The organism is Candidatus Nitronauta litoralis (assembly GCA_015698285.1).
GTDB classification, from domain to species: Bacteria; Nitrospinota; Nitrospinia; order Nitrospinales; family Nitrospinaceae; genus Nitronauta; species Nitronauta litoralis.
In genome coordinates this window covers 807,401-1,268,773 of sequence record CP048685.1, presented here as the reverse complement: position 1 = coordinate 1,268,773, position 461,373 = coordinate 807,401, and the positions used below count along the sequence as shown (strand labels likewise).

Here is a 461,373-nt window from a genome sequence, read left to right as displayed (position 1 = left end):
AGAAGGCTTTGATCGTCTTGAATTGTTGTTTAATGAAACGACCGGTCGAAGCATCAACACAGAAATGAACAATCTGTTCAGTTCTTTTGAGGATCTTGCGGCAAATCCGACAGGGTTGCCGGAACGTACGACTATCCAGGGCAACGCACGATCGCTGTCGCTTGCCTTCAATACGATAGGCAACACCATTTTTCAGGAACGGCAGAACCTGGACCTGATGGTTCAGGACACGGTTTCGGAAATCAACTCCCTGCTGAGCGGAATTGCCCAGTTAAACCGCACCATTTTTCAAAATGAAAATATAGGGACCACGTCTACCGCTAACGATCTGCGAGATGAACGGGACCGCATGCTGAAAGATTTATCGCAGTTTATTGATGCAACCCTGGTGGATGAACAGAATAATCAAGTACGCCTGACCCTCGCGGATGGCACCCCGCTGGTACTGGGTCTGACCGATTTTCCTCTAAGCACGCAGCTCAATGGTGATAACAGTGGTTTCAAAGACATTCTGGTTTCCGACGGGCAAAACGGGACCGTCAATATCACGAATCAGATCAACGGTGGAAAGCTAAGGGGCCTGCTGGATTTGCGAGACCGGGATGTTCCGGCGATCAAGGATCAATTCGACCGGTTGGCGGCAGGCCTGGTGCGTGAGTTCAATCGAGTGCATCGCGAAGGTTTTGGACTTGACGGAGGTTCAGGCCGTGATTTTTTCACCACATTGCAACCGACGGTTCGTTCCAGCGTGATGAATACAGGTTCCGCAGTAGTGTCGATGACCAACGCAAGTCCAACGACAGCATCAATTGATCAATACCAGATGCGTTTCACCGGTGCAGGGTCTTTTGACCTGATAAACCAGACGACCGGGGCAGCGTCTGGAACTTTTGTATTCACACCCGGAAGCACATTCAATTTGGCTAATGGGCTTGCCGTCACCATTACCGGTGCCGCGGCAGCGGGAGACATCGTCAACTTTTCGGTATCAGAAGATGCCGCCGCCAAATTATCACTCGACACCACTATTGCCGTTGATGGATCAAAAATAGCCGCGGGGCTGAATGGAACCGGGGATGGGAAAAATGCCACTCGCATGTCCCAGCTACAGAACGATTTGTTATTTGATGGCAACTCGCTGGTCAACTCGGGTTCCGGCGCTTTTACCTTTGGAGAATTTTACAATTCTCTGGTGAGCGGGATCGGAGTCGATTCACGATCCATCCAATCGGCGGTCACAGCACAGGAAGGTGTCATGCTTCAATTGAACAACCGGCGGGAGAGTTTGTCGGGGGTTTCAATCGATGAAGAAATGATCAACCTGATTAAATTCCAGCAAGCGTTCGCCGCCGCCGCGCGTTTGATCAATGTGGCTGAAGAAATGCTCGATGTGCTGGCCAATAGAATTTAGTTGTTCGTTGTAAAAGAGGAAATTCGACATGGTAGACAGAGTCACCAATCAAGCGATGCAGGCAACCGCCTTGCAAAATATCTTCCGGATCACGGAGGGGTTGTTCAAGGCTAACGAACGTATCGCCACAGGTAAGCGCATCAACAATTTGTCGGATGACCCAACGGCTTTACGTGACTCGTTAAGTTTAAAAAACTCGATTACCCAGGTTAATCAGTTCCGCCGCAACATCGACAACAACACCGTGTTTCTGCAAAACGCAGATACAGCTCTCAATTCGATTGGTCTTGGTTTGATACGGGCACGTGAGTTGAGTCTGGGTTCTCTTGCCGGAACCGATTCCGCTGAGACCCGTCAATTTGCAGCCATTGAACTTGGTAACATCATTGACCAGGCCCTCCAGTCAGCCAATTCGAGAGTCAAAAATAACTTTTTATTCTCAGGAACCGAATCGCGAACCGAGCCATTTTTGAAAACGGCTGGATCCGGGGTGGTGTACCAGGGCAATTCCCAGCGGTTTGAAATTCAGATTGCGAACAATTCCAGCGTGCCGCTGACACTTCCCGGGTCGGAGATGTTGGCAACGGACCTCAATCCAATTCTCACCGGAACCACTCAGCTTTCCAACCTGAATGCCGGAGCGGGTGTACCCTCCGGAACATTTTCCATTACCGATCGGGCCGGCAATTCCGCGAACATTAATGTAGCGGCTGGTGCTGATATCAACACTGTTATTGGAGCCATCAACGGTGCCGGCCTCAATGTAACGGCTGCAATCAATGCTCAAAGGAATGGTCTGGTTTTGGCCGATTCCAGCACGACCATCGTTGGTTCGCTGACGGTTGCGGAAGTCGGGAATGGGACAACAGCACAGGCTTTGGGAATAGAGGGTCGTATTGATGGCAATTTGCAGGGTCGCGATATTGACCCAGGGGTAACAGGCAATACGCTGATTTCAGAACTGAATAATGGTCAGGGGATCAATCTGGGGTCCATCAATATTGTCAATGGCGCGACCTCCGGTATCGTAAATCTCAGTGCGGCCTCAACTTTAAATGATGTCCTCACCACTATTAATGGTGCGGGTTTGAATGTTACAGCTACCATTAATTCCCGGGGCAATGCTCTTCAGGTCAATTCCAATAGCGCCTCCAGTGCTGCCATCATACGCGATATTGGCAATGGAAAAACTGCAGAAGCCCTGGGTTTGGGGGGTGGCCGAAATGTATTTGTGGTCATGAGTAAATTAAAGGAGGCCCTGGAAAAAGATGACACCTTTGGTATCCTGGCTTCCCTCGATACTCTTGAGACGACTCAGACTCAGTTGAACAACGCGCGCGCAGAATTAGGTTCCATTCAGCGAAGACTGGAAGCCACTGAACGGATCCATGAATCTGATGTTGTGACGCAAACGGAACAATTATCCACTGTGGCGGATGCGGACATTACCGAGGAAGCCTCAAACGTTGCTCAACTCGATTTTGCCTTAAGGGCAACCCTCAACACCTCTGCGCGAATTCTCCAACCCAGCTTGCTCGATTTCCTCCGTTAATTCATCACCGTCGAAAGCTGCACACTATCCAGCAGCAGGTGCAACAATCCAATTTATTTTGTGAAGAGGTTCGAAAAAGAAAATTTATTTGCGAGTGTGTCTGGTACTAACCCTGGCCTTTGCTTAATTGAAGGGGAGTGGATTCCAGAGAGGTATTTATTGGCAGTTCAATGATGAATGTGGAGCCTTGGCCAAATTCACTTTCGACTTCCAGATTGCCAAGATGTTTTTCAATTATGGAATAACAAATGGAGAGGCCCAGACCGGTACCCTGGTCTTCGGGTTTGGTTGTGAAGAAGGGTTCAAACAATTTGTTGAGGTTTTCTTTTCGGATACCTGTTCCTGTATCTGCGAAACGGATTTGCAGGTAAGGTATTCCCCCCGTCAGATTGGGAGATGCGGGATCGACGGGTACCTTGATCCTTTTACCGCCTTCATTTTTTTCCAATGTAATGCTGGTGCTGACTGTGAGTGTGCCGCCTTTTTCCATTGCATGCCGGGCGTTATTGATTAAATTCAGAAAAACCTGGCGCATCCGGTTGGCATCGAATTTGATATTGAGGGATTCGACTGAGTAATCGCGAACAACTTTAATTCCATTGATCAACATATCCTTTTCTGTCAGCGACAGAACGGAATCAAGTTCTTCATTGATATTTGCTGGTTTGATCACCATCTCATCTTTGCGTGAAAATTTGAGTAGGCCCCCGATAATTTTTTCTATCCGTTGAATCTCTTCCATTACAGATTCAAAGTCTTCCATGAGGGGCTTGTCATTTTCCCGCTCCAAAGAAAGAGCCTGAACATGTCCGGAAATAATATTCAATGGATTCAGGATTTCATGGCAAACCCCTGCAGCCAGGCGTCCGACGCTGGCCAGTTTTTCCGAGCGGACAATTTGATCCTGTGCACTCTGTAGTTTATCAAGCGATTTTTTCAGTTTTTCGTTGGCCTGGGTCAGGTCGTCATGAGATTTGCGCAATTCCGCTTCGGCGCGTTTTCTTAAATCTTCTTCTTTTTTTAAGTTGGTTGCGTGGCGGATAGAGTGGAAAAGGGTCTCAGCGGATAGATTATTTTTGGTCATATAATCCGTGGCTCCACTTTTCATTGCTTGAACCGCAGTTTCCTGATCGCCCTGTCCTGTCAGAAAAATAACCGGAGCTTCACAACCGGCATCTCTTACCTGATCCAGCAGATCAATACCTGTTTGAATTCCCAGGCGAAAATCGAAAATACAAAGGTCTATGGTTTGGGATTTTAGAAGTTCAAGGGCATCATCGCCCGTGGTCACGAAATGAACCTGGGGTTGTGGAGTGATGGCAATTTCCTGCATCAGGTCCTTGATCAGGAATGCATCGTCTTCGTCGTCTTCTACAAGGAGAATTTGGAGAGGTTGTTCGATAAATAAAATCATTCCGGAAGTTGCACTGTTGAAAACCAGTACTTTGAAAGCACACTGACCATTTCGACAAATTCGTTGAACCTTACGGGTTTCTGAATAAAAGAATTGACCCCCAACTCGTAGGAATGGTCAATGTCAGTTTCGGATTTTGATGTAGAAAGGACGACCACCGGGATTTTTCTATACCCGGCGTTACTTTTTATTTCCTGAAGTGCTTCCCGACCATCTTTCCTGGGCATGTTGAGGTCGAGGAGAATCAACCCTGGTTTTTGTGAGCCGGTCAGCGAACGCTTTTCCATATCACAATTGGAGAGATATTCCATCAGCTCTTCACCATCTTTCACCCAGGTGACTTTGGAATTGATCCCGGCCTCGTTGAGTGCTTCCAAGGTCAGCATATAATCGTCTTCATCATCTTCCGCGATGATTATGGGAACATCTTTTTGGAGCGCTTCAGGAATCATAGTTACCTTGGAAATATCCACACACGACCCAGATAAATCCGAAGGCCAAATTAAAAACAATGTTTCGGATCACCCGGAAGTGAATGTAGGGAGAATTTTATTTTAGGTAGTTATTTTAAAGGGTTAGGAGATAAAAAATCCAATCAATTCTTAGTAAAAGCATAAATAATTACCACCAAACTCGAAAGAACAGTTGAAAAATACAATTGAACCACGATAAAAATTTTTTGAAATTCCGAATAATTATTTAATTAATTTCATTTATCTAATAAATGACTCTATCCCCTTGCTGTATTTTGAACTGGGTGAGGCGGGGAAACTGTGTTTACATTAGCTGTTTTCAGTATTTTTGAATAGTAACAGACATGGCTTGTATTTTGGGTTTGGGTACAGGTAAAAAAAGAAATTTTATATCTGATATTCGCAAGCCAGGGGAAAACGGGTGAGTATCCCTACTACACGAACTCGTGCAAAATTATTTTTCATTTGGCACCATGACCCGTATTTTTTATGACCTGAAAATTTTTTTCGAAATTTTGATAGGGATTTTACGCTAATTTTTTGGACCGGTCATATTTTTGGGCTGAACTTTTTCATCAAATTCCGATTCTGTGAGGAAACCCAGATCAACCGCGGCGTGTTTAAGGGTCGTATTATCCTCATAGGCTTTCTTGGCCACTTTCGCTGCGTTGTCGTAACCGATGTGAGGATTGAGTGCTGTTACAAGCATCAGCGATTGATTCAAGAGTTCCTCAATACGCTGTTTGTTTGGTTGGATTCCCACGACGCAATGGTCGGTAAAAGACTCGCAGGCATCTGAGATAAGACGGATTGATTGGAGAAGATTGTAAATCATCACCGGCTTGAAAACATTCAACTCAAAATTTCCGGATGATCCTCCCACATTAACTGCAACATCATTCCCGATCACCTGGGCTGCCACCATGGTGAGTGCCTCGGATTGTGTCGGGTTGACTTTACCTGGCATGATCGAAGAGCCGGGTTCGTTTGCCGGCAACACCAGTTCGCCTATGCCGCAGCGGGGCCCGGAGCCCAGCCAGCGAATGTCGTTGGCGATTTTCATCAAGGAGCAGGCGATCGTCTTGAGGACACCGGAAGCTTCCACAATGGCATCGTGGGCGGCCAGGGCTTCAAACTTGTTGGGTGCCGTAATGAATGGCTGGTCAGTCAGCCGGGCAATCTGAGCTGCCACTTTCACTGGGAAATCCTTGTGGGTGTTGATGCCGGTACCCACCGCGGTACCGCCCAATGCAATCTGGTATAAGCGCGGCATGCAGGCATCAATGCGTTGCAAGGCATTGTCCATTTGCGTGACGTAACCCGAAAACTCCTGGCTGAGTGTTAACGGAGTGGCGTCCATTAAATGGGTTCGCCCGATTTTTATGATGCCCTCAAACTCTTTTACTTTTTCTTCCAGAGCATCGCGGAGTTTTCTAATGGAAGGAATCAGTTTTTCATTGATCCGTTCAACTGCGGCGATGTGCATGGCTGTCGGGAAAGTATCGTTGGAAGACTGGCCGCGATTGACATCGTCATTAGGGTGCACCGGATCTTTACTGCCCATTTTTCCACCGGCGATTTCGATTCCCCGGTTGGCGATGACTTCGTTGGTGTTCATGTTACTTTGCGTGCCGGAGCCGGTTTGCCAGACTTTGAGAGGAAAATGATTGTCCAGTTTCCCGGAAATGACTTCATCTGCCGCTTGCACGATGAGGTCGCATTTGTTCTGGGGAAGTAAACTGAGTTCGGCATTGGTCAGCGCGGCGGCTTTCTTTAGAATTCCCATGGCCCGGATGATTTCGCGCGGCATGGTTTCCCAGCCGATATTGAAATGGATGAGCGACCGTGCGGTCTGCGCGCCATAATATCGATCGGCAGGAACTTTGATTTCTCCCATGCTGTCTGTCTCAATCCGATGTTCCATGGTGTTTCCTCTCTTATGAAAAATGAACTCACTTACAGTGAGGCCGCTTGTTGGTTGTTTTGAAGTTTTTAACATTGAAAAAGCACATCGCAAAATATTTTTTGAACGTTCTGCTGGATGTTGATGATGTAATCGCCCGGAATACCAGGCAAGGTTCTCCATAGTCCAACGAAGGCTTATGAATTATTAAAATAATCCTCCGCCTCAGGTAAATGCTCTGCCAGGTACAGTTTCATTTTTTTGAGCAGCCGTTGTTCAGACTGCCGAACCGCCTCTCTCGTGACCCCGTAGTCTTCCCCGATTTCTTTCAGGGAGCGTGGGTTTTCTGAAAGAATCCGGGTGGCGATCAAGTCGCGCTCCACAGGCTTGAGGTTTTCCATAAAGCCTTCAATTTTTTCCCTGAGTACGTGGAAGAAGTTTTCCTCCACCACTTCATCCGCGTGCCCTGTTTTTCCATCGGAAATGGTTTGGGCCGGGGTGAGTGCGCTGTCCGGGTGGGTCGGGGTGTCCATGGCAACATCCGCCGCTCCGATACTCGCCTCCACATCGATGATTTCCTTTTCATCCACCCCAAAATGTTCTGCCAGGTTTTTAGAAGTGGGATCGATCCCCATTTCCTCAAGGCGGGCTTTTTCTTTTTTCAGATTGTAAAGAAGTTTACGCCGCGTGTTGGTGGTGCCCACTTTAACCAAACGCCAGTTATCCAGGATGAATTTGAGGATATAGGCTTTGATCCACCAGCTCGCATAGGCTGGAAGGCGGACCCCACGAAAGGGATCAAAGTGCTGGACTGCTTTCATCAGGCCGACGTTGCCCTCCTGAATCAGATCCATCATGTTTTCCCATTCCCGGCGGTAGGTCATGGCGATCTTCACCACCAGCGTCAGGTTATGGGTTGCAAGTCGGTAGGCGGCTTTGACATCGCCTGTTTCCTTGAACTTAACCGCCAGTTCATGCTCTTCTTCCTCGGTGAGGTCTTTATAGGATCGGATTTCATTTAAATAAGCCGCAAGCGGATCGAGCCGGGCCAGTGACCCAGAAGGGCGGGGTATGGGCAGGTTACGTCCGGAAGCCCCGTCATCCGGCTTTTCGCCGGTATCCTCCGGATCCTCATTTCCAAGCTCATCATTCAGGTCGAGGACTTCCGGGTCAAGAGGGTTTTCTTCAATATCCCCCTCTTCCAGATCTTCTGATTTAGTTTTGTCGTCGATGGAGTCCATTAAATAAATCGTAAACGGGACGATTCCCGGCGTTGATCGAGTTTCTGTTTAAAAGTACAATGGAACTATGGCAAGACTGGTTATCATCGCTGCCGTGTTGGCTGTAATCGTGCTGTTGTTCCGCTCGTTTTTACGTTCCGACCCATTTGCAGCCCCATCCACTGAGATGGTTCAGGATCCTAATTGCGGAACCTATGTTCCCAAGCCTGAAGCGGTTTATCAGAAAATTGGGGATGAGGAACATTTTTTCTGCAGCCAGAAATGTGCTGATGAATATAAGACCAAAGAAGGCTAAACGGTGCTTTCTGGTCCATTAAAGGGGGTCTTTAAGTTCCCCATTTTTCGGGTCAAACAGTTTTTTTATTGTAGCATAGGCCACTAATCCCGATTAGATTTTCAGAAATTTCTGGCCCGGTTGACTATTTTTTGGACAGTCAACTCTGGATAAAATTTTTTGCAGTCCTTAAAAAATGAAAAGAAAGTGAAGGTTTAAATGAAAATGAGTTCACGAATTTTAGCAACTGGGTTGGTCACACTAATGAGCGGGTTTTGTTTCACTCCTGCCTTAGCTGAAGCCCCTAAAGCCTGCGAATCCAAAGAAGATAAAAAAATAAAAATTGAAGGTTGGATCAATCGCGAGTACCGCAAAGAACACAGAGCAATCGTCAAGGAGTTTAAAGAAGTGCCCAAGACCCGGACTTCCCTTAAGGTATTTCCAATCGGAAATACTGCGAAAGTGATTGCAGTGGGTCGTTGTGTGCCTGCATTTGTTGCCCGGCAGGTCATGGAAAAAGCATTGAAATACACAGGCGGAGTCGAAAGTCTCGTAAATCAGGCGTTTTTACCTGCGCACTGGATGGGAATAGGTACCACCCAGTTCGACGAACCGTCTCAGCAGATTGTGACTGCAGATCAGGTAAAGGAGTTAATGAGTCCGGATCTTACAGACCAGGAGTTTCATGTTCTGTACCGCAAGCTTTCGGTTCAGGATGAAACCGTTCCCTACTTTGGCAGCACACCAAAAAACGTTAAAAAAGTAGAGTAGGCAATATGAAAAAGATGCTGACATTGACCTTTCTTCTTTTGATATTCGCGTTCCCTGCCCAGGCTGAAGTCTCCTGCCGGCCACTGGAGGAACGTCCTGTGAAAATTGAAGCCTGGATGGCAAAAAAGAAATTACCGCAGTTTCGCGAAATGCGTCGTGAATACGGGCGCATGGGTAGCACCTATGTTTCGATTTTTACCTACCCTGGAAACAACCCATCCCGAGTAGTCGCCATTGGGCGCTGTGTTCCGGCTTATATTGCCCGGCATGCGCTCGAAACTACGCTTCATTACTACGGGTCAATCAGTCATCTGGTGAATCAGGGATTTGTAGCTCCACACTGGATGGGGCTTGCCACATCGCTGTTTTCAGAAAACAGCCAACGCCCCATAACCCGGCAGCAACTGAATCGATTGCTGGATCCGTCACTTGGCACTCAAGAGTTTCATGCCCTTTATCAAAATATGACAGTTCAAGAGCAGATGGTAGAGGGTTTCGGTATGCGGGTGCCTAACCCGAAACTGTTAAAATAAATCTTAGATGAGTTCAGCAAAAAAATAATCAGCATAGCTATCCTGGTATTTTTTTTCGTGTATTGCCTTGAAGATGGTTTCGTCAATTTCACAAAATATTTTCGTTTTGAATGGAGCATATGACATAATCTTTGGACACTTTTTGAGGGGCTCCCGTGGAAGAATCGACTAAAGACCGGATCCTGAAACTCCTGGAGTTGACCCGATCTGAAAATGATGGTGAAGCTTTAAATGCACTTCGAAAAGCAAATGATATCCGCGAAAAAGAAGGGTTACAATGGGCGGAATTGTTTCAGCTATCAGCCCCGAAGAGCGTCCTTCCGCCGGTTTTCAGGAATCGGCCTGCACCTCCCAAAATCGTAACGGTGGAAATGATGTTTGATCAGATTTTCAAACGCCGTTTGAGCGATGCACTCCACGCAAAGATGGAAGAGATGCATTACACTTATGAACTGACCGGGCAGTTGTCCGGAGATGAATGCAGCATGTTGATCAACACGTTTAATGGGAATTGTGCGTGATTCCCGTTCCAGTATTTAAACCCAGCAGGGGTGTAGAGGAAGTCGGGAATTGGTTTTTCCGAAATATTTTTATACTTTCTCTCCTGTTTTTTTCACTTGCCCTTATACTGATTTTAACCTCTCATTCACGGGCGGAGGATTCAACGTTAATATCCTGCAGTGATGACAAGGGTGTCTTCAATATCATCGCTGAAAATGATCTTTGGGGAAACGGTACAGACAAGCACTTTACACATGGAACCCGGTTTTCATACGCTACTCCGAATGTTTCCGGTCTGTGTAAAGAGGAGGATCCCGGGCTGTGGGAAAAGGCAAGGGGTGTGGTGCAGGACCTGGTACCGAAAGTTCTTGAGCTGGAAAAAAGCCGGTTCAGCTTTGTACTTGGGCAAAGTATTTTCACGCCCGAGAATATCAGGATACCAAGCCTTATTTTGAATGACCGTCCCTACGCGGGTTGGTTGTATATCGGGTTTGGCTTTCTCGCGGAACGACCTGGTGTTTTTGGGGGTGATGCGTTCGATACATTTGAAGCGGATATCGGAGTTGTCGGTCCGGCCTCACTGGCGGAATATATCCAGGAAGGCTGGCACGATGTTATCAACACGACCGACCCGGAGGGTTGGGGAAATCAATTGGAGAACGAACCGGGTTTTCTTCTGACATACGAACGCAAGTGGAGATTTTATAAATCGGATCCACAGGCGGCAGGTTTGCAGTTGGATTTTATGCCGCACGCCGGTGTGGCCCTTGGTAATGTTTTCACCTATGGGGCAGTTGGAGCAACAGCCCGTATCGGCATGCATTTGGAGGCTGATTACGGTGCTCCGCGGATTCGACCTGGTGTGCAGGGCTCGGATTTTTTTGATCGGCCTAAAGGTGCTTTTGGTTGGTATGTCTTCGCCGGCGTGGAAGGGCGTGTGGTAGGCCGCAATGTTTTTCTCGACGGCAACACTTTCGAAAGCAGCCATAGCGTTGGTAAGAACACTTTTGTAGGAGATCTGCAAGTCGGGCTGGTCGTCACTTTTCGTGAATTCCGGTTGGCATTTACAAATATTTTCAGGACAGATGAGTTTGCAGGACAGAATGAGAGCGATGAGTTTGGGGCAATCAGTGCCTCATTTCGTTTTTGATCGCCGGTACGATCCCGCATATCAGAGGTAAGGAATCATGGCAATCAGCGTGTATGACATGGTAGGTAACTGGGCCTGTTCTCCACCCGTTATATATCAGGAAATTCAAAAGATCATAGAAGATCCGGACTCTTCTTTCGAGGATTTCAGCCGGGTGATCAATGCCGATCCCAACCTGGGCTCGCAACTGCTCAAACTTGCCAACAGTGCCTACTACGGACTGAGCAACAGTGTCGACACGATCACCCATGCACTCAGTATTGTCGGAATGGAGCAGTTGAGTGATCTTGTATTTTCAATTGTTGTCATCAACCAGTTTCAGGGTATTCCCAAGAAGCTGATGGATATCGAAAGTTTCTGGCAGCACAGCCTGGCAACGGGAGTGGCGGCGCGAAATATTGCGGCCCAGGTCGATAAAACGGCTGCCGAGCGCTACTATCTCGCCGGAATGTTGCACGATATTGGAACTCTGGTGGTGTGTAAGGCAGAACCGGAACTTGCAGCAAAGATTTTTGAAAATGTCCAGGAAACCGGCGGACCCCTCTGCGATGAGGAAGCAAAGCTGTTGGAGTTCGATCATACTGCGATGGCCAGCGTGTTGCTGAAGGGCTGGAAACTCCCTTCCGCTTTGGTTGAAGGAGTTGCGTATCACCATCAACCCGCTCTTGCTACAGAGCATCCTGATATTGCGGCAGCCATTCATGTAGCGGATATCATTGCGCATGAGCTGGAACTTGGAAGCAATGGCGAGCCTGTGCCACCACCTTTATACGAACCGGCTTTAAAAGTATTGAGAATGGACCGCGAATTTATTGAAGACCTCAAACCAAAAATAGTCGAGCAGACCGAAGAAATTTTCTCGATCTTCAGAAAGTAGTTCCACCTTGGTAACAGACATCGCCTACCATCCTGCGCACTTTTCTGAAGACGCGCGGTTTTCCATTGTCATCCCCACCTGGAATAACCTGCCTTACGTCCGGCATTGCCTCGACAGCCTGAAAAAAAATTCACGTCACCCGCACCAGATTATTCTTCATATTAATGAAGGTTCTGAAGGCACACTTGAATGGGCGCACCAATCGGGTATGGGATTCACCCATAGCACAGAGAATGTCGGTATATGTTTCGGGGTCAATGCCGCAGCTTCTCTTGCCAAAACGCGCTATCTCGTTTACTTGAACGACGACATGTATGTTTGCCCGGATTGGGACGAACACCTGTTAAATGAAATTGAAAAGACCGAGGGAGATTCGTGGTTCATGGCCTCGACTTTGATAGAGCCCGCGGGAACGGGCAACCCCTGTGTGATCGGCGCTGATTATGGAAAGACGCTCGAAACGTTTCGCGAGGATGAGCTACTTTCAAAATATGAGAACCACCCCATGCACGATCAGCAAAGCCCCGGTGGCTGTGCCAACGTGGTTCCCTTAAGTTTGTGGCGGCTGGTTGGCGGGTACAGTATCGAATACACTCCCGGATGGAATTCCGATCCGGATTTTGCGATGAAGCTATGGCATGCGGGAGTGCGCCAGTTTAAAACCATTTCGAAAAGCCGTGTGTACCATTTTCACAACGTTACGGGTAAGCGTGTTGGGCCACGCAAATCTGGTAGAAAAATATTTGCCGCAAAATGGGGTCTGACCAGTGCGAAATTCATGAAACATTTCCTGCATCACGGGGAAGAATATAAAGGCCCCATCACCGATCCTGCCCCTTCCTGGGAACTCGCCTTCTCCAAATTCCGTGGACGTGTTTTACGCCCTTTTGTTTAAGAAAGGGAATTCCTGAAATTGAAATGGAGTTAGGGGAAGGTAAGAGGAAAGTTTGACCTTAAGAAAAATGGATTAAATCTTCAGGCAATTGTTTTTCTATAGTTCTCTTGGATATTCAATCTAAAAAATATTCAAGATAAATAATCCACGCAATCGTAGAGCAGATGAGGACCGTGTAGCCAACGTGCACCCAGATTGTGAAGAATTTGGGTTCTTCGCGCCGTTTTAATGGCACATCCTTGGGTTGTGAGTTTTTCTGATCCGGCTGTTTATTTGAATCATTCATGAAAAATATTTCTTAAAAAACACGGTCTACACGCGCAATTGAAAAAGGAGAGGTTGGATGGGTAGGTAAGTACACCTGACCCCAGATAGCCCAGGTATTTCCCGTTCGAATCCCAACTATTGAAACATGTTCGGTGGCGGAATCATAACCGGGTCCGCCGCCTGCTGGACGAGAGCCATAAACTGTAATTGCCGCATTGGGTGCAATGGAAAAATGCCCATTTTGTTGTAAATGGTTCCGGAGATTGTATCCACCAGCCGCCCCTGCCTTTACATGAGCCACCCATATCCTATTGGCAACATTGGGGTCCGCTAGAATACAGAATGAGCAACCTGACAATGCTCCCGTAACCATTAGATCCGGACCCAAAGTATCCGCAGGGTAACCTGCGATTGACCCCATGGCGATAGCGCCCTCTTTTTCCATTCTGATTGAATGGGTTCTGAATCCAATAGAATTTGGTCCTGCAGCTGCGGCGCTTGACGACATCATATAGGCTGGAACATTATGTTGCCGGTTTCTCAATCGCCTGCCTGGTCTGGTGAATGTAAAACCGTGCCGGGTGTCGATATAATAATTCATCGGCCTCGAAGTTCCAGTATCACCAGCTATTGTAATTTGATAGAAACTCAAAAAATATTGGGTATTTTTTCTTAAACTGTTGATTGCTGCGGCAGGTGTCATCCAATTTAGGGAGGTTTATAAAAAACCCCATACCAGAGGGTTATCTTTAGAACCCTTCAAAAACGATATTTAGCTCTGTAATGAGCCGTTTTTTCTGCTTGTCGCCCAAGACGTTTCCTTTTGGCCTGCCCCTAGGCAGTTTTTCGTCAGCCCCACCGCAAGGTGGTTAGCCGCGGCGGACGAGGCGGACTGAGTGTGAAATGGTCTGGTCGTCTTTTTTATACCAGTAGGGGCAGCCATTGAGGAAGAATACGATCTGTGCTTCGGCACCACGTTCGCTGGAGGTCCAGGTGCAGTTGCCGGCACCCGGCGGAAAAGTGGAGTCGAGGTGGATATCTCCGCCCTTGAAGTCCTTGTTCAGTTTTTGAGGATCAAACAGGGTCAGCGCTTCCTCAACCGTGGGCAGGCGCCAGTTATTATGCCCTCCGAGTTTTTCTTCATTTTGGGTTTTAGCCCATTCGTTGGCTTGGTCCCAACTCAATTCCTTTCCGGTAGCAAGACGCGAGTCCTGCGCGGTCCAGGTGAGGCTTGAGGCCGAATCGTAAATGGCGTGATCGCCATCTTTCAGAAAACGTGATTTTTTTAGCGGCATGGCTTATCCAAAGGAAAAATGCACCCGGTTACGGTGCATGGATTATGTGGGTTAGAAGCGGTAATCGTACCAGAAATCGCGGGAATCTGTAAAGAGAATCAGGTTTCACGAAAATCGATAAAGGTCGGTCCGCCTGTCGTTGAACAAGTCGTTCACTGGATTGATCGACTTGTTACGTGCCTTTTCAATATCTATTTTGACCACTGCGCTCTCTTCTTTATCTGCCGAAACGCGAACCAGTATCTTGCCATCGGGATCCACTACCTGGCTCTGACCGATGAAGGTCAGAGTCTCCCCGTCGATGCGCTGCTCGGTACCCACCCGATCGGCAGTGATTGCATACACCCGATTCTCCAGGCAACGGGTGATCATCGATTGTGGACAATGCGGCAGCACCAGATTCGAGGGATGCGCAATGACATCTGCACCCCTGAGGGCAATTGACCGTGCGGTTTCCGGAAAACGCCAGTCGAAGCAGATCATCACGCCGACACGTGCGGCTCCCAGTTCGAACACAGGGGGTGGTTGATCGCCTGCATCAAAAATATTCTTTTCCGTATCGAACAAATGGATTTTCCGGTAGCGTCCGATGAACCCCTCCGGACCTGTTATTACGGAAGAATTATAAACGGCCTCATTCTCGCTTTCGACCAGACCGGCGATGATGAACAGGTTTTTCTTTTTGGAAAGCGCAGTCAGGAATTCTGCCGTAGGCCCCCAGGCCGGTTCTGCCAGCTCTTTCGCTTCTTCCCTTGACGTGAACTGGTAACCGGTGGTGAACAACTCGGGAAGAACCAGCAGGTCGGTTTCCAGATTTTCAGCAAGTTCTGCTATACGGTTCCGGTTGGCTTCTATATCACCAAAAACCGGCAGGTTTTGTATGAAACCAACGCGGTAAGTCATAGGGAATTAATTTGGGAATGAAGGATTAAGCTCAATCTATAAACGGGCTGCGCGTTGCCGGAGCATGTGGTCAACCAGTACGAGAGCCACCATGTTATCGGCCATGGGAACTGCGCGAGGGGCGACACAAGGATCGTGTCGACCTTCGACTTTAATTTTTGCTTTCTTGCCTTTGCGCGTCACGGTGTCCTGTTCTCTTAAAATGGACGACGTGGGTTTAACCACCATACGCACGACAATATCGGCTCCGTTGGAGATGCCGCCAAGGATGCCACCGGCGTTGTTGGTGACGGTCGTGATCTTGCCGCCCTTTGAGGTGAAGACATCGTTGCACTCGGACCCCTTCATGGTCGCTACATTAAACCCGGCACCTACCTCCACACCTTTAACGGCAGGCAGGCACATCAGAGCTTTTGCGAGATCCGCATCGAGTCTGTCGAATACCGGTTCGCCAAGACCCGGTGGCACACCCTGCGCCACCACTTCGATTATACCTCCCAGGCTGTCACCTTCTTTTCGTGCCTGCATGATAACGTCGATCATCCGTTCGGCTGCTTTTTTATCCGGGCACCGGACGATATTCTTTTCAATTTCGCGGGCGTTGAACTTTTCAGCGACGATGTGGCCGATCTGTTTGGTGTAGGCGAAGACTTTTATTTTCTGCCGGGCCAGGATTTTTTTTGCGATGGCCCCAGCGGCAACCCGTCCTACAGTTTCGCGTGCGCTTGACCGGCCGCCACCCCGGTAATCGCGAAACCCGAATTTCTGATCGTAAGTGAAATCCGCGTGACCCGGGCGGTACAAATCTTTTATCAACTCGTATTTGGAGGAGTCGGCATCCTGGTTGACCACCATCATTCCGATGGGGGTGCCCGTGGTTTTGCCTTTGAATAATCCGGAAAGGATCTGGACCTTGTCCGCTTCCTTGCGTGTGGTGGTGACTTTGCTCTGGCCGGTGCGGCGGCGGTCGAGTTCCTTTTCGATATCGGCTTCAGTGAGGGGAAGACCCGCCGGGCAACCTTCAATGACGACGCCCAGAGCAGGACCGTGCGATTCGCCGAAGGTGGTTATTTTGAAAAGTTGGCCGAAACTGTTTCCGGACATCGGTAGGGTTACCAGGAAGTGTTAATGGAACTTAAATGGATTGCGACCGCAAGCTTCTTAACGGACTGAAAGTACTGAAAATCTTCAAGAACGCCAGGGAAACAGTGCTTTCTTCGTCCTGTGTGCGGTGGTGCAAATTGTCGATCAGGAACTAAAGAGTGCAGGGAAGAACGCTTCCCGTTGGCCGCGCCCCCGGCACCCCAATAAAAAAAGCAGGGTGAATACCCTGCTCGAAACAGCCAATCTGATTTGGAATTATTGGACGGGGTTTCTACAACCCGGGTCAATCCATTTCCATTTCTATTTCCTCATCGAATTCATTGCCATCGACGAGTTCGCGGAGTTCCTTCCCAGCCTTGAAAAAAGGGACCTTTTTAGCCGGTACTTCAACACGTGCCCCGGATTTCGGGTTGCGCCCGACCCGCGCGTTGCGGCTTCGGACCCGGAAACTACCAAAACCGCGTAACTCGACCTTTTTACCCTGGGCCAGAGACTCGGTAATGCTTTGAAACACAGTGTTTACGACAACTTCCGTCTGCTTTTTGGTCAGATTGATCTGCTGCGAAACCTTTTCAACCAGTTCAGCCTTGGTCATCCAGCCTCTCCCAAAAAATATTGGAAAAGTATACCATCCGAATCCACCAAGTCAAGAGTTTTGAAGCGGTTATGTGAATTTCGAGAATCAGGTTTGGGGGTGGTTTCCATGAAATTGAGGAGTTTGGGGAATAGGCCGGGTATTCAATTCCTACAAACCCGGGCAAAAAACCCTAAAAAATCAATATAATACGCTTAACTTCAATGGTTTAGGGGGTCCATAGAAACTGGAGGCGAGGAAAATCCGGAGTCAGAGTGGCTGTTTTCAAGGAATCTGGAATCTGGTTGTTCACCAACCATTCCATCAGGGTTTCGCGTTCCATTTCCTGAATTACATGGGGCCGTCCATCGATACCGAGTCGTGTACCCATGCTGCTGATGGCATCTTCCAAACCGCCGAGTTCGTCCACCATTTTCAAGTCCAGAGCTTGCCGCCCAGTGAAGATTCTTCCATCGGCCAATTTCCTGGCCTGTTTTTTTGTCAGGTTCCGACCCTTGGTCACTGCTTCTATAAACTGGTTGTGCACATCTTTGACTACTGCCTGCAAATATTTTTTCTCTTTCTTGCTCATGGAGCGTGCCGGGGATCCGGTGTCTTTAAACTTTCCGGCCTTGATCACTTCGGGGCGCACGCCTACTTTTTTCATCAATCCTTCGAAGTTGGTGAAGGCCATAATGACACCGATGCTGCCAGTGAGTGATCCTGGATTGGCGTAGACTTTTTCTGCGGCTGCCGCAATGTAATACCCACCGGAAGCCGCCACACTGCCCATTGAAGCATAGATCGGTTTTTTAGTGCGTGAACGTAAAACTTCGTCGTAAATTTCCTGGGAAGGAGCCACGGCACCGCCGGGTGTATCGATTCTCAGGATGATGCCCTGGATGGAACTGTCTTCACGAAAACTCCGGATCTGCCTCACAATGTCACGAGAATCTCCTATAAATCCGGCGATCTCGACGATGGCAATTTTTTCTCCGGATCCCCCGGCCCCGGTCATCGAGTTACCGGCCATAAGATTTGCAATTCCATATAAAACGGCGACACCGAGAAGGAAATATAAAGCCGCTTTCCGGAATCCGGATTGCACAGGTTTTACAATTGGTTGTCCGTCCATTCAATCCTCTTTTTGTTTGGCCACCTGTAAGTTTTATTGTGTCAGGCTCGCTTTATTCTTCCTGTTTTATGGATAACCCTTCCCACGCCCTCCCCTTAACAGGGGAGGGCCGCGACGAAAACATGCTGCCTACTCTTCGGACTCATCCTCGATCTCGGGTACATCCTCGACCACGATCTCAGAAGCGTCCAGGTTTTCATCATAGGCTTTGACCGAAAGACCAATCTTCTTGGTCGCCGGGTCTACCTTGATGACTTTGGTTTTTACCTTGTCGCCGATCTTGACCACTTTCTCGGGATGGCTGACCTTCTCGGAACTCAGTTGAGAAACGTGGATCAACCCTTCGAGACCGTCGTCGAACTCAGCAAACGCGCCAAACCCGGTCACCTTGATGATGGTGCCTTCTACTTCAGTTCCGATCGGGAAGCGCTCCGGAACATTGTCCCACGGGTCGTCCTGCAGTTGCTTGATTCCGAGGCTGATCCGGCAGTTTTCCTTGTCGATGTTCAACACCACCGCTTTCACGGCGTCTTTTTTCTTAACGACTTCAGATGGATGCTTGATCTTTTTGTTCCACGATAAATCAGAAATGTGGATCAGGCCGTCCACGCCGTCTTCGAGTTCTACAAATGCACCGAAGTCGGTGAGGTTGCGTACGGTACCTTCCACCGAGGAACCAATCGGATATTTCTCGTCAATGTTGTCCCATGGATTTGGCTCGATCTGTTTCATGCCGAGTGAAATACGCTTCTTCTCTTTATCGAGAGTGAGCACAACCGCTTCGACTTCATCGCTGATGGCCACCATTTTACTGGGGTGTTTCACATGACGGCTCCAGGACATTTCGGAAACGTGCACGAGACCCTCGATGCCTTTCTCCAACTCAACAAACGCACCGTAGTCGGTGATGCTGACCACGCGGCCCTTGATGCGGGTACCCACCGGGTATTTCTGATCGACATCCACCCACGGATCCGGAGTGATCTGTTTGAGTCCAAGAGAAACGCGTTCTTTTTCACGGTCGTATTTGAGGACCATGACTTTGACCTTGTCGCCGATGGAAAACATCTCGGACGGATGGTTGACCCGGCCCCAGGACATGTCGGTGATGTGTAGCAGGCCGTCGATACCACCGAGGTCGATGAACACACCGTAGTCGGTGATGTTCTTGACGATACCCTCGACGATGTTGCCTTCCTCCATCTGCTTGAGGGTGCCTTCGCGAGCAGCGGCCCGTTCTTCTTCCAGCAGGATGCGGCGGGACAGGACGATGTTGCCGCGCTTCTTGTTCATCTTGATGATGCGCATGTGGAACTTGTCGCCCAGCAGTTTTTCCAGGTTGCGAACCGGTCGCAGGTCGATCTGTGAACCAGGCAGGAATGCCTTGAGTCCGATATCGACCGTCAGGCCGCCTTTGGCCTTGGCCACCACCATACCTTCGATGGTTTCTTCGGCTTCGAAAGCCGTGACCAGTTTTTCCCAGATTTTGATCTTGTTGGCTTTTTCTTTCGACAGGACCACGATCCCATCCTGATCCTCGACCCGTTCCAGGAACACTTCGACTTCAGAACCAGTTTCGAGGCCTTCTTTTTCTGTTGCGGGGAATTCGTTCAGGTTGATCACGCCTTCTGATTTGAACCCGATATCGACCGTTACCAGTCCCTTATTGATGTTAAGCACTTTGCCCTGAATGATCTCACCTTCACGGAACTGTTTGAGGCTGCCCTCAAAATAGGCCTCCATCTCGGCCCGATGGGCCTTGTCTTCCTCACTTAATTCCTCTAGTTCATCCCAATCGTCCAATGTTTCCTCAACCACGTTGTGTTACCTCCTGAATTAAATGTTTCAAATCAAAGTTTTAAATATGTAAAAAAGTAAAAACTGAAAATTTCAAATTTTAAAAAGTCACGATTAAGTATTCGTCACCGGTTGAATGTGGCGCATCATTTCTTCGACCACCTGGTCGACGGTTTTGCCGGTGGTGTCGACGGCGACCGCGTCTTTCGCCTGCAACAGAGGTGAAACCTCTCGCGTACGGTCTTCGTGGTCGCGCTGCTGTACCTGCGAGACCACGTCATCAACCGTGAGTCCCGGATGCTTGTCGCGTATTTCTTCAAAGCGCCGTCTTGCCCGTTCTTTAACGTCCGCGTCGAGAAAAAACTTTTTCTCCGCTTCAGGAAACACCACCGTGCCGATGTCGCGTCCGTCCATCACGGAATCAGAAGCACGTCCCATGGCCTGCTGTTTTGGAACCAGTACGTTGCGCACTGCCGGATTGGCCGCCACGGCTGCAGCGAGTTTTCCGATGATCTCGTTCTGTAACTTTCCTGTTAAATCTTCTCCGTCGGCAAGCAGGCGTTGTCCTTCAGGTGTCGGCTCAAAGTTTATTTCCAGATTCATTGCCACCGCGGCAACACGGTCCTTGTCGTTGGCATCGATCCCCAGTTGTTTGGCTTTCCAGGCCACAGCTCGATACATGGAGCCGGTTTCGATATAACTGAAGTTCAACAACTGCGCGATGCGCCTCGCTACCGTACTTTTACCGCTGCCCGCCGGGCCGTCGATTGCGATGATCATTCGTCAACCTTCGCAAGTTTTATTCGGTTTTTGTTGGCGGCTGCGAACGCTTCCTCTAAACGCACGGCTTCTTTGCGGTCGATCATATTTTTTAATGCATCCATTTGTACTTGAAACTCGTCGATCAATGTCAGCACCTGTTTTCGATTGGATATCGAAATGTCACGCCACATGACAGGGTCGCTTGAGGCGATGCGGGTGATATCGCGCAATCCGCCGCCGGAGAAACAAAGCACGTCGTCGTAATTTTTTGTGGTCACCTTGGCCACTGCGTTCATCAAAGCAAAAGCCACCACGTGGGGCAGGTGGCTGACCGCGCCAAGAACCCGGTCGTGCTCGTCCGGATCCATACAGATGACTTCCATCCCCAAGGCGTCCCAGAATTTGACCATACGGTCCTGAGCTTCAATGGGTGTCTTGTCTGTCGGGGTCACGATGCAACGCGCTCCTTCGAACAGTTCCTTAAAAGCCGCATCGAGTCCGGACTTTTCACTACCGGCGATCGGGTGCGCACCAACGAAGGTGGCGCCTTCCGGCATTTCATTTTCTATCTGACTGACCAGGTCGCCTTTGACCGAGCCGACATCGGTGACGATGCTGCCGGGTTTCAAAGCGGACTTCATTTCCTTGAGGCGCGGCATGAAGGTGCCGACCGGTGAACACAGGACCACGAGATCGCAATCTTTGACTGCTTCCCTTAAATCTGCGGACCAGTCATCGATCACGCCCTTTTCCTGCGCCCGTTTCAGTGTGTCCTGATTGCGGCCGAAACCGGTGATGGTGTTGATCAGTTTGCGTTCGCGGGCGGCAAGTGCAAGTGACCCACCCAGCAGACCGACCCCGATGATGGCCATTCGTTCAAACGAGGCCATGGTTACGGATCCTTCCGAGGGTAAGACCCCATGACGCGCAGAAACAGGCTGCGTTTTCTTAACGTGTCGACCACCTTTTTAATTCGGGCATCCTCAATATGTCCCTGAAAGTCGACAAAAAACAGGTATTCCCAGGGCCGGTTGCGTAAGGGCCGAGACTGGATTTTGGTCAGGTTGATATCGTGCCGCGCAAACAGTTGCAGGATTTTCAACAGGGAACCCGCTTCGTCCTTGATCGAAAACATCATGGATGTTTTGTTGTCTTTCGCTTTCTTTGCCATGTCCTTGCCGATGATCAGAAAGCGTGTTGTGTTGCGGGCTTCGTCCTCAATTTTTTGCGCAATGATTTTCAGGTCGAACGATTCCACAGCGAGTTTGCTGGCGACTGCGCCGATGCGTTTGTTCCTCGCGGCAAGGCTTGCAGCGGTGGCGGTGCTGGAAGTCGGGATCAATTCTGCGGTTGGATAATTTTCGGACAGCCAGTTGCGGCACTGCGCCAGCGCCTGCGGGTGACTGTGGATTTCTTTAATTTGTTTGGGGTCGCCCGTTTGCGACAGCAGGCAGTGTGAAATGCCGAGGCGTATTTCGTCGCAGATCACCAGCGGTGAATCGACAAACGAATCGAGAGTGAGGTTGACCACCCCTTCAATGGAGTTTTCGATGGGCACCACGCCATAATCGGCGTGTCCTTTTTCCACCATGCTGAAAATGTGCGAGATGTTGTTGGCCGGACGAAACTCCGCCGCATGGCCAAACTTACGCACAGCCGCCTGATGGGAGAATGTGGTCTCCGGACCCAGGAACGCAATGTTGAGGGGTTTTTCGAGTGCGAGAGTGGCGGAAATGATTTCGCGGAAGACGGATTCGACGGCTTTGTTGGGGAATGGTCCCGAATTCTGGGACTTCAGCCGTTCAAATATTTCGCGCTCCCGGTGCGGGACGTGAAAGTGATTCGCCTTGTTCAGCTTGGATTTTTCTTTTCCGATTTTTATCGCCAGTTTAGCCCGGCGATTGAGCATTTCCAGAAACTTATCGTCTATCTTATCGATCTGCTCGCGAAACTTATCAATATCGGCCAACGCACGATACCGCCTTTGCTTAGAATCTCGAAATTCATGGAACTTCGAAGGGAATCCGGATATTCTCCGTATTTTGGGCCAAATAGCAAGCAGAAATTACTAAAAGGGCCGATTTCAGTTTTGTTGAGTGAGGTTTGGCGGGATAAAGATAAGGGTTTTGAAGTTATCAGGTATTCCCCCTTCTGAGCCCGTTCTGAGCTGGGTCGAAGGGAAGGGGGAAGCGAAGGTGGGGGGTTTTAGGCGCAGGAATTCAGCTTAAAAGTCAAATGAAACATTAAAAAAAGATTGAAGAAGAAATCCCCCCAGCCCCCTTCGCAGGAGACCTTTGCATAACTCTAAAATCAAAAGCCAAGGCGAGATTCTTCGCCTGCGGTTCAGAATGACAGGCCGTTATTGTTTGGTTAGTTAGAACAGGTATTTTTAAACAGCGGTTTTAAAACTGAAAAAGCTCCGTGTGTCATTCTGAACGAAGCTTTGCGGAGTGAAGAATCTCGCCTTGGCTTTTGGTTTAATAATCCTCCTTTTCTGAAGGGGCTGGATTCGCTTTTTCCTTTAAAATAAATCTAACAACATTAATTAAAAACCCGGTCATCCGGGAAACAATATTAAGAAGGAGACAATCACCATGGTTTTACTTCAATTCAGCATGTCGCCTATGGATAAAGGCGAAAGCGTCAGCGATTACGTCAGCCGGTCGCTCGATATCATTTCCAACAGTGGTGTGTCCTATAAACTGGGGCCGATGGGCACCTGCCTGGAAGGTGAATGGGACGAGGTGATGGGTGTCATCAAACAGTGCTACGAGAAGATGAGCTCCGACTGCAACCGCATCACCTGCTCGATCAAGATCGACTACCGCAAAGGCAAAAGCGGAAGGCTCGACTCCAAAATGGCTGCCGTCGAAATGAAACTGGGGAAGAAACTAAATACGTAATTACCTTAGAATGGCGCGGCGGACGATCTAAATAAAATTTAATCCGGCTTTTCAGGAAAAAGGTTGGGCAACCAACGGTCGGCGAGTTTGGCGGGAAAAGCAAGACGCAGTGGAGCGCGTTGGTTGTCGGAGGTTAATACTCCCGCCTTTATTAAAGCAGAGGTGATTCTGCGCGCGTGTCGGTCTACCGCACCCACAATTTGAGGAATATCTCCACGTGGTAACTCACCCCGGAAAAGAACAGCCTCCAGTATTTTCCCTGCCTTTTCGGGTAATGCTTTCATTCGTATTTCTTCTTCTGCCCAAATCAATATGCGGGTGCGTAATCGCTCAGGTTGCACCAGGCTTTCCATGAAAACTACCTGGTCTCGACAGACTTCAAGAAAATACCGTGTAAATTCAGCCAGCCCCTCCTCGCTTAAACTGCCCCGACCATCCAAATCATTTCGACGTGGGAGGTCGGATTGTTGCAGCAGGTTTTTGTATTGGTCTACACTTCTTGCCAGGCCCCGCGCTACAGACCACACCCCACCTGTGTCCAGGGTATCGAGCAGGATGGCATGGGACATGATTCGTGCCACCCTGCCATTGCCATCTATGAACGGGTGAATCCACAATAGTCGGTGATGAGCCGCGGCAGTGGCCAGAATCATTTCTGATTTACCCAGGCTGCCATAAACCGTTTCAAATCTTTTCAGGAAACGGGGCAAGGCTCCCGGACTTACCGCAAGGTGGTTTCCCACCCGGACATCCCGGGTCCGCAAAGCTCCGGGAACGACACGGACTTTTTGTTCACTTTCGTTATCTTCTACCCAGAGGAGGTCGTCCGGAAGGTTTTCGCAAAACAGGCGATGAATTTCCCGCAAACCCTCCACCGTGTAGAAACGATCTTGAAGACCTCCTTCATCGACCCATTCCTGGCAAAGGACATGGGCTCGGGCTTCCATCTGCAGATTTCTTTTTTTGGGTTCCTCGCTGAAATCATTTTTCATGGACCTCTCAATATCAACAGGATGTGTGTTGTGGTCCTCAATCAGATTGCTGTAATAACAGTTCATGGTACGGACCAACGGGGCGAGGGCTTGATAGATACCGGGGGCCAGACTGCGACGGAACCCGGAAGACTTAGCGGCCAAATCCAGGGCGATATCCATCAGGCCAGAGCGGTGGCTGGAATCCTGAGGGAGAACCATAGGTTCCATTAACCCAAGGGACTCCCCTCTATCATTTTTGGTAATTTTGTCCGCTTCCATGTCCGGAATAATGTCCGTTTAAAATTTGTATAAATTACATTATATTAAATAGTTATGGATTTTAAAAGGAAATTTAAAAAACTTAAATGTCCGTTAGCTATTGGAAGGTTTTTTTAAGGGATGGGATCAGATTCGGACGTTTTGAGTGAGGCGGAGTGTTAGAATAGGTAATCCTATTTTTTCGTTTTCCGGTGAAATGATATGCAATGTCCTGAGTGCTTTGCTGATTTTGAATTTTCTTTTAAGAAATATTTTCAGAGGAAACCCGCGTGCGACCATTGCGGGGTTCGATTGCAGCGTAACTGGAAAACACGGGATTTGATGGGGTTTTTGTTCGTTAGTGTGCTTTCCTGGGAACTGATTACTAGCTTTTCTATGTTTGGAAGTTTTTACCAAACATTTCAGAAGTATGAATGGATGGAAAAATCCAATCTACCCTATTGGTTTTTTGCCATAGCTGCTGGACTATTTATTTTTGTAATCGTGATTACCATTTGGTTCATCCGCAACCGTACATTTTTTGTTTTATATAAAGGCGCTGGTAATGCCTGGAAAGAGTCTCTAAAAAATTTTCCCCTTGGGATTCTGGTCAGTGTTGTTGCAATTTTATTAAGTTTTCCACTGGCTACCGCATGGGGACCAAACAAGGATACCATTCTCAGTATTTTTTCCATGTGTCCAAAGGCCAAGTTTTTAGGTGAAGAAATTTCCAACAATTTGTGCATGGCGGGAGCTAAATTTGCGCTGGCCCTGGGTGCAAATCCTGATCATACAAATTTTTATATGAAGGAGTCTCCTTTAAGCATTGCTTTGTTATTAAAAAATAATGAGATGGTGGATTTGCTATTGGATGCAGGGGCTGATGTGCTGCAAGTATATGGTGACACTCGAAAACAGACCCCAATAGAGTATGGAATTGCCGACCCAAAACATTTTGACCGGTTTATAGAACTGGCAGGTGGGCCTCATGTTCTGATTCCACCCCGAAATGAAAACCTGCTGTATCCAGCGATCCTGCATGCCGAGGCGCCGGATTACAATCGCGACGCGATTTTAAAGTTGATGGACTATGGGCTGGATATTAATCAGCCGTTTCGAACTGACTCGGAAATTTCCCCTTTCTTTTTCGCTTGTTTACACTTTGATGCCGCTACCATTGAGGCGCTGATAAAAAAGGGAGCGGATGCAACCAGAATAAGTGCGGGAAACTACACTCCAGCGCATTTTGCAGTCTCGAATCAGGATCCTGAAGTGATGCGGGTGTTGATTCGCCATGGCGCTGACGTGAATGTTATCTCCGACTGCGGGACGACGCCGCTAATGGATGCGCGAAAAGATGGTAACGAAGAAGTGGTCAAAGTTCTCGAACAGCATCTAGGGCAAAGGGCCAAACTTCCCAGCCTCGGTGATTCTAAGTTGGACGATAAAGACTGTTAGAAGAAACAATCGATAAAGATTTTTTTTATGAGCTGCCAATGAATTTCCTAAAAAAATTAGCTCAGATAATTCTAGCTGCAAGTTTTATCGCGATTTTGTTGATTTCTTTTGAGGTAGTCATCTTTTCTCGGATTGAAAAACTTGCCACCTATTTAGGTTTTATCCTGTCTGTCCTGTTCCTGTTGCTGAGTGGGGGTGGCGGGCCACCAACAGGTAAATCTTCTAAAGTTAATTTTCAAAGCTATTGGCTCGGTGGAGATTAATCAATCAAACGCCCCAAAGGGAAATTGGATCAGGCTTATCTGCCTGGTTCCGGTCTATGTTCTGATCTTTTCAAGGATGGTGGATTGATACGGTTCGAATACTTTTATTTGGGTTGCCGGTGGCCTTTGTGGTCTTTATTTTGCTGGGTGTGTCCGATTACATAGAGGGCTTTAGCTGGAGCATTGCTGGAGGAATTGGCCTGATTGGTTTACTGGTAGAACCTTATCTGTGGTTCCTGGTCTATAAAGAGAACAAGTATGAGCCGCCAGCTTATGCCAACCTCCGAACCGATCAAACGAAGAAGAAACCCTGATGTGCAACAAGTCACAAAAACTCAAAAACCCGCGCTGGGCCCAAAATCTAGTTTTCATTATTGTTTTGATCGCTTTTTTTATCCTACTTTTCAACGAAGGTGGATTCCCGGAAATAAGGAATTATTTTTATAGTTTTCCAATTAAGGCGCAGGTTTTTGTCGGGATGTTTTTAGGGTTAATACCCGTGGTGACAATTTGCGCTTTATATTATTTTAGGATAGTCGACGATGAGCTATTTTATAAAAAGAGGGAGGATCAACTAAACCCATGGGTGGCTTTTGTAATCTTGATTCTCGCTTTGGTTATTATGGCTTACTATTCGGGAGTTTTTTAGTCGCCCCACCGCAAGGTGGCTAGCGCATGAGTTGGAAGGAGACGGTGGTTTTATCGTCGAACTGTGGGGCGTCGGTAGAAAATTCGTTCAGCTTTTTTTCCAGTTGCTGTAGCAGCACAGCCGGTTCGCCTTTTTCCTTTTCCAGAAATTTAATAAGGCGTTTCTCGCCGAACAGTTCATCATTCATGCTTTTGGTTTCCGTCACCCCGTCTGAAATCAACACAACGCGATCGCCCGGTTCCAGTTCTTTCTCCACCTGTTGATAGTGTGTGTGCGGCAGCATGCCCAGTGGCGTGCCAGTCGCGGGCGCGATCTCTTCCACCTTGCCGCCCTTTTTCTGTAACAGCATGGGCAGGTGTCCGGCATTTCCTATGTGCATCCGTTTGTTTTTTAAATCGAGCACAATATAAATAACGGTGGTGAACATGCCTCGATAGGACCGTTCGAAAAAGATATTGTTCACTTCTTTTAAAACATCTTTTGGCTCGGAGTTTTTGGTCGACACATAACGGAAGTCGCTCATCAACCGTGCCATCTGCAACGCGGCGGGGACTCCTTTGCCGGAAACGTCTCCCAACAAAATTCCGAGGGTAGAGGGACTGAGCTTGATGAAATCGTAGTAATCGCCGCCCACATTTTTTGCCGGAATCGAGTTTGCGCAAAACTGGAAATCGGGATGCTCGGGAAAATTTTGTGGCAGAAAACTTTCCTGCACCGACTGGGCGAACTCCATGTCCTTTTCCAGCCGCTGTTTTTCCATGAGGATGTGATGCATGCGCGCGTTCTGGATAGCGAGGGCCGCGCTGTCGCATACCAGTTTGAACAGCGCGAGGTCTTTGCGGGTGAACACCTTGCCTTTGCCCTGTTTATGGATCACCTGGCACACGCCGATGATCTTGTCTTTCGCTTTCAGCGGAGCACACAGGATGGACCCGGTTTTGAATCCCGTTTTCTTGTCGTAAGAGGAATCGAACTTTTTGCTTTTGTAGGCATCCTTGATGACCATGGGCCGACCGGTCTTGGCAACGGTGCCCGCAATGCCCTGACCGAGCTTGATCCGCGTGAGACCTTTGATGGCTTCGCCGACCCGGCTGAGCGCGACCTGGAACACCAGATCGCCGTGTTCCTCGTCGATGAGGAGCAGACTGGAAGCATCGGCCCGCATCACCTTTTTGGCGATTTTCATGATCGTGTCCAGCAGGATGGTCTGGTTCAATTCGGAATTGAGCAGGCCGGTAATGCGGTAACAGGTCTCGAGCTGATGAATCCTCTCCTCATACTCCAGCAACCTGACCTCCGGCGGCACCATTTCGGCCTGTGACGGCTTTTCTTTGACTATCTTTTTTGCTTTCTTCTTGGCTACGGGCATGATTCTCAATAAAGGATGTGTTCGACGACACGACCTGCTGTCAAATTTATGTTCAGTGGATTCCGGAAAAACAACTTTTCCTACAGGCTGTCAATGGAACCCGGTTGACCGCCCGGAACAGGAGAATGTGCAAATACCCAGGAAAAGTTTGGTGATGACCGTAAACATACTCTAAAATAACCATAAGGGTCAAACGGTTTTCGGGTATACGATATAAGGGGCATAGCCTGGGATGGTTCCCCGGGGCCCTTCCCCGGTTTTTGAACCATATAGCCCTATTTTCAGGCTTTTTTAAACGATCGAGTTCGGTGGTCAATAAATGCGTTCCTGGAGCCCGTTGGGGAAGGTTTTAGTCTCAGCAACCGATAAGATTCCCAATCTTCGGGATGATGAGTTGTCATGGATTGCGTTACAATGGGAATTGGCTGTCGGTCAGGACCTTTCGGCAATCGCGCGGGTGGAGCGTCTTACCGAAAAAACTCTTTATGTTGAAGTGGCTGGGGAGAGTTGGATTCCTGCCCTGAAATCCCTGGAGCCGAGACTGCTTGTCACTTTGAACAGGTCGTTTGGCAAAGACCGGTTCACCCGTATCCGGTATCGCGAAAATACCAATTTCAAACCTAAAGCGTTGCCTGCTAAAATAACGAAAACGAAAATTAAAAACTCCGGGCCGCAAACCGTTAATCCGGATGGTCGGGACATTGAAGGGTTGGATATGATTCAGGATTCTCATCTCAAGGAAACATTGGCCCGGATCGGGCGGCACATCAAGCACAGTGCAAGCCTTTTGGCTCTGGTCGTTTTATTGGCAAACTGCACCAGCATGCCAGCCACACAAGGGGAAACCAGCACTAGTGGCGGCACCGAAGGCACCAGCTCCAAAGCTGTGCTTCAACCTGAAATCAATATCGGCCAATCTTACGCGGTTGAAAAAATTCGCAAGTTAAAGGAGAAAAACCCGGAAGCCGACCTTCACGATCCGCGGGTTTATTACCATTATTTAATGGGGCTGCAAAATTTCCGGGAAGCGCGGTTTGATAAGTCCCGCGACCACTTTGCGGAGCTGGTCAAATACGAGCCGGAGCGAGAAGAATTTGCACAACGGCTGGTCCGCCTTTCCCTGCGCACTGGTCGGCTTGAAGACGCCCGCCTGTATGCTACGAAGGCTTTGGAGCGCTTTCCGAAAAACGACAATATCAGAATGGTTCTTGCAGATGTCCTCGCGGCCCAGGGACGACACCAGGAAGCTCTCAACCAGTATGGAAAAATCTTTGATCAGGATCCAAAAAATGCCCGGTCAAAACTGATGATGGGTGATCTGTTCGAAAAGATGAAACGCCCGCAGGAAGCCATAGAGGCTTATCGCGCCATGACGGTTGCGGATACACACAACCCCTTGGGATTCTTTTATCTGGGACGTGCTCTGGCGGGGGATCGGCAATTCGGGGAAGCGGAAAAAGAATTGAACAACGCTCTCAACCTCAGGCCCAGCCTGTTCGAAGCCAGGAAGTATCTGGCCCGTGTCATGGAACAGCAAGGCCATTACGCAAGAGCCCTGGAGCAATACAAGATACTCAAGAAAACCCTGCCCAACCCCGAAATCAAGAAACGTTATGAAGAGATAGAAGCGTTGGTCGTGGATTCAAACGCGATGGAAAACAAGACGCTGGATCCGCTGGAGATTAAGGAGATTCCCATACACGCTCTTCTGGGTGCTGTTTACTACGAACAGGCCGCTTATCTCGAATCGATTGATGAATTCCGTCTGGTGCTGGCTAATGAAAACGACCTGGAAATAAGACTCATCGTTTCGAAAATTTATGAAATTCTGGGGCGGGTCGATCAGGCCATTATTGAAGTGGAAGCCTATCGTCGTGGAGCTGAAGATCAGAACCGTGTCGACCTCCTCCTGAATCTGGCGCGCCTGTATGGCATGGATCAGCAGATGGATAAATCTGTGGGCCTTCTGGAATCGGCCCTCAAGCACGAGCCGCGCAACGACCGACTGTACCACTCGCTGGCACTCGCCCACATGGCTCTTTCCCAGTACGATCAGGCCATCAACACCATCCAGAAAGCCATTGAGCTGGACGATCAAAAAGATGCCTACTTTTTTGAACTCGGCGCCTTGTATGAACGGAAAGGTGATTTCCAGCGGGCGGTAGAGGCCATGGAACGGGTGATCGCACTCAACCCGAATCACTCCAATGCGCATAACTTTATCGGTTATCTTTTTGCCATGCAGGGATTGCATCTCGACCGTGCTATCAAGCACCTGGACAAAGCCCTCAGTATTCAGCCGCGCAACGGATATTTCCTGGACAGCCTGGGCTGGATATATTTTAAAAAGGGCGACTACAATGCCGCTTTGGAAAAAATAAAGAAGGCCATGATTTATGTGTCTCCCGATCCCGTTTTATATGACCATCTGGGCGATGTTTTATTTTCAATGAAAAAATTCAGTGAAGCCCATGAAGCCTGGAAAACCAGCCTTGCCCTGACGATGAAAAAACTTGATGATCCAACCGGTGAGGTTCCCGACCCCTCCAAGCTGAAAGAAAAACTCCGCGAGACCCGGGAGAAGATGAAGGCCCGGTAGTCCCAATCGTACCCTGTCCGGTTTCCCCGTTTTTATAAGGATTTACATGATGCGTTTGTTATTTTTACTGGTAGCCCTGCTGCTCAGTACAGGTTGCCAGAGTGGTCCTGATGTGGTTCCTGAACACTATAATCAGGAAACCATATCCGCCACCTATCTCCAGAATAAACTGTTGGCCCGCCAGGGCCAGGTCAAGGACCTGCGCGCTTTCATAAAGACCGTTGTCACGACACCCAGGCGGGATCAGAGTTTCCGGCAGGTCATCCTGCTTAAAGGAAAAGAGCGTTTACGGCTTGACACCCTGACTCCTTTCAATCAGCCAGTGAGTGTTTTTATCCAGAGAGGTGAAAATTCCCGGTTATTTGATTTGAAAAAGCATCGGATGTATCAGGGTCTTGAAGTCTGGAATATGATGCACGAAATACTGGGAACCGTGATCGACTTCAGTGAATACGTGCCGGTGTTCTATGGTGATATCCCTCGGCTGGGCCATATGGAATGGGGGCCAGCAGAATTAAACGAAGATAAGACCCAGTACGTTTTGAACGGACATGAACGAGCACGTCGCGTTTCCCTGCGTATCAGGTTAAACGCAGAAACCCTGCTACCGGAGTCGATGCATAAATGGGTTGGGCCTCGTCCCCTGTATTCCGTTGCCTGGGGTGACTACAAGGATGTGGATGGATATCTATTCCCGCATCAAGTGAGTGTTGCGCGAGCCGCGCAGAAGGATCAGGTTACGCTGGTGTATTCAGACCCGGTCATCAACAAGGGCGTTTCGGATGAAACTTTTTCTCCAAAACTGCCCGGGCTCAAAAGCGGGAAAGATGTTCCCCGTTCATAAAGTGACGGGTAAACCTTCCTCTATTATTTATTTCAGCTAATTTAAAAACTAATCAAGCGGTCCTTTCAAGCTCTGGAAGGTTTTAAAGGAGGGTTGACTTGCTTTGAAGATCTTGATGGATATTTATAAGTCATGAAATTAACGATCAATACTCCAGCCAAGATCAATCTGGGGTTGTGGATACTTGGCAAGCGTGAAGACGGGTTTCATGAGTTGGAAACCCTGTTCCAGATGGTGAGCCTGTACGACACTCTTGATTTTGATACAGAATGTGATGGGCTCACACTGACTTGTAACCGGTCCGAAATTCCGACAGACGAGAGCAATCTGGTGATGCGGGCCGCTTTGGGGCTTCAAAAACTGTTTCCGGATCGCACGGACCTCCATTGCCGGATCCATCTGGAAAAAAAAATTCCCTCAGGAGCCGGGTTGGGTGGGGGCAGTGGAAATGCTGCCGGAACACTTCTGGCGCTTAATTATCTCTGGGATCTGGGCCTGACCCATGATGAACTTCAACCTTTGGCGGCCGAATTAGGGTCCGATGTCCCCTTTTTTCTGGTCGGGCCTACTGCAATTGGCAAAGGGAGGGGGGAGGTTCTGACCCGGATCAAACCATGCCCCAAATTCCAGGTTTTATTACTCACTCCACACTTGTCCGTGAGCACCGCAGAAGTCTATAAACGATTGAATTTAAAATTGACATCAACCCAAAATAATATTAAGATTTTGTCCAAAATTTTTTCCAAAGCGGATATAGACAGCTTGGGTGGCCATCTCCACAACGACCTGGAACCTGTTGTTTTAGAAAGGTTTAAGGAAGTGAAGGTTGTTTGGGAGCATTTAAAGGCCCAAAACGCCCGAGGAGTGCTTGTATCCGGCAGTGGGTCCACGGTATTTGGAATTTTTTCCGACTCCCGGCAGGCGAAACAGGCGGAAGCCCAAAGTTTTGCGGAGGATTGGAATACATACCTTGCGGAAACGGTTTCCAATGTCTCCGAGTTTTTACCGGAGTCGGTCCTCAATTATCCCCAGGCCATCAGACCTTGAGCCAGGAAAACAGGACCCGGTGAAACCCCAACAGTTTAACGTGTACCGGTCATCGTCGACGTTCCGGGGATGGTCTATTTTAAGAACTGAAATGACCAGAGGTTTTCATTCACCAGGATCTTCTCCCCTTTAGCCATTATTGTATCCAACTGTAATTGCTGTTACCGGGATTTCCAGATTCACGAGGAAATACATCGGAAAATTTACATAAGGATAAACATTTGGACCGGAGAAAACACTAAAGGACAATGGGGCGTCGACAAGTGGTTTAAGTCACTGGGTTTTGGACCCAGCATTCGGAGGTTCGAATCCTCCCGCCCCAGCCAGTTTTTGATATGAGCAGAGAACAAGAGATTAGTGATAACAACAACCGTGTTCTGGTATTTGCCGGAAGAGCCAGCCATGCGCTGACCACCGATATCTGCCAGTACATGGGGATAGAAATCGGCAAATCGGTCCTCAAGAATTTTTCTGACGGTGAAAACTACGTCCGGATTGAGGAGAATGTCCGTGGTGGCGATGTTTTTGTGATTCAGTCGACCTGTTCCCCCGGCAACGATAACCTGATGGAAATGCTCATCATGATCGATGCCCTGAAACGTTCCTCTGCCAAGAGAATCACCGCGGTAATACCTTATTACGGTTATGCACGACAGGACAGAAAGTGTGAACCCCGGGTGCCGATCACTTCAAAACTGGTAGCAGACCTGTTACACGCTTCAGGTGCCAACCGGGTGCTTACTGTGGACCTGCATGCGGGGCAGATTCAGGGTTTCTTCAATATGCCCGTGGATCACCTGTTTGCGATGAACGTCCTGATCGCTTACATCAAAAGTCTTGACCTGCCAGATCTTATGGTGATTTCACCTGATGCCGGTGGAGTGGAGCGTGCCCGTGCTTTTGCCAAGCGGTTGGGTTCCCCGTTGGCCATTGTCGATAAACGGCGGGAATCAATTAACGAAGCCCAGGCGATGAATGTAATTGGGGACGTCACAGGCAAAACGGCAGTTATCGTTGATGACATGATAGACACAGCCGGTACTTTGATGGAATCCACCAATGCGCTCCTGAAATCTGGCGCACGCGAAGTGCATGCCTGCTGTTCTCACCCGGTATTATCTGGACCGGCAGGCGACCGCATTCAGAATTCGCCGCTGAAGTCGGTGATCACAACGAACACCATTCCGCTGAGAGACGAACTCAAGGCGGTTGAAAAAATTAAAGTATTATCTGTTGCCCCTCTGCTTGGAGAGGCGATCATTCGAATTCACAGTGAAACGTCGGTCAGTTCCCTGTTCGATTCGGAATCTGACCAACAGTAAATAAAAGCAGGAGAAGGATTCATGACAACGTTTGCAAACTTAACTGGACGTATCCGGGAAGAACGGGGCAAAGGTCCCAATCGCCGAATCCGTCAAAAAGGGGAACTCCCCGGTGTTATTTATGGAGCAAAGGACAATGTGTCCTTTATCACCAACCCTATCGAACTCAACCGTATTCTGGACAAAGCTGGAATCAACACTCTAATCGACTTGTCGATTGAAGGTGATTCTGTTCCCAAACGGACGGTGCTTTTGAAAGAAGCACAGATGCATCCATATAAGGACCAGTGGCTGCACGCTGATTTTTTTGAAATCAATCTTGAAGAACAATTGAAGGTGCGGGTTCCTATTCGTCTGGTCGGGCATTCTCCGGCAGAAAAACTGGGCGCTCTGGTCGAGCACTTTGTGCATGAGCTGGAAATCAAATGTTTGCCCGGCGACATTCCTGAAACCATTGATGTCGATATGACCGCGATTCAGTTGGATGAAGTGGTCCACGTATCAGATTTGAAGGTTCCGGAAAAATCCGAAGTGATGGATGATCCTCAAACGGCAGTGGTTTCCGTTCACCAGGTAAAAGTGAAAGAAGAAAAACCGGCTGAGGAAGAGGGCGCCGAAGAAGAGGGCGAAGCTCCTGCGGCTGAGGAAGCCAAAACAGAAAGCTGATTCAAGACGTGTACTGGGTGCTGGGACTTGGCAATCCGGGTTCTGAATATGCCCGGACCCGACACAATGCGGGGTTTCAGGCGGTCGATCTTCTGGCATCGAAATACGGTATTCCTGTTGACAGACAGGGTTGCCACGCCATGGGGGGTGTGGGCAAGATAAAAGGCGAAGAAATTCTGATTGCCAAGCCGATGACCTACATGAACGAAAGCGGCAAGTCGGCACGAGCTCTCATGAAGGCTGAGGATCTGGATCCTGGGCAACTTATTGTATTGCACGATGAAATCGACCTGCCTGTCGGCAAAATCAAACGCAAGTTTGGTGGGGGGCACGCAGGGCAAAAAGGCGTGCGGTCGATTATTGAACGCCTCGAAACTGACAAGTTCTACAGGGTGAGGATAGGCGTTGGTAGACCGAACAACCGGGCCGACCTGGTTGACCATGTATTGTCAGAGTTCAACGAGGACGAACAGGCACAGTTCAATTTGACACTGGATCTTGCGGTCGAACGGGTGGAAGAAATCCTGACTGAACTCAGATCAAGACAGTAATCTGAAGTTCTGAAGAATTTAAAGAAGTCAGCAACAACACGCTGGGGTTTTCACTGCAAGGCCACACGATATCAGAATCAAATGGATCGCATTCCGGATTCTTTAAAATACCCATTACCATGTCAAAAAGAAGATCAAAATAAATCAACGGAGGAATAGACAGTATGATGCAGGAATATAAGGGTGAGATGGTTTTTGTCGGTCTCGCCATGGTCATTTACCTGATTTGTACGGCGGCCGATGCTTCAGGCAATTTCGCCTATTTCGGATTCCTGTTTGGAATCTTCGGCTTGATCGTGGCTTGGAAAATATTTGAGTACGTGGACGATCAGTCCGAAGGCAATGAGAAGATGATGGAAATTGCCGAGTCCATTCACGAAGGGGCGATGGTTTTTCTGAAACGGGAATACAAAATCCTGATGTATTTCATTCTTGCCGTGTTTGTGGTGCTGATCCTGGTGATCAGTTCTACCAAAGGTATCTGGATTGGATTCTGGACTGCAATCGCTTACCTGCTTGGTGCCGTGTGTTCCATGGCTGCCGGTTTCTTTGGCATGAATGCAGCCACTACCGCAAACGTCCGAACGTCACAAGCGGCTAATGACGAAGGTCAGGCTAAAGCGCTGGACGTGGCGTTTAACGGTGGCGCGGTTATGGGACTTTGTGTTGCCAGCCTCGGTCTTGTTGGTGTTGGTGGGTTGTTTCTCCTGTTTGCACGTGGCGACTCAATCAGCGTGATCAGCGGATTTGCAATGGGCGCGAGTTCCATCGCCTTGTTTGCACGTGTCGGCGGCGGTATCTACACCAAGATCGCTGACGTTGGATCTGACCTCGTAGGTAAAGTGGAAGCGGGTATCCCGGAAGATGATCCACGTAACCCGGGGGTTATCGCTGATAACGTTGGCGACAACGTGGGTGACACCGCCGGTCTGGGCGCAGATATTTTTGAATCCTATGTCGGCTCCATGATCGCGACTATCGCGATTGGCGCAGGCATGATGACCCAGCAGTTTGAATACATGGCGCTGCCGGTTGTGATCGCCATGGTTGGCCTGGTCGCTTCCATCATCGGTATCCGTTCCATTAAAGTTTTGTCCTCCATGGACCCTGCTGATGCGTTGAGGAACTCCACGTTTATCAGTGCAGCAGTCATGCTCTTCGCCTCTTTCATCGTGGTTAAATTCATGGGTCTGCCCATGGGCGTCTTTGGCGCTCTGGCATTCGGTTGTTTCGCCGGTATCATCATCGGCCTCATCACCGAATACTACACTGCAGGCGCACCGGTTACCAAAATCGCTGAGTCCAGCCAGACAGGTGTTGCAACAGTAATGATCACCGGAATGGCTGTGGCCATGGAAAGTTGTGCAGCCCCTGTCCTCACCATTTGTATCGCCATCTTTGCTTCAGTAAAACTGGCGGGCCTTTATGGTGTTGCTCTGGCGGCGGTTGGAATGCTGGCCACTGTTGGAATCACCATGTCGGTGGATGCTTACGGCCCCATCGCAGATAATGCGGGTGGTATTTCAGAAATGGCAGGCCTGGGTGAAGAAACCCGTAAGATCACCGACAGCCTTGACCAGCTCGGTAACACCACAGCGGCAATCGGAAAAGGTTTTGCCATCGGTTCCGCAGCACTCACAGCTCTGGCCCTGTTTTCAGCTTACACACAGGCGGCAGGGGTCGATGTCATTAACATCACCAACGTTTACGTCATCATCGGTGTGCTCATCGGGGGTGTTATTCCCTTCACCGTTGCAGCTCTCACCATGACCTCGGTTGGACGCGGCGCATTCGTCATGGTGGAAGAGATTCGCCGACAGTTCCGCGAGATTCCAGGAATTATGGAAGGTACCGGCAAGCCGGACTCCGCACGTTGTATCGACATCAGCACCACCGCAGCCCTGCGCGAAATGATCGCACCGGGTGTGATCGCGATTATCATGCCGATCATCATCGGCTTCCTGCTGGGTAAGGAAGCGCTGGGTGGCATGCTGGTTGGTGCAACACTGGTGGGTGTTCTGCTGGCGCTGTTCATGTCGAACGGTGGTGGTGCCTGGGACAACGCTAAAAAATACGTAGAAGCTGGTGCACTGGGCGGTAAGGGTTCTGATGCGCATCACGCAACTGTTGTTGGTGATACGGTTGGTGATCCGCTGAAAGACACTTCTGGCCCTGCGATGAACATCCTCATCAAACTGATGTCCATTGTGTCACTGGTTCTCGCACCGATGTTCTTGTAATTCCGCAAACACTGAAGTAAAACCGGGGTGGGATTTTTCCCATCCCGGTTTTTTTTTTATTCTGCCAGGAAAGAAACTCATGGCCTCCCAAAAATTACGTCTGGGAATACACGACTTTATCAATGCCCAGCCGCTGGTCCTTCCTTTAAAAATGGATGCCGTGAGGTTGAATCTGGATCTCGCTCTGGACAACCCGGCACGGCTCGCAGCAAAACTCCATGCGGGCGAGCTCGATATCGCCATGGTTCCTTCAATCGAATACCTGAAAAATGCGGATGCCTACCGGCTTATACCTGAAGTCTGCATCGCCTCACGTGGACCCGTTGGCAGTGTGCTGCTTGTCACTAAAAAACCACTCGACCAGGTCCGGACACTTGCCATGGACAACCGGTCGCGCACCTCGGTGGCCCTGCTGAACATCCTGTTCCATCGGCGACTGCCACCTTCTGTTATCAAAGGAGGAGCAGATCCTGATCCTGAAAGTATGTTGCAGCAGAACGATGCAGTCCTCATCATCGGGGACCAGGCATTTTTATTGGAAGAAGGTCACCCGGATCTTACGGTATATGATCTCAGTGAAGAGTGGTTTCGCTTGACCGGAAAATCTTTTGTGCATGCGGTCATGGCGGTCCGTCCTGAAGCGAGACCTTCGCCGGAATTGATTCAGTTTTTAAAAGGCGCGGCGGATATGGGGAAAAATATGCTGGATGCCATCACACTACTACCGTGTGTGAAGAATATCGGGCTCTCGGCTGAAGCCTGCAAAGACTACCTGACCAATAGTATTCTGTATCATCTCGGGGAACAGGAGCTGGCAGGCCTGATGCATTTCCGCGAGGCCTGCCAGAAAGGCAACCTCCTGGACCATCAACACCCCATTGAATTCGTCTAGTCCTGCGCGGACGGCGAACAAAACCCACCTTGGGGGGCTAGAGGTTTGTCCATTGTGTTGGGTTTTGGCAGGAACTTTTGGTCGGTAAAAATAATAAACTTGTCAAATGGCACATGGGAACTTGGAAGCCCTTTGTGAAACAAAAAACAAAGGCGAGATTCTTCACTTCGCTGTGCTTCGTTCAGAATGACAGGCTGTTATTTTTCTAGAAAAATTATTTTGTGAGAGCACAAAACTCAGGGTATGCCCAAATGGGTTTTTAGCTGGCCCCCACCGCCAGGTGGTTTTTTGTTGCCCGTGCGGCGAGCACTAGAGGTGGCCGCCGCCTTTGACGTTGAAGCCTTCGAACTTGTCGAGCAGGAGTTGCTGGATACCGGTTTTTTCTTTGGCCTCCATCAGGGCGACTTGCCCTTCTTCGCGGATTTTGTTGAGACGCAGGTCCAGCCTTCGCAGGTTGGTCCACAGTGGCAGAAACTTGGCAAGGTATTTGGCACCTTCGTCTGTGATGTTGTTATCGGACAGGGTGAGGTTGCTCAGACTGAGCAGGTTGTCCGAAATGGCGATATGCTTCACACCGTCGTTGCCAATAGCGTTGTAAAACAGGTTCAGGGAGGTGAGGTTGACCAGGGTTTTGGATTGGGCCAGATAGCGGGCGCCCTTGGTTCCTATCAGATTGGTTCCCATTTCCAGGGTGGAAAGATCACGCAGGATCTCCATCCGGGCAACATCTTTTGCTCCCAGTTCTTTCAGGTAACAAGCTGTTAAATCAAGCGTTTTGCCATCTTTGCTCAATTCTGACTTTACCATTTCCTCAGTTTCTTCAAAGGCCCTGTTCTGGCCCTTGGACTCTTTATTCAGCGATGTATCCATTCACCCATTCCTCCGGATTATTTCCTGTTTCCTATTAGATACCGCAATTTACCCTGAGGTTGCCAAAAAGTGAAGGCGCTCAGCCGAAATCTTGGTGTTCCTGCCCGTTCTTTGCTATGATAAGGGCCTTCATTGTAACCCGAAGTTCCGTCTTTGAGGAGAGTTTTTCCAATGGCTAATTTGCAACAGTCCGAACTGGAAGTGAGTCTGGGCAATAATGTAATTGTGACCCAGATGACCCAGGCGGTTAACTGGGCTAGAAAATATTCCTTCTTTATCTATCCTTTCATCACCGCATGTTGCGGGATGGAGTTTATGTCCGTGGCCGGACCCCGATACGATCTGGACCGCTTTGGTGCGGCCTTCCCCCGTTTTTCTCCCCGTCAGGCAGATCTGTTGATGGTGGTGGGAACCATCAGCCATAAGCAGGCGCCGATTCTGGTAAAAGTTTACAACCAGATGGCGGAGCCCAAGTGGGTGGTGGCCTACGGTGTGTGTACAGTTTCCGGCGGATTCTATGATAATTATGCAACCGTGATGGGAATTGATACGCTGATTCCGGTGGACGTTTATATACCGGGTTGTCCGCCGAGACCTGAAATGGTCATCGACGCGTTGATCAAACTGCAGGACAAGGTTCAACAGGAAACCCTTGTAGACCACGTAAAAGGTCCGGCACCCGTCACCCCCGCATACAAGATCTAACCTCTCTTGCGGTGGGGCAAAGAGCCATGGTTTTGATGGGTCTTATAGAAAAGATTTTTTGAAAGTTTGAGAAACTTGTTCCCGCTCGCTGTCGGCGAAGAGCCGCTTGGCGGGTGCTCCCCGTATGGGCAAAAGGCTAAGATCAGTTTTGCCTCGCCTGCATTTTTAGAGTGCCGGGTGACATGTTTACTGCATTCTTGAAGAGAGACCAGGCACATCACCGCTCTCAATCAGCTTCCAACCTTCTATTAATTTCACGGACACATAAACCTCCAACCTCCCTGAGCCTGGAAGGGAATGGCAAGGAGACCTTAAATATTTTGGAACAAAGGGTTCGTCATTACGAGGAGCCTTTGCGACGAAGCAATCCAGCCGGGGTTTCACTAAAAATAATTACAATAAAACGGGAGTGAGACGATGGAGTTCAACTTTCTTGCAATAGGCATCGCGATCGTAGCGGACATGATGCTGGGTGCCTTGTGGTACTCGCCCGTGTTGTTCGGCAAGATGTGGATGAAGGCCGTGGGCATCGAAAAATCTGAGGACCTGGGCGATAGCGCTAAACCCGCATACGCGGCGAGCGGCGTGTGCGCTGTAGCGATGGCGCTTTTTTTGTCGTGGCTGCTCGGCGCGCTCAATATACAAAGCACCGGCGAAGCAATACAGGTGGTGCTGGTATTGTGGCTGGGCGTGATCGCCCCCGTTGTTGCCGTTCCGTATTTCTGGGAAGACCGCTCCAAAATTCCCTTTGGTATTTACAGCGGGTATAAGTTAGTGGCGATTTGTATTACAGCGGTGATATTGACGAATGTTTAAGCAAAAGCTGGATGAGTCTGTCCAGGGCCTGCCCAAGGAAAGAATCCCACCGTTATTTTTTGTAATGCATATGAAGGGCTCCGGTTGATGCACAAAACATGTTATAACTATTGTTATAAGGTATAAATATTGGGAGCTGCGCCATGGTGGATTTAAAAATCAGAAAAATTGGAAATGCTTCTGGAATTATATTTCCCAAAGAAATTTTAAATAAGATGAATTTGGAAGAGGGTGATAGGGTTTTTTTTACAGAATCCGCAGATGGTGGATACAAGATCACTCCTTACGATCCAGAATTTGAAGAACAGATGAAAATTGCCAAGGGAATCATGTCTCGCTATAGGAATACTTTGAGACAACTCGCCAAGTGAAAGAACCCATCTGGATAAACCCCAAGCTTGTTCTATTATTTCATGAACAATTAATTGTGGAACACGGAGGTCAGGCGGGTATCCGTGATCAAGGTTTATTGAAAGCCGCAATGGCCCGCCCAGAGCAAATATTCTCAAATGGTGAACCGGATTTGTTTGATCTGGCAGCGGCCTATACATCAGAAATCATCCGCAACCACCCCTTTATTGATGGCAATAAACGCACGGCTTTTTTAGTAGGTGCGCATTTTCTTGAAATCAATGGACAAAACCTTATTGCGCCAGAAGCCGAGACGACCCAGGCTATTCTGGATCTCGTAACAAAAAAGTTAAGCGAAGAAGACTTTGCCATCTGGCTGATGGAAAATTCTAAAAAAAAAAATCTAAATTATGAATGGTTCTCTAAATGAAAAGTAAATAAAAAAAAGCGTTCATTACGGCCTACCCTTAAAAGGGTGTTCTGTTTAGGAAACAGTTCCTTATGAAAATTTGCTGAGCTTTCAGGCTCAATCCTGTAATTCGCAAACGGCGATTTCCGTATCCATATCTTCTCTCTCCTCGGACTCCTTGGTCCACTCGACCATGGCCTGGAACGCGCCATTGTGCGTTTTATGAATTGAAATTATTTTATCCACGATCCCCTTCGAAGGATCGGAATACATCAGGACATAAACTTCCATAAAAATTCCTTTGTTTGCGCTTCCGGTTTATAGAGTAGGAATGCGGGAGATTTAATCGCGATCAATGAGGTAAAAAGTTTCAAAAGTTTAGAGTTGATATGATCGACGGCAAAACCGAGGGGACACCTCAAAGTCATTTCTCAAATTGAAATTTTGTACATCCATAAAAAAAAAGCAAAGGCGAGGTTCTTCAGCCCGATGGGCTTCAGAATGACATGTTATGTTTTTTGCCCCTTTTAGAATGAAACCTTTGCATAACCCAAAATTTTTTATTTAACAGAAACTTTTTGGTTACAACTTTTTTCCTCCCCTTTCAAGGGGAGGGTATGGGAGGGGTCATGAATACAACCTCCCCTGTATCCCCTCCTTTTTTAAGGAGGGGATACAAGAACACGAATAGCGGCTCTTGAATAAATGCATGTTGCCATTTTATGTAGTTATGCAAAGGTCTCTTTTGCAATGAGCAAACTTTTAAAGCACGGTGGGGATGCCGACAACGAGATCGACCTCTGGTTCGTCGTCATCGTCGTCTTTGTTTTTATCCTGCTCCATATCCCGGCGGACATTGGCGAGGTTCCGCATGAAGTGGGTGTTGCAGTCCGGGCAGATCCACCCTTCCCCGGAAAAAATCCAGCATTCGTCTTCAACCCATTCCTGCGCGTCGTCTTCCGTCTCGCAAAACTCCCCGTGCTGCGGACACTCGGGTGAATCCTTGGTGTGGCATTCCACACTGACCTGATTGTCTTTTTTCACAAACATGATCAGTCCTTTTATAAATAGATAATCGAGAGCCGTTAAAAATTTTCAGGGAGCATCGATGCCGGCTTCGAGTTCCAGTAAATTATCATCGCCGGAATCGTCTTCCTTTTTCTTGATTTCGGTTTGCTTCTTGTCGCGACGCACTTTGACAAGTTCTCTCATGAAGTGGATGTTGCAATCGGGGCAGATCCACCCATCGCCGGTGGGTATCCAGCATTCTTCTTCGACGTACTCTTCGGCTTCCTGTTCGTTGTCAAAGAATTCCCCGTGTTTCGGGCATTCAGGCGAATCCCCGTTGTGGCATTGGACGCTGACAAGATCGTCTTTCTTCAGAAACATGATTTTATTTTGAAATGGTCTTTCAGGTTAAAGATTTCAACGCACGTTCAATACGGTCCGACGCTTCTTTCAAAACATCAAGCGAAGCCGCGAACGAGAGCCGCACATGTTTGTCTGCACCGAAGGCGATACCTGGTACAACAGCGACCTTCTCAGTTTCCAGTAAGAATTCGCAGAAGTCCAGAGAACCTTCGATGGTTTTGCCATTCCAGGTTTTGCCGAATGAGCCGGAGATGTCCGGAAAGCTGTAAAACGTTCCGATCGGTTTAGGGCAGGAGACGCCCGGCATTTTCTCGAAGCGCTCGAGTAAATAGTCGCGGCGATTTTTAAATTCATCGCACATGCGCGCCACGTCGACATCGTCGCCGACGAAAGCGGCTGCTGCCGCGGCCTGGGCTATGGAACACGGGTTTGACGTGCTTTGTCCCTGGAGTTTGGTGACACCGGTGGCGATCTCCGGTTCGCAAGCGATGTACCCGATGCGCCATCCTGTCATGGCGTAAGCTTTGGATGCGCCGTTGACGACGATCGTATTTTTTTTCAATTCTTCACTGAATGAAGCCGGGCACGCTGGTTCAAAGCCATCGAACACAATCTTGTCGTAAATTTCATCAGAGATCACCGTCACGTCTTTGTCGAGAGCAATCTGGGACAAGGTTTCCAGTTCCTGCCGGGTGTAGCCCAATCCGGTGGGGTTGCTCGGGCTGTTCAGGATCAGGGCGCGTGTGTTGGGTGTGATCGCCGCTTCCAGTTGTGTTGGAGACATTTTGAATTCTGAATCGGCATCGGTGTCGATGATCACAGGAGTAGCGCCGGCGAGGCGAATGATTTCCGGATAAGACACCCAGTACGGTGATTGCAGAATAACTTCGTCGCCTGTTTCCCATAAAGCCTGGGCGAGATTGTAAAGGGAGTGTTTGGCTCCGCATGACACCACAATATTGTCGCGAGCATAAGAGACACCATTGTCGCGCTCTAATTTTTTTATGATCGCGTCCTTGATTGCATCCGTTCCACCAACCGGGGTGTAATGGGTATCATTCTGTTTGATGGAATCGATGGCCGCCTGTTTGATGAATTCGGGTGTATCGAAATCGGGTTCACCTGCACCGAGCCCAATTACATCCAGACCTTCAGCACGCAGTGCTTTGGCTTTGGCGGTGATGGCGAGAGTCATGGATGGTTTTAAATTTTTTATGCGTTCAGATAATTTCATAATTCAACCTGTGATAATGCAGTGAGCACGTGGGGAGGGACCATTTTACCGACATCGCCACCGTGTTTTGCAATTTCCTTCACGAAGCTGGAACTGAGGAAAGAATATTCCTGGCTTGGGATCAGGAAGATGGTTTCGACCGAACTGTTGAGGTTTCGGTTCATCAGTCCCATTTGGAGTTCGTATTCAAAGTCAGACACCGCCCGCAGTCCTTTGATGATTATGGTAGCCTTGTGATCATTCGCGAAATCGATCAAAAGATTATCGAACGGTTTAACCTCCACCTTGCCATTGTAGTTGAGCCCCTCTTTAATAAACTCCACCCTTTTTTCAATCGGGAACAGGGGGTTTTTTTTGGGATTGAGGGCAACCGCCACCACCAGATGGTCGCACAAATTGAGTGCCCGGCCCATGATGTCCAGGTGACCGAGGGTCACCGGGTCAAACGTACCGGGATAAATGGCAATACGCTTTGTCATAAATTTGGCCGAAAAAAGGGCGATTATAACGTTTTCCTGTACTGAGGAAAAGCAGAGGATCAGGGTTTTCTGGCAGGATCCATGTGTGAGGTGCCATTATAAGAAAAAACTGAGCATATTATAAGGCGGTTAAATTTTCCGGCAATTACTATAAGAAAAGAAAAACCAGTAGTTTACCCGTTTGCTGATACCGTCTTTAGGAGTTTGTTTATTAAAAAAGATTCAAAATATGGATCAAAACCTTCAAATTTTTGAAAATGATGGGAGGGGTATTGGAGAAAAAAGAGTGTTCAGACCCCATAAAACTGCAAATAATTCAATGTAAAGAGATGATTTTCAGAATGTTTTTTTTGCGATATATTGTTTCCTGGAGATCGGGCGAATTTCGAATAAACCTTTATAAAAGAATGGCTTTATCAAAAAATGGATGATTTTGAGTATAAAAAAATATATTTATTTTGGAATTAACTCAAAAGAAAAAAGGCTGTGAGGGCAAATAAACATTGAAAAAACCAGTGTTGGCGACTAAATTTCTGGAAATTCAGGGCCTTCGGGTACGAAACGGTTCTGGGCAACGACAATCGGTCGGGAGGGTGGTGAGATGGGTGCGAAACCCCTGAATTTTCCTTTAAAAAAAGGGTTTGACAAGTATTTTGGTTTTGCGTATAAAGAAGCATGCTCAAACCAAAACATAGCGGTAAAAAGCATTTTCATTATGTGATTTTCATGTTTTCGGTGACGGAGAGTTTGGAATTGTTTACACAAAGGCATTACAAAGCTTCGTTAAACGGTACCCTGTTTTAAGGCGGAAAATAGCCTTGGAATGGGGTTTTTTTATTTTGGCACCTTGCGGGATCAGTCCGCAGTAAATAGATTGTAAGGTAGGAAAATTTTTCAATCGGGAGCTCCGCTTGTGTGGGGTTTCTCGGCTCATTTCTAGAGGTTCAGGCTTCTGAAACGAGGTTTAAAACGGGGCGGATTTAATGTCCCAGTGGTTTTTGGCAGCATCCAGAAAAATGGTTTGTAAGTTGTACTCACTTTAACCTTAAGGGAGGTTTCAAAACACAATGCGTTTGAATCGTCGCAAATTCTTGCAGGTCAGTGCTGGGGTCGCTTCGGCGATGGCACTTTCGAGCAAGAGAGTCGGAGCACAGTTAAAGCCGGTTGTTAAGGTAGGTAATCCCCTCGAGTCCTATCCGGATCGTCGTTGGGAAGAAGTCTATCGTGACCAGTACAAGTATGAACGTTCATTCACTTACTGCTGTTCTCCGAATGACACCCATCAGTGTCGTGTTCGCGGATTCGTCCGTAACGGCATTCTGATGCGGATTGAGCAGAACTACGATCACCATAAGATCCTTGACCTGTATGGTAACCAGGCAGATGCTGCCTGGAACCCACGCATGTGTCTGCGCGGCATGACCTTCCCTCGCCGCGTTTACGGTCCTTATCGGAATAAGTACCCGATGATTCGCGTTGGCTGGAAACAGTGGGCGGATGACGGGTTTCCTTATCTCGACAAAGAAAACCGTGAAAAGTATAAGTTCACCAGCCGGGGAACGGACGAGTTTGTTCGTATAACCTGGGATCAGACCTTCACTTATCTGGCTAAGGGTCACGTTGCCGTAGGTAAAGCCTACTCCGGTCCTCGTGGTGCCCAGCGCCTGAAAAACGAAGGTTATCAGCCAGAAATGATCGAAGCCATGGGGGGTTCCGGCTCGCGCGTTATGAAGTACCGTGGTGGTATGGGTCTTCTGGGGGTTGTTGGTAAGTACGGTATCTACCGTCTTGCTAATATGGTTGCTTTGCTCGATGCTATCGTGCGTGGCCGTGGTCCTGGTCAGGTGTTGGGTGGTCGTGCGTGGTCCAACTACACCTGGCATGGTGATCAGGCTCCGGGGCATTCCTGGACGCATGGTATGCAGACTTCTGACATCGACTTCGCTGATCATCGTTATGCGAAGCTGACCATTCAGTGGGGTAAAAACCTCATTGAAAACAAGATGCCGGAAGCGCATTGGTACACTGAAATCATGGAACGTGGTGGTACGCTGGTTTCTATTGCGCCGGAGTACAATCCTCCTGCGACGAAGGCTGATTACTGGATTCCGGTTCGCGCTGGTCTTTCAGATATCGCCATTTTCCTTGGTACGGCCAAAATCATCATGGACGAAGGGTTGACGGATATTCCTTACATCAAGGATTACACCGATATGCCTCTTCTGGTACGTACCGATAACCTGACGCGCTTGCATCCGGATGATTTTATTCCCGGTTATAAGCCTCAGCCGCTTCCGAAAGATGGCTTCACCACCAAGTGGATGAAGAACTTCAATCGGGACAAAATGCCGGACTTTGTTGTCTGGGATACCAACACCGACAAGCCTGTAGCGATCACTCGCGAAGACATCGGTGCGAAAATGCGTAAAAAGAACATCGATCCAGCTCTGGACGGTGTTTATGATATTAAGCTTGTAAATGGCAAGACCATCACGGCTATGCCTCTGTACGAAATGTACAAGATCCATCTGAAGGACTACGATCTGGATACCACTCATCAGATTTCTCATGCTCCTAAGGATCTCGTTGTTCGTCTGGCGCGTGACATGGGTACGATTCTCCCCGTTGAGATCCACTACGGTGAGGGTATCAATCACTACTTCCATGCCACCATGCATAACCGCGCATCCTATGTTCCGCTGATGTTGACCGGTAACGTAGGTCCGAAGGGTTCCGGTTCTCATACCTGGGCCGGAAACTACAAAGCTGGTAACTACCAGGGTTCTCACTGGTCAGGTCCTGGCTTTGCGGCGATGGTTGCTGAAGATCCTTTCAACCCGATCACTGATCCAGCCAAGAATACTGACTGGGCCAATGTTAAGGGTTACCTGAAGGGTGAAGAAGTCAGCTACTGGGCGCATCGTGATAAAGCTCTTATCGTTAATACCCCACGGTATGGACGTAAGGTTTTCACGGGTCGTTCCCATATGCCTTGTCCTTCCAAGCTGATCTGGTTTGTAAACGTTAACGTAATCAACAATGCGAAGTGGTTCTACGAGCTGGTGTTCAACACCAACAATAACGTAGACATGATCGTGGCTCAGGACATCGAGTTCACGGGTTCTTGTGAGTACTCAGACATCGTACTTGCGCCGAACTCCTGGGCTGAGTTTGAGAGTTATGAGATCACTTCGGCTTGTTCTAATCCGTTCCATCAGATTTGGGGTGGTACCGGTATTAAGCCTGTTTTCGACACCATTGACGATAACCTGATTCATCGGGAATTCGCCAAGCGGTTGGCTGAAGTCACAGGTGACAAGCGTTTTGCTGATTATATGAAGGTTTACGAAGGTAAAGCTCCTAACCGTACGAAAGCAATGATTCGTCGGTTGTTCACCACGTCGACCACGGGTATGGGCTACAACATCGATGACATCATCAACGGCAAGTATGGTGAGCCGGGTGCGTGTCTGTTGTTGTTCAGAACTTATCCGCGTTCTCCGTTCTGGGAGATGTTTACCGAGTCTAAACCTTACTACACACCAAACGGACGTATCCAGTTCTACAATGATGAGCCGGAAGCGATCGAATGGGGTGAAAACTTTATCGTTCACCGGGAAGGTCCGGAAGCAACGCCTTACCTGCCGAACGTTATCGTGTCCACCAATCCCTACATCCGTCCTGATGACTACGGAATTCCGGAAGACGAGCAAGATCCGGATCTGCGTCACGTGCGGAATATCAAGAAGCCATGGTCTTCAGTACGTACGACCAAAAACTTCTTGTGGGAAAAGGGATATCGTTTTTACTGCGTAACTCCGAAGTCCAGACATACCGCTCATTCGTCCTGGGCGACGACTGACTGGAACATGATCTGGAACAACAACTTTGGTGATCCATATCGCATGGACAAACGGTCTCCTGGTGTGGGTGAATGGCAAGTTCATATGAACCCATTCCTTTGTAAGGATCTGGGTATCAATGATGGTGACTATATCTACTGTGACGCTAATCCGGCTGATCGTCCTTATATGGGTTGGAAACCTTCCGATCCTCGTTATAAGGTTGGTCGCCTGATGTTGCGTGCGAAGTACAACCCTGCGTATCCGTATCACACCACGATGATGAAACATGCAACGTGGGCCGGTACAGAGCGTACGGTTAAGGCTCATGAAGAGCGGCCAGACGGACGTGCAATGTCCATGACCACTCCTTATCAGTCTAACTTCCGTTACGGTGGTCAGCAGTCCATCACCCGGTCTTGGTTGATGCCGATGCATCAGACTGACAGTCTGTTCCATAAGGCAAAATCCAAGATGAAGTTCAAGCATGGTTACGAGGCAGACAACCACGCTGTTAACGCCACGCCGAAGGAAACTTTGGTTAAATTCTCCAAGGCGGAAGACGGTGGTCTGCACGGTAAGGGGCTTTGGGAGCCAGTCCGAACGGGCTACACTCCTGAGTCTCCGCTGAAAGACCGTTTTGCTGAAATGTATCTCGCGGGACAATACGTACGCGTTAAGATTTAAAGAGGCGATGTTGCGGGGCCCTTTCAGGGCCCCGCGATTTTTGAACGGTATTTCAACGTTAAAAAATCAATCCGACTGCAAACCCTCGGGTTTCAGTTTTTAGGGAGGTTAAACAATGCCTGAAGTCTATAACTGGCAATTGGGTCGCATGGCGACCTATGTGTACGAGGAAAGGCATCCGAAAGAGCAGTTTACGTTTGTATTTAATACAAACCGCTGCATCGCATGCCAGACATGTACGATGGCCCATAAGTCCACCTGGACGTTTTCCAAGGGTCAGGAGTATATGTGGTGGAACAATGTAGAGACGAAGCCTTATGGTGGGTATCCTCAGTTCTGGGACTGGAAGATTTTGAAGATGTTGGAGCAATCCAACCCAGGTCAGAATGTATGGAACGTCCGTAAGACGTCAAACAAGGCCATTCACGGTGTATACGAGGGTGTGACGATTTTTGAAGCACCAGCGAAGATTGGTCTGAACCAGCAGGCGATCGGTTATGTACCGACTGACGAAGAGTGGCGTTTTCCGAACTTTGGTGAGGATACGGCTCATGGTCGTGAGTTCACCCAGTCCCGTGAGGGAACGTTTGGTGGGGACAACGGCACGCGTTCAGTATTGCCAGAGCATAAGATCTGGTTTTTCTACCTGCAGAGGATTTGTAACCACTGCACGTACCCGGGTTGTTTGGCGGCCTGTCCGCGTAAAGCGATCTACAAGCGTCAGGAAGACGGAATCGTTTTGATTGATCAGTCCCGCTGTCGTGGTTATAAGAAGTGTGTTGAGCAGTGTCCTTACAAGAAGCCGATGTTCCGTGGTACGACTCGTATTTCCGAGAAATGTATCGCCTGTTACCCCCGAATTGAAGGATTGGATCCTTTGACCGAGGGTGATCAGATGGAGACCCGTTGTATGGCCGCATGTGTTGGTAAGATTCGCTTGCAGGGTCTTGTCAAGATTGGCAGCAACGGTGAATGGGCGCATGATCCGGACAATCCTCAGTACTATCTGATTCGAGACCGTAAGGTAGCGTTGCCGCTGTATCCGCAGTTGGGAACAGAGCCTAACGGTTATTATGTTCCGTCGCGTCACGTGCCACGAGCATACAGCCAGCAGATGTTTGGGCCAGGTGTTGATCATGCGATTGATCAGTACATGGTACCGGATCGCGACCTGTTGGGCGTGTTGCAGTTGTTCCGAACGACGCAGCGGATTATCTTCAAGTGGAAGCGTGAGCCAGGTCCGAAAATATTCGAGACCAACATCCACGGGAAGAAGTTCGAGATGTATAACGACACGGTAATCGGGTTCAACCGTAAAGGCAAAGAGATCATCCGCGTGACGGTCGAAGAGCCATTTTACGTACGGCCTGAAGAACATCCGGGTGCATTCTAAAAAACCTGGACTCTGTCACTTCCGGGGCGGGTCTGCCGCCCCGGAATGGTTGTTTTTTTCTCGAGCTAACTGCTCATAATTCGGAATCTGCTACGTAAGGCTAACAGGAGGAAAACAGTGAATTTTAAAAAGTCGGTAATACTCGCTTTGATTGCCGCGCTGATGGTTGGCATGTTTGCTGTAGCTGCAAACGCTGTAACCATTAAAGCGTTAAGGGTTCAGGGAGAAATTCCTGTAGACCCAACTGATCCTTTCTGGTCTCCATCTTATGGTCCGACTGCTGGAAAGCACATCACCATTGAAATGGATCCCCAGATGATCACAAATCCAATGTGGCCTAACCCATCCACTAAATGGGTGCGTGTTAAGGCTGTACGGAATGACAAAGAAATCGCCGTTATGCTGACCTGGTTGGACCCGACTCGTAATGACATTATGGTTCGGTCACAGCAATATAAAGATCAGGTAGCTCTTATGTTCCCTGTAAATCAAGCTGGCGAAGAGCCTCCATTCACAATGGGCGGTGAAGGCGAGCGCGTTAACATCTGGCAGTGGAAAGGCACCTGGGATAAAGAAGGCGCTGGTGCTGCTGGAAACGCAGGTATGCAGGATGTAGAAGACCAGTACCAAAACATGGGTATGGGTTCTGGCGGTTACTACATGTATGAGCCTTCAGGGCAACTTGAAATGAAAGCGGCCTTGAAAGAAGGTGTGTCTGGTTCTAAAGATCAGCGTGCGGGCAACGGCGTTCATACCGGTGGCGCAACCGATATCTCGAAGCGTAACTCTTTCGTTGACCGTGGTATGGGTAAAAACGAAGGTGTTTACAATCCTGGTCGGGCAACCCACAATATCCTGTCTGACGCTTCTATGCGCCGATCTCCAGTTGAAGACCTGAATGCTGAAGGTTTCTCTACCTTGACCACTCAGGCTCATCAGGATGTTGACGGAAAAGGAAACTGGTTTAACAACCGTTGGTCAGTTGTGTTCAAGCGGGCTTTGAGCACCAATGACCAGAATGACACTCAGTTCAGTGGTTCTAAAACTCCAATGGCTATCGCTATCTGGAATGGTCAGAACAAAGAACGGAATGGTCAGAAAGCTGTAACCCAGTTTCATACCTTGGAGTATTAATCTCCAAAAAAAAGTTTTTTCACCGGGAAGTGGGCTTTGCCTGCTTCCCGGTTTTTTTTTTTTTTGAAAAAGCTTCCACCGCTTTTTTAATCTATTCTTTGTGAAAAGGTAGCTGTTTTTTGTAAAGCGGGAGGATGTTATCGATGGCCATAAAGTTTTTCTATTTAGAAGGTCTTGTGTTGATAACGTAAGCTAAGTTTCGCACATTTAATCTGGTCGTGTTGGCTGGAAAAAGGAAAGTCCTCCTTTTGGTCTGTATACTTCGTTTTGCGAGAAACGAGAACCGGACCTAAAACCAGGAGGACTTAATATGGAAGCGAAGTCTAAGAAAGACGTGGCATCACCAATTGTGAAGAACATTGTATCGATAGATGAGGGGAAAATCCAGAGTCATGTGAACGGGATTGTGCGTTCGACGGTTGAGGAAACGCTGAACGGCCTTCTGGATGCTGAGGCAGACCGTTTGTGTGGTGCTGGCAAGTATGAGCGTTCGGAGGGACGTAAGGACACGCGTGCGGGCCACTATGACCGTAAGCTTCAAACCCAGGCTGGCGAGGTGGACCTGAAGGTGCCGAAGCTAAGAACGTTGACGTTCGAGACGGCTATTATTGAGCGGTATCGTCGGCGTGAGTCCTCTGTTGAGGAAGCGCTGATGGAGATGTATCTGGCCGGAGTTTCAGTTCGTCGTGTGGAGGACATCACCCAGGCGCTTTGGGGAACTCGTGTGAGCCCCGGCACAGTGAGCCAGCTCAACAAGAAGATCTACGTGAAGATCGATGAGTGGAGGAACCGCCCGATCACAGGGGAATACCCGTATGTATATCTGGACGGGATTTGTTTGAAACGGAGTTGGGGCGGTGAGGTGAAGAACGTGTCGGTACTGGTGGCCATCGGCGTGAACCGGCAGGGTTACCGGGAAGTGCTGGGCGTTTGTGAAGGCACCAAGGAGGACAAGGCGGGTTGGAGCGGTTTCCTTCGGCACCTAAAGGAACGGGGGCTTAAAGGTGTGAAGCTGTTCATCTCTGATCGGTGCCTGGGTTTGGTAGAGTCACTCAGCGACTTTTATCCTGATTCAGACCATCAGCGATGCACGGTACATTTTTACCGGAACGTGTTCTCGGTGGTTCCCCGGAATAAGATGAAGGAAGTGTCGAACATGTTGAAAGCCATTCATGCACAGGAAGACCGGCAGGCGGCACTTGAGAAGATAGAATCGGTGGCTACCAAACTACTTACGATGAAGCTATCGAAGGCATCAGAGAAAGTGAGAGACGGAGCGCATGAGACGTTGTCTTACTACGCGTTTCCGAGAGAGCACTGGCGAAATATCCAAACGAACAATCCGCTGGAAAGAATCCTAAGAGAGGTCAGACGACGGACGCGAGTGGTCGGTTGTTTTCCGGATGGGCAATCGGCCTTGATGCTGGCGGCGGCCAGACTCAGACACGTTGCCGGAACCAGGTGGGGTATCAGAAGATATATCAGCATGGACCCACTTAAGGAGATGGAGCAGAACCAGGCGGCATGAACAATGACCTGTGGAGTTGTGGAAAACGCTTCGCGTTTCCCGACAGCCCCCACAGGTCCAACAAATGCAGACCTGATTGAGGGCTTTCCAAAATTCAAAGTGCGAAACTTTCTTGACACTACCCTTGTGTTGAAATTACCTTGAGTGGCCAAAGTGTTGGTTCAAGGAATAGTTTATTTTCAATTGAAAGTAGTCTGTCTTCAACAGGCTGCCGGCAGGACTGTTCCAACTTTTTTGTTTGACCTTTATATCTCTAATTGCCCAACCTGTTTTAATTATTGTTTGCCGACCAGGTTTCAAAAAATTTTATCGTTTTTCTCTATACTCGCATTCGCCACACCGGTCTATGCCACATCAGGAGAGCGCAACGGATTTTTGTGAAACGAGGCATTGGATAGTGGTCGGAAGTCACTTGGAAAGGTAATCGATTTTTCATCCTACCGTAAACCCTGAACACGGTCACAGGTAAATCAGCTGTCATTGAAATGAACGACTTGACGTGCCACCAACCCGACTTACATCGTCACTTTGATTTCGGGTCTGGCTGGTCCTACCACGGTGGAAAGCTTACCCCGTGATGAAAAAGATTCCAACAATAGCGAATACGACTCCTATAACAAGATACATTATCGAGGTTTCTTCTCTTCTTTCCAGGCAGGAGTCTGAAGGGTTGTCGGGGTCGTAATACACGGAAACGGTCTGCCCAACTGGGTACCGTCCGCAATAGTCTTCCGCCTTGCCACGCAACGATAATTGTAGTTGACCACCCAGGCAGATGCGGCTATTTCGATAGCTTCGTTTACCTGCAGTATATTTATATATAATCTCTGCTTTAAAAGTTTTATTAGGCGAATTCATACCTGCCTGGCTGTCTTTCATCACTATCTTGGATTTGGTAATTTCTCCATCAGCCCTTGCCCAGGCCATGGCCCTTTGAACTTCCCGTCCCAGTAATATTTTTTTTCCGATGGTCCCTGCAGCCGCGAACAGCATTGCCCATCCCATTAATACCTTCATGGAATTTCCCTATTAATAAGCTCTATATAAAAGGAAAAGAAAAATCAAAGTGAGCCCGGCAAATCCCACAATAAAATAGGGGAGCAGATTCTTGTCCAATTCCCAGGCTTCACGCCATTTATCCCGAAAGGTGTATTTAGGGGCCTCCGCAACCACTTCTCCACAAACCGGACACGCGATCCCAGTTTGCTGAACATAATTCCTGCATTTGTTGCAAACAACGGGCATGGTATCCCTCCAGAAATATCAGCTGAACAATAACCTTCAATAAATCGCTATATTTTAAGGTTAAGGCCAGTTTTGCAAAATAGGCAATAAAAATAAGAAAAAACGGGCATATAAGTAACTCAAGTGCCTGCAGGAAGGGGCGACCCGGGGTACTTTCGGTAATCTATTCTGCTTCGTCTGGAAACACTGCCACGGCCACAAGAGTTGTCGTGGTTGTGACTTAATCCTGAAGTGAAAAGAAAGACGGTGCAAAGCCTAAAGAGGTGCCCTCTTTTCCAGCTGAATGACTCCAGTTAATTGTTGGCCTTCCGCCAAGAGAGTAGAATTACATCCCCTTTGTAAAAGGGGACTGGGGGGATTGCTGAGTTTGCTGGCTTGTTGGGTGATGGATTCTCGAGACAGCTACAGGCGAAATTAAATTTCAAATCCCCCTGCTATGCGTCCCCCTTCGTGGAAGGGGGGATATTAAATATGCGCGTAAAATGTTTTTAAGGCTTACTGACCACAAGGTCGCCCGTTCGCCGTCCGCGGAGGACAAGGGCCAGTTTTAAATAGCCCTGACTGTTTTTTCTTAACCAAGTCGATTTTACGAGTCAGCAAGATGGAATTCCGTTGCCCGTGCGGCGAGCACTTAGCACCAGGCTTGTGAGGCGGGGGAAAAAATATGGTCCCGCCTACCCGGTAGTTCTGATGCGCCCAACAGCATGATCGGTTGCCGTTCCGTTTCCTTGAACCCTGCATCGAGTAAAACTTCTTTCAGGTCCTGTCGCTGATGCATGACATCGATCCGGACAGGCCCGTTGTGGTCTTTGGTGACTTCGCGAATTATTTCCTGGGCCGTGAAACGGTTGAATGCAATCACGGGTCCGACCAGCATTTGTTCTCCCTGCAAAATTCCGAATCCGTAACCGAGTAAGGTGCCTCCACCTTTTTTGAGCATCACGGTTTTGGTAGTGGCCTGCTCTGCCCGGACGGTGAGCATGGCACTGCGGTCGTAACCGTGTACCTCGGTGTCCAGCCCAATCACCCGCTCCAGGTTTTCAGAATTAAAAGGATGAACATCTATCTTGGAGGAAAACCCGGAGTCGGGAACTTCAATATTGGGTCCGGCTTCAAGTTTCGATAACCGCTCCACCGTTCGAAACCCGAAATTCTGGTAATAACCTTCGACCGTTTTTCCAGAACAAAGCATAAGGGGACGTGATTCAGGATTTGATTCGTTGATGGCATGGCGCAGCAGGGAAGTGGCCAGACCCAGCCGCCGGTTTTCCTCTCGGACGATCAACATGCCGAGTGCCGTCATTGTTTTGCCAAAAGAAGTGAGCACCAGGGAACTGATCACTTTTCCCGATTCATTGCGGTGTCCAAAGGCATTGCCAGATTTAAGCAACGTATCCCAGTCGGCTGGCGTGTGTTCCCATCCCGCTTCACGGGACAACCCATAAAGGTCGTCGATATCATGGTGTGAAAGTTTATGGATCATTTTTTTGTACCGAAGCCGCGTTTGTTTTTAATTGGTTGCCTATATTCAATGATAAACTATTTACACAGAACATAGAAAGTTTCTGGATACACAAAAGACAACTCATTAGAAATATGCCAGACACACAAAACATTTTATTTCTTTGTACCGGTAATTCCTGCCGCAGTCAGATGGCAGAGGGGTTTACACGGGAATTGAAAGGCGATTTGTATACAGCTTATTCCGCAGGAGTCGACCCGCATGGCATGAATCCGCTGTCTTGCCGGGTGATGGAAGAGGCAGGTGTCGATATCAGTGGAGGGCGATCCAAACATGTGGATGAGCTAAAAGATATTGAATTCGATTATGTCGTCACCGTGTGTGGTCATGCGGATGAAACCTGCCCGCGGTTCCCGGGAAACACAAAAGTAATCCATCGTGGATTCGATGATCCGCCGCGTCTGGCAAAAGGTGCAGAAACGGAAGAAGAGGCTTTGCAACATTACCGCCGGGTGCGTGATGAAATCAGACAGTGGGTAGAAACATTGCCGGAAGGATTGGAAAATGAGTGACCCAGTTACGTGGAGTCTAACGTTAAATTAATTGGAGATGTGTTCAAAATTGCTTTGAGCCCATACGGGTTAACAGGGAAAGCGCCTGGTGTTAAAGTGAGGCCAGGTGGCCGGGTCAAAAATAATTGATTAGTTGAGGTTCTAATATGCGAGCAAACGATTTGGGGATGAGGTTCATTGGTTTTTTCATAGCGATGCTAATGCTTGTGGGGAGCTCTTCTGTTATCGCCCATGAAGAAGGACCACTCACCGTTGCAGTGGTGGGGGACACCGGTGTGGGTGAACGCGCGTATCATCCTGGGTTCCTCGGGGTGCAGGATGCCATGCGTAAATCCCGACCGGATGTGCTTCTTCACCTTGGCGATTTTGTTTACCAGCCTGAAATGTTTCCAGACCACTGCCCACAAAAATATTTGCAGGAAATTCGAATGACGCTTGTGCGGCCTTATCCGGTTCGAATTTTTGTTGCCGGGGATAATGACCTGCCTCCCAAAAAGAGCAAACCGAAAGCGTCCGGTTGCTGGAATGGAATTGAGCCGATGGCGTCTCCCTTCGATACGATTCCAGCCGCGAAACCACAACCTCGCGACCTTGAAGGTGTTGTGCAATTGGGGCACGCGGTGTTCATCGTGGTCAACACCTTCCCCTGGGAAGATCCAACTCCATGGATGAAGCCGTTGGTTGACGAGGCCAAAAAGAATGGTAACTGGGTCATCGTTGCGTTGCACAATCCGCCAATCACCACCATCTGGTACAAGCCCTGGCGGGTTCAATGGCTGGATACATTGGCCGCACTTGGAGCGGATCTGGTTCTGGCGGGTAACGAACATTCCTACGAACGTTTTTCTCCAAAGGGAGAAGAGGATCCGTCACCGAAAGCGAGAACCGAGTACGTTCAAGGGAAAGGACCTGTGGTGGTTGTTTCAGGCGGCGGCGGAGCCAAGTTCAAACCTCCGGCAGATGTTCAGGGTGATGCCGAGCACACCGCTCCACCTGAATTGATGAAGCGATCCGAAGTGCGCGCCTTGATTCACCACTTTGTGCATCTTGAAATTGACGAACACGCTATCAAGGCCACAACGCACCGGGTCTGCCCCGGGCCTGACGCAAAGGGGAATCCGCGTTGGAAAGCGAAGAAGGATTTCTGGAAAGGCGTGCCACTGCCCTGCGATGGAGAACCCGCCGGCAGTAAGGTATTTGATCAGTTCAGTATTACAAAACCCACCATTGACTAAAAGCTGATCAATTTCCTTTTCTGAAATCTACAACCCGTTTTGTCGCGATAAGCCTGTATTGGCGATCCAAACAGGCCGCAACCATGCTATGATGATCCCGGCACGCCGAAATAACCACCTGTAAAAATTGGTTTTTTGATGGACATGAAGAGAGTTGTTTGGGCTTTAGGGAAAGGACCATTGAAGTGACGTCCCAGGATAAAAATGCCGTTGTGATTGAAGCGGTTAAGAAAGCCAGTGAGCAATGGAAAGCCGCGTTCAATTCAGGAGATGCGGCGGGTTGTGCCGCACAATATGAAAGCGATGCCATTATGGAGGCCCGGCCTTTCGGAACGTTTACCGGTACCTCTCAGATACAGGCTTTCTGGCAGAAAATTATTGATGAAGGTTTGACTGATGTTGAATATCTCGATCCTCAAATTGAAGTGAACGATTCCACAAGCGCGATATTGAAGTCAGGCTGGAAAATGAACAAAGCCAGCGGTGTCATTCATAAAGAGCTTTGGGTTTTGCAGGAAGATGGAACCGCAAAACTGCGTGAAGATGATTTTGAAGCGCAGGGTTAGAAGTTAATAGTTTTTAGAAATACTTTAAGTTGATTCCTTATGAATTAAATGACAAGAAATAATAGTTATGAAAAAAGACGAAGAATTAAAGTTTGAAGAAGACTTAAATTCGTTAATTCAAGATGATCCGAAGGATGATTGGGGCAAATCAAAAGTACCTCCTAAAAAGGGAAGGGATAGCGAAAAGTCGAAGCCCAATCCCAAGCCTTCCGCAGAACACGCTCACTCCGATAAACCTTCCAAAGTTGATTCCCTCCATCGTCAACATTACGTCAAAGCCCTCGCGGCCTTGATCACTCACCCAAAGACTGAAATCCCGCTTACCCTGGGTATCTATGGCCCATGGGGCAGCGGCAAGTCCTCTTTCATGTTGCAGCTCCGTGAAATGATTTCTCCAAAAATACAATGTGTCGAATTCAATCCCTGGCGTTATGATGACCCGTCGTCACTCTGGTTCGGGTTGATATCGCAAATTGCTTTGGCTTTGGACAGGCAATTTTCTTTTAAGGATCGAGTGCGGTTGCTGCTGATTAGCGAGCCCAGTGGGAATGCCGATATCCTGAAAAAAATGCGGACCCGGGCAATGGCGGGCGCTAAAAAAGTCCATAACTGGGTGACCGGTACGCTGGCATTTTTTGGCCTCACTCAACCGGACACTCTCACCGTTCCCCTGAATAAAATTGCTGAGTTGTCTGGTGTCACTGATGTTTTGAAATCGATGGGCTTGATCGAAGGAGCCATTACACCCGAGTCCTTGTTAATGGGATTGGGGGCTCTGACCCTTTTGTTTGCCTGGTCCTTTGTAAAACTCAAGCATATCTGGAAACATCCTTTTTTGAGTCAAGTGGAGGCCAATCGTATTTCAACCGGGACCGGGAAGGCTGAATTCAGGCAATTGACTTTTGATGAACTGGATCTGATCCGAAAAATGTTTAAAAAGGCCATACAGGATAAAAAGGAAAATCCCGCCAGAATAGCCATTTTCCTGGATGACCTCGATCGCTGTTCGCCTGACCGGGTGGTCGAAGTATTGGAGGCGGTGCATCTGTGTCTGGAGGGTCTGCCCTTTGTGACGGTTCTTGGGATGGATTCCCGTGTTGTGTCACATGCGGTTGCCAGTCGCTATGAATTCATGTTGGAAGATACGGCTACGGCAATAGAGAAGGAAGCCTATGGACAATATTTTTTGCAGAAAATTGTGCATATCCCCTTTCAGTTACCTCCACCCTGGGTCTATGGAAAATACATCAAACGTTTGATGGGAGCCAGTGCAACAGTTTCTCAACAAGATGGAAAGATTGACAATGAACATGAGCTGATCAACGTGAGGCAGGAAGATCTGCAGGAGAAAATGGCAATTGCCGAACAGGAAATGCAGGCATTAAATCCGCTGGTGATGGACCTCAAAGCCAGTCCGCGAAGCGTCAAATGTCTTATCAACCAGTATCGACTGGCAAAGGCCATTAATTCCCAGTTGGATGGAGACCGGAAGCTGGAGCCGGAAAGGTTATTTTACTGGCTCGTGTTGTTTCAAAACTGGCCCAAATGGGGAAGCGTTTTATTTGGTGAGGTGGAAAAGGATAACACTTTCCTGGATCAGATAGACCCAAAGAGCAACAAGTTAAAAGGCTACCCCTTGTCAATGGTTCAATTTGTTTATGCGAACCGGGCTCTGTTGGCAGAGGTTGTGGGGAGGACGGGAGGATTGGAGTTTGCACGCTGTTTTTCGTTTCTGGCACCAGAAGGTCCCTTCAGCGTGGCCCAGGCCCCCGGACCGGACAAGTAAACCGTTGAAAACTTTTGGCATTTCCCTTATTATAGGCGCAATAAATGGAGACCTTTAAGGCTCGAGAGCAGGGTCGTCCCTTGGATGATAAGGGTATACGGGGGTTGCCGACAAGAATTTGTTATATCCATGAGGGTTGCCTTGAGGGAGGCGGCTATTTTTTTAAATTGAGGAGAGCTATGAAACGGTATGTCTGGACACTCATATTCCTGATGTCGGCTGTGTCGACTTCCTGGGCAGGTGGCCCCGGAACGCATTGTACGGATCATTACGGTCGTGTTGTGGCTTGGGTTGAAAACCCCAACCAGTCCAAATTAGCGGTTGCCATTTACCGGTCCAATGGTGCGCCACAAATTCACTATAATAAAGATGCGGGAGAGAAGAGCGGACTGAGTGAAGATGCCAAAACTTTCCTTTACCACCGCGAGTGCGGCAGATTGGTTCTCGGACACAGGGTTCGTCCTGGGACAAATGTGCCAGCACACAATGATCAAGTTGACCAGGCAGATTGCTGGGCGGCAAACAAATTCTATTATGCTGGCGAGTTGGGTAAATTAAAGGCGGTCGAAGCTGAAATCAATGAGCTGGAACAAGCCAATTGGGTGAACATTGCGGGTCCGGTTCGCAAACTGGATTTGGAAAATACCTGTCGGTTTGTCAAACCCAACTGGCCCTAGTAAAAGGAAACAGGAAATTATTTAACGGCACCTTTTTGTACCGTAAAAAAATAGACCCGCTGTCGGTTAACCCCGACGGCGGTTTTTTTTTGCCGGTTGAATTATTTTTGGGTCGTAGCGTTCGAACAGTTAGCAATGCTTTCAACATCTCTTGCATCTACAAAAGGAAGGAATGTTCAAAAGGTGATCTAAAAGGCGGTAACCGTGAGTAGAATTAAAAATGAGTCCCATACCAGGTATTGTGGTCTTCAATCATAGTAAAAATTTCCTTGGGTTTTTATCAGCTTTGTATGCGATGACTTCTTCCAAGATATCTCTAATGAACCTTAATTTTCGCTCATCCGGTAGGTCACATACAGCATGCCGGTGTAGGCTTCGTAATCCTGAATGGTATTACTGAGGGCGATCGTTTCCCCGTTAGACGTTGGAAAAGAAGATGGTGAAATCAGGCCCTGCGCGTTGACGCTATCGAGTGCAAAATCATCGAATGAAAAGTTTTCATAGATCACCCGCATGCCCACCAACACTTCTCTTGAGATATTGAATTCGGCTGATCCACTTAATTGATGGAGGAGGGTTTTTACGGATGGCAAGTCGACTGGATTGGCCACGAAGGGATCAGGCCCTGCCATAAAACCAATATCTGAAATATTTTTTGAAATTGAGTAGTCCGCTTTCAGGTTGACCCTGTTGTTGAAGATCAACCATTCACCACCTGCCCCCGCCGTATAAGAGTTGTCGTCCAGCATTACACTATAATTCCGGTTAGGGTCGTTGATGGAACCGGGTGTAATAAAATTATGAGCCCGCCCCATCTGATCTATTTTATTGGTGTCATAAGAAAAGAAGAATGAATAAGAGAGAGTCGGAAAAGGATTGTGTGTGAGGTCTATCGTGGCGCTCTGGGCCTGGACCTCTTGCAGACCAATGAATTGCTCAGGAAACTTCTGTTGAATCCAGTTGTGTGAAACTCCTATCGTAAGATTTTCAACTGGAAAAAAATTCAAACTTAACATGGATTGAAGTTGATTGTTTTCGGCTATGTCCTTCTTCCTGAAATCGGCGGGTGCAGCCAAAAGGGGGCTTGTCGGGCTTCCCAAAAATTGCGGCGTGTTTCTTAGAGCCCGGACGTTCTCAAAGTTATAGCCATCCGTGTCTGTGCGTGCATATGAAAGGCTTGCAGTTACCGACATCCAGTTCAGTTCATTTGAAGAGATTCCCAGGGAGAATTTATTTTCAATGGATTCGTCAATCGCGCGAAAGTCCCTGTCTTTATGAAGAACCTGAAAGCCTGTCTTGAGAATGGTGGCGTCCCAAAGCTGAAAACTTAGATCAAGATTGCCCTGGTTCTGGGAGTATTGAACCGGGAGATTGAAAACAGATTGATCTCCTGAAACAGGCTGTTGTGGCCCTGTGTCATTGACAACAGGTTGAAACAGGGAAATGGGTGTCTGATTATCGGTACTGAAATGGCGGAACTTAGCAGCTAGTTTGAGTTTGGGTGTCAGGGAAGTGGTTGCCTTTAGTTTAATCATCAAATTGCTGATCGCTGCATCTGCTGATTGTCGCGGCAACAAACCGCGGCTACTGTCCACAGCGTAAGGCATCAGCATATCATCCTGAAATGCCATACCGTATTCTGCCGTTGCAGTCAGGCGGGTTGAAGGGGTCGGATTCCACCCACTGGCGAGCCTTATCTGATGAAATTGATTATCCGGTTCCAGGGAAATCCTGCCTTGGGCCGGTAGGGGGCCTACTGACAAAGGGCTTGCATTGTCGAAAAATGGAATCAGGCCGGCGAAAGGGGAATCAAAAACAAGGGAATCCTGCCGGTTGTCAAAGAAAGAACCAAAGTATTGAAAACTGAAATTTGCGTTTTCTATTTTTTTTGAAAAGGTAGCGCGAACTTCATTGGTATGAAAGTCGATAGGAGCCGGGAGAATGATCGCCATGGGATTGGCCGGAGAATTTCCGATCACACCGCCAAGCGAACGAATCCCATTTTTTTCAATCCGGTTAAATTTAATATCGAATTGATAAGCCCCTAGTTGTTTAACCATACCCAAAGTTGCTTCATTTCGCGAATCCACTTTCAGTTCAACGGGATTGCCAGTTGGAAGGGGGGTATTGGTAAATGAAACCATTTTCGGGAAACTGGAGGGTAAAGACAGGCGGGAGCTCCCAGTTCCCTGGTAGGGTGTCAGGTTTTCACTGAACAATAGATGGGGTGATTGATCCCATTCACCGAAAAACTGATAGCTGTTGGTTTTACCATAGTCGAAGGATATGTTGCGGTTTTCCAGACCCAGGTTATCGGCGTAGATATCCAAAAACCGGTTTTCTTTAAAATGGTGCAATTCGCCTTCTACCAGTGCGTATCCGCCGGTTCCCTCTATTCCCGAGTATTCCCCGAACTTAAAGGAAGGCCTGCTAAGGGAGACTCCCGCCCCACCCAAAGTCAATTGACCATTCCAGCCTTCGTGAATCCATTTGTTTTCATCTTTGGAATTTGGAATACCACCGACAATATCAAAGACTGGTAGATCCTCTTGGGCCCAAACACTCGAAGCCATCATTGATGACATTACCATGAGTGTGAGGAGAAATCGTGTCATCGTTGCAGTTTGGATCCTGCAGGGTGGTTGGAGCCGTGAATATTACTGTGGCAGTTAACGCAGGACTTTCCACCTAGACGGGAGGAGGCACCGAGTTTTTTATTGTCGTAAATGTCGCCTGGGTGAAAGGCCTGCAGATGACATTGTTGGCATAAGAAAGGCATTTTGTGTTTTAAAAGGGGCCGAAAATTTGACCCATGGGGGTCATGGCAATTACTGCAATTTTCACGGACTGGAATGTGTTCAAAAATAAAGGGCCCGCGTTTTTCCTGATGGCAGGTGAAGCAGGTCAGATTGACCGAACTTTGGTTGAGGAGGGCCGGGCCATCTCCCCCATGCGGGTTGTGGCACGAACTGCAATTTAATTTTCCCTGCCGGAGAGGCATGTGGGATGTCCGCATCATTTTGGAACGCTTGTCGCGATGGCATTGGAAACAGACCTTTTTAGAATCTTTGTTGCGTAGTAGATTTTTTCGGGAGCGCCGTTTGCTGATGTAATGGCACTTGTCGCAGGCGAGCCCTGTCATTTCATGCGAACTGCCCTGCCAGAACATCGTTCTATTTTGCGATTCATGACATTGCAGGCAGACTTTATTTTTTTTAAAAGGAGACGGGTTTTTAAATGAAAATAGAAAATGTGGCTTACGTTTTCTTGAGCTGGGGGATTTTCTTTTTCCTGATAGTTTAATCTTCAGGTGTTGACCCAGGGGGCCGTGGCAGTTCTCGCAGATACTTCCCAGTTTTCCGGGTTGTTTATTTTGAAAAGCTCTGGCGTGCGATGTTTTGCCAAATGCCCGGATATACTTTTCATGGCATAACAAACATTCTGTTTCATCCTGAGGATTTCCCGAATTCGCAATAAAGGGAAGACCTTTGAGGCTGGGTTGTAAGGTGCCCCAATCAAAATTTGTCGCAAGTGATTCGGAAGAAAACAGGAAAGAGGAACCTAGACAAGATAACGTCGCGAATAAAAAAGAGAGTAGCCTTTTTAACATAGGAATCAGGTCCACCCCTGAAAAGAGAACTTCATAGCCTCAACAAATTAATTCATACCCTCTTGAATTAATTGACGGTAACCAGAATCCGGTCTGATATTGCGGGTTTATAGGGAACGTGGTCTCCGTACGAGAAAAGGGCAATAATAACATGCTTTCCCGGCTCCATATTTAAACTGACACAATGTTCCCCTTTCGAAAGATGGATGGCTTCCTTCCTCCGAAGGGGACGAGTCAAATCTTTGGGCAATGAACTGAATAGAATGTGGTGGTGTCCTCTTCCCTCATAAGGGTCACCGTCGGAGGGCTCGACAATTAATCCCAAAGCCTCCATACAAACCTTGAAGGGATTGGTGACAGTGGAATTATTTTCGGGTTCGGTGATGATAACCTTTTTCTCATTAGCATAGGCCCGGGAAGGCGAGGTAATCGCCAGAAGACCTCCCATAAACGGGATCAAAAGAAACTGGTGAATAAGAAATTTGTCCATGCGAGAAAAAGGGAAAATGCCCAAAATGGCCTTGATTAAGTCGCAATTAGGCCTATTATTAATAGCACAGGAATTTTTGTAAACAAATAATCAAATTCAGCAAAAAAGCTCAGCTCAGCCATCCCTCCGGTCTCCAAACCGTTATTGAAGAAGCGAAATTTCGCATTATTAATAAATCGTAATGCATTGAGTTTAAGGTTTAATGTTGAAAAATAAAGTCAAATTTTCGGGTTTTTTATCGGACCTGCCGATTAAAACTAAAATCCTGCTGAGCATCCTATCCGTCTTGTTTTTGGTGATGATCACATTCATTACCTTGACACTGGATAGCAACAGGAAACTGGTTCTTCAGGTTTCCAAGTCGGAAATTATAAACTTTACTCATTTATCGGCAGAGGCTCTGGGATATGGTTTGAGTAATCTCAACCTGGAATATATCCGCAATATCATTAATCGGATGAAGAATGAGCCCAGGTTATCCTCCCTTTTGATTTTAGATAACCAATCCAATGTCATAGCTGGGTTGAATCAAGAGGGATTGCAAAATATTTCTGTAAAAGAGCTTTTGAACCAGAAGGAGCCATTGGTTAAGAACGAGGAAATTTGTTGGGCAGTTCCAATAAAAGGATATGACCCTGAAACATTAAAGGAAAAGATACTTGGAAGTTTCGTTGTCGAGTTTTCCTTAAAGTCGATTTATGAAAGGATATTAAACGAACAGATTCGTTTTTTTCTCATCGCTGCCGGTGTCATGTTATTTGGGATTGCAGTTTCGATTCTTTTAGCGCGTCAAATATCAAACCCCATCGCACAACTCGTAAAAATTTCACGACAGGTTGGAGAAACTGGTGATTACCAGTTGCGGGCAGAGAAAAAAACGGGCGGGGAAATGGGAATGTTAGTGGATCATTACAATAAAATGCTTTCACAAATCGAAAAACAGAATATATCCATTTTGAATTCCAAGGAAAGCCTTGCTATCAAAGTACGTGAGCGAACCCAGGACCTTGAAAAAGCGAAGGAGGTTGCCGAAAACGCAAATCGGGCTAAAACCGATTTTCTATCAAGGATGAGTCACGAGTTGCGAACTCCACTCAATGCCATACTTGGATTCAGTCAATTGTTAAAAATGAGAGGGTGGAATGTCCAGACGGATATCCGCGAGCAAAATGAAAAATCAATTGACCACATTTTTGCTGCAGGGAATCATCTTCATTCACTGATCAACGAAGTGCTGACATTATCCCAGATAGAATCGGGTGGGTGTATCTTGAATCTCGAGCCTGTGGATATGGTGCTCTTGGCACACGAGACAGAGACCATGCTTCAGCCAATGGCACAAAAGTACAATGTCACACTTGATTGTGGAAACCTCCCTCATAATCACCTTGTCATAAAGGCAGACCCAAAGCGCATTCGCCAGGTATTGAACAATCTGATTTCGAATGCCATTAAATTCAACCGTCCAAGTGGCAAAGTCGAAATCAGAATTAAAACTGACGAAGAGAATCAATTGACCCTGATAGTTCGCGACACCGGAATGGGGGTTCCTGGAGATAAGGCTGAAACAATATTTGAGCCTTTTGAACGCCTTGATTGGGAATTCAGCAAGATAGAAGGAATGGGTATAGGGCTTTCCATTTCAAAAAACCTGATCGAAGCCATGGGAGGCAGGATAGGTTTTGAAAGCGAAGTGGGCATCGGAACAACCTTCTACTTCACTATGCCACTTTACTTCGGAGAGACCTCTGATAAGGAAACCTCAGCTTATTAAGCCAATATGACGATGGTGAGCAGGCTCCCTCCCCTGTTTTCCCTGTTGGTTAATCGAACATTTGGCCCTGCTCATCGGCGAAGGCTTAGACAATGGCTATATATTCGCCTGGGCGCATGCGAGGATGGCAGTTGGAACACGGTAAGGGGAACAACTCACATAGTCGAGACCGGCCTGGTGAAAAAATTCAATCGAAGCCGGGTCGCCACCATGCTCACCACAAATACCTAACGATAAATTTTCTTTAACACCTCGGCCTTTCTCAATCGCCATCTGAACTAAAAATCCGACACCCTCCTTGTCTACACTGACAAAAGGATCCTGCGACAACACATCCTGGTTCATATATTCTGGCAGAAAACTACCTGCATCGTCCCGGCTGAGACCAAAGGCCGTTTGAGTCAGATCATTTGTTCCAAATGAAAAGAAATCTGCCTCCTGTGCAATTTTATCGGCAGTGATAGCCGCGCGCGGGAGTTCAATCATAGTGCCAACTTTGTAGTTAACTTTCACTCCAGTTTTTTCTATAACTGACAGGGCGACTTCATCGACATGTTGTCGCATCAGGATGAACTCGGAAACAGTACTCACCAACGGAATCATGATTTCAGGAAATACCTTTAACTTCTTTTTAGTAAGCTTGCAGGCAGCTTCCATTATGGCCTGTACCTGCATTCTGTATATGCTTGGGTAAACAATTCCGAGACGACACCCGCGCAGCCCAAGCATTGGGTTCAGCTCCTTCATGGCATCAATTTTCTTGGTCAGCTTGGAAGGGGAGATTTTCATTGCCTTTGCCAGAATTTTGATTTCCGCCGGGACACTGGGTACAAATTCGTGGAGGGGCGGGTCAAGCAGACGTATGGTGACTGGCCGGCCTTCCATGGCCCGAAAAATTTCTGTGAAGTCTCTGCGCTGGATGGGTTCCAGTTTTTTCAATGCTTCGTCCCGCTCTTTTTCAGTTTCGGACAGAATCATTTTTCGGACCCAAAGAATACGGTCTTCATCAAAAAACATATGCTCCGTTCGACAAAGACCGATCCCTTCAGCCCCGAATTCACGCGCTACAAGAGCATCATGAGGTGTATCCGCATTGGCGCGAACCTTTAGTTTACGCATTTTGCCAACCCAGGTCATGAGTGATGCAAAAGACCCTGTCAGCTGGGGCTGTACCAGATCGACCTTTCCATTAAATACTTTCCCCGTGGTTCCGTCCAGGGTGATCGGGTCTCCCCCCCGCAATTTAGTTCCATTAAGGATCGCTTGTTTCTTTTTGATATCGACGGCGAGGTCTCCACAACCTGAGACGCAGGGTTTGCCCATAGCGCGGGCTACAACCGCCGCATGCGAAGTCATTCCGCCCTTGGCGGTCAATATAGCCTGAGCGACACTCATTCCATGGATATCTTCCGGGGAGGTTTCCATACGAACCAGGATGACTTTTTCTTTTTTTTCGGCCAATGCCAATGCATGTTCCGGGGTAAATACTATTTTGCCCACGGCCGCACCGGGTGAAGCACCCAGGCCCTGACCCAGTAATTCCGCTTTCGATTTGGGATTTATCATCGGGTGAAAAATCTGATCGATCTGATTGGCTGGAACCCGTGCTACCGCTTCCTGTTTACTTATGAGTCCTTCATTGACCATGTCCACCGCAACTTTGATTGCGGCTGCTGCGGTACGTTTTCCCGATCGGGTTTGTAGCAGGAACAACTGGTTGTCCTGGATTGTAAACTCGATGTCCTGCATGTCGTGGTAATGTTTTTCCAGAGTCTGGCAAACTTCATTAAGCGTTTTATAGCTTTCCGGCATGTCCTCTTCCAGCTTGGAGATCGGGTTCGGGGTGCGTATGCCAGCGACCACATCCTCGCCCTGTGCATTGACCATATATTCCCCGAAAAACTTCTTTTCTCCTGTCGCGGGATTACGAGTGAACGCCACACCGGTGGCCGAGGTATTGCCCATGTTTCCGAACACCATGGACTGTACATTGACACCAGTTCCCCATTCCGGAGGAATACTATTTAGTTTCCTGTAAGTTTTGGCCCGGGGAGTGTTCCAGGAATTAAATACAGCTTTAATAGCCAGCCTTAATTGATCTTTGGGATCTGTTGGAAATTCCTTACCTGTGTTTTTCTTAACAGCATTTTTAAACTGTTTAATAATGGATTTCAGGTCTTTGGTCGAAAGGTCAACATCATGCTCGATATCGCGCTTGTTCTTTATTTTTTGAATGATGTTTTCAAATACCTCTCCGGATATACCCTGTACCACGTTGCCGAACATGGCAATGAACCGACGGTAACAATCAAAGGCAAACCTTTCATTTTCAGTTTTGAGGGCCAGCCCATGAACTGCCTTGTCGTTCAGACCCAGGTTCAGTACGGTATCCATCATGCCCGGCATGGAAGCGGGGGCACCGGAACGGACAGATACCAAAAGCGGGTCTGAAGCTCCACCCAATTCTTTACCCATGATTTTTTCCAAGGTATCGAGATTGGCCATCACTTCGTCCCAGAGTGATGGAGGAAATTTATCCCCTCCATTAAAGTAAGCCGTGCAGGCCCGGGTACTGATGGTAAATCCCGGGGGTACATTGATATTCAGGGAAGCCATCTCGGCAAGGTTGGCTCCTTTGCCACCGAGCAGGTCACGCATATCCGCCCGGCCTTCGGTTTTATCGCCGCCAAAAAAATAAATGTATTTGGGTGTTTTGGTCATGGAGGAAAAAGACAAAGGTTGGTAATTCAGAATTCGGGAAAACAAAACAGGTGTGTTTCCCTTGCAAGGCCCAATTTAGCGGATGCGTAGAGGAGTTTTCAACCTTTTTTGATGACGATTTTGGAAAAGTCTGCAATTTGTGAAAACAATCCCGCGATTACGGATAACAAAGCTTTGCGATTGTGCTTCACTTTCTCGTCGTCGACATTGACCATGACATCATCAAAGAAGGCATCCACTTCTGGCCTGATTTCGACGATTCGGGCCAGGGCCCCGGAAAAATCCCGCTTGGAAAACAGGTTGACCACATCTTCTTCAATAGAACGTACCTTATCCAGCAAATTATTCTCAGCAGATTTTTCAAACAAACTCGAATCCAGGCCCGAATAGGTTTTCCCTTCCAGTATATTCACCACTCTACGAAACGCTCCCGCCAGTGAATCAAAATAATCCTTTTTCTTTAATTCTGATAAAGCTGCGGTCTTGGCCTGGAGAATTTTAAATGAATCCTGGTTTCCGGAGGCCAATACAGCATCAATGACATCATATTCATAGCCCTCATTGGACAACATTGTCTTCAGGCGCTGGTGGAAAAGGTCGAGTACATGCTGGCGGATTTCCTCATGTCCCAATTTTGCCCTGTCGCCTAATTGGGCGATGCCCGCTTCCGTAAGGCAGTCCAGGGTTACCGGGATATTTTTCTCAATCAGGATCTGGATAATCCCCATTGCGTGGCGACGCAGGGCGTAAGGGTCTTCTGAGCCTGTGGGGATCAGTCCAACACCGATGCAGGCGACAATGGTATCCAGTTTATCCACCAACGCAACAAAAGCCCCAAGCTCTGTCGAGGGAACACCGTCTCCAGCGAATGCCGGCTTGTAATGCTCTTTGATGGCAGTCGCGATCGGCTCTCCCTCATCTTTCAGGGCGTAATAGCCACCGATGATGCCCTGCAGTTCCGGAAATTCAAAAACCATCTGGGTATTGAGGTCGGCTTTGCAGAGTCGAATAGCGCGTTTGGCTACTTCGATAAAACCGACATCTGTTCCACTTGTGAACTCTTTTAAACGTTCCATGAGGCCCACAGATCGCTCGACTTTTTCATACAGGGTTCCGAGATCTTTCTGGAATACCACCCCTTTTAAGGCTTCTGTGAAGTCCGACAGGCGCTTTTTCTGATCTTCTTCATAAAAGAAGCGGGCATCTTCAAGCCGGGCTTTCAACACCCGCTGATTTCCGGGAATAATAGAGGATCCTTCTACAACAGGCATATTGCTCACAGTCACAAAATAGGGAAGCAGCTTTGTTTCGGTTTCCCAGATCGGAAAATACTTCTGGTGATATTTCATTGTGATTTCAAGTAGCTCGACGGGGAGTTCAAGATACCGGGCATCGTACTGCCCTCGGAGGGGTATGGGTAATTCCACAAGGTGCGCTACGGTTTGTAATAGCTCCAAGTCTTCCTTTATAAATCCGCCAACCTCCTCTGCCAAAGCCTTTAATTGTTTCTGGATGACCTGTTTGCGCTCTTCAGGATCAACGCTGACGGAATGTTTTGAAAGCTGGTCCCGATAGTCTTCAAAGTTTTCAACGGTCAGGGAATCCGGGTTCAGGAATCGATGGCCCCGGGTTGTATTACCGGCCTGGACGCCTTCAACTTCAAAAGAGAGTGGCTCCCCTTCAAGCACAGCAACAATCCAGTGAAGGGGCCGGACAAATGCCTGGCGATTACTTCCCCAGCGCATTTTTTTGGGGAAAGGAATACCGTGGATCCAGTCGGGCAGATATTCATCGAGAAGATCTTTTGTTGGGCGTCCGGTCTTTTCAATCCGGGCACACAGAACTTTTCCCTTTGGAGTGTCTTCCTGGCTCAATTCGGAAACATCCAGACCCTTGCCTCGGGCAAACCCCAGTGCCGCCTTGGTCGGGTTTCCTTCTGCATCGTAAGCTGCTTTGACATTGGGGCCTTTGTGGACTTCCACAACATCGTCCTGCATGGGATTGAGATCTGATATACACAAAGTCAGGCGGCGGGGAGTGCCACAGGTCACGGGTTTTCCTGCCTTGATGTGGTTTTTTTGAAGCCAGCCAGAAAGGTTTTCCGCCATTGAGGCCAGGGCCGGAGCAATGTAACCCGCCGGTATTTCTTCTGTTCCGATTTCAATTAGAAGTTCAGCCATCAGTTATTCCAGGGATTAAGGAAAAGCCTCGGTCGGCGTGGGGTCAAAGGCCGGAAATGTTTTGAAGTAAAAGGTTTCCGCCCGGTTACAGGATGCAAGCTGTTTATCAAACCCGCCCAAAAATGTCAATTCTACCCTATTCCTTTGACTTATATGGCAAAACTTTCTGAGTTCGGAGTAGGGTCCATCAAGGCTAGCTTGAGGAATGATTTACAAAAATGGGCAAAACCTTATGCCCATCCCCAAAAAGGGCTTCATTTTTACAGGTTTAGCCTTATCCTGAATATCTGGTACTCCATCCGCGATTGGCTGTTTAAAACAAAGGGGAAAGCTTGTGTCCATGATATTGGGCCTGATGATTCTTGTGATTGGCGGGATCGGCCTCATATTCATTTTTAAAAAGCCTGAAAATGAGGACAGTGGGGTGCTATCTGAAAAAGAAGAAGGTGGGGAAACCCAGTCTCGTTTTGTAAAATCTCCGTCGGAGTCTAATTCAAAGCCCAGGTCTGGTAATTCCAGGCTCGCCTCAATTGCCAGGAAAATAGAAAACGTACGGAAAGAAAAGGGCGATTCCAAACTCAAATCGCTGGCTCAACATCAGGTCGATGCTCCTCCCGAAGATTTTTTTGGTCGAAAGACTGAAATAGTGAATATCGTAGGCAGGTTCAAGGATGGAAAGCATTTCAACGCATTCCATGGACCGCGTGGGATAGGAAAAACAGCAACCATCTTGAAGGTGGTTGATAAAATCACGCCAATTTTTCCCGAAGCCCAGATTTATTTTAACTTTGATTTGGCTGATAACCCGGACACGGCAACCAGCGAGGCCATGGCCCACGTGATCAATTCCCTGTCGCCCGGCTCCAAGACACCATCCAACTTCGAAGGGTTGGTTGCCCAGTATCGAAAACTGTTACACGGAAAAAAAATCCTGCTGTTTTTCGATAATGTTCGAACCTCAGCGGAAGTTTTGAAACTCATGCCACCCTCCAAAAGCGTTGGCTTGATCCTCACTTCTGAAGAAAAATTAAAAATCGAAAATATGGACTGGGAAAAACTGGAGCCGCTTTCCGAACAGAATTTAAAAGACCTGTTAAATCTTTGGGCAAGCCGGATTGGGTTTTGGGGGGCGGAGATCGGTCGTTACGCTGCTTACAACCCGCTGGCTGCCAGTCTTTGCGGTCGTTTCCTGAATGAATTCGACTCTTTCGACCCGGAGAAGTTCGCTAAAAAACTGCGCGATATTTTTAAAGAGGTTGAGAAAACTGCACCCAACAGAAATCAGGCAGGAATTGAAACTGTATTGACGATCCTTTTTCTGATTATCCCGGACTCGGTTAAATTAATATTGTCAAAATTAATGCAATTCCGCGGTAGCTTCTATGGTGATGCGGAAGCCTTTATTTGTGAAGACAAAGAAAACATAAAACTGGAAATGCTGGTGCGGCTCGGTTTTGTAGAGTTTAACGAGCACACCGACCGGTACCAGATCCCGCCTACTATTCAACGCTGGCTGGTAACCAAGCTCAATAAAGTTAACCCGGGACAAACTGACCTGAGGCGTGCCACTTTTTATATGACCCGCATGCAAATGTTAAACGACCTGTTTAACTCAACCCTGGCTTCCAAAAAGGATCAGGCCTTGCAATTGTTTGATCTGGATTGGAAAAATTTCCAGGCGGGTCAGGCGTGGGCTCAGGCCAATTGCCTGAAGGACAACGAAATCGCGCGTATTTGCCAGGGATTTGCCGAATTGGGTTATCCCTTGCTGCAACTTCGCCAGTCTGCCCAGAACCGATTGCCCTGGCTGGAAGGCGGATTACTGGCCGCCAAAAATCTCCAGGATGAAGAAGGGGAGTTGAACTGTCTGCTGTTTCTGGGGCAAGAATACAACAGCGTCAAGAATTGGAAAAAGGCAATCGAATCTCTGGAAAAATCCCTCGCGCTTTCACAGAAACAGGAAAATCCCAAAGTGGAACTGGATGTTTTGCATGGACTGGGTGTGGCTTTCCTGGGTCAGAAAAACTGGAACAAGGCGCTCGAACATTTTCAGAATGAGGTCAAAGCTGCCGACACCATTGGAGAACATTCAGCCATCCTTCGAGCCCAGGAAGAAATTGCCAATACTCACCTCCTGGCAAAAGATCCCGGCAAGGCCATGGAGTGGCTGAAAATGGCATTGGAAACGGCCCGGAATATGAATGACTCCAATTCCCAGACCCGTTTGCTTTCCGCATTGGGGCAGGCGCAATTGCAGTCCGGCGATTCACAAACCGCTATCGAAACCCTGCAGGATGCTTTGAAAAGCCAGGTTAAATCCGAAGACGCCAAATCCATTGCCGGGCTGCATCATAATCTGGGCGATGCGTTCCTCTTTACCGATGAACCCGCCAAGGCCGCATCCAGTTATCAGAGTGCTTCAACGCTGTACCAAAAAATCCGCGATTCTTTAGGGCATGCTCTTTCAATGGGCCTGCATGGGGCCTGCCTGATGCTGGCTGGAGATCCGGAGCAGGGAATAAAATTAGCCAACAGTTCCCGGTCTATTCTCCGCAAGATCAAGGCTACCGGTGAGGAACTCAGAATCCTCGGTTTAATGGGAGATGCATTTCTTAAAGCAGGAAATTGGGAAGAGGCTTTGAAGGCAGGGCAAAACAAGCGTCTGCTTGCACAAAAAACCAAAAATACTGATGGCGAAGCGCAGGCTCTTCAAACCATGGGAGAGGCCATGGTGGGGAAAAAACAACCGGAAGAAGCATTGCCCCTGTTTAAAAATGCGGTCCAGTTATTCGGCACAAGACAGCCTGAAAAAGTCAAAATAATTAAAGATAAAATACGGGCCCTCGAGAAAACTCCTGCCAGCAGTTCCTAGTTTTAAAATAGACCAGCCCCAAAACGCGCAGGTGGATTATCGCTTCGTATTGAAATGTCTGTAGAAAATAATTTTTGATCAATACAGACTTTCGTTTGTTCAAAACGTCCATTACAATCTTTGCAGAAGCAGTCAGTAAAAGCTTTCGCTGTTCGCGGAATCTTCCAAACGTCTATTAACCTTTTAATAAAAGTAATGCCATGTCCGTGACTATTTATCACAATCCGAAATGCAGCAAATCGCGCCAGACCCTGGAATTGCTGGGCGATCAGAACATCACACCGACCATCATTGAATACCTGAAAGAACCGCCATCGGCGGAAAAGCTGAAGGAAATACTGGGTCAGCTGGGGTTGGCACCAAGGGATTTGATGCGCAAGAAAGAGGATGAATATAAAGAACTCGGTCTCGACAATCCATCCTTATCAGAGGATGAATTGATCTCGATGATGGTCCAGCACCCGAAATTAATCGAACGCCCGATTGTAATCGCCAACGGCAAAGCCGCGCTGGGCCGCCCCCCGGAGCAGGTGTTGGATATCCTTTAATAGGATGTTAAATTTTGTTCCGGCGGCTTTTCAGGTGGTAGAATAAAATTATGAAATTCACCATTCCATTCATGGCACTAATGCTTTTTACATCCCCTGCCTGGGCAGGTGAAGTTGTGTCTGCTGATGCGTCTGCAAAGCAAGCGCCGCCATCGACTCTGTTCATGAGTCTGCAGGAAGTTGAGAAGATGCAGGCGCGGGAAAAAGCTGAAGAGGCACAAACCCAGTCATCCCGGCAGGGCGGACTCCCCCCGGCCCCCCCACCTCTTCCGGAACGGAAAGCCGGCTGGCCGGAAAAACTGGTGTCGGGTATTGTCAAAGGCGCCGCACATCAGGAAAGCCTCAACAATCCGATAAGCGACCAACTCCCCAAGCCGGAACCGGTGAATAAAAACGCCTTTTCTAAATAAAAATTTTCGTTCTTTATTTACATTCCAAAAATTATTCCATTGTTGGGTATTTGGCCTGCCCCCCCCCTTGGAAAGAAGGTCTTTGCATAGGTCTAAAATAAAAGCAGATTAGTCTGATAGGAATGGTGGCCAAAAGCCCGTCATCGCGAGCGACCAGAGGGAGCGTGGCCAAGGTATTTTTCCTAAGCTTTCGTGCCCCGAAGGGGTAGATCCAGAGATCTGGATTGCTTCGTCGCTATCGCTCCTCGCAATGACGCACATTTTGTCCAACAAATTCAACTTATGCAAAGTCCTGCTTCGTAGAAGGGGAATACCGCGTCAAAAGAAAAAGCGGATGCGGTGTCTGCCTGTTCCACCACACCCGCCTCATCCATTGTTGGCAACCAATGGAAATCTCTGTTGCCCTTCCTGGTTTTGCGTTGCCCGTCCGGCGAGGACTAGACGGAGAACATGCTCTCCACGAAAAATAATGCAAGCGAGCGGGAAAATTCCCATCGCAAGCAACTTAGATTCTCGTTGCCCGTCCGGCGAGGACTAGGCGGAGAACATGCTCTCCACGAACAATAATGCAAGCGAGCGGGAAAATTCCCATCGCAAGCAACTTAGATTCTCGTTGCCCGTCCGGCGAGGACTAGGCGGAGAACATGCTCTCCACGAACAATAATGCAAGCGAGCGGGAAAATTCCCATCGCAAGCAACTTAGATTCTCGTTGCCCGTCCGGCGAGGACTAGGCGGAGAACATGCTCTCCACGAACAATAATGCAAGCGAGCGGGAAAATTCCCATCGCAAGCAACTTAGATTCTCGTTGCCCGTCCGGCGAGGCCTAGGCGGCGGGGAACATGATCTTCGTGAACTCGTCGCGCAGTTCCTTCTGCGCCTTGCCTTGCGCCAGAATCGATTCCCAATGGGTCCCCATCGCTTTCACAATGGCGTCCGATTTCTGGTCAATCTTGCTGCCCCACTGAGCCTTGATTTTTTCCTTCAGACTTTCAACGTGCACTTCCTTCATCGCCTGGAAGAACGCCTTGTTGCCCATCTGTATGGTGCTTTCTACCGGGCAACAGGCTTCGCCCAGGGATTTTTCAACCTGGCAGCATTCTTCATTGGTGGCGCAGGTGTTGGTGTCGGTACAATCAGTCATTTCAGTTCTCCTTATGGTTAGTCATTAAATTCAGAAAAACGTCAGAAGATGTTTCTCTGGTAAATAAGAAAAGCTTTGCTTAGGTCTAAAACCAATGGAAAAGAGAGATTTTCTCTTTTGCAGCGATCTAGGACCTGTCATCGCGAGCGACTAAAAGGAGCGTGGCCAAGATATTTTTCCTTAGCTTTCGTGCCCCGCAGGGGTAGATCCAGAGCGTAGCCCGGCTGGATTGCTTCATTTCATTCGCAATGACGTAGTACTAAAACTAAATTATTTAAAAGAACAAAGCCCTCACCTAAAATGCGTCCCTCCAGGTTTTTCTAATTTCAATATCCCCCTTTCAAGAAACGCTGTTCGCGTTCTTGAATAAAAAAGGAGGGGTATGGGGGAGGTGCTCACCGCACGGTAAACGGGAAACACTTGGCAATGCGCTCTTGAAACTTTTGGAGCACAAAATGGTTGAGCTATTTGGCCCCACCGCCAAGTGGGACCCCTCCCGCACCCTCCCCTTACAAGGAGACCTTTTGCATAACTCTAAAACCAAAGGCAAAGGCGAGATTCTTCGCTTCGCTCAGAATGACAGTTCTTTGATTTAATATGTCACATTCAAGAGCGCTAATAGCGGTTCTTGAACCTGTCGAAGTGCGGCCTCCTTTTTTAGAAACCAACCAGTTGGTATGTTTTCCGGCCTAAAAAAAATCATTTACCGTACAGGGTTTTCAGGTAATTCCGGTACTGTTTAAGACTGCGTTCCATCACGCTGTTGTCCTTTTTCGCCTTGCTCACCAGCATGGACCCCTGAACGGTCGCCAGGAAATATTCGGAGAGCTCCTTCGGTTTGAATTTGGCCTTGGGTGCGTATTTCGTTTTCGCCGCAGACAGATCCTTTTCCAGGCTGGCGATTTGCGCGTCGAACAGCCGTTCGCAGATCTTGCGGATGGCCGGATGCGTTTGCGAGAGCTCCTGCGAGAACATGCCCACCAGGCAGCCGTTGATTTCCTTTTTTCTGGTGAGCTTGATCGCCGCGTCGACCACGTTGTAGACACGCTTGAGCGGGTCGGTTTCATTTTCCGGCAAAGCGCAGCACAACGCATCGTTAGTGCATTGGGCGAAATCGGTCAAAGCTTCCCGCCCCATCGCTTCCTTATCCTTGAAGTAATGGAAGAAGCTGCCCTTGGTGACCCCCGCCGCCTGGCAGATATCGTCCACCGTGGTGGCGACGAAGCCCTTTTCCAGCATGAGGCACTGCGCCGCACAGAGAATTTGTTCTTTCTTGCTCATAATCATTTATCCAAAAAAAACCGACCAGTCGGTATGTTAGCAACTGAAGCTAAACTTGTCAACAACAGAAAGTGCTTGTAAGGGGCATTTTGAAGAATTGGCCAGGGGAGAGTCGTTTAACCCTTTAATAAGAGAATACCGATCGGGAATAGATAATCCAGGAAAGAAGGAAATAAGAGCGAGCTATTTAGTAGGGAGATGAATTGGCGGCAGAAAAAGGTTTGTTGTGGACGCTCTGGTAATATCCGAAGGATATCATAGGTATTCTGAGCAATTTTTGCTTTGCGCTAAGGTTTTTTCCATTTGTATTTTACTGTCTTGAGACGTCCAAAACATAAACGTCAATTCGGCCCAAAAGGCTTTCCGGTAAGCTGGCAATAATTTCTTGGCGAAGCTCGTTTGCCGAAGTGATGGATTGGTTTTTTTTACCAGCGATTTTCTCATCGCCACCAAACCACAATACTAAATACACGCCTTGATCTGCTGCACCAGGGTAAATCATGTAACGTTCCGCTAATTGAGCCGATGCTGCGGTGTAGAGCTCTCTATTCCATTGTCCTTTTACTTCAGTAACTAGTATTGCTTGAGAGCCGTAGATTGATGTTGATGCTGTAAAATCGCAACGCTTAGCATCCCGCATTTGATGTTCAACAACAATTCCAAGATGCAGCGCATTCAATCGTTCTTCAAGCTTTTCTACAATGCGGTCTCGCGCTGTATTTTCATCAACACGCTCATCACCAGAATAAAAAACTTCCACCGGGTTGGTTGCGGCCCCATTCAGGCGATCCTGATATTCATCTAATAGTTCAATCAACAGGGCTCTCATGTCTTCCACGGACGCAATCTTGCTTTCATCCAAGAGCTTGGAAATTTCGGCTGGGCGAGGAGGTTTGTAGTCTATATGAGCAAGCTGCTTGACGGCCTCTGCTTTCTGGCTTTTAATTTCGTTGTGAAAGTGCGAAAAGCGGGAATCGGACAATATTCTGTCGAAGACAGGGATGGAAATTGAAGGAGCATCTTCCCCGATCTGATAGATAATATCTCTTAAGAAGCGATAGGCCTTTTCATTGTCAGGATCTCCTGGTCCCCAAGAACTAGGCAGGTCAACTTTAGGCCATGAGGTTGTGAAAGCATCTAAAACGCGATAAATCTGTTCTGCGTTTAGATGTGGCCAACCCTCGTTATCATGCCTCGACATTCGCCCAGCATAATTTTCGATAGGAAAAATGGATTTAGGGTCTGTACTAAATTCTGTCCACAGAGTGTCGGAGGTTGGAGCGATAAAGAAGAAGTGGCGTAGAAGCCAGAACTGTCTGCGTTTCTCCCCGGCTTCGGAACTATCGATGGGATCATTACAGCGAGCATCAATGAGGTCGTTCAGTTTTGCCCTGTCTGCGTGGGCTGCGGCTATGCCAAATAGCTGCTCACGTGCGGTAGATGGCATCTCTGGATAGCGTGTTAACCATTCTAAAGCAAGTTTCCCTTTGACGGAACCGAATGTGGTGCCGTGATCAATGATGTAGGTCCCCATATAGCCATCTTCTGTGCGCGTTAGCTGTGGTTCTATATATCTTCTTGCAAAGGTTATTGCTTCTGCATCCGAGGGGAAAATCAATCTGTCTAGCTCTGCTTCAAATCTTTCTATTTCACCTTCTTGATATCCGTCTCCGCCAACCCCATCGGCTTTGACGGCCCGCAAGATATTGAAGGGGATATCCTCCAACACCCCTTTGTGGCGGAATGTTGCAAGGCATGCTGCCTGCAAGACCATGGGGATGGCTGTACCCCGTTGCTCCGATAGCTTTTCTAAGGTTGGTATGTGGGGCGCTAGAAAATCAAAACAGTTCAACAGGGCTTTTTCTAAGGTCTGCGGATCATCAACGATATCTTCTATTTTATCGGGCTCGTGAAGATACTGACCCGCAAAGACTTTTAGCCATCCCCAGTGTTGTCCAGCTTCGATTAGTATTCGGTCTTGCTGTAGGCGCTCGAAATTTTTCTCTCTAATCTCTTCTTCTTTTTTTTCATAACTCTTATTTGATCGGCCAAATTTGCCCCGCTGTTGACGTAAATGATTGCGACGATCTCGTTCTACACGGGCCCATATTTGAAGTAAGACTGCTGACTGACGGGCCTGCGCTCTCATGTGTGCCCTAAGCTCGTTAACCCCTCCAGGTTCAGCATATGGGTTATGAGCCTCAATGAAGTATTCCCAGAGTGGATTGTTTCTAGTCACCATTGCATGATCCACTATTGCTCGGATATCGCCTACCTGTATGATGAGGCCGGAATGCCTATACCTCATAAGAAATTCCATCCTAGCGGCATTGATATCTTCCTGAGTAGAAAGACCGTCAAACGCACCTATATGTATTGCGCGTCGTAAACCGCTATTGGAACGCAAGGCTTGAACTGATGCGCTATATTCCGCATCGATTTGATTTCGAAAAATAAGTAGTTGTACCCATTTCAAAATTTGGTGTGGGTCATGAGGGCCTACCATTAGTTCGAAGTACCTGTCCAAAAGATGGCCAGCGATTTTACTGATTCCTATACGACATGTGCACTGATACGGCTTCTCTTTTCCGCAGGTGCAGATTATGCCACTTGTAATCTCATTTAGAAGATACAGTACTTCGTTGAGGTCGAGTGTTGTTAAAAACTGTTTGATGAAATAACGAGAACCGATTATGCGCCTGCTCGCGTGATCGTTAGGATAGAGCTTCGCTAATTCCTTTATTAATTGCCGGACTCTAGTCATTCCAAAGTGATTACACCCTTTCTTTGAAACCATCTCTGAAGCAATTCTAAGAGAGTCTTTGGAGGCCTGCCCGATAAGCAAGTCAAAATCAGGGATGTCATAATTTTCCGGTATTGAATCGAGTTTTTGGTAAGCCTGTTTTCTTTCATTAAATCCAGTATTTGGATCATACATGATTGCTCGAAGCTCGTTTTGAAGGCTAACAACTGCGTCAGCTCCTTGGATTAGCTCTAAAAGCAAGCCTCTTAAATGGGACTTGGAGAATGCTGGGGCTAGAAGGGGGCGAACGTCTTCAATAATGTCTTCTGAAAAGAATCCGGCAACACTAAATCGTCTCCAAGAATCCATGCGCCTGAAGTATGGGTCGATACTTGCGAGTGACTCGAGGCTCTTTAGCAGCCGCTGTTTCGAAGAAGGCAGGAGTTGAGAGGGATCACCGTTGGCGAAGACTGCGTAGGGATCCAGGTCGAGAACAGATTCCTGGATCAAAGGACCGCCCAATGATGCCATCCAGCCAAGCAATCCACGCAATTCGTTTCGCACGGCCCCATTCGGTGCAATGACGGCGAGACAGCGCTTGATCGAAAAGATATTTGTTGGGTCTTCGATAATCTTCACTAAATAGTCTGCTGCACAATATTCAGCAACAATACGGTGAATTGGCTCGTGCCTGTTGACGGACACGGTCGGTCTAAAAAGGCGAGTATTGAGTGCGAAGGTAAGAATGCCATCGTCTGGACCGACACTCTGGAGGTAGGGATAAGCGTCATCGCCGATTTGTTCTATCGCAGAAACACCTGTGGCTCCAGAAAGAAGTAACTTGGCGAAGACTTCACCGGCCACGGCTACAATCTTGTCCGTCTGAGGACGGCCCTGCATTCCAGCTGTTTGCTCACTCTCGCTTGCAAGCCTACGTATAGCATCGGCATAGATTTGTCGCTTCGAAGTAAAACGTTGGCCGCTTTGCACATAGGCTTCGGCAAGAAGGAGAAGAAATTGTGGGTTTCCGAGAATTGGGGTGAGTTCGAAACGCTCAACTTCAGAACAAAAAGAATCAAAATCCTCATTTGGCAGGTGATGCAGGAAAAGCTGACGTTGTTCATCACTATCGAAAGGCTCGAGACGTAAGATCGTGGGTTTGATTCGGAAGCAATCTTGAACGACTTTTGTCCGCGCTTCGTCCCACACATAGGAGCGACTTGCGAGTATAACTTTGTGAGCACCGGAGGTTTGAGCCTTAAAGATGATCTCGGTGATCTTTTCTTCGTTTATGCGCGCTAATTCGTCGAGAGCATCAATGATGAGTATGGATTGAGTAGATTCTGGAGCGTGTATGAACAGGCTTGCTGATTCACATAGAACCTTGTGGGCTCGACCAAAATAGTTCAGCAAGTCGGTTTTGCCAGCACCGGGTTCTGCGAGTACTATGAAAACACCAATTTTTTCAACCAAATCAATGTCTCTTACGATTTGATCACCGCAATACAATTTTCTAGGAATATAAAAGTCAGACATTCAAAAAATAAGGGAAGAAATGAATAATGTTCCATATTTTATGGCTTGGTGCGTGATTTATCGAGAAGTTATTAGTCCAAGGTTGTCTCCCTCTTTTTTAGAAAGGTTGCATGATGCCTAATATGAATAAAATTGGGATTAAAAAAGTCAAGAAATGGCAAAGACTCTATTAAAATTTCAACTGTTACAGTCATGGAAGTATTCATATCTGGATTTCATTTACCTGCTCCGGACAGTCACCGTATCCATAATTCCCATATAATATACTGGCGGATGTCCAGTCTTAAGTCCAATAGCACCAAATTGTATTCTTTAGAGAAACCGTAATGAATATGAGCCTGATATTTTTGCGGGAGAGGTGACGGGAAATTCCTCTGGTTGTCACACTTTGATTTTGCAATAGTTCCACCACTTGCCCTTCAATAGGCTCTCCCTTACAATCATTTTATGAAATACGATGCGATTATTATTGGGGCGGGGCTTTCCGGGCTGGCGGCGGGGATTCGGCTCGCTATGTTCGACAAGAAAACGGTCATCCTGGAAAAACACGTGGAGATCGGCGGACTCAACTCGTTCTACGCGCGCAAGGGCCGCGTGTTCGATGTCGGTCTGCACGCCATGACCAACTTTTCCCCCAAAGGCGTGCGCACTTCCCCGCTGGGTAAGCTGCTCAAACAACTCCGCATCAAGCACGACGATTTCCGCCTGTGCGAGCAGGGCACGTCCGAAATCCGTTTCCCGGAACGATCCCTGTCGTTCACCAACGATTTTCAAGTCCTGGAAGAAGAAGTGGCGCGCGAGTTCCCCTCTCAAATAGACGGTTTCCGCAAACTGGTCACCCTCATCCGTGATTTCGACGAACTCAATCTCGACGACAACAAAAAAGTCTATTCCCGCGATGTGATCGAGTCCTGCATCACCGATCCTGTGCTGATCGACATGATCTTCTGTCCCCTCATGTATTACGGCAACGCATCGGAAGGCGACATGGATTTCTACCAGTTCGTCATCATGTTCAAGAGCGTGTTCATGGAAGGCTTCGCCAAACCCATCGGCGGCATGCCCTATATATTGAACCTGCTGCGCGAAAAATTTGAAACCCTGGGTGGCGAGCTGCGCATGGGTGCCCCGGTTGCGGCCTTGCATTCTGATGATGGCGAACTGCAATCGGTCGAACTGGATAACGGAGAAACGCTGGAAGCCGATTCGGTGATCTCTTCTGCTGGATACGTTGAGACGCTGAACCTTTGCCAGCCGAAAGAAACCTCGGCGGACGATCACCCGGTAGGGCGCATGTCGTTCACGGAATCCATCTTCGTGCTCGACCGTGAGCCGAAGGATCTGGGGTTCGACAAGAGCATCGTTTTTTTCTGCACGTCGGACCGATTCCATTACCGGGTGCCAGACGAGCTGGCGGATGTCACGTCCGGCGTTCTGTGCGCCCCGAACAATTTCCAGTATCCGGAGCCCTTGTCAGAAGGCATTTTGCGCCTAACCAACCAGGCCAGTTTTGCCAGGTGGGATGAGTTGCCCCGCTCTGATTATCGAGCGGCCAAAAAGGCGGAAAGGGAGCGTTCGGTTGACGAATTGCTCAAATTTTTCCCGGAATTCCGTCAAAATGTGGTATTTTTGGACACTTTCACGCCAAAAACCATTCATAAATACACCGGCCATCTCAATGGCGCGGTTTACGGGTCGCCGCAAAAGGTGAAGGACGGCTGTTCGCCGCTCCGCAACCTCTTTATTTGCGGGACAGATCAAGGGTTTTTGGGTATCATTGGAGCGACATTGAGCGGTATTTCAATAGCTAACCGGCATGTGTTGCAGGCCGACCGCTCGACAATCAAGCAAGCAGGAGAGGTGCATGGCTAAGAACTGGTTGAAGGGAGTCCATTCCGCTTACGATACCATCATCATTGGTAGCGGACTTGGCGGGATGACAGCGGCTAACTTGTTGGCAAAATGTGGCCACCGGGTTTTGATTCTGGAACATCATTATAATTTCGGGGGACTTGCGACCTGGTTCAAACGCAAGGGGGGACATATTCTGGATATCTCCCTGCACGGTTTCCCGATCGGCATGATCAAAACCTGCCGCAAATACTGGAGTCGTGAAGTGGCCGATTCAATCGTCCGCCTCAAAAACATCCGGTTCGACAATCCCCAGTTTTCCTTCGGTACCTCCTTCGATAAAGAAGATTTCACGCGACTCATGCGCGAGCGTTTTGGCGTGCTCAAGGAAACCGTCGACGAGTTTTTCCAGACCGCGCGCAACATGAACTTTTTCGACGACCTGTCGATGACCACCCGCGATCTGTTCGAAAAGTTTTTTCCGGGTCGAAACGACATCCACCGTCTGCTCATGGAACCGATCACCTACGCCAACGGTTCCACCCTGAACGATCCCGCCATCACTTACGGCATTGTATTTTCAAATTTCATGGACAAGGGTGTTTATACCTTTAAAGGCGGCACCGACCAGCTCATCAAGAAGATGAAAAAGGAATTGAAGAAGAATGGCGTGGATGTGCGCAACCACTGTCTGGTCGACAAGATTTTGATTGAAGATAAACAGGTTAAAGGGGTGAGGGTGAATGGCCGCAAAATATTTTCCGAAGCGGTCCTTTCGAATTCGAACATTCTCTCAACCATAAACAAACTGGCGGGACATGAACATTTTTCGCCAACCTTTCTTGATGAAGTCAAAAAAGTCCGGCTGAACGACAGCAGTTGCCAGGTCTACATGGGAATCAAAAAAGGCGAGACCATTCCCAATGTTGGTGACCTCCTGTTCACCTCGGAAGAAGACCAGTTCACCTCAGAATCGCTGCTCGAACCCAAAACCAGAAGCCGAACGTTTTCCTTTTACTATCCGGAAACGCGTCCCGGCCTTAACCAGTACGCCATCGTGTCTTCGACCAATGCGCGTTACAAGGATTGGGCGCATTTGAGCGAAGAAGACTACATCAGTAAAAAAGAAGAGTTGATCGAAGAAACGCTGGACTGTCTTGAAAAATATGTTCCCGATGTCCGGAAAAAAATTGATCACATCGAAGCCTCCACACCGACCACTTTTCAGCGTTATACAATGCATCCTGGCGGAGTTTCCTTCGGCACCAAGTTTGAGGGGCTGAAGGTCAGCAAGGATTTGCCGAAACAGATCGCAGGCCTGTTCCACGCCGGGTCGGTGGGGATCATCATGTCCGGCTGGCTGGGTGCCGCAAACTATGGGGTGATCGTGGCCAATGAAGTCGACAAGTTCCTGCGCTCGGTGCGTCAGCCGAAAGAAAAACTCGAGACGGCCAACGTCTAGTGATAGCCGCACGGGCAACTCAAACCTTTTAGCTTATGCGGGGAATAGTTTACGGCAAACTCAATGGCTGCTCTTTTTAAAAAGAGCTTTGCGTAACTCTAAAACCAAGGTCCAGGGCGAGATTCTTCACTCCGTTACACTGCGTTCAGAATGACGTGCTGTGTTTTGCGGTTTTTTTAAACCGCAGACTTTAGATGGTATCATTCCTGTCATTCTTCGCTCCACGGAGTTTGTCCCGAGCTCTTTGGCTAACTCAGTATACGGTTCTGCTTTTTAATTTAAATGACATTGATTAGTTGGACGGTATAAAAAAAGCAACCCCCATCGCATGTCATTCTGATGAGCCGTCAGGCGAAGAAGAATCTCGCACTGGACTTTGATTAGTACTTACGCAAAGCTTTCTTTGTTAAAGGTGAAGAAAAAACAGACCAGAAATCTGAATTTTTTCCAGTCAACCCAGTACAAATGGGTCCTGCCCTTAGACTTTCACTTAATTAAAAAATTAAATGGCTCCCAACGCTTAAATGAGGTACTTCATTGATCCAGTTTGATTTTAACGACCAGACAGTTATTGTCACCGGCGGTACCCGGGGAATTGGCCGGGCCATCGCTGAGGCATTTTTAAAATCCGGTGCCCGTGTTCTTGTCACTTTCCAGGGCAATACCGAAGCGGCAAAAGCTTTTGAAGAAGCCAACCAGGAACACGCCGATCGTTTGATTGTCAAACAATGTGACGTGACCGATTACGCCGCAGTCGAAGAATTGTTCAAATGGATCGGGGAAGAGCTGGGTGTGATCCAGGTGCTGATAAACAATTCCGGTATTCGCCGTGACCAGATTGTCGGCATGATGGCGCAGGAGGAATGGCAGTCGGTGATCGACACCAACCTGACCGGTACTTTTTACATGAGCAAGTTTGCCGTGCAGAACATGGCGCGTAAACGATATGGTCGTATCGTGAACATCACCTCTCCGGTGGCCCGCTTTGGTATGCCGGGGCAGGGTAATTACGCTGCTTCGAAGGCCGGGCAGATCGCCTTCGCCGCTTCACTTTCCAAGGAAACGGCGCGTCGGAAGATCACCGTCAATTGTGTGTCTCCGGGATTCATCGGAACCGATTTGATTGCGGACCTGCCGGAAGAACGTGTGGAGTTGTACCTTAACCTGGTACCGATGAAACGATTTGGTGAAGTCGAGGAAGTCGCAAGCTCCGTTCTGTATCTTGCCAGCAAGGAAGCCTCTTACATCACCGGCACCGTATTGGAAGTCACCGGCGGACTTTGATCGATGGACGAAATTCTAGAACTCATACCGCATCGCCCCCCATTTTTATTCGTCGATGAAATCGTAGCCTTCACCGGCGACCAGATTGTTACCCGGCGCACTGTAAGTCCGGACGAACCCTGCTTCAAAGGCCACTATCCTGACTACCCCATCATGCCCGGTGTTTTGATTTGCGAAGCCGTGTTTCAATCGGGTGCCTTACTGATGGCCAAACGCGGTACTGACTCAGACGGTAAGGTGCCGGTGTTGTCACGGGTCCAGGGAGTTAAACTCAAACACGCCGTTTATCCCGGTGACGTACTCGACATGACCGTCGATTATAAAGAGCACGTCGGCCCTGCGTTTTATCTCAAGGGCAAGGTGCAGGTGGCGGGGAAGACCGCACTCACGGTGGATTTTACCGTGGCGGTGATGGAGCGTGAACGGTGAGCTGGCTCGACCTCGAGGGCAAGACCATTCTGGTCATGGGCGTTGCCAATAAAAAGAGCGTTGCGTTCCATATCGGGAAAAATCTTCAGCAGGAAAAAGCCAACGTCATTTACAGCGTGCGTACCGAGGCGCGCAAAGAAAGCGTGCAGGCGCTGGTCGGCGATGCACCGGTGTTTGTGTGCGATGTTGAAAAGGAAGAAGAAATCGCGCGACTGCGCGAAGAGGTGGGCAAGGTAACGGACACGGTGCACGGTATCGTGCATTCGATTGCATTTGCGAATTACGGTGAAGGGTTGAAGCCTTTCCACGAAACCGGCAAGCAGGATTTTCTGCAGTCAGTCGACATCACCTGTTATTCGTTGATCCATACCGTCAATGCGTTCAAGGATATGCTGGATAACAATGCCTCTGTTGTCACTATCGGTATTTCGACGACACGTATGGCCGCCGAGAACTACGGATACATGGGGCCGGCGAAAGCGGCGCTGCATTCTTCATTATGTTTCCTCGCAAAATCATTTTCCCAGTTCAGCCAGGTGCGGTTTAATTCCGTGAACGCGGGACTGTTGAAGTCGTCCGCATCCGCCGGAATCCCCGGCTATATCGATTCCTACCTGCACGCCGAACAGTTGACCCTGCGCAAGAAAGCATTGCAGACAGAAGAAGTCGCCAACACGGCAGTCTATTTGTTATCGCCAAGATCGTCTGGTATCAATGCACAGGGGATTGTGATGGATGCCGGCATGTCCGTAAATTATTTTGACAAAGATATTGTACGCAAGGCTCAGCGCCCTGAATAAGTAAATAAAAAAACGGAAGTTGTTTGTCATTTGATTGAAATCTGGGTAATCTGGATCCAAGTGCAATCACCTTTGGAGGAGCATGCGGATGAGAAAAATTGTTGCAGCGAGTTTGTTAATAGTGATGGTCGGAGTGACCGGTTGCTCAACGGGAAATGCCTTAAGTGGCGCTGCCGGTGCGGCTGTCGGTGCCGGGTCATATGAATATCACCTGAAAAGAATGAAAGACAGGGTTCAGGAAGACTTTGATGCGAAGAAGATTGACAGAAAAGAATACGATATCAGGATGGATCAGATTGACCGTGATTCCGTTTTTTAGAGCAGAAAAGTTTTAGAGAACAATTCCAAATAGTTTAAATTAAAAAGCCCCACCGGCGAAATAACCGGCGGGGCTTTTTTTTACTCTCTTAAAAAATTTATTTTTCTTCCCACATTTCCTGAATGATGGCGTAAGAACGGTGGGTGAGGTGGCACTTCTTGCAACCCTGTTTGCCGAGGATGCCTACGTTTTTCCAGAAGGTGCCTGGATTGGGTTTGTCGGCATCGAGTTCCTTGCGCATAGCCTGCAAAGCGGCTTTGGTTTCGTCGCCTACAAAAAACAGTTTAACGTTATCCGTAACGTGGCACTTCGAACAGGTTGACTTTAATTCGGTGAACTGTTTTTCAAGAGCCCTGGCGGATTTAGCAGCGCGTGCATACTGGCCTTCACCAAAGTTAACAGTCGTCGCACGGAAAGAGCCCGCCAGCGTCTTCATGTATTTGCCGTATTCCATTTCTTTTTCACTTACCGGGTCGGTGATCTTCATGTGCTCGACCTTGGGCCAGTGGTAACGGGTCCAGACGGCTACGGTTTGTTCGTGATGACATTTGCCGCAGGTTTTGCCCACTCCGCCGGAAGCTTTCCCGATTTTTGCTGGATCATGAGTTTTGACCGCTTCCGTGAAAGCTTTCGCTGCGTCCATATCAAAATAATCTTTCCATTCTGGAATCATCTTGGCGGCCTCGCCGTAGGCTTCCAGAAAAACATCGGCTTTTTTGTCGGCGTTCTCCCAGTCCTTTTCCTTCATGTTGACGAACACACCGCCGAAACTTCCAGATAATTTGTGCATCTGTTGAATCCATTTAGGCTCTTTGGATTGCGGAGGGTAAAGTTTGTCCATTGATTTTGGCGGTTCTTTTACTACCAGATCTTTGGCCTGAATACTACCTGCCAATAGAAGCAGACAGATTGCGAAGCTAGCGGATAATATTTGTTTCATAGGATTCATTGTTCTCTCCAAATAGGATGAAAATGGCAAACTAAAAGCTAGTTTATAATTGATCCATTATCAGAATCAATCAGTTTCCTTTCTTAAAAACGTGTAGGAATAAATAGCTTCTCTTTCCTTGGCCCAGGCTGGCTGGTAGCGCAGGTTCAGACGGGCTTCCGTAACTGAATCCGGCACACGGTAGCGAAATACCCTTTTACTTTTGTAAGCCAGGGCCGTTTCCTGCTGGGGCGCAAGAATTTCCCGGATACGGTCCCACTGTTCGCCATTTTGGTCAATTAACGTGACTTCAAGAAACAACCGAGGGTCACCATTGTCTGCAGTGGGCACATCGTGCGGGATGGTATTGTTTTCCAAAGTGACGACTGCATGGTTTTTTGTAAAAGTAAATTGAACAGCCGGGGTACCCGGTTCAAACTCACCATGAAGAAAACGGTGGTCCCCTACCCATTTTTCCAGATGAAGCCAACTCAATGGAGGTTTCTGAGTTAAACGTTTGCGTGTCCGCGGCATGTGGCAGGACTGGCAGGTGTCTCGTTCCTCCGTCAGTTGCCATTGTTTAAACGTTTTTTCATGGCAGGAACCGCAGAATTTTGAGCCGTTATACTCCTGATCCTGCCGGGTTGGATGAGGCGGTGCCAGGAGATCGTGCGGACCATGCATAGCGCCATCTTTTACATGACAGGAAACACAAAAAATACCTTCATCGCGTTGATTGAGACGGGGGTCGGGTTTTTTCCCAGGTCGGACTTCGATCGGGATGTGGCAATTCAGGCACTTTTCCTTGGTCCTGTCTTCTGAAGCCTTGATGTAGGTTTTACTGATCCAGGCCTGAGAGTGGCGGCTCTTTTGCCAGGCCTCGTAAATGGCTTTATGGCAATCCCCGCATTGTTTGGCTTCCGGTTGTTCAAGCAGGGAAGGGTCCCGAGCCAGGTTTAAAACAAATTCCGGCAGGATTCCCCAGGCAAAATTGATGACCAGCCAGGACGCCAGGGTGAAGGCGGCTCCTCCACCGGCCAGGGCCAAAACGATTTTAACAATACGGTTTTTGATGGGTTGTCACCTGTGAAAATAGAAATACTAAAAGTCTTTCTTGAAAAACAGTATTTTTAAACTTAGGCTACAATTGAAATCAAGCATTTAAACAATGTGAGCCCGGGATGAAATGTAGGTATCAAGCTTCTTGTTGTCCCTCTTGAATAAAAAAATTTATCCCAAACACAAGCCTAGCATATTACCTGGCTTCATTTTATGTTATCCAAAAAAATTTATTGCAAAAACACCTTGTTTTAAAAATGACTTTGAATATGAAAAATCCAAACGGTTTTATTGAAAGACAGGCAAAATCTGGAACGCCTTATGTCACCCTGGGATTTTTCACATTTTTTTTCCTTCTGGCAATAGGATTTTGGGGCCACATGGTGACCCAGAATGAAATGCGGCAGTTACTGGAATCCCAGCTTCTCACGACCTTGCATTCAAGCCAGGAATCCATCCGTCTCTGGTGCGAAAATCAGAAACGATTTGCAAGGTCCTGGGCGGAACAATACCAGGTCAGAAAAAATATTCTTAGTTTGATAGCAAGTGCTAAAGATATGCGTTATCAAAAGGAAGCCCTGCTAAAGGCAGAAGAATTGACCTTCCTGAGAAAAATTTTAAAACCTGTCGTCAACGAATTCGATATGGTGGGTTTTGTGATATTCGATAAGGAGGGAATGCAGGTGGGTGCCTTGTTGAACGATCCAATCGGCCAAAAAGATTTGATCACAAGGTCTGATTTTGTCCAGCGTTCATTGAATGGAGAGACTGTAGTCAGCGTTCCGTTCAAAGGTGAAATCCCTTTGCCGGATAAAAACGAAGTTTTACGGACAAATTGGCCAACGATGTTTGTTTCCACACCCCTGCTGAATGATTCCGGGAAAGTCGCTGGTGTCCTTGCATTTCGGCTTCGACCTGAACAATCCTTTACTCGTGTACTGGAAATCAGTCGACTGGGTTCGACCGGGGAGACGTTTACTTTTAATTCAAGAGGGTATCTCCTGTCTGCTCCGAGGTATCTTGACCAGATACGAAAATTGGGGCTTGCATCAACAAGTTCGGAAAGCACCCCAATCCTGAATGTGCAACTTTTGGAACCAGCCAAAGCGGCAAACTCTGTTGACAATCAAAAGGAAGAGGGAAAGCCACCGGGGTTTACTGAAATGGCAGCGAATGCACTGCAGAAAGGGGCAGGGGTCAACACAAAGGGATATCTCAACTACGTTGGGATATCAGTGATTGGGGCCTGGGTTTGGCTTGAGGATTTAAACATGGGGCTTGCGGTTGAGCAAGAGGTGGAGGAAGCGTTTGCGCCCCTCATCGCCTTGCGGTCTGTTTTGTTTAAAGTATTTTTGCTTCTGGGCCTGATGAGTTGTATTGCATTTATGCTGCGTATCAGCCAATCCCGTACCGAAGAAAAAGAAAGATCAACTTTAAAAGCCTTAAAGGAGCGCGAAGAGGAATACCGGGCGATCGTGAACAATGCAGTAGAAGCGATCATTACATTTAATCCAGAAGGGGAAATCCAGACGGTGAACCCGGCTGCAGAAGCAATGTTTGGTTTCGATCCTGGCCGACTGGTGAGAATGAACATTTTGAATATCATTCCACAGAATAATCTGGAGGACCCAGTATTTAATTTGAAAGATATCATCCAAACCCAGCAGGAAGAAACATTCATCCGTGCCAGAGAACTCGTTGCAGTGAAAAAAAATGGAGTTTCATTTCCGGTTGAACTCACACTCAGTACTATGCATATGAACGATGAGTCGCAATATATAGGCCTTATCCGGGATATCACAGAAAGAAAACGGGCTTTGGAACAATTGGAACAACTCAATTCCAAAAATCAGTTGATTCTGAATGCAGCGGGAGAGGGTATTTTCGGCGTTGATATCGAGGGGTTGATTACTTTTATCAATCCTGCAGGGGCAAAAATACTTGGCTTTAGGCCGGAGGAGATGATTGGAAAACCCCAGCATCTCATTATGCAGCCTGTTCATGATGATGGAGTGCCTTGTACATTGGAGGATAACCCGATCTATCAGGTTTATCGGGAGGGAATAGTCCGGCAAGTCAGCCAGAAATTTTTCCGCAGACGGGATGGCAATACTTTTCCAGTTGAATACATTGGAAAGCCCATTTGGGAAGACAAAAAAATTGTCGGGGCGGTGGTGACCTTTCGCAACATTTCAGATTATCTACAATCAGAACAGGATCTCAGGCAGTACGCCCAGGACCTGGAAAAAATCAATACAGAGCTTAGAAATTTTACCGGGGTCGCTACTCACGATTTACAGGAACCGTTGAGAAAAGTGGTGACCCTGGCGGATCGTCTGACCATGACCAATGCCAGTCGGATGGATGAAAAGGGTCGGGATTATCTGGACAGGATCGTAACCTCCATTGGAAGAATGCAGCAACTGATAGTGGATTTGTTGGAATACTCAAAAACCACATCAACCCGTCAAGATTTTCGCAAGGTAAAAATTGATGAGGAAATTCATGATGTTCTGTCTACACTGGATATCCAGATCGAAAAAACCAGGGCTCAGGTGAATGTAGCCGACCTCCCCGAGATTGAAGCCAGCCCGTTTCAGATAAGACAATTATTTCAAAATCTGATCGGGAATGCCTTGAAATTTCATAAACCTGGAATTCCTCCTCAAGTTCAGATAAGAGCAGAAAAAAGAATCGATGGATCCTGGGCTATTGTTGTGGAGGACGAAGGGATAGGATTTGATGAAAAATACCTGGATCGTATTTTTCAACCCTTCCGTCGACTTCATCGGCAGGAAGAATATGAAGGCAGCGGAATGGGTCTCGCAGTGTGTGAAAAAATTGTGACGCTGCATCGAGGCATGATCACAGCCGAAAGTAAAAAAAACCTGGGTAGCCGCTTCATAATTGTCCTTCCTGAAAAGCAGATCAACGGGCATTAATACCTCGTAAGAAGAAACCTGATCCCCTCAGAACTCACCCCTTTATATCGACCAGAAGAAACAGACCGTATTCGCTGTACGATATTTCATATAACTAAAAAATCAAAAAGACGAAATTACAATCATTTTCTCTGATTTTCCTTACCCTAAGGAATCTTAAAAAATACTAGTCTCTATCTTTTCAATGGCTTATAAAAAAATTACAGGGCGGAAAAAAGGAATGAAAATTGCTTAATTATAGGTAGCCCTGAATTTTTGTTCGGGCGATTTGGAGGGGCATAGGTTTCGGGGTTGGAGGTTTTCAAAACCCGAGTCAATGAAAAAATATTCACTTTAAAGGGGTGGTCATGGCTGCTTGGAACAATATTAATTTGAAAGTTAAACAAACAATCCTGTTTTTATTGGTAGGTTTTGTGCCACTGATCGCGGTCATGATCCTGAATCAGGTTTCCTTTAAAGATATAAGGAAACTGAATGCCTCCTCTCTACAAAATATGGCAGAAGGTGTAACGGACAAAATCGATCGAAATTTGTTTGAACGCTATGGAGATGTCCAGGCATTTGGTTTGAACTCCATATTACGTGATCATTCTTTCTGGTACCAGGTCGACAGCCCTATCGTGGCTGCAATGAACAATTATGTAGACACCTACGATATTTATTTTCTAACGGTTCTGGTTGATCTTGAAGGGAAGGTCATTGCTGTCAATTCCAAAGACCAGGACGGCAGTGGAATAAATTCCGGCTATTTAATGGAAAAAAACTTTTCTTCAGAAAGTTGGTTTAAAAGTGTGATGGCTGAGAAATATTACACCAGTCAGAAGGGAAATCTTGGTGGTGAAGCTGCGTTATCCGGGACCGTCATTGTGCCGCTTCATATCAACGAAGATGTAAAAAATATTTATAACGGTGATAATGGGATGACTATCGGGTTTGCTGCACCGGTAAAAGATGCCGACGGACAAACCATTGCGATCTGGCACAATTATGCAAAGTTTTCACTTGTTGAAGAAATCTTTACGGAGTTTTACAAAAACCTTAAAAGTAAGGGTTTTCCTCAGGTTGAATTGACTCTTTTAGATGGCAAAGGTCGCGTCATAATTGACCACGACCCAACATTTGGTATTGGATCCGAAAACGAGATCAAACATGATTTTAATATCTGGCAAAAGTTGAACCTTGTGGAAATTGGAGTGGCTGCTGCAGCTACAGCGGTTCGCGAAAACAAGTCCGGATTTGAATATGCGGAACATGCCAGAAAGAAGATGACCCAGGCTGCAGGTTATGCGCATCATACCGGGGCTTTGGGTTTTCCGGGTATGAACTGGTCCGTTTTGGTTCGTATTCCGGATGAAGTAATCAATGCACCCATTATATCCATTGAAAACAAACTTTTGATTTGTTCAGTGATCTTTGCATTTCTCATCCTGGGGTTTGGTGTTTTTAATGCCGCTAAAATAACAGAACCCATCCTTGCTTTAAGTAAGGGATTACAAACCTTTTCCAACGGAGATTTTAAATCGGTCAATAAGATTAATCTTGATCGTAATGATGAGCTGGGCACTCTGGCGACGTCTTTTAACCAGTTGTTCGATGGAGTGACCACCTTCATGAAACGTTCTGATGAAATTTTAAGAGGAGAATTGTCCGAACAGACCAGGTTTAACTTAAAGGGTGAGTTTGAAGAAAAACTTATTGTCATGACAGGGCAGGCAAAAGAAAGGCTGGAACTTGCAGAGCGTGAGCGTGAACAGGCTGAAAAATTGCAGGAAGATGTCGATACCATTCTCGAAACCGTGAATGCGGCATCCCAGGGCAATCTCACCCATGAGTTGACCATTCAAGGGAATGGGGCTATTGGGCAAATGGCAGAAGGCCTGCGCAAACTGATTGCAGATCTCCGGACTTCTATTTCAGAAATTGGAGAAAATGCCCATTCACTTGCCGGAGCTTCTGAGGAATTAACCTCTACAAGTCAGCAAATGGCAGGTAATGCTGAGGAAACCAATGCGCAGGCTGGTGTGGTGTCTTCTGCTTCAGAGCAGGTCAGCAAAAACGTGGAAACCGTTGCGACAGGTTCCGAGGAAATGAGTACCAGCATTATCCAGATATCCAAAAATGCAACGGAAGCAGCACAAGTTACCCAAATGGCGGTAAAAACTGTAGATGAAACCAATAAGACTATCTCGACTCTGGGGGAGAGCAGTCAGGAAATCGGGAAAGTGATCAAGGTGATCACCTCGATTGCAGAGCAGACCAATCTCCTCGCGCTGAATGCCACCATTGAAGCTGCTCGGGCCGGCGAGGCGGGTAAGGGTTTCGCCGTTGTGGCTAATGAGGTTAAGGAGCTTGCGAACCAGACTGCCAAAGCTACCGAGGATATTGGTCAGAAAATTCTGGATATCCAGAACAACACAAACAATGCAGTGGATGCCATGAGCGAGATAACGCAGGTCATTTCACAGATCAGCGATATCTCAAATACGATTGCAAGCGCCGTTGAAGAACAGACAGCAACCACCAATGAAATGGCACGCAGTGTTAATGAGGCCGCAGAGGGGACAAGAGAAATCGTTTCGAATATTTCAGGGGTCTCAGAGGCTGCTAGAAATACGAGTTCTGGAGCGGCAGATACCCAGTCTGCTGCTTCCGAGTTGGCTCGTATGGCAGCCTCCATGCAACAGATCGTCAGCAGATTCAAGCTTTAGGAAAAAACGAAAAAACATCTAGGCCCCGGAGCTTGGCTCCAGGGCCTTTTTTATTAGAGGCATGGCAAATTGGGGTTACCGTGAGACCATTTTCCCCTGGTTGGTCTGTCAGTGGGCCAGGCCAGAGCCGAAAGATGATCAGAACTGTTGCAGGAAGCGGATATCGTTTTCGAAATAAAGGCGAATGTCGTTGATTCCAAACTTGAGCATGGCGATGCGTTCAATTCCCAAACCAAAAGCAAACCCGGACCACTCTTCTGGATCGTAATCAACAAATCCAAACACCGCCGGGTCGACCATTCCAGCTCCCAGTATTTCGAGCCAGCCGGTCTGACTGCAGGACCTGCAACCCTTGCCTGAACACATGGCGCATTGAATATCCACTTCTGCGCTGGGGCACGTGAACGGGAAAAAGCTGGGTCGGAAACGGACCTTTACATTCGCTCCAAATACTTCCTTTAAAAATATTTCGATCACACCCTTCAAGTCGCTGAATCTGACATCGCGGTCGACCATCAACCCCTCAATCTGGTGAAACATGGGTGTGTGGGAAACATCGGAGTCGCATCGATAAACTTTACCGGGTGCAATAATTCGCAACGGCGGTGGTTGGCGTTCCATGACATGGATTTGCACAGGTGAGGTGTGGGTGCGTAAAACCTTGCCGCCAATATAAAAGGTGTCCTGCATGTCCCGGGCCGGATGGTCTTTCGGGATGTTCAACGCTTCAAAATTATAATAATCACTTTCGATTTGAGGCCCTTCTTCAACATTGAATCCCATGCCGTTAAAAATACTGATGATTTCTTCCATCACCTGGGTGACCGGGTGAGAATGCCCGGTACCGTTTTTTCTTCCAGGTAACGTAAAGTCAAAGGCGCTATTTTTATCGTTTGCTGTGGCGGATTTTAATTGATGGTTTTTTTCCTGGAGAGCGGCCTCAATATATGTTTTTACTTCGTTGAGGTTTTTACCTGCTTCCTTCCTTTCGTTGGAAGGGAGAGATTTCAGTTCTTTCATCAACAGGGTTACACGGCCTTTTTTACCGATGAAATCAGCTTTGAGTTGACGCAGCTGATCCTCCCGGACAAGGGCACCCAGTTGTTTGTCAAAAAGCTTGCGGATGTTCAGGATAGGGTCGGTCATCAATTCGCCTTTTTAAAATGAGGCGCATGCCGCGGGCGGTAGTACAACCAGATAGGCAGGGAACAATAATTGCCAAAGGGAAATATTTTTTTGCGATGGCTTGGAAATTGGGATCTTTCATCCGGTCGGCCCCCACCGACCGACCAGCCGCAGCGGAACTAGGCGGCGCTGAGCTGGGATCGGGCAGTTTCAATAAGTGACTTGAAGGACTCCAAATCACGAATGGCAAGATCAGAGAGTACCTTGCGGTCCAGTTCGACTTCAGCTTTTTTCAAACCATTCATGAACTGGCTGTAGGTCATTCCTTCGGCCCGGACAGCAGCATTGATGCGGGCGATCCACAACCGGCGGAATTCCCTTTTGCGGACGCGACGGTCACGATAAGCATAGGACAAACCGTGTTCGACAGCTTCCCGGGCCTTTCTGTAAGCGCGGCTCCGCGCACTGCGGTAGCCCTTGGCCATACGCAGGATTTTTTTGCGGCGTTGTCTCGAGACGGTTCCATTTGTAGCACGTGGCATTACTAAGTTCTCCTCAACTTAATTTGGCAAGAGCACCTGGGCTCGTTTGGCGTCGGCTCCTGTGAGTACCTTGCCTTTCCTCAGATTGCGTTTGCGTTTGGTGGTTTTTGAAGTCAGGATATGGCTGGTGTAGGCAGAATGAGCTTTGATCTTTCCACTCCCAAGCTTTTTAAAACGCTTGGCCGCACCCTTGTTGGTTTTCATCTTAGGCATTGAATAAACTCCGGTCTGTTGCGTCCTGTTTGACTATAAAATTTGAAGCGGAGATTCACTCCGACACTTCTTTTCCTGCCGTGTCCTGCTTTTCCGGTTTTTTTGCAGGTTTCCCTTTTCGGTCCTTGCCTTTGGGAGCAAGGATCATCGTCAGGGTCCGGCCTTCCTGTTTAGAAGTCTGCTCCACGACACCATGTTCTTCAGTGGCTTCGACCACCCGCTGCAAAATCCTTTCACCATTTTGACGGTGCACGATTTCGCGGCCGCGGAAAAATATAACGACCTTGACCTTGTCCCCTGCATCCAGAAACTTGAGGATGTTCTTCAGCTTAAAATCATAATCGTGCTGATCGGTATTCGGTCGGAATTTGATTTCCTTGACATGGATGATGCGCTGGTTTTTTTTGGCTTCGTGCGCTTTTTTGCTCTGCTTGTACTTGAACTTGCCAAAGTCCATGATTTTGCAGACCGGCGGATTGGAGTTGGGGGACACTTCCACCAGATCCATATCCCGATCGCTGGCCATTTCCAAAGCTTCTGCTGTGGGAAACGTACCCAACCGTTCCCCATCATCTGTGATCACTTCAACTTCTCGCACGCGAATCATGTTGTTCACGCGTTGCTTTTGCGGCTTAATACAAAACCCTCCTCAAATATTCTTTATTATTAAATACAGGATTACCTCAACTAACGTCGATCGTTTTCTCTTCGATCTCGGTATTCAATTGAGATAAAAAGGCCTCGATATCCATAGTTTGCGTCTCCTGTGACCGGCGACGCCGAACTGCTATTTTGGCAGATTGTGCTTCCTGATCGCCAAGAACAAGCATATATGGGATTTTACTGATTTGGGCCTCCCTGATTTTGAACCCAATCTTCTCATTTCGCAAGTCTTTTTCTACCCGAATTCCGGCAGAAAGCAGCTTTTCGTACACTTCCTCGGTATATGGGAAGTGCTGATCCGTGATTGGGAGCAGAATCACCTGTACCGGCGCCAGCCACAGCGGGAACGCTCCGGCATAATGCTCGACCAGACAACCGAAAAACCGCTCGATTGACCCCATCAACGCCCGATGGATCATGATGGGTCGATGAGCTTTGCCATCCTCTCCTATATAAGACATTTCAAACCGGTCCGGCAGGTTGAAATCAACCTGGATCGTGGAAACCTGCCAGTAACGGTGCAGACTGTCTCGAATCTTGATGTCGATTTTGGGACCGTAAAACACACCTTCCCCGGCATCAACTTCATACTCGAGCCCGGATTTGTTCAATGCTCCTTCAAGTGCGCCAGTGGCTGTTTCCCAAGCTTGGTCCGAACCCACTGATTTTTCAGGGCGCGTGCTGAGATAGACCTTGTACTCGAGGAACCCGAACGAACGCAAAATGAACAGGATGAAACGGAGTACACGCAGGATTTCATTTTCGATCTGGTCTTCCCGGCAGAACAGATGCGCATCGTCCTGGGTGAAGCCACGAACCCGTAGTAAACCGTGCAACACGCCTGACCGCTCGTAACGGTAAACGGTGCCAAGCTCCGCCCATCGCAGAGGGAGGTCGCGGTAGCTTCGTAGATGGCTCTTATAGATCTGGATATGGAACGGGCAGTTCATTGGTTTCATCACATACTCCTGCCCTTCAACATCCATTGGCGAAAAAATATTCTCGGAATAAAATTCCATGTGGCCGCTGGTTTTCCATAAGTCCACTTTCGCTGCGTGTGGAGTGTAGACCAGTTCATAGCCGTTCTTATAGTGCTCGCGCCGCCAGAATTCTTCCATTTCATAGCGCACACGAGATCCCTTCGGGTGCCAAAGGATCAATCCCGGTCCAATATCTTCAGACATGGTGAACAGGTCGAGTTCCTTGCCAAGCTTCCGATGGTCGCGTTTCTTCGCTTCTTCCAGCCGTTCAAGGTAAGATTTGAGTTCTTCCTTGGTGGGCCAGCAGGTTCCGTAGATTCGCTGCAGCACTGGATTTTTTTCGTCCCCGCGCCAATAAGCGGACGAGGTGGAAAGCAATTTGAAGGCTTTCAACCGTTTAGTGCTGTCCACATGTGGCCCACGGCACAGGTCGGTGAACTCGCCCTGAGTGTAGGCGGTGATAGGATCGGTGGAGTTGATACCCTGAATGATTTCCACTTTAAAGTGTTCATTCATCGATTTGAACAAATTGATTGCTTCATCACGATCGAGCTCGACTCGCTTGACTTCCAGCCCCTTTTTCGCAATTTCCTTCATGCGCTTCTCGATCTTTTTCAGATCTTCGGGTACGAAAGGGGTCTCGCGGAAAAAATCGTAATAGAATCCGTCCTGGATCACAGGTCCGATGGTGACCTTTGTTTCCGGGTACAGCTGTTTGACAGCCTGCGCCATCAAATGGGCGCAACTGTGCCGAAGAGTTTCAAGGTCGTATTCGGGTGGTTGTTTTTGCTCCGCTTCGCTGTTCATCAGAAAAATTTGAATTGCAGGTTTATGGCTTTAATAAAATAAAAAGGTATCGGAAAACGTACCCGATAACCTGATGCTTTATTATTTGAGTACCGTAAAAGAAAATCCCAACAAAGCCCACAGCCTTTTAATATCGGCCGGGTCTGGGTTTTGACGTGGAATGTCCCTGGGGATCCTTGGGAATAGGCGCGGGCGGTTTCGAACCGCCGACCCCTTGCATGTCAAGCAAGTACTCTACCCCTGAGCTACGCGCCTGTGATCACGGTAAACAAGCATTCTATGTAATTGAGGAGGTTTGTCAAGGCTAAATGGGACGTGAGTTTCACAAAAAATACTATTCAATTCAAAGGTTTAGGGGTTTTGCCTTAAATGGCGGTGAGCCTCGGCAAAATTGAATACCCCGGGCCTTTGGTAGAGGAAAATCACGGGATAAGCAAAAAGGGGAAGGAGCCTATGCCCCTTCCCCTGATGTTTTATTTAAAACGTAAACCTTTATTGCTAAACAGCTTCGCCAGGCAATTATTTTTTGGCTTGCAACTGTTTGACTTCGATTTCCAGACGGTTCACAACCGGCAAGATTTGCCCAACCTTAAAATGAAGATCGAGGACTTCTTTTTCGAGCTGAACTACGCGGTCACGGAGTTTGCCTTTGCCACCTTTTGCGCCATCAGGGCCATCGTTTGCCTGTGCAGGCATAAAAGCGACGAGACCAGCGAGCAGAAAAGTTCCAGCGATCAATGTGTATTTCATAATTTTGTTCCCCCAGAAAAAAATGGTTAGTGCCCGAAGGCCTGGATTTGAGCCCTGCAATCTGGCAAGCTTCTTGGGGACAAGTCCCCTGGCAGAAAAGTTTGCCTGAAAAGGCTCATTAGAATAATGGCGGTTGTTTAGATGAAACCATCCATGTGAAGAGTAACAGTCTCGAGTTTATCCAAATTAAATTGCAGGTTGCAATGAAGAATATGTAAAATTTGGATTAAATATTTTTCATGAGGGCGGCAATTGCTTTAATCATGCCAAGTTCAATGTTTTTTGAATGCATGGCGGGCCGGAAGCATCTCATGTTTGTCCCTTATATAGAGACCTTTGCGAAAGTAATTTTTGATTGAAAACACAAAGGAGGTCGTACTTCGACAGGAAAAGGACAAGGCCTCCTGTTCAAGAACCGCTATTCGCCTTCTTGAATGTGACACATTGAATCAAGGAACTGTCATTCTGAGTCCTTCGACTTAGCTCAGGGTAAACTTCGCGAATAATCTCGCCTTAGCTTTTGATTTTCAGGTTATGCAAAGCTCTCCCTTATAAAGGGCGCTTTTTCTTCAAGTTCCGTTACAATATTTTCTCCATATTCTTCGGGTCGTGGCAATCTTTTCCACGTACTATTTCGACCACTCAATCATTCATTGCAATGTTATAAAAATATAAGGGAGGTTTTCCAAATAAAACTGAAAACCTGGATGTTGGCGTGTCTATTATTACTTTTTTTATCGGATCCGCTTTTGCTGAAAACGGGCATCACCCAAAACCTTATGTGGGCTCCAAAGCCTTCGAGCAAATGAAATCCCTGGTGGGTGACTGGAAAGGGATGATCGATAAGGGAAAGGGACCGGAAGTGTTTAACACGAATTATCGACTGACCTCAGGTGGTAGCGCAATTGTAGAAACTATTTTCGAAGGCCATCCCCATGGAATGATTACTATCTATCAGGACGATTCGAAAAAGCAGTTGACTATGGTGCATTCCTGCGCGGAATACAATCAGCCCAAAATGGTGATTAAAAAGAATCGGGGCAACCGCATCGAAATGGATCTCGTTTCAAATCCGGATTTGGATGTGGTGAAGGACTCTCACATGCATTCGTTTGCAATTGAATTGAATGGACCGGAACAAATGACCCGGGACTGGATCAACTTTGAGGATGGAAAAAAGAAAATGGCCGTGAAGCTTGTGTATAAACGCAAAAACGTACTGTAAAAAGGAAATGGAGGACGCCTTGTATCGTATTGTTTCTGGAAGGTTTATATGGCCATCGTTTTGCTTCGAAAAGTAAATTTTATCTGTGTCTGTCTGCCACTGATCTTTCTTTTTATTTTCGGAGGGTATTCGAAGGGGTTTCCGCATCATCTGCGGGAAGAGTATGAATTCTCTGAACAATATTTTAAAGAAGACACGTTGACGGGAAACTGGAACGGTTACCGCAGTAAAATCTGGGCTCTAGGGTTTGCCCCGGAAATCGAATATTTTGGTGAAACGTTCTACGATCCCGTTGGTGGAATGCGCGAGCAGGTGGAATACGCAGGACTGGTCGATCTGGATTTTCATATTGATCTGGATCGCGCTGTTGGTCTGGACGACACGCGAATCCTGGTCGCATTTGTTGGAACGCACGGCACCAATCCATCAGCCAATCTTGGAACCGCCCAAACGGTCAGCTCTCTTGAAGCCGGGGACACTTTTCAGTTCTTTCAAGCGTGGATTGAAACATTTTTGTTCCACGAGCATGTCAGTTTGAAAGCCGGAATTTATTCGATCGACACCGAGTTTGATTTCAAAGAATCTGCAAACCTGTTCATCAACGGTGCCTTTGGTACCGGGCTCGATTTATCTGAAACCGGGGTGGCGGGTCCGGCAATTTTTCCAAATGCAACGCTTGGTGTTCGCATGGCATATAAGTCTGGCACCGGTTGGTATGCTCAGGCGGCTGTGCTGGATGGTGTGCCCGGTGTGGTGGGCGACACGACAGGAACCCGTCTTCGTCTGGATTCAGGTGACGGAGTTCAGGTTGCCGGTGAAGTGGGATTTGAAAAAATCAGTGAAGGGGGATTCATAAATAAAATTGGCGTCGGTTCCCTGGTTTACAGCACAGACGTTATGGACCTGGCTGCCATGACACCTGCAGGCAATCCCGTGATCCACAATGGAACTTTCAGCTTGTACGGGTTCATCGACTGGTTGTTGTGGACTGAACCCACCAACCCTGGTAACGGGCTTAAAGGTCTGCTGCGCTTTGGCCGGGCGGATGAGAATACGGCAAGGTTTGATTATACGTTTACGGGGGGACTGGTTTATACGGGTTTAATACCAAGCCGCGATAAAGATACCACCGGCCTGGGTATCTCCCTCGCTCACAATTCAAACGCCTATAAAACCGGACAACGTAATGCCGGGGAAGGGGTGGATGATATCGAAATGGTTGTGGAAGGCACTCATCAAATATGGGTTATCCCCGGTCTGACGCTGCAACCCACCCTTCAATATTTTTTCAACCCCGGTTCCAACCCGGACCTGGATCACACCCTCTACCTGGGATTTAATTTCGGCCTTATATTTTAATTCACCAGGCAAATTTTTTCCTATAACAATCGACAATTACCTTAACGTGGAGGAGGGCGGTGCTGGCGCATCGCCTCCTGGCAGGTACTTGAAAAATTGTGCCGGTTGCGGCGCATGCATTCGTGCATCTCGCGACTGGGCGGCATGTTGGGGCAATACCGACGCCGATCGGCATCGCAGGCCTGCCGCATCCGGTCCCCGCCTCGTCCCGGACCAGGCCTCATCCGCTCTCGTCCCATTTCTTTGCCACCTCGATTCTTACCAGTTACCGTCGCGGTTCCACGGTAACATCCCAGCACGTAAGGAAAGTCCCGGGTTGTGTGATAGTGGTACCCGCGCTCGGCGTCTTCGTGTCCGTTGCAGGAATCCAGATCCCGGGGCGGCAACCCATGGTCTCCCAGTAGTCCGTAAATTTTGAAGCCATCAAACGCGTAACCGATGACCGGGGAATGCTGATCGCGTTTGTCGTGATAGACGCAGGCCGGTGTCGAATGATAGTGGTACATCCCGGTTGGAGCCGGATGCCCCTGACACGAATCCAGTCCGTGGTTTTCTATGGCAAGTTTTCCATGTGCGTCTTCCGGTCCGAAAAACACAACACCATTGATGGCAATCGCGATTGGGCCTCGTGAAGGTACCGGGGTCGTCTGTGCAGCCTTTACAGGATTACGCGGAATCAGCACGCGTATGTTCTGCGGAGTCGGGGTGTTGGGATTGACCTGTTGCCATTTGTGGTCGGGCATCCCATCCGATTGCACGGAATAAAATTCACCTGAAACCTGCACCTTCACCTTAGGGTTGGAGAACCACAGATCCTGCGCCGTCACAGTTCCCCAAGTGAAAAGGTTCAGAAACGCGGCCGCAAAAAATACTAAAATGGTTTTTTTTATCAAGGCACCAACACGCATGGAACTGTCATCATGAAAAGAGGTTGGAGTCGGGTCGCCAGGTTTTCCGGTCGCAGAAATTTTTCTGCGGCTTTTCCTATATATTAAGGGACCAGATTAAAACTGCAAGTCAGTGTGGCCGTTGTTCCACTCCCTACTTTTGTTTCTAAAACGACGGGAGTTGAAGCCGATACAGCCGGAGTAGCTTCAAAGGAAACTTCAAAGGCTGCGCCCTGATTTCCAATAAACTCCTTGATGGTATCGGAAGGGGAAGCGATAGGTGAAATGGTGATCTTGGGATCGGAGTTGTTGGGGGCCCGGCCATCGAACTGTTTTAACTCAGGAGGGTCCACAACTGTAGTTGGAATAAACAGGAATCCTTTTTCGCCCTGTTTCAAGTCGGTAGCTGCTGATGAAGTCGGGTTGGAGTCTCCGCGCAGGGGAAGGGTGTCCACCACATTGGCTACAAACTGCCTTACGGTAATGTGGATGTCTCCTCCAAGGTGAACACCAAACCTTGAAAAACTTTCATCCGTATAAGAAGCTTTATCTTCATCAAAATCATAGAACCGGCTGACCTCCACCCTCTCGCTTCCGTTGTTGTCCTGGGCTGAAAGGACCCGGTTGTTGGCCTGCCTCAGTACCGTACCGTCTTCAGGCCGGAGAAGAGTGGTTCTGAATTGACGTGGGCTTCCAGCCCGCTCATCGGCTGGCACATCAACGGTAACCGTGGCCTGTTGGGTCTGCACCAGATCAATGGTCGCGCCTTCGCTCACTTCAATCCCGTTGACCTTGACAGTGACATCGACAACTGTAATATCAAAAAACAGGTTTTGTGATTCATCCTCGTGGGCTTCCCTTCCTCTCTGACCTCCTGTTATTCCATTGCGGGTGGTGACTCGGTAATCACCCGGGCGAGTAAATGCTGCGTAGCCTCCCAGATGCCTTTGTGTGGTCGCTGCAGTTGGTATCAAGCCTCTTTCACTGAATTCCATACTGGTAGGCCCCGTAACTGACCCGACAAGTTGATTTGGGTTGGTGGCGTTATTATCGACAAACAGGTTGGACAATCCTAAAGCAGGATTGGTTTCGCCAGGATCCACCTGAAGGGTTCCGTTAGGTTCTCCACTGGTTCCGCTACCATCGGGAAAAGGAATGACCCTTATTTCATCCTTGTCCACATGGACGCCTGGAGAAGACTGATTCGTCAGTGTCACAAAATTATCTTCACTGCTGTGCGGCCAGTAAAAATAGCGGGCCACATCTCCCACCACCATATTGTAGTGTCCGTAGGCTCCCGTTTTTCTTCGCTGACCGTACAAACGGCCTAACGGACTGTACAGGTCACCGCTTTCTTCTGAAGCTTCCTGCTCAACTGCGGTCAGGTGTGACTCACTTTCCCGGAACAATCGGAACCAGAATACGTACCCAAGAAATGGAGGGGCCAGAACACTCCAGTTTTGAGTTCCCATGACATATCGAACGGCATGCAGGAAAACACTCAACCAGGTATCTTTGGGCTGGGCCTGTACCTGAATCTGTCCCCAGGGATCGAAAATCCATCGCATCCACCCTAATCCGAGAGATTCCATCACGATGGAGTCCGCATTGCCCATGGGGTCGCGTGTTCCTACCTTTCCAATTCTCAAGCTCAATTCAGAATTTGAAACGGGAATTGGTTCTTCCAACCCGATGTCATCCCCATCGACTGATACGACATTGGTGCGGAATGACTGGTCCCTGTATTTGATTTCGACGCGGTCACGGATGCCCGCCTTCATATTGGTTGCGTTGGGTCGACTCAGTTTCACGACGTACGGATTATCCTTGGTGATCACATTCGCTGCATAATAGTCAAACCAGTCGAAAGCAGAACCGGGATCATGTGTGGAGTAGTTCGCCACATTCACGGTACCTGTGAAGGTCACCTTTTGGTCGAGCTTCAGTACATCCCCTTCTTTTGTCGCGTTCCGGACAACTACGTTGTTTTCGCTTTTGATAGACACCCGACCGGCCTTGACTTCCTGCTTGCCCTTGTCGTCGGTGAGTTCAAGTTCCGTTCCATCTGTTTTTACCGTAGCTGGATAAAGCTCTCCTGTTCCAACCCTGGCCCTGTGTAACCCGTAGACTCCTTTGGAGATTAACCAGACCACACTCGACCACAAACTCCCGGCCGTAATGTTGGTCAGGCCCCCATGGGTGGTGGTCTGGAAAATATTCATGAAAACATCGGCGGCAAGGTTCTGGTTTCTTTTTCTTACCTGAATATTTCCTGTTGGAAGTGGCGACTGTCCCTTTTCCGGCTTGAGGAGAAATTCACCGTTATTGACTTCATCCACCTTCGCCGTTTTCGTGCTTCCACCTTGAACCAGTTGGACAACATCATTTTTGGAAATAGAAAGGCTTCCTCCGGTAAATTTCAATGTATAGGTATTTCCTTCGGCTTTAATAGTGCCTGGCTGAAACTCGGAATAATTCGGAAGGTCGGTGTCCGTGCCCAGTTCAAGGCCCAGTTCCAGAATGAATGTGGGGAAAAAACAAAACCAGAGAGGTCCCCATTTGGAATACTGAATTGTGTGTGCCAGTTCATGGTCGATAAGAGATTGGCGACGATCAATTTCGGTACTTTCATCCACAGGTACCAATAAAGAACCCGGATGAAGCCGTGCGGATTTTGCTGCAACATCGGAAGTTACGAAGGGTGTGACCAGTAATTCCTGATTCGCTCCGGTCGATAATCCCGTGGTGTCATCCGTTACAAGTAAAGTGTCTCCTTCACGGACAAATCGTGTAGCAAACCCGGTTGCTGTTGGATTTAGCGAACCAATGTCGACTGGATTGGTCATTCCCGGGTTGGTACTGAATGTGATTTCACAATCCTGGTTGGTGTTTGTAACTACTGCAGGGAAGGTTTTATCCCCGCTTATAATTCCCACTGTCCGGGTATTGGGAAAGGCATTGGGCTGCCAGACAGAAAATGTAATTTGATTGGATGGGCTGGCGCCTACCCGGGTTCCTTCACGGGCCAGCAGGGAATCTCCTGTGTCCGGATCGATTGGGATAAGGCGCTGAACCGTTATTGCACTGGCGGCTGCTGTAATCACAGCTGTTCCACCTTCGAGGGTCAAAGTCAGGCCCTGGACTTTTGAAATTCGGTACTCGCTGCTTTGGGATCCTGAGTCCGTCCAGTTCACAAGGACCAATTCACCTGTCTGGAAACGGGGAAACTGCATATCCACACCGGCAACCTGAGTTCCAAGGGTTACAATATCATTTGCTACACGGGTTGCCGTCCATACAAACCCACTTGTCCCCAGCCGAACTGCTTTTAAATCTTTTTCATTTACATCGAGGTTTCGGTCAAAGGTTGGAGTGATACGGACCTTATGTACCAGCAAGGGTTTACTGCCGTTAGCATCAGTCGCTAACACCACTTCTCCCGGACCCGGATTTGCAGGGTGCCTCCCTGTACCAGATGGAGGAGCAGAGACCGTTAGCTTGTTCCCGTTAATATTTTCATTGGTGTAAAGGCTGGCACTTGCAGTCAATATCGGAGGTGTTCCGGAATGGCTGACCAGTTGCAGCCTTAAGGCGGAAGCGTTATCGACAATATTGGAGGGACGCGCCACCAGGGATGCAGCCTGGGTTATAGTGAGACCGGAAATATCACTGGATCCCGAATCGTTTGTGTATCGTTCAATGGTCCAGGGACCGGGACCCGTGATCGCCCGGTCCACAACAACCGCATCATAATTGGGAGCACCGGTCACGAGTCTGACCGCAACACCTCCTCCGGAATCGAAACGAAGGACTGTTGTAGATGAACTGCCATCCGGTGCCTGGCCTGAACCGGAAGGGGTGTATGTGATTTGCGTGGCCCCTTCAGCAGAGTCGTTTCTTTGGCCGATAGGATTTAATGCTGTCACTTCCTTGAAATCTACCGGGTCATTCACTGCACTGGCACCTGATATATCGGTGTCTACCTGAACCGTGTCAGCGGATGGAGCGCTTGTAATGCGTACCGGTATATTCTGGCTATTTCCACTCACAAGACCCAGGCTGCCCACTGCCGGTGCCTTGCCTGCGGCAAATTCCAAAGTATCGTTGCCCGTCCTCTTTGGATTCAGGGTGGCAGGGTTAATTGAAGTGGTTGAAATCTGAATTGGAGAAGTAAAGCTGTTGGGGACAGCACGATCCAGCGGAACCCTGGCTTCCAGTTTTTCTACCCTGGCAACGGTAATGTCCCCTGTCCCATCGTCTTTAAAACTCAGCAGATCATTTTGAACATAGGGGTGGGTTGCCCCGATTGAAGTGAAGGCGTTTGACACAGCTGATTCTGCGGAGAGGGATTCTGAAGTAGCCGGATTTGGATTGACCTTTCTTAAGGTGACGTTTTGAGGTCCGATCGAAGGTGCATCATCGTCAAGCCGTATTAATCTCCGACCCGCATCAATTGTGGAAGAAGCGACCTTGGTCAGCACCATATCATTTTGCGAATCGGTTAACAGGACCAGGTCTCCCGCGGCAGGTGCTCCCCCTGAAGTGGGCAGGTTGATCACGGCTCTGCTTTGCAGGGTTCCAAGTGCAACATCGGAGCCCGGGACCAGCTCTGTTAAAGGGCAATCGATATTACTGCGGTAAACCTGATCGTTGGAAACATTAAAATGAAATCCGCCACTTGGGAACTTTGGAACAAGGGATCCCGGTGCCACCGATTCAGCAGGTCCACCATAACGGCTCCAGTCCAAAGCAGCACCCGTTCCCCCTCCACCAACAAGGACAAATGGAGTGGCTACTCTTTTGTCGTCATCATCTTCCGGTTTTGGTTCAGCAAGTAAAAGGGTTCCATAGAGAGTGGGTTCAAACCGTTCTTTTGGATCGATTACCCGGCCTCTTTCCAGGAGGATAAAATCATTGGCCGTCGCCCACACAATGTGCTGGGTTGTGAAGGCACGCGAATCTCTCAATCCCGTATCAGCGTGTGTGCCGGAATTGACCAGAACCCCGTCCCGCCTTAAGGCGAAGGCTCCCATACGATCACTGGCCTTTAATCCCTCGGAGCTACCAAACTCTCCAACCTGAAAAGCTGTAAACAAACTGGCGAGAAAGTTAATCGTCCAGTCGAGTCCAAAGAAAGTCAGAATATTATTTTGTAAAGACCAGGTTAAATCACTGATAACCAACCCGGCAGAAATGGCACCAGAAGGATCGGCGCGGCCAACCGGATCGTGACGGCAGACAGTGTAATAACGGTTATCCCCGTCTGGCTCTACCGGAAGAGGGCCTGCCCATTCGCCATCGCGTCCCCGGCGGGGATCGGCTTCGCTGCCATCATAGGGATCGGGTGAGCAGAATGCCCCGACCCTGGGATCCAACACTCTCCAGGGCAGGTAGGCCAGTCCATTGTGGGTCAGCGATCCAAATAAACCGGGAACTCCATCAAAATCGAGGAGACCTTCCCCAAAGGCATCGCGGGGGATCCGGGTTATTTCATTTTGGGTAATGACGCGAATCGGTGTCGCCGTGGGGTCCAGTGAAAAGATCGCGCTTACAGGATCGCCGATGGGGCCGTCAATTCGCGCGAAGCACCGGTAACCCTCCCAAAGGAAGATTGTTTTTATTTTTCCCTGCTGGTCTTTTACTGTCCAGATTCGACCCAGAGTATCCCGGTGAAATGTTTGCGAGGAGAGAGGTTTGACATCCTCTCTTGCCCCAAGGGGATCATAGGAAAATTCATGAGAGAATCCATCACCTCGCCAACCCAGAACTCGCCCCCGATCGTCCAGCGCAATCTGCCTGCGGATTTCAGGGCCTTCTACTGAAACCAGACCTTTGGACTGATAGGTGTAAAACCATTCATGAGGTTTTGGTGCCAGCTTTTCATCACGGTCTATACAGGCAACAACCCGTTCGGAACGGTCGCGAATGATGTCGACACCGTCCACAAACACCGGGCGTTTTTTTTCATCCAGCAGGTAGTACTCTTTCCAACCACCAGGATCTCCGGAATAAACCCGGACAAAACCATTTTCAATGCGGTTCTCAGTGAGTTCCAACCGGCCTTCATCAAACAATATCGAGTTGTTTTTATCTCGTTCCCAGTAAACCCGTCCTTCCCCGACGATGGCCTGGAGTTGATCTGTTTCTACATCATTCTGGTAGACCAGGACCTGGTCGGTTCCCGGGATCAGGAAAAATTTTTCTTTTAAACCGGATTTGATTAATGTAGTCATCCCGTCCCCACACTGGCGCTGACACTTATGCTGGCGCTGGCACCACCCGACTGGCTGGCGTATTGAATGGATTTAAGCAGTTTTTCTATTTCCGTTTGTAAAGCCTCGATTGCATCCGTTACCGCATCGCTGACCGCAGGGGCCAGACCATTGATGGTTTCAATCATGGCGTGAACATCAATTTCGCGAAGTTCATTGCCAACAGTTTCAAGCGAAGTGCCCACGGAGTTCAAGGCATCCAGTGGTAATAATCCCGGGACCCGGTTGATCTGAGCTTGAATACCGGAAAGGTCGGGCATAAATCCTGCTGGATCCAGCGAACGAACCTGTAAAGCTGTTGCCACCAGAAGTTCAGAAAATTCGCGGGCAAATTCTCTGGGGTGGTAGGCATTCAGGGACGCGCGAATCGCAGCGTGAACTTCTCCCAGTTCATCCGCGAGGCGGCTGGGGTTCAGTAAATCCAGTTCTTCCCTTAATACATTGAGTACCTTCAGGTATTTATGAGCCTGGGCTCCCGGATTGAATGTTTTAATGAGAGTTTCCAAACGCGCAAACAAACTTTTTACTTCAGATTCAACAGAGCCAATGGTGCTCATTGTTTTTTTGACAATGTCCAGAACCAGACCATCCAGTTCAGCGGCAATGGGTTCCGGGTCCAGGGAGTCGAGCAGGGTCTGGAGATCACCGCCGATATTGGTCAGGGCACAGGATTCCAGGTTTGTGGCAATAGTTTCCAGTTGATTGGCGACACCTCCGGAAAGAACGCGCGAGGTTTTCTTCGAACAATTTCTAATGAGTTCAAGTTCGGCGGCCAGTTCTTCGCGTAAAGAACCCGGGCCGACAGTACCCACAACAGCGACCGAAGCATTGAGATCAAAACTTGATCCACCGGCTGATGCAGAAAATCCCGCTTTCAAGGCCAGTTGGGTTTCCAGCTGTTCATGAGTCAATTGCACCAGGACATCGTCGAGTGCCGATTCGATTTGGTGATCGATTTCAATAACCGCACCTTGAACCTTGCGAATATTTTCAGCAAGCCCCTTGCACAACTCCTGCAATTTTGTAAAGACATCGTTTGCCGGGCCGGCTTCCAATTCGCTAAGCGCTTCTTTCAGTTTTGCAGGAAGGTAACCCATCATGCGGATCACATCACCCGGCTTAACTTTTTCAAATCCAGGCGGAAGCCCCTGGTTGTCGCTTGAAGCAGGAGGTTCCTGGTCCCCATCCATCCTTGGAGGCAATGAAGCATCTTTACCGGCAAGTTGCTTCATGGGTTCAGCTGCAGCGCGGGCGGCTGTCTCACCTGCAGTGGAAGTGATTTTTCCCACCCGACTGTTGATGGTTTCTGCATCAGGAATGGGGATGCTTCCTAAAATTTTGTCATACGCGTCAATCACCGGTTTTAATAAAATTCGGGGATGAATCCGGTCCAGCTGTCCCAGGATTTTGTCAAAAACCTCAGAGGCGGGTTCCACCATTTCAACCGGATCAATTTTTTCTAAAAGAGAAGCGATGTTATCCAGTTGAGCAGAAACCCCGGAGGTTACACCGGAGATATCTATGTTATTCAGTTCCTGAAACAGTTTGTCGATTTCTTTGGTGAGTTCCTCACCAACCTGTTTCGGAATTACTGAGGACACCACTTCTGCAATGGTATCCAAGCCATCGGTAACGGTATCTCCTATTTCTTCGGGAAGTTTTAACTGCTCCGCAACGGCTTTTAAAGGATCGCCAATGGCTTTCTGGACATCAACGGACTCAACCGATTCAATCAACTGGTCGATAACCGGTCGCATCTCTTCGGGGATGGGTACACTGGACAGCAGCTTTTCCGCTTCCTTTCGAAACTCTTCCAGAGTTTCGATAACTTCCTGTTTGGCACCTTCAATATTGGCTTCAGCCAGCAGGGCCTGCGCCGCATCAATGGCCTCACGGAAATCCCTTAAACCCGCAATCGCCTGCCCAAGAATTGCATTGACCTGGTCAGCGATTTGATTGATTCGGGTGGTGATGTCACCGAGCGCAGATTCCAGGCTGTCCAGTGCGGTCTTGATCGTATTCTCAACTTCACCGGTGGCAGTCCCCACCAAAGCCTGTAAATCGAGTTTCTCAATAATTTCTGTGAGCTCGTCAATTCCCCCACGGATGCTTTTTGAAACCTGATCCAGCTTGGCGTCGTTAATTTTTTCTGCAACCATAAGTATCTGGCTGGTGATCAGGTTGCGATACTTACGTAAAGGAATTTCGCGGAGGAGACCCCGGACCCAGTTTTCGAGTTTCAAAGCTTGTTCGTCGAACAAACCACCGATTCTTTTCAGGGCTTCGGCCTCAACCGTATCCAGCATGGCGCTGAGCTGAGCAATGCCTTGCTGTGCATCAACCGTATCTACCTGGGCTCTAATCTCTGCAATCATTTTCCGCCAGGTTTCCAGTTCATCAATTGCACCGGGTTTCAGGTTCTGGAACACAGCAGTAGCCGATGCCACCGTTTTTAATTTTTCTTCAATCTGGAGGGATTCCAGTTTTTGCACCATCGTTCTCAGATCACTTCCGATCTGTTGGATGGTAGATTGACGAACAGTCTGCAATTCATTTAAAGCTGCCTGAACCGATGCAGCATCACCCGCATTTGCTGCGACTCTCACCTGCGCCAGTATTTGCAAGATTCCATTGACGCGCGCCGTGGGAATACTGAAATCCTGGAGACCACCGAGGACGATTCCAATTTGACCGTGCACCTGTTCGAGTGCCTCTTTGGGAACTGGTAACAGGATTTTGATGCCGAGCTCGGAAAGCGCTGACACATCCTTGGGAACCCCCGATTCCACTACATTGACGATGGCGCGGTAACTGCTCATGTTTTCGACGGCTTTCATGGCGTAATCACCGATGGGTCCGCCGGCTTTTTCAAATACCTTTCCGAGGGTTGCATTCCCTGGAACATTAATTTCGTTTAGATCCCCGTTTAGACCCCCTATCAGTCCGGCCAGGATTTCTGCACCATCTGCAACTGCCTTTAACAAATCAGCAATCGGAATGTCTGTGACCTTGACCTGCCCCGCCAGCTCTTCAATGGCTTTGGTCAGGGGCTGGATCATATCTTCGGGTTTAACATCCAGTGAAGTTTGCAGCGAGGAGATGGTTCCTCCCAGAGACCCCATCATTGAAGTGACCGCACCCTCATTCAATATTTTCTGGAGGTCGGGCGTATTGACAGCAACCTTGACACTGCCCTTGGCATTCACAATTGCGGACAGGTCAAGTCCTTTCAGGTCACTGATCAAACTCATGCCTGATACCTCAAGGTTAGATTCGTCAGGACGATGTCAGTAAACTGGTCGGAATTAATTAATGGAGGACCGGATTGAAATGAACCGGAATCCAAAGTCATTTTCAGAATTTGGGTTTCCATACCCGTGAACTCAACAGGAGTGGATCCGATGTCAACTTTGTCTCCGGGTTGTGGCGAATGGGCAACAGCGATCCGTGTGACAGGCGCACCGTTTTCAACCCAGTAAAAACGTCCCCTGGTGGATTTAACCTCCAACGCCACCGCCTGGTCGATGGGACCGTAATCGGGAAGGTCTATCCAGACCAAACCGGATTGTCCGTTATTGGGATTGACAATGGCAGAACCCCATCCATCATTTAAAGGGGTCACTCCCCCGCCTTCTGAAATGGCCATAAGCCGGATTGAAAGTTCCGTTTCTTCAGGAGCATGTCCAAACAAACCGATCCGTTTGAGGGTTTCATCCAGGAACGCTTCCCGCGGCCATTCTCGAATTACAGGATCAACTCCCACGATGGGTCCCTGAAAAAACCCGAGAGTATCGGGGAGGGTGTCTGATAGGGGGTGGAGACGCATGCCTTTGTGTTTAAGCGTCACGTCTGCGGTTACTTTATAAGGGGAGGTGGATGCCAGAACCGGATCGGGCAGAGCCAGCATCTTGCCTCCACCTTCAAGCGAAAGTTTTACTTTTTCCTCAAACTTTCGAAGAACCTGCCCTTTGGTATTCAAACCGAAATGGTAAAGGTGTCCTTCTTCAGATGACTTTATTGTGACGTGTGTTGATAAAGGCGACCCGGTTTCAAGCGCTTTATCCAACCCCTGCGTGACCGCCTGTTTTAAATCAATTGAAGAAGCATCTTTAAAGGGACCGGGCAGGCCCCACACAGGAGCGCTTTCAAAATTCAGGAGCTCCATATCAGAAGGATAGGGAGCAGCCCTTAAAACTGCTGATGAAGTAGAAAACCGGATAGGAGTGAACTCTTCCGGAACTCCATTTTCAACCACCATCAATCGGATTTGGGTGGTTTGCAGATCGGGTAAATACAAAACAGAATTGCTGAAAGAACCTCCAGTTAAAAGAGGAGGAATCGCGCCGCGAGTTGATGTCGGAGGCACGCTCACAACCGGAGCCCCGAAGCGGTCGCCTTCCCACAGAGCCACTGCTATTCTGAAAGCTCCGAGCTCGTTTTGATTTCTAACACGGGTAAACTCTCCGTCTATTTCTATCTTAAAATCGTTCAGTTTGATGGACCGGATGAGTCTTGACGAAGTCAGGGTGATGTCTAATTCAGTTGATTCAGAATTTCCAGGGAACGAACCCAGCGAAGGACCCAGATGTTTATGGTCCGGAGACAAAGTGAGACTGGCACTTTCCAGTTCCACAGAAGTGGCCCCTTCAATGTTGGGCCAATTGACATTCAACTGAAAGCCGGATGAGTCCACTTTAAATGCCTGACCGTAAGCGAGAATGGCACCCTGCAATCCAATCCCTGTCTGCATTTCCTGGATATTATTTTGTAGTTCAGGCGATGCGATGGAAGCCATAGTCAGTTCCCGACTTGAATATTAAAACTGGCCAATTCAATGCCCAGCCGCACGGGCGTATTGCCATCCATGATGACTGTGGTAACAACAACCCGCTCATTGGTAGCCGACCCGGGTGGTGTGTACGACAACGAAGCGGAACCGTTAGCCAGGAGTGTCAACTGACTGTTATCCGGCCCAGCCAATCCTCCCGAAAGACTTCCCTGGCCCGGACTGCCATCAGCAGAAAGCAAGCGAACCGCAATGTTCCCAAAGGGAAGAGTAGAGGAGGAACTGCCCTGGAGCACCATGGATCCGCTGGTGCCGACATTGAAATTGAGTTGTACCGCGTTTCCACCGGCAACAATGGGTCCATTGTCGGTCACCATAGAAACCGGTAACACAAATTGCCGGACATGGGCTTGAGTGATTACATCACCGGACACACCCGTTTGACCAATAGGCCAGAACCAGCCCTCAACCTCAAGGGTGATGTCGGGAGTGGGATCGGTATTGGTGTCCCGGATACTCAGGTCCGCTTCAACGATCTTCAAATAATCCAAAAGAAACCCCTGGTCCTGTTGAGAAGCCAGAGCGTTGGCGTTGCGAAAATCAGGGGTATCCAGAAGGTAAAGCAGTGAATCGATCCCCTGCAGTTGTTGCTGGCGACCCTGGCCCTGAGCCGGGAACACCACGATTCCCACTTCACCACGCAATCGAACTATCCGTAACGGGTCGGTTATTCCAGGAGCATTTTCGGACCGGAACGAACCAAAGTCGGGCGATTGAATTTTCATTTTTCCAACAGACACCACGATTTGAATTCCATTATCGCCAGTATCAACAGGCGCCGTACGCACCCTTCCAGCGAAAGGGGCCGTTAACTGGCTGCCCAGAACCTGGGCAAAACGTTGTTCAAAGTCTCTAAGCATGGCACCCGGTTGTGTTGATCTGGAGTTACGTTATCTCGTTCCTGAGCGTGTTCGTGTCGTTGTGGTTGACCGTTCATTTGTTTCAATATTTCGTTTTCGTTCTGTTTCAATTGCTTCAATTTCCGTCCGGATCCTTTTGTTTAGATCGGAGGTAGAACGAGCCACCTCTTCCGCGACCAGTCCGTTTAAACGTGAATTATTGCTGGTGAAACGTTTTTCAATTGAAGCTTCCAGGTCTTTCTGCAAAACGGTCATCTGGTTCTGAACAATGTCATTGACGTCTGCTCGCAGTTCGTTTGTTTGCAGTTTAGTTTCGACCCTGGCCGATTCGCTGGCTGTTTTGGAAAGCCTGGCTTCCAGATCGGTAATTTTCTGGTTCATGCTGATGTTCAGATCTTCGTTCAAAGTATCCCGGAGAGAATTTGTTTTTGCTGTTAAGGATTCGTTCAGGTTTTTCTCCATCTCACTCAATTGTTTGGAAACAGAACTTCTTGAAGAGGCATCCGCTGCCAGTAATTCAAGCCGGGTTTGTTCGATGCGGGTAGCATTTGCCTTGGATTGCTCAATGTTCTCGTCGGTTCTATTGGAAAGTTCAGTGATCCTTGTGTCGGATTCATTCAGTCGGGTTTCAAAATCTTTTAAAGTCCCTTCCAGTTGGGTGGCAATGCCAGACGAAATTCTTTCCCCCACATCATCCTGAAAAGAAGAAAACCTCTGATCGATCGATTTCGAAAAATTGCCCAGATTGGTTTCGGACTCCTGGGTAATTTCTGCTTTCAATAAATTCATCCTTCGATCAATTTCAGTTTGCGTTTCCTTCTGAAGGGTGTTGCTCAGGTTGGCCGCAAGATCGGATGTCGCATCATTCACTCGCGTGTCGATACTGGAGCTGATCGAATCCATCTGTTCTTTAACCTGACCAAGAAGTTCATTTTTAATGGGCTCCATCGCCTCGGTGGTTACTTTTTGAGCAATTTCCCGGGTTTCTTCCAATACAGAACTTCGTAAATCGCTTCCCACCTGATCCCGTACAGTTTTAAGAACCTCATCCAGTTCCTCTTCGGTCACCAGAGTATTTTGTAATTCGACTAACCGTTTTTCAAAATCATTGGCATTGAAAACTTTTCCTTCCGTGTTTGTGAGATCTGCCCTCAGGGTTTCAACTCTTTCAACCCGGGTCAACATGTCCGCAATATTTATGGTCTCCCCGTCCCTTACAACCGTTTGACCGAATTCAACCGCACGTTTGACATCCGTTTCGAGGGTTCGAAGGGTTTGGCGCAGATTGGTCACATCCTCCCGGGCATCGGCTATTCCATCAATTTTTCTGGACACCCGGGTCATGTCGGATTCACGCATCAGGTCGCGTGTGGAGACACCATTTAGGTCCGATTTCAATTGGCTCAAGGAATCCCGCAATTGGTCAAACTGTTTCGACAAGACATCAATCTCACGATTCAATTTGAAAAGTTGAGATTCGCTGCCAGGATCGTTCAATCCTCCTTCGAGTATCAACCCGCGCAACTTGGTGTCCAGCCAGGTCAACCCCACCTGATCCGAATGTTCGTGGGGGGGAACTTCTTCGGTCTTATCATCAGCCAATACCGACCGCGCAACCTCAATCACCGAATCCACCAGGGAATTCCAGTGCGGCGCTTCGATAAGCTCGCCCCGGTGTTTTTCAGCAATCGGTTCGAGACGTTCTATCAGGGCTTCCAGTTTTTCCAACTTGGCTACCGTCGGCATATACTGTTTCTCCTTTGTTAACTTTCCCTAGCGTTGCGCCCAGGAAAATTTCGATTTTTTGCTTTGTGTTGTCGTGCGCATGTAGGTCTGTAATTCATCTTCAGGTTTGACCTGGGTTCCTACATTTGCGTATTGCGTGGCCGCCAGCATTACCGATTGGACAGCAGGTTCCTTCAGGAAGCTGTCGCCTTCGGCACCCTGACCCACTGCCAATTCGTTCACTTCCGTTAAGAAAGCATTCCCTGCGCGTGATAATTTGCCAGTCCAGACCGGCGTGGGTTGTTGAATGGATTCCTCGAGATCGTCGATGCGTTTGGTCCACCGGTTCCTCATCTCAGAAGAAGCTCCGGCACGGTCCAGGGTGTCGAGTAAATTCCTGCGTAGTTGCTGACTTTCGATGTCGCGTCGAAGTTCAAGCAGGCTGCGCCCGAATGATTCGGTGAAGCGCCGGATGTTGCCCTGAATCTCTGCCGTTTTTTCAGCAATCTCGGGATGGTCATGGCCAATGGGTGAGACCAGTTGTGTCAGTTCCAGTACGGCCCCGGCAAGGTCCGACATGGCACCCACCAGTGCATTCCAGTCGGTTGAACGGATAGTTTCCCCGGCACTTTTTGTACCCAGGGGAGTGAGGGTTTCCCGGACGGTAGTCGCTGTTTGTTGAACAGGAGTCAGGTCAGCATCCGGGATATCGCGAATAGGAGTGTCCCGGAACAATTCCGGACGCACCACAACCGGCACCCGGGTTGGGAAGGGTTGGGGAAACAGCCGGACCACGCGTCTGTCTATGGGTTGTATTAGATTTGGATGTCTCACCGAAATTTCATACGGGCCCGGATCAAGGTCCCTCATAATAAGCTGGCCATCGAGAAATGGTTTTCGGACAAACCGGCTGCCCGTCGACTGGTTGACGAGAGTCACCTCGGCATCCCGGTTGGCTTGCGGAAACCCCTGCAGTTGTATGTTAAAAGAAGCTTTTAACGCCATGGCTGTTCTCCTTCAATCGCGAAGATCAATGAAGATCTCCAAAGGGAAATTCCACTTCCCAGAATAAAGTTAACTCGTGATCATCTTTCTTATCGATGGGAGCAAAGGTGACCCGGTTGTAAAGGACGTTTGTTGGGTCTCCCTCGCCTTCAGGGACCTGTTGCGAAATCAATCCGGCTTCGCGCACCATGCCCACAGCGGCGTCCGAAGGCAGGGTGGCCCTCACCCGGACCTGCACCAGACGTTTTACGGCATTGATTTCAAACTGAAAACTGTCCGTTGAAATGGGAGCAAGCAGGCCACCCGTGAGTGCGGGATTTTCTCCCACCGGTTCGTTACGCAATTCGACAATAGAAATATCGTCAGGCGTTCCATCGTTGGTTCCAACTCCCATATGAGTGATCCGGCTACCTCTCCCGGAAAACAATTCCGCAATCAGCATGGCTCCGGATTGCATCACGGTATTTTTAGCGTGACGGTTCTCCAGCAATTTCCCGGACGCGATATCGCGCAACTCCAAATGAACTTGAGCTCTCATGATTCAATACCTTTCCCTAACGGAAAATTGAATTGTCAAAATCGGTAATACCAAAGGCTCCACCGGAATCGGGTAAATCATCGGACCCGATACTGCCTTTTTCTTTAATGGTCATGGGCAGGACTCTCGCCAGCCGTTCCCGCGCTCCTTGAACTTCCCTGTGGGACCGCATATGAACCCGTGATTCCACACCCGCCGCGGACAACCGTCTCAGGGCCTCATCAAGTGAGCTTTCCAACCGGTCCCGATCGGAAAGTCCTTCTTCCAGGTTTCCTGCCTGACTCAACATGGATTGTGCCGGTAACTCAACCTTGAAGGAGGCTGGTGCAGATTCCACCCACAACATTTGAAGAGCCACAGCTGCTTGTTGAGAAAACAGGGAATGATCGAACAGGGTCTCATCCCACACACCCTGCTTAAGGTTCAGGTCAGCCAGGGCAAGCAGTGCACGATCCAACCCGGGTACATCAAAGTGAGCCAGAGGCATGAACCAGAATTCATTGGTCCCACGCTCGAGCATCAAAGGTTGAGGATCCCCGCTGGCTTGTACAGCGGTGTTGGCATCTCCGGGCACCAGGCCTTCAATGAACTTCAATTTATCTGTGACCGTATGGCCTTCCAGTTCAGCATGTAAAGAAAGTGAGTCGTCTTCCTTTTTTTCTGACCAGATCCAAAGTCGCTTTCCAGTGGGAATTGCGCCAAGAAACACAAGGGCGTTTCCGGTTGTCACATTCATCAACATGGGTGCGTATTCAGGAGCGTCACTACCGAATGCGGTGAGCACCAGGTTGATCGGAGCGGAGTCCAACCCGTTGTTGGTCACTTTGAAACGATCAAGTGGCGCCAGACCATTGGGTCCCGGTGGACGCATGTAACGGTAGACCGGAGGATTTTCAATCAGACTGGGAATCGTATCCGATTCAGTTGTTGATAATTCAGTAGCAGGAGGCGACAGTTTCACTTCCTTCAGTCTTTGAAACCCTTCCAGATATTGATGGACAAACAGACGAATTCCCTCTCGAGTGACGGCCCCGGCTTTTAATCGTGCATCCCTCAGGGAATGGACCCAGAGCCGGTAATCCCGGAACGATTGCCAATCTTCCACGGGGATATCCAGAATGGCGCCAAGTTTGGAAGCATCATCAAGGGTCACGCACTGATTAAAAAAGTGGGATCGCTGGATGTCGCGCATCTCTTGATCCATCTCCTCCAGCGGCAAAGCCATGACATCCAGCAGCCGCGAAAGGTTTTTTCCCTCTTTATAAAGTTCCGGTAGTCGGTCGCGAATGGAATCTACGTGTGCCATCAACTCCCTCCTTCCCGAACATCGAGAGTGACATTACGTAAATGCAGTGTTTCGTTGGGTTGTGGTGTGTATTCTCCCAACTGGTCTGCCAGCTGAATGAAACGTCCCTGACTTTCAACCACGGACAAAGCCTCTGCACGGATGAGGGCGAATCGGGTATCGTCACGGATGGCAGCTGCCAGCGAGTCTATGGAATATGGAGTCCCGGCGGTAACCAGTAAGTCCATATGGGATTGAGCGGCCAGACGAATAGTCTGTTCTAGTTCGGATTGAGTCACACCCGGTTCCAGATGTACCGGTAAGGTAAGATCCACTTCAGCGGTTGTAGCCAGGGCCGAACCGCCGGTGTCTTCTTTTTTGACTTGCAGGAATGAAAATGGCTGAACGAGGTCTATAGCGTGACCTGTTGCCAGTTCCAGCTTGTCTTGCTGTGGACCCCCTTCGGCACTCAATTCGATTTTTGCATCCACAATTCTTGAATCAGACATTACGGTTGAGACCATCTGAGCCTGGCGTGCAACACCACCCGGAGAAAGCTGGCCAAGGAATTCTGCCAACCGGGCCTCGACATCATTTTTTAGCGGTTCCAGTTCTGACTCAGGCACTCCAGTACCGGCCAGGGTGATTTCGATCTGCGCCGTTACCTTGGTTTTCGCGGCCTGACCCAATAGAACCCGAATACCGGCTGGGCGAAGTTCATCGATTCTGCGGTTGACTTGATCCTGCAATGCAGGATCGGAATTTTGCTCGTAAACCACATCTATTTTGACTTCACCCGGTACACCATTGGGGAATTCCTGCAGGGCAACATCCTGTACCCCTTCGATGGAAAGAATTCCGAATTTCAACGCATCGAGAGTTCCTCGAATGGCTTTGTGAAGAGCGCCCTTTGCACGTCGTCGAAGACTTTCATCCGTTTCAGGATCGCTTCGGGTCCAGGCCTCAGTGGGGTTGGTCACACTGCCGACCCCGGCAATCATCATTTCCAGTCGGGATAAAGAATCTGCAGGCACCGCTTCCGTTTTACTGTTGATGCCGACAGCGTTGATCTCGCGCGAAGACTCTCCCGGTTCGAGGATTAACGGGGCGACCGTCTGGTAAAGATTTTTCCCCTCAACATCGCTCACCCGTGTTCCCACAGGAATGGTTATTCTGCCAACAGTTCCGGTGGCTCGGACGAAACGGAGTTTCGCGGTGGGAACTCCCGTCGGAATTCGTTTGACTCCGACCAGTGCAACGACCTTGTCCAATGACTGTTTTTCTGCTGTTTCCAGGAAGGCGGATTTATAAACCCTCTCCAGTAGTTGTTCTTCCAGGGTGAGCTCAACTGCGAGGGATTCCAGTATGGTTCGAACAACCGAGCCGATGTTGAGGTCGGTGACCGGCATTGGATCGATGTTGACTGGAAAATAATTTACGTAAAGATCCGAACCGGGCAGGGGTTTGTTGCCGCCTTCTCTAAACCGGATGGCGTCAAACTCTTCACCTCCCGTACTGGAGATCAATTCGAAATCGGCTGAAGTGAATCTGAAATTCCTGCCCTCGGAATCATTTTCATCTCCACTGCTCACTTTTCCCTGCAAATGCGAGACACGGCGCAACGGGCGGTTAGCCAGTTCCTTGAGAATGATGGGGCCTTCGACACCCGGGACGGTGACTTTTTCTCTGACCGTTCCTTTGGTCAGGGAGGTCAAGAGGTCTCTTACAATGTCTGGATAATCCCTTGGTTCAAACTTCATAATGCCACCGCAAAATTCAAGGTCACCGGTTCAGGTTCCGTTTTAGGTTTGATTGCAAGATTGAAACGTATTTCAGATGGGCCTTCGCTTGGAATATCAAAAGAAAAAGAAACGGCCTTGTCTTCAACACGCGGTTCCTGGGCCACAGTTTCCAATACATAGGCCTTGCATAACGCCCGGATTGAGGCAGTTTTTCGGCGACCGATCAATTCAGACAACCGGGAACCGTAATCAGCATGGCCCAGTTCCGCCAGCGATCCTTTTGGAGTCAATAGCCTCAGAATCATCGCCTGTGCCAGGGTTTCCCTGCCGTTGATTGTCTGAAAGTCATAGGTCCCTTTTTGATCTGAAGGAAAAAACCGGGGATCCATCCGTAAATCGAGCGGACTGGTATCGTGGGCGGCCATTGCAGGGGGTCCGATCACTACTTTTAAATCTGTTCCCAGTTGTTCAAATCGCACGAACGTTGTCTCCAAAAATCATGAAAACGTTAACCCGCAAACACGGTGCCCGCAGGGCCGGTAATCGTTCCTACCGGAAGTGGTGCGGGGTCATTGCAGGTTTCAACCATATCGCCCACTCGGGCTAACCCTTTTCCACCAACATTTACAGTAAAACTGGCTAATATGACTTTCCCCTGGTTATTCGGTGGAGCCTGAAACGAGGCTCCAGGGGGCATCGGGATATGTGGCGGATTATTGAAAGCAATGGAATCCTGAACAGCTGCGGCCTGACCCCCGATGTTCACCGTTGGAACGGTCGCACCCATTATGGCTCCTGAAAATATGTGCGGTAGTGGTGTGGGTACCGGACCTCCTGGGGTGGGTACCAGAACAATGTGCGTGTCGGTTGCCATCACCTGCGAATTCATGGTCGCTACCGGATTTCCCATTTTGTTCCTCGTGTAACCGCTGCGTTAATTGATATCTACTTTGGCTCCGCTGATTTTTACAGTAGCGGAACCTTTCAGTTCGAGTTCGGTGGCTTCGATGACCAGCTTGTTGCTGGCTTTGATTGCCATTTCTCCATTGGCGGAGAGTGTCAGACTGGCCTGACCCACATCCACCGTGATTTCTTCCGACCCTGTTGCATCCACCGCCACCTTGGCTCCCTTACTTTTCAGTTCAACCAGTCCGTCATTGATCTCGACCGTTGTGTCCGGCCCGACCTGAAGGTTCATGGCTGGGACACCTGAATCCAGTAACATCTTGAGTGCGGGATTGGAATCCCCGGGAGGCAATTCGACCACGATCTGACCGGCTTCATGTTTGGGGGGAGCGAGATCACTGTGATACAAACGTCCAACAACCACCGGACCGTGCAGGTCTCCCTCTGCAAACACAACAACTACCAGATCGCCAACATCAGGTGTGGCGGCCAGTCCCAACGCGCCTACGGCAATGGGCACATTGGGCAGGATCAAACCCCGGTCCCTGAGTTCGACGGTGACCGAATGATCACCACCCCCGGCGACCATGTTGAATACTTCGGTTACCTGTCCAACAGAAATTGTGGGCACCGCTTTCACTTCATGTCGGGCAATGCGGGTTACTGCATCAAACAACTGGTTACTCACAATAATCCTCCGATCAATCCCGCAGCCTGGGAAAGAAGTCCCGCCAGGTCACTGCCTGCATACACCCCGGAAAAACGGGTCTGGCTTCCGGAAATCATGTCAATGGAATGGGTGACATCCGTGATGAGCCAGGGACCTTTGGAAAGGGAGCCTGGCAGATCCTGAATTTCAAGAACAGCACCGGGGCGAAGTGTCGGAACCAGCCAGCAGTTGGCTCTTAATTGTTTGGTCCGGGAATTGCGTCGGGTGTTGATTTCAGTACTGGCCTGGCGAACCAGATCACCAGTTCGAAGGGCAGGTTTTGGTTCCCATAAATTGTTAGGTGAGGGATCATCTCCTCCGCCCGTCAGGGATTCAGTAGAATGACGGAACACGTTGGGATCAGCCGCGGCACCCGCAGGTCCATTGCCCACCATCACACGGTTGGACGGAACCGGCGCGTCTCTCATTTCATACTCCAGAAATTCACGACCATAACGTAATGCCGTATCGGCCGGTCCTGGATCCCTGGATAAAATAGAAAGTTTCCCATCCTCGTCCACAACGGCTAAGCTGTTGCCTATCTGGGCTAACTCTTTAATGTGTTCGGTTATGGTTCTTTGCTGATGACAGACATAATTGGGAAACTGGGTGGGCGCTGATAAGGCGAACCGTCCAATCGAAACTCCCGCTTCATCTGCCAAAGCCGTAATCGTCGCCCGCAGGGTTTGTGACTGGTAAGTGGCGGAGGGCCTTAGAGCAGCAAGCTTTGCTCCCGCATCAGCTATGGTGACCCGTGTTCCGGAAAACAGACGGGAAACCGTTTCCACCTGCCCCGTCAGGATTTTGGTGGCACCGTCTCCAATGTCCAGCTCCAGAGTGGCCTCATCTCCCGGACCCGCTTCTACCGGGACATCCAGCGGGAATTCACAATGCGCGAGGTTGACCGCTGGCAAAACGCCCAGGTCCACCGAGATGGAGGACACGTGGGTGTCGTAGAGCAAATTGCCCAGGGTCACGGAAATGGATTGTGCAGCCAGACTCATCCGAATAAATCTCCCAATGATTTTCCAGCCTCTCCAATTTTTTTGCCGACCGTTCCAACGTTATCTGTAGCATCCTGCAAGGGTTTGAAATCACCGGAGAACCCGAGGTCTCCGAGACCGGCCAACGCCTGCAATCCTTCAATGGCATCCATGGCACCTTCGACAGCACCGGCAATATCGTCTGCCAATCCGGCAAGGTCGTCCATTAGATCGGTGTCGAAGCCCAGATCGCCCAGACCAAAGTCATCCAGTCCACCAAACCCGCTCAGTTCGGCAGGAGGGGGCAGAGGCGGACTCTCTGCCAATTGCAGTTCAAATCCCATTTGCCCGGGCTGTCCGGCATATTCCACCGCGCGGAATTGCGTGACGACAACCTTTTGAAGATCAAGTGCCGTCACAATGTCGGCAGCAAAAGTTATTTCTTCACCGGAAGCAGCGGCCTCCTGCAAAGTCGCGAGATCATCGAGTTTTGTTTCACCTTCCAGAATTCCAGTGATATGGATTTTATGGGATGGCCGGTGCAACCGCTGTTGAACCTGACCGTCGAGACCAGCAACGGATGTGGGAATAAATCCCGCATCAAGCATATGCTCCATAGATTGGATCGCTGTCAGGGGAATATCATCCAGTAAAGGAATTGGACGTTCGGTTGCCGTGGTCACGGATCAATCCCCCTCAAATCAGCCATCTTGTGCAAGGCATCGGCAATGGTTTGAATCACATCCTGCGGAGAACCCGGCTTCGAGTTCTTCGTGTCTTTTCTGACGGACCCTTGAAGGGGTTCAAGTTGAAAGCGGGAACTTTGCTGACGGGTCTGGGCAATACCGGATGCTGCGTCTGGAAATGACTGCCACGTGCGGGTTTCATTGCCCGTAACGGTTTCCTGAAACGGCGAATTGGAGCTGGAAGGAATATCCTCCCGCCACCAAGAATGAGAAGAAGGGGATGATTGATTTGCTTCTGGATCAAAATTTTCAAAAGGAGAAGTGTTCAGTCCCAGGTCTTCCCAATCGAAATCTTCGGAAGCTTTTGGAAACGGTTGAACAGGAGAACCAGGTTGAGGTCTCTTCAAATCATTTTCTTCCTGATCGCCTGCGGGATGCTCCGACTTTTTATGTTCAGGGGTTTGTTCCAGGGAATCCGGTTTCAAATTCAACGCGGCTGATGTTGAAATCGGTTCATCCTTTAACGAGGGTTGAACCGAAGGTGATTCCTCCCAGTCGTTTTGATCCTGGGTTGGAGAAACCTGATGTGTTGCGGGTGGACTGTCTGGTTTTGAGGTTTGTGAAACGGGAGTATCTGGAAAGGGCGCTATATCTCCCTTTCCTGGAATTTCTCCTTCTGTATTCCAGGCTCCGGATTCAGGTGAACCGGGATTCTGATTCGAAAAGTTTGAACCTGCTTCCTGAGTTTTTGAAGGAAGGGCGGAATCAACTGGAGAGGCTTGTCTCTGCCGGGTTGAACTTTTCCCTGATTGTTTCCGGGACTGCTCCAATACTTCCCGATTGAGCATTTCGTTGAATCGGTCAATCAGGTCCTGAGCCAGTTCTTCAACAAGGGATTCCAGATCCGTTTCATCTTTTTTTGCCGAGGCACCTGGCTGCAAAACGATTCTGTGCCAACCGTCATCCGGTTGAACCGAGTCGTGTGCTTCCATCCATTTGGCGGCGAGGGAATCGACCTCCAGGGCATTCTGGTTTTCCAGTTCCTTCGGGGTCCATCCGAATTGATGCGACAGGATTCCCGTTTGCGTGGAAAAACCTGGAGCTCCGCTTCCGGCACCGGAAAGGTGGAGAGCCAGCGCTTCCAGCGCAAGCGCAGGGACTTCCGCCGTGCCCGGCTCGACAACCGCTGCTTGTTTGATAACAGCAGCCAGCTCTGAAGGAATACTGGAAGACTGTGCGACCATTCTCACCAGGCGATTTCTTTCGCCAAAACCGAGAGGTCGCAAAACAGGCCCATTCGGGCCTTGAATTTGTATCCGGCCTTCGTTGCCGACCAGATGGGCGTCCACTTCCAGGTCATTCCCAAATAGAACTTTGTTGCGTGCTATTTGGAAAATGATTGAGGCCACGGACTATCCCCTTTCTTCCCTGACCCGGGTAGCGGTGAAACTGTAAACGGCTTCGCCATGGTTGCCGACAGACATCTCAAACGTTTTTGCAGTCAGGAGGCAATCGTCAAAACTGACTGTCATGGTGGTGTCACCGTGTCGGAGCTGGGATGAGATCTGGAACGTTTCATTTCCGATTCGACCATCCAGAGTCGAGGTTGTTGAAGCGACCCGGATTCGCCCTTCAACAGCCTGCGGTCCGGAAATCACTCCGATACGTTCAGCACCTCCCACTGCATACAGGTTGCGACGGACTGCCTGCTGCCGGTATTCAATTGATTGAACTCCTTCGACAGCTTCGCCATCCACCATCACCGTGCTTTCATTTGCCGCGAATAGTGTTGCCATTGTTTCCTCCTAATCAGTTCTTGACGCGGATAGTTGCGTAAATGTAGTCGATGGCCCGGACAGGTCTTACGGCGACGTCAATTCTGACAATCCCCTGGGCAAAGTCCTGCTGGGTTGAATAGACATCCACCATGAAGGCCGGATCTTCTCCATCGGTGGAAGGCACCAGAGCACCGGCCCGTTCCATGCGGGTGAAGGTCGCGACGATCTGTTGGCGAAGGGCGATGCGAGCATCGTCTGTATTGAGCTGGCCGATGAAGTTTTCCGAAATGGCTTTCACTTCGCGGATCGCGCTGTCTGCCACACGGGTAACGGAAATCTGGTCACCGGAGGTATCCAGTCCGCGCAGTACAATCACACCGCGGCCACGCCGTTGCTGCACTACCAGAACGTTGTGAGTCGGCCCCAGCAACCGGTTGAGCTGACTGCCGGTGTATTCGGCGGGCTGGATTCCAAACAGCGGCACCGGTTTGAAGGTCGGCGAATCCTGCGGATTCAACCGGGACACCAGGCCAGCGACTGCGCCATCGGCACCCGAAGGGGATACCAGAACGAAACGCCGGTTACGAACCGTTGCCGCATGATCACGGATGTCATCCAGATCGCTTTGATCGGAACTCGTCACCGAACCAAATGCAATTCGTGGAGAACCCTGATCCGTCTGGGAAACAGCATGTGCGCCGAGAAACTGGTGAATGCCGGAACGGAAAGAAGAGGTGCGTTGTGGTTCCACCGATGCCAGTACCAGGTTGATGCGGGTGTCTTCTCCAAGACGGTCGATCGCATCACGATAGGCGTTGCTGTTGGGGGAACTCCCTCCGGTAAGGGGAGTGGGAGCTGTCAACGCACTGGGCAACCGGTCGGTACCGGAAAGTGAATTCGCCTGAATCACATTAATATACTGACTGGAAGACAGCAAGACTGCCGGAAGAAAATTCGCTGAGTCCGGGTCCATGGTCAACCGGGTGAATTCTTCCACCAGAGCCCCATTCCGGAACGTGCGGACTTCAATACGGTCGGCGGCCGGGGCGGCAATGGTGACGCTCAAACCGGCGGCGTCCGACAGATCCGGGTCCGGAATGATCGAAAACAAAGTGTTGGTTGTACCGTCTACCGGTACGTCTACGGGAGTGCCATCGGCCTGGACCGCGTAGGTTCCCGCAGCGGGAACGGCATTTTGCAGGCCGGGGTCTACGGCTACGACATAGATCGAGCGCCGGTTAATGGTGTCGAAAAGATCAGCCGGGTCACCGGAATTAACCAGCAGGTCCGGGAACTCTTCAACAGCCCTTCCGTTAATCAACAAACGGATGGACACGCGAACCGGATCGCTGTTCGAATCGGTGACTGAGGTGACATCCACATGAATCGCTTCAGCCCATTCGCCATTGGAGCGGGCACGCAGGATAACCGCCGGATCGTTGTTGGCATTTCTCAGGGTCAGGCTCGCCGCACTGCCTCCGGAAACCGGAGAAACCACGATTTCCGCAGCACCATTGGCCAGAGCATGGACGATCTCCGGAGCGGACGCAATGGTCCCCGGACCCAGAAGGCCAGCAATCTCAGCTGGTTTCGTAACTCCGATGAGTTTTATCGGATTGGGTGGTCGATCCACAATGGCCGCGACGCCGAGGATACCGGACGGGGCGGGTAAGGGGGGTAAAACGTCAAAACGGGCTTCTACACGAACACCGGGCACAACCAAAGTAGACATGGCATTTCCCTCTTCGTAATATTTAAATAGGGTGATATTTCCGGGAAGTTAACCCGATAAAACATCTGAGTCAAGCGAATATGTAACGTGATTTTACGAATTTTTTACCTACTGAGTGAAAGTAATTGAATTTCCGTTTCATACGATAATAACCTTTTATTTATAATAATTTAGAGAGCTCGCTGGCTTGTCGTCCTAACAGGGAATGGGGTGTGGTCGTTTGACCTGCAAGGTTTAATGGGTAATCCCTTTCCCATGTTCGAAGTTTCCCCGCTGGGCTGGAAAGTTTGGACGCGGGAGTGCCTTCAGAGAAAATTTTTGCCAGGGGGAAGGGAAAACTTTAACCAGAAAAAATTTTTGAGCCATCGGGCCGGACACTGGGGGGAAATGTATGGAAAGTCGGCATAAAATCAAAAGGTTGGGGATTATCCTTATTCCAAAATATTAAATCCTGAAACCCAAATAGTTTCAGGTAAGATGAGACGGCTTTTTCACCCTTTTGCCCCGCTGGACCATTTTGTTGACGTCGACAAAATGGTCGAAAACCGGACCCTTCATGAAAAAATGTCTCTCATGGAAGGAGCCAGGTAAGCTAAAAATATTGAATTTTATGTATGATTTATGTATTTTTTATGTATATAAAAGCTTTCTCAAGAGGACGAAATGCATTTAAAGTTGGGGAACGAATTTGAAGAATTCATCCAGGGGCAGGTGGCTTCCGGGATGTACGGCAATGCCACAGAGGTGATTCGTGATGCCTTGCGCCATATGAAGGAACGCCAGGAGGAAAAACACCTGGAAAGCATGCGCACTCTTCTTGCTGTAGGGGAGGGTCAGATTGCGGAAGGAAAAACGGTGCCTTACACGGCGGATATGCTGGACCGACTTACCAAAGAAGCCGTGCGAAATTCCAAAAAGGGCAAACCCGTAAAAGATGAAATCAGGCCCCGATCCAGATAATATTCTTCTTCTATCCCTTGAAGCGGAAGACGATATCCGCGATATTCTGCAATACACACTGGAAACCTATGGTGAACAACAGCTTCTTGTTTATCAGGAAAAACTCGACCAGGCACTGGCAACGGTTTTAAACAACCCCGGCGTTGGTCATAAGCGGCCGGATCTTCCGCCGGAATACGACGCCTATCCCGAAGGCGAACACATCCTGATTTTTCGCGTCAAAGAAAAGACGATTTATGTCGTGCGCGTGCTCCATGGTCGGATGGATTTTCACAGAGTGTTCAAATCCAATATTGAATAGGTATCGTATTTTTTTAAAAAGGATGCTGGCATATTTTCTTCCCAACGATTTATGGACAATTTCAAGAGGACTTTCATAACCCAGGAAAAAACCCGTCTTCGCGAGCGACTGACAGGAGCGAAGCAATCCAGATCAAAAGCGGCTTTACGAGGTGGAAAAAATCTCCCTGCTTCGCGTCCCTCTTTTAAAGAGGGAATATTGGGTTAGCCCGTTGGCCGTGCGTCAGCACCAACCCCTTCTGCGAAGGAGACCTTTGCATAACTTGAAATTCAAAATCCAAGGCGAGATTCTTCGCTATCGCTCAGAATGACATTGCATTGATTTTGTGTGTCACCCTGAGCCTGGAGCCTGTCCTGAGCTTGCCGAAGGGAAGGGGGGCCACCAAATTTCTGGCATTTGTTCTAATTCTTATGCAAAGATCTCGTTGTAAAGGGGGCGGGGGGATTCTTCTTTTGTCATTGCGAGGAGTGATAGCGACGAAGCAATCCAGATCAAAAGCGGCTTTACGAGATGGAAAAAAATCTCCCTGCTTCGCGTCCCTCTTTAAAAGAGGGAGAATTGTATTTGTCAGTTTGCCGTGCGTCAGCACCTCCCCCTTCTGCGAAGGGGGCTAGGGGGATTATTCTTCAGCTCTTTAATAATAACGGATTTTCGATGGCCAAGCGCCAACCACTTAACCGCTTAGCTTGAACAATTTTTCGTTACCGTCCCTGGGACAAAAGATCACCTCGAACCCGTCACCCAGGGTCATGTGTTTGCCGCCGTAACAGTCCATGCCCTCCGCCGGTACCCATTTCTTGACCCCGCCATGGTCGTCCTGCAAGGGCAGATAATATTTCAGGTATTCATCCTTGGAAGCGAAATGGTACTTCACGCCAGATTCCGGTCCCTGCGAACAACCCGCCAGCCAAAGCGATAACAAAACCGCACCGAATAGGGTTCTCATACCCGCCCTCCTGAATGTCTGGATTCAGCCCGGAACTTTGCAGTGGATATCTCTGCAATCAGGTTAAAGGGCAATTGAACGGATAGTCAAACGGTAAGGGCCTACGTTTTGTTCCTGACCGGTTAGTTCCAACTCATCAATACCAACTGTATTGCCAAGGAGTCGTAAACTTTTTTCCTCCGCGAGGCAGGGAGTGAAATCACTGGCTTCACTGCTCCAGGCTTTCCTCAATTCAATTTTCTCCAATTGCCCCAAATCAATATTTTTCATTCCAACTCCTTCATCAATCCCGTAGAAAAAAAACTAATGGTGAAATAGATGCCTAGGATTAAAAATATTATATGATTATTTTTGAATCGGTATCTCCGGCCTTTAATGCACGCATATAGGCCAGGATTAATTCTTTGGTTCGATACTTCCCATATTTTGCATCATCTTCCCTTTTTACAATAGGAAACGTTTCCAGAATGTAGTCTGCATCCTTCTCGGTAAGTCGGTACAGTAGAAAAAACAGGGCATCCAGCCGGGCTTTTCTGTGAATTCGATCTTCCTCATCCCAGATAAAGGGCTCGCCTTCATAGCCCATGTCTTTTGCGAAATCCTTTAAATCCCAGGCAGTGTAGGTCAGCCTCAAAACTTCTTCATGGATTATTTCTCGGGCTGAATTATCCCCAAACATTGTTGAAAACAGTTTATTCGGAATAACTGGAATTTGTTCAAGGATGTACCAGTTTATGTGCTGGCCCTGCATTTTCTGTCGGGCAATAAAGTCAAAAGCAAAGGAATTGAAATTTCCAATCAAATTTTGAACAATAATAAAGAAATTGTCTAAATCTATTTCATTTTCTGGGATCAGAATTGGTAGTGTATTTCCCACTGGATAATTGGGGATTATAGCTGATATTAATGACCTTTCATTGGTTGGATTTGAAACATCTCTAAAAGAGAAATGCCATTTAAGTTTTAAACTCGGACTTATTACATTTTTGCTTACCCAATATTGAGGGTCTGGATAATACTCAGGATTTACCAAATCTTGCATTTCAGTCTCACGACTATTTGCTACGTTTTGGATATTGCTTGCGTTAATTTCTACAGAGGACGCACGATGATTATATTGATAAATCATCCTTCCAACATACAACGGTAAAAACTCCTCTTCCCCTTTCTTCAGTTTGTTGCCTTCCACCGGGTAAAATCCCTCGCTCTCTAATTCTTCACGGGTTTTGAACTTGTCCGAATCATTGGTCATGTGAAACATGGTGGAGTATTTTATCGGCCAGACTTTTCCTTTTTCGTGGTGATTCAATACGGGGAATTTTTCATAAATCCGCCGGGTTATTTCCGCATCCCGACGTGTTCTGAAAATTGGTGCCGTTCCGGTATTTGGGTTTACGCGATTAAAATCCTGCGGACTCATGGGAAAGCATCTATCCGGGTCGTTAATTTCATCAGTCGCGTGAAGAAAGAAAGCCATTTGCGTTTCAGGAAAGGTCCGTTTATTGCCCCCGGCAATGTAAGCGCAGAATTTGAATGAAGCGTGAATATCAGGGAAAAATATTTTCTTATTTTCGAAGTCAAAGAGCCCTGCCAATCGACCACTGGTGGAAATGGATTTGAAGAATTCGCTGGCGGATTTATCTGATGCAATACCCGACGGCGTTAAAAAACCAACCAGCCCGGTCTTGCTCACTAGCCGGTGAGCGCGTTCCACGAACAGAGAGTAAATATTAATGTCCCCAACAGAAAGCAGTGGATACTGGCCACCTTTCCTAGCCATAGCAGATGTGCCTTCGGCTCTTTCTGAGGCTTTCAGGAAATCCTGCCACATGGGATGTTTGTCTTTTTTAAGTTTTTTGATTTTTTTCTTTCTATCACTCGCTCTTTCGCACAAGGCGATCTCTGGTTTGCGGGCCGCGAACCATTCGACCTCTTGCATCTTGATCCGATCCCAGGGCGGGTTCCCAATCACCGCATCAAATCCACCGGTGGGATCCGGACTTTCCCAATTATCCCAAACCTCGGGAAACCCTATTTCCCAATGAAAGAAACGCTCTTCCTCGATTAAAATTTTTATTTGATTCCAAAATTCTTGTGCAAGAGAGGGCGCAGACTCTGGAAATGTTTCTTCACCAGAGGCCAGTTTTATTGGATCCCCATAGAATGAATCTAAAAGATTTTTAAAAATTGTTTTGTATTCCTTTTTTTGTTGAGACAGCCAACGAATTGCATGAACAATTCCTATGAAGCGATCCAAGCGTCGGGTGGTTTCTTCCACTTCTTTGAAAGTTAAAGCTGATTCTTGAACTTCGGATATTTCCGCGTCAGTAATTTGTTGGATTTTTGCCATACCTTGCGCACCCAATCGTGCTTTTATTACTTCTTGTGCAATTATTAAAGAAGTATGTTCTCTAAGATATCCTTCTGCATCAAATATGAACTCACCAAACAGGGAGTCGCCACATCGTAAATGATGATCGAGAAACGATAAGGGTGCACCCACTGTGAAGGTATGGAGCCAAAGGGCAACCTTGGCCAGTTCCACAGCCATGGGGTTTTTATCCACTCCGTATATGCACCGTTTCAAAATCATTCTTCTGATGATATGACGGTCATCCAGTTGATCCTCATCAATGGTCCATCCCTGTTTTTTTACCTGCCTCAGGATTCTGTTCCTGATATCCTGAATTCGGTTGATGAGGGGGGATTGGTAGGGGTTTTCCTTGTCCGCCCAAGTGACGGCCTCCTCCGATTCGACAAGAGATTCCAGAATTTTGTCTGCGAGATAATCTACAAGAGACACTAGGAAGTGGCCACTTCCCATAGCTGGATCGCAAATTTTCAAATCGAGAATGGAAACTGAGGGATCATATTGTTGAAGTTCCCTGATCTTTTCTTTCTTGGGTTTTCGTTTCTTTTTCAATTCATCAACGTTTACCCGAAACTTTTCCAGCTTTTCATCTATCAAGGGCCCAATCGTTTTGTCGATGATCAGTTGAACGAGGTCCTCGTGGGTATAGAAACTACCTGTTGTTTTGCGTGCAAATATATTTGGAAGAACCTGAATCTGTTTGTTCTCATCCAGAGACAGTTCAAATTCCAACAAGCGTTCATATATTGACCCTAATTGCTGTACCGAAAGGTCTCGATAATTTACCCACTGCCTTTTGTTATTTTCTTCAATTCTGGAAAGGCCGTCTAGAAGAGGAGCGAATTTTGAATCGGGAATCTCTGTTCGGTTTAAGATTGGGCTGAGTTCTCTATTAAACAAACCACCGTTATAAGGTGGAAGACCGATGGAAGAGTCTCCTCGATCAATCGATTTAAAAATATTGGATGTCTTCCTGAAATAATCATCTTGAGTAGAGCTAAAAGTATCTTTAGCATCCAAACGCTCTGCAATATCGATCCGGACCCTTTTTCTCAGACCGTAGTCGTCATATTTTTCATTGGTGACAGGGAGTAAGTTCCTGTCTTCAGCATATAAAATAAATAAGAGTCTGTATAGAAGTGTTAAGGCCGCGTCGCGGACTTCGCCCAGATAATCAGGGTCGGGAGAATCCGGGGCTTGAGGATCATGTGCATAAATCGCTTTAACCAGCTCGGGGAAAATTGTTTCAAAAACGACATCGCTTAGATCTTTTGCAACCTGTTTTTCCCAAAACCTGCTTTTGGAAAGAATGGATTCATGAAAGGTTTCATTTTGCGGAGATGAAATGTTAAAAGCATTTGAATGGAAAAGTAGATAGAAAACCTTGCCCCAGTCCTGCTCCTTGGATAACGGGGTTTCAAAGAGGTCTGGCTCAAATCCGGGTATTCCTAGGATCTTGGGAAGATCAAATTCAATAAAATCCTCAGATCGTGATTTTGCGTTCTGGAAATAGAGTCTCCAAAGTCGGCCGTTTGTCAGTATCGCCCATTTAATCTTTCTATCAGACTGGACTTCCGCATGAGACATGTACCGCAGAATCTGGTTTGAAGGAATCCTTTGATCATCCTCTATATTTGATGATTTGCGATCCAGAGGAACATTCCAGGCTTTTGCTTCAAGGATAGCCGTCCCGAACTTATATCTGTTGGATTGGGATTTTTCTTTATTAGCCTTTTTTTTCGATTCAGAATCCGGGAACAGTAAATAGTCAGGTATGTCTGATCTTCCTTTTTTGGACGTGGTCTGTTGTGTTAAATATTCAGACCATCCCAAAGCTTCAATAACAGGATCAATTAAATCCCTTTCCGTCGTAGGTTCGTTTGCATTTCCATCCGTTGGGAACTTTTGAAAGACTTCAGTTAGCTTATTCTGAAAGTTTTGAATTGTATCTACTTGCAGCTGAGTCCAAAGCTCTTGAGATTTAATGTCTTCCTTTAAAAATTCCAAGGGATATAGGCTACCTTTAATCACAACTCGATCTCCCGAAAAAACAAATTTTCATAAAGAAAACATATTTTGTTGTTTATATTTTGAGTTTTCCTTTTTTTATCACTCTACTTCTGGTCCCCTTCTGCGCCCAGAGCATCAGGGTTCTTCATAGATTTTTTTTCTTCAGATGCCAGCCTCCGCTCAACCTTCTTTACGTCTTCTGCAGGGGGAAGCTCCTCAGGACGAATACCGCGATTAAGTAATGTTTTTCTAACAGCCTTATTATTCTTTATGTGTTCATCCGAGATGTCGGGTTCGGTGCTTAGTTTATGCTCTCTGGCATTGTGGATCGTAATCTCAGTCGCGAAATCTTTTGCTTTTAGCACAATAGTTGGCGCAAAGTCTGCTAACGGCCTCTTCACGGGGACTTTCCATCTGGATTTCATTACTTGAGTTGATTTGCCAAACAGGGCCTGGTCGCCTTTGCTACGGATGACTCCAAAGTTTTTGTTGCTTCCCGTTTGCTGAAAAATAACCGAGGACAAATCCTTTTCTGTAGAAGTCAGTTTTTGCCGTGCAGATACCCGCTCTGTTTCCAGTAATCGATTTTCAATCAACTCTGCTTTTCTGGTTTGAAGGGCGAAATAGTTCTGGGCGAAAGCAATCTGCTCTTTTTTGGGATCACCATTTTGAGCAATTAAATAGCAGGCATATCGGGTGAGCATGATGTCATCAATTTCCCGTTGGCTCCCAGACCCCAGATCGACCATTTTCCTGATGTCAGGAAAATGGTCCAGAATCTCGTGTCCGGACACCTCGCATGCGGTTTTCGCTTTAGAAACAACGTTTATAAAGTTTTCCCACTTGGAATAACCGAGTAAATGCTGTAAATCTCTGGCCAGCCAGAATTCGACTCCGTCATCGGTTTCCTGAGCGTGGGCTTCAAAGGTTCCAGTGAGTGTGACTATGGTTTCATGTTTCATATCATTTACTTTCCTTTCAGAATTCTCTATCAATCTTTTCAAACAAATGAATTTTTAGCTACTGATCCGGGAATTGGGGGGGCATGGGGAGGCCGACTTCGTTTAAAAACGTTTCCAGGGCGGGGTCGTGCAGGATATGCGGCGGGATGGGGTAGTTCTTCGGCAGGTTGGATCCGTCGCGATCCAGTCCGTATTTCCGTTTAATGGCTTCGGGTATATCCACATTACTGGCGACGATATAGTTGAGGATGCCCGGTTCCATCAGGATATGCGCGGGCAGTTTGGCCAGCGGATGGTTCGGGTCTTCTTTCATTTCATCGGAGTTTTTTAATTCGCGGGCGCGACGTCTCCGGTCTTTGCGCGATTTGGTTTTATCACTTTTGCCGGAGGGGGCGACGACGACTTTCGGTTTGCTGCGCGCCACGGTGGCTTCACCGGGATCGTATTCTCCGAGGCCGACTATTTTTACGCGACTCGATGCGGGGTCGTCTGTCCAGAATTCCATTTTGGAAAAATACTCGAGCAACGATGTCACAAGCGATTGCCAGTTTTCACTCTGAATATCTGCTGACATAGGGGTGTCGGCGAGATCATCTGGGTAGGAAAAGGCGATGCCGCTTTGTTCACCGATCACCTGCAGCACCTGGCTCAAGGGTTCCTGGTTCACGTTCAGGTGGATGCCGTTTTTATCCTGCGTCAGGTTCCCGGTTTGTAACGTGGTGGCGGCAAAAACGGGGACCTGCAATAAAAGCAACATGGCGATTGCCATGAAAATGTTAATGGCCGTTTTCTTTCCGATCATGATTTTCTTTTCCAGCATGTTTATTCCTGTTTACCTACATTGGACACTGGTTGTGCCTCCTGCAGTCCGAGCCAGGCCTCCGCACACATGAGAAATGGCACCCGAGGCAGAATTGAAGAGTCCGCCACCCACACTGCCGATGATACCGCCTGCGTTGTTTTCGAGTCCACCGTTAACATTGGCATAGTCGCCGGAGGCCTGGTTGCTCAATCCTCCGGTTATGCCACTGGCAACGCCGATCGCGGTATTCAAGGAGCCGGAGGTTGTGGAACTGTAGTTTCCTATGGACTGGTTTTGTAACCCGCCCAGACTGGAACCATAATCACCGGTGGCAACGTTCTGGAGTCCGCCAAAGCTGGTGCTGAACGCGCCGGAAGCGGCGTTGGCCTGTCCACTGCCTGCGCTCGCGCCCAGGCCGGCTGCCTGATTCAGACTGCCGGCGAAGACGGAAGAAAATCCGCCGAGTGCCTGGTTGCGTTCTCCGCCGGTGACGGTGGCGTAGGTTCCGGAGATCCAGTTGTTGAGTCCGGAAACGATCCCGCCATAGCTCATGTAATTATTTCCCTTCCCCACCACCAGATTATGCGAACCGGTTTTCTGGGAAGACGGTCCGTCTCCCAGGTAAGGAAAGATGTTCTCATTATAACCGATTATGATATTGCCAAGACCATTGACCGGCCCGTCAGTGGCACCCAATCCGTTGTTCACTTCCAGGTTCATGCCGTTAAAAATCAGGCTGTTCCCATTACGTTCCACACCACTCAGCAGAATCTGTAGTGCCTGAACTTTAGCCTCCAGTGCAGTGGGGACGATCCCAATATCGGGCGGGTTTGTCTGGCCGTTGGTTCCCTCTGAAGAATTGAAACCCGCTCGATTTTGCCGGGCCAGGGTTTGTATCTGTTTTTGGAGAAGAGAAACCTGTTTTTTGAGTTGCCGGTTGCTTTGTTCAAGAGCCTGCAGACGTTCATCATCGCCTTCCGCACCCCATGCGGAGGGGATGGCAAGGCTTCCCGCCAGAACGAGGGTGCAGAGCAACCCCAGTGCTTTTTTTCGTAGCCGTTTCGGATTAGTGGATGGGCTTTTATCGGTTATCATCTTGTCTCCCCAGGTTGGAATTAAAAAAACTATCGGTCAAAAAAAACTGCCCGGGCCACAAATCCAGAAAAACAGGCAGGTTGGTGAAATTTTCAGGGCTTGCAAATTCAATAAGCTGGTAAAAATAATCTGAGGGGTATTATCCGACAAGTGGATCGAAACCGCAATTTATTTTGGGAAGGGGTAAATTTGAGGGGTTTCCATCAGGGGGACCTTTGGATAACCCTGAAACCAAGGTCCAAGGCGAGATTCTTCACTCCGCAAAGCTTCGTTCAGAATGACATTGCATTGATTTTGTGTGTCACCCTGAGCCTGGAGCCTGTCCTGAGCTTGCCGAAGGGAAGGGGGACGTCCTCACTTTCTCCCTTTGAAAGGTGCTTATGAAAGGTTCTCAGGAAGAGGTAGTTCCAGAGATTTTTCCAGTTTCCTCCGGGCGTTGCCCGGCTGGATTGCTTCGTCGCAAAGGCTCCTCGCAATGACGAATACTTTGTTCCAAAAAATTTTTAACTTGCAAAGCCCTCCCCTTGAAAGTGGAGGGTATGGGAGGGGTCATGAATACAACCTCCCCTGTATCCCCTCCTTTTCTATTCAAGAACGCGAATAGCATTCTTGAAGGGGGAAGACCTTTGCATAACGCTAAAATCAAAAGCAAAGGCGAGATTCTTCACTCCGCAAAGCTTCGTTCAGAATGACATTGCATTGATTTTGTGTGTCACCCTGAGTCTGTCGAAGGGAAGTGGGAACTCCTTGCTGTTATCTTTTATGTGATTTTTTTGAAAAAGTTTCTTGATAGAGCAGGTCTTATTTTTCCAGAGGATTTTCGGTTATTTTTATCAACAATTCAGCGCCCTGCAACCAGGCTATTAAATCCAGGACATCGGCATTTTTAAGAAGAGCGAGTTTGACTGCCTCGTCATAGGGCTCCCGCACTGATCTGTAATCCGGGTTTCCCATGTGGCAATACATGATATTAGTGTTAGCAATAAAGTTATTGTATTGAACAACATTATAAATAGAGATTCCCAATTCAATAAACCGTCTATGGAAATGCTGGATATTGCCAACAACCAGCCCGGTTTCCAAGGCATTGGTTATTGCGGCTGGCATCGCTCTCAATAATGGGTCGAGACGCATTACGTGAGGATGTAAGACAGCTTCAAAGGTCCGCTCCATACGAGCCCTTTTCCAGGTTGTAAATTTTCTTCCCAGATCGCCCTTTAACTTGCCAGGAAGACTTCGAAAGGGTTCTGCCCCTAAATTGGGCCTGCGTGTTTCAGACATAGTACCCACAGCTCGCGATACGTCGCGGGCTTTTAGTTCTGCATTTCTGAACATCACCCGGCCAATGGCGCGTTGAAACCGGGCTCGTGCCAGTGGGTTAGATTCCGGTCCACCATAGTAATATTCGCGGCAACCGGAATACCTTGCCTGCAGGGAAGTTCTTGCAAGTCCTGGATCTGTTGAGGCGTAAACCACGCGAAGGTGCCGACAAACGGTAACCAACAGTCCTGAACACATCTCACAAGACTGCAGGGTGGTGTATAAGGTGCAACCATCGGGCACCACTTTTTTGTATCGATGGAAGTAGCTTTGCATGCAGGTAATTTCACCGTGCAGTGTGGAATTCGATTCATTGACATTGATGCCCCAGCTCAAAATGGTTCCTGTTGGGCTCACCAGGACGCAGGCAATATTCTTCCCTTTCAGAGACGATTCATCGGAATTTCGAGCCCCGTGTAACAGGGCAAAAGCCAGGCCGATGAAGATATGATCGCGTACCCTTTGATTCCTCACCTCGCAAGACGTTATTCCAGAGGGCTTGAAAGACAATTTGGGTGGAGTAAAAACGGGTAATGGACTTTGAATCACTTCATGAACCCATGGTCCCATCTTTCCCACGCGTTCTATTTCAAAAATCCATTTTTGGATCCCCCTGATATCATTGTCTCGAATAACTGTTGCGGGTGTACCGAAAGCTGTGCAAATTTTCGGATACGCCTCGGCCCAGGCTGGATCCCAACCATCAGCAGTGACTCCTGCCAGGGCTAGAGTCAGAACTTTTGACTGGAGATTGAGGTCGGCGGGTGTCAGGAATTTTACCTGCCCGGTTTCCACGAAGAAAAAATGCGTGGTGTGGCAGCGAATGGCCATTCCCAGACACATGCGGGTCGGTTTGGCCGTGGAATAAGCGTAGTAATCCGAATCTGCAAATTGCTTTTGGGCTCTTGCCTGAAATGCCTGGACACAAGAGGTTCGACCGAATCGGGCTCCTCCCTCAAGCTCAACACTCCATCCATGACCTCTCTTATTGTCCACTCGAACGAGGATGGTTACATTTCGCCCCGTTTTAGCTTTAAGAAAATGGGCAATTAATAGCGCCAATTCGTGCAGGTTCATTAGTCCATCCTTAGGTAATGAATTTGGACAAAGTCAATTATTTACTTTAGGGAAGTTTTTTTAAGGAATAGCGGCTCAGTTTTGCAGGGGAAATGCAATAACTATCTGAAAATTAACACATTATTTTATAATAGTACATTCGATATCGAAATTAAATAAAAATAAATATCCGTTATCTAATGAATCCGGGAATCTGTTTATTGCTTCTGTGCACGAAGAAGCAGCTTTCCAGCACACTTGGAAAAATAAAACTAAATGTCTTTTTTTGGGTCAGCCGACGGGCTGGTGGTCTTTCAGGCGGGGGGACAGGTATTCCACGCAACTGCTCATGGTCACCAGTTTGGGGTAGTCTTCTTCCGGAACTTCCAGATTAAACCGTTTTCTAAGCTCCATCACAATATCCAGAAAATCCATAGAGTCGAGATCGAACTGGTCGCGCAGTTTCACCTCATCCTGGATTCCCGACAGGTCCTCATCCGGGGCAATATCGGCGATGATGCTTAAAATGGAATTTCTTACTTCTTCACTCGTCATCCACAAACTCCTTTAGTGGACCAGATTTTAGGCAAAACCGGCGTGATTTTCAAGGGGTTAAGCCCATTATTTTACAAATCTTTTTACGATCAGTACCGAATTGATCCCAAGCATTCCGAACGAATTATTCATTATAACATCGACTCGGTCCACTTTCTGGGGAGAATTGGCGACAAGTCCCGGTAATTCGCAATCCGGGTCCAGATCATCCAGGTTGATGGTGGGGTGTACCACCGCATCTTCCAGAGAAGGCAGGTTTCCGGTCAATTCCAGCACCCCGGCTGCCCCCATGGTGTGGCCGATGTAACTTTTGGTGTTATTGACCCTGATCCTCGAATTTGATGCGAACACCTCGCGGATGGCCTTGACCTCCTGGACATCCCCCAACTGGGTAGCCGTGGCGTGTGAGCTGAGCAGGTCGACATCGTTCGCCTTCATACCGGCACGCTCCAAAGCCAGCCGCATGGCCTCGGCCTGTCGTTCGGGATGCGGCAGAATGTGGTCGTACGCATCGGAATTAATGGCGTGGCCACCAATCTCGGCAATAATCCTGGCGCCGCGCTTGAGTGCATCTGGCAGGCGTTCCAGAACATAAATACAACCACCCTCGGAGCAGACAATCCCGTTCCGGTTTTTATCAAACGGACGCGAGGCTTTGGCCGGGTCATCGTGTTGGGCCAGTGCGCCTTCACTGTTGAAGCTGGCGAAAATGCCGAAAGTGTGGATCGATTCGGATACGCCGCCTGCAAGTGCCAGATCGACTTCACCCAGGCGCAGCATCTGGGCCCCCTGGATCACTCCCATATTACCCGCCGCACAGGCGGCGCCAATGGTGTAATGGGGACCCGTGATGCCCATATTGAGCGTCACCTCTCCGGCAGGATTATTGGCCACCGTCCGTGGATTGTGGTGATGCGACCAGAACTTGGTGTCGTAATCGTACTTTGAGATATTGTAGACCTCGTTTTCGGTCTCCACGTTGCCGTGTTCGGTCACCCCGATGTACACACCCACTTTGGATTTGTCGACGGAATCCCAGTCGATACTGCCATCCGCTACCGCCTCCCGCGAACAGTAGATGGCCACCGATCCGGCGCGCGTGCCACGTCGCAGGCTTTTCTTCTTCTGGTATTTGAGCTCGTCAAAATTACAGACCCCGGCGAGAACCTGACCCATGTAGCGCGTTTCAAAATGGACCACCCCGGATTTACCGTCCAGAAGTGCCTGGCGGTATTCGGGCAGAGAATCGCCGTTGGGCGCCGTCAGCCCGATGCCGGTGATTACAATTCGCTGTTCGTCGGGAAGATTCGAAGTCATAAATACAGGGTTAGTTTGTAGCTACAGTTATAAAGGACAGAGCCACCACAATTCAAGTGGGGATTTTTACCAGATTGCCAGTAGGCCAACGCCTGATATGTGGCGATGCGCTCAAATAATATTGTTTTCTCTTAAGCGGTCTGCCCGTTACCCCCACCGGAAGGTGGACCTAATGGTTTAAACGTGAGGATCAGCAAGGCCAGCAGGGTGAGGTTGTTGATCAGGGCCAGAACCATGGCGAGCCCTGTCAGCAAGCCGAAATAAACCGTCGGAATAAAATTCGACAGGGCCAGAATGGAAAAACCGAATGTGACGACTACCGATGTATAGTAAATCGCGCGGCCGATAGAACCGTGTGTGCGGTCCATCGCTTTTTTGTAGTCGCGGTCCTTTGCAAACTCTTCCTGAAAACGGTGGATGTAGTGGATGGTGTCGTCGACCCCAATGCCAATGGTGATGGATGCGATGGTGATGGTCATCATGTCGAGGGGAATCTGGAACCATCCCATGAGGCCGAGGATCATTCCCGCTGCCAGCACTGTGGGGGGCAGGGCGAGGATCGCCAGCTTTACGTTTCGGAACAGGATGATGAACATGATGAGGATGGAAACGAACACCATGCCCAGCGTGGTGATTTGCGAATCGTAAAGACTGTACAGCATATTGTTGTACAGGATTGCCATGCCCGTGAAGCGAAAGCGGTCGGGGGGGTAGCCCATCTCTTCTTCTATATAGCGTTCCAGCTTTTCAATGAGTGCCTTGCGGTGCAAACCGGGATGGGCCTCTACAATACGCATGTTGATACGCGCCTGGTTGGCATCGGCTGAAAGGTAGGGATCGACCAGGGCTTCTTTTACGTTTTCGGGCAGCAAGGGTTTGAGAATCGTAAGGTCCGCATCATCAAGGTTGTCGCCTTCATTGAGATGGCGGATGACTTTGTACAGGGTGGCAATCGATTGCACCTTTCCGATCTCAGGTTGGGCGGTCAACCAGTCGTGGATCTTTTCGATTTCGCTCAGCTTGTCATTGTTGAACCAGAAATTTTCGACTGTGGAGTCGGGTTTAGCTTCCTGGAAAGGGTCGTCAAAACCCTCTTCATCTTCTTCGAACTCATCTCCACCATCACCAAATGGGTCTTCATACTGGTCTTCCGGTTTCTCTGCCGCCAGTTCTTTCAAGTATTCGTAATAGTCAGCTTCAGGATTGATCACCACTTCCAGCGGAGTGGTGCCACCCAGTTGTCGATCAATCAATTCCAGTCCCTGATAGATTTCCGTGCTTTCACGGAAGTAATCGATGAACCGGTTGTCGACTTTTAAATCCAGTATCCCGAAAACGCACCAGATGGTTGCGGCTGCACCGGCCAACAGAATTTTGCCTTTATGGTTTTTGGTTTCCCTTGCAATACCAAGAGTGAAAGCGTGCGTCATGTCGTGATCGGAAACGGCTTTCGTTGGTGCCAGCAACATTTGAATGGAAGGCCACAGTACAAATGACAGGATGAATCCACATACAATGCCGATGGTCATCATCCAACCAAAATCAATTACCGGCCGGATACCGCTCACTACCAGGGAACTGAAGGCGGCGATGGTGGTGATGGCTGTGTAAAAACAGGGGCGTGTCATGAAGCTGACCGTTTCGCGGACCAATCGACGCTGGTCCCAGTCCGGGAACTCGGCTTTGAGTTCACCGTAACGTACGATCAGGTGGATCGTGAGCTGCATGGTGACGATGATGAGGATGGAAACAAAGTTTGACGAAATGACCGTAACCCGCCAGTCGACAAAACCCAGAAAACCGATCATGGTCAGCGCCGTAAGACCGCAACACACCAGCGGTAAACTCACCCAGCGCACTTTGCGAAAGAAGAACCACAGGGCAAAGATCAAAAACGCGAAGACACCGAGTCCAAACGTGATCAGATCGTGCCGTATGAATTCGATGATATCGACCGTGATCATCGGCACACCGCCAAGAAAAAGATCAGCGACATCCCGGTAACGGTCCATGATGTCGCGCACCGCCTGGATGTTTTTTTCCTGCTGAACGTTGACGATGGCGAGGTAGGCCTTGAACTCAGCCTTGGCTTTCTGATATTCGATCTGTTCTTCAGGAGTCAGGGTGCCTGCGTATTCCTTGTTGCGCAGGGCATTACGGCGGTTCAACAGGGTTTCGTATTTCTGGTCGCGACGGATGTTGACCTGGATGGCGGAGGTTTTGCCGTCTGCCGAGACCAGCAGGTTTTTATAGATCGGGCTGGTTTTGAATTCTTTCAGCGCCAGCGAGCGGTCGACGTCAGGATGGGTTTCGATGGACCGCGTGCCTTCCTTGAGTTGACCGAAGGTAATGCGTGGACTGTCGAGCAGGGGAACGTCGAGCACGCTGGTGATCGACTCGATCCAGTCGAGGGCAAGCAGTTCTTTTTTCAGATTGGCGAGGCCGGTGAGTGAGGCCTCCGACAGCATGCCATCTTTTGGAGTCCAGGTGATGATGAGGAATTCAGCAGTAGCGTAGGCATCTGCTATTTGACGCGAGTAAGCAAGGTCGTCGTCGTTTTCGAGAACCAGGGATTCAGAGGAAGCATCGAGCTTGAAACTGGGAAACTGGTAGAGAAAAAATCCGCTGAACAGTAACGCCAGTATCATGCTGACAAGCGGGTGTCCCAGCACGATTTTATCGAAAGCGGACAACAGCCAGCCGCCAAATCCTTTTGATGGGGTGGAAGTAGACTCGTCGGGAGAGTTGGAGTTACCGCGGGAAGTCATCAGAGTCCGATATCAGGTTGGTAAAAACATCCAGTATTTCAAAAGACGAAAAGCGGCCCCATGATAGCGAAACCTGAGTCCCTTGGGAAGGACCACCTTGCGGTGGGGCAAAAGGTCTGACAGGTTTTGGTTCAGCATTAATTTTTGAGCGTATTACAACATACTGCCTGTTCGCAGTCCGCGGAGGACCACCTTGCGGTGGGGCAAACGGTCTGACAGGTTTTGGTTCAGCATTAAATTTTGAGCGTATTACAACATACTGCCTGCTCGCAGTCCGCGGAGGACCATTGATCAAGTTTATGGGTTACAATTCCGAAAAGTAAGGAACTCCTATTTCCTGATTGGAACCATGACCCTGCCTTCCGCAAAACCTGCTATTTTGTCCCTCCAGTTTTACGCTTATCCCGATGCGATCGGGGGTGCATGGAAATACACGCATGAGGTCAATCGGCGACTGGTTGAGCGCGGCTGGCCGGTTCACCTGATCACGTGCAAACCGGATGGATCCTTTAAAGATACAGAGACTATCGACGGCGTAACCTTTCACCGTTTGTCTGCAACTGATGCCAGACAGTTTTTTCGTCTGGGGCGGCGGGTGAATCGTGCTATCAAACGAATTGACGAAGAAACGCGCATTGGCCTGGTGCATGTGCATAACCCCCTCATCGGGTACCTCGGATTAAAGAACAGTTTGCTGGATGATGCGATAAAAGTGATTCATATACACAGTCTCTGGCAGGATGAGGAACGGATCAATCGGCTGGGACCAGAAGTTTTGCCGGGAATGTTTTCTCCAACCTGGTGGCGCCTGCAGGCGATTCGTTATATGGAGTGGTGCGAGTTTCGTCGGGCAGACTCCTGTCTTTTTTTAAGCGAATACATGCGGCAGAGTTTTCTGGATTATTTTCCATTTAAAAAGCCGCGCCTTCGCGTCATTCCAGGGGGTGTCGATATCGAACACTTTCGTCCTTTGGCTCCGGATCAAAGTGCTGAAAGCCTGCGTGATCGATTAAGCCTACCTGTCGACCAGCCGGTACTTCTCACCGTACGGCGCATGGAAGCACGAATGGGGCTCGATCGTCTGATAGACGCAATGAAAATAGTAAAGGATCGAAAACCGGAACAACCTTTCAAGTTAATCATGATCGGAAAAGGTTCTTTGCGTGAAGAGTTGATAAAACGGGCGCAGGATCTGGGTTTGGGGGAATCTGTTTTATTTCCCGGTGAGGTCAGTGATGATGATTTAAAGGCTTACTACCAGATGGCTAATGTCTTTATTCTGCCCACGGTGGAACTTGAAGGATTTGGTTTGTCGACTGTCGAGGCACTTGCTTGCGGATTGCCTGCAATTGGAACCCAGGTGGGGGGAACGGTTGAAATTTTAAAACCACTCGATGAACGCCTGCTTTTTTCCGGAACTTCGGCAGAATGTATGGCGCAGCGTATTGAAGTCTTTCTGGAGGATCCTGAACCTTTCCGGAAATTGAAACCAGCCTGCCGAGAACTGGTGGAATCCCGATACGGGTGGGAACAGGTGGTGGACCGGATCGAAGAAGAATTCAGGTTGCTGTTAAAACGATGAAAAAACTCCTTCCTTATATAGTCCTTTCGCTATTAGTTGCTGTGGCCTACGGCAATACGCTGGACCATGCTTTCCAGTACGATGACGTGAACCAGATCCTGAAAAAACCCTGGGTGCGCGATACCGGAAAAATTTCAGAATTCCTTTTTAATCCAGCTATTCGCCCAGTGGTTATTTTGAGCTTCAACCTGAATTACGCCATCAGCGGGTTTGAGGTGTGGAGTTATCATATCTTCAACATCCTCATCCATATAGGTGTGGTGTTGATGTTGTACCGACTGGTGCTCCTTTCAGGAAAGGGTTCGGTTCGCTACGGAACGATTTCTCCTGCTTTCAAACGAATGGCATTTTTTGCCGCCGCCCTGTTCGCCCTGCATCCGCTGGGTACACAGGCGGTTACCTATATCAGCAGTCGTTCTTCCAGTCTCGCCACCTTGTTCTATTTAATCACCATGGAACTGTTTTTTCGCGGGTTGCTCGGGATGCGTGAGAGTGAAAACAAACTGATAGGAAAATCGTTTCTATATTTTGGTGGTGCCGCCACCACTTTGTTGCTGGGTGTTTCGAGCAAGCTCATCATCATCACCATTCCTGCGATGATCTTTCTATACCACTTTTATTTTTTTTCAGGGAAATCGTTCATGGATTGGCTCAAGGGCCAGGCCCGGCTTCTTCTGGCAATTGGAATTCCGTTTTTCAGTTACATCATCTATCGCATGATGACTCCGGAAGGCATTCTCCCGACCGGCAAGACCTACATGACTTCCGATCAATACCTCTTGACGCAAACTCAGGTTATCCCGTTTGAGTATTTCAAGAAGATGCTGTTTCCGATCAACCAGAGCATAGACGTGGATTTTCCTCTTGCCACAGACTGGGCTGACTGGAGTAACTACGGTGGCATTGCGGTGCTCATAATTTTCGTCCTGATAATTCTGAGAACGTCTCGTGCTCACCCATGGGTTGCGTTCGGATTGGCGTGGATGGGAATCACGGTTCTGCCAACTTCCAGTTTTGTTCCCCTGCATGATGTTGCAGTGGAGCATCGAACCTATTTACCCCTGATCGGTTTTTGTATGGCGGCGGCAGGGTTTTTGGAAATCGGGATTCATCGAATGAGAAAGGTTGGTCCGGGTAAGGAAATCTGGTTACTCCGGATTGCCATGCTGGTATTGGTTTTGATGGCGGGCTTGACTGTCAACCGCAATCCGGTGTGGCAGAGCGATGTTTCTCTCTGGGCGGACGCGAAAAAGAAAGCCCCGCGGTTTATTCGTCCTTACAGCAACCTGGGAGAAGCGTATGACAAGCTCGGTAAATACGAAAAGGCCATTGCTGAATTTAAAGCCGCACTTGAGCTCAATCCCAACTATACGTTTGCTTTAAACAATCTGGGTAACGTTTATGGAAAATTGAAGCAGTTTGAGCTGGCGAAGGGGTATTTCGAACGGGTGGTGAAGCTGGACCCCAACTATGCGCCTGCTTTTTACAACCTTGGGCGCGTTCAGCAGGTCTTAAGACAAATCGACGATGCCTTGCATTCTTATCGTCGGGCCTTTGAATTAAAGCCTCATTTTGAGGAGGCTCTGTACAACTACAGCCTTCTGGCTATCCAGGCTGGACAACCGGACAAGGCGGTGGAACCGTTACAAAAGTATATTGCATATTATCCTGGAAATTATCAGGGCTATTTTGGTTTAGGCAACGCCTATCTTGTGCTGCGTCGGTTTGATGATGCGATTGCCCAGTTTAGAAAAACGGGGGAGATCAAACCCGACTATCCGCTGGCATTCATTAATCTGGCCCTGGCCCAGTTACAATCCGGGAAAATTGATGACGCCATCGTCACTTACAATAACCTGCTCAAAAAGTCACCGGCTATTGCCGGTGTGCATCTCAACCTTGGATTGATCTATAGCAAGCATCGACCGGATAACAAAAAGGCATTGTTTCATTTTCAGGAATCGTTGCGACTGGACCCGGGGCAACCCCAGGCTGTAATCATTCAAAACGCCATTGAAGAATTAAAAAACGCTTCCCTGCCTGTTCCATAATTTATATTTGATTACTCGAGTTCAAGCGGCAAACTGGTTGGAGTGTATGGTTTTGGTGTGATGAACAAAAACAGCCGCACGATTTGTTTAGCGGCTTCCAGAGTGTCGTGATTGACCATGTTCATGTTGCGTACTTTGATATCAAACATTTCTTTAAAATAATCCCGGGCCAGATTCTGCTTCTGTTCCTCGCCCAAATAGTTGTCGCCAAGTTTTGCGAGAATGCCAGAGTCCAGCCAATAGCCTCCGCATTTGGAACATTGATCGATTTCCATTTCCAGCTTGCGGCTGAAACAATGTCGGTATAGCAGGGTGGTTTGACAATTTGGGCAGGGATGTTCCGGATTACGGAACAAGCGGACCCCCTCGGCGCGTTCAATTAAAAGGAAAGAGTCGCCTTGCCCGGGAAGCCGGTCCATAAGTTTTTTTACTTCTGCGATTTTTATCCAAAAGCCCCCACATCCTCCAACGCAAATATGGGCCTTCACTCCGACCGCTTTCTGTAAAGTGAGTTCATTCCCACACGAAGGGCAATTCATCAGGATGGTATCCATTGGTAAAAAATCCGGAAGAGGAGCAGTTATTTTTTACTCAGCTTACCGCTCACTCCTTATTTTAACCACGCTTCAAAAATAAACAATAATTTGATCCGGTTAAACGGGGTTCAAAAAATTTTGTAGTTCATAGTTGTAGTTCAAAATTATTGAAAAGTGTCTGCTGTCATTCTTAACGGGAAAGTGGGTTTGACAAGGTAGGGGCCGGAACATATAGTATTGATATCTTGTTACTTTCTGTGGGGGAGTGTGACATGTCCAGAATAATCGTGTGGTGTGCCCTGGGCACGCTTTGTTTGTTTTTTTCGGCCAATCCAGTCCTGGCATCCAACCAGGCCTCTCCGAAAAATTCTGGGAAGTGGATTCAGGGCGGGATGCTACTCGCTGAGTCTTCCAGTTCCAGCAATAAACTGGAAATTGGTTCCAGTTCCAAATCGCTGAAGGTCAACAAAGCCCTTAAGGCGACCACAAAGCTAAACAAGAAAAGTGCGACCAATTTAAGTAAAGTTCTTGGGAAAACCAAATCTACCACACAGAAAAAGAAAAAAATTGTGGTGGATAAAAAATGGAAGATAATTCCGGGACTGAAAAAACCGGATTTTTCCAAACCAGGAACGCCTAAATTAAAAGTTCCAACCAAACAGTTCCACCAGACCCTCCCGCCACTGGATTCTCCGGATTCAAAAGTAGTTCCCTACCAGTACGTCCCCCCAATTGAATCGCCGGATGAACCGACGAAGACCGAAACTCACAAACAGGTGATTGCTCCGGTTGATGAGCCTGACGGCCAGCAAAATGAAGGTAATTCAGATGAAAGCGTGATCGACCTGTTGAAGCAGATACTCGCACAGAATGAGACGAGTCAGCCTCAACCTGGAGATCCACCCGAAACCTCAATGAATGAATTGACGGGGGGGGAAGGGACATCAGAGGTTGAGGAGATGGACTCCGCCGAATTGCAGTTATTGAAAGAAGACCTGGAAGGGATTCTGAAAATCATCAAACCCGAAGAGAATGAACTGATTCTTGGAATCCTGGAAATAGATTCTGAAAACGCAGACCTCGAAAAACTGCGGCTTCTTTCGAGTTATATTCGTAAATACATGGAGTCGCAAATCGAATGATCTTGTTTAAAAATCGCACTGGGTTTGTTGTATTTTTTGCCATCCTTGTTTTTTCATTGGCGGTCATCTTTTCTGCAAGGGCACAACAAAACACCCCGACCATCAGCAAAAGGGATGCTGATCTCTTAAGCCAGGTGTTGAAGGAAAAATCACCTGAAAAGAAAGAGGAAAAGGGAGTGGCTTCGCTGAGTGCACATGACCGTGCCTTGATCGAGGAGGTTTTAAAATCTACCACCAACACATCCAAAAAAAGTGAAGGGAAACCCTCGAAACCTGGGCAGCCTGCTCCAGATGACAAGTTTCTGTTACTTGACGAAGAGTATCTTCAGGCATACCACGATTGGAAACTGTATAAAATAAAAATTGCTCGGGAAACGTTTACGTTTCACTACTGGTCGTCTCTTATAATATTTGCTGTTGTTCTTGGAATCGTTTTTATGGGGCTTTATCTGACCTGGGTGCAAGTGACCATGCGTATTGATGCTGAAAAAATTCGTGAAGCAGAAGGTAAGGACAGTAAAGGGGATGGAGAAAAAGAGCAGCACCAGGTCGAGATCAGTGCTGAAGGCCTGAAGTTAAAATCCAGTGTGGTGGGACTTTCCATCCTGACCGTTTCGCTCGCCTTCTTTTACCTATATCTTGTATACGTTTATCCCGTCAATTTTGTGGGGCAATAGCATAATCCTTTATTGTTGTTTTTATTCCGCACCGCCACCTTTAAGCTCCGCTTTTAACTAATAACCTATTGTAAAAATTGAGATTTGCTGATTTTTGGTGAGACACGGATCGAAAAATGTGGTATTAATGTACAGCTAGTGTAAATCACATTTAATCAAATAGTTAGCTGGCCTTTGCCTGTTTCAATGTTTTCAGTGGAGAGGCTAAAGGATCCAGGGATTGCCAAAAATAAAGTTTCCTGCGCCGTATTGGTTTAGGAAAAAAATAATAAACCTGTCACCTCAGTTCCCTTCATGAATAAAGACCAGATCGCTATTTATCTTAATGAGCATCCGGAGTTTTTTAACGATTATCCTGAACTCCTGCATAAGTTCAAACAGATTGATCACGAAGACCTTCCGTTGTCCCCGTTGAAAACCCTGAGCATTGCCGATCGAATTCTAAAGCGTGCCAATGATGACAAGGAACATATGCGCAGCCAGTTGGAGTGGTTTGTAGAGATTACGCAGGCCAATGAGGAAATCCAGGAGCATCTGTTTGAGATTGAGCGTGCGATCATGAGTCACATCGATTTATCTGAAATGATCCGGCAATTGAAGGAAGACATCCTGACGCGTTTTGTTCTGGAACGAGTGCAAATTTGTCTTTCCGAAAGTCCGGAGCATTTGATGGAAAGCAATCTTATAGATTCGGATGAAATAAAAGAGACTCTTCATTTTGTTTCACCGGAAAAACTGGGAATGTGGTTCCCGCAATCGGAAGAACCCACTCTAAATGGAGAACTTAAGCCCGGGGAAAGCGTATTCGTTGACGATGGTGATGAAATTGAGTCCCAGGCCCTCATACCGATCCACCTGCGAGGAAAGCTGGCGGGTGCTATCTGCCTTGGCAGTCGGGAACCCTTTCATTTCCACGAGGGTCTGCGAACGGATTATCTGGTGCGAATGGCTGAAAAACTGGGACTTGCGATTGATAATATTTTGTTATTGGATAGTTTGCGCCGGCAACCGGTACTCGACAGGCAAACCGGTCTGTTTAATGCCTCCTACCTTAAGCCAGTTCTGGCACGCGAGTTTGACCGCGCACGCCGCTATAAAAAGCAGCTTTCCATCATCAAAATGCGCATTGACACACCTTCGGTTCCCGGCGATACTGAGTCGAATTCCCGGCAGGAAGTTATCTTTAAGGAAATAGGCCGAATACTCGCTGAATCCAGCCGGGGAGGCGATAGCATTGTCCGGACGGAATCCAATGAGTTTCTCATGTTGTTGCCCGGTCTGGAAAATCAGGCTGCCGTCAATGTTGCCGAGAGGATACGAGTCGCGCTGGAAAGTTTTGCCTCTCCCAATGGTGAAAGTACTTGCCTGGAATGCCGGTTTGGCGTGACCAGTTTTCAGAGTGAAAAAATGCGTCAGCCAACAGATTTGATCCAGCGAGCCACCCGCGCTCTCAGCAAGGCCAGACAAAATGGAAAACGGGTTGTGGCCTGTTAATTTTTTTTGATTTGTCTGTGCTTTTATTCATTTAAATAGTTTTATTTTTCCCAATAGCATTCCCAATGATTCGAAAAGCGACACTACCGGACATTGATGCCATCCATACCCTGTTGGTTCCAAGAGCTCAGGCGGGAACGGTGCTTCCACGCAGTCGTGAGGATATTGAATCCAACCTTCGGGACATTTTTGTCTTCGAGAATGAAGGCCGGGTGCTGGGTACTTGCAGCCTGGTTCACATGGGAGAAAAGCTGGCGGAGGTCCGGTCCCTTGTTGTGGATTCGGAATTTGGCCGCAAAGGAATAGGCACAGCACTCATTCAAGCGTGTATCGATGATGCGCTGGAGCTGGGTTACGAACGGATTTTTGCACTCACCTATGTAGTGCCCGTTTTTGCGAATCTGGGTTTTCATGTTGCTAATATGAGTGAGTTGCCTTACAAAGTCTGGAAAGACTGCCAGACCTGTCCCAAAAAGAATAATTGCGATGAAACCGCCGTGATCCGCGATCTGGTAACAGTCAAAGTAGAGGACCTGCCTGAAGTGTTGCGAGACCCGGATTCGGATCCGGCTATTTCGATAGAAGACTTCTCATAAGGAGGGGTTATCATGCTCGACGCATTTTCCAGCGCGCTTTCTGGTCTCCGAACTTCATCAGCACGCCTGCAGACCAGCGCCAACAATATATCCAATCTGCAAACTCCGGGTTTTAAAGCCAGCCGGACAGTTATCTCCGATGTCCAAAGTGGTGGGTCGCGTTTACAAGGGATCACTCCAAACCAGAACTCGGGTTCCATCATCCAGACTGGCAACGCTTTCAACGCTGCGATTAACGGCAACGGTTTTTTCCAGGTTTCCACCGCAGGCGGGGGCACGGCATTTACACGTGCAGGGAATTTTTCAGTCGACAGTTCCGGGCGGTTGGTGGATGGCACGGGCAACCCGGTTCAACCCGAAATTTCACTCCCTGGTGGGATATCTTCATTTAATATCGGACCGGATGGGCAAGTCGCAGCACGGGTGGGTGGCACTACCCGGACACTCGGTCGCATCAGTCTCGCCAATTTTAATAATCCCGCGGGACTCACCCCCCTGGGCGGCAACTTGTTTGCGCAATCGGCGGAATCTGGACAGGCTGTCCTCGGTTCGCCGGGAACCGGAGGACTGGGCCAACTGGTCTCCGGGGCTATAGAGACCTCGAATGTAGACATCGCAGAAGAGGCGGTCGACCAGATTCTGGCGACCAATGCATTCAAAGCCAATGCGAATGTCATCCGCGCTGCAGATGAAATGACCGGCACTGTCCTCGACATAAAAGCTTAGGAGCATCTGCACACTGTGGGTCTGCGGTTGGCCAACAGAAAAAACTGAAGTGTAGATTAAAAAATTTAATCGCGAGTCCACCTAAAATTTCACCCCTTCGGAAGTAGTGAGTTATATTCAGAAAAGCCATTTAAATTATTTAACCCAGGTGGAGCAGTTTTTCCTTGCTCAAAAGGGGTCGGGGCTCACCCTGTCTGCGCAGGATTACCACCGCGTGGGTGAATGGGAAAAGGAAGGCGTACCGCTAGAGCGTTTGTGCCGGGCGATTGAGGTGACCGTTCAAAAATTACGCCGGGAGCACAGGGGCGGTTCGGTCAGGCTTTCTCTGGAATTGTTAAAGGAAGAAATTGAAGCCGAGATGGAAGGACCCGGAGTTTGATGAGTAAGACTTCAGAAAACCTGAACAGCAAATTGCCTATTGAGCTTGATAATGTCGATGGGAAATTGTTCTCCCGGTTAAAGAAAGAATTTGTTTGTGAAATTTGTGCGGGTCAGAACTTCCTGATTGAAGAAGACGAGCGCGGCTACTCAACCAAGGTGCCGTGCCAGTGCGCGGGGCACACTCGCCGTATAAAACTACTCAACGATGCGGGTATCCCGGGAAAGTTTGCAGAAACGCAATTTGATACCTACCATCCGGTAGACGATTCCCAAAGACTGGCATTGCGCATGGCAAAGGATTTTGTCTCCGACTTTGGACCGGAGGTGAAAGGTATTTTGTTTATGGGCCAGCCCGGTCTTGGAAAAACTCACCTGGCAGTCAGCATTCTTAAGGCCCTTATTCTGGAACGTGAGGTCGAATGCAAGTTTGTTGATTTTTTTCAGTTACTATCGGATATCCGCCATGGATATTCGAATGATCTTTCCGAGCAGGCACTTATTAACCCATACGTGAATGCACCGGTTCTGGTGATTGATGAACTGGCCAAGGGACGCAACACCGAGTGGGAACAGACCATGCTCGATCAGATCATCACAAGCCGGTATAACGCCGCGGACCGGGTTACCCTTTTTACCAGCAACCATGAAGATAATTCTGAGGAGTCCCAAAATAGAAATAACTCTTCCACGGATGGCCGGATCAATCTTTCAAAAAGTTATGCAGAAAAGGTCAACCCGGCAACGTTGTCTGAACGTCTGGGTCCAAGAATCTATTCGCGATTAACGGAAATGTGCCGGTTTGTGAAACTGGAAGGAGAAGACTACCGTCCAAATGTAGTCGTTCACACCAGGGCGAAACCACACCTGAAACATTCAGCATAATATCTTTTGGCGGGAAAAGTAAAATGGGGAGTGATGCGTTTCCGCTTCACTCCCCATTTCTGTGGGGATTCAATACTTGAGTCCAACTCTTGGTGGAGGATTAGGACGGGTATCGTTTCCCCAACCTGCTGCCCGTAGCAGGTTTCTGCTATATTGGATCAGGGTCCAGTGTTTCATCGTCACTGTCGGGAAACCGGGAATTGGTTTTATCTTCCCCTTTTTTTTGCCCGATTGAAAATTCTCGCGTAACCGTCTGGTCGAATTTTTTCCAGTGAAGGTTGCTCAACTGTCTGCTGGACACCACTTGTCTCAAATTGCCCCCGGCGTCCAAAATCCTTACGGGATAAATCATTGACGCCTCCAGAACTTTTATTTCTCCAGTTGCTCTTGAGCGGGTGCCGGATTTAAAATGATGTTGTTGCCAATATCCGTGCATTTGTGCAACTGTTACCCAATTTTTCGGAGTTTTGTTTTGAAACCTTTAGTGTTTTTTTCAGTTTGTGTAGCGGGTTTGCTCCTTTCGGGGTGCGAAAAGGAGCTCAAGGAGCATAAGGTGACGGCTCCCATCAAAAAGGAGCTTGCGAAAATGAAGAAAAAGCAGGCTCCGGAGGTTCAGGCTAAAGAGATACAGGGAACAATAGAATTACACTCGGACCGGACCCTGGACCAACCAATGGGCGCGCGACTGTTTGTTTTTGTGAGACCGGAAGGACAGACTGCCGGCCCACCGCTGGCAGTCAAAAGGTACGACAGCTATCGACTTCCCTTTGAATTCACTATTGGACCGGCCGATGCGATGTTGGAAGGGATACCGTTTGAGGGGCCGCTGACCCTCAGTGCACGGCTTGATGCCGATGGTTCACCTAAATCAGGCCCGGGGGATATTGAGGGTCGGGTTGCTGTAACACCGGGAGCCAAAAATGTAACCCTGGTACTCGACACGTTAATAGCTCCAGACCCAAACATGCAGATTGCTGGAACGATTTCTTTGTCAAAGGCTTTAGAGTCGAAAGCACCTGAAGGTGCATCGTTATTTATTATTGCCCGTAAAGCCGGATCTACGGGAGGAGGACCTCCTCTTGCTGTGAAGCGTGTCACATCACCTGAGTTTCCGATGGAGTTTTCAATTGGACAGGCCAATACCATGCTGCCAGGAGCTGTGTTTGAAGGCCCTATTGATCTGCATGTGCGCCTGGACCAGGATGGTACTGTTCGCCCCTCTGCCGGAGATATAGAAGGCCGTGTTCAATCTAAAGCAGGCGAAGCCAATATCCAGCTGGTGCTCAACAGCCTGGTGGAAGGGTGAAGAATTAAAAAGTTGGAAATTGGATAGAAATAAACGGTAAGGGGTTTGGAGGACCGGGGTGAATAGGACAATTCGTCAGGATTGTAATTTGAGGCGAATCTTTAACCGTTTTGCGCATTTTTGAAGTGTGGAAGGCCTCCCGGCTGGTTTTTTGCGAAGAAGCTGTGGATCTCATTGCGATCGTCGAGGTCCATTTGGACGAATGAAATCCCCACGTCATATTTAAAAGAATCCACTTTTTCAAGTCGAACTACAGTGCCGATGACGATCATGGGTCGATCCGGGCGGTCGAGTGGAACGGCAAGCTGAACCCTGGTGCCAATTTCCAGGTTTTCATTGGTTTCGAACAACATACCAGTGAGGCTGAGATCTTTTGATTGCACTTTGAACTGATTTAACGATGTGGTGCGATGACCAAGAGGCTGGACCTTAATGGGTCCACTGAAGTCAATGCGCATGTACTGGCGCTTGTCCTGCGAATAGAGTTCAATCCGGTTTTTTCCGCCTGCCTTGGCGCGGTACATGGCCTTGTCAGAACATTCAATAAGTTCCTGACTCGTCTGTGCATCCAGTGGAAACGAGGCAATCCCACCGCTGACCGTAACATTGAACCTTTTTCCTTCGTATTCAAATTCCTGTTCTTCAATTTTTTGTCTAATGCGATCAGCTTTTATAAGCGCGTTCATCTTGTTGGTTTCTGGCAGGAGGATAATCATCTCTTCTCCACCAAAACGGGCGGCAGTATCCTCGGCACGCTTTTCTTTTTGAATCAGCGAGGAAATCCTCGTCAGCACGGTATCCCCGGTGAGGTGACCGTATTGATCATTTATTTTTTTAAAGTTGTCGAGATCAAGAAAAATCAGGCTGAATTCCGTGTGTTGTCTTTTGCTTCGTGAAATTTCACCAGACAGGGCTTCGGTAAAATAGCTGCGGTTGTAAAGACCCGTCATGGGGTCGCATTTGGAATGATGGTTGGTTTCTTCAAAAAGCTTGAGTTCAACGACTGTTGGATTCTTTAATGATTTTTTTACTGAGAGAAGGTAATCGCACATTGAAGTCAAAAGCTTGACCTGGCGCCCGACCATGGAGTTTAGTTTATAGTGGTGTTGGAGAATATCTTCCCACACCATTTTGGCTTCGTCCTCAGAGAATTCCAATTGAGTGAACAAATTGAGCAAGACAGGGTAGACTTCATTTCCGGCCGACTTGATGAGTCGGTCGACCTCTTTCAGGAAACCAGTGTCATCTTCGCTGAATCGTCCGATCAATTGGATTAGATATTCTCTGACAGTCTTCATTGGAATGTCCCGTATTATAAGGGGCATGGTATTACGTGTAACTCCTTATTTCAACATGGTTTGGGCAAAATACCCCATTTGGGGACTCCTGGAAAGATCTGTATTTTTAATCCGCCTAAATTCAATGGTTATCAGAAGGCCTATCGGGTTATTTGTAGGAAATAGTTAGACTAATTCGAGGGTTTTCAAGTTGGTGAGTTGGGTTGAGAAGCGTAGAGCGTCTTCTCCGGAAGGTGTGAGCTTGTTTCCAATAACGTTCAGGAACACGAGATTTCCCAACTTTTCTGACTCTGCAAGGTAACGGGCACCTTCGTCTCCAATGGCATTCAGGCCAAGCACCAGGGTTTTTAAATTTGAAAAATGATCAGAGTCGGCAATGGCTTTTGCTCCGGCTGGTTTGATCCAGTTTCCCTGTTCCAGGTACAGCGCTTCCAGTTTTGGAAGGTTTGAAGAAGAGGCCAGAGCCGTGATTCCGACATCTCCAATATTGTTGTCGTTGAGGCGAAGCTCTTTCATGTTTTTTAGAAAGGGACTATTGGCAAGTGCTTTCGCTCCATCCGCATTCAGTTGGTTCTCGCCAAGGTCAAGCGCTTCCAGTTGTTGACAGTTCTTTGATTGGGAAAGCGCCTCGGTTCCTTCAGCCCTGATATCATTGTTGTTAAGGTCGAGCTTTTTTAAATTTGTGAGTGTGCATGATTTTGAAATAGAGATCGCGCTATCGGTTGTGAGCTCATTGCATTTTAATCGCAGTTCTTCCAGATTTTCACAAAGCACACCGTCGGCCAATTCATAGACTCCGTCATCACCTAGATGATTGTTGTCGAAAATGAGATTTTTTAAATTGGGGAATCCGGAAGACCGGGCCAGAGTGCCTATGGATTTATCTGTCAGGTGATTGTCCGATAATTCAAGAGTGGCCAGCTCCTGCATTGAGGCCTTGCGACCGAACTGATCGAGGCCGGTGTCTCCCATTCCCGTGTCTGAAAGGACCAGTCGGGTCAACCGATTGCCCAGTTCAGATTCGGCAAGGGCCTGGATACCCTGGCTCTGTATGCGGTTATAGGAAATATCGAGCGTTTGAAGGCAGGTGAGCGTTTTTGAGCCGGACAACAATTTAATTCCGAGTGGGCCAATTTCGTTGGCCGACAAGTTCAGTTCGATAAGGTTGGAAAACGTGGACACCTTTGACAGATAAAAACAGCCATCGTCATCAATATTGTTGTTATCCAGCTTGAGGTGTTTTAACCCGGAAAGGTATTTTGAACCGGAGAGATGAACCAGCCCTGCCGTGGTTAGACCTGTTTCCCTGAGGTCGAGATGGGTAACCCGGGATAAGGGTTCAAGGTCAGCCAGGGCCTTGAAGTCGTCTTCGGTGAGTGATTCCAGGCACAACTCCAACCGTCCTTTGTTTTTCTCCAGCTTGTTCTGAACGGTTGTGATCAAATCCTGCGATTCGGTGTATTTTTCAAAAGAGCGTAGAAACTCCAGGCTGTCATCAATGTCCTTTGCTTCGGCCATTTCATCCTCATTTTTTTAATAAAGGAGAAAATTATAACATTTTGGATCAAGTTGAAACTGGATTTAGTCGCAAGGGACGCCCTCCTTTTCTAAGAGGGGTATTTTGAAATAGAGGCCTTATTTTAAACACCATTTAACCGGATAATTGTTTAAGATGCCGTTGATTCTGTATGCCAAATTGCTGACAATAACTTTATAATATTAGGTAATCCGCCATATTTGGTTTGAATGTGGTTTCTGGACGTTATTTCGGCAATAATCAAAAACCTCGGGCTTATTATCTTTATGTCAAATATCCCTCTCATTTTTCTGTATTACGATCCCTTCTGCCAAAAATTAAGGAAAGTTTGAGTAGTGATTTTAATTTAAACGTTTAATCTGGATATTCGAAATATCCCAACTTTTATAAGGTAAAAAAATGAAATTTTGCGGAGGAGAATTGAAAACTTCGAAATTTTTATTAGTTTTTATGCTGATAACCCAGGTAGTTCCTTCAGCCTGGGCTGGAGAACCGGGAAAGGGAATGGATCTGCCGGAAGACCTTAGTACTCTTTCAATTTCTGAGTTGAAGGGCATTAAGCTTTCCAAGGTTACCTCCGTTTCAAGGAAGGAAGAAAAGCAGTTTGATGCAGCGTCTTCTATCTACGTCATTACTCAGGAAGACATTCGTCGTTCTGGCTTACTCAGCATTCCGGAATTGTTGCGGCTGGTTCCCGGGCTGGAGGTAGCACGGATCGATGGTAATAAATGGGCCATAACGTCGCGTGGTTTTAATGGTCGGTTTGCCAGCAAAATGCTGATCCTTATTGATGGTCGCAGTGTTTATACCTCCGTTTTTTCCGGTGTGTTCTGGGATGAGATCGATTACCCGCTGGAAGACATTGAACGAATTGAGGTGATCAAAGGTTCGGGGGGCACTCTGTGGGGCGCCAATGCTGTTAATGGAGTGATCAACATCATCACAAAAAATGCGGAAGATACAGAAGGCGGTTTGCTTACCGCAGGTGCTGGCAATCTGGAAAATGGATTTGGCACAGCCCGATACGGAGCAAAGATTGGTGACAACCTTTCCCTGCGCCTCTATGGAAAATACAAGGCACGGGATGAGTTGGAAGAACACGGTGCCATACCTGCTGCGGACCAATGGGAATCTGGGCGAGGTGGATTCCGTGCCGACTGGACACCATCTGAAAACAACAAATTTTCCATGCAAGGTGAGTATTTCCAGGGTGAATCCGGACTGAGTGCCCCCTCTGTGGTGTCCTCCCTGGCTCCTCTCTCGTTGCCCACGCGCAATGAGGTAGACGGTTTTGGTGGCGGGCATTTTTTAACACGCTGGGATAGAACGTTTTCTGATACTTCAGATATGCAGCTCCAGTTTTTTTATAACAGGGAAAACCGCTCCAACCTGAGTTTTCAGCCGGACATGCAGTTAAACACCTACGATATGGATTTCCAGCATCGCTTCCAACTGGCCGACCAGCATGAATTAATATGGGGACTAGGGCAGCGTTATATCATCGATAAATACGACAATGTTTTTAATTTTCAGTTTTTTCAGGCCAGTCGTACCAATTACCTGATAGGTGGTTTTGTTCAAGATACCTGGACGGTGGTACCGGAGAAACTCAAGGTCACGCTCGGAACCAAGGTTTCGGTTAACTCTTATACCGGTGTAGAGGTCCAGCCCAGCGGTCGTGCGCTTTGGAACATAGATGAAAAGCAGGCGGTCTGGGTCGCTTTCTCACGGGCAGTGCGGACCCCTTCACGGGTTGCTGATGGTTCGAGAGTTCAACTGGGAGCGATGCCGGGTCCGGGTGGGGCGGTGACTTTGATTTCCCTGTTTGGCGACAAGGATGTTAAATCAGAAGAACTATTCTCCATGGAATTTGGTTACAGGATTCGACCCAATGATAAGCTTTATTTTGATATTTCCACTTTTTACAATATGTATAGCAACCTGCTTTCATTCGAAAGAGGAACTCCTGCGCTTGAAGCGATGCCGGCGCCTCCACATATATTGGTCCCTATCACTATCGACAACCGCGCTTACGGTGATACTTACGGGATAGAAATTGTAGGTAAATGGGAAGTGATGGACCGTTGGCGTTTGGAGGGAGGATTCAACTGGCTGGAAATGGATCTGGATCGGGAATCCGGCAGCACCGATGCGGCTACCATTTTCACCACCGGCAACAGTCCGCAGTTTCAATGGAAGTTACGCTCTTTTGTTGACCTTCCTCACGATCTGGAATTCGACACCTCGTTCTATTACGTTGACCGCCTGACCAATATCGGGGCACCCCAGTATACCCGCATGGACCTCCGGCTGGGATGGCAACCAACCTCCTCTGTTGAATTGAGCGTGGGAGTGCTCAACGTACTGGATGGGGAGCACTACGAGTTTGCTCCTGCAAATGAGTTTAATCGGGTTTCTCCAACGCGGGTTCCAAGAAGTGGTTATGGGAAAGTGACAGTTCGATTTTAATTTTATTGCGAAAGCTATTTTGAAAAATTCAGAAAAAATTTTCCGGAAAGTCAAATGGTCTTCCAGCCTTGTCTGGGCCGGGTGCCTCTTGGGCGCGCTTGGTTTGTTTTTATTTCCTCTTTTTTCCATTCCCGGAGAAAGCCTTGCTGCCAGGGAAAGTGTTTCCCTGGAGCACAAACTGAAAGCTGCATTCACCTTCAATTTTATAAAGTTTATTGATTGGCCAAAGGAAGATTCCAATGGGAAATTTACACTTTACCTTTTGGGAGCGGGTCCGATTAATGATGCGTTGTCCGACCTTGATGGAAAAGAAATCTCAGGCCGAACTCTCACTGTGCAGGAAATTGATGGTGTTGAGGAAGGAAATCAACCTGGAATTTTGTTTGTCAATGTTTCCAAAAAAAGGAGCCTTTCAAATATTTTGGAAAAGGCGCGTGAAAAGGGAATGCTGACTATAGGAGAAATGGATGGTTTTTGTGATCAGGGGGGCATCATTAACTTTGTGATACGTGATGATTCGATCAATTTTGAAATCAATTTAAAAGAAGCGAAACGGTCCCGATTGTCTATCAGTTACAAACTATTGAACCAGGCAATAAAAATTTACAAATAATCCAGGAAAGTATTATGCAGGTCCCAGATAATTCCTCAATAAAGAAAAGAGTGAACAAGGCTCTTTTGTTCACCAGTATTCTCATATTGGGGAGCACCTGTTTTTTCTTCACCGTTTATGAAGTTATTATTTTTAAGAAATCCCTGACTAATGAGGTTTCCAGCCTTGCTCAGATCATGAGCATCAACAGCTCGGCTCCTCTGGCTTTCAGCGATAAAAAAGGCGCAAACGAATTATTAAAAACCTTAAAAGTTAAGCCGCATATCAAAGGCGCTAGAATTTATGATGAAAAAGGAGAGGTGTTCGCAAGCCTTGAACCAGAGGATAAGTCTGAAATAGACCTTCTTCCACCCAGCCCCGATGAGCCCGGAGAACAGTTTTTGAATTGGCACATTTACTTTTTTCAGCCTGTGGAGCAGGGAGGAGACAGACTGGGAACCCTTTTGATTGTTTCAGACCTTCAGGAAATATTCGAACGAATGAAGTACTATGCCGTGATCGTGATCCTCGTGGTTTTGATCGCCTTGTTCGTCACCTACAGGATGTCGACAAGCCTGAATGAAAATGTATCCCACCCCATCCTGGATCTTGCGGACACGATGCATAAAGTAGTTGATCAGAATGATATATCCATTCGAGGGCGAAAAAAAAATGATGATGAGTTGGGTTTCCTGGTCGAACGGTTTAACAGCATGCTTGGACAGATTCAATTGGGCAGCCAGAAGCTGGAGCGAGCCTATGAATCGCTTGAGGATCGTGTCAGGCAAAGGACAGTAGAATTGGAACGATCCAGGGAAGTTGCCGAAAATGCAAACCGGGCCAAGTCTGAATTTTTAGCAAGAATGAGTCATGAATTGCGAACACCTTTGAACGCGGTCATTGGTTTCGGACAACTGCTTGAAATGAATTTGCGGGATCAGGTTGATGATCAGAGCCTGGAAAACCTGACGCGTATTGTGACGGCCGGCCAGCACCTTCTTGCTTTGATTGATGACATCCTGGATCTTTCCAAAGTGGAAACGGGTTATCTGTCCTTGTCTCTGGAAGATGCCTCCTTGTCAAGTTTGATCATGGAGGTAAAGGAATTGATGGAGTACTGGGAAAACAAAAAAAATGTCGAGGTAACTATTAATACCAAAAGTTTTGAAAACATTTTTGTGATTGCCGACAGGGTGCGATTAAGACAGGTTTTAATCAACCTCATTTCCAACGCCATAAAATATAATAAAGAAAATGGAAAAGTGAATGTAGCCTGTGTGGCGGGAACATCCAACGGGATGGTTGTTTTTAAAGTGGAGGATACGGGAGTTGGAGTCCCAATGGATAAGCTCGATGAACTGTTTGAACCTTTCAATCGATTGAATGCTGAAAATACGGAGGTAGAAGGAACCGGAATAGGGCTGGCCCTGACACAAAAACTGGTTCACCTTATGAATGGGGAAATTACAGTCGAAACTGATGAAGGTAAGGGCAGTACTTTTTCGGTGCACCTTCCCCAGGGGCAAAACCCGGAGGCTTTGTACCCGGAACCCGGGTCTGAAAAGTTTATGGAGGAGCAATCGTTTCGATCTAATAAGTTCTGTATTTTGTATGTGGAGGATAATCCCTTGAACCTGTCTCTGGTTCAGCAGATTTTTGAATATGAGGATCAAATTAACCTGCTCACGGCCAATAATGGACACCAGGGCTTTGAAATGGTTAAAGAGCACCATCCTGATTTGGTTCTATTGGATATGAACCTTCCGGGGATGGACGGACGCGAGGTTTTCCAGAGAATGCAGGCCCTGGACACTTTAAAGGATATTCCTGTAATTGCCTTGAGCGCTGAGGCTATGGATGGGGATATAAAGAAAACTCTTGATCTTGGAATAAAATCTTATTTGACCAAGCCCATTAATGTGGAAGAGTTGGCCAGTATGGTCAGGCAATACCTTTATTAGAAGGCAACGGCTTGCTCCCAAGCTGAAGTGAATTACTAAAATTTTGTCCCGAAACAGGAAGTAGAATGCATAGCTTGCACCGGCAGGTGAACCACGAGAATGCGGTGAGGATTCTGGATTATTGCCGCCGAAACACGATTAAACATGGCGGTTTGTTTGAGGTCTATTCCACGCCGGGCCAGGACACTCACATGGTGATCGTCAACTCCTGTCCCGAAGATGGGGCGAGTGATGTTTTTAGACCCCTTGGAGCATTTTACATAAACTACCTTTCCCCAGGTTCCCTGACTATTGAGAATGAAGACCCCGAGCATGATGGAATGGCCTCGACCAAACGCCATGTCGCCGCTATTCGCCAAGTGATTGATATTCTTGTTGAACAAGGGCTCCCCGGAGTCGAAATCAAATTCAACGACCTACCTGCCTTGCGCGGTTTATAGATCCTTTTTCCATTGCCTCAAAATCAGGCGTGGTATGCTGAATTATAGATTCACAAACATTCCATAATTTTTGGAGAATACATCATGCGGTCTCAACACCTGTTGTTCAAAATACTCTTGATGGTAGCTCTTCTGACGATTTCCACAGTGGCAAACGCTACAGGCAACAATCACCGGACGGAAGATGGGAAACTAAAAGTGCTCTATCATGTAGATGGAAATGATCTTGGCACCGCTAAATACGCCATGGCGCTGATCAAAAAACACATCGAAGCCGAAGGTGGTCCGGACAAGATTGATATCAAACTGGTTGTTCACGGGCCGGCACTTCCTCTATTTAAAAAAGAGACCATCGATGCCGAATTATTGAAACGTTTCAGAACTATCGTCAACAAGGGCGCGAAACCGGAAATGTGCCAGGTCTCCATGAAACTGATGGATGCACCGATTGAGACATTGGCACCGGGCTTTGCACCCACTGAACATCCAGTCGCAGTCAAACGCATCGCTGACCTGCAAGAACAAGGATATTTGTATATCAAGCCATAATGCTGGGGGAGAATTAAAGATCAAGAGGACAATTTCGTATTGATGTCCTTTTAAACCCCCTCGATAAGTTCAGGGTAAACCCGGTAATAAATCCCGCTTTTAATTTTGCTCAAAAATATTTTTGCGATGCGGGATTGATTTTAAAGTTATCGTTATGGCTCGCATTGATAAAAAGATCGAGGAATGGGTCCGCGCCGACCTGATAAACAGTGACGTCGCGGACTCTATTCTCTCTTACGAAGACCGCCAACCCGCGAGTTCCTGGATCCTCTCCACTTTTCTGATACTGGGTGCGGTGACGGTCGGTATCGGCATCATCTCCCTCATCGCTGCAAACTGGGATGACATCCCGGACTCTGTGAAGCTGGCGGCAGACCTGATTCTGCTGTCTGCCCTGGCTTATGGTGTTTTCAAAACGCATGTTGAAGACAAGCCGCTTTATTTTGAAATGTACCTGGTGGCTTTCCAGATTTCCTGCCTCGCATCCATTGGATTGATCTCGCAGATATACAACACCGGGGGCAAAGCCTGGCAGGCCCTGCTGCTATGGTCGGTGATCACGGCTGGCGTGGCCGTGGCCTCAAAAAAATCATTTGTGCCTTTTATCTGGGCCACCGGATTTTTTGCTGGGGTCATCAATGGAGCTTTCGAAATCGATTGGTTAAAGAGTTTTTATAAAGGCCAGGAGCAAGCACTGATAATGACTATCCCGCTTTTGGCCACATTGATGACGGCTCTATTAAAAAAGGTTTTCGGTGAGAGCGGTCAAACCCATGCTCTCAGAGTCTGGAGTTTTCTCGCGTTGATTTTCACACTGGTCACGATTGAGGTTATTAATTCATCAGACTTTTACAATAATGACAATCCGGGAATAAGTCTGGTGGCTTTTGCTCCTGGTTATATATTGGCGATCCTGGTTGGAATCGCTTTTGTCAGGGATGAACAATTCAACCGTCTCCAAATTTGGGTTTCATTGTTTGCACTTTTCGGATTCGTAATTCAATTTCATTTAAGTTTTTTATACATTAAGTCAGATTATATTTCGGCAATATTTACTCTATTGATACTCTCACTGATTGCAATTCTCATGGCCAGCCGAAGGCACAGAAAAATATTTCAGGTGCTGGTGGTGTTCATTGGTCTGCGCTTTCTCGTCCTTTATTTTCAGGCACTCGGAGGACTGGCAACTACGGGGATCGGTTTGATCGTTTCAGGTGTGTTGATCATTTGCATGGTCACCTGGTGGAATAAAAAACGCCAGGCCATCGCCAACTGGGCGGAGGGATTGTTGACATGATCGAATCGAATCGCAAATTGATCGCAGTTCTGGTATTTCCCATCATCGCCCTGATGTTGTTGACGGGAAACAAAAGTTATCTGCTGAACACTGGGCGGGAAGTGATCCTGCCGATCACAGGCTATGACCCGCGCGATCTGTTGTCAGGTCACTACCTTACATACCGTGTGGAATATGGAGTCGATGATATTTGTAAAGGTATGATGGGAAAGGTGGCGATGGAAGCGTATGTCTGTTTGAGCCCCAAACAATTCTCCCTTTCGCCTGTAAATAATTGTGAGCAGATGATCCGGGGGGTATGCATGAACTCGAGCCGTTTCGAAGCAGGAATCGAACGCTATTACATTCCGGAAGAACAGGCCAGTGAACTCGATAAGTTGGTCAGGGGAGGAAAAGCCAGTATCGTGGTATCTGTGCAACCCTCAGGTACGGCCCAGATAAAAGACTTGTTGATCGACGGAAAATCCTGGCGAGCTGAATAGATAATGACTATAGGGCGTTGCCTCCCCGGCGAGGATCACCTTGCGGTGAAGCAGAATAGAATAATGAGGATTGTAAAGTATGATCAGTTAGAGGGAAAAGATGTTATACGTTTGCCATCCGCGGAAAGGGTTATGTTGCCCCTCCGGCAAGGAGTTAGGACCCGACTTTGAGTTTGATCTGCCGTCCTTCGTATTCAAACACCGCGAGACCTGGATGAATTTCGACGAGCTTGGCTTCCGCAATGGATTGCCCCACCTGCAGTCGGTGAATACTCATCCCCGGATAACTGAACAGTAGATAGTTTTCAGGGTTATCCTCACCGTAAAAAATAATCCCTTTCAGTTTCAATCCTTCAATAGATTCACCCGATTCCAGAGGAATGATTTCAGGAATGCTGGGGGTGGGTTCCATGGTGGTCCGGGTTTGAGTCGGAACCTTTTCGAGTGCCGTCACGATTTCATCGTTGGCTTCGGGCTCAGCATTAACTACGGGCTCGGGTTTTTCTATGGTTTCTGTGACGGGCGGAATAACATTCTCCATGACCGGTTCATTGGATTCAATATCAAAAGGCTCGTCTATGGCAGGTGGGGGTTCTTCTTCAATAAAAAATTCCTCAATCACCCCTTCATCTTCCCTTGGCGGACGTTGGGTGAAATCCGGGATACTGGAAAGCGGAACACCACCGAGCGGTGAGGATGGTTCATCCGGCGTAGTTAAAGCCTGCGCCGGATTGGGTTTGGAAACTTGAGGATTGTCCCGTGATTTTTCTTTTGGCCAGAGCAGGAAGGCCATAAAGCCCGCAACGGCAAATCCCGCGAGCAATAAACCAAGCCCGGTCCACCAGTTTCGCGAGTCACCTGCCACTTCATTGCGCACCGGGGGCCGCGCATCCTCACGAATCATCATCTCCTTGAGGTTGAGCTTTTTGTCGTGCGACTTTTTTTCCTCTTCAAGTTTACGAAGAGATTTTAAGATCGTGCTCATGCGCCCTCAAGATGCGGCGTCTCGTAAATGGTGAGCAGGTTGTAAAGCAGGATCCGGGTTTCAGTGTCAAACCTGCCGTGATCTGCGATGCCATATCGTCTCTGGAAACTCTGCACAGCACGAACGGTTTTAGGACCATAAATCGGCGCTTCCCGTCCCTTGAAAAAACCGAGCAGGCGCAGGTTTTTCTGGAGCCAGACTGCCTCGCGTCCCTTGAATCCTTTGCCCATTTCCGGAAGTTCTTCAAAGTCTCTCCACACAAGATGGGCGCGGTGATTCCATAGAGGCTCCACCAGGGAAAACGGAATCGAAATTTTATCCGACGAACCCAGAACCGCCTGCTTGCCTTTCAGCGACAACAGTGCCACGTACTTGGTGCCTTTGGAATTGGGTAGCGTCAGCTCCAGCAATACCGGTTGATTGAAGGTACGCAGCTTTTTAAAGCTCGCGTTGAGCTCATAATGTGACAGGCCGTAATCGAGTTGAATGCTCTCAAAGCTTTCTGCACGTAACCGGCGCATATTTTCCGGCAATACACCCCATCGATCCAGAACCCAGCGCGCCGCTTCGGCCTTGCTTTCAGCCAGGTTCAAACTTGAAAGGTAGGTGACCAGTTGACCGGTTTCGCCAATCTGCAAAACACCGTTGCGCGAAATCGGTTTATAAGCTGTGGTCTCGACCGGAGCCGAAGCTTCATTTTTGGAATTGGTGAACATCCTTGTTTCAGCCGGTGGTGCTTCTGCCGAAGTTGCAGGAGCAGCCGGAACCAGTTCACCGGGATCCGTCAGGTCCATCGGATCTTCCTGGATGAGGCGTTTGAAATCGACGATGCCATTGTTTTTCTCGGGCGATCCAAAGTCTACCCACTGGTCCATACCGACATACAACATACCCGCCAGCAGCAACCCGGGTAGAAAAACCTTCCACGCCGCCGTTTTCAGATGGGATTCTTTTTGCAGTCCGCCGATATCGTGCGCGGCGGATCGGATGATTTTGGTGGTGATGCGTTTTGAATTTTGTGTGTAGGCCAGTAACAGAGCCCGATCTGCCATTACGTTGATCATGCGCGGGATGCCCTGGGTGTAACGGTACAGCATGTCGACCGCGGCCTTTTCAAATCGGATTTTTCCCTTTCCACCGGCAACGTTCAAACGATGTTGAATATAACCGCGCGTTTCTTCCAGGTTGAGTGGCAACAGTTCCCACTGAATGGTGATGCGCTGCTTGAGCTGACGTAATTCCGTTCGTGCCAGCAGGGCTTCGAGTTCCGGCTGACCGATCAGCACGATCTGGATCAGCTTTTCCGTTTCGGTTTCCAGGTTGGAGAGCAGACGCAACTCTTCGAGTACGCCCGGGTCCAGGTTCTGGGCTTCGTCGATGATGACGACGACACGATGTCCGAGTGCGCGCTCCTCCACCAGAAATTTTCTGAGATGGCGGATGAGCGTCCGTTTACTTTCCGAATCCGAGGGCAGTCCCAATTCTTCGTTGATGGACTGAAGTAGTTCGAGTGACGTGACGCATGGGTGGAACACGTAGGCGAAATTGAAGCCTTCGCGCAATTCACGCAGGAAACTGCGGATGATGGTCGTTTTACCGGTTCCGACTTCGCCGATGATTTTAAGGAAACCGTTGTTTTCCTGCAGGCCGAACACAAGATGCGCCAGCACCTCTTTATGCTTCGCGCTCAGGTAAAGGTATTTGGGGTCAGGCGTGAGGTCGAACGGCTTTTCCGTGAAGCCGTAGAAATCGAGGTACACGCTGGCCGGTTTTTTGCTTTTTTGTTTGCGCGGGTTTTTCGGCAACTCGACCAGAGGAGCTTCGACCGGTTGTTCCTCCGTGCCCGCCTGTTCGGTTTCCAGCCACGCGTTATACGCCATGCGTTTTTTGGGGTCAGACAAGGTGTCGAACGCTTCCTTCACCTGCTCGATCTGTTCCTGGAGCGAAGTGAGACTGGGCGTGGATTTTTTGTTGAGGGCAGGTTTGTCGAGCATGGCGCGTTTCTTTTTAAACGCCCATTCGACCTGTTGCTGCGAGGCGTTTTTGGGGACGCCCAGCACCTGGTAGAAATCGGATTGTTGGACCTTCATCAGCTATTCCGTATCTCGGGGTTCGTTCCGCCCATCGGAAAGACAAACAGGGAGCAGAGGGCAAAACCCCGGCGTGAATAAAAAAATCATCAACACCTTAAAATACAACAAGTTAAATTGGAAGTCCATAATATTTTGGGCTAAGAGCTTATTTTTCAATTAAATATGGCCCGACGGCCCGTAGGAGAGATTTTGATAGTAAAAATAAAGCATTGAAAATCAATAATTTATGATTTTGGTCGTTTTTAGCCAGGGTCTGTTTGGGTGTTTGAAGTCGGCAGGAAAAACGAGTGTTGTTTCTAAAATGAAAAGATACCAGCATGTCATTCTGAAGCCCGTCAGGCTGAAGAATCTCGCCTTGGATTTTGTATTTGGGTTTTGTCTTGCTCCCCCTTCTGAGCCTGTCCTGAGCTTGCCGAAGGGAAGGGGGCCGGGGGGATTATTACCTGGATGTAAAATAAGGAAAACGGTCAAAAACCTTATCGGCTTGCCAATAGGAGGTGATATGATCGACCCCATGGCGACCACAACCTTCGAGAAATTCCTACCGACCATGCAGGAAAACTCGAAGACCGTCCGCAACACCTATATCTCTTTTTTGACACTGACAACATTTATCTGGATTTCGATAGAGAGTGTTACCCACCGGATGCTATTGATCCCGGACGAAAATCTCACGCTTCCATTGATTCAGGTCAAGATCCCGATAGTCGGTTTCTTCTGGGCGGCTCCATTTTTACTGGTCCTGTTCCAGCTCTATTTCCAGGTGCACGTGTTTCGCTTTGCGAGGGATCTTGCAAAAGTAAGAGATGATGCGAAAAAACAAATGGAATCTGCAGGAAATGATGATGGAGATGGTGCGAAAGCAAAGAAAAAAGCGGCAGTAATTGATTCAATCACAGATATTCCATCCGATTGGAAATCACAGCTCCAGGGCAACCTGTTCACTTGGAACTTTATTGATCAAAAATCGCGCTATGAGTTCCATGTCGTTCTGTCCAGTTTCATTGTTGCGCTTTCGTTTTACTGGTATGGCGTTCTGGTTTTGTTGCGGGTGCAATGGGTATTCCTACCACACCACCACAGCGCTTTGACCACCACCCATTTTTCAATCGTCCTTTTCAGTTTGGCAATCAGTTTTTATTTTAGGAGAAAGGTAGAAAGGCTTAAAGAAAACAGTGGAAACAAAGTTTGGAAAAAGAAATTTTGGTGGTTGTATTATTTTCCCGGGTATTTCCTGGCAGTTTTGGGTTTCTATTTTACTTTGGTGATGAGTTGGAGTGTTCTGGAGATTCCCTTCACCGAGAAAGAAAACGAACGACGTTTTGGAATGTTTACTTGGCCGGCTGAAACCTGGCTGGTTTGTTTTTCGGAAGGCGTGGATGAGACTGATAAGAAACTGGAGAGCAATAACAACGCCAACAATCGGGAGGGAAACCCACAAGACGGGCAAGCAGATCAAGAGACTTCGAAAAAAATAAGAAAGGATGACCCCTGCTGGTATTCCTGGCGGTTGCCACTACATATTTTTGATTCGGTAGATGAAAACGAAAAAGAAGAAAATCAGTGGCTTCATTTTAAAATCAGCGAAGTGGTAGTGCGCAACCTGAATCTGGAAGAAGCCAAACTGGCCATTGGCCCGAGCGAAGCCGTGAAGGCCGCGTTGATAGTAAAAGAGGATGAAGCTCTATCCGAGGAAGAGAGAGAACAAAAACTGCTCGCAAAGTATGACAGTTTAAATTTAAAAGGTCGACATCTTGAGTTTGCAAAATTTAGAAGCGCCGATTTGCGAAAGGTCGACTTAAGAAAAGCTAATCTCCAAGGCGCAGACTTTTACACTGCAAAACTCCAAGATGCGGATTTTAGAGAAGCAAATATGGAAGGAGCAAATTTAGCTCTAACAAAACTAGAAGGCGCCAATTTAATGAAAGCCAATCTTTCAAGTGCGAATATGAGTGCTTCGATTTTAAAAGGCGCCAACTTGCGAAGTTTGCAGGCTACAGGATTAAAAATGGCTGGCGCTCACCTTCATGGAGCAAATTTGCAGGGTGCAAATTTAATGGGAGGGGAATTTAATTCGGCTCAATTTCAGGGTGCGATTTTGTCCTCAACTAAACTGCAAGGCGCCAATCTGCAATGGTCAAATCTACAAGGGACAAATTTATCCTTTGTAAATCTTCAAGGAGCAGACTTGACAAAGGCAAATCTTGAAGCTGCGAATTTAGAGGGAGCTAGTATTCAAGGGGCCATTTTGGGTGAAACTAAGATCTATGGAGCAATTTTCTTGCTAAGTTCGGCGAAAAATTATTGGAAATTTGATGAAAAGGATATTGAAAAATGGGCTTTGGGAATGGGACCTAGGGTAAAATTAAAATTTAAAGAAACAATGCTAAAAAGAAAGGGAATTAAAACCGTTCTTCCTGAGTTGGATGGAGTTAATGGTGAGCCTATTATTGCTCATGAAGTTGAGGAATGGAAAAATGAAGGAGTGAAAACTTTGTTGGAAATAAACAAGGCATTATTTTTTAATATGCGGCAACTCAGCAAAAACAAGAGAGGAGTCATGGAGGAATTAATGCAGTTGATAAAACCAAATAACGAAAAAAAGAGGCAATTTCAACCAATTTTTCAAAATTTATATTTTGAGCAACAAAAAACGTGGAACAAACTATTATGCGATTATCCGTTTTTAAGAAAACAGAAGTTGGAAGGAACTAATATGCCCACGCTTGGTTTTATTAGTATTTTTCCTCACGCCCCTTATTTTTCAAAAGAAGAAGTTCAGGCGGCGATTAAAAAGTGTGAAAAGGCAAAACCATAAAGAGGTTCGTATTGCTTCCCCCTTCTCCGAAGGGTCAGGGGGATTTGGTAATTTTTACTCGTACGATCAACTGATTTGAAATCAGTTTTGGGTTAGGCAAAAAAAATCACCCTGCTTCGCTTCCCTTTTTAAAAAGAGAGAATATCAGATCACTCCAAAATCAAAAGCAAAGGCGAGATTCTTCACTCCACGGAGTTTATCCTGAGCTTGACGAAGGGCTCAGAATGACAAATTATATTTTTCTGTTTTTAGGTGCCACTTTTTCATCAGGCTCAGGGGATTCCTCCCCATAAACCTCTTTGCAGATTTCCTTGTAGGCGACGGATAGTGTCGCGATCACGAATACGGTGGTCAGGGTGATGAGGATATTCGAAGCTACCTGCACCACGGCCATGTATTTGTAATATGGCTCGGGTCCCTTCAGGGCAAGGGGCAGGAAGTTCAGTATCGTGGTGAACACTGACAGGATGATCGGAAAAATAATGACCACGCCGAACATCAACCCTCCGTACCCTTTGGTGTGCTCCCAGGAATAAAGATAGGAAACCTTCTGGTCCATGGCAATAGCAGGAAATACCAGCGATAACCTGCCCCACAGCCAGCACAAGGCAACATAGGCGATCAGCGAACCGGTGATCAAGGTGGGTTCTGAAACGGGACCAGGAAAAATCCAGCCCAGGGGCAGCATAGTCAGCATCAGTCCCAGAAAATGCAGCAGAAAGAGCGACTCGCGCATGGTCCATTTGAACAGCCCCCACCTCGGCACAGCATCCGGTCCGAGCAGAACCACGCGGTGCACGGTGACGGCGAAGAGGGTGTTGATGCCAGCCGTTAATATGACAACTATGATTGAAAAGGGGGAGCCCGGCAACTGAACCTGGACAATATTTAAAATTATCAGGAGTGTAAACAGGACTATCAGGGCGCGCGCCAGCACACCCCGCATTTCCCAAACATCTGATATGGCCTGTGAAATGATTTTGAAAAACATGTTGCGGCCTTGGGAACCGGAACCAATTTAAAATTAAGTTGGGTTTACGTTGAAGTCAGGATGCCTGTGAAATGGGCGGGGGTCAAGGGGTGCTCGGCGCCCGTCGAACGTAAAATATCTTAGTGATGCGCTCTGAAAATATTTATGGTTAAAAAAATTTCAGCCTGTTAGCCCCCACGCGAGTGGGTCAGCTTGTTAGCCACCACGCAAGTGGCCAGTTTGTCGCCCGTCCGGCAGGACTATTTTTTGGTGGACCAGGTGCCGTTGTCGAGTTGGATTTTTTCTCCCGGTTTGGCGCTGTCGCGGTTCAGGCTGGCGGAGATTTTTTCCACTTTCGGAAGGTCGCCTTCGTTAAAGGCTGCGTTGGTAGCGACGATGCGTTCGTAAATTGCGCGTCGGTCCTCGTTTTCTTCAGTCACAATGGACTGCACAAACTTTTTATACGCGGCATCGGTTTTGGTTTTGACTGTTTCGAGAAACACGAGATAACCGTTATTGCCTTCGCCTGCCGCCCCGTCTGCTTTGAACTGTTGCACGTCGTCTTGGTTAAATTCCTGCCGTTGTTTTGCGCGCACGGCTTTCATCTTACCCGGCGGAACTTCCCGAACGGTTTTGAGTTTGCCGCTTTCATCAACCGAGCGCACAGACGCGAGCAACATGACATCCTCTCCCAGTTCCTCGTAACTGCCAAGGACCTGGTTTTCCAGAGCGGTTTTCTGATCGACCACGGTGACATTCACGTCGGCAAGTTTACCGGCGCAGGCACCGAGTGTGGCCCAACACAGGCACGCGAGCATTACACGGGTAAAAGGGGATGTTTTGAACAGAGAGCGAAGAGTCATCATAATGATTTCAGTAAAGAGGAAGTCTCACTTCGACAAGCTCAGTGTAACCTGTTAATTCGTTTACTATAGAAATAGTGTAACGCAATTGAAAGCGCTTCGCCTCAGGAAAAACGTCGGAAAACCAGTGCGGAATTTTTCGAACCGAACGAGATGCAGTTGCTGATGGCGATATCGATTGATTTATCGCGGCTTGTGTTGGCGATGTAATCCATGTCGCAATCCGGATCGGGAGTTTCCATGTTGATGGTGGGGGTAAGCACGCTATCCTGCAGGCTCAATAAACAGACGGCGGTGCCGAGTGCGCCCGAGGCCCCTTGCGGGTGCCCCACCATGGACTTGGTGGAACTGACCGGAACGTTCATGGCATGACCATTGAGCGCGCCTTTGACGGCCATCGTTTCAATGCGGTCGTTCATCACGGTGGATGTGCCATGAAAGTTGATGTAGTCGATATCATCTTCGTTAACCTTTGCATCTTTCATTGCCAGACGCAGTGCGCGAGTGGATTGTTTGCCATCCGGCATGATGGCCACGCGATGGTAGGCATCGCAGGTGGAACCGTATCCGATGACCTCGGCGTAAATGTGTGCGTCGCGTTCCCGGGCGTGTTCGAGATCTTCCATCACCATCATCCAGCTGCCTTCGGCAAGGACGAATCCCTCGCGGTCGCGGTTGAAGGGACGCGATCCGCGTTCCGGACTTTCATTAAAGTGTACGGGATTGGCGCGCATACGCTCGAAGCCGGTCATCATCGCCGGTGTCACGCAGGCTTCCACGCCGCCGGTGAGCACCCAGGTTTCCTGTCCGGACCGGATGGCGTTCAATGCATAGCCCATGGCATCGGTTGAACTGGTGCAGCCGTTGGAGATCACATGACTACGTCCCTGCAGGCCGAACTTCATCGAGAGTTCACTTGATAACATGCCCACAAGGGAATTGGAAATAGCGTAAGGGCTGACTTTTTTCTTCTGATCGGAATAGTAGAGGGCGAACTGTTTTTCGGAGAAATCAAAACCCGCGCCACCGGTGCCTACGATCACGCCGAGGCTTTCGAAGTCTTCTTCAGAGAAGGTACCGAAATCGATGCCTGCATCGTCGAAGGCTTCCTGTGAAGCGGCAACACAGAGTGGGACGGCCCGCGGCATTTTCTTGAGCTCGGTTTTCGGAAACCAGGTTTCCGGATCGAAATCCGAAACTTCGCCGGCGATCTGGCAGTCGAGGCCGGCTGGATCAAATGCCGTAATCCGACCGATCCCGCTGACACCATTGATCGTATTTTCCCAGAATTGTTTTTTACCGACCCCGTTCGGGCTGACTGCCCCCAGGCCGGTAATGGCTACTCTTCGTTCCATAAAATTTATTCGCTATCCGTCCTCTTTCGGTCAATCTAATGCATGATGGTGAGTCAAAACTGACCGGGATGACAGTGTTAGGGTGTTCAATGAAAATGTAACAGGACTACAATTCGATTTTAACATATCGTTCGGTACGGTTTTCAAATCAATATTTTCAAGTTTAGTCATAACCTGAGGTTTTTTCCATGTATAGGTTTCTAAAAAAACGGGTGAGCTGTTTTTTGCAAATGATCATCGCGAAAAGATTAAAATAAATGTCAGAAAAGAGGAGTTTGCCAATTGTCCAGCCCTTGGCCGTTTGCAAACCCTGCATGCCGTGGTATTCTCTCATCATCCTGAAATCTCAGGCTGTCTTCATAAAACTCCAACATTGAATTTGCATTTTCACGGGACTATATATCTTGAAACCTCTCGAGACTTTAAGCCAGCGTGCCGGTCAGATGATTATTGCCGGTATCGAAGGCACGACACTGACCAAGGAAACGGAACAGTTGATTCGTGATTGCCAGGTAGGCGGAATCATTCTGTTCTCGCGAAACTATGAAAATCCGGAGCAGTTGTTTCAACTGGTGCGGGATCTGCAAAAGCTTGCAAACGAAGTGTCACCGGACTGGCCTCTGTTTATTTCGGTTGATCAGGAAGGTGGCAAGGTAATCCGGCTGTCGGAACCGTTCACCCAGTTCCCGGAAGCAGGCTGCCTGGGTATCGCCGATTCGCATGAGCTGGCTTATCAATTTGGGATGGCGCTTGGCAAGGAGTTGTCGGCCATCGGAATCAATATGAATTATGCACCGGTGTTGGATGTGAACACCAACCCGGACAACCCGATCATTGGAATGCGGGCGCTTTCGGATGATCCTTTACGAGTTGGAGTGCTGGGCCTTGCCCTGCTCAATGGGATGCAGGACCACGGAGTATTGGCCGTCGGCAAGCATTTCCCCGGACATGGCAATACCAAACAGGACTCGCACCTGGAACTGCCCACGGTGGATCGCGACAAAGCGACTCTGGAGCAGGTGGAGCTGGCACCTTTTTCTCACAGCATACAAAATGGTCTGAAGGCCATCATGACCGCGCACGTGGTCTACCCGGCCTGGGACAAGAAGCTGCCCGCAACATTTTCCGAGAAAATCCTGAAACAGGTGTTGCGCAAGCAATTACAGTTTGATGGCCTATTGATTTCTGACGACCTGGAGATGAAGGCGATTGAGGATCAGTATGAATTCGACAAGCTGGCTGGCATGGGAGTCTGGGCCGGGCTCGATATCTTCATGGTCTGCAATAACCCGGACAGGGTCCGTATTCTGCATGAAAGCATCATGGCCGGGATCCGAAGCCGGGCGATTAATCCGGATTCGGTGCATATGACCATCGACCGAATTGAAAGAATAAAAGCGGCTTTGCCTCCCTTTCCCAAAAAGGCCCCCTCCTTTGATGACTGGTCAGAAGAACACACCCGCCTCGCAGAAAAAATGGCAGGGTTTCTTTCTTCTTGAGTCCTGTGGCCCAATACCCGATCAGGTATTATGCCGCCCGCTCTTGCCCCCCGACCCATGTCTGTCTCCCCAAGCCTGAATAAGGCTTTTGGCACCACTTTATTAAATTCCGGAGCCCTGCGCTGGTCCGCCGCCTATTTCCTGATATTTTTCTATTATCTGTCCTTTTTGGATTATGGCCTGAACCTGTGGGATGAGGGTGGATTTGCCGACGGAACCCTGCGTACCTTTCGCGGCGAAATGGCGATGCGGGATTTTAACCCTATTGGTTATCTCCCGGGACGCTACCTATATGCTGCGTGGTTCTTTGACTGGTTCGGAATCAGTCTGCACAGTCTGCGTTTGAGCGTGGCGGTGTTCACACCCTTGATGCCTTTAATGGTCTATGCGATTTCTCGGCGGATAATGCCGGTTGGTTTTTCCCTTCTGGCAGGGGCAATGATGCTCAGCGCTCCTTCCATGTATTACAACCGTTTCTTTCCCTTCTTTTGTGTGTTGGTCCTGTTTTGTCTTGTCCGGTGGTTGGAGCGGCCAAGGTGGAGCAGAGGGGTGGTATTGGCCGCGGCCATTTTGTTGTGTATCCCGTTCAAAATGGAAATCGCCATTTTTTCGATAGGGCTCTGGGTTGTGCTGATTCCATGGAGGCATCGAGACCTAGGATCAATTATGAATAAAAATTCGTCATCACCGCTTAAACGTGGACTGGTTATTGGAATCCTGCTAATCGGTACGAGTGTCTTGTTAGTGTATTTCTGGCGTTACCAGGTTTTGCAGAAGTTTATTGAAATTGTATTCACCACCCATGCGGCCTGGGGGAATCCTTTTCCCGCATTGTTTCCTTTTTGGGAGTTCTGGAAAACTGAGGGACCCGACCTTATGTTCGAGCGGGTAATGTTCTACATTCCGCTGGCAACCTATGCTTTAGTTCTGGTTTTGCTGGGGCGTGACCGAATGATGGGGCGGGATACGTCTCCATCCCAGCCAGTGCTGCTTGCTGTGACTGGAATTGGAATTTGTGCATTTGGACTTGTTGTCTGGCGTGCTGGTTTTGACAACCTGGTCCGAACCCTTCCCGCATTTTACATTCTGGCCCCTTATCTGTTATTTCGGCTGCGTGACCGACTGCTAGCTCTCTTCGTGCACCTGGAAGAACAGATTTCATTCTGGGCACCAGAAAAAATTCTGGTCCATTTTCTTGTTGGAATTCTCCCCATTATTTTTCTCTATGAGATGAATTTTGGACATGGGTTTTATGTGGGTTCTGTAGGTGCGCGGCTGCAAAATACAGAAAAGCTTGAAATGAAAAGGATGTCTGTTTGGACTAACTCTTATGAGGCCCGCTGGGTCAGGCGAATCGTCGAAAAAATTGAGCTGGCGACTGCTCCGGGAGATGCTATTTTGGCTTTGCCACTGAACCCCTTATTTTATTATTTGACCGAGCGGGCAAACCCAATTGTGCATGGGTGGATATTGCCAGGTATGCTGGACGAGAAAGGGCAGGAAGAAGTGGTGCGTCAACTCCTTGTAAAACCACCTCGGCTTGTAATCCTTGCTGATTTTGCGATAGATGGGAGAGAAGATCGAAGGTTCAGCCGCTACGCCCCCATAATTTTTATTCATCTAAAACGACATTTTCAGTTGTGGGAGAGAATTGGACTTTTTGAGGTTTTTTTGCCCATGGGGCCATCAAAAACACCCTATTCTCCAAAGTTTTGAAGAAAAAATGAACTTATTTTTTGGTTTTTTGAAAATTTAGACTCCTGAAAAGTTTTTAGGTATAAGACCTCTTTGTTGGAGAGATTATAAGTTTGAAATATCGGAATAGCAAATAATGATTTAAAAATTCGTATATCCAAATTAAGAGTTGTTTTTGGCGGAAAACGGTATTTGCTTTAAAAATGCTGATTTTATCAATAATCGTAAGGAGATAAGATTTTGCCTGAAAATTATGTGGTAGAAGGCCGAAAATTTTATTGTATTTATCCGAAGTTTCAGCATTGTCGAATTGCAAAATTATTTAATACCCTTGATTTTAACCATTGCCGAATTATCAGTCGAAATTGGGAAAAGGGTTGGGTAATGCGATAAAACCCTTGAAAATAAATGAATTTACCAACTCCCTTTTTAATTCAAAATCATTGACATCTTTTTCTTATGTATTATATTGATCGCGTTTTCAGTATTTTTGCGTACAGAAAGATATTGCATTATATTGTCCTTCAATGTAATTTTGTGCGGGCCTTGGGTGGGAACAATTGCCGTTGGATTCACTGCTGTCTTTTAGAGTTCTTTCCCTCCTTTAAATAGGAAACTGGATAAGTGAAAGAGTAGTTTGCTTCGGCTTTTTCAAATGGAAAAACAACAAAAACCATTAAAAAAATATCCCAATACCAAACAATGGAAGATAAAAAAGCGGGCGCTGCAAAATACCTGGGGCGGAGGTTACGAGAGTGGAGAAAGACTCTTCCGCTTAAATCATTTGAGTTGGCGCGTCTAATTAAAATTTCTCAAGGTTCCTTGTCTGATATTGAAAACGACAAGTCATTACCTTCTGCTGATACCCTTGCAAAACTCTATCAGCATACCAGTGTCAACATTATCTGGCTGCTCACGGGTAAAGGGTCTATGACAAGAACCGAAACCGGGAGTGGTGGAGAAGGGATGACCGACGTTGTTCAGGAGTCGGCAGAGGCGTATGGAGAGGATCAGAGGTTGATGGAATTGATAGCCAAACTTGTCAGGATATATCGCAAGGGAGGGCCGGAAAAAAGGGCTCATCTTGTTGGCTTTTTAAACGGGGCTGACCCAGGAGAATAAAGCTCTGCTCTTCCTTTTTTTGTCTCACCTTGAATTAAACCCGTTCCACCTTCCAGATTATTTCCCATCCTTTTTTTTCATCCGGTTTTAAATCAACATCCCAGAGAAACCACAGGCAGGTCCCTTGATAGGTTTTTTCAAAACCATCTTCTGATTGGGAAACGGTTTCTACAGGATAAAACAAGATCCGGGCGGCCTGCTCCAGGTCCCAGGAGACCTCAATCCCGGACCATTCATCGCGCATCCCCCAACGCTTTCTTCCAAAAGCCTGTCCCTCTGTAACCAGGGGTTTATTTGAAAATTCGCCCGAAGGGTCAATAAAATACCGGTCAGGCGCCTCCCCGGCCAATAGGGAAACATTAAACTCAACTCCCAACGATCCTTTTAAATATTCCTCTCCGGTGTGAATAACTTCATAACGTGTCTGAATTGAGGCTTCGTTTTTCTGGAATGTTAAGTGTTTGATAAGCTCTACCGATTGCCGGTTTGCTCCAAGTCCTGTTTTTCTGGAAAATCGCAAAGAAGAGTCGGAGTTGCTGCCAGCCTTAATAAGAGTTGTTTTAAAAGGTTGTCCGGCGAAGGCACCCAAAACTTCATAGGTTCCCGATTTTACCTGATCCATCGATACTTCAGGTGCGACGAAATGTTCCTGCAGTGAGAGGCGTTCCTCCTTGTCATACACTAGAAACGTTTCCAACCCCTCCTGCTTGAACCGAACGCGGTCATGAATCGATTGAGGTTGATCCCCGGAATCATCGGTGCGTTCTACGTGATCCAGAATGGCTTGATGATATGCTTCTTTTGAGCGTTCCAGAATGTTAGTAATATTGAAAGAGGCAGGCAGGTAATCAAACTCAACTACCCCTCCCCCGCGAGCCGGCGATATTACCACCGTCATTTGGGGATGAGTCACCAGGAACTCTTGCTGACCGTCCAGATCGTAGTCCAGACTTTCAATCTTTATATTCGTGTCTTGCAAGCCGCGGCTGGCAAGGGTCTGCGCTTTCAGGAGGTTTTCATAAACCGCATGGCGCAAATAGTTCAGGTAAAGTCCACCAAACATGCCGTGCCAGTATGAACAGTTGCATTGAGCGCGATAAAGGTGACGCAAAGCTTCCGGTTTATCAGGGTCGGACTCTGCCAGCTGATTAACTTTCCTGCTGGCCAGTAACATCCTTTTATGCATTCGGTTACTCGCGGGATATTTGACAAGAAAATTATTCCACAGTCCTCCACGGATGAACCGGCGCGATATGTTGGGATCTATCTCCTTTTCGGTCATTTCCTGTTTAAGATGATGAAGTTCCTGGGACGTGTGCACGGGAAGCGCCCATTCCATCATTTCTTCATAAGAGGCGGGAGGAAGGTACACGCGTCCATTGGGTCTGTGCTGGTCGAGATATTCACCAAAGTGCAATGTTTCAATTTTGTCCCTATTGTCCTGCAGGGATTGAAATAACCGTTCGAGGTAACGTTCTCCATAAACCCAGTCCCAGGTGTCAGGCCAGCTGCCGAACTTTTCGCCATCGTCAGCGTAAGTCAATCCTTCGCATTGGCGCTCTTTCTGCATGGTGACCAGTTTTTCCAATGTCACTTCCGGCAGGTCGAATGGAATGGAATACCGCAGTTCTTTTGAAATGGGAAAAAGGTTTAGGGGATAACCTTCGCTTTCCGTGATGTAGTAGCCGTGAATGGCCTTGTCCTCAAGTCCGGAATAAGAAAAATGGGTGTCGTCGAGAATGGTGAACTCGATTCCCGCCTGGGAGATAACACGTGGCAGGGTGGGGGACCAGATGCGCTCGGCAAGCCACAACCCACGTGGAGCTGCACCAAATTTTTCCTTGAGGTATCGGCTCATCATCTGGATTTGTCCCAGAGCGTCTTCTTCCGGGATGGTCGCTAGCAGAGGTTCGTAAAACCCGCCACCCAGAACTTCCAGTTGGCCTGCTCCTACCATTTTCCGTATCTGTTTTAAATAATCAGGTCGATGAGCTTCAATCCACTCAAGCAGGGGGCCGGAAAAATGTGCGGAAGTTTTTAGTTGAGGAAATTGAGAAAGTGTTTCCAGATACGGCCGGTAGCATTTCTCGAACGTTTCTTCAAAAACATGTCCGAAGTTTCCAACGGGTTGGTGGTTGTGAACAGCGAACAGAAACTTGAGAGGTTCAGTTTTCAAAAGAGTCCCAACGAAAAAGGTTAAGAAGAACAGTTTTCATTCTACAACGAAATCTTTGGGGCTATGTGAGGGGAACTAACTTAATATGAAGAGAGGATGCCAGGTTCTCGACTCTATTTGAGCCCACCAAAAGGGGTCAGGAAGGCTCCGGACCGGTTTCAGCGCCGACGGGTTCATCAAAAGCCCGCATGGTGTATAGCTTGTGGTAAAGCCCTTCAATTTGCATCAGGCTCTGGTGTGTGCCGGATTCCCTCAAGGTACCTTTATCAAGAACCAGAATCTGGTCGGCATGGTGGACCGTGCTGAGGCGGTGCGCGATGATAAAGGTGGTCCTGTTGGCCATGAGTCTTTCCAGTGCATCCTGGATCAGTCCTTCTGATTGAGTGTCCAGCGATGAAGTGGCCTCGTCAAGGATGAGAATTTTAGGATCTTTAAGCACAGCGCGTGCAATGGCAATCCGTTGGCGTTCACCTCCGGAAAGTTTAACTCCCTTTTCTCCAACAGGTGTATCGTACCCTTTTTCGAGTTGAGTGATGAAGTCATGCGCGTGAGCGGCTTGTGCTGCTTCAATCATTTCCTCTTCCGTTGCTTCAAGCTTTCCGTAGAGGATATTTTCGCGAACTGTTCCACCAAACAAAATGGTGTCTTGGGGAACAAGTGCAACCTGCCCCAGATAGGTAGGGAGATCGAGGGTTTTGATATCCTTCCCATCCAGGCGGATGGTTCCAGACCCAACATCAAAAAACCGGTGGAGAAGAGCGACAATCGTTGATTTCCCCGCCCCACTGGGTCCTACCAGAGCAGCACGTTCGCCTGGTTCGATTTGAAAAGAGACATTTTGTAATACAGGTTGATCGGAATGGTAGGCAAACGAAACGTCTTCAAATTGGATGCGCCCTTCAATTCGTTCGAGCTTGACCGGGTTCTCAGGCTGCAGAATTTCCGGGGGAGTGTCGAGGATTTCATAAACACGCCGTACAGCACCCAGTGACTCCTGAATCTGTGTGTACAGTCTTACAAAGGTCCCAATAGGACCGGCTATGATGATGGCATAAAGAAAAAATGCGGCGAGTTCCCCGTAAGAGGTTTGACCTTCCATCACCTGGTGCCCGCCATACCAGACCAGTGAAGCTGAGACCAGAAAGGTCAGGAACAGAATGAAAGGACCGAAGAAAGAAGAGATTTTCAACTTTTCTATTTCAGCTTCCAGCGCGGTTTCGATGCCTTCTTCAAACCGTTTTTGTTCATACGGTTCGCGGGTGTAAGACTTGACGACCTGTATAGATGAGGCAACTTCTTCGAGAACGACCGCAGCACCGGCCAGTTTGTCCTGAACCTTTTCCGCAAGCTTTCTGAGCCGTCGACCAAAAATACGAGCGAACAGCATCAACGGTGGCAGGATGAGCAGGATCAGTCCGGTCAGTTTCCAATTGAGGTAACAGATGATCGCAAGACCACCGATCAGCATGATGGTCTGTCGCAACACCGCAACCGGAATTGTGATCAGGGCGTTTTGAATTACCGTGATATCGTTTCCAAGGCGTGACAACAATTCTCCCACCCGACGGTCCTGGAAAAATCCGATAGAAAGCCGCTGAACGTGCTGGAAAAATTCAATACGAAAATCTGCTGTGACCCGGTTGGCGACAAAGCCGAGGATGAAATTGGTCAGCACGGCAAACACAAGCTGTAAACATATAACGATGACCAGATCCCAGGTGCGGCTGTTTAAAAGATCACTATCTTTGGTGACCAGGGTGGCATTGATCATGTCCTTCACAATCATCGGAAGAATGAGGGTGATTGCGGAAGTCAGGACCAGACAAAGAAACGCAAAAATCAGGCTTTTGGAATATGGCCTTGCAAATTTGAGAATTTTGGAAAAATCTTTCATCTATATAATGGAGAAGGGGACGCAGACCAGTGAAGCTTCAGAAACGTAATTGGAAAACAAGGAGCCCGGGAAGGCCGTATCATACCCGCAAGTCCGTATTAATTCAACCGTTACCAGCTTGTCAGGCAAGGTCATTTCACTGCTCCGATCCACTGAATCTGTGTTAAAACAAAGAGTACGATCCCGTTTTTTCAGGAGTTATCCAGCTTCCTGGATTGTTGGAGTTATTTTTTTGATGGGTTAGCCATCTATCCGGTTTACATCTGTAGGAACAGGGTCTCCTGAAGTAAGAAAATTTTTACTCCAAAAGGACAATGAATTACCCTCAAATAAAATTAAAGCTTCTTCGAGCGATGGCCTGGTCCGGTTTTATATTATTGACAGGATTGTCCCTTTTGCCCATGCCAGAGCTGGTCGGAGAAAATTTCAATGATCTGTTCCTGCACTTTATCGCTTATGGCAGTGTGATGTGGTGTTTTTTACAGGGCTACCCGGGGTTACCATCCAGGAAATTGATGACGGGATTGATTATCTGGGGGGTGCTGATGGAAGTTGGGCAGAGTTTCACTTCCTACCGATTTTTTGAGTGGCTGGATATGGTGGCAAACTCCACAGGAGTGATTCTTGGTTGGGCATTAACCCTGTGCCATCGACCTGTGGCTGGAATTCCCGAGGTAGAAGTTCCGGAATAAGGGCCGTTTTTAAGCCAGGGCCAGAGTGGAGACTTGACCCTCAGGCCAATGGAAAATACAATCTGAACCAACAGGAACGTATTTCAAAAAATTAAGAGGAAATATTGTAATGGCAAAAGTTGCGGAGTTTATGAGTCACCAGGTATTTTCAATAAGCCCGGACCAACATGCGCACAAGGCAGTTGAAGAGATGTACCAAAATGGGATCAGCGCGCTGATTGTAAAAAAGGATGATGAGGATGTTGGGATATTTACCAAAACCGATTGGATGGTTCTGGTTTTGAAAGGCGAATGTGACCCAAAAGAGTTGAAGGTTTCCTCCCTGATGACAGATATTAAGCACACCATTGGTAAAGATGAAACCATCGCCAGAGCTTGCGCCATAATTGAGGAAAAAAACGTCCGGCATATTCCGGTCAAAGAGGGAAATAAAATTGTGGGGATGTTTTCAGTCAAGGACCTGGAAAAATATTATTTGAGTTTGCATAAGAAAACTGAGTTTTAGATTTATTGGCAAGAGGACAAATTACTTCTTCGATGCAATTCATGGAGTAACTTGGCTCGCAGGATTTGATGGATTTGGTTGTAATGGTAGAAGTTCATTAATTAGTTAACTAAGACTTCCTCATATTACCTGGCATTCCTCCTATGCCAGACAGATTGTTGGTAGCAGTCATTTAATTCGATAAAAACGGAATAGTGGTTTCTAAACTGAACTTATTCGATTTCTATTGATTTACTATCGTCCTCGCTTGAAATTGCCATTCAAAAATCTGCATTTAGTGTTATTTATTTACTTCTATTTACATTTGTTAGCAAAAAAACCATCCTTATTATTATTCGCGTTGAAAACGGTCGACAGTTTCACATGGCGGTTTCCTCGCCTCAATGGCAACATTTGAGTCTGGAAATACTTTGGGCTTAATTTTATTGTCCATGTGATTTTCCTGCAAAGAGACCAAAAGTAGTTAGATTTACCTAGGCACAATTGGCAAGTCAGGAACTGACCTAAGTTAGTTGAAATTGCAACATGACCTCGCCAGTTCAAGAAACTCAGAGAGGCTATGAAAATTCTTAACTCTAAAAACAAAGTGTCGAATGCGGCGTGAGGGATCGCCAATTATTCACTCATTTTTCATTAGAATGAATGATAGAATTTTTTGGCATCCAAAAACTGAATTCGATTTAGGAGAGTCGCATGCAAACTAGAAACTTTAAAGCGGTTTGTTTGTTCGCCGTTTTGTTTAACCTGGCCGCTTTGAATGCCTGGGCTGTTCAGGGTCAATGGGGAGCATTCATTTATCTGTTTCCCAAATCTGGCGCAGTTATTGACGACTCCGCGGCCCTTGCTCCGCTCGCGGAAAAAATTTCACAAGCGTCCTCGGGATTTTCCAACGACTTCACTCCGCAAAAGGGCAAAACGGATACCGCCCAGTTCATCCGCATAACCGATTATTTGCTGAACGGTAATCCGGTTTTGGACAAACCGACAGGGCTGATCCGTGTGGAGTCTACCGACAGGAAAGTTCTGGATGATTACGTCGAGACGCTGGCACGGGCGGTGAAGGGTTATTTCCGGTTGGAAACACGGTTCGCCGTAACGCGGCAGTTGAACTACACAGACGCGGAGACGCTCAAGCGCCTTAAGGACAACGCGCCGAAACGGGGCAACGGGACCGAACAACCCAACGCCGTAGTGTTTCCCCTATCCAAAACCAAAGCCTGGTGGGCGCTCACTCAGGAAAAACGCCAGAACTTTTTCCTTGGGCATAACGCAGTTGGCTTCCAACACATTAAACGCATCTTTCGCAAGCTTTATCATTCGCGATTTGTCGATCCAGGGCAGGACTTCATGACCTACTTCGAGTATGCCGATGCCGATGCGGACAAGTTCGACGCCTTACTGTCTGGCCTCCGCGACAAAACTCTCAACCCGGAATGGGGCTATGTCGAGGAGAAACCGATCGTTTATGGTAAGCGGACCGCCACTCCGGCGGAGATGCTGAAGCCAAAAAGTTCGTCAGAAATGTAAAGCAGTTATCTTGAGGAATTTGAGCGGGGCTTTGTTACCTGTATAAAGTTATGAGGAAGCGCGATCGGGGGCGGTCAATGAATATAATTCACTATCCTATTAAGGTACTCAGGAAAGCCATCAAGACAATGAGCTCAGAAACAAAGTACCAAATACGAGGTAAGGGATTGTTCAATCTCAACTAAAAAAGAATTGGCCCGACAAGTCATGAATTAATAAAATAAAACAAACGATAAAAATTTTAGCTATTTCTATTTTGAAGCTTCATTCAAAACCTTTTCAATCGCTTTGCGTGTTTTGACAATATCTGATTTTCTTAAAGTGGGATGCACGAGAAACATGAGGCTGGTTTCTCCAAGTTCTTTGGCATTCGGCAGAGGTTTCCGGGGTCGCCATCCGGTTTTTTCAAAAACCTTTTCCCGATACACTTCCGAACAGGACCCTACGTAACACGGTACCCCGAGCGCATTGATCTGTTCCATGATGCGGTCGCGACTCCAGCCTCTCTTCAAATTCTCCGGACGAGCAAACACATAGGCTCTATATCCTGCGTGGTCGACATGATCCGGAACTTCAGGAACACGCAAGCCTGAAAACTTTCGACAGACTTCAAGGATTTGCGCTACGTTGTCCTGCCTCTTTTGTTTCCATTCCTTCATACGACCAAGCTGAATCAACCCGACTGCTGATTGCATCTCGGTCAATCGCCCGTTGGTTCCAAAGGATTCAACCACCCAGCGGAAACCGTTGCCTGGTGGATGTTTTTTTTCATACACGGCGGACCAGCTTTTGCCATGGTCTTTCAACGACCAGATTTGTGACCACAGTTTTTTATTGTTGGTCGTGACCATCCCCCCTTCACCTCCGGTGGTCATGATCTTGTCCTGGCAGAAAGACCAGGCGGCGATGTGCCCCAGGGATCCGACAGGTTTTCCTTTATAGAGTGCGCCATGAGCCTGCGCGCAATCTTCGATCACTTTCAGTTTGTGTTTCCTGGCCAGTTTTAATATGGGGTCCATTTCGCAAGGCCAACCGGCGAGATGGACGCAAATGATCGCGCGGGATTTTCTTGACAGAGCGGGTTGTATTGTTTCTGCAGTAATATTTTGCGAATCCCGGTCCACATCCGCAAACACCGGCGTTGCACCAACAGCGGCAATGCAGGAGATCGAAGCCACAAAAGTTCTGGGGGATACGATCACTTCATCACCCGGACCAATCCCCAATGCTTTCAATGACAGTTCAAGAGCAACCGTACCGTTGGAAAGGGCCACTGCATATTGGGCACCGCACCATTTGGCGAATTTGTTTTCAAATTCCCGGCCTTTTTTTCCCGTAAGGTAATTGACCCGGTTGGACCTGAGCACTGCGGCGACGGCATCGGCTTCTTCTTTGGAAAATTTTGGCCAGTCTTCAAAGGGTGTGTTCAGCATAATTCAAAATAGTTCTGTGTATGGTTTAAACCTTTTTAAGGTTGTTAGATCAGGAAATTGGTTTTGCCGGGCAACCTGCAACAGTAGTACCCGTCGCCACGCTTTTGGTGACAACCGCCCCCATACCAATCACGGCACCTTTTCCTATGGTCATGGGCTGACCCGGTTTCCCCTGCCGAATCACGGCACCGGCACCGATGTAGGCGTGGTCTTCTATGACGATATTGCCGTTGCATTGCACTCCCGGGGCAAAGGTCACAAAATCGCCGACAATACAATCATGCTCGACATACGAATAAAGATTGGCATGAAAGTGTTTTCCAATTTTTATGTTGGAGGTGAACGTCACAAAGGGAGAGACAATAGCACCTTCTCCTATTTCAACCGAATCCATGACCACAGCATTCTCGGCCCTGATGGAAAAAAACTTCAGGGAATCCTGTGAGCATTTATTAACCAGTTTCTCGCGAATTTCAGAATCGGCAATCGCAATGCTAACGGATTTATCTGGTTCAGGCGACGCAATAAACTGCTCGTACGTTAAAATCGGAGTGTTGTTTATCTCTTCAGCTTTGGGGTGGTCGTCTATAAACACCAGGCGGGAAATTTCATCCTCTCCAGCAGCTTTTAAATTTTCCCGTGCAATCGGAAGAACGCCGCGACCTGCTCCGTTAGCGCCGTAGACCCCATACAGTTTTTGAATCGACATCAACCTGAACCCTTGAATTTTGGCAGCGCGGTTTGTCCTTCTTCAGATATCATTTGGCGCTTGAGTATTTTCAGCATTGTAGTACAGAGAATTTTGATATCAATCCATAAAGACCGGTTATCGACATACCACACATCCAGCTCAAACTTTTCTTCCCAGGTGATGCCCGGGTGTCCGTGAATTTGGGTCCATCCGGTAATTCCGGGCCGCACTTCGTGCCTGCGCGCTTGTTCCGGGGTGTACAAAGATAAATATTCCACCAGCAAGGGACGAGGTCCGACGAGGCTCATTTCTCCTTTTATCACATTCCATAATCCCGGAAGTTCATCGAGGCTGTTTTTTCTCAGGAACCTGCCAAGAGATGTCAGGCGTTCTTCATCCGGTAACCGGTTTCCTTCATTATTAAAGCGTTCCAACATGGTGCGGAACTTGAAAATCCTGAAGGGTTTTCCATTTAAACCAGGCCGGAACTGACTGAAGATCACCGGTGGTCCCATTTTACAAAAAATGAGGATGGCCAATCCGATCAAAATCGGAAATAGGGCAACCGAACCCAGAGTCGCCAGCACAATGTCGAAAATCCGTTTCATTTTCGGTGTATCAGGCGGTCAGGCCCTGGTACAGATGGACCATCGCTCCGGTCACCTGTTGTTCGGAAAAACGGGCACTGGCCCGTTTCCTTGCCGCGATCCCCATATTATGACGAAGCTCTGTATTGTCTGCCAGTAGTTGCATCGCATCCGTCAATTCACTAACAGAACCCGGCTCATGCAGAAGGTACGTGACCCCTTCCTCTCCTGCATCGGTTATACCATAGATTTTCGATGCAATAGCAGGGAGCCCGACGGCAGATGCTTCAATTAATACAGACCCAAACCCTTCCCGATAACTAGGCAAACAAATCACGTCAGCTGCCGAAAGAACGTGCTCGGGGTGGTGAGTAAAATCCATTCGATGAACTCGATCTTTCACAAGCTCCGACAAGGCTAGCAGCTCTCTTTCCCTTCCCTCTTCATCGGGGCCAACCAGTAACAGGTGACAACCCTCAGGTGCCGGGTCCCTTCCACGTTTACGCGTTGCATGTCTTGCTGGTCGGATTTTTTTTCGTTTAGTGAAAATTGTGCCGCGAGGTGAAAGACTGTATCAATCCCACTCACCAACGGACTAAGATCGTTATGAGGCAGGTCGGCCCTGTGCCAGGCGAGGTCTGGATCAGAAAGTGTGTTGGCGTCTTCTTTCAGTTCCCAGTGATGCAATCCGATTAGGGAGACGGAGTTTTCTCGTTGAAGTCTCTCAAGCAGAAAGCCTCCGACAAATCCGCTGGCACCTGTGACCAGAAGTTTTCGCGTGGACAATTCTTCAGTCCTTAAAGATTTATTTGCCTATGTAATCGTGGGTTGAAATAGTTGAGTTTTGAGGGACTCTTCCAAGTTTTTTCTTGAAAGCGAGTGCGGCGCGGGCTTTCAGTTTTGAAAATGTCGATTTCTCCACAAACATGCCTTTGTTCTGACGAATGGGCTGGAGCACATAACGTGATTTATTGATGAACGATTGCGCATCCTTGATTAAAGGGTCCAGGTGTTTCTTTTTGTTTCGCTCTGCATCCAGCATCCAGTCATCAGTGAGGATGTCTTTACAAAGTACATTCAGCACGTTACTGGTCGTGTTGTTAGCGAGGAAGTAGCAACCAAGTAATGGAGATACTTCGAAGAGGTTGGAGGTCAGTGTTTCTCCATGTGTTGTTTTCAGAATATGATTTATCTTTTTCATCTGGTTGTATTCCATCGCGAACAGAACAATTTTCTGGCACATTTTGGCACAGGCGGCAGCGGCGGAAGTGGCAGGGCCAGTCGCACCGCCAAGGTCGGCAAACAGTCCGGCTGTGGATACAGCAAACTGTGCGGTTTCAATCGTCGCTCGTGTGGCGTGTTCGGCTGAACTTTGTTTTAACAGAGTTCTAAGAGCGTTGACCGCGTCGCGTGCGTCTCCCGGCAGAATGAAAACCCGGTGCTTTTTATGCGTACGTACCGCTTTATGCAGGTCCCGCGCGGCTTTCCGCCAGCTATTGGCAGCTTTGGATCCACTTTTTACTTGCTGAACAATGGGCAGGGCGGAAGAAATAAAATCCTGCATAAAATCCAGGCCCAGTTCACCGATCACGTCCGGCAGATCAGCGACATCGAATAACTCGATCAGCAGTTTCAGGACCTTGCTGAATCCCGGAATCTTTAACAGGTTTGGAATATCGAGGCCCGGTATGTCCAGAGAAGGTAAATCAATAGAGGGCATGTCGATATTGATCGGGGGAACCATGTTCGGTAGCGAAACATCCGGGATCGACAGGTTGGGCAGGTCGACGCTGATATCGATATCAAAAAAATCCGGGTACGCCAACTCCAGACCTGGGAATATGTCTGGAATTTCCAGTTTGAAAATATTACTGAGGTCAAACGCAACGGAAGGTAATTGGATGTGTGGAAACTTAACCCCTATTTGCCAGGCCAATAGCCGAAGTGAAATATCCGGCAAGAGGTCCAGATGTTTCAATATTCCCCTCAGGTTTGGCAGAATATTGGGCAGGTTGATCCCCGGTATATCTCCAATATTGATGTCCGGTATGAGATCGAGGTCCCAGTCGGGAAGGCTTAAGCCAGGAACACGAATTCTAATGAGTTTTTTAAGATCAATCCCTTTAAGCAGATTCAGGTTTAAATTGTTTAAGGGATTGTTGAGATCAGGAATACTGACGCCCGGCAGACCTTCAACGGCTTTCTTGGCTTTCTTTGCTGCCTTGAACGCTTCCTTCGCATCGTCCGCAATATTTTTACGAACCAGTTTTGTACCTTCAAACATTTCGCGCAGGGCGCGCTTTCGCTCAAGCCGTATTTCCATCAAGGCTGCTTTATGAGCGATTTCTTCCTGAAATGTAAGGGGCATATTTGACCTTTGCGTTACAGAATGTGGGAGGCAAAAACCAGCCTGTTTTATTTAATAAAAGACCTCTGACATGGATCCTGTAAGTCATTATAATTCAAATACATATTGTAGGTGTAAACAGGCATGATATCAATAAGATATGAGTGAAATTTGTAAAACGATCTCTTTGGGACAATAGAAAATGATGTTATTAAGAGTGCAGAATGAATATATTAAGGAGAGTGAGTGAAGATCTGGGTGGATGCGGATGCTTGTCCTACGGCAATCAAGGATATTTTAATTCGGGTGGCAGAGCGGACCCGGATTCCCGTAGTTTTTGTAGCCAACCAATGGATGCGCCTGCCGGAATCCGACGTTATCAGTTTTGTACGTGTCGAGCATGGCCCGGATATTGCCGATGACAAAATTGCCGAAGAATGCAGGACCGGTGATCTTGTCATAACTGCAGATATACCCCTTGCCGCCCGCACCGTAGAAAAAGGAGTGCAGGCATTGGATCCGCGGGGAACGCTTTATGATCAGGAAAATATCCGGCAGAAATTAAGCATGCGCGATTTTATGGATACCTTACGGAGCAGTGGTGTCGAAACCGATGGTCCGAAAAGTTTTAATCCAAAAGACAGTTCAAAGTTTGCCAACGCACTGGATAAGTTTATTGCGAGGAGATGAAGAGGCAAGGCTACGATTTGTTTTTCCCAAGGTGCCAGGCAAAAATATTTCTTATGCTTTAAAGAGGATTACCGCAGCTTTAGTGCCCCGAAGGGGCAGATCCAGAGGTACCATCGGGCGTTGCCCGGCTGGATTGCTTCGTCGCAAGGGCTCCTCGCATTGACGGACACTTTGTTCCAAAATTTTCCACTTCTTCAAAGGTCTTCGGGTGAGGGGGCTTCGCGGGTGGATGCAGGCGGGAACAGAATGCCCTGATTGACCGCGTACCGCATCCAAAGTCTTGTGGAAATTGGCTTCCATGGTTTTTTTAATTGTTAGTCAGTGAAATCCCCGTGCGCCGCAACAGGCGCGATGATCCGCATGCGATCGTGGATCGAATCATAAACGCACGTCAACTTATTGCCTCTAAATGTCATCATGACACGGTTGGGAAAAACTTTTGATTCCTCCGCAGCCTCTACCAGAATCTCGACCATGGCCTGAGGGGTCATGACCCGAATCTCCGCAGACATTTCCTGGACAAGGGTAAAGACGCTAACAGAGCTTAAGTTTTTCGATGAAAAAGAGTCAGTCGCTAAAGACGGTGACGCGTTTGGAACAATCATCATGAATGAAATAATTTCATTCCCAAAATCAAGTACCGTTTTGATTGACGTGGAAGCGAATGGAGGAACCGGTGACCCGGCTTCTCCCCATATAGTACAATACAATTATCCAGAGACCATTAAGGAATAACAATGTGGTCGATTGACGAAAACTTTCTGTCCCACGAAGTAAATCGAAACTTTGATTTTCTATATCCTTAATAAAGAAAGTTAACCCAATACCGAGGAAAATAGAGATCAGACTGATCACTTGATAAAATGTAAATGTTCCATTTCCTCTATAATCTGAACGAAAATATTCTGAAAACACGCGCCACGCCTGGGAAAAAGAAAGGGCTACCAAAAATGCAGCCGAAGGATGCCCAGATAAAAATATTGTTAAAGAAATTAGTCCGGTGAATACAAGTACAATAGCTGTGATGCCCTGTACCGGTACCACCGGGATTCCCTCCCACCCTTGCGCATAGGCGATTTTTTTTGTTTTACCTTGAAATACAAAATGGAAATGATCGACCACCCTGCGTAGCCAGGGTGGACAATCTTCCACACGTTTGCCATAGCAGCACCCGAAACTGATACAACCAAGCCTACCCAGGCCCTCACCAAAGACATAAGCGATCATAAGCAACGTCAGGGCATTCATAGGATCAAAGGCGGTTCCAAGCGCGTCGCCTGAGATTTGGTTGATTAAGATAACGCCGGGCCAGGCGACTACCAGTCCTGCGGCAAAAGCGCCGCTCGTTGTGAAGGTATTTGGTTTTTCCTCCACCCAACGCGCTATGATCTTCGCCGAAGGAAGTGCCCACGCCAGAATCCACGCGATCAGAAGAAGTCCCTTTAGGGTATTCCATCCAAGGCCTCCGAATAGAAAAATAGACAAAGCCGCCGCCCCCGTCACCCCATTGGCGACGAGGAGCCCGTACCAGGTGATGTTGAGGCCATCCCAGGAATCGCCACTTCTTTTTTTTATTGGAAGGACAGCCAGAATTTGCCTGGACTCGCCCGGTAAATACTTGAAGCCCCAAATTAAATACGAAATTAATGCGATAGAAAGAATGAATAAAAAAACCAGATCAATGAAAGACATTGTCTTATTCGACTTCCTTTGCTGTGGCCACCCAGGAACGGACCTTGATATCTGTTTCAACCAGGGGTTTGCCAAAACTTTTGGTAAAACGGCTTTGAGCCCATGGATGGCGTTGATTGAATAAAAGACGAGGGTTAAAACAGATTCGATTATTTTCAAACATCAACACCGTTGTGCTGCTCCCCGGTCGGAAAAGGCTCTTTGGCTGCCCTCGTTTAAGAAACATTCCAGAAGCAATTGGAACGGGATTATCGTACCGCTCTGCCGAGTAGCATTGTTGGATATCCCCAATCATCAAGGCCACGACTTCAATCATGGCTACCATACCCACTCCGGTTCCACCAGGTACATCTGTGTTTATGATGGTCACCGAACGTTTATTTTTAGAATAGGGTGTGACCAGATGAACGACAGCAGTAGGGTTGCAGGAATGGTAGTTGCCGGGAATATCATAGACATCGACCACACGGCCAGCGACGGGCAGGTGGTTGAAATGGTATTTTTCAGGAGTAAGGCGAAATATTAAGAAACTTCCATGGCGAAAGGTTTCGAGCCATTGGGTTTTGTCTTTTGCCAGCAGTTCTTCAAAATCAAAAAACTTGTTTTTTATTTCAAGTAAGGAGTGATCATCGAACGAGCCTGCGATGACCCGCGAATCCGCAGGCGAGACCACACAATTACTCTGTGTGGGCATGGGTCGTGTTTCCCAATAGCGAATCTTGCGTTCAAATACCTTCCCTGGAGTGTCTAGCCGGTGGGGGGGCTCCATGCATTCATCAAGGTTAATGCGGTTATTCCGGAGCCAACGCCTCTGTCCACAAAGACGAGCCCCCAGTTTTGTTTCAAAGTTTAAAAAACCCAAAATACTGGACATTCGGGCATTGGTCACTGCCTCATACATCAATGGGATGCGTTCACGCAGATCAGAATAAATGAACCGAATAAGGGGATCGCCAAACAATTGTTCGGTCAAAACCTGGCCGGTTTCACTGTCAATATACTGATGAGTTGGAACCGGTGATTGAGAATCTGGTTTTCTGGTCCGATTGTTCCCGTTCATAGGTAAATGTCCAGAGGAGAAGTTTCATTAAAACCTCCAACCGTATCGGGTCGAGGGTTCCTTCATTAAATTGGTTAAGAGTTTCTTGAAAGCGGATCCCTCCACGATCTCCCTGAGATTGGCGGAAAAAGGCAGGATTATTGTTTTGAACAAAACGGCTGAGAGGCGAACCACTCTCGAAACCTTGCTGCAGGGCGGCCATCCCTTCATTAATGTAACGTTGCCGAAGCGGTTCCCGGTAGACTTCCTCCGCCGCCAGGTTAAAATCCTCTGCTGACAACTTGAAAGGGTGACTTACTCCAGTGGCTTCAAGAATTCTGTGATTCAGTTTCCCAAAGGCAGAAGCCATATCAGGTTCTTTTACACGCAATGATAGGTCCTCAAGAGTCTCATTCATTCCAAGCAAATCGGCCAGGTCACTTGCTTCTTTTTTCAAGTAGTCAACACAACACCGGCGAAACTCGGCCACATGAACACGAAGGTACCCTGAATAGCGACTGCTTTGGCGGACTCCTGCTGCCGGGCGAATCAGGTTTTTTAGAAAAATATTAGGAGATTTGCCCCGTATAAAAAAGGTGGGTAACCCTATGGCAGAAGCAAAGGCCACTTGTCGCCGTTCACTTTCTGCAAATGGCGTGTCCGGAATTGAACGGTGGGTGATCCGTCCAGTTGCAACAAGGCGAAACGCCATCAGCAGAATCAACTGCTTGAGATTGATGGCATGTGCAAAATCTTCTTTCAAACTATCGAACAGGGAAAAAAACCGGCTTTCGAAACCTGAAAATCCCATGACTGATTGAATCCGTTGTCTGCAAAAAAGATACAAAGGCATTTTTTCGTGGAAAACACCAAGATGCATGAGATCTTTGGCAAGACGCTCCTGGTTTCCCTGAACACCGTTCAATGCCGGGAAGTTTTCGGTGCTCATCAAACACACCAGATAATCGAGCAAGCGCCAGTCGGGAACATAATCCCCATGAAGACCGAACAGGGTACGGATGGTTGAATCAATCCAAAGAGGCCCAAAAGGAGTGATCGGTTTTTGAAACAACTTCATCCGTGCCTTTTTTTTCCACCGACGCCAGATCATTCGAAGATGTGTGTAGTGCAGTTCATGAGCCAGAAACCCCAAGGCCTTTTCAGGATGAAAATCCATAAAGTCCAAGCGGTAGGGTGCTGCACTGTAAAGGCCAACGAACAGAGGCAGAAAATGCTCGTATACTTTAATTACCAGATCACCAACATATTTTTCATGTTTCTCCGTAAACCCGGAAGCGGGATCGGTGAGTGCGGCACCCAGCCTTAAACTCCCCAGACTCACGTGGGTGCCATTATTCGCCAGGCTGATATTTGAAATATTGGGGAGCGTAATCAGGTTGTTATTCAAGATTCCTGACTCGCGCAGTTTGTTCAGGGTATTGAGCTGGCTGCGGCTCAATACCTCGTGACACAATCCCATGTAAGCGTGTTTATCTTCTCCACGATTCCAACCCGAAAGGCAGGGGCTCATAAACAATTCGCGGTAAAACGAGTCTGGTATGCATTCGTTGAGACGCTTTTGACGTACAGGAGCATGCGGAGAAAAAAATACAATCGTTTTTTGTCCGTTTTCCTTTAATTGGAAGGTTTGATCGGCATACAAAACAAGTGTTTGAGTGAAAAGAAAACGTAGTGACTTTTCCCGCGCAGCAGCGGATCCGCAATTCTCATTTAATTTCGTAAATTGAACATAGAAGGAGTGGGTCTCAGGAGAGGTGTTGTCGTTTAAAAAATGGTCGAGTAGTTTTATGCCTGTGGAACGGCAGGCAGCGTCCAGGTTTTTGGTTCGGCCCAGGAAATCCGCCAAAGACAATTTCAAAAGGTAACTGACCGGAACGCGTAGCCAGGACTCCCCGTTTTGTTTAAATAGAAAGCGATCCTGATCGGAACGCGGTTTTGATTGAGGGTCCCCACGATTTTCTCTTAAGTCGGTTTCAAGCACATCCCGGGCAAGCCCGCTCAGTCGATCCACCTTAAATCGAACCCAGCTGTTTTCCCAAACTTGATTCTCATTGTCGGACAGATAGGCTTCGATGCCAGTCCGTGTTCGTGGATTGGTCTCTCCTGTTTGGCAGCGTTTGATTACATTGGAAAAGAAACTCGATTGCTGGATAGTTAAGGGCAGGTCAACCGAACCGGGAGCCCCAACCACCGCAGTTTGCAATTCACTTTCAGAGCCCACGGTAGTGTCCTTCAGGGAAAAGGGCAGGGTTTCAGCGAGCCGATGACCACTGGAGAAATCGACCCCCAAAGCAGAAAAGGCCTGTTTGAGGGAAATCGAAATATCTTTTGAGACCGGCCCCGGATCGAAGGTTTTGGCGTCTGGTCTCAAGTCAAACAAAACGGTTTGGGGTTTCAGGAGTCAACCTTTCCCAGGATTCAATTGCCCCAAACTACAATTTTTTTATTATGATTAGGTTTTCAAATAGTTAGAAAACAGGAAGGAATTTATTCAGCATTTAGCTGGTATAAAAATGTTGAGGGATTTAAAAATGGTTTTGAATCGCCCTCCTCATGGTGGTGCGGCAAAGCAGGGTGAGTTCGAACTCAAACAGTAAGGTGCGTCGGATTTTACGTTGCTCTCCGCGAGGAGTGCGCCTGGCAGGATTCGAACCTGCGACCTACGGATTAGAAGGGTTCAAGTCAGGATTTCGCTTTAATTCCTGATTCTTCCTAAACCATTTATATAATTCAGCTTTTGGGATTTCACCATTTCTCAACAGTTCCGGGAAATGATGGGAATTACTAGAAAATTCCGGGCAGGATTACACACGAATTACACCTAACAGATTAAGCCGCTACATTCAGAGGAATAACTGAAATCAAACGTAGTAAAAAAAAAAGAATTGCCCCTTTAACACGATCATCCCTTGACACGGACACCGCTAATGGATGACCCTTTAACTTAACCTTAAATGGGAATTGTGGATGTCATTTCTGACTTGGATTTCGCTCGACAAGGGAACCATAAATTATTTTTGTTTGCGGGTCTGTAAAAAAAATAAAACGTTTAGAATTTAAATCAAACGAATGAATTTTTACTTTCAAGTTTGAAAGCGTTGGGAGTATTTGTAAAAGTTCATTAAATCCATCAAAATCATTTCCTGCGGTTTCAAATCTTCTGGAATAAATTTCTTGAATTTCTTTCCCCGGTACTGGCGCGGACACCAAATAGTCCCTCATTTGATTTAAACTATCAGAATAAGGGAAGTTTTCTACTTCAGATAATAGTTTTAAAAATCGATGTTTATCAATTATTTTCATGGTTTAGTAACTTTTGCTCCTCTAAAACCACCTCTTATCAACACTTCGGCCTCCTTAAATTTATCTGGCGAAGTAGTCAATCCTGAACGAGGAATTCGTTTTTCAAGTATAACCCCATTATGGCCGGAAAAGCGCTCGGCAACGTTTCGGTTATTTGTGGCTGATACAAATTTACTCTGAGTAATACCCTCATTATGCAATTCTGGACTACTATGCCCGGAAATTGGGCTTCGTGGTTTAGCAATTCCCTTTTGAGCATTTGCAAATCCAGGATGGGTAGGGTTAACTCCCCTAAAAACAGTAACTAATTCATCATCGGCAATTTTACCACCGTTTCCAAATCCAAAAATTCTTTTTACGGACGAAGAGACCTTTTCAAATGCATTTTCAAAAACTCCATTGAGGTAAGATCCTGCACTTTTAAGACCAGGGATTTTATTTAAAAAACCAGCCGCTTTCCCAACAGGAAGTGAGTCAACTGAAACGTCTTCAATTTTGTCCCTGACATCCTGTCGGGTGCAATCCCCACATAATATTCTTTTAAAATCCGGCCCAAAACCGTTATCCATAAATAAAGGGGTCAAATCTTTATTTGACTGCATTTAAATACTATTGCCACACTTGTAGGTGGCGCGCCTGGCAGGATTCGAACCTGCGACCTACCGATTAGAAGGGTTCAAGTCAGGATTTCGCTTTAGTTCCAGATTCTTCTTAGCGTGTTTATATACTTAGTGTTGGCGCATGTTGGCTGTTCTCTAAAACTCCCGGAAATGAAGGTGAGTTGCATTAAATTCCAGGCAAGATTACACAAAAAGCTGTTACCCTTAGTTGTGGGTGCTGGATGCCGCATGCGGCTTACCGTTCTCGTACTTGAAATTTCCTACGCCCGACTTGTGGATGATATTGCCAATCGTTGAATAGTAATACGCCTTCGCGAAGTACGTGGTGGTGGAGTGCTGAAAAGTACTGGAGGAATATCAAGTATTTTGCATGACTGTAAAGGAAAATGGTTCTTACTGCATTTAATAATTCTCTAATATTTGACGTAGTTTATTTCGTAATCTTTCTAATTCTTTATTAACCGAGACCTCATCTTTCACAACATGCCCGTTATCTTCACTAATCCAAACATCATTAAGGCTCCCCATGCCAGCAAACATATTTCGTTTGATTTCTGATAATACAGATTGATTACCGCTTGAATCATCAGATGATAATTTCTCAAGTTCTTCTCTATATTTTTTCGGAATAACAGCGTACCCGACTTTACAAGATTCAAGAAGCAACTCAATTTCTCGAAGAATATCGGTAGTTTCTCTTAAAATCATTTGAGAACCCTCGGATCTTTGATAAACACTTGAGTAGCTCCAGAAGGTCCGCCCTTGACCCTACCTACGAAGATCTCTGTATCTTTAGGGATAGTAAACTTATTTAAAGTATCTGCGGTCGCGCCTTCTGGTAATTGCAGAACACGCTGTGCATCTTGAGGAGAATCAATTTGCCGTAGAGTTTGACGCGTAGTTAAGAACCGACCTTTAGGATCAGAAACTCCACCGGAAAATCTAAAGGCATCCGTATCATTCTCTAGTACTCTACGTTTAATCGTACCTTCAAATGTCTCTACTGGAACACCGTCCAATCCCTTCTGTACAATATTACCACCGTTTCCAAATCCAAATAAACCTTTGGCGAACGAAAAGCCTTCATCCGCGACACCCTTGAGGTATGAGAAGGCTTTTCCGACAAACGGAATTTTAGCAGGGTTTACTGAATCAAGGAACAATCCAAACAAAGCTGCTTCAATTGCGGTTTGGGTACACTCCCCACACAATTCTTCATTGAAATCTGGACCAAAACCTCTATCAAGGTCTGAACCCTGCGAAATCCATGTAGTATTTTCGAAAGACGCCTGATTTATATTGGCTATTCCGGGGGTAAATGTATCCCCTAAATTTTCCCGGTTAGAACTGTGTGCAAATTCTTGCCATTCACCAAAATCAGCCTGCAAAATAAAGCTGAGGGAACCACCTCCAAGAGGAACTTGATTTCCACCAATAGTGAAAACAAGCTTTCCGTCGGAATTAGTCACCAGATTGTCTTCCCAATGAAACCCACTCGGGTCGGTGAAAGAAAGGGGATTGTTGTTGACGTAGGTGTAGCGGTTGAAGGATTGAAGATTCTCCGGGAACTGGACGAACGGATCGGCGGAGAGGAAGCGTCCGAGGACCGGGTCCTGCACGCGACCGTTCATGTGAATCAATCCCACATGATCGAGATGCTCGTGCCCGGTGAAGCCGCGCTGTGTGGTTGCGGGGGATGTAACGGATGCACCGTAGTCCACCCAATCCGTGTTGTTACGCCTTCTGCCGTGCGCGTCGTAAGACAATTCATCCACAGCGACGCCCGCATCATCCGTGATCACCACCACAGAACCCAGATGATCCCGGTGCAGGTAGAACGTGCCGACTGGCGTTGGGCTATTGCCAATGACCTCCGTCGTCTTGTAAATGGCAACGGTGCCACCACTGCCAGGCAAATAATGCGTGTGCGTGTAGGTTGTTACGCCCGGATCGATCTCTTTCTCGTACAAACTACCCGCGTAATGGATTTTTCTGCCGGTATCATCAGTTTGGACAATCCGTGCACGATCCGCTCCGTAATCGAACAGGGATGATTTATTACCGCCATAATTAATGTAGGTGGGTTTATCGAAAGCATTATAGGCCAACACCTTTGTTGGCAAAGCCAGATTGGAACCACTCGCCACCATGTTGCCGTTGCTGTCGTAGGCGTAGAGGGTGACAACGCCGTTATTGTCGGTACTCGACACCGCATGCGGCTTGCCGTTCTGGTACAGGTAATTCCCAACTCCCGACTTGTGGATGAGATTCCCGATCGCGGAATAGTAATACGCCTTCGGGTAGTGCGTAACGTTGGAGTTGATGACCGTAGACATGGTCATCCGGTTTAGTTCATCGTAAGTAAACTTCTCGGTGAGGGGATCATTATTACCATCAAGTTGACGGTGGTCACGACGCTCCTCGAGGTTACCCACAGCATCGAACAGGAAGCTCATATCCTGCCTGTCCGTTGGGCTTCCGAGCCCCGCCTGGATTTTCTCAATAAGGCTGGTTTCCGCCTTGTACTGCCAGGTATTGGTGATGCCGTTGCCTAACAGGGCTTCTTTCAACTGGCCCTCGGCGTTCATCTCCTTAACGACCCAGACCTCCTTGTTTCCATCACTCTGGTTGATCACCTTTTCCAGATACCCGGTATCGGCTGTGTATTGATTTTCAATAATGACACCGGTGGGATAGGTGAGTGTTTCCAGCCTTGAGGCGGTGTCGTAAGTCGAGGTGTAGGTGTAGGCGACGCCTTCAATTGTATGCGTGACGGTGGACGACCGGCCAACACTGTCGTAAGTGTAGCGGCTTTCCTCGACACCTTTACGCTTCACCGAATCCAGCTTGCCAACACCATTGGCCGCCAAGTCATAAATCCACTCGGACTGCTCCGGAGTACCGTCTGCATCGTCAATCCTGAACCGGAGTCTTCCCAACAAATCATATTGGAATGTTGTAACCTGGTGCTTGGCATCTTTCTGCCAGATCAGTTCATCGGCAGCGTTGTAGGCGTATTGGGTAGTTCCAGTATCTGGATCAAATAGAGAGGTTTTGCGTCCCCGGATGTCGTAGTTCATGTAGGAGGTATTGCCTGCGTTGTCCATGGTGGCCACCAGGTTGCCCTGTGTGTCGTAGAAATAAAAGATGTTCCCATTCAACGCATCGGTGACCTGCACAAGTTCACCACGAACATTACTGAATCGGGAGGTTGTATATCCCCGCGCGTTGGTAGTATCGACCTGGAGCGGGAAGTAGGCCATATTGGTCTCTGATGCGTCGGGATGAATCTGTTTGGTCGGACGGTTCAGGAGATCGTACTGCGTTTCGTTCCAGTACACCGTTTCATTTTCAAAGTAAGGTTTGGAAACTTTGACAACACGGCTAAGCGCATCGTATTCCGTATCGGCGAAAATCTTTGTTCCGTCGAACCCGATGGTTTGGGTTCGGATGGCCCGGCCAAACTTGTCCGTGATCTCCGTTACATCCGGCTGTCCGCTTACCTCTACCTTGACCCTGTTGAATCCACCGGAGATGCCGCAATCGATTGGGCAAATTTCAAGCGTGGTGGTGGCGCTGGTGCCGTCTGCGCGGTTCTCCAGCGTCTGGCGACCGAAGGTATCGTGCACCCATGAAGTAACGAGTCCATTGGGTCCGGTCAGTTCTGTTTGAACACCGAATGCCGGATTGAACAAAGCAGTTTCTGAATGGCCTTTTGCGTTTGTGGTTTTGTAGGGAAACAAACCGACGATGGAGCTTGGGTCATTGGTTGGATCAACAAAATCCTGTTGCGTGATACGACCGGCTGGATCTAGTTCTGGTCCGGTAACCTTTGCTTCTATCTGGTTGCCATACGCATCGTATTGATAGGTCGTTTCATGTCTTAAATCCGAAGTTGGATTGTTCGGATCGTATTCCAGGACTTCCTGGTGTAGCAGGCCGTTATTCGGGTAATACCAGAAATTGACCGAGCGGGTTGAGGAGCCTTGAGAGAAAGGCGTGCTGGTATTGATGGCGAGGAACTGGCCATTGTTGTTGGAATCACTTAAAGCCACATTGACACTGAAACTCAAAGGATCGGGATTGGTATAGAGGATGTCTGCCCTTCCGGCGGTGTCACCGTCAAAGTTTCCGACAAGAGGAACGTAGCTAGACCAATCGTCCGTGCTCAAAGTAGAATAGATTCCGACGCCGAGAACTCCCTGGCTATCTGCCAGTAGAGTGTAAACATCGGCCCCAGCTGCGGTGGGGTTTTCAAAGATTACGTCCGTTTTGCCGTTACCATCAAAGTCACCGGGGAACGCATCCCATCCGGGGCCGAAGGTACCCGCCGTAAGGGAAATCGTAGCAACTCCAAAAGCCCCATTCCCTCCTGATAAACTGGTGATATTTTCGAGACCGTTTGCGGTCACCTTATAATAGGAAACATCCGTGCCACCATCGCCATCAAAATCGCCTGTGATGGGTTTCCAGTTTTTATCAATCGCATAAGGGTAGGGATTGGAGGGGACTGGGGTTAGGCCAAACTTACCATTGCCATCACTCAAAAGAGTTTGATGATGAATCCCGGAAGGATCGTTGAGAATGTAATAGGAAAGGTCCGTCCATCCATCATTATTGAAATCGCCGACGATAACATCGTTTTGTCCCCACCCGCCCCAGCTTCCAGGAATAGTCGTACTTTCCAATTGACCGAACGTTCCATCTCCTTGGCTCAAGACTACATAATTTCCGATAGCTGTGTCGTAGAGTAGGGTGAAGCAGATATCCGTTTTCCCACCGTTATCAAAATCCCCGGTAACCGCTTTCCAGGCTCCACCCCAACTGCCCGCGTATTGCGTGAGCTGAGTGGGATGAAAACTGCCATCGCCAACTCCCCTTGCGACATGAATTTGAATTCCTGAAATATCAGCAAGCGCATAGGCAATATCTGTAAAGTTGTCGCCATTAAAATCACCGGTCAGAAAAGTGAGTTGTGAAAAATTCCCAACCTCAGAAACACCGAGAGTGGCATCACCAAACGTACCATCTCCATTGGAAAGTGCGGTGTAGACCCGCACGCCCAGATCACCGTGCCCTTCGTAAATCAGGTCTTCGCTTCCATCACCGTTGATATCGCCTTTTACCGTCTGGTAATCCATGTTGGTGAAGCCGGATGCATTTACCGGTGCAATCAGGGTTGCACCAGATTGGGTGACCTTCGACTCCTGCAACATCCCCAGTATCCAGTTGGCGGTGTCGTTGTAATAGAGGTTATTGGTTTCAGTGATGAAGATGTCATCTCCGCCAGACAAAGTCACCTTGGAAACTTTGGTGTTTCCGTAGTTATCAATATCGGTTTGTTCTGTTGTTTGGGTCGAAACCAGGCTTCCATCCAGCTCATAGGATTTCTGGGTACTGGTTTTGAGGTAGGGGAAGTTCAAACCTTCAAGTAACAGGGAATCGAATTGATTGCCCGTTTCGCTGATGAGCAGGTTGTTACTTGTCTGTCTGGTTTCTGTGCGCCAGACCCGGCCAACGAAAGGAAAATCCTGACGGTAGGTTGTGGTCGTTCTCGTCCCTCGGGCAACATCGGTTGCTTCAATATAGGTGAAACACAGGAATCCACGCCCCTGTTTATGGATTTTGGCTCCAGTGTATTTATAGGTCGTGTCGTTTGTGTTGGTACCTATTCCATTTTGTTCCTTGCGTTCCTTCAGAACCCATAAAGGACCGGTGTAGTCAACAATTGGAAAACTTCCCCCACTGCCTTTGGTGTAAACCGTGGAATCAGTCAGAGGGGCGTAAGTAAAAGTAGTCGCTTTCCCAAGGCTGTCTGTAACCGAAATGATTTTATTGGCCGCTTTGTTGCCTTCTGCTATTGCAGTGCGATAATAAACTCCCGAACTTGGAGAGCGTGCAAGTAAAGAAATATCCGCTGCCCCATCGCCGGAAAAGAGTCCCGACCAACCGTCAACATCGAAATCAGACGTATCCTGACCTTGATCCAAATGATAGTGGTTTGTCGCACCAAATAAACCATTTCCAAGACTTAAAGCAGTATAAAGGTGAGTGCCGTCCGTATCTCCTTTTCCAAATCCCAAGTCGGCTTTACCGTCACTATTAAAATCACCTAAAATCAATCTGTAACCTGAATCAGGCAAACCGGGCGAACCCGCAATTTGAAAAGTTGTAGCTGATAAATCTGAAAATTTTTCATCACCCAGGTTTAGGATGGTATAAACTCGCACAACAGAGGTATCAAATCGAACGAGAAGTATATCTACCAGCCCATCTCCATTAACATCACCGAAAACCTTTTTAACATCTGGCGCGTCACTACTAAGACCATTAATAGTTTCTATCCCTTTCAAGGGGAGGAAAGCACCCTGCCCATTACTCAATGAAGTATCAACGCGGACAGGATTAGAACCACTTGTGTTGTGTTTAATAATGACTACATCTGTATTTCCGTCACCATTGATATCTTGAAAGAAAGTATCAGACTTTGAGAATTGAGGCATCGCCGGGGCATAAACCAGAGAACTATATAGAGTGCCAAAAGTGCCAACACCATTTCCTACAGAATGGTAGATTCTTACATTTTTACCATTTCCGACAACATCCCCTCTCTCAATAATAAGGTCATCAATTCCGTCACCATTGATATCTCCTACTCCACTAGTTCCAGCGTATCCAGAAAAACCCGAACCAAGCACTGTCGTGCTCAGGCTTGTTTGGAAAGTTCCATTACCCAGTCCCAAGCTGACAAACATTTTCTTTTCTTGGGCTGGTCCAAAATGTGAGTTGTATAAACAGGACACATCGGTTAAACCATCCCGGTTAAAATCGCCATACATTACTTTGCATTGGTTGGTGGAATACGACCCGGAAGATGTCGTTTGTATGGATGATGAAAAATTCCAACCATTGTTCAAATTGGCAGAAATTGATAGATTGGGCGATCCCCCTGCATAAATCACATCATCCCGGCCATCTCCGTTGATATCCCCTCGACCAAATACTCTTTGTGCGCTGAGGGTATCTACATCGGCATATTGGGTGTTCCCGTAAAATATTCCCGTATTCTCTCCTTCCCATCCAAATGAAATAGGAGCTTTGCATTCTGGAGTGGCATCGCATTCTGTGATGGTTTCCAGTTTTGAAGGGATGATAGCTGTCTCAGCTTTATAAGCGAGATCGTAACTTTTCACCAGGTTTTCATCAACATAGGTTTTTATCGACTTCAAACGATAGAGTTGCTGAATCTTACTTCCACCCTGATACCGAGGTGTGGCATCCAGTCGTGTTTCGTATTCAAAACGCACGGATGAATGCGGCAGGCTACCTGCTCCATCGTTCCCGGAATAGTTAATGCGCTTTATACGAAAAGAGCCGTCTGCAAATTCCTCATCGTATTCGAACGTCATGTAGTTGCCACTGGTGTCCATAATCTTTTCCAGTGCCCACACCCTGACGGCATTATCACTTCTACCCTGTGCTTCAATTTTTGAATCCGCATTGTAGCCATAAACCAGAAGCTGTCCGGAACGGTTGTACGCCTGAAAATAGGAGGGACCGCCTCCTGCACTTTGATAAGATTTTACCTGGGTGAAATCGTTTATCTCGGTACGATATTCAGTTTCATGCGCTCCATATGTGCCGCTAATTGCCATCAACCGTTTTCCATCCATACAAAACTTGTCCGTGGAGTCATAGTCAACTGGATCCGAAGAGGTATCTTGAGCAAGGGTGGCCGGGCAGCGCGTGATAACCGAAAGGCCGCCCAGCATCCAGCCCATTCCCAATAAACCGTTTCCAGAATGACTATCGTATTTTAAAGACAGGTTGGGCTGCATGCCTCCGCGTCCTGGTGGCACCTGAATGGGGACGGATAAATTAACCGCGCCGGATTTGGCGACCGCATCCTGAATAGGAGTTGCTCCGGGTATTGTGGCGTTGGCGTAATTACCAATTGGCATTAGCACTAAAATAGAAACGACAAGACAGGTCAGGAATAACGGGAACTGTTTGCGCAGCATGGGGTAACTTTCTTAAAATGGTTTTTTTTTACAGGATTTTATTTAAGTCCGATTATCCGTATAGGTTTATTTTGCTCCACTAAACCAATCTTTTAAGAAACCCAAGTCTCAAAATAAATTGCTTAAACCATCCATTTATTTAGACATCCAAATTTTCTGAGCTTTAGAAAAAATGGAAGTGAATGGGGACAAAAGGTTCTAAAAAGCCTATTTATTTGCCCAACAAGGAGTAGCCTTGAAAAACCTTTGCAATTTCCTAAAAATTGGATTCTTTGAAAAATTTGGTTAAGAGAAAAATAAATCAGGAACTGTGAATCTGTCAATCCTGAAACCAAAAGTAAATCTATATTGGATTTCAAAATTTATTGGATATCAATATGTTGAGGTAAGAATTTTTTTTCTTTGAAAGGAAAGTGTAAAGTAAAGGGGTCATCTTTATTGACTATATTTAAATACCATCCACCGCAAGGTGGTGCGCCCAAGCAGAGTGAGTTCGAACCCAAACATTAATGTGCGTCGGATTTTACGTTGCTCTCCGCGAGGAGCGCGCCTGGCAGGATTCGAACCTGCGACCTACGGATTAGAAGTCCGTTGCTCTATCCAGCTGAGCTACAGGCGCAATATTGAATATGGGGTCATTCTATCCCAAAAACGGGTGTTTCGAGAATCTCTATTTTCCCAAATATTTAAATTGTCAGGCTCGGCTCCCGCCTACTTTAATGCCTTCTTTAGTTGCCACCCCACGTTGATCTTTTTAGTGCAATGCTTGAAGATGGCTTCCCGGAACGGCATTATCTCCACATTATCGGTCAGGATCCCGGCTTCGCTGCAATTGATCACACTGACCGGAAATTCCCGCTTCCAGGTAGTGAACGCCCAGTTGAACCACTGTTTTGATACCGACATCGATTTCAAGGTCGGCAGACTGACTCCATTCATATCCTCTTCATAAACGATATTTTCCTGCTGACGGTTCATCGTGCCGTCCAGGGTTTCCTGTTCGTTTTCGCCGAGCCGACTGTATATTTTTGTTTTGGGGTAAGACAAATCCTGACCGAGAAACAGAATAGGATCGCACCCCAGTTCAAACGCAAGATGATACGCCACCGAGAGCACGCTGCCTCCCGGTGTCAACGCTCCGATTCTTGGAAGCATGTTGGCAATCTGGGTGAGAATGGGGATGTCGGGCGCGTGTTGATGGTAAAAAATAACGCCGCCCTCCCAGATATCCAGCACACGCGGGTGCACAATTGTTGGCGCGACCAGAAAAACATCGCGATGCGAAACGCCGGAGAAAAACTTGGTGATCTCCTCCTGCGGGTCGAGGCACACCGTCATCGCCGGGGTGATGCCATGCGCCACCAGCGGTTTGTACGCCGCATCCGATGCCAAAATCACTGCCTTGTCCTGCGCCTCCCGCAGGTAATGGATGTTTTTATCGAGTGAAGGTCCAGCACCCACCAGAATCGCGGGGATTTTTTTCAGTTTCCGTGCCAGTTTGGCCACGGGGGGGTGACGATTGATCGCCGCCTGATTGGCCTGGAAATTATCTTGCCAGAGTTGTTGAAAGCGGGCGTGGGTGGCGTTTTTGACTTCGTTGATGTGGGTTTCGTTTCGCATCCCGCTTAATGTAACAAATTCCCCGGATATAAGAAACGCGCTTGCCAGGCAAAAAAAATCCGGCCCCTCAGAAAGAGAGGCCGGAGGTTTGAATTCTGAATCCTGAGAATTTTGCGTGGGCCATGAGCCTGTCCATATTTTATCTGGACAGGCGAGTTGCCGCAGGAGAATTATATAAGGTTCAAAGCCCCCTGTCGAAACTATCTTGTTAAGTTGACCGTTTCAGACAACAGGTCATCCGTCGTGGTAATAACCCGGGCCGAAGCCTGGAACGCCTGCTGAGTGGTGATCAGGTTGACGAATTCGTTGGCGAGGTCAACGTTGGAGAGCTCGAGGCTCTGCCCGAGTACGGACCCGAAACCACCCGTGTTGGCGGTCGCGATGATCGGCTGACCCGACTGGCCGGATTCTGCGAAGATGTTCTGTCCTCTCCGTGTCAAACCGGAAGGTGCCAGAAAATCTGCGAGCGCGATCTGGAAAAGCTGTTCCGACTGCCCGTTGTTGAACAGGCCGTTGATGATACCGTCTTTGTCGACACCTAATCCCACAAGTGTTCCTGTCGGGAATCCATCCTGAACAATCGAGTTGTTGTTGGATGGCGCTGCGAAGGCAGTCATCTTTCCGTTGGTGCCACCGGTATTCGCGTCAACCAGGTTCCAGGTCAGGGTCTGCGCGGCGGCCGGTGGATTCGCTGTTGAAAAGTCCAGCGAGAAGGTCTGATTCGCGATGCTGCCTCCATTGATGCCGGACAATTGTCCATTGGTGTTGAAGTTCAAGGTACCGGAAGCACCGGCGGAAATAGTTCCCGCTCCTGCCGGCAACGAAGCACTGTAGGTCCAGTTGTTGCCACCCGCCTGCTTGGTGAACTGAACGCTCATGACAACCTGCGCACCGGCACTGTTGAACAGGGAAATCGGTGAGTTAAAAGTAACACCGGCGGAAGCCGCACCGTTCAGGTTGGCTCCCAGCGTGAAATTGGTCGATGCGTTGGGTGCAGATTGAACCCCGGCGAGGTCGACATCTTCAAGAGTGGTTCCCACCACGCCGTTGGTGATGCGATGTCCCTGCAGGATTTGTCCACTCAGCAGTTGCACTTCACCGTCGTCGTTCAAACGGAACTGACCGTTACGGGTGTAAAAATTTCCCTGCCCGTCGTTAACGATAAAAAACCCGGAGCCGTCGAGCGCCAGATCCAGCGAGCTGGAGGACGTTTCGAACGAGCCCTGGTTGAAGTTCTGGATCGAGCCGAGGAACTGGGTACCGCGTCCCACCTGAGACGTGGTTGCGCCATTCGCGAGGATCGTACTGAACAGGTCGCCGAACACACCTTTACTGGCTTTAAAACCGATGGTGTTGACGTTGGAAATGTTATCACCCAGGATGTTCATGGCCTGGGAATTGGTCTGGAGCCCCGAGACCCCGGTGAATAGTGATCCGACTAATGACATGACGCTCTCCTGCTATAGACTAGAGTGAAGAAACCCGGGTGATTTTTCCTGCTTCTATTTTCTGACCGTTAACGATGGCATAGGCCACGCTGTTTTCGAAGACGACATCGCTCACGACGCCGGAAGTGAACGTATCGGTTTCGATAGGTTCACCTTCTGCATCAATCGCCCGGACCTTGAAGTTGTAAGAGCCGGGAGGTGCCTCGTTGCCGTCGCCGTCTTTACCATCCCACACTTTCAGGTTGGTTCCGGCCTCGTTGTTTCCATTGAGAGTGGTGACCAGTTTGCCTGCCGGATCGAACACATCGACGAATACCGAATCGACATCTTCCGGCAGAATGTAACTCAGGCTGATGCTGTCGCCTTCATCCTGCAGCTCAAAGTTGCTGCCCGGTACGTCGACCGCTTTCCCGATAAGCCCGATCATTGAAGAATTGCTGAGTGCGTTTTGCGACTGGTTGATTTCTTTTAACGTGTCGTTAACGTTCGTGATCTGCTCCAGGCTGCTGAACTGTGCGAGCTGCGCACTGAAGTCCTGCGCTTCCAGCGGATTCAACGGATCCTGCGCGCCAAGTTGCGCGACCAGCAATTGAAGGAAGTCGTCTTTGCCCAGCGATTTCTGTGCTGCGGCTGGAGTTTGGGAGCCTCCTGTTTCAGCGATGGGGGAAAGTCCTGCGATCATGATCTTACCTTTCAGGCCTGCCGGGCGTTATGCAAACAGGCTGATGGATTGCGATGGATGAATGAAAACGGGTGAACGTCCCGGAGGAATATCTTCTGGAACGAGATTCAGATTTAATTCGTTACCGTGCTGGGAACCAAAGAAACGCGCCTGGCTCTGGCCTTCATGACGCTGATGCGGCATGGGCTGTCCCTGGTTTCCGCCAACCAGTACAGTGAAGCTGTCGACCTTGATGCCCTGAGTGTTTAGAGCATCTTTCAACTGTGTCAGGTTGCTTTCAATTGTTTGTTTGACCACCTGGTTTTCCGCAACCAGCGTGGTCTTTACGTTCTCACCGGAAGTCGAAACGTTCATGCGAACGGTGCCGAGCGACGGTGGATCGAGTTTGATGAAAATTTCTTTCTGCTGACCCGCTCCGCGGATCGCAAACTTGTCGATGATCTGTTGGGCAATCGGTTTTTCAACCAGGCCGCGCGGTGTAACGTTAGCCGGGTTGTTCACACGTACCGTTTCCGTCGTGCGGGACGACGCTTCACTCACACTGCTGATCGGTTGAGTTGATCCGCTGTCCGTCAACGGTTGAGCGTGCAGGCCTCCGGTCTGTGGTGTGTTGGAAACAAATTGCAGTGCGACTGCTGGAGATTTCGCGAGTAGTGGATTTGTTGCAGCCTGCTGCGCCAGGTTGGTGGCGGTTTCCTGCCCGGTAGACGCGTTGGCGTTTTGCAAGCGCCCGCCCAGCAACTGGTTCAGAGATTTATTCTCCAATGAGTTTGCAGGGCCTTCCTTGACTAAATTTTTGTCTTCCGTGGCGCGGGCGATCTGTGTTTTGAGTTCGTTAAAATCTTTTGAAACGTTACCCTGACGCGCCGAAGCCAGCAGTTTCTTCGCTTCTTCCGGGCTCAGGCCGGCTTCTTCCAGAATGCCCTGCAACTTGAGTTGCTGTTCGCCGGATTTGGTGGCCGTGTCTGTCAGGCTGGTTTTTTGCTGGAACAGGGAAGCCAGCGTCTTTAAAGGATCTTCACCTTTGCCAGCACCGGATTTGGTTGCCGCATCGGCCAGACCTTCAACATTGGCGAGTTGACTGAGCAGTCCGCCCAACGCTTTGATGACGTCTTCCGCATTTGGTCCCTGTTTGATCGTGCTCAGGATGGTGTCGATGCGTTCCTGGTCGAGATTGAGATCCTTCAACGCTTTCACCAGTTTCTCTTCAGGAGAAGCCGGTTTTTCACCCGTGCCGAGAGCGCGGTGTTCTTCTGGAAGTTTCGCTTTTGCAGACGCAATGGCCGGCCCCGTCTCCGGATTACCCACCGCTTCACGAGGCTGGGTTTCAGGACGGGTATTATTCGTTGTTTCCGCAGGATGTTGCGATTCACGCGAGCGGGCGAGGGTATCGTTGAGACGTTCCGACCGTTCAACATCACGCGGCTTGGTATCCGAGGCACGTTCCTTACGGGTCGAACGCTCCAGATGCGGCTGGTTGACCTCGCGATCAAGGTAATGATCAAACTTCGGCTGACCCTGCTTGTCCGGTTTAATCAACCGGTCTGGAGAGTCCACCGCCTTTTGAGGCGCGAGAAGCGGAAACTGAATTTGGCTCGGGTTGTTCATATTTTTAATGTGCCACTCGTTATTCTAAAGTTTTCTTTAAGGGCAATTCGTGCGCCCTTTTCAAGGACGACTTATGGCCTGAAACCTTTTTGCTTAATGCTTTTGACGTGTCACTCGTACTCTTGAAATTTTTCAACTTTAAAAATATTTAAGACTCCTGAAGAATCCCACCTTTGTTTTTGTCTTTTAAAAAGGGTACCCGGTACTTTAGCCGGGTCTCCTGCGACCTAATAAGCAACGCTCGTGCCAAAACCGGCGCCCTTTTGTAACGCATTAAAAATTAGCGATTTATAGAGACAGGGAAGTGGGGGTGGGGAGGAAAAAGCCTGCAAGTTTTGCCCGGCAGGTAAAATCTTGCCGCTTACTTGCACTTGTGCGAACCAGCACTAGAGTTACGAAAAATGGCAGGTTGCGAGACAGCGGTTTTATTACCCCTTTATTCTTTTTTTATTAAAGGTTAACAGGGGGGGTATTTTTTAGAACGAGCAACTTTTCTCATTTGAGGTGCCGGACCAGATTTGGCCGACGGGGAACATTCACTGGCGAGCTCTTCGACACGGGCACTTTCACCCGTTTCCATTTTTTGCTTCAGAGCTAATACAGTCGCTTCGGCTTCGGAGATGGTTGCGCTTTCATTCAGATCAAGAGCAGTGGCCAGAGTCATTGGGATCGTTTCAATGACAACTACCTTCGTCTAATGCTCGTAATCGATAACGAGATCATTTTCACGATTGCTGTAAACATCAATAATTTTCTGAACGACTTCCGGAGTTATTTCAAACTTCCGGCCCTGTCCATCCTGCAATATTCCGAGGGGTGCGATCTGGATAAATTCAGGAGCCTTTGAACCCAGTTGAGAAATTTTAAGAGCGTATAGTTCATCCATTATTGAAAATCTCCTGTCAGGTAATCGTCCAGTACTGCGGTCATTTCATCGAGGTCCTGATCCTGCAACACCAGGTAAGGTCTTGCGGGAATGTCGACCTTTTTCCCGCGTCCTGCCTTACCTCCAAAATTGTGGATAGCTGCGTAGATCATGTTGGTTCCCCATTGAACCGAATCAATGTCGGCCTTTGAGCTGATCGAATTCAAAAGGTTGCCCTGACCGATCAGGATTTTTTTTCCATCCAGTCTTTTCTGACCACGCTTGGTCAAAGAACCGTCTTTTTTCTTTCTGAATTTTCCTTTGCCTTTTTCACCAAACGCTTCACCACCAAGCAGGGTGACAATAGAGAGTGGTTTCCATTTTTTATCGCCGCCGCGCCATGAACCCGCTTCGGAATACCTGCCACCAACCTCAAAGTTTTTGGTGATCGAAGCCAGGCCGATTTCCCCGAACTCCTGCATGACTGGAGTCAGGTTTAAAAGTCTGGCGTGAAGCCGTTCCAGCTTTTCATTCAGGCTGTTGTCATCGACCACAACGTCAATAAATTCAGACTCACTTGCCATCTTTTGTCCCCGGCGTTAAAATATTTGCATGGGTTCGGGTTTGGCACCCCGGATGTAGGGCGCAAGCCTGAACTGTGCAGAGCAGGACCACGTTCCAAAAGCTCCGGCACAAGCCGTGACAGGCGTGGCTGTTCACAGGCGAAGCCATCATTCCCTCCCCCACACTAGTACCCCCGTTCGCATGTGATTCAGGTTCGACTTTTTGGACCTTGAAAAAAAATCAAACCCGATCCATTTTCCTTTTTCAACATTAGCAACCAGTGTCATGGTTCTGTTTTTATCGAGCTGAATCGACTTGACGTAACGGCGGCGCAAAGACACCTTTCCTGTCGCGTCTTCCCGAGCAAACGACACCCAAACCTCATAAGGATCTTCAATTGTTTCCTGGATGAACGGGAAGAAACGCTCCCGCCCATCAATTCTTTTTGGGTTTTCGATGATGTGATCGGCAATCCCCTGATTGACGTTCACAAAATCTCCGAACGGGTCTTGATACATTGCCTCTTCACCGCCAATTCCATCGCGCAATACCTGGCGCACTTCGGGCGCGCGATCAACTGCCGGTCCTGCTGACCGCCTGGGCGCGTCGACCGGAACCGTTGCGGGCCGTGCCCAATCACCTGGGCCGCCAGATGGCAGTGTTGTAAATTTCCCGGCTGCAGCGCCATCTGCCAGGCGTTTTGTTTCTACCTGTCCCCAGGCGGCGCGACCTGGATTGTAGTCCCAAAATTTGCCGATGCCGCTGGGAAAGGTGTGCTCTTTACCGGTTCGGGGATCTTTCCATTTGTAGGTGCCGTTTCTTGGCGCGTCGTCTAAAATTTGCAAGCCATCGCGTTCCGCTTCACGTTTTGACACCGAAACTTTTTTGCACTTGCAGCCCCAGTCATTGGGCGGGGTGTGGGTGTGCCACCAGGGGTGATCGAGCGGCAAAACGGTGTTGTGCCATTCAAGATGTTCCGGCCTGGGCTCAACTGAAAGTCCGGCGATGTATCGGGCATAGGGCCTTCGCGCTTTAGTGCGTTGCATCTGCGCTTCTGCACCTGCCGCGTGGGCGGTGCAGTAATCCAATTGAGGCGATTGATAACGAATTGACCAAGGCTGGTGCGAAGGGAACACCTGAGCTAAAGTATTGCGTCAAATATGTAGGAGAGCCTGCGTGGGATGAAATTAAAGATTGTTACGAGCTCCGCAAAAACTAGGTTTATATGTGCCCTTTTCACTCTCAAAAAAAATCTTGATATAACTGTAAAAATACCCTGTTTTTTGCCGATTTGGTTTTTCACTTAAAACGAGAAATTTTTTCCCCTGCCCTCTAAGTCCCTATATTTCCTGGACTTTCCCGCTTTTTTTATAAATCTAATAATAACTGCAAGCCTATAGTGTGCGTTGCTCTCTGAAAGGAAATTGTAATTAGATCCCGGTTATATGACTGACCGGTTTCCCAATGTCTTACCGGAGGGTGGTGCGAATGGACGGAGAGGGTTCATACCCGAAAAATACTGCCTGCCAGGTTGTACGTTGCCCACCGCTAGGTGGTGCCGAAGAGAGGACTTGAACCTCCACGGGGTTGCCCCCACATGGTCCTGAACCATGCGCGTCTACCAATTCCGCCACTTCGGCATATCAAGAGGACCCTAAAAATAGCACAGGCTGGAGCGACTGTGAAACTCTTTTTTTGAGAATATTTCGGACCTTTTTCTTCAGACTTCCGGATCCATTTCCGCAATTTTTTTAAGTGAAATATGGTCGTGCACGATAAAGTAAACCCCACCGATCGTCACCACCAGCATATTCAATCCCCACGCCACAAATCCAAAACTCACTGCAGCCAGTTCCGCTTCATTCATGATTTCATGGAGCGCTATCAATACCCCCGCGTTAAACGATCCCAGAAAAGCCGGAGTGGGCAAAACAGTAATCAAAATACAAATCATGAGAGTCAGCAGGATTGGGGAAATAATCGAGGTGTTGTTGAGGTCGTAGGCAAAATAAAGAGGGTAATAAGCGAGAACGATAAGTGTCCACACCAACACCGTAGACAATGAAATAATGATGAGAGCTCGGGGATTCCTCACCACTTCAAGTCCGTCACCGAAAGACCGAATCAGGCCTGAAAGTTTTTCCTGCCAATTTTCGGGAAACGGTTTCAGAAACAGGCCAACAAGGTCCATCGCCAGGTCGCGCTTCCAGGTCAAAAGGAAAATAAATCCGACAAGTGTAGATACCAGTACCAGACTCAACAGGCCGAATTGAAAAGCCAGGTCTTCTATTGTGATTCCCGACCAGGATGCACCACTCTCAAAAACTTCTCCCTGGAACATCAACACCCAGGTTAACATTAATAGCAGCATGAGCATGTCGAACAGGCGTTCAATCACAATGGTGGCAAAAGAACTGGCGAACGAGATATTTTGTGATTTTCCAAGAAGATAGGCCCGGACAAATTCTCCGGCCCGGGCTGGCAATACAGCGGCCATAAAACCAACCATCAACGGGGACAACAATTCACGAATCCTGACCGGTTTGATAGGGCTTACCAGGGCCTGCCAGCGATAAACCCGGGCCCAGTAAGTCGCCACCATCAAGAGCGTGGTCATCGCAAGGTATTGAAACTCAATCTGGGTAAACGAATTCAGAAGATCATCGACAGAAATATTTCGAATCGTATAAGCTACTGCCAGTGCTGCGATTACCAACCCGATAACAAGTTGTCCCGATCTCTTCACGTGGCCCATCCGGAAAGGATCGAGCGTGCTGTTTCAATATCGTGTTTGATCTGCTCAACCAATACCTCGGCCGAATCAAAATTTTTCTCGCCACGAATCCGGCCAATAAACGACAGTTTGATGTGTCGTCCATAAATCTGTTCTTCAAAATCAAAGATATGAACCTCTACACTTAAACGATCACGGTTAAAAGTCGGATTGAACCCTATGTTGGCGACACCATTAAATGATTTTTCCTTGAACTGCACCCGGACAGCATAAACTCCGGTGGCGGGAATCTGCACCCGACTGGTGTCCAGATTGGCTGTGGGGAACCCGATACTCCGACCGGTTTTGTGTCCGTGTACCACGGGGCTCAACAGGGAATAGGGCCGTCCAAGAAATATCGCTGCTTTTTCCACACTGCCCTCTTCAAGCAATTCCCTTACATAGGAACTGCTTACCCCCTGACCATCAATTTTTACCTGCTCAATAACATGAACCTGAAATTGAAACTCCTGTCCCAGTTTTTTAAGAAACGGGATAGTCCCTTGGCGGCCACGTCCAAAGGCGTAATCGAAACCCACTACAACTTCTTTCGCATTCAAACTGTCTACGAGAAATTTTTTCACAAACTCGCGTGGCTCAAGCTTCGCCAGGTTCCGATTGAATCTGGCACACCACACGAGGTCGATCCCGCTTTGCTCTATGAGTTCCATCTTTTTCCGAAATGTCGTGAGCAGGAGAGGTGCAGAACCAGGATTGAGAACTGTTATGGGATGTGGCTGGAAGGTGAATGCCAACCCTGTTCCTTTTTTCTGCTGGGCAATTTCAGCAACCCGACGAAAAATCATCTGGTGCCCAATATGCACCCCATCAAAGTTTCCCAGGGCGACAACGGGGTATTTAATATTCTTTGGCAGGCTGGATAAATCCCGAACAATCTTCATAACGAAATTCTAACGCATATGGGAATCACTTGGAATCATGAACTTGAAAGGGGGGAGGACAAGATCCCGGCAAGAGAATAAGGAGGACATAAAAAAGTACTCCTGCCGGGATCCCGATAGGCTAATCCAGGGGATAGTTCTAATTACGCAGTACTGGATAGCCGAATGAGTAAATCCATTTGTCCGCGTCAACAGCATCACTGGGAGCCAGCTCTCTTGCAGGCAAATGGCAGGCAAGGCAGTCTTCCTTGTAATCTTTGGAAACCGTTTTTTTGGGATTTTCTGCATTGAACAAAGACCATCCCCATCCATCACCCCATAACGGAGAAGAGCTGAAACGGTTCCGGGTATCTCTCACCAGAACGAACCAGCCCTTGATGGTTGTTGCGTGGCTCACCGCCGACCCAGTGGTCATTGGCATGGTGTCTGTGTTTAAAAGTTCCTTCACCAACACGGCGCCGTCAGGGTATTGGCCATACTTCTGGTAATGCCTGATCGTTTCTGGTTGTGTGTAAACCGTATGGTATTCCTTTGCCCCGGCCGGGTCCCCGCTGTTGGCATGTGACCAGGTACCCAGTGTCGGCCACAGGGTGTAATCTTCCGGGACGCGGATTTCTCCTGTATGAATATCCACATTGGGAGCAAAGGGTTTGTTCTCCAGGCTGTTTGCAAGCCCTGTGGAGCTTAGAAAAACCCAGGTTAAAACCAAAAAGCCCAGTACATAGTTTGAACATTTCATTTTGTTTTCCTTATATAGATAAAAAATTAGGGGAATGGGTTTTAAAAAACCTCCCTCAAGCTTCCTGGGTTTTCAAAACAACTCCCGACAGAATTCCGGAGGTCAGAATAGTTGTTCCCAGGGCTAGATGAAGAAAGTTATCCATTGCATTGATATGGATAAATCCCAGCAACATTCCCTCTGACCCCATACCTGTCACAAAAAATCCAACAGCTCCGACCAGAAGGTACGTCGCACCAAACCCCTTCAAAAAGGCCAAAGATGCTGTATTACCCAGAATGGCCACGGCTGCAAATCCAAGGGAGGTCGCAAGGTGAACCAGGTTATGCGCCGCGTTGGTGATAAATACCCCATTGGCTCCCACCACCGGGTTTGGAAAAAAACCGACCACGGCGGCTAACAAAAAAGCTGCAGAAAAAAAACAGGCCAGCTTTGTGGCAAACGTATTCATTGGACCGCTCCTTCAATATTCTCTTTAATGATTGAATGGATGTTTGATACCCGTGATCCCTTTTCAAACCCGGGGATCACAGGCACCACAACCCATTTTGATTTGTTATTTAAAAGTGGGTTTGCTTAAAGATCAGCCGCATTTTTGTCCTTGATATTGACCCAGTTGTTCTCGGCTTTTTGGATATTTCCGGAAATATCTTTGTTCCAGATTCCCTGAATCTTGTTGTCCAGGTTCAGATAAAGGGTGTTGTCTACGATTTTCCAGACGTCCGGGTCTCCGACGAATTTTTTTCCAACCGCAACACCATAGGCACAGTAACCACCAAAGGCAGGAAGGTATTTATGAGGGTGCGCCGCAAATTTTTGCTGATTTTCTTTGTTTATGAACAGATAGGTGATGCCGTGATGTTCCACAACATGGTTTCCATTCCCTTTCAATGGTTTTTCATTGGTCCGGTAAGACACCAGGTCATACCCCTGAACCCCCACAATGCTATTGGCGGCCATCGAAATTTGAAAATGACCCTTCATGCTTCCTTCTTTTTTCATCGTGGAGTTCTGGCCAGCACAGGCAATATTCGCGGTTAAGGCCATAACGAGGGCCAGAATGGAAAAGAAACGAAGACGGTTTGCAAAAATGGATTTCATGATTCACTCCTTATTTTTCTCTATGGTTAGTTGATTTTTCAGGTTATTTTTCCGAAAAAAGTATACAGGTCTGTATACTTAACATGGGGAATCCTTACAATTTATTTTTTATTTTTCACGACCTTTATTAAGCGGTGATAGAATAAGGATTTACAGGGGTTTGCTTTTTAGCCCGGGAATATATTCAGGAACGGATCTGTCTATTATTTGAACTGTGTTTAACGATGCCAGCTTTATCCAAACGCGAAAAACTAATCGGTACGGCCCAAAAGCTGTTTTCCAGAAATGGATTTCATGCGGTGGGTATTGACACCATTCTGGAAAAATCAGGAGTGGCTAAAAGGACCCTGTACAATCATTTCCGCTCCAAAGATGACTTGATCCTTGCTGTTTTGCGTTATTACGATGAACGGTTTCGGAATCAATTCATCAAATCAATTGAGAAAAGATCATCCACACCCCAGGGGAGGCTGCTTGCAATTTATGATGTGGCTGAAGAATGGTTTGGTCAGGGGGATTTTTTTGGCTGCATGTTTGTTGGGGCAACTGGAGAATTTCCGGAAGAAGGAACGGCGATTCGCAATATATGCAGAGAATTTAAAGCCGTACTTTTGGATTATATTGAAACGCTGGCCAATCAAGCCAAACTGGAACGCCCCCGCTCTCTAGCCGAGCAGTTATTACTGTTACTTGAAGGCGCTATCACCATGGCTCAAATCAACAATTCACCCATCAGTGCAAAACAGGCCAAAAACGCAGCAAGGGTGTTGATAAAAAATTCCAGGGCAACACCGTAACTATGGATTCGGGCGGGTTTTATCGGGATTTTGTATAAAGCGATACCATTTCGGATAGTTGCTCCTGCCATTGGGGTGGGTTATAATGACAGCACTATCCACTCAAAAAAGAGCTTTCATGTTTGATATTGGATTCTTCGAGCTGCTGATCATCATGGGCATCGCCGTTGTGGTGATCGGTCCAGAAAACCTGCCGCGTCTGGCACGTTCCGTGGGTAAAGGCTGGGGTGAGTTTCAGAATACCTTCGATGATTTGAAGCAGGAAGTAATGGACGAAACAGACAACGTGAAAAAAACAGCCGGCTTGGAAGAGCTCGAACAGGAGGTCTCCGCCGCGACCAAGGTGGATGTGGATGTTAACCTCGATCTCAACGAAGGCAACGACATCAAACCAGAATAGTTTTGGTTAGTTCCCACAGTTTTCGCCGCATTTTGCAATATCCGGTTTATCCCCCCTGCATATCCTGAATTTTTTCATTTTTTAAAACGGTTCTCTTTTCTTAAAAGTCGCTTTAGTGGCATTATCCTTATATAGTGATTTTGCCGGACATCATGAGAAACCGCGTACCGAACAACCTGTCAGTAAAACCCAAATGATAAGCACACCAAGCCTGCATCCTTTTTTTTCGCATTTCCCTCTCGCATTGTTTATCGGGGGAATCGTGTTGCTTTTTCTCAGCAAGAAAAATTCAAAACCAGTTCTGGCCGGTGCGGCATCTCTCAATTTCACTTTTGGTCTTCTGGCAACCGCACTTGCCGTACTCACAGGTATGTTGGCTTCAGATTTGGGTCTCAGGCAGGTAACGGAGGTGGAAGGTCATCAGGGATATGCTTTCGCGATGATGCTGACCTACGTCGCCAGCACTGTCTATTCCTATACAAGTAAATATTCCGTTGCTGCAAAATGGATCTACGCAATCAATCTTCTGTTTCTGGGGGCCACCTATTATTCAGGATACTTGTTGGTATTTCATTCTGCCGGGTGAAGCGTGGCCACTCCAAACCGATGCACCAGCTCCCCGCCAAAGTATCCAGTGGACAGTACACCGGCAAGACCCACCAGAATCAATCCGAGGTAAAGCACGCGGCACCAGGGTTGGCTTCGAAACCACCGTGTCACTCCAATGGCGATTCCAAATATAATCATGGTGGACGAGGCGAGCATCAGGTGATATCCCACGAACTGCCTGGCTTCGTCCTTTAACTCAAGGCCCCAAAGGGCAAGCAACCCGATTCCTGCCGTAAGCAAAGCCCAGCAGGTGCCAAATCGGATGTTAAAACGGCCTGCCTCTTTGGCCGACTCTTCCTTTTGCAGGCTACCGTAAAACTCAAACACCACACCGCTGACCAGTAAACCGACTGGAAAATGAACTAGTAAAGGATGGAGTTGAGCAAAGAACATAAATGATATTAGTTTTTCTTTTGACGGGCGAGTTCAGATAACACAACACCCAGGGCCACAGATACATTTAAGGACTGGACCGCACCCGATCCCGGGATGTGCACTGCGGCATTGCAACGACGTTTGACTTTGTCGGACAAACCTGTGCGCTCATTTCCAACGACCACCACACATGGACGCTTAACTTCTATAGTATATAAACTCTCACTTCCGGCCGGATCGGTCCCGACAACATATACATTTTTTTTCTGCAGGTCGCGCAAAATGGACGCAAGATCCGAGCATTCATAAAGCGGAATCGAGTCCAGCCCACCCTCCGCCATTCGCACGGCAGAAGGAGCCAGGGCTGCCTGTCCTTCCTCCTTGCTGACCAGGCACGCGGTCACTCCAAAAAAAGCGCAGGATCGTAAAAGAGCTCCCAGGTTATGCGTGTTTTCAATTCTGTCAAATGCAACCACCAGATCGTCTGAATTCAACCCCCTGTCCAACAGTTTGTAGGCCGATTGCAATTCGGGGGGCCGCATAACGAGCACCACCCCTTCATGGTGGACGCTTTTTGAAATCTTCTCCATTTCTTTCAACATCACCTGGCGATAAGGAAGCTTGTGGTCGGCGCACCATTTTTTGATGTTCATGACATCTCGAGATCGCTCCCTAACGAAAAACATGCGTAGTAAATCATGTGGCCGTGAGGTAAAAGCCCGGCGGCAGGCATTCAAACCGTATATGGTGAATTCGGTTTTCTTTCGGGAAGGACGCTTGTTATACGATGTGACGGGTTTCTGCGGTTCGTTGGAGGGCACAAAATCTCTTGTAAAGGGTTTATCGAATGACGCTGGATAACTTCAGGCTCATCTGGTCAAGGCGGTTGACCAGATGGTCGATGATCTTGTCTTTTATTTTCGTCGAAACTGAGGCAGATACATTGTCCAGTAAGGATTGATTGACTTTCAACACAACAACCAGTCCATCTGCCGTAACAGAGCTGGAGCGCACCCGTTCCCCGCGGAGGGTCAATTCGCCAAACAAAGAACCTGGAACCAGTTGCGCCAAAAATACTTCGGGTGGTTTATCCCGAGTAACACTGAGAGATCCCTTCAGGACAACGAAAAATGCCTTATCCACTTCTCCCTGACGCGCAATTGTTTCCTTTTCTTCAAATTCCTTAACATGACCGCTCATGCAAATTAATTCTTCCCGTTCTTCAACATTCATGGCATTGAAAAAAGAAAGATCGCTCATGCATGCTAAAATTTCTTTGTGAGTCATAGGATTTTCACCTGAAAACAAATTAAGTTAAAAAAATTTACTTATCTACCCAGCTATTTGCCATCGAAATTGTAATCTCAAGTTCAACCATGACCGCCCATCATAAACGCTTCCGATTCCTCAAAAACCGGTGTCGGAAGATGAGCCACCGAATTAAAAAATTCTTCTGCCAACGCAATCACTTCATCCGCTGTTGGCAATTGAAAAACACCTCGCCGGAATTGAGCAGCACCGGGATAGCCATGGGCCAGCCACATGGCCTGTTTCCTCAGGAACATTGCCTTGAGCCGGTTATCAAATGTCGTCGCCAGTAAATCACGATACCTGTGGAGCAGCGGTGCCGCCAATGAAAATCCGTTAATGGTTTCACCGAGGCATTGTCGAAAAATCCAGGGGTTTCGCAATGCCCCACGCCCAATCATCACGGCGTCAACTCCTGTTTCTTCCAACAGGGTTTGCGCCTTTTCAGCACTTCGGATGTCCCCGTTGCCAATGATGGGAATTGAGGCTCCCTGCTTCACGTCTGCGATCAGTTCCCAGTCCGCTTTTCCCGCATAAGCCTGCTCACGGGTACGACCGTGAATGGCCACCCATTCGCATCCAGCATTTTCTGCTGCCTTGACACAATCCCTTATGTTCAATTCTTTTTGATTCCAGCCGGTACGCATCTTGACCGTGAGCGGCAAGCAGATATTTTTCCTGATTTGCGATAGGAACTTTTCCAAATGTAACGGGTCGCGCATCAAGGCGGCTCCGCAACCCTTTTTCACCACTTTTTTGACGGGACAACCCAGATTGATATCGATGAAGTCTGCCCCCGCCTGCGCCACCTGATCCGTAACCGCGATGTAATCGAGCGCCTCTTCACCAAACAACTGGATTCCAATTATTGTTTCGGGGTTTTCGTGCACCCGGATCATTTGAACTGTTTTAACCGACCCGTACCTTAAACCCTTGGTCGAAACCAGTTCCGAAATGATAACCCCGGCTCCCTGCTCATCCATTAACTGCCGGTAAGGCGCATGGGTGATCCCGGCCATGGGCGCAAGCCAGAAACGGTTGCGGGCACGCGCGAATAACCCCGTTCCCGCTATTGTTTCATTAGTTTCAGGATAACCGATCGTAGACGTATTCATTAAAGTCCATCAAATGCCCCGGCAGGGGAGCCTTGAATTGGTAGTTTCTGCCCAGACAATTGAACCGCATCCGATATGCATGCAATCCAAGACCCTCGGCTTCTGATTTCAGATGTGAACCATAAACGCCGTCGTTGGTAATAGGCAAACCACAAGCTGCCAGATGGACCCGAATCTGGTTTGTTCTTCCTGTGAGAGGAATTACCCGCAACAGGGATTTTCCATCGCGGCTTGCAATCCATTCAACGCGTGTTTGTGCCGGTTTTTTGTTCATCGCATCCGGTTCGCAGCTTCTGGCGGAACCGTACACCTTGCCGATGGGCAGGTCCACAATAAAATTATTCTGAGCTGGCACACCTTCAACCAATGCCCAGTATTCCTTCTCAATTTTTTTATTTTGAAGGGCTTTCATTAAATACCGGGCCGCTTTTCTCGTCTTTGCGAAAACGGTTACCCCTGTGGTCATCGCATCAAGACGCTGAACCGGTCTCGGGGTTTCGCCCGGGTATTTCTTTTTTAAAATTTCGGTCATGCTGTTTTGAAAATACCGGCCACTCGGATGAACAGGTAGCGGGGCTCCCTTGTTAAAAACACGCAGGTGGGGATTTTCAAAAATAACGTTCAGGTTACAATTCGCGGCCGGTTCCTGCCGGGGGGCCATGCGGGTCACAATAAAATCGTGCAAGTAAACTTTCAGGCCGGGTTTGGCCGCAACACCGTTAACTGTGATTTTCCCTGCGTTTAGCATTTTCTGCCAACATTCCTCACTTTGATAGGGAAAGCGGTCGGCAAAATATTTCTCAATCTGGAAACCGCTATAGCGACCCGGCAAATGAGAGCGATAGATTTGTTCTGTTGGCGGAGGACGGAAAAGTTTGGTCATTGGAACTCAATCCGGTTGGTGGTCTAACCCGGTATGTTGCATTTTGGGACCCTGGTTAAATATGGAGTCCTTAATTCATTCGTGGATCGACCGGAGCGTTCAACAGATATTCATACTCCTTACCCATCGAACGCACCACCTCATGCCACAGGTGATCAGATACGGTAGAAAACACATGGTGCTGACTGGCATCGTGAACCAGCCAGCTGCGCTGGTCCATCTCCCCGGCTAATTGCCCACCAGCCCAGCCTGAATATCCCAGGAAAAATCTCAGGTCGTGCTCCGGATTTTCTATTTCAGAAAATATCTCCTCAAGATGCTCCCAGCTCATACCAAGATGCACGCCATCGCATACTTGTTCCAATCCCGGAAGATCACCCTGGTGTTTTACCAGATAGAAAACCTGAGATTGCTGAACCGGACCTCCAATATAAATCTCTGCATCATAGTTTTTCAGTAAGTCACTTTCCGGAAACAGCTCGCTGGCACCAAGCTCGGCCGTACGATTGACCACCAACCCGAAGGAACCTTCTTCATTGTGGTTGCAAAGCAAAACAACCGTCCTTGAAAAGTTGGGATCGGGCAATACCGGATTGGCAATCAGGAATGATCCTTTTCCGTACTCGGGGGTTTCCATAGTGATTTTCCGTAGACAAAGGAAGCGGGCAGAATTAAAACAATACGGAACCTGAAAAAGATCCCAATTAGAGGTTAAGGGACTCCAGCTTGGAAAAAAGAGAACCAACCCTTGCCTGTTCACGGCCTTCCCGGGTACCAAAATTGTTATCCATAGAGATGGCAACCAGATTGGGCAGGCGTTTTGAATTCGATAAAGCCAGCATACCGGGATCCCCGATTTCATTTTGCGCCAGGTCCAGGTCTTCCAGTTTCTCAAGCTCATTCTCCTCAGCAAGGATAATGGCTCCATCGTCCCGGATCCAGTTCCTGTAAAAATTCAGCGTCTTGAGTTTGCTAAGATGAGGTGAGCGGATCAGAGCACGGACACCTTCCGGCCCGAGATCATTGCCGCCCATCTCGAGCCACTTGACCTTAGCCATTGCTTCGCATCTGGCCAGAAGATCGGCTCCTGCATCCCCGATTTTATTACCTCCCATATTGACACGACGCAGGTCTGCTTCCTGGATACGCTTGTCTTCCAGAATTACGCTGAGTCCGTTGGCGCCGACGCAACATCCTCGCAGGTTCAATTCTTTGCCGTTGTCGATGAGATGATCGTCGACAATCTTTTTCATCGCATCGATGAGTTTCTGGCCGGTGTAATTGCACGGTTCGGCCGTATCGTAAATACGGTATCCACTGAGTGATGGCATAAATGGCTTCTTTTGTTATAATGCGGACATTCACCGCCAACCCGCATGAAAACGGGCTGAAAGGCGTAAAACCTCTAAAAATAGAGTGTTTGGACGCTAAAAGGCTATTATATTGTTGACAGAAAATCAATCTTAAACTAAATTTCGCAGTTTTACTGGGAGAAATCATGGAACTCGATTTCGAGAAAATGGGCGGGCTGGTTCCCGCTATAATTCAGGACCACGAAACGGGAAAGGTTCTGATGCTGGCCTACATGAACAAAATCGCTTGGGAGAAAACCCTGGAAACCGGAAAGGCTTGGTTTTACAGTCGTTCCCGGGACAAACAATGGATGAAAGGCGAATCCAGTGGACATGTCCAGGTGGTCAAGGAAGTGTTTGTCGATTGTGATGATGACACGGTCCTCCTTAAAGTAGAGCAAATTGGTGGCGCCGCCTGCCACAAAGGCTACGAAAGCTGTTTCTTCCGGAAGTTGAATGGCGAAACCACAATAGTGGGCGAACGCAAGTTTGACCCCGACAAGGTTTATAACAAATAACCCATAACCAAGGCACCTTTACATGAGCGGAAACGTACTCAAACTGGGAATTCCAAAAGGCAGTCTGCAAGATGCCACTGCCGCCCTTTTCGGCAAGGCCGGATACGATGTTAAAGTCAGCAGCCGGTCCTACTTCCCCACTATCGATGACGATGAAATCGAGTGCATGCTCATCCGTGCACAGGAAATGGCACGTTATGTTGCCGACGGTTTACTGGATGCCGGACTCACCGGGAAAGACTGGATAATGGAGAACCGCGTGGACGTGGTTGAAATCGCGGACCTCGTCTATTCCAAAGCATCATCGCGCCCGGTACGCTGGGTGTTGGCAGTTCCAAACGATTCCCCTGTTAAATCGGTGAAAGACCTTGAAGGTAAGCGCATTGCAACAGAAGCGGTGAATATGACGGTCGACTACCTGAAAAAACACGGCGTCACCGCCTCAGTAGAATTTTCCTGGGGTGCAACGGAAGTGAAACCTCCGAAACTCGCCGATGCCATCGTGGAAGTGACAGAAACTGGAAGCTCACTGCGCGCCAACAACCTGCGCATCGTCGAAACATTGATGGAATCCAACACCAAGTTCATCATGAACAAGGAAGCGTATAACGATCCCTGGAAACGCGACAAGGTGGAACGATTGGTCATGATGCTGAAAGGGGCGATGGATGCGAACAAAAAAGTGGGCCTCATGATGAACGCCCCCAAATCCGCCTGTGAAGCGATCCAGAATATCCTGCCACCGGGAACCAAGCCCACCGTCGCAGAACTTTCGGATAAGGGTTGGGTCGACCTCACTGTGATTCTTGAAGAAAAAATGGTGCGCGATATCGTACCGAATCTCAAGAAAGCCGGCGCGGAAGACATTGCAGAGTTTCCTCTCAATAAAATCATCCACTGATGATGTGCTTAATCCCTTTGGAATTCTTTTCAATAACTAAAGGGCATCGGTCATGAGTGAGGAAGAAAAAAACAACGAGACTCCGCCGGAAGAACCCAGCGAAAAAACGGCCGAACCGGGACAGGAACTGGATGATGCCATTCACGCACTGGCCCCCGAAGAACCTGATCCTGACCTTGACCCTGACCTCACAGAAGAAGATTTCAATCCTGAGGACTCGGAACCAACAGATAAGAAGAAGGAGACGCCTCCCGGTCGCAGACCCGGTCGAGGGTTTTTTGATGTCCTGGTCGTGCTGGTACTGGCAGGGCTTGGCGTTGGCGAATACCTCTTCGTTGAAAGACAGAAAGCCCAGCAACGTTTTCTGAATGATCGATTTACAAAAATAGAACAAAGCATTCAGTCCTTGGAAAACAGAAAACCCTCCTCCCCCTCAGCACCCTCTGCGGAAATCCAGAGCGCCATCGACAATCTCTCTTCTCAAATTCAGGAATTAAAGGGGCAGGTCAACACAACTCGCGATCAACAACAGGAAACGGTCAACTGGGTAAAAGGGGAACTGGAAAAGGTAAAGAGCGCACCTCCAGCCAAACAGGAAGAACCAGAACCAGAAGAACCGGAAGAAGAGCCACAGGAAGTTGAAGAGGCTGAGCCCGAAACCCATGAACCAGAAGCTCATGGATCAGACGACTTCAATCCCGAAGAAAGCTTCATTGATTTTGTAGAGAACCTCGGGGCTATCGTGATCGACGGCATCAAAGATGGTGTTGTCTTCGTCTGGAATAAACTGAACGACTTGATCGACCCACCTGCTGACTCCCCCGCTGCAACACCTGCTTCAAAATAATATATTTTTGCCCAATAAACGCCAGCTGCCCAATTCAGACAAGTTATTTATATTTAATTATCCGTTCAACTATCTAGAAGGAAAGCGCTGACTTCTTTAGCTAAAATAATATCCTGATCATCTTCATTGCAAATCTCTGTTTCATCATAAGGATCAAACGAAACATAAAAATAATTTTCTTCAGTTTGGAAAAACTTTACCCTCTCCACATTATAAAAATAATGACTATCGTTAAAATAGAAACAGTATTCCTTACAACCTGAAAACCGAACAAGAATCTTATTAAACTCTGAAGACGGTCTCATTTCCATATGAACATCCACATTAACAACCCAGTCTTTCTGATAAACCTCAAACTTCTCAATTTCTGCATCAAGTAAACTATTATCCCCGCTAAGGTAAGATACTAGTTTTTCACCGCTATGAATCAATTTCATAGAATTCTCCATTCAGAAAGCTCCAGACAAATAATTAGTTTCATCCACTTTGCTGATAACCATGGCGACATCAAGGATGGCGTCGTCTTTGCCTAGGACAAACTCAACGCCATGTTCGACCCACCTGCAGATTCGCCCACTGCAACACCTGACTTCAAATAGTTAAGCTATTCCCCTCATACGAGGAATGGCTCGACATCATCTCAATTAATCTTTATTCTATCTGGGATGGGGGTTTGAAAAAATTAATTTTTGTATGATGGATAAAAAATGCTTCAAACTGGTACTGTCTATAATATTTGAATCGTAGTTTTATTAGTTTTTATTTTTCTTGTTACTTGGTTCAAGCTCAGGTTTTTTAAAAAAATAAACTCGAAATTTCCGGATTTAGTTATAAATATCCAGACTCCTGGTGGCGGATTGTACTTTATTGTCAAAAAATATTTAGATTCATACAACCCAGAAGTCATTAAGATGAGTGACCAGGTGCGTAAAGTCGAAATAGTTTTATTTTGTTATGTGGCTTTTTCCCTTATTTGAGGTTTCTCATTTGAATTTAAATTATAATTACTGCCTTTAAGTCACTCCTTATAAGGGCTAGCTCCCTTTTATTCGTTAGCAAACTCATCTGTTGAAACTACTTTGGCATAGGCAAAGCCAAGCGACGCCATATAAGTGGCGTGGACCTGCTCGGCGGGAACTTCCATACCATTAAACTCCTGAGCGCGCGTCGCACAGGCATCGTGAATCAATGTGCACTTGTAACCAAAGTCGCTCGCCGCACGTGCAGTCGCATCGATACACATATGACTCATGGCACCGCAAATCACCAAGTCCTCTATCTTGTTATCGTCCAGAACTTCCTTCAAATTCGTTTCCAGAAAACTGTTGACCTGATGTTTCAGGACGACCGGCTCACCTTCTATCGGCTGAACTTTCTCATGAATTTTTGCGCCTTCTGATCCTTCGGCAAAGAAGGGCGCACCATCGGCAGGGAATTCATGCCTGATGTGGATCACCGGTTCTCCCGCTTCACGAAACTTTGCAATGAGCTTCGCCGTATTTTCTGCGGCATCTTCGATACCATCAAGAGTCCATTTACCATTAGGAAAATAATCGTTTTGCAAATCAACTATCACCAGGGCTCGTTTAGTCACTATATTTATTCCTGCTTTATGAGGTTTGTTTTTTGAAAAACTCCGTCCCCTCTATTCTGGCACAAGCCAGCCAAATTTTTAAAATGAATTTGTTTGAAATCTGGTCTATTGAAAGAACACAATTCACCCGTTATTCTGGATTCATGCCGATTGTGCTAAATTATTTTCTCTAAAAGGAAATGACGCAATGGACCCGGTTCTTCCAGAAAATACACTGCAATCTTTCGAACGGATCACCAGTAACATTGAAAAGGTGATGCGTGGCCAATCGGACTCCATTCAAAAGCTATTGGTGGCCCTCATTAGCGGAGGGCATGTGCTGCTCGAAGATTTCCCAGGAACTGGAAAAACCACTCTCGCAAAAGCCCTCGCGCAATCCATCGACGCTTCTTTCAAGCGCATCCAGTTCACTCCTGACCTGTTGCCATCCGACATCGTCGGAGTTTCGGTATTCAGTCAATCGGACCAGGAGTTTCACTTCCACGAGGGCCCGGTGTTTGGCGACATCGTTCTTGCAGACGAAATCAATCGCGCTTCACCGCGAACACAATCGGCCTTGCTGGAAGCGATGGGCGAAGGCCATGTGACGGTAGATGGTAAAAAACGTTTTCTTGGAGAACTGTTTTTTGTGATCGCGACGCAAAACCCGGTGGAGTTTCACGGCACCTACCCTCTGCCCGAAGCCCAAATGGACCGCTTCGCGATTCAGTTCAACCTCGGATACGTTTCGCCCGAAGATGAAACAGGAATGTTGAGCGATCAGTTGCTTGGACATCCCTTGGAAAATCTTACCCCCTGCATCACGCGCAACGAAATTCTTCAAATCAAGCAGCAGGTCAAATTGATCCGGATCAGCGATGAACTGAAACGCTACGCAGTAGATCTGGTCACGGCCACCCGAACGGCAGAGGGGGTGCAGATGGGAGCCAGTCCCCGTGCTTCCCTGGCGTTGATGAAAACGGCTCAGGCCCGCGCCTTGATCGAGGGTTCTCCATTCGTCAGGCCGGAGGATATACACACCATGGCCATACCGGTGATCGCACATCGCCTGGTTTTGAATTCTCAGGCGCGCTTTTCCGGTCGGGAAAACCGGGAGATCGTCCAGAACATTCTGGAAACCATCCCAGTTCCTGTGTAATCCCTTTTCCGTGTCACACAAACTCACCTACCGTATATGCAATCAGGTGGGGGTTTTTGTCCTCTGGATGCAAAAATATTTCACACCCGTGGGCCTTGTCGCCTTGGGTGGATGGGCCATGGCAGGTAACCTGGGACTCGCTCCGGGATCGACTCAAATGTACCAGGTGTTTTCGCTTCTTTCCGTCCTGTTCTTCGTAGCCTGGTTAAGCCGGTTCACCTTTCGCAAAAATTTTAATGTAAAACGGAAGCTGCCCCGCTGGGTTACCGCCGGCGAAACCATTCAATACCCCGTACGAATTCAAAACCTCTCCAAAGCCCCTGTTTCCGGGCTTTCCCTGCTGGAAGACCAGTCGCATTTGCTACCAGAACAAAAAGATTACTTAAAAGACAATATACAAATCAAACATGGTTCAAAGAAAACAAAAAACATCAGTGGATTGGAAAAATGGTTTCAAAAACTACGTAAGAACCGACGCGTACTAGTCGGGGAAGGCTTTGCCCCGGAATTACAAGGAGGAGAGGAAGCCGAGGTTCGCATGGAACTCAATGCGATCAAACGAGGCTACCATCGTTTTAAAAAACTTTATCTTGCCCAACGCGACCCTTTTGGGCTTTTAAGATTTTTGCAACCTTTCGAACAAAAGCAATCCCTGCTGATCCTTCCAAAGTTGTATCGCATTCCCCCGATACAGCTTCCAGGAAAACGGCATCATCAACCACGTGGAGTTACTTTGGCATCCCACGTGGGTGAAAGCGAGGAGTTTGTCGGCTTGCGCGATTACCGTCCTGGAGATCCACTGCGCGATATCCACTGGCGATCCTGGGCCAAGTCCGGTGAACCGGTGGTCAAACAGTATCAGGACGAATTTTTCTCGAGGCAGGCCCTCATTCTGGACACCTTCACTGAAGACGAAGAATCACCTGTCTTCGAAGACGCTGTTTCGATTGCAGCATCCTTTGTAAACAATATCGACTTGCAGGATTCACTGCTCGATTTAATGTTCATCGGCACCGAGGCCTACTGTTTTACATCCGGCCGAAACCTGGGCAGTGCCGAACGCATGCTGGAAATACTTGCGTCGGTTGAAAGTTGCTCTTCACAAAAATTTTCTTCACTGACCCGGCAGGTTCAGGAAAGAACCGGAATGATGAGTGGTTGTATTCTTGTTTTATTGTCGTGGGATGATCAGCGGCAGGAGCTGGTCCGCTTTATAAGATCGAAATACATTCCCGTCACCGTAGTGGTTGTTCAGGAAAACGCTCCCGAGACCCCACTCGAGCCCGGCCCCATGCAGGATCTGACCGAAAGGTTTCACGTTGCCACCGTAGGCGCGATTCAGGAAGGGCTGAATCGATTATGACACCACCTCCCTTATTAATCGGTGGCGCTTTATTGTTCTGGGGCTTGTACGCGGAAATGATCATTCCCGCTGCCCTCTGCGCAATTATCGTTGAATCACCAAGATGGACCGGTTGGAGACTCCAGATTTCCGAACCGGAAGTTCGACGGGTTTGGTTACTGACCTGCCTGATCCTGTTGTCGGTAATGGTGTTTTCTTTTGTCGAGCTGGGCGGGTTGTTAATGTTTTCGAGAGCATCGCTTTACAGTCCATTGATTTTTTTTCCGCTGGCCCTGGTCCAGGCGTTTCATGCCAAATCCGCTCTGGAATTCAAAACCCTGTTCCTGAAATCAAAAGAACATCTAAGTCTCACGGGTAGCAGGCCTCTCGCCGTTAACTGGTTGTATCTGTATCTGATCCTGATTCTGATTTCTACCGGATTGCAGGCCCGAGGTCCGGCAACTCTTGGAGGAGGTTTGACTTCGCTTGCCAGTGGTTCGCGTTTTTATTTGGGAGCCGCCATCCTGCTTTCAGTCGCGCTCTGGAAATTTCGACCCAGGGGAACCTCACCCGTCCTCTGGGTTGTTCTCTTTCTGATATCCGGAGCCATGGGGGTGATGGGCAATCTTGGCATCCACGCCGCGCAGGAAATTATCGACCGCGAAGTGATCCAGTTTATGATGAAGAAAATGCAGCAAAACCTGGATCCCTATAAAACGTCCACTGCTATTGGCCGACTGGGGGAACTGAAACTTTACGGACGCATCGTGTTTCGTGTAAAGCAATTTAAAGGAGAGGACGATCAGTTTTTGCTGGCCCAAAACGGTTATACCGTATACAGATCCCCCAACTGGTTTTCACCTCGGGGAGGTTTCCGCCCCATTTACCCGGAAGCCAACGGATGGGATTGGCGCTTCGGACCTAACACCGATTTCCGTCAGGTTTTGGAGGTCACAAGGCCGCTGGAAAACGGATCCGGGTTTCTTCCCCTGCCCATAAACACATCATTTCTGGGAAACCTGCCGGCCGGATCGCTATTAAGAAATCAACAGGGAGGATTGTTGGTGCAAAGTGGTCCGGAATGGACAAAATATACAATCAAGGCCGGGGACGAAAACAATCTTATAGGATCGCCAACGGACGCGGACCTTTCGATTCCCCCCTATTTAATGGGTATTCTGAAACCTGCTCTCGACCAGTTGCAGTTGAATAGGGTTCCGGTTTCCACTGTTCCCGAACATTTGAGAAAATTTTTTAAAGCAGGTTTTACTTATCAATTAAAAGGAACCGGAGCACCGGAACAAGTCGATCCTCTCGACAACTTTTTAAATCGGACGCGTGCCGGGCATTGTGAATATTTTGCAACTGCCACCACTTTGCTGCTACGCGCCGCAGGAATTCCTGCGCGCTATATGGTGGGCTACTCGGTTCACGAACGCGATCCGGTTAACAACCAGTTTATCGTGCGGCAACGCAATGCGCACAGTTGGGCACTGGCCTGGATTGAAGGTGAGTGGGTAGAGGTGGATACCACTCCACCTTCATGGATTGCGTTTGAAAATGAACAGGCCTCATCACTGGAATGGGTCGGGGATCTATTCGGACGACTAAAAATGGCTCTTGTCGACTGGCGATGGTTTCAGGAAAAAGAAAATAACGGTCATGAGCCCTGGCTGTTGATGTTCACTGCTTTCATATTTTATCTGGGTTGGAAAATAGCAAGGCGCGTTCGGTTTAACCGGAAGCTCAAGACATCATCTCAAAACAACACAAGCTCTCAACAAATCAAGCGCACACCATTTTCAAGGATAGAAAATTATCTGGAAAACAAGGTAGGCCCTCGTCATCCCGATGAAACCTATCGAATCTGGCTGGAGCGAGTATCCGAAGAAGCAGGAAATGAAAGGTTACAAGAAGAGCTTGAGAGGATGCTCAATGAACATTACCGCATGCGTTTTGATCCGGCTTTTGATAAAACTGACAACGAAAAACGGCTTCAGGAAGAAGTCGACGATTGGCTTGGCAGGCAGGAAGATTTTAGTGGTAGTCAATCCAGATCATCAAGTTCAATTTCGTAAACCAGCAGCCCGATCACCCGGACATCATCGGCATCGTCAGTCAGACCGACCGGTGCCGCCACACCCAATTCCCACTCTTTTGATATTTTCCAAATGACACCCGGCGTCAGAAACAATACATTATTGTTGCCAGATTGGTTCCACTCATTATTTTTCCAGTTGATTTCCAGGGTTCCGCGAAAATCCCCGACCGGCAAAAATCCTCCTGCATTCCAGAAAAACGTATGGGCAGCATTGGGCAATGGCGCAAGGTTATTGGGCGTTCGGACGCGGCTGACCCATTCCACACCCATCTGTGAAAACAACTGCGCACCGTTAAATTCTGGAAAATCACGTGCCAGAGTGAAATAGGTTTCAACTCCAAAAAATCCATCGCTCATTCCCCTGTCTACATCTCCCACAGGAACACCCAGATTCAAACCCAACGCAGCATGACTGTATCCATCCTGCAATCCCATAAAGCTGTATTGCGTACCAATAGAAAAATCTCCTGCTTCTGTTTGATCCGGTGAGCGAAATAACTCACGGTGAATTAAACCATCCCATTCCAACTGTAATTGCCAGGCATCTGTAAAACCATACTCCAGTTCAAATTCTGTTTGATAACGATTCTCCCCATTTTGGCTTTTAAACACAGGCAATAAACTGAACTGGATTTCGTTTTTTTCCTGAGGATATAAAAGATCGGACTGAAATACTTCCTGAATAGGCTGAGGAACTTTACGTGAATTTTCTGTATCCGCTAAAGAGATCCTGGAAAGAACAAGAACTAAAATGAAACTTAAAACCAGGAAAAAGACCGAGCGCCTCATGAGGCAGGGACAATAAAATTTAATCAGTTCAAAAGTAGCCGAGAATCAATTGTCGTCCCGGGTGCCGATAGTGGACACGCCTTCTATCTTGCGCATCAGGACTGCCAGGATGGACTTTTCGTAGAGCAGGAGAGCGATGTCTTGTAAACCATCGTTGTTGAAATCGGCTCCTACCATGGCACGCGGACCCACCCCCACTGCAAAATTATAGTGAGGGAATACAAAGGTACCGTTTCCCTTTCCTTCCAGAACGGAAATACTGCCATCGCGTCTGTTGGTGACAACCAGGTCAGGTGTCTGATCGTTATTGTAATCACCCACCACAATGGACGCTGGCCCTTTTTCCGCAGCAAAATCCTTTTGCACATTGAACTGCCCGGTACCGTCACCAAGAAACAGGGTGAGACTGTCCTCCAGGGGATTCGTCACCACCAAATCGAGGTGGCCGTCCAGGTTGAGGTCACCTTTAGCGATGGAAGTCGACTGTTTGCCACCACTGACTTTGATTGGCGACTTGAAGGTTCCATCCCCATTTGAAATATAGACCCGGATGTAATCCGCACGGACGCCATTAAACGCAACGACAAAATCGTCGAATTTATCGTGATTGAAATCGCCGACCACTAGAGAGGCCGGGTTACTTGCAGCCTGATAAGATTCAGCCAGCTTAAAAGATCCGTCTCCATTGCCCAGTAATATGACCAGCTTGTCGAAGCGGAAGGTGACCACCAGGTCGGCAATGCGGTCATTATTGAAATCTCCTGTACCAATTGCGATGGGCAGGCGCAGGTTGCCCAAAGACACGGTTCCCAGCTTTTTGAACATACCGTCTTTTTGCCCTAGGATCAGGCTGATGTTGTTGTCCCCGTAATTGATCACCGCAATGTCCGGAATGCCATCGTTGCTGAAATCTGCAGCCGCCACACCAACCGGCTCCCTGCCCGCAGTCATTTCCAGAGAATCCTTGAAAGATCCATTACCATTGCTTTCAAAATACAGAAGGTTGTTGTTGTCTGTGTTGGGAACCAGAAGATCGGCAAAACCATCGTTGTTCATATCGTGCGCCAGTAATGCTGCTGGTTTTTTACCCACGGGATAAGACGAGGGAAGAGCGAACGGCTCAAAACTTTTCATCTCGGCCTGTTCACCACATCCCGTCAATACGGGAACGAGGAAAGCCGTCAACAGGAGAATTGAAGAGATTCTAATTTGAAATCTTCGGACGTTCATTGCTGGCAGATCCAATCCTTATTCAATGGAAATTGATCCATCGAATTGGTTGTGAATTTAAAATCCTGCTTAAAGGCATAAAAGTCAAAACAAACACCTTACCTGTTCCAGCTGAAAGACGCAACGCCACCCTTGACACCCCTGCCGGCACTGATATAATTCATTAATAATCAATAAGTTATGATAGGGTAGGCATGTTTCGTCCAAAATATATTCCAGTCTGGTTCCTGCTGTTGGTGCTGGTTCTCACAGGCTGTCAGAGTTTTGAGTATAAAAGGCCGCAGCACACAGGCCCTGGCGTTTACCATACCGTCAAACAGGGGCACACCTTATCGGCCATTGCCGAAACTTATGCCAGCGACCAGAGGCTACTACAGGTTGTCAATGGCATCGGCGATCCCCACAAGATTTTTCCAGGACAGCGTATCTGGATTCCCCATGCTGTCCGGGTACTGGAAGTTCCCGTTTTGCGCCCAGAGAATCCGCGTGTGGCACGCCGTGTTCCCAGACGCACACCAGGCCGAACAAAAAAGTCTACTACCAAAAGACGTGCACAAAAACCTGCAGTCGTCCGGCCGGGTTACCTGATGTGGCCCGTCAAAGGAGTGCTGACTTCAAACTATGGCAAGCGACGTGGACGAAAGCATGAAGGTATCGATATCGGTGCAAAAGCCGGCACACCGATTCGCGCATCTGCAGGTGGGGTAATCAAGTTCAGCGGTTGGGGACCCACAGGATACGGCAAGATGATCATCATCAAACATCCGAATGAACTGACCACGGTCTACGCTCATAATGACCGGAACCTGGTACCCAAAGGGAGAAAGGTGGGCAAAGGCCAAATCATAGGATTGGTCGGTTCAACAGGCCGGTCAACAGGCCCCCATCTCCATTTTGAAGTGCGCAACCACACTCATCCGAAAAACCCATTGAAATACCTCCCACGCAATTAACATTGACTTTGGATTGCTTGGAGGGTGTTTGCGTAAAACGTTTGCGGCCCGACGAAAAAACTGATAGGTTGCCCGGAAATACCAACCGAAATTAAGTGAGTTACTATGGAAGAAATAAAAAAGATCATTCGTGACGTCCCTGACTTTCCGAAGCAGGGCATCATTTTTAAAGACATCACCCCTCTGCTTGGGCATCCCGAGTTGTTCAGTAAAGTAGTCGATCATTTAAAAGGCCGGTTTGAAGGAAAAAAAATTGATCATATTGTAGGAATTGAAGCTCGTGGTTTTATTTTCGCAGCACCTTTGGCCTACGCGTTGGGAGCCGGTTGCGTGATGATTCGTAAGCCCGGGAAACTTCCGTATAAAACCTACCAGCAAGACTACTCCCTGGAATATGGAACCGATTCCGTAGAGATCCATCAGGATGCTGTTCATCCCGGATCAAAAGTTGTCCTGATAGATGACGTGCTGGCAACGGGAGGAACCATGGCTGCGGCAGCGGAACTGGTGCAGAATAATTTCAAAGCGGATGTGGTGGAAGTGACTTTCCTGATGGAACTGGGATTTCTAAATGGACGCGAAAAATTACCAGGCCTTTCAGTACATTCTTTAATTCAGTATTAGGGCTTGGCCTTTCCGGCACCTTCCGGTTGTTTCCACAGATCCTGAACCTTGTAACTGAGACCCAGGAACCCTGCGCCAATACCCATAAATAGCAGGATGCGCCAGATGGTATCCAGGTCAGACAGATCAACAATGAGCAGTTTCAACGCAACCACCACCAGCGTAGCAAAACCCACCCTGAATACTGCGGGGGTGTTGCGCTGCAGACCGATGATAAAAAGTGCCGCGCCCTGAACGCCCCAGGCAATCGAAACAAAACCATCTCCATTGGGAAGTGAGGCAATTTCCCGAACCCACCAGACCATCATTCCCAGATAAGCCATAACCAGATAAGGCAGGCGTCCCTGTCCTTCTTTTAATCTAAAAGCTGATATAGAGATAAAAACGAGGACAGCAAGATCAGTCAGGGCCAGCTGGTTCAGAACAGGCGGAGGTTCCATTCCCATTAACAGGAGTCTTCCCGCCAGCCAGACAAACACCAACGCAAACAGGCCGTGTGCAATATTGTGGGGCAGTCTCGCTTCAAGACGATGCGCCAGCCAATGCATCGCCGTCGCTTCCAGGGCTAGTGAAAAAATCAGAGTGTCTCCATCAAGGAGAAAAACAAGTGAAAGGGTTCCCATAGTGACTGCCATCATGGCATTCAACCATCCCAGGGTCGTATCTTTCGGGTATAACTTCCATGAAGCCATCGCGTAACAAAACATCGCTCCCAAAGGTATCCATCCCGAATCCGGTGTATGCAGCTGCCATACTAAAGTGGTAAAGAAAAAGGCAAGTATGGCATTCCCCAGAAGTGACAGGGAAAGATGAGAGACCTCCTGATTCCAGCGGAAAGGTAAGGCAGGGTCTTTTTCCTTTTCCGACGGACTCGCGATTCCTATTTCATCCCTCAAAATCTGTAACAGGGGCGCCCACCAAAACGCGAGCCAGGTGAATGCAAGCCCTGCCTGAATGGCCATCCGGTGATCCGGAGCATTCCTTGGTAATAAATGTATCCCCTTGACGGCAAGGTATTGCGCCAGCCAGCCCCCGATAATTGAAGTGATAAACAGGGCCTTCCAGCCTTTGTGATAAAAAACCCAAAGGGTGCCTGCCAGTAACAAACAGTTGTATCCGACTAAACCGGAAAGGTTCATCGACCCGGAGCGCAGCAAAAATGGAGTCGCCAGACCTCCCAGAAGGGAAACCATCGAAAGCGACAAAAACTCCTGGCGAAGGGACAGGACCACGCCGGTCACACTTACGGCTACCATATAGGCGAAGGCCAGAGTGTGAGGAACTAGTTCATATATCTGATAGGCTGCAAACCCGACAATGTAGAAAACCGCAATGCCGCCCCCCTGCAAAATCTGACTGAATTTATCTCGCGATTCACGGTTTTGAAAACCGATACGCACCAGAACGGCACCTATTAAAAATCCCCCCATTAAGCGCACGGCCGGATTGATCCAACCCTGATCGATAGAATACTTGACCAGAAAAACAACCCCAAGCAGCAGGAGAGTGATTCCGATTCGACTCAACCAGGTTTCACCTGTGGCAACAGGTTTTGAGGAAGGTCCGGGTTCCGGCTTCTCTTTTGCATCCTCTTTTGGGTCGTCCAGGTCAGGGTAATGGACTTTAACTTCCTTTTCTTTTTCATAAAACAAGGGGACCGGATTTTCGTATTTCGTAGAAGAGGTGGGTTTTAATTCGGGCTCTTGAGTTAATCCTTCAGGTGGTTTTTTCGCTGGAACAGTTTTCTTTTTGGATTGCGGGAGGGGTTTTTTTATTTCCTGTTTAATCGCTATCATTTCACGGTCTATCTTCGCGGCCAGATTTCTCAGGTCATTGACCATGGAGTCCAGCCGTCCAATCCTGGCTTTTAACGTGTTCTTGTCATTTTTCTCCATAGACCAGATCCAGACAGGAGATAACCGCGATTGAAACTTTTCAATTTAAACAGGGTAAGGGGGTTTGTCAGAAAATAAAACCAATAACTCAAACCATACTAAGTGCTAACCACACTCACCGGAATTTCTTCCTTCAAAGCGTCAACAACCTGCCTTGCATCTTCAAGATAATCGGGTGCAATGATCAGTTCTATCCTTCCGCGCGCCGCGTCCAGGGTCCGGACGATGGCGATATCATCATAAGCTTCAAACAATCCCACGATATAAGCAATATCCTGCTTGTCTATTTCGAGAACCCAATGAACTGCATCCATTGGTGGTTCAGGAAGAGGGGAGTTTAACGAGGAAGGAGCCGTCATGCGGCAGAACCCCGACGACGCAACACCCTTTCGAGATGGAGCATTATGAGTTGCACTGCAGTTGGAGTGATCCCGGAAATCCGCGATGCCTGGCCAAGAGTAGCCGGGCGGATGTTATCCAGTTTTTGAACAACTTCTCGCGACAACCCGGAAAGCTGTTTGAAGTCAAAGTCTGCTGGTATGACATAATTCTCCAGCTTCTTTTGCTTTTCAACCAGCTGGTTTTGCCGGTCAATGAATGATTCATACTTAATCTGAATTTCGACCTGCTCACGTTCCAGGAAATTCAACTCCACCTCTCCATACTTTTCGGCGAGTGATTCATAGCGGACATCAGGTCGCCGTAAAATTCCGGCAAGGCTGGTCGGTCCTTTCAACTCCTCAATACCCAGTGAAGAAAGTTTTTGCAGATGTTCGGCATTGGGCACTACGGTGGTTTGTTTTAGACGTGCCACCTCTTGCTCCACTCTTTTGGATTGTTCAACACTGTGCTCAAAAGCCTCTTTGTCGATCAAACCCATTTCGTGTCCAAGATGCATGAGGCGCTGGTCTGCATTGTCCTGCCTCAGGATCAAACGATACTCCGCGCGCGAGGTGAACATTCGGTACGGTTCTTCGGTTCCTTTGGTCACCAGGTCATCAATCATCACACCGAGGTAAGCGTCCATGCGGGTGAGTACAAGTCGTGGTCGATCCTGCGCCTTGAGTGCGGCGTTGATTCCTGCAATCAGCCCTTGTCCCGCCGCTTCTTCATAGCCCGATGTTCCGTTGAGCTGCCCGGCATGAAACAAGCCGGAAACGCGCCGGGTTTCCAGCGTGGCGTGCAATTGTGTCGGCGGAATGTAATCGTACTCGACCGCATAACCCGGTTGCACGATTTCGGCGTTTTCCAGACCGGGGATGGTATGGACAAGATCGCGTTGCACTTGTTCATCAAGACTGGTGGAAATCCCGTTCGGGTAAACCCAGTCGGTGTCCAGCCCTTCCGGCTCCAGAAAAATATGATGCTCGGTCTTGTCCGAAAACTTTACGATCTTGTCCTCAATCGAAGGGCAATATCGCGGACCCACGCCTTCGATCTTTCCGCTATATAACGGTGACAAATGGAGGTTCTTTTGAATCACCGAATGCGTGCGGTCATTCGTGTAGGTGATATGGCAGGGCACTTGCGGCAAATCATTGATGCGCGTATTGCGGAATGAAAAGGGACGCGGGTTGTCATCCGGGTCCTGCTGTTCGCAACGCGAAAAATCGATCGTGCTTGCCAGAAGACGCGGGGGTGTTCCCGTTTTCAAACGCCCGACTTCAAACCCCAGGCGGCGGAATGTTTCGGCGAGTTTTGTAGACGGCGGTTCACCGACTCGCCCGGCTTCCCGGGTGGTCATGCCAACATGGGTGCGTCCACGCAGGAAAGTTCCTGTGGTCACAATAACGCAGGGGGCATGGTATTCATTTCCCGGTTTTGTCTGCACACCCTGAATCACATTGTCGTGAACAAGAAGGTCTTCCACCTCTTCCATGGCGATGTCGAGTCCGGGTTGCGCTTCAAGAACACGACGCATTTCGAGGCGGTATCGGTCTTTATCGGCCTGGGCGCGGTTGCCCTGGACTGCGGGTCCCTTGGATGCATTGAGCATGCGGAACTGGATACCGGTGCGGTCAATGACCTGCGCCATCTGTCCACCGAGAGCATCGATCTCCCGGACCATGTGCCCTTTGCCGACTCCGCCTATGGCAGGGTTGCAGGGCATCAAGGCGATTTTCTCCCAGTCGAGGGTGAGTAAAAGCGTAGCAGACCCCATACGGGAGGCTGCCAGAGCGGCCTCGCATCCGGCATGACCGGCACCAATTACAATGACATCGTATTGCGGCATTATTTTCCTGAAATCGATATTGAAATGAAAAGCTATTGTAACTCAAACCTCTTGATCTACAAAAAGTTCTCCACTAATAGTGAATATTAAAAATTTCCATTATTTGTGAAGAGTTAGTTTTTTGGTGGGAAGCAAAAAAAAGGCACCACGCGGGCACTCCCTAACGGCGGGTGCTGGAAGACTGACTGTAAAAGTATCGGCTGGTTGCCTCTCCAGTGGGGGGTTACTGGAGGTCTTCGAGGTGTTCAACGAACAGGTTGGAAATTATACGCTCTTTCAATTTTCTCTGAAGTACTAGCTGGTAGACTTTTTCGCCGTGCTGGGAAATGGAAAACACGTCGATTCCACGTCCGCCACGGACGGCAATCTTGGCCCGGTGAATCTGGATATTGAAATCTGCAAACGCCTGCGCGATTTTATAAAGCATTCCCGGATGATCGCGCGCCTCGATCCGGATAAAGGTGAACCGGTTTTCGAGAAGATTGTCGATTTCAATTTTAGGCACAATGGCCGCTTTGGAGTCCGTTTGAGAAGTCAGGCGCGTTCGGGAAGCCATCAGGGTTGGTAAATCTTTCCGCTTTTCCATGAGGTCGCTCAGGTCGGACTCGAATGAATTCCACACTTCGTCCTGTTCTCCATGGATTTTAAAAGTTTCGCCGCCATCCACCTGTAGATGAATCAGTGCCCGGTTGTCCTGCCGCGTATAGATCTGGGCACCATGAATGTTCATCGCTTTTGCGGTGAGTGCCCCAATAATATTGGCAAACATGTCCGGTGATTGAATTGCCGCCATCACCAGATCGTAAAATCCCGCATTGGAATCATAACGACGTGACATCACTACGGGCTTGTCTTTCATTTCTCCCAATAGTCGAATATGTTCGATGATGTCGTGCGATCCTGCTGTGATGAGATAATCTTCTAGCATCAGAGATAAATGATGATCAATTTCTTCTTTAGGGACCTTGCCATCGAGCGCCTGGTAAACCGACGCTTTGGTCGTTGCCGGTTTATTATCGAGTCCTGAAGGATTGACCAGATAATTTCGGGTACGATGGAACAGTTCAATTAAAAGAAGCCGTTTCCAGGCCGTCCAGGTATCCGGCGCAACAGCTTTCAACTCTGCATAGCTGTACAACACCAGCAAATCGATCCGTTCCGGAGTGGCCGCCCGCTCCGCCAAACTGCGAATGTTATCGGGCTGGTGAATGTCCTTATGAAAAGCAGCCTCGTTCATCGAATTGAGGTTGTTCACCAGAAAGGTCAGGTGGTCCGATTGCGTCTCATCCAGTTGCAACCTGTGGCAAACATTTTTCAGCGCCTCGGAACAGGATTCGTTTCCACCATTCGTGCCTGAGTCCTCTCCCAGGCTGTGCAACAGACAGGCCAGCTTGATGGTCGCCGGATGTTTCAGTTCTTTATAATTTTGGGCCAGTTTTTCCAGACCCTCTTCCCGCGGCGTTTCCAGTTCTTCAAGGAAATGAACCATTCGCAGGGCATGTTCGTCTGATGTGAACCGATGGTAAAAATCGTACTGCACGCGGCAGTGGGTGATACCAAACTCTGGAAGGATCCGACCGAGCAGCCCAACTTCATGCATCTGTCTTAAAACAGGCTCCGCCTGGGGGTGCCCCAGTAACTTGTCGATGAAAGCCCGTACTTCCTCTTTTTCTAGAAATTGTAAATCCAGTCGGAATTCATTTTTTCTAATAAGCCGCTTGAGATGAATGTCGGGCTTCAATCCGTGCTCCAGGCAAAGCTCAAAAACAGTTAACAGTTTCAGTGGATCGTTTTCGAACAGGGTTTCAGCTTTGCCCTTTATCCCGAGGTCCGTTTTTCTGGCAAGCAACCCATCACCCAGGTCACGGCTTTTGAATTTTGAAATCACTTTGGTCAGCAAAGGGCCAGCTTCCAGACAACGCTGAAAAATTGATTCCGAAACCTGGTAGATGGTCGTGGCATGGAGGAAGTATTCGCGCATGAACTGTTCAACAGCCGACTGCCCTGCTTCCCCCCGATAACCCAATTCATGCGCCAGTTTTTCCTGCAGATCGAGAGTGAGCACATCGCCTTTTTTACCGGTCTGGTAGTGCAGTTCGTTGCGAACACGGAGTATGAAGTTGACCGATTGTTCCAATCGACTTATTTCCTGCGGGCTGACCACTTCGCCGTCTTTAATTTCGCTGAAAGATAAAACCCCGAAACGTACTGCCACTGCCCAGAGAGCAACATGATAATCGCGCAGGCCCCCAAAACCTTCTTTCAGGTTAGGTTCCGGATTACTGGAAACATGTTCACCGTTTTCATGGCGGTCGTATTTTTCCTTGAGCTTTTCATCGAGGAATTCCCGGGCACGTTTTTTCAGGACGTTTTTTCGAACCGAGGTCACCAGCTTTTCGTAAAGCGACTTGTTCCCGATGAGATGGCGGGTTTCGATCATTGAAGTGCGCACGGTCGGGTCTTCCGCAGCCAGAGCCTGACATTCGCGAATGGTCCGGCAACTGTGTCCGATCTCAAGGTCAATCCCCCACAACACCGAGATCACTTCCTGGATGAAAGTGTCGAGGACCTTGCTCATTTTCTTACCGAGCAAAAACAGAAGGTCAATATCCGAAGCCGGGTTCAGTTCGCCGCGACCATAGCCCCCGACCGCTGCCAGCACAAACTGGTCCAGCAAATCCTCTTCCTTATAAGTGTCCAGAGCTTTAACCTCTTTAATCACGTATCGAAGGACACTGTCGATCAATGCGGTATGGGCCTGCACCACCTCACGCCCCCCGGCGCCTCCATGATGCCAGTTGCGGATCTTGTCTTTTCCCTCCTGCACCAGCTTTTTGAACTGCTGGTAATACTCCAGACGCTCACGGGCATCAGCCGGCAAGGGACCTAGCTGACTGAACTCGATTCGAAATCGGGATGTGGTGGTTGGGGTCATGTTGAGCCGATTGAATGGTTATGTAACCGGGGCCTGTTGATTCAGTGCAACTGAGAAGGCAATGGGGAATACCAGATGAATTGCCGGGCTTTTGAGATTTTTCCTTTGTGATCTCCATTATAAGGGAAAACAAGGATTTTCAAGCCCGCCAAACGATCAGGGTAGACCAAACCCCCAATCTTTTCAACCACTAGCCCAAATGACTGATGTTTTGTCCGTGAGAATAATTCAGGACAAATCCCGGAGAGACATCATCGGTAAATCAACCTGAATGGTCTATAATAAATCTTTTTTTCAAATCCTCTCCAGCGCACGCGCAGGTGTTCAGACAAATATAAAAAGAGAACCGCTATGGCCACTTCCAAAGCCTTTGCCGCTCCGTCCGCAACGGATTCACTTGCCGCCGCTTCCATAGAGCGACGCGAGGTCGGCCTCAGTGATGTCGAAATCGAGATCCAGTATTGCGGCGTGTGCCATTCCGATCTGCACACGGCAAGAAACGAATGGGCGGCCTGGCCTACCGTGTACCCTTGTGTACCGGGACACGAAATCGTGGGAAGGGTCACCAAAGTTGGCAACAAAGTCAGCACCTTTAGACAAGGAGACCGCGGCGCTGTAGGATGCATGGTGGACTCCTGCGGAACATGCGCAAGCTGCCAGGATGATCTTGAACAATATTGCGATACGGGAGAAACCGTTTTCACTTACAACTCACCCGATCCACACAACACCGCACCGGCAACCTACGGCGGATACTCAGAAACAATTGTGGTCGATGAACGTTTTGTTCTGCGCGTACCGGAAAGTCTCGATCCGGCCGCCGCCGCCCCCCTGCTGTGTGCGGGCATCACCCTGTACTCGCCGCTTCGGCACTGGAAAGCTGGACCGGGCAAGAAAGTCGGCATCGTTGGCCTTGGCGGACTCGGGCATATGGGCGTGAATTTTTCGCATGCGTTTGGTGCCGAGACCGTGCTGTTCACACGATCGGATTCCAAGGTAGAGGATGGTAAAAAACTCGGTGCCGATGCGGTGGTCATTTCAAAAAACGAAGACGAGATGCAGGCGCATGCGCGAAGCTTTGATCTGATCGTGAGCACCGTGGCCGCTTCGCACAACCTCGATCCCTATATTGGTCTATTGAAACGTGACGGCGCGTTAGTCCTGGTCGGTGCGCCGGAACACCCGCACCCGATGCCGGAAGTTTTTAATCTGATTCTGGGAAGAAGGTCATTGGCAGGCTCCGCGATTGGTGGCATTGCCGAAACTCAGGAGATGCTGGATTTCTGCTCTGAAAAAGGAATCACCTCCGATATTGAACTGATCCCGATCCAGAAAATAAACGAAGCCTATTCACGCATACTGGAAGGCGACGTGAAATACCGCTTCGTCATTGATATGAAAACTTTGTAAGGGACGGGCAAGTACGCCAAACCTCTATGAGCTAGGCGCGACACATAAAACGAAGGAATTGTCATTCTGAGTGAAACGAAGAATCTCGCCTTTGCTTTTGGTTTTTGGAGTTATACAAAGGTCTCCAATTTAAGGAAGAGCAATTGTGTAAAAGCAGAGCTAAATCTTCAGAAAATAATTTTCTTCATTAAGAAAGGAAATTTTTAAATATGACAGAAAACAGGCGAATCGGTATGGTGGGTGTGGGGCGTATGGGGGCCAATATGGCGCGGCGTCTCAAGGAACAGGGATTCACCATCTCTGCGGTGCAGGACCGCCACGCTCCTGCGGCGAAATCTTTAGCTGAAGAACTTTCATGCGAGGCGGCAGCCACCCCGGCGCGCGTTGCGGAATTAAGCGATGTGGTCCTGACCGTGGTCACCGATGACGCGGCGATGGATGAAATATTCGCGGAGGATCAACCGACCAGCCTGCTTTGCCATGCCCAGAACAAATTGTTCATCAATTTCGCCACGGTCAGCCCGGAAGCCCACATCAAAGCCGAAACCCGCGTCGAAAGCAATGGCGGAACCAATCTCGAAGCGTTGATGGCGAGCAGCATCACCCAGGCGCGTGAAGGCACGCTCTACCTCATGTGTGGTGGCAAAAAACCGGCCTTTGATCAGGCTCAAGCTATATTGGAAGCACTCAGCTCTCAACTTCGCTATGTCGGCCCCGCGGGTGACGCGGCAAAAGTGAAAGCTCTCGTCAATATGGTCATGAACAGCAACACCGCCGCGCTGGCGGAGGGATTGGGACTCGGCGATGCGCTTGGGCTGGACCTGACGATGCTGCGCGAAGTGTTCGGCCAGACCGGCGCGGCTTCGCGTGTTCTGGAAACGGACGGTGAGGACATGCAGATTCGCGATCATGAATGCTATTTTTCTGCCGCCCATGCGGCCAAGGATTCCGGGATCGCCCTCGACCTGGCGAAGGCCGAAGGATTGTCCCTGCCGGTGGCGCAGACGACGTTCGATCAATACCGTCGTCTCACGGATGCGGGCAAGGGCGAGCTGGATAAATCGGGTGTGGCCGAACTGGTTTTTAAAGGAAGAATGGAATAAACAAGACCTTTGCGTTAGAACTATTTAAGGGGTAAGTAAGGAGTCCGCACTTCCCTTCGACTGCGCCTAAGACAGGCTCTAAGCTCAGCGTGACACGTTAAATCCATGCAATGTCATTCTGAGTGAAACGAAGAATCTCGCCTTGGACTTTGTTTTTGAAGTTTGAAAGGGTCTCAAATAAATTTAAGGAGAAGACTGTGTCACTTGAAGATGAATTAGGAGATATTGTAGAAAAGGCCCGGGACGGAAAAGCGTGGTCCCGGGACGATCTGGCGCGCGCAAGTGGGTTCTCGCCGGGCGACCTGCAACGGATCGAAAGTTACGAACTGATTCCGGAGGAACCGGAGTTATTAAAGCTTGCGACGGCTCTGGATCTGGATGCCCCGGCCCTGACCGATATCGCCAGGGAACGTTGGGAACCCGATGAACCCGCCGATGATCCGGATTTTGATCTGGTCTGCCTGAATGTTTTTATGGGGGAGTACCCGGTCAATTGTTACCTGCTGCGTTGCAAGGCAACAGGGGAAACGGCGGTGGTGGATACGGGGGCGAACCCGAAAACCATCATCAGCAAAGCAAAAGAAATGGGCGTAAAGCCCAGCAAGATTTTATTGACGCATGCCCATCCGGACCACGCCGGCGGCCTGGGAGAACTCAGTGAAGCGTTTGATTGTCCCACCTACATAGACCATAAAGAGCCGAGGCCCAGAGGAAGCGACAACTTTAAAATTATTAAAGAAGGAGATGAAATCATCCTGGGCAAATTGCGCATCCAGTGCATCGAAACACCCGGTCATACAGAAGGTGGGGTGTCTTATATGATTAACCAGACGTTGATTTCCGGGGATGTGATTTTCGCCGGGTCGATGGGTCGAGCCAATTCTTCTTACGAAGACCTGTTCAATTCCATAACGAAGAAAGTCTTGCGCCTGCCCGATGCCACCGGCATTCACCCGGGGCATGGTCCCGCCACCACCGTGGGCCAGGAAAAAAACCACAATCCGTTTTTTAAGGGGCGGGTGGGGTGAGGAGGGAAAGAATACCCACCTATTCCCTTTTCCGATATTTCAGGTAGAATCCAGAGGGAACATGACAAGATGTGCATTTCTTGGGGACCAAAATAGTCATAAGTCCGCAAGCGACTCAAAATAGGCATGAGGCCCTACAATACAATGACTTAATTTGCTTATGGAAAGAGTATGAGCAAGAAACAAGAGTATATAACCAAGATAATAAAATTGCTTACTAGATTACCTAAGCTTGTAGAATCCAGTAATAAATTGAACTTAACTGACGTTAATAACTTTTCAGAAGATTTCTACGAAAAATTACTCAATTTAATTTACGGATACAATTTAGAAAATCAGAATAATTTTGATCCAAATGCAGCGGCTATCGACCTCAGTGACAAGGCACAAAAACTATCTATCCAAGTAACCTCAACTTCTAGCCTAAAAAAAACTAAGAAAACTGTTCAAAAATTTATTGAGCATAAATTATTTGATGAATATAACCGACTGATTATCCTTAATATTGTTAAGAGGAGTCAACATAAAGACGAAACAATTGGCGATGATAATTTTGCTATAAATACCAAAGAGGATATTTGGGATATAGATACCTTACTAAAAGATATAAAGTTTTTATCTGACCTGGAAAAGATCAAAAGCATTCGAGACTTTTTAGTCGAAGAACTACAAGACGAAGCAACCTCGACACTGCCTAATGAAGTCAACACAATTTTAGCAATGATTGAAATGCTAAGTAATGGAAAGCACCCAGATGCTGGAAGTGGATTTTTAGAGGACCCTGATCCTGAAAATAAAATATATGATCGATTTTCAGATTACTCTGAGTTTTTAACTAACAGGTACTGTGATCTTTATATTGAATATGGAAAAATATTAAGTACTATTTACGACCAAAGTGACATTGGCGCGCAAGCTTTACGGAAAGCCGGAACATACCTAAAGGGTTATAGCGACGATATTTTGAACAAATGCCATGGAGATCCTAAAGAAGCTTTAAAGCTATTAGTAAAGAATTTTGAGAACCATCTTTCAAGCAATGGATTTTCATTTGATTCGGGTGCGGCTGAGTTCTACATTGTGGATCAATTAATTAAATGCAATGTCTTTCCAAATAAACAGGTGCAAAATGGCTAATTTAGTGTCAAAAAACGAAAATCTTAAAAAATCAGCTCCAGTTATTGGGGCTGAAATCTTAAAACTTTTAAATGCTTCTGAAACCAATACGCTTAGCATCTTTGATGCGGCACGATCTTTGAGAAAAACCAAAAAAATTGGCGCAAAAAGCCTTTATTACGGGGTCTTATTTCTTTATTCGTTAGACATTATAGAATTTGATGAACCATATATAATTACCAATGCTTAAAATTAAAAAATTATACAGCGAGCCGCCCCTTTTTAATCCCATTAAATTTAAAAATGGATTCAATTTAATATTTGGCGAAACAACAGAAAAAACTGTAAAAACTAACGGTGTCGGAAAATCTCTATGCATTGAGTTTATCAATTACGCCCTATTAAAAGATCATTCAAAGAGTCGTGTCTCAAAAATACCTAAAAATGAGTTACCTGATGATTTTGAGATAATCCTAGATTTCGAAATAGGCGAGAAGCAATTAACTATTCGAAGAAATGTGTTCAATGAAAATTTTCCTGAGCTATTTGTTAACGGCAAGAAGAAACCAATATCAGATAAAATTCAAATTTTAGAGTATTTGACATTATTGACCTTTGGCACGGCTAGCACAAGCGAATCCCCTTCTTTTCGGTCAGTATTAGGACCTCTAATACGTGATGAAAAATCTGAATTCAAATCTATAATAAAATGTTTTGATACTGATAAAACTATTCCCCCAGATTATGAGCCTCACCTATATTTGTTAGGAGTAAATCCGGCACCATATAAAGAGGCTATTAACCTTTACAAACAATTAACGAAAATCAAGGCTGCAAAATCAAAGATAAAGAGTAATATCGAAACTTTGACTGGAAAAAACATCTCAGAAGCTAAGGCAGACCTTAACGACTTAAAGAGTCAGGTTGAAAAAACCCAGAAAGACATCGATAGGCTTGAAAACCTTGAAGGCTTTGAGATCGTCAAATCTGAAATAATTGCCCTGGAACAGAAAATAGATGATAAGCGCGCATTGCAAGAAATCTTAAAAAATGAACTCTCAAAAATTCAACTATTTAAAGGTGATAACTATATCAATGAGGAAGAGGTCGCTGATCTCTACAACCAATTCAAGGATGGTTTGGGCGATTTAATTAAAAAAGAACTTGCCGAAGTTACAGCCTTTAAAAAGAAAATAGATGATTTCCAGCGATCTTTGATAAATGAAAGAAAGGATCAAGTACTCAATGAGATCAAGTCGATTAGCTCAGATTTAAAGCATCTTGACCATAGGTACAAAGAAAAAACAGCATTACTAGACCAAGAAGGTGTACTAAAAAATTTAAAAAAGACCATCGCGATTCATCAACGGAAATTCGAGGAGCACTCATCTTTAAATTCTTTCCTTGATGCATATACAGTTCAAGAAAAAGAACGCAGAGATAAAAGCATAGAAAGAAAGAACCAAATCCATTTGCTTGACTCCTATGTTATAGAAGCAATAAGTTCAGTAGAAAAAATTGAAAAATATATTTTAAATATGCATGAGTATGTATATGGAAATAAACAATGTTCGTTTGAAGTTGATATTAGAGAAAACAGAGAAATAGTAAAATATGATTTGCGCATACATGATGATGGAAGCCATAGTATTGACCGAGAAAAGGTATTTTTCTATGACTTCGCCTTGCTCAATTCATTGAAATCGAATAACAAACACCCTGGCTTGTTAATACATGACAATATCTTTGAAGTAGACAGAGATACGCTGATTAAGAATCTAAACTATATTCACGACTCTCTAAATATCCTTTCGGACAAACAGTATATATTAACCCTTAACAAAGACATGTTATCCCCGGATGATTTAAAAAAAATTAAATTAGAATTTAATAATCATGTAAGAGCAACTTTCACAAAAGAAAACCGCTTTTTAAATATAGACTATCAAGAGCTATCTTAGATCTATAAATAGCGGAATAATCTGTACAAAGCTAGTATTTGCCGAACAGAGGCCCTTGTTGGGTATTGGATTTAGGCGGCTATTTTAGCCGTCTTTTTTATTTTTTGCTCCTGTATTTTATCTGGTTTTGGAAGACCTTCCTTGAAGACTGTTTCCGGTGTCCTGCCGTTCATATTTCTGCCCTGATGAGGACGCTTAGTGTTGTAGTGGATGAAGTAGGTGTCGAGGTCCTTCTGCATTTCCTTAACGGACTCGTACCACTTCTTTCTTCCCATGATGCGGAAGTGTTCATCGAGTAGTGTTCGATGGAGACGTTCGACAAAGCCGTTACTTTGGGGGCGACGGACTTTTGTGGTGCGGTGTTCGATCTGTTCTAACTGCAAAAACAGTTCGTAAGGGTGGCGGTCTTTTCGTCCACAAAACTCTCTGCCGTTGTCACTCAAGATGGTCGCGATCCTGGCATCGTGAGATTCAAAGAACGGGAGTACCTCGTTGTTAAGCGTCTGGACTGCGGTGATCGGCAACTTGCTGGTGTAGAGCCTTCCCCAGGCGTATCGGCTGTAGCAATCGATGACACTTTGCAGGTACACACGGCCTACGCCTTTCAAGGTTCCGACCATGAAGGTGTCCACCGCCACCAGGTCACCGGTGTGCCGGGTTTCGATATGGCGTTCACGGAACTCCGGACTGAACCTTTCTAACGCGCGTATCTGATCTTCGGTCAGGTCGATCTTCTTGCTCTTGATCGATTGTTCCAGCCTCAGGAATCGTTGATGTTTCTGCAAGAGGTTGTGACGGCTCCACACACCCCGGACGCCGCCCGAGGAAACGTTGATTCCTGTAAGGACCAGGTCCTGGGCAACTCTAAGACATCCATGGGAAGGATGTTTCAGGGAATAATCGAGAACCGCCTGTTCTACTGTTTCAGAAACCCGGTTGGGATGAGGACTTTTGGCACCGGGCAGACGGTCAATCAACCCATCGGCTCCATAGGTCTGGTAGTTCCTGCGAATCTCGTAGAACTGGGTGCGGGAATAGCCCATGATTTTGCAGGCTTTGCTGACATTGCCCAGTTCACCTGCCAGTTCTAGCATGGACAGTTTCCTTCGTGCTACCTTGTTCACGGTGGTCATTGGATTCTCCTTGTCGAGTAGGTTCGTAAGCGTTAGACACTTACAATTTACCCAATCAAGGGCCAATGACCACTTTCTTTTCAAAAATGATCAACTGTCAGACTATTACTAGCACTCTTCAAATAATCGACAAAACAACAAAATCTTTTCTTCCCCACAAACGAAATGCTGTGAAAAACGGAAGACTTAATATCAAGCGCGTATTTTTATTGATGATCTTCATTTCTTTCAATTGATCCCCGTCCCATTATACGGACAGGCGGGAGCGGTTTTTCGATGTCTTTTTCTGCACCCCATAACCTGCAATAAGTGGCAGTGAAACGCTGGGCTCGACAAAGTGTGGCCTGCAGCCCCCCATCCTTTTTGAACCCGATTGTTCCCATGTACCTCTCGTTTTTGAGCCGAAAACCCGGATTATTCGGCTCAAATTTAAATTGATAATGAGCCGATTATATGCTATATTTGGCTCATGACTTATAACTGGCAACAATCTGACTGGCCTCACTTCAAATACAACCTCAAGGAAATTGAAGACATCCTCTTTGCTTACGCAGAACGGGTCGGAAGGGTCAGTGGTCTACTGGAGGGTCTTCCAGAAGATGATCGCAACGAGGCCACGATTAATATCATGGTCGCAGAAGCCATTAAAACATCCGAAATTGAAGGCGAATATTTAAGCCGCCAGGATGTCCTGTCGTCGATCAGGAATAATCTGGGATTGGGGCATGCCCCGCAATCCCGCGATAAAAGAGCCCAGGGCATCGCAGAGCTTATGGTTGATACCAGGAACAGTTATGCTGAAAAACTGACAAAAGAAAAGCTGTTTTCCTGGCACTCCATGATTATGAAGGGAGCACAAAGAATAAAAGCCGGGAAATGGCGCACCCACAAAGAACCCATGCAGGTTATTTCAGGTCCCGTTGGGAAGGAGAAAATTCATTTTGAAGCTCCCCCCTCTAACAGGGTTCCGAAAGAAATGACTGCTTTCATTAAATGGTTTAATGAAACTGCGCCCGGCAGGAAAAACGAAATCAAAATGGCGGTGGTACGGTCTGCCATCACCCATCTTTACTTTGAGACAATCCATCCCTTTGAAGACGGCAATGGAAGGGTCGGGCGCGCCCTTTCTGAAAAGGCCCTAGCACAGGGGATAGACCGCCCTGTCCTCATGAGTTTGTCCAAAACCATCGAGGCCAACAAAAAGGACTATTATGAAAATTTAAAGCAGGGACAAAAATCGAATAAAATCACATCCTGGATTGTTTATTTTGCAAATCTGGTTCTTGCATCCCAATGCCAGGCGGAAGAGGAAATCAACTTCACCCTGAGAAAAGCCCGGTTCTTTGACAAATTCAAAAACGAATTAAATGACCGTCAATTAAAAGCTATAAAACGAATGCTGGAGGAAGGCCCCAAGGGATTTACCGGTGGCATGAGTGCGAAAAAATACATGGCGATCACCCAGACTTCAAAAGCAACCGCTACAAGGGATTTACAGGGTTTGGTAGAAAAAAATATTCTTTCAGCTTCCGGAGGGGGCCGCAGCACACGGTATGAAATAATAATGTAAATCAACAGTCTTTGGGAGGCGGGCAAATTTAAAAAACTCACCTGACTTTTTTCTATTCCTGGAAAAGTCTTTCAACCAAACAATTTTTTATCGAAACAGAACTCAACAACTAACGTCCCTTTTTCTTAACAACTTTCATTTCTTTCAGTTTGTCCCCATCCCATTTGACGGACAGGCGTGAACGATTCTTCGCCGCTTTTTCTGCATTGCCTAGCCTGCGTCACTGCGGAACAGGAGAAAACACACAACCCGTTTTTCAAAAGGCGGGTAATGTAGGGGTTAAAAATGAGTAAAGAAAGCATAAATATTTCACTAACTAAAGATGAAGGATTGGTTTTATTTGAGATGCTATCCAGGTTTTGTGATTCTGAAAGCTTATCGGTTACCCATGAATCAGAAAAAATAGCGCTATGGAGATTACTATGCCTGCTTGAAAAGCAATTGGCCGAACCTTTTAAACCAAATTATGATGAATTACTAAATGATGCACGAGAAAACCTTTTACCAGGTAAAGATTGAAGTATTTTTTTTATAGAAATTTCCTTCCCCTTGTTAAAAACATTTTTGTAAAACCAGGATCAAACATTTGAAAGAACTCGATGCGCCTTCCCCTCCTCAACAAAGGAGGGGATACAGGGGAGGTTGTATTGATAATCCCTCCTGCACCCTTTCCTTGAAAGGGGAGGGAGAAAAATGCTCATTACCCTGATTACCATTTTGGGGACCCATGGCGGTTTCCGTCATGGGGAGATCGATCGTTTCCACTTTTCTTATCTTGGTTCTCACACCGGTTTTGTATCCCATTTTCTTAAACATAAAAGCACAGGACAACGACTCATTTTCTGATTCGGTCGCGGTTGGCAAAGCATCCCAGACGTAAAAATATTTTTAAGTAATAACTCCTGATGGTTAAGTCAACTTTTCAGAACCGGCTGCTTGTTCCAGGCCATCCAGGATTTCCGATGCGGTTCGTTTCCAGTTCAATGCGTCCGCTTGAAGTCGTCCTTTTTCTTTTAGTTCCTGACGCAATGTCTCGGATTCCAAAAGAGAGGTCATGGAGTTGGCGAGGCCCTCTTCATTGAATGGGTCGATAACATAAGCAGCGTCTCCCGCAGCTTCCTTCAAGGCTCCTGAAGGACCCAGTAATACCGGGACATCGCAGGCCAATGCCTCGATCACCGGCAAACCAAACCCTTCATACGTAGATGGGTGTACCAGACAAAAAGCCTGCTGGTAAAACGACAGCAAGTCTACTTCGGGAACGTAGTCAATAATCTTGACTCGTTGCTCTAACTTTAAGTCACGTATCATACTCGGAAGACTCCCACCGTAATCCTTGTCACGCCCGATTATTACCAGGGATACGTCCGGAAAATTTCTGGCAATGGAATGGAATCCCCGGATCAGTAAAGGAAGGTTTCTTCTCTGGAACAAGTAGCCGACGAAGAGGAAGTAAGGTCCATTAATTTTATATTTAATTTGTATCGTGTCAGCCGGGCCGGTTGCAGGTTTAAAGCGTTCATCCGCAGCCCAGGGAACAACTTGAATTTTTCGTTCCCACCGGTTGCCATAAAGGGAAAGCAGTTCTTGTTTGCCATCATCTGAGCAGCAGACAATGTGGGTGGCTTTTCTCACCGTTCGTTTTATCAGCCAGGCCAGTTCGATCCTTTCCTTAAGAGAATACCATTCGGGAAATCGAGCGAATGAAACATCATGAATAATCACCGACGTTGGGCAGGAGGCCTTTAACGGAATGATATAGGATGGCGCAAGGAATACATCCAATTCATCCCGTTCAATTTGCCGGGGCAGACTGATCTGTTCCCACAGTCGGTGGGATTTAAAGATGAAGGGCGGTGGAACAATTTTACTTTTAAAGGGAGGGGTCTGGAGTTCCGGGCGATCGGGAATTTGATTCTTGAAATATAAAAAAAACTGGTGCCCCCGGGAATCCTTCCTCCATTGCCGTACCAGATTATCGAGAACGCGACCCACTCCCCATGCCGCAGACTCGATAGGGCGGGCATCTATTCCTATTCTAAGTGTCATTTATTCCGTTGCCATGTTGTTCGCTATTGCCATTTTATCGGACGATAAAGGGAACTCTTGATCTGCCGGAAACAATTGGGGTAATTGCATGGGGTGACCTATGGCTTCAGGTGCTCTGGTGCAATGCTTCAAGTATTTTTTCAAATTATCCGCTAACTCAGAGTAGGGTGAACGGTGCGAATGTTACTGAAAAATAAACGACTGGTCGTCATTATAGTCCTAAATCATTATGAAAAAAATTCTGATCACCGGCGGAGCCGGCTACGTGGGGTCTCACGTTGTGAATTTCCTGATTTCTAAGGGAGTCGATGAACAAGACCTCATCGTATTCGACAATTTAATTTTAGGAAATCGGGAACACCTGCCAGCTAAAGTTCAACTCGTCCAGGGAGACTTGTTGAATCCCATAGAGCTTGATCAGGTTTTTAAAAGTCATCAGTTCGACTCTGTCATTCATTTTGCGGCTTATGCTTATGTAGGTGAGTCGATGAAAAACCCGAATAAATATTTTGAAAATAATGTGCAGGGCGGACTCAATCTTTTAGAGGCGATGAGAAAATATGATTGTTCGAATATAGTCTTTTCCTCCACTTGTGCTACTTACGGTTTACCCGCCAGTATTCCCATCAACGAATCAAACCCCTTGAACCCGATTTCTCCTTATGGAGAAAGTAAGGTGATGTTTGAAAAAATACTAGAATGGTATAAGCGGATTTATGGATTCAACTATGCGGCATTGAGATATTTCAACGCTTCCGGTGCGGATTTCGGTATTGGAGAGAAGCATGATCCCGAAACCCATTTAATTCCCTTGTGTATATTGACCGCAATGGGGGAAAGACCTGTCCTGGAAGTTTTTGGCGACGATTTTGAAACACCCGACGGCACCTGTATAAGAGATTACATCCATGTTACGGATCTGGCAGATGCACATTTCCGGGCTTTAAACTATTTGCGCGAGAAAAAAGAAAGTCTTGTTGTCAATTTAGGGACAGGACGGGGAACCAGTGTGAAGGAAGTAATCGATATGGTCCAACAGGTTGGCAAAAAACCAGTCAAGATCGAGATCAAGCCTCGACGTGAGGGCGATCCACCTGTTCTGGCGGCTGATTATCAACTGGCAAATAAAATGTTAGGGTGGAGTCCTGAAAAATCTTTGCAGGAAATCATTCAAAGCGCCTGGGATTGGCATTCAAATTGACCTCACACCTCCAAAAAAATCGCGTTTCGGTTGTTCTGGCCACTCGAAATGAGGAGAGCAATATTGGACGCTGTCTGGATAGTCTGCTTGAGCAAACTCATCCTGATATCGAAATAATTGTCGTTGATAATCAATCGAAGGATCGCACAAGAGAAATCGCAAAAGAGTACCAGGTCCCTGTTCTCAATCTCCCCGACCATATCAACCTGGATGGAATCCTGAATTTCAGAGGAGCCCAGGTAAATCTCGGGGTCTCCAGGAGTACCGGCGAGTATCTTTTTTTCCCGGATGCCGACATGACTTTTGATAAAGAATTGCTGGCCGAAGCGGTGGAACAATTGAAGACCTATAGCGCCTTGTATATTCCGGAAATTATCATGGGAAAGGGCTGGTTGGGAAAAATCAGGAACTTTGAACGCAGTTTTTATGAGATGACCTGTATCGATGCCCCCCGATTGGTCAGGCGAACGCTATACGAAGAGGTGAAGGGATTCGATGAAAAAGAAATTGCCTTTGCCCCTGACGATTGGGATTTGGCCAAAAAATTTAAAAAACAGGGGGCCCATTTCCAGATCACAACGAATAAAAAATATCATCATGAAGAATGGCTGGATTTGAAAACGTATTTAAAGAAAAAATCTGAATACACCAGCACCTTTGACAACTATATTGCCAAATGGGGCAAATCTGACCCTGATATAAAAAAACAGTTTGGAATCGGCTATCGGTATTTTGGGGTTTTCCTGGAGAATGGAAAATGGAAAAAGTTATTAGCGCACCCCTTGCTTACTTTGGGGATGTATTTTCTCCGTTTCCGGGTCGGTGTGATTTATTTATTAAAAAACAGCTCTAAATAAAATTCTCAGTATGTTCAATGCCAATTTATTGAAAAATCATTGTCCTCAGTTCCTCAATTGTTTTATTCAGTTCCTGATGGATATCCATTCTCCGAACAAATGGGGAAATCCCTGATTCTAAAGATCATGTTCCGCCCGCTTTCCCAATAGTGCTAACAATCACAATTCCGTCTTTTTCCTACCTGGAAAGGGGTTGATCAGGCTCGAAATCAGAGCTGTTTTTGCGCCCTGGAAAAGAAATAACTCTTTTATTTACATTGAGTTAAGGGAGACCTATAATGATTGGTATAAGTCATCAAGTTTTTTTAAAAAAAATCCGCTAAATAACCTAATGCGGAATAGGCGTTTTTTGTAAAGTTTCTCACGCTGAAATTTCGATTTTTTGCAACCATTTATCTAATTCGATGACCACAGCGTCGCTCAAACAGGAAATGGTAAAAGAGACCGAACCCCGGGCGAAAAAACGGGAAATTGCCATCGTTGTCCCGGCTTATAACGAATCGACAAACCTTGAACAGTTTCGGGATGCTGTCCATACGGTCATCAAGGATCTGGACCAATACAACTGGAAATTTGTTTTCGTCAATGATGGCAGTGTTGACGATACCTGGGCCGTTGTTCAGCAGCTGGCGACTGAAGACAGCCGTATCCAGGGAGTTTCGCTCAGCCGTAATTTTGGGAAAGAAATAGCCCTGACTGCCGGAGTTGAGGCCCTGGACAATATTGACGCCGTGATCTTAATGGATGCCGATCTACAGCATCCGCCTCCGCTTATTGAGGAAATGGTCGCCAAATGGGAGGAAGGTTTCCAGGTTGTTGCAACCCAGCGCTCGGCTATCGAATATTCCTGGTTCCGCGAATGGGGATCACGCGCCTTCTACTACCTGCTCAATAAATTTTCCGAGGTCAAGATTCAGCCCAAGGCGGCAGACTTCCGCCTGCTCGATCGCGAAGTATTGAAAGTGCTCAGAAACTTTCAGGAGCGTACCCGGTTTTTCCGTGGGCTGGTCGACTGGATGGGGTTCAAAAAAACCTATATCCAGTTTGTTGCACCGGCACGTGCAGGTGGTGAATCATCGTTTTCTCTGCGAGCCCTAATTGACCTTGCAATCAATTCCTTCACTTCGTTTTCACTGCTTCCGCTTCGTATTACCGGGTGGCTGGGCCTGATCGTTTTAGCTTTCGGGGTGGGCACTTTGATCTTCATGGTGATCACGGGACCTGTATTGCACCTGACTCACTACACGGCACTGGCCTACTTCGTCGTGTTCAACACCGTGTTGACCGGTGTGGTCCTGGCCGCTCTTGGAATGATGGCCCTGTACATTGGCAACATTCATACGGAAGTTGCCCGTCGGCCACTTTATATTGTGGACAAGCGAGTGGGGTTCAACCATGAGTGAACCCGTCATCTTTTCGATCATCATTCCGTTTAAAACCTGGTCGCCGGATCTGGATGAATCCCTCACTCACATCAACCGGATGTCTTTCAGTGGTTACGAGGTAATACTTTTACCCGACGGAGAGGAGCAATTACCGGAAGCGTTCTCCTCGATGCCAGTAAAGATAATACCAACGGGTGAGGTCAACCCCGCAGTCAAGCGAGATACCGGTGCTGAAAAAGCACAAGGTGAGTTTCTGGCATTCATCGATGACGATGCGTACCCCGAGCCTGACTGGCTGGAAGTTGCCTTTAAGTTTTTTAAGGACCCGGATGTGGGTGCTGTGGGTGGACCCGGCATCACTCCCAGCAGTGATCCGTTCTGGGCTCGTGTTTCAGGCGCAGTTTATCTCAGTCGCGCTTCCGGTGGTTTTCCTGAACGCTATGTGTCGAATCCTCCCATCCGCCATGTCGACGACTGGCCCAGTGTCAACCTGCTGGTGCGTCGTGATCTATTTCTAAAGGTTGAAGGGTTTGATTCTGATTACTGGCCGGGGGAAGACACTTTGTTTTGTCTCAAGATAGTCGAACAAACCAATATGAAAATCCTCTATGTACCGGACATGATTGTCTGGCATCACCGGCGCAAGGGGTTAAAAAAGCACCTGAGGCAGGTTGGCAATTATGGATTGCACCGTGGTTTCTTTGTGAAACGTTATCCGGAGACCTCATGCCGGTTCAAATATTTCATTCCGACCCTGTGGGTGTTGTTCGTTCTGGTCGGCGCAGGGCTCAGCGCTTTATCAAAAACAGCGGGTCTCCTTTACCTCGCGGGTTGGTTGGCCTATGTCATAACGCTGGGGATTTCCTGGTTTGATATCCGAAAATTTGAATCCTGGAAAGTAGCCCTGGGGGCTTTGCCTCATATTGTTCTGACTCATTTGTGGTACGGAACCAAATTCATGCAGGGACTCACCTCCAGAGAATTGAAAAGTTCCCTGGGTCGTTGATAAAGGAATAAAAATTGGTACATGCCGCTACAACTGAACAAACCATTTTTTCGGGGAAGAGGAATATGCGCCATAAAGTTTTAAGTGTTCGTGATATTTCCCCGACGACTTATGTGCTCAGGCTTGAGCGTAACGGTTTTGAGTTTACCCCAGGGCAATGCGTCAATCTGGGTCTTCCGGGCACCGGGGTGAATCGGGAATACTCGACCTATTCCGGAGCGGGTTCGGAGTTTTTGGAGTTTCTCATCAAGGAAGTGCCCGAGGGAACGGTGTCACCCAAATTAAGAGCAGCAACTCCTGGAACTGAAGTGGATCTGCACGGACCTTACGGTAGCTTTGTACTGGATCCTCAAAAAATAACTAACAGCAAGTTTGTTTTCATTGCTTCGGGGACGGGCATCGCGCCGTTTCATTCATTTGTAACCAGCTACCCGGAGTTGGATTGCCAGATTATTCACGGAATCCGTCACGCGGTTGATCGATGCGACATTGAAGATTTCGATTCTGATCGCCTGGTCACCTGTGTGTCTCGCGAACCTTTGGAAGGCAGGCAAGGCCGGGTAACGGATTATTTGAAAGAAACCAGTCTGGAAACGGAAAGTTTTTATTACCTGTGCGGCAATCAGGCCATGATCTACGATGTTTATGATCTGTTGCGGCAGGGCGGCGTTTCTGGCGATAAAATTTTCACGGAAGCCTTTTTTTAATCGTCGAAAAACTTTCGACGGAAGGCTCTTAAGGAACCCATATGAAAATAGCAATTTCCTATCCACCCATTGTCAACGATCAGGGCCAGAAGGCCATGGTCTCGCAGAATCGCAACGTTCAGTTTTTTAAAAAACCGACTTATCTGCTGCCTGTGGTGCACGGTCAGGCGGCATCCTGGTTAAAGAATCTTGGTTACGACGTTTTGTGGGACGATGGCAACGCACAATTAAAAGATTTTGATCAATGGTTTCGCGATCTGGTTGCGTGGAGACCGGACATGGTGGTCTTCGAAAGCACCACTCCGGTGATGAAATTTTATTGGAAGCTGGTGGATCAACTCAAATCAGCATGTCCGAATTGTATCGTTGTCATGACGGGTTACCATTCCATGCGTCGTCCGGAAGAGACCCTGGATCGTTGCCAGGCGGACATCATTCTTCGAAGCAATCACATAGACTTCGTTTTGAGAAAGCTGGTGCCATATATCGATGAGCATTCCAACTGGAGAGATCATTGCCCGATAGAAGGGTTGGTAATCCGGCGCGATGAAAAAGATTATCTGGACACAGGTAACTTTAAACAGATTGAACCGCTGGACCTTTCCCCTGATGTTGACAGGGACCTGGTTCGCTGGAAAGACTATGCCTACGAAAACGGAAACTATTTACAGGTACCGGGAACCTATGCAACCAGTGTCATCCGCGATTGTATGTTTGGAAAATGCACCTTCTGCCGTTACAACGGACCCGACCTCACCTTTTCGATGCGCAGTGTTGAAAAGAGTCTGGATGAATACCAGCGGCTTGTCGAAGATTACGGGGTACGCGAAATTTTTGATGACTCAGGGGTCTGGTATCGCGGGGCTGAGGCACGGCAGTTTGCCAAAGGCATCATTGACCGTGGCCTTCATAAAAAAGATTGTTACTTCGGATTTAATACCCGCTTCGGCTACATGGATGAGGAAACGGTAGCGCTATTGGCCAAGGCCAACTTCCGGTTTCTTTTAATCGGTATGGAGGCCAGTGATGAGGAAACTCTGGCGCGACTGAATAAAGGGTACAGCCTGGAAGATGTGGAAGCGAATTTAAAACTGTTCACAAAATATGGATTGTTCCCTCACCTGACAATCATGGTGGGGTACTACTGGCAAACTCGAAAACAACTGCAGCAGACTGTCGATACGGTAAAGCGGCTCATGTTCGAAGGAGTGGCGCGGACCCTTCAGGTTACCTTGTGTACCCCATTGGATTTCACCCCCTACCATCAGGAGTGTTCTGAAGAAGGGGTGTTGCTTACGGATGATTATGATGATTTCGACATGAGCAAACTGATTGTCAAAACACCGATCCCGCACGACGAATACTATGCGGCGATCCGGGATATATACGGAGTTGCGTTTCACCCAAAATTTGTTGGTCGACAGGTGCAGTTTTTGAGCCGGATGCGAAAGTCTGATTGGCAATTTCTATTTACTTATGGGACTCGTGCCGTACGCCGCGTAAACCAGCATGTGTTCAACCTGACACGGCACGAAGGAAGCCCGGCGTAAAAAGGAAACAGGTAAAAGCCGGATGTCTCTCCTGGAAAATTTAAAAAATGACCGAGAACTCTCCACAATTCGAATCGCTGCCGAACCCACCTCTAGTCCTTGTGGTAGCCACCACAGAAAACTGCGAAGAGTCTCTTAAGGGAACATCTGAAAATTACAATTTGCCGTTTCCAGGTTTTGGTTTTTCAGGGCCTGCGTTATGCGGGAACACGGGTTTTCGAATTTTTAGAGGTCTCCTTAAATAGCCATGGATACCCAACCACAAGAACATTGCCCGCTGTGTAAAGAGGCTCCGACTATTGAAGCAGTAACACATCATGCAGTGTTTGGAGAATCTTTAACAGTGGCATTTTGTGGCGGATGCGAACTTTACTATTTAACCGGGCTCCCATCCTCTGATGCTCTTCAGGAATATTATTCTGGTGAATATTTTGATGAGTTCGAGACGGACTCCTGGAGATATCGGCTGAAATGTTCCTTCGCAAAAATGCGGGCGAACAGTCAGGCACGTTTTATATTGTCAGGATATGAAGGGCAGGGACCAGGCCGGATTCTTGAGGCAGGTAGTTGCGATGGGACCTTTTTGTCCCGCTTTAAAAATCGAGGCTGGGAAACTCTGGGGCTTGAGTTCAATGACTTCATGATTGCCAGTGCCCTCAAACGGTTTGGTCTGCATCTCCAGAAAAAAGATGTGATGGAACTGGTGCCGGATGAAGGTCTCTTTGATGTCATTGCCTTTCCCCATGTCCTTGAGCATATGAGGGAACCCGTGAAAGTTCTGGAACATTGCCAGAGGCTGTTAAAACCCGGCGGAATGATCTTCATTGAACTGCCTCAATCGCCTTTAAAACATGAGGCGCCAGAGGACGACTATTCAAGGTATTTTCATACAACCCATCTTTACGATTTCCGTTCAAAATCTCTGGCACGACTTATCGAACAGGCAGGTCTCCAGTCGGTTCAGATCGATCGATTCTTTTACAGCATCCCGGCATTTCTGCAATCCTCAAGTTACCAGCTTGCGAACACTCTTATGAAGGGTGAATTAGTGGAAAAAAATTTAAAGGGAATCCTGACGGTGTTCGCCGGCGTTTTGCATTTGAATTGGCGCAACCTGATGTCTGGAGACTCCATGGAGCGATTGGATCTTAAGGCCACCTGGTCGGGATTGGGGGATAACCTGAGGGTTCTGGCTCGTCCATCGAAAGTGAATAAAGTTTTGGCAACAAGAGTAGTCGAAGAAAGCCCGGCAAAGGCATGAATAGTTGTGTATGCAGGTCAATAATCAATTAAGCGCGGAAAGCGATGTTCAATTTTCTGATTAAATTAATTCCGGTTTCGATTCGAAGAGCATTGTCGCGCATGTTGAAATACGGCTGGTTCAGCAAGCTTTTTTATTTTCTTAACGATCTAGACGATGCGGTGACCAAACTAGCGTTGGGGAACAAGGAATTTTACTCCTTTAAATTCGAAGGTCATTCGCTCGTGGGCAACATCCGTTTCGTAAAAGGAACCAAGGATGAGGGGATTTACCGGCTTATTCGAACCTTGCTGGGACAGAGTCCCCTTGAAAAAGGTGCAGTGTTGCTGGATGTCGGTGCCAATATAGGACTGACAGCTATCGTCATGGCGGAATTTGCAAAACCCGCCCATGCCCGCGTTTTTGCTTTTGAACCAGGTGATCAAATTAAATACCTGCGGGAAAATTTAAAAAAAACTGGCAACGACAATTGTGTTTTTCCCCAGGAATTGGCCATGGCGGACAGGAAGGGGGAGATGACCCTGTTTACCTACCATGAAAGTATTGTCGATTCGAGACTCTACCTGGATGAGGAATGGCAGGACCGGAATCCTGAAAAAATCCATAAAAAAGTTGTGGGCACAGATACTCTTGATGGCTTTTTACAAGCTCAAGGCATTGAGTCTGGTGACATACGCCTGCTCAAGATGGATTGCCAGGGAGCAGAGCCTTTTATCCTGCGGGGCATGTTTGAAAAGACAAGCCTGCCCGAAAACATGAGTGTCATTATGGAGTTCTGGCCCTACTCGATTGTTCAGCAGGGGGAAGACCCGGATAAGTTTCTGGAACGTGTCTATGAAAAGTTTGAGGGAAAACAGTTTTATTTTTTTAAGGATGAAGGAGAGTTGCAATCGCTTTCTACACGGGAAGAGTTTTTTAATCTTTCCAATAGGGTGGGGCTTGGCCAAAACAATTATTGCGACATTGTGATAGCGCCGCAGCCGGTATTGGCTCAGCAACCGGCCTGAACCTTTGAACGTTACAACAGGCGGCTGGTTAACTGATGGCACTGACTTACGAAAAAATGGCTCCTCACGGGGAGGGGGAACCGGAGAAGCGGGGTTCGGCCCTGGTCAATTTTTTTCTGGTAATTGTTTCCCTCGGGTTGTGCCTGCTGGCCATTGAAGTTCTTTTCCGGATGGGGTCGCTGGGAAAGCTGATTCCAGCTCTGGAGAGTGCTTCCGGTAGTGGATTGAAAAAGGGAATGGAGTTGAATCAAACCGGAACGGTGGATGCCAGTGGACAACCGGTCAAAATTAACTGGACCTGTCTTGGAGAGGGGCTGTCTAAAAACTACACGCCTAAACAATTAAAACAGAGGTACCAAAAAAGTAAAAATAAAAAACGAATACTGATTATTGGTGACTCCTATACCAAGGGGCATGGTTTGCATAGTTTCGATCTTGCGTATCCAAAAATTCTGCAAAGAAAATTGGAAAATCAAAATGTAGACCTGCTCACTCTTTCCTATTGCGGTTACACAGCCTGGGAAGAATTGAATATGCTGGAAACCCTGGGTCGTCATTTCCAACCGGATCTTCTGGTGATCGGGTATGTGTTAAACGACATTTTGCAAAAGCACCCGTCTAGAAAGCGACGGATGTCATCAGGGGAGGCAATGGATTTGATCCGTGAAGATCTGTTGCAATCAAATGGGTTGTTTAAAAAAGTTTCAGCGTTTCGGGAGCTGGGTCAACCCTTTCAGTTTTTAAATTTCCTGGCAGATCGATACCTCAAGGAAACAGTGCAATGGCATTATCCAAGGCATTTGTATTTTAATCACACTGATTCCTGGAACAAGCTTACGGAGACTTATGATCAATTCTCCAAATACTTGAAGCAGAGAAAAATTCCTGGTTACCTTTTATTGTTTCCCAATTTGGAAAACAGCAGGGATTGGGATGAAAGCTATCAGGTCGATGTTTTGGAAAAAATTAAAGCGATGGCACAGGATAGAGGTTTCAACGTCATTGATTTGTTCCCGGCCTACAGGGAATACGAACCCAGGGGATTGAGGTTTCAGGATGACGCGCATCCAAATCCACTGGCACAATCGATTGCAGCCCGCGCACTGCATGAACGTTTAAAGCAGGATGGCCAGATTCATTAAAGAGAACCGGGGACCTCTCGGGTTATTGTTGGTTTTTTCGCTGCCAATTCTGGTGGTGCTGAGGGGTGGGTTCTATTCAATCTGGGATATCAATCTGCCACCGATCAATCCTTCCCTTCAGCTTTCCAACCTGTTGACTGCCTGGGACCCGAGCAGTATTGGCGGACGTTTTTTTAATCTCCTCTCCTATTTCCCATTGATCCTCGAAACGTTTGTTCTGAGCTGGATCTTTCCCCTTAACGTTGCAAATTCGCTGGTATTTTACCTGCACTATTTCCTGGCGGGTTTTTCCATGTATTGCCTGGTGCGCTACCTGTATAAAAATAAAACAGGCGCTCCTGTAAAAGTGACCGCTTTGATAGCTGCCTTCATGTACATGTTTAACGAGTACTGGTTTTTGCGGGGCCACTACAATTTTAATATTATTTTCATTCTGGCCTATTTCCCGTTTCTATTAATTTGTCTGGATAAACTCATTCGAGCCCAGGGCTCAAGCGAAACGATACGTTGGATTTTGATCCCCTGTCTACTCAGTTTGCTGATGGTGACGGGGCTTGGAAACCTACCTGTCGCTGCGTTCGTTCTTTTGATGTTGAGTTTGTTTTATTTTGCTCAGGGTATTCTTGACCGATTTCCTTTTAAACGGTTGGTAGTTCGTTATTTGCTTTTGGGCGTCTGCGCGGTGGTGTTCCATCTTTGGTGGGTTGTTCCCAATTTTTTAAATTCTGCGACACAGGAAGCGCTTTCCCGTAAGGGCGGCTACATGGAGGACACCATTCAGTCCATGCGGTTTGTTTCAGAATATCCAACAACCCGCTACAACAGGATATTGACGGGTAAGGGATATTTTATCCCTCAAATGGAAGTTGGAGTTAACCTGAAATACACACGATTTTCCTCACTTCAGCTAAGTCCCGCCATGCGGGTGCTGTCCTGCGTTCCTCTTCTGGCGGCATGTGCATTTTTTGTGCTGGTTGTACGCCGAAAAGAAAATTCATCTTTCCTGGCGTTGGGCCTCATGTTTTTGTTAGCGATCCCGATATTTGCCGCTTTACGAGCTCCCTTTGGGGGAGTGATCGAATTTTTAATGAGGAATTTTCCTCTGTACGTATTCAGACGCCCACCCACCTATATGTTTATCATTCATTTCATGTACGCAATCTTTGCTGGTGGGTTGATCTTGTGGATGTTGGAATCGAGAACTTTAAAAAAAATCTGGAAATGGGGAATTCCGACGGCATTGATAGTGAGCGTTTGTATCGTGAACTTTCCAAGATTGATCGGATCCCCGGCTTTTATGGTTTTATTAAAAGACAATGTTGAAGACCGGCATCATGTTTCGGCAGCTTTTACCATTCCTCCGCATGTTAAAGAGCTGTCCAGTTTTTTAAATCAGAAAGAGGGTGATTTTGGTGTTCTGGTTCTCCCAACATCGGGAGAGACCAAAGGGTATGACTGGAGTCAATATGGAGGAGGATATTTTGGATTTGATCCTTACGCATTTTTATTGAGACATCCTGTGAATTCTAATTTCAGTGCCCGTCATCCTGTTTTTTCACTCAATCAATTTTTAAAAAATGCGATTGTTTCACGGAATGAGCAGGCCTTTCAGAATATATTAAAGCTCTATAATATTCGTTACGTAATTTTCACAGAAGATTTTCTTGTCACGCCTTCCTCATTCCCCGAAATGCGGACACCAGTCGGTGATGTCAAATCCTTCCTGGAAAAGTTCCCTTTCTTAAATTCGCGGAAATTTGGAGAGCACACTTTATATGAAGCACGAATAGGTGAGGATGTTATCTATTCTCCAGATAAGGTCAACTCCTTTGAAACCCAATCTCCAAACGATGTCTACTGGTTATTGACGGACAGGGATTTTTCAGATTTTGTTGATAAAAAAATAAAGAGCCCCGGGCAACTTGAAATCAACAGCCTGTCCCGATTGAACCGTAGCAAGTATCAGGTAAAAGTTCATTTGGATCCCAACAACGAAAACCCGGCGATCCTGGCTTCCCGGATTCATTTTTCACCTCAATGGAAAGCCCATTTGAATGGTGAAGAGCTGAAGCAGATCAAAGTGAACGGAATTTTTAACGGCTGGCTTGTGGATCCATCCAGTCTGTCTCTTTCTGATGGGGAGCAGACGGTCATTGTTGAACTGGAAGCTCAGCGGGTTTTGACATTGATTTATTTAACCACCTGCCTGCTGGTAGCGATTGCACTGGGTTATCTGTTATTGATCAGACCAGTCAGGAGGCCGGAATGATGCGAATCGCGCTCTCTGGTCTGGACGGGACGGGGAAATCGACCCTGGTCAGTGAATTGGAGAAACACTTTAAAGAACAGGGAAAGCGGGTAAAGATGTTTCACCTGTTTTCAAAAGGTCAAACGGTAATGGCTCGCGCTCAGGATTCAGGCTTGCTGCGCGGCCTCGTTAAATGGATACGGGGGCGCAAAGATGGGTTTTTCGGACGCGGACTCAAATTCTGGGCACGATTTATTAATGTCATCATCGATTCGTACATCACCCAACGGAGAAACAATCAACTGGCGTTGGATGTCATTCTATACGATCGCTATTTCTACGATGTCCTGCTGGCTGTTATTCGGGACTTCCCGGAAAAAAAATCGTTGGCCTACGCAGTTGGTCGGCGTCTGCCTCGCCCGGATCATGTGTTCTTTCTGGATGCAAAACCGGAAACCGTTATTGCGCGAAAGCCGGAACACACTTTGGAGTCTGCCCAACTTTACCGTTCCCTTTATCGGGAAATGGCAGAAGTCTTAAACATTTCGATTCTGGATGCAGAACAGCCAGAGAAAAACGTGCTGGAACAGGCACTCAAACAATGCGATCCCGGGTCTCAGGCAAATGTCACGACGATATAACATTCACGGTATTTTGTCGGTGGAATCTGAAATTCCACTGTTGCCCCCTTCTTTCCGCACTGAAGGTGAAACGGAGGTGGAGGCTGACTTGACGTTCAGATTTGAACAGGACAATGCGTTTGAGAACATGTTGCGGTCGACAACCGAAATGATGCCCGGTGTATTCTTCAACACCGAACAAAACACGTTGATTTCGCGATGGGCTCCCTTTGGGTTTAATTTTTTCCTGGCAGTCTGTGATTTTGATAAACCCTCGGGTACAAAAATTTTAATCAACAAACGTTTCGCCAGGTTTTTGAGGAAGATCGTCCGGGTTCCCCTGTCTTCCCTGTTTCCTCTGGAGCATTTTATGAAGCTGATGGTGGGATTAGCACTGTTTAAAAAAGAGGCCATCATGATTCTTGCTGCCGGATTTCGCCTGAAAGAAAAAAACTTTCTGGTTACCTCATTTGGCGGTATCGGGAAAACACGTCTCACTTTGGAGGCTCATAAACAGTATCCGGCAGAATTCGATTACCTTTCTGACGATACATGCATTCTTAACGAAGGAAGGGTTTTTGGATATCCCCAGTTGATACGAAATCGACTGGGGAGGTCGGCGTTTTATTCAAGGGAACGCTATACGACGCCCGATCAGGTTATGGGCGATTCCATCTGTGATTCGTTTAAGCCAGACCAGATCGTTTTTCTGGAAAGGGGCCTGGTCAATGATGCTTTTTCATTGAACCGGGAAACGGCGATGAGGCGTTTAAACGCAATAAACAAAAAAACATTTCCCTATGGTTTTGAAAGGATAAGTGCGGCACTGGACTATTTATATGGGTATTCAGGTCGGCTTGAAGAAAAAACCCGGGAGGCTTTCAATCAGTGTCTTGATATTCCGGCCGTCACCTTGAGAGGCCATGGAAAATTTTATCTCAATCAAATCATTCAAATGGCGAAGTGAAAATGGATAGATCCAATGAAATAAAATTTGTTCTAAATTCCCTGCGCGGCCCCTTTCCTCTCGTGCCTGAAAGGGGCTGTCAAATCGAAAATATGGACTGGGAGTTTTTGCTCGCTTACGCCAAGGGCAATAACCTGTTGTTTCACGTCGCCCGTCATGCTTTAAACGAGCATGGAAAAAATATTGAGTCGTCGGCGCTTTCACGTATTGAGGAGATTGTTTCCTCGGGTGAGAAAAAGGTCCAAGACATTCAGGCGGGAATCCGATTTTTGCAAAACGAATTTCCGCAGGATTTTGTGCTGCATAAAACGTTTCGAAATTATGACCGAATACCCAATGACCTTGATTTTCTGGTGTCAGATTTTACGGGAGCCATGAAAGCTCTCGATGGGCTTCTGGGACCTTCACTGGACATTGACTACGATGAAGACAAGGCTGTTTATTATTCCAAAGAAAAATTCAAGCTGCATCTGCATGGGCGTTGCTCCTGGGTCGCCGTCGATTATATGGATTATGCAGATATCCTGTCGGACCCACGCATTGAAAATTTCAATGGTGTTGACGTCGCGATTCCAAATGTAACGATGGACTATTTAATTCACGTTGCTCACATGAATTATGAGCCCATGCATTTCACCCTGTCGGAACTTGTCTACCTTCACTCGATCGAGAAGGGAGCAGATAAAGATTATTGTCGAGGTCAGGCCCGAAAATACCACTGGGAACGGGCTTACCTCAGAACCCTCAAGGTCCTCGACGATTTCTATGAGTATTTTTTTGATTCCCAAAATCCGCTTGATGAGATGGGCGGTGAATACATGATGCCTAAAACTTTTTCCAGGTTCCATATAATCGCCGCTTTTCTTGAGCGGGGCCTGATCATGGAACCATTAAAAAAATTACCCAAAGCGTTAAAGGTCCTGATTTCGGGAAATTCCTATGGCGGGTTTTACACAGCTCCGGAAGAAAAAATTTCAGGGGTAGGCAAATGATAGACGTCAGTGTCGTGATCATCACCTATAACCGGAAAGACAAGGTCGAACGACTCATCCAGTCTGTCCTGAAGGCAAACTGGGAAGGGCTTTCCCGCGAAATAATCGTTGTCGACGATTGCTCACCTGATGGAACCTTTGAGTTTTTGAACAGCAAATATGCCGGACATTTGGATATCAAACTGCTTCAGAATGAAGTGAATTCGAAGGCCTCGCATTCCCGTAACCGGGGTATTGCCGCCTCCTGTGGTCGCTTTTTGTTTTGTATTGATGATGATGTGGTTGTTCATGAAGAAGCATTCCAGGAACTTTATAAAGCCCGGCAATCCCTCGAAGGGCAAAAAGTTATTCTTGCCCCTTTGATGTTTGAATACGAAAAACCGGATGTGCTCTGGTATGCCGGTGTCCGGTTGAACATGTGGACGACTTTTGGGACTTTTGAGGGGCAGGGAAGAACGCTTAAAGAGTACGGACCATTACCTGACACGTTGGAGACCGACACAATCGTCACCGCCTTTTTTATGGATCGTTCCTGCTTGGAAGAGGTCGGGGTGTTCGATGAAAAGAGATTCCCTTTTCAGTTTGAAGAAATGGATTTTTTCAACCGCAGTGGATTTTTCGGCTACCGGTTACTGGTGGTTTCTCCAGCACATATTTATCACGACCATGAACAGGGCGCTTTTCTCAACCACCCGTGGCGGCTTGAATTGACGGCAAAAAACAAACTGCTGACCTGCAAGCTCTGGTCCAGTAGTCAATTGCAGGAATATGTCTCACTCGCGTTTTCCACTGCGACGTTGTTGGCCTACTTTGGGCTCAAGCTGCTGGTTTACAGGAAAGAACGGATAGCCTGCATGAAAGCTCTTGTTCGGGGAATGCGGGACGGCTTCAGCGGACTCAAGTCGATTACCCCATACCGGCAAATTTATAGGGAGCAAATTATTTCAATGGAGCCCTCATGACTGTTTCGCAAGCATCGGAGCCAGTCGTTTCTCCGGTTCCGGAAAACGTGGCTCCATCTGCTGAAGAGACGCAACAGACGGTATCCACCGGAGGCCTGACAGCATGGTGCTGGACGGTTATCCTGTTTGTTGTTTTTGCCATGATGGCTGGAGCAAAATACCTTACTTTGCACACCACCTTCCTGGATTTGGGATTGTATTTGAACCGGGTTTTTCTTGTCGCTGAGGGACAATGGCAGGTGGCCTTATCCGGGCATGCTCAACCAGTCCTTTGGCTCCTGGCACTTTTGCATAAAGTAGTAACTCCAGACAGAGTTCCACTGGCCCTTTTAGCGTTGCAGGCTTTGATGATTGCGCTTCCCTTGCGATGGCTGTGGAAAGAATGGGGACCCCTGGTTGCCGTTGCGTACGCGCTCTATTTTCCTATCTGGTACAACAATCTGTTTGATTTCCATCCGGATCATCTGGTTATTCCACTGCTGTTTGCGTTTTTCCTGTTTGAGCGAAAGGAAAAATATTCTGCTGCCTGTTTCGCGGCTATTTTGCTTTGTGGAATCAAAGAACCGTATGCCTTGCAAACCGCTGCATGCGGTCTATATCTGGCGTTGGTACGAAAACAATGGAAAGCGGGTTTTTGTTTGATGGGGGTGGGTCTCGGTTATTTCATTATTGCTCTCCAGATTATTTTGCCCATGTATACGCTGGGAGATCGTTTGGGGCCTAACACTCAGGCTTTTTCCTGGTTGGGGAAGGATATGTTCGGGGTGGTCGAAACTTTATTTACCAATCCCTCGAATTGGATCGATGAAATTGTCAATCACTCTGGAAAAGAAACCTACCTTCTTGTCGTGTTCGGTTGCCTGGGATTTCTTTCGCTGCTTTCCCCGGCCCCGCTAATTGTAGCGTTGCCGATTATTTTTCTGGCGCTGCTTTCACGCAATCCAAATCATTTCGGTTTGTTTTTTCATTACACCTCTGGACTGGTGGCTCCGATGATAGTTTCTTTCGCCGGGGGAATCCCTGTTGCCAGAAAAATCGGATCCTGGGTCGATTTAAAAGAACCCGCCTTTTATATTCTGGTGATAGCCGGATTATTGATAGGCCATGCTCGCTATGCCCCTTCATTTTTAAGTTGGCGTTTCTATCAGGAAAACGATTGGTCGTATCACTTAAGTGCGTATGCTCCTTCACAACGAGATGCCGCTGTTCGACAGGCCTTGGAGGAATATATACCTGCCACTGTTCCGGTGAGCGTTCAAAACAATATCAACACAGCATATCTGTCTCAGCGAAGTCATATTTTTGTTTTTCCCAGGGGGGTAGATTCCCCGGTAGACGTCCGTGGTACAGATTCAACTTCCCAACCCGGTTTTATCTGGGCAGATTTTGTTGTGCTGGACCTTACCCGCCCCTTGTTTTGGGGAGATAAGACCTGCAAGTGGAGGTTAGGTGCTTGTGAAGATGGAGAAGTCTCAGCAAAATTCCTGAAATTACTCGAGGAGACTCTGAAAAATTACGAAATTTTATATGACAGGGATCGTTTCCTGATTCTCAGGCGAACTCGTTATCTGGAATCCAGGAAAGAGTTAAGTTCCCAGTTTCAGGCAGCAATATGATGACTAATTTAAAAAAATATGGAGTTCTTCTTTTTTGCCTCTTGTCCGGCCTATATATGGTGGCGGTTTCAGTAAGTAGCGCAAATGAACAAAAAGAAAAACCTTCAAAATTGTTTTTTCTGGCGGAACGCGGAAAGCAGAGTGTACCGAGTTTCCAAAATATTCCATCAGAAACAAGACTCCCATCGGGTGAGTACAGTGCACGCGCCCATATGGTGAGCAAAATCATAAAAGAAAACCGTGTGACTCATTCCTTAAGCTTTCAACCTGAAAAAGAAAATGTAAACAATACGTTTGAAAAATCAAAAGGGTGGTCCCGGTTGAAGGATACATACTGGTGGTCTCCTGGCGCGCTTGAACAAACGCTTACGGTGCCATTAAGTTCCGGGGAAATAAATTCACCGGTGCTCAACCGGTTCGATGAGTTTCATTTTGATTTCCAGGCATTGGAGGAGCCGGGTCAGTTTCCATTTCTGGTTGGTCTTGAACTGACGGCCGGGACCGCGAACCCTGGACAAAAAAAACGGGTATTCATTGCCGGCGATCATTCGTTAAAGGCTGAAGAAACCCTGACCCCTGCTGCAAGGCCCTGGAACCCCAAAAACTATCTTTACCTGCTAAAACGTGAATTGAATCTGGAGCCGGATGCCGAGTGGAGATTTATCCAGAAGGATGAGTACACCGTGGTGCAGAGGCGTTTTCATAAAGATATCAAGTCTATTGAAGCCCTGGACGTTGTTGTCCCACGGAATTGGTCAATTAAAACGATTAACCTTAAGCTCGGATTTGAAGGACCGTACCGCCCGACGGAAATTCTTGCATTGCATGAGGTTTATCATCGCCATTCAAAAGGTGACTTTGAAAAAACCATCCGACTCCATCTGGGAAAGCTGATACGGGAACAGTATAAAAAATTTAAAAAGATAAACCTTGAAGAGCTGGTTGTGTTTTTTGAGGGGCCGGTGGATCAGGTCATCCAGCAAAAACCTTTGAAGCAAATAGTTTTTCATGCGCTGGACCTTGATATTGAAAACCGTGACTCTATAGAAATTGTTCAACTCCCACTGGAAATACTGCCTCTATCTGCGACAACCTACCGTGCGTCCGTCAAGTTGGATGCAGTAAAAAAGAAACCGGTTAAATGGGAATTGGATTCGGCGCGTTTAAAAGTCAATCGTGAAAACCCGTCAGTTCCGGGTGGTCTGGTCTTCCGCCGCGCGGGTTTGGCTCAACTTGAAACGTTTACCCAGCCGAAGATAGCGCGTGTTCCAAAACAAAGGGTCCATGCATTGGGTGGGCCATTTCTTCCCCGGCAAAACCTCAAAAACATTGAATCGGTTTCAGTTGATTCCTATTTCCCTTTCCAGGTTCTGGATTGGGACCAGCCCTATCATTCAGGGTTGATTGTACAAAACGGGATTCGTGTTCAGACAGGAAAAGCAAGCCAGGCTCGTGTTTATAGAGAGAAGAGAGGGCTTGCCTGCGATGTTTTATTTCTAGCACCTGAAAACCTGGTCAGTATGGAGTTGGAAAGTATCGGTCCTTTTGTTGAGGATAGAGAGGTCACTCTGGAGCTTGAAAGGGAGGGGAATCTTCTTCTCAGATTGTTCAAGCCTTACCTGGGAGAGATAAAGGGCAATACGATCCGGTTTATTTTGCCAGCCAACACCCGTCCCATGATCGAAGTGGAACCTCCACGCTTGGAAGGTCTGGAAACTACAGGTCGTCAGCGGGGTCGAATCCTTTTCACCCGGGCTGAGATTTCTCCAAATTTGCAGGAGGATTCAAGGACTCTACAAAATGATCCAAATGCTGATAATCAAAAGACAGCGACGGAAAAGGAAAATGGGAATGGGGAAGAGGAGTCTTTATCTTCCTTGAATCCCTTGTTTCTTTCAGCTCCGGAAAAAGTGGATTTCTCTTCTCCCGGATTAAAAAGCAGGACAGCTAAATCTATTCGGGCGCCAGGGCTTCGCATCAAATCAAGGCATTCTTTCAAAGAGTGGCGGCCGGTGCAGGGAGGGATTCTCCTGGAAGGTCGGGGTCGATGGATCGATTTAACATGGAAACATACAGCAAAACTGTTTTCAGAGTCCCGCTTTTACCTCTCAATACTAAAGGGTGTGGCTGATGTCGACCATCTGGAGATTCAACCCCGTTCTGGAGGAAAAAAATTACCTCCACAAACGGCAATGCCCAATGAGCCTGTCAAACTGAATATTAATTCAGGCGAGATTGATGAACTCAATATACGAATCCATTTAAAGTCGAATATAGCGTTTTCTCTGGTTTTATCGGAGATGACTTTGTTCCATCCACAATCCACACCCGTCACCCAGATGCTGGACCTGGAACACCTGATTTGGGAAAGGACTCCACTGGTTGCGCATCCGGTCATCAAACCAAAAACGGCGCAACTGGAAACGGATTCCAACGGGATCATGATTACGGGTTCACTGACTGCGAGGGAACCTGTGGTGCAGTGGTCCAATACCGTGAACCATCCCATTGGTTTGGTACGGGGGCTGCGCTTAAAATACCAGAGTGCCTGGGATGCCAGTCAGGGAGTGGCCTGCTGGTTGAAATTAAACTGGAAAACCGCGAAACATCAAGGGCAAAAACGTCTCTGTTTTAACAATCCAATTGGCGATGTTTATATTCCTGCGTCTTCTCTTTTTGATCAGAAACTGCTGAATAACCATGAACCTTTGGAATCTCTGGTCTGGAGAATCGAAGGGCCCAAGGGAAAGCAATCAACAGCGCTTGCTTTGAGTTTAAAAATGGAATTGGATGCGCTTCACCTTGGATCGCTGCGTCATGAACTTGCGCGATATCCGGTTTTCAGGGTAGAGGAGAAGGTCGTTTCCCCGGCCTCACTGGAACATATTGCGATCGATCAATTAGTTTCAAGAGAACCCTGGGTCGAGTTGGGTGACATCATCATTCCTGCAAATCTTTCCAAAACATTCGACATGGAAGTTCTTGAGACACCTTACTTTAATGTTGAAGCTTTGGTGATCCAGAACCGTTTTCCATTGCCGGAGGGTTTCACCCTTCAACAGGATGTTGAAGAAATTATTCCGAACCAGAGGTCCCTGTCTCTTTTAATCTTGATCGAAGCGTTGATTTTTTTGGGTGGTTTATATTTCATTTTGAAAAAAACAAATATCTACCCACAACTAAAATCAAATATGATTCCAGCTCTGAAATTTTTAAAACGCTGGTTGCTGGGGCCTCATGTCATTTTAAATCGGTTGATGGGGCTTTTGGTTATTGGACCGGGCTTTCTCCTTTCGGGTTATATGAATCAAAGGCCGGATGCTCCGTCTTTTCTGGAACCTTTACTGCTCCTTTTTGCAGGAGTGGTCTGGCATGAAATACGGTGGGGGTTGCAAAAATATCCACACCATTTTGAACGTAGCAATATCTTCATAAATGGAAATAATTACTCGACTCCGGTTCTGCCTCATCTGGTTTTGGCCGGGGCTATGGGTTGGAGTGCATGGATGATTGGAGCCGGAATTTCCGAGATTCCAACCGTAATCGCCGCGGCATTGTGTGTGTCCAGTATTTATTTCTACCTGCCCTGGATGGAGCGGGTTACGGTACGAATCATCTTGGGACTGGTCTTTGCTGGCGGATGTTATCTGGCCAGCCTGTCGCAAGCACCGGGGAGTCTGTTGCCTTCAGTGGGTGGACTGGCTTTGATTTTTACCTGGCTGAATATTTTACAGTGGGCACGCCCCACCCTTGAAAAGTGTTTTCCGAAAGGTACAGGATTTGTATTCCAGTCCACCGCCAAGAAATTATGGCTGGGCCTTCTCATACTGGTCCCGGTAATGGCGTTACTTATTTTTTTACAGTTGGAAGTGATAGCCGAACCGATCGCAATCACTATCTACCTGCTCATGGCAGGCGGTATCCTGTCTGAAATTTGGGCGCATTTTTCTCCCTCGAAAGAAAGTATCCCGGATGTAGTCTCTGAAGATATTTTTGAAAAGGTGTCTTCTGGTGGCTAATTTTTTAAGAACCAATTTTCTGGTTCTTTTCCTTCTGAATTCCGGAAACCTGTTTAACTATCTCTTCCAGCTTGTTATTGCCAGGCAGCTGACTCCAACCGATTTCGGAACATTCAATGCGATAAATTCAATCGCAATAATTCTACTCGCTCCATCAGCAGTCTTGCCTGTTGTGTTTTCCCGCTACACCGTCACCCTTTTACAAACCAGTATGGGGCAGGTGCGTGACATATTAGTCCGAGGCATGAAGTTTTTTACCTGGATTACTCTGGGACTTCTTGTCTTGTGTTTGTTGGGGCTGCCTGGAATTAAATCCTATCTGCATCTGACATCAACACTGCCCCTCGTTCTTATGCTCATTCAATTCAGCCTGTCGCTGGTTCGTCCTATTCTTTTTGGGGTGATCCAGGGGTTGCAGCGATTTACACTTTACGGGCTGGGGTCCAGCAGCATTCCACTGGTGAGGTTTCTCAGCGGTCTGGTTTTCGTGATTGTTCTGGAATGGGGGGTAAACGGGGCAGTTTTCTCAGGTGTGGTGGGTGCCATTGTTGCCATGGTCATTGGTTTCTGGGGTATCCGGGATGTCCTGAACAAGCCCAATGAGCCGATCCCGCCGGGTTTGACAAAAGAAATGGGACGTTACGGATTACCAGCATTGGGCACGGCTTGTATGGTGATGGTTCTCGGCAATCTCGACATTGTGTTTGTTCGTCATTATTGTACTCCCGAGGAAGCCGGGTTTTACGCCACCGCTGCCATTTTGGGACGTATTGCCATGTTCCTCCCGGGAGTATTAACACATGTTCTCTTTCCTGTTGCAGCTCAGGCTCATGAAGAGGGTGAAAAAGGTTCCAGTGTTTTGTGGACCAGTCTAGGCTTGACGACTCTTCTGGGAGGTGGGTTCGCATTACTTTGCGCTCTTTGGCCCGAGATGATCATCTCTTTTCTGTTTGGCTCGAAATATATCGATGCCGCCCCCATGCTGGTTATCATCAGCATCGCGATGGCCCTTTTGGCTATCGCAAATGTGGTATTTACTTTCTCCTTAGCCCGATCGGAATTTGGTTATCTCTGGCCTCTTGCCGGTGGTGTTCTTTTGATGTTTATATTGATTTTTCTTTTTCACGATTCCGCACGGACTATTGCTATGAATGTCCTCTGGTCCGTATTAACCATTCTAGTGGGAACAATGGGGTGGTACCTGTCAAAAAACTTTCGTCCTCAAACTGCACCATGACCGTTCAGAAAAATTACGCCAGCCAATGGTGGGCTACAGTTTATGTGGCCGGTGTTTCCCTGGCGATCACCTTTCTTTTAGGCCGATTGTTCGGTCCGGGTACATTTGGGACCTACAGTTATATTGTTACGGTGGGAGCCTTATTAGGGATTCTTCAGGATGGAGGTTTTAAAACGTTAATCAATCGTGAGCAGGCCAGTCCCTCACTGGATCTCTCACCGGAGCAACTTTTCGCCAGGGCTCTGGGCCACTTGTTAACTACAACCAGCCTGGCGGCAATGGTGATCCTGCTGTTATCTTTCGAGCATCAAAAGGCTTTGCTTTTGGCCTTGTTTTCATTTGGACTTGGTGCTGCCACAAATTTTATCTCTTCATTTAAAAAAGGAACGGGACATTTTGTTGAAGAAGCCTGGTGGCGATTCCGGATAAGAACCATCACCGCTATTGCGGTGGTTCTTTCTGTCTGGCTGTGGGAACCCACTGTGGAAGGGGTATTGATCGCTTGGTCGGTGGGACAACTGTTGGTTTTATTGTCGCAACGTGAATTTTCCCTGACACGTATCTCCTTTTTTGGAAAAGACAATAAAGTTTTTAAAAGTGTACTGGCCCTGCTCATAATCGACATTGCCACCTTAATCTATTTTAAAATCGACATTATCATGTTAATGCACCTTCAGGATTCCAAGGATGCCGTAGGGTTTTACTCAGCTTCTTCCCGGATTATTGAAGGGGTTATCCTCCTCCTTTTCCCCTTCGCCAATGTGTTTTTTCGTGATTTCCGACTGGCGTGGCAGGAGCATGGCGAGTTTAAAAAACTTTTACGAGTCTGGCTGATGCGCGCAGGCATATGCGCATCATTAGTGGTACCTCTTGCCTGGATGTTGGCGGAGCCGGTATTGACTCTCTGTTTCGGAGAATCATTCACACAGGGAGAACAAATCCTCCGTTTTCTTTTGCTGGCCTTGTTTTTTATCATTCCCAATCTTGTGCTGACCCAGGGAGTCCTGGCGCTGAACCGGGAAGTTTTTTATGCCAAGATTGCCTGTCTTGCAGCAGTTCTTAATATCGGGCTCAATTGGGCCTTGATTCCCCGTTTGGGGCCAGAGGGTGCCGCCCTGGGAACTGGTATTACCGAGGCTTTCCTGTTTGGTGTTTTCCTTTGGAACATGATGCGTTGGCTTAAAACAAAACCCGGTGATAGCCATGGCTGAATCTCTGCTCTTACACGATGCGTTTGATTTCAAGGGTGGCGGAGAGCGACTGGTTCTCAGTTTGTGTCGAGAACTGAATCTTGATCTGGCTTACGGACAATGGTGCGCCGATAGTTTTGATCTGTCCGATCTCCCCGGACAAACGTTCGACCTAAACGGGTATTCTTCATTGATAGGCTATAGGACCATCAACCGTTACCGAGCGTTTACAAAACGAACACGTTTTTTAAAAAAGTATCGGACGGTAATATACAGTGGCATCAACGCCCCCCTTGCGGTTCACAACCATCGCAATGGGAAAAATATTTTTTATTGCCATACACCGCCTCGTGCGCTTTACGATTTACGTGAATACCAGATGAACCGTTTGTCTTTCTTTCGAAGATTTCTTGTTGCCCGTTACAATGACTGGTTCCAACCCTTATATGAAGAAGCAGTGAAGCATATGGATGTGGTCGTTGCCAATTCCAGGAATACACAGGAACGTCTAACCCGTTTCCTTGATCTCGAATCGGTTGTTGTTAACCCGCCTTGTCCAACACAGTGGTTTCAATGGAAAGGGCAGGGAGATTATTATCTTTCCCCTGCGCGACTTGAAGGGGTTAAGCGGGTTGGTCGTGTGCTGGAAGCTTTTTCAGGGTTGCCTGATAAAAAATTAATCGTGACCTCTTCAGGTCCGGAGTTTTTACAACTTCGTGAAAAATATAAATCCTTTTCCAATATTAGTTTTACGGGTCCTGTAGAAGAGGAGGAACTCCGCAGCCTGATCGGCAATGCGATTGCCACCCTCTACATTCCGGTGGATGAGGATTTTGGAATGTCGCCCGTGGAGTCTATGGCTGCAGGAAAACCAGTCATCGGGGTTCGCGAAGGAGGTTTAATCGAGACGGTGATGGACGGCGAAACAGGCATCCTGTTGAATGCAGACCCTTCAATTGAACAGATTCGGCAGGGTGTAATGGATCTGTCTCCGACCCGGGCTCTTTCCATGCGTGAAGCCTGTGAGGCTCAAGCCCAAAAGTTTGATGAGAAAATTTTTATCAATAAAATGCAGTCATTAATAAATAGTTGAAAACTTCCTGATACCTTCAAAAAAGAACTCTGGGATAGCCATTTTATTTTCTGCCCTTGCCAAGGGAGGGTGAGGGAGGGTTATGAATAAATGCTCCCCTGTATCCCCTCCAAATATATACGAAGATCAGTCCTTTACTTACGACAAAAAAAGCCTGATTTGATTTTTTGAAAATGTAATATCAAGGCATTTCCTCGACCCGGATGACATTGGTCCATTGCGGAACACCAAGTGGAATCCCGGTTGTGAGAATGATGCGATCCCCTTTTTTCAATAGTTGGGTTTCTTTTATTTTTTTAAAAAAAGGGGTTATGTCGCCAAGAAATCCCCGTTCGCTTTTGATTATGATGGGTACAGTACCGCGAATGAGGGCCATACGCCGGGCACATTCGCGTACAGAGGTAAACGTGAAAATAGGGACGTTCGGCTTGGGCGATGCCACCTGCATCGCGGTCCCTCCTGTTTTGGTATAGACCATTAAAGCCCTGCCTCCTAATAACTCCACCAGCCGGTTGGCAGAATAGGCAATGCCCTGGGAAACCGGGGGATCTTCATTGAAAAATCTTTGCCAGGGAAGAATTCGTCGGTGGGTTTTCTGATAATCCTCCATTTCTCTTGCAGTGGCTGCCATCATGCGGACTGCGCCAACAGGGTATTTGCCCGTAGCGGTTTCGGCCGAAAGCATAACGGCATCGGCCCCGCCCATTACGGCTGTGGAGATATCAGAAACTTCTGCCCGGGTGGGTCGATTGTTTTCAACCATTGATTCGAGCATTTGTGTTGCAACGATGGCTGGCTTTTGCTGCGTTGCACATTCCCATAAAATTTTCTGCTGTGCCACTGGGACTTGCGTTAATGGGATTTCAATTCCAAGATCGCCACGTGCGACCATCACGCCGTCAGCAGCTTCGATGATCTCGCGATAACATTTTACTGCCACTTTTCGTTCGATCTTGGCAATGATGTTGGCGTCTCCTCCCGCTTTGTGAATCAAGCGTCTGAGTTGGTGAATATCATTGGGCGATCCCACAAAAGAAAGGCCAACAAAATCTACCCCTTCACTCAAGCCAAATTTTAAATCACGTTTATCTTTTGCAGTAATCGGGCTGGTGGTGAGTTCAGCATCGGGTAGGTTGACCCCTTTAAAATCCGACAACACCCCTCCAACTGTTACCTGCACTTTGACATCATTTCCTGAAATAGACTTTACCTTCACGCAAAGGCTGCCATCATTCAGGTAAACAAGATCGCCCGGCTTAACCGACTTGGAAAATCCGGCGAGTTGAATAGGGACAAGCTTGGCGGATCCGGTTACATTGCGGGTAGTGAAGGTGAGTATATCGTCTGGATTTAAATGAATAAACCCATTCTGAAATTTTCCAACACGAATCTTGGGTCCCTGCAAATCGATGAGAATACCGATTACCGTTTTCTGTTGAATTTCGACCGCTCTAATAAAACGAATCCATTTTTTTAAATCGGGATAATTCCCATGCGACATATTCAGGCGGAAAATATTGACTCCCGCCTTCACGAGAGCGTCAATAGTTTTCCTGTTGCCACTGGCCGGGCCTAGGGTCGCAATGATCTTGGTCATTTTGAAAGACATATAATGTTTTCCTGTTTGATAAATATTCTGGATTAAAGTCAGTATAAGGCGTTAATTTCTTTTTGCGAGTGTGAATGTTTTGATCAATTTAGGGATGTTGGTTTTGGTATGATGAGTATGATTGAATCTATGGAGGACTTATGACAACACAGGATACACACAGTAAAACTATTGGCTACCTGCTCTGGGTTTTCGGGTTCACCGGCGGGCACCGTTTTTACTATGGAAAACCCATAAGCGGTACGATTTATTTTTTTACACTGGGACTTTTCTTTATTGGATGGATCGTTGATTTATTCCTCATTCCTTCAATGGACCGGGAAGCTGACCAGAAGTTCACCGATGGCAGGATCAGTTACAGCACGGCCTGGATATTATTGACCTTTCTGGGGGTCTTCGGTATTCACCGATTCTATATTGGTAAATGGGGAACGGGAATCATCTATCTTTTGACAGGGGGACTGTTGCTTATTGGAGTGATTTACGATTTCTGGAACCTGAACAAACAGATCAGTGAAATCCACGCTGAAGAGGCGGCAGGGGTAACCTCAACCTGATTTTCTATGAACTAATTGCGCCCGTAAGTTTTGGGGTATTGTCCGGGTTCTTTCCACCAGTACTCGTGCTGGAGATGAATCACATAAAATTCAGTTAGGCTCGACTGGAAAAGGGAAAACGGGGTCACACCGTACTGCCCCAAAGCATATCCCAGGTAAAAAAAGTATCGCACGATCCGGTTGGGTACCATCTCCACCCTCAATTAAAAGACAAACGGCCAGGTAAACAGGAAGAAAAATTACTATGCGGGATTCAAGGCCGTCCGTCAAAGAATTTTTTTTATTTGGAGAGTGGTCAGGAAACAGATTCGGTCGGTTGAGCCAGTGAAGGCGCGGGTTTCTTTTCCCTTACGGAAAACATAAGTGCCGGAAGAACGAATAATGTCAGCACGGTGGATGATAGGATCCCGCCAATGACGACTGTGGCAAGAGGACGTTGAACTTCAGCCCCGGTGCCTGTTGCCAGTGCCATGGGGACAAACCCAAGGGAGGCAACCAGCGCGGTCATCAAAATTGGACGAAGTCGTGTAGCGCAACCTTTAAGAATAGCGGCTTTCAGTTCGAGGCCCTCCGCAGTCAGTTTATTGATGAAAGTGATCAGTACCAGCCCATTCAAAACTGCAACTCCAGACAGGGCTATAAAACCGATGGCAGCGGATATTGATAACGGGATTCCACGCAACCAGATAAATAGAATTCCCCCGGTAAGTGCCAGCGGGACTCCAGTAAAAATCATCAGGGTGTGGGTAAACGACCTCACCGCAAAGAACAGAAAAATAAAAATCAGGGTGAGCGCGATGGGCACCACTATCTTCAAACGTTGGGCTGCGGAGATGAGGTGTTCAAATTGTCCCCCCCAGGTGATCCAGAAACCGGAAGGTAGTGTTAAGTTTTCATTCAGGGTGTTTTGTGCGGATTCAATAAACGACCCAAGGTCGCGCTCACGAACGTTGGCAGTCACCACGATCCGACGTTTTCCGTTTTCACGGCTGATCTGGTTTGGTCCCTGAATCACCTCAAAGTCAGCAACGGTTCCAAGTGGAATTGAAGTCAGGATTTCCTTATGCGGGTTTAATGCATTATTCGTTTTTGAATTCATTGGCTTCAGCCAATTTTCAGGGTAAGGAAGCGGAAGCCTCTTCAGATAGTCAATTCGGCTGCGCAGGTTTTCCGGAAGTCGTACGATGAGATCAAAACGGCGATCGCCCTGAAATACCTGGCCAGCGGACATACCGCCTAAAGCGATCTGAATCACATCCTGGACATCAGAGATATTCAACCCCATTCGCGATAGTTCCTCGCGTCTAAGGTGAATTGTCAGCACCGGTAGTCCTGTTACCTGCTCCATCCTGACATCAGAGGCTCCCGAAATTCTGTTGAGATTTTCTACTACACGTTCGCCAATATCATGAAGCGTGTCCATGTCATCACCATGAATTTTGACAGCAACATCCGCGCGCACCCCTGCGATGAGTTCGTTGAATCGCATCTGAATGGGTTGGGTGAACTCATACTTGTTTCCGGGCAGTGGCTTTACAAACGATTCAAATTTCGCGATGAGGGCATCGTGGGTCATCCGGGGATCGGGCCAGTCCTTGCGAGGCTTTAATATTACAAAGGTGTCGGCGACGCTGGGTGGCATGGGGTCGGTTGCGATATCCCCTGTCCCTATTTTGGAAAAAATGTAGTCAATCTCCGGAAGTTCCATGAATTTTTTTTCAAGATGATGCTGCATCTTTACCGCCTGACTGAGACTCGTGCCAGGAATTCGGAGGGCATGGACCGCCAGATCGCGTTCATCAAGTGTGGGAAGAAACTCCCGTCCCATGTTGATAGCAATTAAGAGACATGCGACCAGCAGAATTGAAACCGTTGTGAGGAGGCTGACACGATACTGGAGTGCTTGTTCGAGAGTATTAAGGTATCGATTTTTGATTGCATCAAACCATGGGGTTTTTTCGGGTTTTGATTTTACATGGGCGAACTGGGCGACCATGGCGGGAACAAAAGTGATCGAAAGCAGCAACGCCCCGAGCAAAGCTGCCAGCACGGTGAATGCCATGGGTTGAAACATTTTGCCTTCAATGCCCGTCAAAGTCAGTATTGGCAGATACACCACCATGATGATGAGCACACCGAAAATACTGGGACGAGAAACTTCCCGCGATGCTTCGCGCACTATACTATGTCGCTCTTCACGGGTGAGCGGTTGGAATGATTGAGATTGTTTTTCCTGGAGCCTGCGCAAGCAGTTCTCAACAATGATCACGGTGCAGTCCACAATGATTCCGAAGTCAATCGCACCCAGACTTAAAAGATTCCCACTGATTTTATTTTCCACCATCCCCGTGATGGCAAATAGCATAGAAAGAGGAATCACGAGGGCTGTAATTAGTGCCGCTCGAAAATGTCTCAGCAGGAGAAACAGAACCAGGACAACAAACAGTGCGCCTTCTGCAAGATTGTTCCACACTGTGTTCAGCGTAGCGTTGACCAGTTTTGTCCGGTCGTAGAGAGTCTTTGCTTCCATCCCTTCCGGCAGGGTTTTTTGAATTTCTTTTAACTGGTCGGAGACACGCTTTGAAACGGTTCGGCTGTTTTCTCCTTTCAGCATGAACACCGTGCCCATAACCACTTCCTGGCCGTTGTGGGTGGCGGCGCCGGTTCTTAACTCTTTGCCCAGCGAAACTTCCGCAACATCCTGAATCAGAATGGGAACTCCGCGATGACTGCCAAGAGTGATACGACGAATGTCGTCGAGGCTTGCCACCTGCCCAGGTGTTCGAATAAGATATTGTTCTCCCTTGTGTTCCAGAAAACCTGATCCAACGTTCTGGTTATTTCTAGCCAGGGCGTTAAGCACATCACGGAACGACAGTTGGTGAGCCATCAGTTTTCCGGGATTCGGGGTGACGTGGATTTGTTTGACGTAACCGCCAATGGTGTTGACCTCTATTACTCCCGGTACGTTGCGGAGTTGCGGACGAACGATCCAGTCCTCTTCTTCTCTAAGGCGGGTCAGGGATTCCAGTTCGCTGGTGTTAGGGTTGAATCCCTCTTTCCATTTAAGGGCCCACATAAATATTTCGCCAAGCCCGGTTGCGATCGGTCCCATTTCAGGCTGGATCCCGGGAGGCAGCTGTCCTGTTGCCTGAGTCAAACGGTTCGATAAAATCTGCCGCGCAAAATAAATATCTGTTCCATCCTCAAAAACCAGAGTCAGCTGGGATAAACCGTAGCGCGATAACGATCGCATACTTTCCAGGCGTGGCAAACCGGCGAGTGCTGTTTCAAGCGGGAAGCTGATCCTTTGCTCCACTTCAAGGGGGGAATAGCCTACGGCCTCTGTGTTGATCTGGACCTGGATATTCGTAATGTCCGGTAACGCGTCGATAGGAAGTTTTTGAAAATTGAAAACACCCCAAACGCCCATACCAATAGTTATCAGGATAACCATTAAGCGTTGTCGGATAGAAAATTCAATTATGCGATTGAGCACGATAAAAACTTCCTTTTAAAACAATTCAGAAACCTGCTAATGCGAATGAGTGGCTCCGGATTTCCCCAGCTCCGCTTTGATGGCAAAACTGTTTTGGGAGACGTATGGCTCTCCCTTATTTAAGCCTTCGATGATTTCAATGCGCTGTCCATCGGTACGTCCCAGAGTAACGGGTCGAGCCTCGTAGAAGTTTCCGTACTTAACAAACACTACGTCCCAGCCACGAAACTTTTGAACGGCACTGTTGACTACCGATACCGGCACCTTGATTTCGCTCTGGACAAGATCAACATCGACGTACATTCCAGGTCGCCAGGATCTTTTTGGGTTGGCTATCACCACACGTCCGGTAACAGACCGTGTTTTTTCGTCAATCACTGAACCAAGATAGCTGAGCACTCCCCTGGTTTTCAGGCCCTGGTGTTCTTCTATGATGCGGGCTTTTTGCCCTACTTTTATGGTTCCAAGAAACCGTGCGGGAATGGCGACATTCACCCAGAGACTGGAGAGATTGGCGATCACATAGATGTCATCGTTTTTCCCCACCGCCTCTCCGACGGCAAGATGCTTCTGAATGACTTCACCCGTCAGGGGTGATCGCAAATCGTACTGGGTGAAGCGATGCTCTTCGTCAAAGGACAATTCTTCAATTTCTTCAAGAGTTAAACCCAGTGCCAATAATTTTTGAGCAGTGGTTTTGACATCCAGGGAAAATTTTTCAGCGATTTTTTGTTTTTCTAACAATGCCCTTTGATTGTCGTAGGCAATTTTTTCTTTCAGGGCATTGTATTGAGCTCCGGCACTTTGGTGTTGTTCACGCGCTGCCAGAAAATCAGATTCTGATGATATTTTTTTATCGAAGAGTTTTTTTTCTCGAATATAAGCTGCGTGAGTTTGCTTCCATTTTGCCAATGCGGGTATCAGTTGTGCCCGAACTTCACCCAGGATCATTTCATCAAGCGTTTTATCCAGAGAGGACATATCCTGATCCCGACTCAACAATTCGAGCAATTTGGAGGTGTTTTTAAATAGCAACTCCTGCCGTTCTAAATCAAGAAGGGCCGGCTCCAGTTTCTTTTTCGCTTTAATATGACTGCCTTTGGCATCGGCTAGCTCGCGACTATCAAGTACGGCAAGGGTTTCTCCTTCCTGAACATTATCTCCAAGATGCTGAAAAACGTGTGTTACCACTGCGTCGAGACGAGGCAACACATGCGCAACCTTGCCTTCGTCCAGCCCCACTTCTCCCGTAAAGTTTTGCGATACGCTAAGAGTTGCAGAAGCGGCCTTGGCAATCTTTATTTCCGAGATCTGTGCTATTTCATCACTTATTTCGGTGCGCGCTTCTATTTGCGAAAAATTCCAGGTGTAGTTTTTTCCCTGCCACAAAGCGGTGACCTCCGCATCGAATGAGTGAGGTTCGGTTACAACTTCGCGGCTAATTAATTGCTGACCCGCTGGAAAAAAAGTAAAGGAATCGATCTTGCCACCAAGTCGTTTGAGTTTTATTCCCAGGGAAATATTGGCAGGAAGAATGGTTTTTCCGGTGTTGTCTTTTGCTTCAATTCGGAATTGGGGAGGAACCCCTTTTTCATAAATAGAGACCAGGAGTTTTAAATTGTCCTTCGCTAATTCACGTCCGCCATGATGATCGTCATTAACAAGGTCATGTGAAGAACCGACACCCCCTTTTTCAAAAAGCAGATCTTTGAACCTTGAAAGAGAGTTCGGGTCCTGAATCAACCATCCGATTCCTGCGACCAGGAGGATGAAAAACAAAATCTGTGGGAGCCTGTTCTCATTTTTCTTGTTCATGATTTGGGCTTCCCTTCCTGTTTTATTCTTATGGAACCGTGCGATGACAGGGGAGCCCCAATAATTCGTTCGATATCGAGGACAGCCTTGTGATAGTTGCCGAGGGCTTCCAGGTAGCTGGAGCGGGATTCAAACAGGGTGCGCTGGCTGTCGAGAACATCGATCAATCCAAACTTTCCATATCGATACCCTTCCTGAACCGCATCGAAAGCTTTCCGGGCGCCGGGAAGAATGTTTTGTTTTAAAGTTGTGGCCTGTTGATGAGCATTTGAAAGCCGGGTGTAGATATCAGCCAAACGGGATTGTAATTGCAGCCGAATGGCGGATTGTTCAGCATCAGCTTTCTCCCTGCGGTGACGAGCTTCCAGGATGCCTCCCTGGTTGCGATCAAATATATTCAGGGGAATGTTGATCCCCAGCACTAATGTGTTTGCTTGCTGATCTTCAATCCTTCTATAAGCTCCCTGCAATTGAAGGTCGGGAATAGCTTTTGATTCTTCCAGTTCGATTTTCGCCTGACGGTGGGAAATTTCAGCGGCCCACCGCTCCAAGTTGGGGTTTTTCCCAAGTCTGGTAAGCAGTGATTCGTAGGAGGGGAGGGTGTCAACTCGAAAAAAATCACCCAGCACTCCTTCAAACCCTGGGCTGGATTCCGCCCAGGTTATGCTCAAGCGGCGACGGGCCGCTTCGATTTTGTTCCGGGCCTTGTTGATTTCCAGTTGAGTTTTGGATCGGGCGACTTTCGCTTTGACCACCTGGACCGGAGACACTTTCCCGCTTTCGGCACGAAGAGTGACCACCTTGAGATTAGTGTCGGCTAACAAAACCAGATTTTCAGCCAGTTTCATTTGTTCCTGACTTTTCAGGACGTCAATGAAAGCCTGCCCCGTCCGGGTCAAAATATTCATACGCGTAATTTCGTAATCCCACTGAGCCAGGTCCTTTGACAGCTCTGCGACACGTTCTGTCTTTGCGATTTTTCCACCCAGCCGAATCCGTTGACTCAATTGAACCGTAGTCTGGGTATTGCGAAAACTATCAAACTGACCTGTGCCGGTGATATCTTCGGCCTGAATTTGCAATTGGGGGTTGGGCCACATTCCGGCTTGAAGCATTCGGGCTTCGCGAGCTCGAACTTCAAGAGAAAAAGCCTGAAGCGAAGGATTTTTAAGCAGCACCTCGACGATCACCCGATCGAGTGTCAACACCCCACGCATTTCAGGCGAAGGTACTGAAGAAATTTTTTCTGTCGCAAAAGCGGGTTGCAGTGTTTGGCTGATGGTTAAAAACACCATAACCACCAGCACTCGGATACGTTTCATCTGGTTTGCCTGTTTAGACGGTGCCGCTGTTTATGAAAAATGGGTCACAAACTTTGAAAGATCGCAAAAACCTGTTCACCACCTTCGGAATCCTTGTTATGGAAAGAATTAAGGTGAGAGCAAAATTTTTAAATCGTAAAATCTACGGCACAATTCAAATTTTAAAATTAGGATGAGGCAATTCAGACAGAGGGGGGCCCACGGACCTGTTGAACCGGTTTGGGGTGGTTCACAGCAGGAGAAAATGTGGGAAAAAACCTTGGAGAGTTTCTTTTGAAGTTTTCCTGCAGGACGGGAGTATTTTTTACCAGGTCGGGTTTGGAAAAGTGTTTAAGCTTGTCGACCGTGTGTAAGGCGAGAGTGGTGTATGCGACCTGATCAACATCGTGTTCCGGTGAGGAATGGGAATGATGTAAAGGTTCGTCTTCCTCTGGATCACCTGGGTGGATATTGGCCCAAAGGGCAATGTTTTCTAATTCTGAGGAATGAAAGTGTCCAGTGTGATGGTGCGTTTCGAATTCCCCTGGATGGGCGTGGGTATTTCCCGGATGAAAGTGAATAAAGGGCAGGAAGAACAAATTGAGCATCCCCAATAAAGCGAGAGGAATGAACGAACTTTTCCCAGCTTTCTTTAAATCACGAAAAAATTTGCGAAGTTTTCGGGATTCCACGGCTGATACCTGATCCACCAATTTTTTAAGTATGGATATAGCTTACAATAAATCAATGGGTTTTGCAAAGCTACGCATTGGTTTGTCATCAAACTCTTAGTTTTGGATAGTATTGATTGATCAAAACTGGCCCTATGTGTCGTCGCTTTCGTATCAGGTTTTTGCCAGACTACCTCTATAATTTTGTTTATCAGTGGACTGGTCTTTTTCCTGGGGTTAGGGTATTTTTTGGGTCCCAGGGGGTTCATGCAGATTTTTGCTTTCTGTGGTTTTTGGGGAGCTTTTCATTTCACCCGGCATCTTGTCCAAATCTAGAAAGAGGAGAATTTTGAATGGGATATATTGAAGATAATTTAATGGATCAGGAAAAAATAATTTACCAGACCCATTCCCACAAGATAATTTTTCTCTGGCCGATCATTGAGCTTGTCGCTGCCATCGGGTCTTTTCTGGCTGGTGTGGTGGATGTGGCGGGGATACTATTTTTGGTAGCCTTGATTCACGGTATCATTGTTTTCATCAAATACATTTCGTCAGAATTTGGATTGACCGACCACCGTTTGATTGTGAAGGAAGGCATAATAAAAAGAGAGACGCAGGAGTTGTTTCTAAAAAGAATTGAAAGTATCCAGGTGGATCAATCCGTGATGGGAAGGATGTTGAATTTTGGAACTATTCTCGTTTCGGGTACGGGTGGGCAAAGTGACCCATTTGAAAATATACCCGATCCTCTTGGATTCAAAAAAAGGGTGCAGGAGCAACTCAGAGACCTTTAAAGAATTTTTTAAAAAAGGTGTGAAAGGGTTCGCAGGTTTTATTGTGCAGGGTTTTTGATTATTTTCCGGATACCGTCTTCAAAGCTGTGGCGCGGAGTCCAGCCTAATTGCGTTTTAGCTCGGGTAATATCGGCAACAACATCCATCACTTCGTTCTGGCGGCGTATTTCTTTTGAGTGAACGGGCTTATCGGTGCCGGCCACCCGTTGTATGGTGTCGATCACTTCCTTAACGTCGATAGAATAGCCGGAACCAATATTGAATTTTTCCAGACCGCCGGTGCAATCCCGTGTCAAGATCAACGCCTCAACCAGATCTTCATAGAAAAGAAAATCGCGTTTGGGAGCAAGGTCCAGAATTTCCACCTTGTCTCCGTTCAATACCTGGTCGATGATGGTGGGGATCAAAAACTTTATGTTTTGGCCGGGACCATAAATATTGAATGGTCGGATTATGGTGATGGGTACATTGTGTACACGGTGATAAAACTCTCCCATTTCTTCCGCAAGTTTCTTCGACAAGCCATACGGATTGCCTGCAGTAAGGGGATGGGATTCCGGTATAGGAAGCTGTTCGGGAGTGCCGTACAGGTAACCACTGATGAGCGTGACGGGTGTCTTGTTCTTGACGCAATGCTGCAGAATATTGCCAGTTCCTAATGCGTTGGTGCGGATGAAATCCTGTGGACGTTCCCAACTGTCAGGGACATAGGTTTGAGCTGCAAGATGAAAAACCCGGTCGAGTTTTTCAGGGAGAGTTTTGAGGAACGCGGGATCAGCGATATCACCATCTTTGATATCCACACCCATTGCAGGTATGTTTCGGGTTTCCAGAGCCGACATTAATGCCCGTCCCAGAAAACCTGCGGCGCCGGTTACCAGATTCATGTCAAAAACTTGTCTTTAATGGCAGGAAACTCTTCAATAGCGCGGGCGTAATCATCGACACGGCCAATATCCAGCCAATAGCCCTTATGGCGGCGAATATGCGCTGGGTTCCCGGATTTCAGCATGTCTTTCATCAGCGTGTCATACCCATAAAACTCGTTTTCGGGAATGAAATCCAGCACCTTCCGGTTAATCATGTAGATCCCCATGCTGACATCAAGCAGGATTGCGGGTTTTTCCTTAAAGCCGGTCAGTCGGTTGGAATCGTCTACCTCAAGCACACCAAACTCTGAGCGCTCTTCACGTTGAAAAGCCGAGGTGGTGAATAAATGACCGTTATTAATATGGTGCTGATAAAACTCTTCAAAATCGAGATCGGTCAGAACATCTCCATTCATCACCAGGAAGTTTTCCGGGAGGTCCTTGATAAGCTTTAGGGGGCCCATGGTGCTTAGGGGCTTTTCTTCAAGCGAATAGTCGATCTTGATGTTCCACTTTTCCCCGTGGCCAAAAAATGCCTGAATCAATTCAGCCTGATAATTGATGGCGATTGTGAGGTGGGTGAAACCGTACCTTATGAGTTGGCGAATGACGACTTCCAGAATAGGGTAGTCATCCAGTGGCATGAGAGGTTTGGGGAGTACTACGGTGTAGGGCCTCAATCGAGTGCCTTTGCCGCCTGCCAGGAGAACCGCACGTTTAGACATTGTAGGTGTTTGTTTTATAAAGTTTCAAATTGTCAGGAATGGAAAACCACTCCGCTGTTTTTTCCAGCCCTCGGCGGAGTCCTTCTTTCCCCGCATAGTCGGGTTTCCACCCGGTCAGTTTTTCTGCTTTCGCGTTGCAGGCCCAAAGTCGTTCAACTTCGCTCTGGTCCGGACGCAGGCGTACATCTTCCTGCTCAATTTCGACTTCAGTATTCATCACTTCGGAAATCAGACGCACTGTGTCACCGATTGAAATTTCATAATTGCTCCCAATATTAATCACCTCGCCGACACTGTTATCCGATTCCGCCACGGTGAGGAATCCGTTTACTGTATCTTCAATAAAATTAAAATCCCGGGTTGGGCTGAGCGATCCCAGTCGAATCCGTTTGGCCCCGGCAGAAATCTGCCCGATGATCGTTGGAATAACGGCCCGCATGGATTGTCTCGGTCCGTAGGTATTGAATGGGCGAATCACTGCAACCGGTGTTTCGAACGAAGTGTAAAACGATTGTGCAATTTGATCTGCTCCTATTTTACTGGCTGAATACGGTGACTGCCCCCGTAGGGGATGGTCTTCCGTAATGGGGACAAATTGTGCTGTGCCGTAAACTTCGCTGGTGGAGGTTTGTACAACCTTCTCCACTTCCAATTCACGCGCTGCCTGTACCACGTTGAGTGTCCCCTGGATATTGGTGTCAACATAGGAACTGGGGGAATGATAGGAATAGGGTATCGCGATCAACGCTGCGAGGTGGAGAACCAGGTCGCAGCCTTTCATCGCTTCTTTTACTCCGAAAGGGTCGCGAATATCTCCTGAAAATACTTCGAGCTGCTCCAGAATTTCAGGAGGACTGTGATCGAGCCAGCCCCAGGAATTGAAGGAGTTGTAATAGACGAATGCTTTGACATTGAGGCCACGCCGCACGCACTCTTCTGTTAAGTGAGACCCGATAAAACCATCGGCACCTGTGATTAAAATTTTCCGGTTCTTCAACTGCATAGTCCTCATTTCCCACTAGGGGCCGGGGTTTGAGATAATATTTTTAATGTTAAGAAACAAACTATAACAAAAATTGAATGTGAGCACTGTTAAAAATAGTAATTATTTTTTTGAAATTAACCAGTCAGAGAGGTTGATATGCCAGATATTGAAAACCTGTCCGGTCGAAAATTAATACTATCGAATTATCTGTCTTTAGTTTTGTATTTCCTGTGAGCCGAATTTCAACGTTTCTGAAAAATTGTCATTTGGGAGGTCAATTACGATTTAACCATCACATAACCGAAATCTTCCCTCAAGAACGACAAAAGTAAAGATGCAAAATCTCAGGTTTTGCCCTGGTATGGATATGGGTGGGGGTTATTCTCTATCCTGATCGGACTAATTTCCCTGTATTTTAAATTTTTGATGCTGATAAATATAGACAAAGCCTTGCTCACCCTTTATATCTGGTAAAGTGGATTAACTTTACATTTAAAATAATTGATGTCTCCTCAGTTTCAAATTAAAGATCTTATCAGTGAAAGTGTGGCTACGGCCCCTGCCATTTATCATAAATTGCAGATGGCTTTAGCGAACCCTGATTCTACGTTTCAGGATTATGCGGAAATCATACAAGGAGATACCGATCTCGCTGCACGACTTTTAAAAATATCGAATAGTTCATTTTTCGGTTTTGAATCAAAGGTGGAAAGCATTACACATGCCATGTCCATCATTGGCCTGGAGCAGATCGTTGACCTTGCGTTGATTTCCATGGTGATTGAAAAGTTCAAGGGAATTCCCAAGGAGCTTGTTGTCATGGAGCAGTTCTGGCGGCACAGTATTGCCGTGGGATTGTGTGCCCGGCTTATTGGGAGGGGCATCAATCAATCCAATGCAGAACGCTATTATTTGGGAGGAATTTTACACGACATCGGTAGCCTGGTTTTTTACAAAGAGATTCCCATTCAGGCCCGGTTAATCATCTCAGAAGCGCAGACTGATAACAAGCATTTGCAGGAAGTAGAAAAAGAAGTGCTGGGCTTCCACCATGGGGAAATGGGAGGTTACCTCCTTCGGGAATGGGGGTTGCCCGATGTTTTTTGTGAATCAATTCCTTATGTTCACCAGCCTTCAAAAGCTTTAAACCACGCGGATGTGGCCACCGTCCTTCATCTGGCCGATTGTGTAGCCTACCATTTGGAACTGGGAAGTAGCGGAGAACCTGGTAAGCCCTCCATAGAAATAGGTTCGATGGCACGAATTGGCCTGGACGAAGAGACGTTTAATAAAGTTCAGGATGAAACTCTGGGGCAGTACAGTTTTACAGTCGAATCATTTCTCAGTTGATCTGAAACTCAATCCTCACAGCCTGCCTGGAATGCTTTCCTTAATTACCAGAAAATAAAGATCCAACTCAAAAATCTCCAGTGTTGAACCAAAATCATTTATAATTGGCGTTCTTGAAATTTTTGTCCCTATGAGGAAGTTTTTATGCCAGATGAAAAACCGGAGGGGATCCGGCGTCTTGAACAATCTAAAAAGAAACTCAACGGGATCAAACTGGTTAAAAAGAACCTGGCGGGGATAAACCTCAGTGAAGGTAGCCTGAAAGAAGCAGAGTTAACAGGATCCAACCTGAAGCGGGCGGATTTTTCAGGAGCTTTATTGAACGGAGCTCAACTGAAAAAATCAAATTGCGAAGCCGCTTTGTTCAAACAGGCTTCAGGACTCCGGATCAACTTCGAAAAAGCCCGGTTGTCCGGCGCGGATTTATCCGATGCTGATTTTTCGGAAACGAACTGGTCTGAAACGATTGCTGACGGAGTGTCGTTGGTCGGTACAAAGCTGCGTCGCGCTTATATGTCAGGGGCCTCGTTTGTGGAAGCTGACCTCTCAAACGTAGAGTTGACCAGGTCCAACCTGGGAAAAGCCCAGTTGATTAAGGCCCGGCTTGATGGAGCTAATATTTCCCAGTCTTTTCTTGGGAAAACCAGTTTCAACGGGGCCAGTCTGGTTTCGGCCGACTTGTCGGCTTGTAACATCAGTGGTGGTGATTTTAGAAACGCGAGAATGGAAAAGATCAACCTTTCTGGATCGGAACTCAACCGCGCTTTTCTACGCGGGGCTGATTTGTCTTCCGCGAATCTTGAGCGTGCTATTTTGCGCGGAGCTGATTTCGACAAGGCGGTTCTGACAGGGGCAAATCTGCGCGGGGCGGACATGACACTGGCGCTGAACCTTTCCCCCGAACAGCTAAACTCTACAAACCTGGACCCGAAAACCAAACTTCCCGAATATCTTAAGATCGATTGGTTGTCAGAAGCTGATTTTAAAATTCAAGCGAACTCACATTAGAATTAACTACCCGGTTCAATCAAGTTTTGGTACCTCGACCAGAAAGAATTCCAAGCCTTTGTTTAATGGGATTATAAACTTCACTCATATTCTCTAAAATAGAGGACAGAGTTGCTAGCCAAAACGGGACGTTGCATCTTCAGGACAGGATTCGATTTTGTGAATTGAAAGATCTGACCCTCGTTGCTCATCTTCTTTTTCCATTCTCAGGCCAACGGTGGAATCCAGCACCTTGTAAACAAGAAAACCGGCTGTCAGTGCGACGATGATGGCGAGAACCGATCCAACTAACTGGGAGACGAAAGAGACTCCTCCCAACCCACCCAGACTTTCCTGCCCGAAAATCCCGGCTGCAATGCCACCCCATGTTCCGGAAATACCATGTAGAGGCCAGACCCCCAGCACATCATCAATTTTCATCTTCTCCTGTTCCCACATGAAACCTTTAACAAAGATCACGGCCGCGACAGAACCGATAATAAAAGCGCCGATGGGATGAACCAGGTCAGAACCGGCACAGATCGCAACGAGGCCTGCCAAAGCGCCATTGTGCACAAAACCGGGATCGTTGTTTGAAATAAGGAGTGCGGTGAGGATACCACCCACCATGGCAAACAGGGAATTCATCGCAACCAGACCTGAGATACCCGTGAGAGTGGCGGCAGACATGACATTGAAGCCGAACCAGCCCACGCAGAGCATCCAACTACCCAGAGCGAGAAAAGGAATATTGCTGACAGGGATGGGGCGGCTGCGTCCTTGTGAATCCCAACGGCCTAATCGAGGTCCCAGGATGAGTACGCCGACAAGTGCCAGCCATCCACCCATGGAATGTACAACGACAGAGCCTGCAAAATCGTGAAAAGGCGCGCCCGTCAAATTGGCAAGCCACGAACCGTCCTGGCCCAGGAAAGTGATTTTCCCCCAGACCATCCCTTCGAAGGTGGAATACACCACACCAACAAAAATAGCGGCAGCAAATACCTGCGGCCAGAACTTCGCTCTCTCGGCTATTCCACCTGAAATGATGGCGGGTATGGCTGCTGCAAAGGTCAATAAAAAGAAAAAATGGACGAGCTCGTACCCCTGGTTATCAGCTACGATGGATTCCGCTGAGCCGTAAAAGTAAATGCCATAGGCGATAGCATAGCCAACAACAAAATAGACCACGGTGCTGAACGCAAAATCGGCAATAATTTTTACCAGGGCATTGACCTGATTTTTTTTTCTTACAGTGCCAACCTCCAGAAATGCAAATCCGCCGTGCATGGCGAAAACCATCACTGCGCCCAACAGCATGAAAAGAACATCTCCGCTGTGTTCCAACGCAACGTTTTCAAGATTCATTATTTGGACCTCCTTTTTCTCCTCGGGAAGCCACGGATGAGTATAATGGAAGCGGCAAGTCCCCCCAAGTTTTTTTCCAGGTGTTTTTGGCTAAAGACGCAAAAAACAAACCATTATAGATCAGATTATGACTGAAATTATCCAGGATCTTACCTTACTTCTTCTCGTTTCACTTCCAATTAATTTGTTGTTCCATAAGATCCAATGGCCTTCCATCATGGGTTACCTGGTGGCTGGAGTTCTGATAGGCCCCCATGCCCTGGGATTGATTTCCGATCCGGAGTCGGTTGAACATCTTGCAGAAATCGGGGTGATCCTGCTGATGTTCCTGATCGGTCTGGAATTTTCCCTGAGTCATATTCTGAAAAATGTGGGTCGAATTTTTACCGCCGGAATTCTTCAACTGGGATCGACGATAGGGTTTGTTGCCTTGTTCAGCTCGGTCCTTGGCTATTCCATGAGAACCGGCATGGTACTGGGCATTCTGGTGGGTTTAAGCAGTACCGCTATTATTTTAAAAATGGTAACCGACCGGGCAGAAATTGACACAGATCATGGTCGGGTTGTGATCGGTGTCCTGTTGTTCCAGGATATCTGTGTTCTGCCCTTCATGTTGATGGTCCCCTTGCTGGGGGGCGAGACGCCCCTTTCGATAGGAGATCTGACCTGGGCGTTGCTAAAATCCGGGCTGGCCGTGGGTGGTGTTTTTTTCGCTTCTCGATTGCTTGTCCCTAAAATCCTCCATGGGGTTGCCCGGTTTGGAAACAAAGAGCACCTGACCCTGTTTGTCATTCTCTTGATCCTGGGAACCGCCTGGGTAGGCCATTTTCTTGGATTGACGATGGCGATGGGAGCGTTCATTGCTGGCATGATACTGTCCGAGTCAGATTATCAGCATCAGATCTCCCTTGATATCCTGCCGGTTAAGGATTACTTCAGCAGTATCTTTTTCATTTCAGTTGGCATGCTTCTGAATATAGGTGTTTTCTGGCAGCATGCCGGAATGTATCTGGGGGCCGCCGCTGCATTAATCCTGTTAAAAGGTTTCCTGGGTACCGTCGCCGTACTGTTATCAAGGTATTCTGCCGGGGTTGCCATGATGACTGGCCTTTATCTGGCGCAGGCCGGGGAATTTTCATTGATCCTGGCCAGCCTTTCTGCTCAGACTGGGGGATTGACCTCGGACCAGTATCAGGATTTTCTGATCGTCGCGCTGCTCAGCATGTTGGCCACACCGCCGCTCATTCAATGGGCCAATCCTCTCCTTAAACGACTTGTAAAAAAATCACAGCGAATTCAAACGGCCCCTTCGGATTCTGAAATGGATAAGCTGACCAAACATGTCATCATCGCTGGATATGGAATGATCGGGCAGCACCTGTCCCGCGTCCTGCAAGAAATTCGTATTGGCTTTCTGGTGGTGGAGCGCGATGGGGAAAAAATTAAAAAGGCCATGCAACATCAGGCACCGGTTCTTTACGGTGATGCATCTCATCGCGACACCCTGCAGCGCGCAGGAATTGAAAAAGCCCGGGTGCTGGTGGTTTCAAAGCCAGATCCAAATTACATGGAGCAGGTGGTCCGGCTGGCAAGGATGCTCAATCCTGATATTTACATCATGGCACGTACCCGCTCCGATGTTCATGTGGAATTGCTGACGGCTGCCGGGGCCAATCTGGTGATCCCGGAGGAATTTGAAACTTCGATTGAAATTTTCACAAGAGTACTGCGTGAATTTCGTATTCCCAACAACATCATCGAACAACAGGTGGAACTGGTCCGGATGGAAGGTTATAGCATGTTTCGCGGTTTGTCCCTGAATGCAGAGAGCCTCAACAAGTTTTCTACATACCTCACGGCTTCACTCACAGACTCGGTGCCTCTGGGTGAGGGCGACTGGGCTACCGGCAAAACGATTGGCGACCTTGATTTGCGAAAACAAACCGGGGCACGATTGATTGCGGTAGTGCGCTTGGGGGAAGTCCACGCAAATCCGGATTCCAGTTTCAATCTCAAGGTTGAAGACCTGCTGGTACTGTTCGGCCGCCATGCCATGTTGGACAAAGCGGTTGCGCGCGTTCGCAAGGGGGCTCCCGTGGAGGAGCCTCAGCAGGATGAGAAATAAAGCCGCCGTAATAAAATAGTCAGTCGGTCTGTTTCAGGTATTTGGTTGGGATGTGGCTTTTAGTGGAGGGGAGAACCTTGCCTTGTATATCGAAGGCTTTGGCTCCAGTGAACGATGAGATCAACTGAGCCATGTAGTGGGCTTCGACAATATCCTCCAGTTCGAATGTTTCAATGATCCGGGCTTTGGAACTTTTGCGTTTTCCTTTTGGTTCCTTGAGGAAAAGTTGAGAGTAATACCAGGTGTCCAGATGCCGTTTGCCTTTTTTCCCTGGACCCTCTGAAATTTTTGGCTTTCTCGACCAGCGGGATGCCTTTGCGGTTCGAGTCCGCACCCGGATTTTGTCGACCATGTTTGGAGGGAATTGTGCGGTCTGGCTGCCATCGCGTTTTCCGTTGATCCGAATGGTTTTCTTGATATTGTCCATTGTGATCTCAGGTCTGTTTAAAATCAGAAGAATGAGAGCAATGAGCAATACGACCACCGAGAGCGAAAGCAGCAGACTTTCGGTTCCGGAAAAAAAAGCGATGAAAACGGCGATCATAATAAGCCCAGCACATTTGATGTACCGGACGTAATCAAGTTGCTGGTCGGAAGCGGCAATGGTCAAAACGACTTCCGGGTTTTTATATTCGGTCTCAAGTGCCATAGTGTTTTGAAATAAACTGCGTTAACATGAAATCAGGGTTGCGATTAATCTAAGGGAAGGCTATGGGAAAGTCAATCGTGCAAACCGTTACCACAAACAAATTGAACGGTTTTGGCAGATTCAGGGATCGGTGTTTCCGGATTTTTTGTATCGCCTTTATGTTGTTTTTTGTGTTGACGCTTTCCGCCTGTACTGGTGAGCGTCCCAAAGACCTGGGTGTTCAGGATGGAAAGCTTAAAAACTGCCCGTCTTCTCCAAACTGTGTTTCAACCAACGCAACCGAGGATGCCGAGCACTCCGTCAAACCGCTTTTATTTTCCGCTGATGCCAAAGAGGTGATGGGACGCGTGAAGCGTGCTGTTGAGTCGCAGGACCGTGTCCGCATTATCACCGAAAAAGAAAATTACCTTTATGCTGAATTCGAAAGCCTGGTGTTCCGGTTTGTCGACGATGTTGAGTTCTATTTTGACTCCCAAACCGGGACCTTACATGTGAGGTCCGCTTCACGCATCGGAAAAAGTGATCTGGGTGTGAACCGTGAACGTGTCGAATTGATCTATTCTCTCCTGAAAAAAACAGATAAGAAACCCAAGGCCTAGTTCGGATTTTCATTTTCAATGTTAATGCCTGCTTTGCGCCGTCTCTTTGTGGATACAAACACGAAAGCCACACCCGCAATCAAGCTGACTCCCGATATCCATGCCCCATAGAGGAAACTTTTGGGTCGATAGCGAAACTCCACCTCGTGCTTGCCGGGGGGGATGACGATGGCACGGAAGGCCTGGTTGGCACGGTAAATGGTGACCGGCCTGTCATCGATAAACGCTTCCCAACCGGGGTAATAACTGTCGCTCAATACCAGGAATTGCTGGCGTACGGAATCGACCAGAAACCGGTACTCACCGGGAGCGAAACCATCCGAGGATACAGGGTCCGGACTTTTAGCGGTGATGGTTTTTTCAGCCCCGATAAGTTTTACTGTGCCTTCCCCTTTTACAGCAGTTGCAGTGGGTGAAAGGCAGGGCAGGTCTGGCGGAGACTCCGGCAGGTAGACCCATATTTCCGGATCCCACTCAGGGTTTAATAATTCGTTGTTTAGTTGCGTGGCATCCGAAATAGTCTGGCAGTTCCCCGCAAGAAATGCACGGCCGAGATGAATGGGGTTTTCATAAACACGCATCAGCGGTGGTGGGTGTTTTACATTTTTTTCAAGCATTTGGCGGTATTCTGGAGATTCTTCAAATGCCAGAGGAAGATTGTCTAAGGGTAGGGGCGTACCATGCACGATGTATTTCACATTGGCCATGCGGAGTAAGGGCAATTTGTTTTCCAATGGTGCTGCGCCCACTTGATTCAGTATTTTTCTCAAAGACTTTTTCCGAATAACATTCCACCCATCTAATTGTTGAACCCGGTTTTGCCCTCTGAACTCTACGGGCAAGACCCTTCCTCGAACCTCAACACCACGAATTTTTCGGGTCACTTTTTCGTTTTTTTTCAACACTTCGGTTTCAAGAGTTACGAATACACGAAACAACCCTGGATCATTCATTAAAAACCGCGTAACGGGTGGAACAATATCAAAATTTTTGGTGGCGTTGATTTCCTGTTTTCCGTAGTTACTGAAAAAGATGTCGAGGAAAAAAATAAAAACCGCAAAACAAGCCCACAGGTTTTTCTTTTTCGGATGTTTCATCATCAGAAAAAGAAAGAAGACAAACAGGGAAGAAAACCCAAGCAGTCGTTGCATATTGGATAAATTTATAACTGGCTGATTGAAAGCAGGGAATTGAAATCCATTAGCTTCCAACGACTGAATGATTGAAATATTAAAAATATCAATTAATCCAAACAACACCATCAGTAATGCCGAAAATCCCAACAGCATCACCTTTTTTTTGTCATCAGGATTTGATGTGTAATACCGGTCCCAGCCCCAGGCTGCTGAAATAGATAACACCAGGATCAGCGGAAGAATAAATTTCACTGGATAACGGAAACGATCAAAGCCAGGAAGGACCTCAAAGAAAAACTGGTAAACAAAGGATCCCTTGCCCATAGCCAGAGACCAGGAAACCAATGCTATCAAAATAAATGCCAAAGATAACCTTCTCCCTTTAAATAAAAAGTACCCTGATAGTATCAGGGGAATGAGGCCAACATAATGAGATTGCATCCAGGCCTGTCCTTCCTCGGGGGAACGGGGGAAGGCGATATAGCCAAATGGATCCAGTAAGATAAATTGAAGCCAGTCCTGCATGTGTATACTCCAACTCGAAGCCAGAGTTATATCAAATGCTTTTGATCGGATAGAATTTTGGACAAGCTCCATAGTTGGGAGAAATTGAATGGCAGACATTCCAAAGAAAAAGGCCAAAAAAATACCAAGCGAAATTAGTCGGTTTTTTAAATCGGGTAAAGTCTGGTCAGGAAAAATAATCCGAGGAAAAAGAGAAAAAAGAATTAGCCATGCAAAAATTTGATAGCAGGTTTCAGCGCCCCCTGCAAAGATCATAAATATTGAAACCAATGAGGCACCCAGGATCAGCCTCCGGTCATTTTTTTTCAATCCGGCCAGAAAGAAAAGGATCAGTAAGGGGCTCCATACGACGGGAAAGAGGGTGGATAAATAAAACTTCAAAGAAAAAAGATAGCCTCCAAACATAAAAGCCAACGCGCCGATGGCGGCTCCCAATCGACTGCAGGGGCTGACCCTTAAAAGCCAGTACATGAAAAATCCGGCAAGACTGAAGTGAAGAACAAACGTAATGTTAAACGCGGAAAAAAAATCCAGGAACAAAAACAGGATGCTAAAAGGGTAAAGCACCGCCCCCTGCAGGGTGGCAAAAATGGGATTTCCAGAAGAGGTGTAAGGATCCCAAAGTGGAAAAAATCCTTGAGTTACTAAATCAACCCAAAGTTGCCTGAAAGGGATAAAAAATATTGCCAGATCCGCCCCGGATGGAGCGTAGATTCCATTTATAAGATAGGGAAAATATAACCCGGCAAGGACAATGAAAATTACCAGGCTTGTAAGCCATTCTTTAAAGGGAATGCCAAAAAAAAAGCCCTGCCTTTTAAAGGCAGGGCTTGTATGAGTGCTTGTCATTTGTAGGATAATTTGCCTTTCAAAACAACTTTACCTAGCTACAACCTGTTGTTGAACAAGCTGCAATTCCAGGAACATTTCCTGATCTCGGCGTGTAGGTATAAGTATAACCAGTTGTCTCCCCCTCCCAAGTTACCGTAAGTAACCCTGCGGCTTGACCCATGGTACCACCCTGAATATCAGTATTGTTGACAATTATAAGTTCAGTGTAATCATTGGCGGTATTATCAATGAGGTATTTCCCATGTAACATGGTGATGGCTCCACGAATAGCAGCAAGTGCGCCTTGATTCCGGGCGGTACGGGCATCGGCATCCAGATCAACAAAACGTGGCAGGGCCACTGCGGTGAGGATGCCGAGAATGACGATCACCAGAATGAGTTCAATGAGTGTAAAACCCTTTTCTTTATTGTTTCCGCGAAGCATGGCTTCCTCCTGAAAGTTTATTTGGGTCTCTTCACGGAACCCAAAGGCAGGTCCTCTTGAACTCCGTGCAACTGTTTAATAAAAAAGCAATTTCAATGCCGTATTGATTTACATTTTCCATTCTCACAAAAATTCACTTTTGACTGGCATTTATCAAAGGAAATTTTTTATTTGTCCAAATTCCTCAATTCCGGGTAAGAATTCCCACGTATTAAATGTGTAACCACTTACCCATTATGTTCCCTGACCATCCCATAAACGCGCTAATTTTTTCAATTCTTTTATTTCCAGCAAGCGTTTGGTTTGATTGGCATCGTTTTTACCCTATGAATTCGCGTATACAGAACACCATCAGGAAAATAGATCCCCCAAACATCAGCCCGCCCACCAGCACATGATGCCGGATAACCCAGGAGTCGAGTGAACTATTCAGTTCTTCCAGCTGTTTTACGGTTTCGTCTGTTGAAAACATTCGATCCAGCTTGTCGCTGAACGCTTTGAAAGTCTCGGGTTGGAACAGAATAGTGATGGCCGTTACCACCCCGATCAGGCTGACGATAATGAACAGCCATTGCAGGCTTTCCATCACGATTTCACTGAAAATGATCCCCGACCGGGTTTCCGGCTGGATCACATAATCAATGAACTTTTGCGGATCGAATTCTGCCAGTGAGTACCAGAATACAAAGGCCGAACCGGCAAAGAACAGGGAACCGATTAAAAGCCGGTTTTTCAACACAACATCAGTTGTGGACACTCTCTTGTTGAGCTTGTCCATCGAATCATCGGTGTTGTAGAGGGTGTTGAATTTCCGGTTCAGGGCGTTCGCCCATCGGGGTTTAAACAGGATCATCGCTGAAATGCAGAGTGCGAAACTGACCAGTACCAGCGCCAGTATTTGACCTGTGTCCATCAGCACTTCGTAAGCGATTTCCATTTATTGTCTCTCTACCGTTTTTATGATTAAAATACAGTGTTGCACGGCCACTGCTTTATTAACGGTTTTTGCCAGCCAGTATTAAAGGTAAAAATCCGGATTCTAAAACTTTCTATCGCGTTTTTTGTAGTTCCTGATCTCTGGTGGTTTCGCCTCGCGTCCGTGCATTAAAATCGCGTTGTCGTTTGAGGTCACTTGGTTTTTCGATCAGCCGTTTACTGATGACACCGGTAGAAGAATCATAAGCCCATCGCACAACAGTGGAATCGCGTCTCTGGTGGTAGATAAAGCCGTCGACCCGGAATGTGGGCAGTGTAGTGCCCGCCTGCTGTGGTGTGATCTGCCCGCCTGCATTGGCCTGATTGCCGCGTACAAATACCCAGATATCATCGTCCGCAGGTTCCCCTGTAGGTTTGGTGGTGCGAAACCGATCATAGCCTTGCGGGATTTTGGTCAGGTTGTCGAACGGGTTGATAGGAAAGGTTGCTGCGTTTCCATTGATCAATTGTTCTCCAATCGTGTTGATCATATTGGACCGCAGCAGGTCAATGGTTGCGCCCTCTGCTGTGATCTCAGTCGTTTCCGCAACCTCAACAAATTTCAAGGCTATGATTGAGGACAAGAATCCGATCATCACAATGACCATGATGAGTTCGATATAAGTGAAACCGCCGCTTTCCCTTAAAAGAGAAAACGGTGAGGCTGGGGATTTTCCGGAACTGCTTTTTTCGTCTGGAGTCATCATCCTCTTGTCCTTGCCATCTGTGACATATCCCACATCGGCATGAAAATAGCCAGGGCGACAAATAACACCATGCCCCCTATGCACACTATTAATATTGGCTCAATGCTTGATGAAAGGCTGGATACGGCGCGTTCCACTTCTTCATCGTAGTAGTCCGCCACTTTGACGAGCATTTCATCCAGCAGCCCGGAATCTTCACCTGCAGCCACCATCTGGACAACCATCACTGGCACCCATCCGCTGGATTTTAAGGGTGCGGCAAGTCCAAGGCCTTCCTGCACACTGTCCCTTAGTTTTTCAATCACCTGCGCGATGACGGCGTTATCCACTACCCGGGAAGACACCATAAGGGCATCCAGAATGGGAACCCCGGCGCGCTGCAGATTCCCGAACACTCTTGCAAATTTTGCCATGGCCGCCCGCAGGACAATCGGGCCAACAAGGGGTAATTTCAGTTTTATGCGGTCCCACTGGTACCGCCCCTGGGAAGTGGCCAGATAGTTCTTGAACAAATAAACAGCAAAAATCAGGCCAGCCAACCCCAGATACCAGTAATTATGGAAAAAATTATTGAAACTGATCAATAGCCGGGTAGCCAGAGGCAGCTCAAGATTGACCTTTTCAAATATTCTGACAAAAACAGGTACGACGTAAATCATCAGGACAACCAAAGCGGCGGCCATCGCCATCAGGACGAATTTGGGGTAGCGAAGTGCAGACCTTACCTTGGCCTCATTCTGAGACTGTTTTTCCAGCAAATCGGCTACGCGCTGCAAAATTTCATCCATGATTCCGCCTTCTTCACCGGCGCGGATCATGCTGACGTAAAGTTCCGAGAACACAGTGGGATGGCGAGACATCACTTCAGAGAGCGCCAGACCATCCTGAATTCCACGGTGCATTTCTTCAAGCACCCTTTTGAACTTTGGATTTTCAATTTGCTCACTCAACGCGCTGAGTATTCCCATGAGGGGGATTCCGGCCCGGAACAGGGTGGCCATTTGACGGCTGAACAGGACCATGTCATCAATCTTGATTCTGGAAAAGAATTCATCAACATTGATATTGAATCCTTTGCTTTCCCCTTGTCGGGATTTGATTTCCTGGATGGAAACGGGAAACTGGCCTTGTCGTCCCAGTTCCTGCCCGACCATTTCCCGGCTCAAGGCCTCCATTTCACCTGAAATCAGGCTTCCCATCTTGTCCCGTGCTTTGTATTGAAAATTTGCCATAGTCGTGTTCGTTCTCTATTACAAGTTCACAGGTTTTGAAAAATTGAGTCCAGTTAAATTCACGATTACCAAATCAACTTATCCGGTTTGACCAGATACGGTCTGAGTCAGTTCATGAGACCGTATTTTTTCATTTTATTATGCAGGCTTTTTCGACTGATACCCAGCCGGTCTGCCGTTTCCTGTCGCTTCCATTTTTCCTGGACCAATGCTTCATGGATCAGTTTTTTTTCTTCCACCGAGATCAAGTCATCCAGGGCATCCTGTAGTTTGGCGCTTTTTCCTCTGACTTCGGTTTTGGCTTTTTCGCCCAGAGCTGGATAAACTTCGAGCAGGTTCTGGTCGGTCAACACATCGTCGTAAGAAAGCACCATTCCCCGCTGTATTACGTTTTCCAATTCGCGAATATTTCCCGGCCAGGAATAATCGCCCAAAAGGGCCATGCCCTTATCAGAAATCTTTTTGATCTGTTTGCCAAACTTTTCATTGTAAAGTTCAAGAAAATGTTGAACCAGTAATGGGATGTCTTCCCTTCTCTCTCTAAGTGGAGGGACCTGGAAGGAAACCACGTTTAACCGATAGAATAAATCCGCACGAAATTCTTCCTGGTCGACTGCACTCTGCAGATCCTTGTTGGTTGCTGCGATAACCCGGGTGTCGACCTTGATGGATTCCTCTCCTCCAAGCCGTTCGATCTCACGTTCCTGTAAAGCCCTCAAAATTTTCATCTGGGTGGTTGCAGGCATATCCCCGATTTCATCAAGAAACAGTGTTCCGCCTTCCGCCAGTTCGAACTTGCCTCGCTTCATTTTATGAGCACCCGTGAACGCTCCTTTTTCATGACCGAAAAACTCAGCTTCAAGCAGGTCATGGGGCACGGCTGCACAATTGACTTTCACAAACGGTCCTTTTTTTACGGAGCTATTGGCGTGGATGGCGTGCGCTATCAGTTCTTTGCCAGTCCCAGACTCACCCAGAATTAAAACCGATACAGCGCTGGAGGATACTTTTTGAATTCGCTCGTTTATCTCCAGAATCGACTGGCTATTTCCGAGAATGGTTTCTGCTTTGGCTTTTTCACCAAGGTCACTTTTAAGATCGAGTATTTCAGCCTGTAACTGCCATCGCTCTACCGCACGCCGGATCACCATACGCATCTCGGAAATTTCAAAAGGTTTCGAAAAGAAATCGAATACGCCTTCTTCAATTGCATTCATAGCCAGTTCACGAGTTGAAAATGCAGTCATCAGGATCACCACAATGTCCCGGCACTTTTCACGGACCTTTCGAAAAGTTTCGAGTCCATTCATCCCCGGCATGTTGTAATCCACAAGGGCCACGCCCCAACCGGGTTCGTTTAAAAGTTCGAGCGCTTCCTCTCCACTGGCAGCGGTTCCAAAGGAATAACCTTCTTTTTTCATCGCTTCCGACAGGAAAAAACGCATGCTGTCCTCGTCGTCTACTATCAGGATTCGTGGTGATGCCATTGCCGGTCACGTTTCGTCAGGTGGATGGAGTCAGGGAGACATCCGATACAGACACATTGGAGGTCACCGGAAGTTCCACACAAAATGAGTTCATTCCATTGTTGCTTTCCAAATACAGTCGGCCCTTATGGGCATTTACTATTTGATTGGTAATGGCCAGACCCAACCCGGTTCCGTCTTTTTTTGTGGTGAAGAACGGGTCAAAAATACGTGATTTGATTTCGGGCTCAAGAGGAGGTCCACTATTGGACACGCGCAACAGAACATGATGAGAATCTTCTTCCGAAATATTTTCTGCACTGACCACTATTCTGCCGGATTCATCAACAGCCTGCGCAGCGTTTTGCAGCAGGTTGAGGAGGACTTGCACCAGTTGCCGTTTTTCACACTGGATTGCTGGCAACTCGTTCCCAATATTTTGCTGCAGGGTCACCGATTTGTTTTTTGAATTTAAGTTGGCAAGGGTCACCGCCTGGGCTACCAAATCCCGGATTGAGCAGGGGCCGGTCTGAGCTGAATCAGTTTGGGCAAAATCCAGAAGATGCGTCACCACTCCATTTAACCGGTCGATCTCTTTAATCATGGTTTGTGTGTAGGTACGCTCCGATGCACCATCTGGAAAAGCCTCGTCGAGCAATTGAGCCAGACCCTTGATGGCCCCGAGTGGATTTCGAACTTCATGCGCCATGCAGGCCGCGAGGGTTCCCATTGCCGCCAGCTTATCCGTCCGTTGCATTTGATCGGAGATTTCCTGAGAGCGGGTCAGGTCCTTGAAAGTGATCGCCACCCCAAGGGTTTCTTCGTTGAGGTCTTTGAGCAGGGTGGTGGTGAATGAAAGCGTTACCGGCCGACCATCAGAAGTGACAATGTTCAGTTTCCGGCCTACAGAAACCGGTTGACCTTTAAGGGTGCGGGAAACCAGAGGGATTAAATCCTCCTCCATTTGCACAGACTTGGAAAGAGCTTCAAAAGGTTTGCCAATGAATTCATTGGCTTTCAAACCCAGGATTAATTCCGCACCAGGATTAAGTGAAGCAATGCGTCCTGATTTTGCCATCAACACCCAGCCCCAGGCCATACTGTCGACCAGATTTTGCCTCAATGAAGAAAGTGCCATTCGAAACTCATTCCCAACGTCCCCCAGGTCTTCCAGACCAGGGATATCCCCGGAAGGGTTTTCCCAATCGCCTTTTGCTGCTTCCCTTGTTTCTCTAATCATTCGTTTTAACGGTTTTAAAATTGCGTATGCGACTCCAATTCCTGCGGCCACACCCAATACAGAAAAAGCCAGAACTTCAATTCGTATCCAGCCCATGGCCTCGTCGACCCCCGCTTTTGTCGGAACATTGCCTCCAAGAAAATGTTCAACGATAATGAGGGCTATAAATCCCGAGGCGAATGCAGTGAGGCCAAACACCACGGGCAGGATCACCAGCAAACTTGGGGTAAGACGCTTGGTGAAGAGAAATCGTATCCAACTCCGGTATGTTTCTGGCTTGCTTTTCATTTTGGTGTGCCAGTCGTACGAAGGAAGTTGCTTCCTTTTCCGGGATCAATCAATAAAGGTTACCCGGTCGAGTTCTTCCAGTGTGGTGATTCCGGAAAGGACTTTGCTCAATCCGTCATCTCTCAGGGTTTCCATCTGTTGTGTCTCAATTGCCTTTTCCCTTATTTTCATTGGCGGTGCTTTTTCCAGAATCAATTCCCGCATTGCATCCGTTACCTGCAGAACTTCAAAAATTCCAATACGGCCACTGTATCCACTTTTTCGACAAGCCCGACAGCCTTGTCCTCTATAAAGAATCAATGGTTTCTCAGGAGGTGCATCCAAATTCAGGCGAGGCAGGTCTTCCGGGCTGACTTCATAACTTTCCTTGCAATGTTTGCAAATTTTCCGGACCAGCCTTTGCGCCAGTACACCGGTGAGGGAAGAAGCCAGGAGAAAAGGTTCGATCCCAAGATCCCCAAGGCGCGACAAGGCTCCCGGGGCATCATTGGTGTGCAGGGTACTGAACACAAGATGACCCGTTAGTGCGGCCTGAATTGCAATTTCGGAAGTTTCCTGATCCCGGATTTCACCGACCATCATGATGTCCGGATCCTGGCGCATCAGGGACCGTAGTCCTGTAGCAAAGGTGATATTGGCCTTGGGGTTGACCTGAGTCTGACGAATACCATCGAGACGGTATTCCACCGGGTCTTCAATGGTTTTGATGTTAACGTTTGGTTTATTGAGTTGGGTCAACGCTGCGTAAAGTGTTGTGGTTTTGCCGCTACCGGTTGGTCCTGTGACCAGGATGACCCCGAATGGGTTTTTCAGCATAGCCTGGAATTTTTCGCGACCCCGGTTCACCAACCCAAGATCATCCAGCTGAAGTAAAAGTTTACTGCGATCGAGTATACGCAGGACTACATTTTCACCCCAGATAGTCGGGCAGGCGGAGACTCTCATCTCGATTTCCTTGCCGCCGACCTTCATTGAAAAACCACCGTCCTGCGGGGCCCGGGTTTCGGCAATATCCATATTGGCCATGACCTTCACGCGTGAGATCAAGGCGGACTCAACACTTTTTGGCGGATTGGTCGCTTCAAAGAGAACACCGTCAATGCGATATCGGATGCGCAAAGCATTCTCACCGGGTTCAATATGGATATCACTCGCATTATCGTCCAGAGCCTGTCGAATGATCACTTCAACCAGGCGCGCGACCGGGGCTTCGGCATCCTGCCCGGGTAAAGTGGTGGGACCCGCTTTAACGGCGGCCTTTGCCTGTTCCCGTCTCATGTCGGCTAGTCCCAGACTTTTCACGGCGGCTTGAATGGAGGCCGCGACCCCGTAATATTCCTGGATGCCTTTATCAATATCCGCCTCCGACGTGATCATCACGTCGACTTCCATACCGGCCTGGATGGTGACTTGGTCAATCGCAAACAAGTTCAGTGGGTTGGCCATGGCAAGTTGCAACCGTCCATTTTTAATTGCAATCGGTAACACCTTATGTCGACGGGCAACATTCTCTTTTACTTTGCTCAACGCATCCTGTCCTGCATTCACGTCTTGCAGGTCGACAATGGGGACTCCCAGCTGTTTTGACAAACTTTCCAACAATTCATCTTCGGTCAGGTAACGTTTCTGGAGCAGAATTTTTCCCAGTTGGATCCCGGTTTTCTTTTGCTCTGAAAGCGCTTCCATCAATTGCTTTTCAGTGATGGCTCCCGCTTTGATGAGAACGTCACCCAGTTTTAATTTTTCCCGAATGGCCATATAAGGTGTCCTGGACCTTGGCAATAAAATTTCATTTTTTTGGGCAATAAGGCAGCCCATTTTTTTTGAGTTAACGGTTACCCGTAAGTCCTCTATAATACATCTAAATCAATAAATTTCAAATACTTAAAGGGATGGTTCCTGGCAGCGATGGGCATGGATCCCTTTGTGAAACAAGGGGCTAGGTATGGTTGGCCTTGGGAGGGTTTTCAGCTTCAAAAAACACCGGAATTAATTCTGAAATTTATAATTGCTTCTCAAATTTAGTGGTCCTATTTTAATTATGAAACCCAGCGGAAACCCGAATTTTTTAACCCTATTGATGGTATCTTGCGTTGAAGCGCTTAAAACAAACAAATTGATCAAAAAAGTTAAATAGTGATTTAGAAGATTATACCTTTCACCCGATTATTCATTTCTTTCAACAGCCGTCGTTTTGGAAATTTCCAGCTCAAAGACGAAGTCCGAATACCTGATTTATTTTGTGGCCATTTTAATTGCCATGCTGATTTTTTATATTGATTTCAGTGTGGAGCTTGGAGTGGCAGTAGGTGTGTCGTATGTTGCAGTCATTTTGATTGGGTTCTGGGCTCGTAATCGATCCGTCATTATTCAATTGGCGGTTTTTTGCACAATTCTCACTCTACTGGGTTGGTGGATTTCGCCTGATGGGGGTGAGGCCTGGAAAGTAATGTCCAACCGGTGCCTGTCTTTATTCGCCATCTGGGTGACTGGTTTTTTATGTTTTATTCAGCAAACAAAAGAAGATCAGCTTCTCGAGTCTCAATTCCGTCTCGGCACCATTTTTAATTCAGTTCCAGCAATGATCTGGTACAAGGATCCTCAAAACCGGATTTTAAAGGTCAATCAGTTTGGTGCAGACTTAATGGGTATTTCCGCAAAAGACATTGAAGGCCATAGCATGGCAGAGTTTTTTCCTGGTGAGGCCGATGATTGCCACCTGAGCGATCTTGAGGTTATTCGGACTGGAAAACCAAAATTCGGGTTGGTAGGGGAATGGAAAACGAAAAAAGGTTTGCGATGGTTGAGGACGGACAAGGTTCCATTCCGGGAAAAGAATGGGGAGGTGATAGGTGTCATCCTGTTTTCAGAAGATATTACTGATAGCCGGAAATCGCAGGAACAGCTTGCGCTCATGTATACAGCCATTGAACAGAGCCATACTGCGGTTATGATTTCTGATAATCAAGGCCGTATCGAATATGTCAATCCAAGCTTTTGTGACAACACAGGATATTCACGGGATGAAATAATTGGCAAATCGACAGGGATATTAAAATCAGGGGAGCACCCGAAAGAGTTTTACACTAGATTATGGAAGACGCTTAAGTCTGGAGAAATATGGCGCGGGGAGTTTATCAATCGAACCAAGACAGGAACTTTGTACCCCGAATTGGTAACCATTCACCCTATTCGGAATTACAAAGGTAAGATCACGCACTTTGTCTGGGTCCGGATTGATGATGTCGAACGTCGTCAAACCATGCGTCAACTTCAGAAGTATGCCAGGGAACTGGCGCGTAGCAATAAGGATCTTGATGAATTTGCTTCGATCGCGTCACACGATATTCAGGAACCCCTCCGAAAAATTATCTCCTTTGGCGAAAAGCTATCTGCCGGTTATAGCTCTGTTTTGGATGAACGTGGCATAAATTATCTGAACCGGATGGTCGACGCTGCCGGCCGTCTAAGAAATCTGGTTCGTGACCTGATTGGATTGTCCCGTGTAAGCCGGGATGTGAGGACTTTTGCCCCGGTTGATTTAAACCAGATCCTTGGGGAAGTGTTAGTGGATCTGGAATTCACTATCGAAGAAACTGAAGCAGTTGTTGAAAAAAAGCCGCTGCCTTCAATTGAGGGAAATCGTGCACAGTTGTACCAGTTGTTTCAAAACCTGGTGAGCAACGCTCTTAAGTTTCACAAGAAGCATTCCCAGCCACAAATCTCCATTTCCTGTAAACAACAGGAAAAAGGGGAGGTTGAAATCGAAATCCGGGACCAGGGAATCGGGTTTGATGAAAAATACCTTGATAAAATTTTCAAACCATTTGAACGGCTCCATACCGTGCTGGATGGGTATACCGGCTCTGGAATCGGTCTTGCGCTTTGTCGTAAAATTGTAAACGCCCATGGCGGCAGTATTTCAGCCACCAGCCAGCCTGGGAAAGGAGCTGTTTTTAAGGTGAAGCTTCCGGAAAAACAAAAGTTCATGTCAAATCCTATCCCGGAAGACTTGCTGTAAACTGATCTCTTATTTTTCAAGCGGGATGAATTCGCCGTCTGATTCCCTTATAATGCATCCTCGTGTTTTCCCCAATGCCAAAAGGCACCCTCGAAGAACATGAACTTTTTTCCATTCCCGTTTTTTTCGGGAAAATCCACTAAACAAATTGAGACTGGCTGTAAATGAATTTTGAACAAGCCCTAAAAGAACGAATTTTAATTCTGGATGGTGCCATGGGCACCATGGTGCAAAACCTGGAAGTGACCGATGCTACCTTTGGCGGGTCCCTGTTCAGGATGTTGACTGACCTGCTCACCTTCGCACGTCCGGATGACCTCAAAGGCATCCACCGAGCCTATCTTGATGCTGGTGCCAACATTTTAGAGACCAATACGTTTGGGGCCTCCCCCCTGAGGTTGAGGGAATTTGACTGGGCTCATTTTGACCCAGCCGATCTCCAATCGATTCCTGATGGCCTTGACCTTAGAAAAGGAGAGCTTGCCGAGATCACTCGGCATATCAATGCGCAGGCCTGTCAGATTGCACAGCAGGCTGTGGAAGAGTACAAGGCGAGTCCTGATTATGACGGTCGTCCGCTGTTTGTAGCCGGGTCGATGGGGCCCTCCAACTGTGTGTTATCGAGCACCGAAGCCAATCTCACCCGCACCACTTGGGACGAAGTGGTGGAGAACAATCGATTGCAAGTCGCCGGGTTGCTGGAAGGCGGGGCTGATCTGCTGCTCATCGAAACGCAGCAGGATATTCTGGAAACGAAGGCAACTCTGGTGGGGGCGCGACGGGCATTCAAAGAGGCGGGAAGGTCTATCCCGATACAGGTGCAGGTCACGGTCGATGTTTTCTCCAAGATGCAAATCTTCAACACCGACATCCTGGCGGCATACACCACTGTTGCTCCGATGAAACCGACGGTCTTCGGTATTAACTGTAATGTCGGTCCGGAAGAAATGCTTAAATCTGTCGAAATTCTCAGCCGCTACAGCAGCATCCCTTTTTCCATCGTTCCCAATGCGGGTCAGCCCATTTCTGAAGACGGAAAAACCTGTTACAAGCTCGAACCGGAAGCCATGGCGGAAATCATGGAACCCTTCGCCAGCAAGTATGGGGCTGCAGTTCTTGGTGGATGTTGTGGCACCAGTCCGGCACATATCCGGTGCCTGGCGGATATGGTGAGAGGGTTGTCGCCCGTTGAGCGCCAGGCGGAACCAGGGGTCTGGATTTCCGGCCCACAAAATGCCATTCCCCTCGACAGCTCCAAAAACCTCATTCGTATAGGCGAGCGCCTCAATGTTCGTGGCAGTAAAAAAGTGCGTGAAGCGGTCGAACGTGAAGGCGATATGATTTTTGAAGATCTCGAATCGGTGACACATGAGCAGGTCGACGATCTTGGCATTGAAGTTATCGATGTGTGTATGGACAGCAACATTGTAGAAACTGAAAAAGTGTTGCCGCAGGTGATTTATCATCTCACCTCCGATTTCAAAGGGGCCATGTGCCTCGATTCATTTTCAGTAGAGGCGCTGGTCAAGGGGCTCGAATCCTATCCGGGGCGACCCATCCTGAATTCCATCAGCCTGGAAGATTATGAAGAGGGTGTCAGCAAACTCGATGCGGTGCTTTCGAAGACGGCTGAGCATCACCCGCTATACATCGCTCTGGTCAACGGACCCAAGGGCCCTGCCATTACGCGACAGGAAAAATACGATCTGGCGAAGGAAATTGTTGAGCGTTCCCAAAATGATTATGAGGTAGGACCCGACGAACTGATCATTGATGTGAATGCGTATCCCATCGGTAGTGAATCAGAGGAAGGCGTGAACTTTGCCCTGGAATCGCTGGAAAGCATCCCGATGATCAAGGCGATCCATCCTGATTTGAAAACTTCCATTGGTGTTGGAAACCTGACCAACGGCCTTGCTCAGAAACCGTATATGCGGATGGTGCTGACCTCGGTGTTTTTGCACGAGGGGCGTGAGCGCGGGTTGGATTGTGCCATTCTCAACCCGAACCATTATGTTCCGGTAGAAAGCCTCACAGAGTCCGATGTGGCCCTGGCCCGTAAGGTGATCCTTGAGCGTGACATGGCAGCGTTCGAAGAACTCGAAGAAATTGCCTTGCGCAAGAAGACGGGGAAGGTTCAGAAGAAACAGAACTACGATGATCTTGATCTTGAAGCCAGAATTTGCAGAAAGATCATGGACGGTTTCAAACAGAAACAGCAAGGCGTGGTCGAAAGAGAGGGTTGGACTTACGAGTATAAGGACAAGATTGTAACGGAAGCGGCAAAGGTGTTGGACCGGCACGAACCGCTGGATTTTGTCGGCAACCATCTCATGAAAACCATGCGTGAGCTGGGAGACCGTTTTGGTCGAGGCGAAGTCAGCCTGCCGCACCTTTTAAAGAGCGCCGATGTTATGCGACATGTTATGGGTTTTTTAGAAGCCTGGATGCGGCACCTGAGCGGTGCGGAACCGGGATCCGTCATCGATTACAAAGGAACGGTGGTGATTGGCACGGTGTTTCAGGATGTCCACAGTATTGGCAAAGACCTCGCCAAAACCCTGCTCGACAATTATGGTTATCGCACCATCGACCTTGGTGTACAGGTGCCGCTGGAGCAATTCATCGAAACGGCGAGGCAGGAAAAGGCCGACGCGATAGGAATGAGCGCTCTTCTGGTGCAGACCTCCAACCACATGATCACCGTTTCCCGGATGCTCGAAGAGCAGATGTTTGACATTCCTGTGTTGATTGGGGGCGCTCCGGTCAACGATCGCCACGCGGGTTACGTTGCCATGTTCGGTCAGGCCAGCATCGATCGCCTGCGTCCCAATGTTTTTTACTGTGAAAGCGGGATGGATGGTGTGAATACCATGAACGCCCTGATGAATCCCGGGCAGCGCGACTCGCTGCTTGAGAAAAACCGGGAGGACCTGGTCCGCCACTACCAGCGCGCGAAAGGATTGGCTGAGGATAAAAAGAAGCTGTTCGAATCCCTGCCGCGTCGGCAGGTGGATCTGAAAAAGTATCAGGCCCCCAGTGATGGGGTCGGTTTTCATAAGATTGAATTCCGCCTGGAGAAACTGAAACCGGAGATGGATACCAAGAGTTTGTTTTCGCTCAACTGGAAATTCGGCAAACAGTCTTCCTGGAAAACCAAGGGGGTTGAGCTGGAGGATCTTAAAAAACTGCAAGAGGATTGGATAAAAAAAGCGGACGAGAACCAGTGGATTTGTCCCCAGGCCCGTTTTGCGCTTTTACCGGCACAGTCAGAGGGTGACGAACTGATCGTCTACGACCCGAAAGACCTTTCGCGAGTGCTTGGGCGTTTTAGCTGGACGGTTTGTCTCGGTCGCGGCAAGAAAGGCAAGCAGGACACCTTTTCTGTTGCGCAGTATTTTCATTCCAGGGAATCGGGATTGATGGATATGGTGGGAGTCCAAATCACAACCGCAGGAAGCAACCTGGAAGGCGCCGTACGCCGCTTTAAAGAAGATAGCGACACGGAATCCGCTCTTTATCTTCAGGGTTTGGGCGACCGGGTGGCCGAGGATCTCGCTGAGTACTGTCATCAGTTGCAAAAGCAAAGGATCGGGAGAGCCAAATCGAAAGATGGCCAGCGTTATAGCCCCGGTTACCCGGCGATTGAAAACCTGGTCAATAATAAGGTGTTGTTTGAAATTTTGAAGCCGGAAGATCTGGGTATCTCCCTTACCGATGCTAATGAATTTGACCCACCCAGCACCACCGGCGCTATCATCTGCTTTCATCCTGAGGCTGGATATTCTTAAATCCAGCGCTAGTTAAAAAGCCTGAAAGCTTTTTGTTCTATATAATTGCCTGAAATTAGAATCAGGGGGTAATAAGCAGGATAGTGAGAAAAAAGGGGCCGGAGCTTGTTTTACGAGTCATTACATCTTATTAACTGAAAACAAATCGATTAAGTCATTTCTCGAGTAATCCGTTAAACAGGGTAGAGTCAAGGTTGAAAATGGTAATAAAAAATGCCATCTTCCGGCCCTCGAAACGGGGTAAAAATTTTTTCATAATTTATTGAAAAATAAAGAGTTTTGTGATAGCTTACGTTAAAATTTAAAAACTTGTAAATTGACCTCGGTTTGCTAGAATACGAAATGGGCCTCCAGAGGTGGGTTTCTGCGGCATTTGTGGTGCCGGCAAGAGCCTCGGGGGACCAAATCATGCATCCTTCTAAAACGGGAAGTTGAGGCCATGTTTAAACGATTTACCGAGAGAGCGCGAAGAGTCATCATCCTTGCAAGGGAAGAGGCTGAATTATACAGGCATGAGTATTTAGGGACCGAGCATATTCTGCAAGGTATCATCAAGGATGGCGGAGGGATTGCGGTTGCATTGCTCCAAAAGTCTGGTGTTGATCTGAATCAGATAAAATCTGAGCTCGAAAAAAACCTTCCGCGAAGTTCAAATTCCCTGGTGATTGGGGATATTCCATTTACTTCACGTGCCAAAAAGGTTCTGGAGTTTGCGGTTGAAGAGGCTCGTTCCCTGAATCACAACTATATAGGCACCGAGCATCTGTTGCTTGGTTTGTTGAAAGAGAAAGAAGGGGTCGCCTGCCGTGTATTGAACGGATTTGGAATGTACTTTGATGACGTCAAGGAAAAGCTCGAGGAGATGTTCCGCGAGCCATCCGAAGCCACGCGGGAAGCAGGTAAAACACCGACGCTTGACGAATTCAGTCGCGACCTGACCGCCATGGCCATGCAGGGCAAGCTGGATCCAATCATCGGCCGTAGTAAGGAAATTGAGCGGGTCATTCAGATTCTGAGTCGTCGTACCAAAAACAACCCTGTTCTGATTGGTGAGCCGGGTGTTGGTAAGACGGCTATCGTTGAGGGGCTGGCGCAGCTTATTATTGAGCGTGAGGTTCCAGATTCTCTCTTCGATAAGCGGGTGGTTTCCCTGGATCTTGGTTCGTTGATTGCTGGAACCAAGTATCGAGGTCAGTTTGAGGCCCGGCTCAAGGGGATCATGAAGGAGATCATTCAGAATGAGAGCGTCATTCTGTTTATCGATGAATTGCACACTCTGGTTGGTGCGGGAGCGGCGGAAGGTTCTGTCGATGCTTCTAATATGCTGAAGCCGGCGCTGTCTCGTGGTGAGATTCAGTGTATTGGCGCGACTACCCTCGAAGAATATCGAAAATACATCGAGAAAAATGGTGCGTTGGAAAGGCGTTTTCAGCCAATAGTGGTTAATCCACCTTCGGTTGAGGAGACCATCGATATCATCAATGGCCTGAAGGTGCCTTACGAAGTGCATCACAAGGTTAAGATCAGTGAGGATTCGATCAAAACAGCCGTCCGCTTTGCAGATCGCTACATCAGTGACCGTTTTCTGCCTGATAAGGCGATCGATGTTATTGATGAGGCCGGGTCGCGGGTCCGGCTTAAAAAGCACACCCAGTCACCGGATATGCGGAAGATCCAGCGTGAGATCGATGCGGTGGTGCGCGAAAAGAAAATTCGTATTGAAAATCAGGAATTTGAAAAAGCGGTTGAGTTGCGTGACAAGGAAGAGGAGTTGCGCGCTGCGCAGGACGCTGAAAAAACCAAGTGGGAGCAGGAAAACCAGATTGAAGAGCCCACGATTTCGGAAGAGGATATCGCCGCTGTTGTTTCCAGTATGACCGGTATCCCGCTCAACCGAATTGAAGAAAAGGAGTCAACGCGTCTTATTAATATGGCGGAAGAGCTTGCCGGTAAGGTTGTGGGTCAGCCTACCGCGGTGGAAGCGATCTCCAAGGCCATACGTCGTTCGCGATCAGGCCTTAAGGACCTCAAGCGCCCCATTGGTTGCTTCCTGTTTCTTGGTCCCACCGGTGTTGGGAAGACTGAGCTTGCGGGAGCACTGGCCGAGTTCATGTTTGGCCAGCGCGATGCGCTGATCCGTCTTGACATGTCTGAGTACATGGAGAAATTCAATGTCTCTCGTTTGACCGGTGCGCCTCCTGGATATGTCGGCTATGAAGAGGGCGGTCAGTTGACGGAAAAAGTCCGTCGCAAGCCATATTCAGTGGTTCTGTTTGATGAAATTGAAAAGGCCAACTCTGATGTTTTTCATCTCCTGTTGCAGATCATGGATGATGGTCGATTGACCGACAGTTATGGTCGCGTGATTGACTTCAAAAACACCGTTATTATCCTCACATCCAACATCAGTTCAAAAATGCTGGATAAGGGGTCCATGGGTTTTCATTCAGGTGAGGAGGACCTCAGTTTTGAAAAAATGGAAAAAGATCTCAAGCAGGATTTGAGAAAAATGTTCAACCCGGAATTCTTGAACCGGTTGAGCGATACCATCGTGTTCAAACCTTTGAGCCTGGAATCGGTTACCAAAATCCTGGATATTCAAATTCAGTTGCTTAATGAGCAGTTGATTCAGCAGGGTTTGACTATTGACATGACCGAAGATGCCAAAAAATGGTTGGCTGAGAAGGGCTACGATAGAAATTTTGGGGCGCGTCCCTTGCGGCGGGCTATCCAAAAACACCTCGAAGATGTGCTTTCGGATGAAATGCTTAAGGGGAGGTTCAAAAATGGCGGAGTCATTGAAGTGAGTCTGTCTGGAGACGAGCTGTCCTTTGCAGAGAAATCCGGAGCGCTCAACCCGGTCCCCTGATTTTTCAGGGGCTGTGCCCTGGGGGGTTCCTGTTTACAGCAAAAAACTAAGTTATTGAGTTGTTAGGACTTACGGTTCCAACACTTGATGCTTTTTTTTGCCTTTTTTTAGAATTGAAGAAATTTGGCTCTAACTCTATTAAAATCAATTAGTTCCAGCCGATCGGCCGTTATGGGCCGCCTGCCCTTTCTTTGTCTTTTTCTGATCCTTTCCTGTGTGACCTTTTTAGTGGGTGAAGTTTCCGCCCAGGGGTTAGGAGGGTTCTCTGCAGAATCAGACAAGATTGTCCGTGCGGTAAAAATTCGTGGAAACGACAGGATTGACTCCGCCACCATTCTTTATTACATCAAAACGCGGGAAGACGAGCCGTTGAGGAAGTCAACGGTGCGTCGTGATATCGAACAGATTTTCAGTTTGGGTCAATTCAAGGATATCAAGGTGGAGACCCGTCCTCTTGAAGACGGGGTAGAAGTGATTTACGTGGTTGAAGAGATTCCTTCGATCGGTGATGTGTCTTTTGTCGGGAATACCCAGGTCGAAAACAAGGACCTGCGAAAAGCGATTTCTCTCAAGCGTGGAGCAACTTTTAAAGAACACCTGGTGCAGGACACAGTTGAGAAGGTGAAGGGGGTTTATGAGGAAAAAGGTTATTTCTTCGCTGAGTCCCGGGTGACAACCACTGCCTCCCGTGAAGGGATTGTGAATGTCACAGTTCATATCAAGGAAGGTGAAAAAGTAAGCATCGAAGAAATTCGTTTCAAGGGAAACAAATCGATCGATGCGGATGACCTGGAAGACCAGATGGAAACAGAATCAGAAACGTTTCTGTCTTTTCTGGATGAATCGGGGATTTACAAGAAAGATATATTAAAACTCGACCTGCTCAGGATTGAAGCCTATTACCAGGATCATGGTTTCGTCAAGGTTCGCGTTCTGGACCCCAAGATAGATATTAATCGAAAAGAAAAAGCGATTTACATTACGATTCCTGTGCAGGAAGGGCCGCAGTACAGGGTTGGTAAGATCAAAGTAACGGAAGACGACACTTATTCAGAAGAAGAGTTGCTGTCAGTTGTTAAGCTGAAGCCTGGCGATATCTATGATATTTCCAAACTTCGCAAAGACATCATCACGATCACGGATCTTTACTCGGCGCGTGGATACGCCTACGCTGACGTTTTGCCTGATACCAAGCTGGACGATCAGAAAAAGCTGGTTGATCTTGAGGTTAAGGTAAATCGGGGGCGCAAGGTTTATGTCGGTGAAATCAATATAGCGGGAAATACCAAGACCCGCGACAACGTGATCCGACGTGAATTCCGGATTCAGGAAGGACAGTTGTTTGACAGCCTGGCTTTGAAACGCACCAAACAGCGTATCAATAACCTTCAGTTTTTTGAAGACGTAAAAATTGATACCCATCGAGGTAAAGAATCGGACCTGATCGATATCAACACGACAGTGACCGAACGGCCTACCGGTTCCCTGTCGCTCGGAGCGGGTTTCAGTTCAGTTGAGAATTTTATATTCAACGCTTCAATCACCCAGGACAATCTGTTTGGTCGGGGACAACGTCTAAACTTTTCCACGGATCTTTCGTCTCGACGCACAAATTTCAATCTGAACTTCACCGATCCGAGGATTTTTGATTCCACCATTTCCCTGGGTGTTGATTTATTTAGCCGACAATCCAATTCCTTCAGTTTTGAACAGCTGAGTACAGGTGCCGGGCTAAGGTTCGGGAAATCGCTCGGGGAATATAACTGGGTTGGGCTGGCCTATCAGTTCCAGGAAGTTGAAGTAACTAATATTCAGGCGATTGATATCAGCAGCGACTTCCGAAACGGTACATTCACGACCAGTCGTATACAGCCGACATTGATCCGGGATACCCGAGACAACTTTTTAAACCCTTCAAATGGCCAGAGGCATGTGCTACGCTTTGATGTGGCTGGCGGTGTTCTCGGTGGTTCGGACTTCATTAAATCCAGTTATGAAGTGTCCTATTACTACCCTCTTATAGAAAAACTGGTGTTCGCTGCCCACGCTGAAATCAAGATTGGCGATGGTTATAACAACCAGGAATTGCCGCTATTTGAGCGCTATTTTATGGGAGGTGCCAGCTCTCTACGTGGTTTTACTATTCAGGAGGTAGGACCGAGAAACTCAGTGGGTAGCGTGCTCGGTGGTGACCAGTCTTTATTGTTTAACCTGGAACTTCAGTATCCCATCACAAATGAGTTCCGGTTGTTTGGGTTTTACGACCGCGGTAATGTTTATGGCAGCGGATTCGATATCAGCCGGACTGCCGAAGTGATTGATATCGGCGAGATGCGTCACAGTACTGGCGCAGGTGTCCGTTTCCTAAGTCCCTTTGGGCCGATCGGCGTCGCCTACGGTTTCAAACTTGATCAGCGCACGGGTGAATCCTCAGGTGAATTCCACTTCTCTGCAGGAAGCGCATTCTAAAAAAATCTGTTAAATCTACGAGGTCCCATGTCAGGAATAAGAACTGTTTTATCTGGAACGAGAGTTCTGGCGAGTATGGTCGCTATTGTCGCCCTGATCCTTGCTCTCGGAAATCCCGTGCAGGCTGCGGGAGTTCGCGTCGGCTTCATTGATATTCAGGAAGCGGTAGCGGGCACAAAGGAATTCAAACGGGTGTTCACACAGTTTCGCTCCCACTTTCAGAAAGAGAAAAAGCTGATCACTCAAAGAGAAAACAAAATCAAGGCCATGCTGGAAGACATCAATAAGCAGGGCACTATTTTGAAGGATGCGGAAAAGCGCAGGAAAGAAGAAAGGTTTTTGAAAGAAAAAAAATCCTTCGAGCGCTACGTTCAAGACAAGAATGAGGAATTCCAGAGAAAAGAAAAAGAAATTACGGATTCTATCTTGAGGAAAATGCTGGAAATTCTGAAAAAAATAGGCAAGGAGCGGAAATACACCATGATCCTTGAAAAGAAGGCCGTGTTTTACAGCGATACCGCAGCCGACCTGACGAAAATCGCGACCAAAACCTACGACCGCATCCACAAATAATCACTGAAGGGATTGGATTTTATGAAAGGGTTGAAACGTCTATTCCTCTTGACCACTGTGGCAATGTGCCTGGTTTTGTCGGTGACTCCTCCGGCTTTTTCCGCAAAAGAAAAAGATCCGAAAATCGGGTTTATCAATATAAAGAAGGCGGTGGCGGACACCAATGAGTTTAAACGCATCAAGGCCGATTTTGATCGCAGGTTCGAGAAGGAACAGAAAACTATCGCTGCACGTGAAGAAAAAGTGAAAAAGCTTTTAGAAGAACTCAATAAACAGGGCTTTGTTCTTAGCCCTGAGTTGAAGAAACAAAAAGAAGCAAACTTCATTAACGAGAAGAAATCCCTTGAACGGTATGTCCAGGATAAGAACGAAGAGTTCTCTCAGATGGAAAAGGAAATCACAGCTAAAATCACAAAGCGCATGCTCGATGTAATCAAAAACCTGGGCAAAAAAAGGAAATTCACACTCATAATTGAAAAAGCCGCCACGTTTTATTTTGACAATGCCCAGGATGTTACCAAGACGGCTGTCTCGGCGTACAACAAGAGTTACAAGTAAATCCCCCCTTGGCCCCCTTATTGGGGGTGCCCACCCTCGGATGGCAATCTTCAGGAGAGGCCCAAATGCTGGACATTGAGGACATCAAAAAACACCTTCCCCATCGACCACCATTTTTGCTGGTTGACCGTGTGATTGAATGCGATGATGAATCCCGGATCGTAGGCATCAAGAACGTAACGATCAATGAACCTTTTTTTGTGGGGCATTTCCCCCAATTCCACGTCATGCCCGGCGTGTTGATTGTAGAAGCTCTGGCTCAAGTGGGATGTATTCTGGGGCGCCGTATTCTGAAACCTGATGGTGATCCCATCGTTCTTTTTATGGGCATTGATGAAGTTAAGTTTCGAAAGCCCGTGGTCCCAGGTGATACCCTTAGACTGGAAATGGTCAAGATCAAGCAACGCAAGGAGCTGTTCCGGTTTCAGGGGCAGGCTTTTGTTGACGATAACCTGGTCACCCAGGGAATTTTTCAGGCCATGATGAAAGACCCGGACTCCATTTAACGCTTTTGCTGCAAACTGAAAGTTTTCAATAATCTCATTTGCGGGCTCTCCCGGAAAAAAAGGCCGGATAAGTCCCAGTTCCCATCTCTCTATCTACAGTGAATATTCATCCCCAGGCAATTGTGCACCCCGATGCAGAATTGGGCGAAGGTGTCAGTGTTGGCCCTTTTACCCTTATTGGGAAGGGTGTGCGTATTGGGCAGGGATGTGAAATCGGGTCTCATGTTGTCATCGAATCCGGTACGGAGATAGGGCCCAACTGTCGAATTTTTCAAGGGGCTTCACTGGGGGGAGAGCCTCAGGTGGCCGGTTTTGATCAAAGCATTAAATCATCTGTCCGCGTGGGCGAGTCGACCGTGATACGGGAATACGTAACGGTTCACCGTTCAATGTATGAGGGAAAAGCAACTGAAGTAGGATCGCACGTAATGTTAATGGCTTACAGCCATTTGGGCCACGATTGTAAAGTTGCCGACAACGTTGTGATCGTCAATCAGACGGGTCTTTCCGGCCATGTTGAAATCGGTGAACATGCTTTTGTTTCCGGAATGGTGGGAGCTCATCAGTTTGTTCGCATTGGGGCTCATTGTATGGTTGGTGGATTTTCGGTGGTCCGCCAGGATGTATTGCCCTATTCACTGGTAGAAGGCGTTCCTCTCCGGCTGGTCAGTACCAATTCTGTAGGTTTGAGGCGTCGGAATTTTCGACCGCCGATTCGTGCTGGTTTAAAAAAAGCCTTCACAATTTTGAAAGACAACGACCTCAACACAAGTCAGGCAGTGGAACGCATTAAGTCGGAAATTGAAAATACCTATGAAATCCGCTATCTTATGAACTTTATCGAAGCCTCCTCCCGTGGAATCATAAAATAATCATGAAAACTTTTCGAATAGGTGTGATCGGCGTCGGAAAAATGGGCGAATATCACGTCGGTGTTTTATCTGAACAATCTGCTGCCGAGTTGACTCTTGTGGCGGATAACAATGAACAGCGAGCTCAGGAAATCGGCAAACGCTACAACGTTCCATTTGTGACCAGAGCGGAAGATGCCATCGGCAAGGTAGATGGGGTTGTTATTGCGGTGCCAACAGTTTTGCACTTTTCAACGGCCAAATTGTTTCTCGATGCAGGGGTGCATGTCCTGCTCGAAAAACCTTGTGCACATGACCTGGCCCAGGCGCAGGAACTGTTCCGGCTGGCGGAAGGAAAAAACCTGACGCTTCATATTGGCCATGTAGAACGTTTCAATGGTGCTGTCCAGGAGTTGCACAAGATAGTTGATGAGCCCCTGTATGTTGAATGCAAGCGTACCGGGCCTTTCCCACAGAGGAATATTGAAGACGGTGTCGTGATGGATGTCATGATTCACGACATCGACATCGTGCTTAACCTTGTCAAATCGCGTGTGAGCCGTATCCAGGTAATGGGTCGGTCGATTTTCTCAGATCGCGATGATCTGGTGAATGTTCAATTGCAATTTGAAAACGGAACAGTTGCGAACATTCTGGCAAGCCGCGCATCGCAAAATAAAGAACGTACCCTGTGCGTTACTCTTAAAGATTCCTATGTCATACTCGACTACACGGATCAGGAGATTTACGTACACCGGCAGTCATCATCCGAACACCAAATGAATAAGGGATCCCTGCGCTACAAGCAAGAGTCCCTGGTTGAGCGGATTTTTGTGCACAAGGATAATCCGCTCAAACATGAGATCCTGCATTTTATTGATTGTGCAAGCAATGGCTCTCCGCGCCACTCCAGTGTTGACCGGGAACTGTATTCCCTTGAAATCGCACTCAAGATTGTGGAGCAATTCAAGGAACAACAGCAATTAGCCTGAAGCCGTTGCCAATTTCCCCAATCCCATAGCCACCCAATCAGAACCAGAGAAAAATGGAATCCAGCGCTCAACTCATAGGTTTGATCGCCGGCGCCGGCGAGGTTCCCGTATATTTCGCGGAAAAGGCCAAAGCTCAGGGAATCCGGATCGTTTCAATTTCCCTGACCAAAGATATTAGCCAATTGCTGGAACCTCTGGTCGAGAAAAATTTCAATATCAACATCGGTCAACCCGGCAAAATGCTTAAAGCTTTCAAGAATGAAGATGTGACGGGCATTGTCATCATGGGAAAGATTGAAAAGAGCATGATCTTTCGCATCCAGATGCTGGATATGGAAGCCTTGAAATTTATAAAGGCGTTAAAAAATCATCAGGATAAATCCTTCATGCTCAGTGTTATTGATCGAATTAAAGAACTGGGTGGAACTGTTCTTGACCAGAAGGAGCTGGTGCCGGAGTTGTTTCCGGAAAAGGGAGTCATTACCCGTAAACAACCTTCCGAGAAAATCATGACGGATATCAGGTTTGGAATGCCAATCGCGCGTAGTATGGCGGATCAGGAAATTGGCCAGACGATTGTGGTCCGAAACGAAACCGTAATCGCCGTGGAAGCTGTTGAAGGTACCGATAAGGCGATCGAACGTGGATGCGAATTTTCAAACGGGGGTTGTTCGGTTGTTAAAGTGAGCCGGACCAATCAGGATTATCGTTTCGATGCGCCCGGCGTCGGTCCTCATACTATTGAGCTGATGATCAAAGGAAAAGCGTCTGCACTTGCGCTGGAAGCAGGCCGGGTGATGCTCATAAACCGCAAAAAGGTGGTTGATATGGCGGACGCTGCCGGACTTTCCATCGTATGTATTTGACTTGACGGAGCGTACCTGTTGACCTCTTCCCAATCAAATCGCGTGCTCATCATCGCCGGGGAGGCTTCAGGAGATTTGCACGGTGGTGGACTGGTCAAGGCATTCAGGGAAAAACATTTGAACATTGAGTTTGAGGGTGTTGGTGGGCAGGCGATGAAAGCCGCCGGTGTCAAGATACTTTCAGGTATAGAAGGTCTGGGTGCGGTCGGGTTTGTTGAATTGATTGGTACCCTGTTTCGCCATCTCACACTTTTTTTTGATTTACGTCGTCGCATTGCCCGGGGCGATTACCGCGCTGCGATTCTGATCAACTATCCTGCATTCAACCTTATCCTCGCAGGTGTGTGTAAACAATTTGACTGCCCCGCGCTGTTTTATATTGGACCCCAAATATGGGCCTCCCGTTCGGGGCGCATCCACCGCATCAAAAAATATGTAACCAAAATGTATGTGGTCCTCCCTTTTGAAGAGGAGATTTATAAAAGTGCTGGCGTGCCAGTGGCATTTCTCGGACATCCGTTTGTTGACCTTGTGAAGCCACGGCAATCACTTGAAGCGACTCAAGATGAATTGAACCTGAAGCCCGGAACGCCCGTTGTCGGGTTACTTCCCGGCAGTCGAAAAAGTGAAATACGTTATTTGCTCGATGACATGATGAAGGCAGCAGTGTTGATAAAAAAAGAAATTGCTGATTGCCAGTTCCTCCTGCCCGTTGCCGATACAATCGATGAGTCTGAAATTAGCCGCCGGATTGAACCCTATCCTGTGGAAGTGTTGCTGGTTCCCGGAAAAAATTATGAGGTTATGCAGGCCAGCGATATCTTAATTCTGGCATCGGGTTCGGCTACTTTGGAAGCTGCGCTCTTCACTTGTCCTCAAGTGATTATTTATCGTGTCAATCCTGTCTCTTATGCTTTGTTAAGTTGGCTCGTAAAAATCAAATGGTTTGGACTGGTTAATATTGTTGCTGAAGAAGAGGTGGCGCCCGAGTTGTTGAATGAACAGGTGACACCTGAACGGCTGGCTACCGAAGCCCTGAAGGTTTTAAAAGATCCGACAATCAGGAATACGATACGAAACCGTATGGCGGGTGTTCGGGATTCCCTTGGAACACCGGGGGTGGTCTACCGGGTAGCGGCTGATATGGCAAAGGAAATGGGACTTGAAACAAATCCTCATTAAATACATCCTGCCCTACCTTGCTTACCTGTTGTTGCAGGTCTGGTGTCGAACACTGCGGGTCACCAACCTGAGTCCGGAGAACGAAGAATACTTTGAAAACCTTCCGGGCCGTTACATCATGACGCATTGGCACAGCCGGATTTTTTTTCTGTTATTCTATTTTCGCGGACGTAAGGACTGGAATATCCTGGTCAGTCCAAGTCAGGATGCTGAAGTATTGGCCCGGCTGGGTGTTCTATTGGGATACACAGTTGTGAGGGGGTCGTCTTATAAAAATACCCTTGCGGCGTCCAAGGAATTGCTAAAAGCGTTGAAAAGGGATGAGCGGGTTGTGGTGGTGGCAGATGGTTCACGTGGCCCTCGTCATGTTGCCCAGGTCGGGAGTGTTCAATTATCCAGAATCACAGGAGCCCCTTTGATCCCGATGACGTTCGGAGCAAGTCCGAGGCACGAATTCAACTCCTGGGACCGGTTTGTACTTCCCCTGCCTTTTTCTAAATGCACACTGAATTTTGGTCATCCCATCACACTTCCTAAAAAGGCGGATGACCGCCTACTGGCCCAAAAGCAAAAAGAGCTCGACGAAGCTTTGAATCAAATAACTGAAGCGGTTGATTAGAGATATGCCATTATTTTGATCAGCAATTATTTTGTTGATTAAAAATAGAGCATAAGCAAAATCTGTTGGAATGTGTGGTTTTGGCAGGCCATTCAGTTAAAATTAAAACTCAATAAAAACAAGGCTTTATGGCTTTGTGTGCCGGATGGTTTTGCTCCGGGTTGGCATGATAATTGTATATTAGATTGTAACCTGAGAGGAGGTCATGCATCTCGAGGCTTGATTTAGGATAGCCTCAGGGGGGTGAAATTTGGTATTGTTCTTTTTTCAAATGGAAATCCTCAAGGTAGGCCCTGGCTCCATGCTGGATAAAACAGGATTTTTCTCAGGGGAGAGAGCGGATCGGAGGTGGTCCGGTATCATCCTCAATGCTGAAAGTGAGGTACGATTTTATGAAGAAGGTTGAAGCGATCATCAAGCCTTTCAAACTGGATGAAGTAAAAGACAAGCTGAATGAAATTGGGATTAAGGGGATCACTGTCAGCGAGGTGAAAGGGTTTGGCCGACAGAAGGGCCACACCGAATTGTACCGCGGAGCCGAATATGTAGTGGATTTTCTCCCAAAGATCAAGGTGGAGATCATCATCCCGGATTCTCAGGTGGATGATGTAATCAACACGATAATGAAAGGTGCCCAGACCGGCAGGATTGGTGACGGAAAAATCTTTGTTACTAACCTGGAGGATGTGATTCGTATTCGCACAGGTGAAAGGGGAGAAGACGCAATCTAGTTTCCCGGAACAATTGTCTTTTCAGGGAAGTCCCCATAAAAAAAATGAGTAGGTGGTTTTGGTCGATGCCAGGAATTCGAGGCGCACTCCTGTATTTGTGAGTGCGCCGGTTCTGTTAGACAATAAATAACAGCGCCGCCATTACCTTTAATTTTCACAAGGGCCTGATAGTTACCAACTATTCAAAAGGTTCTGCAAAATGTTTGCTTGGAAATAACTTTTTACCAAACCGAGGAGAAAGCAATGACGGCTAATGAGGCTATTGATTACGCAAAGAAAAACAATGCGGAGGTTGTGGACTTGAAGTTCATGGATTTCCTGGGAACCTGGCAGCATTTTTCAGTTCCGATGAGTGAAATGGATGACAGTCTGTTTGAGGATGGGCTTGGGTTCGATGGTTCAAGTATCCGGGGCTGGCAGGTCATTAATAACAGTGACATGCTGGTTGTTCCCGACCCGACATCGACCATGATGGACCCGTTCATGCAGGTTCCAACCGTCAGCATGATCTGTAACATTGAAGATCCCATTACCCGGGAAAGATATTCGCGTGATCCTAGAAACATAGCCATGAAAGCCGAAGCTTATCTAAAGTCCACCGGGATTGGTGACACGGCGTATTTCGGGCCCGAAGCCGAGTTTTTTATTTTCGACGATGTTCGTTACGATATGGGGCCAAACCACTCAGCCTACTTTGTTGATTCACGTGAGGGCACCTGGAACTCTGGACGAGACGAAGGGCCAAATCTGGGGCACAAACCCCGCCATAAAGAAGGCTACTTCCCGGTTGCACCGACCGATTCCCTGCAGGATATAAGAACCGAGATGATGCGCCTGATGGAGCAGGTTGGCATTCATATGGAGTGTCACCATCACGAAGTCGCCACTGCAGGTCAGTGCGAAATCGATATGCGATTCGATTCTCTGGTAAGTTGTGCAGATAGTCTCATGTGGTACAAGTACATCGTGAAAAATGTTGCTCGCCGCCATAACAAGAGCGCGACTTTTATGCCGAAACCCGTTTTTGATGATAACGGTTCCGGAATGCATATCCATCAGAGTATCTGGAAAGAGGGGCAGCCTCTTTTTGCTGGAAACGGTTATGCGGGTTTCAGTGAAATGGGTATGCATTACATTGGTGGTATTCTGAAACACGCACGAGCCATTGCGGCCTTTGCTGCACCGACTACCAACTCCTACAAGCGTCTGGTACCGGGTTTCGAAGCGCCGGTTAATCTGGCGTATTCCAGCCGTAACCGTTCCGCTGCAGTGCGTATTCCGATGTACTCTCCAAGTCCAAAGGCGAAACGTCTGGAGTGTCGTTTCCCTGACCCGACCTGTAATGGCTACCTCACATTCTCGGCCATGTTGATGGCAGGACTTGACGGTATCGAAAACAAGATTGATCCAGGTGAGCCGCTGGATAAGAACATCTACGCCCTCGGACCGGAAGAGTTGGCAAAAGTTCCCAGCTTGCCATCCAGTTTGGAGGAAGCCATGGATGCGCTCCAAGACGACCACGATTTCCTTCTTAAAGGAGATGTGTTCACTCAGGACGTGGTCGAGGCTTGGATTGATTACAAGCGTGAAAATGAAATAGCACCACTCAGATTGCGGCCGCATCCGTTGGAGTTTTTCCATTACTACGATGCATAAGTCGTTATCTTCAAAATTAGTTTTTATAGTGTAAAAGTTTTGCCCGCCCCCTGGAATCTTCCAGGGGGCTTTCTTTATGGTAAAGTGTTTTCCCATGGACTGGCTTGAACCCTTAACCAACGCCTTGTACAAGAATATCGAATGGGAAGACTCCCTAAAGCCTTTGCTGGAGCGGATTGGTTTTGAAGAGCCTTCCAAGGCCTGGCAGCAGCTTCTCCTGATTTCAGGGCACACTTCATTTCAAAGTCGTCATCCCAACTTTATTCCGCGTCTCCTTTCCGGGCTTTCGACCTGTTACGATGCGGACGCAGCGCTCAATAACTTTTTGAGACTGGTCGATATCATCCAGGACCGTGAGCATTTATATTCACAGCTCACCTCCTCGGACCATCTATTGGGAGCTTTGGTTACACTTTTTTCAGGCAGCCAGATTCTTTCTGATACGCTTCTGTCCAGGCCTGCTCATATCGATTGGCTCAGTCTGCCGGAAACCCTTTTTCAGCCAAAAACGAAGGATGTGCTATACCGGGATTTTTATACGCTGGCCGGGAGTGACTCACTGCCATCCAACACCCCGACGCTGCTAAGACAATTTAAAAAACGGGAGTACATCCGTATCGGTCTGCGTGATCTGATGGGACGGGTGACGTTGCAGGAGAATGTAGAAAACCTGAGTGATCTGGCGGATGTCTGTATGCAGGTCGCTTACGAGTACAGTTTTGAGCAGCTGAAAAACAAGTACGGTGTTCCCTTTTTTGTTGATGAAGATGATGTAGAAAAGGAATCGGAATTTGCAATTCTTTCCATGGGTAAGCTGGGCGGGCGCGAACTCAATTACAGTTCAGATATCGATCTTATTTATATATACACATCAAGCAAGGGTGAAACCCGTTCACTAGAGCCAGATCAGGAAGTACGGTCAATAACCAGCCACGAATTTCATACACGGTTGGGTCAAATGATCACCAAAGCTTTGCATGATATCACCGCCGAAGGCAGTGTCTTTCGTGTCGACCTGGATTTACGTCCCCAGGGAAAGAGTGGGGAGATTGCCAATTCCCTGAGTCGGTGTGAAACTTATTACCAGTCGTGGGGGCGCACCTGGGAGCGACAGGCAATGATCAAGGCCAGGGTCAGTGCTGGCAGTGAGTTTCTTGGCAAACAGTTTTTCGAAATGATCACTCCCTTTGTATACCGGCGCAGTCTGGACTTTTCGGCAATCAAGGAAGTGAAAGACCTGAAAGGTAAGATTGATGTTGACCTGGCTCAAAAGAATAAGGAGAAGGGACACATCAAACTGGGAGCAGGGGGCATCCGGGAAATCGAATTCCTGGTGCAGGCGTATCAGTTATTGTTCGGAGGTCGAGATAAAAGCCTGCGCAGCACAAGTACGTTGATCACCCTGGAGCAGTTGCGTATTAGACGTTTTATTTCAGATGACGAGTATACGGGGTTAAGGGACGCCTATGTTTTTCTTCGCAACCTGGAAAACCGGGTACAGATATCCTTTGGTCTTCAAACTTATCATTTGCCAACTGAAGACAAGGCATTAGATGTGCTTGCCAGAAAAATGGGGGTCACAGGCGACAGCCGAGAGGAAAGGATCGGTGCGCTGATGGACCAGTACAAAACTCACACTTCCTTTGTAAATACAATGTTCACCACATTGTTTGATGAAGAGGAAGAACAGGAAAAAGCCGAACAGACGCTTAACGAATGGGGAATGCGCCGTGATCTGGAATCTCATTTTTCTGAAAAATTGATAGAAGAATATGGGTTTTCTGAGCCAGAACGGGTATTTCGTTTTTTAAAATCCTTGAGAGATGGTCCTGCAAAAATTCCTGCCAGTGAAAAAAGCATCAGGATATTTTACGAGGTTTTGCCCAACATGCTGGAATTGAGCAGGCGCGTTCCATTCCCCAATTCAGCGATCGAAAACCTGGTCAAGTTTATTGAAGTCTCCCAATCACGAGACATGCTGCTCAATTTGTTCCATGACAATGAAAAAACTCTGGAACTGTTTTTAATCCTGTTCGGTAGCGGGGAGTTGCTGTCTTCTATCTTGATTCGTCAGCCCAGCCTGATGGATGTGCTGATGAGTCCGGATTCACTTTATCGCTACAAAACTTTGCCGCAACTGGAGCAAGAGCTTTCGGACCGTCTGGGAGTTTGCACGGATGAGACTGCACGGCTACTGACCCTGCGCCGATTTAAGCAGGCGGAAGAATTGCGTATCGGAATTCGTTATCTGATTCGTGAAACAGACCTGATCGCAACTCTTGAGGATTTATCGCGGTTAGCGGATCTTTATCTTCAAGTATCTCTTGATCTTGCGGCGGAAGAAGTTCGACTGGAAACAGGAGAGAGTTTTGAGGATGCCGGGACCTTTGCCGTTCTGGGGATGGGGAAGCTGGGTGGTGGAGAACTCAATTTTGGTTCTGATCTGGATGTTGTTTTTGTATACGATGAAGAAGAAAACGGTTCCACAGCGGTGACGCGCTATTCCTCTCTTGCTCAAAAACTGTACAAGTATTGCGCGGCCATGACGCCCGCCGGGATTGCTTATAAGATCGATACAGACCTTCGACCCGAGGGTAATCAGGGAGCCCTCATCCTGCCTTTAAAGGGATATGAGGATTATTTTAAAACCCGTGGTCGCATTTGGGAGCGGCAGGCGATGACGCGGGCTCGGTTTGTGGCAGGGAATCCCGAAGTCGGTGCCCGTTTTTTAAAAATTGCACAGGACTTCACATTCAGCCCGAGATTGGATTATGGGAACCTCATTGAGATCGCCCGTCTCCGAGAACGAATGGAGACCGAACTGGCCCAGGAAGAGAAGAAGGGGAAAAACGTCAAATTGGGATTCGGTGGCCTCGCTGATATCGAGTTTGCGGTTCAGATCATACAACTGAGACATGGAGAAAAATCGACGGCGTTACGTTCGACGAATACTCTGAACGCTCTCCAGAATTTTTCGCAAATGGGAATCATGGATGATCGCGAAGCAGCGGAGTTGCGTGCAGGTTATCTCTTCCTGAGAAACCTGGAGTGTACCCTTCGACTTTTTTCTGAGCGCTCCGCCAATTGCCTTCCTACGGAAACTGAACCACTTGCCGGGATCGCACGCATGTTTGGGATGGAGATGAGAAAAGGTGAGGAACGTGTTGCAGCCTTGATTCAGGAATACGATAAGAAAACCGGCAGGGTGCGGGAGCTTTATCGCAAAATTATCGATAAGAAACTGCGAACAGCCCGTTAAGCCTGCAGATTCCCTTTGGACGATAAATTATTTTTTGCAAAGTTTTAATTTGTCCGCGCGAGTCATGCGTTTTATCGCTATTTCCCGTTTACCTGCCTCAGAGCGCGTGAACCCCTTTTCTGAATAAACAAGTTTCTTTGGGCGCGAAGTCCTGAAAAACCGGGCTCCTTTTTTGGGGTTGGTTGCGTGTTCATCATAACGGCGTTCGACGTCGGTGGTGATGCCTGTATACAATTTACCGGAATCCGATTCGATAATATAAACCGCCCACTCTTTTTTGGGAGGGGTGACGTAATGATCGCTTGAGGGTGTTGAAGCAGATTCTGCAAGCGAATCACAAAGTTTTTCTTCGCTTACGGACTGTTGGTTTTCTTTGAATGACTTTCTGGCTGGCTTTGGGGTTTTGGTGTTTTCAGAGGACATTGTGAATGTTTTAACGTGCAGGACCTGATTTCATTGAGGTTAATCCCAGAGTTGGTAACGTGCAGATCAACAAACTTGGCATATTGCTTTTGGAAAGGTTTGCCGAGAAATGTAGATTAAAAATTCAGGCGGGCTTTTTGTCGACTCGTCATCGGAATTGAACTGATAACGCCCCGGGTAGGGTTGGTTTTTTTCAAACGGCGTGGATTCCATCCTTGCGGTTTAGGTTTTTTCAATTTAGCCTTCGAAATATCTAATTGCTGTTTTTCAGAGATTGTCTGTTTATCAGTAGGTGATGCTCTGAAACTGAACGGGGTATTGAGCCTGGCTCCAAATCCCGGTCGGGTACGGCTGCCAAGGGGGCCATACAGGATATCCCGGTTCAAATCGAGGGTGCTTTCCTTTTTGCCGAGAATTTCCCGTTTTCTTTGGGCTCTTTCTTCAAGAAAACGTTGGAATTGAAGCTGTTTGCGACTGATCGTCAAGCTGGGTGGGGGGTAATTTGAAAACCTGCGTCCAAAGTTGGAAGACTGACCGGGAAACTGAATAAAACCTCCGCCCGAATTATTGAAACGCCCCGAAACAGAAGAACGGTTGCTGCGGTTAAAGCGTGGATGGGATCGGTTATTCAAACCCTTGTTAAAATTGCGACCTCTCAACCCGAATCTGTTTTGGTTTGTTTGGTATCCCCTGTTGAAACGTGAAAAACTGGAAGAGGGAGATTGGAAAAATCGTAACGGAGTCGAGCCGGAAAGACTGTTGGAAAGAGAAGGGTGAGGTTCGGCAATTGCGGAGAGGGGAATTGAAACCAAAGCCGCCGCTACCAGGATCAAAGCTTTTTTCATCTTGTTATCCTCGTTCCAGTATTCAATAAGGTAACTGTTTACTAATATGGTCCATACATGAAAAAATTCAAGCGGAATGGCTCTTTAGTGACGAGAATTATTTTTTTCTAAAATACAAATGTTACCCAGCACTTCCCCCTCGCGTTGCAGCCGGATCCGCTTCTGGTCAAGGTTTAACAGGTTGAGGCCGGCTTTTTGAGCACAGATTTTTAAATAATCCGGGCTGTGTGCAAATCGTCCAGAGGCCTGCACTTTCCAGTCTTTTCCGGTCAATAATTCTGTGTTGAAGCAGAACAATCCCCCGTCCATCAAACGCTCGTTAATCAGATTGAGTATTGAAGTCAAATTGCCAAAGTAGGGCAGGGAATCGATGGCCACTATAAAATCAAAAGCATCTTGGGATCGTTCGAGATAACGGAGTATGTCGCTTTCTCTCAGAACATCATAAACCTCATGGGCATAGGCTTGTTCAATCATGGCTGGAGAAAGGTCCACGCCGGTAAGATGGTCGACCTGTTCGCGAAAAGTCACTCCGGCAATTCCGGTTCCACAGCCAAGGTCCAGTGCATTGGTAAATCGTTTTGGGCCGGCGACTTCCTGCAATGATTTTTTTAAATGGTTGTGCGACTCGGCTTTCAGGTCTTCGTTATTGTGACGGTCGTAATCCCGGGCATAGTGATCGAACAGAGCCCGGACATAGTCCAAGGGAGCTCGTTCCGGTTGGTCGCCTTTAGCAATTTTTAGAAGATAGGGAGCGACCCTATTTTCTGGTTCAAGCTCCAGGGTGCGGTTGAAATGTTTTGCAGCTTCTTCTTTTTCCCCGGACTCCAATAGCAGATTAGCAAGGTTGCTGTGGGCTTCTTTTAAATCCGGGTCGTATTTCACCGCTTCCTGATAGTGAGTGATGGCCTCCTCCTGCTTACCACGATGAGCCAGTACCAGGGCAAGGTTGTAATGCCCTTCGGCATCTTCTGGCTTTAATCCTATTCCCTGACGCAGACAGGCTTCTGCTTCATCCAGGCGACCGAGGTCCATCAGCGTGTGGCTTAAATGATTGCGCGCCCCGGCAAAATTGGGACTGGCAGCGAGGGCCTGCTGGAATTCGGTCACCGCCTCTTTTGGTCTTCCAGCTTGTTTGAGAACCGTGCCGAGGTGAACCCGTGTTTGATGTTTGTCTGGGGCGAGGTTCAGCGCCATGCGAAGGGCCGCTTCCGCTTCTTTTAAATCCCCTGAGCCCAGCAGGGTGAGCCCAAGGTTGCTATGGGCCTGGGCATGCCCTGGCTGAAGTTCTACGGTTTTTTGGTAGGATTCTATAGCCTCATTTACCTTTCCGAGGCGCTGATACCCATTAGCCAGAAGGAAATGGGCTTCAGCAAAATCCGGTTTGACCTTTAAGGCCTGCTTCATGAGCCTGTTCCCTTCATCGTTTTTACCAAGAAGGTATTGCAACACCCCGAGCAGATGAAGAGCCTCGATATGCTGGGGATTGTGATCGATCAGGCCGCGGTACAAGCTTTCCGCCTCCTTGTACTGGCCACCCTGATGGAGCCGCAAGGCGAGCTCAAATGCCTGCTCAGAGGTCAGTGAATGTTCTTCTGGGGATTCAGTCATTTTTAAAAGTGGGGTCCGGGAGTTCAATTGATGGAGAGGATCCTAACAAAATTCAAGCCGGGACGCTAAATCAATCCTCATTATATTCCTATAAGCTCCTGAAAGGCTTTGAATCAGGGTAAATATTGTTGTCGCAGAATCAACCTGTGTGATATGATGCGTGTTTAGCCATTCCGTGGCAAAAACCTTTAAAATTGAATAGTTATTCTATCTCGCACGTCTTCGGACCGGAGCGGCAGGTGACCTTCGGGTTTCCGCGCCGGGATGATGGGGGCGGCGGTCTAACCTGAATCAATTCAAGGAGAAACCATGTCTGAAGTTAGTCTGAAGAAAATGCTGGAAGCTGGAGTTCATTTTGGCCATCAAACCACGCGCTGGAATCCTAAAATGAAGCCCTATATTTACGGCGCTCGAAACGGCATCCACATTGTAGACCTGCAAAAGAGCATCAAAAAATTTCGCGAAGCGGAAGCCAAGGTCCGGGACCTGGTGTCCAACGGGAAAAAAATCCTGTTTGTAGCCACAAAAAAACAGGCGCAGGACCTGATTGCAGAAGAGGCCGAGCGTTGCGATATGTTTTATATAAACCAGCGGTGGCTGGGTGGTACGTTGACCAACTTTCAGACGATCCGGAAAAGTATTGAGCGGCTTCTCGAGCTTGAGAGGATGGAAGAGGAAACCGGTTTTGCCAACCTGAATAAAAAAGAAGCCCAGGGAATGCGCAAGGAAATTGCCAAGCTGAATAAATTCCTGTGTGGTATCAAAAGAATGAAAAGCCTGCCGGATGCAGTTTTTATCGTGGACACGCGAAAGGAAAAGATTGCGTTGGCTGAGGCAAAGAAGCTGAATATTCCGGTTGTTGCCATTGTCGACACGAATTGCGATCCGGATGGTATTGATTTCGTAATACCTGGCAATGACGACGCGATAAGGTCTATTGGCCTCTTCACCAGCCGCCTTGCGGATCTGGCGATTGAAGGCGCGGAAATTCACAAGGCAGCAAAACACGATAAACAGGAAGCAGCTGAAAAAGAAAAAGCCCAGGCGGCGGCCAAGAAAGCTGAGGCCAAGGAAGTTGCCAAAAAAACCGCCGCGGGTGAAGCCGGTAAGGAAACCGCTTCTGCATAATTCCCGCTCTTCTGATGTAACGCGGCTGGCAAGTTAATCAAATAAAGGGTACTTCTAAAACGTATTTTTGCCCCAGGAAATACCAGGTTTTCCAGGATTTGCCTGAGTTGGAAGCACTGATAATTTAGAAGCCCACTAAAACTGTAGACTGGAAAAATTGAAGGAGTAGAAATGGAAATCACGGCAGCAATGGTAAAGGAACTGCGTCAGCAAAGCGGCGCCGGTATTCTGGAATGTAAAAATGCATTGACCGAATCAGAAGGTGATATTGAAGAAGCGATTGTGGCGTTAAGGAAAAAAGGGATTGCGAAAGCTGAAAAGAAAGGTGACCGGGCAGCAGGTGACGGGTCCATCGGGGCCTACATTCATGCCGGAAACAAAATCGGGGTGTTGCTGAAGCTTCATTGCGAAACAGATTTTGTGGCCAATACCGATGAGTTCCAGGAATTAAACAAGGATATTTCAATGCACATTGCGGCTGCCCGCCCGCGTTTTGTTTCCCGTGACGAAGTGACAGAGGAGATCCTGTCGCAAGAGCGGGAAATTGCGGCCCATCAGGCTCGGGAATCCGGAAAGCCTGAAAATATCATCGAAAAAATGGTCACAGGTAAAATGGAAAAGTTTTACGAAGAAAACTGCCTGCTGGAGCAGCCTTTTATCAAGGATACCCAGAAAACGATTCAGGAACTTATCAAAGAGAAAATCGCAAAGCTTGGCGAGAACATCACTGTTGGTCAGTTCACCCGCATGGAAATTTCGAGGTAAATAGTTAATGACAGGACTGGCTTATAAACGTGTATTGCTCAAACTGGGTGGAGAAAGCCTGGCGGAGAAAGAGGGTGGATTTGGAATTGACCATATTGCGGTCAACCAGCTCGCCCAGGAAGTTAGGCAGGGGTTTGACCTGGGAACCCAGATTGCAATCGTGATTGGCGGCGGGAATATCTTCCGCGGTGCCACAGCCAGTTCTCTTGGGATGGAACGAGTGCAAGCCGACTATATGGGAATGCTGGCGACTGTGATCAACGCCCTGGCGTTGCAATCGGCGCTCGAAAAAAACGGCATGCCCACGCGTGTTCAGACTGCTATTGAGATCCACCAGGTTGCTGAAACGTATGTGCGCCGCCGTGCCATTCGCCATCTGGAAAAAGGACGGATTGTGATTTTTGCAGCCGGAACAGGTAATCCATATTTCACGACAGATACGGCAGCTTCCTTGAGAGCGATTGAAATCGAAGCGGACGTGATCTTCAAGGCAACAAAAGTCGACGGCGTTTATTCTGCCGACCCCAAGGAAGATTCTGATGCGGTCAAGTTTGATTCTTTAACCTACCTGGATGTTCTCACCAAACGATTGAATGTGATGGATTCGACCTCGGTTTCGCTGTGCATGGACAATGATTTGCCCATGATGGTGTTTGATGTTCGTCATCATCACAGTATCAAACGCGCCATCATGGGGGAATCGATCGGCACTACAGTGGGGGTTAGCTAGTATGGATGAATTGCTGAAAGAAGCAGAACGCAAAATGAAAGTTTCACTGGACCACCTGCAGCATGAGTTCGCCAAAGTTCGTACTGGCCGGGCTTCCGTATCTCTTGTGGAAGACATGAAGGTTGATTACTACGGACAACAGACTCCGCTCAACCAGGCGGCTACCCTCGGTACACCGGACCCCAAGACCATCACCATTCAGCCCTGGGATCAGGGTTTGTTGCCCGCTATCGAAAAAGCCATTCAGGGATCCGACCTTGGACTCAATCCGGCCAACGATGGGAAAATCATACGTTTGACCATCCCTCCTCTTACTGAAGAGCGCCGTAAGGACCTGGGTAAGGTTGTCCGGAAATATGCTGAAGAATCGAAAATCGCTATCCGCAACGTGCGTCGTGATGTAAATGAGCAGTTCAAGCAGCTTGAGAAAAAACACGAAATGTCAGAAGACGAGAGCCACAAAGGCCAGGAACAATTGCAAAAAATTACCGACCGGTTGATCCAGGATGTAGACAAGGTCACCCAGATCAAAGAAAAAGATCTGATGGAAGTTTGAAAGGGCTCCTGTTATATTGAAACAGGATGTCCTCCGGCTCTCGCCCTCCGAGACCGGTCAGGGTTCAATTCAGGAGACCCGCTTGAAACCGTCACTGCAAATGGAACAGATTGATCTGTCCCGGCTCCCCCGCCATATCGCAATCATCATGGATGGAAACGGTCGCTGGGCGAAGAAGCATTTTCTGCCTCGTGTGGAAGGTCACCGGCAAGGAGTAAAGTCGGTCGATCGCATCGTCACTTTGTGCACAGAGATGAAAATCGAGGCGTTGACGCTCTACTCTTTTTCTGAAGAGAACTGGAATCGGCCGCAACCGGAAGTGAACGCGTTGATGAAAATTCTCGACCAGTATCTCAATAAGGAACTGGAACGGATGATGCGTGAAAACATCCGTTTCAACACCATCGGTCATATTGAGGAACTTCCAACTGCCATTCAGGATCTGGTCCATTACGCAGAAAATACAACCCGTGACAATACCGGACTTGTGCTGACATTGGCCTTGTCCTATGGCGGACGCCAGGAAATTCTCGATGCGGTACGTACCATTGCACAAAAGGTGCGTGATGGAGAAATTTCCCTTGATGAAATCGACTTTCCCCTTCTGTCCCGCAGCCTCAACACGCACGATCTTCCCGAGCCGGATCTGCTTATCAGGACCAGCGGAGAGTTGCGCATCAGCAATTTCCTCCTCTACCAGATCGCTTACACCGAGTTGCATTACACCAACGTCTTGTGGCCGGATTTTAGGGAAGAGGACCTGCTGGCTGCCGTGATTGACTTCCAGAAACGCGAACGGCGCTTCGGCCTCACTCAGGAACAAATCGTCAAAGCGTGACCGCCACCGATCTTTCTTCTCCTCCAGAAAAGCGTAATCTGATTCAGCGTGTTTTGAGTGCGCTGGTGTTGATTCCAGTTGTCCTCGGAATTTTAATTTACGGTTCGCCTCTGTTGATTTGTCTGTTAGTGCTCGTCATTGCCGTGATTGGATGGTCCGAATACGCCAACCTGGTCGATGCGATGGGGGTGCCCACCTATAAATTTACCGGCTTTTTTTTGACCGTAATTTTTGTTTGGGCTCATTTCTTTCAGATGTCTCCCAGCATGGCTAACCAGGATCAATTCCCCTTTATGCTCAGGGGGATCTTCGAAGTCTGGCCTCTTCTGGCTTTAGTTCTTTTATTTGTTGCTTGTTTGAAATCTGATGAAAACCTCCAAACAGGACTGGAACGGGCAGTTTATACCCTGTTCGGTTCACTCTATGTCGGAGGATTGCTTGGTTTTTTTCTTCAATTGCCCAGCCCTGAGACAGGGTCAAAATACGTTTTCTTTGTATTCCTTGTAGTCTGGATGGGTGATATAGCCGGTTACTTTGTGGGCAAAGCCATTGGACGCCACAAGCTTGCCCCCAAGGTCAGTCCTGGAAAAACCATTGAAGGAGCCGTTGCCAACACTATGGGAGGGATGGCCGGTGGTGCATTGGCGATTGGAACGTTTTTGCCGTCCCTTGGTTGGCTGCATGGTTTGCTCGTGGCAGGTATTTGCGCTATTATCGGTCAGTTTGGCGACTTGTTTGAATCGTTTCTCAAGCGTAGTGCCGGTGTTAAAGATTCAGGCACCCTGATTCCCGGACACGGAGGGGTGCTCGACAGAATCGACAGCCTGCTGTTTGCTGGTCCGGCATTTTTTTATGTTCACAATGCTTTCGGCTGACTTGACCTGGGATTTTAAAAGAGATTTTTGGGTTCTGGTTTAGCCCGGATAACTTATATGAAAAAAATTTCAATATTGGGCTCCACGGGTTCCATCGGTGTCAACACGCTTGACGTGATGGAACGCAACCCGGATCAGTTTGAACTGGTCGGCTTGGCTGCGGGTAGCAACGTAGATTTATTTGCAGAGCAGGTTCAAAAATACCGACCCCAGGTTGCCGCCCTTTTCGATACCTCCAAAATAGAAGAATTGCGCCGCCGCCTGAATGGTCAGGAGGTAGAAATCGTTGCCGGGCAAGAGGGCTCGGTTCAAGTCGCAAGTCATCCCGAAGCCGACATGGTGGTTTCGGGCATGGTGGGCTGTGCCGGACTGGTCCCGTCTTACGCGGCAGTGTCAGCAGGCAAAACCCTTGCGCTTGCCAATAAAGAAACGCTGGTGGTCGCGGGTGAGGTTATCCTGCGCGAAGCCGAAAAGCAGGGCGTGCCCATCATCCCGGTAGACAGCGAACACAGCGCGATTTTCCAGGCGCTGAACGGGGAAGACCCGAAGCGTATCCGCCGCATTATTCTGACGGCTTCCGGAGGACCTTTCCGCACGTTCACGCTGGAGCAAATGGAAAACGTCACGGTGAAAGATGCACTCAAGCATCCCAACTGGGACATGGGCAGCAAGATCACTATTGACTCTGCCACCATGATGAACAAGGGGCTCGAGTTCATCGAGGCCAAATGGCTGTTCGGGTTGGACACACAGATCGACATCATCGTGCACGCACAGAGTATCATCCACTCGATGATTGAATTTGTTGACACTTCAATCATGGCGCAACTGGGCATCCCGGACATGCGTGTCCCCATCGCCTACGCGATGACCTATCCGGATCGCGTTAAGTGCGATCTACCATCGCTGGACCTGGCGGCAATGGGCGACCTTACCTTTGAGGCCCCGGACTTCACCCGTTTCCCCTGTTTAAGACTTGCGCATGAAGTGATGGATGCGGGCAAGACACTTCCGGCAGTATTGAATGCGGCGAATGAAATTGCCGTGCAGGCGTTCCTCGACCGGCAGATCGGCTACAAGGAAATCCCGGAGTTAATCGAATCCACTCTCGACCGTCACCAGCCGCATTCTGCGGACTCCATTGAAGACGTCCTCGCGGCGGATGACTGGGCGCGTCAGGAAGCTCATCAGTTGCTCACGACAAAAGCATAAATTATGGTAAGAATCGGAAATGGATATGATGTGCATCGGCTGGTGGAAGGGCGAAAGCTTATTCTCGGGGGTGTCGAAATTGAACACACACTGGGGTTGGATGGGCATTCCGATGCCGACGCTTTGCTCCACGCGATCTGCGATGCCTTGCTCGGTGCCTGTGGTGCGGGGGACCTGGGTCACCATTTTCCCGATACCAGCTCCGAATTCAAAGACATCTCCAGTCTGATTTTACTCGGGCGGGTTGGCAGCACGTTGAAAGAACGCGGTTTTCGCCTGGGCAATCTGGACGCGACCATTGTGGCGCAAAAACCAAAGCTCGCGCCCCACATCACGGCAATGCGACAGAACATCGCCTCCACCCTCTCGGTTCCCATCCATCAGGTCAACATTAAAGCGACCACCACGGAAAAGCTCGGTTTCGCCGGACGCGAAGAAGGCATCGCAGCCTACGCCGTTGCCCTCATCGAAAGCACCGATACGTTTTAGTTTTTTTCCAGACTTCCCTCCTTACACCCCATTTCATTTAAAGTGTTGCATACGACCCGGGCAACCAGGTTTGTTCCAGCTCGGTTCCAGTGGGTGTCGTCTGTCCAGAAAGTCAGTCTCCCATTTTGTTTAAATAGTTGTCGGGTGCCCTCAATCAATTGTGGAGTGAGGTTGGTCGCTGGAATGTTCAATTGCCTCGTCAATTTTTGAAGCGCTTGCCATGGCGCATTGGGTATGGGTTTCCCGGGGGTGTCGAACAACGGTTGCAGGACGCGGTATTTGATCGGGATAAAAAATACATGGGCAATGGAACCGTTCACCCTTTTTAATTCTTCCTCCACCCAGAGGGGGAAAGTGTATTGTTCACTTTGCGCGGCTTCCAGATACCGTTTGTAAAAACCGATTGGCCGGCCTCCGATGGAATGGACGACGACCCTGTTTTTGGGTTTCACTTTATTTTTTATTGAAGCGTACAGGATATAAGTCAGGCGGTACAGATCGGTATTGCGGAAAAAATTTTTATAGGCACCGAAAAAACGTTTCCATCCTTTTTTGATTTTTGAAAGCCCTTCCACCCGCACCTTTTCCCTTTCAAGAAAATCGTTGCCTTCGAAAACAAACAACAGGAATTTTGCATCCCTGTTTTTTTGTTTCCTGAATTTTTCAATATTGGCGACATAATCGGGAATCGCCCCGGGCCAGCCCAGATTGTAAATGGAAACACCACGCCGCTTTAACTGTGAAGCCAGCAAGTCAGGTTGAGAGTTGCCGTTGCCAGCGATAAAGGAGTCGCCGACCAGTACCCAGCGCGGGTTTTCAGGGACCGGACTCTCATTCCTGAATCCAAGATCATCTGTCTGGAACAGGATATGGCGGGGTTGGGTTTCGAGTTCCTGTTCCGGTCCGGCCATGCGCTTCAAGTCACCGAAGGGCTGTTCCATTTCAAGCCGTGAGTTCCGTTTGTAAATAGAACGTCCCTCCGCATCACGTGTTTCCATACGGGAATGCGCATCCGGGTACAGCATATCGTCCAGCCCCAGCCGGGGTACTGCGGCGAGCAAAGTTCCCGTTAGGACCGTGAACGTAAGAGCCAGAATGCTGAAATTGATCCAGCCGGTTTTGCGGTAGAGAAAAACAGATCCAACGACAAGCGCAATCCATAACCCATCGCGCACGAAACCATAAAACCAGAACGCGTTCAGCAACAAAAAAAATGAGAGGGTGACGGCAACAAACTTCAAGGCAGGTGGGCGAGGTTCAGCGGTCATGGCAGTGCCATCTTACCATGCCCGATTTGCCTGACAGGGGGATTCAAAAAACTTTCGATATCTGTGTTGGATCTCCCGAATTGGCTAGTAACGGTCCGGGTTGGCGTTGTAGCAGGCGAGGGCTTCTTCGTAATCTTCCTGGGTGTCGATTTCGAAGCAGCCGTTTTCATCGAGAGGGTAAACGCATAGTGGAGTTTTGTCGGCAATCTCGGAAAATAAAATTTCCCACAGGGTTGGTTCGTAATGCGCTTCCTGTTCATCGTAAGCTTTGATTATGGTGTCGACCGCATGGGGGGTCAGGGTGAAGAACCCGATAGCTTCTCCCGAGAATTTGTAGCCTGATTTTTCCTGGTCGGTCAGTGCACGTTTGGTGATGATGGCAGCAATCGACTCATCGTTGTTCAGCAGGACCTTGGCACACTCGACATCGTTGATATCGACCGGTACAACTGCGAAGCAGGAACCGGTAGCTTTATCCAGAAACCCCCCAAGCACCTCGCGTGGGTACAGCAGATCCCCATCCATCACCAGAACGTCCCCCTGCATACCGCGCAACCCCATCACCATCGACAGGGTGTTGCCTGTGGTCCGGTACACGTCATTGTCGATAAACTCGATGGGCATGGTGAGGTCCATTTTCGCCACAGCATCTTTTATGGCACCCTTGTTATAGCCGACGACCAGCACGGTTTTTTCGATACCCGCATTTTGCAGGGTCTTGAGGTGTTTGTTTAGCAGGGATTCACCGCCAAAATCCAGGAAGACTTTATGCGGCAGGTCTTCGCGCGAGAGGCGCGAGCCATAACCGGCGAGTAGGATGAGTGCGTTCAAGGGTCGATTGGGTTAAAAGGTTGGTCGAAGAAAAACCCGGACCTTGCGGTCAGCTAACTTAAAACAAATTTAGCGGACTATTATGTTCCCTCTTTTAAAGAGGGACGCGAAGCAGGGTGATTTGAAGTTTTTGGAAAAATATTCTTGGATTTCTAAATTCCCTACGCTGAAGGGTCTTCAGCGGTTTGTGAAGTGAAGGCCCAGTCAGGTCAAGGCTCCGTTAGTTCTCTTTGGTGAACGCCCAGAAATCGGACATGCGTTTCCCTGCAAGATAACGCTTGTACTTAAGCAGGGTGTCGAGACCATCGGCGGTGCGTTCGATGTTACTCGGCTCGTCCGGGAAATCTCCCCAGCCCTTGTCGTTTTTCACTTCAATCAGCCAGCGGATTCCGCGTTCGATGGCATCCTGGTATTTATCTCGCTGCTTGAACGAATCGCTTACCAGTACCAGGTTGCGTAACGCATCCATGGTGTGGTCCGTGTTTTCATTGTCCCAGGATCCGTTTTCAGCTTGTTCCCCCAGAAGACCTTCCGCTGCGTCCAGGCAGGACTGTTCGGCAAAATCAATCTTATCCATGAAATAGGCTGGAATCAACGTGTATTGCATGAGGTGCGCCGTGGTTTCGATTCCGGACGGATGAAACTTGTTGTCTTTCCAAAGGCCGGAATCGCGGTGCTGCGACATGATGTATTCGAAACCGCGCACCCGCGCTTTATTGACGCGCTCGTCGCCCAGCTTGTCGTTCATCACCTGCCAGATGGTTAGAAAATAGGTGACCGAGCAGGTGGTGTCGAGATTGGACCATTCGTCGTCAAACCAGTGGCCGTCCTCTTTTTGCCAGCTCAGGACAGATTCCAGGCAGTGGTCAACAGCCCCGGCGATGGCAGCGTCTTTAAGAATCCCGTTGCCGCGCGCCAGTTTCAGCGCCACAAAAGCGGTGACCCAGATCGAGGTTTTGTCCGAGTCTGAAACTTTCGACCAGCCACCATCCGGGTTTTGAACTTTCAGGCACTCGCGGAATTCCTGTCCCATTTCGTTTGTGTTGTCGAGATGCAGGATGCAGCGCAGGATGTGTTCAAGCACTTCGAGGTCGACGGGTTTGCCTTCGAGCAGACTCCACTCAGCGCGGTTATCCTGAATGTAGTTCCATTCGTTTTCAATCAGTGAGTCCAGGTCTTCTTTTACATTTGTTGTCATGCGTTCTCTTCTCGATCAGGGTTGTTGGGTGTGAAAAAAAATTATTAGGTTTGTTTTTGGGATCAGGACCCGGCAGCGGCTAAACGGATTGCCGGGAAACCCTGGGCTTGTGGTTCGGTCTTTTTGGTTCCGGGTTCCAGTTTTCGGGAAAATTTCTTGCTGACCCAGCCAGATTTTCCAGGTGCGTACTCGATTTTAAACCAGCCTTTATTTTCCTCAACATAAGAACGCATCTGCCCATGTTTAAGGCCAGTAAGCACGGGACTTTTGGTGTTTGGCTCGGCTCGGACTCTTAAAGAGGAATCAGGATTATCAAGAGTAATGACCACCTGATACTTTTTAGGAGCCCTGGCTTCCGGTTCTTTGATTGGGGCGGGCTCAATTTCGGTCAGCTCACTGGGTTCTTCATCGGGTGCTTGTTGTCCTTTTTCCGGTTCAACCTCTGCAGGTACCTGGGCAACAGGTTCGGGCATGGTTCCCTGCTTAACCTCGCCCACGGCCTCTTCTTCCATAACCGGGGATTCTTCTATTGAAGTTCTATCCGCTTCAGGGGTCGCGGGTGGTTCCTCCATCACCGGCTCTTCCGCAATCACCGGTTGAGATGCTGATACATCTTCTTCGCTGATATCCACGGAATCGAAACTATCTTCCTCCGGAATACTCTCAAGGACACCGCTGTTGTCCACTTGTTCGCGGTCTTCAAAGGACTGGATGAGAGAGGATTGCCGGTCCTGGAGGACAGCCAGTTTTTTTCGAGCCTTTTCAGCGTTTATGCCGGTCGGGTATTGTTTAAGGTACCAACGGTATTTTTCGACAGTGTTCGCGTTCTGGACCTGTTCGTAAATCCTGTCTTCCAGCTCCTCGACCATGAACTGGACTTTCTGGAAATCTTCCGGTTTGGAAATCTCCTGTAACCTTTGTAGATGCCGAATGGCCCGCTCATATTCCCTGTTTTCTTTTAGAAGGGCGACTTGAAACTGAAGGGACCGCGACAGATTTCTTAGAACGATGTCATTTTTAGGTGCCAGTTTCCAGGCGGTTTCCAGTTCATTGATCGATTCCGAAAGGCGATCTTCGGCATAAAAAACCATACCGAGGTTATTGTGGCCCTGGACCGAATCCGGTTCAGCATTCAGGAACTGTTTCCACAGACTGATGGCCTTCCGATATTTTCCTTTTTCCTGGGCTTCAAAGGCATCTTCGAACAACGCCTTGCTGGCTCTTGTGACCGCAGGTGCCGGGGCCTTGAAGACTCTTTGCGGGACGGAGGCACAACCGCCAAGTATCGACAGAATAAGGGTAAAAACGAGCCCGAGTTTTGTGGTGTATGGGATTTTCATAACAGAAAGGATACCGAAAATTTTGCAAAGGTCAATATGTCTTGACAGTGGATCATTTTAAAGTAAGCTAGCTCCAAAGCCAACTGGGGGTGTTCTACGCGAACTGAGAGTCTTGGCAGACGACCCTTTGAACCTGATCTGGTTAATACCAGCGAAGGAAAGTGGCGCAATTTTAATGCGTGTACCCTCACTTGGCCGTATCCCTACCTAATGGGAGAACGGCCATTTTTGTTTTTTCGGGAGAACCGGGGCATGCAATTGACGGTAAATGGCGAGCTTCGGGATGTGGCTTCGGATAATGTCAGCGCCCTTCTAAAAGAGCTTGATATCTCTGGAACGCATGTCGCTGTGGCGGTAAACCTGCAGGTTATTCCACGGTCCGGACACGAATCGACCAAACTCAGCGAAGGTGACAAGGTGGAAATCGTCCACGCTGTCGGTGGAGGATGACCCTTTATTCATCATCTTATTCGATAATATATCCATTAATTTTCCGGTGACATTTAATCAGGCCGGGAATCCTTAATTTAACGACACAGGTTTTACATAATTATGGAATCTAAAAGCAAACCGTTTCGCGAAATCAAGCCCCTGAAAGTGGGGCCGAAGGAATTCAATTCCCGCCTCATCGTTGGAACGGGCAAATACGAAACCTTCGAACAGAACAAGCAAGCGCTGGAAACCTCTGGTGCGGAAATGATCACCGTTGCGGTACGTCGCATTGAGCTGGATAAATCCAAGGACTCTATCCTCAATTTTATCGACCCTGAAAAATACACACTGTTGCCCAACACCGCCGGTTGCTACACCGTCAAGGAAGCGGTGATGACAGCCAAGCTGGCTCGTGAAGCGGGCCTCGGCGATTTCATCAAGATCGAAGTCATTGGCGATGAAAAAACCCTGTTCCCGGATAACGAAGGCACTTTTGAAGCCGCAAAAATCCTGGTCGAAGATGGTTTTCACGTCATGCCCTATTGTGGCGACGATGTGGTGCTGGCCAAAAAACTGGAAGACATCGGGTGCTGCGCCGTTATGCCACTGGCCGCACCGATCGGGTCCGGGCTGGGTATTCGAAATCCATATAACATCCGGCTGATTCTGGAAGCGGTCAATGTTCCGGTGATTGTCGATGCCGGAGTCGGAACAGCATCGGATGCAGCCAAGGCCATGGAGCTGGGGGTCGATGGGTTGCTCATGAACACGGCCATCGCCTGTGCTGATGATCCGCTGAAAATGGCGGAGGCCATGCGGCTTGGAGTCGAGGCCGGCAGACTGGCCTATGAAGCCGGACGCATCCCGAAAAAACTTTATGCGTCTGCCTCCAGTCCCATTGACGGCCTGATCGATATTTAGATACTCGGCGCACAGCCAACTGGGAAAAGTGCTTTGAGGTCAGGTAGTCCACTGAGGTTGTCGAAGTGGGGCGACCGAACGGCCTGAGGTGATTTTAATGGGTGACAATCAAATGAGCACCCGCTTGATTAGAGGATCAGCCGAGGTGCAATCCGACTGGCTGAAGATGTTGCTCATTTCGGACACCAGCCTGTTTCCAGATGAAAAAGTTCTGGAAGCGTTTGAGCAGGCTTTGGAAGGGGGTGTCCGGGACATCCAGTTGCGGGAGAAAAACCTTTCCCTCGACAAACTGTTTTCGCTGGCACTCGTTTTAAGACAGATGACTGAGCGTTACGAAGCACGGCTCATCATTAATGATCGGCTCGACATTGCATTGATGGTGGATGCGGATGGGGTGCACCTTCCGGAAGCGGGGCTTCCCGCAAATGAAGTGAAGGCGCGGTATCCCCATTTGCTGGTAGGGGTTTCCTGTCATTCGTTGGAGTCAGCAAAACAGGCGCAGAAAAACGGCGCGGACTACATCACGTTCAGTCCGGTTTTTGACACGCCGTCCAAACAGCAGTATGGCCCACCCCAGGGCCTTGAAAAACTGAAAGAAGTTTCCCAGACGGTGTCGATTCCCGTTCTGGCCCTTGGTGGTATTGACTTAAACAATCTGCCTGATGTGCAGCGGAACGGAGCGCATGGGATTGCTCTCATTCGCGGCATCTGGGCAAGTGACACGATAAAAAAGAAGACACAAAAATTCATGGAAGCGTTCAAAGGAGAACCATTATGAATATGCCCAATCGGCCTTCACCAACTTTTGGCGATAATAAAGTAAAAATCACGACCGATCCAATTTCACCCAACTCGACCAAGATTTACGAGAATGGAATAATCCATAAAGATTTGCGGGTTCCTTTTCGTGAGGTGTCCCAGGCGCCAACCCAGGTGACCGAAAAAAATGGTGAAGTCCGGATGGAAGTGAATGAGCCGGTTCGCATTTATGACACTTCAGGACCCTACACTGATCCGAATGTGACGATTGATGTGCGCAAGGGACTTGAACCCATTCGCCAGCCCTGGATTCTGGGACGCGGAGATGTGGAAACCTATGCCGGTCGTGCTGTCAAGCCAGAGGATAATGGATACCGAAACCATGATCAGATGGGAAGCCTGGAACGTTTCGACCGGTCCGAAAAGCTGATCTACCGGGCGAAACCGGGCGGGAATGTTTCTCAGATGCATTATGCAAAAAAGGGCATGATCACTCCGGAAATGGAATACATCGCGATTCGTGAAACGCAGAAGCGGATATCCCTTTTCGAAGATGCGGAACGCGAAGCCCGGTTGAAAGGCAACAGCTTCGGAGCACACCTTCCGGAAGTCATCACACCGGAATTTGTACGCGACGAAGTTGCTCGCGGTCGGGCCATAATCCCGGCCAACATCAATCATCCCGAAACCGAGCCGATGATTATCGGGCGCAACTTCCTGGTCAAGATCAACGCCAACATTGGCAACTCAGCGATTTCTTCAAGCATTGAAGAAGAAGTCGAAAAAATGGTCTGGGCCATCCGTTGGGGTTCCGACACGGTTATGGACTTGTCGACCGGAAAAAACATACACGAAACCCGTGAATGGATTATTCGTAATTCTCCGGTCCCCATCGGAACCGTTCCAATTTACCAGGCACTGGAGAAGGTTGATGGCAAACCGGAGGAACTGACCTGGGAAATTTTCCGCGACACGATCATTGAACAGTGTGAACAGGGTGTTGACTATTTCACCGTTCATGCCGGCGTTCTTCTGCGTTATGTTCCGCATACCGCCAAGCGGGTCACGGGTATTGTTTCGCGTGGTGGATCCATCATGGCCAAATGGTGCCTGGCCCACCATCAGGAAAATTTTCTTTACACCAACTTTGAGGAACTTTGCGAAATTTTAAAAGCCTATGATGTCAGTTTCTCGCTTGGTGATGGACTTCGTCCCGGTTCTTCTGCCGATGCTAACGACGCAGCCCAGTTCGGTGAGCTGGAAACTCTCGGTGAATTGACCAAGAAAGCGTGGAAACACGAAGTGCAGACCATGATTGAAGGTCCGGGTCATGTGCCGATGCACCTCATTAAAGAGAATATGGAAAAGCAGCTGAAGGAATGCGACGAAGCTCCCTTCTATACACTGGGACCACTGACCACGGATATCGCGCCGGGCTACGATCATTTCACCAGCGGTATCGGGGCCGCCATGATCGGCTGGTACGGTTGCGCCATGCTGTGTTACGTCACTCCAAAGGAGCATCTGGGTTTGCCTGATCGTGAAGACGTGAAGCAGGGGGTTATCACCTACAAGATTTCTGCTCACGCGGCGGACGTGGCCAAGGGGCATCCGGGCGCACGGGTGCGCGATGATGCTTTGTCGAAAGCACGTTATGAATTCCGCTGGGAAGACCAGTTCAACCTGTCACTCGATCCTGAGACCGCGCTCAAGTTTCACGATCAGACGCTTCCAGCTGAGGGACACAAGCAGGCGCATTTTTGTTCAATGTGTGGCCCGCAGTTCTGCTCAATGAAAATCACACAGGATGTTCGTGATTACGCGGCAGAGCATGGTATGGAAGACCTCGACGCGATCAAGGCGGGGATGGACGAAATGTCCGATACCTTCAAAGCCAAGGGCCTCGAAATCGACCACACCACTTGACGGTGGGATGGAGGCAGACCGCCTTGCGGCGGAGTGGATTGCTGAAACTGTATTGAGTATTTGAGCCCACGACTGAGGGGTTTTTGCTTTTGCGCTGTCACCCGGAGCCTGTTCGAAGGAAAGGGTGGCCGTGTGTTTCTCCCTTGTAAAGGGGTAAGACGAAGCAAGGGGGATTAGGAGCTTCGTCCTCTCGAAAATAAATAGACCATTGAATGGCGGGCCCGTCTCGGCCTATAATCACCGTTTCACCTGATTTAGAAGGAAGACCCATGGCCGAAAACGGCGATTTTCGATTTATCAAGGCCTGTCGTGGTGAGGCGGTAGATCACACCCCGATTTGGTTTATGCGGCAGGCTGGCCGCTACATGAAGGTTTACCGCGACCTGAAGGAGAAATACACCTTCCTCGAGTTGTGCCACAATCCGGAACTGGCGTGCGAGGTCACCCTGCAGCCACTGGATGTTCTCGGTGTGGATGCCGCCATTATTTTTGCAGACATTCTCCTTCCCCTGGAGCCGATGGGCACCGGGCTTGAATTCAATGTCGGTGACGGCCCCAGTATTCCCCGTCCTGTACGCACCCATAAGGATGTCGAGAACCTCAAGCCGGTTGATGCTGTGGGTCAACTGGGGTTTGTTGGCGATGCGATCCGGATGGTGTTGTCAGAGATCGGATCCAGTCTTCCGTTGATCGGTTTCTGCGGCGCTCCGTTCACTCTGTGCAGCTATATGATCGAGGGCGGCAAGTCCAAGGAATACACCATCACCAAACGCATGATGTATGAAGCTCCAGAAACCTGGGAATTGTTGATGGATAAGGTTTGCCAGGTGTTGATTGATTACCTCAAGATGCAGATTGCTGCGGGCGCAAAAGCCGTGCAGGTGTTCGACTCCTGGGTGGGTTGTATGAGTCCGCACGATTATCGCAAGTATATTCTTCCATATACAAGGCGTGTGATTGCGGGCGCGCAGGAAACCGGAGTGCCCGTGATCAACTTCAGTACCGGTACCTCATCCATTTTGCCTCTGGTGAAAGAAACCGGCGGCGATGTATTCAGTTTTGACTGGCGCATTGACCTGGACAAAGCCTGGGAAACTTTGGGGTTCGATACTCCTATTCAGGGAAACCTCGATCCCAATATTTTATTCGCCCCGATTCCGTTTATAAAAGAGCGCGTACTTGAAATCATGCGACAGGCGGGTGGGCGGCCCGGTCATATATTCAATCTCGGACACGGCATCCTGCAACACACGCCTGTCGACCACGTGAAGGCCGTGGTCGAAATGGTGCACGAGTATAAACATGAGTGAAACTAAAATAACGAACACGGCCGTTATCCTGCTGGGTCATGGCGCACCGGAGGATGTAAAACATATTCCGGAATATCTCAAAAACATCCGCGGCGGCAAGGTGTCGTCTCCGGAAGTGGTTGCGGAGGTGACCGAACGTTACGAGATCATCGGTGGCTCTTCTCCTTTTCGCAAATTGACCCAGGAGCAGGCCGAGGCCCTGGAAGTGTTTCTCAATCAGGGCGGTGATGAGTTCAAGGTTTACTATGCCATGCGCGTGTGGAAGCCGTTTATCAAGGACGTGGTCAAGCAGGCCATGGATGACGGTGCCGAGCGTATCATTGCGATCTGTCTGGCTCCTCAATACAGTGAATGGAGTACCGAACGCTATTGGCGTTCATTTAAAGAAGCGTTGAAAGATGTCCCTGGCCATATCCCGATTCATTTCATCACCAGTTGGGCCGGAGACCCCAGCCTGATCGATGCATTTGAAGAACGTTACCAGGCAGCAGTCGAGGAAATGAAAGCGGATGGTATCGAGGAATTCCACACGGTGTTTACGGTTCATTCTATTCCTGAAGGTCCACGTGGCAAGGAAGATCCCTATGTTCATGACTACAACCGGACCATGGACGGGTTGATTGAAAGAGTGAATCCCAGTCCGTGGTATCAGGCCTTCCAGAGTCAGGGGATGATCCCCGTGCCCTGGCTGGAGCCATCAGTTGAACAGATAATCGATGAAATTGCTGAGGCCGGGGGCAAGTCCGTGCTGATCGTTCCGGTCGGGTTTGTTTGCGATCATGTGGAAATTCTCTACGACATCGATATCGCGTTTAAGCAATATGCAGAAGACAAAGGCCTCAAGTTGTACCGCACCGAATCGCTGAACAGTTCTCCAGGATTGATCGAAGCTCTTGGAGCGGCTGTCTGGGAGCGTCTGATTTAATTTTCAGGCATTCCTTCCCCTTTTATTTTCTTTTCCCACCCTTTCTGTGAATCCCATGGCGTTATCTGACGAATTGAATCCACGGCAACTTGAAGCCGTCACCACAACGGAAGGTCCCTTATTGGTAGTGGCCGGAGCCGGGTCCGGCAAAACCCGTGCGATCACTTACCGGATTTTGCATCTCATCAGGGACAAGCAGGTTTCTCCGGAAAATATTCTGGCGATCACTTTCACCAACAAGGCTGCACGGGAGATGCGTGAACGCGTATTTCAACAGCTGGATAGCAACGAGGCGGCTCCCTGGGTCAGCACCTTCCATTCCCTTTGCCTGAAGCTTTTGCGCCGGCACATCAGTGAGCTTGGGTATTCCAATGAGTTTGTAATTTTTGATGCGCAGGATCAGTTGGCATTGATCAAAAAATGCATGAAAGAGGGTCAGGTTAATTCAGAAGCGTTTCCTCCGAAATCCCTGCTTGGAAAGATCAGCGAATTCAAAAATGATTTTAAAATGCCAGAGGAGCTGGACCCTGAAACCTTTTCCTATGGCCCGGCATTAAAAGCGGTGCAGATATATCCCCGTTATCAGAAGGCGCTCAAGGAACACAACGCGCTGGACTTTGATGATCTGCTGGTGCTGACCGTGAGGTTGCTACGGCAGTCAGACCAGATACGGGAGTACTATAACGAACGTTTTAAATATTTACTGGTCGACGAATTTCAGGACACGAACCTCACCCAATACAGGTTGATCCAGCTCCTCAGTCAGCGTTACCACAATGTTTGTGTGGTGGGGGATGATGATCAGAGTATCTACAGTTGGCGTGGAGCCCGGATCGAGAACATCCTGAGGTTCGAACGCGAGTTTGAAGGTGCCCGCGTCATCAAGCTGGAACAGAACTACCGCTCCACCCAGACGATTTTGAAAGTTGCAGGTGCGGTGGTTCGTGAAAATGAAAACCGGAAAGACAAGACCCTTTGGACAGAAAATGAAGAAGGGGAACCGGTGATTTATTTCCGGGCAGAGGACGAGGTGGATGAGGCCCGAATTGCAGCGGAGCGGCTCAACCAGTGGAACCAGGAGGATGGAATATCTTTTGACGATGCCGCAGTGCTTTACCGCACCAACGCTCAATCGCGTGCGATGGAAGATCACTTGCGTCACCTCGGAATGCCCTACAGGGTGGTCGGTGGGCAAAAATTTTATGAAAGAAAAGAGATTAAGGATGTGCTGGCTTATATGAAAGTCATTCTTAATCCTGCTGACTCGGTTTCCTTGAAGCGCATTCTCAATGTCCCGACACGGGGAATCGGAAAGACCAGCGTTGAAAAAGTTGAAGATTGGTGCCAGCAGAACAACGCGACCCTGGCTCAGGGACTGCGTGAGGCCACCCAGGGTGGATTGGTGGGTAGTGGTCCGGGACGCAAGATTGAACAGTTTTTGAATCTTCTGGATCAACTGAGCCGGGTTTATCAGGATGGATCGGCTCTCGACTTTCTCCAGGATACGATGGAAAAGAGTGGTTACCTCGCCATGCTGGAAAAAGAAAACACGATTGAAAGCCGGGGACGGGTTGAAAATCTCAATGAGCTGTATAACGCGGTTGAGGCGTTTGTTGAAACGGAACGGCGGGGCACCCTGCTGGATTTTCTGGATTCAGCCACCCTGGTTTCGGATCAGGATCTGATCGACGAAAGCCGTGGGGTTATTCACCTGATGACCTTGCACACATGCAAGGGCCTTGAATTCGATGCTGTGGTGATCCTCGGTGTCGAAAACGGGCTTCTGCCCCATACCAGTTCCATGTCCGACAATACCAGTTATGAAGAAGAACGCCGCTTGTGCTATGTGGGACTCACACGTGCAAGAAAAAAACTGATGGTCACCAACACGCGGCATCGCAGAATGCATGGCAGCACCTTTCATTACCAACCATCGGATTTTTTACTGGCGATTCCACCAGAGCTGCTCCAAAAAGAAATGTCTGAACAAAGAGCGCCTTTGCATGACAGGTATGGTGGGAAATCTCAATGGCAGGACAACAGGGCAGGTCGTCAGGACGAAGTGCCTGCTATGAAGTCTTCAGGAGGAAAGCAGGCGAGTGGTGAGTTCGCGGTAGGCACGCGGGTCCTGCATCCAAAGTTTGGTCAGGGAGTCGTGGTTATGAAAGAGGGAGAGGAGGAGGATTTACGCGTGACCGTATTCTTTAAAAGCGAGGGAAAGAAAAAACTGGTTGCACGAAAAGCCAAGCTTATCATGTTGTAGTGTTTCAAAAATCTTCTTAAATATTTTGGCGAATTGCCAATACAGAACTTTATCAGCAAGAATCGGAAAAAAATGATTTTGCCTTCCCCCTTAAGAAGGGGGAATAATTTTGTTATATTGATGATTACACACATCTTTTGTTTACAGAATCAAAGTTTGCTGTGGGTGCCATCACAAAACGGGGCATTTCCTGTATTTCCACAGTCGCAGATCGCCAAACGACGTGCTTCTTCACAATTGTATTGAAACGGTTGTTTTCCGGTATTTTTGGTTTCGTGGGAACCATCACAGTATGGTTTATTTCCCGATTCCCCACAGGTACAATAGTATTTAGTTCCGGGGGTTTCTTCTACATAGTGCGGACTATTTTTATACGGCATTGAATCCTCCTCAAAAACCACTTTTTGGTTAGAGACCTTGTGGTCAGCTAACGGTATGTTTCCTTAAAGTGAAAAACCATTTGAGTATGCGTTGCGCATATCCAAATGATTAATCCGGAAACAATATATCAAATTTTATGGAATCACTATCAAAATAGTGAAGACCTTTATTAGGGTGAGTGGAAATTGAATATTCTGGTGACAGGAGCAACAGGTTTTATTGGTCGTGAGGTCTTGCTTCATTTGGCGAAAGCCGGACACAAGATCACTGTTCTGACACGTGATCCTAAAACGGCTCCGGTGAAAGTACCAGTCAATTGCCGGTTTTTCCAGTGGGACTCATCTCTTCTTCAGCCACCCGAAGAAGCGTTTGAAGGGATCGATGGGGTGGTTCATCTTGCTGGTGAAAATATCATCGGTCGTTGGACTAAATCTCGCAAAACCGAAATCAAACGATCCCGTGTTTTGTCGACCCACCATTTGGTCGAAGCATTCAAAAAACTCGAAAAAAAACCGGAAGTCTTTATCTGTGCCTCCGGTATAGGTATTTATGGCGATCGCCAGGCCGTGGAACTGGATGACACGGCTTCCGTGGGCGATGGTTTTCTTTCAGAACTGTGCCAGGCCTGGGAAGAGGAGGCCCTGAAGGCAGAGACGCTGGGGATTCGAACTGTCCCGTTTAGGATAGGTGTGGTCCTTGGAAGAAGAGGTGGCGCTTTTAAAATGATGTCCCCCCCTTTCAGGCTGGGACTGGGAGGGCGGATTGCGGATGGTGAACAATGGATGAGCTGGATCCATGTGACCGATCTGGCTCGGATGGTCGTCCATGTTCTCGATCAGAAAACCGTGAGTGGTCCTGTAAATGCCGTATCGAGTCAGCCCATTCAAAATGGGAAATTCAGCAAATTGTTAGGGAAGGTCTTGAAGCGACCTGCGTTTATACCGGTCCCTCGTTTCGTTGTAAAACTTGTTTTAGGAGAAGCTTCCAGCGTGGTGTTGGGAAGCCTCAAGGTATTGCCCAGGAAAATTGAACAATCGGGATTCCAGTTTAACTTCCCCGACCCGGAGTCGGCCCTGGGAGACCTTTGCCAGGAGGTGACCCAGGAATTTCGCATGGAAATGTGGGTTCCCTGGTCTCAGGAGAAGGTATTCAATTTTTTCTCGGATGCAGGCAACCTGGAGCGAATTACCCCTCCGCATCTTTCGTTCAATGTGTTGCGGCACAGTACACCGGAAATGACGGAGGGAACTCGAATTAACTATCGACTTAAGCTTCATGGTTTCCCAATTTGCTGGCAATCTCTCATCACAGACTGGCGTCCTCCGGAAAGATTTTCGGATTTTCAGGTAGTGGGGCCCTACTGGATGTGGTACCACACCCACGAGTTTGTGGAAAAGGATGGTGGCACACTTATCATTGATCGCGCTACTTACCGCGTTCCTTTCTGGGTGTTCGGTGATGTCCTGGGTGCGGGTTTTATCAAAAAAGATCTGGAAAAAATATTTCTTTACCGGCGCGAAATTATTGCTGAAATGATGAAGGCGTGATTGCCGGGCAACCTTTTTCTAAAGAAGTTAAATCCATTTACGGATGCGTTCCCCATACCATTCAAGAAAAGGACTGAGCCAGTTCTCCAGCATCGGGTGTTTGATTCCCGAAAGCTGTAGCCGGTCTTCATGCAGTCCAGTAATTTCACGATCGTTGACCTGGCGGGTGCTTTGAATCTGGGTTCTTTTTTTCAGGGTATCAGGCAATCCGACCACAATTTCAAAGTAGCTTTTGAGTTTCAGCAGGAACCAGCCATTGGTGATGGCGTGAGCCCATTGGGCCATTTCAACGGCCAGCAGGGCAGGTGCAATAAGCAAGAGAGTTTTCCAACGGTAGTTTTTTAAAAGCAGGACCAGCCGGTTTTTTTCTGACGAATAATACTTGAACACACCCTTGTTGAATTTGTACTGGTGGCTCATTACGGCTTTCGGGCAGGTCTCGATCCGATAGCCCAATAAGCGGATGCGCCACGATAAATCATGATCCTCGTGATACAAAAACAGATCAGGATCGAACCCTTGAGTTTCTTCATAAATGGAACGGGGAAACATGAAGATTCCTCCGCAGGCCGTTTCGTAGGGTTTCATGTTGGGTGAATCCACTGCATCAAACATATGTGGGCAGGCGATTCCCGTATAATGAATGTCTACACCGAAAGAGTTGATTCGTCCCGGTTTATTATCGAACAGGATTTTAGGTACTATTCCACCAATCCAGAGGCTGGAATCCAGAGCAAGGGATAATTGTCTTAAACAATCCGGGGCCAGGACCAAATCATTGTTGAGGAAAATGAGATGGTCGCCTCGGGCGACCTCTAATCCGCGGTTCAAAGCCGGACCAAAACCCAGATTGTTCTCGTTTTCGATGAGGTGGACATGAGGGAAAGTCGATTTTAAAAATTCGACGGAACCATCCGTTGAGCCATTATCGCAGACGATGATCTCAACCGGACCACAGTCCTGCTCTTCCAGAGAACGAATGCAGGCGGCAGTGACCTCCTTGTCGTTCCAGTTAACGATGATGGCGGAAATGGATTTCACTCGGTCTCCAGAATAAGTAAGAACCTTATCGGTAAAATCGTTGTGCAGGATAAGACGGCTGGATAAAACTTTCTATGACGAAATCAAGCGTGGTATAAAGTGGCCTTACAATCCTCTGAGCATAACATCTCGTTGGTCTGGTTGAGTAGAGTGGGACTTCAATTGAATTATCCGCAAAAAATTTTAAAACAAGCTCTTAAAAGTTTTTTCCTGACATTTGCCATGGTTTTGTGTTCGGTGTTTCCGGTTTTGAGTCAGGAAATAGATCCTTTCAAACAGGCGCTTCCGGGATACGAGTACTCTTTCCCTCGTGATTTTTATTCACACGAGGATTACCGCATCGAGTGGTGGTATTACACGGGTAATTTGCGAGATGAGTCGAATCGGGAATTTGGTTATCAACTGACTTTTTTTCGAGTTGCTCTGGATCCGGATAAAGCCCTGTCCAACCCTTCCCAATGGAAAATTGACCACATTTATTTTGCGCACATGACTGTGAGTGACCTTAAGGATGAGAAGTTTTATTTTTTCGAACGCATTAACCGCCCAAGTCTTGGTCTTGCCGGGGCTGCATCAAACAAGCTCCATGTATGGAATGAGGACTGGGAATTGAAGCAGGAAGGACCCGGGCATCGGCTGGTTGCGTTGGAAAATGAGACGGGATTGGATCTTTCCCTGGTTCCGGGAAAACCTCTGGTAATTCACGGAAATGATGGGGTCAGTCAGAAGGGGGAGGGTGAAGGCAACGCCTCTCATTACTTTTCCTTCACTCGGATGGCGACGACGGGAACCGTCACGATCAAGGGAAAACCGTACAAGGTCTCCGGCACGAGTTGGATGGATCACGAATATTCCAGTAACCAGCTCAATCCGACGCAGATCGGCTGGGACTGGTTTTCCTTGAAACTTAATGATGGTACAGAGTTGATGCTCTACCAGATCAGGCTGAAAGACGGTGGCATTGATCCCTATTCCAGTGGAACGCGGGTTACATCATCCGGAAAACCCCAGCATATTAAAAAAGGAGAATACAAGATTCGCGCGACCGGAAAATGGAAGAGTGATCGTTCGGGTATTGAATATCCTTCGGGCTGGAATATTCAGATTCCAGACAAGAAAATCGATCTAGTCATCAAGCCAGATATGGAAGGTCAGGAGCTTTTCGAACTGCGCTCAATCAACCGATCCTATTGGGAAGGGAGTGTCACGGTTAGCGGCACGTCCAAAGGCGAGCAGGTTAAAGGAAAAGGTTATGTGGAGCTGGTGGGCTATGGGAAGGCTCTGGAGCAACAACTGCCGGAGTGATGGTTTGATCAGCGTTCAAAAACAAGACTCAGGCAGGTGATGCCACCATCGGCTTTTTCGAATTCACTCATGTTGACCGGGTGGGGAGTGAACCCGATATTTTTTAAGTTTTCCTCAACTCGTTTGAATCCCGCCGGCATTATTACCTCGTCGCCGATTACGAGACAATTCGCAGCATAAGCATCTTCCGCTTTTACTTCGACGCAGTCAAAGTCTTTAAAAGAATTTACATCGCAACCCGCCGGATTCACCAAAAGTCGGTTTCCGCCCAGCCAGGTGGCGGCGGTTTTCAGATGTAATGCATTTTTCACTTCAACCGGGATCACCGGATGTTTTAACTTTTTTTGGAAATATTGAATTGCTTCATGACCGGTGCGATTGGATTGCCCGATGAAAACCGCATCGTTTGTTTTCAAGACATCCCCTCCATCGAGAAACACGGGTGGATCCAGAGTTTCAACAGGAAGGTGTTTTTTCAACTCGGCCTCAAACAGCGCAGATTCGCCTCTCCGGGTTGGAGCTTTCATCGTGGTGAGGTACGCTTTGCCCTCAAGAATGACTGCGTTGTCTTCAATGAAAGTGCTATCGGGAAAAGCTTCAAGAGGCGCAAGCTTGACTACCTCTACCCCTGCTTCTACGAGAGCTGTGCAGTAGGCATTGTGCTGGAGAATCGCTTTTTCAGGGTCGATATTGTTTCGCTCAGGGTGAGGTGACAGAGCTTTGATGAAACTCATAGCCGGTGGTCTCACCAGGGCACGCAAACTTTCCATGGGAAGAAGTTAGCCGGGGCGACGTTTGTGAGGTTCTTCCACGGTGGCCTGGGTCACCAGTCTGGAGAAATACAGACGTGTCATGGTTTTCCGCGCCGGTCGATAGGCATCCAGTTGAGCCTGGCTGGGCAAAAGACGCGAGTCGGTGTTTTCCACCTGTGCCATATACACGAAGCCATTGATGAAAGTGAAATCGTGTTTGGTGAAGCGCATTTTTTTCCTGTGGTAGTCATTTGGGTGCCCATAATATTCGTCGAGTTTGGGCAGCAGGGTCTCATCAATTTCATAAAGGATACCCTCCATCATGCCAATGTTGCTGTCGGTTGGGATGATGGTGGGACGTCCCTCGCCTTCCTTAAAATCTTCCGGGTTGTTCGGGATTTTATGGAACACCATTTTATAGGCGGAGAGGGTGACATTGAACCTGGCATTCGCCACGAAGCCGTGCTTCTCAAAAACTTCGGGCATGATCAGTTCATCGTAGGCAAAAAAGTAAATAAAGTTGGCCATAAAACGCTCCAGATGTTGAAAACAAAGGCCTGATTGGACAGACCCGGTTACGGCTTGAGGGGAACCGGGGCATATGATACCATCAAATCCCCCTGTTTAACCTGACTGATTCCGGTCCAGATGTTTTCCGGTAATTATTTTGAAACTATAGGGGATATGATTTAATCTAAATAACAGTACCGGTCGGAAGATGATACTTCATTATCCTACCCAGTCGGGGGCCGGGGATTGAAAATCGACTCATCAGTGTTTAGGAGGATTTATGGCAACCGATAATGTTGTCTCGGTTACCGATGCGGAATTTGACACGTCGGTCCTGCAAAATGAAAAGCCCGCCATGATTGATTTCTGGGCGGAATGGTGCCAACCCTGCAAAATGCTGGCACCCACAATCGAAGAACTGGCCGATGAAAATGAGGGTAAATTGATGGTTGCGAAGCTGAACGTCGATGACAATCCGCAGACTGCCACCAAATACAATATCCGGGGAATACCCACCCTGCTTTTTTTCAAGGGTGGGAAGATCGTCCAGCAAGTGGTGGGCGTGAAATCCAAGGCAGAAATTCAGAAGATCATTGACGAAACTGTTTGAACCTACCTCAAAATTATTGGTAGAAGACCCCCCCCTTGGCCCAAAGGCCAGGGGGGGTAGTAAACCTTGTTTTATTCTATTGTTGTGCAGGTTCCAGGACCGGGACCAGCCCAAGACTTTCGATCATCTCAATGTCGCGTTTTGGATCCTGGCCCTTGGTTGTCAGGTAATTTCCTCCCAGGATGCCGTTGGCACCAGCTTCGAACACTTTTTCCTGCTGATCCCCGAAAACTTCTTCCCGCCCCCCACAGACAAACATATCCAGTTTTGGGTTAACCAGTCGTAACAGGGCAATGGTGCGCAGACCCTCAATCGTGGGCAACATCTCGAGGTTCTCCATCGCGGTTCCAGGTTGAGGCTTCAGGAAATTAACCGGGAAAGAATCCGTTTCCAGTTCGCGGATATCCAGAGCCAGTTCAACTCGTTGTGAGAAACTCTCACCCATGCCGAAGATGCCTCCGACACAAACCGGGATACCCGCTTCCTTGGCATTTTCTACCGCTCGCTTTTCGTCATCATAGGAATGGGTGCTGACCACCTGGTCAAAATGGCTTGCTGCAGTTTCCAGATTGTGGTGGAAACGGTCGAGTCCGGCCTCCTTCAACTCCTTTAAATGTTCAGTACTCATCAGGCCCAGGGAACAACAGGTTTCCAATTTTGTTTCGGCCTTGATTCGACGGATAGCCTCTTTCAGGGTGTCGAGTTCTTTCTGGTCCGTCATGGCGGTGCCGGAGGTGACAATCGAAAACTCGTTTGAACCAAACGCTTCTGCCTCCTTGGCACTGGCGACGATGGTTTCAACATCCATCAGCGGGTACTCGGGGGAGTCCGTTTGAAAGGCTGAGGATTGAGAGCAGAATCCGCAGACTTCCGGACATTTCCCGGATTTGGCATTAACGATGGAGCAGATTTTTACGTTATGCCCGTGAAATTTTTCGCGTACCCGGCTGGTGCCTTCAAATAAGAGGGTCAGCTCTTCCTGAGTCAGCGTTTCAAGGTCCAATGCTTCCTGTCTGGAAATACCCTCTCCATTCAACGCTTTTCCAATGAGGCTTTCGATCCAATGTGTGCGCGGAGTATCCTGTGTAACGGAATTGGTCATTATATGGATTCATCCAATGAGTTATTGGTTTTGGGACTGATGCCAAAAATTCTAGCACAACCCTGGAAAATTTAACAAAAAGATCAACTATCCGGGGTTTCACGGTAGTCATTCAGTTGATTGGTCATCTCTTCTACTGAATTTACCGGAGCCTGGCAGGCCCCATGATGGCATACATAGGCTGTAGTTTTGCCGTTGACGGCATTTTTATCTTTAAGTAAGGGGACCTCGTCTTTACGGGCATCGCCTTCATAGGCAAAAGCGAAGACAGTATTTGGAAAAAATCCCTGGTTGATTGTATCCAGGAATCCCTGGGTGGAAGCATCCCCCTTCACTCCAATAACAGCGACCTCTTTCATTCCCGCTGCATAAAGATGGAGTGCCTGCATCATGAATGACGAATTTAGTCCATATTCACTGACGTCGTCATAGAAGGAGAGGAAGATTTTTTCGGCCTTGCGTTCGTATTCAGGTTCAAGAAGCCAGGCAGCCAGTTTCATGAATACCATGCTGGCGTTGCTGTTGCCAGAGGGTTCGACACCATCGTAACCTGAGATTTGCCGGACGATTAAGTTTTCCCCATCCGCGGGGGTTTCGAAATAGGCCCCTGAGTCCGATGCAAATTGATCTTCCACGATCTTCATAAGATCGCGCGCTTTGAACAGGTAATCAGGATTAAAGGTTGCCTCATAAAGCTCACAGCACGCATTGGCAAGTGAAGTGTAATCGAACAGATAGCCACTGTAGCGTCCTTCGCCATCCCTCCAGCGTCTTAGAAGCCGCCCCTGCTGAGTCGTCAGGTTGTCGTAGATGAACGCCAGTGACCGTTCGGCAACTCCAATCCGGCCTTTATCGGCAGAAACCCGTCCCGCGCGCGCCATGGCGCTGATCATGAGTCCGTTCCAGGAAGTGAGGATCTTGTCGTCGAGTAGAGGACGGATACGTTTGCTTCGTGTTTCCAGCAAGGTTTCACGGGCCGTGTCCAGTGCCTTGGTCACCGATTCTACCGGCATGTGCAATTCCTGGGCGAGGGCCTCGGGACTGCGCGTAACATGCAGGATATTGTTGCCCTCCCAGTTCCCCGTGGGCAGAACGTTATAATAAGGAATGGCAACACTCGCGACCTGTCGACCCAGCAGTGATTCGATTTCTTCCTGGGTCCAGACATAAAACTTGCCTTCGACGCCTTCGCTGTCGGCATCTTCTGCGCTGTAAAAACCGCCCTCGGGGTGGGTCATGTCGCGGTCAATGTAAGTGAAAATGTCGTTAGCGTAATTTATGAACTGGGCATCTTGCGTAATCTGAAAAGTCTCGACCAGCGCAGAAACGAATAGCGCGTTGTCGTACAACATCTTTTCAAAATGCGGTACCAGCCAACGGTAGTCCGTGCTGTAGCGTGACAAGCCGCCGCCGATCTGATCGTAGATGCCTCCGTGCTTCATGGCGCACAGGGTTTTCTGAACCATCTCCAACAGTTTGGTGTTTCCGGTTCGGTGGTAATTACGCAATAACAGGCAGAGGCCCATGGAAGGCGGAAACTTATTCTGTTGCTGAAATTTAAAGCCATGGTTCAGCTGATCGTAATACTGTTCATATAACTCGGCGGCCCGGTTTTCCCCACGAAAACTCAGAGTATCGACAGTTCCTTTTTCAGATGAAGTGCCCTGTGTAGTTTCCTGTTTCAAATGGTCGATGAGGGCCTTGCTTTGCTTGGCTACCTTGTCCTGTTCATTTACCCAGGTGTTGTTGAGAAATTCCAGAACATCCGAAAACGATGCAAGGTTGTGACGCGCGACTGGCGGGAAATAAGTGCCACCATAAAACGGAATGCCATCCGGTGTTACAAATACATTGAGTGGCCAGCCGCCTTGTTGGCCCAGGGCCTGCACCGCTTTCATATAGATGCTGTCGACATCGGGACGCTCTTCACGGTCGACCTTGATAGCCACAAAGTATCGGTTGATCAGTTCTGCCGTTTTGTGGTCTTCAAACGATTCACGTTCCATCACGTGGCACCAGTGGCAGGTGGCGTATCCGATACTGACCAGCAATGGCTTGTTGGATTTTTTGGCGAGTGCGAAGGCTTCATCCCCCCATGGAAACCAGTCCACCGGATTGTAGGCGTGCTGCAGCAGATAGGGGCTCTTCTCGTGGATCAACCGGTTGGCACGTTGTCCTTTGCTCATCAGGATTATTTCTCAGTTGCCAGTTTAATAAATTTTTTCAAGTTGCTGGAAAAACTCAGGAAACGACTTGTTCACACAACCTGGCTCGAGGATTTTCACACCGGGAACTTTCAATCCCGCAATAGCGAAACTCATCGCCATCCTGTGGTCGTCAAATGTTTCAATGGCCGTGCCGTCTTGGCTAAAAGATCCTGGATGAATGGTGATTCGATCCTCACCTGCAATAACGGTTGCCCCGAGTTTGGTCAATTCGCTGGCCAGAGCCCCAATGCGGTCGGTTTCCTTGATCCTCAGGTTGGCAATACCCGTCATCGTGGTGGGCCCTTCGGCAAAAAGCGCGACCACCGCCAGAGTCTGGGCAACATCCGGCATGCTGTTCATTGAGACGGTGACTCCACGCAATGGGTTGCCTGTGAGGGTGATTTTCCCCTCATCTTTCTTCACTGTGCAACCCATCTGTTCCAGTACCGCTGGAAAACCGATATCCCCCTGGGCGCTTTCCGGATTGAGATGGTCAACCGTGACAGTTCCCCCCGTGACAGCCGCTGCAGCAAAGAAATAGGATGCGCTTGATGCATCCCCTTCAATCTCATAGGATCGGCCGGTGTAATGGCTACCGGATGAGATACGGAATTCCTTGTAGGACTCATTTTCCACAGTCACCCCGAAGGTCTTCATGATATCGAGCGTGAGATCAACGTAGGGTTTGGAGGTGAGCTCGCCCTGGATTTTGATGATCGTGTCGTTTTTGAAATAGGGGGCAGAAAGCATCAGCGAGGTCAGATACTGGCTGCTCTTGTCACCTGCCAGGTGTACCGTGCCCCCGGGGACTCCACCGCCCTTCAATACGACCGGCGGACAGTCGTTATTTTTGACGGATTGCGCGTCGACTCCCATTTCATTGAGAGCGTCGAGCAGGTCGCGAATGGGCCGTTCCTGCATGCGTTCGTTACCCGTAATACGGACCTCTCCCGGTGCAAGAGCCCCAAGGGTGGTTAAAAATCGCATGGTGGTGCCGGCATTACCAACGAACAGTTCTTCGCCTGGAATGGCAAGATCGCCATCACAGCCGTGGACCGTGACCGATTCAGGCCCCTCTTCCACGGTAACCCCGAACGCCGCCAGCGCCTGTTTCATATAACGGGTATCGTCGCTGAACAGGGGGCGTTGCAGTCGAGTGGTTCCATTGGCCAGGGCTGCGATTACATATGCCCGGTTGGAATAGCTCTTCGATGGGGGCGCCGAAACCGTCCCTGAAGCCTTCGGAAGTGTTTTGATTTCAATGGAATCAGTCATTTCACTCTTTGAAAAAATTCAACAGGGCCGACTATATCACAACCCTTATTGGAGGCATCGATAATTTGAATGGCTCTCCCCTCAGCAAAATCAGGGGACCTTTCATTATAAATTTCGGCTTGCTCAAGGTTTAGTATTACGTACAATCGCAAGAAAATATGATTTTGTATTCATATTTTTCTTCCCCCTCCGGGCGCATGCCGGTCGAAAAAAAATTGAATCGACTGAATCATTCAAATATTTTGTATTCCGCCTCGGTAAACTTTCCTCCCTGCTTACGCGTTGATGTTATCCCGAACCCTTCGTTGACATGACCCTTCTTCCCCGGATAATTGCCTGCAACAACCTGGGGGGAGATTATTTTTGCCGAAGAGCAATCAGGAATCTCCCAATGAAAATGCAGAAATTTTGGGAGGAATGAAAAATGAAGAAGCTTTTAATAATTGGAAGTGTTTTCCTGTTAACACTTTCTTTTTCTATGGCCGTTCAGGCACAAACTCTTGAAGAACGGGTGACAACACTGGAAGGCCAAATGGCAAGTGTCGAATTGTTGTCGACCCAATTATTCACATTGTTCAACAACCAGCAACAGGATCTTTTAAACACTCTGGAAGTAGTTGCAGAGAATCAGGAAGAAATTTCCAATTTAAGAGCCGATTTGACTACGGCGGAAGAAAACCTGGTGGCAGCGCAGGCGACCATTGCCGCCTTGCAATCCAGCAATACAACACTGACGAACGATGTGAATGAGTTGCAGTCCCGTTTTAACGGAGTCACCCGTACCGGGTCTCAGCTTCTTTTTACAGGTATGAACCTGCAAGTCGTGTCTGGATCCGGTAGCACGGAAGGGACTGTCAATGGTCGTGGCAATATCATCATTGGTTACAACGAGGATATTTTTCCGTTTCTCGGGGGTGGGCTTCCTGCCAGCACCAAAACCGGATCGCATAATCTGGTGATTGGAAAAGGAAATAACTATGCCAGCTTTGGCGCGATTGTGTCGGGTTTGAATAATGTGTCCGGAGCAAAATACGCATCTACCTTGGGAGGCAACCGCAATCAGGCATCAGGCAATTATTCCACAGTAAGCGGAGGGACTCTCAATCACGCGATCTGGATCAATTCGGGTATGTTGGGTGGAACCAGTAATATAGCAAATGGTCTGGCCGCTACAGTGAGTGGTGGGCAGAACAATACCGCTGACGGCTCCTATTCAAGTGTCAGTGGTGGATTCAACAATACCGCTTCCGGATCAAGAGCAAGCGTTAGTGGCGGCAATGGCAATACCGCTTCCGATGTGGACTCCAGTGTCAGTGGAGGACACACGAATACCGCCTCCGGTCCTTATACCAGTGTCACCGGTGGAGAAAATAATACCGCATCAGTTGAAGCAGCCAGCGTCAGTGGCGGGGAAGGCAACACGGCCATGGGGGTATCTTCAAGCATCAATGGTGGATTAAACAACACGGCATCCAACTTCTATTCCAGTATTCTGGGCGGAAGCAACAACACCGCTTCGGGTAATGGATCCACTATCAGTGGCGGCGTTCTCAACCAGGCTACAGGCAGCGGGGCCACCGTCAGTGGAGGACGAAACGGTTCGTCTGCCGGAACCCAATCCGTTGTCAGTGGAGGCTTGAACCGGTTTGCCAACGGCAACTACGACTGGAAAGCCGGAGCCCTGTTTCAGGACAATTAGCACTAATTTGGGATTTTTTAATTTGTAACCTGTTTTTCCTCGGGGGAGGCGCTTCACATGCTTTCCCCGTTTTTTTCAGGCTCGGCGCACAGCCAGCGGGAACTTCGGGGTTTCAGCAGACTCAAGGAAAGAAAAAAAGCCTGTGTCCTCTTCCCAGGTTTTGTGTTCAGCCACACTAATTTTTATCACTCGCAAGCACCTAACTGGCTAGGTGATTCGAATTTTGACATAACCCATCTTTAGTGGATAATCGCCACAATTTCTGGGGGAGATCACTTTTCGCAGGTTGGAATGAATTATTCCAGCGTCAGCGGCGGTTCATTGAGCAACGCTTTCGGGCAAGCTTCTACTGTCAGCGGAGGGTTGAGTCGATCTGCGTTTGGCATTTAAGATTGGGTCGCCGGAGGCTTGTTTCAGGACTTCTAATGCAATTTTTGAAAAATTTGGTAAATTCCCCACCCGGGGAAGATGCTTCTGGCGTTTTCCCCGGTTTTTTTTGGAATTCCTTGTTGCCTCCTATTTTGATATGATGTCCTTTCGATGAAAGAAAATACTTTAAATCGTTTAAATGCATTGGCTTTAGAGGTTATCAATGGCTGAGGAAGATAAACCCAAATTTGTAATCGGGCGCATCTACGACTGGGCCTGGGGGGGACGACCGGAAAAGGAAAGAAAAAGGATCAATTCGCTTGTGGTGCTGGGCCTGTATACTTTCGGTTTCCTTTATTTTGTGATTTACCTCTCCATCCTCAATAGCGTCAACCGCAACAAAACCGGAATGACGGTCAAAAACTGGTTTGGAGGCGACCCTCCGGAACTGGTGCAACTGAAAAAAGAACGGCAACAGCAGATCGATAACAGTTTCAAGCTTCTACGTAAACCTGTCTCCGGCGGCCGCTAACCCCTGGACCAGTTTCTGTGTGAATAGACTGTTTACGGCATAAAAAGGTTTATTGGCTCGTAGACCAGTTTTATTGCTCACTAGTGCTGTCTGTTAATGGGGCAAGGCCGGGAGCAATGCAAGGGGCAGCGAAGCAGGGGGATTGTTACGCGTCGCCAGTTTGAGGGCTTTTAGATAGGTAAGGGAACAGATCCTCTAGACATCCTTTCAAGTGAGAGCGCAAAATCTTGGACTTAAGAACAGGCATCATTCACAAAACATACTGAATAAATGAAATTTCTGATCCATTTCACCAACTGGTTATATCTGCTTTCCCTCTCCCTTTGGGTTTCGGGAATGTTCCTGCTCGGCATCATGATGGAAATCATCGTACGCACCACCATCAGCGAGAAACCGCTTCTGGCCAGTCAGGTAATGAACAAGACGATGGACATTTTTAACGTCAAAATTATATATGTATGTATGGTCTTGATGGGAATTTCGATTGCGATCCGGTTTATAGCCGACAGGAAGTCCACCCGGGGATATTCCGAGCCCAGGGTCACGCGAGCCCGTTACACCAAGCAGGTGGTTTTCATCATAATGGCCTGTATTGCCCTTTATATCGGGGATTACCTGAGGCCCACAATGCACAAGCTCGACCAGCAAAAAAAAGCCCAGCCACATGAAATGCGGTTGAAAAAGCAATTCGATGACTATCATTCCCAGTTGGTCCGGTTGTTTTCAGTGAATATGATCCTGGGACTGGTCCTGTTTTATATTCACGGAAAAGAGATGGCCCGCTTCCGGGAAGACGAGGCCACGCTGGATAATGCCCGAAATCAATAACATGCCGACCCGATTTGGATCCCCTGTACTTGAAATGACTCAATGTCCAGCCATTTTTTAAAAGGAATCATTTTAGTGATGGCGGTGGCCACTTTTGACCCCCCTTCTGCATTTGCCGACGATTCGGCTGTACCCGAAAAACAATCCTCATTATCGAAAAATGCACCAGAGAAAAAAATGGCTCTGGGCTCTACAGAAAATATGGCGAAAATCCCCAGAGGCCGTTTTCGAATGGGGCTCACCTTTAATCAGATCGGGACGCTGATGAAATGGTGTGAACGGGTCGATAAGCGCTGCGCCCGCTGGTGGTACAACGATGCTACACCGGACCATAATGTCCGCCTTGATTCCTATTGGATCGATATATACGAAGTCACCAACCGGGATTACCAGAAATTTGTGAAAGCCACCGGGCATCGACCCGCGATGGATGAGACCTGCGAATCTGAAGCCTGCTGGTCAGGCAACTTGTGGGATAAGGACGGGAATTTTTCGGATGACGTTGCTAATCAACCCGTGACGCAGGTTTCCTGGTACGACGCGGACACTTACTGCAAGTGGCGCGGCAAACGTCTTCCTACAGAAGCCGAATGGGAAAAAGCGGCGCGAGGCCCTTTGGGTAACCTGTTCCCCTGGGGAAATGACGCTCCTCCGGGACGTGCCACCTTCCGTAGAAAGTGGCGGGGTAAATCCACCATGACCGACGTTGGCACATACCCAACAGGGAAATCCGTTTATGGTGTACACGACCTGGCGGGTAATGCCTGGGAATGGGTCGCCGACTGGTACGGTCAGAATACCTACAGGGACCATCCAAAATGGAATCCAAAAGGACCCGAGACCGGTGAGTTAAAAGTCATCCGTGGCGGGTCCTGGGTCAATTATAAGGATACCCTGGTCAGCGGATTCAGAAGGTGGAGCCGACCCAATGTCCGTTTCAATGATACCGGATTCCGATGTGCCAAAGATGTGGAGAAGAAGCCCCCAAAGGGGAAGCGCTAAATGAAGCCTAAACGCTCCGAAGAACTCACCGACCGCGAAAAGGAAATTTTAAAACCCTACCTCACCGATGTGGAGGCGCGGGTGTTCTCCATTAGCAATCTCAACCCGGAAGTTATTGGGGCTGCCCTGGCCCGGTATAGCCGGGCACCGACGGGATTTAAAGAAACAGTTGCGCGCGAATTTTTGAATCCAGATGGTACACCCAACGATGTCAAGGGCAGCGAGATGATCGACCGGGTGGTCAACAAGTTTGGCGACGAGTCGGTGGCTGAACTGGCGGTGGCTCCACTTTGCATCGAAGAGGTTTCCAACCTCATGACCAAGGTCATCGAAGATTGTCGCATCGGGGGTTCGCCGATTGAGGAGTCGACACGTTACGTGTTGTACGATCAGAAACGGCAGGGTCGCTGGCGCTACGTCCGCCCCAAAGCCATCATGGAATCGGGTCTGGCGGACCAATATGTTTCGACCATGGAATTTCTTTTCGAAACTTATGCCGGTCTGGTCGAACCGATGAAGGACCTCTTTCGCAAACGGCTCACTGCGGATGATTTCAAGATCGAAGTGGAACGCCCCGAAGGCAATGTGCTGGCAGGCGCGAGCGAACTGCAGGACGATGGCGAACGCAAGGCCCACCGCATCGCCTATGGGTTCACCATACGCAGCGCAGCATGCGATGTGATCCGCTGTATTCTACCAGCGTCGACCCAGGCGAATGTGGGGCTGGTCGGCAACGGTCGGTTTTTCTCCAGCCTGATCTCCAAGTTGATGACGCATCCACTGGGCGAAGCCAACGAGCTGGCTCCCGAGATTCGCGATGCGTTGAACCACCTCATACCGACGTTCATTAAACGTGCGGACGAAAAACCGTATCTGAAAAATATCGATCAGAACATGCGCAGGTTGGCGACCGACTTGTTTAAAGACGAGTCCATCGAATCATCACCCGAAGTGGTGTTGCTCGAGGATACGCCGGGCGATAATTTCGTCAATATATTAGCTTCAATGTTGTTCCCTTACGTTCAACACCCGACAGCGCAGATACGGCGGGTGGTGTCACAGTTGAGCCAGGAGAAACAGCAGGAAATTTTCAACGCCTATGTGGGTGAGCGCAAAAGCAAACGCGATCGGCCGGGACGTGGTTTTGAACACGGCTACCCGATACAATTCGACATCGTTGCCGGATTCGCCGAGTACCGCGACCTGCAGCGGCACCGCATGCTGACTCAACAGCGGCAGAACATGGGTGTTTTGCTCGGCTACTCGGTGCCGGAGGAAATTGAAGAGGTCGGATCGGGCGACGTGGTGCAGGAATGTTTCCAGCGTTCGGAAAGTTTGTTTCACGATCTCAAACGCGCTGGACTTGAACAGGAGGCTCAATACGCTTCTTTGTTCAATCACTTCATCCGCTGGAACATGGGCATGAACCTGCGCGAACTGCAGCACTTTTGCGAACTGCGCACGCAGAAGGCGGGGCATCCCAAATACCGCCGTGCGTGCCAGACCATGGCCCGTCTTTATTTAAAAAAGCACCCCGAAATGGAACCTGTATTGAATTTTGTTGATTACAATGATTACGATGGCGGCATCACGAGAGCCGAACAGGAAGCCCGCACCGCCCGCAAATCCCTCGCCTCCGGCGTCTTCGACGACCTCGATTAGTTTGTATTCGGGTTTTTTGCTGTCACCCTGAGCTTGTCGAAGGAAAGGGCGGCAGGTGTAAACGAGAAATAGCATTTCGTATGTCATTCCGATTTTCATTTTGGTTCGGTAGTATTTGGAACTTTGGAGTCCTTGCTTCCAGGACATTTTTTAGATACGGATTAACCTTTATATCTTTTTATTTTCTTCGGTGGTTAAAAGTTAGAGGAACTACAGTCCATTTAAAATTGAAAGAGCCCACAACCTGGATGCTTATTTTTCTACATCCGGCTTATGTTTTCCCAGCCTATTTTTTTAAGGCACGTTCTTCACTTTCCCCTTAAAATACCTCCATGCCAAAAATCTACTTAAGCTATCGCGAGGGTGAAGCACCGGAGTTGGTCGACCAGGTCGTCCGTCATCTCAGTATCTGTTTTGGGGAGTCGGAGATCCTCGGGTCTGGCTCAGAGGACGCGACCATTCCATTGCAGGACGTTCTAAAAGAGATCCTCAATCAGTGTGCAGCGATGGTGGTTCTGATGGGTCCAAATTGGAGCAAGGGAGCCGAACCCGGTTCGGCCGGTTTGCGTGACCCCAAGGACCCGGTAAGGCTGGAAATTGAGGTGGGTCTGGGGCTGGGTTTACTGATTGTACCGGTTCCCTTCGACAATGCGCCGCAACCGGGGATGCAATCACTGCCACAGTCTCTTGTCGATTTTCTCCGTCAGCCTCCGGTTCGTCTCGACCCTGCCAATACCCAGAGCGGATTGGCCGAGCTGACGAAACGCCTTGAGACGGGCCTGGCCCTGCAACACGTCATCCGTAATTCCACTCTAAAACGCGGCTCCATTCACCACCGGGAATTGCCGGAAGAGGACCTGCTCGGCTTCACCGATGAAAACAGGCCAGAAGATATTTTCGGTATTGAGCATTCCACCCTGACGGATATCCGCCGGGCCATTGACTATCAGGAAACAGCCCTCAACCTGGCGCGTGAATCAAAGGATCAGGAAGCCGAGAGCCGCGCTCTCGGAAAACTCGGGCTGGCGTTTGGCAAGATTGGCGAATCGTCGCGTGCCATCGATTGTTTTGAAAAACAACTCCGCATCTTGAAAGAACTGGGCAAGCGCGAGGAACTGGGCGACCTGCTGGCCAATCTGGGAGACGCGTCTGCGGTACAGCTCGATTTTTCCCGTGCGGTGTCCTATTACAACGAACAACTGGGCCTGTCTCTGGAACTTGGGGACCGGGATATGGAAGCGGCGGCCCAGGTGGGGCTTGGGCATTGCTACATCAAAATGGAAGATTTCGAGCGTGGTGTGAAGTTTTATGAGCGGGCTTACGCCCGGATCCGCGAAACCGGCGATTCGGGGGAGCAGGCGCGGCTATTAGTTGGTCTAGGGTTGAATTACCGTAAGCTGGGGCGTGCTGCCGAAGCCCTGGACCCGCTCAAGCAGGCTCTGGAGCTGGCGCGTCGGTTGGGCGACCGCCGTGAAGAGGTGTTTATTCTGGAGGATATCGCTGATACCTACCGGGATTTGGGGGAACCTGACCTTTTTCTGGGTTTTCGCGAAAATCAGCTGGAAGTGGCGCGCGACCTCGACGATGCCCCTCTTGAGGCGCAGATCCTGATGGACATCGCCCGGGATTACCACGGTCGAGGGGAGATTAAAGCTGCTTTGGCAAGAGCTGAACAGGCCTCAACCCGGGTGTATCTGATTGATTCTGCAATGCACCGAAGAATTTGTGAGCAGATAGATAGTTGGAAAGAACCCACTTGAAAAGCCAGATCACCTGAGTTTTAGAAAATTTGCTTTAGATTGGAAAATCCCCCCAGGAAGACCCTCCTCCTCACAGAATCCTCTGCGGTTTTTACCCGATCCATTTGCCAAGATTCTTTTGGATTTGCCTAATATATGGTACCCTTTGACGCTATTTTGCCTGGGTGTTGAAAGCCTTATAAATATTGATTTGTGGGGTTCTCTGCACTCATTTGTGACTATCAATTCGAGGGGAGTACAGGGCGTAATGAAAATTGGCATTCCCAAAGAAGTGCATGAGGGTGAGAAAAGGGTGGCAACCACCCCGGATGTCACCCGTCAACTGATTAAACTAGGATTTGAAGTGGCAGTGGAGTCCGGTGCGGGGGCGGCTGCCAATTTTTCGGACGATGAGTATAAGGAAGCCGGCGCAACCGTGATTGGCGGGGCGCAGCAGGTTTGGGATGATTGCGACATTATCCTGAAGGTTCGGCCTCCAGAACTGAACCCGGATTTGAGCCGCAACGAAATTGATTTACTACACGAAGGTCAGATATTGATTACCTTTCTCTGGCCGGCACAGAACGAAGAAATGCTTAAGCAGCTTGCCGCCAAGAAGGTGACGGCGCTTGCCATGGACAGCATCCCCCGGATTTCCAGGGCGCAGAAAATGGATGCTCTGAGTTCGATGGCTAACGTTGCAGGTTACCGCGCCGTGGTTGAAGCCGCTCAGCACTTTGGCCGTTTTTTCACCGGGCAGATCACTGCTGCGGGTAAGGTACCTCCGGCAAAGGTCATGATCATTGGAGCCGGTGTTGCGGGACTCGCCGCCATTGGTGCTGCCACGAGCATGGGCGCTATCGTCCGTGCTTTTGACACGCGTCCCGAAGTTAAGGAACAGGTCGAGAGTATGAGTGCGGAATTCCTTGAGGTTGATTTTGAAGAAGAAGGTTCCGGGACCGGTGGTTATGCGAAGGTCATGAGTAAGGAATTTATCGAAGCTGAAATGAAACTGTTCCATGAGCAGGCCAAGGAAATCGACATCATCATCACCACCGCGCTGATTCCCGGTAAACCAGCTCCGGAATTGATCAAGGATTACATGATCAGAGACATGAAGGACGGCAGCGTTCTTGTCGATTTGGCAGCGGAACGGGGTGGTAACTGCAAGCTGACCAAGGAGGGTGAGGTGACCAAGGTCGATGGCGTTACGTTGATCGGCTACACTGACCTGCCGAGCCGTATGGCGGCGCAGTCCAGTCAGTTATACGGTACCAACCTGCGTCATTTGTTGACGGATATGTGTCCGGAAAAAGACGGCAACGCGATCATCGATTTTAATGATGAAGTGGTGCGCGGGGCAACGGTAGTCAAGGAAGGTGAAATCACCTGGCCGCCACCTGCACCGAAACTTTCGGCAGCTCCTGCAAAACCCGCCGAAAAAGCACCAGAACCTGTAGTGGCAGAGAAGGAAGAAGAGGCACCCTCGGCAACGGGTCCCGCCATTGCTTTCGGGATAGGCGGACTGAGTCTTCTCGGGCTCGGGGCGGTTGCACCGGCAGCATTCATGGCGCATTTTACCGTGTTTGTACTGGCCTGTTTTGTGGGTTACATGGTCATCTGGAATGTCAGCCCTGCGCTGCACACGCCGTTGATGAGCGTTACCAACGCGATCAGCAGTATCATCGTGATTGGCGCAATTCTGCAAATCAGTGCGACCGAGCCCCTGCTCATGGGATTAGCTGGGCTGGCTATCCTGATCACATCAATCAACATAACAGGTGGCTTCGCGGTAACGCGGCGCATGCTTGAAATGTTCCGCAAATAGGAGGCGAAAATGGGTCAAGGAGTCGTTACCGCCTCTTATATCGGGGCAACCGTTTTATTCATTCTGGCGCTGGGTGGCCTGAGCAATCAGGAAACCGCACGTCGTGGAAATATGTACGGCATCATCGGCATGTCCCTCGCACTGATCGCGACCATGTCCGGTGTTTCCGGTAACTGGCCGGTACTGATCGTCACTCTGCTGGTTGGAGCAGGCATTGGCCTGATGCTTGCCAAAAAGGTTCAGATGACCGAGATGCCGGAACTGGTTGCTATCCTGCACAGTCTTGTGGGAATGGCGGCGGTTCTGGTTGGCTACGCAAACTTTATGGGCGAGCACGGTTCTCTCTCCGGAGCGGAACTGACCATACACAATATCGAAACCTATCTCGGGATCCTGATCGGTGCGGTTACCTTTTCAGGATCGGTCATCGCGTTCGGGAAACTGAGCGGCAAGATCGGTGGTAATCCTGTTCTTCTGCCCGCGCGGCACTGGCTCAACCTGACCCTGCTGATCATCTCCATCGTTCTCTGTAAAATGTTTGTCGAGCAGGCAGCGGCAGGTCATGGTGGCGGTATGATGCCGCTTCTCATTATGACCGGTATCGCACTTCTGTTCGGGATACACATGGTCATGGCGATCGGTGGTGCCGATATGCCGGTGGTTGTTTCCATGCTCAATAGTTATTCCGGTTGGGCTGCATCAGCAACGGGTTTCATGCTGAACAATGACCTGCTTATCGTGACTGGCGCACTGGTTGGTAGTAGTGGTGCGATCCTGAGTTACATCATGTGTCGCGCCATGAACCGTAAGTTCCTGAACGTTATCGCCGGTGGTTTCGGTACAACTTCAGGAAGCTCCTCCTCAGCCGCAGTTGAAGATCAGGGTGAGGTTGTTGCACTTGAAGCCTCTGAAGTTTCGCAGCTGCTGTTGGAGTCCAAGGAAGTCATGATCATTCCAGGGTACGGCATGGCGGTTGCGCAGGCACAGCACACGGTCAACGAGATCACCAAAGTGCTCAAAAAGAAAAAAATAAACGTGCGCTTTGGAATTCATCCGGTGGCCGGGCGTATGCCGGGTCACATGAACGTATTGCTGGCAGAAGCCAAGGTGCCTTATGACATCGTATATGAAATGGACGAGATCAATGATGATTTTCCTGACATCGACGTGTCGGTCATCATCGGTGCAAATGATATCGTCAATCCTTCAGCCCAGACGGATCCGGACAGTCCGATTGCCGGCATGCCGGTCATGGAATGTTGGAAAGGAAAAACGACGGTGGTGCTGAAGCGGGGTATGGCAACAGGTTATGCCGGGGTTCAGAACCCTCTCTTTTTCAAAGAGAACACCCGCATGCTATTTGGCGATGCCAAGAAAAGTCTTGATGAAGTCCTGAAAGGGCTGAGCTAGGCGGCAGTATTTTTCAAAATGAAATCCAGAAAATCCCCTTCCAGTTTGGGAGGGGATTTTTTTTTACACTTGAAGGAGGGTTGAGTTTAATAAGGCAGGCCGAATGAAAAAACAATATTGCCCCGGTAGGATGGTACAACCAGACGTCTGCCATCCTTGTCCAGAGCGAAGTTGGCCGGAGTCACCAGATTTTCCCGGACCACCTCAAGTTTTTCATAATTTCTCAGCCGGTAAATTTTCCCGGTCACCAGGGCAGCGAACAGTAAATGACCCTCACGGTCAAAATGCAGGCTCTTGATTCGCTTGAACCGTTTTTGCATCAACGAAAATATTTTTCCATCTTCACCGATGAATAAAAGTTGTCCTGATCCCCAGCAACCCGCCAGCAACCGGTGATGGGCCGCATCGTATAAGAGTGAGGTGGGTTGGCCGAGCGCCTGGTCGCGCACATGGACGGCGGCCCGGTGCTGATGAACAGTGTCGATCTTAAATATGGTACTGGTGGCAGGATCGGAGACGAACAAAACACCATCCGGTCCCACTGCCAGGCCGGTCAGGTTTTTTGCCCCAAGAAGTTTAAGGTCGATGGTTCCCTTCAGGGTGGCTTTGTTTTTATCGAAACGATGCACCTGTTGAAGGTCAGTAACGTAAAGGTCTTGTCCGATGAGAGCCATGCCCTTTGGGGCATTGAGGTTGACTCCCCCACGTCCGGAACGGATGAAGTGCATGTTGACAGGTTTTCCGGAAGGATCGAGTAAGGAGATAAACCCGTTCCCATCACTTAATGCCGGCGAACCGTTGACGTTTGAAACATACAAACGACTGGTTTCAGGATCGACCAAAACGCTGTCCGGCGATTTGAATCCGGTCATAGTGAATCCACTTAGCAACAGGGCGAATATCAAAAGAACCGGAACACTGGCCTGGAATTTAAAATTCATAAATACCTTATAGAACGGGTTAAGGTTATTATGTGTGTTCCGCGGACCTTATGGTCAGCCAACGGGAAACATGATGCGATGTGCTCAGTTATTTTGAGTAGGCAAAAATGTTTCAGGATGTTGGACGTGCACCGAGCACCCGCCAAGTGGTACTCATAATATGTGACGAATGGATAAAGACCGCAAGCAAAACATTTTACTGGGGACCCTGCTTTTGGGGATCAATGGCATTCTCATAGGCGTGGTGGTGCATAGCGTGATGTTGTCTGTCATTGCGGGAGCGCTTGGTGCAGGGATGGGGGCCCTGATTGGCTGGCTGGGCGGATTACGTTATATCCTGATTGTATGCGGTGGTGTGGCGTTGGGGGCCTTTATCGGGTGGAAAACAGGCGACCACGACATTTTTATTATTTCAGCCGGAACCGGTGGTGCCATGGCAGGCATGATTGCCAACCAGGTCGAAAGTTTTATGCGGAAATAAAGAATGGGGGGGGGGTAGTTACGCCAGCTCTTTAATGCGGGCGGATTTGAAACAGCGCTCTACCGTTTCGGCGACCTGATCTACCGTATGGACAACCGCAAGGCCTGCATTTTCTTCGAATATCACACGTGCCGCACCGGTCTGGTGACTGACTGCGGTATCCCGAAACGTGAGATACCCGGCGACGATCCCGATGAACGCGGCCTTGCCGACTGAGGCGGTGCCTTCGATACTGGTGATTTCGGGTTTGTATAACACCGGACCCCCGCTGTTGCCGGGAAAAATAAACGCGTCGATTAAAAAGTCCTTGCGATGACCGCCGAGCGTATCGCGGAGACGCGCGATACATCCCATTCTTGCGATGACGTACAGCCGGTCCACATCAACAATGCCCATCGGGAATCCCAGTGTGTAAATAAAATCACCCTCCGATACGCCGCGTTCTTTCATCTCCGGCAGGGCCATGGCCTGATCGTTCAAATTAAAAAATTCGTAGCGGATTTCCTCGCGGGCCAGAAAGTCCGCATCCATTCCAAGCGCCGCCAAGTCGACTTCATCATCCGGATGGCTTTTCCACAAGGTGTTGCCGTTGGTATCCAACAGGGGAATGTCGAAGTCTTTTGACTCGGAAGCATCGCGCGGGTTGAAACGGATCACCATGGTGGTGAGTTTTTTCAGTACGTGGCGGTTGGTCACCAGGAATACATGGCAGCGGTTCTGTCCGTTCCCGTTAACCGAAAATGGACGGCCCACCAGGGTTCCTGTGCCCACCCACTCGATATACCCGTCCTGCTCGCGTACCCCGAGGCCGACGACGCAATCGAAACTGAATGGAGGGATCAGTGCCATGAGGATTTGGTAGAATGAGTCATGGCTACCTTAACGGCAAATTGGCACAGACACCTGAGGCCTGGTTGGGGTCTTTTGGTGACAATTTTCCTGATAATTGTTACGGGGCTGGCAGGAGCCGTTGCTACGCCACAAAAAGATGCCCCGGATAGCATGATCCTTATTCCGGCTGGAGAGTTCAGGATGGGATCCGATGCCTCGTCCGATGAAACTCCACATGTTGTCGAAGTCTCTTCTTTTTATATTGATAAAACAGAAGTCACGCAGAAGGCTTACCGTGAAGTTTCCAAACGCAATCCTTCGGATTTTAAAGGAGACGACCTGCCGGTGGAGCAGGTGACCTGGTACGAGGCCCGCGATTATTGCAGGAAGGTCGGCAAGCGTCTGCCGACGGAAGCGGAATGGGAAAAGGCCACACGAGCGGGATCGACCTCCACCTATTTCTGGGGGGAGGAGATTGACGGTGCCTTCGCATGGTACTGGGACAATTCCGGGCGCAAAACGCATCCGGTCGGGCAGGTCAAACCCAACGCTGCAGGACTGGTCGATATATCAGGAAACGTCTGGGAATGGGTGGCGGATCATTACGCAGATAACTATTATGCGACCAGTCCCCCGAAAGACCCGAAAGGACCGTTCAGCGGCAAGTACCGAGTGATCCGTGGCGGTTCCTGGCGCGACTTTGCCGAATTCCTCCGCGCCTCCCGGAGAAATTATGAACTTCCCTCAGGCCGCTTCAACCATATCGGCTTCCGGTGTGCTTCATCCTCATAAATGTTTATACAGTGTTAAAAATTACTATTTTTCAATATCAGTATTGAAGTATTTATAAGCTGATTTTTTTTGTCCCTCCCCTTTTAAGGGGAGGGTGGGGGAGGGGTTATTAATACTACTTCCCCTGTATCCCTCCTTTTTTTAAGGAGGGGAAAGCCTTTATGATTCAATCACATGTTTGACTTGGATTATGCAACCTTCTCTCTTTTAGGGTGAGGTAATCAATGAAATCTCCATTTAATCCTTCCAGAACAAAAAAGATGAGAAGGGCTCTACGGAATAACATGCCTCCCGCAGAGCAAGCCCTATGGAAAGTGTTGCGAGGAAAGAAATTAAAAGGCTATAAGTTTCGAAGACAATTTGGGGTTGGAGAATATAGCGTCGATTTTTTCTGTCCACGCGTCCGACTGGCTATTGAGGTCGACGGACCATCCCATTTTTTGGAAAGCTCAAAGGATACTGACGATGTCAGACAGTTATATATAGAATCCACAGGGGTCAAAATTCTTAGGTTCACAAACCTGGATATTCGGGACAATTTGGACGGTGTGGTGCAGAAAATTTTGGAACATTTAGAATAAGGCAACCTCCCCCGTACCCCCTCCTTGGAAAGGAGGGGGAAATATATTTCAACGTTCATAGCTAGGTGAATTTGTGGCCGGAGATTATTTTCAGTTTTGACCCACATTTTAAGGGGAGAATTTGAATAAGACCTTTTTCCAGGTATGGAATAGTTTTCTGACCGCAGCGAGTGTTTGTATTTTCCCTCCCCTTTTAAGGGGAGGGTATGGGAGGGGTTATCAAAAAAACCTTCCCGCATCCCCTCCTTATTTTATTCAAGAACGCGAAAAGCGATTTTTGAACAGGGGAGGGATTTTTTATGGTCTAACCTGGTGTTTGACCGGAGTTATTCAAACCTCTCCCAGGAAAGGAGGGGAAGATATTTTTAACGGGTAGTTATAGGGTGAACTTCCCCTGAATTAGTGGACAGTTAATTAAGAGGCGAAGGCCCTATTCTCAAACTCGACCGGGCTTTGGTAACCGAGGTATGAGTGACGGCGTTGCCGATTATAAAACACTTCGATGTATTCAAAAATATCCGCCTGGGCTTCCTGACGGGTTTTGTATCTCCGGTTATGAGTGAGTTCCACTTTGAGAGTACGGAAAAAGCTCTCAGCTACGGCATTATCCCAGCAGTCTCCTTTACGGCTCATACTGCACTCGATTCCATGAGCCTTCAGCAGACTTTGAAAGTCGTTGCAGGCGTACTGGACTCCTCGATCAGAATGATGAACCAACCCGGGTTTCAAGGTGCCGTTGTTGATCGCCATATTCAAAGCCCTCATTACCAACCAACGGGTTATCGAACGATCCATAGCCCAGCCGATCACTTTGCGGTGGAATAAATCCAACGTCACCGCCAGATACAACCAGCCTTCCCGAGTCGGGATATATGTGATATCAGATACCCAGCATTGACCGGGGCCGGAAACATTAAACTTCCGCTTGAGTTTGTTCTGAGCTACCGGGTGATTATGTCTGGAGTCCGTCGTCACCCTGTACTTTCTTTTGTGTTTAGAAACCATCTGATTCAGACGCATCAGACGAGCCACACGGTGTTTGCCTATGACGTGTCCCTTGTCTTTTAAATCCGCATGAACACGGGGACTTCCATAAGTCTGGCGGCTCTTTTTATAAACCTTCTTGATCTCATCTACCCACCGGCGATTCTCACGGCTCCTCAGGCTCTCGGGGCGATTCAGCCAGGCATAGAACCCACTTCTGCCCACTCCCAGCACCCGGCACATCTGGTTCACTGGAAATGCTTCTCGATGGTCCCGTATAAACCCGTACCTCATTGGGAATCCTTCGAAAAGATGACTGCCGCTTTTTTTAATATGTCTCGCTCCATTCGAAGCTGCGCGTTCTCTTTTCTCAACTGCTTCAATTCCTCTTCAGGAGTCAGCTTCTCCTGAACGGTAATGGCTTGCTCCTGCTCATATTCCTGCTTCCAACGACCAAGAAGGGAAGCACGAATACCAAGATCGCGAGATACCTGCGCTATGCTACTATTCCCCTCAAGAACCAAACCAACCGCTTCCAACTTGAATTCCTTACTGAAACTACGACGCTTCCTCACCATTGACACACCTCCAATATGCTTTATACATATTACTCGATGTGTCCACTTTTTCAGGGGAAGTTCAGGGTTGGAGAGTATTATTTTTACCCCTCCACTTTCAAGAAGAGGATGAGGGAGGGGTGATCAGGGGAATTGATTAAGTATAGAGGTCACTCACAAAATCGCCGTAGCCGTTGTGCATGAGGGTGTAGCGCTCTTCTCCGGTGCCGAGCATCTTTTCCTTGTTCTGCGGCCAGCGCGGGTGGGGGACGTTGGGGTTCACGTTGGCGATGTACCCATACTCCGAAGGCATCACCGAGTTCCAGAAGGTCGGTGGACCGTAGTCAGTGATGCGAATACGCTGAACCGCCTTGATGCTTTTGAATCCGTATTTCCACGGCACCACCAGGCGCAAAGGTGCACCGTGCTGCTTGGGCAGGGGATGCCCGTAAATACCGGTGGCCATTATGGTGAGTTCATTCATCGCCTCCTGAACAGAGAGCACTTCTGAATAAGGCCAGGGCTGCCAGAAGGCCAGCTGACCCTGAGCGGTGAACGGCATGTAAAAGGAACTGAACTCGACGTACTTTGCCGAAGATTGAAGTTCCACCTTGTCCAGCAACGCTTTCAGTGGAAATCCGGTCCACGGCACGACCATCGCCCAGGCCTCGACACAACGCAGCCGGTAAAACCGTTCCTCCAGAGGCATGAGCTTGAGCAGGTCTTCCATGCCGAAGGTCTGTGGTTTGTTGACCAGTCCTTCCACCTCCAGGGTCCAGTTCTGCGTCGGCAGGGCACGGGCGTGGTGGTTCACATCCTCTTTGGTTTCACTGAACTCGTAATAGTTGTTGTAGTTGCCGGCAACTCTAGGTGCCGTCACCTTGCGGTCGATTTTGTATTGGAGGTTGCGCTTGGCCGGGTACAGGGTTTTTTCCAGCGGTGTCCAGGTGACTTCGGGACGGTGCTCCAAAACTTCCGGATCCCCGGGAGCACACGCGGAAAGCGCCACCGTGGCGGCACCGAGAAATCCGGCGGCTTTCAGGAAGTCGCGCCGATTGAGAAACACCGACTCCGGTGTGACGTCGGATTCCGGTAACTCCCAGCCTTCTGGAATTTGAATATGACTCATATCTCTATTGACCCGTAAAAATTAAAAAGCAATTATTCACTCCTGCACCCAGTCGTCGATGCCTTTTAAATAAGAACCCAACCCTGAGGTGATGGGCAACGCGATCACCTCGGGCACGTCGTAACTGTGATGTTCGACCACCCAGCTTTTGAGCGCGTCGAATATTTCCCGCCGGGTTTTAACGATCAGTAGAAACTCCGGGTCGTTATGGATCTTGCCTTCCCAGTGATAAACCGATTCGATACCCGGTACGATGTTAACGCAAAATGCGTGTTTGTTTTCAACAAGACCCCGCGCCAGCGTCCCGGCTTCTTCTTTTGAACCCGCCGTTATTAAGACGACAATATGTTCTGTCTCACTCATTTACCCAGAACCACTTTTAGAATCACAAACCCGAACACCAGCCCGACGAAGAACACGATCGCCAGCAGGTTGAAGTAGCGGTCAATGAATTCCTTTATTTTAGGACCGAACTTGTAGATCAACCCGGCCAGTATGAAGAACCTTAACGAACGACTGGCCAGCGATGCCAGGGTGAACACGATGAAGTTGACCTGGAACATTCCCGCCGCCAGGGTGAACACCTTGTAGGGCAGGGGGGTGAATCCGGCTGCCGCCACTGCCCAGGCCTGATATTCTCCGTACCACTGTCCTATCTTATCAAATTGCGCCTCATATCCGTAGAACTCAACGATGCGGGTGCCCACGAGGTCCATGAACTGGTAGCCAAGAAAGTAGCCGAACATGCCGCCGAGTACGGAAGCGACCGAGCAGACTGCGGCGAAATAAAGGCCGCGTGTCGGAATGGCCACACACATGGCAATCAGTAATACGTCCGGTGGGATGGGAAAAAACGACGATTCCGCAAACGACAGGAGGAACAGAGCCGGTACCGCATGTTTTGTGGTGGACCAGTGCAGGACCCAGTCGTAGGTTTTTCTCAGCATGTATTCAGCATGGAAAATGTGGTTAGGTAACGAGTGGACGTGATAAAGCCTGTTATCTATAACATATTCAGGGGTCGAAACGCTATTGTCTCAATCAATTCAAGGGCCTGGTCTATATCAATCTTCAAGAGTTTGTCGGCAAAATATAGTTAAAATTTTGGGAGAGTGCAATCGATTTGGATATTATCAATGTCTGCTTTCGGCCAACAGCGGACATTCTGAGGTGGGATGGTCTTACTGCAATGATTTGCTGAAACTCAATATCGATCACTATATGGAGATTGTGGAGAGCTTTCCGAAGAGACTCAATTTTGCCTAGCATTAACAATTTCTCTGAGTTGTTTCTCTTTTACATTTTCCACAATGTCCCAAATAGATTTCCCATCTTCATTTTTAGCATCCACATCCAAACCTGCGTCAATAAAGAACTTCACGATGGTCAGACCATCCTTTTGATCATCCCGATAGACCCACCTTCTAACTGCCAGATGTAATGCCGTGTCTCCATCATTCTCTTTTGCATTATGGTTGGCTCCATGATTCATGAGGACTTGCAACACCTCTAATTGGCAGCTGTATATTGCCGTCAATAGAGGTGTGGAACCTTCAGGGTTTTTTGCATTGATTTCAGCACCGCTCTTTATTAAATACTCTGCGATTCGTATATTTTCTGATTTGAACTTTCCACACAGCATATGCAGAGGAGTGATAGGAGTTTTGGTTTTATGCTTGCGGGTATTAACCAATGCGCCTTTTGAGATCAAATATTTAAGCATTTCAAAGTTTCCCTCCATCACAGCATAGTGAAGAGGAGAATACATATGAAGTGCAATGGCATTTATATCAGCCCCATTTGAGATGAGCATTTTAGCCTCATCTAAATCCCCTGTTGAAGCCGACAGATGAAGTGGCGTTTCTGGATCACCTCGATCAATTTTTATTTCGATAGTGTGAGGCTTGTCACTTTTTTGAATGGAATAAATTAACTTCTCAGCCAAATTAATTTCATTCTTGTTATATGAAAGGTGGAGATAGTTGGGAAAATAATTATTCAAATCGATCAGACATTCCTTAAATTCCCTGTTCTTTCTACCCTTGCTATCAAAGCATTTGAATTGAAGTCCATTGCTTAAATACTCAATTAGAGTATGATTTTGATTGAGAATGTTCGGGTGGTTTCCCGAATAAATTTGGAGGATTGGCTTATCATCAAAATAGAAGAGGTATGTATCAAAATCCGGTCCTCTATTCCTTCTTACCTTTGTCCCAGCATCAATATTTATTTTAAATCCAAAGCCATGGAACACCTGTTCTTTGGCAAAGGTTTGTTCCACCTGCCCAAAGCCAGAGTTGGGGAACAGGAAGTAGATCGAAACTATCAAAATTATTAGAATGACTTTTTTTGATTTATTCATTGTAAATTTTCAGAATCAAACGTTTCTTTGACGCAATACTTATTGACTGCCCTTTGTTGTCTTTAAGTTCAATCGATTTCTTTTCTAAACTGTGAATGTTCGCCTTTGGTCGGAAACCGACCCATTCGTATTTGATCATACTTAGACCCCATAAGGGAAAATGAAATATTCTTCTTCGGGGTTAATAGGCTGACCGCTCTACAACATATTCAGCGGGACGACATCGACTGAGATTTTGGTTTTACCCACGGTAGCGATCCAGCAACTGCTACTACTCGGTACTCGACGGTCTCAGCATTCCTTTATGTGTATTTTTTTTAAGAGGGGGTTGGTAGGAGAAAAAAATCCCCCACGCGACACACTTTGCCGGGTTTGCAAAGGAGACTTTTGCATAGCCCTGAAAAACCTTCGAAACGAGATACTTCGCTAGCGCTCAGTATGACGTGACGATGTTTTTTGTCATTCTGAGGGCCCTAAGGCCCGAAGAATCTCGCCTTGGACGTTCGCTTTTGACTTACGTAAAGCTCTCCTTTGCAATACGGCAAAGGGTTGAGGTGAAGGATAGAAAGCAAGTTCATTTCGAACAAGGATCCTGAGGTCCAATCGTAAAATGTTGCCGTAGCTCGGCCAAGCCCGCCGCTCACATTGGACCGTGGTCCTGCGGAGTTATTCTAATCCCCTCCACATGTTTACATTGCTGAAATCCCAAGAAACGACGTGCTCAGCGAGCCGGCCAGTAGCGGTCCGGAAATGGCCACGATCTCCCGTATTTGACTGGCTGTTGACATCTCCAGATCGTTTTCTTTCAGCCATTGTCTTACCTCCGCAGGGTCGTCATAAACATCAGCCAGCGCAGCCTTGGCACGTCTATTGAGTATCCGTGCGGAAGGAATGTAATAGGCTGCGATAAGCAATGTAAAAGCCACACCCCAGAAAGTACTCACCGCCAGCGAAAAATTATTTATATCTTCAACCAACTTTGTATCTCCCAGCAATGCCGACGGCCAACGCAACCAGATACTCATGTGCAATATACCCACAAGGAGCATTACCGATCCGGCATTCAACAAGTCCTTCAGATAACGCACCTGGTTTGCGTAGTAATCTGCTCCTTCCTTGCCTTGAGCCACACATGGGACAAGGGTGCTGCAACTGGCAATAACAGCGAAGACTGGAATCACCGTGGCAAATATATTGATTGAGTCAATAACGGCTTGTATTGAGTCTAACTGACCCCCATCAAAACGACCTGACATTGCCAGAGTATTAAACGTAAACATAAATATCATGCTTACCGGCTTATTATTACTCAGACCATAAACTAAATAACCAAGCCAAACGAACGCTAATAAAACACCGGTGCCAACAAACACATATAACGGTAATTTCGTTAAAAAATGTCGTATTATATTTATTGAAATCACTAATAAGAAAATACTGGTAAATAGATATAATAACGAAATGGTTCCCCATTTGATCCGTGCATTACTTTCTTTTATCAGGTAACCCAGATCGATTGATTTGTTAACGGCAAGAAATTCTGAAATTCGGACACCAATATTCTTCAGGTCAAACGCTACGATTTCAAAAATCACAAAGGCCATCACGAGGACAAGTATCGAAGGCACTGCATAGCGAAGACAGGCAATTTGTTGAAATGATGAAGCCGGTGAGGACTGGGAATTTGGTGTCGGCATAGAGCCTCAAGAAATTATTTGTAAATTTAAAAAAGGTAAGGATCAGATAACATTTCCTGAATAAAATACAGCAGGTTTTCGTCTTTGGCGCTTGTTGCCAACGCGGAGTTCCCTGTTATCAATTTTCTCTGGGGATCAGTTGTTTTCTGAACCCATTGACTGCCTCCGGAAGTTTACCACTTATTAAGTTAGAAAATCTTTTTTGGGTTTTATCTTCTAAGGAGGAGGGTTGATTGCATAGAAAATCCCCCACGCGACACCCCTGCCGGGTTTGCGATACGGCAATGGGTGAAGGTAGGGGATGCGAAGCTAATTGGTTTCGAACAAGGATCCTGCCGCCCAATCGTAGAAGGTTGCCGTGCTTCTATTGAGTCCGCCGCTCACGCTGGACACTGGCCCGGCCGCAGTGTTACTTTCTCCACCGCTGACGGTTGAACTCCCACCGGACGCTTCATTTTCAAGTCCACCCAAAACACTGGAGGAGCCTCCGGAGGCTATATTGTCTGCTCCGCCGCTTACACTGGAGTTCACCCCGGTGGCTGAATTGCCAAAGCCGCCTAAGACGCTACTGTCATTTCCGATTGCATCATTTAAATATCCACCACTGACACTGGATTCTGTACCGGATGCTTCGTTGTTCAATCCTCCACTCACGCTGGAATGGTCTGCAGAGGCTATGTTGTTTTTTCCACCACTGACACTGGATTCTGGACCTGATGCGGTGTTGCTTTCTCCACCACTGGCACTTGAAGATTCACCAGAGGCCGTATTGTCTCTTCCACCGCCGACACTGGAATAATCACCAGATGCAGTATTGTCTCTACCACCACTGACACTGGAATAGAGGGCTGTGGCATCATTTCCAGATCCTCCGCTTACGTGGGACAGACCTCCGTCGGCGGCGTTGTTTTCTCCTCCACTGATGGTGGCATGGATACCGGAAGCTGTATTGTTCCGGCCTCCGCTGATACTGGAGTAGGAATTGGATGCGGTGTTGTTTTGCCCGCCCAATAATGTTGCGCCAAAAGCCGTGGCCTGATTGCGGTTGCCGCTGATTAACGAAGCGAAGCGTTCAGACGCAATGTTATCAATTCCCGAAACGATACCCCCATAGCTTGAATAATTCAGACCCTTGCCGACGATCAGGTTATGCGATCCGGTTTTGTCGCTGGCGGGAAGCCCTCCGCCGAGATAAGGGAAGATGTCTTCGTTGTAACCCACAATAATATTGCCGCGCCCGTTCACAGTGCCATCGGTAGAGCCTGAACCGGAGACGACCTGCAGGTTCATGTCGGTTAACAGCAAAGTATCCCCTGTTCGTGAAACACCCGCTAACAGGGTCTGCAGGTCTCCCATGTCAGATTGCAGGGTTGCCACTTCCGCCTGCTGGGTGGCGAGGGCGTTGAGAATTGCCAGTATGTCCGGTTGTAGTGCAGAGAACAGGCTGAACAATTGCGTTGAAAGCAATTCCACATTGGCCATAGAAGTTTCAAGAGCCGTCAAACGTTCCTCTACAGTTTGCGCCTGTGCGGGCATAGAAAGGATCAGTAAAATTAATAATGCAGAAAATCCCTGGAATACTTTTTTCATCTTTATTCCCCTCCCAAAAATTATTTTGGTCTGAACGTGTATTGATTTGATTTCAAGGTCTGTCACGAAAAGTAAATTAGTCAGTAGGTTCTGTCAATGTGGATGGAAATAAAGAATCAGTTTAGGAATGAGAATAAAATTTTAACAAGCCGAAATTCAATTTAATTGAAGGTGGGGGATAGGTTGAGGTCAGGAAAAATTCACACTCTGCATGACAATCCTTTGGTTAAATGTATCGCCCAGAGCCTGTCGAAGGGGGCCTTCTGGCTTGCTCCTTATAAAAAAGCATTGATGCAAAGATCTCTTGAAAAGTTGTTTCTACAACATATTCAGGGGGTCGACATCGATGGTGAATTTTATTTTTCCTGAAGCCAGCTTTTGAAAGGCCTTGTCGGCGCGCAGGGCTTTTAGTATGTCCTGCAGAGGTTGGTGCGTGTCGGTGCGCAGAATGAGGTGCCAGCGGTAGCGGTCCTGCAGTCGATACAACGCGGCCCTTGCCGGTCCCAGCATTTCCACCTGTATGTGTTCTTCCAGATGCGGGTGGAGGACCTCAGCTAATTGCTGCACGGCAACTTCAGTATCGCGTTCGATCTCCCCTTCCACCTCGACCACGGCCAACCGAGAGTATGGTGGAAAGTGCAGACGTTCGCGCATCTCCATCTCATGCGCAAAAAATCCTTTGTAATTGTGGCGGGCCACGAACGGGTAGACCGGGTGCTCCAGTTGGTGTGCCTGCACAAAAACTTCTCCGGGAATCTCCCCACGGCCAGCGCGTCCTGCGACCTGTGTCAGCAGTTGAAAGCTGCGTTCGGAGGATCGGAAATCCGGCACATGCAGAGACAGATCCGCATAGACCACACCAACCAGGGTGACGTTGGGAAAGTCGTGGCCTTTAGTGATCATCTGCGTGCCGATGAGGATGTCGATTTCCCCTGCGTTCATTTTGTCGAACATGTCTTCGAAGGTGGAACGTTTGCGGGCAGTGTCGCGATCCAACCTTGCGATACGTGCATCTGGAAACCGCTTGCGCGTTTCGTCTTCCAGTTTTTGTGTGCCGAATCCGGAGAAGCGGATCACCTCGCCCTTGCAGTCCGGGCAGTCCATCGGCTGCGGCAGGTTGAAGCCGCAATAGTGGCATAGTAGTTTACGCGTAGTGCCATGGAAGGTAAGGGACACGCTGCAATTGGGGCAGTCGAACACAAACCCGCAGGCTTTGCAGAGCACATAGTTGGCGGTGCCGCGTCGATTAAGAAACAGAAAGGACTGCTCGCCGCGTTCCAGTCGTTCGCCCAAGGCACGTTGCAGTTGTCGGGACAGGATGGAAAAGTTTTTCCGTTTGTCTCGCTCGATGCGCATGTCCACCAGGTGCACCACTGGCATGAGGGTTTTGCCGATGCGTTTGTCCAGTTTCAGGTGCGTGTACTTGCCTTGCTGGGCGTTGCTTCTGGTTTCAAGGGAAGGGGTCGCCGAGCCCAGTACGACCAAGGCGTTGTCCTGGCGGGCGCGCACGATGGCTGCATCGCGCGCGTGGTACCGGGGCGATGTGTCCTGTTTGTAAGAGCCGTCGTGTTCTTCGTCGATAATGACCACCCCGAGTTGTGTAAAGGGGGCGAACACCGCCGACCGCGCGCCGACCACGATGGACACCTCGCCGTCTCGGATGCGCCGCCATTCTAGAAAACGTTCGATGTTGGTCAGTCCGCTGTGCAGGATGGCGACGCGGTTGCCAAACCGGGAGCGGAATCGGTAGGCGGTTTGTGGTGTGAGCGCGATTTCCGGCACCAGCACGATGGCGGACTTCCCCCGCTCCAGTCCTTTCTCGATGCAGCGCATGTAGATTTCGGTTTTGCCGCTACCGGTGACTCCTTCCAGCAGACTGCAGGCGAACTTTCCTTTGGCCAGGTGCTTGCCCAGCTTCTGATACGCCGCTTCCTGTTCAATAGTGAAAGGAGGAGCGGTAGTGGGCGATTCCGTTCGAGCCCGGCTGGCATCCCATGTGCGTTCCTGTTTATCCTGCCGTGTTTCGACAAGCCCTTTTTGCTTGAGCTGGCTGAGGAGAGGCGAATACCCCGGCCAGACTTTCGACAACTCCGCCAACGTGATGGGTTTTTTCTGGAGGAGTGCGAACAATTCCTTCTGTTTTTTGGCGCGCGACAGCAGGCGATCGATTTCTTCTTGAAGCACATCCTGTTTAACCAGCACGGTTTTTTGCAGTTTGTACTGCGCGGAGCTTTTGGCATTGGGAAGCGTGGCGACGATATCGCCGCGACTGCGCAGGTTGTTTAGAGCGGCAGAGTTAAACTGTGCGCCGAGTTGTTTGCGCAATTGTTTGGCGGTGCGTTTGCCTTTTTTTGAAAGCGCGTCGAGAATGAGAAATTCTTTTTTGGGAGCGTTACCAGACTCCAGCGCTTCAGCGCCTTGTCCCGCCAGGTGAAACACTTCCGGGATTTCCTCTTCGAGTCCTGCAGGCAGTGCGGCGCGGATCACCTCACCCCAGCCCGCCTGGTAATAGTCGGCGATCCAGCGGGTGAGTTCCAGCATGGAAGCCGAGAGCAGCGGCTCGCTGTCCGGCACTTCCAGAATGGGTTTTAGTTTGATGTCGGGGTCCGTTTGATCAGTCAACCCGACGACATAGCCGGTCTGCCTGCCAGTCCCAAAAGAAACGAAGACGCGTACTCCGGGTTGGACCTGTTCCCTTAAGTTTTCGGGAATGGTGTAGGTGAAGGTTTGATCGAGTGGCAGGTTGAACACCACTTCGGCAAACAGGGAGCCAGTGCTGGAGGGTTCGTCAAAAAATGCAGTTTGTTTTGAGCGTGCGGCCATAAGGGGGGAATCGATCCAGTGCGAGTCGGGCGAAAATTTGTTTGATAGCTATTGTAAACCAGACTGCGGGCCATTGAATCGAAAATCGAGTTGAGTTTTAGGGAGGTGTTTATGGGAGCAGTTTTTTGGCTGAACACGGGTTCAAATCCCCCTGGCTTCGCCTTCCCCCTTCGTGGAAGGGGGAATATCATGTTCTCATTTGAAAATTTTTTCCGTTAGCTAACCGCAAGGCCAAAAAAAAGGGAGGCGCATGAAGCCCCCCCCGGTTGGGATAGTTGAATGGATTTTGATGGAAGCTATTGCGTTTCGAATAGACTGCCTGCGCGCCAATCGTTGACTCCGGTTGCGGATCGACTCACTCCGCCACTTACCGTTGACTGAATATTGGTGGCGCTATTCAAACCCCCACCACTGACACTCGAAGTCAATCCGGATGCAGTATTAGTATTTCCACCACTGACACTGGATTGGGGGCCGGAAGCTGTATTGTCCCTTCCGCCGCTGACACTGGATGCTGAGCTTGTGGACGTATTACTTTCTCCGCCACTGATACTGGAGGCGATACCCGAGGCAATGTTGCTTCGCCCGCCACTGACACTCGCAAAAGATTGAGTCATGGCTCTATTGTTATTGCCCCCGCTGACACTGGACGCAAAGCTCGATGCGATGTTGCTATCGCCACCACTGACGCTGGAATGAAAACCAGAGGCGGTGTTTTGGTTGCCGCCGCTGACGCTGGAATGGGTGCTTGTAGCCGAGTTAAACGAACCACCACTGACGCTTGAATTAAATCCGGAGGCGGTGTTTTGATTGCCGCCGCTGAGGCTTGATTGGGATCCCGAAGCGGAATTGTTCAATCCACCGCTGATGCTGGAATTAAGTCCGGAGGCGATGTTGCCACTCCCTCCACTGACACTTGCATTGGCCTGGATTCTTGCCCTGTTGTTGAGCCCGCCACTGACACTGGAAGCCAGACTCGATGCGATGTTGCTATCGCCACCACTGACGCTGGAGGCGATGCCTGACGCTGTGTTGTTTTGTCCGCCACTGACGCTGGCGTAGGTGTTTTGGGCGTTGTTTCTAAGGCCGCCGCTAACTGCAACAAAATCTCCGTTAGCGGTATTTCGGTTGCCTCCAATCAGGGATCCGTAGGGATTAGATGAAATATTATCGAGGCCGGAAACAATAGCTCCGTAACTGGAATAGTTTGATCCTTTACCGACGATCAGGTTGTGTGAGCCCGTTTTGTTGCTTGTCGGCAGGTCGGCTCCTAAATAAGGGAAGATCGCCTCGTTATAGCCGATGATGATGTTGCCTCGTCCATTGACTCCACCGTCCGTTGAGCCGGAACCGGAAACCACCTGCAGGTTCATGTTGGTTAAGAGTAATGTGTTGCCAGTACGGGAAACCCCATTTAAACGGGTTTGCAGTTCACTGATATCTGTATCCTGTGTTCCCTGACTGGCTTGCAGCTCCGTTTGCCCTGTCTGTAAAGCACTTACATCTGATTGTACAGCCGTCATGGAAGCTTGAAGAGTGGCGACTTCCAACTGCTGGGTCGCTAATGCATTGAGGATGGCGGTGATATCCGGTTGCAATGCCGAGAAAAGTTGAAACAACTGTGTGGATAACAACTCAACATTGGCCATGGATGTTTCAAGGGCTGTCAGTCGTTCTTCAACTGTTTGTGCCTGAGCCGGTATGGAAATGGCGAGTGTCATTAAAATAATGGCACCGCCCCGTAGGAACTTTTTCATTGCGGACCCCTCTCAAGATATAGATGCAGGCCTTGGAAAAATAGTATTCCAATCTGCAGACAGTAATCTCCCCCAGAGATACGGAGGATTATCCGGATAAGGGAATTTAAGTCAAGGATGGGTTGAGAGTGTTGGAGAAAGGCTAACGAGTGGGAAGTTTTTGCGAGATTGAATAAAGACGGTTGGGATTATTTTGGGTACAGTTTTTTGGCTGAACACGGGTTCAAATCCCCCTGGCTTCGCCTTCCCCCTTCCCCCTTCCCCCTTTGTAAGGGGGACTTTTGTTTAACTCTAAAATCAAAAGCAAAGGCGAGTTTCTTCACGGAGTTTACCCTGAGCTAAGTCGAAGGGGGGCCTCCAAATTTCTGGCCTCTGTTTTAACCCTTATGCAAGAGTTTCCTTAGTGGAAGGGTGATATCAAAGCCCGCCGGAAATGTTCAAGATGCGCTACTCGCGCTCTTGAATGTCCGCCGTCTGCGGAGGACTAGAAATAGGTTTTGATATTGGCTTCTTTTTTGAGTCGGGTCAGGTAATCCGGGGTGTTTTTCTTGATTTCCATTCCAATGAGGATATCCCGGATTTCTTCTTTCACCTCATCAAGAGATTGTGACACTGCCGGTTTGATGTCGGTGAGTTTTAAAATTTGAAATCCATGCCGGGTACGGAAGATTCCGCTGACTTCACCCAGCTTCAATGCGAACGCCTGATCGGAAAATGCTTTGAGCATTTTCTTTTTTTCGAAGAAACCCAGATCTCCACCACGGGATGCCAGCGTGTCCTGTGAATGCAGTTTTGCAAGTTTGCCAAAATCCTTGCCCTCCCGGATTTCCTCGAGAACATCTTCCAGCATTTCTTTGGCCCTGTTCTCCTGTTCAGGACTGGCCCCTTTTTTAACTTTGATCAACATGATGCTGGCGCGGCGTTGTTCTGGCGAAGAGTAGCGTTTCTGGTTTTTCTCGTAATAGGATTTTATTATTTTGTCGCTGACATTAATTCCCTTGCCGAGTTCTTTTTTGAGGATGGCCTCGATTTTCAGTTCTCCTTCCAGTTCCTTTTTATAATCGGCAACACTAAGGCCCTCGGCTTCCAGTTTTTTCTTGAATTGCGCATCGGAACTGAAACCTTTTTTGATCCGGTTGAATCGCTTTTCGATTGCCTCAGGGGTGACTTTTATCCCTTGTTTTTCAGCATGGGTCAGCAGCAGGTGACGGTTGATCTGGTTGTCGATGAGTTTTTTAGCAGCGATCTTTTCCTGGTCCGGGCTCATCGGCATGCCCTTGGCCTTGTATTTTTTAATACTGGCTTTCAGGGACGTGAGGATCGCATCCTTGGCAATATTTTTACCATTCACCTTGGCCACTACATCCGGCAGGGCAATTTTCGGATTATCTCCATGGTCATGGCCCGCATGAGCCCACAGACTGGAAGGCAGGGTAAGGGTCAGGCAGATTATTCCGACTACGAGGAGGCGCAGGAAACAGGTGTTGACGGCTTTCATTCAATCTCTCCCATTGCAGAGGGGTTTTCAAGGTTTGGCAAACCGGGGTTTATCCCAACTTATAATTGATTGAGGGGGGATGTCAACCTTTTAGCCGTCCTGCCGGGGTGGCTATTGGGTAACCGGAACCACAATGCGAAAACCATACAGGCTGTTTTTGATATGGGGAAAGTTGCGGCCCCGGCGGGTCAGGGAGATGTCGTCGATGGTGTTGACCCATGAACCACCACGAATGACTTTCATCCGCTTTTTATCCGGTCCCTGGGGATCCAATTCCGGGCTGACCTGATAATAGTCTTTATCGTACCAGTCGAGGCACCATTCCCAGACATTGCCCGCCGTGTTGAGTAATCCAAAAGGACTGGCTCCTGATTCAAAATAATCCACCGGGCCGGTGAAGGGGTAGTTGTCTTCAACTCCGTAGACGTTGATAAAGTAAAGGTGAAAACCGCGTTCCCATTTGGCACCCCAGGGATACATGCGGCCATCGTTTCCTCGTGCTGCCTTTTCCCATTCCGCTTCAGTGGGCAGGCGACCTCCCTTCCATCGCGCATACGCCATGGCATCAAACCAGCTGACACCGACTACCGGGAGGTCGGGTTGGTTGAAACGAACGTCATCCCAGAAGCGTGGTTTAGTGTGGCTGGTAGCGTCGAGAAATTTTTTATATTGAGCGTTGGACACTTCCTGTCGGTCGATGTAAAACGCGGAAGTGTATACATAATGCATTGGCTGCTGGTCCTCGCTATTTCCTGAGTTTGTGCCCATGGGGAAATAGCCTTCCGGTATGTAGATCATCCCGGCTGGAGCCTGGGCTGAGGATGCACCGAATACATTGGATCCGGAAATAAAACTGATGAGCGGGAAAAAAAGAAGAACGGGCAGGAGTCTGGCTTTGCTTAGAATAAAGGTCATCCCAAATCGAAAAAACCGATGTAGCTCACAACATTGGTTTCGGGGTCAATTTCCAGGTTCTGTTCGATCTCTTCCACCCTCAGCCATTTGTAATGGCCGTTCCAGCAATTGAGACTGGTGATGGTGTTGCCGTACCAGTCGGAGCACTCGTTGAGGAATACTGGCGCCTGGCATTTGGGGCATTGGCCTTTGAGTTCGAACATCATGACGGGAATAGTCTCCGGGTTTGAAACCCAATTTATTAATTCCACCTCTAACAAAGGTTTCTTCTCTCAAACTTCCTCGATTGGAAATTTTTGATTTATCAGAGGTCACGTTGAAATAGTAAATCTAAAAACAGCGTCACTGCAAGCAAATTTCGTTGTCAGGCTCAATTTGTAAATTGAATAAAGCCTGAATTGTCAACAGGTTTTTTTTGTTGGCAGGAAGAGGAGGGGGTTAAACAGTGAATCCGGCGTTTTTCAGGCAGTGCAGAATTTCATCGACTGGCAGGCCTACAATATTGGTGTAAGAGCCTTCATAGCCTTTGATCAGTTGTTTGCCCAGACCCTGGATAGCATAGGCTCCCGCTTTGTCCATGGGCTCTCCGGATTCTATATAATCCTCAATGGTTTCCTGATTGAGTTTATGGAAGGAAACGGCGGAGGTCACGGTGTCAGAAAAAATTTGGGAATCCGGGGAGATGAGCGCATATCCGGTTACGACCTGGTGTTCGTTTCCGCTCAATCTGGACAGGATTTGTCGGGCGTCCTGGCGGTCTCGGGGTTTGCCGATGATCTGGTTGTCCAAAACCACCACGGTATCCGCCCCGAGTACAAAAGCATCGGGGTTATTATTGGCGACCCATTTTGCTTTCAAGGCTGCCAGGTTCTTAATATTTTCATGGATAGGCAGATTCGGGTCGGTGATTTCATCAACTTCAGCTGGAACGACTTCAAAGGTAATTCCGGCTTGCGTCAACAATTCTGAGCGTCTGGGGGATTTGGACGCAAGGATTAATTTCACGGCTTATAAGTTCCGGATTAAAAAAAACCGTCCGGTTTCGGGAAAAAGGGGGTTTTTCTGAAAGGGCAAACGGCTATAATCTAGCTGTCATTTTTTAATTGCGCAAGGGGCGAGGGATGGTCGCAAGTTCGACCAGGCTCTGAAGCCCGTTAGAAAGAGAAAATTAATGGTTGGATTGTCATATCGAATTCAAATTCGGCATATTGTAGTGGATAAACCTGAAGTTGCCGATTTATTAAAGCAGACGATTGACGAGGTCAAGGGGACAACTGCCCGGATCCAAATGCTGATGCGTCTCGCGGAAAAGTACAGCTTGTGCGATTCAAAATCAGACGGAGGCAATCTGGGATGGGTTGAATTGGGGTCGAACGATCCAAGGTTAAAGGATTATGATCCTGTTCTGGAAAACCATGAACTCGAAAAGATTATCCGGACAGCAATTCTGAATCACAAGATTGTGAAGGGGCGATTGTTTGGTCCTGTGGAAACAAAACAAGGACACCACTTGATTATGATCGCCAACGAATTTGGCGCCGAAAACGCAACTGCGTTCACAGGCTCGTCACTGTAACGGCTGCGGACAGCTCCCCATATAATGGGGACATGAATCGCTCAGGGTTCCTTCGCTTTTGCGTTTTCAAATAAATGGATCAGGAACCGCTTCCCATCCTTGCTTGCTATATGGGGTTCCATGCACTCCTGAACATTGCCCAGCTTCAACCTGTGGATCGGGAAGCGATTGAAGCGTTCATCTTGGAGTTGATGTTGATCGGGCTTCTGTCTGCACATCCCAAATTAATTTGGCTGGGTTGCTATTGGTCCGGCAACAAATAAAAAGAGTCCCAGCCTCCGGGATTCTAAAAAACAGCTTTAAAACTTTTTTACGGCTCAAAAACTTTTTTACGGCGCAGGATCTGGCTGGTCCCTGCCTGAACAACCAGCTTGAGTTCACAAGGATAAGTTCTTATTGCATCGGTGAACTTCCCGATGGCATCATTTTTGGCTTCCGCTTCGTCCACAGCCTCAACAGCAATTTCCCAGGCTTCTGCAATCGTGGGAATTCTTTCGAAACAGGCTTCTTCCAGTCGTTGGTCGCGTTCCTTGACCAACTCTTCGTTCAGGTTGTGAAATTCAGCGGCTAACAGAACATTGAATTGTCCCACCGTCGTTACTCCTTTGCTGCAAGTGTTCCTGAATCATAATCAAAAGCATAGTGTATAATAGTGGACCGTCCGGGAAAAAAGCAATTGAAAGTCACGGATTGTTCCGGATTCTCCGATTCCCTGCCGATTGGCAGACCTTTCCTGGCCAGTACAGGCCTGCAAAAACCCTTGACCCTCCTCCATCGATTCATCACCAACGCGTTCTGGAATGTGGGCGGAAAAATTTTCGTCCAGATGATCTACTTTGCCCTGTCCATCCTGATCTCCCGATATCTTGGGGCGGAAGGTCTGGGGATCTATGCTTCAATCCTGGTGGTACCGGCGTTCGTTCGTCTGCTCAATACCCTTGGGTTGGAAGGGATGCTCAACAAAAAACTGCCCGAACTTAATGTGCACGATCCAACCGGGTCTGAAGGTCGAGCACTTTTGAAAAAAGTGTTGGCCTGGAGGGTTGTAACGACCCTTATATTTGCCAGCCTGTTATACGGATTGCTGCCAGCTTATGCAGACTGGGCCAAGGTTCCGGAAATTATTGCTTACCGACCCGCCATAGTTTTGTATTTCATCGCAGTCACACTGAATTCCATGTTCGGTACGTTGTTCATGACCCTGGTGCGATTTCGTGTGGTCACGATCGCCGAAAGCCTCAACGCCTGTTTCAATCTATTCCTTCTGGTCATGTTCATCATGTTCGATTGGGGGATCTGGGGCATCCTGTTCGCCTACATTTTGTCGACACTGGCTCAGTTGATGTTTTATATCCAGCTGGCACGGCCTCATATATCGGGTCCGGTAAAAGAAACTCCCATGGAAGAGGTGCGCAGCCTGGCCTGGACTGTTTACGGCATCAACCTGCTCAGTATTGGGCTTTGGACCCAAAGCGACATCATGTTGATGAATTATTTCGAGGTTTCCAGGGCAGGCATCGGTTATTACCATCTGGCAACTTCCCTTGGGGCAATGGTTGTGTTCGCGTTGATGGGGCTCGGCCAGCTTGCACAGTCGCTTTATTCAGAATCGTATGCGCGTGATGGTGCACCCGGTTTGTCTTCCACCTGGCAGATGACCATTGCCTTTTGCGCCTGGATCACAGCGCCGGTTGGAGTGTTTGCATTTTGTTTTGCGCCGGAGATTGTTTCAGGTCTGTTTGGAACCGAGTTCGCCCCCGTGGCAAATGTGTTCCGGATTTATGTGACCTATCTGTTGATTGCGGCAATACTGGGATCAGACCTGAATAACTTTGCATTGTTCGTTTTGCATAAAAGAAAAACAGCTTTGCTCATCAGTTTTGAAGGGAGTGTGTGGAACCTGATCCTCGATGTGCTCTGGATTCCCTTGTATGGAGAGACAGGGGCCGCTCTTGCTACAGGTTCTGTGATGGTTTACATGGTGATTCGGCAATTATTCGCCATGCGTGCCAGCGTTCGGTCTGGTGCGTTGCTTTACCCGCTCATATTGGTGGTGCTGGTGTCGTTAACAGCATTGATTCCCGGCTGGTTGATGTTCGGACCCGGAATTCCTGCCCTGGGGTTTCAAATCTTGTCCTTTGCCATGACGTTTTTGCTTTTCACCCTCTGGGTGAAACCATTGCCGCCGGAGGTGGTGGATTGGGCCCATACGGTTTCTCCAAAACTTGCCGCCAGGGTCCAATGGTTTGTTAAAATAAAAAAGATAGGTTTTCTATGAACTTCCCTAAAAGGGAGGAAAAAATGAATTTTCAAAAAGAGTTTGAGTTTCTTGGCAAAAAGATTGGTGCGGCAGAGACACCTCCTTTAATTGTGGCGGAAATTGGTTTTAACCATAATGGGGATGTGGTTCTTGCAGAGGAGATGATCTGTTTGGCAAAAGATTGTGGGGCCGATGCGGTAAAACTTCAGACTTTCATCGGCACCGAGCTTTACGCGAAAACCTTTCATGCCATCGATCCGGACGATCCAGGTTCTGAGATTCCGTTCCATGAGTTCTGGGAGCGTTTCCAGCTTTCGCGCGACGATTATGCCCGCCTGTTTTCATTTGCGAAAGAGATTGGGATCCCATTGTTTTCCACTCCCTTTGATGAGGGCTCACTTGCCATGTTGATGGAGTTGGGAATGGGGGCGATCAAAATCGCATCCGGGGACCTCACTCACCACGAACTTCTGAAGGCCGCAGCTGGCGCAGGAGTTCCTGTCGTGTTGTCTTCCGGTATGGCCACGGAAGAGGAAGTGGAAAAAGCAATGGATGTTTTAAGGGGAGCCGGGGCAGACCGTGTGGTTTTACTCCATTGTGTTTCCAATTACCCCTCGAGGCCTGAAGAGATGAACCTGCGTGTCCTCAAACAACTCCATGACAGGTTTCAAGTGCCTGTTGGGTTATCCGACCATACTATGGAACCCGATTCCTCGGTTTTGGCTGCCGCCCTGGGTGCGTCGATAATCGAGAAACACTTTACGACGGACAGCAACCTGCCTGGCCCGGATCAAAAGGTGTCACTCGATCCGGATGGTTTGCGCAAGTTGAAAAGTGTACTGGATCAAACAGCGGCTGCTTTGGGCGATGGTAAAAAAGTGCCACAGGACTCGGAACTCGAAACCAAAAAAGGAGCGCGACGCAGTGTTGTTTCAAAAATCCACATTGATGCGGGAGCAAAATTGACGCGCGAGATGCTGGTATTTAAAAGACCGGGGACAGGCATTCCGGCTGAGCAAGTCGAAACCATTTTGGGAAAACCGGTGATTCAGAATATTCCGGCAGAATCGATTATCACTTCAGAGATGCTTGAGTTATAGAACGGTGAGATCGTCAGGCATCACCGCACGAGCGATTGAAAAAATGAAAGAACCAGAGGGCAGATTTGTTAAAGGCGCTGCCCGGCGGGAAAGTTTTGCAGTGAGGATGGTGAGTTTCTTACATGCCTGAGGTTAAATCAGAACCATTTTTTTACTTTAAGAAAAATAATTTGTCCTAAACAAATAACAATAAGAAGAAAACATACTATCCAGAAGGCCTGGTCATTTTTTGATCCTGGAATTCCATCAACGTTTATTCCCAGTAATCCTGTTAAAAACGATAAGGGAATAAAAATTGCGGCGATAATTGAGAATATATAGACCCTGTTATTGATTTGCTCGGTTAACTGCCCTGCCAATTCCTCATGAATAATTGTGGCTCGTTTTCCCATGGAGTCCAGATCTTCTACATAACGGGTTAACCGGTCAGTCATCTCCCTTATCCTGGCACGGTCAGCCTCTTTGCCCCAGAATGCGCTTTCCATTCCCAGGCGGAACAAGGCTTCTTTTTGTGGGCCAAGGTATCTACGCAGTTCAATAATCCTTTTTCTGATTTCAGACAATGCCATCCTGAAATCAAAATTCTGTGTGGTGATGATTTGATTTTCAAAATTGTCCAGTTTTTCGTCAATATCGAGGACGGCCTCAGAAATTGGCTCGATCAAAAAATCCAGCATTGAATAAATAAAATCGCAGGTATCTACAGGCCCCCTTCCCATTTCAATTGTTTTGGAAATATCCTCCATAACTCCTAGTTTGTATTTCCTGACGGAAATTATTTTGTCGGGTTCCAGCCACAGGCGCAGGGAAACCATGTCCTGAGGCTCATCGTCTTCGTTGGGACTGATGCCTCTCAAAATGAGTAGTATCCCTTTTTTGTTTACCAGGCAGCGGGGGCGGGTTGCTTCTGCCAGAAGGGCCTCGGCCATAACTTCATCCAGCCCGCTTTTATTCAGGATCCAGTCTCGGGAAATTGGGTTGCTGTAATCCAGATGGACCCATTTAAAACCCCTGTCCAAAATATCTTTCGAAAACTGGTCGAGGTCCGTTGGCGACCCCTTTCCATTTTCATCAATAAAGTAAGAATGAATCAAACCATCCATAATTAAATGAATTTCCTTATCGAATGGAATTTATTTATCTGAAAAACTTTCAGTTGAATCATCAGGGGCCATGGTGACCGTCATTTGGTTAAACGGAATGATGTAGCCCTCTCTATTACACACTTCCACAAGAACTTTATTAACGTCCCGTCTAAGGGAAAAATAACTCTCTCCCTGGTTTGCGTTGACTCCCACCAATACAACCAGATCCAAAGAACTGGGTCCGGCTGTGTCGAACTTGACTTTAATAAACGAAAAGACAGGAGGTTTGGATTCAAAATGGTCTTTAAACTCTTCCTCAAGGTTTTCTAAGAACAAATTTGGTATGTCCTCACAAATGTTTTTTTGAAGCGAATAGTCCAAACCAAATTTAATCACTATGGCATAGCCCCCGGAAATGTTTCTGGGTTTCATGGTTAAAAATTCCGGGGTCAAGTAAACCTGTCTTGCAAGTTTATTGATGAGAATAACCTGCTCAGGGGTCTGACTGGCTATCTGGCCAAATGTTTCATCTTGAAAAAATATCCAATCTCCCTGCTTTGTAGGAAACCATTCTTCCTCTTTGACAAATTGCCGGGAAGACAGTCCAATCATTTTTCCGACAGGCACCCTGATTATTCCACCATCCAACCGTGGATTGTGCAGGGTGACGTGAAAACCAATCTCCTTAACCAGCCAGGGAATCCCCTCATAGAACAAGCGCTCACCTTCTCGCACGGTACCTAAGTTTAGAATAAGTTTTAGTTCCTGGACAAATTTTGGAATAAATTGCCGGGAGGTCCAGGCGAAAGCAACCAGGACCAGAAAAAGTAAACTCAATAACAGCCAGTCATCAAACAAATACAAGGTGAACAGACTTGCTGAAAATGAAATCAGGAAAATGACCAGGAAATAGATCGCTTTAATAAACTTCCTTGCCGACCGGTTAATTCTATTCAGCAACTGGGTTTTTGATTCAATCGTTTTATAAACAAGAGTGAGGAGCCATCCCAGGCCAAACAGGAAGGTCAGGGCGACCAGAAAATTCCGGCCCCGAACGCTCATAAATTCGGTAATGGCCTGGCCAATCAGGGAAAAAAGATTCTGGTTGGATGATTGCAGATTTTGAAGCGTCCTTTGGGCCTCCTCCAGTTCCAGCTTCAGGATCTCAGGATCGTACTGGTCTTTAAGTTTGGCTAGTTCCTCCTGGAATTTTTGCAATACATCTTGCTGGGTTATTGATTTCTTTTTATCGTCTTCATCGAGGGTGAAGCCATTTAATTTTAATTCCTCCAAGGCCACAATATGCTTTCGTGCTTTTTCATAGGCCTGGATTTTATTTTGGAGCGATAGAATTTGTGCTTTCAAATTATCAATTTTTCTGGGACGTGCTGAAAAATCTTTTAACGAGTTTAGTATGGGCCGGGTAATATCCTGTAGTTCCTCCATCCACCCCTTCCGGGCCATTTCATCTTTGGAAATGTCTTCTTTTGGAATCTGCGTGGCAAGGGCTTCATAGGTTTCGATTAGATTACCCATTTCGGCTTGGAGCTCATTTATTCGACCCAGCACAAGTTTAGAGGGATCACGTTTTCCCAAATCCTCCAATTCCTTCTGAATTACCAACTTCCTTTTAGAAATTTGCAGCAACTGAAACTGGATTTTATGAATTGGGCTGGGGCCAAATTGGGGTTTTGGAGGGTCGGAGGGCTCCGGCGTTTCTTCAGGTTTACTGGTCTCAGCAGATTTGGATGGTTCGGCAGGCTTTTCAGCAATGGCGGGAGCAACACCCGCGAGCCAGAAAAGAAGAACTACGAGCCAAAGATGTCTTTTCACAGAAATAATATCCTTTTATATATTGTCTTTAAATCAGACCTGTTTTCGATTTGGGCTTTTTAATCATAACCTTTTTTGTTTCGAAGGGGCTGTACTTAAATGGTCCGGTTACCTTTTTGTTTCACTTTTGAGTGGGAAACCTTCTTGATATTCCTGCAACGATACTGCCTAAAATACAATGGGTCAGGGCGGATATTGCACCGGGTACCGTAGCTAGGCCGAAAGCTGCGAAGTTGTTACGCGCCAGTTCCGTTGCCAGCCCCGAATTCTGCATGCCCACCTCCACGGATATCGTGCGGGCGTCTCCATCGGGTCGGCCCATTAAACGCGATAACCCGTAGCCGAGGCCAAACCCCAGTGCATGCAGGATGACTATCGCCATCAAGAGAGGTCCGCCGCTTTGCAAAATCGCATCTTTTTTAACGGCAAGGATAAAGTCGACGATGAAAACGATAGACAGGACGGCTAATAAGGGTGTGTAGGGTGTGATCTTCGCAACCTGCCGGTGAAAGAAGTGGTTGATGACAACCCCGGCCATAACCGGCAACACCACAACCTGAAAGGTGTTGATTAATAAGCCAATCGTGTTCACCTCTATGGCACGGCCCATTAGGCTTTCGGAAATCGCTGAAACCAGCCAGGTGGTGAGCAATGGCGTGATGATGACGGCCAGTAATGTTGAGCAGGTGGTGAGCGTAACCGAAAGGGCCACATTTAATCTTGCGATGAAACACACCACGTTGGAGGCGGTGCCGCCTGGGCAGCACGCGACCAGGACGAGGCCGATCATGAAGTCCGGTGGCAGATCGAACCAGTGTGCAAGAAAAAAACCGAGACAGGGCATCACCCCGTACTGAAGGCCAACCCCGATGAACACAGCGCGCGGTAACTCGAGCACGCGCAAAAAATCCTGCCAGGTCAGAGTCAGCCCCATACTGAGCATGATGAGGCCGAGGAAGTAGGGAATCCACGTCGGTTGAAACCAGGTCGCCGTGCGTGGTTCGATTAATGCCAGCGCCGCACCCACCACCACCAAGATCGGGAAGGCGTTGGCCAGCTTTGTGAAAAAAAGTTCGGTCTTATTTAAAGTGGGTTTTTCAAGGTCATCCATCCGCTGGATTATAAACCACTTTGCGGCCTCTCGCCGTTGCGTAACAGACAACCGTTTGGCTGTATAACCGGGACACTAATAAATTTCACTTTTGGGTCACTTTCCGGAAGGGTGGCGTGAATCAGCAAGGATTATTGAGCCAATCGCGCAAGTTTTTAGTTGGCCGTGCGCCAGCCACCCATCTTGTTGCCAAACAAAAACTACATGGAATTGCTTCCGGCCTGGAACCAGGTCAGCTCTCCCTCTTCAACACCATATGCGATCTGGATCGGACGACAGCACACTTCGCAATCTTCAACGTATTCCTGCCCGCCAGCCGACAGATCGAGCAACATTGATATCAACTCGCCACAATAGGGACATGCAAATTCATGTTCGTCCATTTTACGTCTCAGTCCTTTGTCTGCATTGCACCCAACACCCGGTGCGGGTATCATGACCATTTTATAATAAAAAGATTCCTGGCCAACCTTTTGTCTACCCAAACAAATCCCGATTTAGAATTGTTAAAAAGCCAGCTCAAGGAACATCCCGGTTCAATTGATGCTCTGTATAAATTGGGCGTGTATTGTTTTGAACTGGGTGATCTCAAGAAGGGCGAGGATTATTTAAAAAAACTGTTGGCCCTGAAACCGGAACATGCAGGAGCCCTGACACTTTCAAGTCGGTTGTGCCGTGAGATCGGTAAGCTGCAAGAGGCGGAAGCTTGCCTGAAATATCTGGTGAAAGCCCATCCGGACGATGCGGAAGGGTGGTACGACCTCGGCAATATCCTGCGTGACCAGAAAAAACTGAATGAGGCGTCTGTCGCCTTTAAGCGGGCTCTGGAATTGAACCCCGAAGACCAGCGCGCGCAGTATCTGATTGCGGTGCTAAAGGGAGACAATCCGGATTCACCGCCAGACGATTATGTACGGTCTCTTTTCAATCCCTATGCGTCAAGATTCGACGACCACCTGGTTCACCGCCTGCGTTACAACGTGCCTGAAAAGCTGGCACGACTTCTGCGTGCATTGCGCGAAGGAACACCACGACTGAAGTCAGCACTGGATATGGGGTGCGGCACGGGCCTTTCCGGCCTGGCGTTTCGTTCGCAGGTCAAACATCTCGAAGGAGTCGATCTGGCACCCAACATGCTGGAACGCGCCCGCGCAAAAGGTGTTTACCATTCTCTGGTTCACGATTCCATTGACCATCATCTGGATTCGGTCGAGCAATCGTATGATTTGTTCATCGCCACCGATGTTTTGATTTATCTTGGAGCGGTCGAGGGCTTGTTCGAAAAGGTAGTCGAGCGGTCCAGGCCAGGAGCCTGGTTTGTGTTCTCGACCGAGAGTGTGGAGGGCCCCGACTTTGAAGCGTTGACCTCAGGACGCTACTCTCATTCGATGTTTTACATCCAGCGACTGGCAGACCAGTTTAAATTTGAAGTGTCTGCCTGCCAGGCCACGGATATCCGTGAGGAATACGGTAAAGGCCTGCCCGGTCATTTGTTTGTATTGAGGTCTAGAGCTCAATAAAATCATTTCTCAATTTGCAGCATCATCCAATCTTAACCTGGCCTTTTGATATACTGAACACATGAACGGTTCCGATTTAAAAACAGGGGCCGCCGTTTGGAGCCGCTGGATCACCCGATTGCTGCTCACGGTGGTTTTTTTTGTGGGCGCAGGTGAAGTAACAACGGCGCACGAGTTGTCGGGTTACGTTGGCGGTCAGACACGCCTGTTTTTCCAGGAAGCACAGTTCCCCGGTCAGCGCGACCATGGAGTCTCTCTCGTTCTGCGTCCGGAGTACTACCACGAATTCGAATCGGGCAGCAGTGTCGCGGTCACCCCATTTTTCCGGCTCGATTCGCAGGATTCGCGTCGAACCCATTTTGATCTGCGCGAAGCCACCTACCTGCACCTCGCTGACGAGTTTGAACTGAGGCTCGGCGTGCGCCGCGTGTTCTGGGGCGTAACTGAGTTTTCACACCTGGTCGACATTATCAATCAGACCGACCTCGTCGAAAGTTTCGATACCGAAGCCAAGCTCGGCCAGCCCATGGTCAATCTATCAATCGACCGCGACTGGGGCACAGTGGATTTGTTCTGGTTGCCTTATTTTCGCGAACGCACTTTTCCTGGACGCGGTGGACGTTTGCGGTTCGGCACTGTACTCGACACGGACAATGTTCTATACGAAAGTGGCGCTAAAGAATGGAATCAGGATTTCGCGGTGCGTTACAGTCGCGTGATCGAAGACGTCGACCTCGGTTTGTCGTGGTTCCACGGTACCAGTCGGGACCCGTCTTTCCTGTTCATGCCCAATGCCGCCGGAGTGCCGCAGGGTCGGTTGCTCTATCAGCAGATCGATCAGGTCAGTCTTGACGCTTCCTATGTTGCCGATGCCTGGCTGTGGAAACTGGAGGCGCTTTACCGTAACGGACAAGGCAACCGGCAGGGTCCGGCAACTGATAACTATGTTGCTCTGACCGGCGGATTCGAGTACACGCTCTTTGGGATTTTTGACAAAGGCTGGGACCTCGGTCTGATCGGAGAGTATCTGTTTGACGAGCGTGGAGACGATGCACTGACTCCCTTTGAAAACGATATCGGCATCGGTGCACGACTGGCACTCAACGATGTGCAAAGCACAGAAATATTACTGGGGATGATTCAGGACATCGACACCGCTGCGCGTTTTGTTTCGGTGGAAGCCAGCCGCCGAATAGGCGACCGCTGGACATTGGAGGCCGAAGCGCGGCTGTTTCTCAGTCAACCTCCGTCAGACTTTTTTGTAAATCTAAGTCAAGATGATCTTGTGCAAATCGAACTGCAATATCATTTTTGAAAAAATTCAAAGCCCCCTGCTTCGCGTCCCCCTTCGGAGAAGGGGGAATATTGGATTCACCCAAAAAAATACGTTATTTAAAAACCCTGCCGCCTTTCCCTTTAGCTAGCTCAGGACAAGCTCAGAAGGTGGAGTATCGGGTCAAGCCAAAAACAAAACCATAGTTTTAAAGCTACTCTTCTTCGCGTATCCCATTCCTTTGGCAAGTTTAGGACAAGTCCAGAAAGGGAGAAATTGAATTCACCTTAATTTGAGCCGTCGTTAGTGAATTTGAATTGGTTTTATTTTTACAACATCCTTGATGTTTAGTTTTTGGTTTTGTCTTTAAGCTCCCCCTTCTCCGAAGGGGGCTGGGGGGCTTCTTCCATTTGTTTTGTTTCAATAAAGTTTTGTAAAGTTTCCATCACACTGTCAATCTCATTCATCACTTCATGATTTGAAAAGCGAACTATCTTCAACCCCTGATTCTCAAGCCACACAGTTCTATTCTGATTCTATACCTTTGCTTTATCTTCTCCATGGCTGTCTCCGTCGATCTCTACGACCAGCCCCAAGCTATGGCAATAGAAATCCACAATGAAACTTCCAATTGGTTTTTGTCTGTTGAAAGGATGTTGTGTGTAAAAAGGCATTGTGCGCAAAATTTCCCAGAACTTCTTTTCTGATGGCGTGGAGTTGTTGCGAAGCTGCCTGGCTTTTTCTTTTAATTTCTCATTGTAGGGAATATGAGGGTTAAGTATTTTTTTTTGCATTTATATTTAGCTTAGTGTTTCAAAGCCCCCTGCTTCGCGTCCCCCTTCGGAGAAGGGGGAATATTGGATTTTCCCAAAAATAAATTCGTAGTTTAAAACCTTCTCGCTTATCCTCTTCTCTATTTTATTCAACAAATTCAGGGCAAACTTTAAAAGGAGAAAAAGGGGGCATCTCATATCAATTTATATCAACCGTTCGCGGAGGACTAATCCACTCTACCGCGTAGCCAGCCGGAGAGGTGGACCAGGAAGGCGCCGCCTGCAAACACGGCCCAGCCCCAGGCGGGTTTGATCTTTTCCACACCTACCTTATCAAAGCCATTAAAAATTCCGCCGACGATCGTTTCCTGTTTGCCAGAAAGCACCTGGGCAATTTCCTGACTCTGCATGTAGTGGATGGCAAACAGGGAGCTGGCGATCACAAGCCCGATCGACCGCGACCATCGAAAATTGTTGCGAGCCATATCAAACATCGCAAACAAGGTGAGAAAAATAATGGCCCCGGTTGCCATAATACTTTTGCTGTAAAGAATGATGTCCGGCACGAGTCGGACTTTATAAATAGGCAGGTATATCGCGATGGAGATCATCAGCACACCCAGGCCGCCAGCCAACGTCGCGCGTTTTTCACCAGTGTCGGCCTGTTTACGCTGCTCATCCATCGCTTTCTTTAAAATTTTGTTGCGCTGCTGCGTATAATCTTCATCCGACAATTTTCCGGATGCGTGTTTTTTGGCGAGCCGCTTCAGTCGTGCTTTCTTTTCAGGGTCGTGGACTTCGATATCGGGGTCTTTGGGTTTTTCTTTTGCGGAAGTTTTAGATTCTTCCACCTCCGGCGGTTTTTCGAATAAAGCTTTCAACTGCGGATGCTTGCCAGCGTGAATCCATTTTTTTTCATCCTGGGAAATTTCGTCGCTGGAATAAATTTCCCCGCGCTGAATTTTTTCAGGCAGGTCGCGCGTGTTCACATTTCGGATGACTTTATGTCCGCGCCGGATCGAAACCATTTGGCCGCGTTTGACCTGCTCCGCCGTCGGTTCCGGTCGGTCGCGCTCCAGGGCTTTCTTGGCCAGGTAATCTGAAAGCACCAGACCACAGACAGAACACACCTCCCGGGGCTTCTGTTCAAAACCGCATTCAGGACATTTCATATAGGTATCCGATTAGTTGAACCAGAAAACTGTCCTTTTATCTTCTTGAAATCTTTCCTCTATGTCAAATCGCGCCCCTTTTTTCATCTGGGCGAAATGGCGGTTGGAGAGGCAAAATTCCATTTTCTGGAAAGGCCCAATTACAGGCTTCCGGATTTCCGGACACTCCCGCAAAATCATAAAAAACAAGCGCTAAGCCCATACTTCCCATGGTATTATTGGGAAAAAGAGTTATAATTATTCATTCCCTAGTCCTTTTTCCCACTGGATATCGATGAAATACCTTGTATTGATCGGGGGTGGCCTGAGCGATCAGCCCATTGCCGAAAGAGATAATCAGACGCCATTGCAATTGGCAAATACGCCTAATCTGGACCGGCTGGCTCAGACCGGTCGGGCAGGGGCCTACAATCCCCTTCCCGAATCGTTGCCTGCAGGACCCGAGGTCTCCCTGCTGGGGTTGCTTGGGTATGATCCGGTCGAGTATGTATCGGGTCCCGGTCACTATCTGGCTAAAGCGCTCAAAGTGCCGGTGGGTGAAGACGAGATGCCGTTGTGTTGCGATTTCATTATTCTGCAGTCCAGCCACAACGATATGATCCTCAAGGATTTCACTGCGGATCGTTTATCTGGAGAAGACTCGGCGACCCTCATCGCGGCCTTGCAGGAGTCGATTGTAAGCGACGATGTCCGTTTTCATTCCGGTGGGGGACCCAGTAACCTGATGGTGATGAAGACCGACCCTTTCCCGGATCGGTTGCAACCTCCAATGGAGCTGGTCGGGGAGGGCATCAGAAAACACATTCCGCAGGAGAAGCCTTATCGGGAGTTGGTGCATCTAATGAATGAGGCGCAGATCATTTTGCACAACCATCCATTCAATCGCCAACGCGCAGCCGATAGTGCCGACGCGGTCAACAGCGTCTGGTTCTGGGGCAATGGTCAGTCAAAACAGCTCCCGGAATTTGAACAACACATTGGGGAAAAAGGTGCGGTGATCACAGCTTCCCCTCTGTTTAGGGGGATGGCCCTGGCTGCCAATATGCATGTGCCCGAGGTTGAAGGGATTACCGGTTTTCTTGATACAAATTACGAGGCCACGGTGGAAGCAACGCTGAAGGCCCTTGAGACACACGATATCGTTTACACCCATGTGGGAGCTGGCGAACCGGTTTCATTGCAGGGAATGATCGACGACAAGGTCGATGCGATCGAAGATTTCGATGAAAAAATTGTGGGTCCGCTGGTGCAGCATGCAGAGTTGCAGGGCAATTTACGGGTTCTTGTTACGGAAAATCACATGAGTTCGGTGGACCTCATGCGTTACAAAAAAAGTCCCGTGCCCTATGTGATGTACCCGGCAAAAGCATCAGGAACCGCGGTTCAGGGCTTTGATGAAGAGTTGATTTCAGACGGAAGTGCACCGATAGCCAGTGGCCAGGAATTGATCCGGTTATTTATTAATGAGGCAGGATGAGTCAGAACATAGTTGTCCAGAAATATGGCGGGACCTCCGTCGGCTGCACGGAGCGCATCTGGCAAGTCGCCAAACGTGTGGCTGAAACACGTGCAAAAGGGAAAAAGGTATTGGTGGTCGTGTCGGCCATGGCGGGAGAAACCGACCGCTTGCTGAACCTTGCGCATGAAATGAGCGACAACCCGAACCGGCGGGAGATTGATCTTCTCTTGTCCTCCGGGGAACGTATATCAGCAGCGTTGCTGGCTATTGCCTTGCGTGAAATGGGCTGCCCCGCAATATCGGTTACCGGTCGACAAATGGGATTGCTCACCGATAACAGCCACACTCGTGCGCGAATTATTGAAATCGATGGTAAGCGGGTGCGCAAAATTTTAAAAGACAATCAGGTGGTTGTCTGCGCCGGGTTCCAGGGAGTTAACGACCAGGGAGATGTCACCACCCTTGGCCGAGGTGGGTCAGACACTTCTGCTGTTGCACTGGCTGTGGCAGTGAAATCAGACGTATGCGAAATCTACACTGATGTGAAGGGTGTCTACACCACAGATCCCAGGATTGTCCCGGAGGCGCGGAAACTGGACATGGTGTCGTTTGAAGAAATGCTCGAAATGGCGAGTCTGGGTGCGAAAGTTCTGCAGATCCGCTGTGTTGAATACGCGAACAAATATAAAATGCCAATCAAGGTGCGTTCCACGTTTGAAGACGACCCGGGAACGCTGATTTGCGAGGAGAGTCCGGAAATGGAACAACCGGTTGTATCGGGCGTCATGTGCGCCAAAGACCAGTCGAAAATTACGTTGAAAGGAGTGCCGGACCAACCGGGAATCGCGGCGAAAGTATTTTGCCCGTTGTCTGACCAGGATATTTCGGTAGATGTCATCATCCAGAATATCAGCCAGGAAGGCCACACTGATATTTCCTTTACGTTACCTAAGACGCATCTCAACGAAGCGATGGAGGTGATGGAACGGTCCGGTAAGGAAATTCAGGCGGCAGAAGTTGTGGCTGATTCACACATCGCCAAGATCTCGATTGTCGGGGCGGGGATGCGCAGTCATGCCGGTATTGCGGCGCGCATGTTTGATTCATTGTCGCGGGAAGGTATCAATATCATGATGATCAGTACCTCTGAGATTCGTATCTCCTGCATCCTGGAAGAAAAATACGCAGAACTTGCCGTTCGGGTTTTGCACGATGAATTTAAACTCGGTGAAAACAATTCGGAAGAATCGCCACAAGCGGCGGAAACAAACAAGAAGGCTATGTGAAATGAAAAATATCCTCATATATGACACAACATTGCGTGACGGTTCGCAGGCTGAAGATATCGCTTTCACCGTGGAAGATAAAATCCGTATAGCCCGGAAGCTGGACGAATCAGGTATCCCTTATATCGAAGGAGGGTGGCCGGGAGCGAATCCAAAGGATGCCGAGTTTTTCAAAAAAATTCAGGATATTCAGTTCGAACAGGCTCGATTGGCTGCATTTGGCAGTACACGGGGAGTGCGCAACCGAACGGAAGACGATCCCAATCTGCGCCAACTGGTCGAAGCCAATACTCCGGTGATCACCATTTTCGGGAAGTGCTGGGACATGCAGGTCACTGAAGCACTGAACGCCAGCCTGGATGATAACCTTCAAATGGTTGGTGAGAGTATCCAGTTTTTAAAGAAGCATTGCGACGAGGTGATGTTTGATGCCGAGCATTTTTTTGATGGGTGCAAGCACAACCCGGACTATGCACTTAAGGTTTTGAAAACGGCAGAAGAGGCTGGGGCGGACTGGCTGGTCCTGTGTGATACCAACGGGGGTTCCATGCCCTGGGATATCGATGAGTTGACGCACAAGGTGCTTTCCACCTGCCGTGCACGGATCGCGGTGCACACCCACAACGATTCAGAACTGGGTGTTGCCAACGCGCTGGCAGCAGTTCGTGCGGGTGTTGAGCAGGTGCAGGGTACCATCAACGGTTATGGTGAACGTTGCGGAAACTGTAACCTGATCTCAGTAATGGCCAACCTGAAACTCAAGATGGAAAAAGAATGTCTTTCCGACGAGAACCTGACGGGATTGAAGGAATTGTCCAATTTCGTTGACGAACTTGCCAACAAAGGCCATTGGAACCGTCAGCCTTATGTTGGCAGGAGTGCATTTGCCCATAAGGGAGGGGTGCACATCAGTGCCATCAAGAAAAATCGTGAAACCTACGAACACATTGTTCCAGAGTCTGTAGGCAATTCCACGCGGATTCTGGTTTCCGAGCAATCCGGGCGGAGTACGATCCTTTCCAAGGCACGAGAATATGGGGTTGACCTGGAGGAGAACGATCCTCGCATCCATGAATTGCTTGCCCAATTGAAAGAAGCGGAGAATCTCGGATTTCAATATGAGGGCGCGGAAGCATCTTTTGAATTGCTGATGCGGGATGCCCGGGGTGAGATCGAACAATTGTATGAGTTTGTGGGTTTTCGGGTGATTGTTGAAAAGCGGAAAGAAGACGAGTCTCCGATTTCTGAGGCAACGGTCAAGGTTCGGGTGAATGGTATCCAGGAAATTATGGCAGCAGAGGGCCACGGACCAGTCAACGCGCTTGACAAAGCAATCCGAAAGGCTTTGACTAAATTCTATCCGGAGCTTGCTGAAATGAGTCTGCTCGATTATAAGGTCCGCATTCTGGATGATAAACAGGGAACCCGTGCCCGGATCCGCGTTCTTGTCGAATCTGGTGACGAACATGCCCGTTGGGGAACGGTGGGGGTTTCGGAAGACATCATCGAAGCCAGTTGGCAGGCCCTTATCGATAGCATTCAATACAAGCTTCACGCGTTTTCGTTGAAAGAAAAAATACCCACTTGACGAGTCCAACCTGGGAGGGAACGGTTGCAGGACTGGAAACCCCTGTATCCCGTTCCAGTATGTTATGGATACTGTTCGTGGATTTTCTGAACCCTCGCCTCAACCAGTTGATACTGATGCGCCGCTCAACGTTTTGCTGGTCGAGGATGACGATGAAGATGCTGAATTTCTCGAAATCATTCTAAGCCAGGTCACCAACCCGCCGTTTTTACTGGAAAGGGCTCAGACCCTTCATGAGACCCTTGATTACCTTACTCGAGCTGAAGCTGATCTGGTATTGCTCGACCTGTTTTTACCGGATTGCAAGGGCATCGAAACTCTCCAAAGCATTACCAGGGTTGTTCCTCGAACTTCCATTGTAGTTTTGACCGGAGCAAATGATGAGCGCCTCGCCTTGACTGCCCTCAATCGCGGAGCGCAAGACTATATTGTCAAAGGTCACCTCCACACCGCGCAGTTGTCGCGGTCCATGAGATTTGCAGTCGAACGAAAACGTGTCGGGATCGCTCTCATGGAAAGTGAAGAGAGACTCCGCAGTGTGATCGAGAATGCATTGGATACTATTCTGTCGCTCGACCAGAACGGCACTATCCAATCCATAAATCCGGCTGGAGAACGCACTTTCGGATTCAAGTCTTCTGAAGTCATTGGAAAAAATATCCGGATATTGATTCCGGATCTCGCCACCCTGTTGCCTCTAGCCAAAGACAGTTACGAAACAGGAACGGGACAGATCATAGGACAGTTCATCGAAGCGAGTGGTCTCCAGAAAAATGGGAATATGATTCCACTTGAACTGAGTTTGAGTGAGACCACGTCAGGAGGACAGCCTCTGGTGATAGGAGTCGTGCGTGACGTCACCGATCGCAAGCTTTCCGAAGCACGTCTTCGAAAAGCACAGGAAGATCTTGTGCAGGCCGCAAAAATGGCGGTGCTCGGGCAGATGTCTGCAGGTATCAGCCATGAGTTGAATCAGCCCCTGGAAGCTTTGCAGGCCTATGTCGATAATGTTGAGCAACTGCTTAAAGAAAAACGTTACGAAGAAGTCCGGTCCAATTTTGTCGCCATATCGGACATGACCCGCCGTGCCGGGAAAATAGTCAGTAACATCAAGAACCTGGTTCAACACCAACCGCAGGAGAAGCGACCGGTTTTAACCAAGACGGTAATGGAATCTGCTCTGGCTTTCATGCAGATAGGAAACAGGTTGGATGGAATTGAAATTGTCAGGATGTATCAGGCAGAGCCTGCGTGGATCATGGGTGAAGCGGTTCAGCTGGAGCAGGTCTTTCTGAATTTAATTGGTAATGCAATTGATGCCATGCAGCATTTGTCAAACAAGCGCCTGATTTTTATCATTACCTCGACGAAGAGCCAGGTTTGGGTCACCATTCGTGATACGGGGCCGGGTATCAGTAAAAGCGTGCTATCCAAAATATTTGATCCTTTTTTTACCACCAAGTCATCGCAAAAAGGCCTGGGGTTGGGGTTGGCAATTTCCTCCAGCATCATTCAGGAGTTTGGAGGGACATTGGAAGCATCCAATCATCCTGAAGGTGGAGCCCAGTTTACTTTGACATTTGATAAAATTGGCGAAGAACAGTTCTCCTGATTTTTATTGGAGTGTGACTTTTGGAATCCGGAAAAATAATATTCGTTGATGACGAAGAGCACGTTCGCCGATCGCGCCGACAAACCCTGGAGTTGGCCAAATATGAAGTGACCACATTCAGCAATGCTGAAGATGCTCTTCATATGCTGGACAATACCTGGCCGGGCATCCTGGTTTCGGACATTAAAATGCCAGGATTAAGCGGGCTGGAATTGCTGGAAGAGGTTGTTCGTGTTGACCGCGATTTACCGGTTGTCCTTATCACCGGCCATGGGGACGTCCCCATGGCGGTAAAGGCCATGCAGCTGGGTGCATACGATTTTATTGAAAAGCCCTGTCCAACAGATCAACTTCTGGAAATAGTCCGGCGTGCCATGGAAAAACGAAACCTGGTAATGGAGAACCGGAAACTCAGGATGGAGATCGCTTCCAGCCGCCAGGCTGAGAACAAAATACTGGGCCAATGCGAAGCCATTGATCGTTTGAACCATATCATCCGGAATATCGCCGAATCCGATGCAGATGTATTGATCCTTGGAGAAACGGGAACCGGCAAGGAATTGGTGGCAAACAACCTCCATGAGTTGAGTCAGCGCCGCAATCATCCGTTTGTGCCCATCAACTGTGGCGCTTTACCGGTCAGCCTGATTGAAAGTGAATTGTTCGGGCACGAAGCTGGCGCTTTTACCAATGCTGATCAACGTCGCATAGGAAAATTCGAATATGCCCATAAAGGCACAATTTTTCTTGATGAAATCGAAAGCATGCCAATGCAAATGCAGGTTCGGCTTCTTCGGGTCTTGCAGGACCGGGTGGTTGAACGGTTGGGAAGTAATGAGCGCATCCCAGTGGATGTTCGGGTGATTGCTGCGACTAAGATTGATTTGAAGGAAGCGAGTGCAAAAAAGGAGTTTCGTGAGGATCTGTATTACCGGCTGAATGTGGTGAACCTCCAACTACCACCCTTAAGGGAGAGGCGGGAAGATATCCCTCTGTTGTTTCAGCATTTTGTTGCAGAGGCGAGTAGACGTTACAATTATGAACCCGCAATTGTACCGCAGGCTTTTATGCATAACCTGATATCCCGTCATTGGGAGGGGAATATTCGCGAATTAAAAAATGAATCCGAACGGTTTGTCCTCGGTCTGTCTCCGGCATCATCGGGAGAATTCAGGGAAAGTCTGGTCGATCACGGGCAAATAAATGGAAAGAAGACGACTTTATCCCGGATTGTTCAGAACTTTGAAAAAACAACTATTGAACAGGAACTCCATCGGCAAAAAGGGGACATAAAAAATACATACACTGCACTTGGGATACCCCGCCAAACGCTTTATGACAAAATGACCAAATATGGGCTTAAGCGATCCCAGTTTATTAAAAAAGAAATGGATTGATATCAAAGAATCAAAAATATCAAATAAATGGAATAACTGAAAACTCGTATTTTTGTTTCTTTGTTATATGAAAAATCAGATGTTAAAGCCTTTTGAAATAAAAGATAAAGTTGGATAAATCATTAAATAACAATGCCTTGCTTGTGTGTTGTTTTGAGCCGATTTTTGGCATTTAAATTGCTTTTATTCAATTGATCTGAAACAAAAGCTGGTGAAGAAAAAACTTTGAATATCCTTGGATTTATTACTTTCAAATTCAAAAACAGGCCTTAGACTAAATTCGAGACATTGATAAATTTTGAACGGGAATCAGGGGTAAACCAAAACCTCACCCTTGTCAAAGTTCACTAACGGTGGGCACCTATAAGATGGCGTTCGAAATGATCGGAAGACTTACAGAGTTGCACTTTTTGGAGGAAAAGAGTGATGGATGAGATGGGTCCCATCATTAATGAATTCTTGACCGAAAGTTATGAGAACCTGGATCAGCTGGATCAGGACCTGGTTGAACTGGAGGCGAATCCGAATGAGACCAGCCTTTTAGCCAGTATATTCAGAACCATTCATACTATTAAAGGTACTTGTGGGTTTTTGGGTTTCAGTAAATTGGAATCTATTGCCCATGTAGGTGAAAACCTTTTGAGCCGGCTCCGCGACGGTGAAATGCAAATGACGCCGCAGATTGCTAACGCCCTTCTTGCAATGGTGGATGCTGTTCGGCAGATTCTATCCTGCATTGAAAATGATCGCGCTGAAGGGGATGTCGATTATTCCAATCTCATTGAAGTGCTCCATAAGTTAAATAATGGAGAGCCGGTTGATGATATTTCCACAGGGGGCTCCAATGGAAATGGGGCACAGGAGGTTGTGGCAGAAACTCCAATCCCGGAACAGTCTAACGGAAGCTCGGAAAACCAACCTGCAGAAACTGGATCTGTTGAGACTCCGGCATCTTCTCCTGAAGAAGCTTTACCGGAACCAGTTGCAGATCCGACACCACCGACAGCAGCGGATTCTCCAGCCACCAACTCTGATACAAAACCTGCAGTGCCGGAAGCTTCGGCGGCGGCAACGGATAAAAAACCATCAGCAGGGGAATCCAGTATTCGAGTTGATGTTCACCTGCTTGACCAGCTAATGAACCTGGTTGGGGAACTGGTTCTGTCCCGCAACCAGATTGTCCAGTTTGCTTCCAACGAAAAAGATTCCAATTTCATTTCCACCACCCAACATCTTAACCAGCTCACTTCTGAATTGCAGGAAGGGGTTATGAAAACCCGCATGCAGCAAATCGGGAATATCTGGAGCAAGTACCCACGTGTGGTCAGGGATTTGTCTCAGAGTATTGGGAAAAAAGTCCGGCTGGAAATGGAGGGCAAGGAAACCGAACTGGACAAAACCCTGATTGAAGCCATCAAGGATCCGCTAACCCACATGGTACGGAACTCAGTCGACCATGGAATCGAAATGCCGGATGTGCGTGTTGCCAATGGGAAAGATCCCGAAGGCACATTGTCTCTCCGCGCCTACCATGAGGGGGGGCAGGTCAATATTGAAATCAACGACGATGGCGGTGGTATTCATCCTGAGAAAATTAAAAAGAAAGCCATCGAGAAAAATGTAATCACTGCTGAGCGCGCTGCGAAAATGAGCGAGCGGGAATTGATCAGCTTGATTTTCGCTCCAGGCTTTTCTACCGCTGAACAGGTTTCGAATATTTCTGGCCGCGGTGTCGGTATGGATGTGGTTCGAACCAATATTGAAAAAATTGGTGGCAGCATCGACATCAATAGTAAGGCCGGCAAGGGAACTGCGCTCAAGATAAAAATACCACTCACGCTTGCCATCATCCCGGCATTGACAATTACTTGCAAAGGCAGCCGGTTTTGTATCCCTCAGGTGAGTTTGCTTGAGCTGGTAAGGCTGGACCCGGATCGCGCCGAAAAGGAAGTGGAGATGATTCAGGGAAACCCTGTTTACCGCCTGCGCGGCAATCTCCTCCCGCTCGTCTACCTGAGTCAGGAACTGGGTTTCACAGGGGCCGCGATAAGGGAAGGAGAATCGGTAAATATTGTGGTGTTGCAGGCTGACAACAAACAATTTGGTCTGGTTGTAGAAAAAATACTCGACACCGAAGAAATCGTTGTCAAGCCGCTCGGAAACCAGTTAAAAGCGATCACTGCCTATTCCGGAGCCACCATTATGGGTGATGGAAAAGTTGCCCTGATTCTGGATGTGATGGGTCTTGCCCAGAACGCACGAGTGATATCAGAAGAATCACGTAGTTCCGAGACTTCAACTCATAGTGACCGGTCTGAAGCTTTGAATGGTGAAAAACAAACTCTGTTGGTTTTCGAACTGACCGATGAGAGCCGAATGGCCGTTCCCTTGTCTATGGTTGCCCGGCTTGAAGAGTTTAAATGGGAAGAGGTTGAACTGGCTGCACAGAAAGAGGTCGTGCAATATCGTGGGGACATCATGCCTCTGATACATCTTTCAAAATTTTTCGAAGGATCTGCATCCACTCAGGATAAAACCGGTTCGATGCAGGCGATCGTTTATTGCGATCGAGGGCGAAATGTCGGGGTAGTGGTCGAGAGGATTGTGGATATTGTTGAGGAAGCCATTGAGATTAAAACCGGAACAGGTCGTAAAGGCACCGTGGGCTCGGCAGTGGTCCAGGGTAAAGTCACCGATATGGTCGATGTTGAAGGCATTATTTTGGAAGCAGATCCCGGTTTTTATGCAGAGAACGAGGACGAAAAACTCCTGGCTGCTACCACTGAAGGAGATATCTAAAAATGATCGATGAAAAACAGTTCTGTACGTTTTCGCTGGATGGGCATTGTTTCGGGGTCAATGTTTTGGAGGTTCAGGAAGTGTTTCGCTATCAGGAAATGACCTCGGTTCCGCTCGCTCCCGAAACGATCACCGGGTTAATCAATCTGAGAGGACAGATCATCACCGCGATCGACCTGAGGCGTCTTATGAAATTAAAAGAGCGAGAAGAAGAGGAAATGCCCATGAACGTTGTGGTGAGAACCAGTGAGGATGTTGTCAGTTTGTTGGTGGATGAAATCGGAGATGTGCAGGAGGTGCCCCAAAACCTGTATGAACCAGCCCCGGAAAACCTCCACGGGCCTCTCCAGGAACTGGTGAAGGGTGTTTATAAATTACAGGACAAGCTGCTTCTGATCCTTGATACAGAAAAGGTGGTGAAGCAACCGGTAACGGCATAAGCCCGTTAATACATCTGAAAATTATTTCAGGTCAAAATTAAAATCCCCGGGTAGTGCCTCGGGGATTTTTTATATTGTTGACTAAGCCAATTGCGGGCGCTTCATGAATAACTATTTTTTAAAATCTCTTATTGCCTTTGGGCGATGATGCTGGAGTAGGCTTCTGTCCCGTCGTCGAAGGCCTGATAACGAATAATCTTGAAATCCTTAAAAAGCTCAAGCAGTTCATTGTGCTTCAACACCCATTCAGGGTTGAATTTACGGTACTTGAGATAGTCTTCATTATAGGTTTCGAATACGACCATCCCCCCCTTTTTAACCGCGGCTTTCATTTGAGGAATGAGATTACGCTGCATGTAATAGGTGCAAAGCACCACATCATATTTGTCTTTTTCCAGTTGTGCGTTTTCCAGGTCGACGACTCGGGTAGCGATCCTGGTGTTATTTTGCGCCGCAAGTTTGTGAGCTTTTTTAAGTCCAACCTCTGAAATATCGATACCTTCTACCTCAAACCCATTCGCAGCCAGGTACACACCGTTGCGCCCTTCGCCCATGGCGATGTCCAGGACTTTACCTTTTGGCAACAGTTTTAAGTTGTCTCGGATAAAACTGATGGGTTCTGTACCGAAGATATAAACTTCATTTTCGTATTTGGAGTCCCAACGTTCTTGATCACTCGGGCTGGCAATGACTGGCAGGGCAATTGAAAGACAAAACAGTGAGGTGAATATTAAAATAACAGTCCTGCGAACGGAATTGAATCTGGGACGGATCATATTGTTTCTCCAGTGGAGTCGTGTGATTGTTTCGGTCGCATTTTCAATGAATAGTTACTCTTCGATTCTACCCCCGCTGGTGTAACCCGTTCAAGGTGAATTCCTGATTTGCCTGCAGTCCACTGAATTGATAAACTTTTTAAGTATCACAATAAGTGTAGTATTTTATATTCGTTACACAAAAGGGTGAGGCAACTTGTTGCAACCGTTGCCGTCCCAATTCATTGTGATTGCTGATAGAAACAAAAAATACCACTGAATTATCTGTCGACAGGGAGACCCTCTATGCGGTTTAAAAATATTCCGGCCTGCTATTTGATGGGCCTGTTTTGTATCATTGCTTTTAATTTTTTCTCGCTGGCCTTGGCAGAAGAAAAAAATAAACGCCAGCCGGTGGCCCAGTCCTCTGACGGGAGGTTCCATGATTTGGGTGATGGAACCATACAGGATGTCAAGACCAACCTGATGTGGATGAAACAGGATTGCTGGCAGCTCGAGAAGCGTTGGGTCAGTTGGTATTCCGCGCAGGAATTTGTTCGAAGAATGAACAATAAACGCTTTGCCGGGCACAACGACTGGCGGTTGCCAACACCGGAGGAAGCGCACCAGCTGTATGATCGGCGGCGGCTTAATAAGGATAAGGATGGCGACAAGATTTTTATCGATCGCATTTTCCCCAAAGGAGCGGGTTGGGGTACCTGGACCAGTGAGGAAAAAGGAAATCAAGCCGTTGTGGTGTCTTTCAAGGACGAAGGTGGTCAAACCTATCAAAATAAAATCACAGGGCAGGATGCTTTCCTGCGTCTTGTTCGGGGTCCTGTTACCTGATGTCCTTGAATCCAAAACCCCATTCTGGCGTTCAAGATACCTCAGATTCCTTCCCGCAATCTGATACCCCATCCACCCGCATCAGCCTGGATGAAGAATACCGTCTTTTGCATGAAGTTGCCGATATCCTGCAGACCCCGAAAGAGACTCGGGCCATGCTCCGACAGGTGATGAAAACGCTCACCGGGTTCCAGGAATTAGATGTGGAATCCAAGGCCGGTGTGTTCCTGGCAGATTCGGAAAACAGGGTTCTCAGACTTTACACCACATACGGTGAATTTACCGATGAGTTTTTGGAAAAGGAGCGTGAGGTTCCATTTGGGGATTGCCTGTGTGGACGTGCGGCTGAATCCGGCCAACTATTGATGAGCGACAGTTGCTTTTCGGACGACCGCCATGAGCGCAGATTTCAGGATATGACTCCGCACGGGCATTACATCATTCCCTTAAAGAGCAGGAACAAGCTGATTGGAATCCTTTTTCTTTACACCCGAACCGACCCTACCTGGTACCGGTTCAGTCAGGAGGTGTTATTGTCCATCGGCGGGTTGATCGCCGGTGCCATTGAACGGCAACTCAATGAAGAAGAGCTGGGGCGTTACCGCAAGAATCTTGAATCCATTGTGGAGGAGCGTACTGCTGAGCTGACGGCCATGCGCGAGCAGTTACGCAAGCTCAATCAATGGATGGAAGAAGTTCGAGAAGAGGAGAAAAAACGCATTTCGCGTGAAGTACACGATCAGTTGGGGCAATCCCTCACAGCGCTCAGTCTGGATTTATCCTGGCTTGGAAAGCGGATAGAGGAGGGTGAAGCGCCAATCAGAGATAAGATTCAGGAAATGCGTGAATCTGTAAAGCAGACAATCGGGTTAACACAAAAAATTGCAGCAGAACTGCGTCCCCCGGTTTTGGACCTGATGGGTTTGTCCGAGACCCTGGCTTGGCAGGCAAGACAAATGGAGCAACGAACAGGCATCGCCTGCAGGGTCGAAATCGACAATGGACTCCAATTCGAAAGCGGGCTATCTACAGCAATATTTCGCATTTTTCAGGAAACCCTGACCAATATAACCCGTCATGCCAAGGCAAAAGAGGTCGATGTGACCTTCAAGCGAAATGGGAAATCGTATGAGTTGACTGTGAAGGATGATGGGTGTGGAATGGACCCGGAAAAATTAAAAGCCCCCGGTTCCCTGGGGCTGATGGGAATGCGGGAGCGGGCTTTGATTTGGGATGGAACAGTCGAAATTGAATCCTCCCCCGGTTGCGGCACCCTGGTAAGAGTTTCTATTCCTGTAGCATCCGGAGAGTATTGAAATGGCCGGTCCAGTTCGCGTTGTTATTGCAGATGATCACGCTATTGTGCGCCGTGGACTGGTGCAGATTATCTCGGAAACGGATGATCTGGAGCTGGTGGGGCAGGCTGAAAATGGCCATGAACTTTTAAAGCTGGTCAACGAGATGAAACCCGATGTTGCGGTGATGGATATTAACATGCCGGAGAAAAGTGGCTGGGATGTCATGCTGCAGCTAAAAAGCGAAAAGAACAAGGTTCCGGTACTGGTGCTTAGTATCTCTGCAAAGGAAGACTATGCACTGAAGTTTATTCAGGCTGGGGCTGCGGGGTTTCTGTCAAAAGCCAGCGCCCCGGAACAATTGGTTGAGGCTATCCACAAGGTGTCTCAGGGGAGAAAATTCATCACTCCTGAACTCGCCGAGCAGTTGGCGTTGCAACTGGATCAGGACCTTGAAAAAGCTCCACATGAACGATTATCGCCCCGTGAGTTCCAGGTCATGTGTCTTTTGGCATCCGGAAAAACGGTATCCGTGGTTGCAGAGGAACTGGCGCTCAGTGTCCCTACCATCAGCACCCACCGCGCCCGTATCCTTGAAAAAACAGGGTTAAAAAACAATGCAGAACTCACCAATTATGCTTTCCGAAACCAGTTGATCGATTAATCTCCCAGGAAAGCCCTTTCTTTTATCATAAGATCGTTGACAGAAACTCTTTGTCTATATTGACCCAATCCATGTTTTTTGACTGATTTGCTTTATTTTATTGAAGCTCTAAACTGAGTGAATTGATTAAGAAATCATTTATTTGTCATTCGTCCGACTTTGTATCGGGCTATAATTGAATCAAACCATACATTGTCCAAAGGGTTTCAGGCAGGTTCGGGAAATCAAACAGGAGGTTTCTTTTTCCGGAAACAATAAAGCCGGATCGGACAAAATATCGAAGGAGGAGAAATCATGTTCAGCAAAAAAAATATGATGGCAGGTGTGGCCCTGCTCGCAGGAATTTTTTCGGTCAGTTCCGCATTTGCAGGTGACAAACCAGCGAGTCCGCTGGATGGATACACCATCCACGTCAGTGCACCCCACATGATGGATGGTGAAGTCATTGGGCCTTTCCACCATTACTGTAAACCCATCAACTCCGAGATTATCCAATGTATCCTGTTTGAATCCACCGACCCGAATGCACGAATGACTGAAGTCGAATACATGGTTTCCAAAAAACTGGCACGTAGTGCCATTCCGGGCTGGTCTCACAAGCAGAACTGGCACGACCACAAACAGGAAATTGAAACAGGACGCGTTGCGGTTCATTACCCGACCGACAAAGAAACCGTAAAAAAAATTGTAGAACATGTCAGTGATACGGATGGCATTATTTTCCACCTTTGGCCGGATGGTGCGCCTATTCCTGACGGATCTGTGATGATCGCTCAATCAGTAGGCCACTGGGAAGCACTGCATGGGGGAGCGGCAGCAAGCTCCGCTCCAGCCCATGCTTCGGCACCTTCAGCTTCAAGTGGATCAGGTTCCAAGGGATCTGTCATAAAAATGCTGACAGATGCTGATTACGCACGTATTGGTGTCAATGAGACTTACAAGAACCGCTAAAACTTTTGATGGGGCAGACCCCCTGGTTTTCAGGGGGTCTTGTTCCGGATAAAAAATTTTGAGATTCTGGAACTATTATGGATGGTCAATCCAAATTGAGTCGAAGACCGGGGAATTCGGTATTTTGGGGAGTTGTTTTATTTGGGCTGCTGATTTGGCAATCCGCATTGGCGTTTCACCCAAGTATTTATGAGCCACGCGTGCCACCCGAAATCCTGGAAGAGGTTAGAGAGATCGAAAGTCCCTTTTTGGACTCTCCTGAAATCGTGGAAGAAGGCCGACAGATTTATTTTGGCAAGGGGTTGTGTGTTACCTGCCACAGCAAGAACGGCGAAGGCGTGCGCCTCCCAGGGCACTCACCACGTAATTTCACGGATATAAAATGGCAGGACATGCGTACGGATGGAGAATTGATGTGGGTCCTGAAAAATGGATCGCCCGGAACCGGAATGCCGATCCGTGTTGGCAAAGTTATTACTGAAGAAGAAGGCTGGAAGGTGATCCAGTTTATACGGTCGTTTGGTATGGCACAGACCGCCGAAGGTCAATAAAGGTCAATAATTTAAGGAGTCGCCATGTTTTCCAGGAAGGAACGCGGGCTTTGGGAACTGTATCAGGAGGATCCCGAAAAAGCAGATGCGGAGATCTGGGAATCCGGGTATTCCATCAGCCGTCGCGGTTTTTTCAAAAAAGGAGGTACCGCACTGGCAGCGTTGCTGGGAGCGCAGATTGCCTTCCTGGATAAACTGCCGAAAGGTCTTCTACCCGTGGCCCTGGCGGAGGCTGCGGAGCCCTTTGAAATTCCCGGTAAAAATGGGCTGGTGGTGTTGAACGACCGGCCTGTCAATGCTGAAACGCCAGCCCATCTTCTTGATGACGAGGTCACTCCTGTGGATCGTCATTTTGTCAGGAACAATGGGCTTCCACCCGACGTTTCTGATCCGGCTGAAATTAAAGGCTGGGTCCTGACCATTGATGGTGAAGTGCACAAGCCACTCAAGCTTTCCCTCGACCAGCTCAAACGTTTTCCCAAACAAACTTTGCAACTTACAGTTGAATGTGGAGGCAACGGTCGTGCCGGATTTTATCCCCCGGCCAAGGGCAACCAATGGACTTTCGGTGCAGTGGCATCGCCACGTTATACTGGCGTACGGTTAAAAGATGTGCTTGAGGAAGCAGGATTAAAATCTTCTGCTGTTTATACAGGATATTACGGAAAAGACCTTCATTTGTCAGGGGATCCCAATCGTATCCCTATCTCCCGGGGTACACCCATCCAAAAGGCATTGGATCCACATACACTGATAACTTTCGAGATGAATGGGAAACCTTTACCTGCACTGCACGGTTTCCCTTTGCGTCTGGTGACACCCGGTTGGCCGGGGTCCACTTCGATCAAATGGTTACACCGTATCTGGGTTCGGGACCGCGAGCACGATGGGCCTAAAATGACTGGATATGCCTACCGGATTCCGAAGTACCCGGTGGAACCGGGAGCTCATGTACCGAAATCGGATATGCAAATAATTGAATCCATGCCGGTCAAATCACTCATCACCTTTCCCAAATCCGGACTCACCCATCAAACCGGGAAGCCACTCATTGTACGAGGTCACGCCTGGGCAGGAGATTTAAGTGTACGCAGTGTTGACCTGTCCATTGATTTTGGAGCAACCTGGATTAAAACGCAGTTGAAACCGCCCGCAAATCCATTTGCCTGGCAGCATTGGCAAACATCCGTAGTTTTTCCAGGGCCTGGTTATTACGAAGTATGGGCGCGTGCCACAGACAGCGCGAATACCATGCAGCCTATGGTCATGCCGGGATGGAACCCAAAAGGGTACCTCAACAACGCCATGCATCGAATTGCCGTCAGAGTGACGTAAGGATAACTCTCATGAAGCTTTTAAGATTTTGGGTGATTGTTATTTTACTGAACGGGTGGGCTCACAGTTGCCTTGCACAGTCAGAAACCCTTTTGAAACCCGGTGCCGGCAGGGATCTGGTATTGGCTACGTGTACGGCTTGTCATTCGGAATTACTGGTTCTAAAAAACCATATGACTCGTGATCGCTGGGATGAAACGATAACCTGGATGCAGGAGAAACAGGGACTCTGGGAATTGTCTCAAGAAGAAAGAAAAACTATTTTGGATTACCTGGCTGTTCATCAAGGAATAAATGATGACGGGAAGGCACAAACTTTCAACTCATCACTTTATCGCTATCACTATCCACCGAATCCTTTGGTGCAGCAGGAATAATAATTTAAACTGATTTTACTAACGTTAATTTTGTGTTTTATAACCAAACCTTCACTGGCGATAGATTCTGTCGGGCCGGTTTAAAGTTGAAAGCTTAATTATGAATAAATGGAAAGTGTTTGAAAAAATAAAAGGAGTGTTCCGCTGTATCGGTCTGGTGCTCGTTTTGGTTTTAAGCGTGCAGATGGCACAAGCTGAGGATTATCCTGTTTTACCTGGAGACGATCAATTGGCCATGCATCAGGGGAGGCCGCATGGTGGGCGCTACGAACGACATTCCCTGCATCATGGAATGGGTCGTGGCGGTAAGGGTATTTGCCCACAAACCAGAAAGACTCCGAAAGCCCCCCCTGATTTGCAAACGCTTAAAAATCCTCTGGAACCTTCCCAGAAAAACCTGGGTGAAGGGGAAAACTTGTACCATTACAAATCGCAGCCTTCTTCATGTAAGGTGTGCCATGGAGCTAACGGTAATGGGTTGGGTATGATGGCGTCTGCAAGTGAACCTATGCCGACAAACTTTACCTGTAAAGAGACAATGGCCTCTGTCACGGATGGTCAGATGTTCTGGATCATCAAAAAGGGCTCTCCCGGAACGGAGATGCCGCCCTACCAGCTGTTTCTGTCAGATGAGCAGATATGGCAACTGGTTATGTATGTCAGGACTTTTATTAAGGATTAACCTGCCTCTCTTTTGTCTGGTCAGATCCTGAATTCCTTTGGGATTGGACCAGACGTATTACCTTTCCTGTTTAAAATCTCCCCTCAGCGCAAGGGAGGACTTCCCACGTTGTTTCCCTTACGACTGGCATTCAAGATGTCATTGTTTGATTGACCCGGGGTTTGGGCTCCGGTCGATACCCTTTTTCTTTTAAAAGATATATATTTAGCTACAGTAGGGTGTGGGTGGTTGTTCAACCTGTCTCCAAACCACGGGTAGCCAGGTTCTTATCAATTTACAAGGAGGAGCGTTATGTTGAGATGGAGTTTTTTCCGAAATGTGATTGTTGGGGCATTGGTCTGGTCAGTTGGAGGCCTGGGTATCGGAATGGGACAGGCTCAGGCCGGTGTTGATGCCAAAGAATTGATTGAAAATAACTGTTCCACCTGCCATCGATTTTCCGGGGAACCGTTGAGCCGATTAAAGCTGAAAGCACCCGACCTCAAGTGGGGAGGAAACAAATATCAACATGACTGGCTGGTTCGATTTCTTCAGGGTAAAGAAGAAATGATATACCCTAATGGTTACCGTTGGGACATTCAGCGTAAAAAGACAGAACATGTGAAACTTGATGCTGAGCAAGCCGAGGCAGTTGCGCAATATTTTGAAAAGAATTTTCTTGACCCACGAGTCGAGAAAGACGCCTTCAGCATAGATAAACTCACCCAGCGGGAAGTAGAACTGGGTGCCGGAATTTTCAAGGAATATTCCTGCCTGGGGTGCCATCAGGTAAAAGAAGATGGAAAGAAAATTGGCGGTCCTATCAGTGTCAACCTGTACAACACGGGGCAGCGTTATAATTTCGACTGGCTGTTTCGTTTTGCGCTTAATCCGCAGGATTTTACTCCGCACAGTGGCGAATATCTGGCCGACATCAGCCCCCTTAAATTGCGCCAATTGTTGGGTTACCTCATGACACAGGGTGTCGACAACTATCCCTTGCATGTCCCCTGGGAGACTCAGGCATTTAAAAAAGGTGATCCGACCCATGGCAAACTGATTTATAAGGAATATTGCGTGCAATGTCACGGCCCGGAAGGCAAGGGTGATGGGGTGGGCGCGTTGGGGCTCACCAATCCTCCTCCTGCCAATCATTCACAAATGGCGTTGAGCGAATTGCCGATGGACTACCTCTACAATGTGATTTATTACGGTGGCAAGAGTGTGGGGAAATCGTCCAATATGCCGGATTGGGGAATTACGATTCACGGCCAGGATTTTGCAGACCTCATCGCTTTCCTTCGTACCAATTTTAAAGGTGGGGAAGAGTCAAAAACTGTAGCCAGCGCATCCGGTGCGGGCTCAGGGGATTGCTCTCAACCGCGAAAAACCAAAACGGCTCCGTCCAGCTTCTTGAACAAAAAGAATCCAGTGCCGGCGACCGCGGCAAACATTGCCGCAGGAAAAAAACTATTCCTGAAGGATGCGAAACCAGTCGCCTGCCTGCAGTGTCATGGCAAGAAAGGTGACGGCAAAGGCCCCTTGGGTGGTGGGCTTAAACCGAAACCTCGCGATTTCACTTGTGCTCCGATGATGAAGGATATTTCAGACGGACAAATGTTCTGGATCATCAAAAACGGATCACAAGGAACCGGAATGATGCCGTTTAAAATGTTGAAAGATAAGGAGACCTGGCAGGTCATCCGATATATACGTACCCTGGCAAATTGAGGGTGTGTGTAATCGGGTGAAGACTGGAAACGTTAAATAGCCTTACGGAGTCCCATCTGTTAACCTTGAAAGTGACAGATGGGACTTTTTTTCAGGAGATTTGTTATGCGGCGAATCTTGTTTTTTTTCGGAATTGTGGCTTTGGTGGCAGGGTGTTCTCAGACAGTGTCTTCGCCCCCGCTGGCTCAGGCGGAAGAAGGGAGTGCCAAATCATCGGTCTCATCTGGAGAGTGTCCACAGTCTCGGAAGACACCGAAAGCTCCCGGACATTTATTAAAAAAGAAAAATCCTCAAACATCGCCCGCGGCCGTTCGGGATGGCAAAGAGCTGTATCACAAAACGTCAAAGCCTTTTACCTGCGAAACCTGTCATGGGGTTAAGGGCGATGGGTTGGGGGATCCGGATTTTGAGAGTAATCCTCCAGCGCGCAATTTCACCTGCAAGGCAACAATGGAACCCCTTTCGGATGGACAACTATTCTGGGTAATAAAAAGAGGCTCACCGACCACTTCCATGCCCGGGTTCGGCGGTAATTTATCTGACGATGATATCTGGAAATTAGTCGCTTACCTTCGCACATTCGCGAAATAAAACAGGCTAATAATTTGAGCGTCGTTTTTCAAATTTGTAGGAATGAATGATTTTTCGGGTCTGGAAAACAATATGTTTTAAAGAGGCTCGATAAACCTGGATTTTTTCGGAGGCAACGCTGGTATTTACAACGGAGATATTTCTAAGAGGGTGAACTTTCTTCTGTTTTACAAAGTAGACCAATCCCCGTGTGATGAAGTTTTCCCCTGCGCTGGATGACTGGAAAATAAGTAGCAAGTCGGTCTTATATCGATTCCCCAGAGTAATTAATTTTTCCCGATCAATTTCACCCTGAATATTTTCCGATATTTTGACCGGCACGATACGGGCAGGGTCCATTTTTCTAAACCATAGTTTTAATAATCCCTTATCAAATCCTTCAATGCTATTTACTACCTGCACCACGGCAAGCGACTGCGGGAAATGAATCATGGCGATCCCCGGGTCGGGCCGTTTTCGCGTAAAAATGTCTTCGGCGGATGCTGAGTGAGCTACGGTCAAAAAAAGGAAGGGCAATAGAAAAATTATGATCGGTTTTTGCATTGCAAATTTCCCGAAAAAAATTTGTTTCTACTATATTACCGTGATTCTTTTTCTTTGTATTCAGTTAGTTTGTTTCGGAGGGTGCGGACGCTGATCCCGAGCTTTTCCGCAGCCCGGGTTTTATTTCCATCCAGCTCTTCAAGTGTCTGGAAAATCAGTTCCTTTTCCATGTCATAGATAGTGCCGCTCATTGCCGGTACTCCCGATTTTTCAGAGGCGGCTCCATCTTCAAGAAAAAGATGTCCTGGCTCCATTATTTCACCCGGGCACATCAGCACGGCCCGCTCCATCACGTTCTCCAGTTCGCGCACGTTTCCATTCCATCGGTATTTTTTAAGAAGGGCCAGTGTTTCATCCGCGATTTTTTTTACCGGCCGCTGATTCTCCCGGCCGTGTTTTTTCAGGAAATGTTCTGCCAGTAATGGGATGTCTTCCGTTCGTTCACGCAGTGGTGGTAGTTTGAGCGGGATGACGTTTAATCGGTAGTACAAGTCCTCCCGGAATTTTTTTTCAGCGATCAGCTGGCGCGGGTCACAGTTGGTGGTGGCGACGATACGCACATCGACTGGAATGGGTTGCCGCCCACCGACCTTATCGATTTCATGCTCCTGAAGGACACGCAAAAGTTTTGCCTGAAGGGGTAATCCCATTTCAGTGACTTCATCGAGGAGCAGCGTCCCCTTGTGCGCCAGTTCGAATTTGCCGTCTTTGCGAGTGTCGGCACCCGTAAAGGCCCCCTTCTCATGCCCGAACAATTCAGTTTCCAATAACCCTTCCGGGAGCGCCGCACAGTTGACTGCCATGAAAGGCTGCTCTGCGCGGGGGCTGCAACCATGGATGAAGCGGGCAAACATTTCCTTACCCGTGCCGGTTTCGCCTGTGATCAGGAAAGTGGATTTGCTGTAGGCAACGTTTTCGACGAACTCCAATAATTCTTTCATTTTTGGATTTTGGGTAACAATTTTTCGAAAAGCAGGGGAGGTGGACGGCGCTGTCACATTATTTCTGGTGCTTGGCGGTTCAACCGGGTTCATCAGTGCGCGATTGACTGTTGAGATGAGTACATCCGCAGAAAACGGTTTCAGCAGGTAATCGGATGCACCCGTTTTCATGGTTTCCACCGCACTGTCGATAGTTCCATAAGCGGTGATCATTACCACTCGGGTTTCCGGAGAGATGTCTTTGATACATTTGAGCAGGTCGGGGCCGCTCAGTTTTGGCATTTTGACATCCGAGATGACGAGATCAAACGTTTCGTTTTCTATACGATTCAACGCCTCTTCGCCATTTTCCGCTATTTCGAGTTTGTAGCCCTCGCGTTTCAGGGTTTCGCTGAGGGCCGCGCGCATTTCAGGTTCATCGTCGACGATCAAAACATTCTGGTTGGCCGGGTCTTTCATAAATTAATACTCCTCCCATATGGGGATTTTGACGATGAACGCGGTGCCGCGTCCTTCTTCGCTTTCCACATCAATGGTTCCCTGATGCGCCTTGATTATGTTGTGCGCTATGGCGAGCCCAAGCCCGGTACCATGATCCTTGGTGGTGAAAAACGGATTAAAAATTTTATTGCGCTCAGCAGGTGGAATGCCCGTTCCAGTATCCTGAATAGTAACCGCGACGAAGCGACGGTGATAGCTGTCGGATTCGGGAGATTCACTTTCTTCAGTGGTCAGGCTTAACGTGCCTCCTTCCGGCATTGCCTGCACGGCATTGCGCAGGAAATTGACAAACACCTGCTGGAGCAGTTCACCATCTCCTGTGCCCAGGGCAGCCTTTGGATGGTAGTGTTTTTGGATTTTTATATTGTCCGGTATTGTCTGCATCTCGGGTTCAGCCAGTATGTCCTCCAGCAGGGTGTTGAGGTTACATTTCCTTTGCGAAGGTTCCGGTGATTTGGCGAACAACAGCAGGCTGGAGATGATGCGGTCCAGGTTGCGAATGCCTGAGACGATGTGGTCGGCAAGTTTTCCTTTTTCAGGGTCCTCCGCCAGATCCTTTTTCAACAGAGAAGCGAACAGTTCAATGCCACCCATGGGATTGCGGATTTCATGTGCTATACCCGCAGCCATTTCCCCCATGGCACGCAGTCTGTCGTTGCGGTTGGCTTCTTCCTCAAGTCGTTTTAACTGCGTGACATCCTGCAATACCAGAACAGTTCCGATCAATTCCCCCTTGTTGTCATTCGCTGGTGATGCCGTTACACGGACTTTTAAGGGGTTCCCATCGTTTGTTTTCATTTCCTGCTCTTGAGTCATGGTGGATTCCTCGGAATCCGCCAGCCGTTCGATCAGGTGAAGTAGTCGATCATTTGTGAAAAGAGCTGTTAGGGGTTTCCCCAAACACAGCTCCGGATCCAAGCCGCAGATTTGTCCTGCTGTTTTGTTGAATGTGGTGACACAACCTTCCCGGTCAACGACAATAACCCCATTGGTCAAACTTTGCAGGATAAAATCCAGGTAATTTTTTACCTCTTCTTTTTCCTGAAGGTTTTGTTCCAGTTCTTCGTTTTTTCGGGCAAGTTCAAGATCCAGTTGCTGAATACGCAATTGCAGGTTGTCGTAAGACTTTTGAAGTTGCTCGGTGACTTCGGTAAAAGAAGTGAAAGCCCGGCGAAGAACTTCGAGTTCCTGTTTCTTGGGATCGTCTTGACTGGTTTCGCTCATGGGAGGTCGTGGGTCGGAAGAAGGTGGTCTTGTGAACTTTTCTGTTTTCATTATATAGGAAATTCAGAGTGTTGCTTGATTGGGGATTGTTTAAAAAGTTTTCCAGGTTGTTCCATCGGGAAAAATTTTTAAAATATTTTAGCCGGAGTCACAGTTTCCCTTTCAGGCGTTTTTCCCAGTCGAGAACTTTGGCTCCTATTTCCGCCGCCTTTTTTAAAAGAGGTTCATTGGGGGAAGCCTTGATCAGATTTTTAAATTCATTTTCGGCTTTGGTTTTGTCTTGTTGCCGGTCGTAACAATCAGCGATAAGAAAATCGGCCCACTCCCTTAGAGAATGGGTTGGAAACAAGCGGCGTGCGGAAATCAGAGCTTCAAGCGCTCTCGGATAACGTCCAGCCTGGTAAAGCACCAGCCCCAGTTTATAGTAGGCGTCCTGAACATGGCCAGGGGCAATGGGGCGGGTCCGGTCGAATTGGTCAATGGCCAGTGCGTATTCGCGGATGGCTTGTTCCTGATCGCCTTTTTGAAACCAGGTCTCACCGGAAAGATAATGGATCTCAGAAGGGTCTGCATCTGCCCGGGAAAGCAACTGTTGGAAAATATCCTGTGCGGCCTCAAAATTTTCCTGTCCCCGGTAAGCTGCTGCAAGAATTTTCATCGCTTCAGGAACCTCTGGGCTGAGCGGGAAATTCGTGAGGAACGTGCGCGCTACCACTTCCGCTTCTGAATAGCTCCCCTGCTCGACATGGATTTTCCCAAGATTTAAAAAAAGGCGGTCACGGTAAACTCCGTTGGGATCGGATTTTTTAACCCGCTCATAAAATGTCAACGCTTCCCGAGTCATGCCAATAGCCTGGTAACTCTCTCCTACCTGAAGCAGCGTCTCGACTTTTCTTACATCACCGATGTTCAAATTTCGAAATTGATTATAAGCGTACAAAATAGGCAGGTAGCCTTTTTGAGCAGAATAGTCGTCGATTAAAAAGACAAGGGCCTGTTCCAGTAAATTGCGCGCGGTTTTATAAAAGCGGCTTCCTTTCTCAAAGGCAATTAACTTCTGGAATTCCCGAAAGGCTTCCAGGTATTGTTTTTGTTGAAGGTGAGCTGTGCCACGACTTAATGTGACTTCTGCAAGAATGTCCTGGCTTTTAGCTTTTTCGAATACATCCTGGTAGGTTTCCACCGGACGAAAGTATTCGGGGATATCAAAAATTATGTCCTGGATCGGCAAGGTAGGGTCGCGTACCCCAATGTCGGCCAGTCTGATTCGGGCGTACTGGGATTCTGCAGAGCCGGGATTTACCTTTTGTGAGCGGTCAAAAACAGACAAGGCGGCGAGTCCCTTGTTCTCCATGAGGTAAGAGTCGCCAATGCGGTTCAGGCTCTTGTGCCCCCTCACTGTTTCAGGTTCGAGATTGATGAAGTGGAAAAAATGTTTTCGTGCTTTTTTATATTCCTTTTGATGGAAATATATTTCTCCCATGTAATAGTTGATTTCAGGAACCTCGTCCAGTTGTTTCGGCCAGCGGCGTGACGCATCTTCGAAAATAATCCGGGCCGCTTCAAAATCGTTGAGTTCATAAAGGCTGAGTGCGATTGAAAATGTTGAATCCCGAGCCTCCTCGTTATTAGGATCGTTTTTCAGTATTTCATTAAAGGCTTTGTAGGCTTCCTCAAACCGCTTTTCCCGGAGCAGCATCTGGGCCATTTTCAATTGGCGTGTTTTGTTGTAAAGACTCTTTTTGTTGTTTTCTATTCCCCGCAGGTAAAGAGTTCTTGCTTCTAATGGGAGGTCCATGTTGTCAAAGATGACACCGAGTTTGAACAGCGCATGATCAAAAAATTTTGATTTCGGGTACCGTCGCATGGCCAGTTGATAAGCGGTAATCACATCTTCATAGATGGGAAACGGTTTCGGGTTGTTGATTTGAAACAGAGTCTCGGCTTTCAAGAACAAAATATTTTCAAGCAGCGGACTTTGTGGATAATTTTTCTGGTACTCATCAAATGCTTCCAGGGCTTCTGTCCTCAGTTCCTGCTGATAGAGGCTCAAGGCTTTTTTATATTCATCCCACCCCTGGCTGATTTTTTTTTCTGTGTCTTCTTTTACGATTTGCCGAGCCTGGCTTTCGGTCAGTCCGCCCGCTTCTTTTCGTGGTTTTGTTTTTGTGCGACGCGGAGTTTTCTTTGAACGAGAATTTTCTTCAACAGGGGGGGCTGTGTCAGGCCTTGCTCGGAGAATTGGTTTATCATGGCCCTGAAAATCCAGCACCACTGCGGCCACGGGCATTTGTTGCTCGAAATGAAAAACCCGCGTGTTCTTGTGTTTCAGGCGGAAGGTGACACGAAGACCTTCCTGAAGTTGAGTGACGTCGATTCGTTCAAGGTTACGGTCAGGGAAACTACGAGACTGGAGTTCTTCTCCCATTTGCGCATCCGGAAGGAAAACGATGATCTTTTTTTTGTTAAAATCGGGAATCACCTGATAGAGGGCAGGCTGGTCCAGATTCACCAAAATTCTGGTGTAATCGGGATGACCCCCAATCAACAAAGATTCTACTCTGGGAACTCCGGCAACAGGGGTATCCGGTTCAGGTTGAGCGATCAACAATCCGGTTCCCAAGGTCAGTTGCAAAATGAACAAAAAAAGGAGACCACTATGGTATTTGTTAATGTGCTTCATGACAAAATTTTGACTTTCACAAAGTGTTCATACATATAAAGCAAAAACGATACCAATAAAGAGATTTAAAGCTGGACTCCATATAAATAAAGGGTTTCACGTATTTTTGTGATGCTTTTTCCCAGGGGTGCTCCAGGTTAAGTGTCCACGAAGTTTTTAAGGTAATGAAATAATGAAAATATTTTCCCTCGCAAGAATGGGTGGACCGCTTTCCTTGCTTGATTTTTGGACATTAATTCATTCTAACTATAGTGGGAATCTATTAATATGGAAATCGTAAGGGTACGGATTTTTTGTATTCACGGAAGCTTGCGATTTTTTGGAGGGTACTTTGGAAATCACAGAATCCCAACGCACTCATGAGTCACAGCAGGTGAAGCGATTGCTCAAGCGGCAAAACCGGCTTCTAGGTAAATCACTTCTGAACATTGATCATTTTCTTTATCTGCACAAGAGTATTAGTCGACTTAACCTGGAAGATATTGAAGAAGCATTGATTCACAAGCTTCCTGGCATTCTTTCCGTGAAATTTTTTTCCCTGTTTTTATATGAAAAAAACAAACGAACATTAACACTGGCCTGCCACAATCATCCCGGATGGGGGGATGCAAAAGAGATCCCGGTAACCCAGTCCAATGTCATGAACGATGCGATATTGCAGGGACGTTACATTCTCGAGCCGGATTTTAAAAAATCCAAATACTTCAAGGGGAAGAGTAACCCGTTGTTCAAAAATCATTTTTTTGTATGCATTCCTCTGATGATCGAAAATGAAATCCTGGGGGTCATCAATCTGAATGAAAGTAAAAGCGGGGTTTTCTCAGTTCACGATCTGGATTTTGTTCTTAATGTCATTGAGTTTATTTCCTTGTCCATTAGTAATGCTTTGCTTTACCAGAAAACTGAAATGCTATCAGTGACAGATGGGCTGACGCTTCTCATCAACCACCAGCAGATGCAGCAGATATTGAAAAGTGAATTTGAACGAAGTAAGCGATACAATTTCGAATTATCAGTGGTGATGATGGATGTGGATTATTTCAAAAAAGTGAATGATACCTATGGACATCAGGTGGGTGATCAGGTTTTGGTTGCCCTTGGGGAGGTTATCAGCAGTATCTGTCGTTCGAATGATACCGGTGCCCGGTATGGAGGAGAGGAGTTTTGTCTGATCCTGCCCCAGGCTTCCAAAATCAATGCCAAAAATATTGCAGAGAGAGTGCGCGAAGAAATCAGCCAGCGTGTGTTTGAAACAGAACTCGGAGGATTTAAAGTGACCATCAGTTGCGGTGTTGCGCAACTGGATCTGGAGACGATGTCAACTCCGGCTGATTTAATCCATGTGGCCGATCGCGCGCTATACAGCGCCAAGAAAAATGGACGCGACCAGACGGTGGTGGGAGTTGTCGATGGAGAAGCTTGACCTGCAACCTTTTATCGGATGCGACTCTCTTCCAACGTTACCGGACCAGATTTCCCGGGTGCTGGATGAAACCAGTCGAGCGTCTGCCATGGACTATAACATCGTCCAGATCATTCAGTTCGACCCGGCTATTGCCTCGCGCGTTTTGCAGGTATCCAATTCCGCTTTGTATGGATATCCTTCACAGATCGGTTCGTTGCAGCAGGCGGCAGGTTTACTGGGCCCTGGTGTGATCAAAAGTATTATTCTGACAACTCCGATCTTTGAAAGATTTGAGGGAGATGCGGCGATTCATCGTGTTGGAATTGATTACCATAGACTCTGGCGGAACAGTGCTGCTGTCGGTGCGGTAGCAGGAGCTTTGGGAAGACAGTTCGATGGTTTTGAAAGTGATGTTTGTTTTACTTCCGGATTGTTGCACGATCTTGGAAAAATTTCCCTCGCCGTTTTGAAGCCAGAGGCATTTTTAAAATGTTTCCAGCAATCGAAATTACAGGGTCGTCCCGTTCTTGATGTGGAAAAAGAAATTCTGGGAATCACCCATGTTGAAATCCAATTGGCCATGGCTGCAAACTGGGGCTTTCCTGAAGTCTTGAAAACCCGAAGAAAACAGAGCAGGAATGGGAAGAGCGGAGTCCCTGAACTGGTAGAGCTCGCTGCCGGGCTGGCGGCCCAATGGGGGTTTGACGATGATCTTGGTTTTGAGGAAGAAGATACGGAATATCTGACTGAATTGTGCGCCTCTCTGGGATATTCCTTCCAGGATGTGAAAGCCCGGGAGTCTGAATTGAAAAATTATGCAAACCGCGTGGCGGCCCAGATATAAAAATGAAGCATATGTTTTGCAATTGACTTATAAATCGGGTCCCATCAGGCGAATAAAGCTATCCAGGAGTTCCGGGTCGAAGTGAGGCAGCATTTGTTTTTTCATCAAGGTGAGGGCATCGTAAGGCCTGAGTGCTTTTTTATAGGAACGGCGGGTGGTTAAGGCGTCGTAAACATCCATTACTTTGCAAAGCCGACCTCCAAAAGCGATCGAATCTCCTTGAAGCCCGTTCGGATAACCACCTCCACTGAATTTTTCATGATGCTGCCCTGCCATATGCAGCACGCAGTCTCCATAACAATCCAATTCTTTTAAGATACTTTCTCCTTTAGGAGAGTGTTCCTTCATTTCCTCAAATTCATTTTCTGTTAATTTTCCTTCCTTGTTGATCAGGTCCAGTCGGATTTGTGATTTGCCCACATCGTGCAACATCCCCCCCAACCCAAGTTGGCGTGTTTCATTTTTAGGAAGTTTGATCTTGATGCCATAGGTCATGCAATATAAACCGACGTTCACGCTGTGAGTGTAGGTGTAATAATCTTTGCTCGTCAATTTGGAAATTCCATAAAACCCTACATCCGAATCTGAAAAGCACTGCTCCATAATTTCGACCACCTCATCTGAGGCGGTTAAAATTTTCGGAGAAGCATTTTGCTCGAAAAACTCGTTCATTATGTTTTTCGAGACTTCATAGACTTTCTGGGTTTTAACTTCCAGGGGTACGCTGTCACTGGTGACGATTGTCTTGAGCGTGCGGGTGGCGTGGGCGTAGTATTTGAAAAGATCGTCGTCTTGAATAAAAAAATCCTGGGTAGCATCTCCCGATTCCAGAATTCGGTGGACTTTTTCCTGATGGGCCGGGTCGGTACTGGCGAACTTTACAAATTTGGTCGACCCCATACTGTTGGTTTTATAAAAAATATCGAAAGATTCGGAACTGGAACTGCTAAGGAACTCCAGATTGATCCTGCGATAGCTTTTATCGTTAACTGTAACTATGGAGGGTGTGTCCAAAACAGCTTGCCCTTAAAAATCCAGTAAATTCATAAGTCAGAAAAGTCCCGGTTTTCTATACTAAACTCAGTTGCTTTTAGAATTCAAGAGGACCTTTGGAAAAACGATAATTTGCATTCAGCTAAATCGACCTTGGTTAAAAGAGAAGATTATTGATTTTAAACGAGTGAAAAAGGCAATTAACCAGATAGCCATCATTTCTTTTCGGTTGGTTTCACCTATTCTGGATATTTGAAGGAGTTTCTTCCTGAATTTTCCAGAAAAAATGCACCATAGAGCGTGTACACCCTAATAAATCGACCATTGACAGGGATTCTCCCGGTTCGTGCATCCGGCAGGCGGGATCGTAAGCACCAATGCAGAGCGGGGCGATATCGCCCAGGGCATCCATTAATTTGGCGACAAAGGGGATCGAACCTCCGCAACCATACAGGCAGGAAGGCTTTCCAAAGCCCTCACTCAAGCTATCCAGCATCTTATTAAAAACAGGTGAGTCTATAGATGTTATCCAGGGTGATCCACCCTTGTCCTGATCCAGATTAAGGGAAAATCCTGTCGGTACTTGCTCCTGCAAATGCTCTGTGAGGGCTTTTCGGCCAGAATCCTCTGTATTTCCGGGAGCGAGGCGGATTTCCACCAGGGCCTTTGCAGATGGATTGTCAAACGTCCAGCGCTGGCCATCGCTTTCTACATGCAGGGATTGGACCTCTATTATCTGGTCCGGGTTGGTGAACTTTTCAATGTTTTCAGGGGCAATCTGTCCATTATTCAAAATCAACTGGTCTATCCACCGGGCCAAAAGTAATTCAGGAACTGGCATGGGGCCGCCGACCACCCCTGAATGCGGTGCCTTGTCCGAAGACTTGAAGATCACATCGAAAACCGCATTCCGGGAACTTGTTTCTACCGGATCGAGTGAAATTTTCAATTGGTAAGAATTGTGCTCTTCCAGATGTTTTTTTAAGGCTTCCGCCAGGGCTTTCACATCACTCCCCTGTTTCAGAGGAAAAGAAATACGGGCCCCAGCCGAACCGAACAAGACACCTCCTGCGACCCGATGCCCCGGTCGAACATTGGCATAGGATTTTCGTAGCTGATTCTGGATTATGTCGACTGCTGTTTCGGGAACCGTCAACCTGGTTTTTGACAACAATCCTCCCGCCTCCCGCTGTTTTGCGAGTGTTGTCGGTACCCGGGAATAGCCTTCACGCTCTTCTGGTGATACGGGGATGTCTTTTTCAGCGATTCCTTTTACATTAAGCGAATGATCGCTGGTGATCAGTGTGGCCAGTAACTTGTACATCGCGGTCTGTTCGCAAAGTTTTGAGGAGGGATCTTTTTTTTCTGTGGTCACACATATCTGAACTATTCCGCGCAGGGAGGTGGTGAGTCCGGGCACTCCTGTGTCTGGATTCAACACGTCTGTGATGATGACGCAATCGCAATCGTCAAAGAATGACTTGTTCTGCAAAATCTGATCGATCAGGGAAATGGAGCCCGACTCTTCTTCTGTTTCAAAGATGACCTTCAGGTTACAGGGAAGTTTTTTACGGGTTTGTTCGTCAATTTTGCCCGGGTTGCCACCGGACATTTTTATCATCGCTTCCGCTGCCATGCCGATAGCAATGACACCGCTAAGATCATCGGCAGCTCCGCGCCCCTGCGCCCGTGACCGATCCTCATTCCACAAAAGCCTGGTAGGGGACACACCACCCCACTGTTTAAAATTGCCGTCGTCCATATAGGGCTGCTTGTCCAGATGGGCGTACATGAGGATGGTGGGTTTGTCCGCTGAAGAAAAAATCTCGGCCATCAAAATCGGGGTGGCTCCTGCCATTTCTTTTGGCGGTTCGTTGACTTTTATATTTTCAAACCCGATGTCGTTCAGATAATTGCTGGTCAGGTCGAGAATCTCGATCATGTCGGGCAGGGTTTCGCGATCGCCCGGAAATTCGTTGATCCCCAGGCTGCGACTGTCAATGGCAACCATTTGCTCCATCATGTCGAGGTGCTTTGCGACCAGTTCTGATTCTGGAGCGATCAATTGATTGAGAAATTTCATATTAAAGGCCTGGATCATACTTTCTCCTTAGAACTCTTCCGATGGCAATTGAATTTGGACCGATTCCTTTACAGCTTTTAGCAATCATATTAGTATAGAAGAACAGACTAAAGATAGATCCATTTTGAGAAAGTGATTTGTTTATATGATGACACGGATCGTGAATCTGTTGAAATTGTATCAAGCCTTGAAAACCAGGGGAAACTGGCCCCTCATCCGGCGCTCAGCCCGGCAACTTCTTGATTTTGTCCTGTGCCAGGGAAGTTTGAACCGTAAAAACCCGATCAATGCCTTGATCTACTGGTGGGGGCTGCTCAAGGGCTACGATTTGTTGGTCTGGCGACTGGAAACATTTGGGTTCCTGTTTCTTGAGGATTGTTCCGAACAAGACAAAGAACAATTGAATCGACTTCTTCCTCCAAGTCAGTCAATCGCCTGAATGCCTTCCATCGTTCCCACTGTATTTGGCGCGAACCCTGAGGCCCGATTTTCCCTGTTGATTCCCACCTGGAATAATTTGCCTTATCTGAAATTCTGTATCGCGTCTATACGTAACAATTCCCGTTGGCCGCATCAGATCATATTACACATCAACGAAGGCTCCGATGGCACCCGGGACTGGGCCCAGGAGCAAAAGATCGACCATACCTGGTCCAGTGAAAACGTGGGGATTTGTTACGGGGTCAACGCAGCTGCAGAACTCGCTACGACGGACTATCTGGTTTACCTCAATGACGATATGTACGTTTGCCCCGCCTGGGACCACTACATGAGAGAAGCGGTGAAAGAGGCACCGGACCACCGGTTTTATCTTTCCGGGACTCTCATTGAACCACGGGATACCGGAAACAATTGCGTCATTTTTTCAGACCGGTTTGGCGATGACATCGATTCCCTTGATACGAAGAGCCTGCTTGCAGAATACGATCAATTACCGTTTGCAGACTGGACCGGGGCGACCTGGCCGCCAAGTTTGATTCACAAAAAAATGTGGGAACTTGTTGGGGGTTTGAGCGTTGAGTTTTCTCCCGGGATGTATTCCGACCCCGATCTTTCCATGAAACTCTGGCAGGCAGGTGTGCGCTGGTTTAAAGGGGTTTCGCAATGCCGGATGTTTCACTTCATGGCAAAATCCACGGGGCGTGTGAAACGTAACGATGGGCGTACCCAGTTTATGCGCAAATGGGGGATCTCCAGTAATGCCTTCATGCGAACCTATCTCCAGAGTGGGGCGCCGTTTACAGGTCCTTTGCCGGAACCCGAAGAAAACCTGTCTCTTAAATGGGCGCGGTTTCGTTCCCGCTGGGCCTGAGCTTGACAGAAAGATCGGACAGGCTTACATTCGTTTTCGTTGCATCCCAATTCTTCACCAATAACCTGCCTTTTGAAGTTCTTGCATGATAAGCGCTGTCATCATCATAAAAAACGGTGAACAATATTTGAAAGAATGCCTCGATTCTCTCACCTCTTTTGAAGAAGTGGTGCTGGTTGACACAGGATCCACCGATGACACCCTGACCATCGCCAAAGGGTATTCCAACGTCCAGATTTTTGAGAGACCCTTTGAGGGTTTTGGTCCCACCAAAAATCTGGCGGCAAGCCTGGCATCCCACGACTGGGTTTTTTCTATAGACTCGGATGAGGTGTTGACACCTGAGTTGTATTGGGAGATCAGCCATCTGGAGCTGGATGCTTCCCAGGTATACCGGGTGCCGAGACAGTCTTACTACAACAGGAAAATGATTAAAGGCTGCGGGTGGTACCCGGACCGCGTTTTGCGCCTGTATCATCGTGGCAAAACACGGTTCAATGACAATCAGGTACACGAAAGTGTGCAGGTGCCTGAAGGGATGACGGTGGTCGAGCTGGAAGGGCGTTTGAAACATTATCCATACGACAGTGTCGACTCGCTGATCGAAAAGGCGCAGTTATATTCACGGTTGTACGCAGAACAAAACGAAGGCAGGTTGGAGTCCTCACCAAAGAAAGCGATCACCCATGGCCTTGCAGCTTTTATAAAAGGGTATGTGGTCCGGCGCGGATACCAGGACGGTTATGAAGGGTTTGTGATTTCTCTGGCACAGGGACTAGCCGCTTTCTTAAAGTACATTAAATTATATGAGGCCAATAAAAGGCACCATTTGTAGCCTCTCCGTTGGTGTTGAGGTTATGCTCCCCCCCAAAGTCCAGGGCGAGATTCTTCTTCGCCTGACGGCTCATCAGAATGACATGCTGTGACTTTATAGTTTTTTACACACCGCAACAGGCGTACCAATCATATTTGATGCCAGAAAATACAATCCTGTCATTCTGAATGAAGCGGAGCGGAATGAAGAATCTCGCCTTGGACTCCCAGGTAGTGTCTTCCCTCCCCTTTCAAGGGGAGGGTGTGGGAGGGGTTATTAATACAACCTCCCCTGAATCCCCTCCTTTTTTAAGGAGGGGAAGACCCCTATGGTCTAATCTGGTGTGTAACTGAGGTTATGAAAACCTCTCCTTTGCAATGGAGAGAATTGGGTATGCAATCCTTGGGACTGTATCAAATATTTAAAGGCCAGACTTGAGTTTATAGCCAAAGTGTTACAATAAACTTTTAGCGTAATAATTTTCCATCCCTTAAAAATACAGGAGGCGTTATGCGTCGATTAATAGCAGTCTTCGTTCTGATAGTTTCGTTTATTCTTGCTGGTTCCGTTTCACCTTTATTGGCAGGCGATGCGGTTCCGTTTTCTGGCAAGGTGAAGAAAGTAATACTGAAGAAAAATAAAGTGGGAATCATGAACCCCGAGTCAAAAAAGCGGGTCACTGTAGTGATCGCGGAATCATCCAAATTGACCGGGTATGATGACATTGAAGATATAAAGAAAGGCGACATGGTCGCAGGACACTACGAAGTCGACGGCAAGGGCTTGTACATTGTCACGGAAATGGAGAAAAAATAGGGAGAGGGGTAGCCAGTTATTATCTTGTGCTTATTTGACTTGGTGAGTTTGCCTCGAAAATACGATTATCGAATGCAGGGTGTTTGTCAGTTTTTTGATCAAGTTCGGGATGGGGTTTCCGTCTGCATTCCTAACAACTGCATAAGCGGTTCGCGGCGTTCGGGCCAGATGCGCAGTTCAAGCCGTATCCCGTCTTCTTCGTACTTTTCTGAAACCACGAGAGCATTCTTCCGGATTTTTGCCAACAGTGGGGCCTTGTCGTAATCGAGTACCAGGCTCATGCCGCGCAGGCGGCTTTCATATCGATCAATTATCGCCTTCCTCAAATCATCGAGTCCAATATTCTTTTTACAGGAAAGGAACACCGCCTTGGGCCAGGCCCTTTTGGCATTGTCCAGTATATCGGGATCGTCCACATTATCGACCTTATTGAACACCAGCAGGTTTTGGGAGTTGTCGACACCCAGGTCCTGCAACAATTCCTCTGCCGTTTCCATATGATGCCGAAAATCCGGGTGACTGATATCCACCACATGCAGTAACAAATCAGCATCGCGCACTTCATCCAATGTGCTTTTAAATGATGCAACCAGGTCGTGAGGCAGTTTGTCGATGAGTCCGACGGTGTCCGTCATTAAGATGGGATACGGAAAGTTCTTCTTAACCTTTCTTACTGTCGCATCGAGCGTGGCGAACAGTTTGTTTTCAACAAGGGTTTTCGATTCGGTCAGGCAGTTCATGAGTGTTGACTTGCCGACGTTAGTGTAGCCGACCAGTGCCGCTTGAAAGGTATTGCGCCGCGACTTCCTTTGCACCGCGCGCTCGCGGTCGATGTCCTTCAGTTTTTTCTCCAGCTTGTTGATCTGCTCGCGGATCATGCGTTTGTCGAGTTGAATCTGTTTTTCACCCGCATCTTTCAGGCCGATACCTCCGCGCTGACGTGACAGATGGCCCCACAGTTTGGTCAAACGGGGCAGGGCGTATTTGAACCGGGCCAGTTCCACCTGGGTTTTGGCTTCCCGGGTTTGTGCATGACCACTGAAAATTTCGAGGATCAGCCAGTGACGGTCGATGACCCGGCAGGACAGAATTTTCTCCAGGTTTTTGTTTTGAGCGGGTGTGAGAGCTTCGTCAAAAATCACCACATCGGGTTCATGAAAACGAACGGATTCTTTAAGCTCTTCCACCTTGCCGCTGCCAATGAGGGTTTGCGGGTTGATTTCCGCGAGCCGCTGGGTGATGTCTGCAATGGGTGTGTAGTAGGCGGTGGTGGCCAATCCCTTCAGTTCTTCAAGACACGGGTCCCCGCTGCGCCGGGTGCCGTTGGCAGGCAGACCGATCCCGACCAGAATGGCTTTGCCGGTGACGTTTTCGGTTTGTGTTATTTCAATAAAGCCGGGTGTCATGGTGACTGCCTTAAAAATTTTTTAATTCAGGTTAGAAAGTGAAAGACTTCGCGTGAAAGACATTGAAAAACCGCCTGTAAAAAGCAGGTCGCGGAATTCAACGTCTCGCTCGTGGAAATTATTATTAAAACCGTTTTAGAACACCTGTGATTGTGTCTAACGTCTCGCTCGTGGAAATTATTATTAAAACTGTTTTAGAACACCTGTGATTGTGTCTAACGTCTCGCTCGTGGAAATTCCTGCTCCCTTAAGAGGTCGCCCTCACGGTCATAGGTTTCCATTGTGAGAAGGCGGCCATCCTTGTAGCGTAACAGATTTTTTATCCCGGCACCTTCATAATACGTTTTCGATGCCCCATCAAGTAAATCATTGTGGAAATTCATTTCCGCTTTGATCTTCCCGCTCGGAAAATACAGGATCACACGTCCTTCCAGAAGATCGTCCTGATACAGACCCTTGTCTTTAATTGTACCGTCCTTGTAATAGCCGATGCTGAGCCCGTGCCGTTTGCCATTTCGGTAATGCCATTCGGTTTTCAGGATACCTCCCGGGTAGTACAAGCGGCTGGGTCCATGCAGGGTGCCGTGCCGGTAAGTGCGCTCAGACTTCAGGTCGCCTGCCGGGCGGTATTCCCTTTTCAAGCCATCAGGAAGGCCGAAGGCATCGACCTCAGTCTCCGATTTCACCTTCCCACCTGGAAAAAGCTCGCTTTGCATTTTCGGGTGGTGGTCTTTTGGAACGAGGGCAGGGGTGGTGAGGGTTTTATCTGGGGGCGATTGGGTATCGGAATGGGCGTGCGGTGCTAATAGAGCAAGCACCGGCAGGAGGCCGATCCACCAGAAACGTGCAATTTTTTCAAAGATTGAAGAACATGGCATTGATGTATTTCTGGTTCATCTCTTCCAGCCGCTCCACCAGAACGCGGATGAGTTGTTCATTGAATTTTTTTTGAAGTTCCGGGTCCAGCGTCTCAATGGTTTTCTTTTCCATTTTCATGACCACAACAGGTCCTTCCGCAATTACGTTGGTGGATCTGGGTTGTTCCTGGATCAGCGAGATTTCACCAAATACAGAACCTGGCCCGAGGCAGGAGATGATGAGGCCCTCCAGTCCCTTTTTATTTACGATCACGTTGCCTTGAAGGATGATGTACAGGGCCTGTTCAAGCTCTCCTTCACAGATTATGGGTTCGCCGGGAAGATACTTCAGAAATATATTCTTTATATCAGATAATCGGGTTTTCTCATTTTCCGAGAAACCTTTAAAAAAGCGGATACGGTCGAGAAAATCCTTCATCTTCTCCATAGTTTGAAACGGGCGTCAAGCGGGCAGGGACTTTTGATTGAGCGGGTCGTCTAAAAGGTGATGAACCTTTTCAAGGAGTTTGGGGATGTTCAGGGGTTTCACCAGATAATCGCGAGCACCAGCCCTCATACACAAACTCATTATACTTTCGTCGATCACCGCCGTGGTAACCAGGACATGAATTTTGGGACGGAGAGATTTGATCTGCTTCAAAAGTTCAAACCCGTTTCTCCCCGGAAGCCGCATATCCAGAAGGACACAATCGGGTGAGAACTTGCGAAATTTTTCCCAGCCGTCCAAGCCATTATATGCTGTTTCGACAGTGTAGTTATCACTTTCTAAAATCTTTTTCAAAGTAGAGCAGATTTTCAGTTCGTCGTCTACCAAGAGGATTTTCGGGGTTTCCATAGGTCGGTTTACCTTTCGGTCATTATAGGCGCTTGACATTAAGGTAAGGGAACCGGTTTCCCAGTGTCAACGTGAGTTCGGGTGTGCCCTTCTAGCAGGGGGAGTTATAAGGGTTTTCGGATCAGTAAAATGAGGTTGACTCAAAGGCAGAAATTCCATAGGCTTACGGGATTGCAACCCATACCAATACTCAACGGTGAGGACTCAATATTGTGGCTGGCGCATACGATAAAACGCTTGTACTAAGCCTGATGGACAAACTGTCTTTCTTTGGTCAATTCACCCGGGATGAAAAAGCAGAAGTGGCTGGATTCGAACATATCGTTGTTCGTTACGAACTGGGGGAAAAAATCATCACACAGGGGGATGAAGACACTTCCCTGTTTGTATTGCTGAAAGGTGAAGCGGAGGTTACCAAAGTCGAAGCGCCGGGGGTCACTCTTGCGCGATTGTTACCGGGTGCGGTACTCGGAGAAATTTCATTTATCAGCAAGAAGCCTCGCGCTTCAACCGTCGCGGCAACAAATGAATCAATGGTCCTGAAAATGGATCAGGAAATGATGGACAAAGTGGGCCCGGCGATAAGGGAAAAAATAAAAACCTATCTGCTTAATCTACTCATTAAGCGGTTGGACAACATGAACATGGCGATTCTGGAACACATGCGTTAAGGGCTCAGCCGCTGTCTTCATTGGTCTGGGTATTTTTAATTTCAACATCTTTGAACCGGGCGTGGAATTCACGCAGGAGACTCCGGGCCTGGTCTTTTTTTTCCGTTTCATTTCTTTGGGAGAACAGATTACCAGCCTGGGTGATATGACGAATAGCCTGAGAGCCCTCGTTTTTAAAAGCGAATAGGTGAGCCAGGTTAAAGTGAGCCTCTGCTGAACGCGGGTTGATGCGAACCACTTCCTCGAAGGCGCTGATGGCTCTTTCAACATCCCCACGACGTTCAAACCCAACTCCGATTAAAAAATGGGCTTCTGCATCATTAGGGTCGCGGGTAACCCGGTTTTCATATTCAGTTAATGAGGATTGGTGTAGAAAATCAAAAAATCCCATGAAATCAATTACCGGAAAAATTTTGGATTGCCCCTATTGTAACGTTTTTTATAAAAAAACAGACAGGTAACTGGCTTCAGGAGGTCAATTGTTGAGAAAAACAGGATTAGCTGTCATTTTTGGACTGAGCTTTTTTATTTTCGGAAGCTGGAGTAATGCTGCCGATAATCCAGAGGCTCCTGCCGGAATGGTTTACCTGCCCGGTGGAGAATTTATTATGGGGCTTGAAGGCGATTCCAATAAAACGCCTCATCAGGTTTTTCTAAGTCCATTTTTTATCGATATTAATGAGGTGACCCAGGCTGACTATGAGCATTTGTTCGGAAAAAATCCTTCGGGATTCAAAGGGGCGGATCGACCGGTAGACCGTGTCACCTGGTTTGAAGCCTGGGCTTATTGCAAGAAAATTGGAAAACGGCTGCCTACGGAGGCCGAGTGGGAATATGCTGCTCGCGGAGGCACGACCACGCTTTACTTCTGGGGGGAAGAGTTTGATTTTGAAATGACTTGGAATCAAATCAATTCCGGGGAGGAGACTCACCCGGTAAAACAAAAACCTGCTAACCCTTTTGGCTTGCATGACACACAGGGGAACGTATGGGAGTGGGTTTCTGACTGGTACGGGAAGTATTATTACGAGGAAAGCCCAAGGGAAAACCCTGAGGGACCTGTCGCGGGAGAGGAAAAGGTGATTCGTGGCGGATCCTGGTATTCAGAAGGCAAGCATCAGACCTCGGCCACCCGTTATTGGGCGGAACCTTCTACCCGAAATTCAAATTTCGGGTTTCGGTGCGTGAAAGATATCACGTGAATGACTTGAAGGAGTCTGGAAAATGAATCCTAATGACATAGACTGGCTAAAATCCATGTTCAAGGAAAGAGGCCTCTTCCCCAGTATGACAGAACAGGAGATTGGCAGCCTGATTGATCATATGGACAGGATGAATTTTGCGCCTGGAGACACTCTGGTTAAGGAAGGAGATCCTGGTGACTGGTTTTTCATTGTGCAAAAGGGAAAAGTGAAGGCGACCCGAAAAAAATGGTTGGTAGGAAGTAAAGACATCGCGATCCTGGGGCCAAAGGACTTTTTTGGCGAATTGGCATTGCTGTCAGAAACAACTCGAAGTGCGACTCTGACAGCGGTAGACAGCACGATTTGTTTTGCCATGTATAAAAGCCAGTTTGCCGAACTGGTTGAAAAATGTCCTAGTTTCAAGGATGAAATGGAGCGTTTGGTGGCACAACGTTCTGGCGATTAATCCCGTTTCCCATATACTATAATGACAGGAAAGTCTTTACAGGAAACATTCAAGCTTGGTGAGAATAAGAAAATATCCCCTGAATACGTGGAACGTCTTTCCCGTATCCTTTTGGCATTTTGTGAGGGCGCTCATGAAATGCTTCCGCAGGATTCTGATCTCGCCAAAAAACTGGATGCCCTCACCCGTGTTGTTGAAAAGACATTAGAACCCCAAAAACATAGCGGTCTTGCGGAAGGTATTTTTTCTTTCTTTGAGGAAAAAATTGCAGAGGATGATTTTCGCGGCTGTGAGCGGGAAGGTCTTCTTGGAATTGTTCGTGAATTGACGCTATCTCTAAAGGGGATTGGCGAACCGGTTGGAACTCTGGATCAGAGTCTGGATGAGTTTGTATCGGATATTGAAAAGATTGAATCCCTTGAAGACCTGGACAAGCTCAAAAACAAAATCAAGGCAAGTGCGCAACAGGTGCGAACGCAGGTAAAAGACCTTTCGCAAGAATTGGAATCCGCTCAGGCCATGTGCTCCAATCTGCAGGAACAACTGGAAAAATCCCAAGCCACTTCAATAATGGATTCGCTTACCAGGGTGCTCAATCGCAGTGCTTATGATATGCGGGTGAATCAGGTGGTTAGCGAGTTCAACCGATTTGAAGAGCCCTGCGTGATGCTTGTTGTGGATATTGATCATTTCAAACAGGTCAATGATGAGCATGGGCATCAGGCCGGGGACAAGGCACTGACCTCAATAGCCCACACAATCAAGCTGAACCTCCGTGAGGCTGACATGGTTTTTCGGTATGGCGGGGAGGAGTTTGTGGTGTTGCTTCCAAAAACAGGAATAGAGGGGGCCAGGGTAATTGCAGAGAAAATCCGAAGCCGGGTTGCTTCAATCCGCACCCATCTGGTGAATGATATCTACGCAGATAAAGAGCAAAGAGTTGAAATAACCGTTAGTGTAGGCCTTGCCGAATTGAAGAAAGGGGACACCTCCGCTTCCTGGTTTGAACGTGCGGACAAGGCCCTCTACCGTGCCAAGAAGGAAGGACGAAACAAAGTCGAGGTTGATGACTGATAACTGGAATTGCCTTAGCGCACCAAACCCTGCAAGGCTTTTTTGATTTCCAAATGTTTCCCCATTTCCGCACTGCGGATGGCATTCCAGCCTTCCCGGGTTTCGGCAGTGGCATCGGCTCCCGCATCAATCAGCATTTCCACGATTTCCTGATTACCCTCAAACGCCGCACTCATCAGGGCCGTCCATCCATTATTTGATTTAGCATTGATTTTTGCCCCCCGTTTCAAAAACAAACGAACCATGTCCGGTCGGTTCCCAAAAGCCGCAGCCATTAAAGGAGTCAGGCCGCGTTGATCTTTTGCATTGACCTCGGCCCCCCGATTTAGAAATAAACGGACAATCCTCATATTGCCACCGAAGGCGGCGCTGTTGAGGGTCGAGATACCGTGGTCTTTTTTAGGAACCATTTGTCCACCGTGTTTCAAAATGGTTGAAACAATTTCGAAATCTCCTCTCAGTGCGCCGGCTTTGAGTGGTGTCAACCCTTCATGGTCCATGGCCTGGACATCCGCGCCGGCGTCCAGAAGCAGTTGGACCAGCGAATGGTCTCGGGCCAGGGCACTTTCAATCAAAGCTGTCCGTCCAAATTTGTCCGGTGCGTTTAAATCCGGTTTTTTTGTCAGAAGCAATTCGACGGTCGATCGTTTCCCCGCAACGGTGGCAGCCAGGAGAGCCGTTTGTCCCTCCTGGTTTTTCAGGTTGATGTCTGCCCCCGCATCCAGCAGAAGTTTTACAATATTGTCGTTTCCACGAAGGCTGGCTTCAATTAATGGAGTTTGTCCACGGGGATCCCGTGCGTTAACCGGAGCATTGTTTTTTATAAGCTGGTCGATGAGTTGGTCATCCCCCGTCGGGATGGCATCGATAAACAGGGGATAGCCTTCCCGGTTGATGAGGGCTGGATTGGCCTCATGTTTTAAGAGGAGTGACGTCAACTCACGATGTCCACGCGATACCGCCAGCCACAGGGCGGTGTAACCGTTTTTATCAGTGGTATCGACTTTGGCTCCTGCTTTCAGTAGTTGTTCAGCGATTTCAAGCCGACCCGCCATGGCAGCCCACATCAGACTGGTGAGGCCATTTTTATCAGTTCTGTTGACATCAGCTTTCAAATCAAGAAAGCGTTGCACCATTTCTGAATTGCCACTCGCCACAGCGCACATTAACGGGGTGCGCCCGACACTATCCTGATGTAAAGGTTTGGCTCCTTTATCCAATAGCAGGGTGACCGTTTCCAGGTTGGCCCTGAGTGCCGCGTGCATTAAAACGCTGAAACCTTCCGGTCCACGGCTCTTAGGATTGGCTCCATGATCCAAAAGAAGTTTCAGTGTTTCTGTTCGATTTTCTTCTGCAGCAGCTAAAAGAGCCGCATCCATTGCCGGGGCGTATTGGGCGACTCCGGTCTCAAGGAACATTTCCAAAGCATTGGTGTAACCCTTGCGGGCATAGTCAATAAAAGCCGCGTGACGGGCTGCTTGTTGCTGCTTTTTATAGGAGTCGCGATCGTCCGGCTCGGCAACGAGGCGGAATCCAATCATCCCGATGACAGCTATGAAAACCACCAGTAACAGGTAATTTAAAGAAAGAAATTTTTTCGCCATGAACGTCCACTTTGCGGGTGCACACTGCACTTCATTCAGATTAGAGATTCTCCCGTTTATACAGGGGAACAGGCCCCCTTGGCAAAATAAAATGTGGGTCCAAGCTGGGCCTTCCAGCAAAGCAATACACTCCACAGGTTCTATTGCCCAAAACTATTGTAATTTGCGGTTTTAAAAATAAATTTTTTAACCCGATTCTTTTTTCACCGAGCCTTTTATTGACAATACCCTCACCCTCTTCATAATTGGTTTCAATATTTCTGAGGGAGATTGTTTATAGATACGATGGAAGTTCACTTCTTTTTGTGTTTTTTTAATTTTGGGAGGGGTCCAGAATGAATAAATTGCTAGGCGGGAGTATTGTTTTGTTGCTAATGCTTTCCTTTTCGATGCCTGTGCAGGCACAAACGGTCGAAGAGAGATTGACGGCTCTTGAAACATCGATGGCCAATGTCGAGTTGTTATCCACCCAGTTGTTTCAACTGTTTTTGGCTTTACAGCCAGATATCACGGCCATTCTGAATGCCCTGGCAACACAGCAGGCAGAAGTTGCTACTTTGCAAGCGGCGGTGACCGGTTTGCAATCTCAGGACACAACGCACAGCAATGACATCACGGCTCTGCAGGCCAGTCAATCGACACAGGATACTGATATAACGACACTACAAACAGATATAGGCTTGATACAAAGCAATGATGCAACACAGGACACTGACATTACTGCGTTACAAACCAGCCAGGGAACGCAGGACGTCACAATTTTCGGATTGACCACGGATGTGGGTGACCTTCAAACCCGCTTCAGTGGCGTCACCCGCTCTGCGGACACTTTATTGTTCACCGACATGAACCTGCAGGTGGTATCCGGTTCCGGTACAACGGATGGAACGGTCAATGGTAACGGCAACATCATCATCGGGTACAACGAAGACATTTTTCCGTTTCTGGGCGGGGGACTACCTGCCAGTGACAAAACCGGTTCGCATAATCTGATTGTCGGCAAGGGATTGAACTATACCAGCTTCGGCGCACTGGTGGCCGGCCTGGACAATATCTCAGGTGCCCAGTATGCCTCGGTTTCCGGCGGTAACCGGAACCAGGCAACGGGAATTTTTGCCAGTATCCAGGGCGGAAACAACAACGAGGCATCGGAAGTTGGCTCTAGCGTCAGTGGCGGAAATTTTAATCTGGCTTCCGGAATTTCGTCCAGTATTAACGGAGGGAGCACCAATACAGCCTCTGGCAACCAATCCACTGTCAACGGGGGCATAAGTAATGAGGCTTCCGGAAGTTCAGGCGCTGTCAGTGGTGGACAAAACAACGTTGCGTCAGGAATCTTTACCAGCGTCACCGGCGGACAAAATAATACGGCATCCGGTCAATACGCTTCGGTTACTGCGGGTCAGCTCAACACGGCCACCGGTAATTTTTCTGGCATTAGTGGGGGACTTCGCAACGACTCTGCAGGCAATGGTTCGAGCATATCCGGTGGGGAGTTAAACAGCACGGCCAATTTTTATTCCAGTGTCAGCGGCGGGAAAAACAATATTGCCTCAGGCAGGACTTCCAGTGTCAGCGGTGGGTTGGACAATACCGCTGAAGGCCTGCATTCCAGTATCAGTAGTGGAGAAAAAAATACCGCTTCAGGGGAAGCCTCCAGTGTGAGTGGTGGCACCGCTCACATGGCTTCCGGTCAATATTCCAGTGTGAGTGGGGGGCAATCTGGCATCGCTTCAGGATATTCCACAAGTGTGGGTGGCGGATTCAATAACACGGCTTCAGGAATAAGGTCCACTGTGAGTGGGGGATCAACACGAACCGCGGTTGGCGCAGTGGACTGGTGGGGTGGAGGGTTATTTCAGACTAATTAACTCATTTTCTAAAGTTAGAACGATATTGTTCATAAGGGGGAGGCGCAATGCGTCTCCCCCTTTTTCTATTTAGAAAAAAAAGCCGGGACCCACAAGGGTCCCGGCCGGTAATGCATCAAACGATCTAGGGAGGTGGAAATCGTTTGACGTGTATTGCTTTTATTTCAATCCGAAGATTTGGTTGGCCGGGAGCACCCTCTAAAACTTTTAGAGGGTGCGAATTGCCGTGGCCGAAAACATTGTGCTGCGAGTTACTCGTGAAAATTATTTAACAGCGAGCTCGAAATTCTGAGCTGCATCTGCGCCGCCGGCAACAGTCACTTCAGAAGTCACTTCACCAACATACGGATGCCACGCGGTCACTTTGTACTTGCCGGCAGGTACGTCGGTCAGTTTGAAGGTACCGTCTGCACCGGTCACCATGTAGTACGGATTCCAGACCACACGCGCATCCGCTTCCATGTAGTTATGCTGGTCGCACTGCAGGAAGAAATGATCGTCTTTAAGACGTTTCAGGTTCTTCGTTACGTTGGCAACATCGCCTTTGCTTGGCAGAGGCTTGTTGAACAGGGTCTTGCGGTTTGCACCTTTCACTGCATAACCATGTGGGTTGTGCAAGATGTCAGGATCCTGGTTGGTGATAGAAACGTTCACGAAATCCTTTGCCATTTCTTTCTTTTCAGTTTTGCGCACTACTGTGATCTTCGGGAAAATATCGCAGGTCTTAAAGTCAAAGTTGGTGCCTTTGTATTCCCAGGCTTTACCTTCTTTGATGTTTTCGATGAAGACCACTGCACCCTGGAGTTTGCCTCCATCGGCCATCACTTTATGCCGAGGGCGGATCCCGCCTTCTTTGGTGTCTGGATGAGTGGCGCAGAACTCAACGTTCTTGCCTTTGTTCAGGTCTTCCATGATGGCTGGGGGCGGATCACCCTTCAGGGTAACCATTCCACTAATGCTGCCACCGCCGTCTACCTTGCCGGCTTTATATTTCTGTTTTTTTGCGAACGCATCGGTGGCGGTTCCTGCCATACCGAGCATCAAAAGAGTCATCAGGATAGGTGCTACTTTATTCGTGGTTTTCATGGTTCTGTCCTCCTGCAGTATGGTTAAAGCCGGGTGAGCGTGAATTGGAAACAGTGTGAGTTCCCGGCCGGATTTCGAGTTTCAGGTATCCTGGTGATTTCCTATTCCTTTAGAAAGTCAGCACGGATGTACTTGACCACGTTCCAGATATCCTTATCGGAAAGTGATTTCCCATGGGCGGTCATGCCGGTTCCCTTGGAGCCGTTCTTGATAATCCAGAACATCTGCCCTGGGGAAACATCTGCCATGGTGTCCTGACAGGTGAAATTACGAGGGTTAGGCTTCAAGGCTTTACCCAGTTTACCGTTTCCATCACCCTTGTCGCCGTGACACATTTTGCAGGCCATGGGCTTGGCGGATTTTTGATACAACTTTTTACCCGCCGCGACGTCTGCTGAGCCTGGAATGGCCAATTTTGCAATATTGGCTGGAGCAGCCTTGGTTTTCCTAGGCTGAGGGCATTTGCCTCCTGCCTGGGCGTGGGTGCTTATCAGCATGCCAGCTATCATTGTCATCGCGATTATCAGTTTCTTATTCATTGTGTCCTCCTACCTCAGGGGTGATGAAAAGTATTTCCGGTTGAAAAAAACCTGGTTTCAGGTGTTGTCAAATCCGGGAGCATCCTTTCTACTTAAACCGAGGGATTCAACATTCCCGGATGTTCTATAAGCACTATAGGAAAACAGCATTAAGTGCCGATTAAAGGGGCATTAAGAGTTTTTAATATCCTGCAGGCCTTTTAAATGGAGGTTTGGAGGGTTTGGAGCCTTCCTTAATGCATGCAAATAAAATTTTGGGTGATGGTGGTTTTAATAACCGGATGCCCTTAAACCGAAAATACAAGGTTATGGTGCACCTTCATTTAGTAACCTGACCTGGGTTCAGAAAATAATTAATTATGGAAAATGGCATTCAAAACTGGAAGGTATTGGTGGCTGATAACTCGACTGTGATGGGTCGGCTTATTAAGAATTATCTTGTTGAAATGGGGCTGAAAGGAGAAAACATCACCATAACGGAGGATGGTAATCAGGCATCCATGATGGCGGGGTTAATGGCCTTCGATCTTGTGACTGCCGGTCGTCATATGAAGGTTAAAGATGGTTTGGAATTGCTGACGGAATTAAGGGCTAATCCGGATGAATCTATCAGCAAGGTCAAATTCCTGATGATAACCGCAGATGGTTCAGCGCAATTGCTGGCAGATGTTTTGAGTGCTGGTGCTGATGGTCTTTTAAGCAAACCGTTCCATCCAAAAGATTTTAGTGAGACTCTCGAACGCTTAAATAGCGGCAGTAACGGGTTTGTGTGT

At 48.1% G+C, this 461,373-nt stretch carries 394 protein-coding genes, 4 tRNA genes, 3 pseudogenes and 1 riboswitch (2 of these 402 only partly in view); of the genes and pseudogenes, 200 read left to right on the top strand and 201 right to left on the bottom strand.

The features are described 5' to 3' along the window. On the top strand, positions 1–1,411 hold the 3' portion of the coding sequence (gene flgK / locus G3M70_05690) for a flagellar hook-associated protein FlgK (protein ID QPJ61406.1). The gene continues 278 nt to the left of window position 1, outside the view; the window shows 1,411 of its 1,689 coding nt (coding positions 279–1,689); the start codon falls outside the window, past its left edge; it ends in the stop codon at positions 1,409–1,411. 28 nt (positions 1,412–1,439) lie between these two features. Further along, positions 1,440–2,963 (top strand): flagellar hook-associated protein 3, encoded by a 1,524-nt coding sequence (flgL, locus tag G3M70_05685; protein ID QPJ61405.1) that lies wholly within the window; start codon positions 1,440–1,442, stop codon positions 2,961–2,963. Between the two features lie 106 nt (positions 2,964–3,069). Here the strand turns inward: flgL and G3M70_05680 are convergent, their stop codons facing one another. The 4 genes from G3M70_05680 to G3M70_05665 all read right to left on the bottom strand — a co-directional run bounded on the left by G3M70_05680 (position 3,070) and on the right by G3M70_05665 (position 7,994). After that, positions 3,070–4,377, bottom strand: a complete 1,308-nt coding sequence (locus tag G3M70_05680) for a response regulator (GenBank protein ID QPJ61404.1) — start codon at positions 4,375–4,377, stop codon at positions 3,070–3,072. Further along, entirely contained in the window at positions 4,374–4,829 is a 456-nt protein-coding gene (locus tag G3M70_05675) for a response regulator (protein QPJ61403.1), read from the bottom strand. Before G3M70_05675 ends, G3M70_05680 begins: the two co-directional genes overlap by 4 nt. A 553-nt stretch (positions 4,830–5,382) precedes the next feature. Then, positions 5,383–6,774, bottom strand: a complete 1,392-nt coding sequence (fumC, locus tag G3M70_05670; protein QPJ61402.1) for a class II fumarate hydratase — start codon at positions 6,772–6,774, stop codon at positions 5,383–5,385. 176 nt (positions 6,775–6,950) lie between these two features. Further along, complete coding sequence (locus G3M70_05665) at positions 6,951–7,994, bottom strand: sigma-70 family RNA polymerase sigma factor (GenBank protein QPJ61401.1); 1,044 nt, start codon at positions 7,992–7,994, stop codon at positions 6,951–6,953. Positions 7,995–8,061: 67 nt separating this feature from the next. Between G3M70_05665 and G3M70_05660 the strand changes: the two genes are divergently transcribed. From G3M70_05660 to G3M70_05630, 7 genes are all read left to right on the top strand, one after another. Beyond that, entirely contained in the window at positions 8,062–8,289 is a 228-nt protein-coding gene (locus tag G3M70_05660; protein ID QPJ61400.1) for a hypothetical protein, read from the top strand. A gap of 204 nt (positions 8,290–8,493) precedes the next feature. Continuing rightward, positions 8,494–9,039: a hypothetical protein gene (locus G3M70_05655; GenBank protein ID QPJ61399.1), complete on the top strand. Its 546-nt coding sequence runs from the start codon at positions 8,494–8,496 to the stop codon at positions 9,037–9,039. Positions 9,040–9,044: 5 nt separating this feature from the next. After that, a complete protein-coding gene (locus G3M70_05650) occupies positions 9,045–9,572 on the top strand; it encodes a hypothetical protein (GenBank protein QPJ61398.1) in 528 nt (175 codons plus the stop codon). A gap of 155 nt (positions 9,573–9,727) precedes the next feature. Then, complete coding sequence (locus tag G3M70_05645) at positions 9,728–10,093, top strand: DUF2786 domain-containing protein (protein ID QPJ61397.1); 366 nt, start codon at positions 9,728–9,730, stop codon at positions 10,091–10,093. Next, positions 10,090–11,223, top strand: coding sequence for a lipid A deacylase LpxR family protein (locus G3M70_05640; GenBank protein QPJ61396.1), 1,134 nt, complete (start codon positions 10,090–10,092; stop codon positions 11,221–11,223). Before G3M70_05645 ends, G3M70_05640 begins: the two co-directional genes overlap by 4 nt. Positions 11,224–11,260: 37 nt before the next feature. After that, entirely contained in the window at positions 11,261–12,100 is an 840-nt protein-coding gene (locus tag G3M70_05635; protein ID QPJ61395.1) for an HDOD domain-containing protein, read from the top strand. A gap of 7 nt (positions 12,101–12,107) precedes the next feature. After that, a complete protein-coding gene (locus G3M70_05630; protein QPJ61394.1) occupies positions 12,108–12,995 on the top strand; it encodes a glycosyltransferase family 2 protein in 888 nt (295 codons plus the stop codon). A 115-nt stretch (positions 12,996–13,110) separates the two neighbouring features. Here the strand turns inward: G3M70_05630 and G3M70_05625 are convergent, their stop codons facing one another. The 11 genes from G3M70_05625 to pheA all read right to left on the bottom strand — a co-directional run bounded on the left by G3M70_05625 (position 13,111) and on the right by pheA (position 22,801). Continuing rightward, the gene (locus G3M70_05625) at positions 13,111–13,281 is read right to left on the bottom strand and encodes a hypothetical protein (protein ID QPJ61393.1); all 171 of its coding nucleotides are present in this window, start codon (positions 13,279–13,281) and stop codon (positions 13,111–13,113) included. A gap of 12 nt (positions 13,282–13,293) precedes the next feature. Then, a complete protein-coding gene (locus tag G3M70_05620) occupies positions 13,294–13,863 on the bottom strand; it encodes a hypothetical protein (GenBank protein QPJ61392.1) in 570 nt (189 codons plus the stop codon). A gap of 268 nt (positions 13,864–14,131) precedes the next feature. After that, entirely contained in the window at positions 14,132–14,557 is a 426-nt protein-coding gene (locus tag G3M70_05615; protein QPJ61391.1) for a DUF1566 domain-containing protein, read from the bottom strand. Positions 14,558–14,662: 105 nt separating this feature from the next. Next, complete coding sequence (locus G3M70_05610; protein ID QPJ61390.1) at positions 14,663–15,460, bottom strand: acyltransferase; 798 nt, start codon at positions 15,458–15,460, stop codon at positions 14,663–14,665. Positions 15,461–15,496: 36 nt separating this feature from the next. Then, complete coding sequence (aroC, locus tag G3M70_05605) at positions 15,497–16,564, bottom strand: chorismate synthase (GenBank protein ID QPJ61389.1); 1,068 nt, start codon at positions 16,562–16,564, stop codon at positions 15,497–15,499. A 283-nt stretch (positions 16,565–16,847) separates the two neighbouring features. Beyond that, positions 16,848–17,159, bottom strand: a complete 312-nt coding sequence (locus G3M70_05600; GenBank protein QPJ61388.1) for an integration host factor subunit beta — start codon at positions 17,157–17,159, stop codon at positions 16,848–16,850. A gap of 208 nt (positions 17,160–17,367) precedes the next feature. After that, positions 17,368–18,273: a signal peptide peptidase SppA gene (gene sppA / locus G3M70_05595; protein ID QPJ61387.1), complete on the bottom strand. Its 906-nt coding sequence runs from the start codon at positions 18,271–18,273 to the stop codon at positions 17,368–17,370. Positions 18,274–18,402: 129 nt separating this feature from the next. Then, positions 18,403–20,076, bottom strand: a complete 1,674-nt coding sequence (locus G3M70_05590) for a 30S ribosomal protein S1 (GenBank protein QPJ63723.1) — start codon at positions 20,074–20,076, stop codon at positions 18,403–18,405. A 108-nt stretch (positions 20,077–20,184) separates the two neighbouring features. Further along, entirely contained in the window at positions 20,185–20,850 is a 666-nt protein-coding gene (locus G3M70_05585; protein QPJ61386.1) for a (d)CMP kinase, read from the bottom strand. Next, entirely contained in the window at positions 20,847–21,704 is an 858-nt protein-coding gene (locus G3M70_05580) for a prephenate dehydrogenase/arogenate dehydrogenase family protein (GenBank protein ID QPJ63722.1), read from the bottom strand. The genes G3M70_05585 and G3M70_05580 overlap by 4 nt, the downstream gene beginning before the upstream one ends. A 20-nt stretch (positions 21,705–21,724) precedes the next feature. Next, positions 21,725–22,801: a prephenate dehydratase gene (gene pheA, locus G3M70_05575; protein QPJ61385.1), complete on the bottom strand. Its 1,077-nt coding sequence runs from the start codon at positions 22,799–22,801 to the stop codon at positions 21,725–21,727. 625 nt (positions 22,802–23,426) lie between these two features. On the opposite strand from pheA, the gene G3M70_05570 reads away from it, so the two are divergent. Next, a complete protein-coding gene (locus G3M70_05570) occupies positions 23,427–23,735 on the top strand; it encodes an MTH1187 family thiamine-binding protein (GenBank protein QPJ61384.1) in 309 nt (102 codons plus the stop codon). Positions 23,736–23,773: 38 nt separating this feature from the next. On the opposite strand, the gene G3M70_05565 is transcribed toward G3M70_05570, so the two are convergent. Then, positions 23,774–24,937: a Fic family protein gene (locus G3M70_05565; GenBank protein ID QPJ61383.1), complete on the bottom strand. Its 1,164-nt coding sequence runs from the start codon at positions 24,935–24,937 to the stop codon at positions 23,774–23,776. A 468-nt stretch (positions 24,938–25,405) separates the two neighbouring features. Here G3M70_05565 and G3M70_05560 point away from each other — a divergent pair, with 468 nt between their 5' ends. The 3 genes from G3M70_05560 to G3M70_05550 all read left to right on the top strand — a co-directional run bounded on the left by G3M70_05560 (position 25,406) and on the right by G3M70_05550 (position 27,002). Continuing rightward, positions 25,406–26,425 carry an ankyrin repeat domain-containing protein gene (locus G3M70_05560; protein QPJ61382.1) on the top strand — a complete coding sequence of 340 codons (1,020 nt, stop codon included), beginning with the start codon at positions 25,406–25,408 and terminating at the stop codon, positions 26,423–26,425. 38 nt (positions 26,426–26,463) lie between these two features. Continuing rightward, positions 26,464–26,688: a hypothetical protein gene (locus G3M70_05555; protein QPJ61381.1), complete on the top strand. Its 225-nt coding sequence runs from the start codon at positions 26,464–26,466 to the stop codon at positions 26,686–26,688. A gap of 119 nt (positions 26,689–26,807) precedes the next feature. Next, the gene (locus tag G3M70_05550; GenBank protein ID QPJ61380.1) at positions 26,808–27,002 is read left to right on the top strand and encodes a hypothetical protein; all 195 of its coding nucleotides are present in this window, start codon (positions 26,808–26,810) and stop codon (positions 27,000–27,002) included. Positions 27,003–27,356: 354 nt separating this feature from the next. Here G3M70_05550 and G3M70_05545 read toward each other — a convergent pair whose 3' ends face one another. Then, positions 27,357–28,706: a SpoIIE family protein phosphatase gene (locus G3M70_05545; protein ID QPJ61379.1), complete on the bottom strand. Its 1,350-nt coding sequence runs from the start codon at positions 28,704–28,706 to the stop codon at positions 27,357–27,359. A 319-nt stretch (positions 28,707–29,025) separates the two neighbouring features. Between G3M70_05545 and G3M70_05540 the strand changes: the two genes are divergently transcribed. The 9 genes from G3M70_05540 (at position 29,026) to G3M70_05500 (ending at position 38,867) form a co-directional block, all read left to right on the top strand. Next, positions 29,026–31,305 carry a DUF721 domain-containing protein gene (locus G3M70_05540; GenBank protein QPJ61378.1) on the top strand — a complete coding sequence of 760 codons (2,280 nt, stop codon included), beginning with the start codon at positions 29,026–29,028 and terminating at the stop codon, positions 31,303–31,305. 46 nt (positions 31,306–31,351) lie between these two features. Further along, the gene (locus G3M70_05535) at positions 31,352–32,149 is read left to right on the top strand and encodes a DUF4292 domain-containing protein (protein QPJ61377.1); all 798 of its coding nucleotides are present in this window, start codon (positions 31,352–31,354) and stop codon (positions 32,147–32,149) included. 132 nt (positions 32,150–32,281) lie between these two features. Continuing rightward, complete coding sequence (ispE, locus tag G3M70_05530; GenBank protein QPJ61376.1) at positions 32,282–33,196, top strand: 4-(cytidine 5'-diphospho)-2-C-methyl-D-erythritol kinase; 915 nt, start codon at positions 32,282–32,284, stop codon at positions 33,194–33,196. Positions 33,197–33,445: 249 nt separating this feature from the next. Further along, a tRNA-Gln gene (locus G3M70_05525) sits at positions 33,446–33,522 on the top strand. A 9-nt stretch (positions 33,523–33,531) separates the two neighbouring features. After that, the gene (locus tag G3M70_05520) at positions 33,532–34,518 is read left to right on the top strand and encodes a ribose-phosphate pyrophosphokinase (GenBank protein QPJ61375.1); all 987 of its coding nucleotides are present in this window, start codon (positions 33,532–33,534) and stop codon (positions 34,516–34,518) included. A gap of 21 nt (positions 34,519–34,539) precedes the next feature. After that, positions 34,540–35,184 (top strand): 50S ribosomal protein L25, encoded by a 645-nt coding sequence (locus G3M70_05515; GenBank protein QPJ61374.1) that lies wholly within the window; start codon positions 34,540–34,542, stop codon positions 35,182–35,184. Between the two features lie 8 nt (positions 35,185–35,192). Beyond that, positions 35,193–35,735 (top strand): aminoacyl-tRNA hydrolase, encoded by a 543-nt coding sequence (locus G3M70_05510; GenBank protein QPJ61373.1) that lies wholly within the window; start codon positions 35,193–35,195, stop codon positions 35,733–35,735. A gap of 164 nt (positions 35,736–35,899) precedes the next feature. Then, positions 35,900–37,975 carry a sodium-translocating pyrophosphatase gene (locus G3M70_05505; protein ID QPJ61372.1) on the top strand — a complete coding sequence of 692 codons (2,076 nt, stop codon included), beginning with the start codon at positions 35,900–35,902 and terminating at the stop codon, positions 37,973–37,975. A 79-nt stretch (positions 37,976–38,054) separates the two neighbouring features. Beyond that, entirely contained in the window at positions 38,055–38,867 is an 813-nt protein-coding gene (locus G3M70_05500) for a menaquinone biosynthesis protein (protein ID QPJ61371.1), read from the top strand. A 309-nt stretch (positions 38,868–39,176) separates the two neighbouring features. On the opposite strand, the gene G3M70_05495 is transcribed toward G3M70_05500, so the two are convergent. Continuing rightward, positions 39,177–39,737 carry a hypothetical protein gene (locus G3M70_05495; protein ID QPJ61370.1) on the bottom strand — a complete coding sequence of 187 codons (561 nt, stop codon included), beginning with the start codon at positions 39,735–39,737 and terminating at the stop codon, positions 39,177–39,179. Between the two features lie 171 nt (positions 39,738–39,908). Here G3M70_05495 and G3M70_05490 point away from each other — a divergent pair, with 171 nt between their 5' ends. From G3M70_05490 to G3M70_05475, 4 genes are all read left to right on the top strand, one after another. Then, entirely contained in the window at positions 39,909–40,442 is a 534-nt protein-coding gene (locus G3M70_05490; GenBank protein ID QPJ61369.1) for an NADH-quinone oxidoreductase subunit B, read from the top strand. 417 nt (positions 40,443–40,859) lie between these two features. After that, positions 40,860–41,258: a DUF1761 domain-containing protein gene (locus tag G3M70_05485; GenBank protein QPJ61368.1), complete on the top strand. Its 399-nt coding sequence runs from the start codon at positions 40,860–40,862 to the stop codon at positions 41,256–41,258. A gap of 143 nt (positions 41,259–41,401) precedes the next feature. Next, on the top strand, positions 41,402–41,629 hold the full coding sequence (locus G3M70_05480; protein QPJ61367.1) for an AbrB/MazE/SpoVT family DNA-binding domain-containing protein: 228 nt from the start codon (positions 41,402–41,404) through the stop codon (positions 41,627–41,629). Then, entirely contained in the window at positions 41,626–42,039 is a 414-nt protein-coding gene (locus G3M70_05475; protein QPJ61366.1) for a type II toxin-antitoxin system death-on-curing family toxin, read from the top strand. Before G3M70_05480 ends, G3M70_05475 begins: the two co-directional genes overlap by 4 nt. A gap of 96 nt (positions 42,040–42,135) precedes the next feature. Here the strand turns inward: G3M70_05475 and G3M70_05470 are convergent, their stop codons facing one another. The 5 genes and pseudogenes from G3M70_05470 to coaD form a co-directional block, all read right to left on the bottom strand. Next, positions 42,136–42,309 (bottom strand): hypothetical protein, encoded by a 174-nt coding sequence (locus G3M70_05470; protein ID QPJ61365.1) that lies wholly within the window; start codon positions 42,307–42,309, stop codon positions 42,136–42,138. Positions 42,310–42,867: 558 nt separating this feature from the next. Continuing rightward, positions 42,868–43,068: pseudogene (locus G3M70_05465) on the bottom strand (hypothetical protein). A 45-nt stretch (positions 43,069–43,113) separates the two neighbouring features. Continuing rightward, positions 43,114–43,407, bottom strand: coding sequence for a hypothetical protein (locus tag G3M70_05460; GenBank protein ID QPJ61364.1), 294 nt, complete (start codon positions 43,405–43,407; stop codon positions 43,114–43,116). 22 nt (positions 43,408–43,429) lie between these two features. Beyond that, on the bottom strand, positions 43,430–44,623 hold the full coding sequence (locus G3M70_05455; GenBank protein QPJ61363.1) for a pyridoxal phosphate-dependent aminotransferase: 1,194 nt from the start codon (positions 44,621–44,623) through the stop codon (positions 43,430–43,432). Beyond that, the gene (gene coaD / locus G3M70_05450; GenBank protein ID QPJ61362.1) at positions 44,620–45,102 is read right to left on the bottom strand and encodes a pantetheine-phosphate adenylyltransferase; all 483 of its coding nucleotides are present in this window, start codon (positions 45,100–45,102) and stop codon (positions 44,620–44,622) included. Before coaD ends, G3M70_05455 begins: the two co-directional genes overlap by 4 nt. Positions 45,103–46,169: 1,067 nt before the next feature. Between coaD and G3M70_05445 the strand changes: the two genes are divergently transcribed. The 4 genes from G3M70_05445 to G3M70_05430 all read left to right on the top strand — a co-directional run bounded on the left by G3M70_05445 (position 46,170) and on the right by G3M70_05430 (position 53,686). Next, on the top strand, positions 46,170–49,631 hold the full coding sequence (locus G3M70_05445; protein QPJ61361.1) for a molybdopterin-dependent oxidoreductase: 3,462 nt from the start codon (positions 46,170–46,172) through the stop codon (positions 49,629–49,631). A gap of 115 nt (positions 49,632–49,746) precedes the next feature. Further along, complete coding sequence (locus tag G3M70_05440) at positions 49,747–51,024, top strand: nitrate oxidoreductase subunit beta (GenBank protein ID QPJ61360.1); 1,278 nt, start codon at positions 49,747–49,749, stop codon at positions 51,022–51,024. 162 nt (positions 51,025–51,186) lie between these two features. After that, positions 51,187–52,158 carry a nitrite oxidoreductase, gamma subunit gene (locus G3M70_05435; protein QPJ63721.1) on the top strand — a complete coding sequence of 324 codons (972 nt, stop codon included), beginning with the start codon at positions 51,187–51,189 and terminating at the stop codon, positions 52,156–52,158. 346 nt (positions 52,159–52,504) lie between these two features. Further along, positions 52,505–53,686 (top strand): IS256 family transposase, encoded by a 1,182-nt coding sequence (locus tag G3M70_05430; GenBank protein QPJ63720.1) that lies wholly within the window; start codon positions 52,505–52,507, stop codon positions 53,684–53,686. Between the two features lie 567 nt (positions 53,687–54,253). Here G3M70_05430 and G3M70_05425 read toward each other — a convergent pair. The 3 genes from G3M70_05425 to G3M70_05415 form a co-directional block, all read right to left on the bottom strand. Then, the gene (locus G3M70_05425; protein ID QPJ61359.1) at positions 54,254–54,703 is read right to left on the bottom strand and encodes a DUF3592 domain-containing protein; all 450 of its coding nucleotides are present in this window, start codon (positions 54,701–54,703) and stop codon (positions 54,254–54,256) included. A gap of 12 nt (positions 54,704–54,715) precedes the next feature. Beyond that, complete coding sequence (locus tag G3M70_05420) at positions 54,716–54,931, bottom strand: hypothetical protein (GenBank protein ID QPJ61358.1); 216 nt, start codon at positions 54,929–54,931, stop codon at positions 54,716–54,718. Positions 54,932–55,562: 631 nt separating this feature from the next. After that, complete coding sequence (locus tag G3M70_05415) at positions 55,563–56,414, bottom strand: GNAT family N-acetyltransferase (GenBank protein QPJ61357.1); 852 nt, start codon at positions 56,412–56,414, stop codon at positions 55,563–55,565. Positions 56,415–56,527: 113 nt separating this feature from the next. Between G3M70_05415 and G3M70_05410 the strand changes: the two genes are divergently transcribed. The 5 genes from G3M70_05410 to G3M70_05390 all read left to right on the top strand — a co-directional run bounded on the left by G3M70_05410 (position 56,528) and on the right by G3M70_05390 (position 61,229). After that, complete coding sequence (locus G3M70_05410; GenBank protein QPJ61356.1) at positions 56,528–56,965, top strand: arsenate reductase ArsC; 438 nt, start codon at positions 56,528–56,530, stop codon at positions 56,963–56,965. Between the two features lie 146 nt (positions 56,966–57,111). Next, entirely contained in the window at positions 57,112–58,200 is a 1,089-nt protein-coding gene (locus tag G3M70_05405) for a hypothetical protein (protein ID QPJ61355.1), read from the top strand. A gap of 185 nt (positions 58,201–58,385) precedes the next feature. Further along, the gene (locus tag G3M70_05400; protein ID QPJ61354.1) at positions 58,386–58,766 is read left to right on the top strand and encodes an isochorismatase; all 381 of its coding nucleotides are present in this window, start codon (positions 58,386–58,388) and stop codon (positions 58,764–58,766) included. Positions 58,767–58,833: 67 nt separating this feature from the next. Beyond that, positions 58,834–60,552 carry a hypothetical protein gene (locus G3M70_05395; protein QPJ61353.1) on the top strand — a complete coding sequence of 573 codons (1,719 nt, stop codon included), beginning with the start codon at positions 58,834–58,836 and terminating at the stop codon, positions 60,550–60,552. A gap of 179 nt (positions 60,553–60,731) precedes the next feature. Then, positions 60,732–61,229 (top strand): hypothetical protein, encoded by a 498-nt coding sequence (locus G3M70_05390; GenBank protein QPJ61352.1) that lies wholly within the window; start codon positions 60,732–60,734, stop codon positions 61,227–61,229. A 326-nt stretch (positions 61,230–61,555) separates the two neighbouring features. Here G3M70_05390 and G3M70_05385 read toward each other — a convergent pair whose 3' ends face one another. The 3 genes from G3M70_05385 to G3M70_05375 form a co-directional block, all read right to left on the bottom strand. Then, positions 61,556–63,844: an MtrB/PioB family decaheme-associated outer membrane protein gene (locus tag G3M70_05385; GenBank protein ID QPJ61351.1), complete on the bottom strand. Its 2,289-nt coding sequence runs from the start codon at positions 63,842–63,844 to the stop codon at positions 61,556–61,558. Beyond that, a complete protein-coding gene (locus tag G3M70_05380; GenBank protein QPJ61350.1) occupies positions 63,841–64,665 on the bottom strand; it encodes a DmsE family decaheme c-type cytochrome in 825 nt (274 codons plus the stop codon). Before G3M70_05380 ends, G3M70_05385 begins: the two co-directional genes overlap by 4 nt. 241 nt (positions 64,666–64,906) lie before the next feature. Then, entirely contained in the window at positions 64,907–65,329 is a 423-nt protein-coding gene (locus G3M70_05375; GenBank protein ID QPJ61349.1) for a DUF4399 domain-containing protein, read from the bottom strand. A 202-nt stretch (positions 65,330–65,531) separates the two neighbouring features. Between G3M70_05375 and G3M70_05370 the strand changes: the two genes are divergently transcribed. Next, the gene (locus G3M70_05370; protein ID QPJ61348.1) at positions 65,532–67,103 is read left to right on the top strand and encodes a HAMP domain-containing protein; all 1,572 of its coding nucleotides are present in this window, start codon (positions 65,532–65,534) and stop codon (positions 67,101–67,103) included. A 96-nt stretch (positions 67,104–67,199) separates the two neighbouring features. On the opposite strand, the gene G3M70_05365 is transcribed toward G3M70_05370, so the two are convergent. Both G3M70_05365 and G3M70_05360 read right to left on the bottom strand, forming a co-directional pair. Next, positions 67,200–69,824, bottom strand: a complete 2,625-nt coding sequence (locus G3M70_05365) for a pyruvate, phosphate dikinase (protein QPJ63719.1) — start codon at positions 69,822–69,824, stop codon at positions 67,200–67,202. Between the two features lie 98 nt (positions 69,825–69,922). Then, complete coding sequence (locus G3M70_05360) at positions 69,923–72,004, bottom strand: glycine--tRNA ligase subunit beta (GenBank protein ID QPJ61347.1); 2,082 nt, start codon at positions 72,002–72,004, stop codon at positions 69,923–69,925. Between the two features lie 334 nt (positions 72,005–72,338). Between G3M70_05360 and G3M70_05355 the strand changes: the two genes are divergently transcribed. The 3 genes from G3M70_05355 (at position 72,339) to G3M70_05345 (ending at position 75,834) form a co-directional block, all read left to right on the top strand. Continuing rightward, positions 72,339–74,876, top strand: coding sequence for a tetratricopeptide repeat protein (locus G3M70_05355; GenBank protein QPJ61346.1), 2,538 nt, complete (start codon positions 72,339–72,341; stop codon positions 74,874–74,876). A 200-nt stretch (positions 74,877–75,076) separates the two neighbouring features. After that, complete coding sequence (gene arsC / locus G3M70_05350) at positions 75,077–75,424, top strand: arsenate reductase (glutaredoxin) (protein ID QPJ61345.1); 348 nt, start codon at positions 75,077–75,079, stop codon at positions 75,422–75,424. Between the two features lie 50 nt (positions 75,425–75,474). Beyond that, positions 75,475–75,834 (top strand): hypothetical protein, encoded by a 360-nt coding sequence (locus G3M70_05345; GenBank protein QPJ61344.1) that lies wholly within the window; start codon positions 75,475–75,477, stop codon positions 75,832–75,834. An 825-nt stretch (positions 75,835–76,659) separates the two neighbouring features. Here the strand turns inward: G3M70_05345 and G3M70_05340 are convergent. From G3M70_05340 to G3M70_05330, 3 genes are all read right to left on the bottom strand, one after another. Then, the gene (locus G3M70_05340) at positions 76,660–76,977 is read right to left on the bottom strand and encodes a hypothetical protein (GenBank protein QPJ61343.1); all 318 of its coding nucleotides are present in this window, start codon (positions 76,975–76,977) and stop codon (positions 76,660–76,662) included. Between the two features lie 699 nt (positions 76,978–77,676). Continuing rightward, positions 77,677–78,258: a TetR/AcrR family transcriptional regulator gene (locus G3M70_05335; GenBank protein QPJ61342.1), complete on the bottom strand. Its 582-nt coding sequence runs from the start codon at positions 78,256–78,258 to the stop codon at positions 77,677–77,679. Between the two features lie 310 nt (positions 78,259–78,568). Beyond that, positions 78,569–82,474, bottom strand: a complete 3,906-nt coding sequence (locus G3M70_05330) for a hypothetical protein (protein ID QPJ61341.1) — start codon at positions 82,472–82,474, stop codon at positions 78,569–78,571. Between the two features lie 510 nt (positions 82,475–82,984). Between G3M70_05330 and G3M70_05325 the strand changes: the two genes are divergently transcribed. The 6 genes from G3M70_05325 to G3M70_05300 all read left to right on the top strand — a co-directional run bounded on the left by G3M70_05325 (position 82,985) and on the right by G3M70_05300 (position 88,682). Next, positions 82,985–84,409: an NAD(P)/FAD-dependent oxidoreductase gene (locus tag G3M70_05325; protein ID QPJ61340.1), complete on the top strand. Its 1,425-nt coding sequence runs from the start codon at positions 82,985–82,987 to the stop codon at positions 84,407–84,409. Then, positions 84,402–85,850: an NAD(P)/FAD-dependent oxidoreductase gene (locus G3M70_05320; protein QPJ61339.1), complete on the top strand. Its 1,449-nt coding sequence runs from the start codon at positions 84,402–84,404 to the stop codon at positions 85,848–85,850. Before G3M70_05325 ends, G3M70_05320 begins: the two co-directional genes overlap by 8 nt. A 540-nt stretch (positions 85,851–86,390) precedes the next feature. Further along, entirely contained in the window at positions 86,391–87,134 is a 744-nt protein-coding gene (locus tag G3M70_05315; protein QPJ63718.1) for an SDR family oxidoreductase, read from the top strand. Positions 87,135–87,137: 3 nt separating this feature from the next. Then, complete coding sequence (locus G3M70_05310) at positions 87,138–87,563, top strand: beta-hydroxyacyl-ACP dehydratase (GenBank protein ID QPJ61338.1); 426 nt, start codon at positions 87,138–87,140, stop codon at positions 87,561–87,563. 35 nt (positions 87,564–87,598) lie between these two features. Next, positions 87,599–88,363: an SDR family oxidoreductase gene (locus G3M70_05305; GenBank protein QPJ63717.1), complete on the top strand. Its 765-nt coding sequence runs from the start codon at positions 87,599–87,601 to the stop codon at positions 88,361–88,363. Between the two features lie 88 nt (positions 88,364–88,451). Continuing rightward, on the top strand, positions 88,452–88,682 hold the full coding sequence (locus G3M70_05300; protein ID QPJ61337.1) for a hypothetical protein: 231 nt from the start codon (positions 88,452–88,454) through the stop codon (positions 88,680–88,682). Between the two features lie 97 nt (positions 88,683–88,779). Here the strand turns inward: G3M70_05300 and G3M70_05295 are convergent, their stop codons facing one another. Then, positions 88,780–89,631: a cytochrome c gene (locus G3M70_05295; protein QPJ61336.1), complete on the bottom strand. Its 852-nt coding sequence runs from the start codon at positions 89,629–89,631 to the stop codon at positions 88,780–88,782. A gap of 66 nt (positions 89,632–89,697) precedes the next feature. After that, a complete protein-coding gene (locus G3M70_05290) occupies positions 89,698–90,657 on the bottom strand; it encodes a hypothetical protein (GenBank protein QPJ61335.1) in 960 nt (319 codons plus the stop codon). 281 nt (positions 90,658–90,938) lie between these two features. Here G3M70_05290 and G3M70_05285 point away from each other — a divergent pair, with 281 nt between their 5' ends. Further along, the gene (locus tag G3M70_05285) at positions 90,939–93,611 is read left to right on the top strand and encodes a PAS domain S-box protein (protein ID QPJ61334.1); all 2,673 of its coding nucleotides are present in this window, start codon (positions 90,939–90,941) and stop codon (positions 93,609–93,611) included. Between the two features lie 347 nt (positions 93,612–93,958). Further along, positions 93,959–96,319, top strand: a complete 2,361-nt coding sequence (locus G3M70_05280; GenBank protein QPJ61333.1) for a methyl-accepting chemotaxis protein — start codon at positions 93,959–93,961, stop codon at positions 96,317–96,319. A 138-nt stretch (positions 96,320–96,457) separates the two neighbouring features. Here G3M70_05280 and pheS read toward each other — a convergent pair whose 3' ends face one another. The 8 genes from pheS to G3M70_05240 all read right to left on the bottom strand — a co-directional run bounded on the left by pheS (position 96,458) and on the right by G3M70_05240 (position 101,399). Continuing rightward, positions 96,458–97,465 (bottom strand): phenylalanine--tRNA ligase subunit alpha, encoded by a 1,008-nt coding sequence (pheS, locus tag G3M70_05275; protein QPJ61332.1) that lies wholly within the window; start codon positions 97,463–97,465, stop codon positions 96,458–96,460. Then, the gene (locus G3M70_05270) at positions 97,428–97,586 is read right to left on the bottom strand and encodes a hypothetical protein (protein ID QPJ61331.1); all 159 of its coding nucleotides are present in this window, start codon (positions 97,584–97,586) and stop codon (positions 97,428–97,430) included. The genes pheS and G3M70_05270 overlap by 38 nt, the downstream gene beginning before the upstream one ends. 37 nt (positions 97,587–97,623) lie before the next feature. Continuing rightward, the gene (rplT, locus tag G3M70_05265; protein ID QPJ61330.1) at positions 97,624–97,986 is read right to left on the bottom strand and encodes a 50S ribosomal protein L20; all 363 of its coding nucleotides are present in this window, start codon (positions 97,984–97,986) and stop codon (positions 97,624–97,626) included. A gap of 18 nt (positions 97,987–98,004) precedes the next feature. Continuing rightward, positions 98,005–98,199 (bottom strand): 50S ribosomal protein L35, encoded by a 195-nt coding sequence (gene rpmI, locus G3M70_05260; GenBank protein QPJ61329.1) that lies wholly within the window; start codon positions 98,197–98,199, stop codon positions 98,005–98,007. Between the two features lie 55 nt (positions 98,200–98,254). After that, positions 98,255–98,806, bottom strand: coding sequence for a translation initiation factor IF-3 (gene infC / locus G3M70_05255; GenBank protein QPJ63716.1), 552 nt, complete (start codon positions 98,804–98,806; stop codon positions 98,255–98,257). Positions 98,807–98,882: 76 nt separating this feature from the next. Continuing rightward, positions 98,883–100,649 carry a threonine--tRNA ligase gene (thrS, locus tag G3M70_05250; protein QPJ61328.1) on the bottom strand — a complete coding sequence of 589 codons (1,767 nt, stop codon included), beginning with the start codon at positions 100,647–100,649 and terminating at the stop codon, positions 98,883–98,885. 183 nt (positions 100,650–100,832) lie between these two features. After that, a tRNA-Val gene (locus G3M70_05245) sits at positions 100,833–100,904 on the bottom strand. 264 nt (positions 100,905–101,168) lie between these two features. Next, the gene (locus tag G3M70_05240) at positions 101,169–101,399 is read right to left on the bottom strand and encodes a hypothetical protein (GenBank protein QPJ61327.1); all 231 of its coding nucleotides are present in this window, start codon (positions 101,397–101,399) and stop codon (positions 101,169–101,171) included. Positions 101,400–102,114: 715 nt separating this feature from the next. On the opposite strand from G3M70_05240, the gene G3M70_05235 reads away from it, so the two are divergent. Both G3M70_05235 and G3M70_05230 read left to right on the top strand, forming a co-directional pair. Continuing rightward, positions 102,115–102,624: a hypothetical protein gene (locus tag G3M70_05235; GenBank protein ID QPJ61326.1), complete on the top strand. Its 510-nt coding sequence runs from the start codon at positions 102,115–102,117 to the stop codon at positions 102,622–102,624. 48 nt (positions 102,625–102,672) lie between these two features. Further along, positions 102,673–103,983: a carbohydrate porin gene (locus G3M70_05230; protein ID QPJ61325.1), complete on the top strand. Its 1,311-nt coding sequence runs from the start codon at positions 102,673–102,675 to the stop codon at positions 103,981–103,983. A gap of 41 nt (positions 103,984–104,024) precedes the next feature. On the opposite strand, the gene G3M70_05225 is transcribed toward G3M70_05230, so the two are convergent. The 18 genes from G3M70_05225 to G3M70_05140 all read right to left on the bottom strand — a co-directional run bounded on the left by G3M70_05225 (position 104,025) and on the right by G3M70_05140 (position 129,937). Continuing rightward, positions 104,025–104,891 carry a YHYH protein gene (locus tag G3M70_05225; protein QPJ61324.1) on the bottom strand — a complete coding sequence of 289 codons (867 nt, stop codon included), beginning with the start codon at positions 104,889–104,891 and terminating at the stop codon, positions 104,025–104,027. 83 nt (positions 104,892–104,974) lie between these two features. Further along, a complete protein-coding gene (locus G3M70_05220) occupies positions 104,975–111,103 on the bottom strand; it encodes a hypothetical protein (protein ID QPJ61323.1) in 6,129 nt (2,042 codons plus the stop codon). Further along, complete coding sequence (locus tag G3M70_05215) at positions 111,100–114,393, bottom strand: hypothetical protein (protein ID QPJ61322.1); 3,294 nt, start codon at positions 114,391–114,393, stop codon at positions 111,100–111,102. Before G3M70_05215 ends, G3M70_05220 begins: the two co-directional genes overlap by 4 nt. Then, complete coding sequence (locus tag G3M70_05210; protein QPJ61321.1) at positions 114,390–115,937, bottom strand: hypothetical protein; 1,548 nt, start codon at positions 115,935–115,937, stop codon at positions 114,390–114,392. The genes G3M70_05215 and G3M70_05210 overlap by 4 nt, the downstream gene beginning before the upstream one ends. 2 nt (positions 115,938–115,939) lie before the next feature. After that, complete coding sequence (locus tag G3M70_05205; protein ID QPJ61320.1) at positions 115,940–116,848, bottom strand: hypothetical protein; 909 nt, start codon at positions 116,846–116,848, stop codon at positions 115,940–115,942. A 30-nt stretch (positions 116,849–116,878) separates the two neighbouring features. Then, complete coding sequence (locus G3M70_05200) at positions 116,879–118,594, bottom strand: hypothetical protein (protein ID QPJ61319.1); 1,716 nt, start codon at positions 118,592–118,594, stop codon at positions 116,879–116,881. A 27-nt stretch (positions 118,595–118,621) separates the two neighbouring features. After that, a complete protein-coding gene (locus G3M70_05195; GenBank protein ID QPJ61318.1) occupies positions 118,622–119,578 on the bottom strand; it encodes a hypothetical protein in 957 nt (318 codons plus the stop codon). Positions 119,579–119,603: 25 nt separating this feature from the next. Further along, positions 119,604–120,116, bottom strand: a complete 513-nt coding sequence (locus G3M70_05190) for a hypothetical protein (GenBank protein ID QPJ61317.1) — start codon at positions 120,114–120,116, stop codon at positions 119,604–119,606. Between the two features lie 16 nt (positions 120,117–120,132). After that, positions 120,133–121,422, bottom strand: coding sequence for a hypothetical protein (locus G3M70_05185; GenBank protein ID QPJ61316.1), 1,290 nt, complete (start codon positions 121,420–121,422; stop codon positions 120,133–120,135). Further along, entirely contained in the window at positions 121,422–123,161 is a 1,740-nt protein-coding gene (locus G3M70_05180) for a hypothetical protein (protein QPJ61315.1), read from the bottom strand. The genes G3M70_05185 and G3M70_05180 overlap by 1 nt, the downstream gene beginning before the upstream one ends. Then, entirely contained in the window at positions 123,158–123,622 is a 465-nt protein-coding gene (locus tag G3M70_05175; protein QPJ61314.1) for a hypothetical protein, read from the bottom strand. The genes G3M70_05180 and G3M70_05175 overlap by 4 nt, the downstream gene beginning before the upstream one ends. Positions 123,623–123,651: 29 nt before the next feature. Then, the gene (locus G3M70_05170; protein ID QPJ61313.1) at positions 123,652–124,053 is read right to left on the bottom strand and encodes a hypothetical protein; all 402 of its coding nucleotides are present in this window, start codon (positions 124,051–124,053) and stop codon (positions 123,652–123,654) included. Positions 124,054–124,077: 24 nt separating this feature from the next. Then, positions 124,078–124,737, bottom strand: coding sequence for a hypothetical protein (locus G3M70_05165; GenBank protein QPJ61312.1), 660 nt, complete (start codon positions 124,735–124,737; stop codon positions 124,078–124,080). Continuing rightward, positions 124,734–125,762, bottom strand: a complete 1,029-nt coding sequence (locus tag G3M70_05160) for a hypothetical protein (protein QPJ61311.1) — start codon at positions 125,760–125,762, stop codon at positions 124,734–124,736. Before G3M70_05160 ends, G3M70_05165 begins: the two co-directional genes overlap by 4 nt. Further along, positions 125,759–126,424, bottom strand: coding sequence for a hypothetical protein (locus tag G3M70_05155; GenBank protein ID QPJ61310.1), 666 nt, complete (start codon positions 126,422–126,424; stop codon positions 125,759–125,761). The genes G3M70_05160 and G3M70_05155 overlap by 4 nt, the downstream gene beginning before the upstream one ends. Continuing rightward, positions 126,421–127,836, bottom strand: coding sequence for a hypothetical protein (locus G3M70_05150; GenBank protein ID QPJ61309.1), 1,416 nt, complete (start codon positions 127,834–127,836; stop codon positions 126,421–126,423). Before G3M70_05150 ends, G3M70_05155 begins: the two co-directional genes overlap by 4 nt. A 3-nt stretch (positions 127,837–127,839) precedes the next feature. After that, positions 127,840–128,223: a hypothetical protein gene (locus tag G3M70_05145; protein QPJ61308.1), complete on the bottom strand. Its 384-nt coding sequence runs from the start codon at positions 128,221–128,223 to the stop codon at positions 127,840–127,842. Positions 128,224–128,236: 13 nt separating this feature from the next. After that, positions 128,237–129,937: a hypothetical protein gene (locus G3M70_05140; GenBank protein QPJ61307.1), complete on the bottom strand. Its 1,701-nt coding sequence runs from the start codon at positions 129,935–129,937 to the stop codon at positions 128,237–128,239. 663 nt (positions 129,938–130,600) lie between these two features. Here G3M70_05140 and G3M70_05135 point away from each other — a divergent pair. Together G3M70_05135 and G3M70_05130 are read left to right on the top strand one after the other, a co-directional pair. Next, complete coding sequence (locus tag G3M70_05135) at positions 130,601–130,897, top strand: type II toxin-antitoxin system ParD family antitoxin (protein QPJ61306.1); 297 nt, start codon at positions 130,601–130,603, stop codon at positions 130,895–130,897. Continuing rightward, positions 130,872–131,198 (top strand): type II toxin-antitoxin system RelE/ParE family toxin, encoded by a 327-nt coding sequence (locus tag G3M70_05130; protein ID QPJ61305.1) that lies wholly within the window; start codon positions 130,872–130,874, stop codon positions 131,196–131,198. The genes G3M70_05135 and G3M70_05130 overlap by 26 nt, the downstream gene beginning before the upstream one ends. Before the next feature lie 673 nt (positions 131,199–131,871). Here G3M70_05130 and G3M70_05125 read toward each other — a convergent pair. The 10 genes from G3M70_05125 to G3M70_05080 all read right to left on the bottom strand — a co-directional run bounded on the left by G3M70_05125 (position 131,872) and on the right by G3M70_05080 (position 146,400). Continuing rightward, a complete protein-coding gene (locus G3M70_05125) occupies positions 131,872–132,144 on the bottom strand; it encodes a hypothetical protein (protein ID QPJ61304.1) in 273 nt (90 codons plus the stop codon). A gap of 63 nt (positions 132,145–132,207) precedes the next feature. After that, positions 132,208–132,414, bottom strand: a complete 207-nt coding sequence (locus G3M70_05120) for a hypothetical protein (GenBank protein QPJ61303.1) — start codon at positions 132,412–132,414, stop codon at positions 132,208–132,210. A 67-nt stretch (positions 132,415–132,481) separates the two neighbouring features. Continuing rightward, positions 132,482–134,695 carry a hypothetical protein gene (locus G3M70_05115; protein ID QPJ61302.1) on the bottom strand — a complete coding sequence of 738 codons (2,214 nt, stop codon included), beginning with the start codon at positions 134,693–134,695 and terminating at the stop codon, positions 132,482–132,484. 1,934 nt (positions 134,696–136,629) lie between these two features. Beyond that, positions 136,630–137,487: a DNA damage-inducible protein D gene (gene dinD, locus G3M70_05110; protein QPJ61301.1), complete on the bottom strand. Its 858-nt coding sequence runs from the start codon at positions 137,485–137,487 to the stop codon at positions 136,630–136,632. Positions 137,488–137,545: 58 nt separating this feature from the next. Next, positions 137,546–138,307: a hypothetical protein gene (locus tag G3M70_05105; GenBank protein ID QPJ61300.1), complete on the bottom strand. Its 762-nt coding sequence runs from the start codon at positions 138,305–138,307 to the stop codon at positions 137,546–137,548. A gap of 12 nt (positions 138,308–138,319) precedes the next feature. Next, the gene (locus tag G3M70_05100; protein QPJ61299.1) at positions 138,320–139,384 is read right to left on the bottom strand and encodes a hypothetical protein; all 1,065 of its coding nucleotides are present in this window, start codon (positions 139,382–139,384) and stop codon (positions 138,320–138,322) included. A gap of 801 nt (positions 139,385–140,185) precedes the next feature. Then, on the bottom strand, positions 140,186–141,781 hold the full coding sequence (locus tag G3M70_05095; protein QPJ61298.1) for a Bd3614 family nucleic acid deaminase: 1,596 nt from the start codon (positions 141,779–141,781) through the stop codon (positions 140,186–140,188). A gap of 270 nt (positions 141,782–142,051) precedes the next feature. Beyond that, positions 142,052–142,315 (bottom strand): acyl carrier protein, encoded by a 264-nt coding sequence (locus tag G3M70_05090; GenBank protein ID QPJ61297.1) that lies wholly within the window; start codon positions 142,313–142,315, stop codon positions 142,052–142,054. Positions 142,316–142,381: 66 nt separating this feature from the next. Then, on the bottom strand, positions 142,382–143,632 hold the full coding sequence (locus tag G3M70_05085) for a beta-ketoacyl-[acyl-carrier-protein] synthase family protein (GenBank protein QPJ61296.1): 1,251 nt from the start codon (positions 143,630–143,632) through the stop codon (positions 142,382–142,384). Positions 143,633–143,763: 131 nt separating this feature from the next. Next, positions 143,764–146,400, bottom strand: coding sequence for an MMPL family transporter (locus tag G3M70_05080; protein QPJ61295.1), 2,637 nt, complete (start codon positions 146,398–146,400; stop codon positions 143,764–143,766). Between the two features lie 349 nt (positions 146,401–146,749). Here G3M70_05080 and G3M70_05075 point away from each other — a divergent pair, with 349 nt between their 5' ends. Beyond that, positions 146,750–147,982: a glycosyltransferase family 4 protein gene (locus tag G3M70_05075; GenBank protein ID QPJ61294.1), complete on the top strand. Its 1,233-nt coding sequence runs from the start codon at positions 146,750–146,752 to the stop codon at positions 147,980–147,982. Beyond that, the gene (locus G3M70_05070; GenBank protein QPJ61293.1) at positions 147,979–150,033 is read left to right on the top strand and encodes a tetratricopeptide repeat protein; all 2,055 of its coding nucleotides are present in this window, start codon (positions 147,979–147,981) and stop codon (positions 150,031–150,033) included. Before G3M70_05075 ends, G3M70_05070 begins: the two co-directional genes overlap by 4 nt. Before the next feature lie 11 nt (positions 150,034–150,044). Here G3M70_05070 and G3M70_05065 read toward each other — a convergent pair whose 3' ends face one another. Continuing rightward, entirely contained in the window at positions 150,045–150,587 is a 543-nt protein-coding gene (locus G3M70_05065) for a hypothetical protein (protein ID QPJ61292.1), read from the bottom strand. A gap of 254 nt (positions 150,588–150,841) precedes the next feature. On the opposite strand from G3M70_05065, the gene G3M70_05060 reads away from it, so the two are divergent. From G3M70_05060 to G3M70_05030, 7 genes are all read left to right on the top strand, one after another. After that, complete coding sequence (locus G3M70_05060) at positions 150,842–151,711, top strand: hypothetical protein (protein ID QPJ61291.1); 870 nt, start codon at positions 150,842–150,844, stop codon at positions 151,709–151,711. After that, positions 151,708–152,388: a hypothetical protein gene (locus G3M70_05055; GenBank protein ID QPJ61290.1), complete on the top strand. Its 681-nt coding sequence runs from the start codon at positions 151,708–151,710 to the stop codon at positions 152,386–152,388. Before G3M70_05060 ends, G3M70_05055 begins: the two co-directional genes overlap by 4 nt. Before the next feature lie 294 nt (positions 152,389–152,682). Next, positions 152,683–153,882, top strand: coding sequence for a sensor domain-containing diguanylate cyclase (locus tag G3M70_05050; protein QPJ61289.1), 1,200 nt, complete (start codon positions 152,683–152,685; stop codon positions 153,880–153,882). 65 nt (positions 153,883–153,947) lie between these two features. Next, positions 153,948–154,478 (top strand): N-acetyltransferase, encoded by a 531-nt coding sequence (locus G3M70_05045; protein ID QPJ61288.1) that lies wholly within the window; start codon positions 153,948–153,950, stop codon positions 154,476–154,478. A gap of 12 nt (positions 154,479–154,490) precedes the next feature. Beyond that, positions 154,491–155,204 carry a flagellar hook basal-body protein gene (locus G3M70_05040; GenBank protein ID QPJ61287.1) on the top strand — a complete coding sequence of 238 codons (714 nt, stop codon included), beginning with the start codon at positions 154,491–154,493 and terminating at the stop codon, positions 155,202–155,204. A 106-nt stretch (positions 155,205–155,310) separates the two neighbouring features. Beyond that, a complete protein-coding gene (locus tag G3M70_05035; GenBank protein QPJ61286.1) occupies positions 155,311–155,583 on the top strand; it encodes a hypothetical protein in 273 nt (90 codons plus the stop codon). Then, the gene (locus G3M70_05030; GenBank protein ID QPJ61285.1) at positions 155,583–156,467 is read left to right on the top strand and encodes an ATP-binding protein; all 885 of its coding nucleotides are present in this window, start codon (positions 155,583–155,585) and stop codon (positions 156,465–156,467) included. The genes G3M70_05035 and G3M70_05030 overlap by 1 nt, the downstream gene beginning before the upstream one ends. Before the next feature lie 148 nt (positions 156,468–156,615). Here the strand turns inward: G3M70_05030 and G3M70_05025 are convergent, their stop codons facing one another. Further along, positions 156,616–156,819, bottom strand: coding sequence for a hypothetical protein (locus tag G3M70_05025; protein ID QPJ61284.1), 204 nt, complete (start codon positions 156,817–156,819; stop codon positions 156,616–156,618). A gap of 201 nt (positions 156,820–157,020) precedes the next feature. On the opposite strand from G3M70_05025, the gene G3M70_05020 reads away from it, so the two are divergent. Then, positions 157,021–157,773, top strand: a complete 753-nt coding sequence (locus G3M70_05020) for a hypothetical protein (protein QPJ61283.1) — start codon at positions 157,021–157,023, stop codon at positions 157,771–157,773. A 101-nt stretch (positions 157,774–157,874) separates the two neighbouring features. On the opposite strand, the gene G3M70_05015 is transcribed toward G3M70_05020, so the two are convergent. Together G3M70_05015 and G3M70_05010 are read right to left on the bottom strand one after the other, a co-directional pair. After that, positions 157,875–159,071, bottom strand: coding sequence for a diguanylate cyclase (locus G3M70_05015; protein QPJ61282.1), 1,197 nt, complete (start codon positions 159,069–159,071; stop codon positions 157,875–157,877). 165 nt (positions 159,072–159,236) lie between these two features. Then, positions 159,237–160,589, bottom strand: coding sequence for a hypothetical protein (locus tag G3M70_05010; GenBank protein ID QPJ61281.1), 1,353 nt, complete (start codon positions 160,587–160,589; stop codon positions 159,237–159,239). Between the two features lie 439 nt (positions 160,590–161,028). Here G3M70_05010 and G3M70_05005 point away from each other — a divergent pair, with 439 nt between their 5' ends. The 7 genes from G3M70_05005 to G3M70_04975 all read left to right on the top strand — a co-directional run bounded on the left by G3M70_05005 (position 161,029) and on the right by G3M70_04975 (position 168,398). Then, on the top strand, positions 161,029–163,077 hold the full coding sequence (locus G3M70_05005) for a TonB-dependent receptor (protein QPJ61280.1): 2,049 nt from the start codon (positions 161,029–161,031) through the stop codon (positions 163,075–163,077). A 19-nt stretch (positions 163,078–163,096) separates the two neighbouring features. After that, positions 163,097–163,690: a YfiR family protein gene (locus tag G3M70_05000; GenBank protein ID QPJ61279.1), complete on the top strand. Its 594-nt coding sequence runs from the start codon at positions 163,097–163,099 to the stop codon at positions 163,688–163,690. A gap of 14 nt (positions 163,691–163,704) precedes the next feature. Continuing rightward, on the top strand, positions 163,705–165,630 hold the full coding sequence (locus tag G3M70_04995; GenBank protein QPJ61278.1) for a response regulator: 1,926 nt from the start codon (positions 163,705–163,707) through the stop codon (positions 165,628–165,630). A 65-nt stretch (positions 165,631–165,695) separates the two neighbouring features. Next, positions 165,696–166,070: a hypothetical protein gene (locus G3M70_04990; protein ID QPJ61277.1), complete on the top strand. Its 375-nt coding sequence runs from the start codon at positions 165,696–165,698 to the stop codon at positions 166,068–166,070. Positions 166,071–166,154: 84 nt separating this feature from the next. Next, positions 166,155–166,619 (top strand): hypothetical protein, encoded by a 465-nt coding sequence (locus G3M70_04985; GenBank protein QPJ61276.1) that lies wholly within the window; start codon positions 166,155–166,157, stop codon positions 166,617–166,619. Between the two features lie 154 nt (positions 166,620–166,773). Next, complete coding sequence (locus tag G3M70_04980; GenBank protein ID QPJ61275.1) at positions 166,774–167,916, top strand: DUF2157 domain-containing protein; 1,143 nt, start codon at positions 166,774–166,776, stop codon at positions 167,914–167,916. Next, the gene (locus tag G3M70_04975) at positions 167,913–168,398 is read left to right on the top strand and encodes a GDYXXLXY domain-containing protein (GenBank protein ID QPJ61274.1); all 486 of its coding nucleotides are present in this window, start codon (positions 167,913–167,915) and stop codon (positions 168,396–168,398) included. Before G3M70_04980 ends, G3M70_04975 begins: the two co-directional genes overlap by 4 nt. Positions 168,399–168,552: 154 nt before the next feature. Here the strand turns inward: G3M70_04975 and G3M70_04970 are convergent, their stop codons facing one another. Then, positions 168,553–169,383: a hypothetical protein gene (locus G3M70_04970; GenBank protein QPJ61273.1), complete on the bottom strand. Its 831-nt coding sequence runs from the start codon at positions 169,381–169,383 to the stop codon at positions 168,553–168,555. Further along, positions 169,380–171,473, bottom strand: coding sequence for an AAA family ATPase (locus G3M70_04965; protein QPJ61272.1), 2,094 nt, complete (start codon positions 171,471–171,473; stop codon positions 169,380–169,382). Before G3M70_04965 ends, G3M70_04970 begins: the two co-directional genes overlap by 4 nt. A 229-nt stretch (positions 171,474–171,702) precedes the next feature. On the opposite strand from G3M70_04965, the gene G3M70_04960 reads away from it, so the two are divergent. Further along, positions 171,703–174,294 carry a pentapeptide repeat-containing protein gene (locus G3M70_04960; protein QPJ61271.1) on the top strand — a complete coding sequence of 864 codons (2,592 nt, stop codon included), beginning with the start codon at positions 171,703–171,705 and terminating at the stop codon, positions 174,292–174,294. A gap of 232 nt (positions 174,295–174,526) precedes the next feature. On the opposite strand, the gene G3M70_04955 is transcribed toward G3M70_04960, so the two are convergent. The 3 genes from G3M70_04955 to G3M70_04945 all read right to left on the bottom strand — a co-directional run bounded on the left by G3M70_04955 (position 174,527) and on the right by G3M70_04945 (position 177,482). Then, the gene (locus G3M70_04955; protein QPJ61270.1) at positions 174,527–175,285 is read right to left on the bottom strand and encodes a hypothetical protein; all 759 of its coding nucleotides are present in this window, start codon (positions 175,283–175,285) and stop codon (positions 174,527–174,529) included. 239 nt (positions 175,286–175,524) lie between these two features. Next, positions 175,525–176,130 (bottom strand): YdbL family protein, encoded by a 606-nt coding sequence (locus tag G3M70_04950; GenBank protein ID QPJ61269.1) that lies wholly within the window; start codon positions 176,128–176,130, stop codon positions 175,525–175,527. 101 nt (positions 176,131–176,231) lie between these two features. Then, positions 176,232–177,482 carry a beta-ketoacyl-[acyl-carrier-protein] synthase family protein gene (locus tag G3M70_04945; protein QPJ61268.1) on the bottom strand — a complete coding sequence of 417 codons (1,251 nt, stop codon included), beginning with the start codon at positions 177,480–177,482 and terminating at the stop codon, positions 176,232–176,234. A gap of 404 nt (positions 177,483–177,886) precedes the next feature. On the opposite strand from G3M70_04945, the gene nagZ reads away from it, so the two are divergent. From nagZ to G3M70_04930, 3 genes are all read left to right on the top strand, one after another. Beyond that, positions 177,887–178,981, top strand: coding sequence for a beta-N-acetylhexosaminidase (gene nagZ / locus G3M70_04940; protein ID QPJ61267.1), 1,095 nt, complete (start codon positions 177,887–177,889; stop codon positions 178,979–178,981). Positions 178,982–179,011: 30 nt separating this feature from the next. Then, positions 179,012–180,697: a hypothetical protein gene (locus G3M70_04935; protein QPJ61266.1), complete on the top strand. Its 1,686-nt coding sequence runs from the start codon at positions 179,012–179,014 to the stop codon at positions 180,695–180,697. Between the two features lie 681 nt (positions 180,698–181,378). After that, positions 181,379–181,798, top strand: coding sequence for a helix-turn-helix transcriptional regulator (locus G3M70_04930; GenBank protein QPJ61265.1), 420 nt, complete (start codon positions 181,379–181,381; stop codon positions 181,796–181,798). Between the two features lie 34 nt (positions 181,799–181,832). On the opposite strand, the gene G3M70_04925 is transcribed toward G3M70_04930, so the two are convergent. Beyond that, positions 181,833–183,974, bottom strand: a complete 2,142-nt coding sequence (locus G3M70_04925) for a DUF1926 domain-containing protein (GenBank protein QPJ61264.1) — start codon at positions 183,972–183,974, stop codon at positions 181,833–181,835. Positions 183,975–184,110: 136 nt separating this feature from the next. Continuing rightward, positions 184,111–185,868: an ABC transporter ATP-binding protein gene (locus G3M70_04920; GenBank protein QPJ61263.1), complete on the bottom strand. Its 1,758-nt coding sequence runs from the start codon at positions 185,866–185,868 to the stop codon at positions 184,111–184,113. 314 nt (positions 185,869–186,182) lie between these two features. Here G3M70_04920 and G3M70_04915 point away from each other — a divergent pair, with 314 nt between their 5' ends. From G3M70_04915 to G3M70_04905, 3 genes are all read left to right on the top strand, one after another. After that, positions 186,183–186,560 carry a hypothetical protein gene (locus G3M70_04915; GenBank protein QPJ61262.1) on the top strand — a complete coding sequence of 126 codons (378 nt, stop codon included), beginning with the start codon at positions 186,183–186,185 and terminating at the stop codon, positions 186,558–186,560. A 109-nt stretch (positions 186,561–186,669) separates the two neighbouring features. Continuing rightward, on the top strand, positions 186,670–187,065 hold the full coding sequence (locus tag G3M70_04910; protein ID QPJ61261.1) for a CBS domain-containing protein: 396 nt from the start codon (positions 186,670–186,672) through the stop codon (positions 187,063–187,065). Positions 187,066–187,758: 693 nt separating this feature from the next. Then, positions 187,759–188,592 carry a hypothetical protein gene (locus G3M70_04905; GenBank protein ID QPJ61260.1) on the top strand — a complete coding sequence of 278 codons (834 nt, stop codon included), beginning with the start codon at positions 187,759–187,761 and terminating at the stop codon, positions 188,590–188,592. A gap of 251 nt (positions 188,593–188,843) precedes the next feature. Here the strand turns inward: G3M70_04905 and G3M70_04900 are convergent, their stop codons facing one another. From G3M70_04900 to G3M70_04875, 6 genes are read right to left on the bottom strand one after another with little or no spacing between them, the layout of a single operon-like run. Continuing rightward, positions 188,844–190,025 carry a DegT/DnrJ/EryC1/StrS aminotransferase family protein gene (locus G3M70_04900; GenBank protein ID QPJ61259.1) on the bottom strand — a complete coding sequence of 394 codons (1,182 nt, stop codon included), beginning with the start codon at positions 190,023–190,025 and terminating at the stop codon, positions 188,844–188,846. Positions 190,026–190,074: 49 nt separating this feature from the next. Beyond that, positions 190,075–190,728, bottom strand: a complete 654-nt coding sequence (locus G3M70_04895; protein QPJ63715.1) for an acetyltransferase — start codon at positions 190,726–190,728, stop codon at positions 190,075–190,077. 5 nt (positions 190,729–190,733) lie between these two features. Further along, positions 190,734–191,324 (bottom strand): sugar transferase, encoded by a 591-nt coding sequence (locus G3M70_04890; protein QPJ61258.1) that lies wholly within the window; start codon positions 191,322–191,324, stop codon positions 190,734–190,736. A 10-nt stretch (positions 191,325–191,334) separates the two neighbouring features. Then, entirely contained in the window at positions 191,335–191,832 is a 498-nt protein-coding gene (locus G3M70_04885) for a glycosyltransferase family 4 protein (protein ID QPJ63714.1), read from the bottom strand. Then, complete coding sequence (locus G3M70_04880) at positions 191,721–192,089, bottom strand: NAD-dependent epimerase/dehydratase family protein (GenBank protein ID QPJ61257.1); 369 nt, start codon at positions 192,087–192,089, stop codon at positions 191,721–191,723. The genes G3M70_04885 and G3M70_04880 overlap by 112 nt, the downstream gene beginning before the upstream one ends. Positions 192,090–192,108: 19 nt before the next feature. Continuing rightward, positions 192,109–193,671 carry a hypothetical protein gene (locus G3M70_04875; GenBank protein QPJ61256.1) on the bottom strand — a complete coding sequence of 521 codons (1,563 nt, stop codon included), beginning with the start codon at positions 193,669–193,671 and terminating at the stop codon, positions 192,109–192,111. Between the two features lie 225 nt (positions 193,672–193,896). Between G3M70_04875 and G3M70_04870 the strand changes: the two genes are divergently transcribed. Next, positions 193,897–194,340 (top strand): YaiI/YqxD family protein, encoded by a 444-nt coding sequence (locus G3M70_04870; protein QPJ61255.1) that lies wholly within the window; start codon positions 193,897–193,899, stop codon positions 194,338–194,340. A 51-nt stretch (positions 194,341–194,391) separates the two neighbouring features. Here the strand turns inward: G3M70_04870 and G3M70_04865 are convergent, their stop codons facing one another. The 7 genes from G3M70_04865 to G3M70_04835 all read right to left on the bottom strand — a co-directional run bounded on the left by G3M70_04865 (position 194,392) and on the right by G3M70_04835 (position 200,997). Then, positions 194,392–194,640 (bottom strand): hypothetical protein, encoded by a 249-nt coding sequence (locus tag G3M70_04865; GenBank protein ID QPJ61254.1) that lies wholly within the window; start codon positions 194,638–194,640, stop codon positions 194,392–194,394. A 14-nt stretch (positions 194,641–194,654) separates the two neighbouring features. Further along, on the bottom strand, positions 194,655–194,948 hold the full coding sequence (locus G3M70_04860) for a hypothetical protein (protein ID QPJ61253.1): 294 nt from the start codon (positions 194,946–194,948) through the stop codon (positions 194,655–194,657). Between the two features lie 25 nt (positions 194,949–194,973). After that, the gene (locus tag G3M70_04855) at positions 194,974–196,032 is read right to left on the bottom strand and encodes a prolipoprotein diacylglyceryl transferase (protein ID QPJ61252.1); all 1,059 of its coding nucleotides are present in this window, start codon (positions 196,030–196,032) and stop codon (positions 194,974–194,976) included. A 4-nt stretch (positions 196,033–196,036) separates the two neighbouring features. Beyond that, positions 196,037–197,092 (bottom strand): phosphatidylserine decarboxylase, encoded by a 1,056-nt coding sequence (locus tag G3M70_04850; GenBank protein ID QPJ61251.1) that lies wholly within the window; start codon positions 197,090–197,092, stop codon positions 196,037–196,039. Beyond that, positions 197,025–199,472, bottom strand: a complete 2,448-nt coding sequence (locus G3M70_04845; protein ID QPJ61250.1) for a hypothetical protein — start codon at positions 199,470–199,472, stop codon at positions 197,025–197,027. The genes G3M70_04850 and G3M70_04845 overlap by 68 nt, the downstream gene beginning before the upstream one ends. Positions 199,473–200,062: 590 nt before the next feature. Next, positions 200,063–200,395 (bottom strand): hypothetical protein, encoded by a 333-nt coding sequence (locus G3M70_04840; GenBank protein ID QPJ61249.1) that lies wholly within the window; start codon positions 200,393–200,395, stop codon positions 200,063–200,065. Continuing rightward, positions 200,392–200,997, bottom strand: coding sequence for a hypothetical protein (locus tag G3M70_04835; protein ID QPJ61248.1), 606 nt, complete (start codon positions 200,995–200,997; stop codon positions 200,392–200,394). The genes G3M70_04840 and G3M70_04835 overlap by 4 nt, the downstream gene beginning before the upstream one ends. Positions 200,998–201,171: 174 nt before the next feature. On the opposite strand from G3M70_04835, the gene G3M70_04830 reads away from it, so the two are divergent. After that, positions 201,172–201,312, top strand: coding sequence for a hypothetical protein (locus tag G3M70_04830; protein QPJ61247.1), 141 nt, complete (start codon positions 201,172–201,174; stop codon positions 201,310–201,312). Between the two features lie 105 nt (positions 201,313–201,417). Here the strand turns inward: G3M70_04830 and G3M70_04825 are convergent, their stop codons facing one another. The 17 genes from G3M70_04825 to G3M70_04745 form a co-directional block, all read right to left on the bottom strand. After that, a complete protein-coding gene (locus G3M70_04825) occupies positions 201,418–201,723 on the bottom strand; it encodes a hypothetical protein (GenBank protein ID QPJ61246.1) in 306 nt (101 codons plus the stop codon). Then, positions 201,720–209,036: a hypothetical protein gene (locus G3M70_04820; protein ID QPJ61245.1), complete on the bottom strand. Its 7,317-nt coding sequence runs from the start codon at positions 209,034–209,036 to the stop codon at positions 201,720–201,722. The genes G3M70_04825 and G3M70_04820 overlap by 4 nt, the downstream gene beginning before the upstream one ends. A 545-nt stretch (positions 209,037–209,581) precedes the next feature. Beyond that, positions 209,582–209,655 (bottom strand) — tRNA-Arg (locus G3M70_04815). A 92-nt stretch (positions 209,656–209,747) separates the two neighbouring features. Beyond that, positions 209,748–210,656: a motility associated factor glycosyltransferase family protein gene (locus tag G3M70_04810; GenBank protein ID QPJ61244.1), complete on the bottom strand. Its 909-nt coding sequence runs from the start codon at positions 210,654–210,656 to the stop codon at positions 209,748–209,750. A gap of 200 nt (positions 210,657–210,856) precedes the next feature. Then, positions 210,857–212,104, bottom strand: coding sequence for a flagellar hook protein FlgE (locus tag G3M70_04805; protein QPJ61243.1), 1,248 nt, complete (start codon positions 212,102–212,104; stop codon positions 210,857–210,859). A gap of 19 nt (positions 212,105–212,123) precedes the next feature. Continuing rightward, positions 212,124–212,786, bottom strand: a complete 663-nt coding sequence (locus G3M70_04800; GenBank protein ID QPJ61242.1) for a hypothetical protein — start codon at positions 212,784–212,786, stop codon at positions 212,124–212,126. A gap of 27 nt (positions 212,787–212,813) precedes the next feature. Further along, positions 212,814–214,394, bottom strand: a complete 1,581-nt coding sequence (locus tag G3M70_04795) for a hypothetical protein (GenBank protein QPJ61241.1) — start codon at positions 214,392–214,394, stop codon at positions 212,814–212,816. A gap of 457 nt (positions 214,395–214,851) precedes the next feature. Further along, complete coding sequence (locus G3M70_04790) at positions 214,852–215,058, bottom strand: hypothetical protein (GenBank protein ID QPJ61240.1); 207 nt, start codon at positions 215,056–215,058, stop codon at positions 214,852–214,854. A 30-nt stretch (positions 215,059–215,088) separates the two neighbouring features. Next, positions 215,089–215,280 carry a hypothetical protein gene (locus tag G3M70_04785; GenBank protein ID QPJ61239.1) on the bottom strand — a complete coding sequence of 64 codons (192 nt, stop codon included), beginning with the start codon at positions 215,278–215,280 and terminating at the stop codon, positions 215,089–215,091. After that, on the bottom strand, positions 215,280–215,741 hold the full coding sequence (locus tag G3M70_04780; GenBank protein QPJ63713.1) for a phage virion morphogenesis protein: 462 nt from the start codon (positions 215,739–215,741) through the stop codon (positions 215,280–215,282). The genes G3M70_04785 and G3M70_04780 overlap by 1 nt, the downstream gene beginning before the upstream one ends. Before the next feature lie 249 nt (positions 215,742–215,990). Continuing rightward, complete coding sequence (locus G3M70_04775) at positions 215,991–216,911, bottom strand: hypothetical protein (protein QPJ61238.1); 921 nt, start codon at positions 216,909–216,911, stop codon at positions 215,991–215,993. A gap of 465 nt (positions 216,912–217,376) precedes the next feature. Then, a tRNA-Leu gene (locus G3M70_04770) sits at positions 217,377–217,463 on the bottom strand. A gap of 80 nt (positions 217,464–217,543) precedes the next feature. Further along, the gene (locus tag G3M70_04765; GenBank protein QPJ61237.1) at positions 217,544–218,569 is read right to left on the bottom strand and encodes a flippase-like domain-containing protein; all 1,026 of its coding nucleotides are present in this window, start codon (positions 218,567–218,569) and stop codon (positions 217,544–217,546) included. After that, positions 218,566–219,498: a bifunctional riboflavin kinase/FAD synthetase gene (locus G3M70_04760; GenBank protein ID QPJ61236.1), complete on the bottom strand. Its 933-nt coding sequence runs from the start codon at positions 219,496–219,498 to the stop codon at positions 218,566–218,568. Before G3M70_04760 ends, G3M70_04765 begins: the two co-directional genes overlap by 4 nt. Positions 219,499–219,637: 139 nt before the next feature. Further along, entirely contained in the window at positions 219,638–220,237 is a 600-nt protein-coding gene (locus tag G3M70_04755; protein ID QPJ61235.1) for a cytochrome P460 family protein, read from the bottom strand. A gap of 55 nt (positions 220,238–220,292) precedes the next feature. Further along, entirely contained in the window at positions 220,293–220,688 is a 396-nt protein-coding gene (locus G3M70_04750; protein ID QPJ61234.1) for a DUF4383 domain-containing protein, read from the bottom strand. Between the two features lie 125 nt (positions 220,689–220,813). Then, entirely contained in the window at positions 220,814–221,338 is a 525-nt protein-coding gene (locus tag G3M70_04745) for a YHS domain protein (GenBank protein QPJ61233.1), read from the bottom strand. Positions 221,339–221,562: 224 nt separating this feature from the next. Between G3M70_04745 and G3M70_04740 the strand changes: the two genes are divergently transcribed. The 3 genes from G3M70_04740 (at position 221,563) to G3M70_04730 (ending at position 223,121) form a co-directional block, all read left to right on the top strand. After that, positions 221,563–222,135, top strand: coding sequence for a TetR/AcrR family transcriptional regulator (locus tag G3M70_04740; protein QPJ61232.1), 573 nt, complete (start codon positions 221,563–221,565; stop codon positions 222,133–222,135). Positions 222,136–222,220: 85 nt separating this feature from the next. Continuing rightward, positions 222,221–222,535, top strand: coding sequence for a twin-arginine translocase subunit TatB (locus G3M70_04735; protein QPJ61231.1), 315 nt, complete (start codon positions 222,221–222,223; stop codon positions 222,533–222,535). A 115-nt stretch (positions 222,536–222,650) separates the two neighbouring features. Continuing rightward, positions 222,651–223,121 (top strand): hypothetical protein, encoded by a 471-nt coding sequence (locus tag G3M70_04730; GenBank protein QPJ61230.1) that lies wholly within the window; start codon positions 222,651–222,653, stop codon positions 223,119–223,121. Here the strand turns inward: G3M70_04730 and G3M70_04725 are convergent. The 7 genes and pseudogenes from G3M70_04725 to G3M70_04695 form a co-directional block, all read right to left on the bottom strand. Continuing rightward, complete coding sequence (locus G3M70_04725) at positions 223,106–223,537, bottom strand: DUF2231 domain-containing protein (GenBank protein QPJ61229.1); 432 nt, start codon at positions 223,535–223,537, stop codon at positions 223,106–223,108. The genes G3M70_04730 and G3M70_04725 overlap by 16 nt on opposite strands. 8 nt (positions 223,538–223,545) lie before the next feature. Next, positions 223,546–224,241, bottom strand: a pseudogene (locus G3M70_04720) (RNA methyltransferase). A gap of 118 nt (positions 224,242–224,359) precedes the next feature. After that, positions 224,360–224,806, bottom strand: a complete 447-nt coding sequence (locus G3M70_04715; GenBank protein QPJ61228.1) for a cyclic nucleotide-binding domain-containing protein — start codon at positions 224,804–224,806, stop codon at positions 224,360–224,362. Positions 224,807–224,889: 83 nt separating this feature from the next. Next, entirely contained in the window at positions 224,890–225,942 is a 1,053-nt protein-coding gene (locus tag G3M70_04710) for a transcriptional regulator (protein QPJ61227.1), read from the bottom strand. After that, the gene (locus G3M70_04705) at positions 225,914–226,825 is read right to left on the bottom strand and encodes an RluA family pseudouridine synthase (protein QPJ61226.1); all 912 of its coding nucleotides are present in this window, start codon (positions 226,823–226,825) and stop codon (positions 225,914–225,916) included. Before G3M70_04705 ends, G3M70_04710 begins: the two co-directional genes overlap by 29 nt. A 70-nt stretch (positions 226,826–226,895) precedes the next feature. Then, complete coding sequence (locus tag G3M70_04700; protein QPJ61225.1) at positions 226,896–227,462, bottom strand: YqgE/AlgH family protein; 567 nt, start codon at positions 227,460–227,462, stop codon at positions 226,896–226,898. A 67-nt stretch (positions 227,463–227,529) separates the two neighbouring features. Next, positions 227,530–228,156 (bottom strand): hypothetical protein, encoded by a 627-nt coding sequence (locus tag G3M70_04695; GenBank protein ID QPJ61224.1) that lies wholly within the window; start codon positions 228,154–228,156, stop codon positions 227,530–227,532. A gap of 167 nt (positions 228,157–228,323) precedes the next feature. Between G3M70_04695 and hisI the strand changes: the two genes are divergently transcribed. The 3 genes from hisI to G3M70_04680 are packed head-to-tail and all read left to right on the top strand — an operon-like array spanning position 228,324 to position 230,443. Continuing rightward, positions 228,324–228,695 (top strand): phosphoribosyl-AMP cyclohydrolase, encoded by a 372-nt coding sequence (hisI, locus tag G3M70_04690; GenBank protein QPJ61223.1) that lies wholly within the window; start codon positions 228,324–228,326, stop codon positions 228,693–228,695. Positions 228,696–228,717: 22 nt separating this feature from the next. After that, a complete protein-coding gene (locus G3M70_04685; protein ID QPJ61222.1) occupies positions 228,718–229,596 on the top strand; it encodes an ATP phosphoribosyltransferase in 879 nt (292 codons plus the stop codon). A gap of 52 nt (positions 229,597–229,648) precedes the next feature. Continuing rightward, entirely contained in the window at positions 229,649–230,443 is a 795-nt protein-coding gene (locus tag G3M70_04680; protein QPJ61221.1) for a hypothetical protein, read from the top strand. Between the two features lie 65 nt (positions 230,444–230,508). On the opposite strand, the gene G3M70_04675 is transcribed toward G3M70_04680, so the two are convergent. Together G3M70_04675 and G3M70_04670 are read right to left on the bottom strand one after the other, a co-directional pair. Next, positions 230,509–230,880, bottom strand: coding sequence for a hypothetical protein (locus G3M70_04675; GenBank protein ID QPJ61220.1), 372 nt, complete (start codon positions 230,878–230,880; stop codon positions 230,509–230,511). A gap of 608 nt (positions 230,881–231,488) precedes the next feature. Next, the gene (locus G3M70_04670) at positions 231,489–232,037 is read right to left on the bottom strand and encodes a cysteine hydrolase (GenBank protein ID QPJ61219.1); all 549 of its coding nucleotides are present in this window, start codon (positions 232,035–232,037) and stop codon (positions 231,489–231,491) included. Positions 232,038–232,224: 187 nt separating this feature from the next. Here G3M70_04670 and G3M70_04665 point away from each other — a divergent pair, with 187 nt between their 5' ends. The 3 genes from G3M70_04665 to G3M70_04655 all read left to right on the top strand — a co-directional run bounded on the left by G3M70_04665 (position 232,225) and on the right by G3M70_04655 (position 236,595). Then, positions 232,225–233,175: a MoxR family ATPase gene (locus G3M70_04665; GenBank protein QPJ61218.1), complete on the top strand. Its 951-nt coding sequence runs from the start codon at positions 232,225–232,227 to the stop codon at positions 233,173–233,175. Positions 233,176–233,242: 67 nt separating this feature from the next. Continuing rightward, entirely contained in the window at positions 233,243–234,538 is a 1,296-nt protein-coding gene (locus tag G3M70_04660; protein ID QPJ61217.1) for a DUF58 domain-containing protein, read from the top strand. After that, positions 234,535–236,595, top strand: coding sequence for a transglutaminase domain-containing protein (locus tag G3M70_04655; protein QPJ61216.1), 2,061 nt, complete (start codon positions 234,535–234,537; stop codon positions 236,593–236,595). Before G3M70_04660 ends, G3M70_04655 begins: the two co-directional genes overlap by 4 nt. Here G3M70_04655 and G3M70_04650 read toward each other — a convergent pair. Beyond that, entirely contained in the window at positions 236,565–237,407 is an 843-nt protein-coding gene (locus G3M70_04650) for a hypothetical protein (GenBank protein ID QPJ61215.1), read from the bottom strand. The genes G3M70_04655 and G3M70_04650 overlap by 31 nt on opposite strands. A gap of 45 nt (positions 237,408–237,452) precedes the next feature. After that, positions 237,453–238,541, bottom strand: coding sequence for a VCBS repeat-containing protein (locus G3M70_04645; GenBank protein ID QPJ63712.1), 1,089 nt, complete (start codon positions 238,539–238,541; stop codon positions 237,453–237,455). A gap of 290 nt (positions 238,542–238,831) precedes the next feature. Here G3M70_04645 and G3M70_04640 point away from each other — a divergent pair, with 290 nt between their 5' ends. Next, positions 238,832–239,590 carry a M23 family metallopeptidase gene (locus G3M70_04640; protein ID QPJ61214.1) on the top strand — a complete coding sequence of 253 codons (759 nt, stop codon included), beginning with the start codon at positions 238,832–238,834 and terminating at the stop codon, positions 239,588–239,590. A gap of 105 nt (positions 239,591–239,695) precedes the next feature. Then, the gene (locus G3M70_04635; protein QPJ61213.1) at positions 239,696–240,214 is read left to right on the top strand and encodes an adenine phosphoribosyltransferase; all 519 of its coding nucleotides are present in this window, start codon (positions 239,696–239,698) and stop codon (positions 240,212–240,214) included. On the opposite strand, the gene G3M70_04630 is transcribed toward G3M70_04635, so the two are convergent. The 4 genes from G3M70_04630 to glnD all read right to left on the bottom strand — a co-directional run bounded on the left by G3M70_04630 (position 240,211) and on the right by glnD (position 247,277). Continuing rightward, positions 240,211–242,109, bottom strand: coding sequence for a DUF2339 domain-containing protein (locus G3M70_04630; GenBank protein QPJ61212.1), 1,899 nt, complete (start codon positions 242,107–242,109; stop codon positions 240,211–240,213). The genes G3M70_04635 and G3M70_04630 overlap by 4 nt on opposite strands. A gap of 98 nt (positions 242,110–242,207) precedes the next feature. Further along, positions 242,208–242,468, bottom strand: a complete 261-nt coding sequence (locus G3M70_04625) for a DUF4911 domain-containing protein (protein QPJ61211.1) — start codon at positions 242,466–242,468, stop codon at positions 242,208–242,210. Continuing rightward, entirely contained in the window at positions 242,465–244,342 is a 1,878-nt protein-coding gene (gene mnmG, locus G3M70_04620) for a tRNA uridine-5-carboxymethylaminomethyl(34) synthesis enzyme MnmG (protein ID QPJ61210.1), read from the bottom strand. Before mnmG ends, G3M70_04625 begins: the two co-directional genes overlap by 4 nt. Before the next feature lie 223 nt (positions 244,343–244,565). Then, a complete protein-coding gene (gene glnD, locus G3M70_04615) occupies positions 244,566–247,277 on the bottom strand; it encodes a [protein-PII] uridylyltransferase (GenBank protein ID QPJ61209.1) in 2,712 nt (903 codons plus the stop codon). Positions 247,278–247,628: 351 nt separating this feature from the next. Here glnD and G3M70_04610 point away from each other — a divergent pair, with 351 nt between their 5' ends. The 6 genes from G3M70_04610 (at position 247,629) to G3M70_04585 (ending at position 253,895) form a co-directional block, all read left to right on the top strand. Beyond that, a complete protein-coding gene (locus G3M70_04610) occupies positions 247,629–248,687 on the top strand; it encodes an NAD(P)-dependent alcohol dehydrogenase (GenBank protein QPJ61208.1) in 1,059 nt (352 codons plus the stop codon). 209 nt (positions 248,688–248,896) lie between these two features. Continuing rightward, the gene (locus G3M70_04605; GenBank protein ID QPJ61207.1) at positions 248,897–249,790 is read left to right on the top strand and encodes an NAD(P)-dependent oxidoreductase; all 894 of its coding nucleotides are present in this window, start codon (positions 248,897–248,899) and stop codon (positions 249,788–249,790) included. A 197-nt stretch (positions 249,791–249,987) separates the two neighbouring features. After that, entirely contained in the window at positions 249,988–250,818 is an 831-nt protein-coding gene (locus tag G3M70_04600; protein QPJ61206.1) for an MBL fold metallo-hydrolase, read from the top strand. Between the two features lie 171 nt (positions 250,819–250,989). Beyond that, entirely contained in the window at positions 250,990–251,955 is a 966-nt protein-coding gene (locus G3M70_04595; GenBank protein QPJ61205.1) for an SMEK domain-containing protein, read from the top strand. Continuing rightward, complete coding sequence (locus tag G3M70_04590) at positions 251,948–252,184, top strand: hypothetical protein (protein ID QPJ61204.1); 237 nt, start codon at positions 251,948–251,950, stop codon at positions 252,182–252,184. The genes G3M70_04595 and G3M70_04590 overlap by 8 nt, the downstream gene beginning before the upstream one ends. Next, positions 252,177–253,895 carry a DUF2326 domain-containing protein gene (locus tag G3M70_04585; GenBank protein QPJ61203.1) on the top strand — a complete coding sequence of 573 codons (1,719 nt, stop codon included), beginning with the start codon at positions 252,177–252,179 and terminating at the stop codon, positions 253,893–253,895. The genes G3M70_04590 and G3M70_04585 overlap by 8 nt, the downstream gene beginning before the upstream one ends. A gap of 71 nt (positions 253,896–253,966) precedes the next feature. Here the strand turns inward: G3M70_04585 and G3M70_04580 are convergent, their stop codons facing one another. Continuing rightward, positions 253,967–255,028 (bottom strand): IS481 family transposase, encoded by a 1,062-nt coding sequence (locus G3M70_04580; GenBank protein QPJ61202.1) that lies wholly within the window; start codon positions 255,026–255,028, stop codon positions 253,967–253,969. A 206-nt stretch (positions 255,029–255,234) separates the two neighbouring features. Then, complete coding sequence (locus G3M70_04575; GenBank protein ID QPJ61201.1) at positions 255,235–255,411, bottom strand: hypothetical protein; 177 nt, start codon at positions 255,409–255,411, stop codon at positions 255,235–255,237. Between the two features lie 86 nt (positions 255,412–255,497). On the opposite strand from G3M70_04575, the gene G3M70_04570 reads away from it, so the two are divergent. Both G3M70_04570 and G3M70_04565 read left to right on the top strand, forming a co-directional pair. After that, the gene (locus G3M70_04570) at positions 255,498–256,598 is read left to right on the top strand and encodes a Fic family protein (GenBank protein ID QPJ61200.1); all 1,101 of its coding nucleotides are present in this window, start codon (positions 255,498–255,500) and stop codon (positions 256,596–256,598) included. Between the two features lie 285 nt (positions 256,599–256,883). Beyond that, the gene (locus tag G3M70_04565) at positions 256,884–257,117 is read left to right on the top strand and encodes a hypothetical protein (GenBank protein ID QPJ61199.1); all 234 of its coding nucleotides are present in this window, start codon (positions 256,884–256,886) and stop codon (positions 257,115–257,117) included. 390 nt (positions 257,118–257,507) lie between these two features. Here the strand turns inward: G3M70_04565 and G3M70_04560 are convergent, their stop codons facing one another. Further along, positions 257,508–258,647 carry a glycosyltransferase family 4 protein gene (locus G3M70_04560; protein QPJ61198.1) on the bottom strand — a complete coding sequence of 380 codons (1,140 nt, stop codon included), beginning with the start codon at positions 258,645–258,647 and terminating at the stop codon, positions 257,508–257,510. A gap of 229 nt (positions 258,648–258,876) precedes the next feature. On the opposite strand from G3M70_04560, the gene galE reads away from it, so the two are divergent. The 19 genes from galE to G3M70_04465 all read left to right on the top strand — a co-directional run bounded on the left by galE (position 258,877) and on the right by G3M70_04465 (position 283,707). Then, on the top strand, positions 258,877–259,848 hold the full coding sequence (gene galE, locus G3M70_04555) for a UDP-glucose 4-epimerase GalE (GenBank protein QPJ61197.1): 972 nt from the start codon (positions 258,877–258,879) through the stop codon (positions 259,846–259,848). Then, on the top strand, positions 259,845–260,705 hold the full coding sequence (locus G3M70_04550) for a glycosyltransferase family 2 protein (protein QPJ61196.1): 861 nt from the start codon (positions 259,845–259,847) through the stop codon (positions 260,703–260,705). Before galE ends, G3M70_04550 begins: the two co-directional genes overlap by 4 nt. Positions 260,706–261,136: 431 nt before the next feature. Continuing rightward, complete coding sequence (locus G3M70_04545; GenBank protein QPJ63711.1) at positions 261,137–262,108, top strand: glycosyltransferase family 2 protein; 972 nt, start codon at positions 261,137–261,139, stop codon at positions 262,106–262,108. Beyond that, positions 262,101–263,096 carry a glycosyltransferase gene (locus G3M70_04540; GenBank protein ID QPJ61195.1) on the top strand — a complete coding sequence of 332 codons (996 nt, stop codon included), beginning with the start codon at positions 262,101–262,103 and terminating at the stop codon, positions 263,094–263,096. Before G3M70_04545 ends, G3M70_04540 begins: the two co-directional genes overlap by 8 nt. A 65-nt stretch (positions 263,097–263,161) precedes the next feature. Then, positions 263,162–263,803, top strand: a complete 642-nt coding sequence (locus G3M70_04535; GenBank protein QPJ61194.1) for an oxidoreductase — start codon at positions 263,162–263,164, stop codon at positions 263,801–263,803. A 41-nt stretch (positions 263,804–263,844) separates the two neighbouring features. Then, positions 263,845–265,353 carry a B12-binding domain-containing radical SAM protein gene (locus G3M70_04530; GenBank protein ID QPJ61193.1) on the top strand — a complete coding sequence of 503 codons (1,509 nt, stop codon included), beginning with the start codon at positions 263,845–263,847 and terminating at the stop codon, positions 265,351–265,353. A 247-nt stretch (positions 265,354–265,600) separates the two neighbouring features. After that, positions 265,601–266,614 carry a class I SAM-dependent methyltransferase gene (locus tag G3M70_04525; GenBank protein ID QPJ61192.1) on the top strand — a complete coding sequence of 338 codons (1,014 nt, stop codon included), beginning with the start codon at positions 265,601–265,603 and terminating at the stop codon, positions 266,612–266,614. 44 nt (positions 266,615–266,658) lie between these two features. Next, positions 266,659–267,621 carry an FkbM family methyltransferase gene (locus G3M70_04520; GenBank protein ID QPJ61191.1) on the top strand — a complete coding sequence of 321 codons (963 nt, stop codon included), beginning with the start codon at positions 266,659–266,661 and terminating at the stop codon, positions 267,619–267,621. Between the two features lie 35 nt (positions 267,622–267,656). After that, entirely contained in the window at positions 267,657–268,763 is a 1,107-nt protein-coding gene (locus G3M70_04515) for a hypothetical protein (protein QPJ61190.1), read from the top strand. Continuing rightward, complete coding sequence (locus tag G3M70_04510; protein QPJ61189.1) at positions 268,747–271,032, top strand: YfhO family protein; 2,286 nt, start codon at positions 268,747–268,749, stop codon at positions 271,030–271,032. Before G3M70_04515 ends, G3M70_04510 begins: the two co-directional genes overlap by 17 nt. Next, positions 271,029–271,652: a hypothetical protein gene (locus G3M70_04505; protein QPJ61188.1), complete on the top strand. Its 624-nt coding sequence runs from the start codon at positions 271,029–271,031 to the stop codon at positions 271,650–271,652. Before G3M70_04510 ends, G3M70_04505 begins: the two co-directional genes overlap by 4 nt. After that, the gene (locus G3M70_04500; GenBank protein ID QPJ61187.1) at positions 271,636–272,598 is read left to right on the top strand and encodes a hypothetical protein; all 963 of its coding nucleotides are present in this window, start codon (positions 271,636–271,638) and stop codon (positions 272,596–272,598) included. Before G3M70_04505 ends, G3M70_04500 begins: the two co-directional genes overlap by 17 nt. A 2-nt stretch (positions 272,599–272,600) precedes the next feature. Beyond that, positions 272,601–273,590, top strand: a complete 990-nt coding sequence (locus G3M70_04495; protein QPJ61186.1) for a hypothetical protein — start codon at positions 272,601–272,603, stop codon at positions 273,588–273,590. Beyond that, positions 273,587–274,552 carry a glycosyltransferase family 2 protein gene (locus tag G3M70_04490; protein ID QPJ61185.1) on the top strand — a complete coding sequence of 322 codons (966 nt, stop codon included), beginning with the start codon at positions 273,587–273,589 and terminating at the stop codon, positions 274,550–274,552. Before G3M70_04495 ends, G3M70_04490 begins: the two co-directional genes overlap by 4 nt. Continuing rightward, complete coding sequence (locus G3M70_04485) at positions 274,549–276,168, top strand: DUF2079 domain-containing protein (protein ID QPJ61184.1); 1,620 nt, start codon at positions 274,549–274,551, stop codon at positions 276,166–276,168. Before G3M70_04490 ends, G3M70_04485 begins: the two co-directional genes overlap by 4 nt. Beyond that, positions 276,165–280,187 carry a hypothetical protein gene (locus tag G3M70_04480; GenBank protein ID QPJ61183.1) on the top strand — a complete coding sequence of 1,341 codons (4,023 nt, stop codon included), beginning with the start codon at positions 276,165–276,167 and terminating at the stop codon, positions 280,185–280,187. Before G3M70_04485 ends, G3M70_04480 begins: the two co-directional genes overlap by 4 nt. Further along, positions 280,180–281,424 (top strand): oligosaccharide flippase family protein, encoded by a 1,245-nt coding sequence (locus tag G3M70_04475; protein ID QPJ61182.1) that lies wholly within the window; start codon positions 280,180–280,182, stop codon positions 281,422–281,424. The genes G3M70_04480 and G3M70_04475 overlap by 8 nt, the downstream gene beginning before the upstream one ends. Beyond that, a complete protein-coding gene (locus tag G3M70_04470; GenBank protein ID QPJ61181.1) occupies positions 281,421–282,635 on the top strand; it encodes an oligosaccharide flippase family protein in 1,215 nt (404 codons plus the stop codon). Before G3M70_04475 ends, G3M70_04470 begins: the two co-directional genes overlap by 4 nt. Next, on the top strand, positions 282,622–283,707 hold the full coding sequence (locus G3M70_04465; protein ID QPJ63710.1) for a glycosyltransferase family 4 protein: 1,086 nt from the start codon (positions 282,622–282,624) through the stop codon (positions 283,705–283,707). Before G3M70_04470 ends, G3M70_04465 begins: the two co-directional genes overlap by 14 nt. 181 nt (positions 283,708–283,888) lie before the next feature. Here G3M70_04465 and pyk read toward each other — a convergent pair whose 3' ends face one another. Beyond that, positions 283,889–285,316, bottom strand: coding sequence for a pyruvate kinase (pyk, locus tag G3M70_04460; GenBank protein QPJ61180.1), 1,428 nt, complete (start codon positions 285,314–285,316; stop codon positions 283,889–283,891). A 140-nt stretch (positions 285,317–285,456) separates the two neighbouring features. Here pyk and G3M70_04455 point away from each other — a divergent pair, with 140 nt between their 5' ends. Continuing rightward, complete coding sequence (locus G3M70_04455) at positions 285,457–285,873, top strand: TM2 domain-containing protein (protein ID QPJ61179.1); 417 nt, start codon at positions 285,457–285,459, stop codon at positions 285,871–285,873. Positions 285,874–285,884: 11 nt separating this feature from the next. Here the strand turns inward: G3M70_04455 and G3M70_04450 are convergent, their stop codons facing one another. The 5 genes from G3M70_04450 to G3M70_04430 all read right to left on the bottom strand — a co-directional run bounded on the left by G3M70_04450 (position 285,885) and on the right by G3M70_04430 (position 293,180). Beyond that, positions 285,885–286,064 (bottom strand): hypothetical protein, encoded by a 180-nt coding sequence (locus G3M70_04450; GenBank protein QPJ61178.1) that lies wholly within the window; start codon positions 286,062–286,064, stop codon positions 285,885–285,887. 104 nt (positions 286,065–286,168) lie between these two features. Then, positions 286,169–289,372 (bottom strand): CusA/CzcA family heavy metal efflux RND transporter, encoded by a 3,204-nt coding sequence (locus G3M70_04445; protein ID QPJ61177.1) that lies wholly within the window; start codon positions 289,370–289,372, stop codon positions 286,169–286,171. A gap of 36 nt (positions 289,373–289,408) precedes the next feature. Beyond that, the gene (locus G3M70_04440; protein QPJ61176.1) at positions 289,409–291,187 is read right to left on the bottom strand and encodes an HlyD family efflux transporter periplasmic adaptor subunit; all 1,779 of its coding nucleotides are present in this window, start codon (positions 291,185–291,187) and stop codon (positions 289,409–289,411) included. Next, the gene (locus tag G3M70_04435; protein ID QPJ61175.1) at positions 291,184–292,509 is read right to left on the bottom strand and encodes a TolC family protein; all 1,326 of its coding nucleotides are present in this window, start codon (positions 292,507–292,509) and stop codon (positions 291,184–291,186) included. The genes G3M70_04440 and G3M70_04435 overlap by 4 nt, the downstream gene beginning before the upstream one ends. A 182-nt stretch (positions 292,510–292,691) precedes the next feature. After that, a complete protein-coding gene (locus G3M70_04430; protein QPJ61174.1) occupies positions 292,692–293,180 on the bottom strand; it encodes a hypothetical protein in 489 nt (162 codons plus the stop codon). 332 nt (positions 293,181–293,512) lie between these two features. Between G3M70_04430 and G3M70_04425 the strand changes: the two genes are divergently transcribed. Beyond that, positions 293,513–293,956: a PH domain-containing protein gene (locus G3M70_04425; protein ID QPJ61173.1), complete on the top strand. Its 444-nt coding sequence runs from the start codon at positions 293,513–293,515 to the stop codon at positions 293,954–293,956. Between the two features lie 38 nt (positions 293,957–293,994). On the opposite strand, the gene G3M70_04420 is transcribed toward G3M70_04425, so the two are convergent. From G3M70_04420 to G3M70_04410, 3 genes are read right to left on the bottom strand one after another with little or no spacing between them, the layout of a single operon-like run. Next, positions 293,995–294,843 (bottom strand): NAD-dependent epimerase/dehydratase family protein, encoded by an 849-nt coding sequence (locus tag G3M70_04420; GenBank protein QPJ61172.1) that lies wholly within the window; start codon positions 294,841–294,843, stop codon positions 293,995–293,997. After that, the gene (locus G3M70_04415; GenBank protein QPJ61171.1) at positions 294,840–295,550 is read right to left on the bottom strand and encodes a nucleotidyltransferase family protein; all 711 of its coding nucleotides are present in this window, start codon (positions 295,548–295,550) and stop codon (positions 294,840–294,842) included. The genes G3M70_04420 and G3M70_04415 overlap by 4 nt, the downstream gene beginning before the upstream one ends. Next, positions 295,543–296,553 carry an NAD-dependent epimerase/dehydratase family protein gene (locus tag G3M70_04410; GenBank protein QPJ61170.1) on the bottom strand — a complete coding sequence of 337 codons (1,011 nt, stop codon included), beginning with the start codon at positions 296,551–296,553 and terminating at the stop codon, positions 295,543–295,545. The genes G3M70_04415 and G3M70_04410 overlap by 8 nt, the downstream gene beginning before the upstream one ends. 486 nt (positions 296,554–297,039) lie before the next feature. Between G3M70_04410 and G3M70_04405 the strand changes: the two genes are divergently transcribed. Both G3M70_04405 and G3M70_04400 read left to right on the top strand, forming a co-directional pair. Next, positions 297,040–297,885, top strand: coding sequence for an HDOD domain-containing protein (locus G3M70_04405; protein QPJ61169.1), 846 nt, complete (start codon positions 297,040–297,042; stop codon positions 297,883–297,885). A 144-nt stretch (positions 297,886–298,029) separates the two neighbouring features. Next, positions 298,030–298,893, top strand: a complete 864-nt coding sequence (locus G3M70_04400; protein QPJ61168.1) for a pentapeptide repeat-containing protein — start codon at positions 298,030–298,032, stop codon at positions 298,891–298,893. 114 nt (positions 298,894–299,007) lie between these two features. Here the strand turns inward: G3M70_04400 and G3M70_04395 are convergent, their stop codons facing one another. Further along, on the bottom strand, positions 299,008–300,240 hold the full coding sequence (locus G3M70_04395) for an ammonium transporter (GenBank protein QPJ61167.1): 1,233 nt from the start codon (positions 300,238–300,240) through the stop codon (positions 299,008–299,010). 127 nt (positions 300,241–300,367) lie between these two features. Here G3M70_04395 and G3M70_04390 point away from each other — a divergent pair, with 127 nt between their 5' ends. Next, entirely contained in the window at positions 300,368–302,365 is a 1,998-nt protein-coding gene (locus tag G3M70_04390; GenBank protein ID QPJ61166.1) for a potassium transporter Kef, read from the top strand. Positions 302,366–302,384: 19 nt separating this feature from the next. On the opposite strand, the gene G3M70_04385 is transcribed toward G3M70_04390, so the two are convergent. After that, a complete protein-coding gene (locus G3M70_04385; GenBank protein QPJ61165.1) occupies positions 302,385–303,014 on the bottom strand; it encodes a hypothetical protein in 630 nt (209 codons plus the stop codon). 158 nt (positions 303,015–303,172) lie between these two features. Here G3M70_04385 and G3M70_04380 point away from each other — a divergent pair, with 158 nt between their 5' ends. Beyond that, a complete protein-coding gene (locus tag G3M70_04380) occupies positions 303,173–303,613 on the top strand; it encodes a DUF1499 domain-containing protein (protein ID QPJ63709.1) in 441 nt (146 codons plus the stop codon). On the opposite strand, the gene G3M70_04375 is transcribed toward G3M70_04380, so the two are convergent. From G3M70_04375 to cpaF, 8 genes are all read right to left on the bottom strand, one after another. Further along, positions 303,610–305,274: a YfhO family protein gene (locus G3M70_04375; GenBank protein QPJ61164.1), complete on the bottom strand. Its 1,665-nt coding sequence runs from the start codon at positions 305,272–305,274 to the stop codon at positions 303,610–303,612. The two genes, G3M70_04380 and G3M70_04375, sit on opposite strands and share 4 nt — an antisense overlap. An 883-nt stretch (positions 305,275–306,157) precedes the next feature. Further along, positions 306,158–306,550 (bottom strand): type II secretion system protein, encoded by a 393-nt coding sequence (locus tag G3M70_04370; GenBank protein ID QPJ61163.1) that lies wholly within the window; start codon positions 306,548–306,550, stop codon positions 306,158–306,160. Positions 306,551–306,869: 319 nt separating this feature from the next. Next, positions 306,870–307,487 (bottom strand): hypothetical protein, encoded by a 618-nt coding sequence (locus G3M70_04365; protein ID QPJ61162.1) that lies wholly within the window; start codon positions 307,485–307,487, stop codon positions 306,870–306,872. Between the two features lie 112 nt (positions 307,488–307,599). Continuing rightward, entirely contained in the window at positions 307,600–308,232 is a 633-nt protein-coding gene (locus G3M70_04360) for a type II secretion system protein (protein QPJ61161.1), read from the bottom strand. Further along, complete coding sequence (locus G3M70_04355) at positions 308,229–309,464, bottom strand: type II secretion system F family protein (protein QPJ61160.1); 1,236 nt, start codon at positions 309,462–309,464, stop codon at positions 308,229–308,231. Before G3M70_04355 ends, G3M70_04360 begins: the two co-directional genes overlap by 4 nt. 107 nt (positions 309,465–309,571) lie before the next feature. Further along, positions 309,572–310,951 carry a sigma-54-dependent Fis family transcriptional regulator gene (locus G3M70_04350; protein QPJ61159.1) on the bottom strand — a complete coding sequence of 460 codons (1,380 nt, stop codon included), beginning with the start codon at positions 310,949–310,951 and terminating at the stop codon, positions 309,572–309,574. 16 nt (positions 310,952–310,967) lie between these two features. Then, on the bottom strand, positions 310,968–312,458 hold the full coding sequence (locus tag G3M70_04345) for a PAS domain S-box protein (protein ID QPJ61158.1): 1,491 nt from the start codon (positions 312,456–312,458) through the stop codon (positions 310,968–310,970). Between the two features lie 45 nt (positions 312,459–312,503). After that, the gene (gene cpaF, locus G3M70_04340; protein ID QPJ61157.1) at positions 312,504–314,216 is read right to left on the bottom strand and encodes a Flp pilus assembly complex ATPase component; all 1,713 of its coding nucleotides are present in this window, start codon (positions 314,214–314,216) and stop codon (positions 312,504–312,506) included. 484 nt (positions 314,217–314,700) lie between these two features. Here cpaF and G3M70_04335 point away from each other — a divergent pair, with 484 nt between their 5' ends. The 15 genes from G3M70_04335 to glnE all read left to right on the top strand — a co-directional run bounded on the left by G3M70_04335 (position 314,701) and on the right by glnE (position 337,401). Then, on the top strand, positions 314,701–316,479 hold the full coding sequence (locus G3M70_04335) for a PAS domain S-box protein (GenBank protein QPJ61156.1): 1,779 nt from the start codon (positions 314,701–314,703) through the stop codon (positions 316,477–316,479). Between the two features lie 164 nt (positions 316,480–316,643). Continuing rightward, positions 316,644–320,270, top strand: coding sequence for a dihydropteroate synthase (locus tag G3M70_04330; GenBank protein QPJ61155.1), 3,627 nt, complete (start codon positions 316,644–316,646; stop codon positions 320,268–320,270). Between the two features lie 439 nt (positions 320,271–320,709). Beyond that, the gene (locus tag G3M70_04325) at positions 320,710–323,139 is read left to right on the top strand and encodes an ATP-dependent Clp protease ATP-binding subunit (protein ID QPJ61154.1); all 2,430 of its coding nucleotides are present in this window, start codon (positions 320,710–320,712) and stop codon (positions 323,137–323,139) included. 171 nt (positions 323,140–323,310) lie between these two features. Then, the gene (gene bamA / locus G3M70_04320; GenBank protein QPJ61153.1) at positions 323,311–325,608 is read left to right on the top strand and encodes an outer membrane protein assembly factor BamA; all 2,298 of its coding nucleotides are present in this window, start codon (positions 323,311–323,313) and stop codon (positions 325,606–325,608) included. 27 nt (positions 325,609–325,635) lie between these two features. Further along, positions 325,636–326,181 carry an OmpH family outer membrane protein gene (locus tag G3M70_04315; protein QPJ61152.1) on the top strand — a complete coding sequence of 182 codons (546 nt, stop codon included), beginning with the start codon at positions 325,636–325,638 and terminating at the stop codon, positions 326,179–326,181. A 21-nt stretch (positions 326,182–326,202) separates the two neighbouring features. Beyond that, positions 326,203–326,739 carry an OmpH family outer membrane protein gene (locus G3M70_04310; protein ID QPJ61151.1) on the top strand — a complete coding sequence of 179 codons (537 nt, stop codon included), beginning with the start codon at positions 326,203–326,205 and terminating at the stop codon, positions 326,737–326,739. A gap of 65 nt (positions 326,740–326,804) precedes the next feature. Beyond that, the gene (gene fabZ / locus G3M70_04305) at positions 326,805–327,245 is read left to right on the top strand and encodes a 3-hydroxyacyl-ACP dehydratase FabZ (GenBank protein QPJ61150.1); all 441 of its coding nucleotides are present in this window, start codon (positions 326,805–326,807) and stop codon (positions 327,243–327,245) included. Between the two features lie 98 nt (positions 327,246–327,343). After that, positions 327,344–328,117 carry an acyl-ACP--UDP-N-acetylglucosamine O-acyltransferase gene (gene lpxA, locus G3M70_04300; protein ID QPJ61149.1) on the top strand — a complete coding sequence of 258 codons (774 nt, stop codon included), beginning with the start codon at positions 327,344–327,346 and terminating at the stop codon, positions 328,115–328,117. A gap of 2 nt (positions 328,118–328,119) precedes the next feature. Further along, on the top strand, positions 328,120–329,088 hold the full coding sequence (locus tag G3M70_04295) for a Gfo/Idh/MocA family oxidoreductase (GenBank protein QPJ61148.1): 969 nt from the start codon (positions 328,120–328,122) through the stop codon (positions 329,086–329,088). Between the two features lie 53 nt (positions 329,089–329,141). Beyond that, entirely contained in the window at positions 329,142–329,954 is an 813-nt protein-coding gene (locus tag G3M70_04290) for an LpxI family protein (protein QPJ61147.1), read from the top strand. 18 nt (positions 329,955–329,972) lie between these two features. Next, positions 329,973–331,136, top strand: a complete 1,164-nt coding sequence (gene lpxB, locus G3M70_04285; GenBank protein ID QPJ61146.1) for a lipid-A-disaccharide synthase — start codon at positions 329,973–329,975, stop codon at positions 331,134–331,136. Then, the gene (locus G3M70_04280) at positions 331,117–331,755 is read left to right on the top strand and encodes a lysophospholipid acyltransferase family protein (GenBank protein QPJ61145.1); all 639 of its coding nucleotides are present in this window, start codon (positions 331,117–331,119) and stop codon (positions 331,753–331,755) included. Before lpxB ends, G3M70_04280 begins: the two co-directional genes overlap by 20 nt. Before the next feature lie 392 nt (positions 331,756–332,147). Next, entirely contained in the window at positions 332,148–332,486 is a 339-nt protein-coding gene (locus G3M70_04275; protein ID QPJ61144.1) for a P-II family nitrogen regulator, read from the top strand. A 243-nt stretch (positions 332,487–332,729) separates the two neighbouring features. Continuing rightward, entirely contained in the window at positions 332,730–334,142 is a 1,413-nt protein-coding gene (gene glnA / locus G3M70_04270; GenBank protein QPJ61143.1) for a type I glutamate--ammonia ligase, read from the top strand. A 76-nt stretch (positions 334,143–334,218) separates the two neighbouring features. After that, positions 334,219–337,401 carry a bifunctional [glutamate--ammonia ligase]-adenylyl-L-tyrosine phosphorylase/[glutamate--ammonia-ligase] adenylyltransferase gene (gene glnE, locus G3M70_04265; protein QPJ61142.1) on the top strand — a complete coding sequence of 1,061 codons (3,183 nt, stop codon included), beginning with the start codon at positions 334,219–334,221 and terminating at the stop codon, positions 337,399–337,401. Positions 337,402–337,428: 27 nt separating this feature from the next. On the opposite strand, the gene G3M70_04260 is transcribed toward glnE, so the two are convergent. The 3 genes from G3M70_04260 to G3M70_04250 all read right to left on the bottom strand — a co-directional run bounded on the left by G3M70_04260 (position 337,429) and on the right by G3M70_04250 (position 340,280). After that, positions 337,429–337,824, bottom strand: coding sequence for a GIY-YIG nuclease family protein (locus G3M70_04260; protein QPJ61141.1), 396 nt, complete (start codon positions 337,822–337,824; stop codon positions 337,429–337,431). 116 nt (positions 337,825–337,940) lie between these two features. Further along, on the bottom strand, positions 337,941–338,669 hold the full coding sequence (locus G3M70_04255; protein QPJ61140.1) for a hypothetical protein: 729 nt from the start codon (positions 338,667–338,669) through the stop codon (positions 337,941–337,943). An 84-nt stretch (positions 338,670–338,753) separates the two neighbouring features. Further along, the gene (locus G3M70_04250) at positions 338,754–340,280 is read right to left on the bottom strand and encodes a tetratricopeptide repeat protein (protein QPJ61139.1); all 1,527 of its coding nucleotides are present in this window, start codon (positions 340,278–340,280) and stop codon (positions 338,754–338,756) included. Positions 340,281–340,589: 309 nt separating this feature from the next. Here G3M70_04250 and rpsB point away from each other — a divergent pair, with 309 nt between their 5' ends. The 8 genes from rpsB to G3M70_04210 all read left to right on the top strand — a co-directional run bounded on the left by rpsB (position 340,590) and on the right by G3M70_04210 (position 346,873). Further along, positions 340,590–341,408: a 30S ribosomal protein S2 gene (gene rpsB, locus G3M70_04245; protein ID QPJ61138.1), complete on the top strand. Its 819-nt coding sequence runs from the start codon at positions 340,590–340,592 to the stop codon at positions 341,406–341,408. 171 nt (positions 341,409–341,579) lie between these two features. Beyond that, complete coding sequence (gene tsf, locus G3M70_04240) at positions 341,580–342,173, top strand: translation elongation factor Ts (protein ID QPJ61137.1); 594 nt, start codon at positions 341,580–341,582, stop codon at positions 342,171–342,173. Positions 342,174–342,180: 7 nt separating this feature from the next. Further along, positions 342,181–342,903, top strand: a complete 723-nt coding sequence (locus G3M70_04235) for a UMP kinase (protein QPJ61136.1) — start codon at positions 342,181–342,183, stop codon at positions 342,901–342,903. 1 nt (position 342,904) lies between these two features. Continuing rightward, entirely contained in the window at positions 342,905–343,459 is a 555-nt protein-coding gene (gene frr / locus G3M70_04230) for a ribosome recycling factor (GenBank protein ID QPJ61135.1), read from the top strand. Positions 343,460–343,559: 100 nt separating this feature from the next. After that, positions 343,560–344,297 carry an isoprenyl transferase gene (locus tag G3M70_04225; protein QPJ63708.1) on the top strand — a complete coding sequence of 246 codons (738 nt, stop codon included), beginning with the start codon at positions 343,560–343,562 and terminating at the stop codon, positions 344,295–344,297. Next, positions 344,294–345,172, top strand: coding sequence for a phosphatidate cytidylyltransferase (locus G3M70_04220; GenBank protein QPJ61134.1), 879 nt, complete (start codon positions 344,294–344,296; stop codon positions 345,170–345,172). The genes G3M70_04225 and G3M70_04220 overlap by 4 nt, the downstream gene beginning before the upstream one ends. Positions 345,173–345,229: 57 nt before the next feature. Continuing rightward, positions 345,230–346,384: a 1-deoxy-D-xylulose-5-phosphate reductoisomerase gene (locus G3M70_04215; protein ID QPJ63707.1), complete on the top strand. Its 1,155-nt coding sequence runs from the start codon at positions 345,230–345,232 to the stop codon at positions 346,382–346,384. 3 nt (positions 346,385–346,387) lie between these two features. Then, entirely contained in the window at positions 346,388–346,873 is a 486-nt protein-coding gene (locus tag G3M70_04210) for a 2-C-methyl-D-erythritol 2,4-cyclodiphosphate synthase (protein ID QPJ61133.1), read from the top strand. Here the strand turns inward: G3M70_04210 and G3M70_04205 are convergent. From G3M70_04205 to G3M70_04190, 4 genes are all read right to left on the bottom strand, one after another. Further along, on the bottom strand, positions 346,870–348,141 hold the full coding sequence (locus G3M70_04205) for a hypothetical protein (protein ID QPJ61132.1): 1,272 nt from the start codon (positions 348,139–348,141) through the stop codon (positions 346,870–346,872). The two genes, G3M70_04210 and G3M70_04205, sit on opposite strands and share 4 nt — an antisense overlap. 84 nt (positions 348,142–348,225) lie before the next feature. Further along, positions 348,226–348,972 (bottom strand): NTP transferase domain-containing protein, encoded by a 747-nt coding sequence (locus G3M70_04200; protein QPJ61131.1) that lies wholly within the window; start codon positions 348,970–348,972, stop codon positions 348,226–348,228. Between the two features lie 220 nt (positions 348,973–349,192). Continuing rightward, positions 349,193–350,170: a terpene cyclase/mutase family protein gene (locus tag G3M70_04195; protein ID QPJ61130.1), complete on the bottom strand. Its 978-nt coding sequence runs from the start codon at positions 350,168–350,170 to the stop codon at positions 349,193–349,195. 62 nt (positions 350,171–350,232) lie between these two features. Continuing rightward, the gene (locus G3M70_04190; protein ID QPJ61129.1) at positions 350,233–351,510 is read right to left on the bottom strand and encodes an SH3 domain-containing protein; all 1,278 of its coding nucleotides are present in this window, start codon (positions 351,508–351,510) and stop codon (positions 350,233–350,235) included. Between the two features lie 75 nt (positions 351,511–351,585). Beyond that, positions 351,586–351,687: riboswitch (TPP riboswitch) on the top strand. A gap of 75 nt (positions 351,688–351,762) precedes the next feature. Between G3M70_04190 and thiS the strand changes: the two genes are divergently transcribed. The 7 genes from thiS (at position 351,763) to G3M70_04155 (ending at position 360,046) form a co-directional block, all read left to right on the top strand. Beyond that, a complete protein-coding gene (gene thiS / locus G3M70_04185) occupies positions 351,763–351,960 on the top strand; it encodes a sulfur carrier protein ThiS (GenBank protein QPJ61128.1) in 198 nt (65 codons plus the stop codon). Positions 351,961–352,062: 102 nt separating this feature from the next. Next, positions 352,063–352,863: a thiazole synthase gene (locus tag G3M70_04180; GenBank protein ID QPJ61127.1), complete on the top strand. Its 801-nt coding sequence runs from the start codon at positions 352,063–352,065 to the stop codon at positions 352,861–352,863. Between the two features lie 97 nt (positions 352,864–352,960). Beyond that, positions 352,961–353,641, top strand: a complete 681-nt coding sequence (gene thiE / locus G3M70_04175; GenBank protein ID QPJ61126.1) for a thiamine phosphate synthase — start codon at positions 352,961–352,963, stop codon at positions 353,639–353,641. 2 nt (positions 353,642–353,643) lie between these two features. Continuing rightward, positions 353,644–355,548, top strand: a complete 1,905-nt coding sequence (gene thiC, locus G3M70_04170; GenBank protein QPJ63706.1) for a phosphomethylpyrimidine synthase ThiC — start codon at positions 353,644–353,646, stop codon at positions 355,546–355,548. A gap of 269 nt (positions 355,549–355,817) precedes the next feature. Then, on the top strand, positions 355,818–356,858 hold the full coding sequence (gene hemE / locus G3M70_04165; GenBank protein ID QPJ61125.1) for a uroporphyrinogen decarboxylase: 1,041 nt from the start codon (positions 355,818–355,820) through the stop codon (positions 356,856–356,858). Next, complete coding sequence (hemH, locus tag G3M70_04160; GenBank protein ID QPJ61124.1) at positions 356,851–357,783, top strand: ferrochelatase; 933 nt, start codon at positions 356,851–356,853, stop codon at positions 357,781–357,783. The genes hemE and hemH overlap by 8 nt, the downstream gene beginning before the upstream one ends. Before the next feature lie 55 nt (positions 357,784–357,838). Beyond that, positions 357,839–360,046: a UvrD-helicase domain-containing protein gene (locus G3M70_04155; GenBank protein QPJ61123.1), complete on the top strand. Its 2,208-nt coding sequence runs from the start codon at positions 357,839–357,841 to the stop codon at positions 360,044–360,046. A 149-nt stretch (positions 360,047–360,195) separates the two neighbouring features. On the opposite strand, the gene G3M70_04150 is transcribed toward G3M70_04155, so the two are convergent. Beyond that, the gene (locus tag G3M70_04150; GenBank protein QPJ61122.1) at positions 360,196–360,426 is read right to left on the bottom strand and encodes a CDGSH iron-sulfur domain-containing protein; all 231 of its coding nucleotides are present in this window, start codon (positions 360,424–360,426) and stop codon (positions 360,196–360,198) included. A gap of 186 nt (positions 360,427–360,612) precedes the next feature. On the opposite strand from G3M70_04150, the gene G3M70_04145 reads away from it, so the two are divergent. After that, entirely contained in the window at positions 360,613–361,974 is a 1,362-nt protein-coding gene (locus tag G3M70_04145) for a TIGR01777 family protein (GenBank protein ID QPJ61121.1), read from the top strand. 27 nt (positions 361,975–362,001) lie between these two features. Here G3M70_04145 and G3M70_04140 read toward each other — a convergent pair whose 3' ends face one another. Then, positions 362,002–363,015: a glycosyltransferase family 2 protein gene (locus G3M70_04140; GenBank protein ID QPJ61120.1), complete on the bottom strand. Its 1,014-nt coding sequence runs from the start codon at positions 363,013–363,015 to the stop codon at positions 362,002–362,004. Between the two features lie 222 nt (positions 363,016–363,237). Here G3M70_04140 and G3M70_04135 point away from each other — a divergent pair, with 222 nt between their 5' ends. Continuing rightward, complete coding sequence (locus G3M70_04135) at positions 363,238–364,320, top strand: carotenoid 1,2-hydratase (protein ID QPJ63705.1); 1,083 nt, start codon at positions 363,238–363,240, stop codon at positions 364,318–364,320. Positions 364,321–364,328: 8 nt separating this feature from the next. On the opposite strand, the gene G3M70_04130 is transcribed toward G3M70_04135, so the two are convergent. Continuing rightward, positions 364,329–365,090, bottom strand: a complete 762-nt coding sequence (locus tag G3M70_04130; protein QPJ61119.1) for an amidinotransferase — start codon at positions 365,088–365,090, stop codon at positions 364,329–364,331. A gap of 9 nt (positions 365,091–365,099) precedes the next feature. Next, a complete protein-coding gene (locus G3M70_04125; GenBank protein ID QPJ61118.1) occupies positions 365,100–365,600 on the bottom strand; it encodes a gamma-glutamylcyclotransferase in 501 nt (166 codons plus the stop codon). Between the two features lie 262 nt (positions 365,601–365,862). Here G3M70_04125 and trxA point away from each other — a divergent pair, with 262 nt between their 5' ends. After that, the gene (gene trxA, locus G3M70_04120) at positions 365,863–366,192 is read left to right on the top strand and encodes a thioredoxin (GenBank protein ID QPJ61117.1); all 330 of its coding nucleotides are present in this window, start codon (positions 365,863–365,865) and stop codon (positions 366,190–366,192) included. Between the two features lie 76 nt (positions 366,193–366,268). Here trxA and bioB read toward each other — a convergent pair whose 3' ends face one another. From bioB to aroA, 3 genes are all read right to left on the bottom strand, one after another. After that, positions 366,269–367,294, bottom strand: a complete 1,026-nt coding sequence (gene bioB, locus G3M70_04115; protein QPJ61116.1) for a biotin synthase BioB — start codon at positions 367,292–367,294, stop codon at positions 366,269–366,271. Positions 367,295–367,377: 83 nt separating this feature from the next. Then, positions 367,378–369,480: a thioredoxin domain-containing protein gene (locus tag G3M70_04110; GenBank protein ID QPJ61115.1), complete on the bottom strand. Its 2,103-nt coding sequence runs from the start codon at positions 369,478–369,480 to the stop codon at positions 367,378–367,380. Positions 369,481–369,504: 24 nt separating this feature from the next. Beyond that, complete coding sequence (aroA, locus tag G3M70_04105) at positions 369,505–370,776, bottom strand: 3-phosphoshikimate 1-carboxyvinyltransferase (GenBank protein ID QPJ61114.1); 1,272 nt, start codon at positions 370,774–370,776, stop codon at positions 369,505–369,507. Positions 370,777–371,200: 424 nt separating this feature from the next. Here aroA and G3M70_04100 point away from each other — a divergent pair, with 424 nt between their 5' ends. The 8 genes from G3M70_04100 (at position 371,201) to pntB (ending at position 381,845) form a co-directional block, all read left to right on the top strand. After that, positions 371,201–372,475 (top strand): hypothetical protein, encoded by a 1,275-nt coding sequence (locus tag G3M70_04100; protein QPJ61113.1) that lies wholly within the window; start codon positions 371,201–371,203, stop codon positions 372,473–372,475. Between the two features lie 592 nt (positions 372,476–373,067). Then, the gene (locus G3M70_04095; GenBank protein QPJ61112.1) at positions 373,068–373,376 is read left to right on the top strand and encodes a hypothetical protein; all 309 of its coding nucleotides are present in this window, start codon (positions 373,068–373,070) and stop codon (positions 373,374–373,376) included. A gap of 270 nt (positions 373,377–373,646) precedes the next feature. Further along, positions 373,647–374,204 (top strand): DUF4149 domain-containing protein, encoded by a 558-nt coding sequence (locus G3M70_04090; GenBank protein ID QPJ61111.1) that lies wholly within the window; start codon positions 373,647–373,649, stop codon positions 374,202–374,204. Between the two features lie 78 nt (positions 374,205–374,282). Beyond that, positions 374,283–375,206: a formylglycine-generating enzyme family protein gene (locus G3M70_04085; GenBank protein QPJ63704.1), complete on the top strand. Its 924-nt coding sequence runs from the start codon at positions 374,283–374,285 to the stop codon at positions 375,204–375,206. After that, positions 375,207–376,868 (top strand): hypothetical protein, encoded by a 1,662-nt coding sequence (locus G3M70_04080; protein QPJ61110.1) that lies wholly within the window; start codon positions 375,207–375,209, stop codon positions 376,866–376,868. Between the two features lie 332 nt (positions 376,869–377,200). Continuing rightward, the gene (locus G3M70_04075) at positions 377,201–378,628 is read left to right on the top strand and encodes a tetratricopeptide repeat protein (protein ID QPJ61109.1); all 1,428 of its coding nucleotides are present in this window, start codon (positions 377,201–377,203) and stop codon (positions 378,626–378,628) included. A 247-nt stretch (positions 378,629–378,875) separates the two neighbouring features. Continuing rightward, positions 378,876–380,435, top strand: coding sequence for a Re/Si-specific NAD(P)(+) transhydrogenase subunit alpha (locus G3M70_04070; protein ID QPJ61108.1), 1,560 nt, complete (start codon positions 378,876–378,878; stop codon positions 380,433–380,435). A 9-nt stretch (positions 380,436–380,444) separates the two neighbouring features. After that, positions 380,445–381,845, top strand: coding sequence for a Re/Si-specific NAD(P)(+) transhydrogenase subunit beta (gene pntB, locus G3M70_04065; GenBank protein QPJ61107.1), 1,401 nt, complete (start codon positions 380,445–380,447; stop codon positions 381,843–381,845). Positions 381,846–381,931: 86 nt separating this feature from the next. Here pntB and G3M70_04060 read toward each other — a convergent pair whose 3' ends face one another. Beyond that, entirely contained in the window at positions 381,932–382,786 is an 855-nt protein-coding gene (locus G3M70_04060; GenBank protein QPJ61106.1) for a hypothetical protein, read from the bottom strand. A gap of 169 nt (positions 382,787–382,955) precedes the next feature. Here G3M70_04060 and G3M70_04055 point away from each other — a divergent pair, with 169 nt between their 5' ends. Then, positions 382,956–383,267 carry a hypothetical protein gene (locus G3M70_04055; protein ID QPJ61105.1) on the top strand — a complete coding sequence of 104 codons (312 nt, stop codon included), beginning with the start codon at positions 382,956–382,958 and terminating at the stop codon, positions 383,265–383,267. An 18-nt stretch (positions 383,268–383,285) separates the two neighbouring features. Here G3M70_04055 and G3M70_04050 read toward each other — a convergent pair whose 3' ends face one another. Further along, positions 383,286–384,116 carry a trypsin-like peptidase domain-containing protein gene (locus tag G3M70_04050; GenBank protein ID QPJ61104.1) on the bottom strand — a complete coding sequence of 277 codons (831 nt, stop codon included), beginning with the start codon at positions 384,114–384,116 and terminating at the stop codon, positions 383,286–383,288. Positions 384,117–384,137: 21 nt separating this feature from the next. On the opposite strand from G3M70_04050, the gene G3M70_04045 reads away from it, so the two are divergent. Beyond that, complete coding sequence (locus G3M70_04045; GenBank protein QPJ61103.1) at positions 384,138–384,890, top strand: formylglycine-generating enzyme family protein; 753 nt, start codon at positions 384,138–384,140, stop codon at positions 384,888–384,890. A 224-nt stretch (positions 384,891–385,114) separates the two neighbouring features. Further along, entirely contained in the window at positions 385,115–385,471 is a 357-nt protein-coding gene (locus G3M70_04040) for an endonuclease domain-containing protein (protein QPJ61102.1), read from the top strand. Between the two features lie 414 nt (positions 385,472–385,885). Here the strand turns inward: G3M70_04040 and G3M70_04035 are convergent. From G3M70_04035 to G3M70_03975, 13 genes are all read right to left on the bottom strand, one after another. Then, a protein-coding gene (locus G3M70_04035; protein QPJ61101.1) for an IS3 family transposase occupies positions 385,886–387,033 on the bottom strand; the annotation gives its coding sequence in 2 pieces (ribosomal slippage) (positions 385,886–386,775 and positions 386,775–387,033; 1,149 coding nt in all). Between the two features lie 136 nt (positions 387,034–387,169). Beyond that, on the bottom strand, positions 387,170–388,141 hold the full coding sequence (gene msrP, locus G3M70_04030) for a protein-methionine-sulfoxide reductase catalytic subunit MsrP (GenBank protein QPJ61100.1): 972 nt from the start codon (positions 388,139–388,141) through the stop codon (positions 387,170–387,172). Positions 388,142–388,177: 36 nt separating this feature from the next. After that, on the bottom strand, positions 388,178–388,504 hold the full coding sequence (locus G3M70_04025; GenBank protein QPJ61099.1) for a divalent-cation tolerance protein CutA: 327 nt from the start codon (positions 388,502–388,504) through the stop codon (positions 388,178–388,180). Continuing rightward, positions 388,501–389,088, bottom strand: coding sequence for a DedA family protein (locus G3M70_04020; GenBank protein QPJ61098.1), 588 nt, complete (start codon positions 389,086–389,088; stop codon positions 388,501–388,503). The genes G3M70_04025 and G3M70_04020 overlap by 4 nt, the downstream gene beginning before the upstream one ends. A gap of 305 nt (positions 389,089–389,393) precedes the next feature. After that, entirely contained in the window at positions 389,394–390,503 is a 1,110-nt protein-coding gene (locus G3M70_04015) for a hypothetical protein (GenBank protein QPJ61097.1), read from the bottom strand. 689 nt (positions 390,504–391,192) lie between these two features. Continuing rightward, positions 391,193–392,200, bottom strand: a complete 1,008-nt coding sequence (locus G3M70_04010) for a hypothetical protein (GenBank protein QPJ61096.1) — start codon at positions 392,198–392,200, stop codon at positions 391,193–391,195. Positions 392,201–392,509: 309 nt separating this feature from the next. Further along, positions 392,510–393,790 (bottom strand): hypothetical protein, encoded by a 1,281-nt coding sequence (locus tag G3M70_04005; GenBank protein QPJ61095.1) that lies wholly within the window; start codon positions 393,788–393,790, stop codon positions 392,510–392,512. Between the two features lie 318 nt (positions 393,791–394,108). Beyond that, the gene (gene priA, locus G3M70_04000) at positions 394,109–396,613 is read right to left on the bottom strand and encodes a primosomal protein N' (protein ID QPJ61094.1); all 2,505 of its coding nucleotides are present in this window, start codon (positions 396,611–396,613) and stop codon (positions 394,109–394,111) included. Positions 396,614–396,909: 296 nt separating this feature from the next. After that, on the bottom strand, positions 396,910–398,370 hold the full coding sequence (locus G3M70_03995) for a hypothetical protein (GenBank protein QPJ61093.1): 1,461 nt from the start codon (positions 398,368–398,370) through the stop codon (positions 396,910–396,912). 484 nt (positions 398,371–398,854) lie between these two features. Further along, positions 398,855–399,868: a hypothetical protein gene (locus G3M70_03990; GenBank protein ID QPJ61092.1), complete on the bottom strand. Its 1,014-nt coding sequence runs from the start codon at positions 399,866–399,868 to the stop codon at positions 398,855–398,857. Positions 399,869–399,979: 111 nt separating this feature from the next. Further along, the gene (locus tag G3M70_03985) at positions 399,980–400,783 is read right to left on the bottom strand and encodes a formylglycine-generating enzyme family protein (protein ID QPJ61091.1); all 804 of its coding nucleotides are present in this window, start codon (positions 400,781–400,783) and stop codon (positions 399,980–399,982) included. After that, the gene (locus tag G3M70_03980; protein ID QPJ63703.1) at positions 400,780–400,986 is read right to left on the bottom strand and encodes a hypothetical protein; all 207 of its coding nucleotides are present in this window, start codon (positions 400,984–400,986) and stop codon (positions 400,780–400,782) included. The genes G3M70_03985 and G3M70_03980 overlap by 4 nt, the downstream gene beginning before the upstream one ends. A 235-nt stretch (positions 400,987–401,221) precedes the next feature. Continuing rightward, positions 401,222–401,788, bottom strand: a complete 567-nt coding sequence (locus G3M70_03975) for a septum formation inhibitor Maf (protein QPJ61090.1) — start codon at positions 401,786–401,788, stop codon at positions 401,222–401,224. Between the two features lie 166 nt (positions 401,789–401,954). Between G3M70_03975 and G3M70_03970 the strand changes: the two genes are divergently transcribed. Together G3M70_03970 and G3M70_03965 are read left to right on the top strand one after the other, a co-directional pair. After that, entirely contained in the window at positions 401,955–402,359 is a 405-nt protein-coding gene (locus G3M70_03970; GenBank protein ID QPJ61089.1) for a hypothetical protein, read from the top strand. A gap of 74 nt (positions 402,360–402,433) precedes the next feature. After that, positions 402,434–402,622 carry a hypothetical protein gene (locus G3M70_03965; protein ID QPJ61088.1) on the top strand — a complete coding sequence of 63 codons (189 nt, stop codon included), beginning with the start codon at positions 402,434–402,436 and terminating at the stop codon, positions 402,620–402,622. Positions 402,623–402,669: 47 nt separating this feature from the next. Here G3M70_03965 and G3M70_03960 read toward each other — a convergent pair whose 3' ends face one another. After that, positions 402,670–402,951 (bottom strand): hypothetical protein, encoded by a 282-nt coding sequence (locus tag G3M70_03960; protein ID QPJ61087.1) that lies wholly within the window; start codon positions 402,949–402,951, stop codon positions 402,670–402,672. A gap of 84 nt (positions 402,952–403,035) precedes the next feature. Between G3M70_03960 and G3M70_03955 the strand changes: the two genes are divergently transcribed. Next, positions 403,036–404,637: an oligosaccharide flippase family protein gene (locus G3M70_03955; protein ID QPJ61086.1), complete on the top strand. Its 1,602-nt coding sequence runs from the start codon at positions 403,036–403,038 to the stop codon at positions 404,635–404,637. 23 nt (positions 404,638–404,660) lie between these two features. Beyond that, positions 404,661–405,719, top strand: a complete 1,059-nt coding sequence (locus G3M70_03950) for a hypothetical protein (GenBank protein ID QPJ61085.1) — start codon at positions 404,661–404,663, stop codon at positions 405,717–405,719. A gap of 137 nt (positions 405,720–405,856) precedes the next feature. Here G3M70_03950 and G3M70_03945 read toward each other — a convergent pair whose 3' ends face one another. The 4 genes from G3M70_03945 to G3M70_03930 all read right to left on the bottom strand — a co-directional run bounded on the left by G3M70_03945 (position 405,857) and on the right by G3M70_03930 (position 410,131). Then, on the bottom strand, positions 405,857–406,822 hold the full coding sequence (locus G3M70_03945) for a zinc transporter ZntB (protein ID QPJ61084.1): 966 nt from the start codon (positions 406,820–406,822) through the stop codon (positions 405,857–405,859). 30 nt (positions 406,823–406,852) lie between these two features. Further along, the gene (locus G3M70_03940) at positions 406,853–408,637 is read right to left on the bottom strand and encodes a hypothetical protein (protein ID QPJ61083.1); all 1,785 of its coding nucleotides are present in this window, start codon (positions 408,635–408,637) and stop codon (positions 406,853–406,855) included. 121 nt (positions 408,638–408,758) lie between these two features. Beyond that, positions 408,759–409,670 carry a bile acid:sodium symporter family protein gene (locus G3M70_03935; protein QPJ63702.1) on the bottom strand — a complete coding sequence of 304 codons (912 nt, stop codon included), beginning with the start codon at positions 409,668–409,670 and terminating at the stop codon, positions 408,759–408,761. Between the two features lie 278 nt (positions 409,671–409,948). Next, positions 409,949–410,131 (bottom strand): CPXCG motif-containing cysteine-rich protein, encoded by a 183-nt coding sequence (locus G3M70_03930; GenBank protein ID QPJ63701.1) that lies wholly within the window; start codon positions 410,129–410,131, stop codon positions 409,949–409,951. Positions 410,132–410,221: 90 nt separating this feature from the next. Here G3M70_03930 and G3M70_03925 point away from each other — a divergent pair, with 90 nt between their 5' ends. Further along, positions 410,222–411,268, top strand: coding sequence for a tetratricopeptide repeat protein (locus G3M70_03925; GenBank protein ID QPJ61082.1), 1,047 nt, complete (start codon positions 410,222–410,224; stop codon positions 411,266–411,268). Between the two features lie 61 nt (positions 411,269–411,329). After that, positions 411,330–412,583: a hypothetical protein gene (locus G3M70_03920; protein ID QPJ61081.1), complete on the top strand. Its 1,254-nt coding sequence runs from the start codon at positions 411,330–411,332 to the stop codon at positions 412,581–412,583. 305 nt (positions 412,584–412,888) lie between these two features. Here the strand turns inward: G3M70_03920 and G3M70_03915 are convergent. Beyond that, positions 412,889–413,335: pseudogene (locus G3M70_03915) on the bottom strand (endonuclease domain-containing protein). A 206-nt stretch (positions 413,336–413,541) separates the two neighbouring features. After that, positions 413,542–414,486, bottom strand: a complete 945-nt coding sequence (locus G3M70_03910; GenBank protein QPJ61080.1) for a hypothetical protein — start codon at positions 414,484–414,486, stop codon at positions 413,542–413,544. 274 nt (positions 414,487–414,760) lie between these two features. On the opposite strand from G3M70_03910, the gene G3M70_03905 reads away from it, so the two are divergent. From G3M70_03905 to G3M70_03875, 7 genes are all read left to right on the top strand, one after another. Continuing rightward, on the top strand, positions 414,761–415,963 hold the full coding sequence (locus G3M70_03905) for a phosphoglycerate mutase (protein ID QPJ61079.1): 1,203 nt from the start codon (positions 414,761–414,763) through the stop codon (positions 415,961–415,963). Further along, positions 415,960–417,231, top strand: a complete 1,272-nt coding sequence (locus G3M70_03900) for an aspartate kinase (GenBank protein QPJ61078.1) — start codon at positions 415,960–415,962, stop codon at positions 417,229–417,231. Before G3M70_03905 ends, G3M70_03900 begins: the two co-directional genes overlap by 4 nt. A gap of 1 nt (position 417,232) precedes the next feature. Beyond that, on the top strand, positions 417,233–418,819 hold the full coding sequence (locus tag G3M70_03895) for a citramalate synthase (protein QPJ61077.1): 1,587 nt from the start codon (positions 417,233–417,235) through the stop codon (positions 418,817–418,819). A gap of 64 nt (positions 418,820–418,883) precedes the next feature. After that, the gene (locus tag G3M70_03890; GenBank protein QPJ61076.1) at positions 418,884–420,431 is read left to right on the top strand and encodes a PAS domain S-box protein; all 1,548 of its coding nucleotides are present in this window, start codon (positions 418,884–418,886) and stop codon (positions 420,429–420,431) included. 20 nt (positions 420,432–420,451) lie between these two features. Further along, entirely contained in the window at positions 420,452–421,828 is a 1,377-nt protein-coding gene (locus G3M70_03885) for a sigma-54-dependent Fis family transcriptional regulator (GenBank protein QPJ61075.1), read from the top strand. Between the two features lie 426 nt (positions 421,829–422,254). Further along, positions 422,255–424,627 (top strand): histidine kinase, encoded by a 2,373-nt coding sequence (locus tag G3M70_03880; GenBank protein QPJ61074.1) that lies wholly within the window; start codon positions 422,255–422,257, stop codon positions 424,625–424,627. 2 nt (positions 424,628–424,629) lie between these two features. Beyond that, positions 424,630–425,067: a purine-binding chemotaxis protein CheW gene (locus G3M70_03875; GenBank protein ID QPJ61073.1), complete on the top strand. Its 438-nt coding sequence runs from the start codon at positions 424,630–424,632 to the stop codon at positions 425,065–425,067. A 128-nt stretch (positions 425,068–425,195) separates the two neighbouring features. Here the strand turns inward: G3M70_03875 and G3M70_03870 are convergent, their stop codons facing one another. Continuing rightward, complete coding sequence (locus G3M70_03870; protein QPJ61072.1) at positions 425,196–425,843, bottom strand: methyltransferase domain-containing protein; 648 nt, start codon at positions 425,841–425,843, stop codon at positions 425,196–425,198. A gap of 318 nt (positions 425,844–426,161) precedes the next feature. On the opposite strand from G3M70_03870, the gene G3M70_03865 reads away from it, so the two are divergent. From G3M70_03865 to G3M70_03820, 10 genes are all read left to right on the top strand, one after another. Then, complete coding sequence (locus tag G3M70_03865) at positions 426,162–426,671, top strand: DUF1566 domain-containing protein (protein QPJ63700.1); 510 nt, start codon at positions 426,162–426,164, stop codon at positions 426,669–426,671. Next, positions 426,671–427,987 carry a GAF domain-containing sensor histidine kinase gene (locus tag G3M70_03860; protein QPJ61071.1) on the top strand — a complete coding sequence of 439 codons (1,317 nt, stop codon included), beginning with the start codon at positions 426,671–426,673 and terminating at the stop codon, positions 427,985–427,987. Before G3M70_03865 ends, G3M70_03860 begins: the two co-directional genes overlap by 1 nt. 1 nt (position 427,988) lies before the next feature. Further along, complete coding sequence (locus G3M70_03855) at positions 427,989–428,630, top strand: response regulator transcription factor (protein ID QPJ61070.1); 642 nt, start codon at positions 427,989–427,991, stop codon at positions 428,628–428,630. Positions 428,631–428,924: 294 nt separating this feature from the next. Then, positions 428,925–429,581: an OBAP family protein gene (locus tag G3M70_03850; protein QPJ61069.1), complete on the top strand. Its 657-nt coding sequence runs from the start codon at positions 428,925–428,927 to the stop codon at positions 429,579–429,581. A 200-nt stretch (positions 429,582–429,781) separates the two neighbouring features. Next, positions 429,782–430,132, top strand: coding sequence for a cytochrome c (locus G3M70_03845; GenBank protein ID QPJ61068.1), 351 nt, complete (start codon positions 429,782–429,784; stop codon positions 430,130–430,132). Between the two features lie 24 nt (positions 430,133–430,156). After that, positions 430,157–431,467 carry a sulfite oxidase gene (locus G3M70_03840; GenBank protein QPJ61067.1) on the top strand — a complete coding sequence of 437 codons (1,311 nt, stop codon included), beginning with the start codon at positions 430,157–430,159 and terminating at the stop codon, positions 431,465–431,467. Positions 431,468–431,478: 11 nt separating this feature from the next. Further along, positions 431,479–431,844 (top strand): hypothetical protein, encoded by a 366-nt coding sequence (locus G3M70_03835; protein ID QPJ61066.1) that lies wholly within the window; start codon positions 431,479–431,481, stop codon positions 431,842–431,844. Between the two features lie 100 nt (positions 431,845–431,944). Continuing rightward, positions 431,945–432,526 carry a cytochrome c gene (locus G3M70_03830; GenBank protein QPJ61065.1) on the top strand — a complete coding sequence of 194 codons (582 nt, stop codon included), beginning with the start codon at positions 431,945–431,947 and terminating at the stop codon, positions 432,524–432,526. A 291-nt stretch (positions 432,527–432,817) separates the two neighbouring features. Beyond that, positions 432,818–434,236, top strand: coding sequence for a c-type cytochrome (locus tag G3M70_03825; protein QPJ61064.1), 1,419 nt, complete (start codon positions 432,818–432,820; stop codon positions 434,234–434,236). 105 nt (positions 434,237–434,341) lie between these two features. Next, complete coding sequence (locus G3M70_03820; protein QPJ61063.1) at positions 434,342–434,827, top strand: cytochrome c; 486 nt, start codon at positions 434,342–434,344, stop codon at positions 434,825–434,827. Between the two features lie 6 nt (positions 434,828–434,833). On the opposite strand, the gene G3M70_03815 is transcribed toward G3M70_03820, so the two are convergent. From G3M70_03815 to G3M70_03800, 4 genes are all read right to left on the bottom strand, one after another. After that, the gene (locus G3M70_03815; protein ID QPJ61062.1) at positions 434,834–435,370 is read right to left on the bottom strand and encodes a hypothetical protein; all 537 of its coding nucleotides are present in this window, start codon (positions 435,368–435,370) and stop codon (positions 434,834–434,836) included. Between the two features lie 35 nt (positions 435,371–435,405). After that, on the bottom strand, positions 435,406–436,770 hold the full coding sequence (locus G3M70_03810) for a sigma-54-dependent Fis family transcriptional regulator (GenBank protein QPJ61061.1): 1,365 nt from the start codon (positions 436,768–436,770) through the stop codon (positions 435,406–435,408). Positions 436,771–436,773: 3 nt separating this feature from the next. Further along, on the bottom strand, positions 436,774–438,036 hold the full coding sequence (locus tag G3M70_03805) for a PAS domain-containing protein (protein ID QPJ61060.1): 1,263 nt from the start codon (positions 438,034–438,036) through the stop codon (positions 436,774–436,776). A gap of 148 nt (positions 438,037–438,184) precedes the next feature. Next, a complete protein-coding gene (locus G3M70_03800) occupies positions 438,185–440,719 on the bottom strand; it encodes a tetratricopeptide repeat protein (protein QPJ61059.1) in 2,535 nt (844 codons plus the stop codon). Between the two features lie 331 nt (positions 440,720–441,050). On the opposite strand from G3M70_03800, the gene G3M70_03795 reads away from it, so the two are divergent. After that, positions 441,051–442,142 (top strand): GGDEF domain-containing protein, encoded by a 1,092-nt coding sequence (locus G3M70_03795; GenBank protein QPJ61058.1) that lies wholly within the window; start codon positions 441,051–441,053, stop codon positions 442,140–442,142. Further along, on the top strand, positions 442,129–442,968 hold the full coding sequence (locus tag G3M70_03790; GenBank protein ID QPJ61057.1) for an HDOD domain-containing protein: 840 nt from the start codon (positions 442,129–442,131) through the stop codon (positions 442,966–442,968). The genes G3M70_03795 and G3M70_03790 overlap by 14 nt, the downstream gene beginning before the upstream one ends. A gap of 27 nt (positions 442,969–442,995) precedes the next feature. On the opposite strand, the gene G3M70_03785 is transcribed toward G3M70_03790, so the two are convergent. Continuing rightward, entirely contained in the window at positions 442,996–443,982 is a 987-nt protein-coding gene (locus G3M70_03785; protein QPJ61056.1) for an HD-GYP domain-containing protein, read from the bottom strand. Between the two features lie 214 nt (positions 443,983–444,196). After that, entirely contained in the window at positions 444,197–446,062 is a 1,866-nt protein-coding gene (locus G3M70_03780; GenBank protein ID QPJ61055.1) for a M20/M25/M40 family metallo-hydrolase, read from the bottom strand. Positions 446,063–446,189: 127 nt separating this feature from the next. Between G3M70_03780 and G3M70_03775 the strand changes: the two genes are divergently transcribed. From G3M70_03775 to G3M70_03760, 4 genes are all read left to right on the top strand, one after another. Beyond that, complete coding sequence (locus G3M70_03775; protein ID QPJ61054.1) at positions 446,190–446,483, top strand: hypothetical protein; 294 nt, start codon at positions 446,190–446,192, stop codon at positions 446,481–446,483. Then, positions 446,484–447,356 carry a glycosyltransferase family 2 protein gene (locus G3M70_03770; protein ID QPJ61053.1) on the top strand — a complete coding sequence of 291 codons (873 nt, stop codon included), beginning with the start codon at positions 446,484–446,486 and terminating at the stop codon, positions 447,354–447,356. Positions 447,357–447,441: 85 nt separating this feature from the next. After that, positions 447,442–448,191 carry a glycosyltransferase family 2 protein gene (locus tag G3M70_03765; protein ID QPJ61052.1) on the top strand — a complete coding sequence of 250 codons (750 nt, stop codon included), beginning with the start codon at positions 447,442–447,444 and terminating at the stop codon, positions 448,189–448,191. Between the two features lie 489 nt (positions 448,192–448,680). Then, complete coding sequence (locus tag G3M70_03760) at positions 448,681–448,986, top strand: hypothetical protein (GenBank protein QPJ61051.1); 306 nt, start codon at positions 448,681–448,683, stop codon at positions 448,984–448,986. Between the two features lie 98 nt (positions 448,987–449,084). Here the strand turns inward: G3M70_03760 and hflX are convergent, their stop codons facing one another. The 4 genes from hflX to G3M70_03740 form a co-directional block, all read right to left on the bottom strand. Then, positions 449,085–450,392, bottom strand: coding sequence for a GTPase HflX (gene hflX / locus G3M70_03755; protein ID QPJ61050.1), 1,308 nt, complete (start codon positions 450,390–450,392; stop codon positions 449,085–449,087). A 215-nt stretch (positions 450,393–450,607) separates the two neighbouring features. Beyond that, positions 450,608–451,270 carry a toxin-antitoxin system YwqK family antitoxin gene (locus G3M70_03750; GenBank protein ID QPJ61049.1) on the bottom strand — a complete coding sequence of 221 codons (663 nt, stop codon included), beginning with the start codon at positions 451,268–451,270 and terminating at the stop codon, positions 450,608–450,610. Beyond that, positions 451,248–451,688 carry a cyclic nucleotide-binding domain-containing protein gene (locus G3M70_03745; protein QPJ61048.1) on the bottom strand — a complete coding sequence of 147 codons (441 nt, stop codon included), beginning with the start codon at positions 451,686–451,688 and terminating at the stop codon, positions 451,248–451,250. Before G3M70_03745 ends, G3M70_03750 begins: the two co-directional genes overlap by 23 nt. Before the next feature lie 24 nt (positions 451,689–451,712). Beyond that, the gene (locus tag G3M70_03740; GenBank protein ID QPJ61047.1) at positions 451,713–452,105 is read right to left on the bottom strand and encodes a response regulator; all 393 of its coding nucleotides are present in this window, start codon (positions 452,103–452,105) and stop codon (positions 451,713–451,715) included. Between the two features lie 212 nt (positions 452,106–452,317). Between G3M70_03740 and G3M70_03735 the strand changes: the two genes are divergently transcribed. Then, positions 452,318–452,776: a cyclic nucleotide-binding domain-containing protein gene (locus G3M70_03735; protein ID QPJ61046.1), complete on the top strand. Its 459-nt coding sequence runs from the start codon at positions 452,318–452,320 to the stop codon at positions 452,774–452,776. 4 nt (positions 452,777–452,780) lie between these two features. On the opposite strand, the gene G3M70_03730 is transcribed toward G3M70_03735, so the two are convergent. Further along, positions 452,781–453,167, bottom strand: coding sequence for a tetratricopeptide repeat protein (locus tag G3M70_03730; GenBank protein QPJ61045.1), 387 nt, complete (start codon positions 453,165–453,167; stop codon positions 452,781–452,783). 187 nt (positions 453,168–453,354) lie between these two features. Between G3M70_03730 and G3M70_03725 the strand changes: the two genes are divergently transcribed. From G3M70_03725 to G3M70_03715, 3 genes are read left to right on the top strand one after another with little or no spacing between them, the layout of a single operon-like run. Further along, positions 453,355–453,978, top strand: coding sequence for a formylglycine-generating enzyme family protein (locus G3M70_03725; GenBank protein ID QPJ63699.1), 624 nt, complete (start codon positions 453,355–453,357; stop codon positions 453,976–453,978). Positions 453,979–454,000: 22 nt separating this feature from the next. Beyond that, positions 454,001–454,426: a cyclic nucleotide-binding domain-containing protein gene (locus tag G3M70_03720; protein QPJ61044.1), complete on the top strand. Its 426-nt coding sequence runs from the start codon at positions 454,001–454,003 to the stop codon at positions 454,424–454,426. Positions 454,427–454,447: 21 nt separating this feature from the next. Further along, a complete protein-coding gene (locus tag G3M70_03715) occupies positions 454,448–455,500 on the top strand; it encodes a GGDEF domain-containing protein (protein QPJ61043.1) in 1,053 nt (350 codons plus the stop codon). Between the two features lie 14 nt (positions 455,501–455,514). Here G3M70_03715 and G3M70_03710 read toward each other — a convergent pair whose 3' ends face one another. Further along, a complete protein-coding gene (locus G3M70_03710) occupies positions 455,515–457,104 on the bottom strand; it encodes a hypothetical protein (protein QPJ61042.1) in 1,590 nt (529 codons plus the stop codon). Positions 457,105–457,439: 335 nt separating this feature from the next. Between G3M70_03710 and G3M70_03705 the strand changes: the two genes are divergently transcribed. Continuing rightward, positions 457,440–458,975, top strand: coding sequence for a hypothetical protein (locus tag G3M70_03705; protein ID QPJ61041.1), 1,536 nt, complete (start codon positions 457,440–457,442; stop codon positions 458,973–458,975). Positions 458,976–459,239: 264 nt separating this feature from the next. On the opposite strand, the gene G3M70_03700 is transcribed toward G3M70_03705, so the two are convergent. Both G3M70_03700 and G3M70_03695 read right to left on the bottom strand, forming a co-directional pair. Then, a complete protein-coding gene (locus G3M70_03700; protein ID QPJ61040.1) occupies positions 459,240–460,061 on the bottom strand; it encodes a carboxypeptidase regulatory-like domain-containing protein in 822 nt (273 codons plus the stop codon). 101 nt (positions 460,062–460,162) lie between these two features. Next, entirely contained in the window at positions 460,163–460,600 is a 438-nt protein-coding gene (locus G3M70_03695; GenBank protein ID QPJ61039.1) for a cytochrome c, read from the bottom strand. Positions 460,601–460,959: 359 nt separating this feature from the next. Here G3M70_03695 and G3M70_03690 point away from each other — a divergent pair, with 359 nt between their 5' ends. Continuing rightward, a protein-coding gene (locus G3M70_03690; protein QPJ61038.1) for a response regulator crosses the window boundary here: on the top strand, positions 460,960–461,373 show its start. It continues 594 nt past the right edge of the window; the window shows 414 of its 1,008 coding nt (coding positions 1–414); the start codon lies at positions 460,960–460,962; its stop codon lies beyond the right edge, outside the window.

Excerpts from the sequence above, each read along its gene's own strand:
- flgL (QPJ61405.1), top strand. The coding sequence starts at position 1,440 with ATGGTAGACAGAGTCACCAATCAAGCGATGCAGGCAACCGCCTTGCAA.
- G3M70_05680 (QPJ61404.1), bottom strand. The coding sequence starts at position 4,377 with ATGATTTTATTTATCGAACAACCTCTCCAAATTCTCCTTGTAGAAGAC.
- G3M70_05675 (QPJ61403.1), bottom strand. The coding sequence starts at position 4,829 with ATGATTCCTGAAGCGCTCCAAAAAGATGTTCCCATAATCATCGCGGAA.
- fumC (QPJ61402.1), bottom strand. The coding sequence starts at position 6,774 with ATGGAACATCGGATTGAGACAGACAGCATGGGAGAAATCAAAGTTCCT.
- G3M70_05665 (QPJ61401.1), bottom strand. The coding sequence starts at position 7,994 with ATGGACTCCATCGACGACAAAACTAAATCAGAAGATCTGGAAGAGGGG.
- G3M70_05660 (QPJ61400.1), top strand. The coding sequence starts at position 8,062 with ATGGCAAGACTGGTTATCATCGCTGCCGTGTTGGCTGTAATCGTGCTG.
- G3M70_05655 (QPJ61399.1), top strand. The coding sequence starts at position 8,494 with ATGAGTTCACGAATTTTAGCAACTGGGTTGGTCACACTAATGAGCGGG.
- G3M70_05650 (QPJ61398.1), top strand. The coding sequence starts at position 9,045 with ATGAAAAAGATGCTGACATTGACCTTTCTTCTTTTGATATTCGCGTTC.
- G3M70_05635 (QPJ61395.1), top strand. The coding sequence starts at position 11,261 with ATGGCAATCAGCGTGTATGACATGGTAGGTAACTGGGCCTGTTCTCCA.
- G3M70_05625 (QPJ61393.1), bottom strand. The coding sequence starts at position 13,281 with ATGAATGATTCAAATAAACAGCCGGATCAGAAAAACTCACAACCCAAG.
- G3M70_05620 (QPJ61392.1), bottom strand. The coding sequence starts at position 13,863 with ATGAATTATTATATCGACACCCGGCACGGTTTTACATTCACCAGACCA.
- G3M70_05615 (QPJ61391.1), bottom strand. The coding sequence starts at position 14,557 with ATGCCGCTAAAAAAATCACGTTTTCTGAAAGATGGCGATCACGCCATT.
- G3M70_05610 (QPJ61390.1), bottom strand. The coding sequence starts at position 15,460 with ATGACTTACCGCGTTGGTTTCATACAAAACCTGCCGGTTTTTGGTGAT.
- aroC (QPJ61389.1), bottom strand. The coding sequence starts at position 16,564 with ATGTCCGGAAACAGTTTCGGCCAACTTTTCAAAATAACCACCTTCGGC.
- G3M70_05600 (QPJ61388.1), bottom strand. The coding sequence starts at position 17,159 with ATGACCAAGGCTGAACTGGTTGAAAAGGTTTCGCAGCAGATCAATCTG.
- sppA (QPJ61387.1), bottom strand. The coding sequence starts at position 18,273 with ATGGACGGACAACCAATTGTAAAACCTGTGCAATCCGGATTCCGGAAA.
- G3M70_05585 (QPJ61386.1), bottom strand. The coding sequence starts at position 20,850 with ATGATCATCGCAATCGACGGCCCGGCGGGCAGCGGTAAAAGTACGGTA.
- G3M70_05580 (QPJ63722.1), bottom strand. The coding sequence starts at position 21,704 with ATGGCCATCATCGGGGTCGGTCTGCTGGGTGGGTCACTTGCACTTGCC.
- G3M70_05570 (QPJ61384.1), top strand. The coding sequence starts at position 23,427 with ATGGTTTTACTTCAATTCAGCATGTCGCCTATGGATAAAGGCGAAAGC.
- G3M70_05565 (QPJ61383.1), bottom strand. The coding sequence starts at position 24,937 with ATGGAACCTATGGTTCTCCCTCAGGATTCCAGCCACCGCTCTGGCCTG.
- G3M70_05560 (QPJ61382.1), top strand. The coding sequence starts at position 25,406 with ATGGAAAAATCCAATCTACCCTATTGGTTTTTTGCCATAGCTGCTGGA.
- G3M70_05555 (QPJ61381.1), top strand. The coding sequence starts at position 26,464 with ATGAATTTCCTAAAAAAATTAGCTCAGATAATTCTAGCTGCAAGTTTT.
- G3M70_05545 (QPJ61379.1), bottom strand. The coding sequence starts at position 28,706 with ATGCCCGTAGCCAAGAAGAAAGCAAAAAAGATAGTCAAAGAAAAGCCG.
- G3M70_05540 (QPJ61378.1), top strand. The coding sequence starts at position 29,026 with ATGCGTTCCTGGAGCCCGTTGGGGAAGGTTTTAGTCTCAGCAACCGAT.
- G3M70_05535 (QPJ61377.1), top strand. The coding sequence starts at position 31,352 with ATGATGCGTTTGTTATTTTTACTGGTAGCCCTGCTGCTCAGTACAGGT.
- ispE (QPJ61376.1), top strand. The coding sequence starts at position 32,282 with ATGAAATTAACGATCAATACTCCAGCCAAGATCAATCTGGGGTTGTGG.
- G3M70_05520 (QPJ61375.1), top strand. The coding sequence starts at position 33,532 with ATGAGCAGAGAACAAGAGATTAGTGATAACAACAACCGTGTTCTGGTA.
- G3M70_05515 (QPJ61374.1), top strand. The coding sequence starts at position 34,540 with ATGACAACGTTTGCAAACTTAACTGGACGTATCCGGGAAGAACGGGGC.
- G3M70_05505 (QPJ61372.1), top strand. The coding sequence starts at position 35,900 with ATGATGCAGGAATATAAGGGTGAGATGGTTTTTGTCGGTCTCGCCATG.
- G3M70_05500 (QPJ61371.1), top strand. The coding sequence starts at position 38,055 with ATGGCCTCCCAAAAATTACGTCTGGGAATACACGACTTTATCAATGCC.
- G3M70_05495 (QPJ61370.1), bottom strand. The coding sequence starts at position 39,737 with ATGGATACATCGCTGAATAAAGAGTCCAAGGGCCAGAACAGGGCCTTT.
- G3M70_05490 (QPJ61369.1), top strand. The coding sequence starts at position 39,909 with ATGGCTAATTTGCAACAGTCCGAACTGGAAGTGAGTCTGGGCAATAAT.
- G3M70_05485 (QPJ61368.1), top strand. The coding sequence starts at position 40,860 with ATGGAGTTCAACTTTCTTGCAATAGGCATCGCGATCGTAGCGGACATG.
- G3M70_05480 (QPJ61367.1), top strand. The coding sequence starts at position 41,402 with ATGGTGGATTTAAAAATCAGAAAAATTGGAAATGCTTCTGGAATTATA.
- G3M70_05470 (QPJ61365.1), bottom strand. The coding sequence starts at position 42,309 with ATGGAAGTTTATGTCCTGATGTATTCCGATCCTTCGAAGGGGATCGTG.
- G3M70_05460 (QPJ61364.1), bottom strand. The coding sequence starts at position 43,407 with ATGTTTCTGAAGAAAGACGATCTTGTCAGCGTCCAATGCCACAACGGG.
- G3M70_05455 (QPJ61363.1), bottom strand. The coding sequence starts at position 44,623 with ATGAAATTATCTGAACGCATAAAAAATTTAAAACCATCCATGACTCTC.
- coaD (QPJ61362.1), bottom strand. The coding sequence starts at position 45,102 with ATGACAAAGCGTATTGCCATTTATCCCGGTACGTTTGACCCGGTGACC.
- G3M70_05445 (QPJ61361.1), top strand. The coding sequence starts at position 46,170 with ATGCGTTTGAATCGTCGCAAATTCTTGCAGGTCAGTGCTGGGGTCGCT.
- G3M70_05440 (QPJ61360.1), top strand. The coding sequence starts at position 49,747 with ATGCCTGAAGTCTATAACTGGCAATTGGGTCGCATGGCGACCTATGTG.
- G3M70_05435 (QPJ63721.1), top strand. The coding sequence starts at position 51,187 with ATGGTTGGCATGTTTGCTGTAGCTGCAAACGCTGTAACCATTAAAGCG.
- G3M70_05425 (QPJ61359.1), bottom strand. The coding sequence starts at position 54,703 with ATGAAGGTATTAATGGGATGGGCAATGCTGTTCGCGGCTGCAGGGACC.
- G3M70_05420 (QPJ61358.1), bottom strand. The coding sequence starts at position 54,931 with ATGCCCGTTGTTTGCAACAAATGCAGGAATTATGTTCAGCAAACTGGG.
- G3M70_05415 (QPJ61357.1), bottom strand. The coding sequence starts at position 56,414 with ATGATCCATAAACTTTCACACCATGATATCGACGACCTTTATGGGTTG.
- G3M70_05410 (QPJ61356.1), top strand. The coding sequence starts at position 56,528 with ATGCCAGACACACAAAACATTTTATTTCTTTGTACCGGTAATTCCTGC.
- G3M70_05405 (QPJ61355.1), top strand. The coding sequence starts at position 57,112 with ATGCGAGCAAACGATTTGGGGATGAGGTTCATTGGTTTTTTCATAGCG.
- G3M70_05395 (QPJ61353.1), top strand. The coding sequence starts at position 58,834 with ATGAAAAAAGACGAAGAATTAAAGTTTGAAGAAGACTTAAATTCGTTA.
- G3M70_05390 (QPJ61352.1), top strand. The coding sequence starts at position 60,732 with ATGAAACGGTATGTCTGGACACTCATATTCCTGATGTCGGCTGTGTCG.
- G3M70_05385 (QPJ61351.1), bottom strand. The coding sequence starts at position 63,844 with ATGACACGATTTCTCCTCACACTCATGGTAATGTCATCAATGATGGCT.
- G3M70_05375 (QPJ61349.1), bottom strand. The coding sequence starts at position 65,329 with ATGGACAAATTTCTTATTCACCAGTTTCTTTTGATCCCGTTTATGGGA.
- G3M70_05370 (QPJ61348.1), top strand. The coding sequence starts at position 65,532 with ATGTTGAAAAATAAAGTCAAATTTTCGGGTTTTTTATCGGACCTGCCG.
- G3M70_05365 (QPJ63719.1), bottom strand. The coding sequence starts at position 69,824 with ATGACCAAAACACCCAAATACATTTATTTTTTTGGCGGCGATAAAACC.
- G3M70_05360 (QPJ61347.1), bottom strand. The coding sequence starts at position 72,004 with ATGGCTGAACTTCTAATTGAAATCGGAACAGAAGAAATACCGGCGGGT.
- arsC (QPJ61345.1), top strand. The coding sequence starts at position 75,077 with ATGTCCGTGACTATTTATCACAATCCGAAATGCAGCAAATCGCGCCAG.
- G3M70_05345 (QPJ61344.1), top strand. The coding sequence starts at position 75,475 with ATGAAATTCACCATTCCATTCATGGCACTAATGCTTTTTACATCCCCT.
- G3M70_05340 (QPJ61343.1), bottom strand. The coding sequence starts at position 76,977 with ATGACTGATTGTACCGACACCAACACCTGCGCCACCAATGAAGAATGC.
- G3M70_05335 (QPJ61342.1), bottom strand. The coding sequence starts at position 78,258 with ATGAGCAAGAAAGAACAAATTCTCTGTGCGGCGCAGTGCCTCATGCTG.
- G3M70_05325 (QPJ61340.1), top strand. The coding sequence starts at position 82,985 with ATGAAATACGATGCGATTATTATTGGGGCGGGGCTTTCCGGGCTGGCG.
- G3M70_05320 (QPJ61339.1), top strand. The coding sequence starts at position 84,402 with ATGGCTAAGAACTGGTTGAAGGGAGTCCATTCCGCTTACGATACCATC.
- G3M70_05310 (QPJ61338.1), top strand. The coding sequence starts at position 87,138 with ATGGACGAAATTCTAGAACTCATACCGCATCGCCCCCCATTTTTATTC.
- G3M70_05305 (QPJ63717.1), top strand. The coding sequence starts at position 87,599 with ATGGGCGTTGCCAATAAAAAGAGCGTTGCGTTCCATATCGGGAAAAAT.
- G3M70_05300 (QPJ61337.1), top strand. The coding sequence starts at position 88,452 with ATGAGAAAAATTGTTGCAGCGAGTTTGTTAATAGTGATGGTCGGAGTG.
- G3M70_05295 (QPJ61336.1), bottom strand. The coding sequence starts at position 89,631 with ATGAATCCTATGAAACAAATATTATCCGCTAGCTTCGCAATCTGTCTG.
- G3M70_05285 (QPJ61334.1), top strand. The coding sequence starts at position 90,939 with ATGAAAAATCCAAACGGTTTTATTGAAAGACAGGCAAAATCTGGAACG.
- G3M70_05280 (QPJ61333.1), top strand. The coding sequence starts at position 93,959 with ATGGCTGCTTGGAACAATATTAATTTGAAAGTTAAACAAACAATCCTG.
- pheS (QPJ61332.1), bottom strand. The coding sequence starts at position 97,465 with ATGACCGACCCTATCCTGAACATCCGCAAGCTTTTTGACAAACAACTG.
- G3M70_05270 (QPJ61331.1), bottom strand. The coding sequence starts at position 97,586 with ATGAAAGATCCCAATTTCCAAGCCATCGCAAAAAAATATTTCCCTTTG.
- rplT (QPJ61330.1), bottom strand. The coding sequence starts at position 97,986 with ATGCCACGTGCTACAAATGGAACCGTCTCGAGACAACGCCGCAAAAAA.
- rpmI (QPJ61329.1), bottom strand. The coding sequence starts at position 98,199 with ATGCCTAAGATGAAAACCAACAAGGGTGCGGCCAAGCGTTTTAAAAAG.
- infC (QPJ63716.1), bottom strand. The coding sequence starts at position 98,806 with ATGATTCGCGTGCGAGAAGTTGAAGTGATCACAGATGATGGGGAACGG.
- thrS (QPJ61328.1), bottom strand. The coding sequence starts at position 100,649 with ATGAACAGCGAAGCGGAGCAAAAACAACCACCCGAATACGACCTTGAA.
- G3M70_05240 (QPJ61327.1), bottom strand. The coding sequence starts at position 101,399 with ATGAAATACACATTGATCGCTGGAACTTTTCTGCTCGCTGGTCTCGTC.
- G3M70_05230 (QPJ61325.1), top strand. The coding sequence starts at position 102,673 with ATGGCCATCGTTTTGCTTCGAAAAGTAAATTTTATCTGTGTCTGTCTG.
- G3M70_05225 (QPJ61324.1), bottom strand. The coding sequence starts at position 104,891 with ATGCGTGTTGGTGCCTTGATAAAAAAAACCATTTTAGTATTTTTTGCG.
- G3M70_05220 (QPJ61323.1), bottom strand. The coding sequence starts at position 111,103 with ATGACTACATTAATCAAATCCGGTTTAAAAGAAAAATTTTTCCTGATC.
- G3M70_05215 (QPJ61322.1), bottom strand. The coding sequence starts at position 114,393 with ATGAGTTTGATCAGTGACCTGAAAGGACTTGACCTGTCCGCAATTGTG.
- G3M70_05210 (QPJ61321.1), bottom strand. The coding sequence starts at position 115,937 with ATGGCTTCCATCGCATCGCCTGAACTACAAAATAATATCCAGGAAATG.
- G3M70_05205 (QPJ61320.1), bottom strand. The coding sequence starts at position 116,848 with ATGCTTAGAGACTTTGAACAACGTTTTGCCCAGGTTCTGGGCAGCCAG.
- G3M70_05200 (QPJ61319.1), bottom strand. The coding sequence starts at position 118,594 with ATGCCGACGGTAGCCAAGTTGGAAAAACTGGAAGCCCTGATAGAACGT.
- G3M70_05195 (QPJ61318.1), bottom strand. The coding sequence starts at position 119,578 with ATGGCGTTAAAAGCTTCTTTTAACATACAACTGCAGGGGTTTCCGCAA.
- G3M70_05190 (QPJ61317.1), bottom strand. The coding sequence starts at position 120,116 with ATGAGAGCTCAAGTTCATTTGGAGTTGCGCGATATCGCGTCCGGGAAA.
- G3M70_05185 (QPJ61316.1), bottom strand. The coding sequence starts at position 121,422 with ATGGCACACGTAGATTCCATTCGCGACCGACTACCGGAACTTTATAAA.
- G3M70_05180 (QPJ61315.1), bottom strand. The coding sequence starts at position 123,161 with ATGAAGTTTGAACCAAGGGATTATCCAGACATTGTAAGAGACCTCTTG.
- G3M70_05170 (QPJ61313.1), bottom strand. The coding sequence starts at position 124,053 with ATGGGAAATCCGGTAGCGACCATGAATTCGCAGGTGATGGCAACCGAC.
- G3M70_05160 (QPJ61311.1), bottom strand. The coding sequence starts at position 125,762 with ATGAGTCTGGCTGCACAATCCATTTCCGTGACCCTGGGCAATTTGCTC.
- G3M70_05145 (QPJ61308.1), bottom strand. The coding sequence starts at position 128,223 with ATGGCAACACTATTCGCGGCAAATGAAAGCACGGTGATGGTGGATGGC.
- G3M70_05140 (QPJ61307.1), bottom strand. The coding sequence starts at position 129,937 with ATGTCTACTTTGGTTGTGCCCGGTGTTCGTGTAGAAGCCCGTTTTGAC.
- G3M70_05135 (QPJ61306.1), top strand. The coding sequence starts at position 130,601 with ATGCATTTAAAGTTGGGGAACGAATTTGAAGAATTCATCCAGGGGCAG.
- G3M70_05130 (QPJ61305.1), top strand. The coding sequence starts at position 130,872 with ATGAAATCAGGCCCCGATCCAGATAATATTCTTCTTCTATCCCTTGAA.
- G3M70_05125 (QPJ61304.1), bottom strand. The coding sequence starts at position 132,144 with ATGAGAACCCTATTCGGTGCGGTTTTGTTATCGCTTTGGCTGGCGGGT.
- G3M70_05120 (QPJ61303.1), bottom strand. The coding sequence starts at position 132,414 with ATGAAAAATATTGATTTGGGGCAATTGGAGAAAATTGAATTGAGGAAA.
- G3M70_05115 (QPJ61302.1), bottom strand. The coding sequence starts at position 134,695 with ATGGCTGTGGAACTGGCCAAGGTTGCCCTTTGGCTCCATACCTTCACA.
- dinD (QPJ61301.1), bottom strand. The coding sequence starts at position 137,487 with ATGAAACATGAAACCATAGTCACACTCACTGGAACCTTTGAAGCCCAC.
- G3M70_05105 (QPJ61300.1), bottom strand. The coding sequence starts at position 138,307 with ATGCTGGAAAAGAAAATCATGATCGGAAAGAAAACGGCCATTAACATT.
- G3M70_05100 (QPJ61299.1), bottom strand. The coding sequence starts at position 139,384 with ATGATAACCGATAAAAGCCCATCCACTAATCCGAAACGGCTACGAAAA.
- G3M70_05095 (QPJ61298.1), bottom strand. The coding sequence starts at position 141,781 with ATGAACCTGCACGAATTGGCGCTATTAATTGCCCATTTTCTTAAAGCT.
- G3M70_05090 (QPJ61297.1), bottom strand. The coding sequence starts at position 142,315 with ATGACGAGTGAAGAAGTAAGAAATTCCATTTTAAGCATCATCGCCGAT.
- G3M70_05085 (QPJ61296.1), bottom strand. The coding sequence starts at position 143,632 with ATGACTTCGAATCTTCCCGACGAACAGCGAATTGTAATCACCGGCATC.
- G3M70_05080 (QPJ61295.1), bottom strand. The coding sequence starts at position 146,400 with ATGACTTCCCGCGGTAACTCCAACTCTCCCGACGAGTCTACTTCCACC.
- G3M70_05075 (QPJ61294.1), top strand. The coding sequence starts at position 146,750 with ATGACCCTGCCTTCCGCAAAACCTGCTATTTTGTCCCTCCAGTTTTAC.
- G3M70_05070 (QPJ61293.1), top strand. The coding sequence starts at position 147,979 with ATGAAAAAACTCCTTCCTTATATAGTCCTTTCGCTATTAGTTGCTGTG.
- G3M70_05065 (QPJ61292.1), bottom strand. The coding sequence starts at position 150,587 with ATGGATACCATCCTGATGAATTGCCCTTCGTGTGGGAATGAACTCACT.
- G3M70_05060 (QPJ61291.1), top strand. The coding sequence starts at position 150,842 with ATGTCCAGAATAATCGTGTGGTGTGCCCTGGGCACGCTTTGTTTGTTT.
- G3M70_05055 (QPJ61290.1), top strand. The coding sequence starts at position 151,708 with ATGATCTTGTTTAAAAATCGCACTGGGTTTGTTGTATTTTTTGCCATC.
- G3M70_05050 (QPJ61289.1), top strand. The coding sequence starts at position 152,683 with ATGAATAAAGACCAGATCGCTATTTATCTTAATGAGCATCCGGAGTTT.
- G3M70_05045 (QPJ61288.1), top strand. The coding sequence starts at position 153,948 with ATGATTCGAAAAGCGACACTACCGGACATTGATGCCATCCATACCCTG.
- G3M70_05040 (QPJ61287.1), top strand. The coding sequence starts at position 154,491 with ATGCTCGACGCATTTTCCAGCGCGCTTTCTGGTCTCCGAACTTCATCA.
- G3M70_05030 (QPJ61285.1), top strand. The coding sequence starts at position 155,583 with ATGAGTAAGACTTCAGAAAACCTGAACAGCAAATTGCCTATTGAGCTT.
- G3M70_05025 (QPJ61284.1), bottom strand. The coding sequence starts at position 156,819 with ATGATTTATCCCGTAAGGATTTTGGACGCCGGGGGCAATTTGAGACAA.
- G3M70_05015 (QPJ61282.1), bottom strand. The coding sequence starts at position 159,071 with ATGAAGACTGTCAGAGAATATCTAATCCAATTGATCGGACGATTCAGC.
- G3M70_05010 (QPJ61281.1), bottom strand. The coding sequence starts at position 160,589 with ATGGCCGAAGCAAAGGACATTGATGACAGCCTGGAGTTTCTACGCTCT.
- G3M70_04995 (QPJ61278.1), top strand. The coding sequence starts at position 163,705 with ATGCAGGTCCCAGATAATTCCTCAATAAAGAAAAGAGTGAACAAGGCT.
- G3M70_04990 (QPJ61277.1), top strand. The coding sequence starts at position 165,696 with ATGCATAGCTTGCACCGGCAGGTGAACCACGAGAATGCGGTGAGGATT.
- G3M70_04985 (QPJ61276.1), top strand. The coding sequence starts at position 166,155 with ATGCGGTCTCAACACCTGTTGTTCAAAATACTCTTGATGGTAGCTCTT.
- G3M70_04980 (QPJ61275.1), top strand. The coding sequence starts at position 166,774 with ATGGCTCGCATTGATAAAAAGATCGAGGAATGGGTCCGCGCCGACCTG.
- G3M70_04975 (QPJ61274.1), top strand. The coding sequence starts at position 167,913 with ATGATCGAATCGAATCGCAAATTGATCGCAGTTCTGGTATTTCCCATC.
- G3M70_04970 (QPJ61273.1), bottom strand. The coding sequence starts at position 169,383 with ATGAGCACGATCTTAAAATCTCTTCGTAAACTTGAAGAGGAAAAAAAG.
- G3M70_04965 (QPJ61272.1), bottom strand. The coding sequence starts at position 171,473 with ATGAAGGTCCAACAATCCGATTTCTACCAGGTGCTGGGCGTCCCCAAA.
- G3M70_04960 (QPJ61271.1), top strand. The coding sequence starts at position 171,703 with ATGATTTTGGTCGTTTTTAGCCAGGGTCTGTTTGGGTGTTTGAAGTCG.
- G3M70_04955 (QPJ61270.1), bottom strand. The coding sequence starts at position 175,285 with ATGTTTTTCAAAATCATTTCACAGGCCATATCAGATGTTTGGGAAATG.
- G3M70_04950 (QPJ61269.1), bottom strand. The coding sequence starts at position 176,130 with ATGATGACTCTTCGCTCTCTGTTCAAAACATCCCCTTTTACCCGTGTA.
- G3M70_04945 (QPJ61268.1), bottom strand. The coding sequence starts at position 177,482 with ATGGAACGAAGAGTAGCCATTACCGGCCTGGGGGCAGTCAGCCCGAAC.
- G3M70_04935 (QPJ61266.1), top strand. The coding sequence starts at position 179,012 with ATGCCGCCCGCTCTTGCCCCCCGACCCATGTCTGTCTCCCCAAGCCTG.
- G3M70_04930 (QPJ61265.1), top strand. The coding sequence starts at position 181,379 with ATGGAAGATAAAAAAGCGGGCGCTGCAAAATACCTGGGGCGGAGGTTA.
- G3M70_04920 (QPJ61263.1), bottom strand. The coding sequence starts at position 185,868 with ATGAAAGATTTTTCCAAAATTCTCAAATTTGCAAGGCCATATTCCAAA.
- G3M70_04915 (QPJ61262.1), top strand. The coding sequence starts at position 186,183 with ATGAATTACCCTCAAATAAAATTAAAGCTTCTTCGAGCGATGGCCTGG.
- G3M70_04910 (QPJ61261.1), top strand. The coding sequence starts at position 186,670 with ATGGCAAAAGTTGCGGAGTTTATGAGTCACCAGGTATTTTCAATAAGC.
- G3M70_04905 (QPJ61260.1), top strand. The coding sequence starts at position 187,759 with ATGCAAACTAGAAACTTTAAAGCGGTTTGTTTGTTCGCCGTTTTGTTT.
- G3M70_04900 (QPJ61259.1), bottom strand. The coding sequence starts at position 190,025 with ATGCTGAACACACCCTTTGAAGACTGGCCAAAATTTTCCAAAGAAGAA.
- G3M70_04890 (QPJ61258.1), bottom strand. The coding sequence starts at position 191,324 with ATGAAACGGATTTTCGACATTGTGCTGGCGACTCTGGGTTCGGTTGCC.
- G3M70_04875 (QPJ61256.1), bottom strand. The coding sequence starts at position 193,671 with ATGCCCCTTACATTTCAGGAAGAAATCGCTCATAAAGCAGCCTTGATG.
- G3M70_04865 (QPJ61254.1), bottom strand. The coding sequence starts at position 194,640 with ATGGAAGCCAATTTCCACAAGACTTTGGATGCGGTACGCGGTCAATCA.
- G3M70_04860 (QPJ61253.1), bottom strand. The coding sequence starts at position 194,948 with ATGATGATTGTTCCAAACGCGTCACCGTCTTTAGCGACTGACTCTTTT.
- G3M70_04855 (QPJ61252.1), bottom strand. The coding sequence starts at position 196,032 with ATGTCTTTCATTGATCTGGTTTTTTTATTCATTCTTTCTATCGCATTA.
- G3M70_04850 (QPJ61251.1), bottom strand. The coding sequence starts at position 197,092 with ATGAACGGGAACAATCGGACCAGAAAACCAGATTCTCAATCACCGGTT.
- G3M70_04840 (QPJ61249.1), bottom strand. The coding sequence starts at position 200,395 with ATGAAAATAATTGATAAACATCGATTTTTAAAACTATTATCTGAAGTA.
- G3M70_04835 (QPJ61248.1), bottom strand. The coding sequence starts at position 200,997 with ATGCAGTCAAATAAAGATTTGACCCCTTTATTTATGGATAACGGTTTT.
- G3M70_04825 (QPJ61246.1), bottom strand. The coding sequence starts at position 201,723 with ATGATTTTAAGAGAAACTACCGATATTCTTCGAGAAATTGAGTTGCTT.
- G3M70_04820 (QPJ61245.1), bottom strand. The coding sequence starts at position 209,036 with ATGCTGCGCAAACAGTTCCCGTTATTCCTGACCTGTCTTGTCGTTTCT.
- G3M70_04810 (QPJ61244.1), bottom strand. The coding sequence starts at position 210,656 with ATGCGAAACGAAACCCACATCAACGAAGTCAAAAACGCCACCCACGCC.
- G3M70_04805 (QPJ61243.1), bottom strand. The coding sequence starts at position 212,104 with ATGTCATTAGTCGGATCACTATTCACCGGGGTCTCGGGGCTCCAGACC.
- G3M70_04800 (QPJ61242.1), bottom strand. The coding sequence starts at position 212,786 with ATGATCGCAGGACTTTCCCCCATCGCTGAAACAGGAGGCTCCCAAACT.
- G3M70_04795 (QPJ61241.1), bottom strand. The coding sequence starts at position 214,394 with ATGAACAACCCGAGCCAAATTCAGTTTCCGCTTCTCGCGCCTCAAAAG.
- G3M70_04790 (QPJ61240.1), bottom strand. The coding sequence starts at position 215,058 with ATGACTCTGGCCACTGCTCTTGATCTGAATGAAAGCGCAACCATCTCC.
- G3M70_04785 (QPJ61239.1), bottom strand. The coding sequence starts at position 215,280 with ATGGATGAACTATACGCTCTTAAAATTTCTCAACTGGGTTCAAAGGCT.
- G3M70_04780 (QPJ63713.1), bottom strand. The coding sequence starts at position 215,741 with ATGCAGGAGTTCGGGGAAATCGGCCTGGCTTCGATCACCAAAAACTTT.
- G3M70_04760 (QPJ61236.1), bottom strand. The coding sequence starts at position 219,498 with ATGAAGATTGTTCGGGATTTATCCAGCCTGCCAAAGAATATTAAATAC.
- G3M70_04755 (QPJ61235.1), bottom strand. The coding sequence starts at position 220,237 with ATGAAATGTTCAAACTATGTACTGGGCTTTTTGGTTTTAACCTGGGTT.
- G3M70_04750 (QPJ61234.1), bottom strand. The coding sequence starts at position 220,688 with ATGAATACGTTTGCCACAAAGCTGGCCTGTTTTTTTTCTGCAGCTTTT.
- G3M70_04745 (QPJ61233.1), bottom strand. The coding sequence starts at position 221,338 with ATGAAATCCATTTTTGCAAACCGTCTTCGTTTCTTTTCCATTCTGGCC.
- G3M70_04740 (QPJ61232.1), top strand. The coding sequence starts at position 221,563 with ATGCCAGCTTTATCCAAACGCGAAAAACTAATCGGTACGGCCCAAAAG.
- G3M70_04735 (QPJ61231.1), top strand. The coding sequence starts at position 222,221 with ATGACAGCACTATCCACTCAAAAAAGAGCTTTCATGTTTGATATTGGA.
- G3M70_04725 (QPJ61229.1), bottom strand. The coding sequence starts at position 223,537 with ATGTTCTTTGCTCAACTCCATCCTTTACTAGTTCATTTTCCAGTCGGT.
- G3M70_04715 (QPJ61228.1), bottom strand. The coding sequence starts at position 224,806 with ATGACTCACAAAGAAATTTTAGCATGCATGAGCGATCTTTCTTTTTTC.
- G3M70_04710 (QPJ61227.1), bottom strand. The coding sequence starts at position 225,942 with ATGAATACGTCTACGATCGGTTATCCTGAAACTAATGAAACAATAGCG.
- G3M70_04705 (QPJ61226.1), bottom strand. The coding sequence starts at position 226,825 with ATGACCAAACTTTTCCGTCCTCCGCCAACAGAACAAATCTATCGCTCT.
- G3M70_04700 (QPJ61225.1), bottom strand. The coding sequence starts at position 227,462 with ATGGAAACCCCCGAGTACGGAAAAGGATCATTCCTGATTGCCAATCCG.
- G3M70_04695 (QPJ61224.1), bottom strand. The coding sequence starts at position 228,156 with ATGCCATCACTCAGTGGATACCGTATTTACGATACGGCCGAACCGTGC.
- hisI (QPJ61223.1), top strand. The coding sequence starts at position 228,324 with ATGGAACTCGATTTCGAGAAAATGGGCGGGCTGGTTCCCGCTATAATT.
- G3M70_04685 (QPJ61222.1), top strand. The coding sequence starts at position 228,718 with ATGAGCGGAAACGTACTCAAACTGGGAATTCCAAAAGGCAGTCTGCAA.
- G3M70_04680 (QPJ61221.1), top strand. The coding sequence starts at position 229,649 with ATGAGTGAGGAAGAAAAAAACAACGAGACTCCGCCGGAAGAACCCAGC.
- G3M70_04675 (QPJ61220.1), bottom strand. The coding sequence starts at position 230,880 with ATGAAATTGATTCATAGCGGTGAAAAACTAGTATCTTACCTTAGCGGG.
- G3M70_04665 (QPJ61218.1), top strand. The coding sequence starts at position 232,225 with ATGGACCCGGTTCTTCCAGAAAATACACTGCAATCTTTCGAACGGATC.
- G3M70_04660 (QPJ61217.1), top strand. The coding sequence starts at position 233,243 with ATGCAAAAATATTTCACACCCGTGGGCCTTGTCGCCTTGGGTGGATGG.
- G3M70_04655 (QPJ61216.1), top strand. The coding sequence starts at position 234,535 with ATGACACCACCTCCCTTATTAATCGGTGGCGCTTTATTGTTCTGGGGC.
- G3M70_04650 (QPJ61215.1), bottom strand. The coding sequence starts at position 237,407 with ATGAGGCGCTCGGTCTTTTTCCTGGTTTTAAGTTTCATTTTAGTTCTT.
- G3M70_04645 (QPJ63712.1), bottom strand. The coding sequence starts at position 238,541 with ATGAAAAGTTTTGAGCCGTTCGCTCTTCCCTCGTCTTATCCCGTGGGT.
- G3M70_04640 (QPJ61214.1), top strand. The coding sequence starts at position 238,832 with ATGTTTCGTCCAAAATATATTCCAGTCTGGTTCCTGCTGTTGGTGCTG.
- G3M70_04635 (QPJ61213.1), top strand. The coding sequence starts at position 239,696 with ATGGAAGAAATAAAAAAGATCATTCGTGACGTCCCTGACTTTCCGAAG.
- G3M70_04630 (QPJ61212.1), bottom strand. The coding sequence starts at position 242,109 with ATGGAGAAAAATGACAAGAACACGTTAAAAGCCAGGATTGGACGGCTG.
- G3M70_04625 (QPJ61211.1), bottom strand. The coding sequence starts at position 242,468 with ATGACGGCTCCTTCCTCGTTAAACTCCCCTCTTCCTGAACCACCAATG.
- mnmG (QPJ61210.1), bottom strand. The coding sequence starts at position 244,342 with ATGCCGCAATACGATGTCATTGTAATTGGTGCCGGTCATGCCGGATGC.
- glnD (QPJ61209.1), bottom strand. The coding sequence starts at position 247,277 with ATGACCCCAACCACCACATCCCGATTTCGAATCGAGTTCAGTCAGCTA.
- G3M70_04610 (QPJ61208.1), top strand. The coding sequence starts at position 247,629 with ATGGCCACTTCCAAAGCCTTTGCCGCTCCGTCCGCAACGGATTCACTT.
- G3M70_04605 (QPJ61207.1), top strand. The coding sequence starts at position 248,897 with ATGACAGAAAACAGGCGAATCGGTATGGTGGGTGTGGGGCGTATGGGG.
- G3M70_04595 (QPJ61205.1), top strand. The coding sequence starts at position 250,990 with ATGAGCAAGAAACAAGAGTATATAACCAAGATAATAAAATTGCTTACT.
- G3M70_04590 (QPJ61204.1), top strand. The coding sequence starts at position 251,948 with ATGGCTAATTTAGTGTCAAAAAACGAAAATCTTAAAAAATCAGCTCCA.
- G3M70_04585 (QPJ61203.1), top strand. The coding sequence starts at position 252,177 with ATGCTTAAAATTAAAAAATTATACAGCGAGCCGCCCCTTTTTAATCCC.
- G3M70_04580 (QPJ61202.1), bottom strand. The coding sequence starts at position 255,028 with ATGACCACCGTGAACAAGGTAGCACGAAGGAAACTGTCCATGCTAGAA.
- G3M70_04575 (QPJ61201.1), bottom strand. The coding sequence starts at position 255,411 with ATGGGAACAATCGGGTTCAAAAAGGATGGGGGGCTGCAGGCCACACTT.
- G3M70_04570 (QPJ61200.1), top strand. The coding sequence starts at position 255,498 with ATGACTTATAACTGGCAACAATCTGACTGGCCTCACTTCAAATACAAC.
- G3M70_04565 (QPJ61199.1), top strand. The coding sequence starts at position 256,884 with ATGAGTAAAGAAAGCATAAATATTTCACTAACTAAAGATGAAGGATTG.
- G3M70_04560 (QPJ61198.1), bottom strand. The coding sequence starts at position 258,647 with ATGACACTTAGAATAGGAATAGATGCCCGCCCTATCGAGTCTGCGGCA.
- galE (QPJ61197.1), top strand. The coding sequence starts at position 258,877 with ATGAAAAAAATTCTGATCACCGGCGGAGCCGGCTACGTGGGGTCTCAC.
- G3M70_04545 (QPJ63711.1), top strand. The coding sequence starts at position 261,137 with ATGGTAAAAGAGACCGAACCCCGGGCGAAAAAACGGGAAATTGCCATC.
- G3M70_04540 (QPJ61195.1), top strand. The coding sequence starts at position 262,101 with ATGAGTGAACCCGTCATCTTTTCGATCATCATTCCGTTTAAAACCTGG.
- G3M70_04535 (QPJ61194.1), top strand. The coding sequence starts at position 263,162 with ATGCGCCATAAAGTTTTAAGTGTTCGTGATATTTCCCCGACGACTTAT.
- G3M70_04530 (QPJ61193.1), top strand. The coding sequence starts at position 263,845 with ATGAAAATAGCAATTTCCTATCCACCCATTGTCAACGATCAGGGCCAG.
- G3M70_04525 (QPJ61192.1), top strand. The coding sequence starts at position 265,601 with ATGGATACCCAACCACAAGAACATTGCCCGCTGTGTAAAGAGGCTCCG.
- G3M70_04520 (QPJ61191.1), top strand. The coding sequence starts at position 266,659 with ATGTTCAATTTTCTGATTAAATTAATTCCGGTTTCGATTCGAAGAGCA.
- G3M70_04515 (QPJ61190.1), top strand. The coding sequence starts at position 267,657 with ATGGCACTGACTTACGAAAAAATGGCTCCTCACGGGGAGGGGGAACCG.
- G3M70_04510 (QPJ61189.1), top strand. The coding sequence starts at position 268,747 with ATGGCCAGATTCATTAAAGAGAACCGGGGACCTCTCGGGTTATTGTTG.
- G3M70_04505 (QPJ61188.1), top strand. The coding sequence starts at position 271,029 with ATGATGCGAATCGCGCTCTCTGGTCTGGACGGGACGGGGAAATCGACC.
- G3M70_04500 (QPJ61187.1), top strand. The coding sequence starts at position 271,636 with ATGTCACGACGATATAACATTCACGGTATTTTGTCGGTGGAATCTGAA.
- G3M70_04495 (QPJ61186.1), top strand. The coding sequence starts at position 272,601 with ATGGATAGATCCAATGAAATAAAATTTGTTCTAAATTCCCTGCGCGGC.
- G3M70_04490 (QPJ61185.1), top strand. The coding sequence starts at position 273,587 with ATGATAGACGTCAGTGTCGTGATCATCACCTATAACCGGAAAGACAAG.
- G3M70_04485 (QPJ61184.1), top strand. The coding sequence starts at position 274,549 with ATGACTGTTTCGCAAGCATCGGAGCCAGTCGTTTCTCCGGTTCCGGAA.
- G3M70_04480 (QPJ61183.1), top strand. The coding sequence starts at position 276,165 with ATGATGACTAATTTAAAAAAATATGGAGTTCTTCTTTTTTGCCTCTTG.
- G3M70_04470 (QPJ61181.1), top strand. The coding sequence starts at position 281,421 with ATGACCGTTCAGAAAAATTACGCCAGCCAATGGTGGGCTACAGTTTAT.
- pyk (QPJ61180.1), bottom strand. The coding sequence starts at position 285,316 with ATGTCTTTCAAAATGACCAAGATCATTGCGACCCTAGGCCCGGCCAGT.
- G3M70_04455 (QPJ61179.1), top strand. The coding sequence starts at position 285,457 with ATGACAACACAGGATACACACAGTAAAACTATTGGCTACCTGCTCTGG.
- G3M70_04450 (QPJ61178.1), bottom strand. The coding sequence starts at position 286,064 with ATGGTACCCAACCGGATCGTGCGATACTTTTTTTACCTGGGATATGCT.
- G3M70_04440 (QPJ61176.1), bottom strand. The coding sequence starts at position 291,187 with ATGAACAAGAAAAATGAGAACAGGCTCCCACAGATTTTGTTTTTCATC.
- G3M70_04435 (QPJ61175.1), bottom strand. The coding sequence starts at position 292,509 with ATGAAACGTATCCGAGTGCTGGTGGTTATGGTGTTTTTAACCATCAGC.
- G3M70_04425 (QPJ61173.1), top strand. The coding sequence starts at position 293,513 with ATGGGATATATTGAAGATAATTTAATGGATCAGGAAAAAATAATTTAC.
- G3M70_04420 (QPJ61172.1), bottom strand. The coding sequence starts at position 294,843 with ATGAATCTGGTAACCGGCGCCGCAGGTTTTCTGGGACGGGCATTAATG.
- G3M70_04415 (QPJ61171.1), bottom strand. The coding sequence starts at position 295,550 with ATGTCTAAACGTGCGGTTCTCCTGGCAGGCGGCAAAGGCACTCGATTG.
- G3M70_04410 (QPJ61170.1), bottom strand. The coding sequence starts at position 296,553 with ATGCAGTTGAAGAACCGGAAAATTTTAATCACAGGTGCCGATGGTTTT.
- G3M70_04405 (QPJ61169.1), top strand. The coding sequence starts at position 297,040 with ATGTCTCCTCAGTTTCAAATTAAAGATCTTATCAGTGAAAGTGTGGCT.
- G3M70_04400 (QPJ61168.1), top strand. The coding sequence starts at position 298,030 with ATGCCAGATGAAAAACCGGAGGGGATCCGGCGTCTTGAACAATCTAAA.
- G3M70_04395 (QPJ61167.1), bottom strand. The coding sequence starts at position 300,240 with ATGAATCTTGAAAACGTTGCGTTGGAACACAGCGGAGATGTTCTTTTC.
- G3M70_04390 (QPJ61166.1), top strand. The coding sequence starts at position 300,368 with ATGACTGAAATTATCCAGGATCTTACCTTACTTCTTCTCGTTTCACTT.
- G3M70_04385 (QPJ61165.1), bottom strand. The coding sequence starts at position 303,014 with ATGGCACTTGAGACCGAATATAAAAACCCGGAAGTCGTTTTGACCATT.
- G3M70_04380 (QPJ63709.1), top strand. The coding sequence starts at position 303,173 with ATGTTGTTTTTTGTGTTGACGCTTTCCGCCTGTACTGGTGAGCGTCCC.
- G3M70_04375 (QPJ61164.1), bottom strand. The coding sequence starts at position 305,274 with ATGCAGGACTGGCTTCAATTTATCTTACTGGATCCATTTGGCTATATC.
- G3M70_04370 (QPJ61163.1), bottom strand. The coding sequence starts at position 306,550 with ATGCTTCGCGGAAACAATAAAGAAAAGGGTTTTACACTCATTGAACTC.
- G3M70_04365 (QPJ61162.1), bottom strand. The coding sequence starts at position 307,487 with ATGGAAATCGCTTACGAAGTGCTGATGGACACAGGTCAAATACTGGCG.
- G3M70_04360 (QPJ61161.1), bottom strand. The coding sequence starts at position 308,232 with ATGATGACTCCAGACGAAAAAAGCAGTTCCGGAAAATCCCCAGCCTCA.
- G3M70_04355 (QPJ61160.1), bottom strand. The coding sequence starts at position 309,464 with ATGGCAAATTTTCAATACAAAGCACGGGACAAGATGGGAAGCCTGATT.
- G3M70_04350 (QPJ61159.1), bottom strand. The coding sequence starts at position 310,951 with ATGGCATCACCACGAATCCTGATAGTAGACGACGAGGACAGCATGCGT.
- G3M70_04345 (QPJ61158.1), bottom strand. The coding sequence starts at position 312,458 with ATGAAAAGCAAGCCAGAAACATACCGGAGTTGGATACGATTTCTCTTC.
- cpaF (QPJ61157.1), bottom strand. The coding sequence starts at position 314,216 with ATGGCCATTCGGGAAAAATTAAAACTGGGTGACGTTCTCATCAAAGCG.
- G3M70_04330 (QPJ61155.1), top strand. The coding sequence starts at position 316,644 with ATGAATTTTGAACAAGCCCTAAAAGAACGAATTTTAATTCTGGATGGT.
- G3M70_04325 (QPJ61154.1), top strand. The coding sequence starts at position 320,710 with ATGTTTAAACGATTTACCGAGAGAGCGCGAAGAGTCATCATCCTTGCA.
- bamA (QPJ61153.1), top strand. The coding sequence starts at position 323,311 with ATGGGCCGCCTGCCCTTTCTTTGTCTTTTTCTGATCCTTTCCTGTGTG.
- G3M70_04315 (QPJ61152.1), top strand. The coding sequence starts at position 325,636 with ATGTCAGGAATAAGAACTGTTTTATCTGGAACGAGAGTTCTGGCGAGT.
- G3M70_04310 (QPJ61151.1), top strand. The coding sequence starts at position 326,203 with ATGAAAGGGTTGAAACGTCTATTCCTCTTGACCACTGTGGCAATGTGC.
- fabZ (QPJ61150.1), top strand. The coding sequence starts at position 326,805 with ATGCTGGACATTGAGGACATCAAAAAACACCTTCCCCATCGACCACCA.
- G3M70_04295 (QPJ61148.1), top strand. The coding sequence starts at position 328,120 with ATGAAAACTTTTCGAATAGGTGTGATCGGCGTCGGAAAAATGGGCGAA.
- G3M70_04290 (QPJ61147.1), top strand. The coding sequence starts at position 329,142 with ATGGAATCCAGCGCTCAACTCATAGGTTTGATCGCCGGCGCCGGCGAG.
- G3M70_04275 (QPJ61144.1), top strand. The coding sequence starts at position 332,148 with ATGAAGAAGGTTGAAGCGATCATCAAGCCTTTCAAACTGGATGAAGTA.
- glnA (QPJ61143.1), top strand. The coding sequence starts at position 332,730 with ATGACGGCTAATGAGGCTATTGATTACGCAAAGAAAAACAATGCGGAG.
- glnE (QPJ61142.1), top strand. The coding sequence starts at position 334,219 with ATGGTAAAGTGTTTTCCCATGGACTGGCTTGAACCCTTAACCAACGCC.
- G3M70_04260 (QPJ61141.1), bottom strand. The coding sequence starts at position 337,824 with ATGTCCTCTGAAAACACCAAAACCCCAAAGCCAGCCAGAAAGTCATTC.
- G3M70_04255 (QPJ61140.1), bottom strand. The coding sequence starts at position 338,669 with ATGAAAAAAGCTTTGATCCTGGTAGCGGCGGCTTTGGTTTCAATTCCC.
- G3M70_04250 (QPJ61139.1), bottom strand. The coding sequence starts at position 340,280 with ATGACTGAATCCCCAGAAGAACATTCACTGACCTCTGAGCAGGCATTT.
- rpsB (QPJ61138.1), top strand. The coding sequence starts at position 340,590 with ATGTCTGAAGTTAGTCTGAAGAAAATGCTGGAAGCTGGAGTTCATTTT.
- tsf (QPJ61137.1), top strand. The coding sequence starts at position 341,580 with ATGGAAATCACGGCAGCAATGGTAAAGGAACTGCGTCAGCAAAGCGGC.
- G3M70_04235 (QPJ61136.1), top strand. The coding sequence starts at position 342,181 with ATGACAGGACTGGCTTATAAACGTGTATTGCTCAAACTGGGTGGAGAA.
- frr (QPJ61135.1), top strand. The coding sequence starts at position 342,905 with ATGGATGAATTGCTGAAAGAAGCAGAACGCAAAATGAAAGTTTCACTG.
- G3M70_04225 (QPJ63708.1), top strand. The coding sequence starts at position 343,560 with ATGGAACAGATTGATCTGTCCCGGCTCCCCCGCCATATCGCAATCATC.
- G3M70_04215 (QPJ63707.1), top strand. The coding sequence starts at position 345,230 with ATGAAAAAAATTTCAATATTGGGCTCCACGGGTTCCATCGGTGTCAAC.
- G3M70_04210 (QPJ61133.1), top strand. The coding sequence starts at position 346,388 with ATGGTAAGAATCGGAAATGGATATGATGTGCATCGGCTGGTGGAAGGG.
- G3M70_04205 (QPJ61132.1), bottom strand. The coding sequence starts at position 348,141 with ATGACCGCTGAACCTCGCCCACCTGCCTTGAAGTTTGTTGCCGTCACC.
- G3M70_04195 (QPJ61130.1), bottom strand. The coding sequence starts at position 350,170 with ATGACAACAAATGTAAAAGAAGACCTGGACTCACTGATTGAAAACGAA.
- G3M70_04190 (QPJ61129.1), bottom strand. The coding sequence starts at position 351,510 with ATGAAAATCCCATACACCACAAAACTCGGGCTCGTTTTTACCCTTATT.
- thiS (QPJ61128.1), top strand. The coding sequence starts at position 351,763 with ATGCAATTGACGGTAAATGGCGAGCTTCGGGATGTGGCTTCGGATAAT.
- G3M70_04180 (QPJ61127.1), top strand. The coding sequence starts at position 352,063 with ATGGAATCTAAAAGCAAACCGTTTCGCGAAATCAAGCCCCTGAAAGTG.
- thiE (QPJ61126.1), top strand. The coding sequence starts at position 352,961 with ATGGGTGACAATCAAATGAGCACCCGCTTGATTAGAGGATCAGCCGAG.
- thiC (QPJ63706.1), top strand. The coding sequence starts at position 353,644 with ATGCCCAATCGGCCTTCACCAACTTTTGGCGATAATAAAGTAAAAATC.
- hemE (QPJ61125.1), top strand. The coding sequence starts at position 355,818 with ATGGCCGAAAACGGCGATTTTCGATTTATCAAGGCCTGTCGTGGTGAG.
- hemH (QPJ61124.1), top strand. The coding sequence starts at position 356,851 with ATGAGTGAAACTAAAATAACGAACACGGCCGTTATCCTGCTGGGTCAT.
- G3M70_04155 (QPJ61123.1), top strand. The coding sequence starts at position 357,839 with ATGGCGTTATCTGACGAATTGAATCCACGGCAACTTGAAGCCGTCACC.
- G3M70_04150 (QPJ61122.1), bottom strand. The coding sequence starts at position 360,426 with ATGCCGTATAAAAATAGTCCGCACTATGTAGAAGAAACCCCCGGAACT.
- G3M70_04135 (QPJ63705.1), top strand. The coding sequence starts at position 363,238 with ATGGTTTTGTGTTCGGTGTTTCCGGTTTTGAGTCAGGAAATAGATCCT.
- G3M70_04130 (QPJ61119.1), bottom strand. The coding sequence starts at position 365,090 with ATGGAAAGTTTGCGTGCCCTGGTGAGACCACCGGCTATGAGTTTCATC.
- G3M70_04125 (QPJ61118.1), bottom strand. The coding sequence starts at position 365,600 with ATGGCCAACTTTATTTACTTTTTTGCCTACGATGAACTGATCATGCCC.
- trxA (QPJ61117.1), top strand. The coding sequence starts at position 365,863 with ATGGCAACCGATAATGTTGTCTCGGTTACCGATGCGGAATTTGACACG.
- bioB (QPJ61116.1), bottom strand. The coding sequence starts at position 367,294 with ATGACCAATTCCGTTACACAGGATACTCCGCGCACACATTGGATCGAA.
- G3M70_04110 (QPJ61115.1), bottom strand. The coding sequence starts at position 369,480 with ATGAGCAAAGGACAACGTGCCAACCGGTTGATCCACGAGAAGAGCCCC.
- aroA (QPJ61114.1), bottom strand. The coding sequence starts at position 370,776 with ATGACTGATTCCATTGAAATCAAAACACTTCCGAAGGCTTCAGGGACG.
- G3M70_04100 (QPJ61113.1), top strand. The coding sequence starts at position 371,201 with ATGAAGAAGCTTTTAATAATTGGAAGTGTTTTCCTGTTAACACTTTCT.
- G3M70_04095 (QPJ61112.1), top strand. The coding sequence starts at position 373,068 with ATGGCTGAGGAAGATAAACCCAAATTTGTAATCGGGCGCATCTACGAC.
- G3M70_04090 (QPJ61111.1), top strand. The coding sequence starts at position 373,647 with ATGAAATTTCTGATCCATTTCACCAACTGGTTATATCTGCTTTCCCTC.
- G3M70_04085 (QPJ63704.1), top strand. The coding sequence starts at position 374,283 with ATGGCGGTGGCCACTTTTGACCCCCCTTCTGCATTTGCCGACGATTCG.
- G3M70_04080 (QPJ61110.1), top strand. The coding sequence starts at position 375,207 with ATGAAGCCTAAACGCTCCGAAGAACTCACCGACCGCGAAAAGGAAATT.
- G3M70_04075 (QPJ61109.1), top strand. The coding sequence starts at position 377,201 with ATGCCAAAAATCTACTTAAGCTATCGCGAGGGTGAAGCACCGGAGTTG.
- G3M70_04070 (QPJ61108.1), top strand. The coding sequence starts at position 378,876 with ATGAAAATTGGCATTCCCAAAGAAGTGCATGAGGGTGAGAAAAGGGTG.
- pntB (QPJ61107.1), top strand. The coding sequence starts at position 380,445 with ATGGGTCAAGGAGTCGTTACCGCCTCTTATATCGGGGCAACCGTTTTA.
- G3M70_04060 (QPJ61106.1), bottom strand. The coding sequence starts at position 382,786 with ATGAATTTTAAATTCCAGGCCAGTGTTCCGGTTCTTTTGATATTCGCC.
- G3M70_04055 (QPJ61105.1), top strand. The coding sequence starts at position 382,956 with ATGGATAAAGACCGCAAGCAAAACATTTTACTGGGGACCCTGCTTTTG.
- G3M70_04050 (QPJ61104.1), bottom strand. The coding sequence starts at position 384,116 with ATGGCACTGATCCCTCCATTCAGTTTCGATTGCGTCGTCGGCCTCGGG.
- G3M70_04045 (QPJ61103.1), top strand. The coding sequence starts at position 384,138 with ATGGCTACCTTAACGGCAAATTGGCACAGACACCTGAGGCCTGGTTGG.
- G3M70_04040 (QPJ61102.1), top strand. The coding sequence starts at position 385,115 with ATGAAATCTCCATTTAATCCTTCCAGAACAAAAAAGATGAGAAGGGCT.
- msrP (QPJ61100.1), bottom strand. The coding sequence starts at position 388,141 with ATGAGTCATATTCAAATTCCAGAAGGCTGGGAGTTACCGGAATCCGAC.
- G3M70_04025 (QPJ61099.1), bottom strand. The coding sequence starts at position 388,504 with ATGAGTGAGACAGAACATATTGTCGTCTTAATAACGGCGGGTTCAAAA.
- G3M70_04020 (QPJ61098.1), bottom strand. The coding sequence starts at position 389,088 with ATGCTGAGAAAAACCTACGACTGGGTCCTGCACTGGTCCACCACAAAA.
- G3M70_04015 (QPJ61097.1), bottom strand. The coding sequence starts at position 390,503 with ATGAATAAATCAAAAAAAGTCATTCTAATAATTTTGATAGTTTCGATC.
- G3M70_04010 (QPJ61096.1), bottom strand. The coding sequence starts at position 392,200 with ATGCCGACACCAAATTCCCAGTCCTCACCGGCTTCATCATTTCAACAA.
- G3M70_04005 (QPJ61095.1), bottom strand. The coding sequence starts at position 393,790 with ATGAAAAAAGTATTCCAGGGATTTTCTGCATTATTAATTTTACTGATC.
- priA (QPJ61094.1), bottom strand. The coding sequence starts at position 396,613 with ATGGCCGCACGCTCAAAACAAACTGCATTTTTTGACGAACCCTCCAGC.
- G3M70_03995 (QPJ61093.1), bottom strand. The coding sequence starts at position 398,370 with ATGAAAAAGTTCCTACGGGGCGGTGCCATTATTTTAATGACACTCGCC.
- G3M70_03990 (QPJ61092.1), bottom strand. The coding sequence starts at position 399,868 with ATGAAAGCCGTCAACACCTGTTTCCTGCGCCTCCTCGTAGTCGGAATA.
- G3M70_03985 (QPJ61091.1), bottom strand. The coding sequence starts at position 400,783 with ATGACCTTTATTCTAAGCAAAGCCAGACTCCTGCCCGTTCTTCTTTTT.
- G3M70_03980 (QPJ63703.1), bottom strand. The coding sequence starts at position 400,986 with ATGTTCGAACTCAAAGGCCAATGCCCCAAATGCCAGGCGCCAGTATTC.
- G3M70_03970 (QPJ61089.1), top strand. The coding sequence starts at position 401,955 with ATGGTTGGATTGTCATATCGAATTCAAATTCGGCATATTGTAGTGGAT.
- G3M70_03965 (QPJ61088.1), top strand. The coding sequence starts at position 402,434 with ATGGATCAGGAACCGCTTCCCATCCTTGCTTGCTATATGGGGTTCCAT.
- G3M70_03950 (QPJ61085.1), top strand. The coding sequence starts at position 404,661 with ATGAATTTTCAAAAAGAGTTTGAGTTTCTTGGCAAAAAGATTGGTGCG.
- G3M70_03945 (QPJ61084.1), bottom strand. The coding sequence starts at position 406,822 with ATGGATGGTTTGATTCATTCTTACTTTATTGATGAAAATGGAAAGGGG.
- G3M70_03930 (QPJ63701.1), bottom strand. The coding sequence starts at position 410,131 with ATGGACGAACATGAATTTGCATGTCCCTATTGTGGCGAGTTGATATCA.
- G3M70_03920 (QPJ61081.1), top strand. The coding sequence starts at position 411,330 with ATGAACGGTTCCGATTTAAAAACAGGGGCCGCCGTTTGGAGCCGCTGG.
- G3M70_03910 (QPJ61080.1), bottom strand. The coding sequence starts at position 414,486 with ATGAAATGTCCTGAATGCGGTTTTGAACAGAAGCCCCGGGAGGTGTGT.
- G3M70_03905 (QPJ61079.1), top strand. The coding sequence starts at position 414,761 with ATGAAATACCTTGTATTGATCGGGGGTGGCCTGAGCGATCAGCCCATT.
- G3M70_03900 (QPJ61078.1), top strand. The coding sequence starts at position 415,960 with ATGAGTCAGAACATAGTTGTCCAGAAATATGGCGGGACCTCCGTCGGC.
- G3M70_03895 (QPJ61077.1), top strand. The coding sequence starts at position 417,233 with ATGAAAAATATCCTCATATATGACACAACATTGCGTGACGGTTCGCAG.
- G3M70_03890 (QPJ61076.1), top strand. The coding sequence starts at position 418,884 with ATGGATACTGTTCGTGGATTTTCTGAACCCTCGCCTCAACCAGTTGAT.
- G3M70_03880 (QPJ61074.1), top strand. The coding sequence starts at position 422,255 with ATGGATGAGATGGGTCCCATCATTAATGAATTCTTGACCGAAAGTTAT.
- G3M70_03875 (QPJ61073.1), top strand. The coding sequence starts at position 424,630 with ATGATCGATGAAAAACAGTTCTGTACGTTTTCGCTGGATGGGCATTGT.
- G3M70_03870 (QPJ61072.1), bottom strand. The coding sequence starts at position 425,843 with ATGATCCGTCCCAGATTCAATTCCGTTCGCAGGACTGTTATTTTAATA.
- G3M70_03865 (QPJ63700.1), top strand. The coding sequence starts at position 426,162 with ATGGGCCTGTTTTGTATCATTGCTTTTAATTTTTTCTCGCTGGCCTTG.
- G3M70_03860 (QPJ61071.1), top strand. The coding sequence starts at position 426,671 with ATGTCCTTGAATCCAAAACCCCATTCTGGCGTTCAAGATACCTCAGAT.
- G3M70_03855 (QPJ61070.1), top strand. The coding sequence starts at position 427,989 with ATGGCCGGTCCAGTTCGCGTTGTTATTGCAGATGATCACGCTATTGTG.
- G3M70_03850 (QPJ61069.1), top strand. The coding sequence starts at position 428,925 with ATGTTCAGCAAAAAAAATATGATGGCAGGTGTGGCCCTGCTCGCAGGA.
- G3M70_03840 (QPJ61067.1), top strand. The coding sequence starts at position 430,157 with ATGTTTTCCAGGAAGGAACGCGGGCTTTGGGAACTGTATCAGGAGGAT.
- G3M70_03835 (QPJ61066.1), top strand. The coding sequence starts at position 431,479 with ATGAAGCTTTTAAGATTTTGGGTGATTGTTATTTTACTGAACGGGTGG.
- G3M70_03830 (QPJ61065.1), top strand. The coding sequence starts at position 431,945 with ATGAATAAATGGAAAGTGTTTGAAAAAATAAAAGGAGTGTTCCGCTGT.
- G3M70_03825 (QPJ61064.1), top strand. The coding sequence starts at position 432,818 with ATGTTGAGATGGAGTTTTTTCCGAAATGTGATTGTTGGGGCATTGGTC.
- G3M70_03820 (QPJ61063.1), top strand. The coding sequence starts at position 434,342 with ATGCGGCGAATCTTGTTTTTTTTCGGAATTGTGGCTTTGGTGGCAGGG.
- G3M70_03815 (QPJ61062.1), bottom strand. The coding sequence starts at position 435,370 with ATGCAAAAACCGATCATAATTTTTCTATTGCCCTTCCTTTTTTTGACC.
- G3M70_03810 (QPJ61061.1), bottom strand. The coding sequence starts at position 436,770 with ATGAAAGACCCGGCCAACCAGAATGTTTTGATCGTCGACGATGAACCT.
- G3M70_03805 (QPJ61060.1), bottom strand. The coding sequence starts at position 438,036 with ATGAGCGAAACCAGTCAAGACGATCCCAAGAAACAGGAACTCGAAGTT.
- G3M70_03800 (QPJ61059.1), bottom strand. The coding sequence starts at position 440,719 with ATGAAGCACATTAACAAATACCATAGTGGTCTCCTTTTTTTGTTCATT.
- G3M70_03790 (QPJ61057.1), top strand. The coding sequence starts at position 442,129 with ATGGAGAAGCTTGACCTGCAACCTTTTATCGGATGCGACTCTCTTCCA.
- G3M70_03780 (QPJ61055.1), bottom strand. The coding sequence starts at position 446,062 with ATGATCCAGGCCTTTAATATGAAATTTCTCAATCAATTGATCGCTCCA.
- G3M70_03775 (QPJ61054.1), top strand. The coding sequence starts at position 446,190 with ATGATGACACGGATCGTGAATCTGTTGAAATTGTATCAAGCCTTGAAA.
- G3M70_03770 (QPJ61053.1), top strand. The coding sequence starts at position 446,484 with ATGCCTTCCATCGTTCCCACTGTATTTGGCGCGAACCCTGAGGCCCGA.
- G3M70_03765 (QPJ61052.1), top strand. The coding sequence starts at position 447,442 with ATGATAAGCGCTGTCATCATCATAAAAAACGGTGAACAATATTTGAAA.
- G3M70_03760 (QPJ61051.1), top strand. The coding sequence starts at position 448,681 with ATGCGTCGATTAATAGCAGTCTTCGTTCTGATAGTTTCGTTTATTCTT.
- hflX (QPJ61050.1), bottom strand. The coding sequence starts at position 450,392 with ATGACACCCGGCTTTATTGAAATAACACAAACCGAAAACGTCACCGGC.
- G3M70_03750 (QPJ61049.1), bottom strand. The coding sequence starts at position 451,270 with ATGCCATGTTCTTCAATCTTTGAAAAAATTGCACGTTTCTGGTGGATC.
- G3M70_03745 (QPJ61048.1), bottom strand. The coding sequence starts at position 451,688 with ATGAAGGATTTTCTCGACCGTATCCGCTTTTTTAAAGGTTTCTCGGAA.
- G3M70_03740 (QPJ61047.1), bottom strand. The coding sequence starts at position 452,105 with ATGGAAACCCCGAAAATCCTCTTGGTAGACGACGAACTGAAAATCTGC.
- G3M70_03730 (QPJ61045.1), bottom strand. The coding sequence starts at position 453,167 with ATGGGATTTTTTGATTTTCTACACCAATCCTCATTAACTGAATATGAA.
- G3M70_03725 (QPJ63699.1), top strand. The coding sequence starts at position 453,355 with ATGGTTTACCTGCCCGGTGGAGAATTTATTATGGGGCTTGAAGGCGAT.
- G3M70_03720 (QPJ61044.1), top strand. The coding sequence starts at position 454,001 with ATGAATCCTAATGACATAGACTGGCTAAAATCCATGTTCAAGGAAAGA.
- G3M70_03715 (QPJ61043.1), top strand. The coding sequence starts at position 454,448 with ATGACAGGAAAGTCTTTACAGGAAACATTCAAGCTTGGTGAGAATAAG.
- G3M70_03710 (QPJ61042.1), bottom strand. The coding sequence starts at position 457,104 with ATGGCGAAAAAATTTCTTTCTTTAAATTACCTGTTACTGGTGGTTTTC.
- G3M70_03705 (QPJ61041.1), top strand. The coding sequence starts at position 457,440 with ATGAATAAATTGCTAGGCGGGAGTATTGTTTTGTTGCTAATGCTTTCC.
- G3M70_03700 (QPJ61040.1), bottom strand. The coding sequence starts at position 460,061 with ATGAAAACCACGAATAAAGTAGCACCTATCCTGATGACTCTTTTGATG.
- G3M70_03695 (QPJ61039.1), bottom strand. The coding sequence starts at position 460,600 with ATGAATAAGAAACTGATAATCGCGATGACAATGATAGCTGGCATGCTG.